This window comes from Agromyces sp. H17E-10 (genome assembly GCF_022919715.1).
Lineage (GTDB): Bacteria > Actinomycetota > Actinomycetes > Actinomycetales > Microbacteriaceae > Agromyces.
This window is the reverse complement of record NZ_CP095042.1, coordinates 3,067,907-3,521,153: the sequence shown is the minus strand read 5'-3', so window position 1 is coordinate 3,521,153 and position 453,247 is coordinate 3,067,907. Positions and strand designations below refer to the sequence as shown.

Sequence of the window (453,247 nt, the reverse complement as noted above, 5' to 3'; positions counted from 1 at the left end):
CGATCGCGAGCGCGAACGCGATGCCCTTGATCACGCCCGAGCCCTCGGGCACGAACGCGAAGAAGACGAAGAACATGATGAGCGCGGCGGCCGTGACGACACGAGCCGCGTGCTGGAATCCGTGCACGATCGACGTGCGCGGCTCCTTCGTCTTCACGAACTCCTCGCGCATGCCCGAGACGAGGAACACCTCGTAGTCCATCGCGAGGCCGAACAGCACCGCCATGAGCAGGATCGGGAGGAAGCTCAGGATCGGCCCCGGCTCGACGTGCAGGAGGTCGGCGAACCATCCCCACTGGAAGATCGCGACCGTCACGCCGATGGCGCCGAACGCCGACAGCAGGAAGCCGAGCGCGGCCTTGATCGGCACGAAGACCGAGCGGAACACCATGAGCAGCAGCACGATCGAGAGCCCGACCACGATGAGCGCGAACGGCACGAGCGCGTCGGCGAGGCGGTTCGAGATGTCGATCGCGACGGCGGTGAAGCCGGTCACCGCGATCGGTGTGCCGAAGTCCTGCTCGATCGACGGCGCGAGATCGCGGATCGAGGCGACCAGCTCCTTCGTCTGCGGCGAGTCGGGCGCCGACTCGGGGACGACCTGGATGATGGCCGTGTCGACCGTCTCGTTCGGCAGGCCGTCGCCGACGAAGGCGACGTCGTCGAGCTCGCCGATGCGGGCGCCGATCGCGTCGAGGTCGCCGAAGATGTCGGTCGTCTGGGTGATGTCGACCGTGACGATGAGGGGACCGTTGTACCCGGGTCCGAATCCGTCGTCGATCATCTCGTAGGCCTCGCGCTGCGTCGACCCCGCCTCGCCCGAGCCGTTCGGCAGGTTGAGGTCGAGGCTGAGTGCGGGCACGGCGGCCGCGCCGAGGATGCCGACGACGGCGATCACGAACACGACGGGCGCCTTCAGCACGAGGTCGACCCAGCGGCGGCCCATCGTGCGCTTGCCGCCTTCGTCGGCGGTGTTCGCCCGGCGGTGCGCCCGGCTGCCGGGCTTCGGCGTGAGCTTGCGCTTGAAGACGCCGAGCAGGGCCGGCAGGAGCGTGACCGCGCCTGCGACTGCGATGAACACGGCGAACGCGGCGCCGACGCCCATGACGCTGAGGAACGGGATGCCGACGACGAGCAGGCCGAGGAGGGCGATGATGACGGTGAGGCCGGCGAAGACGACCGCGCCGCCCGCCGTCGCGACCGCCTCGGCGGCGCTCTCCTCGGGGTCCTGGCCGCGAGCGAGCTGGTTGCGGTGCCGCGACAGGATGAACAGCGCGTAGTCGATGCCGACCGCGAGTCCGATCATGACGGCGAGCATGGGCGCGGTCGACGAGACCGTGGCGAACGCGGCGACGATCGTGATGCCGCCGACGGCGGTGCCCACGCCCACGAGGGCCGTGAGCAGCGGCATCCCGGCCGCCAGCAGCGACCCGAACGTGATGATGAGCACGACCGCGGCGAACAGGACGCCGAGCGCCTCGGTGATGGTGAGGCCGAAGCTCGTCTCCTGGAAGACGTCGCCGCCGAAGGCGACCTTCAGGCCCGCGTCGGTGCCGATCTCGCCCGTCGCGGTGACGGCGTCGAGCGTCTCGGGGGTCACGTCGGTGACCTGGCCGTCGAACGTGATCTGGATGTACGCGGTGCGCTCGTCGCCCGAGATCTGGTCGCCCGCGTACTCGTCGAACGGCCCGAGCACGCTCGAGATGCCGTCGATGTCCTCGAGGGCGGCCTCCATGTCCTCGATGGCGCCCTTCGAGGTCGCATCCTCGACGGATGCCCCTTCGGGGGCTTCGACGACGGCCTTCGCCTGCGCGCCCGCCGTCTGCGGGAAGACGGCGGCGAGCTGGTCGATGGCCTGCTGCGACTCGGTGCCGGGGATGGCGAACGAGTCCTGCAGCTGGCCGCCGAGCGCGACGCCCGTGCCGAGCATCGCGCCGAGTGCGACGACCCAGGCGACGATCACGAGCCAGGCGCGCCGGTAGGCGAATCGACCGATGCGGTGGAGGAGCAGAGCCATGCGCGGGCCTTATCGGGTCGGCCGGCCGTCGGCCGGGATCAGCAGTTCGGTGAGGACCTCGACGAGCGCTTCGCGCACCTCGTCGTCGGAGTGGGTGTTCATCAGGGCGCTCATCTCGTCGTCGTCGAAGAACGTCGCCCCGGCGACGAGCGCATAGGTCGCGCCCGCGAGCGCGACGCCGAAGCGCATCTGCTCGGCGAGCGAGGCGCCCGTGCAGATCGCGTCGGCGAGCACGCGGATCGCGGCGTTGCCGCGTTCGACGATCGGGATGTCCCCGAGCGAGTAGCCCTGGCTCACGAAGAGGTGCACGGCGAGGCGCTCACCGAGCAGCAGGTCGACGAAGCGTCCGATGAACGCGCCGCGCGCGGCGTCGGAGCGGCGCCCCTCGGCGAACTCGGCGACGAGCACCTCGAGCCGTTCGATCGCGGGCGTGATGCCGGCCTCGAGCAGCGCCTCCTTCGAGGCGTAGTGGTAGAGCACGCTCGACTTCGAGTAGCCGGCGTGGTCGGCGATCTGCTGCAGCGACGTGCCGGTGAACCCGACGGTCGCGAACTGCTCGAGCGCGGCGTGCAGCAGCTCGTCGGAGGCGCGGGCGCGCGTCGGTAGGGTCGCATCGGAGGGCATGTCTCGACGGTAATTGACCGATCGGTCAGATCCTGCACGATCGGTCAGATTCACGGATGACTCCCAGCGGACCGCGCGTGCGCGGTAGCGTGGCGGCATGCGCAAGTACCTCTTCAGCGGTGCCGTGATCTCCGCAGCCGTGAGCGGCATCAGCGTGATCAAGGCCACCACGTCGGGCCCGCGCGACTGGCGGCTGCTGCTGCTCTGGGTGTCGTGGGCCGCGAGCCTCGCGATCGCGATCGGCACCGTCGCCGAAGAGACGAAGCGCCCCGAGCTCGGCGAATAGGCGAATCCGCGGCCCTACCCTGGGCACTCCGGCGTGTCAGTTCGGAATCCGCTCGGTCGTGCCGTGAGACTGGAGCGAACGACCCGAATATCGCAGGCTCCGCCCTACGCGACCTGCTGCACCACGACGAGAGGGGCCACCGATGTTCCGCCGCTGGCGACGCGCTCGGCTTGCCGCCCAGGCCTCTGCACATGCTGCCGCTCCCGCACCGCGCCCCACCGCGGACGCCGCCGCCGACCTGCGCGGCGAGCACATCTTCGAACTGCTGAACGCACGTCTCTCGGAGTTCATCGGCCCCGGCGGCGGATGGTCGCTCGTTCGTCGCAGCGACGGTGACACCGACCGCATCTTCCACGCGATGCTCACCCACCAGATCGCCGCCGAGCTCACCCGCGCGATCCTCGACGAGCGCGACTCGGTCGCCGTCGTCGTGCCCGCCGGCGAGGAGTCGATGGTGCTCGGCTGGGAGCCCGCGCCGCTCATCGTCTGGGCCGACCCCGTCGAGACCGACGGTGCGGTCGAGGCCGGCGCCGAGGCATCCGCGGTCGAAGCGGAGGTGCGCCCCATCGGACCGCTCACCGAGCTCGAGGCGCGCGCCGCCTGACGCCGGCCTGGCGGGTCGAGGAGCGAGCGCAGCGAGCGTCTCGAAACCCGAGCCTGGCGCCGTTCCAAAATCGACCCCCGATTCTTGTACGGCTGGGGCGACGCGGCACTCCCCCGCGCTCATAGCGTGATTCACGGGCACTCCGCCCGCACGCCTTGAGTAAGGGGAACCCGATGAGCACCGCACCGAGCAGCACCCCGCCCGCCGCAGACGAGGCGGTCGCGGCCGCCGCACCGCAGCGTCGCCACACCGCCCGCGACCTCGCCCAGATCGCCGTCTTCACGGGCCTCATCGCGGCGCTCGGACTGCCCGGGGCGATCTATCTCGGCAGCACGGCCGTGCCGATCACGTTCCAGACGCTCGGCGTCATGCTCGCGGGCGCCATCCTCGGCGTGCGCAAGGGCTTCCTCTCGGTGCTGCTGCTCATCGCGCTCGTCGCGGCCGGGCTGCCGCTGCTCTCGGGTGGTCGAGGCGGACTCGGCGTCTTCGTGGGGCCGTCGGTCGGCTACCTGCTCGGTTGGCTCGTCGGCGTCGTCGTCATCGGCTGGGCGACCGCCCGCCTGCTCCCCCGCTACCGCCTCCTGCCGGCGCTGCTCTGGACCGCCCTCGGCGGCATCGTCGCGATCTACGCCGTCGGCGTTCCCGTGCTGGCCGTCATCACGGGCACCCCGATCGGCGTGGCCGCCGCGGGCGCCCTGCTGTTCCTGCCGGGCGATGCGATCAAGGTCGTCATCACCGTGCTCGTCGCGAAGGGCGTGCACCGCGCCTGGCCGGGCCTCATCGAGCCCAAGCCGTGGCCGTGGGCCCGCCGCGCGGCGGCCGTCGACGCGGCGCGCGGCCGGGAGGTCGACGCCGCGTGAGCGGGTGGCTGCGGGGACCGCACGAGGCCGTCGCCCTCGCGTTCGACGGCGACGTCGTGCGCATGGGCGAGTTGGCCGACGCGGTCGCCGCGGTCGATCTGCCGGGCGACGGCCCGATCGGATGCCCCGCCGGCATGCCGCCCGCAGCCCTCATCACGACCGTGCTCGCCGCGCTCGAACGGGGCCGGCCCGTGCTCGTCGGCGGTGACGACGACGACGCCAGCAACATCGCACGCGACCTGCCGGCCGGTGCCGAACTGGTGCTGCTCACCTCGGGCTCGTCGGGCCCGCGCTCGACCCCGCGCGCGGTCGCGCGCACCGAGCATTCATGGCTCGCGTCGGCGGCTCCGCTCGCCCAGATCGTCGGGCTCGAGGCAGCCGACCGGGTCGCGGTCACCGGCCCCCTGCACGTCTCCATGCATCTCTACGCGGCGCTGCACGCACTGTGGGCCGGTGCCTCGGTCGGCGACCGGGTCGCGGACGCGACGGTCGTGCACGCCACGCCGACCCGGCTCGCGCGCCTGCTCGACGGACCGCTGACCGCTCGCACCGTCGTCGTCGCCGGTGCCGTGCTCGACGATTCGCTGCGCGAGCGCGCCGGCCGCCGACTGCGGCTCGTGGAGTACTACGGGGCCGCTGAACTCTCGTTCGTCGCCGCCGGCGGACCCGACGGGCTCACCGCGTTCCCGGGCGTCGAGCTCGACCTGCGCCCCGTCGCCGCCGGGCTGGAGCTCTGGGCGCGGTCGCCCTACCTCGCACTCGGCACGACCGGCGGCGGGATGCTCCGGCGCGACGCCGCCGGGTTCGCCACGGTCGGCGACCTCGTCGAGCCGACGCACGACGGAGCGTTCACGGTGCTCGGCCGGGGGGATTCGGCGATCACGACCGCGGGTGCGACCGTGATCGCCGAGCGCGTCGAACGCGTGCTCGAGACGCTGCCGGGCGTCGCATCGGCCGCCGTCGTCGGCGAACCGCACGCGCTGCTCGGCGAGCGCGTCGTGGCGGTCGTCGAGCTCGAGCGGCCCGAGTCGGCGGGCGGTGCACCGGGCGATGCGACGAGTGACGCCACGGCACCGGTCGATGCCGCGGCGACCGCGACCGCCCTCGCCGCGGCCGCACGGCGGCATCTCGACGCAGCCGAGCTTCCGCGCCGGTGGATCTTCCGGCCGCTTCCGCGCACGGCCTCCGGCAAGGTGGCGCGCGGCCGGGTGCGCGCCGCCGTCGTCGCCGGGGACTTCGGCGAGGCGCAGGCGCGCACGGCAGCCGACGATGCGGCCGCCGAGCACGTGGCCGCCGAGCACGTGGCCGACGAAGATGCGGCCGCCGAGTTCGCGGCCGGACACCACACCGAGAGCGAGCAAGCATGACGTCGACTGCCCCCGTGATCGTCGCCGCCCGGCGCACCCCCATCGGCACGGCCGGGCGGGGCTTCGCCCGGCACTCGGTCGACGCGCTCGCCGCGCCCGTGCTCGCGGCCGTCGCGGGCTCGGTCGCGTCATCCGGACTGCCCGTCGACGACGTCGTGCTCGGCAACTGCATGGGCCCCGGGGGCGACCTCGCCCGTGTGGCGGCGCTGCGCGCCGGGCTCGGCACGTCGGTGCCGGGCGTGACGGTCGACCGGCAGTGCGGATCGGGTCTCGATGCCGTCATGCAGGCGGCTGCGCGTGTCAGCTCGGGCGATGCGCGCCTCGTGCTCGCGGGAGGCGCCGAGTCGGCGTCGACCGCACCGCACCGGGTGTGGCCCGACACGGGTGCGCGTTACGCCCGCGCACCCTTCGCGCCCGTCGGCTTCGCCGACCCCGACATGGGCCCCGCCGCCGAGCACCTCGCCCGGGTCCGCGACATCTCACGGGCGAGGCAGGACGCGTGGGCGCTGCGCTCGCACGCCGCAGCGCTGCGCGCCCGGTCGGCGGGCGCCTTCGACGCCGAACTCGTCGCCGTCGACGCCGTCGACAGCGACGACCGGCCGCGCGCGATGAGCGCCGAGGTGCTGGCTCGGTTCGCACCCGCCTTCGCGATCGACGACCTCGCCGGCGAGGGCGCCGCGACACCGCGCGGCACCGTCACCGCCGGCAACTCGTGCGGATTCTCCGACGGCGCCGCCGCCATGGCGGTCACGCTGCCCGAGGTCGCCCGCGAGCTCGGGCTGCCCGGCCTCCGCGTGCGCGCGTCCGCGGTCGCCGCCGGTGATCCGGCCCTTCCGGGCATCGGCGCGGCGCCGGCGGCCGCCCGCGCGCTCGAACGTGCAGGCCTCACCGCCCGCGATCTCGGGGCCGTGGAGATCACCGAGGCGTTCGCCGCGCAGGTGATCGCCGTCGTCGACGAGCTCGGGCTCGACGAGGCGATCGTGAACGCCGACGGCGGGGCGATCGCGCTCGGCCACCCCTGGGGCGCCTCGGGCGCCGTGCTGCTCGTGCGGCTCGCGGCGCGGCTCGCAGCTTCCGACGACGACCGGCCCGCCCTCGCCGCCTGCTCGATCGGCGGCGGCCAGGGCATCGCGATGATCGTGGAGCGGGTCGCATGAGCGAGATCGTCTTCGACCGCGTCGGCCACGACTTCGACGGCGAGACCGTCGTCGACGACGTCTCGCTCGTGCTCGGCGAGCGGCGCATCGGCATCGTCGGCGCGAACGGCTCGGGCAAGTCGACGCTCGCCCGCATGGTGAACGGGCTCATCGTGCCCAAGCGCGGCCGCGTGTCCGTCGACGGGCTCGACGTCGCCCGCCGGGGCCGTGACGTCCGCCGCAAGGTCGGCTTCGTCTTCACGAACGCCGACAACCAGATCGTGATGCCGACGGTGCGCGAGGACGTCGCGTTCACGCTGCGACGGCACAAGCTGCCCCGCGACGAAGCCGAGGCCCGCGTCGACGCGGTGCTCGACCGCTTCGGGCTCAGCCCGCTCGCCGACCGACCGGCGCACCGCCTCTCCGGCGGGCAGAAGCAGCTGCTCGCCCTCGCGTCGGTGCTCGTCGCCGAGCCGTCGATCGTCGTCGCCGATGAACCTACGACGCTCCTCGACGCGCGCAACGCCCGCATGGTGGCCGACCACTTCGCCGCGCTCGACCAGCAGCTCGTCGTCGTGACCCACCAACTCGACCTCGTCGAGGACTTCGACCGCGTCATCGTCGTCGAGGCCGGCCGAATCGTCGCCGACGACGAGCCAACAACCGCGCTCGACGCCTACCGGGCGCTCATCGGATGACGGGCGCGACTCTGATGAACGGCATGCTGCGATGATCGGCGTCTATCACCCGGGAACCTCCCTCGTGCACCGCGCGCCGGCGCTCCTGAAGCTGGGGCTGCTCGCGGTGTTCGTCACGGTCGTGGCGGTGCAGAGCTCGCTGGTCGTGCTCGGCATCGCCGCCGGGGTCACAGCGCTGCTCTTCCCCCTCGCGCGGCTGCCGTTCGGCGCCGTGTGGCGCCAGATCGCGCCGATCCTCTGGGTGCTCGCGTTCGTCGTCCCCGTGCAGTGGATCTTCTCCGGGTGGGAGGCCGCGGCGACGATGGCGATCAGGCTGCTCATCGCCGTCGCGCTCGCCGCCCTCTACACGCTCACGACCCCGGTCACGGCAACCCTCGACGCGATGCAACTGCTGCTGCGCCCGCTGCGCCGCTGGGTCGACGCCGACCGTGTCGGGCTCGCGCTCGCCCTCGCGATCCGCTGCGTGCCGTTGCTCGCCGAGATCGTGCGCGAGGTCGTCGAAGCCCGCAAGGCGCGCGGCGCCGAAGGCTCGGTCGTCGCGCTCGCCGTGCCCGTGATCGTGCGTGCCCTGCAGACCGCCGACCACCTCGGCGAGGCGCTCATCGCGCGGGGGTTCGACGACTGACGCGACGCCGTCGCGGATCGCCGGCAGACTCGCTGTCGCGAACCTCCGCGCACCGCGTACAGTGAGCGCAACTCGGAGGTGCGAGATGGACTGGACCGGTTGGCTGGCGATCGCTGTTCTGATCGCCGTATGGGCAGTGGGCCAATGGCTGTACACGCGGCGGCGGCGCGCCGGTCGCATGGGCTCGCCGCGACTCGGTTACGACGGCTCGAGTGTCGCGAACTCGGCCGACGTCGAGCGCGAGAAGTCGATGCGGCAGATGAAGGGCGGCATGATGCCGTGAGTCGCCCGGCGCGACCGCGGAGATTTCAGCCCGGAGACGACGAAAGCCCCGGCGCGAGCGCCGGGGCTTTCAGTGGTGCACCCCCAGGGACTTGAACCCTGAACCCACTGATTAAGAGTCAGTTGCTCTGCCGATTGAGCTAGAGGTGCGTACGATTTCGGTCTGTTTTTCAACAACCGAACCGAGCGTCAACGTTATCAGGTCGATCGCCGCGGCGCCAATCGAGCACGACACGGCGTGTTCACCCTCGCCCGATAGCCTGATCGACGTGACCGAACCCGTCGACTCCACCACTCCAGATCTCGCCGCCGACCTCGCGCTCGCCCTCGAACTGGCCGACCTCGCCGACGCGGTGGCGATCGCGAAGTTCCGCGCCGTCGACCTCGACGTGTCGACGAAGCCCGACCGCACGTTCGTGACCGAGGCCGACCTCGCCGTCGAGCGCGCGATCCGCGAGCGGCTCGCCGAGGCGCGCCCGGCCGACGGCATCCTCGGCGAGGAGTTCGGCACCTCGGGCGACACGGCCCGGCAGTGGATCATCGACCCGATCGACGGCACCTCCAACTTCATGCGCGGCGTGCCCGTGTGGGGCGCGCTCATCTCGCTCGCGATCGACGGCGTCCCGGTCGTCGGCGTCGCCTCCTCTCCCGCGATGGGGCGCCGCTGGTGGGGCTCGCGCGGTGCGGGCGCATTCACCACGGATGCCCCGGGGCAGGCACCGCGCCGCATCGCCGTGTCGGCCGTCGCCGACCTCGCCGACGCGTCGCTCAGCTTCCAGAGCATCGCGCAGTGGCGCGACGCCGGCTACCTCGACCGCCTGCTGGCCCTCGCCGAGCGCGTGTGGCGCGACCGCGCCTACGGCGACCTGTGGTCGTACATGCTGCTCGCGGAGGGACTCATCGACGTCACGGGCGAGTTCGACGTCAAGCCCTACGACCTCGCGGCGCTCGTGCCGATCGTCGAAGAGGCGGGCGGCCGGTTCACGTCGATCACGGGCGAACCGGGGCCGTGGCACGGCTCGGCACTCGCGACCAACGGTCGGCTGCACGACGTCGTGCTCGACGCGCTGCGCGAGCAGGCGTGACCGCCATGGAGTTCGTCGTCTTCACCGAGCCCCAGCAGGGCGCGAGCTATGACGAGCAGCTCGCCCAGGCGCGCGCCGCCGAGCGGCTCGGGTTCGACGGCTGGTTCCGGTCCGACCACTTCCTGCGCATGGGCGACGGCGATCCGCAGCCGGGCCCCACCGACTCCTGGGTGACGCTCGCGGGCCTCGCCCGCGAGACCGAGCGCATCCGACTCGGCACGGGCTGGTTCGCCGAGGAGCACACGGCCTACGGCATCCCGTTCCCGCCGAAGCGCTTCGGCCTGCTCGAGGAGCAGCTGGAGGTCGTCACGGGTCTCTGGTCGGCCCCGGCCGGCTCGACGTTCGACTACACGGGCGAGCACTACACGCTCGCGGGCGCCCCCGCACTGCCGAAGCCCGTGCAGTCGCGCGTGCCGGTCATCATCGGCGGCGCCGGCCCCAGCCGCACCCCGCAGATCGCGGCCCGCTTCGCGACCGAGTTCAACCTCGGCTTCCGCTCGGAGGACGAGATCGCCGCCGCCTTCGAGCGCGTACGTCGCGCCTGCGAGGACATCGATCGCGACCCGGCCACCATGCGCACCTCGGTCGCCCTGCCGACGGTCGTCGCCGAGAACGACGCCGACTACCTGCGACGCCTGGCGGCGATCGACGAGGACCCCGACGAGTTCGCCGAGGTCAACATCGCCGGTACGCCGGCCGCGGCGATCGAGAAGATCGGGCGCCTGCGCGAGCTCGGCGCCGATCGCGTGTACCTGCAGCTCGTCGACGTGCGCGACCTCGACCACCTCGAGCTCATCGGCACCGAGGTGCTGCCGGCGCTCCGTTGAGTCGATGACGGATGCCTCGTGGCCGACGACGCCGGCCACGAGGCATCCGTGACGTTCAACCGCGACGCGGCCGTGCCGGCCTGCGGCTCCAGGCGACGCCGATGAGGCACAGGGCGCCGCCGACCATGCCGAGGGTCGTCGGAAGCTCCCCGAGCAGCACCCAGCCGAGGATCACGACGATCGCCGGCACCGCGAGGGTCGCCGACGCGGTGACGCCGGCCGGGCTGCGCTTCAGCACATACGCCCAGAGCAGGAACGCCACCGCCGACGGGAAGATGCCGAGGTAGACCATCGCCCAGACCGCGGGCGCGGGCGCCGAACCGAGTTCGCCCACCGCTTGGGGCGCGAACGGCAGCAGCGCCGCGGCACCGACGGCGCAGCCGAGCCACGTGGCGCTCAGCGCATCGGCGTCGCGCAGCGCCACCTTCTGCACGAGCACGCCGAGCGCGTAGAGCAGCGCGGCGAGCAGCCCGAGCACGATGCCGAGCACGTCGGCGTGGTTGCCGACGCCCCCCGTCGCGATGAGCACGACGCCCGCGAACGCGACGAGCATGCCGACGACGAGCGACCGGGGGAACCCCTCCTTGAGGAAGGCGCCGGCAGCCACGGCAACGATCAGCGGGGCGACGTTCACGAGCATGGCCGCGGTGCCCGCGTCGAGGTGCCGTTCGGCGAGGTTGAGCACGAGCGTGTAGCCCGCGAACCAGAGCACCCCGTACAGAGCGACGAGCGCGAGCGTGCGCCCGCGCGGCAGTGGCGGGCGACGGATCAGCGCGACCACGACGAGCGCCGCGGTGCCGACGACCTGCCGGCCGAGCGCAAGCGGCCCGGGCGAGAGATCGTCGCCGACGAAGCGGATCGCGATGAACGCCGAGGCCCAGAGGACGAGCACGACGAGCATGGCCGCGAGCACCTTCCACCGGTTCGTCGGTGCTGCGGTCGTCGGCGTCGGCGGCGTGGGCGTCGACGGCGTGGGCGCGTTGGTCGGCTGGGTGAGGTCGGTGGTCGGCACCAGTCAAGCCTCGATGACGAAACCACTGAGCACAAGCGAATGATTCTTGGCTTCTCTTAAGCGTCGCTGTACGATTGCGCCATGGTCGATCCCCACCGACTGCAGGTCTTCCGCACGGTCGTCGCCACCGGCTCCATCAACCAGGCGGCGATGCGTCTCGGCTACACATCCTCGGCAGTGAGCCAGCACGTCAGCGCCCTGCAACGCGAGACCGGCCTCACGCTCGTCGAACGGCGCGGGCGCGGCATCGTGCCGACCTCAGCGGGCATCGCGGTGGCCGAGCGGGCGCGACGCGTGCTCGACCATCTGGCCGACTTCGACGGCGCGATCGACGATCTCCGCGCCGGTCGCAGCGGCACCCTGCACATCGGCAGCTTCATGTCGGCGAACCGGGCGTGGATGCCGCCCGTCATCGCCGATCTCGCACGACGGCACCCCGACCTGCGGCTCGAGCTCACGATGGTCGAGCGGCGCGGGCAGCATGCGGGCGATCCCGATCTCGAGCTCTACATCGCGGAGTCGGTGCGCGGCGACCGCGACCCGGCGGTCGCCGAGGGGTCCCCCGACGGCTACGACCTCGAAGAGCTGCGCACCGAGGGTTACGTCGTCGTGCTCCCGTCGACGCATCCGCTCGCCTCGCGCGCGGAGGTCGCCCTCGCCGACCTCGAGTCGGAGCCGTGGATCGACAACGACGACGAGCACGGACCCTGTCGTGAGATCGTGCTCGCCGCGTGCGCGGCGGTCGGGTTCGTTCCGCAGTTCCGGCTGCAGGCGCCCGACTACGCGAGTGCGTTCGACTACGTCGAGCACGGGGTCGGGGTCACGGTGCTGCCGCGCCTCGGGGCGATCGACCTGCCGTCGACGGTCGTGATGCGCCCGATCTCCGACGAGGCGGCCCGGCGCCGCATCATGCTGCGCGTGAAGCGCTCGATGCGCACCAACCCCGCCGTGCAGCGCGCCGTCGAGCTCCTGCGCACTGCCGCCGCGCGGGGGTGATGCGGCCCGACGGTCGACGCCACCCGCCCCGCGCGGCCGACGTCAGGGACGCAGCTCGGGCAGCGGCCCGCCACCCCGCGCGTCGGCCCACAGGTCGATGCCCGCGTCGCCCGCGAACCGGTCGATCTCGGCGAGCTCGTCTGTCGAGAAGTCGAGCCGGTCGACCGCTGCGACGTTCTCCTCGAGCTGTCGCACGCTCGACGCTCCGACCACGAGGCTCGTCACCCGCTCGTCGCGGAGCGCCCAGGCGAGTGCGAGCTGCGCGAGCGACTGGCCGCGACCACGCGCGACGGCGTCGAGCCCGCGGATGCGCTCGAGCGTCTCGTCGGAGAGCATCGAGCGGTCGAGGGAGCCGTCGCCCGCCGCGCGCGAGCCCTCGGGAATGCCGCCGAGGTACTTGCCGGTCAGGAGACCCTGCGCGAGCGCCGTGAACCCGATGACGCCGAAGCCCTCCTCGGCGGCGGCATCGAGGAGGCCCTCGGTCTCGATCCAGCGGTTGAGCATCGAGTACGACGGCTGGTGGATGGTGAGCGGCGTGCCACGCTCGGCGAGCAGGCGAGCCATCTCGCGGCTCTGTTCGGCCGAGTACGACGAGATGCCGACGTAGAGCGCCTTGCCCTGGCGGACTACCTGGTCGAGCGCCGCCGCCGTCTCCTCGAGCGGCGTGCCGGGGTCGGGCCGGTGGTGGTAGAAGACGTCGACGTAGTCGAGGCCGAGGGCCGCGAGCGAGCGGTCGAGGCTCGCGACGAGGTACTTGCGGCTGCCGCCGACCCCGTGCGGACCGGGCCACATGTCCCAGCCGGCCTTCGTCGAGACGACGATCTCGTCGCGATAGGGTGCGAAGTCGCTCGCGAGGATGCGCCCGAAGTTCTCCTCGGCGGCACCGTAGGGCGGGCCGTAGTTGTTCGCGAGGTCGAAGTGGGTGATGCCGAGATCGAAGGCGCGGCGCACGATCGCGCGCTGCGCCTCGAGCGGCCGGTCGTCGCCGAAGTTCTGCCAGAGCCCGAGCGAGAGCAGCGGCAGCTGCAATCCCGATCGGCCCGAGCGGCGGTGGGGCATGCGGTCGTAGCGGGCGAGGTCGGCGAGGTACGGCATGGTGATCATGCTAATCAGCACGACCGACTCGCATCGTCGCATCCCGGTCGACCGGCCGATATGCCCGCAGCGGCATGGGCGCCAGATGGACATCATGGACAATCGGCTCCGAGAACTTCACCGGGGCGGCCATGTTGCGCACCGTTCGCTGACTGGCAGGATCGTGTCCACGCGACGCATCCCCCACGCGCGCAGCCCCGACGAAGGATCCGATGATGGACGAGCACCAGCCCGAAGCCTGGTTCTGCCCCGAGCCCGACTGCGATTACTGCGGGGGCGCGTTCACCGACTGACCGCGGCCGCTCCGGACGAATCCATCCCCCGAACACCGAAACGCCCGGTGACTCCGACGAGTCACCGGGCGTTCGATGTTCCGCAGCGTACGACAACGGCCTGGTGGTGGAGATGGGGGGAATTGAACCCCCGTCCATCGCTGAGATTCCACGTCTTCTCCGGGCGCAGCCTGTGAAGGCGTTCTGCTCGGCCCCGACTCTTGCCACAGGCACCTGAGTCGACGGGCCCAGCCTGAAGAAGTCCCGCACGTCGCTCAGGCGACGACGCGCAGCAAGTTCCCTAGATGACGTCAGGCACCGGGGCGGGAACGAACCCGGACTGACGGACTATCGAGCTCGCTTAGGCAGCGAGGGCGAAGTCAGACTGCGTCTTATTGGCAGTTATTTGTTCGCAGGGAGCGTTCACGAGATAACCCTGCATCCTCGGCCCGCTTCTCGTGGGCACACAGGCGATGTCGAAACCGATCATCCCCATGTGACATCGAACGAATTCGATGTGCCGTTGTCGTACGCTGTGGAGTTTCCAAGAGTCGCGCCCCTGTGACGGTGCGCGGCCTTACAGTCTAGAACAGGCGCCGCCGCTCCGCCATTCCCGTCCGGGCTTCGATCATGAGCGGATGCCTCGTGGAGGACCCATGGCCACTGTCATCGCCGTTCGCGGCAACGCCGAGGAACGCACCGACCCCGAGCTCGCCGCCGTGACCCTGACGGTGGGCGTCTCCGAGCCCGAACGCGACACGGCGCTCGCGCGCACGGCGCAGCTGCGCGAGCGGGTCATCGCCGAGATCCGCGACCTCGACGCGGCCGGTGCACTCGACAGCTGGGCGGCGGGGCAGTTGCGGATCTGGTCGCATCGACCGTGGAACAACGAGGGCAGGCAGCTGCCGCTCGTGCACCAGACGAGTTCGGAGATCGAGATCGTGTTCACCGACCTCGACCGGCTCGGCGAGTGGGTCAGCCGCGTGGCCGACGCGGAGGGCGTCGACCTCAACGGCGTCGACTGGCGCCTCACCGAACCGACGCGCCGTCGGGTGCAGGAGCTGGCGCAGCGGGCCGCCGTCGCCGATGCGGTCGCGAAGGCCCGCGTCTACGCCTCGGCGCTCGGGCTCGGCACGCCGACGCCCGTCGAGCTCGCCGACACGGGGCTGCTCACGGCGCAGCCGGCACCGCCGGCACCGCGCGTCGGCATGAAGCTCGCCATGGCCTCGTTCGATGGCGGCGGCGCCGACGGCGCGGGCACGGAGTTCGCGCCCGCCGAGCTCGTGGTCGAGGCGTCCGTCGACGCGAGGTTCCACGCCGAATCGGCCTGAGCGAGCCGCTCAGTCGGCGACGATGAGCAGCCGTTCGAGCGCCGCGAGGTCGCCGAGGTGGAGTCCCGACGCGAGCAGGTACTCGCGCACCGATCCGTGCGCCCGCTCGATGGTGTCGAGCACGCCTTCGATCGCCTCACGCGGGCTGCCGCCCATGAGCGTGCGCAGTTCGGGGGTGTCGGGCACGCCGTACTTCGAGACGACGGCGACCATGCCTTCGAGCCACTCCCCGGCGAGGTTCGACTCGGTCTGCGCGTAGTCGTCGACGACGGCTTCGCGATCGACGCCGACCGCGAGGAGCGCGAGCGCCACCACGACGCCGGTGCGATCCTTGCCGGCCGTGCAGTGCACGATCACCGAGCGATCGCCGGCGCTCGCGATCTCGCGGAGCGCCGACACCACGACGCTCGCATGCTGGGTCACGATGCGGTCGTAGAGCGCCTCGAGCGAGATGCCGGCCATGCCCTGCGACGCGCCCGACCCCTCGAAAACGGGCAGGCGCAGCACCTCGACGTCGAGCCCGTCGAGGTCGTCGGGCATCGAGCGCGCCTCGTTGTCGTCGCGCAGGTCGATGACGATGCCGACGCCGAGGTCGCGCAGCTCGGCCCTGCCGTCGTCACCGAGCCGGAACAGCCCGTCGGAGCGGTAGAGCACGCCCCCGCGCACGACCCCCGTGCGTGCCGGCAGGCCGCCGACGTCGCGGAAGTTGTACGTGCCGGGAACGGGGATGCGCATCGACGTCTTCATCGCGACGAGCCTACTCCGCACGACCGAGCCGCCCGCTCAGCGGGCGCCCAGCCTCACTCCCCCAGGTGCCGCCGGCTCGACATCGCGCGGTCGGCCTCGCGCTTGTCCTGCCGCTCGCGCAGCGCCTGGCGCTTGTCGTACTCGCGCTTGCCTCGGGCGATCGCGAGCTCGACCTTCGCCCGGCCGTCGCTGAAGTAGATCGACAGCGGGATGAGGGTGTACCCGCCGTCCTTGATGCGGTGGCTGATCTTCACGATCTCCTGCTTGTGCAGCAGCAGCTTGCGCTTGCGCCGGGGTGCGTGGTTGTTCCACGTGCCCTCGGTGTACTCGGGGATGTGCACCGCGTCGAGCCACATCTCGCCGCCGTCGATGAACGCGTAGCCGTCGACGAGCGACGCACGCCCCTCGCGCAGCGACTTCACTTCGGTGCCCTGCAGCACGAGGCCGGCCTCGTACGTGTCCTCGATGAGGTATTCGTGCCGCGCCTTGCGGTTGGTCGCGACGACCTTCTGTCCGCGTTCCCTGGGCACGGCGATCTCCTTGCGAATCGAGCTGACGATGACGGATGCCGCCCGGCGACGCCGGGCGAGCCGTTCAGTCTATCCGATCACGACGGGCAGGCCACCCGACCGATGCGTTGCGCGCGCGACGCTCAGACCCGCAGGTAGCGCCTGATCGCGATGCCCGCCGAGACCGCCGCGAGCAGCACGCCGACCACCACGAGCAGGGGTACGACGAGCAGCGCGTCGCTCGTGTCGACGAACGTGAGCGACAGGTTCTTCGCGAGGTACCCCTGCACGAAGAAGATGACGATCGCGACGACCGCACCCCCGGCGAGCAACGACCCGACGAGTCCCGCGAACACGCCCTCGAGCACGAACGGTGTCTGGATGAACCGGTTCGAGGCGCCGACGAGCCGCATGATGCCGAGCTCGCGCCGTCGCGAGAACGCCGACAGCCGGATCGTCGTCGCGATGAGCAGCGCCGCCGCGACGAGCATGATCGCCGCGATCGCGATCGCCGTGTAGCTCGCCGCGTTGAGCGCGTCGAAGATCGGATCGAGGTACTTGCGTTGGTCGACCACCTGCTCGACCCCCGGCATTCCGGCGAGGCTCTCGACGATGACGTCGGACTGCGACGGGTCGATGAGGTTGACCCAGAACGCCTCGGGCAGCACGTCGGGTGTCACGTAGTCGGCCGACGGCGTGCCCTCGAACTGCTTCTGGAAGTTCTCGTACGCCTGCTCGTGGTCCTCGAAGTAGAACTCGTCGATGAACGGCTTGAGCGTGTCGGACTTCAGCTGCGCCTCGACGGCGGCCTTCTGCTCCTCGGTGGCCTCTCCGTCGGTGCATCCCGCAGCCGTCGACATCGACGTGCACAGGTACACCGCGACCTGCGCACGGTCGTACCAGAAGCCCTTCATCTGGGCGATCTGCAGCTGCATGAGCGCGGCCGTGCCGACGAACGTGAGGGAGATGAACGTGACGAGCACGACGGAGATGACCATCGTGATGTTGCGCCGCAGACCGTTGGCCGCCTCGCGCAGGACGAGACCGAACCTCATTTGGTGGGCCCCACTTCCTGGTCGGCGTCGCCTTCCCGGGGGCCTCCCGGTGCCCTGAGCCCGAGCCGTTCGGCGAGCGTCATGGGGGCGGAAGCCTCGGCGTCGGGCTTCTCCTTCGGCACGAGCTTCTCGGGGTCGACCTCGATGGCGCCGGTCGCGGCCTTCGTGATCTCGGCGGCGGCCTCGGTGACCTCGTCGGTCGCCTCGGGCTCGACGTAGAGGGGTTCGGCGTCGCGCATGACCTCGGCCGTGACCTTGGGGGCGGCCGCGGTGGTGGCCGACATCGTGGGCGCGGGAGCGACCGGGGGCGCCGCAGGTGCGTCTTCGACCGGGTCGGCCTTCGCGCCCTTCGACGGCTTCGCCGCCTTGGCGGGCTTCGCCGCCTTCGCGGGCTTGGTCGCAGCGGCAGCGGGAGCGGTTGCGGTGCCGGCGGCTGCGGCTGCCTCCGCGGGCGGAACCGCGGCGGCCACGCGCTCGGCGTCGGTCGCGACATCCTGAACCGGCTCGCCCTGCTCGGGCACGTAGTCGACGTCGCGCACCGTCTGGCCGTCGTAGCCGGCGCTGCGCTCGTCGCGCACGATGTCGCCCGCCGACAGCTCGATGACGCGGCGGCGCATCTGATCCACGATGCCCGCCTCGTGCGTGGCCATGACGACCGTCGTGCCACCCGCGTTGATGCGTTCGAGGAGCGTCATGATGCCCGCGCTCGTGACGGGGTCGAGGTTGCCCGTGGGCTCGTCGGCGAGCAGGATCTGCGGCTTGTTGACGATCGCGCGCGCGATCGCGACGCGCTGCTGCTCGCCGCCCGAGAGCTCGTGCGGCATGCGCTTCGCCTTGCCGTCGAGCCCGACGAGCTTGAGCGTCTCGGGCACGGCCGATTGCACGAAGCCGCGCGACTTTCCGATGACCCGCAGCGTGAACGCGACGTTCTCGAAGACCGTCTTGTTCGGCAGCAGGCGGAAGTCCTGGAACACGACGCCGAGATCGCGACGGAAGTACGGCACCTTGCGGGTCGAGATCTTGCCCAGGTCCTGCCCGAGCACGTGGATCTTGCCCTTCGTCGGCTTCTCCTCCTTGAGGATCAACCGGAGGAAGCTCGACTTGCCCGAGCCCGAGGCGCCGACGAGGAACACGAACTCGCCCCGCAGGATCTCGACCCCGATGTCGTTCAGGGCGGGCCTCGATTGACCGGGGTAGGACTTGGTGACGGAGTCGAAGCGGATCATCGTGTTCGAGCCTAGGCAGGGCGCACGCAAAAGTGGGCAGCGACACCGGAATTCGGTGCCGCCGCCCACTCGATCGGGACGACCGGCCCGGTCAGAGCCCGAGGAACCCGACGACGAGGTAGCCGACGAGGCTCAGTGCGGCCGCGATCGCCGCGTACGGCAGGATCGCCGTCATGAGGTTGAGCGGCTTGATGCCGGTCGAGCGCGACGCGAGGATGATGCCGTCGCCGTAGAGGCACGTGGTCGACCCGAGGGCGGCGCCCGAGAACACGGCGGCACCGGCGATGATCGGATTCACGTCCATCGCGAGCGCGAGCGGGATCACGATCGGCGTGATGACCGCGGCCAGGTCCCAGAACGACCCGGTCGCGTAGGCGTACACGCCGCACACGAGGAACACCATGGCGGGCAGCAGCGCGCCGATCATGACGGGCTCGGTCGAGGCGATCACGAAGTCGGCGAGCTTCAGGTCGATGTTCATGTGCTGCACCATGAACGCGAGCGCGGTGAGCACGATGACGAACAGCATGCTGCCGACGCCGTCGAACGCGGCATCGAAGACGGCCTTGATGTCGAGGCGACGCTGCACCGTGTACATGACGATCGCGACGACGAGGGCGGCGACCGTGCCCTTCAGCACGTCGACCTCGGTGAAGATCGTGACGGCGATCATCACGGCGATCGGCACGAGGAAGTTCCACGGGCGCGGCTTCGCGATCTCCGGTGCCCGGGTGGCGACCGCGACGGGCGCTGCCGACACGGCGCGCTCGGCCCCGTCGCCGGCGGCGGCGAACTCGCCCACCTCGGCGACCGCCGGCAGTGCGCCTTCGGCGAGGCGCTCCTCCTCGGTCGTTCCGGCCGGGAAGACGTCGCCCGTCTCGTCGGCGCGCTTGGCGTCCTTCTTGAGCGCACCGAGGCGCGGGAACACCCCGAATGCGACGAGCGCGGCGATGACGAGCGCGATCCAGCCGAAGAAGATGAACGGGATCGCCTGCAGGTAGGCGCCGAAGCCCGAGCCGTCGACCGTGACTCCCTGCGCCTCGAGGAGGCCCGCGAAGAACAGCGCCCACGTCGAGAACGGCACGACGACGGCGATCGGCGCGGCGGTCATCTTCATGATCGTGCCGAGCTCGGTGCGCGGCACCCGGTAGCGGTCGGTCACGCCCTTCATCGACGTGCCGACGGTGAGCACGTTGAGGTAGTCGTCGACGAACAGCACGATGCTGAGCAGGAAGCTCAGCACGGTCGACTTGCGCCGCGAGTTGACGAAGCGCTCGGCCCACGCGGCGAACTCGCGCACCGCACCCGACCGCTCGAAGAGCGTGATCAGGATGCCGAAGAGCACGACGACGAGCATGAGCCACTGCAGCGTCTCGTCGGCCATCGCGGTGCCGAAGTAGCCGATCCAGGAGTCGAAGAAGCCCCAGCCGCCGAGCAGCACGGCACCGACGACGGTGCCGCAGAGCATGGCGAAGAGGGTGCGTCGCGTGAGCACCGCGACGAGCAGGATGGTGACGACGGGGAGGAGCGCGAGCGCGCCGACGTCTTGCATGGTTGCCTCGGATTCGAAGGGGGTCAGGCGGCGGGGGCCGCGGTCAGGGGTCGCCCGTCGACGATCGTCGTCACGACGGGGAGGTCGAGCAGTTCGTCGGCCCCGACGTCGAGCGGGCTGTCGGCCCAGACGACGAGGTCGGCGCGGTACCCGGGCGCGATGACGCCGAGGTCGTGGTCGCCCTGGGCGAGCGCCGCCCAGACGGTGTAGCCCTGTAGGGCCTCGTACGGCGTGAGCACCTGGTCGGGCTCGAACACCGGGGCGTCGGGGTTGCCGGGCTCGCGGCGCAGGCGCGCCCAGGCGAGGCCGATGCGCGCGTCGGTCTGCGCGACCGGCCAGTCGGAGCCGAGCGCGACGGGCGCACCGGCGTCGACCAGGTCGCGCACGCGCCAGCCGAGCGCGGCGCGATCGGGCCCGAGCCGTTCAGCCCAGAAGTCGGAGCCGTCGGCCTTGCGCCACTGCATGTGCAGCGGCTGCACCGACGCGGTGATGCCGGTCTGGGCGAGGCGGGCGAGGTCGCGGTCGGCGAGCAGCTCGAGGTGCTCGATGCGATGCGGCGCGCCCTGCGCCGACTGCACGCCCGCCTTGAGGTAGGCGTCGATCGTGGTGCCGATGGCCCGGTCGCCGATGGCGTGGGTCGCGATCTGGAAGCCCGCCTCGCTGTAGCGGGCGACGACGCGCTCGAACTCGTCGGGGTCGGTCCAGAACGAGTGCAGTCCCTCGCCGTGCGTGTCGGGCTCGTAGAGCCAGGCCGTGCCCGTGTCGATGACGCCGTCGTTGAAGAGCTTCACGAGCCCGCCGCGCCAACGCCGGCCGCGCCGGTCGCGCTGGGCCAGCTGATGCTGCGTGCGCTCCTCGTCGTAGCCGGGGTTGTGCGCCATCGCCGAGACGATGCGCACGGGCAGGAGGCTGCGCGCGTCGGGGTCGCCGGGCGCCGCGGATGCCTCGCCGTCGAGTTCGTCGAGGAGGTCGAGGGTGCCGGGGTTACCGTCCATGATGCAGCCGCCCGTGATGCCCGACGAGGTGAGCCCGCCGAGGATCTCGCGAACCCGTTCGAGCGTCTCCTCGCGGGTGTACTCCGGAGCGGTACGCAGCACGATGTCGAAGGCCGAGTCCTCGCGGAGCGCGCCCGTCGGGCGGCCCGCCTCGTCGACGACGATCTCGGAGGTGTCGCCGAAGGTGCGGGCGCCCGTGATGCCCGACCGGCGCAGCGCCTCGGTATTGGCGAGGGCGGTGTGCCCGTCGAAGAACAGCAGGAACGCCGGGGCGCCGGCGGTCGCCTCGTCGATCGCAGCGGCCGTCATCGGCAGGGTCGCGAACACGTCGTAGTCGATGTTCCAGCCGCGCACCCAGCCGCCCGCCGCGCCGTCGGCCACGCGCGACGCCTCGGTGCGGAGCAGTTCGAGGAATCGCTCGGGCTCGCGCACTCCCCCGAAGTCGATGCCGACGGCGAGCTCGACGCCCTGGATCGGGTGCATGTGCGCGTCGATCAGCCCGGGTGTCACCGAGGCGCCGTGGAGGTCCTCGACGACCGTCGCCGAGCCGCGGAACTCGGCGAGGGTCGCGGCGTCGCCGACGGCGAGGATGCGGCCGCCCCGGATCGCGATCGCCTCGGCGACCGGCTGGCGCGGATTCATCGTGATGACCCGGGCACCGACGAGAATGGTGTCGGCGAAGATGCGCTGCATGCTGCTCGTTTCCGCGCCGTCGCCCTCGTTGGCCGGCTGCGCAATTTAACGTGATTAAATTCGGGCACACGTTACTCCGCCCGACGCGCGCGAACAAATCGACGACCCACGACGAACGAACGAACCCGAGGAGCCCGTGAGCCCGACCCCGACGAAACGCACCGCAGGCCGCCCCCGCACGCCCGTGCTGAGCGCCGAGCAGATCGTCGACGCCGCGTTCGCGCTCGCGAAGACGGCCGGGCCCGAGGGGTTCACGATGGCCGCGCTCGCCCGCTCGCTGTCGGTGCACCCGCCGGCGCTCTACCACTACTTCCGCGGCAAGGCCGACGTCGTGCGCGCGATGCGCGGGCGCATCGCCGAACTGCTCGACGTCGCGGGCTTCGACGACGCCTCCACGCCCCTCGACGAGGCCGTGCTGCGCTGGGCCAGGTCGTATCGCGACGCGTTCGCCGCCAACCCCGCGGGCATCGCCCTGCTCGCCACGACGGCGATCGACGGCCAGACGCGCTCAGTGGCGAACTACGAGACGATCGTCGCGCGACTGCTGCGCGAGGGCTGGCGTGCCGATCGTGCGGTCGACGCGCTCGTCGCGCTCGAGTCGTTCATCATCGGGTCGGCGCTCGACTCGCTCGCGCCGGCCGACATCATGTCACCGGGCGACGCCGCGCCGAGCGCACCGCACTTCAGCCGCGCCGAAGCCCGACGTGCGGCCGATGCGGCGGCCCGAGGCATCCCGGCCGCAGACCGCACCTTCGAACTGGGCGTCGCCGCCCTGGTCGCCGGACTCCGCGCGATGCTCGCCGACGGCGGGCACGACGAGCGCGAGGGCGACGCCGCGTCGCGTTAGTCGTCGTCCTTGCGCTTGCGCCACTTGATGCCGGCCGCGATGAGGCCGTCGAGGTCGCCGTCGAACACGATCGCCGGGTTGCCGACCTCGTAGCCCGTGCGCAGGTCCTTCACGAGCTGCTGGCCGTAGAGGAAGTAGGAGCGCATCTGGTCGCCCCAGCTCGCGGTGATGGTGCCTGCGAGCTCCTTCTTCTGGGCGGCCTCCTCCTCCTTCTTCAGCAGCAAGAGGCGGGTCTGCAGCACGCGCATGGCGGCGGCGCGGTTCTGGATCTGCGACTTCTCGTTCTGCATCGAGACGACGATGCCCGTCGGGATGTGCGTGATGCGCACCGCCGAGTCGGTCGTGTTGACCGACTGGCCGCCGGGGCCCGAGGAGCGGAAGACGTCGACCCGGATGTCGTTCTCGGGCACGTCGACCTCGGTCGCCTCCTCCATGACCGGGATGACCTCGACCGCGGCGAAGCTCGTCTGCCGCTTGTCGGCGCCGCCGAACGGGCTGATGCGTGCGAGACGGTGCGTGCCCGCCTCGACCGAGAGCGTGCCGTAGGCGTACGGGGCGTCGATCTCGAAGGTCGCCGACTTGATGCCGGCCCCCTCGGCGTACGAGGTGTCGAGCACCTTGACCGGGTAGTTGTGCCGCTCGGCCCACCGCAGGTACATGCGCATGAGCATCTCGGCGAAGTCGGTCGCGTCGTCGCCGCCGGCGCCCGACCGGATCGTCACGACCGCGCCGCGATCGTCGTACTCGCCGTCGAGGAGGGTCTGCACCTCGAGGTCGCCGACCGTCTTCTGCAGGGCGGCGAGCTCGGCGCGCGCCTCGGCCGCGCTCTCCTCGTCGTCCATCTCGAGCGCGAGCTCGACGAGCACGTCGAGGTCGTCGAGCCGCTGCTCGACCTCGGTGATGCGCTTGAGCTCGGCCTGGCGATGGCTGAGCGCGCTCGTCACCTTCTGCGCGTTCGCCGTGTCGTCCCACAGGTCGGGGGCGCCGGCCGCCTCCGAGAGGCGGGCGATGTCGGCTTCGAGGGCATCGACGTCGACGACGGCGCGGATGTCGTTGAAGGTGGCGCGGAGCGCCGAGATCTCGGGCGACAGGTCAAGTTCCAGCATGGCGCCCTCCAGCCTAGTCGGCTGCGACGCGGATGCCTCGCGCAGGCGCCCTCGGACGATCGGAGCGGCGCGGGGCATCGCGGACGTCGCCGGTCGCGGCATCCGACCGCATTCAGACCCACGACCGGCGCACGGCCTCGGCCCCGAGCTGCATCCGGGTGGTGACCCCCGCCGTCTCCATGAGCTCCGAGACGCGGCGCTGGAGCGTGCGCAGCGAGATGCCGAGCTGCGCCGCGGCGCCCGCGTCGGTCGCGCCGAGCAGCAGCAGGCGGATGAGGTCGCGGTCGACGGCCTCCTCGCTCGGCGGCGCGGCCACCGGCAGGAACGCGGTGGCGCTGCGCCAGTACTCCTCGAAGATCGCGCTCACGAGGTCGAGCAGGCCGCTCGGGTGGATGAGGAGTGCGCCGAATCCCTGGTCGTCGCCCTGGGAGCGCATCGGCACGAGCGCCATCTGGTCGTCGGCGATGAACATGCGCGTGGGCAGCGAGGGCAGCACCCGGATCTCCTCGCCGATCTGCGTCATCTCGCGCGCCGCGGCGAGCCAGCCCGGTCGCTCGAGCACGCCGCTCTCGACGATGACGCGGTACCGCACGCCGCGTTCGAGCGCGCGATCCTCCTCGACGTTCTCGTCGTTGCTCACGAGCGCGACCTCGTGCAGCACGAGCGCCCGCACCTGCTCGGTCGAGGCGGCCTGCAGCTGCGCGACGCGCTGGCGCACCGCGTCGTCGCCGACCACGACGTCGACGACATCCGCGACGGTGCGCTGGTCGGCGGAGCGCCGATAGAGCTCCCCCAGTTCGGCGAGCGCCTCGTGCGCCCGGGTGAGGCCGCGTTCGCGTTCGAGCAGCAGCGGTCGCAGCGAGATCGACGGCGGCGAGGCCACGAACCGGTCGGCGTTCGACGCCTGGCGGGCGAGCAGCCCCAGTCCCTCGAGCTCGCTCGAGATGGAGCGCACGCGCGGCAGCGACATGCCGAGCGCCGCCGCGATCTCGGCAGTCGACGCCACCCGCTGCTGCAGCACGCAGCGATACACGGCGGTGTGCGCCTCGTCGAGTCCGAGTGCCTCGAGCACGGTGGCCTCCTCGTCTCCCGCTTCGCCCCGGTCGGAAACCCACGGACCGTGGCGGATCGCAGCCATGGCGGGACTCCGCCACCACTTTAGGCGAGCGGGAGGCGAAGGTGGTCACACGGATTCCCCCTACACCGAGAGGCTCGCGCATGTCACGACCCCAACCCTCGGGCCGCCGCCTGCTGCCGATCGTCGCCGCCACAAGCGGCCTGGCGATCGGCATCGCGGGTATCGGCCTCGCGTCTCTGCCGGCGGCCGCCGCCCCCGCGGCCAGCGTTCCCCACGCGAGCGCGGCCGCCGGCAGTGCCCACACCGTCACGCTGATCACCGGCGATCGCGTCACGGTGACGGACCTCACCGACGGCACCCACACCGTCTCCGTCGACACCGCCGTCGACGGCGCCGGCGTGCAGACGTACGAGGCGGCGGGGCAGTTGCACGTCGTTCCCCAGGACGCGATGCCCTACCTCGCGTCGGGCTCCCTCGACGGCGACCTGTTCAACGTGACCAAGCTCATCGAGTTCGGCTACGACGATGCGTCGGTCGACGCGACGCCGATCATCGTCGAGCAGGCCGCACCCACCGCGCGCACCTTCGCCGCTCCGGTTCCCGGACTCGACGTCCAGGCGCAGCTCGAGAGCATCGGCGGCGCGGCCGCGACCCTCGGCCACGACGACTCGGCCTCGGCCTGGCAGGCGCTCACCGCGTCGACCGGTCCGTCTGCGCGCAGCCTCTCGGCGACGCCGACGCTCGCCGACGGCATCTCGGCGATCCACCTCGACGGCAAGGTGCAGGCGACCCTCGACTCGAGCGTGCCCTACATCGACGCCCCGAAGGCGTGGGCCGAGGGCTACACGGGTGAGGGCGTCACGGTCGCGGTGCTCGACACCGGCTACGACGACACCCACCCCGACCTCGCCGGCCACGTGCTGCCCGGGTCGAAGAGCTTCGTGCCCGGTGGGGATGTCGCGACCGACGTCAACGGCCACGGCACGCACGTCGCCTCGACCATCGCCGGCACGGGCGCCGCGAGCGGCGGCACCCACCGCGGCGTGGCCGACGGCGCCGACCTCCTCGTCGGCAAGGTGCTCGGCGACGACGGCTACGGCCAGGACTCGTGGATCATCGAGGCCATGGAATGGGCCGGCCAGAACGCGCCGATCGTGTCGATGAGCCTCGGCTCGTCGGAGGCATCCGACGGCAAGGACCTCATGGCCGAGTCGCTCAACCGCATCTCGGAGGAGACCGGTGCGCTGTTCGTCGTCGCAGCCGGCAACGCCGGTGCGGCCGAGACGATCGGCGCCCCGGGTTCGGCGGCCGACGCCCTCACCGTCGGCTCCGTGGACGACCCGTCGGGGTACCTCTCGTACTTCACGAGCCAGGGCCCGCTCGCACGATCGGGCGCGATGAAGCCCGACGTCACCGGCCCGGGCAACGACGTCACCGCGGCCCGCTCGGCCGACAGCAACGGCGAGGGCCCGTACATCTCGATGAGCGGCACCTCGATGGCCACGCCGCACGTCGCCGGCGCCGCCGCCATCCTGCTCGGCGCGCACCCCGACCTCACGGCCGACCAGCTGAAGGCGGCGCTCGCGAGCACGGCCGTCGACCTCGGCTACACGCCGTACCAGGGCGGAACGGGCGTCATCAACGTCGCAGCTGCCCTCGACGCACCTGTGGTCGCCTCGGGTTCGGGCGACTTCGGCATGCTCGCCTGGGGCGAGGAGCCGGCACCCGTCACCCGCACCGTCGAGTACACGAACCGCACCGACGCCGAGGTCACGGTGGCGCTCGAGCCGACCCTCGCCGACACCACGCCCGGTGACGGGGGCGGCGACCCCGGCCCCCTCTCGGCGACGGCCGGCGTCGCGTTCGACGCACTCACGGTCGACGCCGAGTCGCTCACGATCCCGGCGGGCGAGACCCGGTCGGTCACGATGACGGTCGACCCCTCGAAGGTGCCGGCGGGCACGCAGCTCTCGGGCGCGCTCGTGGGCTCGATCGACGGAACGCCGGTCACGCGCACGGCGCTCGGCACCATCGCCGAGGCCGAGCGCTACGACCTCACGATCACGGCGACCGACTTCGAGGGCAACCCGACCGCGACCTACGCGTACCTCTGGAACCCGGCGACCCAGTTCGCCGAGCCGGTGTGGGTCGACGGTGAGACGACGCTGCGCCTCATGAAGGGCGACTACACCGTCATGTCGTTCATGGAGCTGCAGCGCACCGCCGACACGCTCGCGAGCGTGATGGTCGGCGAGCCGATCGTCGAGCTGGACAAGGACCAGATGGTCGCGCTCGACGCGCGCACCACGGAGCAGGTCACGCTCGATGTCGGCGAAGACGGCCTCGACCAGGTGTTCCGCCGCATGGACATGAAGGTCGACGACTTCCTCGCGAGCGCGATGATGCCGATCTGGACCGACGAGATGTGGGCGCAGCCCATGACGGTCGACGACGCCGACTTCGACTTCACGACGCGCTGGCGCCTGCAGAAGCCGCTCCTCGCGGTCACCGCCGGCAAGCAGCAGCTCGACCTGATCGTGCCCGGCGGCTCCGCCCTGATCGACGGTTCGCTGAAGGCGACCGCCGTCGACGCCGGCACCGGCACCCCCGACGAGCTCGCCGCGGCCGGCGCCGCCGGCAAGATCGTCGTCGTGACCCGCACGCCCGAGCGATCGGCCTCGCAGCAGGCCGCCGACGCGGTCGCCGCCGGTGCGAAGCTGCTCATCCTCGCGAACGACGCCGACCCCGAGTTCAACGCGTGGGTCGGCTCGGAGACGGACTTCTCCGACGTCGCGATCCCCGTCGCGCTCATCAGCGGCGTCCAGGGGCGCGAGCTGCTCGCGCAGCTCGCGAAGAAGCCGAAGCTCTCGGTGTCGGCCATCGGCACCCACTACTCCGACGTCGTGTACGACATCGCGGAGTACGGCGACGGCGTGATCCCGACCGACCTCTCGTACACCCACTCGAAGAAGGACCTCGCCCGCATCGACACCCGGTTCCACGGCCAGAAGGAGCAGCTGGGCGAGTTCCGCTACGACTTCGTGCCGGGTGCCGAGTACGGCAGCGGCTTCCCGATGATCGCGCAGCGCGGCATGGACCGCACCGAATGGGTCAACACCGAAGGCCTCCGCTGGAACCAGTGGGTCGCCGTCATGTCGGTGATGTGGGAGATCCGCGACCTCCAGCGCACGTACGAGGCCGGCGAGCGCACGAACGAGGAGTACTTCGGCGGCATCGTGCGCCCGTACGTCGCCACCGGATTCTGGGTGCCCTACCGCACGTCCGACTGGACCCAGATCAACGTGCCGAGCTGGGCCGACGGCGGTGACGCCGACCACACCGGCACGTTCGACACCTGGATCGAGCCGTCGACCGTGAAGCAGACGACCGACGTCTACATCGACGGCGAGCTCGTCAAGCAGGCCGAGCACCAGGGTGCGAACATCTTCGACCTGCGCGACGGCGAGCAGCAGTGGCGCGTCGTGAGCACGGCGACGCACGACGGTTCGCACCTCGAGGGTTCGACGAAGACGGTGAGCGACTGGACGTTCACGAGCGACGGCAAGCTCGGCGACTGGACGAACCGGCTCCTGCCGATGATCCAGGCGTACTACGACCTCGACGTCGACGTCGCGAACCAGGCGGGCGCAGATCGACGCAAGGGCACGGGCATCGAGCTCGGGCTCGAGCTCGGCCACGTCGCCGGCAGTGCACCGGCGGGTGCGATCACCGACGCGAAGCTCGAGGCGCGCAGCGCCGGCGGCGAGTGGGTCGAGATCGCCTTGAAGCCCGCGAAGACCGACTACCCGACGGGTGCGGTCGAGGGCGACGGCGACATCTTCGTGAAGAGCCGCGCCTGGGTGAGCGGTTATGCCGCGAAGATCCCGGTCTCCGACAAGGGCGGCTGGGTCGACCTGCGGGTGACCGCGAAGGATGCCGCGGGCAACACCTTCTCGCAGGAGATCGAGAAGGCGTTCGAGGCGGCTCCCGCCAAGGGCGTCCGCTGAGACTCACTCCCCCAGTGAGAACGACGAGGGGCTCGGCCGTACGGCCGGGCCCCTCGGTCGCGTCCCGGCGCCGTTCGCGTGCGCGCACACGATCGCGAGCCGCCTCGGGTGTAGCGTCGAATCGATGATGCCCGTCTCCGCCACCCCGTTCTCGTGGCGCGGCATCATCCTCCCGGCCTACCTGCCGACGCTGCTGTTCTCGCTCGGCGAGGGCGCGATCATCCCCGTCATCCCGGTCGTCGCGACCGAGCGCGGGGCGTCGCTCGCGCTCGCGGGGCTCATCGCGGCGATGCTCATGGTCGGCGAACTCGTCGGTGATCTGCCGGCCGGATGGGTCGTCGCCCGCATCGGCGAGCGCAACGCCATGATCGGGGCGGCGCTCATCGCCGTCACGGGCGTGCTCGTCGCGCTCGCGTCGCCGACGACGGTTGCGCTCGGCGTCGGGGTGTTCCTGCTCGGGCTCGCGACGGCGGTGTTCGGGCTCGCCCGGCACGCGTTCCTCACGAGCTACGTGCCGGAGCGGGTGCGCGCCCGCGCGCTCTCGACGCTCGCGGGGGTGTTCCGCGCGGGCTGGGCGATCGGGCCGTTCATCGCCGCGGCGATCATCGCCGTCGCGGGCACGTCGGAGCCGGTGTTCTGGGTGCTCGTCGCGAGCTGCTTCGCGGTCGTCGTCGTGCTCGTGCTGCTGCCCGACCCCGAGCGGGCGTTCGGCGCTGCGCGGCTCGCGCGCGAGGCATCCGCGACCGACCCCGACGCGCCGACCGCGGGCGAGGCGGAGGCGGCGGCCGCCTCGCAGGGCGTCTTCCGCGCGATCGTCGTACACCGCGAGGTGCTCGCGCGCATCGGCACGGGCATCGGCATCCTCGCGGCGCTGCGCGCGAGCCGCACGATGATCCTGCCGCTGTGGGCGGTGTCGATCGGCATGCCGCCCGAGCAGGCCGCGCTCGTGATCGGCATCTCGGCGACGATCGACTTCGCCCTGTTCTACGTGAGCGGCCAGGTGATGGACCGGTTCGGCCGCATGTGGAGCGCCATCCCCGGCCTCCTCGGACTCGCGATCGGGCACCTCGTGCTCGCGTTCACCCACGACGTGCCCGCCGCCGCCGCATGGTTCACGGCGGTGGCGCTGCTGTTCGGCGTCGCGAACGGGCTGTCGAGCGGGGTGATCCTCACGCTCGGCGCCGACCTCGCCCCGAAGGCGAACCCGGCGCCGTTCCTCGCGGGCTACCGCACGATCGGCGACGCGGGGCAGGCGGTCGCGCCGCTCGTCGTCGCGGGCGTGACGTCACTCGTGTCGATCATGGCCGCGAGCGCCACGATGGGCGTCGTCGGGTTGATCGGCGCGGGCGTGCTCTGGCGCTACATCCCGAAGTACGTGCCGCGCCGGCTGCGCTGAGCCGCGCTGTGTTTGCAGCGCGCGCCGCGCACGCAACCGCCCCGCAAGTTCACGCGTTTCGGGGGTGTATTCGCGTAACTTGACTTGCCCGATCGGGCCGATTCTTGCGGAAATGCACCCCCGGAACGCTCTCGGCGGCGAAGCCGCCCGCACAGCTCAGCGGCCGTTGACCTTCTCGATCTGCATGACGAGGATGACGCGGTCGGGGTGGTCGGCGGGAACGGGGGTGTCGGCGTCGCCGTAGCGCTGCCCGAGGTGCACGTAGAAGGCGCCCTCGGGGTCGGGGACGACCTCGGCGAGGCGACCGCGCACCTCGACGTACTTGTGCGCGTTCTCGGGGTCGGTCATCGCGAGCGTCATGGCCGGGTTCTGCTGCAGGTTGCGGAACTTCGCGCGCTTCGTCGTGTGCGTGAACCGGATGGTCTGCGTCTCGGCGTCGAACTCGAACCACATCGGGTTGACCTGCACCTCGCCGTTCGGGCGGGTGGTGCCGAGGAAGGCGAACACGGGCGCTTCGAGGATGCGGGCGAAGTGGTCTGAGATCTCGATCGTCATGCTCCAAGTCAAGCAGTCGCGGGCGGCCCGCATTCCCACGCGGGCGAGAACGACGAGTCCGATGCCGCCGCGGTGGCCCTGCGTAGCCGTCGGCTCAGTGGAACACCGAGCGCGCCGTCGCCGTGACCTCGATGGGCACCGTGATCGGCACGAGTTCGGTGGAGATCGGTGCGTGCCAGACGGCGCGGAGCGTCACGGTCGCCGTTCGACCGTCGCCCGAGCCGGCCGAGACGAGTTCGAGTTCGTCGAGTTCGCGCACGGCGTCGCCGAGGTATTCGCTCGCCGCTCGCCGGACGCCGGTGTCGTCGAGTTCGACCGCGAGCTCTCCACCGTCGACGCGGACCTCGTCGAGGTTCCAGATCTCGGCACCGGCGAGCGCGGCACCGTCGGCGAGGGTGAAGAGGCGCTTGCGGTCGAGGTAGAGCGAGGTCGCCGACGCCACGACGAGCACGAGGGCGTAGCCCCGGCCCGTTGGCGACCCCTGCGGTCTCTCAACGACGCGGGCGAGGACACCCGCTGCCACGCAAGCGACACCCCGCCGCGCACCGTCTCATGGCCCGTTTGCTCGAAGGGTCCCCGTCAGGCAAAGTTCCATTCCACTCGAACATACGTTCGAGATTCCACTGGGCCGACAAGGAGAGCATCATGGCCACAAAGAACGCCCCCGTCGACACGTCGACCCCGACCGGGGAGCTGGTTGCCAACGTCGGTAGCGAAGTGGGAGCGCCGCGTGATCGGCGAACGCACGTCTGCCGCCATGCAGGCCGCCGAGCGTCAGGGTAAGCACATGGGCCGGGTGTCCGCGCTGCCGCAGTTCACGGGCGACCGGCTGCTCGCCCTTCGCACCACACACACGCTGACCGGTACCGCCGACGCGCTCAACGCAGAAGGCCTCACCACGGCTACCGGCTCACCGTGGACGGTCAACACCGTGGCAAGCGCAACAGCGCCTCAGTCCCAGCGATCACTTCGAGGGGGCGACGTGACTCTCCCTTGGATCAGTTGCCGCCAGTCTGAGCCCTCGTCGACCCCGGGTCATAAGAGGCCGACAGCCTTCGCGTAATTGCCAAGCTTGGAGAGCACGTAGTTGGAAATCTGCGCTCGCCCAGTCTTGAGACGCCACATCACCTCTATGCGAATGAGGTCATCCCCTTGGCGTACCGCGATGTCGCTGAAGTACTTGACGGGTCCCGACAGCTCCTTTTCCAGTTCGTAGGCGTCTGCCAATCCGGCCTCGACTAGTGCATCCGCGATCGCGCGGTTCAGCAGACCGTCATTTGTCTGCGCGATCTTGGCGAGACCCGCGAACGCGGTCGTCGTGCTTCCGCCTGCCTTCTTGCCGCGCCGCTTCACTCCGAGTTTGCCGCCCCCGAGGAGAACACCAAGTTCGCTGGAACGGACTCTTTCCACAGCCTTCTTATCGCGAGCGGTGGAGAGACCCTCCATCTTCATCAATGCACGCAGCTTCTCATTTCCAAACTGGCGAGCGATCGCCAGCGCGGCAATCTGCTCCACGTGCATCACCCGCGCATCGAGCACAGTGCCAAGGATTCCGAGCGTGTCAGGCTCCTCCTTTAGCTCCGCCACGATGTTGGCGCCGGTTGATGACATCAGCCGTGGGACGTCGGCATGCGATTGCTCCCCTCGCGTCACCGCCGCCACATCACCCTCCGGGTCATTGCCAGCTATCACCACGACCCACACGCGAGGCTGTTCGACTTGCAGCAGCTTTTTGACACGGGCGCCGTTCTTACGCAGTTCCCCTCGGAGGAGCGCGAGGAAGTCGCCTACAGAGTCCGCCTGGGCGGCGAGCTCTTCGGCCCGGTCGTTTGTGACACCTAACGCGAGCAGCGAGGCGCTGTCGTTCAAGGCAGCGACGGTGAGCTCGCCGATGCGGATGTACTGTGGCCTCGGCGGCCCGTCAAAATGGACGATCGAGTCGCCTACTCCGAGGAGTGCCGAACCCCCGATCTGCTTTCCGAGATTGGCGAGCGCCTCCGCTAGCGCGTCAGTGTTGGTCGGCCAGACGACGAGCGTTGAGCGCCCCGATGGGGATCTAACGAACCCGTTGATACTGTGCATGAAAGCCTCAAGCGCAGCCTGTGAAACGTCGAGAAGAGCTTCCCTTCCCTCAATGACGACGATTCGCGGCACGTCCGTGGAAGGCAGAGTCTGTAGGGCTTGCGCGACGTCCGTGTCGTTTGAGATATGGACTGTGGTCACACCGTCCCTGAAGAGACCAACGGTGTCGAGGAACGTGGACTTACCTGTGCCGGGGTCGCCTCGAAGAATCATGAGCCCGCCACGCCCTGCCGCTTGGAGGTCTTCAAACCGGTCATCGAGCAAGTGAAGGCTGCTGTCTACCGCAATCACTAGGGTCTTGAGCGTTCCCTCGCCCACGTCGCGCAACATCTCAAAGCGATCCGGGACGTACAGCGTCTCGCGGGTGCTCTCGTCATCAGCCACACGGCGAGTTTGGCATAGCGCGACCAGCGTTCCCGGCGGGCACGGCGTTTCGCGGGGATCCCGATTCGCGCCTGGGGGCGCTAGTCCGAGACCCCGTATAGGGCGTTGCAGGGGGTGACGGGAATCAAAACCGCCCACGATCAGATTCGAAGTCCTCAGGGACGGGCCGGAATCGGGTCGAGCGATGCTGTCGAACGGGACCTCCTCGCGCTACACAGCCGGGAGCGTATAGCGCAGATGGGTCGGACGAAGTGCCTTGTCGCTAGGCATCCAGCCCAGCCATATACGCACGACCCCTCCCTTCGTCGCAATGGCCCCGTCAACGTCCCGGGAGGCAGCTATCCCATCGACTACGAAAAGGTCGGTCGGTTGGTAGGTCCGGGCATGGTCGACTTCACCCTGCGTGAGCTGCACACTGCCCAGCTCGTCGCCGACCGAACCCTTGACCTCGACGTGACGCTCTATCCCATCCAACGTCACACGCAGATCGTACGGCTTGCCGAGCTCCTCAATCTCGGTCGCGCCAGCGGCACGGTAGTGCTCGATGGCCATGTGGACGGCGTGGCGCTCAAGTGCAGTGCGTTTCTCAGCGTCGGCAAGGTAGCCCTGACCGTGCCTCGCCCGAGCGGTCCTTCTTCGGTCGCTCGGCACTTTAGATGCACTGACCGATGGCAGGTCAAAGAGGAGGGCAACAAGCGCGGCAGGGAACTTGGTGAGATAGCCCTGCTGAGCACGCAGCTCGCGATCGCCGTAGTTCTGGAATGGTGCGTAGATCGGCTTGCCATATACCCGGATCAGGCTGTCTCGGACCTCTAAGACATCTGCACGGCGGGCGTTGAGGGCCGACCGCGTGACGGGGGTCTCGAGCTCGGTGTAGTTCGACAGCGGCAGGTTCCACGTCGGTCCAACCGTAGGCACCCCGCGCCCGCGCCCGCGAGTACCGCGCGCCTGCCAAGACCAGGTGATGGTTTGAAGCGGTCCTACAGCCTCGGACCACCCAAGGATGCCTGGTTCACCTGTCCTCGTCTCGTGCCAGTGGAACACTCGGTCGCCCGGCTGCACGTAGGAAGTCAGCTCGTAGGACCACGATGGGTTGCCGTCGAATGCTGCCTGCGGAGCGCGCAGATACTCCCCCAACCCGACGGGCTCCTTTCGGATCTCCATCCAATAGATCTCATCGGAGTCGGAGTCCCACCAGTTATTGATCCCCATGATCTCGACTATGGCAGAGCGGCGCGGCGCTGTTGCTTCGGGGCGGGTGAAGCAAGGCCTTGGTCCGCCTGTCGCCGCTGCCGACCCTCGCCGCCACTGGCACATGGGAGCCTATGCCTGAAGGGGACCCTTCTGGCAAGGTGTCCCGCTTCGCGGAGTCATCAGGCTGGATCACCAAGTCCAGTTAGCGGGACGCGGGGGAAGCATGGTGTCGAGGTTTGTGGGCTTCTTGATCCCGACCTGGTTCAGGGCCAAGGTCGCGACATCAATGGCCGCGCTAATGAACTGCGTGTCATTGACGGACGGGTCGACGGTGACCCGCACAGGGCGGAATCGGCCGCTCAGTGACCGGTGCACCCCAGACGGCGGGGCGGCATTGCGATCATGGAACTCGGGCGGCATAGCAGCTTCAACACCGAGGATGACGTCGTAGTCGCCGGCAGGACTCTCACCGGCCACCGCATGTATGAGCGCGACGAGCGCGGCAGCGAAAGCATCGACTGCGAGGGTGGGTATCTGGTGCGGCTCGTGATGTCGCCCAGACTTGTCGCGCTCATGCCCACCCGCGCGCCACGACAGGCCAACCGAACCGTCATCGAGGAGGACTGCGTGCGCTTCGCGGTAGTCGTTCGGGCTCTTGGGGGGTAGGTACTGCCCGCCGAGCGTAGGGCGGGCTTGATACATCTCCACGTCTTCGAGCGGACTGTATTTAAGTCCGCCAAGCCACCAGCGGGTGACCAGTTGGGCTCGATCGACAGTGCTAGCCACACTCTCGAGAGGCTCGGAGCGCGGTCGCCGGCTGCGAGGCCGTGCGGCGCCGACGAGCACCGCGCGATCGCTTGGATCGGCGGCGGCTGCGATGTCGTCGTAGATCTGGTGCAACGCCTCTTCGCCGCGGCGTGCCCCTTCAAAGCGTGACCGGTAGGCGGCTTCGAGTTCGCGTTCTTTCATCCAATGTGTATCCGCTCCGGTACGGAGCGGTGCGCCGAACTGGTCGTTGCGATACACAAGGTGCGGACCATCCGGGCTGGCGGGAATCAAGAGCGCCACAGCCCGCGCCCCCGTCGTCGAGGGAATGGCGACGACTTCGACGCCGAACACCGGGGGCGTGATTGCCGCCATGGTTACCCGTCGGATCGTTCGCTCGTATCCCTCGGTGAGTTCACCGGCATCGTGTCGACCGCCTGCAGCCTTGTTCGTCTCACTTACTCCGAAGACGATGATCCCGCCACCGGCGTTGGCGAAGGCAGCGATGTCTTTGACGATGTCGGATTCGCGAAACTCCTTCTCGGGCGGAAGAGCCGTCTTCCAGTCGAGTTCGTCGTTCTCCCCGATGCCCTGAGCGACCGCGTCGTCGATCATCTGATCTGTGAGGGGACCAGGACGCTCGCCGAGCGCTCTGTGTAGAGGCGTGTGCAGCATGGTCTCAGCATACGGAGCAGCCGGAAATGCGAGCGGGAACGAGCTGCACCAAAATACCCGCACCGAGTCCAAACCGAGCACTCTTCCGGATCCCGCAGGCAGGATGGTCGGATGGCTACGGTGTCCAGCATCATGCGCTCAACGTCCGTGGACAGGCTGTCCCGCACCTAGCGCGTGGACCCGACCAGCTCATCGGGTGTTGAAGGGATCGGCGCGGCGTCCACGGGCTCCGGCCTGAGCGGGCCTCGCCCTTCCGCTGGGTGCGGATCTGGTCAGGGTCAATCGCGTCCTTTTCCGGAGCTCCATCTGTCCATCTCGTCAGGGTCGGAGTCGCACAAGTTTGTTGATGCCCATGGCCTCGACTCTGACAGAAGCTTGCGGCTCAGTGGCCCCGGCCCATCCCGTATCTATCTGCGCCGTCGTGCTCCCGTTTGCGATTCGCCAGAGCCGCAAGAACAACGGCGGCTCGACGATGAAGGATGCCGTGGACCGCATCGAACGCAAGCTCGCTGCGCATGACGAACGATTCGCCGAACTGGAGTCAGCGAAGGGTCGCCACGCACGGCAGTAGGTCTCACTCGATGGGAGGAATCACCTTGTAGACGAAGTTGAGCCTGTCGTCGTACGTGACGCTGCGGTGGTACTTGCCTGCACTACTGAGCGAGATCGCCACCATGGTCGAGTCCGAGACGTCGTCCTCCGTCACCTCCCACGAAAGTGTGACCTCCGGCCCGACTACAGAAGTCGATCCACGCGTGGTCGAAGTTCCGAGAGTCCACGTCAGTTCACGACCTTGAGGGTCGTTTCCTCGGCAACTGAACGTCACGATATCGCCGACCCTGAGCGCAGTCTCCGTCAATACCACGCCGAGCTGCTGTAAGCCCTCACGTGAGTTGCCAAATGAGTCTGTGATGCGCTCAATCGCGGGGTAATACTCCATGTCAGGACCCTTCGTGCTCATGAAGACCGTCACCTGCGCTCGGAGAACGCCTGCGATTCCTTCGAGGTGTGTTCGCTCCCACGGGAGTAGCTCGCGACTGTGAGCGACTGTGTTTCGGTATCGCCCCGCGAAGGCGCAGAGGGCACTGAACTCGTCCTTGTTGAGGAAAGCGTCTTTGAACGACGGCCAATTGGTTCGCTTGACGATGAGGTCCTTCAACTCGCCAAGATGGGTGTAGTCGAGAAGCTCGCTGCTGACCTTCGCCGGTCGGCGCTTCTCTTCCTCGGAGTCGTATCGCTTCTGAAGCTCAGCGAGGAACGCGGTAGTGAATCCATAGTCACCCTTGAGTACCGCCCTCATAATCCACCGCAGGTCGCTCTCGATGATGTTGACAGCTTCGGCGGGCTCCATGTTCGAACCCTACCTACGACCAGTGCCGTTTTCCCGTCATCGGGTCCTCATGAAAGGCGATGATGGCTCGCAGTCGCTGCTCGCGGTCGGGGTGAAGTTCGAGGCTGATGGGCTTGCCGGTCACCGGGTGCGGTACCAGCGCCTCGTAGAACACCGATCGGGCACCAGGCATGCGCACCTCATGCAGCTCGCCGATGCGCACACCGTCGAGGTAGACGCCCCAGCGCGATGGCTCCGACTCGCGTCGGCGGCGCACCGGTCGCGGCTGGGGCACAATCACGAGAGCACGTTACGAGGCGCCTCCGACGTTTCGGCCGCTATTACACCGGATCGATCCCAAGGTCTCCCAGCACATCGGCCTTGAGATTGGTGATGCCAAGGGCATCGAGCCGTGCAAGGTTGTATAGCTCGGCAATCGGTTGAAGCAGTATCGGAGACTTGGAGGACGAGACCTGAACGAGCTGGACAGCTTGCGGCGCTGACTCACTCGCGGGACGATAAATCTCGAAGATGAAGGGCGCGGAACCGTCCTCGTCTCGAGGCTTCAGATAGTACGTAAACCGTTGACTCTGCGCCGTGTATTCGCCCGAGTCCGCATCATAAACGGACCACTTGAGCGAACCCCTTCTGGTGGCCACCACCAGACCCGTCGCAATGTCAGCCAGGTCTCTGTCATCAATGACCACTACTTAGCCTCCTTCTGAAGCCGTGCTACGAGTTCACTCGCTTCGGTCGAAACGGTTGACAACTTCGACACGGTCAGGCTCACAACTTCTTGAATCGGTCGACCGGTCGGCGATCCCGCTAGTTCTGACTTCGCCGCCTGAGCTGCCTTCATCGCCGCTCTCAACTGCTTGATGATCTTCTCATCCTTCGTGCCGTCGTTCGCAGCGAGATGCCCGAGAATCGACCCCGCACGACGGGAGAGATGAAGCAGAGCGTTTACGACGAGATCCGGATCGTTGCTCTTGACGGACTGGAGCAGCTCATCCTCCAGAGTATGGATCTCGGGAAGCATCACGAGAAGGTCGTTGCTCAGCAATCTCCGTGCAAGCAGATCCTTCGAAGCAACAGTCGCATCAGCGGTTCGCCAAAGTTGGGCGACTGCCAGCCCAAGGCCGATGACGGTTACAACAAGCTGCCAAAACGAGAGCCACTCGGCAGCGTGCCAGAGGTCCTCGTTCGCGGCGGCATTGATCACCTTGTGAGCATACTGAACCGGCCCTGTCAGCTTGACAAAACGCGCGCGGGCCCGTTGATCCAGATCTCCTCGACCGTCTCGTCGTCGAAGAAGGGTTGCAGCGCACCGTAGCCGGTGAGCTCGGCGACGACCTCGTGCGTCGTGCCGAGCTCGTCGGCGAGCGCCGCGTGCGTGCCGGTGAGCGCACGCTCGCTGTACCGGCGCACCTCTTCGTGCGCGTAGCGCGCGGCGAGGTCGCCGGCACCGGCGAGATCGACGCCGTCGCGCAGCACCCGGGTTCGCACGCGTTCGGCGATGGTGCGGACGGCGTCGGACATGGCATCCATCTTGCGGGCGATCGAGCAGCACGCCCCGAAGTTATCCACAACGCTCATTTGGTTCACATCTGGTACTTGATCTGTTACAGTACTTCACATGATCCAAAATTCAGCGGCAACCGGCGACGCCTTCGCGGCCGACCTGCTGCGCGGGCACACCGACACGATCGTGCTCGGCGTGCTGCGCGAGCACGACAGCTACGGCTTCGAGATCTACAAGCACATCCGCGATGCGACGGGTGGCGGCTACGAGATCAAAGAGGCCACCCTCTACGCCAGCTACCGCCGGCTCGTGCGCGACGGCCTCGCCGAGGCCTACTGGGGCGACGAGTCGCAGGGCGGCCGCCGCAAGTACTACCGCATCACCGACGCGGGCCGCGCCGCCTTCCGCCAGAACGTGGCGAGCTGGGTAGCGACCCGCACCATCATCGACTCCCTGCTCGGCAGCCAGGCGGCGCCGGCGAACACGAAAGGCTCCCTGCGATGAGCGAGACCAACCGCACCCCACGCACCTCGACCGAGGTGCACCGACTCCTCGACGAGGCCTTCGCGGGCATCGACCCCACCCCCGAGGCGCAAGACCTGAAGGAGGAGATCCGCGACAACCTGCTCTCGCGGGTCGCCGAGCTCGAGGTCGCAGGCGCCTCCCCCACCGACGCCGCGCGCCGGGCGATCGGCGAGCTCGGCGACGTGCGCGAGCTCGTGGCCGCGGCCACGGGCGACGGGGCGGATGCCTCGGCCGGAGCTCCCCGCACGGCCGGCGCCGCCGCGCCGTCGACCGGTCGCGGCGCGACGGCGAGCGAGCTCGCGTTGCGCAACCGGGTGCGCCCGAAGCCCGCGTTCGTCGTGCGCACGGTCGTGCTCTCGATCGTCGCGGCGGCCGCGCTCGTGCTGCTCGCCCTGGGCCTCACGCCGCTCATGCCGCTCGCGACCGGCGCGCTCATCGCCCTCGCCGCGGTGCTCGGACTCTCGATCGGCGTCGTCACCGCCGACGCGCTCCGCCAGGAGACCACGACGAACTACCCGCTGCCGACCGGCCGCGCCGTCGCGTTCGGCGCCGCGACCGGCACGCTCGTCGCATCCCTCGGGTTCACCGCCGTCGTCGTCTGGCGGCTCGAGCTCGTCTGGCTCGTGCTCGCCGCCGTGCTGGCGGTCGCCGCGATCGCCGTGCTGAGCGCGCTCGGCGCGACCCAGACGAACCGGCACAAGCCGTGGGTGCTCGCGATGCACCGCGACGCCGTCGAGGTCGGCAACCGCTTCGAGCAGGACCCGGCCGCCGCCGCCCGCTTCGGCATCTACTCCGCCGTCATCTGGCTGACCGCGTTCGCGCTCGTGCCCGTGCTCGGCTTCACGGTCGGCTGGTGGTGGGCTCCGCTGCCGGTCGTCGCGGCGTTCATCGCCATGATGCTCGTGCTCGCCCGCATGCTGTTCGGACACGACTCCGCCGCGAAGGGCGATGCCGCCCGCTGACCCTCGTCGGCGGCATCAGGGCGCCCCTCCACACCCTTCGTGGAGGGGCGCCGTCGCGTTGCTAGGCTCGGCTCACCGCCGACCGAGGCTCGGCCGCCGGACCCACCGACCCGCCGAACCCGGAGCGAACTTGACCGCATCGCCGCGATCCACGCCCGCCGACACCGCGCGCGCCGCCGCCCTCGCCTCGCGCGATCTCGTCGTCGACCTCGCCCGGGTGGCGTGCATCCTGCTCGTCGTCGTCATCCACCTGCTCATGATCGGCGTCGGGTACGCACCCGACGGCGCGCTCGTCGTCTCACGCCCGCTCGAGGCGCAGCCGTGGTTCGCCGCCGCCACCTGGGTCGGGCAGATCATGCCGCTCTTCTTCGCGGTCGGCGGCTTCACAGCGCTCGCGGCGTGGCGCAGCCTCAGCCGCCGGGGCGGCGACGCGACGGCGTTCGTCCGCGGGCGGGTGCTGCGGCTCAGCGGCCCCTCGCTGCCGCTGTTCGCCTTCTTCGCGGTCGTGCTCGGCGCGGCGACGCTCGCCGGCGTCGACCCGGCCCTGCTCGACACCGTCGCCACGGGGGCGGGCTCGCCGCTCTGGTTCCTCGCCGCGTTCCTCATCGCCCAGTGCGCGGTGCCGTGGATGACGCAGCTGCACGCCCGCGCACCACGAGCAACGCTCGCACTGCTCGCGGCGGGCGCGGTCGTGGTCGACGCCGTGCGCGTCGCGACGGGCATCACCGAGATCGGTCTCGTGAACCTGCTGTTCGTCTGGCTCTTCGTGCAGCAGCTCGGCTTCTGGTACGCCGACGGATGGTTCCGGCGCCGCCGCATCGCGACGCTCGTCGGCATCGCGGCGGCGGCCTACCTCGTCATCTGGCCGCTCGTCGCCGCGGGCTGGTACTCCCCCGACATGCTCGTGAACCTCAACCCGCCGACCGTGCCCCTCCTGCTGCTCGGCATCGCCCAGATCAGCCTGCTGAGCGCCCTGCACCGCCCGCTCGACGCACTCATGCACCGGCGGGCCGCCCAGGCGGTCGTCTACCTCGTCGGCAGCCGCGCGATGACGGTGTACCTCTGGCACCTGCCGGTCATCATCATGGTCGAGGGGCTCTCGCTCCTCATTCCCGGCGCGGCACCCGAGCCGGGCAGCCCGGCGTGGTGGCTCACGCGGCCGATCATGTTCGTGGTCGTGCTCGCCGTCGTGTTCGCGATCGCGCCGCTGCTCGTGCGCTTCGAACGCCTGCCGACGACGATCCCGGCCGGACGGCGCGCCCCCTCGCCGCTCGTGACCGCGATCGCGATGGTGCTCGCGATCGTGCCGCCGTTCCTCGTCATGCAGTGGTTCCTCGACCTGCAGCTCGCGATCGTCGGAACGGTGCTCGTCGCGCTCGCGCTGCTGCTGCTGCGTCCTCGTCGTGTGATCGGGCCGCTTGCGGCCGCGACGTGAGGCGCTAGCGGATCACATCGACACCGTCGATGTTGTCGAGTTCCTCTGAGACGGGCATCGTGTTCTGGTTGGCGAAGTCATCGACGCCGCCGATTCGCGCCGCCTCCACGCGCGTGAGATCGAGTGAGACGTTCGACGCCGCGGTGAGCTGGGCCACCATCTCCTCGAGAGCGGCGATGCGCCCGGCCTGCTGCGCGATCAACGTCTGATTGTGCGCGACGATCGGAAGGACGCCGTAGTTGAACCGCTTGACCACTCCGTCGATCTCGACGGAAGCACCCGTGAACAGGCCCGCCCAGACGTTGCCCAGCCGATCCCGGTCGGTGTTCTCGAACATGTCGTTCCCCAATCCTGCGGCAATGAACCCGGCGCCGATCGCCGGTCCGATGAGATGCATCGGGTCTTCGACTGCGCCTTCGAAGATCGAACTCGCGAACGGCCCCAGCGTCGTGTGCGAATGTTCGCCGTCCCACGATTCGCCGGGGTCGTCGAAGCGCCCAGCCACCTCGGCGATGGTGTCGCCCGGTGCCACCCGATCGCCCGCATCGACAGCGACCCGCATCGTGTGAGCCCACCCGGCGAACCTGCCCTCGTCGAGATGGACGATCACGCAGGTGCCGATGAACTGCGAGTGCTCGATCGATTCGACGCGGCCGGGAAGGTACGCCGGGATCGGCGTGCCTCGCGGCTGGATGAAGTCACGACCGCGATGCCCCTGCGGACCGTAGTACCTCGAATTCGGCAGGATGCCGAATTCGTTGCCGCCCGCTCGATAGAACTCCTGCCACGCCATGCCACACCCCGGGTGATCACGTCGAAGTACGGCCGACGAGCCGCGCTCATGCGTCGAACGCTACGCGCACGTCGATTCGATCGGATCCGTGCTGGCACCGACATACCGGGCCCGAGAGCGGTGGGGAGAACGCCGCTTAGACTGAACGGGCACTCGCGGGAGTGGTGAAATCGGCAGACACGCAGGATTTAGGTTCCTGTGCCTTCGGGCGTGAGGGTTCAAGTCCCTCCTTCCGCACGCGACGCGACGCGACGCGAGTCGACTCGGCTCGGCTCGACCCGCCGCCGGCGCCCCCTCGACGACATCGGCCACGAATCCGGTGCGCGACGCACGTCACCCCTCGTCGGTGAGCACCGTGCGCCAGGGGCTGATCCGGTCGACGTGGATCGCGCCGTCGAAGGCCGTCCGCGGTGTCGAGCGGATCTCGCCGTCACCGTTCATCGTCGATCGCGTTCGGTCGAGGAGTCGCGAGAGCGGCGCGTCGTCGTCGAGCCCGCGCCAGCCGACCAGACCGAGCGGGACCCCGGCCGCCGCGAGGAGCGCGTCGAGGCTGTCGGGCGTCGCCGCGTCGAGCCAGTCAGTGAACGGTACCGAATGCCCCGGTCGCCCGTCGGGGCGCGGCCGGTGCAGCCAGACCTCCCCGCTGCCGAACGTCGTCGCGATCGGCACGTAGCCGTCGCCGAGCGACGCGGCCAGGTGCGTACCCAGCGTCGGGTACGGTTCGGTGACGAACGGCGGCGCGAGCATCGGGGAACGCTGGATGTGGCCGTTCGCAGCGACGACGAGGATCCGCTCCTCGCGTTCGAGCAGCGCTTCGACGCTGCGGGCCATGAGCGCGTCGCGCGTGCTCGACGGAGTGATCCCGCCCGCGGAACGTTCGATCATCGCCGTGAGGAAGCCGTCGCCGAGCCGAGCGGTATCGGCGAGGCGTCGCAGCGTCCAGGCCGCCTCGGCGCCGGCGGTCTCGGCGTACTGCGGCCAGAGCGCGTCGATCCGGGAGGCGAGTCGAGCGATTCCCGCGGTGATCGCATCCCGGCGGTCGCCCGGCAACGCCAAGTAGGCGTGCAATGCCGGGGCAGCCCAGGCGATCCCGCCGTCGTCGTCGGGAAGGTAGTCGAACAGTGGTAGGACGCCGGTGCGCACGACCGCCGCGTACCCGGGATCGACTCGGTCGAGGAGGCGCACGATCTCGAGGATCGGACGGGCGCCGCCCGCGCCCGAGGCACCGACGTCGAGGCCGTAGTACCGCGCGGCACCATCGGTGCGCATGGCGTCGAGCAGCGCCTCGGACTCCTCGCAGTCGCCGAAGTGGTAGGTCATGCCCGCACGCGCGACCTCGGCCGCCGACCCCTCGTCGTCGCCGTCGATCCACCGCTGGACGAGCAGTCCCTCGGCGAACCCCGACTCGAGCGCGAGCGCGGTGAAGCCATGGTGCAGCGACAGGTACCGGAAGACCCGATGCCGCAGCGCGAGGAACTCGTGCACGCGATGCATGCTCTCGCCGAGCGCGACGACGCGCGCGCCGCCGATGAGCTCACCCAGCGGGGCGAGATCCGCGAAGTCGTCGCCGTCGGGCTCGACCGTGCGGACCGGATGCAGTGCTGCGCCGACGACGCGAGAGGGTGGTTCCATCGGTCCGAGCGTAGACGTCGAACAGCACCTCGTGCACGGGCGGCGCACGCCGGAACTGCGCACCACTGCACGCGGCTCGCCCCGCGTCAACCCCTCGCGCGGGGGCGTCGATCGTGATGTCCTGAAATGGTCGTAGGGACGACAACCCCCGGTGGTTCGGTCACCGGGATCAGGGGAAATACGGCCCGGGCTCTCGAGATCGACGCGAGCCCGGGCCGACTCCGTGCCGTCGATCGGAACGGCGACCGACGACCCGTCAGCCCTCGATGGCGGGCGGCCCGGCCGCCACGCGCTCGCGCGCATACGGCTCGATGCGCTCGGCCGGGACCGACCAGTCCGTGTCGAGCCACCAGGTGGCACCGGCCTCTGCCCACGGCCGCACGACGGCTGCATCGGCGGCAGCGTCGAGCCCGGCGGTCGTGCCCTCCTGCACCCAGTCGAACGGGCGGTCGGCGACGCCCAGCCGCTCGCGCTCGGCGCGCAGCCACGCCATCGCCTCGGCGCCGATCTCGGGGGTGAACAATTCTCGTTGCGCATCGGGACCGGCAGCGCCCTCGCCGGGCGGCGCGAAGTTCGGCAGCCAGCCGTCGAGTCGTGCGACGCGACGCATCGACTTCGGTCGGGGCCACAGTCCGACCGCCCAGATCGGGATGCCGGGCTGCTGCACGGGCGGCAGGGGCAGCATCTGCTCGGTGCGCCGCACCGTGTAGTGCGCACCCTCGTGCTCGAACGGCTCGCCGCGCCACAGCTTCGGAAGCAGCTCGAGCGACTCGTCGAGCAGTTCGGCGCGCTCGCGTCGACCGGGATCGTGCTCGAAGATCCAGAACCGCTCCTCGACGTCCTCGGGCACGCCGAGCCCCGCCGACAGGACGACCCGACCGCCCGAGAGGCGGTCGACCGTCATCGTCTGGCCGGCGAGCTCCCACGGACGTCGCCGCGGCACCGGCGTGAGCATCGTGCCGAGTCGGATCGACGTCGTGCGCATCGCCGCCGCCGCGAGCACCGACCACGGGTCGGTCGCCCAGATTCCCTCCCAGACGAAGAAGCCGTGCCACCCGTGTCGCTCGGCGAGCACCGCCAGTTCGACCGCGAGCTCGGGATCGGAACCCGGATAGATGAACCCGTATCGCATGCCCGCGACCCTACGCGCGACGACCGACATCCGCCGACCGGTGCCTTCCCGGGCGGCACCCCGACGACGTCGTGCGCTCCAGGCGCTCCTCACCCCACGGGGTGAGACGCGAGTCATCCCGCAGTCGGATGCTGCGCTCAGGGGCCGCTCGGTAGACTCGCGTCGTATCCCCGCCGCCCGCCGACCCGGTCACCACCGGGGTCCGACGACTGGAGCCTTCCGAATGGTCCACACCGCCCTCATCCCGTGGCTCGACCCCGAGACGATCATCGCCTCGGCCGGGCCATGGGCCCTGCTCGTCGTGTGCGCGATCATCTTCGCCGAGACCGGCCTGCTCGTCGGCTTCCTGCTGCCCGGCGACACGCTGCTCGTCATCTCGGGCCTGCTCTCGCACCCCCTCGACGGCTCGCCCGACGGCGTGTTCGGCATCAGCGTGTGGTGGGTGGCGCTCCTCATCGGGGTCGCCGCGTTCATCGGCGGCGAGGTGGGCTACTACATCGGCCACAAGGCGGGCCCAGCGATCTTCGAACGCAAGGAGTCCGGGCTCTTCAGCGTCAAGAACGTCGAACGCACGAACGCCTTCTTCGACCGGTTCGGCGGGATCACGATCATCCTCGCCCGCTTCGTGCCGATCGTGCGCACCTTCGCCCCCGTCGCCGCGGGCGTCGGCCACATGAACAAGTGGATGTACACCCTCTACAACTTCATCGGCGCCGTGCTCTGGGGCTTCGGGCTCACGATGTTCGGGTACGCGATCGGGTTCATCCCGCCCGTCGCGACCTTCGTGCAGAACTACATCGACCTCATCCTGCTCGCCGCGGTCGGCGGCACCGCGGTCGTGACCCTCTGGCACTACCTGCGCGAGCGCTCGAAGGCGAAGAAGGCGGCCGCAGCCGGCGCCGACGTCGTCACCGACGAGGCCGAGGCCGCCCAGCTCGTGCTCGACGCCGACGTGTTCGACCGCGGCCCCAAGCACGACGAGCGCTGAGTCCGGCACACCGCAGGGGTCTGATCGAGGCGGATGCTCCGCTGCTCGGTCTCAGCCTGCGTACCAGCCGCTCGGCGCGACCTCGGAACCCATCCGCGGCACGTACTGGTCGAAGTAGATGCGCGAGATGAGCTCGCGACGGCTGCGCACGCCCGCCTTCTCGAAGACCGACTTCAGGTGGTCCTGCACGGTGTAGGCCGAGACGTGCATCGTCGCCGCGATCTCCTTCGTCTCGACGCCCTGCAGCACGAGCCGCGTGACGTCGCGCTCGCGCGGCGTGAGCCCGAAGGCCGCGACGACGAGCGCGACGATCTCTGGCGGGCGTGCCTCCTCGATCGTGATGACGACGTCGCCCGCGGCACCGTCGGGTCCCGACAGCGGCGAGGCGTGCAGCACGAGCCAGGTGCCCGCCGCCGTGCGCACGCGCGCCCGCGGAATGGGCGAACCGGGCACGGCGAGCATGCGGCGCGCAGCACCGACGAGCGCGGTCACGAGGCTCAGGGGGTCGCCGCTGTGCGCGGTCGTCGCGAGCTGAGCGAGCCGTTCCTCGGCGCCGAGGCTGATCTGCGACACCGCGTCGTCGGCACCGACGATGACGACCGCCGGCCCGCACACGTCGGTCTCGGCGGCGGGTGACGACGCGAGCCGCGTCAGCATGCCCGCGCGCACCCCACGCGCGAACGACTCCGAGAGCGTGCCGAGGAAGTCGATCTCCTCGCGCGAGAACGTCGCGTCGTCGGAGCCGCGGAACATCGCGAGACAGCCCCAGACCCCGGCGCCGTCGCGGAACACGAGGCGGGCCTCGTCGCCGAACCCGTAGATCGGCCGCATCAGCCGGTTCGTGCGCTCGGACCGCTCGACGTCGAGGTCGTCGGATGCGTGCATGCCGATCGCCCGCGACTCCGACCGCGCGAGTGCGCGGAACGAGCTCGGCTCCTCCGCGCCGTACTCGAGCAGGCCGAAGAGCCTGTCGTGCTCGTTGTTCGCGACGAGCGAGCCGTACTTGCGGGCGCTCGTGAGCATCATGGTCGACGGATCGTGCGTGCCGACGCAGGCCCCGACCCACGGCGTGGCCCGCCCGACGGTCTCGGTCGCCTCGGCGATGAAGTCGTCGAGATCGAGCCCGGCGCGCGAGAGCACGTCGAGATCGCCGCGGGCGCGTTCGGCGCGCAACCGGTTGTGCATGCGATCAGTATGCGCCCGGCCGCGGCCGCCGCGACATCCCAGATCACTGGGATCCGGAAATCCCCCCACAACTGGGATGGTCGCCCGCGACCGCCGTCCCGATGCTGGGATCCGTGACCACCACCATCCGCTCCGAACCCGTCGACGACCGCGGCGACCTCGTGCACGCCGACGATCCGACCGCGCAGCTGTGCCTCGCGTTCGTGCGTCTCGAGCACGACATCGTCGGCCGCGGCCTGTCGCTCACGACGCTGCGGAGCCTCCGGGTGCGTAACGCGTCGGCGGAGCCCGACGCCGATCTCCTGGGCATCCTCGCCGAACGACTCGGCCCGGCCACGCGCGGCGTCGTCGTCGAGGTCGTCGCCGACGACCCCGGTCGATCCGCCGGCATGCTCGTGCGACTCGAGGCCACGGTGGCCGCACCTGAACCGCGCCATCACGAAGGAACCAGCATGAACCCGACCCTGACCACCCTCACCGCGCTGCGGGAACTCGAGCACGTCCTCCTGCCCGATGACGCGGGCTACGCGGATGCATGCCGTCCGTGGAACCTCGCGGTCGCCCAGCGCCCGGCGGCCGTCGCCGTGCCGCAGAGCACCGCCGAGGTCGTGAGCGCCGTCGTCGCGGCACGTGCCGACGGGCTGCGCATCGCGCCGCAGAGCACCGGCCACGCGGCATCCGCCATCGCCGATGCACCCTTCGACGACCTGCTCCTCCTGCGCCTGCACGAGCTCACGGGCGTCGAGATCGATCCGGCGGCGCGCATCGCGCGCATCGCGGGCGGCGCGCTCTGGCAGGACGTCGTCGCGGCCGCCGCGCCGCACGGGCTGACGGCGTTGCACGGCAGCGCCGGTGACGTCGCGGTCGCGGGGTACGTGCTCGGCGGCGGCCTCTCGTTCTACGGTCGCGCGCACGGCCTCGCCGCATCGTCGGTGCGGGCGATCGAGCTCGTCACCGCCGACGGCGAGCTGGTCCGCGCGAGCGCCGACGAGCACACCGCACTCTTCTGGGCGCTGCGGGGCGGTGGCGGCGGGCTCGGCGTCGTGGTCGCGATCGAGCTCGACCTGCTGCCGGTCGCCGACGTCGTCGCGGGGATGCTGCTCTGGGACCTCTCCGCGGCACCCGTCGTCGTCCGCGCGTGGGCGGAGTGGACGGGCACGCTGCCCGAGTCGGTCACGACGGCGCTGCGCCTCATGCGGTTCCCGCCGCTGCCCGAGCTGCCGCCGTTCCTCAGCGGCCGAGAACTCGTCGTCATCGACGGCGCGCTGCTCGAGGGCGATGAGCGGGCGGCCGAACTGCTCGCGCCGCTGCGCGCCCTCGCGCCCGAGCTCGACACGTTCGGCCGCATGCCGTCGGCCGGGCTGCTCGCCGTGCACATGGACCCGCCGGCCCCGACCCCCGGCGTCTCCGACCACGTGATGCTGGCCGGGCTCCCGCAGTCGGCGATCGACGCGCTGCTCGCCGCAGCCGGCCCCGGCGTCGCGACCCCGCTCATGGCCGCAGAGCTCCGACACCTCGGCGGGGCGCTCGCCCGCCCGCACGACGGTGCGCTCTCGCACCTCGACGGCGAGTACGCGCTGTTCGCCGTCTCAGCGGCACCGACCCCCGAGCTCGCGGCGCTCGGCGAGCGCGCGACCGCCCAGGTCGCCGACGCGTTGCGTCCCTGGTCGACCGGTGCGGCGTTCCCGAACTTCGCCGAGCGCGCGACGCCGAGCGCGTCGTTCTTCTCGACCGCCGCACTCGAACGTCTCCGGCACGTGCACGACCTCTACGACCCGCGCGGCGCCTGGGTCGCCTCGCACACCGTCGACGGCGACTGAGCCGAACGCAGCCCCGGACGAGTCCGAACCCGAAAACCCGAAACCTCGAAACCTCGAAAACCGAAACCCCGAAGGCAGGAACCACCCATGCGCACCATCCACCGAATGCTCGCCGCCACGCTCATCGCCGGCGCGGCCATCGCCGCGTCAGCGCTGCCCGCGCAGGCGCACGAGGGCGACCACCCGTCGGAACCGACCGCCACGACGCCCGAGATGCACCGCATCGTCGCGAAGGTGCGGGCGGCGACCGCCCGCTTCCACGACGTCGAGACGGCGATCGCCGCCGGCTACGTGCCCGCCGGCGAGTGCGCCGCGAGCCCCGCCGGGGCGATGGGCTTCCACTACGTCAACCCCGCGCTCGTACGCCCCGGCGCCCCGGTCGACCCCGCCCAGCCGCCGATGCTCACCTACGGCCCCTCCCCCTCGGGCGACCTCCGCCTCTGGAGCGCCGAGTTCTTCGAGCCCGACGTCGGCCAGCCCGTGCCGACGCTCGGCACGTACCCGTTCGACGGCCCGATGCCGGGCCACGATCCGGGCATGCCGACGCACTACGACCTGCACGTGTGGGTGGGGGCGCACAACCCGGCCGGCGTCTTCGCACCGTTCAACCCGGCACTGAGCTGCTGACGCGGCGGCGCCCAGCCCCGACCGAGCACGACCGATGCCCGCCCCGCACGCCGGGGCCGGCATCGCTGCGCCACCCGGGCGGCATGTCAGCAGTGCGAGCCCTGCTCCTGCTCCGCCCGGCCCGCGGGCTCGAGCTGGAAGGTCGAATGCGCGACGTCGAAGTGCTCGCTGAGGCATCCGCCGAGTTCGTCGAGGAGCGCGCCCGTGCGTCCCTCCTCGAAGACCTTCGGCTCGACCTCGACGTGAGCGGTGAACACGGGCTGCCCCGACGTGATCTGCCAGACGTGGATGTCGTGCACGGCGACGACGCCCGTGGTGCCGAGCAGGTGGTCGCGGATCTCGGCGACGTCGGTGTCGGCCGGCGCGCCCTCGCTGAGCACCCGCACCACGTCGCGCAGGAGCGACAGTGCGCGCGGCACGATGAGCACTGCGATGCCGAGGGATGCGATGGGGTCGGCGGCGTCCCAGCCGGTGACGAGGATCACGATCGCCGCGACGATCACGAGTGCCGAGCCGATCGTGTCGCCGAGCACCTCGAGGTAGGCGCCGCGCAGGTTGATCGAGTCCTTCGCACCGCCGCGCAGCACGAGCATCGCGGCGATGTTCGCGACGAGCCCGACGACCGCGATCACGAGCATCATGCCGCCCTGCACCTCGTGCGCCTCGCCCTCGGCACCCGAGACGAGCCGTCCGATTGCGCCGATCGTGACGGTGACCGCGACGACGATGAGGATGACGCCGTTGATGAGCGCCCCGAACACCTCGGCCCGGCGGAACCCGTAGGTCTGCCGATCGGTCGCCGGCCTGGCGGCCACGAATGCGGCAACGAGCGCGACGACGAGGCCGATGAGATCGCTCGTCATGTGTCCGGCGTCGGCGAGCAGGGCGAGCGACCCGCTCAGCAGGCCGCCGACGACCTGCACGATCACGAACGCGCCGATGATCGCGATCGCGATCCAGAGTCGGGTGCGGTTCGCGGTCGCGGCGTGGTCGTGGGCGTGATCGTGGGTCATGTCCATTCCAGCGTAGGTCGCCCAGGTGCCCGCGACGGGTCGTTCGCCCCAATCAGGAATGAGTCGCGTTCTCATGGGCATGGCAGCGATGCCCGCCGACGAGGTGCCAGGGGTCGCGGGCTGTCGCCGGTCGGCCCTAGGCTGCCGGACATGTCGTCGCGCCGCCCGCTCGCCATCGCCCTCGCCGTCGGATGCCTCGTCGCCGCGCTCTCCGGATGCGCGGCCGACCCCGACCCAGCTGACGGAGGCCCCTCGGCCGAGGCATCCGCCCCGGCCGCAGCGGACGCCGCGACGGCACCGCAGCCGCCGTCGGAGCAGTGCGGCGACACCGGCGTCGACTCGACCGCGATGCTGCTGCCGGTCGGCGACGCGCAGTTCGACGTCGGAGTCGCAGGCTCTGGCGCGACGACCGTCGTCTTCGCCCACCAGCGCAATCAAGACGAGTGCGGTTTCTGGCCGTACGCCTCGAGCCTCGCCGAGCAGGGCATGCAGGTGCTGCTCGTGAACAACTGCGGCTACGGCGCGACCGAGTGCCCGAGCGGCGCGAACCACGTCGTCGACGACGGCGCCGACGCCATCCTCGCGGCGGCCGACTGGGCGCGCGACCAGGGCGCAGAACGCGTGGTGGCGGTCGGCGCCTCGATGGGCGGCACGGCGGCGATCGTCGCGGGCGGCCGCGACGGCGCCGACGGGCGCCTCGACGGCGTCGCCGACCTGTCGGGGCCGATCTCGTTCCGCAGCTACGACGCCATGGACGACGCACCGGGCCTGACGGTTCCGCTCTTCCTCGCGGTCGCACCCGATGACACGACCGTGACCGTCGACGAGCTGCACCAGCTCGCCGACGCGACGGCGTCGAGCGACGTGACGATCGTCGACGACGGCGTCGGCCACGGCTGGGCCATGCTCACCACCGGCACCGCGTTCAACGCGTTCGCCGATCAACTGACGGCGTTCGTCACCGGCTGAGGTCTTGACACGCTCGCTGCGCTTGCTGCTCGACCACCGAGAAGGAGGCGACGCGCCCGCTACCCGACCACCGAGGCGGCGACCCGCTCGAGCTCAGGGATGAGCGCCTCGAACGCCCGAGCCCGGTGGCTGATCGCGTTCTTCTGCTCGGGCAGCAGCTCGGCCGCCGTCACCTCGTGGCCCTCGGGCTCGAACACCGGGTCGTACCCGAAGCCGTGCGAGCCGCGCGGCTCGTAGGCGAGCGAGCCCCGCCACAGCCCCTCGGCCACGAACTCCTCGTCGGCCGCGGCATTCGCAGCGGCATCCCGGATCAGGCCCGCGGGCACCACGAGCGCGATCGTGCAGTGGAACGCCGCACCGCGGTTCGGCCGGCGCACGTCGCCGAGCTGCGCGAGCAGCAGCCGCACGTTCTCCTCGTCGCCGGCGCGGTGGCCGGCCCAGCGCGCCGAGAAGATGCCGGGCGCCCCGCCCATCACGTCGACCGTGATGCCCGAGTCGTCGGCGAGCGCGATGCGCCCGGTGTGCGCGGCCGCGGCACGCGCCTTGATGAGTGCGTTCTCGGCGAAGCTCGTGCCGTCCTCCACGGGCGAGGGCCCGTCGTACGGGAGCACGGTGAGCCCGGGCATGCGCGCACCGAGGATGCGCTGGAACTCGCCGACCTTGTGCGCGTTGTGGGTCGCGAGCACGACCTCGAGCGCGGCCATGGTCACTCCCCCGCCGCCACGGCGAGGGCCGCACGCTGCAACTCGGCGAGCGACGCGTTGCCGGCGAGCGCGAGGTCGAGCAGCGAGTCGAGTTCGCGGCGGTCGAACGGCGCGCCCTCGGCGGTGCCCTGCACCTCGACGAAGAGCCCGCGACCGGTGGCGACGACGTTCATGTCGGTCTCGGCGCGCACGTCCTCGACGTACGCGAGGTCGAGCATGGGCGTGCCGTCGATGATGCCGACCGACACGGCCGAGACGGTGTCGATGAGCGGCGTCGACTTCTGGCCGATGAACTTCTTGCCGCGTGCCCACTCGATCGCGTCGGCGAGCGCGACGTACGCGCCCGTGATCGCGGCCGTGCGGGTGCCGCCGTCGGCCTGCAGCACGTCGCAGTCGATGACGATCGTGTTCTCGCCGAGCGCCTTGGTGTCGATCACGGCGCGCAAGCTGCGGCCGATGAGGCGGCTGATCTCGTGCGTGCGCCCCCCGATGCGGCCCTTCACGCTCTCGCGGTCGTTGCGCGTGTTCGTCGAGCGCGGCAGCATCGCATACTCGGCGGTGACCCAGCCCGTGCCCTTGCCGTTCAGCCAGCGCGGCACGCCGTTCGTGAAGCTCGCCGTGCAGAGCACCTTGGTGCCGCCGAACGAGATGAGCGCGCTGCCCTCGGCGTGCGCGCTCCAGCCCCGTTCGATGGTCACCTCGCGCAGTTGGTCGGGGGTGCGTCCGTCGGCGCGGACGATCGGGGTGGCGGATGCCTCGGTCATGCGTTGTTCTCCTGTCGCAGTGCGGCACGGTCGGGAAGGGTGATGACGCCCGTCTGCACGAGCTCGACGCTCGGGATCTCGGGGGCGATCAATCGGTGTGCGAGATCGAGGAAGGCGCTCGTCGACTGCCCGGTCGCCTCGTAGCGGTAGGTCGGCGGTGTCGGGCCGCGGCGCTCCATGCCCGTCGAGACGAGCACCCGGTAGACGTCGTTGGCCGTCTCGACGTCGCTCGAGACGAGCGTCACGTCCTCGCCCATGACGTACGAGATCGCGCCCTTGAGGAACGGATAGTGGGTGCATCCGAGCACGAGGGTGTCGACCTCGGCGCGACGCAGCGGTTCGAGGTAGCCCTCGGCGACCGCGAGCAGCTCGTCGCCCGTCGTGACGCCCGCCTCGACGAACTCGACGAACCGCGGGCACGCCTGGGAGAAGAGCTCGAGGTGCGGGGCGGCTGCGAAGGCGTCGTCGTACGCACGCGACGAGATCGTGCCCTGCGTGCCGATGACGCCGACCCGGCCGGTCTTCGTCGTCGCGACCGCACGGCGGACGGCGGGCTGGATGACCTCGACGACGGGCACGTCGTAGCGCTCGCGCGCATCGCGCAGCATCGCCGACGACGCCGTGTTGCACGCGATCACGAGCATCTTGACGCCCTGGGCGACGAGGTCGTCGAGCACGGCGAGCGCGTACCCGCGCACGTCGGCGATCTTCTTCGGCCCGTACGGCGAGTGCTCGAGGTCGCCGATGTAGAGGATCGACTCGTTCGGCAATTGGTCTTTCACCGCGCGGGCGACGGTGAGACCGCCGACCCCGGAGTCGAAGATCCCGATCGGTGCGTCCGTCACGAGGATCTAGCTTAGCGAGCGGGATCGGTCGCGTACGCCTCGCGGATGGCGCGGGCCAGCCTCGTCGTCGCCGGATGCCGCCACGCGCGGTGCCACGCGAGGTGCACCTCGATCGGCGGTGCGTCGGCGACCTCGGCGAAGACGAGCCCGGGCCGAGGGTACTGCTGCGTCGTCGCCGCAGCGGTGACGCCGATGACGTCGCCCGCCGCGATGAGGTCGAGCCAGTCCTCGAAGTCGGTCGTGTCGGTGATGCGGGGCGGCTCGAGCCCCGCATCGGACCACAGCGACGTCGTCGTGGTGCCCGTGTAGCGGTCGACGGCGACCACGAACGGGGTGAGGTCGGCCAGGGCCACGCGGCTCCGGTCGGCGAGCGGGTGGTCGACCGCCATGGCGACGTAGCGGCGCTCGTGGCCGACCACCTCGTCGACGACGTCGGGCACGCGCACGTCGCCCCGGATGACCGCGAGGTCGACGCGACCGTCGGCGAGGCCGGCATCGCGACGATTGACCCGGCTGAGCCGCAGCGGCTCGTCGGGATTCGCACGGTTCCAGGCACGGAGCACGCCCGTGGTGTGCGCCCCGAGGGCCGCCCACGAGTAGCCGAGCCGCACCTGGGCTCGTTCGCCGCGCAGCTCGGCGACGGCGCGATCGAGCTCCGACATCACCCGGCGCGCCGTACCGGCGAAGGCGGCGCCGGCTGCGGTCGGCTCGACACGACGCGTGGTGCGGTGCACGAGCGGGGTGCCGAGCTCGTGCTCGAGCGCGGCGATCGCCCGTGAGACCGCGGCCTGCGAGAGACCGAGGCGAGCGGCCGCCGCGGTGAACGATCGCTCCTCGTCGAGCGCGGCGAGCACCCGGAGATGGCGGACCTCGATATCCATGCATGCAGCGTATCAATCTCCCCTGATTGCATTTCACTTCGTGCTCAATGCGATCTACCGTCGAACCATGGAATCGACACGGGCGGCGACCCTCGCCATGGTGGGCAGCGCGACCTCGGTCGCCGTCGGCGCCGCGATCGGCGCGACCGTGTTCCCGATCGTCGGCCCCGCGGGCGTCGTCGCCCTGCGTCAGGCCGTCGCCGCGATCGCCACCCTGGCCGTCGCGCGTCCCCGTCTGCGGGCGATCGGCTGGCGGCGGCTCCGCCCCGCGTTCCTGCTCGGCGCCGTGCTCGTCGTCATGAACCTCTCGCTCTACGCGTCGATCAGCCGGGTCGGGCTCGGCCTCGCGGTCACCCTCGAGTTCCTCGGGCCGCTCGCGGTCGCGCTCGCCGGGTCGCGACGGCGGCTCGACCTGGCCCGCGCACTCGGAGCCGGCCTCGGCGTCGTGCTGCTCACGGGCACCGTCGCAGGACTCGACCCGCTCGGCATCGCGTTCGGCTTCGTCGCGGCGGCGGCATGGGCCGCCTACATCGTGGTCGGCCAGCGGGCAGCGCTCTCGCTGCCCGGACTCACCGCGAACGCGGTCGCGAACTCGACCGCCGCGGTCGTGACGTCGCCGCTCCTCGTGATCGCGCTCATCGGCGTCGCCCCGGCCGAGCTGCCGCACGTGCTCCTGGCCGGCCTCGCGGTCGGCCTGCTGTGCTCGGCGCTGCCGTACGCGATCGACCTGTGGGCGCTCCGCCGCATCTCGAAGGCCCGCTTCGGCGTGCTGCAGAGCCTCCACCCGGCCGCGGCGAGCCTCTTCGGCTTCCTCATCCTCGGCCAGACGCTCACCGCGTGGCAGCTCGCGGGCATCGCCCTGGTCATGCTGAGCAACGTGGTCGCCGCCGCACGGCCGGTCGCGGCATCCCGGATCAGGTCGGTCGCGACCAACTAGGCTCGGGTGCGTGACCGGCTCAGCTGCCCTCTTCACCGACCGCTACGAACTGACGATGGTCGATGCCGCCCTGCTCGACGGCACCGCCCACCGCGAGAGCCTCTTCGAGGCGTTCGCACGTCGCCTGCCCGACGGGCGCCGGTACGGCGTCGTCGCGGGCACGGGCCGACTGCTCGAACTCATCCAGCGGTTCCGCTTCGACGACGCGGAGCTCGAGTGGCTGCGCGAGCACGAGGTCGTGCGGCCGGCGACCCTCGACTGGCTCGCCGACTACCGGTTCACGGGCGACATCTGGGGCTACCGCGAGGGCGAGGCGTACTTCCCCGGCTCGCCGCTGCTCACGATCCAGGCGACGTTCGCCGAGGCCGTCATGCTCGAGACGGTCGTGCTCTCGACGCTCAACTACGACTCGTCGGTCGCGAGCGCGGCGGCCCGCATGGTCTCGGTCGCACTCGGCCGGCCGATCGCCGAGATGGGCTCGCGCCGCACGAGCGAGCGGGCGGCGATCGCCGCGGCCCGCGCCGCGTACATCGCCGGGTTCGACGCGACCTCGAACCTCGAGGCCGGGCGCACATGGGGCATCCCGACGATGGGCACCGCGGCGCACGCCTTCACGCTCCTGCACGACACCGAGGAGGCCGCGTTCCGCGCCCAGGTCGAGGCGTTCGGCCCGAAGACCACCCTTCTCGTCGACACCTACGACATCACGCGCGGCGTCGAGCTCGCGGTCAAGGTCGCCGGGCCCGAGCTCGGCGCGGTGCGCATCGACTCGGGCGACCTGCCCACCGTCGTCGCCGCCGTACGCGAGCAGCTCGACGCGCTCGGCGCCGTCGACACGAAGATCACGGTCACGAGCGACCTCGACGAGTTCACGATCGCGGGGCTCTCCGGCGCGCCGGTCGACTCCTACGGCGTCGGCACCGCCGTCGTGACGGGCTCGGGCTTCCCGGCCGCCGGCATGGTCTACAAGCTCGTCGCGCGCCGGGATGACGCGGGCGAATGGGTCGCCGTGGCGAAGGCCTCGAGCCAGAAGGCGAGCGTCGGCGGTCGCAAGAACGCCGCGCGTCGTCTCGACTCGACGCGCACGGCGCGCGAGGAGCTCGTGTTCGTCGGCGACGGACCCGACGGCGAGGCCGAGTTCGAGGCCGGCGACCAGCTGCGGCCCCTCATGGTGCAGCTCGTCTCGAAGGGCGAAGCCGACCCGGCGCACCTCGGCGCCGCCGGCACGGCCGCCGCGCGGGCGCACCGCGCCGACGTCATGCAGGAGCTGCCGATCGAGGCGTTCCGCCTCGGACGCGGCGAACCGGTGATCCCGACGAACTACCGCTGACGCGCGACTAGCCGGCGCGCATCTTCTCGTAGATCGCCTTGCACGTCGGGCAGACCGGGAACTTCTCGGGGTCGCGGCCCGGCGTCCACTTCTTGCCGCAGAGCGCCTTGACGGGCTTGCCGGTGATCGCCGACTCGAGGATCTTGTCCTTCTGCACGTAGTGCGAGAAGCGCTCGTGGTCGCCCGGCTCGATCGCCTCTTCGTTGAGGAGCTTCTCGAGTTCGCGGTCGAGGACGTCGGTGCCGCCTCCGGGCTGGCCGGGGTCGGCGATGCTCGCGCGCACGCTGTGGATCATGACGACGAGTCTACGCGCGGCTCGGCGCGCCCCGCCCGCGGCGGCCGCGCTCCGCTGCGGGCCGCGCCCGACGGCATGCGGGACGGGCTCAGGCGCGGATCGCGGCGGCGAGCGTCTCGGGGCCGCGGACGTCGAACACCCGGCCGCCCCACCAGACGCCGACGACGATCGCGATGAGCCCGAGGCCGACTCCCGAGACGAGCGCGGCCGCATGCCAGGCCGGATCGACGAGCACGCCCATGGCGGCGAAGATGAGCGCGGGCGCCGCGATGGCGAGCGAGGCGAGCATCGTGAGCGACTGCACGAGCGCGGTGAGCGCCCCGGTCGCCTGCGGCTGCTGGAACGGGCTGTCGCCCGGCTTCACGGCGGGGTACGGGAATCTCGCCGAGACGACCGACCCCACGCCGAGTCCGGCGAGCAGCAGCGCCGTGCTCACGCCGAGGAGCGACGGCAGCAGCCGCCAGTCGTCGAGCGCGAAGACCGTGACGGCGCTGCCGAGGCCGATGACGAGCACGCCCGCAAGGAGCACCGGCACCAGCCGCCCGAAGCGATCGGACACGCCACGGACGCCGGAAACGACGTGCAACCAGATGGCCGTCGAGTCGTACGCCGTGTCGTTGTGCAGGCTCCAGCCGAGGAAGAGGCACATGAGCGGCACCGGGATGAGTCCCAGGTACTGCGTCGGCACGCCCGCGACGCCGAGCGGCACCATGACGAGGATCGGGACGATCGGGATCATGACGACCGAGACCCAGTAGCGCGCGTCACGGAACCAGTACGTGAAGCTGCGCGCGGCGACCGCTCCGGTGGCGCCGTGCGGCATCCGGTCGAACCAGCCGAGCCCCCGATAGCTCTTGGCCGACGCCTCGCGGCCCGGGGTCACGAGCATCTTCGCGACGAGCGCCTGCCACGCGAGCCAGATCGCCCCGAGCGTCGCGAGCGCGATGATGAGCTCGAGCAGCGCCGGCCCCCACGCGCCGGCAGCAGCGTCGCCCGGCGCGGCGAACGCCGCACCGAACGGGGTCCACCCGAGCACCCCGCCCAGCACCGACAGGATGCTCTGGCCCTCGTTCGCCCAGTCGGCCGTGGCGATCACCACGATGATCGGCGAGAGCATGACGATGAGCAGCAGGCCGATGACACCGAGCAGCTCGCGCGCGCGCCGCGTCGAGAGCAGGAACGAGGCGAGCGCCGTCGTCACCCGCGCGAGCAGCAGGCAGCTCGCGAACGCGAGCGCCGCCGAGATGAGGGCGAGCAGCGTCTCGGCGACGCCGCGCGACCAGGTCACGACCGTGCCGAGCAGCACGATGCCGAGCACGAGCGCCGGAATGCCGACGAGGCCGGCGACCGCGAGGCTCAGGGCGAGCGTGCGGTCGGGCAGGCCGAACAGCGCGAACTTGCGCGGATCCATCGTGTCGTCGGTGCCGAACACGAGCGGGAAGACGATGAAGCCGACCATCGTCGCCGCCCCCGCGATGACGAGCGCGTTGCGGATGGTCTCGACATCGCCCACCACACGCAGCGCGACGAGCGAGAGGAAGAGCAGGATCGCGAGGCCCAGCCCGTAGACGAGGCCGAGCACGATGCCGACGACCTGCCAGGTGCTCCGTTTGAAGATGTTCGCCAGCAGGCGCAGTTTCAGTCCGAGAAACTGTGCAACCATTCCATGCCTTCCGCAGCCTTGCGCCCGCCCGCGAGCTCGACGAATCGGTCTTCGAGGGTCTGGCCGGCTCGCACCTCGTCGAGGGTGCCGGCAGCGAGCACGCGGCCCGAGACGATGATCGCGGCCGAGTCGCAGACGCGCTCGATCAGGTCCATGCCGTGGCTCGAGAGCACGACCGTGCCGCCGCCCGCCACGTAACGCTCGAGGATCTCGGTGAGGTTCGCGGCCGACACGGGGTCGACCGACTCGAACGGTTCGTCGAGCACGAGCAGCCGCGGCGAGTGGATGAGCGCGCATGCGAGCGCGATCTTCTTCGTCATGCCGGCGGAGTAGTCGGCGACGAGACGGTCGACCGCGTCGTCGAGCCCGAACGCCGTGATGAGGTCGGCGCTGCGTTCGCGCACGGTGCGGTTGTCGAGACCGCGCAGCACGCCCGAGTAATAGAGCAGCTGGCTGCCGGTCAGCCGGTCGAACAGTCGCAGCCGGTCGGGCAGCACGCCCGTGATGCGCTTCGCCGCGCGCGGGTCGGCCCACGCGTCGATGCCGTGGATGCTCACCGTGCCTGCGTCGGGACGCAGGAGACCCGTGACCATTGAGAGCGTCGTCGTCTTGCCGGCGCCGTTCGGGCCGACGATGCCGTAGAACGAACCGGCGCGCACCGACAGGCTGATGCCGTCGACCGCGGTGTTCTCGGCGAAGCGCTTCACGAGACCCGTGATCTCGAGCACGCGCGGTGCGTCGGCGGGCGGCGCGGGCCGGGCGACGCGCAACGTGCGCTTCTTGCGCGGCGCCGGCGCCTTCTTCGCGGGGATCACGGTGACCGCCTGTGCCGCGATGGTCGGGGCGGATGCCTCGGCCGGCGCCTCGGCGCCGACCTCGGCCTGGGCGTCCGCGCTCTCCACGGCGGACGACTCCGCGACCGCGGACGACTCGGCGACGGCGGCGGTGGCGTCGACAGGCGTGTCGGCTGAATCCGCGCCCGCCGCGTCAGCGGTCGCGGTGTCAGCAGTCGCCTCCTCAGCAGGCACCTCGGCCGCGGTCGCCTCGTCGCCGACCGCCGCGTCAGCGGTCGCCGTGGAGATCGCCGCGGCCGTCGGCAGGCTGCCGGCGCGACGCTCGGTCGTCGCCTCGAGGTCGACGTCGTCTCGGTTCGGCGCATCGGCTGCACCGAAGGTCGACGCCCCCGTCGGCTTGCGCGGACCGCGTTCGGCCGCGGTGGTCTCGGTCGTGAGCGATGCGGCGACGCGCTGCGACTGGCGGTGCGCCGACGCCGAGGCGGCGGCGCGGCTGCGTGCCTCGGCCGTGCTCGCCGCGCTCGACGCGCGCGCAGCCCCGGTCGATCGCTGGGCGGCGCTGCGCGCAGAGCTCGCCGACGACGACGCGGCCCGCGATGCGCCGCTGCGCTTCGATCCGCCCGACTCGGGAGCCTGCGCGGCCTCGGGGTCCGCCGCCTCGGTCGCTGCACCTGCGGCCGCTGCGGCCGCCTTGTTCGCCTTGCGGGTGGCCGCGGCCTTCTTCGCCGCGGCGGAGCGCGCGGCCGAACGCTCGGCCGCGGTCATGGTCGACTTCGACTTCGCCGACTTCGACGCGGCCTTCTTCTCGGCCACCGAAGCGCCCTGCTCGGAAGCGCTCGAGGCGCCGCCCGACTTCGCGTTCGACGTCGGGCTCGACGCACCGGCGCCCGTCGACGGGGCGCCGGCGTCGACGCCGCCGGCCGACCCGGTCGCGGCACCACCCTGATCGGGTGCCCCCGCACCGGTGCCTTCGGCAGCTTCGTCGTCGTGGTCGGAACGCGAAACGGAAGTCACCAAGCCAACTTACCAACGACCACCCGCCGAGCGCGCCCCCGTGGACGGCCGCGCTTTCTGTGCATCACCTGTGCGTCACATCACGATCCGACTACGACCCGACGGCCGGAATGGCCCGTTCGACCGCGCCGCCGATAGTCTTGAGCACGGCATAACGGCGTGTCCATATGTGAACTTCCGGATGAACTCCGGGCGAACACCTCGGTTCGAGGCGCCCGGCGGGGGCATCCGACCACCGAAGGAGATGCAGTGACCACCCAGATCGTGATTCTCGCAGCCGGCATGGGGAGCCGGCTCGGGCGATCCCTCCCCAAGCCGCTGACCGAGCTCAGCGATGGCCGCACCATCATGCGCCAGCAGTTCGACAACATCGAGCACGCGTTCGGCGGCACCGCCGACGTGACGATCGTCGTCGGCTACAAGCTCGAGCACATCATCGAGGCGTTCCCGCAGGCGTCCTTCGTCTACAACGAGGAGTACGACCAGACGAACACGTCGAAGTCGCTCATGCGCGCGCTCGCGGCGTCGCAGCAGGGCGGCGTGCTGTGGATGAACGGCGACGTCGTCTTCGACCCGGCGATCCTCGACCGGGCGCTGCCGCTCATCGCGCGCGACCAGTCGTTCGTGACGGTGAACACCGCGAAGGTCTCCGACGAAGAGGTCAAGTACACGACGAGCGCCGAGGGCTACATCAGGGAGCTCTCGAAGACCGTCAAGGGCGGCCTCGGCGAGGCCGTCGGCATCAACTACATCGCGAGCCGCGACAAGTCGACGTTCCTCGCCCACCTGCAGCGGGTCGGCGACCAGGACTACTTCGAGCGCGGCCTCGAGCTCGCGATCGAGCAGAACGGCCTCCTCGTCGAGCCGATGGACGTCTCCGACCTCTACGCGGTCGAGATCGACTTCGCCGAAGACCTGGAGCGCGCGAACCACTTCGTGTGACCTGCAGCACACAGCGCAACAGCGAAGAGCGGATGCCCCGAGGCATCCGCTCTTCGTCGTTGCAGAGCCACGCGGTCGTTGCCGGGGCGCCGCCTCGCTCAGGCGAGGCTGCGCGCGACGCCCGCCCGTGACAGCGCGCTCGCGATGAGCCGGCCGAGCCAGGTGAAGAAGACGGGGCTGAGCGCGAACATCGCGAGGTAGATCACCCAGAACCACGGCGCGTAGTGCTCGGGCCCGAGTGCGATGAACGTGCCGACGGCGAGCACGAGCCCCGAGCCGCCGGCTGCCGCGTAGAAGAGCCACGGCGACCACGAACGGTATCGCGTGATGAAGAACGGGAGCTCGAGGAGGGCGCCCACGAGCAGGCCCGTGAGGAGGAAGCGCCAGATCCACTGCGGAGCGAACGCGGCGCCGACGAGGCCGGCGATGAAGCCCGTGAGGATGCCGACGCCCGGACGCTTCAGGAGCGCGAGCGCGACCGCGCTCGGCAGGAAGTGCGAGCCGATCGTGATGCCGTAGAGCATGGGCGCGAGTCCTGCGACGAGGGCGGCGAAGTAGCCGGCCCCCGCGGCGATGAGCCCGCCGCCGACGCCGATCGCGGCGCAGCTCAGGATGACGCGGGTGCTGGTGCGGTGCACGGGTGCACGACTCCTTCCGACCGGGCTCGGCAGGTCGCCACCCGTCGACATCAAATCTACCCCGGCGGGCCATCTACGATGAGAGGCGTGACGAGCACCGCACCGGTCGCATACCGCGACGCCCACCCGCTGCAGCGGACGCCGTGGGCGCGGTACCGGCATGCGCTCTGGCTGCTGACGACGCGCGACCTGAAGGTGCGGTACTCGACGTCGGCGCTCGGGTACGTGTGGTCGGTGCTCGACCCGCTGCTCATGGCGGGCATCTACTACTTCGTGTTCACGGTCGTGTTCCACCGGCTCACCGGAACACAGCCGTACATCGTGTTCCTGCTCACGGCGCTGCTGCCGTGGATGTGGTTCAACGGCGCCGTCTCCGACTCGACCCGGGCGTTCCTGAAGGACGCGAAGCTCGTGCGGTCGACGATGATCCCGCGCACGATCTGGGTGAACCGCATCGTGCTCGCGAAGGGCATCGAGTTCGTGCTGGCCCTGCCCGTGCTCGCACTGTTCGCGATCGTGTTCGGTGCGACGGTGTCGTGGCAGCTCGTGCTCTTCCCGCTCGCGATCGCGCTGCAGGCGCTGCTCACGGTCGCGGTCTGCCTCATCGTCGCTCCGCTCGTCGTGTTCTTCCGCGATCTCGAGCGCGCCGTGAAGCTCGTGCTGCGGTTCCTGTTCTACGCCTCGCCGATCGTCTACGGCGTCTCGAACCTGCCGGGCGACCTGCAGGTGTGGGCCGCATTCAACCCGCTCACGGGCATCTTCAGCCTGTACCGCGCCGGCTTCTTCCCCGATGAGCTCGACTGGTTCGCGGTCGCCGTCTCGGCCGGCATGTCGTTCGTGCTGCTCGCGCTCGGGCTGTGGGTCTTCCGCTCGTGCGAGCGACAGGTGCTGAAGGAGATCTGATGACGGATGCCACCACCGCCGTCACGCCGGGCGCCACCGCCTCGGCGGAGCCGACGGCGATCCGCACCGAGGGCCTCGGCATCCGGTTCCGCCGCAACCGTCGCGGTCGACGGTCGTTCAAGGACCTGTTCGCCGGCAAGCGACGCCGCACCCGGCCCGGCGAGTTCTGGGCGCTGCGCGACGTCTCGATCGAGGTGCGACCCGGCGAGGCGATCGGCGTCGTCGGCCGAAACGGCCAGGGCAAGTCCACACTGCTGAAGCTCGTCGCGGGCGTCATGCTGCCCGACGAGGGCACGGTCGAGATCACGGGCGGCGTCGCGCCGCTCATCGAGATCACGGGCGGGTTCGTCGGCGAGCTGACCGTGCGTGACAACGTGTACCTCACGGCCGGCCTGCACGGCATGACGCGCGCGCAGATCGACGCGAAGTTCGACGAGGTGATCGAGTTCGCCGAGATCGGCGACTTCCTCGAGACGCCGTACAAGCACCTCTCGAGCGGCATGAAGGTGCGCATCGCGTTCGCCGTGATCTCGCAGCTCGAGGAGCCGATCCTGCTCGTCGACGAGGTGCTCGCCGTCGGCGACGCCGCGTTCCGCGAGAAGTGCTACCGGCGCATCGACGAGCTGCTCGCGGGCGGGCGCACCCTTTTCTTCGTCTCGCACAACGAGCGCGACCTGCGCCGCTTCTGCACCCGGGGGCTCTACCTCGACAAGGGCAAGCTCGCGCTCGACGCCCCCATCGACGAGGTGCTCGAGCGCTACAACCGCGACTACGGCGCCAAGAAGTAGCGACGAGCGCGCGAGGGCGGCCCGCTACGCGAGCGCGTCGCGCTCGATGATCGCCCGGATCTCAGCCTGGTCGTTCGACGCCTCGGTCACGAACTGCGGCGCCTCGAGCAGTTCGCGCAGGTGCTCGGGCACCGACGGCGCGCGCCCGATGGCCTCCTCGACGATCTCGGGGAACTTCGCGGGCTTCGCGGTCTCGAGCACGAGCATCGGGATGCCGCCCTCGAGGTGGCGGCGGGCGACGGCGAGGCCGTCGGCCGTGTGCGGGTCGACGACGACGCCGTAGCGTTCGTGCGTCTCGCGGATCGCGGCGACCCGGTCGGCGTGCGTGCTCGAACCGCTCGCGAACCCGAACTCGTCGGCGAAGCGCTCGCGCTCGGCCGACAGGTCGAGCACGCCGTCGCGTTCGAGCCCGGCCCACGCCGCACGCAGCCGCTCGGGGTCGCGGTCGAGCACCTCGAACACGAACCGCTCGAAGTTCGAGGCGCGCGAGATGTCCATCGACGGGCTCGACGTCGCGAGCGCCTCCTCGCCGGCGCGCGGCCGGTAGACGCCCGTGCGGAAGAACTCGTCGAGCACGTTGTTCTCGTTCGTCGCGAGCACGAGCCGGCGGATCGGCACGCCCATGCGGCGCGCGAGGTAGCCCGAGAAGATGTTGCCGAAGTTGCCCGAGGGCACGGTGACGTCGATCGGCCGACCCGACCGCTCGGCCGCCGGCACCGCATCGGTCGCGCGCAGCCAGGCCCAGAAGTAGTAGACGATCTGGGCGCAGACCCGCGCGAAGTTGATCGAGTTGACCGCGCCGATGCGGTACCGGCGCTTGAAGTCGGCGTCGCCCGCGATCTGCTTCACGAGGTGCTGGCAGTCGTCGAAGTCGCCCGCGACCGCGATGTTGTGGATGTTCGGGTCGGTGAGCGAGTACATCTGCGCCCGCTGGAACCGGCTCATGCGCCCCTGCGGCGACAGCATGAAGACCGAGATGCCGCGCTTGCCGCGCAGGGCGTACTCGGCGGCCGAGCCGGTGTCGCCCGATGTCGCGCCGAGGATGTTGAGGGTCGCCCCGTCGTGCGCGAGCGCGTACTCGAGCGCCTGGCCGAGGAACTGCATCGCCATGTCCTTGAACGCGAGCGTCGGCCCCTCGCTGAGCCCGACGAGCGCGAGCTCGTCGTCGAGGCGGCGCACCGGCACGATCGCGTCGTCGTCGAACACCGCGGGGTCGTAGGCGGCGCGGCAGAGTCGCTCGAGGTCGGCATGCGGCACGCCGTCGGCGTAGCGGCCGATCACCTCGATCGCGAGGCCGGCGTAGTCGAGCCCGCGCCACGACTCGAGGGTGGCCGCCGACACGTGCGGCACCGTCTCGGGCACGACCAGCCCGCCGTCGGGTGCGAGGCCCTCGACCAGGACCTCGGCGAACGGCGACGGCTGCATGCCGCCTCGGGTCGAGACGTACTTCACGGCGCTCCTCAGGAGATCAGGCGGGGTGAGCTTCGATCGTACCGAGGTTCACCCGTGCGCGACGGCGGGTGACGTGGATGCCTCGGGCCCGCCCCGGCCCGAGGCATCCACGTCGTTCCCCCCAGCCCGTCGGTCAGTCGCTGTCGCAGATGAAGTTCTCGAAGTGGCCGGGCGTCGACGAGAACGCCTTGCCCGAGTTGTCCTTGAGATCCTTCGTGTACACGATCGCCGCCTCGCGGAACGCCGACGAACCCGACGCCTGCACCTCGGCGAGCGCGGGTGCGCCGTCGAAGTCGGCACGGGCGCCCGTGACGTAGGCGAGCTTCTCGAGCCCGAGCAGGTTGTTCGGATCGAGCTTTCGCACGTCGTTCCAGCCGCCGTAGGCCGCGTTGCAGGCCGTGTAGAGGTTGTACGCGCCGTTCCAGTCGAGGAGCTTGTCACCGTCGTTGGGGCCGTTGGCCGAGACGTCGGCCTGCAGCACGTCGCGGTCCCAGCCCCCGTAGATCCAGTCGGTGCCGTGGTGGTGCTGACGGGTCTCGGTGCCCGTGTTCACGGGTGCGGTGTCGGCGTAGGCGGCGACCATCGTCTGCCAGACGGCCGGGTCGGTGCCGGGACGCGGCTGGTAGTCGAGGATGTCGGCCCCGGCCTCGGTCGCGTTCGCGCCGCGGCCGCCGAAGAGCACGTCGATCCACTCGCCGCTCACACCCGGCGCGTTGCGGCCGGGCTGGTCGGGCGAGCCCACGACCGGGTCGCCTCGCCCGCCCCACATGACGTCGGCCCCGTCGTCGCCGTAGGCGTAGTCGCCACCGGAGTCGCCGTTCATGAGGTCGGCGCCGGCGCCACCGTGCATGGAGTCGTGGCCCGGGCCGCCGCGCATGCGATCGGCGCCGCCCGCGTCGAGCCCGTTCTTCACGAGCTGCGAGCCGTCGCGGTCGTGCGTGAGCGAGGTCCCGCGGTAGAGCGGGTGGGCCTCGAAGGGATCCAGCACCGCGTCCTGCGCGCCGCCGTCGGGCCCGCCGAGGTTGATGCCGGGAGGGCCCTTGCTGTCGTGCGTGAGGATGTCGGGATCGTCGGAGTCGCTGCCGTCGGCCTCGACGAAGCGCGTCTGCACGCCTCCGCGGTCGCCGAGCATCGCGTCCTCGCCGTCGCCGCCCCACATGGTGTCGGCGCCGAGCTCGCCGAACTGGTCGTCGTCGCCGTCCTCGCCGAAGAGCCGGTCGTCGCCGTCCTGGCCCCACTGGCTGTCGTCGCCGTCGCCTGCGCCCTGCGAGATGAGCGGGTTGGTGCCGTTGCCGCCGAAGATCAGGTCGGCGCCCCACACGCCCGCGCCGGCCGAGGCGCCCACGTCGTAGCGCGTGACCTCGCGCTCGATGACCGCCGAGCCGTCCTGCGGCGGGTCGTCGCCCGCGTAGCGCTCCTCGTAGACCGCGTACCTCTCATCGGTGCCGTCGCCCTCGATCGTGCGATCGAGCCGGCCGTTGTCGCCGAGCTGGAAGTCGGCCTCGCCGTCGCCGAAGAGCCAGTCGCCCGTGTCGCGGTGGCCGGCGAAGTTCGACCCGCCGGTCTGATCGTCCTGGCCGTCCGCCTGGGCGGGGCCGACGAGGAACGCCCCCGTGCTCGGCGCGCCGGGCAGTCCGCCGGGCACGGCCGGCAGCGCGGGCAGCACTCCCCCGACCTCGGGCGGGATCAGCACGTTCGCGTAGTCGGTGACCGGCCGGTCGCCCACCACCACGTCGGCGCCGCCGTTGCCGAACTGGAAGTCGGCGCCGCCGTCGCCGAACAGCGCATCGGCGCCGTCCTGGCCGAACTCGACGTCGACGCCCGAGCCGCCGTTCAGCGTGTCGCGCCCGAACTCGCTCGGCACCGCGGCGTCGAGGTCGTGATAGACGACGCCGCGCCGGGTGTCGACACCGAGCTGGCTCGTGACGTAGTGGAACTCCGTCGGCACCGGAGTGTCGAGCGCGGGGCAGGAGCCGGGTGCGAACTCGACGCCGGGCACGTCGCGCACGATGCAGGCGTTGTCGCCCGCGAGCACGTCGGCGTCGCCGCCGCCCCACAGCACGTCACCGGTGTCGGGCTGGTCGGGGAACGACGAGCCGCCGATGAGGTCGTCCTCGTCGGCGTTGCCCTCGAGCCAGTCGCCGTCCTGGTTGCCCTCGACGTGGTCGTCGTCGGCGTTGCCCTTGGCCCGGTCGTTGCCGCCCTCGCCGAACATCCGGTCGTTCGCCTCGTTGCCGGCCATGAGGTCGCCGCCTGAGACGTCGTCGAGGTCGGCGCCCGTCTTCTCGGTGTCGAGGAGCGTGACCTCGCGGAACACGCCGCCCGTGACCGGGTCGGTCCGCCAGGCGTCCGCATCGTCGGGGTCGGGATGCCGTGTGAGCACCGCGTTGTCGCCGGCCATCACGTCGTCGGCGCCGTTGCCCTCCATCTCGAGCTCGCCCTCGTCGAGCGCCCGGTTGAAGCCCTCGGGGTCGGCGAGCGGGTTGACCGGCGACGATCCGCCGATCAGGTCGTCGGCGCCGTCGGCCGAGTCGTCGGCTGTGTGGTCACTCTCCTCGTCGAAGCCGAAGATCCGGTCCTGACCGCCGTTGCCCTCGAGATGGTCGTCGTACGATCCGCCGCGCAGGGTGTCGACACCCTGGCCGCCGAAGCCCCGATCGTCGCCGCCCGTCGACCATGGGGCATCCGCGACGTCGAAGTCGCCCCAGATCAGGTCGTCGCCGCCGACGGTGGGCGCGACGAGCGCGATGGCCGTCTCGGGCGAGCCGTTCGGCGTGCCGGGCTGCCAGCCGCCCGCGGGCGCCTCGATCTCACGCGCCGGCGGGGCGATCGTGCCCTGGTCGCCCACGATGTCGTCGGGTCCGCCGCCGCCGACCAGGTGGTCGCCGGCGAGCTCGCCGAAGATCTGGTCGTAGTCGTCGGCGCCGTAGAGGCGGTCGGCGGCATCCTGGCCGTGGAGCTCGTCGAGGCCGGTGCCGCCGTCGCCGATGTCGTCGCCGTACGTGCCGACGACGGGCGAGGGCGCGAACACAACCTCATCGAGCGAGTCGAGCCCGGGCTCGAACGCACCGTTGAACCCGGCGTCGACGATGATCGTGACGTCGTCGCCGAAGGCGCGGTCGTCGTCGGGACCGCCGTACATCGTGTCTCCGGCGTCGTCGCCCGCCGGATCGTCGTGTCCGCCGATGACGAGGTCGACGCCCTCCTGGCCGTGCAACTGGTCGCTGCCGGCATTGCCGATCACGACGTCCCCGCCGGGACCGCCGTAGCCGAAGTCGCCGTCGCCGTCACCCCTGACCTCGTCGTCGCCGGTCTCGCCGTACAGGTGGTCGGCGCCGCCGTTGCCGTGCACGAGGTCTCGGCCGGCTCCGCCGTAGGCGTTGTCAGCCCCGCCCTCGCCGTAGATGCGGTCGTTGCCGGCCCCGCCGCCGAGCGATGGATCGCCGACGCCGACGGTCTCGCTCGGGTGCGCGACCCGCGCACCCGGCGCGCCGTCGATCGTGCCGTTGTCGCCGAGCACGATGTCGAGACCGTCGCCGCCGTCAGCCGTGTCGCCGCCCATCGTCGCCTCGTCGGCGCCGTCACCGTCGCCGACCAGCTCGTCGTCGCCGGCCCCGCCCGACACGGTGTCGGCGCCCGGTCCGCCCCAGAGGCGGTCGTCGTCGGGTCCGCCGTCCAGCGCCGGATCGGCATCGGACTGGCCGTGCACCTCGTCGGCGCCGGCCTCGCCGTTCACAGTGTCGGCACCACGACCGCCGTAGAGCAGGTCGTCGCCGCCGGAACCGGAGATGCGGTCGCCGCCGTCACCGCCCTGGATCTCGTCGTCGGAGTCGTCGACACCGCTCGCTACCAGCCGGAACCCGCCGTACAGCTCGTCCTCGGCGCCGCCGCCGAAGATCGTGTCGGCACCCGCCTCGCCTTCGACGCGGTCGACGCCGTCGGTGCCGGGGGCGGCGCCGCCCTCGTCGGCGACGGAGTCGTCCTCGGGCGTCGCGTCGGGCGCGTCGTCACCGAAGAGGCGGTCGCCGCCGCTCCCGCCGAGCACCGTGTCGGCGCCCGGGCCGCCGATGATGAGGTCGCCCGCGTCGATCTTGTTGGGCTTGTTCTCGGGCGGGGTCTCCCCCGGCGGCACCGACAGCTTGTCCTTGCCGCCGCGGAGCGTGTCGTTGCCGGCGTCGCCTCGCAGGACGTCGGCGCCGAGTCCGCCGTCGATCGTGTCGTTGTCGCCGCCGCCGCGCAGGGTGTCGACGCCGTCGCCGCCGGTGATGGTGTCGATGCCGGTGCCGGAGCCGTCCGATGCATCGCCCGAGGCCGTGTTGGTGCCGTCGCCCGCGTTGATGGTGTCGGCGCCGTCTCCGCCGTTGATCACGTCGTCGCCCGAACCCGTGATGATCCGGTCGTCGCCGGTGCCCAGCGTCTGGGCGTCGACCGGGGCGCTGAAGGCCCACTCGCCGTCGTCGGGCGGGTCGGATGCCTCGGGGTTCAGGTCGCCGGGCTTCGCGCCCGCGCCCGACCCGTTGAACAGGAACGAGTCGTTGCCGCCGAGCGCGTCGATGATGCGCACGCCCGCGCCCTTCCTCGTCTCGGTGTAGCCGAACGCGCTGACACTGAACTCGTAGACGCCGCCGTCGGGCTCGGCACTCAGCTGATGCACCGTGTACGACTCGTTCTCGACGTCCTCGAACGCGCCGCGCACGCTCGCCCGCGAGCCGACGTTGAGCACGACCCAGCCGCCCTCCTCGCTCGCGAGCACGGGGGTCTGGTCCTCGCACGACGACGAGAACTCGAACAGGGTGACCTCCGCGAGCCGCCAGCTGTCGGAGTAGCAGAACGGGCAGGGCCCGAACTCGGCGTACACCTCGAGGAACGCGACGAGCTTGCCCTCGATGTCGAACAGGCAGATCGGCGTCTTGAACTTCGCGACGATCTCGTCGATGTGCATGCGCCCGTCGGCCTCGGGGGTGTCGTTGAGGTTCAGTCCGAACGTGGCCGTGATGCCGCCGCGCACGCCCGCCTCGGCGATGAAGATGTCGAGCTTCGCCCCTGCGGTGATCGTGCCCGAGATCTCGAACTCGGGGATGTCCTTGCCCTCGGCGTCGAGATCGGTCAGGTACAGGCTCTGCAGGAACGCGCTGCCCGCCTTCGTCGCGGCGTCGAGCGGGCTGTCGACCTCACCGCCGATGATCGACTCGGCGAGCATGCGCACGCCGCGGGTCGACACGCCGCCGCCGACCTGTGCCTTCGCGTCGAGGGCGCCGCCGATGGTGATGTACAGCACCCCGAAGAACGGGCCGAAGCTCTGCGTGTACTCCATGTGCACGGCGAGCGGGTCGGGCCGCCACTCGACGACCGCGCAGTCCTTGCCGAGCAGGAGGCCGACGAGGCAAGTCGGGTCGTCGAACATCGGGAAGGAGAAGTCCTGCTCGGCCTTCGAAGCTCCCTTCTGGCGCAGCTTGTCGAAGTCGTCGGATGCGCCGCCGAGCGCGGTGCCGACCTGGGCTTCGGGATCACCGGTCATGGCGGCGGAGCCCTGCACCGCCTTCAGCGCCTGGTCCTGCGTGAGCGGCGAGCCGCGCGCCGTCTCCGGCGACAGCTCGAGCTCGTCGACGAGGATGAACGGCGAGCCGTCGGCGAGCCCCTGCACCATCTCGAGGAAATCGAAGAGCTGGTCGATGTCCTCGAGCAGCGACACGTCGACGACGCCGAGCGCCTTCGCGAGGGTGACCATCGTCACCGGGTCGCCGCCGAAGTACTCCGACAGGTCGCTGATCACCGGGATCGGCGAGAAGAGGAACTCGCGGATGGGCTTGGTCGGCGCGAGGATCGGGTCGAGCGTGCGCAGCACCTCGCCGAACAGCTTGGTGAACATCTCGCCCGGTGCGACGCCGATGTTGCGCAGCTCGAGTTCGAGGTCGCCTGCGCCGCTGCCGTCGAACTCCCACGTGAGCCCGAACTCGGCGGTGAAGGTCGGCAGGGTCGTGTTGACGTTGCCGCCGTCGGCGATGCCGGTGTCGATGTCGAGGTCGAGGTGGATGCCGCCCTCGATGCGGGGCTCGGTGAGCAGGTCGCCGACGTCGCCCGAGAGGATCGAGCCGATCGGGATGACGCTCGTGCAGTGGGTACCGGCGACGCCGTCGCCGAACGTCGCCGGGTCGAGGTCGTCGCATCCGGGGGCGTCGAGGCCGAGCTGGGCGCTCAGCCGTGCACCGCTCGGAGCGTTCGGATCAGTGCTGCGGTCCTCCGCCTGCATGCCGATGAAGCCGATGCGCCCGGCGATGGGCACCCCGGCGGCGAGGTTCGCCCCGACGTTGACCCGGATCTCCTCGAGGCCGCCCGCCCCTTCGGGGTCGGCGACGCCGGTGCCCGGCACCGGGTTGTCGAGCAGGTAGAACCCGTCGTCCCGCGAGACGCCGAACCCGAGTTCGACGGTCCAGCCGGCACTCGCGGTCACGGTGCCCGTGAGCGAGAGGGGCAACCCGGGCAGCCCGAGGTCGAGCGGGATGTTCGTGACCCCGGGGCAGGCAGCCGTGTCGCCCACCGGGCAGCCGCCCGACAGGTCGCGGGCACCCTGGCCCAGTTCGAGCTCGAACCGGAGGTCGACGAGGCTGCTCAGCGACTCGGTGCCGTCGCAGAGCGCCTCGGTGCCCCCGTCGTCGCAGATCGCGACGACGCGGAGGTCGGTGGCGCTCGGCACGGTGTCGGCGTCGCCTGGGAAGGTTCCGACGGCCTGGTAGGCGCTGTCGCGGAGCACGCCGGCGGCGATGAGCTTCTGGGCGAGCACGTCGCGGATGCCGCCGGCGCCGTACACCGCGGCGTTCACGTCGGAGTCAGGCAGTCCGGGGATCTGCGGGTCGTCGAGGAACGCCTTCACGTCGGCCAGGCCGTCGGCGAGCTCGGTCAGGTCGTCGCCGACGACCGGGAGGTCGCCGCCGGCCTTGCTCGCCTCGATCGCGATGCCCAGCATCTTGCTGATCGACTTGAGGCCGTCGCCGAAGCTGTCGAAGCTGAAGCTGGCCGCGTCGAGCACGTTCGCGAGTGCCGCGGGTGCGGTGACGTCGGGGGCTGCGGCGAGGTCGTCGTACGAGACGGTGAGGTAGTCGTCCGCGGTCGGCGCATTCGCGGGCGCCCCGCTCGGCAGCTCCGGTCCCGAGCCGAGGTCGACGAGCACCGGCAGCGCGGCACAGGCGAAGGTGCCCTCGACGGGCGTCTGGCCCGGCGCCGCGCACGAGTACTTGCCGCCTTCGGCCGGCGAGCTCGCGTCGGCGGTGAAGTCGCCGTCGAAGAAGTCGGCGAGTTCGAGCGGGGTCTCGGCGGGATCGCCCGGCTGCGGTGCTCCCGTGCGCTCGAGTGCGAACCGCACGCCGACCGCGATGCGACCGGTCTGGTTCGCGGCGTCGCCGAGCTGTGCCGAGAACGGCCCGAGGTGCACGCCCAGTTGCACGGAGCCCGGCGGTTGCTCGGTGACCTCGGCGGTGACGCTGAGCCGGCTGGAGTCGAGCAGGCGTGGTGCCGCCGCGGCATCGTCGGGGTCGAGCCCGACGACGAGCCCGAGGTCGAGGTCGGCGCTGAGCGCGGCGTGCAGCTGCCCCTCGCCCTCCGTGCCCGCGATCGCGGGCAGTTCGGCGTTCACGAACGACATCGGCACGTCGGCCTGCGCCGAGCGCGTGCCGTCGAACACGGCGACCAGCGCGGGGTCGACGGCGCCGCCGTCGTCGAGATCGCGCAGGCGGAACGTCACGCCGAGCTCGAGCGCCGTCTCGAGGCCGTCCTCGAGCTTGCCGAGATCGGTCGGCAGCAGGCCGCCGCGGAACTCGTTGTACCGGTCGCGGAGGCCGGTCACCTCGCGCAGGATGCTGCCGACGCCGCGGTTCAGGAACGGCACCGCCTCGCCGCCCACCAGGTCGTCGATCGCGTCGAGCTGGTCGACGACCGCGCCGATGCCGTCGAGCGCACGACCGAGCAGTCGGTCGGGTTCGCCCGTGTCGATGTTGAGCGCACGCAGCAGGGTCATCTCGTCGTTGCCGAGCGCGACCGTGTAGTCCTCGTGGTCGAACCCGGTGCCGTCGACCGTGAACGTTCCGGGCGTCTCGGTGAGGTGCTGCGCGGGGTCGAGGCCGTGACCCTCGACGGTGTAGTCGCCGTCGATCACCGCGCGCCGTTCGGCCTCGTCGACCGGATATGCCGGCGGTTGCCCGTCGCGTTCGTAGAGTCCTGCGAGCAGGTCGACGAGCCGCGGGGTCGCCGTGTTCCCGGCGGCGGGCGTCACGTCGGCGGCGGTCGTCGGCTCGGTGCCGTCCTGCCCGAGCTTCCAGGTGCCGCCGACGGTCGCGGGCACGAAGCCGAGCTGACCCTCGCCGTGCACGTCGGCCGTCGCCACCTGCGTGATGCGGAGCTCGGCGCCGTCGGCGATCTCGGTGCCGAACCGCTCGTACACCATCGGCGACTCGAACTCGACGACGGCGGTGGCCGCGTCGTCGTCGGCCGGTTCGGCCGCCTCGAGGTCGATCAGGATCGGCAGGTCGATGTCCACGGCCACGTCGGTCTCGACCGTCACCGGCGCGCCGGCGGCGGCGACGCCGCGCAGCCCGGTCTCGTCGAGCAGCTGGTCGCCGAAGGCCGCCTGCCCCGGCGGCGGGGTGTCGTCGACGGGCTGGTCGTCGAGCACGGGAGGCACGTCGGCCTGCCCGTCGAGGCCCGTGTGGATCGTGAAGTCGAGCCGGACCTCGTTCGCGTCCCGGTCGTAGACGGGCGTGATGGTGTCGGGTGCCCCCGGGATGTCGCTCTCGATGCGGTCGGCCAGGTCGCCGACCGTCGAGATGCCGACGTCGATCACCGGTTGCGGGTCGGCGGGGTCGGGATCGGGGTCGGGCTGCACGTCGATGAGGTCCTCGGCGAGCTTCGAGAATTCACCGCCGAGGTCGTAGAGCTCGCTCAGCGTGCCGCTGGCGAGCGGCAGCGCGGCATCCACGTTCGGATGCCGCTGCAGCGCCCGCAGCAGGGTGCCGTACTGGATGACGCCCGAGACGAGGTCGACCGGTCCGAGCCGGGTGAACGCCTCGAACGCGTCGAGGTCGCCGTCGGTCGCGACGAGCTCGGCGAGCGGTTCGGGCACCTGCCCGAGGTCCGCGTCCATGCTGAGCGACGGCGCCGGGTCCGACGAGAGGCCGAGAAGCGCGGACCCGAAGCGGATGTCGGCCGTGGCCGTGCCCGCGAGCGCGAAGGTCGTGAGCTGATCGGCGGGAACGGTGAGCTCGCCGGGGGTCTGCTCGCCGCCCTCGAACGCCGGCGGCTCGAACATCGAGAGGCGGCCGTCGCCGTTGACGTCGTCGATCGTGCCCGACCATGCGGCCGAGACGTCGACGGTCGAGTCGTCGAGGATCTCGACGTCGCCGACGCCGATCGCCGCTGAACCGCCGGGGAACGCGAAGGCGTCGTCACCCGCGAGCTCTGCCGTGACCTCGATCGTCGGTTCACCCGCCGTGGTGTCGAGCCAGAACCTCGTCCCCTGCGGATCCGTGCGGACCTTGCCCGCGAACTCGAACGCGAGCGCGTAGGGCGCAGGGTCGGACTCGGCCGTGACGAGGCGCAGTGGCTCACCGCCGGGGCCGTCGGGATCGACGATCGCGAGCGGCGAGTCGACGGTGCGCGACGCGCGGATCGCCAGGTCGAACCCGCGCGTGTCGCCGGAGTCGACCAGGTTCGCCGTCGTCAGCTCGAGCTGCGTGCCGTCGACATCGGCGTCGAGGCCGTCGACCGCGGCCATGAAGTCCGCGGTCGTGGCCTGCTGCGCGAGTGCGAGCAGCGCCGTCTTCACGCCGGTCTCGAACGTGTTCGCGAGCTGCATCGCGGCTCCCGGGCGGACGATCGCGACGCCGGGTGCGGTGTCGGCGAGCGGCAGGGCGGCCGCGAGCGGGCCGACGTCCTCGTAGTCGCCGAGCGCGACCTCGGAGAGCGCGGCGATGCCCGCGCGCAACTGGGCGACGTCGGCCGAGTCGGTCACGGGATCGGCGTAGGCGACCTGCGCTCCGGTGAGTGCGAGCGCCCAGGCGCCGACGACGGCCGTCGCGCGGAACGGCCATCTCCGTCCGCCCCCGCGACGTCGTCGCCGGCCCTCCCCCGTTGCGTGCGTGTTCGAATAGTCCGGGTCGTTCTGGGCGCGCATGTCGTCCCCCCAAGGTGATGCAGCCCGGCGCGCCCCCGGTGAGGACCGCGCACGACGCCCGTTCTACTCCTGCCGGGATTCCGCCGACAAGGGAAACCCTCCCTTTGGGGGGCAAAATCCGTCGATTTCGGGGTACATCATCAGGAGTGCGACCTAAGATCGACCGCATGGCCGAGCAGGTGCACACGATCACGACGATGGGGTCGGATGCTCCGCGCGAGTGCACCTCACAACCGACCGTCGATCAGGGACGCGCGCACGGCGTCGAGCATGCGATCGACCGCGCGCTCGCGATCCAGCGACCGGTCGTGGTCGCCCACCTGCGCAGCATCCGCCGACGCGCGCCCGGCGCGACTCCCGACCAACTCGTGCGCATCCTCGAGCGCCGGTATCTCACGGCCGTGACGACCGGCGGCGCGGCCGTCGGGGCGACCGCCGTCATCCCCGGCATCTCGACGGGCATCACGCTCGCCCTGTCGGGCGTCGAGACGGCCGGGTTCCTCGAGGCGACGGCACTCTTCGCCCAGTCGGTCACCGAGGTGCACGGCATCCCGCTCGAGAGCCCCGAGCGTGCACGCGCACTCGTCATGACGCTCATGCTCGGCACGGAGGGCACCGACCTCGTCAAGCAGTTCGCCGGCCAGGCGACGGGGTCGGGAATCGCGAGGAGCGCGTACTGGGGCGAGCTCATCACGAACAGCCTGCCGAAGGCGGTCATGGGCACGGTCGTCGATCAGCTGCGCCGCACGTTCGTGAAGCAGTTCGCCGTGCGCGGCGGCGCCGGCATCATCGGCAAGGCGTTGCCCTTCGGCATCGGCGCCGCGATCGGCGGGGTCGGCAATCATGTGCTCGGGCGCCGGGTGCTCACGCAGTCGCGGCTCGCGTTCGGGCAGGCGCCCGCGATCGTTCCCGCCGAACTCGAGCCGGTCGGCGACGACACGCTGCTGGTCACGACCGGCAAGCGGGTCGCGCAGACGGGCGCGACGGTCGCCGGAACGCTCGGGCGCGCGGCGAAGCGGCCGTTCCAGCGGCTGGGGTCGCTGCGGTCGGGGGCCGGCGAGGGCGACGGCGGCGCATCGGCCGGCGACACCGGCGTCGGCGGCCCTGAGGCCGACGCCCCAGGCGGGGTTCCCTCCGCTACGTGAGCTCCACGCCGAGCAACGTCGCCAGCTCGCGCGTCTCGAGGTCGAGCACGTCTTCGGCCTTGCCGGCGTCGCGCCGCACCCGGTAGCGGCCGGCGAGCGCGGTGATGCGGTCGTCGACGTCGTGCTCGGGGTCGCGTTCGACGGCGCGCAGGGTGATCACGAACCAGCGCTCGGCGAGATCGAGTTCATCGGCGAGCTCGAACGCCTCGGCGACCGAGAGCAGGTGCCACCAGTTCTCGATCCGCTCGGCGCGCAGCCGATCGGCCTCGGCGAGCGCCTCGTCGCGACGCCCCAGATCGAGCAGCAGGGCGACGAGCGTGCCGCCGGCCTCCCCGGGCTCGACATCGGACGCGGCGATCGCACGTCGCGCCACCTCGAGCGCCCGTTCGAGCTCCCCCGCCGCCTCGAGGTGCTCGGCCGCGATGAAGAGCAGCTGCGCCCGGCGGACGCCGTCGCCGAGCACGAACCCGTCGCCCTCGACCGCCCATCGTTCGAGCTTCTCGGCCTGCGCCAGATGGTGTCCGGGCCCGTCGGAGACGCGGAGTTCGAGGTCGTCGAGGTCGGCTTCGGTGATGAGCTGCGCCATGTCGTCAGTGTACGTCGGCGACCGAGGCGCGCCCCGTCAGCCGACGTCCGACTCGTCGCCGTCGCCGGCCTCGGCCCGCTCGCCCTCGACGTCGTGGTCGTCGAGCTCGCCGTCTGCCTCGTGCAGCGCGGCGAAGCGCTCCCACTCGGCCATGAGGTGGTCGACGGCGGCGTGGAACCTCGCGGTCGTGACCCCGGGCGTCGTGTCGCCGAAATAGCGCTCGACCCAGTACTTCAGGCGTTCGAGCGCCGACTCGTCGTGCGCGACCTCGTCGACCCGGGCGACCATGGCCGGGGCATCCGCGGCATCGAGCCACTCGCACGCCTGCAGGTAGCCGCTCGTGTCGACCTGCGCCGCCGGGTTCACGGGCCGCGTGATGAGCAGCGGCTTGCCGGCGGCGAGCCGATCGTAGACCATCGCCGAGATGTCGACGATCGCGACGTCGGCGGCGGCGAGCTGCCAGCCGAGCTTCGGTCCGTCGTCGAAGACGTGCTGCGCGGCCGGGTCTGCGGCGTTCGCCTGCTCGAGCGCGGCGATGATGCGCTTGTTCGCGGTCGCGTACTGCTCGTCGAGCACGCCCGAGCGGGGGTGCGGCCGGTAGATGACGCGATGGCGGCCGGTGGCGAGCAGCCCCTCGACGAGCGCGACGCCGTGCGAGGCGATCGAGCCGTACGCGGCGGCCGCGCGGTCGCCCTCCCACGTCGGCGCGTAGAGCACGACCTCGCGCTCGTCGGGGGTGTACGGCAACGGCGAGCCATCGAGGTAATGGTCGGCCTGCGGTCGGCCGATCGGGATGGCGCGCTTGTCGAAGTCGTAGTCCCACAGCACCTTGTCGAGCCGGGCCCTCGCCGCGTCGCCCGCGATCAGGGCGTAGTCGTACGCCTTGAACTGGTTCGTGGTCATGTACATCTTGTCGGACTCGCCGTGGTTGATGAACACATGCCAGCGGCGGCCGTACCGCATCATCTGGAAGTTCTTCGCGTTCTGGTTCACGTAGAGGATGACGTGCAGGTCTTGTTCATGGATGACCCGCTCGAGGTCGGCGACCCGCCGCACGTACGCGACGGGGAGCGGCGACTCGTCGAGGAGCTTCAGCGCCGCGCCCGATGCCCGGCTGAGGATGAGCACGGGGTACGTCTCGGCGAGCTCCGCGAGCGGGGCGTACCACTGGCGCAGCTGGTAGAGGTTGACCTTGCCGTCGGCGAAGTACACGCCGATGCGGTAGCGGTGCGGCTCGAGCGGAGTCGTCTCCGCGAGCTTCGCCTTCAGCGACCGCTGCGCCCGCCGCGACCACATGATGTCCTTGGCGAGCTTCACCGCGCGACGCGCGTCTTTCCTCAATCCCACCGTCCAAGGGTAGCGAGCCGCGGCTGTGCGGATGCCTCGGGGCCGGCGCCGGGCGGACACCGAGAGCCGATCGTTACGGCGCGGTGCGTCAGACGACGGGCGGGCGCCCCGCCCGCGTCATGCGCCACACGGTTCGCCAGCGCATCGGGCGTCGCTCGCCCGGCGCCTCGCGCCAGCCCGCGCGCCAGCCGCCGAACCAGGCCTTGAGGGCGGCGGGATGCCGCGCCCAGCGCAGCACCTGGATCGCCGTCCACGAGCCCACGTAGAACGGCACGAGTACCGCGGGCAGGTTGCGGCGGGCGAGCCACACCCGGTTGCGGGCGTTGAGCCGGTAGTAGTACGAGTGCCGCGCGGGGTCGATGACGGGGTGCGCCGCTTCGAGATCGCCCGCGTACCAGGCGACGTGACCCGCATCCCAGACGCGCCACGCGAGCTCGATGCCCTCGTGCGCGTAGAAGAACGGGTCGGCCCAGCCGCCGGTCGCGTCGAACACGCCGCGCGGCATGAGCACGGCACCCTCCCAGCAGGAGAACACGGGGCTCGAGTGCGCGGGGTCGCCCTTGCGGATGCGCGGGATCCAGCGGCGCGGCGAGGTGAGTCCCGTCGGGTCGACGACGCGCGGCTGGATGAGCCCGAGCTCGGGCCGGGCCGTGAGCATCGCGCAGCCGTCGGCGAGGAACGTCTCGCTCGGCAGGAACGCGTCGTCGTCGAGGAAGAACAGCACGTCGCCGTCGACGTCGGGCACGCCCGCATTGCGGCCGGCCGGGATGCCGAGGTTCTCGGGGAGGTGCCGGGTCTTCACTCCCGAGGGCAGCGGCGGCTCGGCGGTCGCCGGGTCCCAGCCGTTGCCGACCACGACGAGGTCGACCTCGACGCCGCGCTGGTCGAGCACGCTGCGGATGCCGCGGGCGAGGTCGTCGGGGCGCTTGCCCATGGTGAGCACGACGACGCCGACGAGCGGACGGTCAGGACCGGACACGACGGCTCGCCATGATCGCGACGAAGTGGCCGATCACCGCCAGCACCGCGAGCGGCAGCAGCACCGCGACGACGACGCGGTCGGTGATCGGCTGTCCGACGAAGAGGCCGACGACGGCGGCCGCGAACGCGATGAGCGTGAGCTCGACCGAGTGGTACAGGCGGTGGAAGGGCACGAACCGGGCCGCCTTGCGCAGCTTCGCGACGAGGCCGCCGCGCGGTGCCGTCTCGCCGTGCGTGTCGGCGAGCTTCGGCAGCCCGGCGTTCGCGCGGGCGACGTGCACCATGTCGTTCAGCGCCTTGTTGAGCACGATCACGAGCGCGAGCATCGCGCCGATCGTCGTCCAGAGGAAGTCCGCGGGGAACTCGAGCGGGTACGCGGCAGCCCGGATGCCGAGTGCGATCGGGATGAGCGCCTCGGTCGTGTAGTGGCCGACCTTGTCGAGGAAGACGCCCGCGGGCGACGACGTGCGCCGCCATCGCGCGACCTCGCCGTCGCAGCAGTCGATCAGCATCTGCAGCTGCCCGAGCACGACCGCGAGGAGGGCACCCCACACGCCGGGGACGAGCAGTGCCGCCGCGGTCGACCAGCCGACGAGGATCATGAGCCCGGTCACGCCGTTCGCCGAGATCTTCGTCTTCAGCAGCACCCAGGTCAGGTAGATCGAGAAGCGCCGCAGGTACAGCGACGCCGTCCAGTGCTCGGCGTTGCGGCGACCGCGCACCTCGGGCGGCTGCGCGACGGCGCGCAGCTCGGCGATGTTCGCCGGCCTGGCCGTCACCGGTCGGGCGTCAGACATCGGTGCTTCACCTTCCCGTATGGCGTGCGATGTTGCTCGTCAGCGAGAGATAGCCGAGCACGAAGCCGATGCCCCACGTGACGTGTATGCACGGCAACACTACGAGAAACCGGCTGGCGGTGCCCGCTCCGCGGCCGCGCGCTTCGACGATCGTCGCCGCAACGACGAACACGAGGTAGACGAGCGGTGCGGCGAAGCCGACGAGGAGCCACGGGAACGCGCCGAACGCGAGCTGCACGAGCCCGCCGATGCCGAGCAGCAGTCCGAGGGTGACCCCGACGACCATCGCCGGAGGGATGAAGTAGCGGATGCCGTTCGACGCCGGGAACCGGCGGGCGAGCTCGCCCCGCCAGAGACCGGTCGAGAACATCTGCCGGGCGAGCCGGTCGAGGCTCGAGCGCGGGCGGTAGGTCACGGCGAGCTCTGGCGTGAACCAGACCGTGCCACCGGTCTCGCGCAGGCGCCGGTTGAGCTCCCAGTCCTGGCCGCGCTTGATCGACTCGTCGAACAGGCCGACGCGCTCGAGCGCCGAGCGTCGGAAGACGCCGAGGTAGACGGTCTCGGCCGGGCCCTCGGTGCCGCCGACGTGGAACGCGGACCCGCCGAGCCCGACCTTCGTCGTGTACGCGAGTGCGACCGCGCGTTCGAAGGGCGTCTCGCCCTTCGCGTCCATGATGCCGCCCACATTGTCGGCACCCGTGCGCTCGAGGGTCTCGACCGCGATGCGGGCGTAGTCGACCGGCAGCATCGAGTGCGAGTCGACCCGCACGACGACGGGGTACTGCGCGGCGCGGATGCCGATGTTGAGGCCGGCCGGCGTCGAGCCCACCGCGTTCTCGAGCACCCGCACGCGGGCGTCGCGCGAGGCGAGGTCGCCGACCAGTTCGGCCGTGCCGTCGATCGACGGGCCGAGCGCGATGAGCACTTCGACGGGGCCCGAATAGTCCTGCGCGAGGATCGATTCGACGGCCGCACGCACGTGCGTGGCGTCGTTCAGCACCGGCATGACGTACGACACGCCGACGAGCGACGACGCCGCCGTCTCGGGGTGGTGCTCGGGCATGTTCCTCATTCGTGCTCGGGTCGATCGAGCCTAACAGGCGGGGTGCTCCGCGATGCATCGAACGGGCACGCCGAACGGGGCCGGATCGTCTCCGATCCGGCCCCGCGCGTGACATGGATGCGAGGCATCCGTGCCGTTCTGGTTCAGCCCTCGAAGGTGTCGAGCGTGACCGTCACGGTCTGCGTCTTGCCGTCACGGGTGACGGTGAGCTCGGCCTTCTCGCCGCCGGCCAGCGCCCGCACCTGGGCGGTGAGGTCGGTCTGGTCGGTGATCGGCAGGCCGTTGAAGCCGGTGACGATGTCACCCTTCTCGAGACCCGCCTTCTCGGCGGCGCCGCCCGACGACACGTCGGTGATGAGCGCGCCGACGGTGTCGCTCTGCTGGTCGGCCGCGGCGGAGGTGACCGTCGCGCCCAGCAGGCCGTGGGTGGCCGAGCCGTTCTCGATGATCTCCTTCGCGATGCGCTCGGCGAGGTTCGACGGCACGGCGAAGCCGACGCCGATGTTGCCCGCCTGGCCGCCCGACGAGTCGCCGGTGCCGAGGATGGCGACGTTCACGCCGATGACCTTGCCCTCGCTGTCGAGCAGCGCGCCGCCCGAGTTGCCCGGGTTGATGGCCGCATCGGTCTGGATGACCGGCAGCGCGACCTGGCCGGCGCCGGCAGCCTGCTGCTGCTGCTGGGGTGCCTGCTGCTGCGACTGGCCGCCCTCGTCGGGGATGTCGAAGAAGAAGTCGAACGGGCTGCCGCCGTTCTGGCCGCTGTCGCCCTGGCCGTTCTGGCCGCTGTCGCCCTGCGTGCTGTCGTCGGGGGTCGACGGAGCGGCCGACGAGGCGACGTCGATCGAGCGGTTGAGGGCCGACACGATGCCGTTCGTCACGGTGCCCGAGAGGCCGAGCGGTGCGCCGATCGCGATCGCCGTGTCGCCCACGTTGAGCTTCGAGGAGTCGGCGAAGTCGAGCGGCGTGAGCCCCGAGGCGTCGACGAGCTTGATGACCGCGAGGTCGCTCAGCGGGTCGGTGCCGATGAGCTCGGCCTTGTAGAGGTGGCCGTCGTTCGTCTTGACCTGGATCGTCGGGTCGGCGGTGGCGCCGTCGAGCGTCACGACGTGCGTGTTGGTCAGCACGTAGCCGTCCTTCGAGAGGATGATGCCCGAGCCGGTGCCGGCGGCCTCGTTGCTCGACACCGAGATGGTGACGACGCTCGGGCTCGCCTTGGCGGCGACGGCCGAGATCTGGTTCACCGAGTCGGGGTTGTTGACGACGATGTTCTGCGCCGAGTTCTCGGCCGTGGTCTGGCTGGCGGGCTGGTTCGCCGTGACGAGCGCGTTGATGCCGTAGCCGGAGGCACCGCCGATGAGGGCGGCTGCGACGACCGCTGCGGCGATGCCGAGGCCGACCTTGCGCTGCTTGGGCTCCTTGGGCGCGCCGGCGACCGGTGCGCCGGGCTGCGGGCCGCCGAAGGCGGGCGGCACCTGGCCGGCGACGGGCACCGTCGGCGCGGTCGCGGTGGCGGGCGCAGCCGTCTGCTTGGCGTACTGCGGGGCGTGGTACGGCTGCGGCGCCTGGCCGGGCTCGTAGACGATGCCGGTCGCGGGGGCCTGGGCGGCGGGAGCGGCCGGGGCGGGCTGCGCTGCGGCAGCGGGCGCGGCAGCGGCGGGCGCCGCAGGAGCAGGAGCCGCAGCAGCGGGTGCCACCGGGGCCGGCTGCGCGACGGGCGCTTCGGCCTTCGCCACGGTCGGCACGGCGGTCGTCTCGACGGCGGCCTCGGGCGTGGTGGTCACTGCGGTGGTCTCGACGGCTGCGTCGGGGGTGGTCTCGTGGGCCTCGGTGGTGCCGGCCCCGGTCGCGGCCGAAACGGCGGCAGCGTCGGTGGTGCTGGTCACGGGCGTGGTCTGCCCAGCGGGGACGTCGGCCTCGCGGGGCTCCCCCGTGGCGCCGTTGGTCGTGTCGGTCATGTCTGCTCCTTCCAAAGCGATGCCAGCATCCCGCGGCAGTCTGTGCAGGGGATTGGCGGAATCTATGACTCGGCTATCAGCGAGCAGTGATTCATCCGAACGACCCCGATCGGGTCGAGGGGCCCGGCGCCAGCGTAGCGGCCCGACCCTCGCGTACGGTGTGAAGATGAGCGACTTCTCCCCCGCGGCGGGCCTCAGCCCGTGGCAGCGCACGGCAGCCGGCGCGGGCCTGCTCGGTGCCGACGGCGCGATCGCCGCGACGATCTTCGCCGAGATGAGCGCCCTCGCCGCCCGCACCGGTGCGATCAACCTGGGCCAGGGGTTCCCCGACGAGGACGGCCCGGCCGAGGTGCTCGAGGCGGCCCGCTCCGCGATCGCCGACGGGGTCAACCAGTACCCGCCCGGCATCGGCCTGCCGGTGCTGCGCGAAGCCGTCGCACGCCATCAGGCGCATTGGTACGGCATCGAGCTCGATGCGGCGTCCGAGGTGCTCGTGACCGCGGGCGCGACCGAGGCGCTCGCGGCGTCGATCCTCGCGTTCGTCGACGCCGGCGATGACGTCGTCACCTTCGAGCCGTACTACGACGCCTACGCCGCGCTCATCGCCCGGGCGGGCGGCGTGCACCGCACGGTGCCGCTCGCCTGGTCGGCTGAAGCGTCGGGCGCCGTCTGGCAGCCAGATCTCGAGGCGCTCGGGCGGGCGGTCACCGACCGCACCCGCATGATCATCGTGAACTCGCCCCACAACCCGACTGGCGCGGTGCTCGACGACGAGGTGCTCGTCGAGATCGTGCGGCTCGCCGAACGGCACGACGCGCTCATCGTGACCGACGAGGTGTACGAGCACCTCGTGTTCGACGGGGCGCACCGGCCGATCGCGACGCTGCCCGGCGCGCGCGAGCGCACCATCACGATCTCGTCGGGCGGCAAGACCTTCTCGACGACCGGCTGGAAGATCGGCTGGCTCACCGCACCCGCGCACCTCGTGGCCGCGGTGCTCGCGGTCAAGCAGTTCCTGACCTATGTGAACGGCGCGCCCTTCCAGCCGGCGATCGCCGCGGGGCTCGACCTGCCCGACGCGTTCTTCGCCGAGGCCGCAGCGACGCTCGCCGGCAAGCGCGAGGTGCTCGCCGCCGGCCTCGAGGCGGCGGGCTTCGCGGTCGCCCGCCCGCAGGCGGGCTATTTCATCGTCGCGGATGCCTCGCCGCTCGGCTTCTCCGACGGCGCCGAACTGTGCCGGCGCCTGCCCGAGCTGGCCGGCGTCGTGGGGGTTCCGGTCACGGCGTTCGTGCACCCCGAGCGCCACGACGCGTACCGCAGCCTCGTGCGCTTCGCCTTCTGCAAGCGCATGCCCGTGCTCGAGGAGGCCTCCACCCGGCTCGCCGCACTCTGATCGCGAGCCCGCGTCAGCGGGGCACGACCGCGTAGCGCCGCAGCGCGAGCGCCGGGTTGGTGCGCCGCACGTCGGCGAGCCGCTCGCGAGAGACCCACGCGACGGCGACGCCAGACTGCTCGCCGAGCGTCGCGAGCTCGACGCCCATCGGGTCGACGACGAGGCTGCGACCGACCGCGACGGGCGGAGCCTGGTCGGCGGCGGCGAGGTACACGGTGTTCTCGATCGCACGCGCGAGCGCGAGGGTGCGCCAGTGGTGCTCCTTGAGCGGCCCCCGCACCCACTCGGCCGGCACGAGCACGAGATCGGCGCCGGCGTCGACGATCGTGCGGGTCACCTCGGGGAATCGCAGGTCGTAGCACGTCTGCATGCCCACGGGCACGCCGTCGACCGTGAAGATCTCGGGGGCGTCCAGGCCGCCGGCGACGACCCGGTCGGACTCCTTCATGCCGAACGCGTCGTAGAGGTGCTGCTTGCGGTACCTGGCGACGAGCCGGCCGTCGTCGTCGACGGCCACGAGCGTGTTCGAGAACCGGACGGCGTCGTCGGTCTGCTCGAGCATGCCGGCGACGAGGTGCACACCGAGATCGCCGGCGAGCGCTCCGAGCGCGCGCACGAAGGCGCCATCGAGCGGCTCGGCGGCGTCGGCCATCTCCTGGCCGAGCTCGGGGGTGAAGAACATCGAGTACTCGGGGAGGACGACGAGTCGCGCACCGCGTTCCACCGCCGTACGCGCGAGGCGTTCGATCGTCTCGAGGTTCGCCGCGACATCCGAGACGGGTGCGAACTGCGCGACCGCGACGCCCAGATCGCCGCCGGATGCCCCGTTGCCGTCCCACTCCTGCACCGTGCCGACCTCGCCGTCCGTCATGCCTCCAGCGTAGGCCGACCCGATCGGCGCCGCCGACCCTTCAGTCGAATCGCCGGCTCAGTCGAATCGCGCGGCGATCGCCTGCACCGCCCACGCGTAGTGGCCGCCGAGGCACTCGTGGGCAGGCCCCGCGAGCGTCCCGCCGAGCCAGTCGAACCGGTCGGCGTCGAAGAGCACGTCGTCGCCGAGGGCCGACACCCGACCGAGCGCGGTCGCGTGACTCGCCTGCAGGCGCGCGAACGCCCGTGACGCCTGACGCACGCGGTACTTCTCGCGGAGCGCCAGGTTGAGCGCGTCGAGCCGGCCCCAGTCGTAGCCCTCCGCGGGGTACGCGGGCGTGCGGCCGGCCTCGATCGCGTCGAGCCAGCCGATCAGCAGTTCGTGCCAGGCGTGCAGGTGGTTGAGCACGTCCTGCAGGTCGCGGTCGCGGGGGGCTCCGGCGACTCCGGATGCGGCGGGCGCGGTCGCGGCGACCGGGAACGGCCGGTCGCGCACCTTCGCCGGGATGACGTCGATGACGTCCTCGAGTGTGCGGAATCCGCGCATGGCGGCCGCCTGGAGGGCGACGGCAGTCTCGGGTGTCGTCATGCGCCCATCGTAGGGCGAGCGGGCCGGCCCTCCGCCCCGCCGCCCGGCGGCGCCGCGCGGCTTCTCTCGCATCCCCTCCCCGAGCGCAAGCCCCTTCCGCGCGGATCTCCGGCGTGTTCCACTGTCCGGGTTCAGACGGAGCCCGCGACGATGCGGCCTCCGAACCGATCGGTCCCGCGCGACGAAGGGCAGACCGCCAGGACTCGGCGGGTCCATGAGAGATGGGACACCGCCGTGCTTCGAGCACCAACCAGAGCGGTCGGCGCCGCCACGAGCATCGCCGTCGCCGCCGCGGCCTTCGTCGCGGCATCCGCCATGCCGGCCCAGGCCGACGACCACCTGAACCTGCCGGGTGAACCGACGATCACGCTGCCGATCAACGACAGCGAGGCCGGCGGCACCTACGAGCAGGACTTCACGAGGGTGTATGCGGGCACGACGCCCGACGCGACCCCCGTGTACATCTACGTACCCGCCGGCACGCCGCTCGACGGCAGCGCCCCGACCGGCGTCGCCAGCCTCGACCCGGCGTTCGATCCCACCCCCGACGACGAGTTCGTGCCGTGCGCCGACGCGGACGTCGCCGACTACACGCTCACGCAGGCGCAGATCGACTACATGGGCTCCGAGCTCTCGAACCAGATCGTCGCCGTCGACGAGGAGCACTTCGGGCCGATGGACGCGGCCGACCCCGCCGAGCCCGCGAGCGACTCGCTCGTCATGATCGTCTACAACGTGCAGGACGCGCAGTACTACGACTGCGCGGAGACGACGTACACGGCCGGCTACTTCGCGCCCGAGTTCATCGAATCGTCGGGCATGAACGCGATCGTCGTCGACGCGTACGACTGGGCGAACCGCGTCGGTCCCGCCGACTCCGAGTGGAACGACGACGACCCCGACAACGACCAGCCGACCTTGTACGAGGGGGTGATCGCGCACGAGCTCGAGCACCTGCTGCACAACTACAGCGACCCCGGCGAGCTGTCGTGGGTCGACGAGGGGCTCGCCGACTTCGCGGTGTTCCTCAACGGATACGACGTCGGCGGCTCGCATCTCACCTATCACCAGGTGTTCTACGCCGAGACATCGCTCACGCGATGGGGCGGCGGTCTCGAGAACTACGGCGCCTCGTACACGTTCTTCCAGTACCTCTGGGAGCAGGCCGGCGGCAACGGCGACGGCACCTACGAACCCGATCTCGCGTACGACGGCGCCGGAGGCGACCTGCTGATCAAGCGGATCTTCGAGAACCCCGCGGACGGCATGGAGGGCGTGCAGGCTGCGATCGACGCGTTCAACGACGAGACCGGCGCCGACCTCCGCAGCGCGAAGGAGCTGTACCAGGACTGGGCCGTCGCGGTGTACCTCGACGACGAGGCATCCGATCGCTTCGACATCAAGGCGGTCGACTTCGGCGACCCGGCGTTCACCAGCTGGACGTTCGACGTCGCGGACGACCAGTTCTGGGGCGGCCGGGGCTCGAACCAGGGCGCCCAGCCCGAGGCCAAGTGGCTCCGCCGGGCGAACCCGTCGAGCGACGTCGCGCTGCCCTACGGCATCCAGGTCGAACGGTTCCGCAACCCCGGGCCGACCGTCACGGTCGCGCTCGACGGCGAGGACACCACGCGGATCGCGCCGCACACGGGCGAGACGCACTGGTACGGCGGGTACGAGAGCCAGTCCGAGAACGTGCTCGACGTCGACGTCACCGGTACGGCGACCTCGCTCGACTTCTGGACCTGGCACTTCATCGAGGAGGGCTGGGACTACGGTTTCGTCGAGGCGCTCGTCGGCGGCGAGTGGGTCACCGTTCCGCTCGTCGACGATTCGGGCGCGGTCGTGACGAGCGACGACGACCCGCACGGCAACAACCCGACGGGCAACGGCCTCACGGGGACGTCGGGCGGCGAGTACTTCGTCGACGACCCCGTGTACGTGCACTACACGGCGCAACTGCCGGCCGGCACGACCGATGTGCAGTTCCGGTACTCGACCGACGCGGCCTACCTCGACACGGGCTGGTTCGTCGACGACGTGCAGGTGAACGGCGCGGCCGCGACCCTCTCCTCGGATGAGGGCGAGTGGTTCGAGACGACGGGACTCCAGGACGACAACTGGACGTTGCAGATCGTCTCGACCTGCGACCTCACGCCGGGCGTCGACTCGTCGTTCGAGATCACGGACGGCGCGGGCAACTACGTCTACCGTCTCGAGGGCGATGCGATCTCGCAGGCCGGCTTCGTGACGAAGTGCGCGAGCGGCAACCACCGCGACTTCGCGACGCTCGTCTCGAACCTGCCGTCGGGCGATCTGACGTACCTCGACGCCGGGTACACGCTGACCGTGACCAACACGGGCAACCGCAAGAACGGCTGACCGTCGACGGCCGTCGGCACGACGAGAGGCCCGGGATCATCACGATCCCGGGCCTCCCGTCGCGCGAGGGGTCGATCACGGATCGAACGGCTCGGGCGGCATGGTGGCCGCGCCGGACGACGACGGCCGCTGCGCCGGTGCGACACCCGGGGTCGTGACCGGCGCCGCCGTCACGGGGTCGGACGACGTGTCCGCCGAGGTGTGCCGCTCCGCGGTGTGCTTCGCCTCGCTGCCCACCTCGGCCGCGGCCGTCTCACCCTCCTGACGGACGGTCTCGACCGCCTCGGCGGCGCGTTCCTTGACGGCGTCCACGGCATCCTTCGCGGGCTCGCGAAGATGATCGGCCGCCTCGGCCGCGATCTCCTTCACCTCGTCGACGAGCGGCGCCGCGGCATCCTTCGCCTGGTCGGCGACCTGGCGCTCGACCTTGGAGGCCGGTACCAGCGACGCGACGAGCCAGCCGATGCCGAAGGCGATCAGGCCGACCGCGATCGGGTTGCCGCGCGTGCCCGACGCGACCATCCGCGGTGCGTCGGCGACCGCATCGCCCACATGCTCGGCGGCGTCATGGGCGGCGTCGCCCGCATCCGAGGCGACACCCATCACGCGGTCCTTGACCGACGTCATCGCGCGACGCATACGCCGCGACTGGCGCTCCGCGATCTTCGACGGCGTCACCTTGTCGGCGAGCGCGTCGACGTCCTGTCCGAGCTCCGAGCGGGTCCGCTCGATGTCTGCACGGATCTCATCGGGGTTGCTCATCGGTTCTCCTCATTCCTCTTCAGGGTCTCCGGGATCTCCTTCACGGTCTCGACCGTGCGTGGGATCCCGTCGATCTCCTCGATCTGCTTCTTGCCCGTCAGGGCGAGCACCAGGGCGACGACGCCCCAGAGCACGGCCACGACCACGGCCGACCATGCGTTGCCGATGAGGTAGCCGAGGCCCCACCAGAGCGCGACGGACAGGAAGGTCAGCGCGAGCATTCCGGCCGCCCCTGCGCCGCCGAGGAGTCCTGCGCCACGCCCCGCCCGCTTGGCCGACTCGCGGAGCTCGGCCTTCGCCAGTTCGACCTCTTGACGCATGAGCGTCGAGATGTCGCGCGAGACCTCCGCGAGGAGGTCACCGAGCGAGCTCGCCTCGGCCTGGCGTTCGGACGGGGTCGGCGGCGTCTCATGGGCATGACGTGCGTCAGCCATCAGACACCTCCGCTCCCCGGGGCGCCGTGCGGAGCGCCGCCCTCGAGACCTGCTCGGGTGCCGGTCGCGGTGACCCCGATGGACCCGGTCGCCCGGGCGGACCCGGTCGCCCCGGTGCCGACGGTCGTCGCCGTGGGCGGCGGGACCTCGCGGAGCGGCGGGGCCTCCGGCGCCGTGGCGCCGCGGTTCGCGTCGGTTCCGGTCGGGAGGCGTCCGCCTCCCGATGCGGGGCGGTCCGGCGGCGATGCCATCGCACGGGTGAGCCGCCCGGCGAGGATGCCGGCGCCGACCGCGATCGCGATGAAGACGCCTGGGCGACGTCGCGCGTAGCCCTTCACCTCTTCGAGCACCGAACGCGGATCGCGCTGCTCGAGCCACCGGGCCGCGGCGTCGGCGCGCCGGCCTGCGCCGCGCACGAGGTCTGCGGCGTAGCCCGAACGGGTCGAGCCGTCCGCCATCTCCGAGAACTCGGCGCCCGCGGAGTGCAGGCCCTCGGCGAGTCGGGCCTGCTGAGCGGTCGCCTGGCCGTTCAGCTCGTCGCCGACCTGGCCGAGGAGCCGACGGGCCTGGTCCTTGGTCTCCGAGGCGACCGACCGGGACTCGTCCTTCGCGACGTCGACGACGTGCCGGCCGGCGTCTGCGGCGTCGGATGCGAGCGCGGATGCCTCCTCGCCGAGGCCGCCCTCCCGCGTCTGCGCGGGGGTCGAGCCGGCCGCGGCGCGGTCACCGGCACCACCGCCTCGGGTGTTCGACAGAGAACTGCTGTTCATCGTCTGCCTTCTTCCTGCATCGTGCCGACGGGCTCGATGCCGCCGTGGAGCCGCGGCAGCCCATCGGTCGGGTGAGATCACGGTACGTACGCGCGCAGGCCGGATGAAGCCCTTGCGATCGCAGAAGACGGCGCGTATAACCACGCGCCCGGCCGCGAGCAGGGTGAGTGGGCGAGTGCCCGCGTCAGGCCGCGGTGGCGCTGCCATGCCCTGCGGAACCCCGAACCGCAACCCCGTTCCCCCGTGCGGGCACGCGTGCTGAACTGGTGCGGACTCGACGACGTCGGTGCCCGAACCGGCGCCGGAGGAGGATCACGATGACCGACACCCGCCGCAACGAAGCGAGAACCGACCCCGGCTCGAACGGATCGCTGCCGTCCTCGCTGGGTGCATTCCTGGTGACGCCCGAGATCGAGCCGCTCGACGGCGTCGACGGCGATGGCCTCCGGCGTACCATCGCGACCGCGAGACGACGGCGCGCGTTCCTCTGGCTGTCGCTGCTCGATCCCGACGATGAGACGATCCGTGCGGTGCAAGCCGTGCTCGGCATCCATCCGGCGGCCGCCGCGGACGTCGTCTCGGGCCGCCAGCAGCCCAAGATCCAGAAGTTCGAGGAGCACCTGTTCGTACTGCTGTGGGCCGTCGTGCACCGTCAGGACGGGGAGCTCGCGCTGGGGCAGACCTTCTTGTACATCGGCGACAGCTGGCTGCTCACCGTGCAGCGCAGCGTCGACGGCGAGGCGACCGATCTTCGAGACCTCCTCGACCGCACCCCGCCGAACCGCCGCGACGAGACGATGAAGGCCGCGTACCTCATCATGGCCGACCTCGTCGACGGCTACGCGAAGGCCGCCGCCGACGTCGAGACCGATCTGGAAGAGCTCGAGGAACAGGTCTTCTCCGATCGAACCACGGAGGACCACCGCCGCATCTACGAGATCCGCAAGGACATCGGCCGCATCGACCGCGCCGTCTCGAGCATCGAGGCGGCGCTCCGCGAGAGCACACGTCACCTCGAGTCGACGAAGATCGGCCGCGAGGAGGTCTCCCCCTACCTCCACGACCTTCTCGACGACGCCGCCGGCACGACCGCGCTGATCAACAATCAGGGCCGGGGGCTCGATGCCCTGCTCTCGAGCCACGAGAACAACGTCGCGGCCCGGCAGAACAAGGACATGCGCACGATCTCCGCGTTCGCCGCGCTGCTCGCCCTCCCGACCCTGATCGCCGGGGTCTACGGGATGAACTTCAAGAACATCCCGCTCGTGCAGTGGCAGTACGGATGGGTCGCGATCGGAGCTGCGATCGTCGTCGTCGACGTCGTCATCTACCTGATGTTCAAACGTCGTCACTGGCTGTGAACCGCGGCGCCGCTTCGGCGCTCCGGAAAAGCAGAAGGCCCGGAATCTTGCGATTCCGGGCCTTCTCCTCGTTGCGGGGGCAGGATTTGAACCTACGACCTCTGGGTTATGAGCCCAGCGAGCTACCGAGCTGCTCCACCCCGCGGCACAAGAGATAACACTAGCACGGGAAATCGCACTCGTCCAATCGACGGCCGCCCGCGGCATCCGGATCGAACGAGGTGTGCAGCATCTGCACGCCTGCTCGATTCCGTTGGAGGTCTCCACAGCGACGGGCGGGCTTCGGGGGCGACATCCGCGAACCTTTGTGAAGAGTCTTAACTTACGGTCGTGGCCTTGGTAGCGTCTCGGCAACCGCCGCGCCCGCGGCGGCCGGCAGACCACGATCGATGAGGATTCCATGTCACCACGCCCCTTGCTGCGCGGCGCGACCATCGCCGCCGCGACCACCGCGCTCATCGCCGCCTCGGCGGCCGCCCCAGCCGTCGCGAAGGGCCACTCGCAGCCCGAAGGCCCGAGCGACATCAACGGCTATCGCAGCGTCGGCTACCTGATGGCCGACTCCCCCGTCACGCGCGACTTCCAGATCGAGGACCTGCTCGCCACGGGTGCCATCGAGGACGTGACGCACATCAACTACGCCTTCGGCAACGTCACGGCGAACCTCACCTGCGAGATCACGGATGCTCCGGGCGAGGGCGACGCCTACAACGACTACCTGCGACTCGTGTCGCCGCAGGACTCGGTCGACGGCAAGCGCGACCACAAGAACAAGCACCAGCGCCTCGCCGGCAACTTCAACCAGCTGAAGAAGCTCAAGGCCGTGAGCCCCGACACGAAGGTGCTCATCTCGCTCGGCGGGTGGACCTGGTCGGACAACTTCTCGGCCGCCGCCGCGACGGCCGAGAGTCGCGAGAAGCTCGTCTCGTCGTGCATCGACATCTACCTCAAGGGCGATCTGCCGAAGGTCGGCGACCTCGGCGGGCCGGGCGCCGCAGCCGGGGTGTTCGACGGCATCGACGTCGACTGGGAGTGGCCCGTGAACGGCGGCGAGACCGCGAACGCCTCCCCCGCCGACCGCGAGAACTTCCTCGCGCTCATGGAGGAGTTCCGCCGCCAGCTCGACGCGTACGGCGCCGAGACCGGCGAGGACTACCTGCTCACCGCGTTCGCCCCCGCCGGAGGCTGGAACACGAACGCGGGCGGCTGGACCGACCCGCGCCTGTTCGACGTCGTCGACTGGCTCAACGTGCAGGGCTACGACTACGCGGGCGGCTGGACGGGCAACACCGGCCACCAGGGCAACCTGCACCCCGACGGCTCGAACAACTGGGGCCTCGCGCTCGACAACGCGGTCGGCCTCTACACGGCGGCCGGGGCCCGTCCCGACCAGCTCAACATCGGCATCCCCGCCTACGGCCAGGGCTGGACGGGCGTGACCGTCGGCGACCGCGCGGTCTGGACGCCCGACCCCGCCGTCACCTCGCTCGGCACGAAGCCCTATTACGAGATCCGCTCGATCGGTGAGGGCCACTACGACCCGGCGATCGGCGCCTCCTGGCGCTACGACGCCGCGACCGGCCAGTGGTGGAGCCTCGACGACCCGAAGTCGGTGCAGCAGAAAGCCGAGTGGCTCGCCCAGCAGGGCTACGGCGGCGCGATGTGGTGGGACCTCTCGGGCGACTACCGCAACGAGCTCGGCGGCGCACTCGGCGACACGCTGCGCGCGGCCGACGAAGGACCTCTCGGCTGACCTCGCCGTGAACGACGGATGCCTCGGAGTCACGTGACTCCGAGGCATCCGCGTCGTACGTGCTATGCTGGTGGGTTGCGCGCGACGATCTCGTACGACAGCGGCAGCCAGCGCTCGGCCGGCCAGCCGTACATGCCTTCGCCCTGGTCGACGGTCGCCGGGTAGATCCGCCACGGCACCTGGTAGCGCTCGTCGAACGACTCGACCTCGAGCCCCGCGCCGCGCAGGGCCCCGAGCACCTCGCCGAGCGGGTGCACCCACTCCCAGTTGCGTGCGTTCTCGAGCGTCGCCTCGGGGTCGGCGTAGTCGCTCGCGTCGTCGAGCACGTCGGGCCGCCCGTCGTTGTCGTAGGCGTACCTGATCGACGGAAGCCCGCCGGGCCCGTCGTCGCCGTCGAGCACCATCGCGGCCGGATGCCCCTCGGCGAAGTACAGCCGGCCGCCGGGCTTCAGGAACCAGGCCACGATGCGCGCCCACTCGGCGACGTCGGGCAGCCAGTTGATGGTCCCCCAGGTGACGAACACGAGGTCGAACGACTCGGGCTCGGGCAGCATGTGCCGTGCGTCGTAGACGTTCGACTCGATGAACCGCGCGCGGTCGGCCACGCCGAGCTCGGCGGCCATGCGCCTCGCCTCGGCGACCGCGGCCGGCGAGAAGTCGATGCCGACGACGCTCGCGCCCCGGTTCACGAGCGAGAGCGAGTCGGAGCCGAAGTGGCACTGCAGGTGCAGCACGCGCACGCCGTCGAGCCCCTCGGGGAACAGCCGGTCGATGCCCGCCGAGGCGATCGGGTCGAGCACTCCACCGCCGGCGCGCAACGGCGCCTGGTCGTAGAAGTCGCTCGCGAGGTGCACGCCGACGCGCTCGTCCCAGTTGGCCCGGTTGTCGTCGAGCCACTCGCCGTCGCGCAGGTCGAACGACACGATCAGTTGCCCGAGTCGCTGCTCGAACCGTCGCCCGTCGAGCCGGTCTGCTCGGCGTCCGACAGCGCGATCATCTTCGAGATGATGTCGGCGAGCTGCGCATCGGCCTCGCCGTAGCCGGCCCAGTCGCCCTCGGCGAGCGCGGTCTGCTTGTTCTTCAGCGCCTGCTTGGCCTGGTTGAGCAGGGCCTGCATCTCGTCGCTCGGGGTCGTCGGCGTCGTCGGCGAGCCGCCGTTGTCGCCGTCACCTGCGCCCGTACCCGGTTCGACGTTCTCGTCGCCCGTCGTCGCGCCCGAGTCGCCGCCGAACAGCACGTTCAGCGCCTGGTCGAGCGTGTCCTGGAACGCGATCTGGTCGCCGAACGCGACGAGCACCTTCTGGAGCAGCGGGTAGCTCGTGTTGCCCGTCGACTTGACGTAGACCGGCTGCACGTAGAGCAGGCCGCCACCGACCGGCACCGTGAGCAGGTTGCCGTTGATGACGTCGGACTGGCCCTGCTTCAGCAGGTTGAGCGACTGCGAGACGCTCGGGTCGGAGTTGAACTTCGCCTGCACCTGGCCGGGGCCGGGCACGTTGTCGTCCTCGGGCAGGGTGAGCAGCCTGAGCTTGCCGTAGCTCGTCGACCGCTTGCCGGCCTCGTCGCCCGCGTCGGAGTCGACGGCGAGGTAGCCGCGCAGCAGGTTGCGGCTCTGGTCGCCGCGGGCCTCGGGGATGAAGGTCGAGTAGAGCGAGTACGCCGGAGCGTCCTGGCCGGGCACCTGCATCGTCAGGTAGTACGGCGGCTGCAGCAACGCCGTGTTGGAACCGGCGGTCGGCTCCTTCGGCGTGGTCCATGCGTCTTCCTGCGAGTAGAACGGGTTCGCCTGGGTGACGTGGTAGCGGCCGAGGATGGCGCGCTGCACCTTGAACAGGTCGGAGGGGTAGCGCACGTGGCTCATGAGCTCGCTCGACATCTTGCTCATCGGCTTGACCGTCGACGGGAAGACCTTCTGCCAGGTCTTCAGCACCGGGTCCTGGTCGTCCCACGCGTACAGCGTGACGGTGCCGTCGTACGCGTCGACCGTGGCCTTCACGGAGTTGCGGATGTAGTTGATCTCGTCGAACGCGAGCGACGGGGTGAGCCCCTCGCTGTCGGCGATCGCCTCCGACATGCTGACCTTGTTCGAATAGGGGTACTGGTCGCTCAGGGTGTACCCGTCGACGACCCACACGATGCGACCGTCGACGACGGTCGGATAGGTGTCGGAGTCGAGCGTGAGGTACGGCGCGACCTTCTGCACCCGCTGGATCGGGTCGCGGTCGTAGAGGATCTGCGAGTCGGTCGTGACCTCGTCGGAGAGGAAGATCTGCTCGGATTGGAACTTGAGCGCGTACACGAGCTTCGTGAACACGTTGTCGAGCTTCGGCCCGCCATCGCCCTTGAACGTCGTCTGCGTCTGCTCCTCGTTCTCGCCGCCGGCCGGGTAGTCGAGCTCGATCGGGTCACTGTCCTTCGGGCCGCCGACGATCGAGTACTGCGGCGAGCTCTCGCCGAAGTAGACGCGGGGCTCGAAGTCGCCGAGCGACCCCGTCTGCGGGATGCCCGACTGCAGGAACACCGGCTGGCCGTCGACCGAGCGCTGGTTGCCCGCCGCGGCCACCATGCCGTAGCCGTGCGTGTACACGAGGTGCGTGTTGTACCAGGATGCGGCCTCGCCGAGGCCCGCGAGCTCGAGGTCGCGAACGGCGACGACCGTGTCCTGCGTCTTGCCGTCGAGCTCGTAGCGGTCGACGTCGAGCTGCTTCGGGAACTGGTAGTACTGGCGGAACTGCTCGAGCTGCGCGAAGGCCGGCGAGATCACGAGCGGGTCCATCAGGCGGATGTTCGCGGTCGTCTCGGCGTCGGAGCGCAGTGCACCGGGCTCGGCGTCGGTCTTCGCCTGGTACGGGATCTCCTCGACGTCGGCGACGTCGTAGGCGTCGCGGGTGAGGTCGATGTTGCGCTGGATGTACGGCGCCTCGAGCGACTTCGCGCTCGGGTCGACCTGGAACCGCTGCACGACCCACGGGTAGAGCGTGCCGATGATGAGGCTCGTGACGATGAGCAGCGCGGTGCCGATGAGCGGCAGCCGCCACCGGCCGATGACGGCGGTGATGAAGAAGAGGATCGCGACGACGACGGAGATGCCGGCGAGGATGCCGCGACCCGGGATCACCGCGTTGACGTCGGTGTAGGCGGCGCCCGTGATGAGCGAGCCCGACTCGGTGACGGTGGCGTACTGGTCGAGCCAGATGCTGATGCCCTGCAGCAGCAGGTAGACACCGGCCGTGACGGCGATCTGGATGCGCGCCGACTTCGAGATGACGACCTCGCGGCCGGACACCCGGATGGCACCGTAGAGGTAGTTCGTCGCGATGACGAGCAGCACCGAGAGCAGCACGACCGCCGACGCGAAGCCGACGACGCTGCGGTAGAACGGCAGCTCGAAGACGTAGAAGCCGATGTCGAGCCCGAACTGCGGGTCGGTCTGGCCGAACGGCGTGCGGTTGAGCCACGCGAGCGTGACCTCCCAGCGGCTCGACGCCGAGACGCCGGCGAATACACCGAGCACGACGGGGATGCCGTACATCGCGAGCCGGCGGAGCGGCTCGAACACCTCTTGATAGCGGTCGAGCTGCGAGTTGAGCTTCGCGTAGACCGGACGGGTGCGGTACGCGATCTGGATCGATCCCCACACGGGCAGCGCCATCGCGAGGAAGCCGATCAGGAACAGCGAGACGCGCGCGACCCACTCGGTCGTGAGCACGGAGAGGAACCCGAGCTGCTGGTACCAGAGCACGTCGGCGTAGAGGCCGGTGAACACGAAGAACGCGATGACGAGCGCGACCACCACGCCGATCGTGATCACGATCGGCGCACGACGGCGCGGGATCCTCGGTTCTTGCGGCTGTGCTGACACTCTCGGCCTCATGTTCGGTCGGGACGGGATCGGGACTCCATCCTAGAGTCGCGATGCTTGGAATCTGCTGGTCAGGCGGCGTCGCACGACGGGTAGTCGCCCGTCACGTCACCGTCGGCGAGGTCCTCGACGATCGTGCGCGCCTGGTCGAGCGTCGACACGGCGAACACCTGCATGCCGTCGGGGACATGTCCCACGACCTCGTCGCAGTTCGCGGCGGGTGCGAGGAACCAGTCGGCGCCCGCGCCCTCGGCACCCCAGAGCTTCTGGCGGATGCCGCCGATCGGGCCGACGACGCCGGCCGAGTCGATCGTGCCGGTGCCGGCCACGTTCTCGCCGCCGGTCATCGCGCCCGGGGTGAGCTCGTCGACGATGCCGAGCGCGAACATCATTCCCGCGCTCGGGCCGCCGACGTTGTCGAGCTGCAGTTCGACGTCGATCGGGAACTCGTAGTGCATGCGCACGCCGACGCCCAGCACCGGGGTGCCGTCGTGGTCGACGGGCGTCACCTCGACGGTCTGCTGTGCGCCGTCGCGTTCGATCACGATCTCGGCCGGAGCATCCGTGCCGTGCTCGCCGACCGCCTGCTGCAGCTCGCCGATGGAGTTCACGGGCGTGCCGTCGAGCGAGACGATCACGTCGTCGGGTTCGATCACGCCCGCGGCCGGCGACCCGTCGAGGAGCGATGCGACGGTCACCTCGCGCGGGAACTCGTAACCGAGCTCCACGAGGGCGGCGGCGATCGCGTCCTGCTGGGAGTCGACCATGGCCGCGGCGTTCTGCGCGTCGCGATCGTCGTTCGAGACGCCGGGCGGGAAGATCGCCTCCACCGGCACGACCGAACGGGTGCGGTCGAACCAGGCGGCCATGACCTCGATCCAGGTCGGCGTGCTGCCGGGCTTTCCGAACACCGAGACCGTGAGCAGGTTCAGCTCGCCGTCGGTCGGGAACGTCTCCTCGTCGGGGATGTGGATGAGCGGCACCTCGTCGCCGTCGCCGTTCGCCGCGGTGCCGAGCGTGTCGTAGACGGGCCCGGGCGCCTCGATCACGTACGGCGACGGCATGACTGCGAACACGAGGCCGATCGCGATCGCCACCGCGACGGCGCCCCAGCCGATGCGCTCGCGCAGCGACCGTTCGTGCCGGTGGTGCTCCGAGGAGTCGTCGGAGAAGAGGGCCATCGGGCATCCTTTCGCGCCGATCGCGGGGAGACAGCGGGGGTTCTGGAGCGGCCGCGCCGATGCTGTTCGCGACGGGCGGACACCCGAAGAGCCAGCCTAGGCCATTTCCCGGTCACCACCCGGGATCGCCGCGTTACGGTGGACACGACGAGACGTGGAGGTGGCGCACGTGGCCGACCAGCAGGGTGACCCCGACGACCGGAGCCCGGAGGACGAGTTCCGGGAGATGCTGCGCGAGCTCCTCTCGGGCGCGGGCGGCATCGACCCGTCGAAGCTCGCCGGAGCGGCGGGCCTGCCCGACGACCCCGCGAGCGTCGCCGCCCTCTTCGGGCAGCTCCAGCAGGCGATGAACCAGGCGGGCGACGGCATCGACTGGTCGATCGCGACCCGGCAGGGCGAGGAGCGCGCGGCCGACGGCCAGCAGCAGGTCTCCGACGCCGAACGGGCGCGCTTCGACCAGGCGTTCCAGGTCGCCTCGCTCTGGCTCGACGAGGCGGTCGACTTCTCATCCCTGCCGCAGACCCCCGAGCTGCTGACGCGCCGGGCGTGGGCGGCCGCGACCATGCCCATCTGGACGCAGCTCGCCGAGCCCGTTGCCCTCTCGATCTCCGACGCGCTGACGCGCGTCATGCTCGAGCAGGCGCCCGAGGAGATGCGCGGCATGATCGAGAACGCGAGCCGGATGCTCCGGGGCATCGGCGGCACGCTGTTCGCCATGCAGCTCGGGCAGGTCGTCGGCCAGCTCTCGACCGAGGTCGTCTCGGGCGGCGACGTCGGCCTGCCCCTGCTCGACGACTCGCGCGCCGCGATCCTGCCCCAGAACGCCGCCGAGTTCGGCGAGGGCCTCGACATCCCCACCGACCAGGTCGAGCTCTACCTGGCCGTGCGCGAGCTCGCGCACGCCCGGCTGTTCCGCCACGCCCGCTGGCTGCGCCTGCACTTCATCACGGCGATCACGGCGTTCGCGAAGGGCATCGACATCGACACCGACCGGCTCGAGCAGCTGGCCGAGGGCTTCGACCCGTCGAACACCGACGAGCTCCGCCAGGCGGTCTCGTCGGGCGCGCTGATCCGACCGAAGAGCGAGGCGCAGCAGGCCGCGCTCGCCCGGCTCGAGACGATGCTCGCGCTCGTCGAGGGCTGGGTCGACGCGGCCACCGCCGATGCGACGGGGCGCCTCCCCCGCACCGACGCGATCGCCGAGACGATCCGTCGCCGACGGGCGTCCGGCGGCCCGGCCGAGTCGGCGTTCGCGACCCTCGTCGGTCTCGAGCTCCGACCCCGACGCCTGCGTGAGGCGACGGCCATGTGGCGCGCGGTGACCGACGCGGTCGGCGTCGAGGCGCGCGACGCGCTGTGGGCGCACCCCGACCTGCTGCCGACGGCCGACGACCTCGACGACCCGAGCGGGCTCATCGCCCGGCTGACCGGTGCCGACGCTGCCGAGAACGAGGCCGACGACGAGTTCGACCAGGCGCTCGAACAGCTGCTGCGCGGCGAGACCCCGGCCGGTCCCGGAGAAGACGGCGAGACGCCGCAGGCCTAGCGGCGGGCGTCGCCGCAGGCCGGGCGGTCTCCGAGCCGTCGACCGCGCGGTCGACCGGGCGCCCCGGCACGATCAGCCGCCCTGTGGAAGGATTCCGCGGCGACCGCGTGCGCTGGGGCATGCTCTCGGCATGGCTCCGCGAATCGATCCGGGACTTCCGCTCGTGTGGCGATCGCCCGACGCCCTGCAGCTCGGCGCCGACGCAGCACGCGTGATCATCGACGACCCCGGCTCGCTCGAGACCGGGCTCATCAGCCTGCTGCGGCACGGGGCGAGCGTCGCCACCGCGCACACGATCGGGGCGGGGCTCGGCGGCTCCGCCGACGACGTCGATCGGGTGCTCGGGCTGCTCGCGCCCGCGTTCGAGCCCGAGCCGGCGGCCGCGCCGAGCGCAGGCATCGGCGCGGGCGCGACGGTGGACCCGACCGAACCGGCGGAATCGACCGAGCCGGCGGCCCCCACGCTCGTCGACGTCGCCCGCGCCGACGCCCGAGCGCTCGTCGTCGTCGATGCGCCCGCCCCCTTCGCACGGCGGGTGTCGGCATTGCTGGCGCAGCTCGGCCACGCGACGACGACGCCCGCCGACCTGGCCGCAGCGCCCGCAGGCGACGACGCTCCCGCCCCCGCGCTCGCGCTCATCGCAGCCCACTGGGTCGTCTCACCCGCGCGGCACCTGCCGTGGCTGCGCGCCGACGTCCCGCACCTCGCCGTCGTCGACGACGAACGCGGCTGGCGCGTGGGGCCGCTCGTCGAGCCCGGCCACGGCCCCTGCCTGCGCTGCCTCGACCTCGAGCGTCGCGATCGCGATCCGGCCTGGCCGGTCATCGCCGCGCAGCTCTCCGGGTATCCGGCGCCACGCGCACCACGAGGCATCCGCCCCCTGTTCGACGCCGCCGTGGCGGCCGCCGGCATCGTCGACGACCGGGTGCGGTACGGCGACCGCTCGCTCCTCGCCTCGAGCTTCAGGCCGGGCGCCGGCCCGCAGTCGCCCGAGCGGTATCGGATGCATCCCGAGTGCGGGTGCCGAGCTCCTGCAGGAAGCGCGACGGCTCCCGCTCCCCTCGCTGGCCGTCGCCCTGCCGGGCCCAGCTCAGCTGCAGGCGTCGCCGTGCCCGCGTGAGCCCGACGTACAGCAGTCGGCGCTCCTCGTCGATGGCGTCGAACCCCTTGGCGTAGCCGATCGGCAGCATGCCCTCGTTGAGGCCGACGACGAAGACCTCGTCCCACTCGAGCCCCTTGGCCGAGTGCAGCGTCGCGAGCGTGACGACGGCGAGCGCGGGCTCGTGCTGGGCCTCGGCGCGCGCACGGAGGTCGTCGGCGAACTGGCGGAACGTGGTGCCCTCGGGGGCGTCGTCGACGAGGCGGGCGATCGCGTTGAGCGACTCCCACCGGGCGCGCACCGCGCCGGGCCCGTCGGGCGCCTGCACGCTCCAGCCGAGCGAGCGCAGCACGTCGCTCACCGACTTGAAGAGCGGCTCGCCCGCGATCGTGAGCGCTGCCGCCCGCAGCGCGTGCACCGCTTCGCGCACCTCGGGCTGGTCGAAGAACCGCGCGGCGCCGCGCACCCGCGACCCGACCCCGACCTCATCGAGCGCGTGCTCGAGGATGGCGGACTGCGAGTTGACGCGCATGAGCACCGCGATGCGGTCGGCGGTGACGCCCGCGTCGATGCGGTCGCGGATGCGGGTCGCCACACCGCGCGCCTCGGCGAGGTCGTTCGCATACTCGGAGACCTCGGGCTCCGCGGCATCCCCCGCCCCGGCAGCCGCCTCGAGCCGCAGGGCGCCCTCGCGACCCCGCATGAGCCGGTTCGCGAGGTCGACGATGGGGCCGGTCGAACGGTAGTTGCGCTCGAGGCGCACCATGGTCGCGTCGTCGTAGCGACGATCGAAGCCGAGCAGGAACTCGGAGCTCGCCCCCGCGAACGAGTAGATCGTCTGGCTCGCGTCGCCGACGACGCAGATCTCGGTGCGATCGCCGAGCCACAGCTCGAGCAGCCGCTGCTGGGCGGGCGAGACGTCCTGGTACTCGTCGACGATGAAATGGCGGTAGCTCTCGCGCACCTGCATCGCCACGGATGCCTCGGACTCGATCATGCCCGCGGTGGCGAGCAGCACGTCCTCGAAGTCGATCATGCGCCGCTCGTCCTTGACGTGCTCGTAGGCGTCGACGAGCTCGAGGAACTGCTCGACCGTGAGCCGGCCGGGGGCGCCGCGACGCTCGAGCCTCGCCCGGTACGCGTCGGGGCCGTGCAGGCCGACCTTGCGCCACTCGATCTCGGCCGCGACGTCGCGGAGGGTGGGCGTGTCGACCTTGAGGCCGGCCCGTTCGGCGGCCTGGCCGAGCGTACGGCCCTTGTAGTCGAGCACGCGTGGGGCGGGGCCGCCGACCACGATCGGCCAGAAGTGGTTGAGCTGGGCGAGCGCCGCGGCGTGGAAGGTGCGCGCGCGCACCGCGCCGGCGCCGAGCGACGCGAGCCGTCCGCGCAGCTCGGCGGCCGCCCGCGAGGTGAAGGTGAGCGCCATCACGCGCGCGGGATCGTACGAGCCCGACGCGACGCCGTAGGCGATCCGGTGGGTGATCGCGCGCGTCTTGCCCGTGCCCGCGCCCGCGAGCACGCAGACGGGACCGTGCAGGGCCTCGGCCACGATGCGCTGCTCCTCGTCGAGGCCGTCGAGCAGCGGGTCGCCGGTGACGACGGAATCGGTCACGTGCCCGACCGCTCGGCGATGCGGGGCGGGTGCACGGTCGCCGCCGCGCGCGGGGCGGCCGCGCGCTCGGTCGCCGCCGCGTGCTCGGTGGCCGCCGCACGCTCGGCCGCCGCGGCGACGGGCTCGCCGTACCACTGCTCGATGAGCCATCGCGCGATCGACGTCGACCCGGGCAGCAGCACGCCGCCCCACGCCTCGGCGAGCTCGTCGCGGGTGAACCAGCGCAGTTCGAGGATCTCCTCGCCGTCGGGCGTCGCGGCCGCCGGGTCGGCGCCGGGAGCCACACGGGCGGCGAAGCCGAGCATCAGGCTGGCGGGGAACGGCCACGGCTGCGACGCACGGTACTCGACCCGGTCGACGGCGAGGCCGGCCTCCTCGGCGATCTCGCGCACGACCGCCTCCTCCAGCGACTCGCCGGGCTCGACGAAGCCGGCCAGCAGCGAGAACCGGCGCTGCTCCCAGAGCGCGTTGGAGCCGAGCAGCAGGCGATCGTCGTCGTCGGTCACGAGCATGATCACGGCAGGGTCGGTGCGCGGGAAGAGCAACGAGTCGTCCCGGTCGCACCGCCTGACCCAGCCGGCCTGGCCGGGCGAGGTCGTCGACCCGCAGCGGGGGCAGAACCCGTGGGCGGCGTGCCAGTTGGCGAGTGCGAGCGCCTCGACGAAGAGCCCCGCGTCGAACGCATCGACGGCCGCGGCCACGTCTCGGAGCCCCTGCCAGCGGGCGACCTCGGGTTCGAGCGCCGCGGCGGCCGCCTCGTCGAGGAGGCGCGCCTCGTAGGCGAGGGACGGTCGCCCGCCGTCGCGGTTCGCGGCGCCGCCGCCTGCGGACGTGCGGCCGAGGTAGATGCGGAGCTCGCCCTCGGGGGCGTCGGCGGGATGCCGCAGCTCGAGCGTCGGCTCCGACCCCTCGACCCGCTCGGCGACGAGCACCCGATCACCGCGTACGAAGAGCACCCGCGACGCCGGATCGGCGTCGAACGAGGCCGGGAACTCAGGGTCGGTGCGACGACCGGCATCGCGATCGATCACGGCCCGCGCGAAGGGCGGCAGCGGCTCGAGCTCGGTCACTGCGCCCCTCTCACTGCGATTGCGGAGGTCTTCGCCGTGCGTGCGGAGTCGCCGGGAAGGTGTGGCGGTCGCCCCTCGCCCGATGATGCCTGCTTAAGCTGAATGCCATGGCCAGACCTCCTCTCACTCTAGCCGCGTTGGCCACGGCGGCGGTGCCCGGACTCGAGGTCAACGCCGCTCGCGCGCACACCCGGCGCAGCCACGGCGCGTTCGACGCCGTCGAGTTCCGCACCACCGACGGCCGCCACCTGATCATCCGCGTACCGCGCTCGCAGTCCGCCGAGTCCGAGCAGTCGGCCGACCTCGTCGCGCTGCGCGCACTGACGCCCGGCATCCGCAGCCGGTTGCCGTTCGCCGTGCCGACCTTCGTCGGCCAGGCCCCCGTCGACGGCACCCGCGCCGTCGTCACGGACTTCATCGAGGGCGGCGTCTCGACCGCCGACGAGCTGACCGCGCACGACCGGCTCGCCGAGTCGGTCGGACTCTCGATCGCGGCCGTGCACTCGCTCCCGGCCGGATTCGTCGGCGACGCCGGACTCCCCCGCCAATCGGCCGACGCCGCCCGCGAATCGGTCGTCGCCCTCGTCAGCCGTGCGTCCGACACGGGGCATCTGCCGGCGGCGCTGCTGCGCCGATGGGAGGAGGCGACCGACGACGACACGCTCTGGCGGTTCCGGCCGACCGTGGTGCACGGCGGACTCGCGGCCGACGTCATCCTCAACGACGGCGAGACCGTGACGGGCGTGCTCGGCTGGTCGGGCCTCGCCGAGGGCGACCCCGCCCGCGACCTGCACTGGTTGCTCACGTCTCGCGGCGCGGCGGCCGAGCGGGCGCTCGGCGCGTACATCGCCGCGCGCGAGGGCGGCGCCGATGCGCATCTCCCGCAGCGCGCGCTGCTCTACGGTGAGCTCGAACTCGCCCGCTGGCTGCTGCACGGCGTCGACGAACGAGACCAGGAGGTCATCGACGACGCCGTCGGACTGCTCGACGGGCTCGTCGAGAGCGTGCACGATCGGTCGAGCGAATCGCTGTCGCCCGAGACCGGACCGATCCTCGCGGTCGGCGACGTCGAGCGCATGCTCGACGAGACCCCGCACGACCACCTGCCCGCCGACCGCAGCGGCGCGATGCTGACCGACAGCTACGACTTCTCCGCGCTGCGCGACGGGGGCGCGCCGATGGACGCGACGGCGCCGATCCCGCTCGACCTCACCGACTGGGGGGATGCCGCACCCGGGGCCGCGTCGGGGGTCGACAACGGCGAAACGGCCGGCACCGCGTCGGTCGACGACCGCGGCGCGACGTCGTCAAGCGACGGCGACGATCAGGCCCGCGCCGACTCGGGAGACGACGCCGACGACCACGCCCGGCGCAACGCCGCCTCGTCGTAGATCGCGTCCGGCCGGATCACCCGGTCGTCCTCGACGAAGTAGAACACCGCGTCGACCGTCGCGGCGTCGATGCCGGCCCATTTCGCGTACGCGAGCCGGTACAGCGCGAGCTGGGTCTGCTTGAGCTCGAGGTCGCGAGCGTCGCGCGGTGCCTTGCCGGTCTTCCAGTCGACGACCTGCACGGTGATGCCCCGGGAACCGAGCTCGGAGGCCGGGTCGACGTCGTAGACGGCGTCGAGCTTGCAGACGAACACGTTCTCGCCCAGCGGTAGGTGCAGTTCGAGCTCGACGGCGGCCGGCTTGCGGTCACCCCACTCGGAGGCGGCGAAGCGCTCCTGCAGTGTGCGCAGGCGGTCTCCACCGGCCTCGGCCCGGGGGTCGTCGGCGACCAGGATCTCGGCGGGGTCGTCGTCGTGCTCGAGCCAGAGGGCGTCGAGCTCGTCGAGCCCCGCTGCGACGAAGCCGTCGGCCTCGTCGGTCGAGCGCCGCTCGACCCACTCGTGGAACAGGGTGCCGATGCGCGTCGCCCGGAACGGTCGTTGCGGCATCGGCCGCCGGAGCGTCGCGGCGACCGCGAGGGGGTCGTCGACGTAGTCCTTGAACCGCGATGCCGGCACGCGAACGGGGATCTCGGGCGCCGCCTCGGGCTCATGCCGGCGCCGACGTTCCTCGAGCAGCAGGCGGAGCTCGTCGGCGAGCCGTGGTCCGATGCCCTGACCGCTCGGTCGCGCGGCGGCGAGCCGGACCGACTCGGCGGCGGCCTCGACCGCCCGGCGCCGGCGGCCCAGGCCGTCGAGCGGCCACCGCAGGCGTTCGCCGGTGCCGGTTCGCGGGTTCTCGTCGTCGGCGGGGGCCGTGGGCAGCGCGTCGGCCGGGATCACCCCCGCGACCGCGAGTTCGCGCAGGAACGGGCTCGGCTGACGCGGCGCCTTCTGCGTCGACCACCACGAGCCCGTGAGCAGCAGCTCGGTCTTCGCCCGGGTGACCGCGACGTAGGCGAGGCGCCGCTCCTCTTCGGCGTGGCGTTCGCGGTTCTCGTCGGCGAACGCGGTGACCGCCTCGTCGAACTCGGCCTGGCTCTGCACCCCGCGCCACTGCAGCTCGGGCAACTCGTCGTGGTCGCCCCTGAACTCGTTCGGCAGCTCGCCGAACGACAGCCACCCCTTCGTCGAACGGGGCTTCGAGGGGATCTCGGCCTCCACCATGCGCGGGATGGCCACGAGGTCCCACTCGAGCCCCTTCGACCCGTGGATCGAGAGCACCTGGACGGCGCCGGGTTCGGGCTCGTCCTGCCTGGGGGCGAGCCGGTCGCGCTGCTCGGCCTCGGTCAGCCAGGCGAGGAACGCGCCGAGGGTCGGGTGCTCGGCCATCTCGACGAAGCCGATGAGCAGCTCGTCGAAGGCCTCGAGGCTCGGCACGCCGAGCGGCTGCGCGGCGTTGGCCGCGACCTCGACGTCGAGGAGGAGTTCCTGCTGCACGAGGCTGACGAAGTCGATGAGGCCGAGGCCGGCGCGGCGCCGCAGCGACTGGAGCTGGGCACCCGCTCGTCGCATCCGCGCGAGGCCGACCGCGCTGAACGCCCGGAGCGCCGAGTGGTCGTCGGGAGCGGTGAGCAGGAAGTCGAGTGCGTCGACGATCGACGGCGACTCGTCGACGGCGATCGATCCGCGAAGGCCACGGCGCACGTCGTCGCCGAGCCGCCGCATGGCGAGGTCGCGGTCGGCGAGCCACCGGGCGAGTCCGCGCAGCGCGTCGAGGTCGGCGGCGCCGACGTTCCACCGTGCCCCGCCGAGCACACGCACGAGCTCGGAGCCGGCTGAGGGATCGTGCAGCACCCGCAGCACGCACACGAGGTCGGCGATCACAGGCTGGTCGAGCAGGCCCGCCATGCCGAGCACGTGCACGGGCACGCCGCGGGCGCGCAGCGCCTCGGTGAACACCTCGGCGTTCGCGAACGTCCGGCACAGCAGCGCACCGCTCGGCCGGTCTCCGGCGCGCGAGAGACGGGTCGCGAACCAGTCGGCGACGCGAGCCGCCTCCGCCTCGATGGTCTCCGCCCATGCCACCTCGAGGCGCCCGGGACCGGCGAACGGCGACGCGGCGAGCGGCGCCTTCGGGATGCCGGCGTCGAGCGGGGCGATGAGCACGTTCGCGGCGTCGAGCACGATGCGCGGGTTGCGCCAGCTCGTGGACAGGTCGTACACGGCGGCCGAGCCGTCGCTCGCGAAGTCGCGCCCGAACCGTGCGAGATTGGCCGCGCTCGCGCCACGCCATCCGTAGATCGACTGGTCGGGGTCGCCGACGGCCATCACGGGGTGGTCGGCGAAGAGCGCCGAGAGGAGCCGCGTCTGCACGACGCTCGTGTCCTGGTACTCGTCGAGCAGCACGGTGCGATAGCGCTCGCGGTGTGCCGCGGCGACCTCGGGGTGCCGTTCGCAGATCGCGAGCGCGAGCGAGACCTGGTCGGAGAACTCGACGAAGCCTCGCTGCTGCTTCGCCGCGGCGTAGGCGTCGGCCAGTTCGAGCAGCGGCGGCAGTGCGCCGACGACGCCGAGCGCGTCGACGAAGGAGGCGAAGTCGGTGCGCTTGCGCGGCGCCTCGATCGGCAGCCCCTCCATCTGCAGGAAGTCGCGCACCATCGCGCGGACGTCGCGGCTGTCGGCGACGTTCTCGGCGAGCGCCCGGCTGAGGCCGAGCACCGCCCCGGTGACGCGGTCGAGCGAGGCGTCGAGCTCGACGAGCCGCGGATCGGCCGAGGCCTGGGCGACCGATCGCGCGAGCTGCCACGCGGACGCCTCGCCCAGCACGGAGGCGTCGGGCTCACGACCGATGAGCATGGCGTGCTCGCGGTAGATCGCACTCGCGAAGGCGTTGTAGGTGCCGACCGCAGCGGACTCGAGCGGGTCGAGCTCGACCTCGGCGATGCCCTCGCCGACGAGCTGTGCGACCCGATCGCGGACGCGTTCGGCCAGTTCACCCGCCGCCTTGCGGGTGAACGTGAGTCCGAGCACCTCGGGCACCTGGACATGGCCGTTCGCGAGCAGCCAGACGACGCGGTTCGCCATCGTCTCGGTCTTGCCGCTGCCGGCGCCCGCGACGACCAGGCTCTGCCCGGCGGGTTCGGCCTCGATGACCGCCCGTTGCTCGGGAGTCGGCGCGTGCAGGCCGAGCCGGGAGGCGATGTCGAGCGCGCTCAGCGCGCCGCCGGCGGGGGTGCCGCTCATGCCGACACCGCCGGGATGAGGTGCACGCGGTACTGCCAGGCCCCGAACGGCGACCCGAAGCCGAGCTCGGCCGGTCCGTCGAAGCCGGCGGCCGCCATCGTGCGTGCGACCTCGGCGAGCCGCTCGCGGAACGCCGCCTCGGCCTCGTCGTCGAACGGCTGCTGTGCGCGTTCGGTATACCCGCGACCGGAGGCGGGTCTGGCCACGTAGACGAGCTTCGCGCCGCCCAGCGTGCCGCCGCCCGGAACCGCGCCCGACCTCGCCGCGAGCTGGTACGCGGCGAGCTGCGGATGCGCCGCGGTCTGCGCGGCGGTCGGGGGTGTGCGCCCCGTCTTCAGGTCGACGATCACGGTCGTGCCGTCGGGCGAGACCTCGACGCGGTCGATCGTGCCGGTGATGCGCACCCGGTCGAGCTCGAGCGTGAAACGGCCCTCCGCCCCGAGCAGCACCTTGCCGTCATCGGCGAAGTTCGCGAGATAGTCGGCGGCTCCCTCGGTCATCGTGCGCGCCCCCCGGCGCTCGCGCTCGGCCACCCAGCCCGCCTCGAACCGCAGCTCGTCGAGCCGGGCCGACACTGCCGCCCAGAGGGTCTCGACGCTCGTGTCGCCCTCGGGGTCGTTGCCGGCCGCTTCGACGACCGCGTGCACGATCGTGCCGATCGACGCGGCGATGCCGGACGGCGGTGACGCGACGTGGTCGATGAACCAGCCGAGCGGCGACTCCTCGACCCGGTCGATCTGCGACGGCGAGACCGCGACGACCGCCTCGGGGTCGCCGTCGAGGTCGACGAGCGGCGCCGTGGTCGAGGGCTCGGCGAGCCCGTACCAGTCGTCGGGATGCGCGCCGGGCACCCCCTCCTCGGCGAGCAGCGCGAGCGCGGCGGGCGCCTCGCCCGTCGGCGACGCCACGGTCTCGCGGCGAAGCGCGCCGACGAGTCCGCGGAGGTGGAGCGGTCGCACCCGGGGCGCCCGCACCCGGTCGGGCGCGTAGCCCATGAGCATGGAGGGCTGTTCGTCGTCGTTCGCGGTGCAGCTGAGTACGAGCTGCCGCTCGGCGCGGGAGGCGGCGAGTGCGAACAGCCGCAGCTCGTCGCTGCGCACCGACGTGCGCGCCTCGGCGACCGTCTCGACCGTCGGCGTCGGCGCGCCCGCTCGCAGCGCCGTCGCGGTGCGCGCGAGCAGCCCCGCGTGCAGCAGCGTGCCGCGTGGTCGCAGGTTCGGCCAGACCCCCTCTTGGAGCCCCGCGACGACGACCACGTCGAATGAACGGCCGATGAGGGCGGGTGGCGTCGTGACGACGACCGACTCGGCGGTGCGCTGCGGGGCGAGCGAGTCTTCGGGCAGTTCGCTCGCGAGCACCTCGTCGACGAACCGCAGGGCGGGCGCGTCGGGTTCTCGCTCGACGAACCGCTGCGCCGCCGCGAACAGCGCGACGGCCGCGTCGAGCGACCGGTTCGCCTCGTCGGCGAGCACGCCGGTACCCGACGCCTGCGCGCCCCATTCAGCGGCGAGCGCACTCGACTCCCACAGCGACCAGAGGAGTTCTTCGACGGTGCAGCCGCGGTCGGCCTCTGAGCGGGCCGCGGCGAGCAGTTTCGCGAGTCGCGCCGCTCGGCGTGCCGGTGCCGCGTCGATCGAGTCGAACCCGCCCGGGGCGGCAAGCGCCTCGACGAGCAGCTCGTCGCCCGTTCGGTCGCCCCCGTTCGCGAGCTCCTCGTGGCGCAGGGCGAGACGCAGCCGCCGCAGCCCGACGGCGTCGAGGCGCCCGATCGGACCCGTGAGCAACGAGACGGCGAGGTCGGAGGTGAGCGGTTCGCGATCGAGCACGAGCGACGCCGCCGACAGGAGCGCGGCCGCAGCCGGAGCGTCGCGCAGGGCCGTGCGCGCGGCGCTGCCGGCGGTGGGGACGTCGGCCAGTGCGAGCCCGCGCTCGAACGCGGGCACGTCGCCGCCCGACCGCAGCACCACGGCCATCTTCGACCACGGCACCCCGTCGAGCAGGTGGCGCTCGCGCAGCAGCGCCGACACCGCTCGGCACTCGGCCGCGTGCGACGGCGCCTCGAGGCCGATCACCGGCAGCAGGGCGGGCCGATCGCGGTCGGCGCCCCGCGCCGCGTCGTGCTCGGCCGGCTCGACCCCGACCGCACGATGAGCCCCGCCCAGAGCGGTGCCGATGTGCGCCGTCGCCGACTGCACGACGGCGCGGAGCTCGGCGCCGCCACGGTGCACCACGGGCAGCACGTGGCGGTCGACCGTGGCACCGTCGAGCACCCCCGAGAGCGCGCCGAGCAGCTCGGGCCGCCCGCCGCGGAAGCCGTTGCTCGCCACGTCGGGGTCGCCGATCGCGACGACCTTCACCCCGCGCGCGGCGAACGCCCCGAGGAGCGCGGCCGTCGCCTCCGTCGCCTCCTGCGCGTCGTCGACCACGACGAGCCGCAGCGCCGCGAGCCGCCCGAGCGCCTCGACGGCCTCGGCCTCTACCGTGCTGCGGCGCACGATCGCCGCCGCGAACGCGGCGAGTTCGGCCGAGTCGTACTGGGTGGGGCGCAACTGGGCCTTGACCTCGTCGTACTCGGCGAGGAACGCGGCGGCGGCCACCCATTCGGGGCGATCGCACCGCTCGCCGAGGCGGGCGAGGGTCTCGGCGTCGACGCCGTGCTCGACGGCGCGCATCATGAGATCGCGGAGCTCGGTGCGGAATCCGCGCAGCGCCCGCACCTCTGCCGTGAGCGGATCGGGCCAGGCCGGGCCGAACCCGTCGCGCACGCCGCCCTCGAGCAGCTCGCCGATGATGTGGTCGTGCTCGGCGCCCGTGAGGAGGGTCACGGGCCGGCCCGTGTACGCGCGAACCAGCTCGAACGCGATCGAGTTCGCGGTGCGCGCGAGGGGGCCGCGCGTCGTGAGCCCCAGGCGCACGGCGAGCGCATCGCGCAGCGAGGTCGCCGCCGTGCGCGTCGCCGACACCACGAGCACCTCGTCGGTCGTGCCGCCCTCGTGCTCGACGTGGTCGGCGACGAGCTCGATCGCGAGCGTCGTCTTGCCGCTGCCGGGCGCGCCGAACACCGCCGCGTGCCCGCCGCCGGCGAGTCGTCGGACGAGCTCTGGAGCGGTTCGGGTGCCCTGCATGTCGGCAACGTTAACCGGTTCCGCCGACAGTGAACGCGAACGGCTCGCGTGCCCCCGATGTGTAGGGTTTCAGCAAGAGCAGAAAGGCGTACCGTGGACGTTCGCATCGGCATCCAGAACTCCCCCCGTGAACTCGGGTTCGAGACCTCGCAGTCGGCCGCAGAGGTCGAGCAGGCGGTCGCCGCGGCGCTCGCCGGGCAGTCCGCGCTGCTGAAGCTCGCCGACGACAAGGGCACCGTCTACGTCGTGCCGGCCGCGGCGCTCGCGTACGTCGAGATCGGCTCGGAGGAGTCGCGCCGCGTCGGGTTCGTCGCCTGAGCATGGAACTCCTCTTCGTCACCCTCGGCGGCGCCATCCTCGGCATCGCGGCGCACTTCCTCTTCCCGCTGCGCAAGCTGCGCGGCGTCGTGCTCGTGCCCGCGATCGGCGCCGGCGTCGCCGCGGTGGTCTGGGTCGCGCTCACGTGGCTCGGCTGGGCGTGGGACGGCGGCTGGATCTGGGTCGCCTCGCTCGGCGCTTCGGCGGTCGCCTCGGCCCTGTCGGCGTGGCTGGTCGGCCCCGGCCGCGAGAAGGCGGATGCGGCGCGGTTCGAGCACCTCTCGCGACACGGCCTCGGCAAGGCCTGACGCGCCGGCCCCGGGGCATCCCGGGCAGTTCGGCGACGTCGCTCAGGCCGTGAGGCCGAGCGCGTCCATGCGACGCGTGTGCTCGGCGATGAGCTCGGTGAACACCGGCTCGACACGATCGCCGGCGCGCTCGGCCGGCTCGGATCCGCGCAGTGCCGAGCGCGCGATGAGCAGCGTGTCGCCGACGATGCTGCGCCCCCACAGGGCGAGCCGGTCGGCGAGCCCGGGCTGCGACTCGATCGCGGCCCGCAGTTCGGCGTCGAGCACTTCGCCGATGCCGCCGGCGGCGAGGATCGATCGCACCCGCGTTCGCAGGTCGGCCGGCAGCCCCTCGGCGAGGCGCGCGAAGTAGTCGTCGAGCATGCCCGACGTCACGTGGATGCCGAGCATGAGCTCGTACTGGTCGGCACCCGCCGTGGCCTGGCCGAGGCGGTCGGTGGCCGGCGCGAACGGGGCCATGACCTCGTCGGGCTCGACGCCGAGCCGTCGGAGCTCGGCGATGAGCTCGTGGTGCTTGCGCAGTGCAATGCCGGCCGCGGCACTCAGCCGCTCCTTCGAGTGCATCGAGGTGGCACCGATCACGGCCTTCGAGAGGCTCTCGAAGAACTCGAGCTGGATGTACGCGGCCTGGCCGAGGAACGGCACCGGGTCGGGCACGAGTTCGGTGAAGTCGACCTTCGCGACCTCGGTCGGCGCGACCCGCGGACGCAGCCGCGGAAGCTCTTGACGCGCACCGCGCCGGTTGGACCAGAACACCACGAGCACAGCCTATCCGAGGCTCACAGGCAGTCTCGGATAGGGTGGAGGGGCATGCGGACGCTGGATCCGCGGCCGTGCGCCCGGGATTGAGTCGAGGCGCACCTCACGACCTTCACTCTCGAAGCACGACCGACAGGCAGATCTTTGACCACATTCACCGACCTCGGCATCGCGTCCGACATCGTCGACGCGCTCGCGGGCAAGGGCATCGTCGATGCCTTCCCCATCCAGGAGCAGACCATCCCCCTCGCCCTCACCGGGCAGGACATCATCGGCCAGGCCAAGACCGGCACGGGCAAGACCTTCGGGTTCGGCCTGCCGCTCATCCAGCGTCTCGGCGACGACCCCGAGCACGGCGTCAAGGCGCTCGTCGTCGTGCCGACGCGCGAACTCGCGGTGCAGGTGACCGAAGACCTCGAGCTCGCCACCTCGAACCGGCCCACCAAGATCGTCTCGATCTACGGCGGCAAGGCGTACGAGGGCCAGATCGAGCAGCTCAAGGCCGGCGCGCAGATCGTCGTGGGCACGCCGGGCCGGCTCATCGACCTCGCGAACCAGCGCATCCTCTCGCTCGCCGACGTGCGCGAGGTCGTGCTCGACGAGGCCGACAAGATGCTCGACCTCGGCTTCCTCGCCGACATCGAGAAGATCTTCTCGAAGGTTCCCGCGGTGCGGCACACCATGCTCTTCTCGGCGACGATGCCCGGCCCGATCGTGGCGCTCGCCCGTCGCTTCATGTCGAAGCCGATCCACATCCGCGCGAACGACCCCGACGAGGGACTCACGCAGGCGAACATCAAGCACCTCATCTACCGGGCGCACTCGCTCGACAAGGACGAGGTGATCGCGCGCATCCTGCAGGCCGACGGCCGTGGCAAGACGGTCATCTTCACGCGGACGAAGCGCGCCGCGGCGAAGCTCGTCGAGGAGCTCAACGACCGCGGCTTCAACGCCGCTGCGGTGCACGGCGACCTGAACCAGGACCAGCGCGAGCGCGCCATGGCCGCGTTCAAGGCCGGCAAGAAGGACGTGCTCATCGCGACCGACGTCGCCGCCCGCGGCATCGACGTCGACGACGTGACCCACGTCATCAACCACACGATCCCCGACGACGAGAAGACGTACCTGCACCGCGCGGGCCGCACTGGTCGCGCGGGCAAGACCGGCATCGCGGTGACGTTCGTCGACTGGGACGACCTGCACAAGTGGGCGCTCATCAACCGCGCCCTCGAGTTCGGCCAGCCCGAGCCGACCGAGACCTATTCGTCGAGCCCGCACCTCTACACCGACCTCGACATCCCCGAGGGCACGAAGGGCCGGCTGAAGCCGGCGGCCCCCGCTGCGAGCGCGACGCGTTCGTCGACGGCCGGCCGCAGCGAGGGCGACGCCGAGCGCGCACCGCGCAACCGCAGCCGTCGCCGCACCCGCAACGGCAAGCCCACCGGCACGGATGCCGCGACCGGCGACTCCGCCGAGACCGCGTCGTCCGCGGAGTCGACCGACGACGTCGCGTCGAAGGCCCCCGGAACCGGCACGCACGACGGCAAGGGTCACGAGCACCACGACGGCAAGCCGGCACCGCGTCGCCGTCGTCGCCGTCGCAGCGGCGGCTCGGGCGGCGGGCAGACCACCGCTCCCGCGGCGCCGCAGGCCTGACCCCGAATCCCACCGGTCGCTCGAGCGCGCCGGCACCTGGTCGTCGACCGGTGCGGCGCGCTCGTCGCATCCGAGCGGCTCGCGCTAAGCGGGCGGGAGCACCGGCCGCGCTAGGCGGGCGGCAGCACGGGTTGCGCCCCGCGCCCCTCGGCGACGAGCCGCGCGACGACGTCGGCGGGCGTGCGGCACTCTCCCAGCCGGTTCGGCTTTCCCGAACCGTGGTAGTCGCTCGACCCGGTGATCTCGAGCCCGAACTCGGCCGCGAGCTCGCGGAGCCGCGGTTTCGCCTCTGGGCGGTTCTCGGGATGCTCGATCTCGAGCCCGAACAGTCCGGCGTCGACGAGCTTCGCGAGACGCGCGGGCGGCACGACGTGCTCGATGCCCCGCGCGCCGGGGTGCGCGAGCACCGGAACCCCGCCGGCGGCGCGGATGAGCCGTACGCCGGTCAACGGGTCGGGCGCGTAGTGCGGCTGCGAGTACCCGGAACGCGGGTGCAGGATGCCGTCGAACGCGGCCGAGCGCGTCGGCGCATGCCCGCGCGCGACGAGCGCATCGGCGATGTGCGGCCGGCCGATGGTGGCGCCCTCTGCGGTCTGGGCGAGCACGTCGTCCCAGCTGAGCTCGTAGTCGCGGCCGATGCGGCGCACGATCGCCTCGGCGCGGGTGAGCCGCGACTCGCGGATACGGGCCGTCTCGGCCAGGAGGGCCTCGTCGAGCGGGTCGACGAGATAGCCGAGCACGTGCACGCTCGTGAATCCCTCGCGCGTCGAGAACTCCATGCCCGGGATGAGCGCGACGCCCGTCTCGGGCACGGCCGCGGCGGCCTCGGCCCACCCGCTCGTGGAGTCGTGGTCGGTGAGCGCGACGGCCGGGAGTCCGATCGCGGCGGCCTGCCGCATGAGCTCCGCGGGCGACTCGGTGCCGTCGGACACCACCGAATGGGTGTGCAGATCGGCCTCGCCGATCGCGACGGGGGCTCGCGACATCCCCCCATCGTATCGAGGGGGGCGCTCACGGTGGCCTCCCAGAAGCGGGTGGCGGCGGACCCGTAGGGTTGGTGGAATGCTCCCCCGCATCCTCGGATGGGTCGTGGTCATCGGCACGGCCGCCATCGCCGCCATGCTCGTCTGGCCGCAGGCGTTCGGCCTGCAGAACCAGTGGATCGCCGCCCACGTCGTCGCGCTCCGCGGCGTCGCGGCCATCGGCGGGACGGTCGCGGCGGTGCTGTTCTGCCTGCTCGCCATCCCGCGTCGGCCGCGCCGCTTCGCGCTCGCCATGGCGACCGTGCTCGCCCTCTTCGCCGCGGGCAACGTCGCGGTGCTCGCGGTGCGGGGCGCAGAGACGACGGCACCGGATGCCGCGGCCGAGGCGACGCCCGACACGGTCACGGTGGTCTCGTGGAACACGCTCGGCGAAGTGCCCGACGCGGCCACCATCGCCGGGCTCGCGCTCGACGAGGGGGCCGACGTCGTCGTGCTGCCCGAGACGACGGACTCCCTCGGCGAGGACGTGGCCGTCGCGATGCGCGAGGGCGGGTCGCCCATGTGGGTGCACACGCAGGCGTACGACGACATCGCGAAAGCGCGATCGACGACGCTGCTCATCAGCCCCGACCTCGGCGACTACGAGGTCGTCTCGGCCGACTACCCCGGCCCGCCGGGCAACACGAACACGCTGCCGAGCGTCGTCGCCGACCCGACGTCGGGCGACGGACCGCGCATCGTCGCGGTGCATGCGGTCGCCCCGATCCGGTGGGAGCTGCGCAACTGGCGCAGCGACCTCGACTGGCTCGCCGAGCAGTGCTCGCGCGAGAACACGATCATGGCCGGCGACTTCAACGCGACGGTCGACCACTTCGCCTGGCGCGGCGTCGACGGCGGCGATCTCGGGCTCTGCCGGGATGCCGCGGTGCAGGCGCGCTCGGCCGCCGTCGGCACGTGGCCCACCGACCTGCCGCCGCTGCTCGGCAGCCCGATCGACCACGTGCTCGCGACCCCGGGGTGGACGGTCGAGGGCTTCCGTGTCGTCGAGTCGCTCGACGACGCGGGCAGCGACCATCGCCCGATCGTCGCGACCCTGCGCCGCGCCTCGGCGGGTTGAGGAGCGCGCGACGCAGGAGCACGCGTCTCGAAACCCATCGGCGCGCCGGTGCGAGAATGGAGCCATGGCGAACTCGAGCGACACCTCCACCACCGAGACCGCGGCCGCGGCGAACCCCTCCGGCGACGAGGCCGGGCGCAACGCGAACCGGTCGACGACGCCGGGCTCTGAGGGTTTCAAGTCCTTCATCTCGAGCGGCTGGGCCGATCGCGACGAGACGCTGCCCGCCGCTCGCCCGCAGGCCGCCTACGCCGCGGCACGGCGAGCTCGGGTCTCGGCCGAGTTCCCCGGCCAGCGGCTCATCATCCCCGCGGGTGACATGAAGCAGCGCGCCAACGACACCGAGTATCCCTTCCGCGCCCACTCCGCGTTCGCGCACCTCACCGGCTGGGGCTCCGACTCCGAGCCCGGCGCCGTGCTCGTGCTCGAGCCGACCGGCGACACGGGTCACGACGCGACCGTCTACTTCCGCGAGCGCGCGGGCCGCGACTCCGAGGAGTTCTACGCGAACGCCGCGATCGGCGAGTTCTGGATCGGCCCGCGTCCCTCGCTCGCGCACGTCGCCGCCGACCTGGCGGTCGCGACCCGCGACATCCGCGAGTTCGACGCCGTCATCGACGCGGTCGACACGGCGACGCTCGTCGTGCGCGAGGCCGACGCGTCCCTCACCGAGCGCGTCGACCACGCCCGCATCCGCTACGCGGCCGAGCGCGTGCTCAGCGAGAACGCGCAGGACGCCGCGTTCTCGCTCGAGATCGGCGACGAGCACGAGCCCGACGGCGAACTCGCTCGTGCCGTCAGCGAGCTCCGCCTCGTGAAGGATGACTTCGAGATCGCCGAGATGCGCGCAGCGATCGACGCGACCGAACGCGGGTTCGGCGAAGTGCTCGCCGAACTTCCCCGCATCACCTCCGAGGTGCGGGGCGAGCGCGTGATCGAGGGAGTCTTCGCGACCCGCGCCCGCCTCGAGGGCAACGACGTCGGCTACGGTTCGATCGCCGCCGCCGGCCCGCACGCGACGATCCTGCACTGGACCCGCAACGACGGCGCCGTCGTGCCGGGCGACCTGGTGCTGCTCGACGCGGGCGTCGAGCTCGACACGTACTACACGGCCGACATCACGCGCACCTTCCCCGTGAACGGCACCTTCTCCCCCGTGCAGCGCCAGGTCTACGAGGCCGTGCTCGAAGCGGCCGACGCGGCGTTCGCCATCGTGCGACCCGGCATCGTCTTCCGCGAGGTGCACGCGGCCGCGATGCAGGTGATCGCCCGCAAGACCGCCGAGTGGGGCTTCCTGCCGGTGTCGGCCGAGGAGTCGCTCGAGCCCGACAACCAGTTCCACCGCCGCTACATGGTGCACGGCACGAGCCACCACCTGGGTCTCGACGTGCACGACTGCGCGCAGGCCCGACGCGGGCTCTACATGGACGGCGTCGTCGAGGCGGGCATGATCTTCACGATCGAGCCGGGCCTCTACTTCCAGCCCGACGACCTCACCGTGCCCGAGGAGTTCCGCGGCATCGGCGTGCGAATCGAGGACGACATCCTCGTCACCGCCGACGGCGCCGAGAACCTGTCGGTGCGCATCCCGCGCACGGCCGACGACGTCGAGGCGTGGGTGCGCGGCGCCGGGCGCTGACCCGTCGCGGGCGCGGACTCAGGCGGTGGTACGAGCCGCACGCCGCGCGCGCCACCAGTCCCAGAACCGGGCGAGCTGCCGCTTGGTGAACGCCGCGAGGCGCTTCGCCCAGGCGAACTCGGTGCCGAGGATCGCGAGCCCGAGGAACACGACGAGCCAGCCCGGACCGGGCAGCGGCACGAGCAGCAGACCGCCGACGGCGATGGTTCCGCCGAGCACCCCGACGAGCACCCGGTAGGCGCGCAGCAGGCCGGGGCGGCGACCGATCGCCTGCCGCAGCCGCCGGAGCACCCGCCTGACCGGGCGGTCGGGATGCTCCGCCTCGGCGATCTCGTGAGCGAGTTCGGCTTCGAGCGCGGTCCGCTGGGCGTCTCGTCCGGTGGCCATGTGCGACACGATATATCGCGAGTCTGGGAGCCCGCCGGGTCTGGCGGGTCGCTTCGGGGCCGCGCTAGGGTCGGCACGAAGCCGATCGCACCCACGTGCTGGAGGACCCCATGTCGCACCGTCGCACCATGCTCGCCGCCCTCAGTGCCGCCGGCCTCGCGCTCGCGGTCGTCGCCGCTCCCGCGGTCGCCACGGCGGCGCCCGGCAAGCCCGGCCAGCCACGGTACAGCGCCGGCGCCGATGGGGCCGGCGACCCGTACTTCCCGCTCGCCGGCAACGGCGGCATCGACCTGCAGCACATCGACCTCGACCTCGACTACACGCCGCCCGCACCCGAACCCGCTCCACTCGAAGGGCAGCTCGACGGCGTCGCGACGATCGACCTGCGCGCCACGCAGGACCTCGATCGCTTCAACCTCGACCTGCGGGGGCTCACCGTGCATCGCGTCACGGTCGGCGGCAAGCCGATGGCGTTCACGCAGACCGAGAACGAGCTCGTCATCACCCCACGACCGAAGCTGAAGGCCGGGCAGGGCTCACAGGTCGTCGTCGAGTACGGCGGCACCACGACGCAACCCCGAGACATCGACGACGAACTCTACGGCTGGGTGACGACGCGCGACGGCGCGATGGTCGTCTCCGAGCCCGACGGAGCGGCCACCTGGTTCCCCGTGAGCGATCACCCGAGCGACAAGGCGAGCTACGACTTCGAGATCACCGTCCCCGACGGGCTCGTCGCGGTCGCCAACGGCACGCTGGCCGACCAGTCGACGAACGATGGACGCACGACGTGGACCTGGCATGCGCCCGACCAGATGGCGGCGTACCTCGCGACCGCGAGTGTCGGCGACTACACCCTCAACCGTTACACGACGCCCGACGGGCTCGAGATCATCGACGCCGTCGACCCGGCACTGCCCGCATCCGCATCGGCGTCGCTCGCCCTCGCTCCGGAGATGATCGCGTTCTTCGAGGACCGCTTCGGGCCCTACCCGTTCGTCGCCTACGGCGCGATCGTCGACGACGACTCGGTCGGCTACGCGCTCGAGACGCAGACGCGTTCGTTCTTCTCGCGACGGGCGAGCGAGGGGACGGCGGCGCACGAGCTCGCCCACCAATGGATGGGCGATCAGGTCAGCCCCGGGCGCTGGGCCGACATCTGGCTCAACGAAGGCTGGGCGAGCTACGCCTCGTGGATGTGGAGCGAGGAGCAGGGCCGGGCCACCGCGCAAACGAACTTCGATGAGGTGATGTCGACGCCCGCCGATGACGAGTTCTGGAGCCTCGTGGTCGCCGACCCGCAGCCGCACGGGCTCTTCGCGGGCGCCGTCTACGACCGCGGCGCCGCCACCCTGCACGCCCTGCGCGTGAAGATCGGCGACGACGCCTTCTTCGAGCTCGCGAAGGAGTGGGTGGAGCGCTTCGGCGGCGGCACGGCGACCACCGCCGACTTCACCGCCCTCGCCGAGGAGGTGTCGGGCACGCAGCTCGACGCCTTCTTCCAGACCTGGCTGTACGCGCCCGAGAAGCCGACCACCTGGTAGGCCCGAATCGGCTCAGACCCGAATCGGCTCAGGCGCCGTCGCCCTCCGAGCCACGACGGCGGGCGGCCTCGGCCTCCCGTGCGGCCCGGCGCGCGGCATCCTGCGCCTCGCCGTAGGTGAGCGCGCGCGGTTCGTCGCCCTGCGCAGCCGCTGAATCGGATGCCTCGTCGCCGGCGTCGGTCGCAGATCGGTCGTCGACCGCAGCGGCGACCGGCGGCACCGGCACCGAAGGCGGCGACGGCGGCGCGGGCGGTGCCGGCGTCGAATGTGCGGCCGGCGGCGCAGGCGCCGCAGGCGCCGCCTCCCCCGCGGTGCCGAGCAGGTTGCGCGCCCGCGCGACGTGCGAGGGGTCGGTGATGATGATCGCGTAGTGGGTCGCGAGCACCTGGATGTTCGAGGTGAAGTCGCGGCGGCGACGGTTCACCGAGTACGAGACGACGCTGAAGATCATGCCGAAGCCGGCGCCGATGAGCACGGCCGCGCCGAGGATGCCGAACGACGCCCCGCTCGGCGCGAAGATGAAGAACAGCAGCCCGAGGAAGAGTCCGAACCACGCGCCCGAGATCGCCCCGGCGCCCGCGGCACGACTCCAGGTGAGCTTGCCGGTGATGCGCTCGACGGTGGCCAGGTCGGTGCCGATGATCGCGAGCTCCTTCACGGGGAACTCGGCCTTCGACAGCCGGTCGACGGCGGCCTGCGCCTCGGCGTAGGTCTCGAAGCTCGCGACCGTCTCGCCCTTCGGCATGGTCGGGAGTTCGCGGCCGGCACGGCCGCCGAACGGGCTCTGGTTCGTCACCCGGCCATCATCCCACGATGCGGCGTCACGCGTCCGGATGGCGCCCGCCCCGAGGCATCCGGGGGCTAAGTTTGTAGCGTGAGCGCCACGAGAGTCTTCGTCGCCCGACTCGCCGGGTGCGCCGTCTTCGACCCCAATGGCGATCGAGTGGGCAAGGTGCGCGACGTCCTCGTCGTGTACCGCAAGAGCGACCCCCCGCGCGTGGTCGGGCTCATCGTCGAGATCCCCGGCAAGCGTCGCGTGTTCGTCTCGATCGGACGCGTCACCTCGATCGGCGGGGGCCAGATCATCACGACGGGGCTCATCAACCTGCGCCGCTTCGAGCAGCGCGGCGGCGAGGTGCGCGTGATCGCCGAGATGCTCGGTCGCAAGGTGCGCTTCAACGACGGCTCGGGCACCGCGACGATCGAAGACGTCGCGATCGAGGAGCAGGAGCCCGGCGAGTGGGAGGTCGACCAGCTCTTCGTGCGCCGACCCAAGGGCGCGTCGCCGTTCTCGAAGGGCCAGTCGGCGTACGTCACGTGGCGCGAGGTGCGCGAGCACGCCGCCGTCGGAGAGGCGCAGTCGGCCGAGCAGCTCATCGCCACCTACTCCGAGCTGAAGCCCGCCGACCTCGCCAACACGCTGCTCGACCTGCCCGCGCAGCGCCGCCAGGAGGTGGCCGAGGAACTCCCCGACGACCGCCTCGCCGACGTGCTGGAAGAGATGCCCGAGGCCGACCAGGTCGACATCCTCGCGGGCCTCGGCGACGATCGCGCCGCCGACGTGCTCGACCACATGCAGCCCGACGATGCGGCCGACCTCATCGCGCAGCTGCCCGAGGAGCGCGGCGAGCACCTGCTCGAGCTCATGGAGCCCGAAGAGGCCGAGGACGTGCGGTTCCTGCTGTCGTACGGCCCCGACACCGCGGGCGGACTCATGACGACCGAGCCGATCATCGTGTCGGCCGACGCGACCGTCGCCGAGGGGCTCGCGCTCATCCGCCGGCACGACCTGCCGCCCGCGCTCGGCGCGGCCGTGTGCGTGACGCTGCCGCCGTACGAGCCGCCGACCGGCCGGTTCCTCGGCATCGTGCACTTCCAGCGCATGCTGCGCTACCCGCCGCACGAGCGGCTCGGCACCCTCATCGACCAGGGCCTCGAGCCCGTGACCGCCGACACCTCCGCCGCCGAGGTCAGCCGCATCCTCGCGAGCTACGACCTCGTCTCGGTGCCGGTGGTCGACGAGAAGCATCGACTCGTCGGGGTGGTGACGATTGACGACGTGCTCGACTACCTGCTGCCCGATGACTGGCGAAGTCACCCCGATGAACAGGAGCTGGCCAAACGCAGCACGGCGCGGGCCCAGCTGACCACGGGGAGCATCCCCATCCCGTACGGAAGGAGGGGCGCAGATGGCACGCGCTGAGTCGGAAGACCGTCGATTCGACACACCGAAGGGCATCCGCCGCAACGCCCCGTTCCGCGGCTCGGGCGACAGCGACCGGTTCGGCCGCTTCACCGAGTGGGTCGCGCGTGCCATGGGCACGCCCGGCTTCCTCGTCGGGCTGTCGGTGTTCGCCCTCGGCTGGATGGCCTGGAACACGTTCGGCCCCGAGGCGTGGCGCTTCGACTCGTTCGCGTTCGGCTTCACCGCCCTCACGCTCGTGCTCTCGCTGCAGGCGTCGTACGCGGCCCCGCTCATCCTGCTCGCGCAGAACCGGCAGGACGACCGCGACCGCGTGCAGATCGAGCAGGACCGGCAGCGCGCCGAGCGCAACCTCGCCGACACCGAGTACCTCGCCCGTGAGGTCGTGGCGCTGCGTCTCGCCGTGAAGGACCTGGCCTCGAAGGAGTTCATCCGCGCCGAGCTGCGCGCGATGCTCGAGGAGCTCGACCGGCGCGACGACGAGGAGGCCGAGCGTGCCGGCTGACGCTCCCGACGCGCCCGGCGGCGCTTCCGGCGAGGATGCCGCCCCCGCCGTCACGACGATCGAGCGCGCCGTCCGGCGCGCGCTCGAGTCGGTCATCGACCCCGAGATCCGCAAGCCCGTCACCGATCTCGACATGGTCGATCGCGTCGTCGAGGTCGCCAGCGGCCGGGTCGAGGTCGGCATCCGGCTGACGATCGTGGGATGCCCCGCCTCCGACCGCATCGAGCGCGACGTGCGGCAGGCCGCCGAGTCCGTCGTCGGCCCCGGCAACGCATCCGTCGAGCTCTCGGTCATGACCCCCGCGCAGCGGGCCGCCCTCACTGAGCGCCTCCGCGGTGGCCGGGCCGCACGCGGCAACCCCTTCGGCCCGGGCACGCTCACGAAGGTGATCGCGGTCACGAGCGGCAAGGGCGGTGTCGGCAAGTCGACGGTCACGGCCAACCTCGCGGTCGCGCTCGCGGCACGCGGCCTCTCGGTCGGGCTCGTCGACGCCGACGTGCACGGGTTCTCCATCCCGGGGCTGCTCGGGCTCGTCGACGACGAGGGCCTCGCCGCCCGGCCGACCCGGGTCGACGAGATGATCCTGCCGCCCGTCGCGCACGGCGTGAAGGTCATCTCGATCGGCATGTTCATCGAGCCTTCGGGGCCGGGCGGTCGCGCGTCGTCGACGGCGGTCGCCTGGCGCGGGCCGATGCTGCACCGCACGCTCTCGCAGTTCCTCACCGACGTCTACTTCGGCGATCTCGACGTGCTGCTCGTCGACCTGCCGCCCGGCACGGGCGACATCGCCATCTCGCTCGGGCAGTTGCTGCCCAACGCCGAGGTCGTCGTCGTCACGACCCCGCAGGCCGCGGCGGCCGACGTGGCCGAACGCTCGGGCGTGGTCGCACGGCAGACCGGTCAGCGCATCGTCGGCGTCATCGAGAACATGGCCGGGCTGGTGCAGCCCGACGGGCAGGTGCTCGACCTGTTCGGGTCGGGCGGCGGCGAACTCGTCGCCGAGCGGCTCTCGACGGGCCAGCCCGAGCCCGTTCCGCTCCTCGCGAGCGTGCCGCTCAGCATGGCGCTGCGGCAGGGCGGCGACGACGGCGTGCCCGTCGTGGTCGCGGCACCCGACGACCCCGCCGCCCGAGCGATCGAGCAGGTCGCGGCCCGCCTGGCCGGGATGCCGCGCGACCTCTCCGGTCGCCGCCTCGACGTCTCGGTGCGCTGAGGGCCGATGGCGGTCGAGTAGCTCTTTCGTCGCTACTCGACCACCGAGCGTTCAACCGGCGGCCGGCGGCTCCACGACACGGGCGAGCAGTTCGACGAGGAGTCGCTCGGTGAGCGGCCCCGGCAGGGCCTCGACGAGCGCCAGCACGGGCGCGAGTTGGTCGGGCAGTGCGCCCTCCCCGCCGAGGAGCCCCGCGGCGGCGAGCACGCCCGCTGCCGAGTCGGCGTCGATCGACGCGGCGAACGCGGCGAGCTCCTCGGGGTCGCCGGCCGCGAGTGCACCGCCGAACTCGCCCGGCAGTGCCGCGACGAGGCCGGCGAGCGCGGCTCGCCCGTCGATCTGCGGGATGCCGCGGACCTCGTCGGCCGCAGCCACGAGTGCACCGATGAGCCCCGGCAGCACCTGCTCGGTGACCGGAGTGACGGTGAGGTGGGTCGTGTGCGGCAGGCGCGAGCCGTCGGACTGCACGAGCCCCGGCTGCAGCTGCAGCTGCCAGCCCGCCGAGCGCGCGGCGTCGGCCCAGTGGTGCGGGTCGACGCGCGAGGCGACCGGAGCCTCCTCGTCGGCGGCCACCGCGAGCAGCGGTCCCGTCGGCTCCCCCACCACGCGCAGGCCCTCGATGCCGTCGATCGCCGAGCGCAGCTCCGCGGTGGCGCGGGCCGCCTGTGCGGTGAGATCCCGGAACCCCTCCGTGCCGAGCGCCTCGATGATCGCCCACGCCGCGGCGAGGGGGCCTGCGGGCTTCGAGCCGGTCATCGTGGGGTTGACGACCGGGTAGCCCGGCCAGCCCGTCGTCGCGAAGTACTGGCGACGCTGCCGGTCGCGCCCACGGGTGAGCAGCACCGAGGCGCCCTTGGGCGCGTAGCCGTACTTGTGCAGGTCGGCCGAGATGCTCGTCACGCCGGGCACCGAGAAGTCCCAGGCGGGGAGGGCGTCGGGCCAGAACGCGAGGGCGAATCCGCCGATGCACGCGTCGACGTGCAGCCAGATGCCGCGGGCCGCGGTGATCGCGGCGACGTCGGCCACGGGGTCGAGGCTCGCGAACGGGTACGACGGCGCGCTCACGACGACGAGGGCGACGTCGTCGCCGAGGCGTTCTTCGATCGCCGACGGCGCGAGCGTGCCGGTCGCGGGGTCGACGGGCACGAGGTCGAGTTCGAGCCCGAAGTAGTGGGCCGCCTTGTGGAATGCCGCGTGCACGGTCACGGGGGCGACGATGCGGGGCATCCTCGGCGAACCGATCCTGGCGGCGCGCCAGGCGTCGCGCGCGGTCTTCACCGCGAGCAGGCAGCTCTCGGTGCCGCCCGAGGTCACCGAGCCGACGACGACCTCGCGCTGGGCGCTGGGCGCTCCCCCGAACCCGCCGAGGCCATCGGCGCCGTCGCCGTCATCCGCGCCCCCGAGCACGCGCCGGGCGAAGCCGACGACGTCGCGCTCCATCGCGGCGACCGAACCGAAGGTCGTCGGGTCGAGCCCGTTCACGGGCTGCACCCGCCGGGCGGCCCGGCCGGCGAGCTCGTCGAGTTCGTCGAGGCCCGAGTCGTACACGTACGAGAGCACGTGCCCGCCGTGCGTCGGGGCGTCGGCGGCGCGCAGCGCGTCGAGCTCGCGCAGGATGTCGGAGGTCTCGCGGCGGAAACCGGTCATCGGGTGATCCCTTCGGTGGTGCCGGCGGAGCCGGTCGGGTCGGTCGTGCCGGCCATGCCCGCGAGGGCGTCCGCATCGGCGTTCACGTCGCCACGCCGCAACGGGTAGCGGCGCAGGACGAGAACGCTGGTCGCGACGAGCACGGCGGGCACGAGGCTGAACGACAATGCGATGCCGGCGATGGCCGCGGGCGACTGGTCGACGGTCTCGGACCCGGTCGACTCGAGGTAGCCGGTCGCGGCGAGCATGAGCGTGAGCAGGGTCGCGCCGAGCGCCATGCCGGCCGTCTCCCCCGCCGTCCAGATGCCGCCGAAGCTGCCGGCGCGGTCGCGGCCGGTCGCGCGGGCGTCGTGCGAGATCACGTCGGGCAGCATCGCCATCGGCAGCGACTGCATGCCCGCGTAGGCCGCGCCCGCCACGGCGACGGGCAGGTAGACCCAGGGCCCGGGTGCCCAGACGAGCAGGACCATGCTGAGGGTCGCGACCGCGAAGACGATGCTCGCGATGCGGAAGCCCCGCTCCTTGCCGATGCGACGCGCGAGCCGACCCCACAGGGGTGCGAACACGAGCGCGGGCGCGATGAGCGCCACGAACAGCAGGGTGACCGCCGCCTCCGAGCGGAGCACCCAGGTCGCGGTGAACTGGGCTCCGGCGAGCATGAGGCCCGTCGCGAGCCCCTGCAGCACGAACACCGTGAGCAGCACCCGGAACGCGCGGCTGCGCCGGAGCGCGTCGAAGCCCTCGCGGTAGCCGCCCTCGGTCGAGCCCGACGGCGTCGAGGCGGACGGTGTCGACGTGCCGGCGCGCGCCGCGCCCGCGGCATCCCCCCGCTTCGCGGTGCCCGCCGCGATGAGCATGCCCACCCCGATGACCACGCCCGCGACGAGCGCCATCACGAGGTAGCCGGTCGCCTCGTCGTCGAATGCGTTGCGGATCTCGGGCCCGCCCGCACCGAACAGCAGGATCGCGAGCGTCAGCACGACCACGCGCCACGTCAGCAGGCGCGTGCGCTCGTCGTAGTCGGCGGTGAGCTCCGCGGGCAGCGCGATGTACGGCACCTGGAACAGGCTGAACGCGGTCGCGGTCGCGAGGAACGCGATGAACACCCAGAACCCGGATGCCACGGGGCCGACGCCGGCCGGAACGGCGAAGGTGAGCGCGAAGCCGACCGGCAGCGCGATCGCGCCCACGAGCATCCAGGTGCGGCGCGTGCCCGTGCGCACGAGCGCACGGTCGCTGCGACCGCCGATCCAGGGGTCGATCACGACGTCCCAGACCTTGGCCGCCGTGACGACGAGGCCCGCGACGAGGGCGCTCACCCCGAGGGTGTCGGTGAGGTAGTACACGAGGACGAGCCCCGGCAGCGTCGCGAACCCACCGGTGCCGAGCGAACCGATCGCATAGCGGGCGACGACGCCGCGGGACAGGGAGCGCTCCGCTGCGGTCATGGAGGAAGTGTACTCACTCGGCGACGAAGTGGGTCATCTGACCTAGACTGTGCGCATGCCCGCCCAGACCACCTCCTCCGATCTGTTCCGGAGCCTCGTCGACGACGTCGTCGCGAGCGGCTCCGACACCGCCGCCGTGCCGACGCCCATGACGGGCGAGACCCTGCACGAACTGCCCCGCTCGAGCGCCGACGACGTGCGCGACGCGGTCGACCGCGCGCGCCTCGCACAACTCGCGTGGGCCCGCGCCGGCTTCGCCGAGCGGCGCCGCGTGCTGCTGCGCGCCCACGACCTGCTGCTCGAGCGCCGCGAGGAGCTGCTCGACCTCATCCAGCTCGAGAGCGGCAAGACCCGCGGGCAGGGCTTCGAGGAGATCTTCGAGGCGGCCTCGGTCACGCGCTACAACGCGATCGCCGCCCGCAGGGTGCTGCGCGGGCGCCCCGTGCGCTCCGGCATCCCGACCGTCGCGACCTCGCGCGTGCGCTTCGCGCCGAAGGGCGTCGTCGGCGTCATCACCCCGTGGAACTACGCGCTCAGCCTCGCCGCGATGGACGTCGTGCCGGCGCTCGCCGCCGGCTGCGGCGTCGTGCAGAAGGCCGACGACCAGGGCGCGCTGTCGATCCTCGCGCTGCGCCGTGCGTTCGTCGACGCGGGCGTGCCCGAGGCCCTGTGGGCCGTCGTGACGGGCGAGGCAGCCGAGGTCGGCGAGGCGCTCACCGACACCGTCGACTACATCTGCTTCACGGGCTCGACCGCGACCGGCCGACGCATCGCCGAGAAGGCCGGCCGGCGCCTGGTCGGGGCCTCGCTCGAGCTCGGCGGCAAGAACGCCCTGCTCGTGCTCGACGACGCCGACCCGGCTCGCGCAGCCGCGAACGCCGCGCACGCCTGCTTCTCGGCGATGGGCCAGCTGTGCGTCTCGATCGAGCGCATCTTCGTCGACCGCAAGATCGCCGGCGACTTCGAGCGTGAGCTCGTCGAACGCCTGCGCACGGCGAAGCTCGGCACGGCGCTCGGCTTCGGGTCCGACTTCGGCTCGCTCGCGAGCGCCGCCCAGCTCGCCCGCGTGCAGGCGCACCTCGACGACGCCGTCGAGAAGGGCGCGACCGTGCTCGTGGGCGGCAACGCCCGCCCCGACCTCGGGCCGTGGGTGTTCGAGCCGACCATCCTCACCGGCGTCACCCCCGACATGCGCGTCTACGCCGAGGAGACGTTCGGTGCGATCGCGTCGCTCTATCTCGTCGGGAGCGACGACGAGGCGGTGCTCGCCGCGAACGCGAGCGAGTACGGGCTCAACGCGGCGGTGTTCACCGGCTCGACCCGGCGCGGACAGCGCGTCGCCGACGCCCTCGAGGCCGGCAGCGTCAACATCAACGAGGGCTACCGGGGCTCGTTCGCCTCGGTCGCCGCCCCCATGGGCGGCGTGAAGCAGTCGGGCGTCGGACGCCGCAACGGCGAGGCGGGCCTGCTGCGCTTCGTCGAACCCGTCACGGTCTCGCAGACGACGGGCCTCCTGCAGCTGCCGCGCACCTCTGCCGAGTACGAGGCGCAGGCGCCGCTGCTGCTCCTGCTCGCCCGCGCGCTCAAGGCCGTGGGCCGCGCCTGACGCGGGCGCGAGGCATCCTCGTCGGTCGAACTCCTGACGGCGGGGATGCCTCGGCCGAGGCATCCCGATCGATCAGGTGGCCTCGGTGTCGAACGGCGCGGGCTCACCCGCGCCGAGTGCCTCGCGCTTGCGCTTGCGCTGCAGGTAGGCGGAGTTCTCGTTCACGCCCGCACGGGCGACGACGGGAGCCGCAGCGGGCTCCTCGGCGAACGGGTCGGCGTCGGTGAGCGCCTCGCGGATGATGCGGCGCGGGTCGTACTGGCGCGGGTCGAGCTTCTTCCAGTCGACGTCGTCGAAGTCGGGGCCCATCTCCTCGCGCATGCGGTCTTTCGCCCCGTTGGCCATGTCGCGCAGCGATCGCACGAGCCGGCCGAGCTGCGCCGCGTAGTGCGGCAGACGTTCGGGTCCGAGCAGGAAGACGGCGATCACCCCGATGATGAGGAGCTTCTCGAACGTCAGACCGAACATGCCTACAGGATAGTCGGCGGCGAGGCATGCGAACGCCACAGCGTACGGCCCCTAGGCTGGGGTGTCGAGAGAGCCGCCACCAGGGAGCTGAACCGTGTCCGAACACGACCTGAACTGGAAGTACGTCGACGAGTCGGTCGTCGAGTCCGAGCCGATCGCGAAGGCCCGCCAGCAGTCGCTCGAGCTCGGCGTCGATCCGGTCTCTCCGGCCGTGGGCGCCCAGCTCGCCGTCATCGCCGCCGCCTCGCGCGCGAGCTCGATCATCGAGGTCGGCACCGGCCTCGGCGTCTCGGGCCTCTGGATGCTGCAGACCGCGCGCCACGCGATGCTCACGTCGATCGACACCGAGAACGAGTACCAGCAGCACGCCCGGCAGCACTTCGCCGACGCGGGCATCGCCGCTGCGCGCGTCCGGCTCATCGCCGGCCGTGCCGGCGACGTGCTGCCGCGCATGAACGAGAGCTCGTACGACATCGTCTTCGTCGACGCCGACGCTCCCTCGGTGATCGAGTACGCCGAGCACGGGCTGCGGCTCGCGAAGCCCGGCGGCAGCGTGCTCGTGGCCCGCGCCCTCTGGAAGGGCCGGGTCGCCGACCCCGCCAAGCGCGACGAGGCGGCGAGCGCGTTCCGCACGCTCATCACCGAGCTCGCCTCGTCGTCGGCGGTGGCGACGGCGATCTCGCCGGCGGGCGAGGGTCTGCTGCAGATCGTCAAGCTCGGCGCCTGACCCGTTAACGCCAGCGAGCCCCGAGAACATCCTCGGGGCTCGATCAGTGCGTCTGACTCAGGCAGGGTTCACGACGCCGCCGAGGACGTCGTAGAGCTCCTTGGCCTCAGCGTCGTTCACCGAGACGACGAGGCGCCCGCCACCCTCGAGCGGCACGCGCACGATGATGAGTCGCCCCTCCTTCACAGCCTCCATAGGCCCGTCTCCGGTGCGTGGCTTCATGGCCGCCATTGAGCTCCCCTTTCGCTGCTGAGATTCCATTATCGGACATCCCGAGCGTTGCTGTGAAATCGCCGCGAAGATGTGGATAACCGGTCGACCCTGATTCGCCGGCCGTTCACCGGTCGTCGGCGCCGGATCCGGCGATCGTTTCTGTCAGGATTCCTGCCCCGATCAGGGCGGCGTCCAGTCGTAGTCGTCGACGCGCCAGACGCCGGCGATCCACAGGTACTGCAAGACCACGAAGAGCAACACCATCGACCATCGGTACCACCGCGACCGCGGCACGGCGAGCGCGCCCACGATCGGGAACATCGGCGAGAGGATGCGGAACGTCGACGACTGCGGGAAGAACACGGCGAACAGGTACAGCCCGTAGCTCGCGAGCCAGAACCGGATGTCCACGCCGAGCCGCTTCACGGCCGGGAGGAACAGCATGACGCCGAACGCGACCGCGAGCAGCGCGACGGCCGCCATGCCGAACCACGCGGGCAGATCGTTCCACGTCGCCCACCACGCGCCGCCCTGGAACCAGGGTGTGAACGGCAGCAGCTCCTGCTGCCCGATGTAGGCCGAGCGCCATGCGAGCTCGGTCTCGGTGTAGCCGTCGAACTGCCCGGTCACGCCCCAGACGATGAGCGGCCACGCGAACCCGGCGAACGCCGTGAACAGCCCGACCCCGATGACCACGAGCCGCTCGCGCACGGGGAACGGGTCGCGCTCGCGGTGCCACCACCGCCACACGAAGTGCATGGCGAGGGTGAGGGCGAACGCGAGCGCCCCGGGTCGTGTGAACGCCCACGCGATGACGACGGGCACGAGCCATCCGTAACGCCGATCCACGAGCAGCAGCAGCGCCAGGGCGAGCCACAGGAACCCCAGTGATTCGGCGTAGCCGAACTGCATGATCGGCGAGACCGGCGCGATGCAGAAGAGCACGACCGCGAAGAGCGCCCGGTCGGGCTCGAGGAACCGCGACATGAGCCGGTGCAGCACGAGCGCGGCGCCGTACCCGGCGGCGACCGCGACGACGACGGCCGCGAGTTTCCAGGGGAGGCCGACGAGCGTCAGCGCCTCGGTCGTGCCCGGGTAGAGCGGCAGGAACGCCCACGCGTTCTCGCCGATGTGACCGTCGTCGGTCAGCGGCAGTTCGCGCGGATAGCCGCCGATGCCGATGATCTCGTACCAGCGGGCATCCCACAGGTTCGCGAAGTCGAGGTAGCCGGGTTTCGCGCCAGTCCAGGCGTTCGGGCCCTGGGTGCGGGCGACCTCGATCGCCATGATCGTCGTGAGCACGCGCGCCCCCGCGTAGACGAGGGTGACCTTGACCCACCACGGCAGGAGGCGCCAGCGCACCCGGGGCGACCGGCGCGTCGCCCGCAAGGGGTCGGGCTCGCGCACGGTCGGGCCGGGGCTCCCGGCCCCGGGGCTCGCGGGGTCTGCGCTCATGCCCCGGTGAGCCAGGCGCGCAGCGCCCGCTCGCTGTCGAGGATCTGCGCGACCTCGACCCGCTCGTCGTCGGCGTGCGCCTTGAGCGGGTCGCCCGGGCCGAAGTTCACCGCGGGGATGCCGAGCGCGCTGAACCGCGCGACGTCGGTCCAGCCGTACTTGGGGCGCGCCTCGGCACCGACCGCGGCGACGAACTGCTGCGCGAGGGGTGCGTCGAGGCCGGGGCGGGCGCCCTCGGCGCTGTCGACGATGTCGACCTCGAAGCCGTCGAAGACCTCACGCACGAGGGCGGACGCCTCGGCGACGCTGCGGCTCGGCGCGAACCGGTAGTTGACGGTGAGCACCGCCTGGTCGGGGATGACGTTGCCGGCGACGCCGCCCTCGACGAGCACGGCGTTGAGGCCCTCGCGATACGCGAGCCCGTCGACCTCGACGGTCTCGGCCTCGAACTCGGCCAAGCGGGTGAGCGCGGGCGCGAGCTTGTGGATCGCGTTGTCGCCGACCCAGCTGCGCGCGGAGTGCGCGCGCAGGCCGCTCGTGCGCACCTCGGCGCGCAGCGTGCCGTTGCAGCCGCCCTCGACCTGTCCGTTCGACGGCTCCCCGAGGATCGCGAAGTCGCCCGCGAACAGGTCGGGCCGGTTGCGCGAGAGCCGGCCGAGCCCGTTGAGCGAGGCGGCGACCTCCTCGTGGTCGTACCACATCCAGGTCAGGTCGACGATGGGATCGGTGAGCTCGAGCGCGAGCTTCAGCTGCACCGCGACGCCCGCCTTCATGTCGACCGTGCCGCGGCCCCAGAGGTACTCGACGCCGTCGATCGTCTCGAAACGCGTCGGCAGGTTCGCGTTGATCGGCACGGTGTCGATGTGCCCCGCGATCACGACGCGACGATCGCGGCCGAGGTTCGTTCGGGCGACGATCGTGTCGCCGTCGCGGATCACCTCGAGGTGGGATGCCGCAGCGAGCGCCCGCTCGATGAGGTCGGCGAGCGGCGTCTCGTCGCCGGAGACGCTCTCGATGTCGCAGATCGCCTGCGTGATCGCGACGACGTCGGCGGTCAGATCGAGCGGAGCAGGGGGCGTGGCGGGCATTCCCCGAGTCTATTCGGGGCGGTGCGGAGCGTGACGCGGCGTCACACGCGGGATCGCGGCGGGGCTGCTCGGTACCCTTGGTGCATGCCCGCGAACGACGACGCCATCTCCCCTGCCCGCGCGGCCTCCGCCGCCGGGCTCACGACGATCGCCGGCGACGGCACGGTGCTCGACGCCTGGTTCCCGAAGCCGATGCTCGGAGGTACGGCCGAGCCGCTCGCCGCCGAGCACGCGGCGCTCGCGGGCGACGACGCACGCCGCAACGTTCGCATCGAGGTCGTCGAGCTCACGATCGACCTCGACGCCGCGCCCGCGGGCACCGCCGACGCGTACCTGCGCCTGCACGTGCTCTCGCACCTGCTCGCCGCGCCGAACTCGGTCAACCTCGACGGCATCTTCGCCCACCTGCCGGCCGTCGTGTGGACGAACGCCGGCCCGGTGCACCCCGCCGACTTCGACCGGCTGCGTCCCGCGCTGCAGCGGGCCGGCATCCACGCGACGGGACTCGACAAGTTCCCGCGCCTGCTCGACTACGTCACGCCCGAGCGGGTGCGCATCGCGGACGCCTCGCGCGTGCGCCTCGGCGCCCACCTCGCCCCCGGCACCACGGTCATGCACGAGGGCTTCGTCAACTTCAACGCCGGCACCCTCGGCACCTCGATGGTCGAGGGCCGCATCTCGCAGGGCGTCGTCGTCGGCGACGGCAGCGACATCGGCGGCGGAGCATCCATCATGGGCACGCTCTCGGGCGGCGGCACCCAGCGCGTCGAGATCGGCGAGCGGGCGCTGCTCGGCGCGAACTCGGGCATCGGCATCTCGATCGGCGACGACTCGGTCGTCGAGGCCGGCCTCTACGTCACGGCGGGCACCAAGGTCGTCATCGTGGGCGAGGGCGGCGAGGAGCGCACCGTGAAGGCCGTCGAGCTGTCGGGGCAGCCGAGCCTGCTGTTCCGGCGCAACTCGCTCAGCGGGCGCGTCGAGGTGCTCGCGCGCGACGGTCACGGCATCGTGCTCAACTCGGCGCTACACGCGTAGGCGCCTCCCGCCGAGGGTGGGTCATCCGACCCACTTTCTCGGGGTACAGTGGTGCTCCGAGGCCGCCGCATGGCGGCCTCGTCATGCGCATCACGAAGGAGTGACGTGGGTACCGACGCCCCGAGAACCCGCCGCCGTACCGGCCTGCGACTGCTCATCGGCCTGCTCGTCACGGTGCTCGTGCTCGGCGTCGTCGGCGCGGGCGTCGGCTGGTGGACGGTGCAGCGCTCCTTCCCCGCGACGAGCGGGCGCATCGACGTGCCGGGTCTCGACGCGAACGTCACCGTCTACCGCGACGACGCGGGCATCCCGCAGCTCGTCGCCGAGACGAACCACGACCTCTTCTTCGCCCAGGGCTTCGTGCACGCGCAGGACCGCTTCTGGGAGATGGACTTCCGCCGCCACGTCACGGCCGGCCGCCTCTCCGAGCTGTTCGGCGAGTCGCAGGTCGGCACCGACGCCTTCATCCGCACGCTCGACTGGCGCGGCATCGCCGAGCAGGAGTACGACCTGCTCGACGACGAGTCGCGCGCCTACTACGACGCCTACGCCGCCGGGGTGAACGCGTACCTCGGTGAGCACGAGGGCGCCGACCTCTCCCTCGAGTACGTCGTGCTGGGCTTGCAGAACCCCGGCTACTCCCCCGAACCGTGGACGCCCGTCGACTCGATCGCCTGGCTGAAGGCAATGGCGTGGGACCTCCGGTCGAACCTCGGCGACGAGATCGACCGGGCGCTCCTCGCGACGGAGCTCACCCCCGAGCAGGTCGCCGAGCTGCACCCCGACTACGCCTGGGGCTCGATGCCGACGATCGTCGGCGGACCGATCGCCGCAGCCCCCGCGGCCAGCGAGATGGCCCTGCTCGGTGCCGACGGCGCGCCGGTGGCCGCCTCCGGCTCCGCCACGGTCACCGAACCGGATGCCGCGATGCCCGCGTACGGCGCATCGCTGACGGCGCTCGCGGCGACGCTCGACGAGCTGCCCCACCTGCTCGGCCCCGACGGCGGCGACATCGGGTCGAACTCGTGGGTCGTCTCCGGGAGCCTCACCGAGAGCGGCAAGCCGCTGCTCGCGAACGACCCGCACCTCGGCCCGGCGATGCCGTCGATCTGGGCGCAGATGGGCCTGCACTGCGTCGAGCTCTCGAAGGAGTGCGCGTTCGACGTCGCCGGCTACACCTTCTCGGGCCTTCCCGGCGTCATCATCGGCCACAACGAGCGCATCGCGTGGGGCTTCACGAACCTCGGCCCCGACGTGGCCGACCTCTACCTCGAACGGGTCGAGGGCGACTCGTACGAGCTCGACGGCGCGATGGTGCCGCTCACGGTGCGCGAGGAGGTCATCGACGTCGCCGGCGGCGACCCCGTGACGATCACGGTGCGCTCCACCGGCCGCGGACCGATCGTCACCGACATCGGCGACGACTTCGCAGCCGTCGCGGATGCCGCGGCCGCAGCATCCCCCGACGAGAACGCCGACCTGCAGGTGTCGCTGCAGTGGACCGCCCTCACGCCCGGCACGACCGCCCAGGCGATCTTCGCGCTCGACCGGGCCCGCGACTGGAAGGGCTTCCGCCAGGCGGCGTCGCTGTTCGACGTCCCGGCCCAGAACCTCATCTACGCCGACGACGAGGGCAACATCGGCTACCAGGCACCCGGCAAGATCCCGGTGCGCAAGTCGGGCGACGGCACGATGCCGCTGCCCGGCTGGACGAGCGCGAACGGCTGGAGCGGCATGCTGCCGTTCGACGCCCTGCCGAGCGTCGAGAACCCGGCGGCGGGCTACATCGTGACGGCGAACAACGCGGCGGCCGGCCCCGACGGGCCGCTGCTCACGAAGGACTGGGACTACGGGTACCGCGCGACCGGCATCGACACCCGTCTGCGCGAGGCGCTCGAGGGCGGGGCGAAGCTCACGGCCGACGACATGACGTCGATCCAGCTCGACACCGCCGACGCGAACGCCGCCCGGTTCCTGCCCGTGATCGCCGAGCTCTCGCTCTCGGGCGACGCCGCCCGCGGGGCGAAGCTGCTCGAGGGCTGGGATGCGCGAGCGGATGCCGACAGCGGCGAGGCCGCCTACTTCAACATCTTCTGGCGGAGCCTGCTCGACGAACTGTTCGGGGACCTTCCCGAGCCGACCCGCCCGGTCGGCGGCGACCGCTGGTTCACGGTGGTGGGCACCCTGCTCGGCGAGCCCGACTCCGCATGGTGGGGCGAGGCGCCCGCCGAGGGGTCCGCGCGCGACGCGGCGATCACGGCCGCCCTCGCGAAGGCCTGGGGCGAGGCATCCGAGCTCATGGGCGACGACCCCGACGGGTGGCGTTGGGGCGACCTGCACACGTTGACGCTGACCAACCAGAGCTTCGGCGAGTCGGGCATCGGCCCCGTCGAGTGGCTGTTCAACCGCGGGCCGTACGAGCTCGGCGGCGGATCGGCGATCGTCAACGCGATCGGCTGGGACGCGTCGCAGGGGTACGGCGTCGACTGGGTGCCGTCGATGCGCATGGTGGTCGACCTCGACGACGTCGACCGGTCGACGTGGATCAACCTCACGGGCGCCTCGGGTCACGCCTTCAACCCGCACTACGACGACCAGGCCCCGCTCTGGCAGCACGGTGAGACGCGCACGTGGCCCTTCACGCACGAGGCCGTCATGGACGCGGCACGCGACACGCTGCTGCTGCGGGCGGTGGCGGCGGCCGAGTAGACGCGAGGCGTCGGCTCCGGACGCCTCGTCGTCGCGCGACCGCCGCGCTCAGGTGCGGATCGCGTTGATCGCGAGCCCGAGCACGCGGTTGCGCTGGACGTCGTCGTCGAAGGAGGCGACCGCGGCCACCCCGGAGACGAGCTTCACGACGTCGCCGATCGTGATGTCGGGTCGCACGTCACCGGCGGCCTGCGCGCGTTCGAGCAACGGCTCGCCCGCGCCGAGCATGATCGAGCGGCACTCGAGGAGCACGGTGGACTCGCGGTTGAGTCCGTCGAGCAGGGCGTGCTTCGTGCCGACGTACGCGACGAAGCGTCCGAGCCAGGCCTCGAGTGCCGGCCAGGGCTCGAGGTCTGCGACCTCGTCGGCCGCCTGCGCGAGCGCCTCGACCTCGCCGAGGTAGAGCGTCTCGATCAGGTCGTCGCGGGTCGGGAAGTTGCGGTAGAGCGTGCCGATGCCGACGCCCGCACGGCGCGCGATGTCCTCGAGGGACGCCGACGACCCGTCTTCGGCGAACGCCTGGCGGCCGGCAGCGACGAGGGCGTCGAAGTTCCGGGCGGCGTCGGCTCGGCGAGGCCTCCTCGCCTCGAGCGTGTGCACGTGCACCACGTCGGTCAAACCGCGCTCCATTCCTCAGGTCTCTGGGCCGCTCGCTTCGTGGAACCGGGTCCGGCGACGACGAATTCCGGTCGACCCCTTGCAAAGCGGAGGCGCCCTCCAGTAATGTCGACATCGTCAAACCGGAGGCGTCCTCCACTCGGAGCCATACTCCACTTTACCTCGCCCATCGTGTTCGCGCACCTGACCGAAGGGTCCACCGTTGCCAACCACCTCCCGCGCCGCATTCGCGGCCATCGCCGTGAGCGTCGCATCGCTCGCGCTGCTCCAGAACCTCGTCATCCCCGTCATCCCCACCATCGCCGCCGACTTCGGCGTGGCCGCCGACACCGCCTCGTGGACCAACACGGCCTGGCTCATCGCCGCGGCCGTCGCCACTCCCCTGCTCGGCCGTATCGGCGATCTCCGCGGCCGGCGCGCGACATTCCTCGCCGTGCTCGCGGTCGTCGCCGTGGGCGACATCGTCGCCGCGGTCGCACCCGACCTCACGACGCTCATCGCCGGGCGCATCCTGCAGGGCGTCGGCGGCGCACTGTTCCCCCTCGCGTTCGGCCTGCTGCGCGACGTGATGCCGCGTGAACGCCTCACCGGCGCGATCGGCGCCACGAGCGCGATCATCGGCATCGGCGGCGCCGCGGGCAGCGTGCTCGCCGGACCGATCGCCGCGGCGCTCAGCTGGCGGGCCGTGTTCGCCGTTCCGCTCGTCACCGCCATCGCCGGCATCGTGCTGGTCGCGCTCCTCGTTCCGGCCGCCGGCACCCGCGCGACCGGCCGTGTCAACGTGCTCGCGGGCGTGCTGCTCTCGGGCTGGCTCGTCGCCCTGCTCGTGCCGCTCAGCTCTGGCGCCCGCTGGGGTTGGGGCTCGCCCCTCACGGTCGGCCTGTTCGTGCTCGCCGCCCTGCTGATGGCCGCTTGGGCCGTCACCGAGCTGCGCGCGGCCGAGCCGCTCGTCGACCTGCGCCTGCTGTTCGCCCGAGAGCTCTGGCCGGTCAACGCGGCATCGCTCCTGCTCGGCGCCGCAGCGTTCGGGTTCTGGGGGTACCTGCCGCAGTTCCTCGAGACGACCGCCGGCTGGGGGCTCGGCCTCGACGTGCAGGCCGCCGGTCTCGCGCTGCTGCCGCTGCTCATCGGCATGTCGGGCGTCGGCTTCGCAGCGGGAGCGCTCAGCCGCGTCATCCCGCTTCGCCTCATGCTCGCCGGGGGTGCGCTGCTCATGGCCGCCGGCGTCGGGTTCGCCGTGTTCGACCACGACGCGGTCTGGAAGCTCGCGGTCGCGGGCGGCGTCTTCGGCCTCGGCATCGGGCTCGCCTACGCGTCGGCGGCGAGCATCGTGGTCGAGAGCGTACCGGCCGACCGCACGGGCGTCGCCACAGGCGTCAACGCGAACCTGCGCACCATCGGGTCGGCGATCGGGTCGGCGCTCGTGAGCGCGATCGTCTTCGGCGGCGCGGGCGGCACCGCGGCTCCGACGCAGACGGGCTACGACATCGCGTGGCTGACGGTCGCGCTCATGGCGGTGCTCGCCGCCGTGATCGTGCTCGCCGTGGGTCGGCCGGCTCGCTCGGCGACCGTCGACGAGCTGGATGCCGCGCCGGCGGTCGAACTCGTCGACGCCGCCTGAGCCGCCGACGCGCTCGAGCGTGCACTCGTCGCCCCGTTCACGGCGAGAAGTGCACGCTCGACGCGATGCCCGACGTCCCCGACACCGACGAAAGCGCACTCGCCGCCCCGATCAGGGCGACGAGTGCGCTTTCGGCATCGTGCGCGCGGATGCCGCGACGCGAGTGGCGCCTCGGCTCAGGCGCCCGGGTAGTGCCGCTCGGGCTCGCCCGTGTAGAGCTGCTGCGGACGACCGATCTTCGTCTGCGGATCGAGGTTCATCTCGCGCCAGTGCGCGATCCAGCCGGGCAGGCGGCCGATCGCGAAGAGCACGGTGAACATGCGCGTCGGGAAGCCCATCGCCTTGTAGATGACGCCCGTGTAGAAGTCGACGTTCGGGTAGAGACGGCGCTCCTTGAAGTAGTCGTCCTGCAGCGCGAACTGCTCGAGCTCCTTCGCGATGTCGAGCAGCGGGTCGTCGATGCCGAGGCTCTCGAGCACGGCGTCGGCCGACTCCTTGACGATCTTCGCGCGCGGGTCGTAGTTCTTGTAGACGCGGTGCCCGAAGCCCATGAGCTTCACGCCGTCTTCCTTGTTCTTGACGCGCTCGACGAAGCGGGCGACGCCCTCGCCCGACTCCTGGATGCGGCCGAGCATCTGCAGCACGGCCTCGTTGGCGCCGCCGTGCAGCGGGCCCGAGAGCGCCTGGATGCCCGCCGAGATCGACGAGTAGAGGTTGGCACCGGTCGACCCGACGAGCCGCACGGTCGAGGTCGACGCGTTCTGCTCGTGGTCTTCGTGCAGGATGAGCAGGCGGTCGAGCGCCTGCGCGAGGGTGGGGTCGATGCGGTACTGCTCGGCCATGTTGCCGAAGTTCAGGCGCAGGAAGTTCTCGACGAAGTTCAGCGAGTTGTCGGGATAGAGGAACGCCTGGCCGACGCTCTTCTTGTGCGCGTAGGCGGCGATCACCGGCAGCTTCGCGAGCAGGCGCAGCGTCGTCAGCTCGACGTGGTCGGGGTCGTGCGGGTCTGACGAGTCCTCGTAGTAGGTCGACAGGGCCGCGACCGCGCTCGAGAGCACCGACATCGGGTGCGCCGTGTGCGGCAGCGCCGAGAAGAAGCGCTTGAGGTCTTCGTGCAGCAGCGTGTGCCGGCGGACCTTCTCGTCGAAGTCGGCGAGCTGCTCGCCCGTCGGCAGTTCGCCGTAGATGAGCAGCCACGCGACCTCGAGGTAGGTCGAGTGCTCGGCGAGCTGCTCGATCGGGTACCCGCGGTAGCGCAGGATGCCCTGCTCGCCGTCGATGTACGTGATCGCCGACCGCGTCGATGCGGTGTTGACGAACCCGTAGTCGAGCCCCGTGAGCCCGGTCTGACGGGTCAGCGTCGACAGGTCGATGCTCGAGTTGCCCTCGACCGCGGGTCGAACGGGGAACTCGGCGGTGCCGCCGGGGAAGCTCAGGGTCGCGGTCTCGGGGTTCTGCCCCGCCGCGGGGTTCACGACGTCGCTCACGGCGCCTCCTGTGATCGTCACTTGTGCGGTCACCTGCCTTTCGGGCTCGTGGTGTAGGGGTGACCACGGCCCGACCTACAGCCTAGACGTGCTCGAGGCACACTGTCGCATCCGCCAAGAGATCACGACATGCATTGGCGGCTTGTCACATCCGCCGGCTGCGGGGTGCGACGCGGCGAGATTCGGAACGGGTGCGGATGCTACGCGCCGGCGCCCTCCAGCAGGCGCGAGGCCGCTGCGGCGATTCGCTCGTCGCTCGCGGTCAGCGAGAGGCGCACGTGCTCGGGGTGGTGCACGCCGTAGAAGTGGCCGGGACCGCCGATGATGCCGAGGTCGGCGAGCCGGCCGATCGACTCCCACGCGTCCCGGCCCTCGGTGGCCCAGAGGTAGAGTCCCGCCTCGCTGCGGTCGATGCGGAAGCCGGCGGCCTCGAGGGCGGGCTTGAGCGCGGCACGACGAGCGCGGTAGCGCTCCTTCTGCTCGGCGACGTGCGCATCGTCGCGCAGGGCGGCGATCATCGCCTGCTGCAGCGGTTGGGCGAGCATGAGCCCCGCGTGCTTGCGCACGTTCGTGAGGCGGCCGACGACCGTACGGCAGCCCGCGATGAACGCCGTTCGGTACCCGGCCATGTTCGACTGCTTCGAGAGCGAGTAGGCGACGAGCGTGTTGCGCCGGCTGTCGCCGACGACTCGCGGATCGAGCAGGCTCGGCACCGGCGTCTCGGCCCACTCGCCCGCCCACCCGAGCTCGGCGTAGCACTCGTCGCCGACGATCACGGCGTCGAGCTCGAGGGCACGCTCGCGCGCCGCGCGGAGCTCGTCGATCGTGAGCACCCGCCCGTCGGGGTTGCCGGGGCTGTTGATCCAGACGAGCTTCGTCGCCTCGGGCCACTCGGCGGGGTCGTCCGACGCCATGGGCGTCGCCCCCGCGAGCACGGCGCCCATCTCGTAGCTCGGATAGGCGGCCTTCGGGTGCACGACCACATCACCCTCGCCGAGCCCGAGCAGGAACGGCAGCAGCGCGACCAGCTCTTTCGAGCCGACCGTCGGGAGCACGTTCTCGCGCGTGAGCCCGGTCACCCCGCGGCGCCGGGCGAACCAGGCGACGATCTCGTCGCGCAGCACGTCGGTGCCGACCGTCTGGGGGTAGGCGTGCGCGTCGGTCGACGCGGCGAGCGCCTCGCGAACGATCGCCGGGGTCTCGTCGACGGGCGAACCGATCGACAGGTCGACCGCGCCGTCGGGGTGCGCCGCCGCGCGCTCGCGGTACGGGACCATGAGGTCCCACGGGTAGTCGGGCAGCTCGCCCCGCGCCACGTCGTCGACCGCCGTCAGTGCGCCTGCGGCGGCAGCGCGGCGATGATCGGGTGGTCCTTGGGGATGACGCCGACCTTCGCGGCGCCGCCCGGCGAGCCGATGTCGTCGAAGAACTCGACGTTGGCCTTGTAGTAGTCGGCCCACTCGTCGGGCAGGTCGTCCTCGTAGTAGATCGCCTCGACGGGGCACACCGGTTCGCACGCACCGCAGTCGACGCACTCGTCAGGGTGGATGTAGAGCGAACGCTCACCCTCGTAGATGCAGTCGACGGGGCACTCGTCGATGCACGCACGGTCTTTCACATCGACGCACGGGAGGGCGATGACATAGGTCACGGTGGTTCGTGCTCCTTCGGAGAGGCTGGGTCTTCAGTCTATGCGCGGGCGGGGGCTCGCGACGGCAGCTCGGGCCACGCCACGACGAGCACGCCGATGAGCGCCGGGGCGAACGACCAGATCGTGCCGAGCAGGTCGCCGACCACGAGCACCGATCCGCCGGGCCCGGGCAGGTAGGTCAGCACGGCGACCATCACCACGAGTCCCGCCGCGGCCGCCGCCGTGATCGCTCGCCCTCGCGTGAGCAGCCGGAAGCCCACGAGGAGCGCTGCGATGCCGATGAGTGCGACGACGAGTCCCCACGGGATCACGGCGTCGCCGATGCGCAGCACCTGACGATGGCCGACGGTCGCGATGGTGCCGTAGACGGCGCCGACGAGCGCCGCGACGAGGAGCGCGCCGATGCGGCCGGCGAGGCTGGTGGGCATGTGCCGAGTCTACCGGCGCCGTCCGCCGCCGAGGCGTGCCCGACACCGGCTCCGGTCGGTGCGATGCCGTAGCGTGGACGGCACCCGCCCATGCACGAGAGGATCGACGATGACCGACGCCGCGACCGGGACCCCGAACGACGCCCCCGAGGTGCGGGTCGACCGCGACGGCGACGTGGCCGTCGTCACGATCGACCGGCCCAGGGCGCTCAACGCCCTCTCCCCCGCGGTGCTGGCGGCGCTCGAGGCGGCGTTCGCCGGGCTCGCCGCCGACATCGCCCACGATGGCACCTCCGTGCGCGGCGTGCTGCTCGCGGGCGAAGGCGGCCGTGCCTTCATCGCCGGAGCCGACATCCGGGCGATGTCGGGGCTCACGCCCGAGGCCGGCGCGGACGCCGCCCGGGCCGGTCATCGGGTGGCCGCAGCCATCGAGGCGCTCCCGGTGCCCGTCATCGCGTGCGTCGACGGCTTCGCGCTCGGCGGCGGACTCGAGATGGCCCTCGCCTGCGACCTCATCTATGCGACGGATGCCTCGACCTTCGGTCAGCCCGAGGTCCACCTGGGGCTCATCCCGGGCTTCGGCGGCACCGTGCGGCTGCCCCGCGCGGTCGGCCTCGCCGCAGCGAAGGAGCTCATCTACACCGGCCGTCGCATCGGCATCGACGAGGCGGTCGCGGCCGGGCTCGTCGCACGCCGCTACGCGGATCGGGAGGCGCTGTTCGCGGGCGCCCGCGAGACGATCGCACTCGTCGCGCAGAACGCCGCACCGGCGGTCGGCCTCGCCAAGCGCGTGCTCGTCGCCGCGACCGGCACGCCGACCGCGACCGCGACGGAGCTCGAGATCGAGGGCTTCGGCGACGCCTTCCGAACCGACGACATGCGCGAGGGCGTCGCCGCGTTCATCGAGAAGCGCGAGCCTCGGTTCACGGGCGCATAGGCTCGATCAGCCGATCCGGGCGCCGAGCCACGCGAAGCCGTCGAAACGCACGCCATCGGCACCGAACATCTCGAGGTGCATGTGCGGCCCGGTCGACTGGCCCGTGTTGCCGACGTTGCCGACCTGCTGGCCCGCGGTGACGCGCTGACCGACGGAGACCGCGATCGAGCCGAACTGCATGTGGGCGTAGGAGCTCGTGATGAGCTCGCCGCCGATGTTGTGCTCGACCTCGACGTTGACGCCGAGGCCCCCGCCGTTCTCGGTCGCCTTCACGACGACGCCGTCGGCGATCGACATGACCGGCGTCCCTTCGCCGGGCGTGAAGTCGACGCCGTCGTGGGCGGTCGAGCAGCCGGCGCACGGCGCGTCGCGCGGTCCGAACCCGTCGCTTCGGCGGTCGGGGCTCTGCACGGGCCAGACGATGCGGTCGGACTCGATGATCGACACCGAGCCGAGTCCGGCGACCTGGGAGACGATGGGCGGCGGCGCCTGGACGACGTCGTACGACTCCGCGGCGAGCTCGGCCTCGACGGCGTCGGCGCCGACCTCGACGTGCTGGGGGGTGAAGGTCACGGTGTCCTCGACGGGCGCGTACACGGAGGCGCGCGCCGTCGAATCGGTCGCGGTCACGGCGAGGGCCGGGACGCTCGTGGCGACGAGCATCGCACCGACGAAGCCCATGGCGAGCATGGGGAGCGCCTGGCGGGTGATCGCCGAGCGACGGGTCTGACGGGGGCGGGCAGGGGCGGCGGGGGCCGCACGGCGGCCATGTTGGGGGAAAGTCATCACGCGTTACGTATCAGGGGGGTCGGGTTTCGTGGCAGAAACGGTACTGTCTCGAAGTCGAGACGAACTCGGCTACCGTACGCACCGATTCTGGGAAGTACCTCCGATACGCATGCATACAACCCGTGCGTCGTACGCGCGCTCTCCTCAGCCCTCGCCGAAGACGACGATGCGGATGCTCCGGGGCGACCCCGGAGCATCCGCATCGTGTGACGGGCGAGAGCGGCGCTCAGCCCTGCTTCTTGAGCCGCGACGTCGCTCGCGCGCGCGCCGTGGCGTCGAGCTCGACCTTGCGGATACGCACCTTCTCGGGCGTGACCTCGACGCACTCGTCCTCGCGCGCGAACTCCAGGCACTCCTCGAGCGTCAGCTGTCGCGAGGGCGTCATCGACTCGAAGGTGTCGGCCGTCGACGAACGCATGTTCGTGAGCTTCTTCTCCTTCGTGATGTTGACGTCCATGTCGTCGGCGCGCGAGTTCTCGCCGATGACCATGCCCTCGTAGACCTCTTCGGTCGGGTTCACGAAGAACGTCATGCGCTCCTGCAGGGCGATGATCGCGAACGGCGTCACGACGCCGGCGCGGTCGGCGACGATCGAGCCGTTGTTCCGCGTCGTGATCGCGCCGGCCCACTCGTCGTAACCGTGCGAGATGGCGTTCGCGATGCCCGTGCCGCGGGTCTGCGTGAGGAACTCGGTGCGGAAGCCGATGAGGCCGCGGCTCGGCACGATGAACTCCATGCGCACCCAGCCCGTGCCGTGGTTCGACATGTTGTCCATGCGGCCCTTGCGGGCGGCGAGCAGCTGCGTGATCGCGCCGAGGTACTCCTCGGGCGCGTCGATCGTGAGGTGCTCGTAGGGCTCGTGCGTCTTGCCGTCGACCTGCTTCGTGACCACCTGGGGCTTGCCCACGGTGAGCTCGTAGCCCTCACGCCGCATCTGCTCGACGAGGATCGCGAGCGCGAGCTCGCCGCGGCCCTGCACCTCCCACGCATCGGGTCGGCCGATGTCGAGCACGCGCAGCGAGACGTTGCCCACGAGTTCGCGGTCGAGCCGGTCCTTCACCATGCGCGCGGTGAGCTTGTGCCCCTTGACCTTGCCGACGATCGGCGACGTGTTCGTGCCGATCGTCATCGAGATCGCGGGGTCGTCGACGTGGATCGCCGGCAGGGGGCGCACGTCCTCGGGGTCGGCGAGGGTCTCGCCGATCGTGATCTCCTCGATGCCGGCGACGGCGATGATGTCACCGGGGCCCGCCTCCTCGGCGGGGAAGCGCTCGAGCGCCTTCGTCTTCAGGAGCTCGGTGATGCGCACGTTCGAGTGCGAGCCGTCGTGGCGCACCCAGGCCACCGTCTGGCCCTTCTTGATCGTGCCGTTGAAGACGCGCAGCAGCGCGAGGCGGCCGAGGAACGGCGACGCGTCGAGGTTCGTGACCCACGCCTGGAGCGGGGCCTCGTCGTCGTACGACGGCGCGGGCACGTGCTCGAGGATCGCGCCGAACAGCGGCTCGAGGTCGTCGTTGTCGGGCAGCTCGCCGTTGCCGGGACGGTTGCGCGACGCCCGGCCGGCCTTGCCGGATGCGTAGACGACGGGCACGTCGAGGAGCGCGTCGACGTCGAGGTCGGGCACGTCGTCGACGAGGTCGGACGCGAGGCCGAGCAGCAGGTCGTGGCTCTCCTCCTCGACCTCCTCGATGCGCGCGTCGGGACGATCGGTCTTGTTGACGAGCAGGATCACCGGCAGGCGGGCCTCGAGCGCCTTGCGCAGCACGAAGCGCGTCTGCGGCAGTGGGCCCTCGCTCGCGTCGACGAGGAGCACGACGCCGTCGACCATCGACAGGCCGCGCTCGACCTCGCCGCCGAAGTCGGCGTGGCCGGGCGTGTCGATCACGTTGATCGTGACGGGGCCGTCGGTCGCGTGCGCACCGTTGTACTCCACCGCGGTGTTCTTCGCGAGGATCGTGATGCCCTTCTCGCGCTCGAGCTCGTTCGAGTCCATCGCGCGGTCGTCGACGTGGGCGTGCTCGGCGAACGAGTGGGTCTGCTTGAGCATCGCGTCGACGAGCGTCGTCTTGCCGTGGTCGACGTGCGCGACGATCGCAACGTTGCGCAGGGAATTGCGGGTGGCCTTCGCCATGGATTTTCGTCCTCGCGGTGAGGCATCCGCCGGTTTCGGCCGGCCGACCCGGAAACGGGCTCGCCCGGGCCGCGCGGATGCGCTGGATGGGAGTCTGTGGGAGCGCGGACGACCGTGGATCGACGGTTCGCGCCATGACAGCCTACCGTGCCCAGCCGAGTGAATGCCGAACGCCCGGCATCCGAGGTCGGATGCCGGGCGTTCGGGCGCTGCTGGGCTACGCCCCCAGCTCGATGTTCGCGCCGGGAATGGCGGCGAGCAGGTCGCGCGTGTACTGCTCCTTCGGGCTGCCGAAGACCTCGTCGGTCGTGGCGGCCTCGACGATACGGCCCTTCTGCATCACGCTGACGTGGTCGGCGATGACGCGCACGACCGCGAGGTCGTGGGTGATGAAGAGGTACGTGAGGTTGAGCTCCGACTGGAGTTCGGCGAGCAGGCGCAGGATCTGCGCCTGCACGAGCACGTCGAGCGCCGAGACCGCCTCGTCGAGGATGACGATCTCGGGCTTCAGCGCGAGCGCGCGCGCGATCGCGATGCGCTGGCGCTGACCGCCCGACAGCTCGTTCGGGTAGCGACTGACGAGCGTGCGCGGCAGCGACACCTGGTCGAGCAGCTCGAAGACGCGCTCGCGGCGCGACTTCGACGTGCCCACCTTGTGGGTCTGCAGCGGCTCGGCGATCGTGTTGCCGATGTTGCGGAGCGGGTTGAGCGAACCGTACGGGTCCTGGAAGACCGGCTGCATGCGGCTGCGGAGCTCGAACAGCTCCTTGCCCTTGGTCGCAGCCAGGTCCCTGCCGCCGACCACGATCTTGCCGCTGGTCGCCTCTTCGAGCTTCAGCAGCATCTTCGCGACCGTCGACTTGCCCGAACCCGACTCGCCGACGAGCGCCATCGTGGTGCCCTTGGGGATCTGGAACGAGACCTGGTCGACCGCGGTGAAGTCGCCCGAACCGCGGATCTTGAACACCTTGGTGAGGTTCTCGACCACGATCGCGGGCGGCTGCGACTCAGCCGCCTCGAGGGCCTCGGCACGTGCCTCGGCCGTCGCGATGAGGTCGATAGCCTCGCCCGCAGCCGCCGACGCGTCGCTCGCGATGGCCGACTCGGCCGCCGAGATGCTGCCGGTCGCCTGGATGCGACGCGACGCGAGGCTCGGTGCCGCGGCGACGAGACGCTGCGTGTACGGGTGCTGCGGGTTCTGCAGGATCTCGCGCGACGGACCGGCCTCGACGACCTGGCCCTTGTACATGACGAGCAGCTGCTCGGCACGCTCGGCGGCGAGGCCGAGGTCGTGCGTGATGAACAGCAGCGTCGTGCCGAGCTCGCGGGTGAGCGATTCGAGGTGGTCGAGGATGACGCGCTGCACCGTGACGTCGAGCGCCGAGGTGGGCTCGTCGGCGATGAGCAGCTGCGGGTTCGCCGCGAGGCCCATGCCGATCAGCACGCGCTGGCGCATGCCGCCCGAGAACTGGTGCGGGTACTGCTTGAGGCGCCGGTCGGCGTCTTGCAGGCCCGCCTCCTTCAGCACCTGGATGGCGCGCGCCTTGACCTCCTTGCGGCCGCTGGCGATGCCGTTCGCACGGATCGCCTCCTCGACCTGGAAGCCGATCGACCACACGGGGTTGAGGTTCGACATCGGGTCCTGGGGGACGAAGCCGATCTTGCGACCGCGGATCTGCTCCATCTCCTTCTGCGACGCCTGGGCGAGGTCTTCGCCGTCGAGCAGGATCTGCCCGCCGGAGATGTGACCCGTGCCGGGCAGCAGGTTGATGATCGCGTGCGCGGTCGTCGACTTGCCGGAGCCCGACTCCCCCACGATCGCGAGGCTCGAGCCCCGGTCGAGGTTGAAGCTCACGCCGCGCACGGCCTCCACGACGCCGTTCTGGGTGCGGAATGCGACCTTGAGGTCTTTGACTTGCAGCAGGGGGGTGCTCATCGCTGTGCCCTCGCCTTCGGGTCGAGTGCGTCTCGCACGACTTCACCGAGCATGATGAACGAGAACACGGTCAGGGAGAGCGCGATCGACGGGTAGATCAGCACCTGCGGAGCGGTGCGCAGCGTCGTCTGCGCCTGGGCGATGTCGTTGCCCCAGGACATGATGTTCGACGGCAGGCCGACGCCGAGGAACGACAGCGTCGCCTCGGCGACGATCGCACCGGCGAGCGAGATCGTCGCGATGACGATGACCGGAGCGATCGAGTTCGGCACGACGTGCGCCCAGAGGATCTTGAACCGCGAGACGCCGATCGCCGTCGCGGCGGTGACGAAGTCGGAGTTCTTGACCCGCAGAATCTCGGACCTCAGCACACGGGCCGTCGCCGGCCAGGCGAAGATGCCGATCGCGAGTGAGATGACCCACACGTTGCGGTAGTTCGCGAGCACCGACATGATCACGACGGCCGCGAGGATGTAGGGGATCGAGAAGAAGATGTCGCCGACGCGCGAGAGCACACCGTCGGTCCAGCCGCCGTAGTAGCCCGCGAACGCGCCGAAGAGCACGCCGAGGGTGAACACGAGGATGGTGACGATGATGCCGACCGCGAGCGAGGTGCCGGCACCGTGAACGATGCGCGACCACACGTCGCAGCCCTGGCGCGTGAAGCCGAGCGGGTGCCCGGCCTCGGGCGCTCCGTTGCTGTTCGCCAGCAGGCAGCCGTGGCTCGGGTCGACCGAGGTGAACAGGCCGGGGAACAGCGCGATGAACACGATGATGAGGATCAGCGCGGAGGAGATCCAGAACATCGGTCGGCGACGCAGGTCGGCCCAGGCGTCGATCCAGAGGTTCGACGGCTTGCCCTCGGTCTTGACCGAGTCGATGGCACTGAGCGGCGTCTCCTCCAGGGGAGCGACGTAGTGCTCGATGGGGGGCTTCGATGAAGACTGGTCAGGCATAGCGGATCCTCGGGTCGAGCACGGCGTAGAGAAGGTCGATCAGGAGGTTCACGATGAGGTACAGGAGCACCATGATCGTGACGAAGGACACGACGGTGGGTCCTTCACTCCGAATGACCGCCTGGTAGAGCGTGCGGCCGACGCCGGGCACGTTGAAGATGCCCTCGGTGACGGTCGCGCCCACGAGCAGCGTGCCGAAGTCGGTGCCGAGGTACGTGACGACCGGGATCAGCGAGTTGCGCAGGATGTGCACGGGCACGATGCGTCGACGCCCGAGTCCCTTGCTGTACGCGGTGCGCACGAAGTCGAGCCCCTGGGTCTCGATGACCGAGGAGCGCGTCAATCGCGAGATCTGCGCGAAGCTGATGGTCGCCAGCACGATCGCCGGCAGGATGAGGTCGACCGTCGGTGCACCGGCCCCGACCGTCGGGCTGAACCAGCCCCATTGGATGCCCATGAAGTACTGGGCGACGAAGCCGAGCACGAAGATCGGCAGCGAGATGAGCACGAGGCTCACGCCGAGACCGGTCGCGTCGAAGATGCCGCCCTTGCGGAGGCCGCTGATGAGACCGACGCCGATGCCGGCCACCATTTCGAAGAAGATCGCGAGAAGCGCGAGTCGGATCGTCACCGGGAAGGTGCGCGCCAGGACCTCGCTGACCGGCTGGCCCGAGTAGGTGACGCCGAAGTCACCCTGGAAGATACCGGCGAGGTAGTAGAAGTACTGCACGATGAACGGTTCGTTCAGGTGGTACTGCTCGCGGAGCTGTTCGATGACGCCGGGCGCCGGTGGCCGGTCGCCGAAGAGCGCCGCGATCGGGTCTCCGGGCATGGAGAACACCATGAAATAGATGAGGAAGGTGGCTCCGAGGAGCACGGGGATGATTTGGAGGAGTCGCTTTCCGGTGTACCAGAGCATCAGCGCTCCTCAGTGTCTAGTGCTGAGAGCATTTTGGGCCGCAATCACAGAGTTGTTCGGATATCAGCATGATGTCCGGGGCGGCTACGCCCCGGACATCATGCTAGACGGGATTATAGACGAGGGTGTCGTCTTAGTTCTGCGCCGCCTTGGTGATCTCGGTGTACAGCGGCACCGAGTCCCAGCCGAACTGCACGTTGTCGACCGTGTCGGCCGAGACGCCGGTCACGTTCGAGTACCACAGCGGGATGGCGGGCAGGTCCTTGAGCAGGACCTCCTCTGCCTTCTGGTAGGTCGCGGTCGCGTCCTCGGGGGTCGAGGCGGTGGCGCCCTCCTTCAGGAGACCGTCGAACTCAGCGCTCGAGTAGCCCTCGTAGTTCGATCCGGCACCGGTCTGGTAGAGCGGCGCGAGGAAGTTGTACATCGAGGGGTAGTCGCCCTGCCAGCCGGCGCGCGTGCCACCGGTCAGCTTCTTGTTCTCGCGGTCATCGAGGGCCGCGGCGAACGTCGGGTAGGGCTTGCCCACGGCCTGGATGCCGAGGGTGTTCGAGATCGAGTTCACGACCGCGTCGACCCAGGCCTGGTGGCCGCCGTCGGCGTTGTAGGCGATGTCGAAGACGGTGTCGCCGTAGGGCGAGATCTTGTCGGCCTCGGCCCACAGCTCCTTCGCCTTCTCGGGGTCGTACTTCAGCACGTCTGCGCCGTCGAGGCTGTCCGACCAGCCGGCGATGACCGGCGAGGTGAAGTCGGAGGCCGGAGTGCGGGTGCCCTGGAAGATCACGTCGGTGATCTCGTCGCGGTTGATCGCCATCGAGATGGCGGCGCGACGGAGCTTGCCCTCGTCGCCGCTCCAGTGCTCGAGGTAGTACGGCATGTTGAAGCCCTGGAAGATGGCTGCCGGCTGGTTGACCGCACGGTCGCCGAACTCGTCCTCGTAGGTCGCGAACGCCGAGTCGGGCACGGCGTCGAGCACGTCGAGGTTACCGGCCTGCACGTCGGCGTAGGCCGCGTCCTGCGAGGCGTAGAAGACGATGGTCAGGCCACCGTTCTTGGCCTTGCGAACACCGTCGTAGTCGGGGTTCGTGACGAGCTTGATGTTCTCCTCGTGGGTCCAAGCGTCGTCGCCGTCGAGCATGTACGGACCGTTGCCGATCGGGTGCTCGCCGAAGGCCTCCATGTCGTCGTAAGCCGACGCGGGGAGCGGGTAGTAGGCCGAGTAGCCGAGGCGCAGCGGCCAGTCCGCCTCGGGCGCGACCAGGTCGACCGTGAAGGTCTTGTCGTCGACGACGTTGAGACCGGTCAGCTCCGAGTCCTCGGTGTAGCTGAAGCCCTGGATGTCGTCGAAGAAGTACGAAGCGCTCTGGGCGTTGCTGAACTTCGCGCCGTAGTTCCACGCGTCGACGAACGACTGCGCCGTGACGTCGGTGCCGTCGGTGAACTTCAGGCCGTCCTTCAGGGTGACGGTCCAGCTCTGCTTGTCGTCGGACTCGATCGACTCGGCAGCGTCGTTCACGATCTCACCCTCGGCCGTGTACGACACGAGACCCGAGAAGATCGAGGTGACGATCTTGCCGCCACCGGTCTCGGTGGTGTTGGTCGGGATCAGCGGGTTCTGCGGCTCGGAGCCGTTGGTCGTGATGATCGCGTTCGGGTCGCCGGCGGCCTCGGTGGACTCGCCCCCGCCGCCGCTCGTGCAGCCGGTGAGCACCAGTGCGCCGGCGGCAGCAAGAGCAATGGCTGCAGCGCCGATTCTCTTGTTCTTCAATGTTCCTCCTGTGAGATGTGCGCGGAACGGCACGGCTCTTGGCCGGGCTGTGCGCTTCGTGGTGCCAGACTACGAATCGTTCCCTGAGATGCAAAGTCGAGACGGAAACCGTTACCGATGCGCAACCTAGCGACCGGGGTCGCGGCGTATTTCGCCGAGATCACGCACGATCGTTGCGCCGCGACCGTCCGTGCGATGATTACTGCATGTCGGATGCACGACCACTGCACAGCCCACGTGCAGGCGTTCCCAAGGTTCGTGGTCTCCGGGCGCGCTGGGCGTTCCGCCTGCGCGCCGAGATCGTCATCGTGCTCGGGCTCTCGCTCGGTGCGTCGGCCGTGTACTCGATCGTGTCGATCGTCGCTCGCCTGACCGACACGACCCCGCTCGCGAAGCAGTCCGCCGCCCTGAACCAGTCGCGCTCGAGCCGCGAGTGGCTCGACTTCACCTACCAGTTCCTCGACGTCTTCTTCGGGCTGTTCGTCGTCGCGCTCGCGCTGTACCTGCTCTGGCAGCCGACCCGCAGCGGCTTCCGCCGGATCGGCTTCGACCTCACGAGGCCGGGCCGGGATGCGGCATCCGGTATCGCGCTCGTGCTGGTGATCGGAGTGCCCGGCCTCGCCCTCTACGCGATCGGCAGGGCGGCCGGCATCACCGTGAACGTCGTGCCGTCACCCCTCGACACGCACTGGTGGACCGTGCCGATCCTCGTGCTGGCCGCGCTCAAGGCTGCGCTGACCGAGGAGATCATCGTCGTCGGCTACCTCTTCACGCGCCTGCGTCAGCTCGGCGTGGGGCCCTGGGCGACGATCGTCTCGAGCGCGCTCCTCCGCGGCTCGTACCACCTCTACCAGGGCTTCGGGCCGTTCGCGGGCAACGTGGCGATGGGCGTCGTGTTCGGCTGGTGCTACACGCGCTGGGGTCGCACGATGCCGCTCGTCATCGCGCACTGGGCGCTCGACATGGCGTCGTTCATCGGGTATCCCCTGGCGGTCGCGTGGTGGCCCGGACTCTTCGCCCCGCCGGCCTGATCGCGCGATGCGCTCGGCCGGCGCGACGCCGGGTTCCCACGATGGCGCGGATGCCCCCGGCTCGCCGCGACCGCGTCGCCCTGCGCACCGGGACGAGGTGCCGGGGCCCGGGCACGGGAGTCGCCACCGCGACCACGGCGGCCGACGGCTCGGGTGGCGTCGTGATGCCCGTCGCCGACTCGGACTCGAGATCGCCCGACAGCTGCAGGCGACGGCTCGGCGTGCAGACGACCCCGAGGTAGCCGCCGCGCGCGAAGTCCATCACGTCCTGCGCGTGCCGCATCGCCTCGGCCGACTCCCCGACGCTGCCCCGACGACGCATGCGCTGCTCGAGCGCACCCGTGTCGGCGGTCGCGACGCTCACGATGACGAAGGTCGCGATGATCGCGATGCCTGCGATGACGTCGATACCCGGCATGCCGCACCTCCCCGTGCGAGTGCTCAGCGGGCGACCCGAGACGGGAAGTCCGAGCGATTCTCAGTGTACTCCCGGGGGTGGCGTTCGGGGGTCCCCTGATCCGGGGCTCCGCCACGCTGACGAGCATGGGATTGCCCCTCGTTTCCGGGGTGCATCCGCCGGCCGAGCCGGCCCGAGAGAGGACAGCACCATGAGCATCGCCGCCGCCTTCGCCGCCGGCCACCTCGCCGCGCGCGCGGCCGACCGCCGCTTCGGCACGACGGAGTCCGAGGTCCGCGCGGCCGAGCAGCGCGTCGCGGCCCGGCGGGCCGCCCTCGTCGCCGCAGACGCGACGGCTCGCGTCGCGCCCGCGAAGCGGGACCTCACGGAGCGCGGCCGCCACGTGGCGCCGCGCCCCGCGTAGTCGCCCGGGTCAGCCGCTGATCTTGTCCCCGGTGGGGCTCAGCACCCACCAGACGCCGCCGACGCCCTGGCCGTTCACGTCGCCGGCGGCGCTGTCGCCCGCGTAGGTGTAGAGCGGCCATCCGTTCAGCGTCACCTGGGTGGAGCCGTCGACGCCCGTGATCGTGCCGACCTCGCCCGTGACGCCCTCGACCTGCGGGGCGTCGGAGTCGGTCGTCACGGCCGGCCAGTTCGTGGCGCACTGGCCCTCGCAGCTGCTCTTGCCGCTGCCCTGGGTGTCGGTGTCGAACATGTAGACCGTCATGCCCGTGCCGTCGACGACGATCTGGCCGAGCGAGGAGTCGGCCGTCGCGAGTGCGGCGCCCGAGGCGGCACCGCCGGTGTCCGGCGCCTGGGTCTCGGACTGGGTGGGCGTGGACTCGCCGTACATCGACCCGCCCGAGTCCGATCCGGTGCCGGTGCATCCGGCCAGCGCGACGACGAGGCCGATGGCGGCCATTCCGGTTGCGATGCGCAGTTTCATGCGAGGTCCCTCTCTCGTGCCGTCGGCCGCGGACGCGGCTCTTCCCGGAACACGAGGCCCGGCGCGGAACGGTTCAACCGGTTCGAACGGATGTCGTGCCGCAGATCGGGTCAGTCGACCGCGACCCGCATGAGCACGTCGTCGCTGCCGACCGCGCGGATCTCGAGCGATGCGATCTCGTCGAGATCGAGCGCAGCGCCGGCCGACAGCCGCGCGTCGGCCCCCGGGCTCGCCTGCCAGCTCGAGACGTCGGTCCGCTCGCCGTCGCGGCCCACGACGACGAGGGCGTACGGCCAGCGGGCCGTCGACCCGCCGTCGGCGCCCGCGGTCTCGGCGCCCGCGATCTCGGCGTAGCGGCAGTCGAGCTCGATCCTCGTGCCCCACCCGACCTGCGTGAGCTTCGCCGTCGCGACGAGCGGCACCTCGGCGACGGGCTCGAACGCGACCGACTCCGTCACGATCGCGGTGCGGGCGAGCGCGAGCGGTATCGCGACCGCCGCAGCGACGACGACGGCCGCGACGGCCGCGGCGATCCACGCGGTGCGGCGTCGGCGGACGCGGCGACGGCGGTCCTCGAGCCGCACCACGTCCAGGAGGTCCTCGCGCGGCCCGGGCGCGGCTGCGCCGGTGTCGTCGAGGAGCGTCGCGGCACGTTCGGGGGTGAGGCGGGCGAGCAGCCCGGGCATCGGCGCGAGCTCGGCGACCGCCCTGCGGCACCGCTCGCACGTCTCGAGGTGCTGCTCGTACTCGGCGCGCTCGAGCGGCGACAGCGCGCCCAGCACGTAGGCGGAGTCCCACTCCGCGAAGTGCGCGTGATCGGGGCTCATCGCGTCACTCCCTTCTCCTGCAGGGCGAGTCGGAGCGCGCGGAGCCCGTAGTGCAATCTGGACTTCACCGTGCCCTCGGGGATGCCGAGCCGCCGGGCGACCTCGGCCACGCTGCATCCGCCGTAGTAGGCGTGCACGATGACGGCACGATGCTCGATCGTCAACGACACGAGGGCCTCCTCGATCAGGAGGCTCTCGAAGAGGGCGTCGGTCGCGTCGCGCATCGCCGGGGCGGGCGGCTCGGGAGCTTCGGCGACGTCGACCTCGTGCCGGCGCCGGGCGCTGCGGGCCTCGTCGATGACGAGGTTGCGGGCGACGGTGATCATCCACGACCGCGTGGAGGCGGGCTCCTGCGCGAGGATGCGAGGCGTGCGCCAGGCGCGCAGCAACGTCTCCTGCACGATGTCGTCGGCGCCTGCGGCATCGCCCGTCAGGTGCACGACGTACCGCCAGACCGACGGCCCGTGCGCCTCGTACAGCGCGACCAGCCGACGGTCGTCGTCACGGGGATCGTCGTCGCGCGGCATCCCTCACCTCCTGCCCTCTGCAGGGAGAACGAGAGCGCGAGCCGAACGGTTCACCGTGGGCGGGAATGAACCGGCCGGCGCCGCAGCACGTGTACTCGGCATGGATCCCACGCGCGTCGCACCGCTCGCCACACCGTTCGCCGCCGATGACCTCATCCAGGTCGCGGGGCTGCCGCTGCATCCGCTCGTCGTGCACGCGGTGGTCGTGCTCACCCCGCTCACGGTACTCGCCCTGCTGCTCGGCACGTTCTGGCCGCAGGCGCGGCGCCGGCTCGGCATCGTCACCGCGCTCGGGGCGGCCCTCGTGCTCGTGCTCGTGCCGGTCACCGTGCTCGCCGGTCGCTCGCTCGCGGCGCTGCTCGGACCCATCCCCGCGGTCGCCCGGCATCAGGGGTTCGGCGAGATGCTGCTGCCGTGGGCCATCGCGCTCTTCGTCGTGGCGGCGGGTCAGTGGGCGTGGTTCCGGTTCGCCGACGAGCGCCTGCGACGGGACTCGCCCGGCACCGCGCGCGTCGTGCGCGTCGTGATCGCCGTGGCCGCCGTCGTCGTCGGCGTGGGCACGCTCGTGCTCATCGTGCTCATCGGCGACTCGGGAGCCCGCGCCGTGTGGGGCGGGCTCACGGGCTGAGTCGATACCTGCTCCCGCGCGCGCGTGCGCGCGAGCAGGTCGAGGGCGCGCGTTCGCGCGCCCGTGCCTACGCGAAGGCCTCCACTGGCGGGCACGCGCACACGAGATTGCGGTCGCCGTACGCCTGGTCGATGCGCCGCACCGGGGCCCAGTACTTGTTGCGCACGAGCGAGCGCACCGGGTAGACGGCCTGCTCACGCGTGTAGGGGTGCTCCCACTCCCCCGCGATGACCGACTCGGCCGTGTGGGGGGCGTTGCGCAGCGGGTTGTCGTCGGCGGGCCACTCGCCGCGGCCGACGGCGTCCGCCTCGGCCTTGATCGCGACCATCGCCTCGACGAAGCGCTCGAGCTCGGCGAGGTCCTCCGACTCGGTCGGCTCGACCATGAGCGTGCCCGCGACCGGGAACGACATGGTGGGCGCGTGGAAGCCGTAATCGATGAGGCGCTTCGCGACGTCGTCGACCGTGACGCCGGTCTCGGCCGTGAGCGGGCGCAGGTCGAGGATGCACTCGTGCGCGACGAGCCCGTTCTCGCCCGTGTAGAGCACCGGGAAGTGCTCGCGCAGGCGCGACGCGACGAAGTTCGCCGCGAGCACGGCCGTCGCGGTCGCCTGCTTGAGCCCCTCGGAGCCCATCATGCGCACGTACGCCCACGAGATCGGCAGGATCGACGGGCTGCCGTACGGCGCCGCCGAGACCGGTCCGCCGCCGTGCACGAAGCCGCCCGCGTGGTCGGGGCGCTGCGCCATCGGGTGGCCGGGCAGGTACGGGGCGAGGTGCGCCTTCGCCGCGACCGGGCCGACGCCGGGGCCGCCTCCGCCGTGCGGGATGCAGAACGTCTTGTGCAGGTTGAGGTGCGAGACGTCGCCGCCGAAGTCGCCGAAGCGCGAGTAACCGAGCAGGGCGTTGAGGTTCGCGCCGTCGACGTAGACCTGGCCGCCGGCGTCGTGCACGGCCTGCGTGATCGACTTCACCTCGTGCTCGTACACGCCGTGCGTCGACGGGTACGTGATCATGAGGGCCGCGATGGATGCCGCGTGCTCGGCGATCTTCGCGCGCAGGTCGTCGAGGTCGACGTTGCCGAGCTCGTCGGTCGCGACGACGACCACGCGCATGCCCGCGAGCACGGCCGAGGCCGCGTTCGTGCCGTGCGCGCTCGACGGGATGAGGCACACGTCGCGCTCGCCCTCGCCGTTGGCACGGTGGTAGCCGCGGATCGCGAGGAGGCCCGCGAGCTCGCCCTGGCTGCCGGCGTTCGGCTGCAGCGAGACGGTGTCGTACCCGGTGACCTCGGCGAGCCACGACTCGAGCTGCTCGACGAGCCCGAGCGAGCCGACGACGTCGGCCTCGGGCGCGAACGGGTGCAGGTTCGCGAACTCGGGCCAGGTGACGGCCTGCATCTCGGTGGCGGCGTTGAGCTTCATCGTGCACGAGCCGAGCGGGATCATGCCGCGGTCGAGCGCGTAGTCGCGGTCGGCGAGCTGCTTGAGGTACCGCATCATCTGCGTCTCGGAGTGGTGCGTGTTGAACACCGGGTGCTCGAGGTAGCCCGACGTGCGGCGCAGCGCCTCGGGGATCGCGGTCTCGGTCGGCACGCGCTCGGCGGCCGTGTCGGTCGTCGGGCGCTCGTCGGGGCCGCCGAAGGCGCGCGCGACGAGGTGCAGGTCGGCGAGCGTCGTCGTCTCGTCGACGGAGACGTACACGGTCGCCTCGTCGGCGGCCCAGAGCAGCACGCCGAGGTCGCGACCTCGGGCCACGACGTTCTCGGCGAGCCCGGGCACGTGCACCGCGAGCGTGTCGAAGTACGCGTCGTGGGCGACGTGCTGGCCGAGGTCTGCGAGCCAGCCGGCGAGCAGCTTCGCCTTCGCGGCGGTCTGCGTCGCGATCGCGCGGATGCCGCGCGGGCCGTGGTACACGGCGTACATCGACGCCATGACCGCGAGCAGCACCTGCGCGGTGCAGATGTTCGAGGTCGCCTTCTCGCGGCGGATGTGCTGCTCGCGCGCCTGCAGGCTGAGGCGGTAGGCGGGGTGGCCGGCGGCGTCCTGCGAGACGCCGACGAGGCGGCCGGGCATCTGTCGCTCGAGACCCTTGCGCACGGCCATGTAGCCGGCGTGCGGTCCACCGAAGCCCATCGGCACGCCGAAGCGCTGCGAGGTGCCGACGGCGACGTCGGCGCCGAGCTCGCCGGGGCTCGTGACGAGCGCGAGCGCGAGCAGGTCGGCCGCGACGACGGCGAGTGCGCCCTGCGACTTCGACGCGGCGATCACCCGCGACGGGTCCCACACGCGGCCCGAGGCGCCGGGGTACTGCACGAAGACGCCGAAGTGGTCGCCGAAGGCGGCGGCATCCGTGCCCTCGGAGAGTTCGGCCTCGACGAGCTCGATGCCGACGGCCTCGGCGCGCGAGACGAGCAGCGCCTTCGTCTGCGGCAGCGCGTCGGCATCGACGACGAAGCGGTTCGAGGCCGACTTCGAGCCGCGGCGGGCGAGCAGCATCGCCTCGACGACGGCGGTGCCCTCGTCGAGCATCGACGCGTTGGCGATGTCGAGGCCCGTGAGGTTCTCGACCATCGTCTGGAAGTTGATGAGCGCCTCGAGCCGGCCCTGGCTGATCTCGGGCTGGTACGGCGTGTATGCCGTGTACCAGCTCGGGTTCTCGAGCACGTTGCGCTGGATCACCGCGGGCGTGACCGTGCCGTAGTAGCCGAGGCCGATCATGGGCGTGCGCACGGTGTTCTGCGCGGCGAGCCCGGCGAGCTCGGCGAGCGCCTCGCGCTCCGTCGCCGCGGCGGGGATGGCCGAGTTCAGCACCTCGCCCATGCGGATCGACGACGGCACGGCCGCGGCCATGAGCGCGTCGAGCGAGTCGTAGCCGAGCTCGGCGAGCATGAGCGAGTGGTCGCTCGGGGACGTGCCGATGTGGCGGCGGCCGAAGGCATCGACATCGAAGGCCGACGAGGGCGAAGTCATCCGGGTGGTTCCTTACTCTCCGGTGAGGGCGACGTACTCGTCGCGGGTGAGCAGCTTCGGCAGGTCGCCGACCTTGACCTTGACGAGCCAGCCCTCGCCGAACGGGTCGCTGTTGACGAGTTCGGGCGCGTCGACGACGGCCTGGTTCGCCTCGACGACCTCGCCGTTCACGGGGGCGAAGAGCTCGCCGACCGACTTCGTCGACTCGATCTCGCCGACGACGGTGCCCTCGGTGATCGCGGTGCCGGCCGAGGGGAGGTCGACGTAGACGACGTCGCCGAGCTTCTCGGCGGCGTAGTCGGTGATGCCGATCGTCGCGACGTCGCCGTCGACGACGACCCACTCGTGCTCTTCGGTGTACTGGAGGGCGTTGAGGTCGGTCATGGGGTGCTCCTTGTGGTGTGGGATGACTCGGGGTTCGCGCCGTCCGACCCCTGGGGGTCGCGCGGCGCCGGGATCAGGAGGCGCGCTTGTAGAAGGGCAGCGCGACGACGGTGGCCGGGATGCGCGTGCCGCGCACGTCGACGAAGAGGCCGGTGCCCTGCTCGCTCACCGCCGGGTCGACGAAGGCCATCGCGACGGGGTGGCCGAGCGTCGGCGACAGCGCGCCGCTCGTGATGACGCCGACCAGGGTCGCGTCCGCGCCGTCGCCGTCGTACACCTCGTAGTCGGCGCGGGCGGCGCGACGGCCTTCGGCGGCGAGGCCGACGAGCACGCGCGCGCCCTCGGCCGGACCCTGCTCGATCGCGGCGCGGCCGACGAAGTCGCCCTCCTTCGAGAGTGCGACCACGCGGCCGAGGCCGGCCTGCACGGGCAGGATGTCGCGGCCGAGCTCGTGGCCGTAGAGTGGCATGCCCGCCTCGAGGCGGAGGGTGTCGCGGCTCGCGAGCCCGCACGGCACCACACGGGGGCCGCCGGTCTCGGTCAGCGCGTCCCACAGGCCTGCGGCGCGCTCGGGTGCGAGGTAGAGCTCGAAACCGTCTTCGCCGGTGTAGCCCGTGCGGGCGACGAGCACGGGCTGCCCCTCGAAGGTCGCCGGGAACGCGCGGTAGTACTTGAGTGCGGCGATCTGCGCGTCGAAGTCCTCTGCATCGTTGCCGGGGCCGTCGACGCCGAAGCCCGGGGTCTCCAGCAGCACGGCGCGCGCGTCGGGGCCCTGCAGCGCGACGAGCGCGATGTCGTCGCTCTCGTCGGAGACGAGCGTGTCGAAGCCCTCGGCGCGGGCGCGCAGCTCGTCGGCGACGACGGCCGCGTTCGAGGCGTTCGCGACGACCATGTAGCGGTCGTCGCCCGTGCGGTAGACGACGAGGTCGTCGATGATGCCGCCGTCGTCGGCGAGCAGGAGCGAGTACTTCGCCTGGCCGACCTCGATCGCCGACAGCTTGCCCGCGAGCGCGTGGTCGAGGGCGGCCGCGGCCTCGGGGCCGACGAGCACGATCTCGCCCATGTGCGACAGGTCGAAGATGCCCGACGCGGTGCGCACGGCGTGGTGCTCGGCGAGGTCGGAGGAGTAGCGCACCGGCATCTGCCAGCCGGCGAAGTCGGTGAAGCTCGCGCCGGCCGCGCGGTGCACGGCGTCGAGCGGGCTGCGTCGCTCCTCGACGGGCTCGGCCGTGGCGGGGCTGGTGGTACCGGGGTCGTTCGTCACGAGTTCTCCAGACTGGCCTGCGGTCGTCGCCGGCGCGGTCGCGATTCGTGCGGCGGATGCCGCATGAGAACTCCCCCTCTGTCATGGGCCTGAGAGTTTCACGCGGAGACGCGCTTTCACCGTGGGCGGGTCGCCGGCGGGCGACCTCTTTTCAGAGCGGCCTCGTCATCGCGGTGTGTGACCTGAGAGATTGGCAGGGAGGCTTGCTCCTTCGGTGCCGGGCGGCCCGTCCGATCGAACTGAACGTGGCTCCGGCTCTCCCGCGACGCGTCGATGGCCCGGTATGAGGTTGTACCGAGATCCTAGCAGCGCCCGGCCCGACCGCCGATGCTGTCCCCCGCCGTCCCCCGTACGCGGTACGGACGACGGGTGTCGCCGAGCGATAGCCTCAACCGAAGGGCACGGTCGAGCTTGGGCGGGTGATGCTGGTGACGCAGGTGGAGCGCGCGCGCGCGACGGGCGAGCACGACCGGGCGGAGGTGGGACCCGGGGCGCCGCGACCCGACTGGCCGGGCATCGGCGACGGCACCTGGAAGCGCGCCGCCCGCACGCTCTCGCTGCTGGCCGCCGTGCTGCTCATCGCGGTCGCGCTCGCCGAGCTCGACCGGCTGATCGCGAGCGTTCCCGATCACCAGGGGCGCAGCCACTCCCTGAACCTCGTCCTCGGCCCGCTCGGCCCGTTCCAGGTCGACAGCTGGGCCGCATGGGCCCGAATGCCCTGGCACGCCGACCTCGGCGGATGGATCATCCTCTCAGCCGTGCTCGACCTCTTCATGGTCGCCGCGTACGCGACGCTCCTGCGCGGCCTCATCCGCAAGGCGCCGGTCGACGTCCAGGTCGTGCCGAAGGTCGCGCTCATCACGATCGTCGGCGCCGAACTCCTCGAGGACGTGCTGCAGGTCGTCGCCGGCATCACCGTCGCGAACGGCCTGCAACCCGCGTCGGCGGCCGTCGGCGCCGTCATGGTCTGGGCGACGGCCCTCAAAGTGCTCGGGTTCGTCGTCTTCGCGGTCGCGGTGCTGCGGATCCCCGCGTACCGGCGCTGGCTCGGCAGCCGGACGGCCAGGCTCGGCCGGGCGATCTGGGTGCACCGGCTCGCGGCACTCGCGATCGTCGTGCTCCTCGTGCTCGCCTGCATCCCGGCGGCCGACCTCCTCGACCAGCTCCCCGACGTGCAGCGCCAATGGGCCGACGGCCCGCTCGGTGCGGCGCACGCGTTCGCGGCGATCGTCGCGATGCTCATCACCGGAGCACTCACCCTCGCCCTCGGCCGGCGACGCACCCGCTACATGATCGAGACCCGTGTGCACGGATGGGTCGGCCGGCCGACCCCGCGACCGATCGACGCCGCGCTCCCCTGGCTCATCGCGCCCATCGCCCAGGTCGGCCTCGCGGTCGCGACGATCGCGATCGTCGGTCCCGTCGACCCCGACGGCGGCTTCTCGGTGCACCCGCCGACCTTCTTCGCGGTGCTCGGCATCGAGCTCGCGATCGCGGCACTCGCCGCGTTCGGCGCGGGCTGGGTCGCCCGTAGACCGGAGAAGCCCCGCAAGGCCTCGGTCCAGCGCGCCGCCGACAGCTGGATCATCGGCGACTCGCTCGCCGCGGTGGTGCTCGTCGTCGGTGCGGTCGGCGTCGTCCGGTCTTTCCTGGTGCCGCTCGTGCTCGGCGGGTCCGCGGCCGGCCTGCTCGGCTGGCTGCTCGTTCCGGTGTCGGCCGGCGTCGCCGTGCTCGCCCCGTTCGCCGTGATCGCGTTCGCCGACCGCTCGGCGTTCGGCCGGAAGGCGATGCACGTCGGACGGCTCGACCCGACGGTGCACCGGCCCGCGGGCGACGGCATGGTGTCGCGGGCGGGGCTCGTCGAGTGGATCGCCCTCGTCGTCGGCTCGGCGGCGCTCATCGCCGCGATGCTCTGGCCCGCGCAGCTCGGGGCGTCGCTCGGCGCCGTCGCGGTCGTCCTCCTCGGGCTCGGCGCGTGGGTGGCGGTGCTCGGAGCGTTCACCCTGATCCTGCAGTCGCGCGCGCTCGTGTTCCCGTTCCGGGTGCTCAACATGAAGGCGAGCCCGGTCATCGCGCTCGCACTCGTGATGCCGCTCGTCGTGAACGTGGCGCTCTCGGCGGTGCCGTGGGGATGGTCGGACACCGCGCTGCATCGCGTGCACGTGTCGGACGACGAGCCCGACGCCAACCCGGTGAAGCCCGACGCGCTCGCCGCGCAGCTGCGTGCCATGCGCGCCGAGACCGAGTGCGTCTACGTGGCCGAGGACGGCACGCGCATCAGGCCGGTGTTCCTCATCGCCTCGGAGGGCGGCGGCATCCGCGCCGCCTATTGGACGGCATCGGTGCTCGACGCACTCCCCGGGTGCGCTGCGAAGTCCGGGCTCGTCGCGAGCGGCATCAGCGGCGGCTCCGTCGGGCTCGCCCTCGCGAGCTCGGCGGGCACCGACCCGGCCGGCGTCGACTCGCTCGTCGACTCGGCTGCGCGGCTGTCGGCGCCGGGCGCGGTCTCGACCGCTGCGCTCGCCCTCGTCGTCGGCGACGCGGTCGCGGGCGGCTGGGGCGTGCACATGCCGTCGTACCTCGCGCCGTCGGACACCGAGGACGACCCCGGTTGGCGCTGGCGCGACCGCGCCGCGCTCATCGAGTCGTTCTGGGAGCAGGGCACGGCGCTCGGCCGACCCTTCTCGAACACGATCGACCCGCGCACCGGCGCCCTGCTCATGAACTCGGCGGATGTCGTCACGAAGTGCCGGCTGCTCGTGCAGCAGGCGCCGGTCACGGCCGAGCGGGCAGCCTCGGACCTCGCGCCGGCGGGCGGTGCCGCGATCGGGCCATGCGACGGCACGGGCGGCCTGCCGTCGATGCTGCAGTTCGGCGAGCTCCCCGGCGTCGACGGCGCGAAGGACGCCGCGAAGTGCCTCGCCGGCCTCGACTGGTCCACCGCCGCGATGCTCTCGGCGCGGTTCGCGGTCATCACCCCGACCGGCAGCATGCCCGGGACCGGACCGTGCGCCAAGGTCGGCGGGCGTGCCGGCGCCCAGTTCGTCGACGGCGGGTACGTCGAACCCACCTCGCTCGCGACGATCGCCGACATCGCTCCCGCGCTCATGAAGGTGTTCGAGGACGTGAACGCCCAGTCGTCGTCGGCGACGAAGCTCGTGCCCGTGCTGCTCTACCTCCGCAACTCGCAGGGCTACGACCTCGTCACCGACGTGACGCGCGCCGAGGCGGAGCCGCTGGCCCCGATCACGGGCAACGCGGCGCGCGTCCGGCTCACCGCGCAGGACGCCTGGATCCAGCGCATCGCCCTCACGCTCCCCGAGGCGTGCCCCGAGGACGACGACCGCTGCGCCGACGCGGTCGACGCGCTGATCGGCAGCAATGGGCGCATCGACGGCGGCGTCATCGTGGTCGCACCGGCCTCGGAGCCCGCCGTGGTGCCACCGCTCGGCTGGGCGCTCTCGAAGGCCAGCCGCGACCGGTTCACCGAGGCGCTCAGCACGGCCGCGCACTGCGGGCAGGACTCGGCCGGCGAGCGGGCCGCCGCGAGCAGCCACTACCCGGGGCTCGACCGGTTGCCGCGGCTCTTCGAGCGCGACGACGAGACGACGAAGGAGTCGGGCCTCGGCGCCGAGATGTGCGAGCGCATCGACGCCCAGCGGGTGACCGGCTCCACCCCCGGCGAGTGAGCGGCGCGGGCCGCGATCCCCGAACGATGCCCACCCGCGGTGCTCACTCGGGCCGGTTGCCGTGCGCGTCGTGCTCGAACGGGCTCGTGACCCCCGCGTAGGCGAGCGACATCATCATGCCCTCGGCCGCGTGCTCGAGGTTGTGGCAGTGGTCCATCCAGATGCCCGGGTTGTCGGCGACGAGGAGCACCTGCCAGACCTCGCCCGGCCGCACGTCGACCGAGTCGAGCCAGAGCGGTGCGCCGGTCGCGGCGACGCCGTCGCGTGAGAGCACGAGCACGTGGTGCCCGTGCACGTGCATCGGGTGCGGTTCGAACCCGCGGTTCACGATCGTGAGCCGCACGACATCGCCCTCCCGCACGCTCACCGGGTCGATGTGCGGGAAGACCCGTCCGTCGACGGTGTACGCGTATTTCGGTGCGCCGCCGACGAACCTGGGCAGGCGGTCGAGCACGAGCTTCGCATCGACGTCGGGCGTCGTCGCGGCCAGCCGCGAGGCGACCGCGTCGGGTTCGCCGTAGGTCAGCAGGTCGAGCTCGGGCACGGCCGAGGGCACGGGCATCGGCGAGTCGGTCGAGGTCGGCGACGCGCCCGCGGCATCCGCCTCACCGGGCACGAAGACGAGCCCCGCCTCGGCCGAGCGGTCGACGCCGAGCGCGACCCGCTCGTCGGGCATCGTGAACTCGAGGTCGACGCGACCGCCGGCGGGGAGCCGCAACGACCGGTCGTCGACCTCCGCGCCGCCCGCGAGGTCGCGACCGTCGACGGCGACCACCCGGAACGGTACCCCGGCGAGCCGCACTGCGAGCGGTTCGAGGTCGGTGTCGGCGATCCGCACGCGGACGCGTGTACCGGGTGCGACCGTGCGGTTCTCGGCGAGCGCGTGCTCGCCGACGACGACGTGCGACCCGAACGTGTGCACGGGCGCGACGACGTCGAGCGTGTCGGACGCGGCGTCCGGTGCGACGGCACCGGCGTCGGTGCCGGCCGGGCGGGCCGGTTCGACGACGAGCATGCCGTAGAGGCCCTTGCGCACGCCCTCGGCCGACCCCTGGTGCGTGTGGTACCAGTAGGTGCCCGGCACATCGGCGACGAACCGGTAGTCGAACGAGTCGCCCGGCATGACCGCGTCCTGGGTGACGCCGGCGACGCCGTCCTCGCCGTTGGGTACGTCGACCCCGTGCCAGTGCAGGGTGACGCCCGCGGCGATGTCGTCGTTGTGCAGGGTCACCTCGACGAGGTCGCCCTCGCGCACCCGCAGCTCGGGGCCGGGCACGCGCCCGTCGAAGGTCCAGGCGTCGATCGTGGAGCCGTCGTCGAGGGCGACGAGCGAGCGCTTCGCGGTGAGCGTGAATCGGTCGGTGCGTCGGTCGGGGTCGGCCGGCGTGCGCAGGTCGGCGACCGAGACGGATGCGCCGGTGCCGGCGCCGCCCGCCGGTCCCGTGTCGCCCGGGGTCGCTGCCGCGGCGGCGACCGCGTGGTGCGACGGCGCGGCCTCGAGGTTCGGTGCGGCGGTGTCGGCGAGCCACACCCAGCCGACGGACGCGACGATCGCGATCCCGGCGAGACCAGCGAAACCGGTGACCGCTCGGCGCCCGCGGCGTGCGACGATCGCCCACGTCGTGCCGACCGCGAGCACGACGACGCCGAGCAGCACGACCGTCGGCATGAGCCGCACCGGCCCGCCGATGAGCCAGGTCTCCGCGGCGGCGGCCGCCGTGGCAGCGACCCCCGCGACGAGTGCGACCCGGCCGGCGGTGTCGTCGGGGTCGTGACGGCGCCGTCGCAGCCCCACGAGGCCCGCGACGCAACCGGCGGCGGCGAGCGGGACGCCGACGAACAGCTTCTCGTCGGCGAACGCGAGGTCGCGCGTCGCGAGCACGACCGCGATGGCCGCGGCCGACGCGACCGCGAGGCATCCGCCCAGCGCGAGCCATCGGGGCGCGCGGTTCCCGGTCGTCGCGGCGGCCGCCCACAGGCCGGCCGCCGCGATGACGACGACGCCGTACAGGGCGAGGAGGGCTGCCGTGTTCATCGGGCATCCCTCCTCGCCGTGGTGGTTCGGCCGGTCAAGCGACGCTCGACGGCTGGGTCGACTGCGCGACCTCGGGGGTTGCGGTCGCCGTGGTCGACGCGGCCGCCTGCTGCGGCGAGCCCTCGCGAACGAGCTTGCGCGCCCGGAAGAAGAGGGCGACGCCGAGCACGATGATCAGCGCGCCGTTGAGTCCGTGCAGGCTGACCGTCAGCATCGCGGGCAGCGGCACGGTCGAGGACTCGGGCCCGACGCCGAAGATGACGCCGGTCAGGATGAAGATGAGCAGCTGCAGCACCGTCAGCAGGAAGACCGTGACGGTCATCCAGATGGTGCGCTTGCCGGCCCGGGCGAGGGCGGCGAACACGATCATGGCGAGCGCGAGCACGCGCAGCACGATCTGGCCGTTGATGCCGTGCGCGCTGAACGCGGTGTCGTCGCCCGCCTCCATGCCGAAGGTGCCGAACGCTGCGAGATAGACCTGCAGCATCGCGTCGACGACGAACAGGACGGTGGTCACGAGGAACGCCTTCTTCATGGCGCGCCTCCTTTCGGGTTGGGGTGGGGGTGTTGATGGGATGCCTCGATCGTGCTCGCGGCGCGACGGCCGGGCATCAGGGTCCGCACCGATCCGAGGTCAGCGGCGTCACCGAGTTCGTGTTCTGGTCAATGTGACTGTAAGCTGCTGTCCATCAGAGTTCGAGTCACCGTGACCTGAACGGTTCGCCCGAAGGAGGCGCAGCATGCCGCACGAGCTCGACGCCCCCATGCGCCTCGCCGTGTCGACCGTCATCTTCGCGCTGCGGCCGGATGCCTCGGGGCGGGCCGTGCTCTGGACCCCGCTCGTGCGCCGCACCCGCGAGCCGCAGCTCGGCCTGTGGGCGCTCCCGGGCGGCTGGCTTCCCGTGAACGAGGAGCTCGAGGTCGCAGCGGCCCGCACGCTGCGGGCGACGACGGGCCTCGCACCCAAGTACCTCGAGCAGCTGTACACGTTCGGCGAGGTCGACCGCTCCCCCGATGCCCGCGTGATCTCGGTCGTCTACTGGGCGCTCGTGCAGAGCGACGAGGCAGCCCGCGCGACCGCCGGACCGAACGTGCGCTGGGTGCCCGCCGACACGCTGCCAGGCCTCGCGTTCGACCACAACCGCATCGTCGAGTACGCCCTCTGGCGACTGCGCACGAAGGTCGAGTACACCGAGATCGCGCACGCCTTCCTCGGCGAGACGTTCACGCTCGCCGAGCTCCGCGAGGTGTACGAGGCGGTGCTCCAGCGGCCGCTCGACCCCGCGAACTTCCGCCGCACCATGATCGCGTCGGGGCGCCTGCGCGAGACCGGCGAGCTCCTCGCCGGCGCGGCGCACCGCCCACCGAAGCTGTACCGCTACGTCGCCGCCGCCCGCACGGGCGAGGTGCGAGAACCGTTCCAGAGCGAGAGGCCCGCCTCATGACCATCACGACGCCCGACACCACGGCCGCCACCCGCCGCGCGGCATCCGTCGACCGCAGCCTGCAGCTCATCGCGACGGGCGCCGCGTCCGGCGCCAGTTGCGCGCCCGAGCTCGCGAAGGGGCCGTGGGAGTTCGACGCCGGGCCCTCCGGCTACGGCCCCGGGGCGTCGATGGGCGACGTCATCCCGACGGGGTCGCCCCGGCAGGGTGCGCTGCCCGAGGCGTACCGCCGGGCCTCCGACGACGAGCTGCACGATCGCATCCGCGCCGCGAAGGCCACGCTCGGCGACCGCGTCGTCGTGCTCGGACACTTCTACCAGCGCGACGAGGTCGTGCAGCACGCCGACTTCGTGGGCGACTCGTTCCAGCTCGCGAACGCGGCGCTCACCCGGCCCGACGCCGAGGCGATCGTGTTCTGCGGGGTGCACTTCATGGCCGAGACCGCCGACCTGCTCTCGCGCCCCGACCAGGCCGTGATCCTGCCGAACCTCGCCGCCGGCTGCTCGATGGCCGACATGGCCGACCTCTCGAGCGTCGAGGAGTGCTGGGAGCAGCTCGAGTCGGTCTACGGCGACCTCGACGCCGTGGATGCCGCGGGGCGGGTGCCGGTCGTGCCGGTGACCTACATGAACTCCTCGGCCGCGCTGAAGGGCTTCGTCGGGCGCCACGGCGGCATCGTGTGCACCTCGTCGAACGCGCGCACCGTGCTCGAGCAGGTCTTCGAACGCGGGCAGCGGGTGCTCTTCTTCCCCGACCAGCACCTCGGCCGCAACACCGCGAAGGCGATGGGCGTGCCCCTCGAGCAGATGCCGATGTGGAACCCGCGCAGGCCGCTCGGCGGCTCCACCGCCGACGAGCTCGCCGACGCGAAGGTGATCCTCTGGCACGGCTTCTGCTCGGTGCACAAGCGGTTCACCGTCGACCAGATCGCCCAGGCGCGCGCGACGCACCCCGGCGTGCAGGTCATCGTGCACCCCGAGTGCCCGATGCCCGTCGTCGACGCCGCCGACGCGGCGGGCTCGACCGACTTCATCGTGAAGGCGATCGCCGCGGCGCCCGCCGGCTCGACGTTCGCGATCGGCACCGAGATCAACCTCGTGCAGCGGCTCGCCGCCGAGCACCCCGAGCACACGATCTTCTGCCTCGACCCGGTGGTGTGCCCGTGCTCGACGATGTACCGCATCCACCCCGGCTACCTCGCCTGGGTACTCGAGGAGCTCGTCGAAGGCCGCGTCGTCAACCGCATCACCGTGCCGTCCGACGTGGCGGACCCGGCTCGGCTGGCGCTCGAGCGCATGCTCGCGGCGAAGCCTCCGGCTGCGGCATCCGCGCCCGCGCCGGTGCTCGCGCCGACGCTCGCCGAGACCGGAGCCTGAGATGACCCGCGTGCTCGTGGTCGGCGGTGGCATCGGCGGGCTCTGGGCCGCCGTACGCGCCGCCGACGCCGGAGCGAGCGTCGAGCTCGTCACGAAGACCGAGCTCGCCGAGACGAACACCCGCTACGCGCAGGGCGGCATCGCCGCTGCACTGTTCCCCGACGACTCGGCCGAGCGCCACCTCGCCGACACGATCGCCGCGGGGGCCGGACTCGCCGATCCCGACGCGGTGCGCGTGCTGTGCGACGAGGGGCCGGCGCGCGTGCGCGACCTGATCAGGTTCGGGGTCGCGTTCGACCGGGGCGAGTCGGGACTCTCGCGCGGCCTCGAGGCAGCGCACTCGCGCGCCCGCATCGTGCACGCCGGCGGCGACGCGACCGGAGCGGCGATCGAGGCCGCGCTCGTCGCGACCGTGCGTCGGCGCGCCGTGCGCATCGACGAGCGCACGATGCTCGTCGACCTCCTCGTCGAGCCCCGAGCCGACGGCCGCCCCGTCGTCGTCGGCGCCCGGCTGCTCGGCGCCGACGGCACGATCGTCGAGCGTCGCGCCGACGCCGTCGTGCTCGCGACCGGTGGCAGCGGACGCCTCTACCGGCACACGACGAACCCCGACGTCGCGACGGGCGACGGCGTCGCGGCCGCCTGGCGCGCCGGTGCGGCGGTCGCCGACCTCGAGTTCACCCAGTTCCACCCGACCGCGCTCGCCGCGCCGGGCACTCCCCTCATCTCCGAGGCCGTTCGCGGCGAGGGCGCCGTGCTGCGCGACGCATCGGGAGCCCGGTTCATGCTCGACGTGCACTCCGATGCCGAACTCGCGCCGCGCGACGTCGTCGCGCGGGCCGTGTGGCGGCGCATGGCCGAGCAGGACGGCGAGCCCGTGCGGCTCGACGCGACCGCGCTCGGCGCCGCGTTCCTCGCCTCGCGGTTCCCAGGGCTCGACCGGGTCGTGCGCGAGGCCGGATTCGACTGGGGCCGCGAGGCCGTGCCGGTGACGCCCGCCGCGCACTACGCGATGGGCGGCATCGTCACCGACCTCGACGGGCGGGCGAGCCTTCCGGGGCTGTACGCCGTCGGCGAGTGCGCCTGCACCGGGGTGCACGGCGCGAACCGACTCGCGTCGAACTCGCTGCTCGAGGCGGCCGTCTTCGGCGAGCGCGCCGCCCGCGCGATCACGGGCGGTGCGCCCCGCGCTACGGCTCCTGCCCCTGCCGCTCCCACGACGCCTGCTGCTCTCCGCCCCTCCGCTCCCGCCGAGCAGCATCGCGGATATACGATCCGCCACCCCGAGGTTTCGGGCCCGACGCCCGGCGCGGCGGATCGTATATCCGCAGGAATGGCCGGGGCCCGGGTCGACCGGGTAGCCCTGCAGGAGCTCATGTGGAACCGGGTGGGCCTCGAGCGCGACGCGCGCGGACTCGCCGAGGCCGCCGAACGGCTCGACGCGTGGAGCGCCCCCGCGCCCGTCGACCGACGATCCGCCGAGGACCGCAACCTGCTCGGCCTCGCACGGCTGACGGTCGCGGCGGCGCAGGCCCGCCGCGAGAGCGTCGGCGCGCACTTCCGCACCGACGACCCGACCGCGTCGGTCCCCCCGACGGCGGCATCCTCGGCATCGACCGGCCGTCCGACCACCACCACCCGCCCAGACCTCGAGGAGGCCGCCTGATGACCGACACCCGCGAGATCGAGCGCATCGTCTCCGCCGCCCTCGACGAGGACGCCCCGTGGGGAGACCTCACCGGCGAGACGCTCATCCCCGCCGACGCCACCGCGACCGCCGAACTCGTCGCGCGCGAGCCGGGGGTGCTCAGCGGCGTCGACGTGTTCGCAGCGGCGTTCCGCCTGGTCGACCCGAGCATCGCGGTCGAGCCGCTCGCCCGCGACGGTGAGCCGTTCGCCGCGGGCGCCGTGCTCGCGACGGTGCAGGGTCCCGCCCGCGGCATCCTCCGCGCCGAGCGCGTCGCCCTCAACCTGCTCCAGCGCATGTCGGGCATCGCGACGCTCACCGCGCGCTACGTCGCTGCGGTCGACGGTACCCGCGCCCGCATCGTCGACACGCGCAAGACGACCCCCGGCCTGCGCAGCCTCGAACGCCAGGCCGTGCGCGACGGCGGCGGCCGCAACCACCGCCGCTCGCTGTCGGACGCGATCATGGCGAAGGACAACCACCTCGCCGTGCTCACCGCGGGCGGCGTCGATCTCGCGACCGCGCTGCGGGCAGCCCGTGACCGGATGCCGCACACCGCGCACCTCGAGGTCGAGGTCGATCGCATCGACCAGATCGCGGCCGTGCTCGACGGCGGCGCCGACACGATCATGCTCGACAACTTCACCGTCGACGAGCTGCGCGAGGGCGTCGCGCTCATCGACGGGCGCGCGGTCGTCGAGGCCTCGGGCGGCGTGAACCTCGACACCGTCGCGGCGATCGCCGCGACGGGAGTCGACGTCGTCTCGGTCGGCGCGCTCACCCACTCGGTGCGCTCGCTCGACCTCGGGCTGGACGTCGTCGTCGAAGCACCCGGAGACCAGCGCGCGGCCGACGCCGACGCCGACGCCGGCGTGCCAGCGGGGCATCCGTGATCTTCCTCGACCACGCGGCGACCACGCCCGTGCGCCGCGAGGTGCTCGAGGCGATGTGGCCCTACCTGACCGGCGCCTTCGGCAACCCGTCGAGCCGGCACGGCCTCGGCGACGAGGCCGCGCGGGCGCTCGGCGACGCGCGCGCGAGCGTCGCCGAGGTCGTCGGCTGCCGCCCGGGCGACGTGATCTTCACGAGCGGCGGCACCGAGGCCGACAACCTCGCGGTCACGGGGCTCGCGCTCGCGAACCCGCGCGGCCGGCACGTCGTCGTCTCGGCCGTCGAGCACGAGGCGGTGCTCGAGTCGGCGCGCGCCCTCGCCAGGCTCCACGGGTTCGCGCTCGACGAGGTCGCGGTCGACGGCGCCGGGCGGGTGTCGCCCGACCTCCTCGCGGCGGTGCTCCGCCCCGACACGACGCTCGTCTCGGCGCAGCTCGCCAACAACGAGGTCGGCACCGTGCAGCCCGTCGCCGAGCTCGCCGCCCTCGCTCGCAGGGTCGGCGCGCTCGTGCACACCGACGCGGTGCAGGCCGCGGGCCGGCTCCCCCTCTCGCTCGACGCGCTCGGCGTCGACGCGCTGTCGCTCGCGGGGCACAAGATCGGCGCGCCGAAGGGCACGGGCGTGCTCGTCGTGCGCGGGCGACTCCCCCTCGAACCGGTGCTGCACGGCGGCGGGCAGGAGCGCGGGCGCCGGTCGGGCACCGAGAACGTCGCGGGCGCGGTCGCGTTCGCGACGGCCCTCCGGCTCGCGGAGGCCGAACGCGTCGAGACCGCGGAGCGGGTCGGCGCGCTGAGCGCGCGGCTCGTCGAGCGCGTGCTCGCCGAGGTGCCCGAGGCCCGCCTCACGGGCGCCGTCGACGCACGCCTCCCCGGCACCGTCTCGTTCGTCTTCCCCGGTACGAGCGGCGAAGCGGTGCTGCTGGAGCTCGAGCGCGACGGCGTCGTCTGCTCGAGCGGCTCGGCGTGCGCGGCAGGCCGCGACGACCCGTCACACGTGCTCACGGCGATGGGCGTGCCCGCCGAGATCGCCCAGACGGCAGTGCGGTTCACCCTCGGCTCCGCGACGACGTCCGACGAGATCGAGGATGCCGCCACCGCCGTCTCACGGGCCGTGTCGGCGGTGCGCGCTATCGTGACATCATGAGCGATTCGACTCCGACCCCTGCCGACGCTGCCGACGACGACACCGCCGCTCGCGACGGCCGGCTCGACGACGAGCTCGCCCCCGAAGAGTCCATTCTCGAGGGCTGGCTGCCGCGCGCCACGCCGACCGACGGTCCGGCCCCGGCTCCCTGAGCCGGGTCCCGAGCCTTCGTGAACACGGTCGCCGGTTCGACCGTGTTCCATGCGTTCCGATCGATCTCGGCAATCGGGAATAGCGCGTCGCCCGCTGCGGGTTGACCCACCTGTTCCGTTTCTTCCGCACCTTCATCTCGACGCACGTTCCGGTGCTGCTCCAGCGCCGATCTCGATTGGAACTCCTCTGTGACCGAACGCGCCGTATCCGACCTCGACCCCTCGACCGCCTCGACGCCCGCGGTCGGTCCAGACGCCGCCGCCCAGGACGCGGCCGTCGTCGCCCACCAGCCCGCCCACGGCGCGAACAACACGCGCGTCATCTGGCTGCTGCTCGCCGCGACCTTCGTCGTCTTCCTCAACGAGACGATCATGGGCGTCGCGATCCCGCATCTCGTCGACGACCTGCACATCACCCTCACCGCAGCGCAGTGGCTGACGACCGCGTTCATGCTGACGATGGCCGTCGTCATCCCGATCACGGGCTTCCTGCTGCAGCGGTTCCCGACCAGGCCGATCTTCATCACGGCAATGAGCCTGTTCTCGGCGGGCACGCTGATGGCCGCGCTCGCGCCCGGCTTCGAGGTGCTGCTCGGCGCCCGCGTCGTGCAGGCGACCGGTACCGCGATCATGATGCCGCTGCTCATGACGACGCTCATGACGCTCGTCGCCCCCTCCGACCGCGGTCGGTTCATGGGGCGGGTCTCGATCGTCATGTCGGTGGCGCCCGCGATCGGGCCGACGATCTCGGGCCTGATCCTGAACTTCCTGACGTGGCGGTTCATGTTCTGGCTCGTGCTGCCGATCGCCGTCGCCATGCTCGTGATCGGTATCCGCAAGGTCGAGAACGTGAGCGAGACCCGCAAGCTGCCGATCGACGTGTTCTCGGTGATCCTCTCGGCGTTCGGCTTCGGCGGGCTCGTCTACGGCCTCAGCCTCGTCGGCGGGGTCGTCAGCGGTCGCAGTGCGGCCGACGCGCCCGCGATGTGGATCTCGCTGGCCGTGGGCGTCGTCGGCATCGCCGCGTTCATCGTGCGCCAGCTCCTGCTGCAGCGCCGCGACCGCGCGCTGCTCGACCTCCGCACCTTCACGTCGCGCAACTTCGCCCTCTCGGTCGCACTCATGGTCGTCATGATGGCGGCGCTGTTCGGCACGATCATCCTGCTGCCCATCTACCTGCAGGACGTGCTCGGGCTCGAGCCGCTCTACACGGGTCTCCTGCTGCTGCCGGGCGGGCTCATCATGGGTCTGCTCGGCCCGACGGTCGGTCGCCTCTACGACCGGTTCGGCCCGACGCCGCTGCTCGTGCCGGGCTCCATCGTCGTGTCGGGCGTGCTGTGGAGCCTCACGATGGTGACCGACCAGACCTCTCCCTGGCTCGTCCTCGTGGCGCACATGGTGATGTCGGCCGCCCTCGCGTTCATGTTCACGCCGCTGTTCACCTCGGCGCTCGGCTCGGTCGAGCCGCGGTTCTACTCGCACGGATCGGCGATCGTCGGCACCGTGCAGCAGGTCGCGGGTGCAGCGGGCACGGCGCTGTTCATCACCGTGATGACCTCGCGCACCGCCGTGGCCGAGGCGAACGGGGCCTCCGCCATCGCCGCCAACGCGACCGGCATCAGTTCGGCGTTCATGGTCGGGGCGATCCTGTCGCTCTTCGCGATCGTTGGCGCGTTCCTCATTCGGCGACCCGCTGACATGGAGCACGGCGCACCGGTCGGCCACTGACCACGCACACGACGGAGGGCGAGGGAGCGTTCGCTCCCTCGCCCTCCGTCGTGTTCGAGCTACCGCTCAGCCGCAGTTCGGCCGGCAGCTGCGCTGCGAGAGCGCGTCGACGAGCACCGTCGAGAGGTCTTCGGGCTTCGTCGCCGAGTACGCGGCGCCCTTGGTGACCTGCGCGATCTGCTGCATCGCGGCGAGGTCGGTGTCGGGCCCGAAGCCGATCATGATGACCGGCACGGGCTTCGACGGGTCGTCGAGCTTCTTCAGCTCGGCGAGCAGCGTGTCGAGGTCGATGCCGTTCTCGTCCTCGTTGCGCCCGTCGGTGATGAGCAGCACCGAGTTGACCTTGTCGGGGTCGTAGGTGTCGCGCACCCGCTTCACGGCGGCGAGCGTCGTGTCGTAGAGGCCCGTGGCGCCGCCGAGCCGGTCGGGCAGCGACTGGATGATGCCCGCGATCTGCTGGGTGTGCGCCGCGTCGGCGAGCGGGGCGATCGGCGAGACGTCCTCGTAGTCCAGCTCGCCGTTGCGCGCCGTCGAGAAGAGCCAGACCCCGAGCTCGACCTCGCCCGAGAACTTCTCCATCGCCCCCATGGCCGCCTGCTGGAAGACGTCGATACGACGCAGGCCGTTGTCGGCCGGCTCCTCCATCGAACCCGACACGTCGATGACGGTCAGCATGCGCGACCGCAGCGTGAGCACGCTCCACGCGCGAAGGATCTCGAGCTGGGCGGCGCCGTCGCGAGCGGGTTCGGCCCCCGGTCCGGAGGCGCCGACGCCGGCGAGGTCGAGCTTGCCGCCGCCGTCGGGGTCGCGGAAGCCGTGCTTCGCGAACGTCTCCCGGGCGCCCGCGAGCGCCGTGCCGAAGTCGCCGAGGAGCTTCCGCTTGTCCTTGTCGAGCGTGAGGTGCACGAAGGGATAGTCGAGCGCCACGGTACCGTCTGCCGGGTAAGCGGCGACGAGCGGCTCCGCCGGGTCCTCCTGGTTGTACGCGGCGACCTGCGCCTCGCTCGTGATGACGACGGCGGGGGCGTCTCCGACGCCGAGCGCGCCGAATGCGGCGCTCGTCGACGCCGGGATCGACTTGCCGAGGGCGAGCATCGCACCGGCGAACTGCCGCGGGTCATCGGCCGGGGAATGCCCCCGGAGGGCGAGCAGGCCCGCGAGGCTCGCCGCGGACGCCTCGGGGTCGGGCAGGATCGTCGGCAGCGCGCCGCGCAGCACGCGCGCCCAGCTGACCGGCTCGCTCGCGAGCGCCGTCGCGTCGGTCGCGGCTGCGGCGAACACGATCGGCGTGGAGGCGACCGAGTCACCGGCGTCGACGACGGGCGCCGGCTGACCGAGCGACGCGGCCGTCGCGTTCATGCGATCGAGCCACACGCTGGACTCGGGTACCCACGCGTCGGCGTCGACGGTGCCCGCCGCGAGCACGGCCGAGGTGTCGGCCGAGTCCTGGGGCGTCACCTCCGTGGTGACGCAGTGCTCCGACGAACGGTCGAACTCGTCGGCGACCTCGGCGACGGCGGGGGCGATGGCGCGGTCGGCGACGACGACGAGCTTCTGCGGGTCGCTGCAGCCGGCGTCGGCCGAGGCGAGCAGTGGATCGAGGTGGCCGCCGATCCAGAGGAAGACGCCCGTGCCGACGACGGCGACGACGGCGACCGCGCCGATGATGGACATGACGAATTTGCGGGCGGGCTTCTTCACCTGCACCGCGACGGTATGACGTCCCACGGGTTCTCCAAGCAGACGGGGTCGGGGGCCCGCCGAATCCTTGAACGGGTTCCCACGGGCCGGGGAGCCCGGGGAAGGATTTGCACCAGTGTAGGCGACGACGCCGCGAACGCGAAGTCCCCTCGGCTTTCGGCGGTTCGCACCGGGGTTGACGCCCGGCGCACGCGGGACTAGTCAGGGTGTGGAGGCACCGCCACGAGGCATCCCGAGATCGTCATGGAGCACTTCGCGAACCGCGTCGAGGCGGGCGAGCGACTCGCCGCCCGCCTCCTCGACGACTCGCGTGCCGCCACGGGCCTGGTCCTGCACGCGCCCGTCGTGCTCGGCCTGCCGCGCGGCGGCGTGCCCGTGGCGGCGCCGGTGGCCGAGTCGCTCGATGCGCCGCTCGACGTCCTCGTCGTGCGGAAGCTCGGCACTCCCGGGCGGCCCGAGCTCGCGATGGGCGCGATCGGCGAGGAGGGCGCGCTCGTGCGCAACGACGACGTCATCGCGATGTCGCGCGTCGACCGGCGCACCTTCGACGAGGTACGGGACCGCGAGCGGGTCGAGCTCGACGCGAGAGTCGCACGATTCCGCGGCGGGGTGCCGCCCGTCCCGCTCGCCGGCCGTCACGTCGTGATCGTCGACGACGGCATCGCGACGGGTGCCACCATGCGCGTCGCGTGTCGCGTCGCGCGCGCCCGCGGCGCCGCCCGGATCGTCGTGGCGACCCCCGTCGCCGCACCTGACAGCCTCGCCGAGCTGCAGGGCTCCCCCGACGTCGACGCGATCGTGTGCCTGTCGACCCCGCCCGAATTCATGGCGGTGGGGATGCACTACCTCGACTTCGCGCAGACGAGCGACGACGAGGTCGTTCGCCTGCTCGCGGAACGCCGGCGCCGGTGATCACCGGCAGCGCGTCCGGGTTTCCGGCGTCTCGGTCCGGCGCCATCCCCCCCGCACTCCCACCACGACGACGGTGTCGTCGTCGACGTCGTCGCTCGGCACGAGCCGCGGCTCCAGTCCGCCGCGCCGCATGAGGGCGACGGCCGTCTCGGCCTGGTCCTCGCTCGTCTCGATGACGAGGGCGCCCCCGGGCGCGAGCCGACGTCGGGCGGATGCGACGACCCGGCGGTGCACGTCGAGCCCGTCGTCGCCGCCGTCGAGTGCGAGCAGCGCCTCGTGCTCGCGGGCCTCGGGCGGCATGAGCGCGATCGCGTCGGAGGGCACGTACGGCGCGTTCACGGCGAGCACGTCGATGCGGCCGACGAGGCCGGCGGGCAGCGCATCGTAGAGGTCGCCCTCGAACACCCGTCCGCCGCGCGGCTCGAGGTTGCGACGCGCCGCGCGCACGGCCGCCGGATCGAGGTCGGCGGCGAAGAGCTCGACCTCGCCGGCCGACTCGAGGATGACCGCGCCGATGGCTCCGACGCCGCAGCAGAGGTCGACGACGACCGCCGGCCGGCCGTGTGCGCCCGACGCCGCACGGGCGAGGCGGGTCGCCTCGGCGGCGAGCAGTTCGGTGCGGTGCCGGGGCACGAACGCACCGGGTTCGACGTCGAGGCGGAGGCCGGCGAACTCCGCCCAGCCGACGACGTACTCGATCGGTTCGCCGGCGACCCGGCGGGCGACGAGCGATTCCAGTCGAGTGTCGTCGTCGCCTGCTGCGGCGACCAGCAGTTCGGCCTCGGCCTCGGCGAAGACGCAACCCGCGGCGCGCAGGCGCGCGACGAGCGCGGGATCGACTGCGGCGGGCATCCCCGCATCGTACTGCGCCGGGTCAGCTCGGTTCGATGTCACCCGGCTTCCACGATCCGTCGAACCAGGTCTCGAGCGGGCCGTACAGGCGGAGCAGCACGAACCAGCCCTTGCCGGGCACGGTCTGCACCCAGTTCGACGCGAGTTCGGCCGGCTCCTCGGGCCCGAAGACGATGTCGACCGAGCCGTCGTCGTTGTACGTCAGTGCGTCGCGCTTGCTGTTGCGGCTCGGCAGGTGCTGACCGGTCTGCAACTCGGAGCGGGTCTGCGGGTCGTACACGACGATCGACCAGAAATCGGCGGCCGGAACGTCGGCCGGCAGCCGCAACCGGTAGCGCTTCGCGCCGTCGAACGGCACGCCGGTCGAGTCGAGCGCGACGAACCCGTACTGCGAGCCCTTGCCCACCATCTTGAGCGCCATCGCGGGCGTGTTCACGGTCGCGATGTAGAAGAACGCGGTCCGGGCGTCGAGGAACCGGCCGCCGTCGCCGCCGGCGCGCTGGAAGCGGTAGTCTCCGCCCGGCATGGGATTGAGCCACTTGCGGTCGTCGTAGAGCAGGAACTCCTGCTCGCGCGCACGGAACGAGATCGCGCGCGCGGTGCCGTTGCCGACCGCGACGGCATCGGTGAGAATGTCGCGCATCCGCTCGTCTGGCGCGAACGGCGAGCCCTTGATGATGCCGATCGAGGCGAGCAGGCCCCGGGTCTCGTCGTCTATGACGCCGAGCGGCTCCTTCTGGATGACGTGGTCGACCTCTTCGTAGAAGCTGAAGTCGTTCGCGTGCACCGTGTTCATGACCTTGCCCGAGAGCGACGACCACTCCATGGCCGGCGGGTCGTCGCGGGTCGAGAACGGATACACCTTGACGCCGGACTCGAACAGCTGCGTCGAGTGGTCGGGCTTGCCGTCGACGAGGAAGCCGCGGATGATCACGAGGTTGACGGCGCTGGGGCTCTCGGCGACGAACCAGCCCTCGGGCCGCTCGCCGTCGTAGCCCGGAGGGACGATGAGGTAGGTACCGCCCGCTCCGCGGTCGGGGCCGGGCGCACCGAGGTCGACGACGAACCGGAACCAGGCGTCGTCGACGGTGCCGGGCCCGCACCCGGGCGGCACCTCGATCACGGTGGGCCCGTCGCGCTCGATGTCGAGCATCGCGACGGCGTACACGGTGTCGGTGTTGCCTGTGAGGAACAGCGGGTTCGCGTCCATCAGCCGATCGGTGATGCCCGCCTTGTGTGCGGCGTCGACGCCCTGCCCGGCGAGACCCCTGCGCAGGCCCTCCATCGAGGCTGCCGGCACGGCGTTCAGGAAGGCCTCGACGCCGCGTAGGAAGTCGAGGTGGTCGTACAGCTTCGCCGCGGTGTCGACCGTGGGCACGCCGTCGGCGAACTGCAGTTCGCCGATGCGGGTCGATACTCGGGCGGGCGTCGTGATCTTCGCGGGAATCGGCGTGTTGTATCCGGGCTGGACCTGGTCGTTCATGCTCTCCTCGTTTCGGCTCGACCCGTCGAGTGCGCTCTGCGACTCGTCGAGTACGCGGGGACGCGAGCCCCCCACCTTCGATCGAATCGGTTCGGCTCCGGGGAGGCATCATGTCGATCGCGTGAATCCGGCGCCGCGTCGCCGGTGCGGCATCGACGTCATCGGATGGCGCAGCCGGCGGCGGATGCCGTATGGTGCTCGACATGACCGCGTCGAACCGCAACTGGTGGCCCGCCTCCTAGGCGGCCCGCGTTTTCGACGACTCACGACCGCCCGAGGGCGGTCGTTCCGTGTTTGCGGAGGGTCCCGTCCGGGGGCCCGACCGGAGACACCATGACGAAACTCCTCACCGCCCTGCTCGCCGCGAGCGAGCCGCCCGCGTTCGCCGTCGTCCGGCGCGAGCACGAACCGACGCTCGACGTGCTCACAGGCGACGTCGTCGACGTCGAGCGCCTCGCCGACATCCCGCTCGACGGGGCCGAGGTGCTCGCGCTCGTGCCGTTCCGGCAGGTGCGCGAGCGCGGCTTCGCCGCCCACGACGACGGCGCACCGTTGCGGTGCCTCGTCGTCCGCGAGCGCGAGCGGGTGCCCGTCGACGCCGCGATCGGCCTACTGCCGCGGCATCCCGTCGCCGTCGACGACCTGCGGGTCGACCTCGCCGACGACGAGTACGCCGCCGTCGTCCGGCGCGTGATCGAGCACGAGATCGGGCGTGGCGAGGGCGCCGACTTCGTGATCCGGCGCGAGTTCAGGGGGTCGACCGAGGCGCCTGCGTCGACGGCGGTGCTCGGCTGGCTGCGGGCGCTGCTCGAGCACGAACGCGGCGCGTACTGGACGTTCGCGGTGCACACGCCCGGCCTCTCGGCAGCCGGGGCGACACCCGAACGCCATGTCTCGAGCGAGGGCGGCCTCGTCACGATGAACCCCATCAGCGGCACCTTCCGCCACCTCGACGGGCCGCCGTCGCGCGATGCCCTCGCCGCGTTCCTCGCCGACGTCAAGGAGCGCGAGGAGCTCGTGATGGTCGTCGACGAGGAGCTCAAGATGATGAGCGCCGTCTGCCCCGACGGCGGCCGCATCCGCGGGCCGTTCCTCAAGCGCATGTCGCGGCTCACGCACACGGAGTACGTACTCGAGGGCACGAGCGACCTCGACCCGCGCGAGGTGCTGCGCCGCACCATGTTCGCCCCGACCGTCACGGGCTCGCCGATGGGCAACGCCTGCACGGTCATCACCCGGCACGAGGCGTCGCCGCGCGGCTACTACGCGGGCGTCTTCGCGCGGTTCACGCCGACCGGGGCGGGTTACGACCTCGACGCGCCGATCCTCATCCGCACCGCCTACCTCGACGACGCCGGTACCGTTCGCATACCGGTCGGCGCGACCCTCGTGCGGCATTCCGACCCAGCGGGCGAGGTCGCCGAGACCCACGCGAAGGCAGCGGGCGTGCTCACGGCGCTCGGTGCGCTCCCCCGGGCGGGCGCGGGGCGGGTCGGATGCTCCGGCGCCGACGCCGGACCCGACGCCGATGCCGCCCGCGGCGACGCCGGCCCCGAGGCATCCGTGTCGACGGTGCTCGCCGAACGCAATGCGCACCTCGCGCCGTTCTGGATCTCACCGCAGCCGGGCGCCGCGCCCCGCGGCGTCTCGGCGCTCGTCGTCGACGCCGGCGACGACTTCACGACGATGCTCGCGCATCAACTGCGCCACCTCGGGGTCGCGGCGCGCATCGTGCCGTGGCAGGACGCGCCGGTCGAGGCCGAGGAGGATCTCGTGGTGTTCGGCCCGGGCCCCGGCGACCCGCGCGAGACCGGTGAGCCGCGCATCTTCCGATTGCACGAGCTCATCGCCGCGCGACTCGGGCAGCAGCGGCCGATGCTCGCGGTGTGTCTCAGCCACCAGGTGCTCGCGCGGCTCTCGGGCCTCGCCGTCGCACCGCTCGCAGCTCCCCAGCAGGGGGTGCAGCGCGAGGTCGCGATCTTCGGCGAGACGGCGACGATCGGGTACTACAACACGTTCACGGCGTACGACGCGGGCCTCGAGCGCACGCCCCGGCACGGCCTCGCGATCGCGTCCGACCCGCGCACCGGTGCCGTGCACGCCTTGCGCGGCTCAGGCGTCGCTTCGGTACAGGGGCACCTCGAGTCGGTGCTCTCGATCGACGGGCTCGCGACGCTCGGGCGGCTCGTCGACGGCGCGCTGGGCACGGCCGGTGTCAGCGGGGCGGCCGCGCCGACTCGAGGTGCAGCCTGACCATCGGGATCTCGGGGTCGGTCTCGCCCGTGGCGTCCACGATCGATCGGTGCAGCGCGGCCCAGGCCTTCGGGTACCGGGCGGCGTAGCGCTCGAGCAGTGCCCGGCTCTCGTCGGCGTCGAGCAGTTCGGCGCGCGCAGGCACCCGTCGACGCCAACCGACGCTCACCCCGCAACGCGGCTCGGCCTCGAGGTTGCGATACCACTGCGCGCTCCTGCCGAATCCCGAGGCGACGACGATGCGATCATGCGACTCGTGCTCGGCGGCTTCGATCACGACGTACCGGCGCTCACCGCTCACCCGGCCGCGGTGCTCGAGCATGAGCAGCCTGCCGAGGAACACGAAGCCGAACCCCGTCTTGAACATCGGGATGGGCAGCCGCACCGCCCATCGCGTGGTCAGGATCTTCGCCCCGAGGTCCATCTCGCTCCGCCCGTTCGTCGTGCCGACTCGTCGTGCCGGTCCGTCGTACTGCTCAGTCCGCTGCTTCCCGCTCGGCGGCCCGGCGCTCGCGCCACTCGTCGGCGAGGATCGCGTAGGTGTACCCGTCGATCCAGCCGAGCTCGGCGTGCCACGAGTCGCGCACGCCGTGCTGCTCGCGCCGCATGCCGATCCGCTCCATGACCTTCCACGAGGCGATGTTGTCGGCGAAGCAGCCCGCGGTCACCCGGTGCACGCCCAGCTCGTCGACCGCGAGGTCGATCAGCGACGTGGCGATCTCGGTGGCGAAGCCGCGGCCCGCGTGGGCGGGGGCGACGCCGTAGCCGATGCCGGCCTCGGCGCGTACGTACCGGTCTGGATCGCCATGCGTCTGGCCCATCGCGTCGGTGATCCACAGCGAGCCGGTGCCGACGACCTCGCCGTCGAGCACCGCGATCGCCGAGTGGTCGAGCGGGTCGTCGACGCCGTCGAGCCAAGCCTTGCGGAAGGCGTCGGGCTCGACCTCGGTGCGCAGCAGCCATCGCGTCACCTCGGGCCGGTTGCGCCACACCAGCACCTCGTCGAGCAGCTCACGGGTCGGGAGCCGCAGTTCGATCGGGCCGGCCTGCCGCGGCCAGGCCACATCGGAAGTCGTCATCAGTCCTGCCTATCAGCACCCGGCACCCGCATGCCACCCGACCGGTGGCCTGCCGCTACTTCACGAGCCGCGACAGCACCCGGTCGGCGAGCGGCTTGCCGCCCGTCTGGCAGGTCGGGCAGTACTGGAACGTGGAGTCGGCGAAGATGACCTGCCTGATCGTGTCGCCGCATACCTCGCACGTCTCGCCGGTGCGACCGTGGACCCGCATCGCGCGGCGCTTGGCGTCTTTCAGCTCAGCAGGCGGGCGACCGGATGCCACGGCCACCGCCTCGGCGAGCGTGTCGCGCATCGCACGGTAGAGCACCCCGGTCTGCTCGGGCGTGAGCTTCGCTGCGAGCAGGTAGGGCGAGAGCTTGGCCGCGTGCAGGATCTCGTCGGAGTAGGCGTTGCCGATGCCGGCGAACACGGACTGGTCGCGCAGCAGCCCCTTGATCTGCGTGCGACGCCCCGCGAGGATGCCCGCGAAGTCGTCGAGCGTGAAGTCGTCGGCCGTCGGGTCGGGACCGAGCCGCGCAATGCCCGGCACCTCGGCCACGTCGCGGACGACGTACACCGCGAGGGATTTCTTCGTGCCCGCCTCGGTGAGGTCGAACCCCGCACCGTCGTCGAGTCTCGTCCGCAGCGCGAGCGGCGACCGGCCCGGTTTGACCGGGGTCTTCGGCACCTCGTCGTACCAGCGCAGCCAACCGGCGCGCGCGAGGTGGAACACGAGGTGCGCTCCGCCAGTCTCGACGTCGACGAACTTGCCATGCCGGCGCACACCCGTGATGGACTCGCCCTCGAGCGACGACAGGGGTGGGTCGAACGTCTTCAGCGCCGAGATCGCCGCGACCCGCAACGAGGCGAAGGCATGGCCGCTCAGCCGCTCGTCGAGGAACGCGACGAGCGCCTGCACTTCGGGAAGCTCGGGCACAGAGGCATCCTGTCACCGACGGGCGACATCCGCACCCGTCCGCCTCGTGCCCGAGGGCGCGCGACGGGCCGCCGCGCTCACCGCCGCCAGATGTATGGCGTCGTCATCGAGACCTTCACGAGCCCCGACCGCTCGAGGATCGGCCGCGAGAACTCCGTCGAGTCGCTGTTGATGTAGCGCTTGCCGAGGGCGAGCGCCGACCGCGCCCTCGCCGCGGTCAACGCGCGGTAGATGCCGCGGCCCCGCCATTCCTCGCGCGTCGCGCCGCCCCAGATCCCGGCGAACTCCGACCCCTCGACGGGTTGCAGCCGTCCCGCGCTCACGATGACCCCGTCGACCTCGGCGATCCAGAGCTCGGTGCCGTCGTCGCCGTCGAGGCGCTGCACGAGGTCGTCGGCGCGCTCGATCGAGACCGGATCCCCGAAGACCTCGTCCTGCATGGCGCTCATCGCCCGCACATCGCGCTCGTCGAGGGCGCGACGCACGACGACCCCGTCGGGAAGCCGGACGTCGGCGACGAGCAGCGCGGCCTCGCCGATCATGATCGACTCGGGCTCCTCGGCCGCGAAGCCGTGCGCGAGCAGCGACTCGATGAGCCCGGGCGCGCGGTCGTGCGCCCGGGTCTTCCACTCGACCGCGGTGACGGCGGGGTCGGCCTCGAACTGCGCGAGCGCGTCGCCGACGAGCCCGTCGATCGCCGCGGCGTCGAACCCCTCCAGGTCGCGATAGCTCACGAAGCCGTAGCCGCCCGCGAACACAGCCAGGCGCAGCGGACCTCGCCGCGAGGCGAAGACGGCGTTCGCGGTCTCGGCGTCGGTGCGGAGCTGGTCGTCGTAGGCGCGCAACAGGGCGGCGGCGTCGGTCATCGTCCCATGATGGCCCATTCGGGCGGGCTCGCGGCCCGGCATCCGATCGACGCCGTCGGCCGTTCGGCGGTCGGGCCCGCCGGTGCCGTTCAACGACCGGCCGGCTCGGGGACCGCCCGGTCGGCCTCGACGAGGTCGACCGGTGCGCGCCGGATGACGAGGGCGACCGCGACCGCGAACGCGACGGCGACGACGGCCATGAGCGCGAAGCTCGCCTCCCACCCGCCGGATGCCTCGTGCACGACGCCGATCAGCAACGATCCCGCTCCGGCGATCGCGTAGCCGCCGCCCTGCGCGATCGCCGAGACGACCCCGGCCGACGGCGTGTTCGCCGACAGGTTGACGATGAGGGTGATGCCGAGCCCGAAGGCGGCGCTCTGCACGGCTCCGAGCACGCCGACGACGAGCACGAATCGATCGCCCGAGGCGAGGTAGAGGAGGCCGAGACCGATCGCGATCGCGATGCCGAGGCCGGGCCCGAACCACCGCAGCACCCGTGGCATGCGGGCGAGCACCGGCGTCACGAGCGTCGGCACGAATCCGGCGATGCTGAACCACGCGAGGAGGGCTCCCCGCACGGCGGGCGGTTCGCCTCGATCGGCGAGGAACTGCGGAAGCCACGCGGTGACCGCGAAGTAGAGCAGCGCCTGGAGACCGAACACCGCGGTCACGAGACCGATGGTCACTCCCCCGCCCCTGGGCAGCCGCAGCCGCGGCTGCGCGCCGGTGCTGCGAGGTTCGCCGCCGCGCAGAGCGGCGAACGCCGTGGCGCTCGCAGCCGCGACGGCGAGCAGCGCCCAGGCTCCGAGCGCGAGGGGTGCCGAGCCGCCGGTCGCGGTGTAGGCCGGCACGACGAGGCCTGCACCGAGGGCGGCGCCGACGCCGAACGACATGCTGCTGAGGCCGATCCAGAGGCCGGAGGCGCGAAGCTCCTTCAGGTACTGCGGCAACAGCGTGCCGGCGGCCATGATCGCGACGCCCGCGAGGAAGGTGCCGGGCAGCAGCAGCACCGAGGCGACGACCCGCACGACGAGCGCCGCCGCGAGGGCAGCCATCGACCACGCCAGCGCCCGCGCCACGCCCAACCGACGGGCCAGCCAGGGGCCGATGGGCGCGGTGAGCCCGAACGCGATGACGGGCAGGGTCGCGAGCACGGTCGCGTCGGCCGTGCTCAGGCCGTAGGCGACCCGCGTCTCGTCGAGCAGGGCCGCGACGCCCGTGATGGCGGGGCGGAGGTTCACGCCGATCAGCAGCGCGGCGACGAGCCCGGCACCCCGCCCCGCGACGCCGGCGACGGGCGGGCGGGCGCGGGCCGCGCGGCGACCGGGCCGCGCGGGGTGCCGCTCAGCGGCCGACGACACGGAGACCATCGGCGACGACGCGGCCGTCGTGGATGACGGTGCGGTCGACGCCCCGGTCCATGACGGCGCTCGTCGGCGTCTCGCCGTCGACGAGCACGAGATCGGCACGGTCGCCGACCGCGACGCCCGGCCGGCCGCCGACCCCCGCGACGCGCGGCGACGCGTGCGACATGATGCTCGCACCGCCCATGGTGGCCACGGCGAGCGCGAGCTCGACGTGGTCGTCGCGCCGGAAGCCGTTGACGAACGCCAACTGCCACGTGCGGTCGAGCATGTCGCAGTTGCCGTACGGGCTCCAGTAGTCGCGCTGGCCGTCCTCGCCGAGGCCGACGCGCACGCCCGCCTCGACGAGGTCGACGAGTCGCAGGTGGCCCGTCGTCGAGGGGGCCACGGTCGCCATCGCGACATCGAGCTCGGCGAACTCGTCGATCAGGCGACGACTGACCGTCTCGGAGACCGAGCCGAGGTCGTAGGCGTGCGACATCGTGACCTTGCCCTGCATGCCGAGCGCACGCGTGCGCTCGAGCACGAGCTCGGTGCTGAACACGCCGAGCTCGCCCGGCTCGTGCAGGTGGATGTCGATCTCGACCTGATACTTCTCGGCGAGGCCGAACACGATGTCGAGGTGCCTGGCCGGGTCGCGGTCGAGCTGGCTGGGGTCGATGCCGCCCATGACGTCGGCGCCCTGCTTGAGCGACTCCTCGAGGAGCGCGACGGTGCCGGGCTCGCGCAGGATGCCGGCCTGCGGGAAGGTCATGACCTGCACGTCGGCATGCTCCGCGAACCGCTCCTTCGCAGCCAGGACCGAGTCGAACTTCTCGAGCCGGCAGTCGATGTCGACCTGCGCGTAGGAGCGCACCCGGGTGGTGCCGTTGGCGATCATGCGTTCGAGGGTGCCGGCGACGATCTCCGCGTGCGGCACGTCGGTGTCGCGCCAGTGCTCCCGGTCGTTCAGCATCATGCCCCAGACGCCCGGTCGGCCGGTGTGCGGGCGAAAGGGCAGCCCGATGCGACTCGAGTCGAGGTGCACGTGGACGTCGCTGAACGCGGGCAGTGCGAGTCGGCCGCGGCCGTCGACGTCGGTGCGCGCGGCCGCGCTCGCGTCGTGCGGTCGGACCTCGCTGATGCGCGAGCCCTCGATCACGAGGTCGACGGCGTCGCCACCCCACGGGCGGACATCACTGATGAGCATGAGCGGTGCTCCTTCCGAGGAGTATTCGACAATCTCGTATACCAAAACGCAATCAGCGGCGATCGAATCGCCGCGGTTCCGGGCGATGCGGTCGAGGGCTACCAGCTTGCTGCTATCTTTTGTATACCAACATGCCATCGAAAGGAAACCCGTGCGCACGCTGATCACCGCCGATCACCTGCTCGCCTTCGACGGGACGGGCCATGTCGAGATCCGCGACGGAGCCGTCGTCACCGACGACGACCGCATCGTCTACGCGGGCCCCGTCGCCGGTGCCCGCGGGCTCGACCACGACGAGCGCATCGACCTCGGTGAGAGCCTCGTCATGCCCGGTCTCATCGACCTCGACGCGCTCACCGACATCGACCACCTCATCCTCGACTCCTGGTCGGGCGGTGAGGACGGCCCTCGACTGCAGTGGTCGACCGAGTACTTCGACCGGCGCGCGCACGTCTTCACCGAGGCGGAACGCCATCGCATCCGCGAGATCGCGCTCGTGCAGCTCGCGCTGCACGGCATCACGTCCTACATGCCCATCGCCTCGGAGATCCACTCGGCCTGGGCGGAATCGGCCGACGACCTGATGGCGATGGCCGAGTTCTCGAGCCGGATCGGCCTGCGCGGGTTCCTGGGCCCGTCGTATCGATCGGGCGTCCCCGTCGTCACCGGGGCCGGTGCCCGCGACATCCGGTTCATCGAGGCCGAGGGCCGCGCCGGCCTGGCCGACGCGATCGCCTTCGTCGACCGGATCGAGGCCCTCGACGACCCGCTGCTCACCGGCGTCTTCCTGCCCTGCCGCATCGAGACGCTCACCCCCGAACTGATGGAGGCCACCGCGGCCGCCGCCCAGGAGCGCGGGGCGCTCGTGCGCATCCATGCGCTGCAGGGCGATGCCGAACGCGAGTACGTGATGGGCCGGTACGGGCACACCCCCCTCGACCACCTCGAGGCGCACGGGTTGCTGCACGATCGCGTCATCGTGCCGCACGGCGTCGTCATCGACATCAATCCACACGTGCACGGCGAGGACCGGGGTGATCTCGGTCGGCTGGTCGCCGCCGGCGTCTCGATCGTGCACTGCGCGCTCACCAACGCCCGCTACGGCGACGAGCTGTGGGACTTCGCGCGCTACCGCGACGCCGGTGTGAACTTCGCGCTCGGCACCGACTCGTTCCCGCCCGACCTGATCCGCGGCATCGACACCGGGGTCTCGGCGGCGAAGGTGCAGCACGGCGACCTCGCCAAGGGCGACCTCGCCGCCTACGTCGACGCGGCGACCCTCGGCGGTGCGCGCGCCCTGCACCGCCCCGACCTCGGACGGATCGAGACCGGGGCGACCGCCGACCTCACCGCCTTCCGGCTCGACGACGTGCGCATGGGACCGATCGAGGACCCGATCCGCACGCTCGTGCTCAACGGCTCCGCCCGCGACGCGTGCCTCACGATGGTCGGCGGCCGGGTGGTCATGCGCGACGGCCGGCTCCCCGGCATCGACCTCGACGCCGTGCGCGCCGACACCCGCGACCTCTTCGCGAAGCTGCGCGCCGGCTACACCGACCGCGACGCACGCCACGGGTCGCCCGACGAGCTCTTCCCGCCCGTCTACCCCATCGCCTGAGGCGAGCACTCGACGCGGCCCGTGGGGCATGATCGGAGATCGGAAGGAGCCATCCATGGGCGAACCGAACGAACGCACCGACGAGGCGCTCGCCGACGTCGTGTACCGAGCGCTCCTGCAGGCGATCATCGCCGGCGACCCGCGGCCCGGCTCACGGCTCATCGAACGCGAGCTCGCCGAGCGCTACGAGGTGTCGCGGGTGCCCGTCCGGCACGCGCTGCAGCGGCTCGAGTCCGAGGGCTTCGTCGTCACCGAGCCGCGTCGCGGGGCGGTCGTGCGGCTCTTCACCCGCGGCGACCTCGAGCAGCTCTTCGACGCCCGCCTCTGCATCGAGCCGTTCGCGACCGGGCGGGCCGCGCGCCGCATCGCCCAGGGACTCGAATCGCCCGACCGTCTCGCCGCGCTCGTCGAGCAGTCGGAGGACCTGTTCTCGGCCGGCGACGAGTCGGCGGGGATCTCGGCGAACCTGCGCATCCACGCCGAGATCGTCCGGCTCTCGGGAAACGACCTGCTCATCCGCAGTCTCGAGCCGATGCTCGGCCGCATGGAATGGGTGTTCCGCCTCACGCACGAGGCCCGCGACGAGGAGCAGGCGCACGAGCACGAGCGGATCCTCGACGCGCTCGTCGCGGGCAACGCCGAACTCGCCGCATCCTTGGCCTACGCGCACATCGAGCTCGGGCGCGCTCCCATCCTCGCGGCGCTCGCCGACGTGCTCACCGACTGACGGCGATGTCGGTGGGTGCTGAGACGATCTCACTATGGAGGTCACAGAACTGCGGCAGACCCGCGAGCTGCACGTCGGCGACACGCTCGTGAGCTCCGCCGACCGCGCCTACGAGGTCACGAAGATCACGCGAGTCGGTCGCGGCATCCGCGTGCAGTACGTCACGCCCGACGGCCGGCCGGGCAGGTTCACCGCAGCGCCCGACGCGATCAGCCGGGTGCGGGTCGACCACGCTCCGCTCGCCGCCTGAGACCGCGCCGGTTCCGGCGTTCCGACCGGGCGCGCCCGCGTCCTATGATCGCGTCGTGGATCCCATCACCGCCCGCGCCGCCCTGGGCCTCGCACCTTCGGCCGTCGTGACGCCCGAGCTCGTCGACGCCGCGTACCGCGACGCCGTCGACGCGCGCCATCCTGCGAGGTACCACGACGCGGCCGATCGTGCCGCTGCCGAGGTCTGGGCCGCAACGCTCGCGACGGCACGAGCCGCGCTGATCGCGGAATCGACGGGCTTCCACGCCGCGCCACCTGCGACCCCTCGGCGCATGGGGGCGGGGGCCATCGTGGCCGTCTCGGTGGCCGCGACCCTCGTCGTCGGCGGCGCCGGCGCGGCAGCGGGCTTCGCCGCCGCATCCATCTCCCGGCAGGCGACGGCGAACATCTCGTCCGCGTCGGGCGAGGAGCCCGAGGCCGAACAGCCGCCGGTCGAGCACCTCAGCGCCGACGAGACCGGCTTCAGCTTCCCGGCGGCGATCGAGGCCTATTTCGACGGACGGTACGACGACGAGTGTCCTGCCGAGTTCGAACTCGGCTGCTGGCAGACGGCGATCATCACCGACGCCGACTGCGCGAGCCTCGAGGTGGAACTGGCCTTCTCGTCGTCGGAATCCGGAGGGCCGGAACGCACCGAACGACGAACCCTGGGCAGCATCGCGCGCGGGCTGCCCGAGCCGGTGATCTTCGGCGACGACGACCACGAGTACGGCTGGATCGACGACGTCGTCTGCGTCACCACCGAAAGCTAGTCGGTCGAGCGCAGGGGCAGCGCCTCACCGCGGGTCTGACAGGTCGGGCAGTACTGCGCCGTCGTGCTCGCGAAGGTGAAGTCCCGTACGGTGTCCCCGCACACGGGACACGCCTCCCCCGCGCGGCCGTGCACCCGCATCGACGCGACCTTCTCGGCCTTGAGGCGGTCGATCGGCACGCCCCGGCGATCGCCGATCGCGGCGCTCAGGACCCCGACCGTGCTCGCGTAGAGTCCGTCGAGTTCGGTCTCGTCGAGGGCGGCGGCATGGCCGATCGGCGACAGCTTCGCCGTGTGCAGGATCTCGTCGGAGTACGCGTTGCCGATGCCGGCGAGCGACTCCTGCTCCTGCAGCACGGCCTTCACCTGCTTGCGTCGGCCGGCGACCGCGGCATCGAAGTCGGCCCGCGTGAACAGCGGGTCCGCCGGGTCGGGGCCGAGCTTCGCGACCGCGGGCACGGCGATCGGATCGTCGACGACCCACATCCCGAGCGAGACCCACTCCCCGGCGTCGGTGAACTCGAGGACGGTCCCGTCGTCGAACTCGACGATCGCGAGCGCCGGCGGACGGCCGTCGTCCGAGGCATCCATCGGCCCGTCGGCCGCGTACCGGGCCCAGCCGTGACGGCCGAGCGAGACGACGAGGTGGGCCGTCGCGAACGAGAAGTCGAGCAGCTTGCCGTGCCGGGCGACGCTCTCGACACGTTCGCCGACGAGGGCCGACGGCGGTTCGGTGCGCGTCTTGACGGTGCGGAACTCGACGACGTCGACCGCGGTGATCTCATGTCCGCGGAGTCGCTCGTCGAGCTCGTCGGCGAGCGCTTGGACCTCTGGCGACTCGGGCATGCGCCCAGCCTCGCACGACGACGGGCGGCCCGCCAGCGTCAACCGCCGGGGGCCGCCCGTACGCGACGCCGTCTACTCGACCGAGAAGTCGAGCTCCTCGTCGGCGACCGCGATCACCGACCAGGTGCCGCCGTTCGCGTCGGTGAACTCGTACGCCGGGACCACCAGGACGCTGCCGTCCGGCTGCCACTGGCTCGCGAGCCCGAGTCGTGCGTCGACGATCTCGACCTCGTTCACGGGCCGCGAGACGGCCGTGCCCTTCGCCGGCGTCGCAGGCGGCTCGGTCGGCGGTACGTACGGTTCGGGCGAGGCGATCGCATCGCCTTCTGCCACGCCGCCCGCCCGCGCCAGGTAGGGCATGGCCGTCATCTGGGCGCCGAAGCGCGGGTCGGAGAGTCGCTCGAACGCGGCCTGCTCGCTCACGATCCCGTAGTCGCCGAGGGAGACGACGGGCGCGAGCGTCCCGCTCACGCTGTAGATTCCTTCGCCGAGCACCTCCATCGACCACGCCACGTCGAGTCGCTGACCGTCGACGACCGGCCACGCCTGCACCGATCTGGTGTAGACGCCCTCCGTGCCGTCGGAACTGTACTCGAACGCGTTCGGATCCTGTCCGACGTCGGCGATGAGCGCCTTCATCGATGCGATGGCGGCGTCGGGGCTCGGCAGTTCATCGGGCGACGGTTCGCACGGCTGATCGGTGTTGCCGGTCTCGAGGAGCTTGTTGCACTCGGCCCACGGGTCGAGTGCCGGGTCGTTGTACCAGAAGCTCAGCATGCCGTCGAGCGTCACCCCGACCGACGGGGCCGTTCCGTCGTTCGGCCCGACCTGCCACATCCCGTCGACGAGCTCGGGAGTCCCGTCGACACCGAGCGCCGTCGCGAGCGCCCCGACCGTCTCGGGGTTCGATGCGGAGCGCGCGTCGAACCCGTATCCCTTCGCCGTCCCGGCGTCGCTCGCGAGTCCCGTCGCAGTGAAGACGTTCCGTCCGTAGCCGAAGCCGTACGGGTACGAGGCGTCGGCGGCCATCTTGCCCGACGCGCTGCCCGAGGCATCCATCGCGACCGGCCCCTGCATCGCTTGACCGGCGGTCGACTCGGCGCCTCCGCCGCCCGAGGCCCCCGCCTGCCCGCCCTGCAGTGAGATCGGCGGGGCCGCGGCCGGCCCGGCCACGGTCGAATCCGCGTTTGTCACCGCGCCCGCCGCGAATCCGGCGCCGCCGACGACGACGAGCGAAGCGGCGACGGCAGCGACCGCGATCCATCGCGGGCGACGTCGCGTCCGCTCAGCGTCCAAGTCGGCGACCGGAGCGCGCACCGAATCGCCCACCGCGCCCGGCGCGACGACCGCGTCGCCCCCCATCGACCGGGCGACCACCTCGTCGGCGAAGCCCTCGCGAGCCTCGAGGCCGGCAGCCGGGTCGGCCGCGCGCAGCCGCGCGACCGCGTCGCGCTCGTTTCCGGCGTCGACGGCGTCACGCTCGTCGCCCGGCTCGCTCGTGTCCCGCTCGTCGTTCATGTCGATCTGCCTCCGTCTGGGTACGCCGTCGATCCGCGTACACCCTGCTTATGTGCCTCGCCCACCGAACCTTGCACCTGCGCGCGTTCTCGGGTCAGAAGGTCAGACGCTCGCCCCACGCCTCGCGCAGGCGCTTGCGTGCACGTGAGAGCGCGGCATCCGCACCCGATCTCGAGATGCCGAGCACCTGTGCGAGCTCCTCGCCGTCGAGGCCCTCCCATGCGTGCAGCAGGAGGATGCGCCTATCGCGCTCGCCGACGCTCGCGAGGGCGCCGCGCAGTTCGGCGTCGAAGAGCGCGCTCAGCTCGGGGTCGTCCGCGACGCGGACGGCGCCCGCCTCGGGCACGTCTTCGACCGGAAGGTCGACGTGCTTGCGCCGATGGTTCGCGAGCGTGAACCCCGCCGTGCGATACAGCCACGGCAGCGCCGCGTCGCGCGGCACGTCGTCTCTGCGGCGCCAGGCGGTCGCGAAGACCTCTGACGCGAGGTCCTCGGCGTCCTGGCGGGGACCGCGCCGCGCGAAGTAGCGCACGAGGGCCGTCGCATGGGCGTGCACGAGTGCCGTGAACCAGGCGGCGTCGTCGCTCGTCGCGACGCCGTGCAGCGGGTCGGCTGCGGGCTCGTCGCCCGCATCGACGCCCCGATCAGGCCGATTCGACGGACCCGACGGGCCCGACGGCTCGGACGGGTCGGCGCTCACGGGCATCGCCACTCCCTCGGTCGGCTCGTCGGCGACGGTGGCATCGGCATTCCTCACACCCTGCTTGTGTCGCCCGTGCCGCGAGTCTTGCACGCCTGCGCGACGAATGTCTCGCCTCAAACCTCGGTGACGCGGCCCGCCTCGACGTGCCAGCGCCGGTCGAGCCGCACGTGCTCCAGCATCCGGCGGTCGTGGGTCACGAGCAGCAACGTGCCCCCGTAGCCCTCGATCGCCTCCTCGAGCTGCTCGATCGCGGGCAGGTCGAGATGGTTCGTGGGCTCGTCGAGCACGAGCACGTTGACCCCGCGCGCCTGCAGCAGCGCCATGCCCGCGCGCGTGCGCTCGCCGGGCGACAGGTCGTCGACGGGCCGCAGCACGTGGTCGGCCTTGAGCCCGAACTTCGCGAGCAGGGTGCGCACCTCGCCCGCGTTGAGCTCGGGCACGAGCGACTCGAAGGCGTCGGCGAGCGGCGTGGGTCCGGCGAGCTGCGACCGAGCCTGGTCGATCTCGCCGATCGCGACCGACGAGCCGAGGCTCGCGCGCCCGCCGTCGGGCGCGATGCGCCCGAGCAGCAGGGCGAGCAGCGTCGACTTGCCCGCGCCGTTCGGCCCGGTGATGCCGATGCGGTCGCCCGCCGACACCTGCAGCGACACCGGTCCCAGCGTGAAGTCGCCACGGGTGACGGATGCCGCGTCCAGCGTGGCGACGACCGACGACGAACGCGGCGCCTGCCCGATGGTGAACTCGAGCTTCCACTCCTTGCGCGGCTCCTCGACCTCCTCGAGGCGGGCGATGCGGCTCTCCATCTGGCGCACCTTCTGCGCCTGCTTCTCGCTCGACTCGGTGGCGGCCTTGCGGCGGATCTTGTCGTTGTCGGGCGACTTCTTCATGGCGTTGCGCACGCCCTGGCTCGACCACTCCCGCTGCACGCGGGCGCGGGCGACGAGATCGGCCTTCTTCGCGGCGAACTCCTCGTAGTCCTCGCGGGCGTGACGTCGCACCGTCTCGCGTTCCTCGAGGTAGGCGTCGTAGCCGCCGCCGTAGACCCGGTTGGAGTGCTGGGCGAGGTCGAGCTCGAGCACCTTCGTGACCGTGCGGGCGAGGAACTCCCGGTCGTGGCTCACGAGCACGACCCCGCCGCGCAGGCCCGCGACGAACGACTCGAGCCGGGCGAGCCCGTCGAGGTCGAGGTCGTTCGTCGGTTCGTCGAGCAAGACGATGTCGAAGCGCGAGCAGATGAGCGCAGCGAGGCCGACGCGCGCGGCCTGCCCGCCCGAGAGCCCGGTCATGAGCGAATCGGGTGAGAGCGTCGTGCCGTCGGCGGTCTCGCCGTCGCCGACCGCGAGCCCGAGCTCGGCGAGCACGGCCGGCAGCCGGTCGTCGAGATCGGCCGCGCCCGAGGCGAGCCAGCGCTCGAGTGCGATCGAGTACTCGTCGGCCGGGTCCGTGCCGGCGGGCGGCTCGGCCAGGGCGAGCAGTTCGGCTGCCGCATCCAAGCGGGCGGATGCCTCGGCGCAACCCGTGCGCCGGGCGACGTACTGCGCGATCGTCTCGCCGTCGACCCGCTCGTGCTCCTGCGGCAGCCAGCCGACGAATGCGTCCGACGGCGCGAGCGAGACGGTGCCGGAGAGTGGTGCGACCGCCCCGCCGAGGATGCCGAGCAGCGTCGACTTGCCGGCGCCGTTGGCGCCGACGACGCCGACCACGTCGCCCGGCGCGACCGTGAGGTCGAGGTCCTCGAACAGCGTGCGATGGGCGTATCCGCCCGCGAGTCCCTGGGCCACGAGTGTTGCAGTCACCGGACAACCCTAGTCAGCGCAGGCTCCGAGTGCCGCCTACTCGAAGACGGGCGCGAGGAAGCGGCGCTCGTACCTGCGGATGCACTTCGTCTCGGCGGCGTAGCGGAACGCCTCGATGCACTCGGCATCGTCCGCCGACGCGAGGCGGTACTGCTCGTAGGCGGCGAGCGACGGGAACGTGAACAGTGCGAACGCCTCGTCGCTGTCGCCTTCGCTGGGCAGGAAGTATCCGTGGTGCATGCCCCCGAGCCGGTTCACGAGTCTGATCCAGCGCTCGCCGTACTCGCGGAACTCGGCGATCTTGTCGGGGTCGATCTCATAGCGCAGATGTACGGTGACGGGGTTGCTCATCCGAGACATCCTGCTGCATGCGACGATGTCACGGCGACCGGCGCGACTCATACCGAAACGGACATATGCGATCGCATACGGTTGCGGGATGCTGCGTCGCCTCGTCTCCCGCGTCTACTGGGCTCTCAGCCGGTGGACCTTCCGGAGCGAGCCCGCTCCCGACCGTCCCTCGGTGCTCATCGGCGCACCGCACACGTCGAACTGGGACTTCGTGCTCATGCTCGGCATCGCTTGGCGGCTCGGCATCGACGTGCGCTGGCTCGGCAAGAAGAGCCTGTTCGCAGGATGGCGCGGACCCATCATGCGTGCACTCGGCGGCATCCCAGTCGACCGCACTGACCCGAGTCGTGTCGTCGACGAAGTCGTCGCGCGCGTCCGCGCCGGCGAGGTGTTCGGGCTCGTCGTGACGCCCGACGGCACCCGCGGCGCCCACGAGTACTGGAAGTCGGGCTTCTATCGCATCGCGCGCGAGACGGGCATGCCGGTCACGCTCGGCTACGTCGACCGCACGACGATGACGACGGGTCTCGGGCCGACGATGGACCTCACCGGCGACGTCGCCGCCGACATGGACCGGATCCGCGAGTTCTACGCCGACAAGGCGGGCGTGCGCCCCGACCAGCGCGTCGAGCCGCGCCTCCGCGAGGAGTCGGCACTGCGGGTCTGAGGCCTACGCCTGTCGCGCGCGCCACTCGTCGGCGAGCAGACCGAGGATCACCTCGTCGAGGTGCTCGCCGACGACCCACGCCGACGAGCGGAGCACGCCCTCGCGCACGAAGCCGTTGTGCTCGGCGGCGCGCAGCATCGCATGGTTGTCGGCGAGCGTCTCGATCTGCAGCCGGTGCATGCCACGGAATGCGAATCCGTACTCGCAGAGCGTCGCAACCACATCGGTGCCATAACCCTTGCCGCGCGTGGACGGCAGCAGGCCGAGGCCGATGTGGGCACTCCGGTTGTGGGTGTCGATGCCCCAGAACGTCGCCGAACCGACGAGGGTGCCGCCCTCGAGCTCGACGACCGAGAACTGCACGAGGCCCTCGGCCGACTCGTCCACCACCAGCCGACGGTCTTTCGTACCCGGAGTCAGCGGGCGCCATGGCCGCCCTTCGGCGCGCGCCGAATTGACCGGGTCGTCGTAGAGCTCGGCCAGGAGGATCGGGATGTCGTCGTCGTGCCGGGCTCGGAGCCCGATCGTCTTGCCGCGCAGCATCCCTCTTTCCTACCGGTCGGCACCCGTCGGCGGCAATCGCTCCGCGGGACGCGTCCCCGACTGCAGGAAGAACCACCGACACGCCGTGCCGGCCGCCGCGACACGCCGTCTCGACCGCAGAAGTTCCTACACAGCGATGCGCCGCGCGAGGATCGCACCGTACGGGCGATGCCCCGGATCGGTACGTGTGTGGGTCTCGACGACGTCGAACCCCGTCTCGACGAGCAGCCCGGCCATCTCGACCACCGGCCAGTAGTAGGCGGTGACGACCGCGTGGTCGAACGGCTCGACCCGCTCACCGTCGAAGAACCCGATGAGCAGTGAGCCTCCGGGGCGGATGCAGCGGGCGAACTCGCCGAGTATGCCGGGCACGTCGGCCGGCGGCGTGTGGATGACGGAATACCAGGCGAGGATGCCGCCGAGCGAGTCATCCGCGGCCGGAAGCGCCTCGAGGTCGCCGAGCTCGAATGGGACATCGGGAAACCGACGACGTGCACCCTCGACGAACTCGGGCACCAGGTCGACACCGGTGATGTCGACGCCGAGCCCGCGCACGTGCTGGGTCCAGTGCCCGGGTCCGCAGCCCACGTCGAGCGCCCGGCCGTCGAGCGAACGCGCCCAGCCTTCGATGGTCTCCCGGTCGGGAGCGGCCATCGCCTCGACCGAGCCGAGGAGCGCGGTGTACTCGTCGGCCCGCGCGCCGTACGCGGCGCGCACTTCGCTGTTCGGCGCCACGCTCACGCCTTCTTGACGACGCTCGACTTCAACTGCAGCTGCCCGAACCCCTCGACCTTGCCGTCGATGTCGTGGTCGCCGACGCCGTCGATGAGGCGGATGCCGCGCACCTTCGTGCCGACCTTGACGGTGCCCGATGCGCCCTTGACCTTGAGGTCCTTGACGATCGTCACGGTGTCGCCGTCGGCGAGCACGTTGCCGACCGCGTCGCGGATCTCGCGCAGCCCTGCGTCGGTCGCGGCATCCGCATCGCCGTCGGCAGGCGCCCACTCGTGCCCGCACATCGGGCAGACGAGCAGTGCGCCCATCTCGTAGGCGTGCTCGCTGCCGCACTCGGGGCAGACGGGAAGGGTGACGCTCATGCCCCTACGGTACCGAAGCTCCCGTCGGAGAGGCGTTGCACGGCGCTCAGGGTTCTCACTGCGGCCACACAGCGTCGCCGCGAACGGGCGAGTTACGGTCGACCCGCAGACAGATCGGAGAACCCTACGTGATCATGCGCGACGACCCCGCCCTCGGCCTCACACTGAGCGGCGGCGCCGCGTTCGGGGCGGCGCACATCGGCGTGCTGCACGAGCTCGAGGCCCGCGGCATCCGCCCCGGCATCGCCGTCGGGACCAGCTCGGGCGCCTTGATCGCCGCCGCCTACGCGGCCGGCTTCGACGCGGCGGAGATCGAGCGCGCCGCCCTCGCGTTCCGTTGGCGAGAGATCGCCCGCTGGTCGTTCGCTCCGCGACTGGGCCTGCTCGACTCCCGTGCCATCGACGACGGCGTACGACGCGTGTTCGGCTGCGATCCGCTGATCGAAGAGCTCCCGCGACGCTTCGGCGCGGTCGCCACCGATCTCCGCACCCGTCGCGCCGTGACCATCGACCGCGGCCCGCTGAGCGTCGCTCTGCGGGCGACCATCGCGGTGCCGGGCCTGCTCGCACCCGTCCGCCGCCGCGGTGCGCTCCTCGCCGACGGCGGCATGGTCGACAACGTGCCGTTCGCCGCCGCGCGCGAGCTCGGCGCCTCTGACGTCGTCGTCGTGCGCCTGCACGCCAAGTTCGAGAACGTCCGCATGATGCGCACCGTGAGCCGCACTGCCGATCTCGTGCACGACCCCTCGGTCGTGCTCGTCCAGCCCGAGATGGAGGGCATGGCGCAGTGGACGATGTCGGATGCCCCGCGCCTCATCGCCGAAGGACGCCGTGCCGCGGCCCTCGCGCTCGACGCGGCGCCCGTGCTCGCGGCCGCCTGAGGCCCCTCACCATTCGGGGGCTCAGGCCACCCAGTCACGCCGCAGGAGGCCGTACACCCAGCTGTCGGACACGTCGCCGTTGACGATGCAGTCTTCGCGGAGCGTGCCCTCGCGCACGAAACCGAGCTTCTCGAGCACCCGGGCGGATGCCGCGTTGCGGGTGTCGCACTCGGCCTGGACGCGGTTCAGGTCGAGCGCGTCGAAGGCCCACTGCAGCACGGCGCGGGCCGCCTCGGTCGCATAGCCCTGGCCCCAGGCAGCCTGCGTGAGGCAGAAGCCCAGCGACGCGCTTCGGAAGTCGGGGTCCCAGCTGTTGAAGGTGCACCAGCCGAGGAATGCGCCGTCCGATGCACGATCGATCGCAACTCGCGCGCCCGTTCCGTCCTCGGCCATCCGCTCGCAGCCGGCCATGAATCGCGAGATCGAGGCGCGGTCGGTCCACGGCGGGGAGTCCCAGTAACGCAGCACGTGCGCATCGCTGTTCAGGGCGAAGAGATCGTCGGCGTCGGCGTCGGCGAACGGGCGGACCAGGAGCCGTTCGGTCTCCAGGGTCGGGGTCGGTAGGGTCATCCGAGCATCCTCCCACGTCGCTCCGATCCGGCCCCGCTGCTACACGTTGAAGCGGACCTCCACCGAGTTACGTTGCGAAGAGGCCTCACCGACGGTGCGTGATGATGCCGCATGAGTCGGCTATTCGTCCGGGCTCAGCAGCGGCCAAGGCTCGTACGACACATCGGCGAAGTCAGCGACCTCTGCAGCGAGTCGCCCCGCGATGGCGACGCCCTCCTCGCGCCATCGCTCGCGCGCCGCATCGTCCTTCCAGCCATCGAACGGATCGAAGTTCGCGTTCCAGAGCGCGTTCCACTCGGCGATGTGACGCGTGAGGTCATCCGACAACCCGTACATCTCCGGTGTGGTCGTGTACCCGACATCCCACGTCGGCGTCGAGTTCTCCCACAGCGGCCAGTCGCGCCCATATTCGGGGAAGAGGCGAATCACGCGCCGAGCCGGAGCACCCTTCATGCGAGGGAGCTTACAAGTCGACGTTTCGTCTCGTCGCGCTCGCTCAACGACCGGAGCAGGTCACGCGTTGAAGCGGAACTCCCACCGGATTCCGTTGCGAATAGGCGTATGGCGGCGCCTAATGTGGCGTCGTGCCCGACTCGAACATCTCAGCTGCGTACCCGTGTCCGTGCTGCGGCCATCTGACACTGAGCGAACGACCGGGATCATACGAGATATGCGCCGTGTGCTTCTGGGAAGACGACGCTGTCCAACTCCGGTGGCCGGAGTACAGAGGCGGCGCCAATCGTCCTTGCCTCATCGACTCGCAGCGCGCGTATGCGGAGCACGGAGCGATCGAGGATCGATTCGTGGGGCTGGTCCGCTCGGCGACTGACCAAGAGCCCCTGGATTCCGGATGGCGACCCATCGATCACGAACAGGACTCGTTCGAAGCAGAAGACGATCGTGACGCCGAGTGGCCGGACGACCTCACGACGCTCTACTGGTGGCGACCAACCTTCTGGCGCTCGACTCGGTAGGAGCCGTGATGTTGGACCGAAACTCGATCTGTCAATCGAGCTCCGCCGCTGGCCCGTACATGTGAGCCGACACGACCGCGTCGTTCGTGAGGAGATGATCGACCAGCGCCCAAAAATCACCGAGCCTCGGGTGCGCCAACGCTTCGTCCCGGGTCAACTTGTGCCCGAACGTGGCGGAGTCACTGAAAGGAGCAGCCGCCGCCACGAGTGACGCCCCCGGCTCAGCCTGTCCCTCGACCGGGCCGACGCGACAACCGAATGTGAAGTGGTCATCAGCGTCGTCAGCCCAGGTCGGTGAGAACACGCCGTCGATCCAGACTTCGTGACCGTCGTGGTGATAGCACGAGGCGATGTAGATCGCGTGCGCATCGCCATCCTGGTAGACGAAGCCGGTCACCCGGGTCATCGGCTGCCCGCAATGGTCGCAGGTCGCTTCGACGACGTCCCCTCCCGGCTCGATCTCGAGCATGCGATTCGACCTCCTCGTGCGCGACTACACGTTGAAGCGGAACTCCACCACGTCGCCGTCCTGCATGACGTAGTCCTTGCCCTCCATGCGGGCCTTGCCCTTCGCGCGGGCCTCGGCGACCGAGCCGGTCTCGACGAGGTCGGCGAACGAGATCACCTCGGCCTTGATGAAGCCGCGCTCGAAGTCGGTGTGGATGACGCCGGCGGCCTGCGGGGCCTTGTCGCCCTTGTGGATCGTCCACGCGCGCGACTCCTTGGGGCCCGCGGTGAGGTAGGTCTGCAGGCCGAGCGTATCGAAGCCGACCCGGGCGAGCTGGTCGAGGCCCGACTCCTCCTGACCGGTCGAGGCGAGGAGCTCGGCCGCATCCTCGGGGTCGAGGTCGATGAGCTCCGACTCGATCTTCGCGTCGAGGAACACCGCCTCGGCCGGCGCCACGAGCTCAGCGAGCGACGCTTTCTTCGCGGCATCCGTGAGCACCGACTCGTCGACGTTGAACACGTAGATGAAGGGCTTGGCCGTGAGCAGCCCGAGTTCCTTGATCGGCGCGAGGTCGACCTTCGACGCCGAGAGCGGGGTGCCGGCCTGGAGCACGTCGCGGGCTTCGACGGCCGCCGCGAGCACCGAGGGGTCGAGCTTCTTGCCCTTGACCTCCTTCTCGTAGCGCGTGATCGCGCGCTCGAGGGTCTCGAGGTCGGCGAGGATGAGCTCGGTGTTGATCGTCTCCATGTCGGACTTCGGGTCGACCTTGCCGTCGACGTGCACGACGTCGCCGTCCTCGAAGCCGCGCACGACCTGCGCGATCGCGTCGGCCTCGCGGATGTTCGCGAGGAACTTGTTGCCGAGCCCCTCGCCCTCCGAGGCGCCGCGCACGATGCCCGCGATGTCGACGAACGACACGGCGGCCGGCAGGATGCGCTCGGACCCGAAGATCGCCGCGAGCTGCTCGAGTCGCGGATCGGGCAGGTTCACCACGCCGATGTTGGGCTCGATCGTCGCGAACGGGTAGTTCGCCGCGAGCACCTGGTTCTTGGTGAGGGCGTTGAAGAGGGTCGACTTGCCGACGTTCGGGAGACCGACGATTCCGATGGTGAGTGCCACGGGGGCACAGTCTACCGGTGAGCGGCCGATCGTCGGATCGGCGCAGGCCCCCGCTGATTCGTTATCGGAGCGTCACCCATCGTTGCCGCACGGTCGGGCATGCTCAAATGCATGAGGATGCTCCGCTTCGCGCTCATCGCCCTCGCCGCAGTCGCACTCGCCGGCTGCACGGCGAGCGCGCCCCCTTCGGCGACGCAGGCGCCGTCCCAGACCGAGACGCCTGCCGCCACCAGCGAGGCGCCCGAGCCTGCCGAACCCGAGATAGCCGAGATCGTCGTGGACGGCACCGGCTTCAGCCTCGTCGACACCGAGGGCACAACGACCTTCACCCACCTGTGGGCCGACGAAGTCGACGCGGCGGTCGCGGCACTCACCGATGCGTTCGGCGCCGACCCGGTGACCTCGGTTCGTGACGGATCCGGTGGGCACTACGTCGACTTCGACCTCTACACGTGGGGCGAGTTCACCCTCGGCGATGCCGTCGGCCTCGAGAAGCCCCGCACCGACTACTTCCTGCCGTCGCTCGTGGAAGTCACCGCACCCGAGGTCGAGGGCATCGCGGTGCGCAGCGCGAGCGGCCCGACCGTCGGATCGCCGACGAGCGAGGTCGCCGCTGTGTCGCCCCTCGTTCACGACGAGGCCGACTATCGAATCGACCCCGAGGATCCGTCGCTCATCCCGCCCACCCCTCCGCGGGGCGACATCACCGACATGGTGGGGCTCCGTCCTGACGAGAGCGACACCACAATCGTCATGCTCACGGCGCCAGTGCTCTCGTACTACCCGTTCTGAGTTGCCCGGTCTCGGGCCGTCGATCGGGTTCGAGCCGCGGCGGCTGGATGCCCCTTGTCGCGCGTTGCGGCCAGGATAGGTAAGGAGTAACTTACCGTTCGTGGAGGCTTACCAAGTGTTGGACGCCCTCGGCGACCCGACCCGGCGGCGCATCGTCGAGCTGCTCGCCACGTCGGGCCCGCTCTCGGTGGGCGAACTCGCGAGCCGCCTGCCCGTGAGCCGGCCCGCCGTCTCGCAGCACCTGCGTGTGCTCGGCGGCAGCGGACTCGTCGTGCACGAGGCCGTCGGCACGCGCAACATCTACCGCCTCGACGACCGCGGCGCCAAGGCGCTGCGCGGCTGGCTCGACGAGTTCTGGTCGGCCGCATTGACCCGCTTCGCCGAGGCGGCGGAGCGCGAATCGAAGGAGTCATCGTGAACGACGAAGTCCTGGGCGACGAGGCTCGCAGCGAGACCGCCCTGCCGAGCGATGCGATCGTGAAGACCGTGCACGTGCCGCTCGCCCCCGACCGGGCGTTCGAGCTCTTCACCGCCCGCATGGCCGAGTGGTGGCCGCTCGCCACCCACTCCGCCGGTGGCCTCGACGCGGTCTCGGTCGCGATCGATGGTCACGTCGGCGGCCTCGTCGTCGAGACGCTGGGCGACGGATCGACGAGCGTCTGGGGCACCGTGACGCGCTGGGCTCCCCCGCACGAACTCGCGTTCACGTGGCATCCGGGCAACGGCCCCGAGGAGGCGACCGATGTGTCGGTCACGTTCAGCCCCGACGCGGATGGCAGCACCGTCACCCTCGTGCACACGGGCTGGGCGAAGCGCCGCGACGCCGACGACGACCTGCACGCGCGCTACGTCACCGGTTGGGAATACGTGCTCGGCAGGTTCGCCGCCGCAGCCTGACCGCCACGGGTCCGTCGGGCAGCGGCATCCCCGCACCGGATGCGGCGGCCCGCCCGCGCGTCAGGCCAGCCGGGCGCGGAAGCAGCGGGTCAGGTACGGCACCTCGAGTTCGTCGCGGCCGACGAGATCGGGATGCTCCGCCAGCAGCTGCTCGAGCTTCGCGATCGTCTCGCGCTGCTCGTCGGCCGACGCGGTGATGAAGTACGAGCGCGAACGCACGAGGTCGAGGAACCGCTCGCGGTTCATCGTCGCCGACCAGGCGACCGTGTGCTCCTCGATGGGCCCGAACGGCGCCCCGATGCGCACGTACCCCTCGAAGCTCGCGCTCGCGTCGTGTCGCTCGTGCATGATGTCACCCGCCTCGCGCAGCCAGCCGACGCTCGTGTCGCGGCTGTTCCACACCAGCCCGAGCACGCCGCCCGGGCGCAGCACGCGGGCGATCTCGGGCACCGCCCGCTCGGGGATGAACCAGTGCCACGCCTGCCCGACCACGACCGCGTCGACGGCGTCGTCCTCGATCGGGATGTCCTCGGCCGTGCCGAGGATGCGCGGCACCCCGGGCACCGCGATCTCGAGCTCGTCGAGCATCTCCTCCACGGGGTCGACCGCGATGACCTCGCGGTCGAGCCCGACGAGCACCTCGGTGAGTTTGCCGGTGCCGGCGCCGAGGTCGAGCACGCGCGTCGCGTCGCCGATGAGCCAGGCGACGGCCTCGGCCGGGTAGCCCGGCCTCGCCGCGTGATAGACGGATGCCGCGGAGCCGAACGACCGCGCCGCGTGCTCGTTCTCCGGGCCGAGGTGATCCATGCCCCCATTCCACGGCAGCGGCGAGGCATCCGTCAACCGTCGGCGGGCCGTGCGACGATGCCCGCATGCCCGTGGAATTCACCGCCATCGACTTCGAGACCGCGAACTCCTCGGGCGCTTCGGCGTGTTCGGTCGGGCTCGTGAAGGTGCGCGACGGGCGCGTCGTCGACCGGGCGTACTGGCTGCTGCGGCCGCCGTTCCCGCACGACGAGTTCAACGAGTGGAACGTCCGCATCCACGGCATCACCCCCGACATGGTCGCGGATGCGACGAGCTGGGCCGCCCGCCTCGACGAGTTCCGCGAGTTCACTGGCGACGACTGGCTCGTCGCGCACAACGCGACGTTCGACATGGGCGTCATCGCGAAGTCGTCGGAGGCGTTCGGGCTCGAGGTGCCCGTGCACCGCTACCTCTGCAGCCTGCAGGTCGCCCGCAAGACCTATCACCTCGACTCGTACCGGCTGCCCGTCGCCGCGATGGCCGCCGGGTTCGAGGACTTCTCGCACCACAACGCGCTCGACGACGCCGAGGCGTGCGCCGCGATCATGGCGCACGCCGCGCGCCGGCACGACGCCGACGACCTCGACGCGCTCGCGCGCATCACTGGCGTGCGCGTCGGGGCGCTCGGCACCCCGCGTGCGGTACCCGCTCCCGCCCCGGTGGCCGAGTAGCGCCGGCGCGTATCGAGACCCCCGCAACCGCCGCCGGAACCCCGCTCCCCCGAGCGCCTCACCTGCGATGTCGGAGGCCCCTGCGACACTCGAGGCATGGAGATCCTGCTGCTGGTCATCGGCCTCGTCGTCGGCATCGCGCTCGGCGCCCTCGGCGCCTGGTTCATCGCGCAGCGACGTGCCGACGTGCGCCCGGTCGAGGCGGCCGTCGTCGAAGACCCCGCACTCGTCGCCGCACGGCACGAGCGCGAGCTCCTCGAGGTGCGCGCCGCGGCCGATGCCGCGCTCGCCCGGGCCGTCGCCGTCGAGCAGCAGACCCAGGCCGAACTGCGTGCCGACCTCGCCGCCGCGTCGACCGCGGCCGACGCCCTCCGTGAGCAGCTCGAGCAGCAGCGGGCCCAGCAGCGCGACGCCGCCGAGCAGCAACGCCTCGACCAGGCCGAGCGCGCCGAGCGCGAACGGCGAGAGAGTGCGGTGCTGCAGGCGCTCAGCCCGGTGCGCGAGACGCTCGCCAACATGCAGCAGAAGGTCTCAGAACTCGAGCAGCAGCGCAGCGCCCAGTACGGCTCACTCGCCGAGCAGCTGAAGCAGGCGCAGGCCGCCGACGAGCGGCTGCGCGCCACGACCGAGTCGCTCGCGAGCGCGCTCCGATCGAACAGCACGCGCGGCGTGTGGGGCGAGACGCAGCTGCGTCGCGTCGTCGAGGCCGCCGGCCTCATCGAGCACGTCGACTTCGGCGTGCAGCACTCGATCTCGACCGATGCCGGTCGCGGCCGTCCCGACATGGTCGTCTACCTCCCGGGCGGCAAGTACATCCCGCTCGACTCGAAGGTGCCGCTCGAGCACTACATCGAGGCCTCGTCGATCCCCGAGACGGCGGTGGGTGAAGAAGCGGCGCGTCGCAAGTCGCTCATCGAACGGCACGTGAAAGCGGTGCGACTGCACATCGACGCGCTCTCGAAGAAGACCTACTGGCAGGGCTTCGACGCCTCACCCGAGTTCGTGATCGCGTTCATCCCGAACGAGTCGCTGCTCTCGGCTGCGCTCGAGGCCGACGCGACGCTCCTCAACTACGCGTTCGAGCGCCGCGTTGCGCTCGCATCGCCGGTCAACCTCTTCGCGGTGCTGAAGACGATCGACTACGCGTGGCAGCAGCAGGCCGTCTCCGACGAGGCCAAGAAGCTCTTCGACCTCGGCAACACCCTCTACCAGCGCATCGGCGTGCTCGCCGGCCACGCCGACGGACTGCGAAAGGCGATCGAGCGCACGGTCGACAGCTACAACAAGTTCGCGAGCTCGCTCGAGTCGCGCGTGCTCGTGACCGCACGACAGTTCCCGGGCATCAACGAGGCGAAGCTCGAATCGGTCGCCGAGCCGCAGTCGATCCACGAGTCGCCCCGTCGGCTCACCTCGCCCGAACTGACCGAGTCCGACCCGGCTGCCGCGGCCGGCGATGACTCGTTCTCCACCGAACCGGCCGAGGTCTCGTCATCATCGCGTGCAGACGACGACGCGCTGCTGCCGCTCGACGACGCCTTCGACGGCGCCGACATCGACCCCGAGGTGCGCTCGGCCTCGAACTGACGCGTCGTCCCGGTCGCGCTCGAGCGGCCCAGCGTTCCCTCCTGTCGGAGGCCGCCGATCGTCTGTGATCCCGGACTCCAGCCGGTCGACGAGTGTTGCCCCGGACTCACGCCTCGCACGAGACTGAGGTTCTCTCGGGCGTCGGGGCCCGGGCGACACGTGGGAGCGACATGGTTCAGCTCAAGGAGCAACTGCTCCGGCGCAAGCCGATCATCATCCAGCAACGGCACCACAAGGGCCACGAGCTCGCTCGCAAGCTGGGCACCTTCCAGCTCATGATGTTCGGTGTCGGCGCCACCGTCGGCACCGGCATCTTCTTCGTCCTCAGCGAGTCGATCCCCAAGGCGGGGCCGGCCGTCATCATCTCGTTCATCGTCGCAGCGATCTGCGCCGGGCTCTCAGCTCTCTGCTACGCCGAGCTCTCGTCGGCGATCCCCGTCAGCGGCTCGACGTACTCGTACACCTATCACGCGCTCGGTGAGATCTGGGCGGTGATCATCGCGGGTTGCGTGCTGCTCGAGTACGGCGTCGCCGTGTCGGCCGTCGCCGTGGGCTGGAGCGGATACTTCAACGAGCTGCTCCAGAACACGCTCGGCTTCAGGTTGCCCGAGGCGCTCTCGGTGTCGTTCGTCCCCGGCAGCGACGGCGCCGCGACCGGCGGGGTGATCAACCTCCCAGCCGTCGTCCTCGTCCTGCTGTGCATGCTGCTGCTCATCCGGGGCGTGGCCGAGTCGGCGACGGTCAACACGATCATGGTGCTCATCAAGCTCGGCGTCCTGCTGCTGTTCATCGTGATCGGATTCAGCGCGTTCAACGCCGACCACTTCGAGAACTTCTTCGAGTTCGGCGCCGCGGGCATCAGTGCGGCAGCCGGCACCATCTTCTTCTCGTTCATCGGGCTCGACGCCGTCGCGACCGCCGGTGAAGAGGTGCGGAATCCGCAGAAGGCCCTCCCGCGCGCGATCATCGGCGCACTCATCATCGTCTCGAGCGTCTACATCCTCGTCGCGATCGCGGGTCTGGCGGCCGAGCCCGTCGGCTTCTTCAGCTCGGCGGAGGCCGGCGAAGCAGGCTTGGCCAAGATCCTGGAGAACATCACCGGCACGACCGTCTGGGGCACCATCCTCGCCGCCGGCGCCGTGATCTCGATCTTCTCCGTGACGCTCGTCACACTGTACGGCCAGACGCGAATCCTGTTCTCGATCTCGCGCGACGGCCTCGTCCCCGAGAAGTTCCAACGAGTGAACCCCCGCACGCTGAGCCCGGTGTACAACACGATCGTCGTCTCGGTCATCGTGGCGATCATCGCCGGCTTCGTTCCATCGGACTATCTGTGGGATACCGTCTCGATCGGCACCCTGATGGCGTTCAGCGTCGTCGCCCTCGCCGTCATCGTGCTGCGCCGCACGAAGCCCGAGCTGGAGCGACCGTTCCGCGTCCCGCTCTACCCCGTCGTGCCGATCCTCACGATCGCCGCGTGCGTGTACATCCTGTCGGGTCTCGCCGCCATCACGTGGGTGATCTTCGGTTCGTGGATCGCGATCGTCCTGTTGTACTACGCGCTGTACGGCCGCAAGCACGCGACCTTGAACTCCTACACCTCCGACGAGGAGATCTCGGAGCCGATCCACCCCGAGGAGGAGCAGTGACCTACGTGGTCGGGTACGGCCCTCACAACAACGATCGCAGTGCGATCGAGCTGGCGTGCCAGCTCGCCGTGAGCCATCCCGAACCGGTCGTCGCGGTGTCGGTGGTGCCCAAGGGGTGGGGCACTCCCGTCGCCGGCGGCTCGGATCGCGAGTTCGAGGGCTGGGCCGCAGCGGAGGGCCGGGCGAGCACCGAGGCGGCGATGTCCGACTTCCGCTCCCATCCCGGGGTCGACGGATCGGCGGTGTGGGTTCCCGGGCGGTCGGTACCGCAGGTGCTCCTCGAGCAGGCGCACGAACGCAACGCGTGGATGCTCGTCGTCGGGTCGGCGAGCGACGCCGACGACGGCCGCGTGCGCCTGAGCTCGAAGACCGATCGCCTCCTGCACTCGTCGACGCTGCCGGTCGCGATCGCGCCGCGCGGCTACCGTACGTCCAGCGCAGTCACTCGCGTCACGGTCGGCTTCCGCGACGACGACGCGAGCTGGTCGCTGCTCAATCGCGTCGCCGAGATGTGCCGGCGGATCGGCGCGGAACTGCGCATCGTGACGTTCCTCGTCGAGCCACCGAGACGACCGGTCACGAGCAGTGTCAGCCACGCGCAGACGCAGGTGCTCGACCTCTGGACCGCGCAGGTCACGGCGGCCCAGCAGGAGGCCGCCGTGCATCTCGAATCGCTGGGGTTCTCGGACGACGAACTGACCTTCAGCGTGACGGCGGAGAGCGACTGGAAGACGGCGGTGTCGGCCGTCGGCTGGTCGGATGGCGACCTCCTCGTCGTCGGCTCATCGTCGACGCACCGCCTCGCACAGGTGTTCCTGGGATCGAGCGCGTCGAAGATCCTGCGCAACTCACCCGTGCCGGTCGTGGTCGTTCCCGGCTCGGTCACCGGATAGCTCCGAACGTCGCGCGCGCGAACCCGCGTCCGTCCGCTGGACGAGACCGCCCGCCTAGGGGCGCAGCACGCTGAGCACGTTGCCCGCCGGGTCGCGGAACCAGCAGATGTCGGGGCCCATGCCTGCGGCCCGTCCGTGCGCGATGCCGCGTTCGTCGGTGCCGAAGTCGGCGTCGCCCGTGTAGATCTTCGTCACCACGCCGGCGGCGTTGAGCTCGTCGACCGCGGCGTCGATGTCGGCGACGACGAAGTTGAGCACCGTGAACCCGGCGGGTTCGTGATCGGGCTTGCCGTACACGAACACCGTCTGGCCCGACGGCAGGCTCAGCCGGAGGGCGCCCATCTCATCGGCGACGTCGAGCCCGATCACGTCACGGTAGAACGCTCGCGCCGCCTCGATGTCATCGACCGCGAGCCCCGGAAAGGCGTCCAGCATCTGCACCATCGTTCACCCTCGCTTCCGGGTGCGCTCCCGATGACCGCACCCTGCGCCGAGCCTCGCACCTCGCGCGCACGGCGGCAATGTCTCGGCGATGCCGACGCCGACGTCGACGTCGACGTCGACGTCGACGTCGACGCTTTCCGGGGGGCGGTGGCGGACCGGACGGATCAGTCCTCGTCGAGCCACTTCGACGCGAGGTGCTCCGCCTGGATGCGGCGCAGCGTGCCCGACTTCGAGCGCAGCACGACCGACTCGGTGACGATGTAGTCGCCCTCGCGCTTCACGCCGGCGACGAGCGCACCGTCGGTGACGCCGGTCGCGACGAAGAACGTGTTGTCGCCGCGCACCATGTCGTCGATCTCGAGGACCGCGTCGACGTCGAGGCCGACGGCGATGCCGCGCTCGCGCTCCGCGTCGTCCTTCGGGGCCAGCCGGCCCTGCATGAATCCGCCGAGCGCCTTGACCGCGCATGCGGTCGTGATGCCCTCGGGGCTGCCGCCGATGCCGACGCACATGTCGATGCGGCTGCCGCTGCGCGCGGCGTTGATGCCGCCGGCGACGTCACCGTCGAGGATGAGGCGGGTGCCGGCGCCCGCCGCTCGGATGTCGGAGATGAGCTGCTCGTGTCGCGGACGGTCGAGCACGGCGACGAGGACGTCACCGACGTCCTTGCCCGCGGCGGCGGCGAACGCCCGGATGTTGTCGCCGATCGGCTTGCGGATGTCGACGACCCCGTGGCCGAGCGGACCGGTGACGATCTTGTCCATGTAGAAGACGCTCGAGGCGTCGAGCATGGTGCCGCGGTCGGACACGGCGAGCACCGACAGCGCGTGCGAACGGCCCGCGGCCGTGAGCGAGGTGCCGTCGATCGGGTCGACCGCGATGTCGCACGCGGGGCCGTTGCCCGAGCCGACGCGTTCGCCGTTGAACAGCATGGGCGCTTCGTCCTTCTCGCCCTCGCCGATGACGATGACGCCGTCGAAGTCGACGGTCGCGAGGAAGGCGCGCATCGCGTCGACCGCGGCGCCGTCGGCCGCGTTCTTGTCGCCCTTGCCGATCCACGGCACCGCACGGATCGCCGCCGCTTCGGTCGCCCGCACGAGCTCGAGCGCGAGGTTGCGATCGGGGTGGTGGAACAGGCTGCCTTCGTTGCTCATGAGCGGGGTCCTCCAGGACGCGTCTGCGCCGCAGTCGTGCCCCGGCGCGCCGATCGGCGGTGATCCCGCCGTTTCGAGCCTAACGAGCAGATTCCGCGATCGACCGAAGTTCGACCCGATCCGACGCGCAAGTTCGTCGATTCTTAACGCGCAGGCAAGTCGACTCCTCCGCCCGCACGGGCGGAGGCACTCCAGTGGTGCACGCTGACGCCGTCCTCCCGCGTCGCGACGCCGGGAAGCGAGACGCCGATCTCGCACTCGGTGACGGCGGCGACGAGCAGGTCGACCTCGCCCGCCGGCGCCGGGCAGAGCGAGTCGAGGTCGACGACGACCTCGAGCGCGGCACCGGCACCGGCACCGCCGGCACCGTCATCGCGCAGGTCACCGGCATTCCGGCCGAGGTGCGCGAGCACGCGGTCGCGCTCGCTCGCCGACTGCGGCATGAAGCGGGCCAGCATCGAGCCGCCGAGCGCCCGCGCACCCGCCGCGACGATCACACCCTCGGGCGCGCCGCCGATGCCCACGACCGCGTCGAGGCCATTCGGCTCGAGCCCGACCGAGTCGAGCCCACCCGCATCGGGCGCCGGGCCGCCGTGCAGCGCCCGCAGGCTCCGTTCGACGTCGCCGTGCTCGAAGAGCTCGACGCGTGCCCCGGCCGCCTCGACCGCATCCACGTAGGCGCGATTGCGGGGCCGGTCCTGCACGGCGATGCGCACCGCGTCGGGCGCCACCCCGCGCAGCGCGGCGACGCGCTCGACGAGCTGCGGCAACGATCCGAGGATGCCTCCGGCCGAGGCATCCGCAGCCGTGAACCCGGGCACCCAGGTGACGAGCTTCTCGAGGTAGTGCGCCGGGCCGAGGTCGAACAGGCCGTCGCGCGGGGCGACGGCCATGACGGCCATCGCGCCGGGCCGCCCCGAGGCGGCGAGCCGGGTGCCGTCGACCGGGTCGACGGCGATGTCGATCGCGGGGTCGCCGGCACGCGCCCGGCCGAACCGCTCCCCCAGGTGCAGCATCGGAGCTTCGTCCTTCTCTCCTTCGCCGACGACGACCCGGCCGTCGACGGGGGCGTCGGCGAGCGCGGCGCGCATCGCGGCGACCGCAGCGGCGTCGACGGCATGTCCGTCGCCCGAACCGACGTGCGGAAGGCACGCCGCGGCGGCAGCGACCACGGCGTGCCGGAGCGCGTCGGCAAGGGCATCGACATCCTGCGAAACGATCACGCCCTTCATCCTGCCGTGGCCCGACACCACAGGTGAGCCTTGCTCGCGAGTCGTTAGACTCGTGCCGAACCCACCGTCGTCATCGAAGGAGCACCATGCCCATCGCAACCCCCGAGCAGTACGCCGAGATGCTGGACACCGCGAAGGCCAAGGGCTTCGCGTTCCCCGCCTTCAACGTCTCGAGCTCGCAGACCCTCAACGCGGTGCTGCAGGGCCTCACCGAGGCGGGTTCCGACGGCATCATCCAGGTCACGACCGGCGGCGCCGACTACTTCGCCGGCCACACCGTCAAGGCCCGCGCGACGGGCGCCCTCGCGTTCGCCCGCTTCGCGCACGAGGTCGCGAAGTCGTACCCGATCACGGTCGCCCTGCACACCGACCACTGCCCGAAGCCGGCCCTCGCCGACTTCGTGTTCCCTCTCATCGAAGCCTCCGAGGCCGAGGTCAAGGCGGGCCGCAACCCGATCTTCCAGTCGCACATGTGGGACGGCTCGGCCGTGCCGCTCACCGAGAACCTCGACATCGCGAAGGAGATCCTGCCCCGTATGAAGGCGATCAACGCGATCCTCGAGGTCGAGATCGGCGTCGTCGGCGGCGAAGAGGACGGCGTGAAGCACGAGGGCTCGAACGAGGCGCTCTACACGACCCTCGAAGACGCGATCGCGACCGTCGAGGCGCTCGGCCTCGGCGAGCAGGGCCGCTACATGGCCGCCCTCACCTTCGGCAACGTGCACGGCGTGTACGCGCCCGGCAACGTCAAGCTGCGGCCCGCGCTCCTCAAGGAGATCCAGGACGGCCTGCAGGCCAAGTACGGCACCGGCGAGAAGCCGCTCGACCTCGTCTTCCACGGCGGCTCGGGCTCGACCGACGCCGAGATCGCCGAGGCGGTCGCGAACGGCGTCGTCAAGATGAACATCGACACCGACACGCAGTACGCGTTCACGCGTTCGATCGCGGGCTACATGTTCCAGAACTACGACGGCGTGCTGAAGGTCGACGGCTCGGTCGGCAACAAGAAGCAGTACGACCCGCGCGCGTGGGGCAAGGTCGCCGAGTCGGCGATGGCCGTGCGCGTCGGCGAGTCGACCCGCCAGCTCGGTTCGGCCGGCCAGTCGATCACCTCGGCGTAAGGCACCGGATGACGAACGACGAGGCCGCTCGTACGCCCGACGACGCCCGGCGCGACCTGGCGGCTCCGCAGCCGCCGGTGCAGCCCCAGGCGCCGACGCCCGACGAGCGGCCCCGTCCGCGGTACGGCGAGTACGCCCCCGAGGGGTGGACCTGGACGCCGCCGGCGAACGACCCGTACTCGGGCGCGTCGAGCGTCGAGCCGGATGCCGCGACCGAGGCCGCGGCATCCCAGCACGCCGCCGCGAACCCGTGGGGCGGCACGCCGGCCGGTGCGCAGGGTCGCGCCGACGGCGCCGCGCCGACGCGGTCGGCCGACCGCGCCTGGACGGTCGCCCTGCTCGTCTTCGGGGCGATGGGCGCCGTCTACAACGCGATCCAACTGATCGGCCTGCCGGCGAACATGCTCAGGTCGTTGGAGCTCACGGCGACCATGCTCGGCAGCACCCCGCCGACGGAGTTCACGCCCGGGCCCGCAGTGCCGGGCGCGATCGCCGTCGGCGTGATCGCACAGTTCGCGCTCTGGGCGGGTGCACTGCTCTGGTCACGAGCACGCATGCGGGCGGGCGCGAGCTCGTGGTGGATCCCGCTCCTCGCAGGTGTCGCCGCGGCCATCGTCGTCATGATCGTGACGTACCTGGTGATCTTCAGCGATCCGGCGATCGTGGAGTTCTTCCTGACGCCGCCGACGACCACCTCCTCCTCCTGACGATCGCGCCATCGAACGCCTCGACGCGTGAACGGGGCCGGGCTTTCGCCCGGCCCCGTTCCGCCTCTCCGCGACGTGGTCGCGCCTGCGGCTCAGGCGGCTGCGCCGCCCTCCGCGCCTTCGGTGTCGTCGCCCTCGACAGGCGCCGCGAACTGCGCCTCGTAGAGCCGTGCATAGGCACCGCCCGCCGCGAGCAGGCCCGCGTGCGTGCCCTGCTCGACGATCCGTCCGGCCTCCATCACGAGGATGAGGTCGGCGTCGCGGATGGTCGAGAGCCGGTGGGCGATGACGAACGACGTGCGGTCGGCCCGTAGCGCGTTCATCGCGTGCTGCAGGAGCAGCTCGGTGCGGGTGTCGACCGAGCTCGTCGCCTCGTCGAGGATGAGCACGGCCGGTTGCGCGAGGAACGCGCGAGCGATCGTGACGAGCTGCCGCTCGCCGGCCGAGAGGTTCGAGGCCTCGTCGTCGAGCACGGTGTCGTACCCGTCGGGCAGGGTGCGCACGAAGCGGTCGACGTAGGTCGCACGGGCCGCCTCGAGGATCTCCTCCTCCGTCGCATCCGGCCGGCCGTAGGCGATGTTCTCGCGGATCGTGCCCGAGAACAGCCACGTGTCCTGCAGCACCATGCCCATGCGCCCGCGCAGCTCGTCGCGTGTCATCCTCGTGATGTCGACGCCGTCGAGGGTGATGCGCCCCGCGTCGAGCTCGTAGAACCGCATGATGAGGTTCACGAGCGTCGTCTTGCCGGCCCCCGTCGGGCCGACGATCGCGATCGACTGGCCCGGCTCGGCGGCGAGCGAGAGGTGCTCGATGAGCGGCTTCTCGGGGTCGTAGCTGAACGACACGTCGTCGAACACCAGGCGACCGGATGCCTCGCCGGCGACGGTCTCGGGCACCTCGGGCTCGTCGGGGTCGGCGACCTCTTCATCGGCGTCGAGCAGCTCGAACACGCGCTCGGCGCTCGCGACGCCCGACTGCAGGAGGTTCGCCATCGAGCCGAGCTGGCTGAGCGGCTGCGTGAACTGGCGCGAGTACTGGATGAACGCCTGCACGTCGCCGAGCGAGATCGCTCCACCCGCGACCATGAGCCCGCCGACGACCGCGATCGCGACGTACACGAGGTTGCCGACGAACATCATGGCGGGCATGATGATGCCGCTCACGAACTGGGCGCCGAAGCTCGCCTGGTAGAGCTCTTCGTTCTTCTCGTCGAACGACTGCTCGACCTCGCGGCGGCGGCCGAACACGCGCACGAGGGCGTGGCCCGAGTAGGCCTCCTCGATGCGGGCGTTGAGCGTGCCGGTGTGGGTCCACTGGGCGATGAACTGCTTCTGCGAGCGCTTCGCGATGATCGTCGTGATGAGCAGGGTCAACGGGATCGTGACGAGCGCGATGACCGCGAGCAGCGGCGAGATGACGAACATCATGACGAGCACGCCGACGACCGTGAGCAGCGACGTGAGCAGCTGGCTCATGGTCTGCTGCAGGGTCTGCGAGATGTTGTCGATGTCGTTGGTGACGCGCGACAGCAGTTCGCCGCGCTGCATCTTGTCGAAGTACGACAGCGGCAGGCGGTGGATCTTCTCCTCGACCTCGCGGCGCAGTCGGTAGACCGTGCGCTGGGTGACGCCGTTCAGCACGTACGCCTGCGCCCACCCGAACAGCGACGCGAGCACGTAGAGCAGCAGCACGAGTCCGAGTACCGCGGCGAGCGCGCCGAAGTCGATGCCCTGACCGGGCACGATGTTCTGCATCGACGCGATCATGTCGGCCTGCTGGGTGTCGCCCGAGGCACGCAACTGGTCGACGGCCTGCTGCTGGGTGACGCCCGCCGGCATCTGCAGCGAGACGAAGCCCTCGAAGATGATGTTCGTCGCCTGACCGAGGATCTTCGGGCCGAGCACGCTGAACACGACGCTCACGACGCCGAGCAGGATGACGAACACGACGAGCGCACGCTCGGGCTTCAGCCGCCCGATGAGGCGCTTGGCGCTCGGACCGAAGTTCATCGACTTCTCGGCGGGCATGCCCATGCCGCCCATCGGGCCACCGCCCATCGGACCGCGCCGCATGGGCGGGCGCGGGGCGACGGCGGTCGTCGAACCGGTCTCGGTGGTCTTCTGCTCGCTCACGCTGCCGCCTCCGCTGCACTCAGCTGGCTCTCGACGATCTCGGCGTACGCCTGGGAGGTCTCGAGCAGTTCGTCATGGGTGCCGCGCGCCGTGATGCGGCCGTCCTCGACGACGAGGATCTGGTCGGCGCCCGTGATCGTCGCGACGCGCTGGGCGACGACGATCATCGTGGCGTCGGCGACCTCCCGGTCGAGCGCGGCGCGCAAGCGTTGGTCGGTGGCGGTGTCGAGCGCCGAGAACGAGTCGTCGAACAGGTAGATCGGCGGCCGTTTCACGAGCGCCCGCGCGATCGAGAGCCGCTGGCGCTGGCCGCCCGAGACGTTGGTGCCGCCCTGCGCGATGGGCGCGTCGAGCTTGCCCGGCATGGCCTCGACGAAGTCACGCCCCTGGGCGGTCTCGAGCGCCGCCCACAGCTCGTCGTCCGAGGCATCCGGATCGCCGTACCGCAGGGTCGACGCCACCGTTCCCGCGAACAGGTACGGCTTCTGGGGCACGAGGCCGAACTGCGCGTTGAGCACCTCGGGGTCGAGCTCGCGCACATCGACGCCGCCGACGAGCACGCTGCCGCTCGTCGCGTCGAAGAGGCGTGCGGCGAGGTTCACGATCGTCGTCTTGCCGACGCCGGTCGAGCCGATGATGGCCGTCACCTCGCCCGGCCGTGCCGTGAAGCTGAGATCGTGCAGCACGGGTTCCTCGGCGCCGGGGTACGCGAAGCTCACGCCCCGGAACTCGAGGGTGCCCGGTGCCGTCAGGCTCGCGACCGGCCGGGCGGGGTCGTGCACGGTCGACTCGGTCTCGAGCACCTCGCCGATACGGCCGGCCGAGACGACCGCTCGCGGCAGCAGGAACGCGATCATCGTCGCCATCATGACGGCCATGAGGATCTGGATGAGGTAGCTGAGGAAGGCGGTGAGCGAGCCCACCTGCATCGAGCCGTCCTCGACGCGGAACGCGCCGAACCACAGCACCGCGATGCTCGAGAGGTTGAGCACGAGCATCACGATCGGGAAGACCAGCGCGAACAGCCGCCCCGCCTTCAGCGCCGTGTCGGTGAGCGCGTCGTTCGCGTCGTCGAAGCGCTCCGACTCGACGCCCTCGCGCACGAACGCACGGATCACGCGGATGCCGGTGAGCTGCTCGCGAAGCACCCGGTTGACGCCGTCGATCTTGCGCTGCATCGACTGGAACAGCGGCACCATGCGGCTGATGATGAGCCCGACCGAGATGAGCAGCACGGGCACGGCGACGACCATGATCCACGAGAGGGCCAGGTCCTCCTTGAGCGCCATGATCACGCCGCCGATCGCGAGGATGGGCGCCGAGACGAGGATCGTGCAGCTCATGAGCACGAGCATCTGCACCTGCTGCACGTCGTTCGTCGACCGGGTGATGAGGCTCGGCGCACCGAACCGCGACACCTCCTGCTCGCTGAAGTCGGCGACCCGGCGGAACACCGAGCGGCGCACGTCGCGACCGAGCCCCATCGCCGTCTTCGCGCCGAAGTAGACGGCCGTGATCGACGCGGCGACCTGCACGAGCGTGATGCCGAGCATGACTGCGCCGGTCGAGAGGATGAAGCCCGTGTCGCCCGTCGCGACCCCGTCGTCGATGATGTCGGCGTTGAGGCTCGGCAGGTAGAGCGACGCGATCGACTGCACGAGCTGGAAGAAGATCACGGCGACGACGAGCCACCGATAGGGGCGCAGGTAGGTTCGCAGCAGTTTCAGCAGCATGGTTCGGTTCCCCTCGGGGCGGTCGGTTCTGCGATGGGTCGGGTCTCGGTGGCGGCGGATGCCTCGGCCGCGCCGTTCGGGCGACCGACGATGCCGTGCACGATCAGGTTGGCGAGCCGGTCGGAGTCGAGTCCCGTCGTCGGCCCGAACTGCGGCATCGCCGACGAGAAGGCGATGATGCGCACGAACGCGAACACGTCGGCGGGAGGGACGCGCAGTCGGTCGAGTTCGGGGGCGAGCAGTCGCTCGAAGATGCCCACGATGATCTCGATGTTCGGTGCGGCCGGAGGGCGGGGCCGGTTGCCGAGTGCCGCGAAGACGCCGAAGATGCCGCTGAACCGGTCTTGGAACCGGTCGATGACGAGCTGCATCTTGAGCTCGAGCGGCAGGCTCGGATCGATGCGGCGCAGCGCCTCGCGGAACGGCTCGGGGTCGAGGAACGCCTCGACGGCGGCGTCGATGATCGCGTCCTTGTTCTCGAAGACGCGGAAGAGCGTGCCCTCGGCGACGCCCGCCGCCTCGGCGATCTGCCGCGTCGTGACGTCGCGGCCGAACTGGGAGAGCAGCGGCACGGTCGCGGCGGCGATCGCGGCCCTGCGGTCGTCGACCGACATGGGCTTCGCCCGGCCGGGTCTGGCGCGGGTCGACTCCCCCTCGGGGACGGCGCTGCGGGCGGACGTCGTGGTGGTCATGAGCGCGAGCGTAGCACTGAGTGAGCGCTCACTCATTCGTGTTCGCCGAGGGCGAGCGATCCTGCGTGCCGCCCTGCGCTACGGTGGCGATCGTGCCGAGCCGCGACCTCCCCGCCGACCGCATCGCCCGCATCGCCTCGCGGGTCTCGACGGTCGAACTGCTCTTCGACCTCGTCTTCGTCTTCACGATCAGCCGTGTCGCCGAGATCGTCGTGCACCATCCCGACGCGACGGGCATCGCACAGGCCGCACTCGTGCTCGGCCTCGTCTGGTGGATGTACGACGCCTTCGCGTGGCTCACGAACCAGGCGGCACCCGACACCGCGTTCGTGCGCATCGCACTCATCGGGGCGATGGCCGCGTTCCTCGTGATGTCGCTCGCGATCCCCGACGCGTTCGGTGCGACCGGGGTGCTCTTCGGCGCGAGCTACATCGTCGTCGCGGTGATCCACGCCGCCCTGTTCATCCATCGCGGCGGCCGAGCCGCCGCGCGGCGCATGCTGTTCGTCGGGCCGTCGAACGTGCTCGTCGGCGTGCTGCTCGTCTGCTCGGGCTTCGTCGAGGGCCCGATCGACTGGGTCTTCTTCGCCTTGCCGTTCGCACTGTTCTTCATCTCGGCCGCGCTCAGTGCTCGCGGCGGCTTCGACCCGGGCGCGACGCACTTCGTCGAGCGCCACGGGCTCGTGATGATCATCGCGTTCGGCGAGTCGATCGTCTCGGTCGGCGTCGGCGCCACGGGCCACGAGATCGAGCCCGCCCTCGTCGTCGGCGCGGTGCTCGCCGTCGGCCTCGTCGCCTCGCTCTGGTGGTGCTACTTCACGGGCGACGACGAGCGCGCCGAGCGGGCGATCGCCGAGGCGCCGCGCGAGCAGCGCACCCGCCTCGCGCTCGTCGCGTACTACCTCGAGCACCTCGCGATGATCTTCGGCCTCGTGCTGGTCGCGGCCGGCCTGCACGAGGTGCTCGGTCACGCGTTCGCGCCGGTCGAGGCATCCGGCGCCTGGCTCGTCGCCGGCGGCACCGCCGTCTACCTCGTCGCCGACGCCGCTTACCGGCGCACGCTCGCGCTCGGGCCGGTCGCCTGGCGGCTCGGCGCGGCGGCGCTCGCGCTCGCGACCGTGCCCCTCGGCACCGCGGTCTCGGGCGCGGTGCAACTCGCCGCGGTCATCGCGATCGTGGCCGCGGCTCTCGTCGCCGAGACCGCCGCGAGCCGGCGGCCGGCTGCGTCGCTCGCCTAGGGCGACTACGCGCGGTTGCGTCCGCCGAGCGCGCGGGCGTCGCGGTTGCCCTGCAGGTCCTTGCGCAGTTCCTTCGGGAGCGAGAACATCAGGTCCTCCTCGGCCGTCTTCACCTCGGCGACCTCGGCGTAGCCGGCGTCGGCGAGCTCCTGCAGCACCTCTTTCACGAGCCCTTCGGGCACCGACGCGCCGCTCGTGACGCCGACCGAGGCGACCCCGTCGAGCCACTCCTGGCGGATCTCGCTCGAGTAGTCGACCCGATACGCGGCCTTCGCCCCGTTCTCGAGCGCGACCTCGACGAGGCGCACGCTGTTCGACGAGTTCGCAGAGCCCACCACGATCACGAGCTCCGCCTCCTGGGCGACCTTCTTGATCGCGACCTGGCGGTTCTGGGTGGCGTAGCAGATGTCGTCGCTCGGCGGATCCTGCAGGTTCGGGAACCGCTCACGCAGTCGGCGCACCGTCTCCATCGTCTCGTCGACCGAGAGCGTCGTCTGCGAGAGCCACACCACCTTGTCGGGGTCGCGCACTTCGATGTTCGGCACGTCGTCGGGGCTGTTCACGAGGGTGACGTGGTCGGGCGCCTCGCCCGCCGTGCCCTCGACCTCTTCGTGGCCCTCGTGGCCGATCAGCAGGATCTCGAAGTCGTCGCGCGCGAAGCGCACGGCCTCGCGGTGCACCTTGGTGACCAGCGGGCACGTGGCGTCGATCGCGTGCAGCCCACGGTCGGATGCCGCGTTCACGACTGCCGGCGAGACGCCGTGCGCGCTGAACACGATGTGGGCGCCCTCGGGCACCTCGTCGACTTCGTCGACGAAGATCGCGCCCTGCTTCTCGAGCTCGGTCACGACGTGGATGTTGTGCACGATCTGCTTGCGCACGTACACCGGCGCCCCGTAGTGCTCGAGCGCCTTCTCGACGGCGATGACGGCGCGGTCGACGCCGGCGCAGTAGCCGCGGGGCGCCGCGAGCAGCACCTTCTTGGGTCGGTCGACCGGGTTATCCTTGAGCCGGCCGCGAACGCTCGGGATTCTGGGCATGCCGAGGTCGATCCGCGGGGCATCAGTCAAGCTCGTCACGATGCCAATCCTACGCGGCGCACGCAGGCGGGCGGCTGGGAGGCCACGGTGACGGATGCTCCGGCGACACGTGACGCGCCATGGCCGGTGGCCCTCCTCTCGACGAAGATCAAGCAGTACATCGATCGTCTCGGCACGGTCTGGGTCGAGGGCGAGCTCACGCAGTGGGGCGTCTCGGGCGGCAACGTCTACGGCAAGCTGAAGGACCTCGACGGCGACGCCACCGTGTCGTTCCAGATCTGGTCGTCGGTGAAGGCCCGGCTCGGCGAGGAGTTCAAACAGGGCGACCGCGTCGTCGCGCTCGTGAAGCCCAATTGGTGGGTCAAGGGCGGCTCGCTGTCGATGCAGGTCTTCGAGATGAAGCACGTCGGCCTCGGCGACCTGCTCGAACGGCTCGAGCGCCTGCGCGCGCAGCTGCGCGCCGAGGGGCTCTTCGATCTCGACCGCAAGCGCCGGCTGCCGTTCCTGCCGGGTGTCGTCGGGCTCGTGACCGGAAAAGACAGCGACGCCGAGCAGGACGTGCTGCGCAACGCGCGCCTGCGCTGGCCGGCGGTCGAGTTCCGCGTCGTGCACGCCGCGGTGCAGGGCGACCGCACCGCCGGCGAGGTCGTCGCGGCGATCAGGCGGCTCGACGCCGACCCCGAGGTCGAGGTCATCATCATCGCGCGCGGCGGCGGCGACTTCCAGAACCTGCTCGGGTTCAGCGACGAGCGCGTCGTGCGCGCTGCGGCCGAGGCATCCACCCCGATCGTCTCGGCCATCGGGCACGAGGCCGACCGACCGCTCCTCGACGAGGTCGCCGACCTGCGGGCGTCGACCCCGACCGACGCCGCCAAGCGCGTCGTGCCCGACGTCGGCGAGGAGCTGCTGCGCGTCGAGCAGGCCCGCGCCCGCATCGCGCTGCGCCTGCGCACGCTCGTGGCGCACGAGATCGACCGCATCGGCCACCTGCGCACGCGCCCCGCACTCGCCGACACGTCGTGGATCATCGACCGCCGCGCCGAGGAGCTCACCCGGTGGGTCGCCCGCGGCGCCGAGCTCGTCGAGCGCTCGATCGAGCGGCAGACGCACCGCGTCGGCGAGCTCCGCGGCCACCTGCGTGCGCTCTCGCCGCAGGCGACGCTCGACCGCGGCTACGCGATCGTGCAGGGCGCAGAGGGCCACGTCGTGACCGGGCCGGCCGCCGCTCCCGCGGGCGACTCGCTCACGATCACCCTCGCCGAGGGCGTGCTCTCCGCCCGTTCCGAGGGCGAGCCGCCCGCCTGACCGGGTCGGATCGAACCGTCGGCGGCGCCGAATACAATGGCAACCATGCCCTCCTCCCCTGATGTCGCCGAGCTGAGCTACGAGCAGGCACGCGACGAGCTCGTGCGCGTCGTCGGCGAGCTCGAGCAGGGATCGGCCACGCTCGAGCAGTCGCTCGCGCTGTGGGAGCGCGGCGAGGCGCTCGCGGCCCGCTGCGAGGAGTGGCTGATCGGCGCGAAGGCACGACTCGATGCCGCTCGCGCCGGGGCCGCGGCATCCACGCCGGGCAGCCGCTCGACCGAGGGCGACGAGCGCTGATGGCCGATCGCGCACCCCGGGTGGTCGCCGAGCTCGGCCGCCCCGAGACGCCCGAGGAGACGGCGGCACGCAAGGCCGACGCCTCGCTCAAGCACCGGCAGCGGCAGACCCTCAAGAACCTCGCGCTGGCGCTCGCCGCGAGCCTCGCGATCGTCGTCGTCATCGTGCTCATGGTGCCGCGCAGCGACACCCCGCTCGACCGGTCCGTCGACGTCACCGGCATCGCCGAGCAGGTGCAGGCCGTGCGCGACGAGCCGATCGCGGTGCCCGAGCTCCCCGACGGCTGGCGGGCCAACGCGGCCGAGCTCCGCACCGACAAGACCGACGGTGTGACCGCGTGGTACGCGGGCTACCTCACGCCGACCGACGAGTACCTCGGGCTCTACCAGGGCTTCGAGGCGAACCCGACCTGGGTCTCGAACCTGCTCGCACGCACCCTCGCGACCGGCACCGTGAACATCGACGGCGTCGACTGGACGATCTACGACAACCGCAAGTCCGACGCCGACGTCGGCAACGCGCGGTACGCACTGACCACCGAGTCGGGCGGCAGCACCTTCGTGCTGCTCGGCACGGCCACCCCCGAAGAGTTCGCCACCTTCGCGACGGCCATCACGCCGACGATCGAGGCGCAGGACTGACCACGAGGAGCCACGTGACCGAGCCGAACGCAGTGCCCAGCCCCCGTCCCGACACTCCGGCCGCCACCTGGCGCGAACTCCGCCGCGGCAACGAACGATTCATCGCCGGCAAGCCCGAGCACCCCCGGCAGGACATCGACCGCCGCACGTCGCTCGCGCACGCGCAACGCCCGATCGTCGCGATCTTCGGTTGCAGCGACTCCCGTCTCGCGGCCGAGATCATCTTCGACGTCGGCCTCGGCGACGCGTTCGTCGTCCGCAACGCGGGCCAGGTCGTGACCCCGTCGGCGCTCGGCTCGATCGAGTACGCGGTCGGGATCCTGAACGTCCCCGTGGTGATCGTGCTCGCCCACGACGAGTGCGGTGCGGTGCGCGCCGCGATCGACTCGCAGGCCGCCGACGCGACGCCGCTGCCCCCGCACATCGCCGGGCTCGTCGAGAAGATCATTCCCGCAGTGACGAAGGTCGCGGGCGAACCTCCGGTCGAGCCGACCCATGTCGACGCCGGCTTCGTCGGCCGCGAGCACCTGCGCAACACCGTCACCGAGCTCGTCGAGAGCTCCGAGATGATCAGCGACGCGGTGGCAGCGGGTACGCTGGCTATCGTCGGCGCGAACTACCGCCTGTTCGAAGGTCGCGTCGAGACCGACATCGTCATCGGTCGCATCTGACGCCGCCGCGAGCGGCATCCGCCGGCCGGCCCGGTCGGCCCGATACCGCGGACGACGCGGTCGAACCGCCGGCCTGAGACCGGCATCGCAGAACCGAAAGGGAAACACACCGTGGTGGACAACGCCGCCGAGTACCGCATCGAACACGACACGATGGGCGAGGTGCGGGTTCCCGCCCAGGCCCTGTACCGGGCGCAGACGCAGCGCGCGGTCGAGAACTTCCCGATCTCCGGCTCGGGCCTCGAGCCCCAGCAGATCCAGGCGCTCGCCCGCATCAAGAAGGCCGCGGCGCAGGCCAACGCCGGCCTCGGCGTGCTCGACCAGGCCATCGCCGACGCGATCGTCGCGGCCGCCGACGAGGTCATCTCGGGGCGGCACGGCTTCACCGAGCACTTCCCGGTCGACGTCTACCAGACCGGCTCGGGCACGAGCTCGAACATGAACATGAACGAGGTGCTCGCGACGCTCGCGACCTCGAAGCTCGGCAGCGCCGTGCACCCGAACGACCACGTCAACGCGTCGCAGTCGTCGAACGACGTCTTCCCGACCTCGGTGCACATCGCCGTCACGGCTGCGCTCATCGACGACCTCATCCCCGCGCTCGACCACCTGGCCGTCGCGCTCGAGGCGAAGGCCGAGCTGTGGGCGGGCGTCGTGAAGGCCGGCCGTACGCACCTGATGGACGCGACGCCCGTGACCCTCGGCCAGGAATTCGGCGGCTACGCCCGCCAGGTGCGCCTCGGCATCGAGCGCGTCCGCTCGGCCCTCCCCCGCGTCGCCGAGGTGCCGCTCGGCGGCACCGCCGTCGGCACGGGCATCAACACCCCGGCCGGCTTCCCGCAGCTCGTCATCGAACTGCTGCAGACCGAGACCGAGCTGCCGATCACCGAGGCGGCCGACCACTTCGAGGCACAGGCGAACCGCGACGGCCTCGTCGACGCGTCGAGCGCGCTGCGCACGATCGCCGTGAGCCTCACGAAGATCGCCAACGACCTGCGCTGGATGGGCTCCGGCCCCAACACGGGCCTCGGCGAACTGCACATCCCCGACCTGCAGCCCGGCTCCTCGATCATGCCCGGCAAGGTCAACCCCGTCGTGCCCGAGGCCGTGCTCATGGTGTGCGCCCGGGTCATCGGCAACGACGCGACGATCGCATGGGGCGGCGCCTCGGGTGCGTTCGAGCTCAACGTGCAGATCCCCGTCATGGGCACCGCGCTCCTCGAGTCGATCCGCCTGCTCGCGAACTCGGTGCGCGTGCTCGCCGACAAGACGATCGACGGGCTCGAGGCCAACGTCGAGCGCGCGACCGCACTCGCCGGCATGTCGCCCTCGATCGTGACCCCGCTCAACAAGCTCATCGGCTACGAAGCGGCGGCGAAGATCGCGAAGCACTCGGTCGCCAAGGGCATCACGGTGCGCGAGGCCGTCATCGACCTCGGCTACGTCGAGCGCGGCGAGCTCACGCTCGAGCAGCTCGACTCCGCCCTCGACCTGCTCTCGATGACGCGGCCGCCGCAGGCGAAGTAGGACCACGAACGCGGATGCCCCGTGCCGAGTCTCGGCACGGGGCATCCGTCGTCTCGGGCGATGGTGGCGCGCCGTCGCGCCGCACGCCCCTTGCGGGGCGCCGGCGCCTCACTCGACGCTCATGACCTCGACGAGGTGCCGTCGCCACCCGGGCGCCGGGTCGCCGCCTCGCGTCGTCCAGTACTCGCGGCCCTCGACGATCCGTCCGTCGCGCACCGTCCAGAACGAAGCGGCCCGGAAAACGCCGACGCCCTCCTGCGGCACCTCGACCTCGGACACCACGTGCTCCCCGTCGGCGACGACCGAAAGGATGCGGATCGACCACCCCTCGGGGTACTCGGCGTTCACCGCCACGAAGTCGTCGGCGCCGACGATGCGCTCGAGCGACGCGAACCACTCGACGACGAGGTCGTCGGCCAGCAGCGCGCGCACGCCGCCCCAGTCGCGGGCCTGCATGCGTGTCCAGAGCGCTTCGATCACATCGGCGGGGCTCGTCATGTCGTCCATGCGGGCATCCTTCCGCACCCCGCCGACATGACCGCGCAGCCGAGCACACCCGCGCAGCCCGCTGCGCGGCCGCGGTGCGGAGGAGTTCGCCCGGTCGGGAGGGCCCGACCAGGCGAGTCCCCCTCCCGATCGCGCGATCGCCTCCCGACAGGACGGCGCCGGTGCTCCCCCGAGCCGGCGCTCGTCCGCCGGGTCCGGTCAGGCCAGCTCCGCCCCGTCGAGCAGCTCCGAGACGAGCGCCGCGATCGCCGAGCGCTCGCTGCGGGTGAGCGTGATGTGGGCGAACAGCGGGTGGTCCTTGAGCGTCTCGATGACACTGGCGATGCCGTCGTGCCGGCCGACGCGCAGGTTGTCGCGCTGGGCGACGTCATGGGTGAGCACGACCCGCGAGTTCTGTCCGATTCGGCTGAGCACCGTGAGCAGCACGTTGCGCTCGAGGGACTGCGCCTCGTCGACGATCACGAAGGCGTCGTGCAGCGACCGACCGCGGATGTGCGTCAGCGGAAGCACCTCGAGGATGCCCCGGTCGACGACCTCCTCGAGCACGTTGTCGGAGACGACCGAGCCGAGGGTGTCGAAGACCGCCTGCCCCCAGGGGTTCATCTTCTCGCCCTGGTCGCCGGGCAGGTAGCCGAGCTCCTGCCCGCCGACCGCGTAGAGCGGCCGGAACACCATGATCTTCTTGTGCTGCTGGCGCTCGAGCACCATCTCGAGTCCGGCGCACAGCGCGAGCGCCGACTTGCCGGTGCCGGCGCGACCCCCGAGCGAGACGATGCCGATCTCGGGGTCGAGCAGCAGGTCGATCGCGAGCCGTTGCTCGGCCGAGCGCCCGTGCAGCCCGAAGACGTCGCGGTCGCCGCGCACGAGCTTGACCTCGTCGTCGCCGACCACGCGGCCGAGCGCCGAGCCCCGGTCGGAGTGGATGACGAGACCCGTGTTGACCGACAGCCCCTCGACCGCCGTGGTGACCATCGACTCGTGCTCGTAGAGCTTCGCCATGTCGTTCGACCCGAGCGAGAGCTCGGCCATGCCGGTCCAGCCCGAGTCGAGCGCGAGCTCGTGCCGGTACTCCTGGGCGTCGAGGCCGATCGAGGCGGCCTTCACGCGCAGTGGCAGGTCCTTGGACACGACCGTCACGGGCACGCCGTCCTGCTGCAGGTTCGCCGCGCACGCGAGGATGCGCGAGTCGTTGTCGCCGAGCTGCAGCCCCGAGGGCAGCACCTTCGGGTTAGAGTGGTTGAGCTCGACCCGCAGCGACCCGCCGTCGCCGACCGGGATGGGGAAGTCGAGCCGCTCGTGCGCGACGCGCAGCTCGTCGAGGATGCGCAGCGACTGCCGCGCGAAGTACCCGATCTCGGGGTCGTTGCGCTTCGCCTCGAGCTCGGTGATGACCACCACGGGCAGCACCACCGCGTGTTCGGCGAAGTTGAAGAGTGCGCGCGGATCGCTGAGCAGCACCGAGGTGTCGAGCACGTACGTGCGCTCCGCCTGTGCGAGGCCCTCGCGCGTGCCCGCAGCTGCGTGCTCAGCCGCACGCGCTTCGGAACGACCGACCGATCCAGGAGTAACCGATGACGCCACAACCGCTCCCGCCCCGAGCATTCCTGCCCGGTTCACGTGCCGGCCGCCGTCCCTCCCGAAGTCGGTTCCGAAGGCCGACCCGAACGGGCGATCTGCCCGTTGAGCCGAACCTACGTCCGCCTCGCGCGATCTTCGCGACCGACACGCGTTTCGTCACGCGGTGTTCATCTTCGATGCGAACCGGATGCCGCGGGGTCGGCGCCGACCCCGCAGCATCCGCTTCGCTCAGTACGATGCGGCCGTCGAGTACGACACGAACGCCGCGCGCAGCATCTCGAGCGTCTCGTCGCTCGTCGCGGCGTGGATCGACAGCCGCACGGTGCCGAGTCGCGTGGTCGCGGTGACGCCGTGGTTATGCAGCGACGCGGTGAGCACGGTCACCTGGTCGGCCGGCGGCTCGAGCACGACGATGCCGGCGCGCTCCTGCTCGTCGCGCGACGACGAGACCGGGATGGCGTACTCGTCGGCGAGCTCGATCGCGCGGCTCACGCGGTCGGCGACGGCCGCGTTGATCGCCGGCACGGTCGCGGCGGCGATCTCCTCGAACGCCGCGGCGAGGCGCGCCTGCGCGAGCGGGTCGGGGTTCGAGACGCGGTAGGCGCGCGCATCGGGGGCGGGCGGTGGCACGTGCCCCCACGGCTCGGCCTCCTCGGTCGCGCTGAAGCCCGAGAAGACGGGCGTGAGGCGTTCGAGCGCGCGATCGGACAGCGCCATGATGCCCGTGCCCCAGCCGGCGCGGCACCACTTCTGGCCGCCCGTGACGACGACGTCGGCCACCTGCCACGGGGCGTCGACGACGCCGAAGCCCTGGATCGCGTCGACGATGAGCAGCCGGTCGCCGATGACCTGCCGGATGCCCTCGATGTCGCAGAGGTACCCGGTTCGCGAGTCGACGAGGCTCACGGCCACGGCGACGACGCCCTGCTCGAGCTGCTCGCGGATCTGCCCGGGCGTCACCTTGCCGTGGTCGGTCTCGAGCCAGACGGGCTGCACCGTGTGCAGCGCCTCCTGTGCACGCACGGCGGCGATCGGCAGGCTCGGGAACTCCTCCTGCGAGAGCAGCACCCCACCCGTGAGGCCGAACATCGCGTGCATGAGGCCCGTCGTCGCGTTCGGCTCGAACACGATCTGGTCGGCGGCGAAGCCCGTGAGCGCCGCCGCGGCGTCGCGCACGCGCTGGTTCTGCTCGCCGAACGCGTCGAGACTGCCGTGCCGCGCGCGCTGCAGCACCTGCGTGAACGCCAGCGTCTCCTCCGCGGCGGCCGTCGAGAGCGGCCCCACACGGCCGTAGTCGAGGTAGCCGGGCTCCTCGGTGAAGCCGGCGGTGAAATCGTCGATGGTCACGTTGCGTGCCCCCTTCTCCGTCGATCATCTTGACAGAACGGGTGGATGCCTCGCAGCGAGCTGCCGCGAGAACGGGTGGTCAGCCGCCGAATCGGCGGTGGCGCTTGGCGTAGTCGCGCAGCGCGCGGAGGAAGTCGACCTTGCGCAGGTCGGGGCCGAGCGCCTCGACGAAGTAGAACTCCGAGTGCGCCGACTGCCACAGCATGAAGTCGCTGAGGCGCTGTTCGCCCGAGGTGCGGATCACCAGGTCGGGATCGGGCTGCCCGACGGTGTAGAGATGCTCGCCGATGAGATCGGGGGTGAGCCGCTCGGCCAGGTCGTCGAGGCTGCGGCCCTCGGCGTGGTGCGCGGCGACGATCGAACGCATCGCGTCGGTGATCTCCTTGCGGCCGCCGTACCCGACCGCGAGGTTGACGTGCAGCCCGCGCTTGTCGGCCGTGCGGTGCTCGGCCGCGTCGAGCGCGGCGACGAGCGGCTCGGGCAGCCCGGTGTCGCTGCCGACGTGCTGCACCCGCCAGTCGCGGTAGTGGCTGAGCTCCTCGGCGAGGTCGGCGATGATCTCGAAGAGGTCCGAGAGCTCGTCGCTCGGGCGATTGCCGAGGTTGTCGCTCGACAGCAGGTAGAGCGTCACGACCTTCACGCCGAGGTCGTCGCACCACTCGAGGAACTCGCGCATCTTGGCGGCGCCGGCGCGGTGCCCGTCGGCGGCCGTGCGGTAGCCGAGCTGCCTCGCCCAACGACGGTTGCCGTCGATGATCATCGCGACGTGTCGGGGAAGGCCGGCGGGGTCGAGTCCGCGACGGAGCCGGTTCTGGTAGAGCCGGTAGAGGATCCCGCGACCGAGGGGCTGATCGCTCGTCTGCACGGCACTACGCTACCCCCTCGGCCCCCGGTTCGAACTCACAGGCTGCCGTGATCGGGCAGGCCCTACGCTGTGAGCATGACCCCAGAACGCCCCCGCGATCCCGCGAATCTCGTCGACGAGCTCTCGCAGCCGATCGCCCCCGCCGACCCCGGCGATCTCGCGGTCTCACGCGCCGAACACGGTCCCGACCTGCCGAACATCCCGCTGCTCGACGACGCCCTCAGTCACGAGGCGGCGGCCGAGGTGAAGCCGACGTGGCGCGGTTGGATCCACGCCGGCACGTTCCCCGTGACCATCGCAGCCGGCATCGTGCTCATCTGCCTCGCGCAGGGCGCGCCGGCCAAGTGGGCGTCGGCGGTCTTCATGCTCACGTCGATGCTGCTGTTCGGCAACTCGGCCCTCTACCACCGGTTCAACTGGAAGCCGAAGACGAAGGTCGTGCTCAAGCGCATCGACCACGCGAACATCTTCCTGCTCATCGCGGGCACGTACACGCCGCTCGCGATCCTCGCGCTGCCGCCGTCCAAGGGCTGGACGCTGCTCGCGATCGTGTGGGCCGGCGCGCTCATCGGCATCGGCTTCCGCGTGTTCTGGATCACCGCGCCGCGCTGGCTCTACGTGCCCATCTACCTGCTGCTCGGCTGGGCCGCGATGATGTACATCGTCGACCTCGTGGAGGCGAACGTCGCGATGATGGTGCTCGTCTGCGTCGGCGGCGTGCTCTACACGATCGGCGCGGTCGTCTACGGCATCAAGAAGCCGAACCCGTGGCCCGGCGTCTTCGGCTTCCACGAGATCTTCCACGTGTGCACGGTGCTCGCGTTCATGTGCCACTGGACGGCGACGCTGCTCATCGCGATGAACCCCGTCTACCACCTGGGCTGACGGGCTGCCGCCCTACTCGGTCGGCCGGTCGGGCGTCGTGCCCGCGGCATCCGGCCCCTCGCCCTCGTCGTACGAGCCGAGCTCGGCGTCGCGCGCGGCCGCCTCGTTCTCGGCCTCGATCTGTGCGCGCACCTGCGCCCGGTACTTGGTGCGGCGGATGCGACGCACCATGTCGAGCACGAGCAGGACGACCGCCACCATGACGAGGAACGTCACCACGAAGCCCCACACGCCGGGGGTGACCGTGTTCGGGTCGAACTCCTTGTCGTCCGCGGCGAGCACCGAACTCGTCGAGAACAGCACGGAACGGACGGAGTCGACGAGCATCAGCCAGCCTTTCAGAGCATGGATTTCGCCTTCAGGGGGCGGGTTTAGGCTTGAAGCAGCCTAGTCGATCCACCTCCGAAGGAGCCCCGTGACCACCTCTCTCGACGAGCGCTACGGCCGCACCCGCCGCAATCGCTCGCGTGATCGGCTGCTGCTCATCGCCGGCGCGGTCGCCGTGGCCGTCGTGCTCGTGGCGTGGGTCGTGTGGGCGGGCCTCGACGGCCAGAAGCCGATGGTCGAGGTCACCGACACCGGGCACCGGCTCATGAACGAGGAACGCGCCGTCGAGGTGAGCTGGAACCTCTCGGTGCCGCCCGGCAACGAGACCGCGTGCATCGTGCAGGCGCTCAACGCCGACTTCGCCGTCGTCGGCTGGAAGACGATCATCGTGCCCGCGTCGAACGAGCACATCCGCGCGCTCACCGAGACCGTCCGCACCGCGCAGGAGGCGAACACGGGTTTGATTTACCGCTGCTGGCTCACCTAACATGGGTCATTCGCCCCGACCCATGTCGGGGCGACACGTCTATCCGGCGCAGCATCACGGGCTCCCTGCCCGCGAACGGGCCGCGTCGGGTATCCCGACACAGGAGTGTGCATCATGGCGCAGGACGCCACTGTCACCTGGCTCACCCAGGACGCCTACGACCGCCTGGCCGGCGAGCTCAACGAGCTCTCGACGACCGGTCGCGAGGAGATCGCGAAGCGCATCGAGGCCGCGCGTGAAGAGGGCGACCTCAAGGAGAACGGCGGCTACCACGCCGCGAAGGACGAGCAGGGCAAGATGGAGGCCCGCATCCGCCAGCTCACCGAGCTGCTGAAGACCGCCGAGGTGGGCGAGGCGCCCGCGTCGAAGGGCATCGTCGAGTCGGGCACCGTCATCACCGCGGTGATCGCCGGCGACGAGGAGACCTTCCTCATCGGCAGCCGCGAGATCGCCGGCGACTCCGAGCTCGACGTGTGGAGCGAGCAGAGCCCGCTCGGCGCGGCGATCCTCGGCCTCAAGGTGGGCGAGAAGACGAGCTACACCGCACCCAACGGTCGCGAGATCGCCGTCGAGATCACGTCGGTCGAGACCTGGGGCGGCCAGTAGGCGCGACCGTCGTCGATCAGACCTGAAGAGCGGATGCCCCGGGGCATCCGCTCTTCGCGTCTCCGGATCCGGCGCGTCCCCGCCGCGTCAGTCGTCGAGGACGACTGGCTCGTAGCCGGCGCGGCGCAGCACCTCGACGACCTCGGCCCGGTGCTCGGGTCCGCGGGTCTCGACGGAGATGTCGATCTCGACCTCGGAGATCTGCATGCCGCGGCCGTGCCGGGTGTGCAGCACCTCGACGACGTTCGCGTGCGAACCGGCGAGCAGCTCGGCGACGCGGACGAGCTGACCGGGCCGGTCGGGCAACCCGACCCGAACGGTCAGGTACCGGCCGGAGGCCGCGAGACCGTGCGCGATGACGCGCTGCATGAGCAGCGGATCGATGTTGCCGCCCGACAGCACCGCGACGACGGGGCCGTCGTTCGGCACGGCGCCCTTCATGATCGCCGCCACGGCGACGGCGCCGGCAGGCTCGACGACGAGCTTCGCGCGTTCGAGGAGCACGAGCAGTGCGCGGGCGATGTCGTCCTCGGTCACCGTCACGACCTCGTCGACCGCGTCGCTGATGATCGCGAAGTTGAGCTCGCCGGGCCGGTAGACGGCGATGCCGTCGGCGATGGTCGGCACGACCGGCACGCTCTGCGGCGACCCGGCGGCGAGCGAGGCGACGTACGGGGCGGCGTTCTCGGACTGCACCCCGATGACGCGGATCGTGCGCCCCTCGGCGGCGGCGCGCTGCTTCGCGGCGCTCGCGATGCCGGCAGCGAGCCCGCCGCCGCCGATCGGCACCACGATGGTCGCGGCATCCGGAGCCTGGTCGAGGATCTCGAGGCCGAGCGTGCCCTGGCCGGCGACGACGTCGACGTGGTCGAACGGCGGGATGACGACGGCACCGGTCTCGGCCGCGAACGCGGCGGCCGCCTCGAGCGTCTCGCCGACCGATGCGCCCGCGAGCACGACGTCGGCGCCGTACGCCTTCGTCGCCTCGAGCTTGGGCAGCGCGACGCCGACGGGCATGAAGATCGTCGCCCGGATGCCGAGCTCGCGCGCGGCGAACGCGACGCCCTGGGCGTGGTTGCCCGCCGACGCGGCGACGACGCCGCGCGCGCGCTCGTCGTCGGTGAGCGACGACATGCGATGGTAGGCGCCGCGCAGCTTGTACGAGCCCGTGCGCTGCAGGTTCTCGCACTTGAGGCGTACCGGCGCTCCGAGCACGCGCTCGAGGTACCGGGAGGACTCCATGGGGGTCGTGCGGGCGACGCGGGCGACCACGGCGCGGGCGGCCTCGAAGTCCGCGAGCGCTGGGCCGGCGATCGTGTGGTTCAACTCGTTCATTCTCCTCGTTGGAAGCCGGGTCGCTGGGGCACCGTGCGCCACAGTGGGGAACGCACGGCGACCGTGGAGGGTGGCGCGTCGTCCTTCCAGACGCCGCTCGAGACGTACAGGATCATCACGTTGACCACGGCGGCGACCGGCACGGCGAAGAGTGCGCCCGGGATGCCGGCGAGCAGCGATCCCGTCGCGACGGCGATGACGACGCCGAGCGGGTGCACCTTGACCGCGGTGCCCATGATGAGCGGCTGCAGCACGTGCCCCTCGACCTGCTGCACGAGCAGCACGATGCCGAGCATGATGACGGCCGGCCAGAACCCGTTGTAGACGAGCGCGACGAACACCGCGAGCGCGCCGGTGACGACGGCGCCGACGATCGGGATGAACGACCCGAGGAAGACGAGGATCGCGATCGGCACCGCGAGCGGCAGCCCGAGCAGCCAGGCGCCGAGTCCGATGCCGATGGCATCGATCGTGGCGACGAGGATCTGCACCTTCACGAAGTTCTGCAGCGTCTCCCAGCCGGCCTGGCCGGCGCCGTCGACGGCCGCGCGGGCGCGCCGGGGGAAGATGCCGACGAGCCAGTTCCAGATGCCCCGGCCGTCGATGAGCATGAAGAGCGTCGCGAAGAGGGCGAGCAGCATCCCCGCGAGGAAGTGGCCGACCGTCGTGCCGACCGAGAGCGCGCCGCTCCAGATGATCCCCATGTCCTCCTGGACGGTCTCGACGGCCTTGGCCATCCACTCGTTCAGCTGCCCCTCGGTGAGGTGCAGCGGGCCGTCGAGGAGCCAGTCGCGGAACTCGTCCCACGCGACGAGCGACTGGGCGCCGAGCTCGTCGGCGCCGCGGACGATCTGCCAGATGCCCAGCGTGAGCAGCCCGCCGACCACCGCGAGGGCCGACAGCATCGCCACGGCCACCGCGAGCCACTTCGGCCAGCGGTGTCGCTGCAGGAAGCCCGAGAACGGCACGAGCAGGGCGCTCAGCAGCACCGCGACGAGCAGCGGGATGACGATCAGACGCAGTTGGATGACGAGGAACACGACGACCGCGAGCACGCCGCCGATGAGCAGCAGACGCCACGACCACGACCCGGCGACCCGCATGCCGTAGGGCACGCTCGCCTCGGCGTCGCGCGGCGCCGCGTCGGCGGCCGGTGTCGGCTTCGACGGGGGTGCCGGCTTCGCCGCCGCACCGAATCCGAACCATCGTCGGGCGCGCCGCCCGGCTCGTCCCGCCCCGTCCGAGTCCGCCATTCGTCCAGTCTAGGCACGGCGTATGCGCGAACCAGCATGTCGTGGCGATCCCACGGCGATCGCCCAGTCGCGCGCTCGAGATGGATGCCGCAGACGACGTCGCGCGTGGATGTCGGCGGTTCGCGCTAGCGTCGGACGCATCATGGTCGACGTCGTCAGCCCAGCTCTCGCCCGCCGCATCGCCCTCGCCGCCCAGGGGTTCGCCCGGCCGGTGCCCGAATCGGCGGGCACGCGTGCGCTCGGCGGGGTGATCGAGCGGCTCGGCCTGCTGCAGATCGACTCGGTCAACGTGTTCGAGCGCAGCCATTACCTTCCCGCGTTCAGCCGGGTCGGCGGGTACGAACGCGACCTGCTCGACCGCATCACCTCGGGTCGGCGCGGTCGCATGGTCGAGTACTGGGCGCATCAGGCCGCCTACATCCCGCGTGAGCTGTGGCCGCTCTTCGAGTTCCGCCGCGACGAGTACCGGCGCGCGGGCGGCGACTGGGGCGGGTGGGTCTCCGACGAGCACGGGCTCGCCGGCTGGCTGCGCGCCGAGCTCGCCGAGAAGGGGCCGTTGCGCGCGAGCGAGATCGAGCACGACGCGAACGTGCGGCGGGGGCCCTGGTGGGGCTGGTCCGACGTCAAGCGCACCCTCGAGATGATGTTTCGCACGGGCGACGTCGTCTGCGTCGACCGGCAGCGGTTCGAGCGCGTGTACGCCCTCCCCGAGCAGGCGTTGCCCGCCGAGCTGCTCGACGCCGCGCCGCCGGTCGACGAGGCCGTGCGCGCACTCGTCGAGCGCGCGGCGACGGCCTACGGCATCGCCACCGAGGCCGACCTCGCCGACTACTGGCGCATGAAGCGCGCACCCGTGCGGCAGGCGATCGCCGAGCTCGAGGCCGAGGGCGTGCTGCTGCCGGTCGAGGTGCCGGGCTGGCGCACCGGCGCCCGTGCGACACCCGCCTGGCTGCACCGCGACGCCCGCCGGCCGCGCCGCATCGAGACGGCTGCCCTGCTCTCGCCGTTCGACCCCGTGGTCTGGTTCCGGCCGCGCACCGAGCGGTTGTTCGATTTCCACTACCGCATCGAGATCTACACGCCCGAGGCCGACCGGCAGTTCGGCTACTACTCGCTGCCCGTGCTGCTCGACGATCGACTGGTCGGCCGGGTCGACCTCAAGAGCGATCGCAAGGCGCGCGTGCTCCGCGTCCAATCGGCGTGGACCGAATCCGACGCCCCGGCTGAGACCGCGGCACGGCTCGTGCCGGCGCTCCGCCGGGCGGCCGCGTGGCAGGGGCTCGACGAGGTCGTCGTCGCCGGGCGGGGCGACCTCTCCCCCGCGCTCGCGGCCGAACTCGCGGCCGCGGCGTGACGCGAGTCGACGGCGACGGCGCCGGCGCCGGCTAGAAGCTGCCGCCCATCTCCTCGAGGCGCTTGACCCGGTCGGGAATCGGCGGGTGCGTCGCGAAGAGCCGGCTCATGAGGCCGGGCTTCAGCGGGTCGGCGATCCAGAGGTGCGCCATGGACGAGTTCTGGCGCTGCATCGGCCGTCCGTAGGCCTCGAGCTTCAGCAGTGCGCTCGCAAGCGCGTCGGGGTGCCGCGTCGTCATCGCGCCCGTGGCATCCGCGAGGTACTCGCGCTGCCGCGAGACCGCGAGCTGCACGAGGCTCGCGACGAGCGGGGCGATGAGCATCGCGACGAGCCCGAAGATCATGACGATCGGGTTGCCGTTGTTGTTGTTACGCCCGAAGAACGCCATGCGCACGAACATGTCGGAGATGAAGCCCACGGCGACGACGAGCCCGAACACGATCATCGACAGCCGGATGTCGTAGTTGCGCACATGGCCGAGCTCATGCGCCATGACGCCCTCGAGCTCGGCGTCGTCCATGATCTCGAGCAGGCCCGTCGTCGCGGCGACGACGGCGTGCTGCGGGTCGCGCCCCGTCGCGAACGCGTTCGGCGCGGGGTCGGAGATGATGTAGACGCGCGGCATCGGCGTGCCCGTCGTGATCGAGAGGTTCTCGACGGTGCGCCAGAGCCGGGGATGGTCGGCCTTCGAGGTGATCTCGACGGCGCCCGACATCGACAGCGCCTGCCGGTCGGCGGTGAAGTACTGGATGAGCGCGTACCCCGTCGCCACGACCACGGTCACGACGACGATCGTCGGGTCTCGGTAGATGAACGCGGCCAGCCAGCCCAGCCCGCCGATGATGGCGAGGAAGAACAGGATGATGAAGACGGTGTTGCGCTTGTTCTTGGCGATCGCGCGATACATTCAACGACCTCGGGTCTCGATACGCGTCGCGCTTCGCGCGGCGCTACTCGACCTTGCTGGCGGCTTCGCCGTCATCAAAACTGCACGCGCGGAGGCTCGGCGATCGACGCCGCCTCGGTGACCTCGAAGAAGTCGCGCTCGTGGAAGCCCAGTCCGCGCACGAAGAGCGTGTTCGGGAACACCTTGATCTTCGTGTTCAGCTCGCGCACGCCGCCGTTGTAGAACCGGCGCGAGGCCTGGATCTTGTCTTCGGTGTCGACGAGCTCGGCCTGCAGCTGCAGGAAGTTCTGGCTCGCCTGCAGCTGCGGGTACGCCTCGGCGACCGCGAAGATCGACTTCAGCGCCTGCTGCATGTGGTTCTCGGCGACGCCCGCCTCGGCCGGCCCCTGCGCCTGCAGGGTCTCGGCGCGTGCCTGCGTCACCGACTCGAAGACGCTCTTCTCGTGCGCGGCGTAGCCCTTGACCGCCTCGATGAGGTTCGGGATCAGGTCGGCGCGGCGCTTCAGCTGCACCGTGATGTCGCTCCACGCCTCGTCGACGCGCACGTTGAGCGTGACGAGCGAGTTGTACGTGGCCCACAGGTAGATGCCGATGATCACCACGAGCGCGACGACGATGATGACGGGGATCAGCCATTCCATGGCACGGACTCCTAGCGCGTTCGGCAGAGATCAGGGGCTCAAAGCAATCCTACCGATCGCACTCCGCGCCGAACGGCCTTCCCATGAGACTCGGAGGAACCCCCGGGGGGCCTCCGGGGATAGGCTCAGGAACGTGAGCGAGCGCACCCCCCGACGCCGCCCCGGCCGCCCGAAGGGCGCGAGACCGGGCGACACGCGAGCCCGCATCCTGGCGGCCGCGACCGAGGAGTTCGGCGAGCGCGGGTACGAGGCGGCGTCGATGCGGGCGATCGCGCGCCGCGCCGGGGTCGACCCGGCGCTCGTGCACCACTACTTCGACGACAAGCAGCAGCTCGTCACCGAGGTCGTCGAGGTGCCGTTGCAGCCCGACCGCCTGGTGCAGACCGCGCTCGAGGGCCCGCTCGACGATCTCGGCGAACGCCTCGTGCGCGCGGTGATCACCGCGTGGGACTCCGCGACGGTGCGCCCGGCCGCGGTCGCCGCACTGCGCTCGGCCATCGGGCAGGGTCCGGTGTCGCGGATGCTGCGGGAGTTCCTCAGGCGCGAGATCATGCACCGCATCGCCGAGCATCTCGGCGATGCCGCCGATGCCGAACTGCGCGCCGAGCTCGCCGCCTCGCAGCTCGTCGGTGTCATCATGGTGCGCTACGTGCTCGAGTTCGAGCCGCTCGCCTCCCTGCCGACCGACGAGCTCGTCGCGCGCGTCGGGCCGGCGGTGCAGTGGCACCTGACCGGACGTCCGCCCGGGTCTTGACATCGCGCCCGCGGAGGCGAACTATTCAGCACATGATGAATAGCTCGGATGCCCCGGGGCCGACGCACCACGGCGGAGCGCACGCCGTCGGCGGAGCCGGCGCGGCGATCATCGCCGAAGACCTCCGCGTGGTGCGCGGCGGCGCCCCGGTGCTCGACGGCCTCTCGCTCGCCGTGCCGAGCGGCATGATCGTCGGGCTCCTCGGTCCGAGCGGCAGCGGCAAGACGACGCTCATGCGCTCGATCGTCGGCGTGCAGGTCGTGAAGTCGGGCCGCATCGAGGTGCTCGGTCTGCCCGCGGGCAGCCGCGACCTGCGACGACGTGTCGGCTACGTGACCCAGCAGGCGAGTGTCTACGACGACCTCACCGTGCGGCAGAACATCTCGTACTTCCGGCGGGTGCTCGGCGCTCCCGCATCCGACGTCGACCGCGTCATCGAGCGCACCGACCTCGGTTCGGTCGCGGGTCGGCTCGTCGGCACCCTCTCGGGCGGCCAACGGGGTCGCGTCTCGCTCGCCGCCGCGCTGCTCGGCGACCCGGAGCTGCTCGTGCTCGACGAACCGACCGTCGGGCTCGATCCCGTGCTGCGCGTCGAGCTCTGGGGCATGTTCCGGCGGCTCGCCGACGAGGGCCGCACCCTGCTCGTGTCGAGCCACGTGATGGACGAGGCGAAGCGGTGCGACCGGCTGCTGCTCATGCGCGACGGCGCGCTGCTCGCCGACGACACCGTGCAGGGCGTGCTCGAGGTGACCGGCACCGACGACGTCGAGACCGCGTTCCTCCGGCTCATCGACCGCGGCGAGCCCGACCTGCGATCGCCAGACGACGCGGCGCCCGGCGGTCCGGGGCGGCATTCGGCCGAGGCATCCGCGGCGGCACCCCTTCGACGGGGTCAGGGAGCGACCGACGAGGAGGAGACGCGATGACCCCCGCACGCACCCTCGCGACGACCGGCCGGGTGCTCGGCCAGATCCGGCACGACCCGCGCACGATCGGGCTGCTGCTCGTCGTGCCGAGCCTGCTCGTCGGCCTCGTCGCCTGGATCTTCACCGACACCGACGTGTTCGCCGACATCGGGCCCGCGATGATCGCGCTGTTCCCGTTCATCGTCATGTTCCTCGTGACGAGCATCGCGACTCTTCGGGAGCGCCGCAGCGGCACGCTCGAGCGCCTGCTCTCGATGCCGCTCGGCAAGGGCGACTTCATCCTCGGCTATGCGCTCGCGTTCGGCCTGCTCGCCGTCTTCCAGACCGCGATCGTCGTGTCGTTCGCGGTCTGGGTGTGCGGGCTCGAGATCGAGGGCTCGATCTGGCTGCTGTTCGCCGTCGCGGTCGCCGACGCCCTGCTCGGCACGGCGCTCGGGCTGCTCGCGAGCGCGTTCGCGCGCACCGAGTTCCAGGTCGTGCAGTTCATGCCGCTCATCGTGTTCCCGCAGATCCTGCTCGGCGGCATCTTCATTCCCCGCGACCAGCTGCCCGCCGGCCTCGAGGAGATCAGCGACTGGCTGCCGCTCAGCTACGCGATCGATGCGCTGCAGGCCGTCGCCGCCGACAGCGAGTCGGCCGAGTGGATCATGGTGCGGATCCTCGCGATCGGCGCGTGGATCGTCGGCTCGATCGTCGTCGGATCGATCACGTTGCGTCGCCGCACGCCCTGACGCAGTATTCGTGCGCGGCTCTCGACAACCGCGGTCGTCGACGGGCAAGATCATGGCACTGCCCCTCGAACGGAAGAGAGCGATGCGCACCAAACTCCTCGCGGCCTTCGCGGCCCTCGCAACCGTCTGCGGTCTCGCCATCGGCGCGGCTCCCGCCCAGGCGTCGACCGGCGGCACCGCCGACGACGGGCTCCACCCCGACGTCGGGCTGATCGCGTTCTACGACAGCACCGGTCGCTACCGCTGCAGTGCCACGCTCGTCTCGCCGACGGTCGTCATCACTGCGGCCCACTGCACGCTCGGCACCCTCGGCAAGACCCTCGTCACGTTCGACGAGTTCCTCGACGACGCGCCGCCGAGCTTCCTCCCGACCGCCGAGGACCCCGAGTCGGGCTACACCGGCGCAGAGCTCACGGCCGCCGGCTACATCTGGGGCACGGCCTACACGCACCCGCAGTACTCGGACTTCACCGACCAGAAGAACTGGAACGACGTCGGCGTGATCGTGCTCGACCAGCCGGTCGCCTCGCACGGCGACGGCTATCCGCAGATCGCCGAGACGGGCACCCTCGACACGATCCCGCAGAAGGCGTTGTCGAAGACGCTGTTCACCGCGGTCGGGTACGGCACCGAGGTCCGGCAGGAGGGCGACAACATGAAGCCCGAGCCCGAGAGCTATCCGATCCTGCGCCGCTACGTCGACATGCCCGGGCAGAAGCTCACGCCGCAGATCCTGCAGACGAACGGCAACGAGAAGGACCCGTGGGGCACCGGCGGCACCTGCTTCGGCGACTCGGGCGGACCGGTCTTCTACGACGGCGAGCTCGTCGCGGTGACGAGCTACGGGTACACGTCCAACTGCCGCTACCTCGGCGGCTACCAGCGCGTCGAGATCCCCGTGGTCGACGAGTGGCTGGCCGGCTTCGGTCTCTGACCGGCTGAACCGACGAGGGCGGATGCCTCGTCCGTGCGCCGTGGCGCCGGTCGAGGCATCCGCCCTCCGTCGTGTTCAGCGCGCGTCGGCGACGCCGCGCACCGCGACGTCGGCGCCGAGCACGCGGTCGAGGTACGGGTTGGCGAACCGGCGCTCGGGGTCGAGCTCGTCTCGCACCGCGAGGAAGTCGCCGAATCGCGGGTACACCTCGCGGAGGGTGTCGGCGGTCTGCGTGTGCATCTTGCCCCAGTGCGGGCGCCCGCCGTGGCCGCGCATGATGTCCTCGACCGCGGCGAAATACTCACGCTGGTCCTCGCGGAAGTACCGGTGCACGGCGATGTAGCCCGACTCTCGACCGTGCGCCGTCGAGAGCCAGTTCTCGTCGGCCGCTGCGGCGCGCACCTCGACCGGGAAGCTGATGCGCCAGCCCTTGCGTTCGATGAGCGCCCGCACCTCGCGCAGTGCCTCCGGCACCTCGGCAAGCGGGATCGCGTACTCCATCTCGCGGAACCGCACGGTGCGGTTGGTGACGAACACCTTGGGCGAGAAGTCGGCGAAGTCCCGCCCGCTCTGCACCTTGTCGACGAGGCGGGCGAACGGCGGGATGACCCCGGGCGCGACGGTGCCGAGGGCGCACACCCCGCGGAACACGCCGTTCGCGAGCAGTTCGTCGTCGAGCCACCGCGAGACTCGGCCGAGGGGCTTGCGCGGTGCGTCGCCGGGCAGTCGCGTGTTGGTCTTGGTCATCGCGAGCTCGGTGTGCGGATGCCAGTAGAACTCGAAGTGGTCGGCGCCGCGCACCCGCTCCTCCCAGGCGTCGAGCACCTCGGCCAGCGGTTCGGGCCGCTCGACGGCGTGCAGCACGTACCGTGGCACGAGCTGCAGGGTGAGTTCGACGAGCACCCCGAGGGCGCCGAGGCCGAGCCTCACGGCCGGCAGCAGTTCGGGGCGCTCGGTCTCGCTCACCGTGATGAGCTCTCCCGTGCCGGTGACGAGCTTCGCCGCGACGATCTGCGTCGCGAGCCCGCCGAAGCCGAGGCCGGTGCCGTGCGTACCCGTCGAGGTCGCGCCCGAGATCGACTGCCGGTCGATGTCGCCCATGTTCGCGAGGGCGAGGCCGTACGGGGTGAGGAGCGCCGGCAGGTGGTGCAGCTTGGTGCCCGCCCGCAGCGTGACCCGTCCGGTGGCCACGTCGGCGTCGACGACGCCCGACAGGTCGGCGAGGTCGAGCTGCACGCCCGGCGCGACGGCGATGCCCGTGAAGCTGTGGCCCGAACCGACGGGCTTGATGCGCAGCCCCGACGCGGTGGCCGACTGCACCGCCCGCTGCACGGCCTCGGCCGTGTCGGGGCGCTCGACGCGCAGCGGCCGCACCGCCTCGGTCCTGCCCCAGTTGCGCCATGTTGCTCCGGTCGCGGTCACAGGAACGCCATCCCTTCTCCCCGATAAGTCGGGATCCTCGCCACGGTCTCGTCGCCGTCGACGACGGCGAACTCGTTCAGGTGCTCGGCGAGCTCGCCCGACTTGGTGTGCCGGAACCACACGCGGTCGCCCACCGCGAGCCGTCGCGCCGCACGACCGGAGACCGGGGTCTGCACCTCGCCGGCCATCTCCCGGGGCTCCATCACGAGTCCCTCGGGCCACACGATGCGCGGCAGCCGGTCGGGTGCCGGCGGACCGGACGCGACCCAGCCGCCGCCGAGGATCGTCGCGTGCTTCGGGCTCGGGCGGCGCACGACGTCGAGCGCGAAGGCGGCCGCCGGCGCCGGCGTGAAGTGCTCGTAGCCGTCGAAGAGGTGCCCGCCGAAGAGGCCCGACCCCGCGGCGATCTCGGTCACCGACGGATCGGCCGAGGTGCGCTCGAGCGAGCCCGTGCCGCCGCCGTTGACGAACTCGAGGTCGGCGATCTCGCGCACCGCCGCGACGGCACGCGACCGGCGCTCGAGGAGCTCGGGCATCGAGCGCGACTGCATCCACCGGTTCACGGCACCGTCGACGGGCCGGCCCTCCGGCCGGTTCACGACGCCCGCGATCTGCGCCTCGTACGACATCATGCCGACGAGCTCGAAGCCCGGGCGCTTCGCGATGTATGCGGCGAGCGCCCGCGCGTCGGCGGGCTCGTGCACGGGCGAGCGTCGGACGCCGAGGTGGCCCAGCACGGGGGCGTCCCAGGAGGCGTCGAGCTCGAGGCAGACTCGGATCGTCTCGCGCTTGCCGGGCGGCAGCACCGCGTCGACGAGGTCGAGCTGCGCGGGCGAGTCGACCATGAGCGTCACCCGTGCCGCGAAGTCGGGGTCGGTCGCGAGGCGCCGGATGCTGCCGCGCTCGGCCGTCGGATAGCCGACGACGACGTCGTCGACGGTGTCGGCCAACCAGAGCGCCTCGGCGAGCGTGTAGGCGAGCACACCGCGGTAGCCGGGCAGCTCGAGCAGCGCCTCGATGACGCCGCGCACGCGGATGGACTTCGACGCGACCCGGATCGGGGTGCCGTTCGCACGGCGCAGCATGTCGAGGGCGTTGTGGCGCAGGGCGCCGAGGTGCAGCGCACCGATCGGCGCGTCGAGGTGGGCCGTCGCCTCCGTGAGTCGCGGCCAGTAGCCGGCGGGGTCGCGCCAGTTCGCGGCATCCGCGACCGCCGAACCGGCCTTGCGCAGGTCGAGCGTCGTCATCAGCGCACGCTCCTCACCCGTGCGACGGCGAACGCCCCCGCGGTCGACAGCGCCGCCCCGAGCAGGAAGACGAGCATGAACGAGCCCGACACGACCACCGCGGCAGCGCCGATCATCGGCGCGACGGCCTGCGGCACGGCTGACGCGATGTTCATGATGCCGAGGTCCTTGCCTCGGCTCGCCGCGTCCGGCAGCACCTGCGTCGCGAGCGCCTGGTCGACCGAGAGGAAGCAGCCGTAGCCGAGGCCGAGCATGCCCGCGGCGATCATCGCGACCGTGAGGTCGGGGAAGAGCGCGAGCAGGAGGGCCGCAGCGCCCTGCAGCGCCGAGGCGACGAAGACGAACTGCTTGCGGCGGCCGAGCTTGTCGGAGAGCTTGCCGCCCACGAGCGAGGCGAGGATCACGAAGACCATGTAGACGAGCGTCAGCACGATGAGGTCGTCCTCGGCGTGCTCGTCCTTCAGCTGGAACATGAGGAAGTAGAGCAAGAGGCTCGTGCCGAGCGCGTTGCCGGTCGAGACGAGCACGCGGCTGAGCAGCGTCCAGCCGAAGTCGGGATACCTGCGCGGGCTGATCCAGAAGCCCGAGATGATCATGCGCAGGGTCATGGGGGTGCGCAGCTCGGTCGCGAGCGGTTCGTCGTGGCGGGTGAGGAACGGCACCGCGAGCACGACGAGCAGCACCGCGAGCAGCACGTAACCGAGTGCGGCGTCGGTCACGAGTTCGGTGACGAGGATGAGGCCGACGATGATGCCGACCGCCTGCGGCGCCGACATCCAGCCCGAGACGAACCCGCGCTGGTTCACGGGCACCTGGTCGGAGATCGTCGCGGTGAGCGCCGCGGTCATGATGCAGAAGCCGACGGATGCCGCGACCCACGCCGTGCCGATGGCCCACATCTCGGTCTGCACGCCGAGGAGGACGAGCGAGACCGCGAACACGAGCGCGCCGATGAGGATCCACGGGCGGCGGCGGCCGAACCGACTCGTCGTGCGGTCGGAGATCGCTCCCGTGAGCGGGTAGGCGATGATCGTCGCGATCGCGGCGATGCCCGAGATGGTGCCGAACGCGACGACCGAGTCGACCCAGTGCTCGGGCTGCAGCTCGCGGTCGATCTGCGCGGGCAGCAGCAGCTGCACGGGCGTGAGCTGCGCCATCCAGATGCCGAGCCAGACCGTCGCGAACGACGCGATCCATCCGGCGCCGATGCGGCGGGTGGGTTCGGCGAAGACGGCGGGAGCCGTCACGGGCTCGCCGTTGGACGGGAGGGCCGGGTCGATGCGGGTCATCGGGGGTCTGCCATTCTCGAGACGGCGTCGGCGGCGGCAGCCGCGACGCGGGCTGCGGCCGCATCATCGCGGTCGACGAGCCAGGTGATGGTGAGCCCGTCGCTGAATGCGACGAGCACGCGGGCGACCTCGGCGACCGGGAGCCGCCAGGTCGTGTCAGTGAGCTCGGCGGCCGCATCGAGCGCCTCGACGAGGAGCTCGACGTAGCGCGCGTACTGCGCGACGGCGAGCGGATGCCGCTCGGGCGAGCGCAGCGCGTACTGGGTGAGTTCGAGCATCGCCTGCTCGTGCTCGGGGTCGGCGCGCAGGTGCTCGAAGTAGCGCACCATGCCCGCTTCGAGCAGTTCGCCGAGGCTCGCGCCCTGCTCGGCCGCGGCCGCGAGCTCGTCGACCGCGATCGCCTTGCGCTCACGCGCGACGACGACGCCGATCAGCTCGTCGATGAGCTCGTCGCGCGACTCGAACGCGTAGTGGAAGCTCGCGAGGCTCATGCCTGCCTCGGCGACGATGGCCCGCGTTGTGGCCTGCGCGAGCCCCTCGCGGGAGACGACGCGCAGGGCCGCCTCGGTGAGGGCCGCCCGACGTTCGGTCGCCGACATCCGCGTCATCGCGGCCTCCTGCTCCTTCGCGGGTTCATGGCCTCGCAGCGATGCGGAGACCATGACTGGGACATTTGACCCAGTTGCATAAGTATGCAGCATCACGGCGGTGATCGCCACGTGGGGGCGCTACGCTCGCAACATGCGCCTCGGGGTTCTCGACGTCGGTTCCAACACCGTGCACCTGCTCGTGGTCGACGCGCACCCCGGTGCGCGCCCGATACCGACAGCCTCGCACAAGTCGGTGCTGCGCCTCATGCGCTACCTCGAGCCCGACGGGGCGATCAGTCGAGAGGGCGTCGCCGCGATCCTCTCGTCGGTCGGCGAGGCCGCGAAGGTCGCACGCGAAGCCGGTATCGACGAGCTGCTCGCGTTCGCGACCTCCGCCATCCGGGAGGCGGCGAACGGCGAGCACGTGCTCGACCTCGTCGAGCGCGAGACGGGCGTGCGCCTGTCGGTGCTGAGCGGCGACGACGAGGCGCGCCTGACCTTCCTGGCCGTGCGCCGGTGGTTCGGTTGGTCAGCGGGGCGCATCCTGCTCTTCGACATCGGCGGCGGATCGCTGGAGATCGCCCAGGGCGGCGATGAGGTTCCCGAGGTCGCCCGCTCGCTGCCGCTCGGGGCGGGCCGCTCGACGATCGCCTTCCTGCCCGACGACCCGCCCTCGAGCGAGCAGGTCGACCGGTTGCGCGAGCACGCGCGCGCCGTGCTCGCCACGGCCGTGGCCGACTTCGGGGGCCTCGACTCCCCCGACCACGTCGTCGGTTCGTCGAAGACGATCCGGTCGCTCGCGCGTCTCGCCGGCTGGACCGAGGACGGCGTCGGCTCCGACGAACGCAGCATCCTGCGCCGCAAGGGCCTCGACGACTGGATACCCCGGCTCGCGCGCATCCCCGCCGACGCCCGCCCGGCGCTGCCGGGCATCACGGCCGATCGCACCTTCCAGATCGTGGCGGGCGCGGTCGTGCTCTCGGAGGCGATGCGCGCCTTCGACGTCTCCGAGCTGGATGTCTCGCCGTGGGCGCTCCGTGAGGGACTGATCCTGCGCCGCCTCGACCTCATGGAGTGACGCCGGCAGCCCGTCACCACGGGCACGCCGACGCCCGACACGCGGAACGGCGGCGGTCGCGCACCCCCATGCGCGACCGCCGCCGGTCCGATCGTCCTGCTCGGTTCTAGCTCGCGAGCGCCTTCGCCTTCAGCTGGTCGTACTCGGCCTGCGAGATCGCACCCGAGTCGAGCAGGCCCTTGGCCTTCTCGATGTCGGCAGCCGCCGAGCTGCCACCGGTGCCGGCGACGCTCTTGATGTAGGCGTTGGCCTGCGCCTGCGCGTCGACCTGGTCCTGCATACGGCGCTCGGCCATCGACTTGCCGCGGGCGATCAGGTAGATGAACGCCGCCAGGAATGGCAGGAACACCAGGAAGATCAGCCACAGCGCCTTCGCCCACCCGTTGAGGGTGCGGTCACGGAAGATGTCGATGATGACCGTGATGAAGATCCAGATGCACGCGAACATGACGTAGATCCAGAAGAGCCAGACGAAGAATTCCCAGATGTTGTCCACAGGCGTGTCCCTTTCGTCACTCGGCGTGACCTTCGCGCACGAGGATGCCTCGACGGTACTGCCGCGCCGGATGGTCGCGCATCATTCAATTCGCGTGACGCTGCGCGGCCGTGAGACACCGCCTGCCCGCCCGGTGCCCCCACTGGGATTCGAACCCAGACTTGCGCTTGGGCCTGAGACACAGCGCCGCCTGCCCGCCCCGGTGCCCCCACTGGGATTCGAACCCAGACTTGCGCTTGGGCCTGAGACACAGCGCCGCCTGCCCGCCCCGGTGCCCCCACTGGGATTCGAACCCAGACTTGAGCGGGTTTAAGCCGCCTGCCTCTGCCGGTTGGGCTATGGGGGCCTGCGCGGATACGCCGACGCGGCGCCGCCCACGAGGGGCGACGCCGCGTCACAGCATAGTCAGACCGGCCGGCTACTTGGCGGCGACGGGCTCCTTGGTCGACTTCGCGGCCTTCGGCTTCGACTCGGCAGCGGGAGCCGGCGCTTCGGCGGCCGGCGGCTTCGGCCGAGCGGCGAAGAGCTCGAACTGGGCGCGCGGCTGCTGCAGGGCCGAGAGCGACACGATGTCGCGGCCGAGCCAGAAGTTGTTCCACCAGCCCCAGAACACGCGGAACTTGCGCTCCCAGCTGGGCATGGCCAGACCGTGGTAGCCACGGTGGGCGAACCAGGCGAGCAGGCCCTTGATGGCGAGCTTGCCCGACTGGAACACACCCGAGCCGATGCCGAGACCGGCAACCGCACCGAGGTTCTTGTGCACGTAGTTCTTGGGCTCCTCGCCGCGGAGGACTGCGACGATGTTCTTCGCCAGCAGCTTGCCCTGGCGCACGGCGTGCTGCGCGTTCGGCACGCAGTAGCCGCCGACGCCGCCGCCCGTGAGGTCGGGCACGGCCGAGATGTCGCCGGCCGCCCAGGCGTCGGCCACGATCTCGTCGTCGTCCTCGCCGCCGACGCGGAGGTCGGCGCGGGTCTTGATGCGGCCGCGCTCCTCGACGGGCAGGTCGCTCGAGCGCACGATGGCGGGGTTCGCCATGACGCCGGCCGTCCACACGATGAGGTCGGACTCGAAGCTCTCACCGGTCGACAGCTCGATCCGGCCGTCGACGGCGCTCGTGAGCTGGGTGTCGAGGTGGATCTCGGCGCCGCGCTGGGCGAGGTGCTTGATGACCCAGTGGCTCGTGGGCAGCGAGACCTCGGGCATGATGCGGCCCATCGCCTCGATGAGGTGGAAGTGGGTCTCGTCGAACGTGAGCTGCGGGTAGTACTCGAGCAGCGCGCTCGCGAACGAGCGGAGCTCGGCGAACACCTCGATGCCGGCGAAGCCGCCGCCGACGACCACGAAGGTGAGCAGGCGCTCGCGCTCGGGGCCGGGAGGCAGGTTCGAGGCCTTGTCGAAGTTCGTGAGCACGCGGTCGCGGATCGCGACGGCCTCTTCGACGGTCTTCAGGCCGATCGCGTTGTCGGCGATGCCGGGGATCGGGAAGGTGCGCGAGACGGCGCCGCCCGTGACCACGACGACGTCGTACTCGAACTCCCACGGCTCACCGAGCTCGGGGGTGATGGTCGCGGTCTTCGACGCGTGGTCGATCTTCGTGACCTTCGCGGTGACGACGTTCGTCTTCTTGAGGTGACGACGGTGCGAGGTGACCGAGTGGCGCGGCTCGATCGAGCCCGCGGCGACCTCGGGCAGGAAGGGCTGATACGTCATGTAGGGCAGCGGGTCGACGACCGTCACCTCGGCCTCGCCGGCGCGAAGCCACTTCTCGAGCTTCCACGCCGTGTAGAACCCCGCATAGCCACCGCCGACGATGAGAATCTTGGGCACGGTGAATGGACTCCTCAGTATCTGGTAGATGCGATGCGGTGCGCGCGATCAGTGGTCGCGCGTGCGAACCGTTCGCCTGGTATGCCGAATGGCGCCGATGCCCAACAGCGCTGCTAGCGTACCAAATCCTGCGACCAGCGAGAGCGGCACGGTGATGTAGGCCATCGTCCACGGGGTCGGCAGCATCGTCGCGGTGCCCTCGTCGGCCGGCGGCGGCGGGTCGGCGATCGGCACGATCTCCTGCTCGGTCGCCTCGGGCGTCGGCGTCGACGACGTCGCGCGGCGGTGGATCGTGATCCACTCACCGAGGCTGCCGAGCGGATTCGCGTCGACCGCCTCGACGTCGGCCTCGAGCGCCGTGACCGGGTCGATGAGCCCGTAGCCGTAGAGCGGGCTCGGCACCTCGTGACCGTTCGGGTCGGCGGTCTGGATGACGCGGTTGATGACGTTCGCCGCGTCGAGATCGGGGTATTCGGCCCGCACGAGGGCGACGAGTCCGGAGACGAGGGGCGCTGCGCCGCTCGTACCGCTCCAGATCGCGACGCGGCCGTCGGGGCGCACGCCGACGAGGTCCTCGCTCGGGGCCGCGACCCCGAGCGTGATGCCCTGCGAGCTCGCGTCGAGGCTCGCGTTCTTCTCCTTGTCGACGCCCGCGACCGCGAGCACGCCGGGGATCGTCGCCGGGGCGCCGACCTCGGTCGTGCCGCTCCCGCGGTTGCCGGCTGCCGCGACGACCACGACGTCGTGGTCGAACGCGTAGGTGAACGCGTCGTCCCAGCTCTCGGGCCAGTCGCGGGTGTTGCGGGTGAGCGACATGTTGATGACGTCGGCGCCGTTGTCGACCGCCCACTTGACGCCCTCGGCGATCTGCTCGTCGTTCGACTTCGCGGCGCCCGTGTCCTGGCCGAACGCCACCGACACCGTGAGCAGGTCGGCCTCGGGCGCGACGCCGATCACGCCGTTGCCCTCGCCGGTGCCGCGCCCGGCCAGGAGCGAGGCGACCATCGTGCCGTGCGCGCTCTCGTCGGGGTCGCCGACGGGGGTCTGCCCGTCGGGGCTGCCCAGCCCCGAGACATCCGTGCCGCCCTTGACGACGCCGCGGAGCTCGGTGACGTTGCCGTTCACGCCGGTGTCGATGATCGCGACGGTGACGCCCTTGCCCTGCGTCGTCGACCAGGCGGTCGTGAACCCGTAGTCGCCGAGCCAGTACTCGTAGTCGCGCACCGTGTCGGCGCGGGCGGGCGCCGCACCGCCGAGCACCACGACGGCGGCCGCGACGACGGCGACCGCCGTCTTCACGGCGGCCGCACGCGCGGCTCGGCTCCGACGGGTCATTCCTCGTCGACTCCGTAGTCGGGGCACTTGCAGACGTCGGGTGACCAGCTCGAACGGGCGAGCGCGAGGTCGCCGATCGGGTTGGCCCCGGGCCCGGCGGCGAGCGCGTGGGCCGAGAGCGCGTGCAGGCACTTCACGCGAGTGGGCATGCCGCCCGCGGAGATGCCGGCGATCTCGGCGACCTCGCCGAACTGCTCGCGGTCGGCGAGGTAGTCGCGGTGCGCCTGCTCGTAACCGGCGCGGATCTCGGCGTCGCTCGCGAGCAGTTCGCTGAACTCGACCATGAGCTGACCCGCCTCGAGGAACGACATCGCAGCCGTCGCGGCCGGGTGCGAGAGGTAGTAGAAGGTCGGGAACGGCGTGCCGTCGGCGAGGCGCGGGGCGGTCGCGACGACCGTGGGGTTGCCGCAGATGCAGCGCGCGGCGATGCCGACGACGTTGCGTGCGGGGCGGCCGAGCTGCGCGGAGACGACGCGGAGGTCGCGTTCGGTGACGGGTTCGAATGGCGGGCGGGTCACTGTGCGGCTCCCGTCGCAGGGGTTTCGGTGGGTGCGGGCGTCGTGGGTGCATCGGTCGCCGGCGCGTCGGCGGCTCCGGCCTCGGGCGCGAGCCCCGCGGTCATCACGGAGTCGAGCAGCGTGCGCATCCAGTCGCCCTTCGATTCGGTCACTTCGGCCGAGACGGCCGTCGTCTCGTCGGTCTTCGCGGCCGCGTCGCGGTCGTCGATGACGAGGTAGCTCACCTCGCCCGGCATCACGTAGTAGAGCCGCTCCCGTGCTTGGGTCACGATGAACGTCTCGTCGTTCCAGCGCTCGCGCTCATCGCGGAGCCGCTGCACCTCCTCCTCCTGCGCGGAGACGGCGGCCTTGAGCTCTGCGAGCTGCGCTCGCTGCTGGGCGAACGCGGCGATCGTCGGTGCGAGCACCACGACCGCCAGCACGAGTATGCCCAACATGATCAGCGAGAATCCTGAGAATCGGATGCCGCTGAGCCAGCCCGCACGGGTGGCGGGCGTCGTGCCCGTGCGGGACGCCGATTGCGAGGCTCGGGTGCGCTTCGGGCGCGACGAGGTTGCCGGCCGCTGGGAGGCGGCAGCCCGGCCGGTCGGCTTGGCCGTCGACGCCGTGTCGGTCGACTTGGCCTTCGAGGCCTTCGCGCCGGAGGCCTTCGCTCCGGAGGCCTTCGCTCCGGAGGCCTCCGGCGCAGCCGACGTCGAGCCGGAGGACTTCGCGGGCTTCGCCGGCGACGCCGGCCCCGTGGCATCCCGCTTCGCACTCGACCGCGGCACGCGGGAGCCGGCCGGATTCGCCGGCCTGCGCGGGGTGCGGGAGGACTCGCCGTTCATCGTCCTCCTCATGACGGCCCGGAAGACGGCGACGGGGCGGCCACCCGGCCGCCCCCGTCGCGATGTCGCTACGCGATCACGCCGTGAAGCGCGGGAACGCCGTGCGGCCGGCGTACACCGCGGCCTCACCGAGCTCTTCTTCGATCCTCAGAAGCTGATTGTACTTCGCGACGCGCTCGCTCCTCGCGGGCGCGCCCGTCTTGATCTGACCCGCGTTCGTCGCGACGGCGAGGTCGGCGATCGTCGTGTCCTCGGTCTCGCCGGAGCGGTGCGAGAGCACGGCGGTGTAGCCCGAGCGCTGCGCGAGCGACACGGCGTCGAGGGTCTCGGTCAGCGTGCCGATCTGGTTGACCTTCACGAGGATCGAGTTGCCCGCGTGCTTGCCGATGCCGTCGGCGAGGCGCTTCGGGTTGGTGACGAACAGGTCGTCGCCGACGAGCTGCAGCTTGCCGCCGAGCTCGGCCGTGAGGGCGGTCCAGCCCTCCCAGTCGTCCTCGGCCAGCGGGTCCTCGATCGATACGAGGGGGTAGGCGGCGGCGAGCTCGGCGTAGTACGCGCTCATCTCGGCCGACGTGCGGTCCTTGCCCTCGAAACGGTAGGCGCCGTTCTCGAAGAACTCGGTCGACGCGACGTCGAGGCCGAGCGCGATGTCGGTGCCGAGCGTGAAGCCCGCCTTGCCGATCGCCTCCGAGATGAAGTCGAGCGCGTCGCGGTTCGACGCGAAGTCGGGGGCGAAACCGCCCTCGTCGCCGAGGCCGGTCGAGAGGCCCTTCGCCTTCAGCAGGCCCTTGAGCGCGTGGTAGGTCTCGACGCCCCAGCGGAGGCCCTCGGAGAAGGTCGGCGCGCCGACCGGGAGGATCATGAACTCCTGGATGTCGACGCCGGTGTCGGCGTGCGCACCGCCGTTGATGATGTTCATCATCGGCACGGGCAGCACGTGCGCGTTCGGGCCGCCGAGGTAGCGGAAGAGCGGCAGGTCGGCCGAGTCGGCGGCCGCCTTCGCGACCGCGAGGCTCACGCCGAGGATGGCGTTCGCGCCGAGGCGGCTCTTGTTGTCGGTGCCGTCGGCCTCGATGAGGGCGGCGTCGACGAGGCGCTGGTCGCTCGCGTCGAGGTCTTCGATGGCCGGGCCGAGCTCGTCGAGCACGGCGTCGACGGCCTTCTGCACGCCCTTGCCGAGGTAGCGGTCGTTGTCGCCGTCGCGCAGCTCGTACGCCTCGAACGCACCGGTCGACGCACCCGAAGGCACCGCCGCACGGGCGAGCGTGCCGTCGTCGAGCAGCACCTCGACCTCGACGGTCGGGTTGCCGCGCGAATCGAGAATCTCGCGCGCACCTACAGCTTCGATGAATGCCACAGTTGGCTCCTCTGTGATGGGGGTGTGACTGGTGGACGACGCCGTCGTGATCCGCTCCCGAGTCTAGAGGCCGAGGATCTCTCGCGCTCGCCCTGTGACGCCGGGCGCCCGGTGCCCGGCGATGTTGGCGCGATCCATGCGCAGCTTGGCGCCGGGCGGCGCTGCTATGCGCCGAGCGTGCGGAACTCGAGCGAGGCGGCGTCGGTGGTCGCGGCCGTGACCGTCGCGAACTCCTCGAAGCCGTCGGCGGTCACGCGGTCGAGCAGGGCGCGCAGGTTCTTCACGCGACGCTCGAGCCGCACGCGTGCCCCCGACGCGACGAGCTCACCCTTGACGGCGAGGAGGCGGTCGGCCGGGACATCCGCGTCGTGGACGAGCACGACCGCACGCGGCCGGTCGTCGCGGCGGATCTCGAGCAGGTCGACGATGCGCTCGAAGCCGATCGAGAATCCGCAGGCCGGCACCTCCTGCCCGAGGAAGCGCCCGATCATGTGGTCGTACCGCCCGCCGCCGCCGAGCGAGTAGCCGAACTCGGGGTGCGCGATCTCGAAGATCGTGCCCGTGTAGTAGCCCATGCCGCGCACGAGCGTCGGGTCGAACTCGATCGCCGCGTCGGGCATCGCGTCGCGCAGCGCGAGCAGCTCGGCGTAGGCCGCCCCGTCGAGCCACGCGGGCGGCGGTACGACGCCGTCGGCGAGGTGCCAGTCGGCGGTCGCGAGCCCCTCGAGCGCGGTCGCGACGTCGACGTCGGCCGCGACGGCGCCGGTCTCGACGAGCTCGGCCGCCACTCCCCCGGTGCCGATCTTGTCGAGCTTGTCGATCGTGATGAGCGCGCGCTCGCGCAGGTCGTCGGGCACGCCCCACGAAGCGAGGATGCCCGCCAGGATGCGCCGGTCGTTGATGCGGATCGTGCAGCCCGCGAGCCCGAGCGCGTCGAGCGTCGCGACGGTCGCGGTCAGCAGCTCGAGCTCCGCGAGCGGGGTCGCGTCGCCGATGACGTCGATGTCGCACTGCACGAACTGGCGGTAGCGACCCTTCTGCGGGCGCTCGGCACGCCAGACCGGCGCGATCTGGATCGAGCGGAACACGGGCGGCAGCGCCGCACGGTTCGTCGCGTAGAACCGGGCGAGCGGCACCGTCAGGTCGTAGCGCAGGCCGAGGTCGGCCAGGGCCAGGGCGTCGCCGGATGCCGCGGCCGCGGCCAGGTCGTCGCCCGTGAGTCCGCGCTTCATGACGGCGAACGCGAGCTTCTCGTTGTCGCCGCCGAGGCCGGCGTGCAGTCGCGACGAGTCCTCCATGACCGGGGTCTCGATCTCGTCGAAACCGTGCGCCGCATAGACGCCGCGGATCACGCCGAGGGCGTGCTCGCGTCGGGCCTTCTCGGCGGGGAGGAAGTCGCGCATGCCGCGCGGGGGCGTGACGTTCTGGGCCATGCGTGCCATTCTTCCAGTTGCGCGGGCCGCCTCCGTGCCGGACTCGTTCGACGGGAGACGCGATGCCAGACCTGACGCCCGACGCCGCCCAGCGGCCGCCCGCGCCGTTCGCCGGCCGACGCATCCTCGTCGTCGGCGCCACGGGCGTGCTCGGCGCCCCCGTGGTGCGCGCGCTCGTCGCCGCCGGCCGCACCGTCTTCGGCACGAGCCGTCGGGTCGAGCGATTCGACGACATCGAACGTGCGGGCGCGACCGGGGTCCGGCTCGACGTGCTCGACCCCGCGTCGATCGAGCGGGCACTCGCCGTGGCACGACCCGACGCGATCGTCTTCGTCGCGACCGACCTCGCCGGCCTCGACTACGCCGCGAACGCGCGGCTCCGGCTCGAGGGGGCACCGGCGCTCGTCGCGGCCGCCCGCGCGGCGGGCGTCGAGCGGTTCGTCGCCGAGAGCATCGCGTGGGCGCCCGACGACGAGCCGGTCGCCGCACTCGAGCGCGCCGTCACCGCGCACCCGCACGGCGTCGTGCTGCGATTCGGCCTGCTCTACGGGCCCGGCACCTGGTACGCGGCCGACGGCGCCTTCACGGCCCTCGCGGGCGAGGGGCGCGTCGACGCGATCGCCGAGACGACGAACTGGCTGCACGTCGAGGACGCGGTCTCGGCGACGGTCGCCGCGCTCGACTGGCCGGCCGGCATCGTCGACGTCGTCGACGACGAACCGGCCGAACTCGACGACTGGGCCGGGGTGCTCGCCCGGCGCGCGGGGTTCGACGACCGTCCCGCGGTGAGCGCTCGCGGCCCCGGCCGGGTGGCGGATGCGGCGACCGCGAAGTCGCTCGGCTGGCGGCCGTCGCACTCGTCGTGGCGCGACGGGCTCGGGCTGGGCTGAGGACCGCTCACGCCGAAGGACTCAGGAGGCCGCGGCCGCCTCGGCGCGCCGGACCTCGGCCTCGAAGTCGCGCACGGCACCGCGCAGGGCGCGCTCCGCGTCGAGCCCCTGCTCGCGCGCCGAGGCGGCGAGCCCGAACAGCAGGCGCCCCAGTTCGTCCTCCGTCGCGGGCGCGACGGGCGCCGGCCCCGGGGCATCCGCGATCACGGCGGCGGTGACGCCCGCCTTCTCGGCCTTGCCGAGCACCTTGCGCGCGAGGGCGAGCGCCGGCATGCCGCGCGGCACCCCGTCGAGCACGCTCGTGCGATGCGGCTTCTCATCGGCCTTCAGGTCCTCCCAGAAGGCGACGACGTCGTCGGCCGTCTCGGCCTCGCGGTCGCCGAAGACGTGGGGATGCCGCGACACCATCTTCGCCGTCATGTGACGTGCGACGTCGTCGATGTCGAACCGCTCGCCCTCGGTGTGCGCGGCGATGTCGGCGTGGAAGAGCACCTGGTAGAGCACGTCGCCGAGCTCCTCGATCATCTCGGCGCGGTCGCCCGCCTCGATCGCGTCGATGAGCTCCCAGCTCTCCTCGACGAGGTACTGCACGAGCGACTCGTGCGTCTGGTCGGCGTCCCACGGGCAGCCGCCGGGCGCGCGCAGCAGGGCGACGGTGGCGATGAGTTCGTCGAGACCGGGGTGCGCTTGGCTCATACCGGCAGCCTAGGCGGCGCCTCGGCGCTCGTGGGCGTCGCCCGCGTCAGTGCACGAGCGCGAGCAGCAGGCCCACGCCGATGAAGAGCACGCCGAACACGCTGTTCACGATGCGCTGCCCGCGCACCGAGCGGGTGAACCGCCGCATGCCGTGCGCGGCGACGGCGAAGAACCCCCACATGACGATCACGTCGACCACGACGACGGTCGCCCCGACGATCAGGTACTGCGGCAGCAGCGGCTCGTTCGGGCGGATGAACTGCGGCAGGAACGCGAGGAAGAACACGATCGCCTTGGGGTTCAGCAGGTTCACCCAGAGCCCCCTCCGGAACATCGACCACCGCGACTCGGAGGCCGCGGCGGAGGCCTCGCCCGCAGCATCCGTCGCATCGGGCTCGTCGCCGCCGTCGTCGTCGCTGCCTGCCGGCACCGGCGGCGGCGTGGGCTTCGCGATCAGCTGACGGATGCCGAGGTAGACGAGGTAGGCCGCGCCCGCGTAGCGGATCACCTCGAACAGCACGGGCGAGCTTGCGACGAGCACCCCCACCCCGAGCGCGACGATCACGATGTGCACGACGAGCGCGGCCTGCTGGCCGAGGATGCCCCAGATCGACCGACGGAAGCCGACGTTGAGGGAGTTGCCCATCGTGTTGATCGCTCCGGCGCCCGGCGTGAAACTGATCACGAAACAGGCGGCGAGGAGGGTCGCCCAGAGCGAGACGGACATCGCACCAGCCTAAGCGGCGGGCGCGCGGCGTGACGCCGGTGCGGCGACCGTCCGGCCCGGGCAGCGCCTCGATAGGATCGACGCGGAGAGCCGGGAAGTCTGGTCGGCAGCACACGTACGTCGTACCCCGAAGGATCCGCATGAACCTCCTCCGCTCCGAACGCTGGGCCGCCGGCCTGCTGCTCGCCGCCGCCGCACTCGGCCTCGTCATCGCGAACACGGCCATCGGCCCGTCGCTGCTCGCGGCGCAGTCGGCGCACCTCGAGCTGCCGTGGCTCGGCCTCGACCTGTCGGTCGGCCACTGGATCAGCGACGGCCTGCTCGCGATCTTCTTCTTCATCGTCGCCGTCGAGCTCAAGCGCGAACTCGTGATCGGCGAGCTCAACTCGCTGTCGAAGGCCCTGCTGCCCGCGATCGCCGCGGTCGGCGGCGTCATCGTGCCGGCGCTCGTCTACGTCGCGTTCACCGCCGGCACGGCGACGGTGGACGGCTGGCCGATCCCGACCGCGACCGACATCGCGTTCGCGCTCGGCGTGCTCGCGGTCTTCGGCCGGTGGATCCCGACGCGCGTGCGGGTGTTCCTGCTCGCGCTCGCGGTGCTCGACGACCTCATCGCGATCCTCATCATCGCGTTCTTCTTCACGAGCGACGCCGACCTCGCCGCGCTCGGGTTCGCGGGCATCGCGATCGCCCTGTTCGGGGCGGTCAGCCGGCTCATGAAGCCACGTTCGCCGTACATCCTCGCGCGTCGGCCGCAGTGGCCGATCATGCTCCTGCTCACGGTGCTCGGCGTCGTGGCCTGGTACTTCGTCTACCGGTCGGGCGTGCATGCCACGATCGCGGGCGTCGCGCTCGGCCTCGTGATGAGCCGGCGTCCAGGCGGCCGTGCCGCGCACGCGCTCGAGCCGTGGTCGAACGGCATCGTCCTGCCGCTCTTCGCGCTGTCGGCGGCGATGGTGCCGGTGCCGCAGGTGCAACCGAGCCAGCTCGACCCGGCGTTCTGGGGCATCCTCGTCGCCCTGCCCGTCGGCAAGCTCGTCGGCATCGCGCTCGCGGGCGGGCTCGGCGGACTCGTCGCGCGACGACGCGACACGGGCACACCGCTCACGCTCGCCGACCTGCTCGTCGTCGGCGCGCTCGGCGGCGTCGGGTTCACGGTGTCGCTGCTCATGAACGAACTCGCGTTCGAGGGTCTGCCCGAGGTCGCCGACGAGGGCACCCTCGCGGTGCTGCTCGGGTCGGGCATCGCGATCGTCGTCTCCGCGATCGCGGTCTCGCTGCGGTCGGCGAGGTACCGGCGTCAGGGCGCGCGGTCGGGCGTCGGTGGTGGCGGCACCTTCGCCCACTGAATCGAGCGGGATGCCGCGCCCCGCGCCGACCGATCAGGCGAGCGCGAGCGGCACGACGAGCGCCGCGACGACGAGCGCCAGCAGCACGACGACGGCGATGACGCCGGCCGGGTGACCGAGGTTGACCGTCCAGCCGACCCCGAACCGCTTCTGCACCATGAACGACGGGTCGTCGGCGTTCACGTAGACCATGCCGGCCTTCCAGTGGCGGTCGTCGTCGGGGGCGTCCGCAGCTGCGGCATTCGCGTCGCCCGTCGACCCGCCGGCGCCCGCACCGCGGACCGCGCGTGCGTACCGCCACAGGAAGATCACGATGACGAGCAGCAGCACGACGACGAGCGCGATCGTGCCGCCCGCGGCGACGGCGGGCGAGACGTCGTCGCTCCACGAGAGCAGTGACGTCCACGCGAAGATCGCCGTGATGCCGAGCATGAGCCGGCCGAGCATGCTGCACGTGAGGCTGCGCACCGCGAAGGCGCGGGCGGCGTTCGTCGCCCGGTCGTCGGCGGCGAGCCCGCGCACGGGCGAGATGCGCACGAGGAACGAGAGTGCGTAGAGCCCGACGACGGTGGCGCCGCCGATGAGCAGGGGCCCGAAGACCGACCAGATGCTCTTCTCGGCATATGCGTCGGCGACGCCGGCGGCGTTCCAGTGCACGGGCAGCGGATCGGGCACCCGGTCGTAGCCCGCGATGCCGATCGCGCTCACGACGCCGAGCAGGGCGAGCGATACGGCGAACCACCCCGTCGGCGGGCGCGGGACTTCGGCGGGCGCCGAGTCGGCGACGATGCGCACCGCGACGTCGTCGTACCAACCCTGGTCTCGCTTGGCGCGCTGGATCGCGGTTCGCGGCACGAGGTACGCGACGACCGAGACGACGAGGAAGAGCAGCACCGACGCGAGGAGCGCGATCGACGGCTCCACCGGTGCGACGGCCACGAGCACGACGATCGCGGCGACCCAACCGACGACGACGATCACCCGGTAGCGGCGCACGGCGGCACGCACGACCGGTTCGTCGACGCGCGAGCGCGGCACGCTCACGCCGAGCGGCAGCGTCGGCCGCACGAGCGCGGGCATGACGAGCATGCTCACCGCGATGAGCGAGACGAGGACGGCCCCGAGCAGGATCGAGAACAGGGTCATGTGCGGTCTTCCTCCGTCGATTCGGTCGTTTCGGGCACGGGCCCGCGTGCGCGATCACTCGCCGCGCGGTTCGGCGCACGGCCGCCCGATGGGTCGTGGGCTTCTCGGTCGGGATGCTCCGGCCGGGGCATCCCGTTCGTCGACCGCGCTGCGGCGAAGCGCGCGAGCTGCACGTCGACGGTCGCCGCGATCGCGTCGGCCGGCACGCCCTGGGCGACGGCCTCCGCGAGGAGGGTGCGCAGCCGCCCCTGCCACTCGGGCAGGAAGGCCTCGGTCGGCGGGCCCGTCTCGGGTCCGCGCGCGACGACCGATCCGGACCGCCGGTTCGTGCGCACGAGGCCCTCGCCGCGCAGCAGCTCGTAGCCGCGACTCACCGTCGCGACGTTGATGCCGAAGTCGACGGCCAGCTGGCGCACCGACGCGAGCGGGTCGCCCGGTTGCAGGTCGCCAGCGGCGATGCCCTCGACCACGCGGTCGCGCAGCTGCTGCGACAGCGGCACCTCGGATTCGGGATCGATCTCGAGTTGCATGCCGACCTCCTTCTGTCTCATCTGTACTAGATGATACCGTACAGATGCGACAGGCTTCGCCCGCGAGCGATCCGCCACGAACTCGGCGATCGCCACCGGTTCGGATGGATGGGCCAAAGGCCGACCGAAACAGTGGCGATCGCCGAAGTGGTGGCGCGCGCCCGGCGCGCGGAGCTCAGGCCGCGGCGGGCGCGGGCTCGAAGATGTTCGCGATGAGCCGCGACACCCACTCGATGAGGTCGGCGTCGCCGGGCGGCTCGCCGCCGGGCGTCGGCCAGGGCACGAGGATCACGTCGTTCTGCGCGAAGTGCTTCGCGCCCGGATACATGCGCTCGAGCCGCACCCGGCGCGAGTCGGGGATCTGCGCGGGCCCGATGCGCAGCTTCGAGCCCGTCGCGATGACCTCGCCGAGTCCCGCGAGCTGCGCCTGGCGGCGCAACCGCGAGACGGCGACGAGGTGTTCGACCGACTCGGGCGGGGCGCCGTAGCGGTCGACGAGCTCCTCGAGCACCTGGTCGATCTGACCGTCCTTCGAAGCCGGTCCGCTCGCGGCCGAGAGCTTCTGGTAGGCCTCGAGGCGCAGCCGCTCGCTGTCGACGTACTCGTCGGGGATGTGCGCGTCGACCGGGAGTTCGAGCCTGAGCTCGGTCTGCCCCTCGGCGACGTCGCCGCGGAACGTCGACACCGCCTCGCCGATCATGCGCAGGTAGAGGTCGAATCCGACGCCCGCGATGTGCCCGGCCTGCTCGGCGCCGAGCAGGTTGCCCGCGCCGCGGATCTCGAGGTCTTTCAGGGCGACCTGCATGCCGCTGCCGAGCTCGTTGTTGGCCGCGATCGTCGAGAGCCGGTCGTGCGCCGTCTCGGAGAGCGGCTTCGCCGGGTCGTAGAGGAAGTACGCGTACGCGCGCTCGCGGCCACGGCCGACGCGGCCGCGCAGCTGGTGCAGCTGCGACAGCCCGTACTTGTCGGCGCGGTCGATGATGATCGTGTTGGCGTTCGAGATGTCGAGGCCGGTCTCGATGATCGTCGTCGAGACGAGCACGTCGAACTTGCGCTCCCAGAAGTCGCTCACGATCTGGTCGAGCGAGTGCTCGTTGAGCTGGCCGTGGGCGACGGCGATGCGCGCCTCGGGCACCAGTTCGGCGAGCTGTGCCGCGACGCGGTTGATCGACGAGACCCGGTTGTGCACGAAGAACACCTGGCCCTCGCGCAGCATCTCGCGGCGGATCGCGGCGGCGACCTGCTGCTCGGAGTACGGCCCCACGAACGTGAGGATCGGGTGCCGGTCTTCGGGCGGGGTCGCGAGCGTCGACATCTCGCGGATGCCCGTGACCGCCATCTCGAGCGACCGCGGGATGGGCGTCGCGCTCATCGCGAGGATGTCGACGTTCGTCTTGAGCTTCTTCAGCGCGTCCTTGTGCTCGACGCCGAACCGCTGCTCCTCGTCGATGATCATGAGGCCGAGGTCTTTGAAGCGCACCTTCTCGGTGAGGATGCGGTGCGTGCCGATGACCATGTCGACCGTGCCGTCGGCGAGGCCCGCGATCGTGTCGCGCGCCTCCTTGTCGGTCTGGAACCGGCTGAGCGCCCGCACGTGCACGGGGAATCCCGCATACCGTTCGTTGAACGTCTCGAGATGCTGCTTGACGAGCAGGGTCGTCGGCACGAGCATCGCGACCTGCTTGCCCTCTTGGATCGCCTTGAACGCGGCCCGCACCGCGACCTCGGTCTTGCCGAAGCCGACGTCGCCCGCGAGCAGCCGGTCCATGGGGATCGGCCGCTCCATGTCGGCCTTCACCTCGTCGATCGTCTGCAGCTGGTCGTGCGTCTCGGCGAACGGGAACGCCTCCTCGAGTTCGTGCTGCCACGGGGTGTCGGGGCCGAACGCGTGCCCCTTCGCCGCCATACGCGCCGAGTAGAGCTTCACGAGCTCGACGGCGATGTCGCGCACGGCCTTTCGCGCCTTCGACTTGGCCTGCGACCAGTCGCTGCCGCCCATCTTCGAGAGCGACGGCGCCTCGCCGCCGACGTAGCGCGAGAGCAGGTCGAGCTGGTCCATCGGCACGAACAGCCGGTCGCCCGCCTGCCCGCGCTTCGACGACGCGTACTCGAGCACGAGGTACTCGCGCACGGTCGTCGGCTGCCCCGCGATGCCCGCGGTACGGCTCGGACCCTTCGGCCGGGTGCCCGTCGCGACCTCGCGCTGCACGAGCTCGATGAATTTGCCGATGCCGTGCGTCGAGTGCACGACGTAGTCGCCGGGCTTCAGCTGCAGCGGGTCGACGACGTTGCGGCGGCGGGTCGCGAGCTTCTTGCCGGCGCGCGCGTCGTAGCCGGCCGACCGGCCGTAGAACTCGGCTTCGGCGATGAGGCCCAGCTTCGCCTCGGGCACCTCGAAGCCGCGGGATGCCTCGGCCTGCACGAGGTACGCGACGCCGGCGTCGAGCGCGGCGGGCACCTCGTCGACGATGCGCCCGGCGAGCCCCGCGTCGGCGAGCACGTCGAGCGCGCGCTCGACGAGCCCCTGGCCGGCGGAGGCGACGACGAGCGACCAGCCCTCGCGCAGCCGTTCGGCGACGTGGTCGACCGCGCCGGCGACGTTGCCCTGGAAGCTCGGCATCGCGTTCGCGGCGAGCCGCACGTACGAGGCGTCCAGTTCGAGGTCTTCGGCCGCGTCGCCCGCGTCGAACGGCGAGAGGGTCCACCAGACCCGGCCCGGGTCGGCCTCGCCGGGCGCGCTGAACAGGGTCGCCTCGCGCAGCTGCGCGACGGTCAGGAAGTCGCCCGCGTCGAGGTCGATCGGTGCGCCCGCGCCGACGGTCGCGGCGCTCCACGCGGCGGCGAGGAACTCGCGGTTCGTCTCGGCGAGGCTCACGGCACGCCCCGCGACGCGTTCGGGCGCGATGACGGCGACGGCCGCCTCGCGCGGCAGGTAGTGCGCGATCGGCACGAGTCGTTCGGTGAGCGCGGGGGCGAGCGACTCCATGCCCTCGACGGGGATGCCCTCGGCGATCTTCTCGAGCATCGCCGACAGGCTCGGGAACTCGTGCACCATCTCGCGGGCCCGCTGGCGCACCGCCGGCGTGAGCAGCAGCTCTCGGCTCGGCGCGAGGCGCACGCGCTCGACCGGCTCGGGCAGCGACCGCTGGTCGGCGACCGAGAACGCGCGGAGCTCCTCGACCTCGTCGCCGAAGAACTCGACCCGCACGGGGTGATCGGCCGTCGGCGGGAAGACGTCGAGGATGCCGCCGCGCACCGCGAACTCGCCGCGACGCGACACCATGTCGACGCGGGCGTACGCGAGGTCGACGAGGCGCAGTGCGATCTGCGAGAGGTCGTGGCCGCGCCCGCCCTCGACGAGCTCGATGGGCTCGAGCGCGGCGAGGTTGTCGGCGATCGGCTGCAGCGCCGCGCGCACCGAGGCGACGACGACGAGGGGATGCCGCGCCCCGGGCTGCTCGGCCCATTCGTGCAGGCGACGGAGGGCGTGCAGGCGTCGCCCGACCGTCTCGGCGCTCGGCGACAGGCGCTCGTGCGGCAGCGTCTCCCACGCGGGGAACTCGAGGAGTTCGGCGTCGGGGAGGTACGGGGCGAGCGAGGCGCGCAGCGCCTCGCCCTCGCGGCTCGTGGCCGTGACGACGAGCATCGCGGGCGCGAGCCCGGCGGCGGCGCGGCGTTCGAGGAGCGCCGCGAGCAGCGGCGCATCGAGACCCGAGGGCGCCGAGAAGTCGGCGTTGCGCTGTGCCTCGGCGAGGGCGCGATCGATCGTGGAGGCGCGCGAAAGCGCCGTGTTCAGACCCTTGAGGCTCACCGGAGAAGTCTATTCCGCGCCGCCGACACGTCGGCGCGGGCCGATACGATTGCCCCGGCTCGACGGAAGGACCACCGCATGATCATCGCCGCCGCAGACGGCTCGGCCCTCGGCAACCCCGGCCCGGCGGGCTGGGCCTGGTACGTCGCCGACGACTGCTGGGCGGCCGGCGGGTGGAAGCACAGCACCAACAACGTCGGCGAGCTGACCGCGGTGCTCGAGCTGTTCCGCGCGACGGCGCACCTCGACGACGAGCTGCTCGTGCAGTGCGACAGCCAGTACGTCATCAACTCGGTGACGAAGTGGATGCCGGGCTGGAAGCGCAAGGGCTGGCGCAAGGCCGACGGCAAGCCCGTCATGAACCTCGAGATCCTGCAGGAGCTCGACGCCGCCCTCGTCGGGCGCCGCTACCGATTCGAGTGGGTCAAGGGCCACGTCGGGCACCCCATGAACGAGGCCGCCGACGAGCGCGCCCGGGCCGCAGCCGAATCCTTCCGCAGCGGGCTTCCGGTGCCGAGCGGCCCCGGCTGGTCGGGTGCCTGCATCGGCGAACCGGATGCCGCGGCCCCCGCGACCGCTGGGCCCGAACCCGCGGCATCCGCAGCGGCACCCGAGCCGAGCGCGCACGACGACCGCTCCCCCGCCGACGCGACGTTCTTCGACTTCGACGACCCGACGGCCGACTGGCTCACGATGTCGCTCGATCTCACGGTCGACGAGCACACGCGTCTCCTCGAGCGTGCGCGCGCGGCGGGCCAGAGCCCCGAGGAGTTCCTGCGCGGCCTGATCTAGCCCGACGCGCTCAGCTCGGCGAGTGGAACCGCTGCTGCGCGGCGAGCAGCCCGTCGTCGGCGACCGCCTCGACCGCGTCCGCGGCATCCGAGATCAGGTTCGGCAGCGACTGGCGCTCGGTGCCCGAGAAGTCCTTGAGCACGAAGTCGGCCGGGTCCTGCCGACCGGGCGGGCGGCCGATGCCGACCCGCACGCGGATGAAGTCGGGCCCCTGCGACTTCGCGATGTCGCGCAGTCCGTTGTGCCCGCCGTGGCCGCCGCCCTGCTTGAGCTTCACGGTGTCGAACGGCAGGTCGAGCTCGTCGTGCACGACGATGATGCGCTCGGGCGGCACGCCGTAGAACTTCACGAGCGCCGACACGGGCCCGCCCGACGTGTTCATGTACGAGTTCGGCTTCGCGACGACGAGCTTCGGGCCGCCGGGGCGCACGAAGCCCTCGGCGACGCGCGAGGGCGTCTTGTGGCTCTTGAAGGTCGCGCTGAGGCGCGAGGCGAGCTCGTCGGCGACCATCTGGCCGACGTTGTGCCGGTTGCCGGCGTACTGCGCGCCGGGGTTGCCGAGTCCGACGACGAGCCAGGTGTTCTCGGCCATGCCGTCGTCCTTCCGCGCGCGTGCCCGCCTGAACCACGCCATTCGTGCTCCGCTCGGGTCAACCGGGCCGCTCCGGCCCGCAACGAGCGTACCCGTTCAGAACGTGGCCTGATGCGAGTCGTCGTACACGATCGAGTCGGCGACCATGCCGCGCAGCGGCAGCGTGAGACGGGTCAGCCCGGCGAGCTCGTCGGCCGTCGGCGTCGTCAGTGTGTCGATGAGCCGCTTGGTGCCGTCCTCGAGGATGCCGGTGATCGAGGGGGTGTACACGACGACGTTCCCGTCGACCGTGAGCGTCGTCGCGGTGTTGCGGAGGCCGCCGTCGCCCGCGGGCACGTCGAGCCGGAAGCCGTCGATCACGATGCGGTCGGCCTTCAGCCGGATGGCGCGCTCGGTCGATCCGTCGGCGAGCCGCACCGACACGATCGCGAGGCCCGAGAGCCCTTCGATCGCGAGGGTGTCGCCCGACAGGGTCGCGGGGTCGCCCGTGAACACCGGCGCGCCCTCGTCGAGCGGCGCGAGCACGGGCGTCTTCGGGGCGGCCGGCTTCGGCGCCGGGGATGCCTCGGGCTCCGCGTCGGGCTCACCCGAGTCGGGCGTGGCCGGCGCATCGGTCGGCGCCGGAGTCGGCGTCGCCTCGGGATCGGGGGACGCCGTGGGCTCGCCGGTCGGCTCGGGTGTGGCCGGGTCGTCGCAGCCGTCGATGCCGAAGAACTGCTCGAGCGCCGTCGGCTCGCAGCCGTCGGTCGCCTCGGCGCGGACGCCGGGCATCGCCGAGGCGCCCTGCGCGGTGCCCGCGACGAGCAGCAGCGCGAGCGCACCGATCGCGCCCGTGCGCAGGTGACGTGCGCGGCTCATGCGGCGGCCTCCCGGGCGCCCGGGTTGACTTCGATCGCGGCATCCGCGTCGGGTTCGGGCTCGACCTCTGCCGCGCCCGCCGCCACGCCGGCCCCGTCGTCACGGCGTTCGCGACGCGGCGCCCACGAGACGACCATGATGCCGCCGACGCAGCCCAGCAGGAACCCGACGAAGAAGCCGCCGAGGTTCACGGCGACGAGCGAGTAGACCGAGGCGGCGAGCGCGATCACGCCGTAGAAGATGCGGTGCGCGGGCATCGCGACGGCGAGCACGCCGGCGAGCGCGACGACGATCGGCAGGATCGTCGCCTGCATGCCCTCGACCCCGACGTGGATCGTGAGGTTGCCGAGGTCGAGCTGGCTCGAGAGGAACATCGCGGCGCCCGCGAGCACCGTGATGATGCCGCCGATGAGCGGACGCGCGCGATACCAGGCGGCGAATCCGCCCGTCTCGGGCACGTCGGCGGCCTCGGGGAGGCCGATCGCCTCGGTGGGCTCGGGCGCTCCGGACGAATCGGGCGTCTCGGCGTCGGGGGCGACGGCGAGGGCGGTCGGCTGTTCTTCGGTCGCGGGCATCGTGACTCCTTCGTCGTGTGCTGGCGCGCAGGGGCGGTGGCTGGGGTGGGGTCGCGGGGCGGGCGTCGTCGGGCCGCGCCCGCCCCGCGGGTCATCCGGCGTGCGGGCCGGAGGGCCTGGGGCTCAGAAGCATTCCTTGCCGTTGGTGAGCTGGAGGTGCAGGCCGTTGAGGGTGAAGACGCCGGCCTGGGTGCTCCACGCGGTCTGCTTGAGGCCCGCGATCTTGATCGTGTCGGCGTCCTGCGCGAACCCGCCGGCCTCGCCCTTGGCGGGGGTCTTCACCGTCGAGGCGTCCACGCCGATGCGGATGTTGCCGAACGTCGCGTCGCCCTGCAGGTCGGTGAGGCCGATCTGCAGGTCGCTCGCGGTGGCCGGGTTGCCGCCGCCGCCCGCGGAGATGAGCATGCCGAGCTTGCCGAGCGGCGTGTCGGTGACGACCGACTGGCAGAGGTCGGAGAGCGATGCCGTGCCGATGTTCGAGATGGCGACGGGGTGCGGCGTGCCGTTCTTCTCGGCGGCGACGCCCGCGTACTGCGAGAACCCGCTGCCGTCGAGCGACGACGCGGCGATCTTGAACTGGCTGCCCGAGACGGCGAACGAGACCGGCACGGCGCCGTTCGCGACGCCCGCCATGACGAGGCTGGCGGCGACGCCGACGGGAACGGCGGCGATCGCGACCCGGCCGAGGCGTGAGCCCGTGAGTGAGCGGAACTTCATGGATCCTCCTTGATGCGCTGAAGCGGGCGGCGGTGCGCCGCCACGGCGACCCTACGGACACTATTGACTGTTCGTCAATAGTTGTTCACTCGAAGTCAATAACGATCGGGTCACCGCGGCCCCGGCTCGCGGGCGTTGCGGCGCCGGTCGGCGCGGGCCCGCGCCGATAGGCTCGGAGCATGGCCGCCCGCGTCGACGAGAACACCGGATCGCGGCGGGCGCGCCTCTCGCCCGACGAGCGCCGCGCGCAGCTCATCGCGCTCGGCGTCGCCGCCCTCGCCGAGCATCCGCTCGGCGAGCTCAACATCGAGCGCCTCGCGGCTGACGCCGGCGTCTCACGTGCGCTGCTGTTCCACTACTTCGGGTCGCGGCAGGGGTTCCAGCGCGAGCTCGTGAAGACCGCGCGCGACAGCATGCTGCTCGCGACCGAACCCGACGCAGGGCTCGCCCCCCTCCCCCGGCTCACCGACACGCTGCGGCGCACGGTCGGGTTCGTGCGGGCGCACGGCGGCACGTTCTTCTCGCTCGTGCGCGGCCCCGCGAGCGGCGACCCGCAGATCCGGGCCGTGGTCGAACAGGCCCGGGTGCTGCAGACCGAGCGGGTCGTCGTGCTCTTCCGCGAGCTCGGCGTCGAACCGTCGCCGAAGCTGCGCATCGGACTGCGCGGCTGGCTCGCGTTCACCGAGCAGGCGCTCGTCGACGCGGCACTCGCCGACGACCTTCCCGACGACGAGATCGTCGAGCTCCTCGAGCACGCGCTGCGCGGCATCGCGTCGGAGATCGACCCCGAGGCATCCCGGGTGCTGTTCGACGCCTGACGCGGCCGGCACCGGACCCGCGCACGCCCCCGGAGACGACGAGGGCCCGCCCTCGACCAAGCGGTCGGGGACGGGCCCTCCGGGAGCGCGATTACTCGGCGGCAGCCTCTTCGGCGGGTGCCTCGGCAGCAGCCTCGGCCTCGGCCTCGGCGGCCTCCGCCGGCTCCTCGCCCAGGTCGACCTTCTGCGGCGTGTGCACGTTGACGACGAGCGCGTCGCCGTCGGTGAGGAGCGTCGCGCCCTTGGGCAGCTCGACGCTGCTCGCGTGGATCTGCGTGCCCTCTTCGAGGCCCTCGACCGAGACGACGACGCGCTCGGGGATGTGGGTGGCCTCGACCTCGAGCGACAGCGTGTGGTGGTCGAGGTCGGCGACGGTGCCCGCAGCCGACTCGCCCTCGAGGTGCACGGGCACCTCGACCTGGACCTTCTCGCCCTTCTTCACGACGATGAGGTCGAGGTGCTCGATGATCTGGTGCACCGGGTCCTTCTGCACGTCCTTGACGAGCACGAGCTGGCTCTTCGAGCCGATCTGCAGGTCGAGCACGGCGTTCGCCTTGCGGATGAGCAGGCCGACCTGGTGCGCCGGCACGGTGACGTGCTGCGGGTCGGTGCCGTGGCCGTAGATGACCGCGGGGATCTTGCCGGCGGCGCGGATCTTGCGCGCAGCGCCCTTGCCGAAGCTCTCGCGAGCCTCGGCGATGACCTTGTTGTCGTCGTCCATGTTTCTCTCCTTGCGGGGCCGGGCATGTCTCACCCTGGCGGCCCAGATCGTGTGTCTGTTGTTTTCGACTCGAACGCGCGCAACGTGTGCGCAGAGCGTGAGGAAAAGCCGTGGAGCCTGCCCCTACCGCGTCGATCACGGATGCCTCGCCGCCGGCTCTCACCGACCGCCTGGCCTCCCTCGCCGAAGTCCAATCGCCTAGCTTACCAGCAGCATCGCCGGTGACGAGGCATCCCCGTCTCACCGCAACACCGTGCAACCGTGAGGCCCGCTCACAGTACGCTGGAAGCCGACCCCACACCCTTCTCGAGGAGAACTCCGTGCCTGTCACCCCTTCAGCAAACATCGGCGTCGTCGGACTCGCGGTCATGGGGTCGAACCTCGCCCGCAACCTCGCGAGCCGCGAGGGCAACACCGTCGCCGTGTTCAACCGCTCGCCCGAGCGCACCCGCACCCTCGTCTCCGAGCACCCCGAGGCCGAGTTCGTCGCGGCCGAGTCGTACGACGACTTCGTCGCGTCGCTCGCGAAGCCGCGCACCGCGATCATCATGGTGCAGGCGGGCAAGGGCACCGACGCCGTCATCTCCGAGCTCGTCGCGCGCTTCGAGCCGGGCGACATCATCGTCGACGGCGGCAACGCGAACTTCCACGACACGATCCGCCGTGAGGCCGAGATCTCGCCGACCGGCATCCACTTCGTCGGCACCGGCATCTCGGGCGGCGAGGAGGGCGCGCTCAACGGCCCCTCGATCATGCCCGGCGGCACCGCCGAGTCGTACGCGACCCTCGGGCCGATCCTCGCGTCGATCGCCGCCCGCGCGCCCGAGGACGGCGCGCCCTGCGTCACCCATGTCGGCACCGACGGCGCCGGCCACTTCGTGAAGATGGTGCACAACGGCATCGAGTACGCCGACATGCAGCTCATCGCCGAGGCCTACGACCTCATCCGCCAGGGCACCGGCAAGACGCCGGCCGAGATCGCCGACATCTTCGCCGAGTGGAACACGGGTGAGCTCGAGAGCTACCTCATCGAGATCACCGCCGAGGTGCTGCGCCAGGTCGACGCGTCGACCGGCGAGCCGCTCGTCGACGTCATCCTCGACTCGGCGGGCGCCAAGGGCACGGGGGCGTGGACCGTGCAGAACGCCCTCGACCTCGGGGTGCCCACCTCGGGCATCGCCGAGGCGGTCTTCGCACGCAGCCTCTCGTCGCAGCGCGGCCAGCGCGCCGCCGCGACCGACCTGCCCGGCCCGTCGGGCGACTTCACGGTCGCCGACCCCGACGCCTTCATCGAGGACGTGCGCCAGGCGCTCTACGCGTCGAAGATCATCGCCTACTCGCAGGGCTTCGACGAGATCATCGCGGGCGCCGCGCAGTTCGGCTGGGACGTCCAGAAGGGCGACATCGCCCGCATCTGGCGCGCGGGCTGCATCATCCGCGCCCGGTTCCTCAACCGCATCGCCGAGGCGTACGCCGAGAACCCCGAGCTCGTCGCGCTCGTCGTCGCGCCGTACTTCCGCGACGCCGTGACCGGCGCGCAGGAGGCTTGGCGACGCGTCGTCGTCGCCGCCGCGCAGTCGGGCATCCCCGCGCCCGCGTTCAGCTCGTCGCTCGCGTACTACGACGGGCTGCGCGCCGAGCGCCTGCCGGCCGCCCTCGTGCAGGGCCAGCGCGACTTCTTCGGCGCGCACACCTACCAGCGCGTCGACAAGCCGGGCGTCTTCCACACGCTGTGGTCGGGCGACCGTTCCGAGATCGAGACGACGCCCTCGTCCCACTGATCCACGTGGCATCATCGACCGGATGCCGCTTCGCGAATCGCCCGCTTCCCCACGGAGGCGGGCGATTCGCGTTTCCGCCGCCGCTAGGCTCGACGCATGGCCGAACCGAAGTGGCGCAGCGAGGGCGACGACCCCGACTACCGGTTCACGCTCGCGAACGAGCGCACGTTCCTCGCGTGGATCCGTACGGCGCTCGCGCTCATCGCGGGCGGCGTGCTGCTGCACGAGTTCGCCGCGAACGTCGGCCCCGACGTCGTCGTCACGGCGCTCGCGGTCACCCTCGGGCTGGCCGCGGCGGCGCTCGCGCTGCTGTCGTACTTCCGCTGGCGCAGCAACGAGATCGCGATGCGCCGCGGCGGCCGGCTCGGCTACAGCTGGGCGCTGCCGGTGCTCGCGGGCGTCTGCCTCGTCACGGCGATCGTGCTCACCGTCTTCCTGGCGCTGCCGTGACCGACGTGCCCGTTCGCGACCCCGGGCTCCAGCCCGAGCGCACGACGCTGTCGTGGAGCCGCACGGCGCTCGTCGTCGCCGTGAACGCCCTGCTGGCCCTGCGCACCGGCTTCGTCGAGGGCGAGGACTGGCTCGTCGTGACGGGCGTCGTGCTCATCGGGGCGGCTGCCGCGGTCGCCGGAGCCGGCGCGGTGCGACGCCGCCAGCTCGACGAGGGCCGGTACGTGCCGCCCGTCGCGCTCGTCATCGCGGTCTCCGCCGTCACCGTCGTCGCCGCCGCCGCCGGTATCGCCTCCATCCTCGGACGGGGCGCCCCGTGAGCGACGAGTACCGCACCGGACCCGACGGCCCCGACGACGTCCCGCACGATGATCGCCCGGTCTTCGGCGCCCGTCGACGGCGCGTCCTCCGGATCACCGTGCTCGTCGCCCTCGGCGCGCTCGTGCTGCCGCTCGTGCTGTCGCTCGTCGGGCAGGCGCAGTCGGCCGCGGCCCGCGCGTGCGCGGTCTACGTCCAGCGGTTCGACGCCGAGGCGCTCGACTCGCAGGTATCGCTCGAACTGTTCGGCCCAGGCGGACCGGGCTGGCAGTGCTCGGCGGTCGCGCCGGGCGGCATCGTGACCCCGGTCGCGAACCTCGGCCTGCTGCCGACGGCGCCGGCACCGATCGGGCCCGGCGAGCGCGGCACCTGAGCTCGGGCGGCTCAACGCATCGCGTCGGCGCCCGTGACGTCGGCCGCCCCGTCATCGGCGCCCGAATCCGGCCCGGTCGGCGTCGCCTCACCGGGGTTGCGGAGGAAGACGATGACCCAGCCGAACACGAGCACGGCGACGACGAGCTCGACCGCGGTGAGGTTGTAGTAGCCGTTGATGAAGAACACGGCCATCACGACGATGATCGCGACGTCGACGTAGCCGAGGATGACGAACGGGCGCGGCGCCGCCGGCAGCCAGCGGGGCAGCGCGAACACGAGCACCGTGAAGACGATCGCCATGCCCGTCGCGGCGAGGTTGTGCGCCTGCAGGTACTCGTCGACCGGGAAGACGCCCACGCAGGCGAGCAGGATGCCGAGGAGGGCGAGCATCGCCGTGACCTTGCGCCGGCCCTTGACCGCCTTCGGCGTCGAGGCCGGGATGGACGAGACGGCGTAGTGCGCGATCGTCGTCACGAGCACGCCCGCGATGATGAGCGTCAGGTTGAAGGCGAGCGCCGAGAGGTCGTCGGTCATGCCGAGCGAACTGAGGTTCATCTGCCACCAGTGCGGGTCGGATGCGCTGAGCATGCTCGCGATCGCGCCCAGCGCGAGGAAGACGGCGAGCACGAGCGACAGCATCATCGGGCTCATGTGCACCGACGAGAGGAACACGGCGTAGGCCGTGAGCGCGACGGCGACGCCCGTCAGCGCCGCAGCCGGCACCGAGAAGACCACCGCGTCGATGAAGCTGAGGCTCAGCACGGAGGCGAGACCGGTCCAGCCGAGCAGCGCGATGACCGCGTGCGCGATCGCGAGCGCCGCCACGTCGAACCAGCGCAGCCGCCCCCGACGCGCGGCGCGGTCGGTGACGCCGGCCCGGCCCGCCCGCGTCGAGACCACCGCCCGACCGAACACGAACACCGCACCGGCGACGACGGCCGACGTGATCGCGATCGCCTGGCCGAGCGAACCCGGCCCCGAGATGGGCCACTCGCCGTCTCGGTAGAACAGCCAGGAGACGGGTGCCACGACGACGAGCACGGCACCGGCGAGCAGCAGCGCGACCGATTCGAGCGACTGCGTGCTCGCGGCCGGACGACGTAGCAACCTGGCGATCGACGTGGACATCGCACTCCCTCGGCTCGGTGTTCAGCCGCAACCTAGCACCCGCGAGAAGACGAGCCCAAGACCCTCGATCGGGGAGTCGCCCGGTGGTGTCGATCCGGCGCTGCGCGCCGACTCGACCGGCCGACGGCGCTGCGCGCCTACTCGGTGGCCGACTCGGCCGGGAAGACCCGCTTGTACCGGCGGCCGTCGGGCAGTTCGACCGTGCGCGCCTCGAGTTGCCCGCGGGTCACCCGTTGGTAGATCGCCTGCGCGGTGACCCCGTACTTCGCCGCCGCCTCGGCGACGGAGAGGCCCGGCAGGTCGGTCGGCACGCTCGACGGGCGTTCGCGCTTGCGGCGGCGGCTCGCCTCCTGCCGGTCGGCGATGGCCGCGTCATCCCCGGCCCAGCGGTATTTCGCGGCCGAGGGGCTGAGGCCCGCCGCATCCGCGATCTCCTCCCACCCGGTGCCGGCGGCGACCGCCTCGCGCACCGCCGCGAGCACGGCCGGGTCGGCCTCGAGGGCGGCGACGAGCGACCGGATGCCGCGCAGGCGCTCGAGCGGAGCCGCATCCCCCTCGCCGTCGCCGGCCGAGGCGAGCGCGTCGAGTGCCACGAGCTCGGCGAGCGCACGCGCGGTCTCGGCGGAGAGGAACGACACGGCGGCGGCCCGATCAGCCGTTCAGCAGGCCGTTGCGCACCTCGCGGCGCAGCACCTTGCCGATGAGCGAGCGCGGCAGGTCGTCGGCCTGCACGACGCGCTTGGGCACCTTGTACGGGGTGAGCCCGTCGCGGGCGAACTGGCGGATGGCGGCCTCGTCGAAGGTCGCGCCGTCGCGCAGCACGACGACCGCGACGACCTGCTCGCCCTGTCGTTCGTCGGGCAGGCCCACGACCGCCGCGTCCTCGATGTCGGGGTGCGCGCGCAGCGCCTCCTCGACCTCGCTCGGCGAGACGTTGAACCCGCCCGTGATGATGAGCTCCTTGATGCGGTCGACGATGCGCACGAAGCCCTCGTCGTCGATCGCGACGATGTCGCCCGTGCGGAACCACGGCGCCCCGCCGTCGGGGTCGTCGACGAAGACCGCCTCGGTCTCCTCGGGCTTCTGCCAGTACCCCGAGAACACCTGCGGGCCGCGCACGACGAGCTCGCCCTCGGCGCCGGGGGCGACGTCGGTCATGGGGTCGTCGGGGTCGACGACGCGGCACTCGGTCGACGGCAGCGGCAGGCCGACGGTGCCGGCTTTGCGGTTCTCGGCGACGGGGTTGGCCATGAGCACGGGCGAGCACTCGCTGAGCCCGTAGCCCTCGACGAGGTAGCCGCCCGTCGCGGCCTCCCAGGGGTCGACGACCTCCGCCGACAGCGGCATGGCCCCCGAGATCGCGATCTGGATGCCGCGGAGCGAGACCCCCTCGGCGGCTGCGGCCTTCGTCAGCCGGTCGTAGATCGGCGGCACGGCGGGCAGGAAGGTCGCGGGCCGCTTCTTCGCGACCTTGAGCACGAGGTCGGGGTCGAACTTCGGGAACAGCACGAGCCGGGCGCCCATGCTCATCGCGAAGGTGAGGCAGAGCGTGAGCCCGTAGGCGTGGAACATCGGCAGCACGGCGTAGACGACGGCGCTGCCGCGCGGCACGTCGGGCACCCACGCGCGGGCCTGCGCGGCGTTCACCTCGAGGTTCGCGTGCGTGAGGGTCGCCCCCTTGGGACTGCCCGTCGTGCCGCTCGTGTACTGGATGAGCGCGACGTCGTCGACGGTCGGCGCGATGATGTGGGGATCGATCGGCTTGGAGCCCGTCAGCTCCTCCCAGCGGATCGCGCCGCGGACCTTCGTCGTCAGCGCGGCACGCGACTCGCGGGCCTTCGCGATCGGCAGGCGCAGCATGGCGCGCATCGTGAACGGCATCGCGCGGGTCACGTCGACCGAGACGAGGTGCGCCACCTCGATGTCGGCGGGGAACGCCTGGACCGTCTCGACGACGTTGCTCCACACGATGGCGACGCGGGCGCCGTGGTCCTCGAACTGGTGGCGCAGCTCACGCGGCGTGTAGAGCGGGTTGTGCTCGATCACGATGGCGCCGAGCCGCAGCACGGCGTAGAACGCCACGATGTGCTGCGGGCAGTTCGGCAGCACGAGCGCGACCGTGTCGCCCTTCTGCACGCCGAGCAGTCGCAGCCCTTCGGCGACCCGCTCGATCTCGTCGCCGAGCTCGCGGTACGTCGTCGTGCGCTCGAAGAACTCGAGCGCGACGTGGTCGGGGTACTGCTCGACCGAGGCCCGGATGAGGTCGTAGAGCGACCCCTCGGGCGTCTCGACCTCGTCGGGCACGCCGTCGGCGTAGCTCGCGACCCACGGGCGGCCGGGCAGGGCCGAACGCACGATCAGGCCTCGCCGTTGAACATGCTCGTGACCGAGCCGTCTTCGAAGACCTCGCGGATCGCGCGGCCGAGGAGCGGCGCGATCGGCAGGATCGTGAGGCCGTCCCAGCGCTTCTCGGCGGGCAGCGGGACGGTGTCGGTCACGACGACCTGGTCGATCGCCTCGTCCTGCAGGCGCTCGGTCGCGGGGTCGCTGAAGATCGGGTGGGTCGCCGCGACGATGACCTTCTCGGCGCCGTTCGCCTTGAGCGCCTGCGCCGCCTTGACGATCGTGCCGCCGGTGTCGATCATGTCGTCGACGAGCAGGCACACGCGGCCGCCGACGTTGCCGACGATCTCGTGCACGGTGACCTGGTTGGCGACCTTCGGGTCGCGGCGCTTGTGGATGATCGCGAGCGGCGCGCCGAGGTCGTCGGCCCACGTGTCGGCGACGCGCACGCGACCCATGTCGGGCGAGACGACCGTGAGCTTGGCACGATCGTCGGCCGAGAGGCTCTCCTGGAAGTGGCGCAGCAGCACGGGCTTCGCGAACAGGTGGTCGACGGGGCCGTCGAAGAACCCCTGGATCTGGGCGGCGTGCAGGTCGACGCTCATGATGCGGTCGGCGCCGGCGGTCTTGATCAGGTCGGCGACGAGGCGGGCCGAGATCGGCTCGCGGCCGCGGCCCTTCTTGTCTTGCCGGGAGTACGGGAAGTACGGGGCGACGACCGTGATGCGCTTCGCCGAGGCGCGCTTGAGTGCGTCGAGCATGATGAGCAGCTCCATGAGCCACTCGTTGACGGGCGGGCCGAACGACTGCACGACGAAGACGTCGCAACCACGCACCGACACCTCGAAGCGCGTGTAGATCTCGCCGCTCGCGAACGTGCGGTGCTCGGTCGGGGCGAGCTCGGTTCCGAGGGTCGCGGCGACCTGCGCGGCGAGCTCGGGATCGCTGCGACCGGAAACGACGACGAGGCGCTTCTTGGTCTTGGCCTGGAGGCCGGGTGCGATGTTGTTCTCTCGGTCGAGATCGACGATCTTCTTCTTGCGCCCCATGGCTCGCCTTCTGCTCACTCGCCTCGTTCGGCCGACCGGGCCTCGGCGGCCACCCGAGCCGCCTCGGTACCCGGTCGATGCTCTTCGACCCACCCCTCGATGTTGCGCTGAGGCGCCACGCTGAGGGCCAGTGCCCCGGCGGGAACGTCTTTGCGGACGATCGCGCCGGCTCCGGTCTTCGCTCCGGGACCAAGCCTAACGGGCGCGACGAGCACGGTGTGCGAACTCGTGTGCACCTCGTCGGCGATCTCGGTGCGGTGCTTGTTGACGTCGTCGTAGTTCGCGGTGATGGTACCCGCGCCGAGGTTGACCCCGCGGCCGATCGTCGTATCACCGACGTACGAGAGGTGCGGCACCTTGCTGCCCTCGCCGATCGTCGTGTTCTTCGACTCGACGAAGGCGCCGATCTTGCCGTCGGCGCCGAGCACCGTGCCCGGACGCAGGTACGACCACGGTCCGACGGTCGCGCCCGCGCCGATCACGGCGAGCGTGGCGTCGGTGCGCTTCACGTGGGCGCCGGCGCCCACCTCGCAGTCGACGAGGGTCGAGTCGGGGCCGACGATCGCGCCGGTCTCGACGAGCGTGGCGCCCTTGAGCTGCGTGCCGGGGCGGATGGTCACGTCGGGCTCGAGCTTCACGGCGAGGTCGATCCACGTGGTCGCCGGGTCGTCGATCGTGACGCCCGCGAGCTGCCAGCCGCGCACGATGAGGGCGTTGAGGCGGGCCGCCGTCTCGGAGAGCTGGGCGCGGTCGTTGACGCCCGCGACGAGCCACGGCTCGGAGACCGGCACGGCCTCGACCTCGGAACCCGCGGCGCGGAGCAGCCCGATGACGTCGGTCAGGTACTTCTCGCCCTGCGCGTTGTCGGTCGTGAGGTTCGCGAGCTGGTCGCGCAGCGCCGAGGCGCCGAAGGCGTAGATGCCGGCGTTGATCTCGGCGATCGCGCGCTCGTCGTCGGTGGCGTCCTTCTGCTCGACGATGCGGTCGAACCCGCCCGCGTCGCCGCGGACGATGCGCCCGTAGCCCGTCGGGTCGTCGTAGATCGCCGACAGCACCGAGGCCGCCGACGCCGTGCCGCGGTGCCGCTCGAGGAATCCGGCGAGGGTGTCGGCGTCGAGCAGGGGCACGTCGCCGTTCAGCACGAGCACGTCGCCGTCGAAGTCGGCCGGCAGCGCGGCGACGGCGAGCTCGACCGCACGGCCGGTGCCGTCGACCTCGTCCTGGTCGACGATCACGATGCCCGGGAACTCGGCCTCGACGGCGGCGGCGACGCGGTCGCGCTCATGGCGCACGACGGCGAGCACGTGCGCGGCGTCGAGCGCACGCGCCGTCGCGAGCACGTGGCCGACGAGCGGCGTGCCCGCGAGGGGGTGCAGCATCTTCGGCAGCGACGACTTCATGCGGGTGCCCTGGCCGGCGGCGAGGACGATGATCGCGAGGTTCTGGTCGGTCATGCGGGCTTCCTGTCGGTTGCTGGCGGATGCTGCGACGCCGGCGCCGGGCTCTGGCTCGAGCCGTGATCGCCGCGGTCGGGCTCCGCCACCAGGATTCGAACCTGGTCCTCACAGCTCCAAAGGCTGTCGTGCTGCCGTTACACCATGGCGGATCGCGCGAACGGGTCGCGTCGCGCGCTCATCAAGTCTGCCATGGCGGCCGGGGCCCGAACGGCGACCCCGGTGCCCGCCCGCGGTCGGGCGGACGCCGCCCCGGGGCATCCGCGCCGGCTCACCGCGACACCGGCGGGATAATGGCGGGGTGAGTGATGCAGACGAGGTCGACCGGATCGTCGACGACTGGGAGCGCGAACGCCCCGACCTCGATTTCGCCCCGTTGCAGGTGCTCTCGCGCGTGGCGCGCCTGTCGAAGCACCTCGACCGCGCCCGCCGGCAGGCGTTCGCCCGGTCGGAGCTCGAGGCGAGCGAGTTCGACGTGCTCTCGGCGCTGCGCCGCGCCGGGTCGCCGTACCGACTCTCCCCCAAGCAGTTGCTGCAGCAGACGCTCGTCTCGAGCGGCACCATGACCAACCGCATCGACCGGCTCGTCGAACGCGGGCTGGTGAGCCGTCAGACCGACCCGAACGACGGCCGCGGCATCCTCGTCGAGATGAGCCCCGCGGGGCTCACCCGGGTGGATGCCGCGATCACCCGCCTCGTCGACGCCGAGGCCGAGCTGCTCGCACGCCTGCCCGCGGCGGAGCAGAAGCGGCTCGCGGGCCTGCTGCGCAAGCTCAGCCTCGGCTTCGACACGCTCTGACGGGCGGGCGGCCGGATCCGTGTCGCGCTACCGGCGCATCACCTTGCGCGCGAGCCAGTTGCCGAGGAACTGCAGCACCTGCACGAAGACCACGATGAGCAGCAGCGCCGCCCACGTGATCGCCGGCTGGTACTGCCGGAACCCGTAGACGAGCGCGAAGTTGCCGAGGCCGCCGCCGCCGATGAACCCGGCCATCGCGGTCATGTCGACGATCGCGACGACGATGAACGTGTAGCCGAGGATGAGCGGTCCGAGCGCCTCGGGGATGACGACCGTGCACAGTGTGCGCACGGGCCCGGCACCCATCGACCTCGCCGCCTCGATGACGCCCGGCGACACCGTCACGAGGTTCTGCTCGACGATGCGCGAGATCGCGAACGACGCCGCGATCGACAGCGAGAAGATGAGCGCGTCGTTGCCGATGCCGATGCCGATCACGTAGCGCGCGAGGGGCTGGATCGCCGCGAGGAAGATGATGAACGGGATGGGCCGGAAGAAGTTGATGACGACGTTGAGCACGTTGTACACGACCCGGTTCGGCATGAGGCCGCCCGCCCGCGTCGCGTAGAGCACGACGCCGAGCACGAGGCCGGCGAACCCGCCGATGAGCAGCGTCAGCGCGACCATGTAGAGGGTCTCGGCGGCGGCGACCCAGAAGTCGGGTCCGAGTTCTGCCAGGCGATCCATCAGCGGGCCTCCGTCACTTCCACGCGGGCGCCGATCGACGCGAGCGCGGCATCGATCGCGGCATCCGCGCCCCTGATCGCGAGCGTCAGGTGACCGAACGCACGCCCCTGGATGTCGTTGATGCCGCCGTAGACGAGCTCGAAGTCGAGCCCGGCGGCGGCGAGTTCGAGGAACACCTGCGCCTGCGACGCGTCGGCGTCACGGAACGAGATCGTGACGATGCGCCCCTCGTGCCGCTCGCGCAGCACCGCGAGCTCCGCGGGCGAGGGCACCCCCTTCACGACCGTGGCGACGAACCGGCCCGACGCCGGGTTCTGCGGGGCGGAGAACACGTCGAACACGTCGCCGTTCTCGATCACCCGGCCGCCGTCCATGACCGCGACCTTCGTCGCGATCGACTGGATGACGTCCATCTCGTGGGTGATCACGATGATCGTCACGCCGAACTCGCGGTTGACGCGCTTGAGGAGCTCGAGCACCTCCTGCGTGGTGTCGGGGTCGAGCGCGCTCGTCGCCTCGTCGGCGAGCAGCAGGCGGGGCGAGGTCGCGAGCGCGCGGGCGATGCCGACGCGCTGCTTCTGCCCGCCCGACAGCTGATCGGGGTAGGCCCCCGCCTTGTCGGCGAGCCCGACGAAGTCGAGCAGCTCGGTCACCCGGGCATCGATCTCGGCGCGCTTCCAGCCGGCGACCTTCAGGGGGTAGGCGACGTTGCCGCGCACGGTCTTCGCCTCGAACAGGTTGAACTGCTGGAAGATCATGCCGATGCCGAGCCGGATGCCGCGGAGTTCGCGTTCGCCCAGGCCGACGATCTCGCGGCCGTCGAACTCGATGGATCCGGCGCTGGCCGGCTCGAGCGCGTTGACGAGCCGGAGCAGCGTCGACTTGCCGGCGCCCGAGTAGCCGATGATGCCGTACACGTCGCCCGGTTCGACGTCGAGGGTGACGTCGTCGACCGCGACGATCTCGGCCCCGTTGCGGTCGGGCGCGGGATACGACTTCGTGACGTTCTTCAGCGCGACGAGCGCCATGGTGGTTCTCCTCCTGGGCTCGTGGCCCGTCTGGAACCGCCGCGGGGCGGCGCGCACCGGTTCGATGCGCACCGCCCTCGGCGAGTGGTCGCCCCCGCGGGGGCGAGCCGTCGATCAGCCCTTGTGGGCCTCGGTGTCGGCCTGGACCTTCGCGAGCGAGTCCTCGAGCTCGCCGACGGGCGTGGTGACCGGCACGGCGGTGCCGCCCGACGCCTCGATGAGGCCGGCCTGCACGTCGGGGTCGGTCTGGAAGATCTCGACGAGCTTCCGGTAGGTCGCGTTGTCCTGGTCCTCCGCGCGGGTGGCGAAGATGTTGACGTACGGCAGCGCGTTCGGGTCGGTCGGGTCGTCCTGCGCGATGGCGTCGTCGAACGACAGCCCCGCGTCGGCGACGTAGTCGTTGTTGATGACCGCGGCGGCGACGTCGGGCAGCGAGGTCGGGGTGAGCGACGCCTCGAGCGCCGTGACCTTGACCTTCGAGGCGCCCTCGTCGATGTCGGCGAGGTCGGAGAAGATGGTTCCGCCGCTCTTCAGCTCGATGAGGCCGGCCGACTGGAGCACGAGCAGGGCGCGGGCCTGGTTCGACGGGTCGTTCGGCACGGCGACGGTCTCGCCCTGCTTGATGTCATCGACCGACTCGTACTTCGTCGAGTAGAGGCCGAGCGGGTAGATCGCGGTCGCGCCGATCGGCGCGAGGTCCTGGCCCGCTGACACGTTGTAGTCGGCGAGGAACACGATGTGCTGGAACTGGTTCAGGTCGAGCTCGCCCTCCGTCGTCGCGGGGTTCGGCTGCGTGTAGTCGCTGAAGTCGACGACGTCGATCGTGATGCCCTCGTCGGCCGCGGCCTTCTCGAACGCGTCCCACTGGGGGTCGCCCGCGCCGACCACGCCGATCTTCACGACGTCGTCGGAGCCCCCTTCGGCACCGGCGGCGGCGCCGTTCGAGGCGCAGGCCGCGAGCGAGGCGACGAGGGGCACCGCGGCGAGCGCGGCGAGAACTGAGGTGAAGCGGGTACGGCGTGACATGGGGTTCCTCTCTCGGTGGGCGCACGCGAACGAGGGCCGGATCGGCTGCATGCCGGCATGGCTCCGCCACGGAGGATGTCGGTGGGGGCTTCGATGCCGCGAACGCGGGCGCATCTCCACGTTAGGCGAAGGATCTTCGCCCTGTTGACCACGTGGTCACAATGCGTCACAGCTTCTGCGACGTCACCCTTCGAGAATCTCAGATACTTCGAGCCAGCGGGTTTCGAGGTCGGCCACGGATGCCTCGAGCGCACGCAGTTCGTCGCCGAGGGCGCCGAGCCCGACGTAGTCGGACTGGTCGTGGCGGGCGAGCTGCTCGTGGTGCCGGGCGATCTCGCCCTGCAGCTTCTCGAGCCGGCGATCGATCGAGGCGAGCTCCTTCTCGGCTGCACGTCGGTCGGCGCCCGACAGGGCCGGCGCCTCCCCCGTCGCGGGTTGAGGAGGGAGCGCAGCGACCGTCTCGAAACCCGGTCGCGCGCGCGACGACGACCCCGAGGCATCCGCCGCCGCCCCGGCCCGCAGCTCGAGGTACTGCTCGACGCCGCGCGGCAGGTCGCGCAGGTGCCCGTCGATGACCGCGAGCTGCCGGTCGGTCACGCGTTCGATCAGGTACCGGTCGTGCGAGACGACGAGCAGGGTGCCGGGCCAGGAGTCGAGCAGGTCCTCGATCGCGGCGAGCATGTCGGTGTCGAGGTCGTTCGTGGGCTCGTCGAGGATGAGCACGTTCGGCTCCTGCAGCAGGATGAGCAGGAGCTGCAACCGGCGCTTCTGCCCGCCCGAGAGGTTCTTCACCGGGGTCGAGAGCTGCTGGCTCGAGAACCCGAGGCGCTCGAGCAGCTGCCCGGGCGTGAGCTCGACGGCCTTCGAGCCCTGCCCGATCGTGTAGCTCGCGCGCTGCTCGGCGACGACCGCCGACACCCGCTCGTCGCCCCACTCGGCGAGCTCGGCGAGCTCCTGGCTGAGCGTCGCGATCTTCACGGTCTTGCCGCGCTTCACGCGACCCGCGGTCGGCTCGACCGCGCCCGTCACGAGCCCGAGCAGGGTCGACTTGCCGGCGCCGTTCACGCCGAGGATGCCGGTGCGCTCCCCCGGCGCGATGCGCCACTCGATGTCGCGCAGGATCGTGCGCGGCTCGCCGTCGAGGCCGGGGAACTCGACCGTCGCGTCGAGCAGGTCGACGACGTCCTTGCCGAGCCGCGAGACCGCGAGCCGACTCAGCTCGACGGCGTCGCGCACCGGGGGCTCGTTCTCGATGAGCTGGTTCGCCGCCTCGATGCGGAACTTCGGCTTCGACGTGCGGGCGGGCGCGCCGCGGCGCAGCCACGCGAGCTCCTTGCGCATGAGGTTCTGCCGCTTCGCCTCGGCGACGGCGGCCATGCGGTCGCGCTCGACGCGCTGCAGCACGTACGCGGCGTAGCCGCCCTCGAACGGTTCGACGATGCCGTCGTGCACCTCCCAGGTGGCGGTGCACACCTCGTCGAGGAACCACCGGTCGTGGGTGACGACGACGACCGCGCCCGCACCCGCGGCCCAGCGGCCCTTCAGGTGCCGCGCGAGCCAGGCGATGCCCTCGACGTCGAGGTGGTTCGTCGGCTCGTCGAGGAACAGCACGTCCCAGTCGCCCACGAGGAGGGCCGCGAGCCCGACCCGGCGCCGCTGCCCGCCCGACAGGCTCGCGATCGGCGCCTGCCACGGGACATCCGACAGCAGGCCCGCGATGACGTCGCGCACCTTCGCGTCACCGGCCCAGACGTGCTCCTCGATGCCGCCGACGACGAACTCGGCGACCGTCTTGCCGGGGTCGACCACGTCGGCCTGGTCGAGCATGCCGATCGTGAGCCCGCGCCGCTGCGTCACGCGGCCACCGTCGGGTTCGAGCCGCCCGGCGAGCAGCTTCAGGAGCGTCGACTTGCCGTCGCCGTTGCGGCCGACGATGCCGATGCGGTCGCCCTCGTCGATGCCGAGGGTGACCTCGTCGAAGACGGTGCGCGTCGGGAACTCGAGATGCAGGCGCTCGGCGCCGAGGAGGTGTGCCATGACCGAACGAGCCTAGCCTGCGCCGGTCGGGTGCGGTCGCCCGTCAGCCGGCCGACCCCCGCACGTCAGTCGTGCATGAGGCGCGCGCCGTGCACCGCCCCGTGCGCGTGCAGCACGTTCAGGCCCGCCGCCGACAGCGTGACGCGCAGGTCGACGGCCGCGGTCGAGTCTTCGACGAGGAACGCGATCGTGGGGCCCGAACCCGACACGATGCCCTCGAGCGCCCCGGCGTCGCGGCCGAGCTCGATCGTGTCGAGGAGTTCGGGGCGCAACCTGCCCGCGCCCGCCTCGAGGTCGTTGTGCAGCGCTGCGGCGAGCCGGTGCGGGTCGCCCGCGCGAAGCGCCTGCAGCACCGCGTCGTCGACCGTCGGCGTGCCGAGCGGCGCGGAATGGGCGTAGCGCTTCGCCTCGGGGCGCGGCAGGCCGGCGCGGGCGGCCTCGGCGACGGCCAGCTCGAATCCCTCGGCCTCCTCGTCGCGGATCACGTCGAGCTCGCGGTACACGGCCGGGGTCGAGAGACCGAAGTCGGCGATCACGAGCACCCAGTGGAACGACCCGGTCGCGAGCGCGGGGCTCAACCGGTCGCCGCGGCCGGTGCCGATGGCGGTACCGCCCGAGAGCGCGAAGGGAACGTCGGCGCCGAGCTTCGCAGCGAGGGCGTGCAGCTCCTCCTTCGTGAGGCCCGTGCCCCAGAGCGCGTCGCACGCGACGAGCGTCGCCGCGGCGTCGGCGCTGCCGCCGCCCATGCCGCCCGCGATGGGCACGTGCTTCTCGATCTCGAGGCGCACGCCGCCGGGAACGCCCACCGTGCGCGCGAGCAGCTTCGCCGCCTTGATCGCGAGGTTCGAGCCGTCGGTCGGCAGACCCGCCACGTCGACCGACCCCGAGAAGCCGACGCTGAACTCGTCGTCGGGCCAGGCGCGCACGTCTTCGTAGAGCGACACCGCCTGGTATGCGGTCGCGACGTCGTGGTAGCCGTCGGGCTGCACGGCGCCGACGCGCATGAAGAGGTTGATCTTGCCCGGCGCCCGAACGTGCACTGCCTCGTCGGCCCAGGCGATCGTCATGCCACCACGCTACCCGACGGCCTCCGCGTCCCCGCGTGCACGCGCACGTCGCGCGCGTCGCGGTCAGCCGACCTCGGCGAGCCAGCCTCGCATGCGCGCCTTCACGTCGGCGAGGCGGTCGCCGTCGGGCATGCGGCCCCACGTCAGCCCGATCGAGCTGCGTCCGCCGGATCGTTCGGTCGACGAGGCGAGCACGAACTCGCCGCCGTCGAGGGGGAACCGGGCGGTGGGATGCTTCGCGCCGAGGTTCAGCGCGAGCGGGGCGACGCCGAGCTCGCGTTCGACGAGCGCCGCGAGCGCGCGCAGCCCCTCGGTCTTGTCGAGGTCGACCGTGCGGGTGACGCTCGCCTCGTAGGTGCCGTCCTGCCGCTGCCCCGGGCGTCGGATGCCGCGCGCCTGCTCGTACGCGACCGTGACGCTCTGCGCCCACCACGCGTCGACCCGGTGCTCGGCGACGAGCCAGGTCGCGACGTCCTTGTGGGTCCACGTCGCCGCGTCCGCGGCATCCAGCAGCTCGAACCACTCGTCGCGCGGCCTGCCGGTCGCTGCCTGCACGGCGTCGTCGCCGACCCCGTCGGCGTTCGCCCCCACCGTCGTCTTCGCCATGCGACGAGGCTAACCAGCCGTCCGCGCGACGCGCAGGAAGTCGTCGACCGTGAGCTGCTCGCCGCGCGCCTGCGGATCCACGCCTGCCGCCGTGAGCACCTCGGCCGCAGCGGCGGAACTGCCGCCGAGCACGCCCGAGAGCGACTGCCGCAGCATCTTGCGTCGCTGCTGGAACGCCGCGTCGACGAGCGCGAATGTCGCGACGCGCTCGGCCTCGGTACCGGGCGCCTCACCGCGGTCGAACCCGACGAGCACCGAGTCGACATTCGGCACGGGCCAGAAGACCATGCGCGAGACCTGCCCGGCCGTGCGCCACCGCCCGTACCAGGCGGCCTTCACGCTCGGGGCGCCGTACACCTTCGAGCCGGGCTCGGCGGCGAGCCGGTGGCCGACCTCGGCCTGCACCATGACGACGCCCGAGACGAGCGACGGGAAGTGCTCGAGCAGGTGCAGCAGCACTGGCACCGAGACGTTGTACGGCAGGTTCGCGACGAGCCGCACGGGCTCCGCGGGCAGCTCGGTCACGCGAAGCGCGTCCTGGTGCACGACCGTGAGCGAGGTGCCGGGCTGCATGATCGCGACGGTGTGCGGCAGCTGCTCGGCGAGTCGGCCGTCGATCTCGACGGCCACGACGTCGGCCCCCGCTTCGAGCAGCCCCAGGGTCAGCGATCCGAGCCCGGGCCCGATCTCGAGCACGGTCTCGCCGCGCTGCACCCCCGCGGTCTGCACGATGCGGCGCACCGTGTTCGCGTCGTGCACGAAGTTCTGCCCGAGCTTCTTCGTGGGCGTGACGTCGAGGAGTTCGGCGAGGTCGCGGATCTCGGCGGGGCCGAGCAGGCGCGGCGTCGCGGTCTCGGCGCCGTCGACGGGCTCGGCCTCGTGGCGGTGCATGCCGCTCATCCTGCCATGTCGACGGCCCACGACCCGTACACGTCGACCGTGTTCTGCGCGAGCTGCGCGCAGAACTCGTCGAGCGGGGCGCCGAGGGTCTCGGCCATGAACCGCACCGTGAGCGGCACGAGGTACGGCGCGTTCGGCCGGCCGCGGAGCGGCGCGGGCGTGAGGTACGGCGCATCGGTCTCGACGAGGATGCGGTCGCGCGGCACGACGCGCAGCGCGTCGCGCAGGTTCTCGGCGTTCTTGAACGTCACGTTGCCCGCGAACGAGCAGTACCAGCCGGCGTCGGCGGCGATGCGGGCGAGCTCCTCGCCGCCCGAGAAGCAGTGGAACACCGTGCGCTCGGGCGCTCCGACGCGACGCAGGGTCGCGACGACGTCGTCGTGCGCGTCGCGATCGTGGATCTGCAGCGCGATGCCGTGCCGCTTCGCGATGTCGATGTGCGACTCGAACGCGTGGAACTGCGCGGGTCGACCGTCATCTCCCGTACGGAAGAAGTCGAGCCCGGTCTCGCCGACCGCCCGCACGCGCGGCTGCGCCGCGAGCTCGTCGATCACGGCGAGTGCGTCGTCGAGCGAACCGGATGCCTCGAGCTCGGGCGCCTCGTTGGGGTGCAGTGCGACCGCCGCGAGGAGCCGCGCCTCGCGCGCGGCGGCCTCGGCCGACCAGCGGCTCGTCGCGACGTCGGTGCCCACCTGAACGGCCCCCGCGACGCCGACGGCCGCGGCTCGCTCGAGGTGCTCGTGCAGCGTGAGCATGGTCTCGGGCCGACCAGGCGGGGCGTCGTCCGAGGGTTCGAGGTGCGTGTGGTTGTCGTAGACCGCGACCGGCAGCGGTTCGGGCAGCGGCGGGTACTCGGGCACCACCGCTACTCCGTCACCTCGACCCGCGGGAAGAGCGCCTCGAGCGGCGCGACCCGCTCGCCGAGCTCGGCCTCGTACGCCCGGTCGATGCGCGCCTCCTGCACGGTGCCCGGCGCGCCGAGCGCCGTCCACAGCTTCGCGGTCGCCTTCGGCAGCACGGGCGACAGCAGCACGGCGAGCGTACCGAGCCCGCGGTACGCCGTCGCGAGCACCGTCTCGAGGCGGTCGCGCTGCTCGGGATCCTTCGCGAGCGCCCACGGCTCCTCCGCCGTCAGGTAGCCGTTGAGGGCGTCGACGAGCTCCCACGCCGCGCCGATCGCATCGTGGATCGCGATGCGGCCCGCCGCCTCCCACGAGGCATCCGTCGCCCGCTTCTCGACCGAACCGATCTCGATGTCGGCCGCGGTGAGTGCGCCCTGCTGCGGCACGACGCCGTCGCAGTAGCGGTTGATCATCGCGACCACGCGCGAGGCGAGGTTGCCGAAGCCGTTCGCGAGCTCCGCCTGGTAGCGCGCCGCGAGGTCCTCCCACGAGAACGAGCCGTCCTGGCCGAACGCGATCGCGCGCATGAAGTAGTAGCGGAACGCGTCGGAGCCGAACGTCGAGGTGATCTGCTCGGGCGCGATGCCCGTGAGCTTCGACTTCGACATCTTCTCGCCGCCGACGAGGAGCCAGCCGTGGCCGAAGACGCCCCGCGGCACCTCGAGGCCGGCGGCCATCAGCATGGCCGGCCAGATCACGGCGTGGAACCGCAGGATGTCCTTGCCGACGATGTGCTGCGCCGGCCAGCGGCGTGCGAACTCCTCGTCGTCCTGCCCGTAGCCGACGGCGGTGATGTAGTTGAGCAGCGCGTCGAACCACACGTAGACGACGTGCGTCTCGTCCCACGGCACCTTGACGCCCCAGTCGAACGTCGACCGCGAGATCGACAGGTCGGCGAGGCCCGAGCGCACCCAGCCGAGCACCTCGTTGCGTGCCGACTCGGGCTGCACGAAGTCGGGGCGCTCCTCGTAGAGGGCGAGCAGGCGCTCGGCGAACGCCGAGGTGCGGAAGAAGTAGTTCTTCTCGTGCAGCAGCTCGACCGGCTTCGAGTGGATGGCGCAGACCTGCTGGCCCTCGTACTCGCCCGTGCCGGCGACGAGATCGGACTCCTGCTTGTACTCCTCGCAGCCGACGCAGTAGAAGCCCTCGTACTCGCCCGTGTAGATGTGGCCGTCGTCGTAGAGCTTCTGCAGGAACTTCTGGACGTTCGCCTCGTGGCGCGCGTCGGTCGTGCGGATGAAGTCGTCGTTCGCGATGTCGACCGTCTCGAGCAGCGGGATCCACGCGTCGGCGACGAGCTTGTCGGCCCACTCCTGCGGGGTGACGCCGTTCGCGGTCGCGGTGCGCAGGATCTTCTGGCCGTGCTCGTCGGTGCCCGTGAGCATCCACGTGTCGTCGCCCGCCTGCCGGTGCCAGCGCGCGAGCACGTCGGCAGCGACCTCCGTGTACGCGTGCCCGATGTGGGGCACGTCGTTGACGTAGAAAATGGGCGTGGTGATGTAGAACGAGGAGCCGTCGGCCATGCGCTCAATCCTATGGGCGCGTGGGGTGACGCTGCGCCTGCGTTACTCCGTCGCCGCAGCCGCCTCCCGCTCGTGCTCCTCGCGGTGGCGCCGGCGCACGCTGCCGTCGCCGATGGCGGGCGGGATGGCCTCGGTCACGTCGAGGTGATCGTGCGGGGTCGGCACACCGAGTGTGACGTCCTGCTCCTTGATCGCGGGCTCCCGCACCTTCTGGCCGGGATAGTCGACGACGCGCAGCCCGAGCACGACCTTGCCCGGTGCGTCGCGGCGATCGAGCGCGCGATAGGCATCGACGATGCCGTCGAGCCCGAACACGTCGGCGATCGGCAGCCGCACCCGGCGTGCAGCGACGAGCGCGGCGACGCGTCCCATCGCGACGACGTCGCCCGTGCCGGCCGCGACGGCCTCGCTGGACTCGACGGCGTCGTGGTCGAGCACCGTCAGCGTGCGCGAACTCGCGACCCCGAGTTCGGCGGCCGCGTCGGTCTCGCCGCCGAGGAAGTCGAGGAAGGCGCTCACCGGCCGCGCGTGCTCGGTCTCGTCGACGATTCGGCGCACCCGGTCGGCGAGCCCGATGCCGTACCGCGTCGGGATGACGCCGAACTGACGGAGGAAGTCGAAGCGCTCCTCGGTCGTCGTCCCGATCACGGTCGCACCGTGCATGCGGGCGAACTGGGCGGCGAGGCATCCGACCCCGCCCGCGGCCGCGGTGACGACCACGGTGTCGTCGGGGCCGAGGGCGAGGCCTTCGGTGGCGTTCCATGCGGTCGTGCCCGCCACGTAGAGCGAGCCGGCCACCTCCCACGAGATTCCGGCGGGCTTCGGGAGCAGCTGGCGCTCGGGCACGGCGACATGCGTCGCCTGGGCGCCGCGTTCGACGAAGCCCATGACCTCGTCGCCGCGGCCGAATCGTCCGACGTCGGGCCCGGTGGCGATCACGACGCCGGCGAGGTCGCGCCCCTGCATCGCGGGGAACTCGACGGAACCGACGCCCGCCTCACCCCGCCGCACGACGCTGTCGGCCGGGTTGAGACCCGACGCGAAGACCTCGACGAGCACCTCGCCCTCGCCGGGCACCGGCATCGGCACCTCGTCGACGTGCAGCACCTCGGGCCCGCCGAATTCGGCATATCGCACCGCCCGGGCCGTGAAGGCCCGCGACTCGTCTCTGGTAGCCATCTCGCACCTCCTGGGGTCGTGTGCGGATGATCCCATTGTCCCCCTTATGGGGGCCGATCAACAGGGGTTGCGCCGCGTGCGCGGCATCTGCACCGGATGCCTCGGGGGCGGCGCCTCAGCGCCCGTCGCGGCTCGCCAGCGCGGCCTCGTAGAGCTCGCGCTTGCCGAGGCCCGTCTCCGCGGCGACGAGCGCCGCGGCATCCTTCAGCCTCGTGCCGGATGCCGCGAGCCCGAGCACCCGGTCGAGGGCGGCATCCGCATCGACGGCGGCTTCACCCGCACCGCCGACGACGACGACGATCTCGCCCCGCACACCGTCGGCCGCCCATGCGGCCAGTTCGCCGAGCGGCCCCCGGCGCACCTCTTCGTGGAGCTTCGTGAGCTCCCGACACACCGCCGCCGGGCGGTCGGCGCCGAACGCCTCGGCGAGCGACTCGAGGCTCGCGGCGAGCCGCGACGGGCCCTCGAAGAAGACGAGCGTGCGCCGGTCGCCCGCGAGCTCGGCGAGACGGCGGCTCCGCTCGCCGGCCTTGCGCGGCAGGAATCCCTCGAAGGCGAAGCGGTCGGTCGGCAGGCCCGACACCGCGAGCGCGGTCACCACGGCCGACGGTCCGGGGATGGCGGTGACGACGACGCCGGCCTCGGCCGCGGCCGCCACGAGCGGAAAGCCGGGGTCGGAGACGGTCGGCATTCCGGCGTCGCTCAGCACGAGCAGGTCGGTGTCGCGGGCGAGCTCGACGAGCTCGGCGGCCTTCTGGCGTTCGTTGTGCTCGTGCAGGGCGATGAGCCGGGGCCGGTTGCCGATGCCGAGCGCGGCGAGCAGCCGCTGGGTGACCCGGGTGTCCTCCGACGCGATGACGGTCGTCGTCTCGAGCGCCTCGCGCAGCCGTGCCGACGCATCGCCGAGATTGCCGATGGGGGTCGCCGCGAGGATGATCATGGCTCCCAGTCTGTCCTAGGGTTGGGCGCATGAGTGTCGACGAGCCGGAGCATCGCGCAGCGACCCGGCTCGACGACGCATCCGACGCGACCGACGTGCCCGGCGCGACCGACCTGCCCGACGCGACCGACGCGCCGGACGCCCCCGTCGCACCCGACGAGCCGCGCGGCTCGCGCCTCGACGACTGGTGGTCGCGACAGCTCGCGACACCGCGCCGACGCGCGATCTGGACGTGGGGCGGTCCGATCCTCGTCACCCTCGTCGCGGCGGTGCTGCGCTTCTGGGGCCTCGGCCACCCGCACCAGATCGTCTTCGACGAGACGTACTACGTGAAGGACGGCTGGACGCTCTGGCACAACGGCTACGAGTCGTCCTGGCCCGACGGCGCCGATGCCGACTTCGCCGCGGGCGACCCGAACACGTACCTCGACGACCCGGCGTACGTCGTGCACCCGCCGCTCGGCAAGTGGCTCATCGGTCTCGGCATGGCGGCGTTCGGAGCGGGCGACGCGTTCTGGTGGCGGGCGACCACCGCCCTCGCGGGCACGATCGCGGTCCTGCTCATCACGCTCGTCGCACGCCGGCTGTTCCGGTCGACCTCGCTCGCGGTGGTGGCGGGACTGCTGTTCGCGATCGACGGCAACGCGATCGTGATGTCGCGCGTCGCCCTGCTCGACAACTGGGTCATGCTGTTCTGCCTGCTCGGGTTCTGGTTCGTCCTGCTCGACCGGAGCCGCGCCGAGCGCGAGCTCGACGCGGGGCTCGCGAGGGCCTGGGGCGCCGGCCGCGACCCGCACTTCGGCCCCGCGCTCTGGGCCAGGCCGTGGGTCGTCGCCGCGGGCGCGGCGTTCGGCGCGGCATCCGCGGTCAAGTGGTCGGGGCTGTGGTTCCTCGCCGCGTTCGGCGTCTACCTCGTCGTGGTCGACGCCCTCGCCCGCCGCCGCGCCGGCGTGCCGCTGTGGATGAGCGGGGCCCTGCTCAAGCAGGCGCCGGTCACCTTCGTGCTGCTCGTGCCCGTCGCCGTCGTCGTCTACCTCGCCTCGTGGACGGGGTGGCTCACGACCGACGGCGGCTACTACCGGCACTGGGCCGAAGAGGGCGTCAACGCGTGGACCGGCCCGCTCGCCTGGGTGCCGAGCTCGCTGCAGAGCCTCTGGCACTACCACGCCTCGGCGTACCAGTACCACGTCGGCGTGCACAGCGAGCACCCGTGGCAGTCGAACCCGCTGACCTGGCTCTTCATGATCCGCCCGACGAACATGTACTACGCCGAGGGCGCCGACGGCGCCGTCTCGTCGATCATCGAGGTCGGCAACCCGCTCATCTGGTGGGCGGCGGCGCTCGCGGCGTTCTACCTCGTGTACCGGTTCGCGCGGTACCGCGAGTGGCAGGCCGCGGCGATCCTCGTCGGCCTGGCCGCGGGGTACCTGCCGTGGCTCATGTACCTGAACCGCACGGTGTTCCAGTTCTACTCGATCGCGTTCGAGCCGTTCATGCTGCTCGCACTCGTCTACGTCATCGGCATCGTCGTGGGCAGGCCGACCGATCCGCGCTGGCGACGGCAGGGCGGGCTCTGGACGGTCGGCATCTACCTCGCCGTGGTGATCGCCGTCTCGATCTTCTTCCTGCCGATCTGGACGGGCATGCCGATCAGCCCGTTGTTCCGACAGCTGCACTTCTGGCTGCCGAGCTGGGGATGAGGCCGGGCCGCGACCGCGGTCCGGCAGCGCCTCACGCGCGCTCGGCAGCGAGTCGCAGCTCGAGCTGGTCGAGCAGCAGCTCGAGACCGTAGCCGAACTCGTCGCCGAAGTCGTACCCGTGCCCGAGGACCATCTGCTCGAGCATCTCCGCGAGGTGGGGATACTCGTCGACGGGCAGCTCGAGCCCCTCGGCGAACGCGTCGGCCCCGACGTCGGGCGTGAACGGCAGGCTGATCTCGGTGAGCACGAAGCCGTAGATGTAGGCGTCGAGCACCGAATAGGCGTGCGCCGCGAGGCTGAGCGGGAAGCCGTCGGTGCGCAGCACCCCGAGCACGCGGTCGTGGTGGCGCATGACGGCCCGGCCCGGGTTCGACCGTGACTCGAGAAGGCCCAGCGCCCACGGGTGGGCGCCCAGCACGGCGCGCATGGCGTGCGCTCGTTCGGTCATCGCCCGACGCCACGGGGTGCCGATGTCGAGCAGCGGGATCTGCTCGAACGCGGCGTCGGCGAGCAGGTCGAGCAGTTCCTCCTTGCCGGAGACGTGGTGGTAGAGCGACATGGCCTCGGCGCCCAGCGCCCTGCCGACGTTGCGCATGCTCACGGCGGCGAGGCCGCCGTCGTCGGCGACGCTCATCGCCGCCTCGATGATGCGTTCGCGGGTGAGCGGCGGTCGCCGCGAGCGCGCCGCCTGCCGGGCACGGTCGTCGGGTCGTGTCATCCGGCACCTCCTTCGCCGCATCGCTTGCGCTCCTTACGACTGTAAGGCTATCGTGATCGCACACCAGACTTACACCTGTAAGGGAGCAGCATGCGCGCAGCAGTCGTCGACCGGTACGGCGGCCCCGAGGTCGTTCGCGTGACCGAGCGACCCGACCCGGTCCCCCGTGCCCGTGAGGCCGTCGTCCGCGTCGTCGCGACGACCGTGAACTCGGGCGACGCGCGCATCCGCGGCGCCCGGTTCCCGCGCGGCTTCGGCGTTCCGGGCCGGCTCGCCCTCGGCCTCCGCGGCCCCCGGCGCGACGTGCTCGGCGTCGCCTTCGCGGGGGTCGTCGAGGCGCTCGGGGCGGATGCCGCAGGCACGCGTCCGCCCGTGGCCGGCGCCGGCCGCGAGGCATCCCCGATCTCGATCGGCGATCGCGTCTGCGGCATGACCGGCGCCGCGATGGGCGCCCACGCCGAACTCGTCGCGGTCGACGCGAAGCGGCTCGCCCGCATCCCCGACGGGGTCTCGTACGACGACGCGGCCGGGGTGCTGTTCGGCGGCAGCACGGCGCTCTACTTCCTGCGAGACAAGGCCGCGCTGCAACCCGGCGAGCGCGTGCTCGTCGTCGGCGCGTCGGGCGCCGTGGGCACGAACGCGGTGCAGCTCGCGAAGCACCTCGGCGCCGAGGTCACCGCGGTGACGAGCGCGCCCAACGCCGAGCTCGTCGCGGAGCTCGGCGCCGACCACGTCGTCGACCACCGGGCGACGCCGATCGCAAGACTCGGCGAGCAGTCGGCCGGTTTGTACGACGTCGTGTTCGACGCGGTCGGGTCGCTGAGCCCTGCGACCGGGCGACCGCTGCTCGCCGCGGGCGGTCGGCTGCTGCTCGCCGTCGCGACGCTCGGTGAGATGATCACCGCGCACGGGGCGGTCAAGACGGGCACCTCGCCTGAGCGGCCCGAGGACTTCGCTACGCTGCTGGAGCTCCTCGCCGACGGCCGGCTGCGGGTCGTGATCGAGCGCACGTTTCCGCTCGACCGCATCGCCGAGGCGCACGCCCGCGTCGACTCCGGACGCAAGGTCGGCAACCTCGTCGTCAGGCCGGCACCCGCCGCGGGCGGGCGCTCCGGCGAGGGCAGCTGAGCGTGGACCCGACTCGCATCATCCTCGCCGGCGGCTGGATCTCGCTCATGCTCGTCTACCTGCTGGGCGACGTGCTGCGGCTGTTCTCGGGCGACGCCCAGCCCGGCCGTATCGGCGACAGGGCGGCGTCGAGCTGGATGTGGCTCGTCGCCGCCCTCGTGATGCTCGTGCCGATCGCCATGATCACGGTGTCGCTCATGGTGCCGGCCGAGCCGCTGCGCTGGATCACCGTCATCGTGTCGGCGGCGCTCGTGCTGTTCAACCTGTCGGGGCTCCCCTACCAGGGCCTCTACGACAACGTGCTCATCGTCGTCGGCTTCGCCTTCAACGGGCTCGTCATCTGGCAGGCGCTCGCGTGGCACCCGGTCGCCGAGCCGTGAACCGGCTGGCGTCCGGTCACCCGCGGCGAACGACGACCGCCGACTAGTGCCCGGCACCACCGTCGACGAACTTCAGGCCGACGACGCAGCCGACGAGCCCCACGATGAGCACGAGCTTCAGCCACGAGACATCCGAGTCTCCCGTGATCATGGCCCAGACCACGGTGAGCGCCGCGCCGATGCCGACCCAGACCGCGTACGCGGTGCCGGTCGAGATGTCGCGCATCGCCCACGCGAGGCCGCCCATCGAGAGAACGAGCGCGCCGAAGAAGATCACCGACGGCCAGAGCTTCGTGAAGCCCTCGGACTTGCCGAGCGCGGTGGCCCACACGGCCTCGAGCACGCCCGATGCGATGAGGATGACCCATGCCATGACTGTTCACTCCTTGAGTGCCAGTCGTCGTGTCCGGGTACTGGGTTCCCTCGTCCGGATGGCCGCGGTACGCGACCTGCCAACAGGATAGCGGGGCCACCTGATCAGGCCCTGTGCAGCGCTGCGCGACCGGGGCGACGAGCGCGAACACCGCTCAGGGACAACCCGGTCGACGCCGGCCCGCGACGCGACTAGCGTCGGCCGTGTCCACCGGCACCGTGCCCGGTGACCGGGGACGTCGGGAAAGGCGTCGATCATGAACATGCACACCGACCAGCGAGCCGAGGCGGAGTCGCTCGTCGAGGCCGCCGCCGAACGGAGGACCGGACTCCGCGCGCCGCACGAGCCGGGCGCGGCGAGCCGACGCCGTGCCCTCGCCGGATCCGCCCAGGCGGACGCCGCGCTCGCGCGACGCGAACTGCTCGAGGGCGGGCTCTCCCCCGAACGCCTCGAGGCGCTCGAGACCGCCGCCGCCGAGCGAGCCGACGCACGCCGCGCGGTCGCCGAGCAGTCGCACCGCGCCGCCGTGGATGCATCGGCGGAGGTCGCGCGCCGGCTCGCCGGCCTCACCCCCGTACTGCCGGCCGACCCGATGAACGTGATCATCGACCGCGTCACGTTCATCCGCAGCTTCGCGGACGCCGGGGTCGTCGTCGACTCGAACGTCGGCTCGCTCGACAGCTGGGCGCGCTATCGTTTCAGCGGCTCGGCCGACGCGCTGACCGAGTCGGGCCTCGGGCGACTCAGCTTCTTCACGCTCTGGCGCAACCCGCGCACCCAGCCGGTCATCGTGACGGCGGGCGCCCGCCTCGTGGTGAACGCCCACCTCTCGGTCGACGCCGAGTGGAACGGCGTCGCGGCCTGGTTCATCAGCGGGTCGGAGGCGCGGGCGACGGTGCGCGCCCGCACGACGGTGTGGGCGATGTGGGACTCGAACGTGCACGCGATCGTCAACGACCGGATCATCGCCGACGCGGGCGCGACCGGCGGGTTCTTCGGCGGCGACGACAGCGACTCGATCGCGATGAACGAGTTCCTGCCCGCGGCCGGATTCGCCGTGCCCGCCCAGGCGTCCATCCTCATCGAGGTCGAGGTGCTCACCGAGTGGGTCGCGACGAGCGGCTCCGTCGAGCTCGACGCCGCAGGGGGCTCGTTCAGGGTCGAGGTGCCGCACCTCATCCTCACGCTGACGTGAGTTCCACCGGACCTGACCCGACCCGACCCGACCTGACGTGACGGGCCGTTACGTCGCGCGCGAAACCGGCCGGGCAGTCCGCGTAGCGTTCATCCCATGGCAGACCGCGAATACGGCTTCAAGACCCGCGCCATCCACGCGGGCAACATCCCCGACCAGGTGACGGGCGCCCGCGCGCTGCCGATCTACCAGACGAGCGCCTTCGTCTTCGACGACACGGCCGACGCCGCGGCCCGCTTCGCGCTGCAGAAGTACGGCAACATCTACTCCCGCCTCGCGAACCCGACCGTCGCGAGCTTCGAGGAGCGCATCGCGAGCCTCGAGGGCGGCCTCGGCGCGGTCGCGACCGCGTCGGGCCTGTCGGCGCAGTACATCACGTTCGCCTCGCTCGCGGGCGCTGGCGACCACATCGTCGCGTCGGCCCAGCTGTACGGCGGCTCGATCACGCAGCTCGACGTGACCCTGCGCCGCTTCGGCATCGAGACGACGTTCGTCGCGGGATCGAACGCCGACGACTATGCGGCGGCGATCCAGGAGAACACGAAGGCCCTCTTCGTCGAGACGATCGCGAACCCGTCGGGCGAGATCGCCGACCTCGAGGCGCTCGCCGACGTCGCGCACGCGCACGGCATCCCGTTCATCGTCGACTCGACGATCGCGACCCCGTACCTCAACCGCCCGATCGAGTGGGGCGCCGACATCGTCACCCACTCGGCGACGAAGTTCCTCGGCGGCCACGGCACGACCCTCGGCGGCGTCGTCGTCGAGTCGGGCCGGTTCCACTGGCACTCCGAGAAGTTCCCGCTGTTCGGCCAGCCGGTGCCGAGCTACGGCGGTCTCGAGTGGAGCGGCAACTTCGGCGAGTACGCGTTCCTCACGCGCCTGCGCGCCGAGCAGCTGCGCGACATCGGCCCGACGCTCGCACCGCACTCGGCGTTCCTGCTCGCGCAGGGCGTCGAGACGCTGCCGTACCGAATCCAGGCGCACGTCGACAATGCGCGCGCCGTGGCCGAGTGGCTCGCCGAGGACCCGCGCGTCGAGCGCGTGTTCTGGGCAGGGCTCGAGGATCACCCGCACCACGACCGCGCGAAGAAGTACCTGCCGCAGGGTCCCGGTTCGGTGTTCAGCTTCGAGGTCACGGGCGGCCGGCAGGTAGGCCAGGCGCTCATCGAGAGCGTGAACCTCGCCTCGCACCTCGCCAACATCGGCGACGCGAAGACCCTCATCATCCACCCCGCGTCGACGACGCACGCGCAGCTCACCGAGCAGCAGCTCGTCGACGCGGGCGTGCTGCCGGGCGTCGTTCGGCTCTCGATCGGCATCGAGGACGTCGACGACATCATCTACGATCTCGACCAGGCGCTCGCGCAGGCGACAGGAGGCACGCGATGACCGAAACGATCACCGAGCGGGATGCCTCGGCCGAGGCATCCCTTCGACAGGCTCAGGACGGCGCCGACCTCGAGACCGTCCGCCTCGTCAACGGGCTGAGCTGCGACCTGCCCGCCGACTCGCCGCTCGCGAAGCTGCTGCGCTCGCAGCGCACGTGGACGGGCCCCGACGCGAAGGCCCGCAAGCGCATCCTCGACGGCGCGAAGTCCGTCGCGATCGTCGGCGCTTCGCCGAAGCCGCAGCGCTCGAGCTACTTCGTCGGCACCTACCTGCAGCAGTCGAGCGACTACCGCCTGTACTTCGTGAACCCGATGGAGACCGAGATCCTCGGCCAGCCCGCGTACGCGAGCCTCACCGACCTGCCCGAGGTGCCCGACGTCGTCGTCGTGTTCCGCCGCGGCAGCGACATCCCGAAGGTCGTCGACGAGGTCGTCGCCGCGGGCGCGAAGACGATCTGGGTGCAACTCGGCATCTGGAACGAGGAGGCCGCGTATTACGGCGAGGAGCAGGGGCTCACCGTCGTCATGGACCGCTGCATCAAGGTCGAGCACGCCCGTTTCCACGGCGGCCTGCACCTGCTCGGCTTCGATACCGGCCAGATCACGGCGCGCAAGACGGCTCGCTGACGGTTCGCGGGTCGAGGAGGGGGCGCAGCGAGGGTCGCGAGACCCCGATACGCTGGCCCGATGCCCCGCGACCTCGACTTCTCGACCGACCCCGCCCGGCTCGACCGCGAACGCGTGCACCGCTGGCTCTCCGAGCACGCGTACTGGGCGCTCGGCCGACCCCGCGAGACCCAGGATGCCGCGATCGACGGGTCGATGAACTTCGGTGTGTACGACCGCGGCTCGGGCGAGCAGCTCGCCTATGCGCGCGTCGTGACCGACGGGGTGACCTTCGCGTGGCTCTGCGACGTGATCGTCGACCCCGACACCCGGGGCGAGCGTCTCGGGGTCTCGCTCATGGAGTACGTGCTTGCGACGCTCGACCCGATGCGGCTGAAGCGGGTCGTGCTCATCACAGGCGACGCGCACGGCCTCTACGAGAAGTTCGGGTTCGCGCCGATCGACCGTGCGGCCGACTGGATGTCGCGGGTCGGGCCGAACCCCGTCGTCTGAGCTCGACCAACCGCCGTCAGGCGGCGTCGCGCCCGTAGGCGAGCATCTGGAACCCCGATCCGTCGGGGCGCTCGAAGCGGAACTCCCGATCGTGCAGGCGCGAGAACCCCAGGCGGTCGTAGAGCCGCTGCGCGGCGAGCATGTCAGGGCCGGTGTTGAGCACGACCCTGTCGAGCCCGCGGATGCGCGCGAGGAGCAGCACATTCCGTACGAGCGCTTCGCCGACGCCGCGGCCGCGGGCGGCGGGCGCGACGCCGAGGAACCGGAAGTCGAGCTCACCGGCGCGCGCGACGGCCGACATCGTCGCGCCCGCGCGCGGCGTCGAGGCGGTGCCGAGCAATTCGCCCGTCGCGGTGTCGACGGCGACCCACACCTGGTGGTCGCGCGCCCGTTCGGCGACGGCGACGATATCGGCCCGATACCCCGCGTTGAGCTCGAAGTCGGCGGCATAGGCGTGCTCGACGAGCGCGGCGACCTCGTCGGCCTCGTCGGCGCGCATGGACCGGATGACGAGGTCGTCTCGTTGCTGCAACGTGAAGCTGTACACCAGGGAGTCGACGTCGGCGCCGACCGTCGCGTCACGCTCGCCGTCGCGTTCGAATCCCGACCGCTCGTAGAGCGCCTGCGCGCGCGTGTTGCGAGCACCGGTGTCGAGCACGAGCGCCGACGCGCCCCACTCGAGCGCGACCTCGAGACTCGCACGCGTGAGCGCAGCGCCGAGGCCGGCGCCCTGCGCCGCCGGGTCGACCGAGATGAGGCGCACCTCGGCCTCGCCGGGCCGGGCGACGCGCGAATAGCGCGTGCCCGCGCGCAGCACGCTCGTCGTGCCCCGGACGACGCCGTCGGCGCCGACCGCGACGAGCACCCCGCCGTCGGCGGCCCGCCCGGCGGAGTCGGCCTCGAACGCCGCACGTTCGGCGCTCTTCGGCAGGTGGCCGTACGGGCCGGCGGCGAACGCGCGCGCGATCACGGCGGCTTCCTGCCCGAACTCGGCGGAGCGGATCGGGCGGATGTTCGGGCGGTCGGGAGCGGATGCGGCGTTGTCGTTCGTCATCGCGATTCAGCCTAAGCCGCCGGGCGGCGACGCTCGCCGCCGGTCACGAGCGGCGACGGCGGTGAAAGGTAGGCTCGACGGGTGCTGACCGACCGCCGCGACCTGCGCGTCGCGCTGCTCGGCCCGGTTCTCGTCGAGGGTCGGTCGGGCGAACCGATCGAGCCCGCGGGTGCACTCGCGAAGGCGCTCTTCGTCGCACTCGCCGGCGTCGATGGCCGAGGCTCCGGTCGTGCACATGGGCTCGAGGCGATCGCCGACGACCTCTGGGGCGACGACCGGCCTGACAACGAGCGTGCCGCGCTGCAGTCGCTCGTCTCCCGCGTGCGCTCCGCGAGCGCGCCCGGGCTCGTGGTCTCCCGTCCGGGCGGGTATGCGCTCGACGTCGTACCGGCGCAGACCGACCTCGGTCTCGCCGGCGAGCTCGGCCTCCGCGCGGCAGAACTCGCACGCAGCGGTGACCCGAGCACCGCGATCGACCTGCTCGACCAGGCCCTCGCCCTCTGGCGCGGCGAACCCGGTCTCGACCTGGGCCAGGCGCCGATCGGCGCCGAGCTCGCCGACCGCGCCGGGGCACGCCGCATCGGGCTGCTCGAGTTCCGCGCGCGATGCCTGCTCGACGCCGGCGACGCTGAGGCGGCGATCGCCGCGCTGACGCCGCTCGCCGCCGCGAGCCCGCTCGACGAGCAGCTGCACACCTCCCTCATCTCGGCACTCGCGAGCGCCGGGAGGCGTACCGACGCCCTCGCGACGTTCGCCCGCGTGCGCGCGTCGCTGCGCGATGAGCTCGGTGTCTCGCCGGGGCCCGAGCTCGTCGAGCTCAACGCCCGACTCCTCGCCGACGACGACCGCTCCCCCGCCGTCGCCACCCGATCCGAGGCATCCGTCGCCGCTGCCCGCCCCGACGTGCGCCCCGGGAGGTCGGAGATCATCGTGCTGACGGCGCCGGCGGCCGGCGACACCGCGCCGGATCCGATTCCGAACCCGAGTCCGCGGATCCCCGACGAACCCACCCGCATCGGTCTGCGCGCCGCGCCCAACCGGCTCATCGGTCGCGAAGCCGACCTGCCTGCGGTCGCGGCACTCCTCGACGAGCACCGGCTCGTCACCGTCCTCGGTGCCGGTGGCCTCGGCAAGACGCGCCTCGCCCAAGCGGTCGCCGAGCGCTCGACGGCGCCTGCCGTCGTCGTCGTGGAGCTCGCGGGCGTTCGCGACGACGACGACGTCGAACTCGCGCTCGGCTCGGCCCTCGGGCTCCGCGAGGCGCGCGCCTCGCGACTGTCCGATGCCGCCAACCGACCCGATCTCCGACAGCGGATCGAGGCGCGCCTCACCGAGACGCCGACGCTCCTGGTGCTCGACAACTGCGAGCAGGTGATCGAGGGCGTCGCCGCCTGCACGGCCGAGCTGCTCGCGGCAGCACCCACCCTGCGCGTGCTCGCCACGAGCCGCAGTCCCATCGCGATCGGCGCCGAGCAGGTCTACCCGCTCGAGCCGCTCCCGGCCCGCATCGGCGACGAGCCCGGACCGGGCGTCCTCCTCTTCATGGAACGCGCGCTCGCCGTGCGCCCCGATGCTGCGCTGCCCAGAGACGCCGTCGAACGGCTGTGCGCGCGCCTCGACGGCCTGCCGCTCGCGATCGAACTCGCCGCCGCCCGCGTGCGCAGCATGACGGTGACCGAGATCGAGTCGCGGCTCGACAACCGGTTCGCGCTGCTCGCCGGGCGCGACCGCAGTGCGCCGCCGCGGCAGCGCACCCTCGAGGCCGTCATCGAGTGGAGCTGGGCGCTGCTCACCCCGGACGAGCAGCGAGGGCTCACCCGGCTCGCCTCGTTCGCAGACGGGTTCGGGCCCGATGCCGCCGAAACCGTCGTCGGCCCGGAGGCGATCGACGTGCTCGACGGCCTCGTCGACCAGTCGCTGCTCACCGTGCGCGACGACCGCCTGACGGGCGCGACCCGGTACCGCATGCTCGAGACGGTGCGGGAGTTCGGTCAGCTCCGCCTCGAGAGCGCCGGCGAGGTCGGCGACGTGCGCGACGCGATGGCGCGCTGGGCCGAGCGCGTCGCCGACGTGACGGTCATCGGGGGCGGCTCGGCACAGCTCGAGGCACTGCGGGTGCTGGGCGTCGAGGAGGAGAACCTCGTCGAGATCCTGCGCCACGCCAACGCCGAGCGACGGGTGCCGACCGCGTTGCGCCTCTACGCCGCGCTCGGCTACCTCTGGAACGTGCGCAGCGCCCACGAGCAGGTGCTCGTCTTCGGCGAGGCGATGCTCGAGGCCACGCGTCACGGGGCGCATGCCCGCGAGCTCGCCGTCCCTGCGACACTGTCGGCGGTGTTCGCCGCGGGGACCTCGCTCGCGTACGGCGCTCCGGCCGCGACTCGCGCGGTCGTCCGCCTCCGCTCGCATCTCGCCGACGGATGGCCGCTGCCCGGATGGCTGGCCGCCGTCGCCGGCGTGATCGCCGCCGCCGACTTCGACGGGGCGCTCGCCGACCTCGTCGCGATGTCCGAGTCCGACGACGAACCGACCGCCCTCATCGGGGCGATGCTGCGCTGCCAGTTCGACGAGAACGCCGGCGAACCCGTCCTCGCGATCGAGCACGCGCAGCACGCCCACCGGCTCGCCCGACGGCTGGGCGACGGCTGGGCCGAATCGATGAGCGCCATGATGCTGGCGCAGCTCGCGAGCCAGTCGGGCGAGGCCGAGCGCGCACTGCACTGGGCGTCGGTCGCCGAGGCTGGGCTCGTCGCCCTCGACGCCGAGCCCGACCTGCTCCAGCTCGAGTGGATGCGGGCCGGCAACCTGCTCTCCGCCGGGCGGCTCGACGAGGTGCGTCCGCTGCTCGACGAACTCGCGGCGAGCGAACGCCGCACGGCCGACGGGCTCGCCCTCGCGACCGTCGGCGAACTCGGCCGCGTCGAGCTCGCGCGGGCCGAGGGCCGCATGGCGGACGCCCGCCGTCACGGCCGGACCGCCTCCGACTCGTTCGGCATCCAGGAGCGCTCGACGCCGTGGTACCTCATGCTGCTCGCCGACCTGCTCTCGGCGGCGGTGTTCGACGATCGCGACGCCGACGATGCCGACTGGTGGGCAGCGCGCATCCGGTATCGCGCACTCGGGCTCCATCGCGCCTGGCCCGCATTCACCGACAAGCCCGTGCTCGGTACGGCGGTGCTCGGCTGGTCGGCGTGGGCGATGCGACGGCCGCACCTGCGCGACCGGGCGGTCGAGCTGCTCGCGCTCGCCGAGCGCCTGCACCCCCGTCAAGACCTGCCGGCGCTTCGGCTCGAGCCCCATCTCGCGGCCGCCGTGAGTCTCGCCGGCGAGGCCGCACTCGAGCGGGCCCGTGCCGAGGCCGCCGACCTCACCCAGCCCGAACGCGCCGAACGGGCGCTGCGACTGATCGCAGCGCCCGTCCGGACCGAATCGGATGCCTCGGCCTGACCCGTTCGACGAGCGGCGCCGCCCGTTCGAGCGACGCCGGCGCCGCGGCATCCCGTTTGGATGTCGGCCACCGGGCCGAGGCCCGCTAGGCCTTCCGCATGTACGCCCGCACCGTGAGCGGCGCGAAGATCGCGACCACCACGACCGCCCCGACGAGCGTCGCGAGCAGGTCGCCGGTCACGTCGGTGCCCATCGTGATGCCGCGGGCGGCGGTCACGAGGTGGGAGACCGGGTTGATGTTCACGAACCACTGCAGCCAGTCGGGCATGGTGTCGGCCTGCACGAACGCGTTCGAGAGGAACGTGAGCGGGAACAGGATGAGGAACGAGATGCCCTGCACCGACCCCGCCGAGCGGGCGATCACGCCGAAGAACGCGAAGATCCAGCTGAGCGACCAGGCCGCGACGACGACCACGAGACTCGCGACGACCACACTGCCGAGCCCGGCCTCGGGCCGGTACCCCATGACGTAACCGGCTGCGAAGGTGAGCACGGTCGCGATGCCGTAGCGCACCGTGTCGGCGAGCAGCGCGCCCGCGAGCGGCGCGACCCGCGCGATCGGCAGCGAGCGGAACCGGTCGAACACGCCCTTGTCCATGTCCTCGCGCAGCTGCACGCCCGTGACGACCGACGTCGTGATGACGGTCTGCACGAGGATGCCGGGCAGGAGGAACGGCAGGTACGTCATCGCGTCGCCGGCGATCGCGCCACCGAAGATGTACGTGAACATGACGGTGAACAGGATCGGCTGCACGGTCACGTCGATGAGCTGCTCGGGCGTGCGCTTGATCTTCAGCAGGCCCCGCCACGCCATGCTGAACGAGTTGCGCAGCGTCTGCCCGAACGAGACGTGGTTCTTGAGGGTGCGGGCGGCGCCCGGCACGATGGTCGCGGTGGTCATGCGCGGCTCCCTTCGAGTTCGAGTTCGGTGCCGGATGCCTCGTCGCCGGCTTCTTCGGATTCGGCCGTGTGGCCGGTGAGGGTGAGGAAGACCTCGTCGAGTGTGGGCTTCTGCACGCTGAGCTCGGCCAGGTGGATGCCCGCGTCGCGGAACGTGACGAGGAGCTCGGCGACGAGGTCGGCGTCCTGCATGGGCGCGGTGAGCCTGGCGGCCTCTGGGCTCGCGGTGGCGTGCACGCCGAGCACCCGCTCGATCGCGGCCTGGGCGTCGCCGAGGTCGCGCGGGTCGACGAGCCGCAGCTGCAGGCTCGACTCGCCGACCGAGGCCTTGAGCTCGTCGCCCGTGCCCTCGGCGACGACGCGGCCGCGGTCGATCACGGCGATGCGGTCGGCGAGCTGGTCTGCCTCGTCGAGGTACTGGGTCGTGAGCAGCACCGTCGAGCCGGTCGAGACGAGCCGGCGGATGGTCTCCCACATCTGCGCGCGGGTGCGGGGGTCGAGGCCCGTCGTCGGCTCGTCGAGGAAGATGAGCGGCGGCTGCGCGATGAGGCTCGCCGCGAGGTCGAGCCGGCGGCGCATGCCGCCCGAGAACTGCTTGAGCGGGCGCTTCGCCGCCTCGGTGAGCCCGAACTCCTCGAGGAGGTCGGAGGCCTTGCGCCTCGCGTCGCGCCGGCCGAGGCCGAGCAGCCGCGAGAACAGCACGAGGTTCTCGGTCGCCGAGAGCGTCTCGTCGACCGAGGCGTACTGCCCCGTGACGCCGATGAGCTGGCGCACCACGTTCGGCTCCGCCTGCACGTCGTGCCCGAAGATCCGGGCCGACCCGGCATCGGGGCGCAACAGCGTCGCGAGCATCGAGATGGTGGTGGTCTTGCCGGCGCCGTTCGGGCCGAGCACGCCGTAGACGGTCCCGGCCGCGACGCGCAGGTCGACGCCGTCGACCGCGCGGTTCTCGCCGAAGACCTTGACGAGGCCGTCGGCCTCGATCGCCCAGTCGCCCTGGGCTCGTGTCGTGGTGATGTCCATGCCGATCATGGTTCCGCGCCGCACTTCCGGGCCGCTGTCACGGCGCTGTCACGGCGCTGTCACGGCACTATCGTGGATGCCGCGACCGCAGCCGCCGCAGATGCCGCTGCCGCGCGGGTCGCGGATGCTGCCGTCCCGTTGCGCGCGAGCGCCCGGCGACGCACGATTCTTCGAATCGCAGCGGCATCCGTGCGCGCCTGCCGACGTACCCTTGAAAGGTGACAGCGTTCGTCTCCGCCCTCGATCTGTTCTCGATCGGGATCGGCCCCTCGAGTTCGCACACCGTCGGCCCCATGCGGGCGGCTCGCATGTTCGTCGAGTCGCTGGAGTCGCGCGGTGTGCTCGGCGACGTCTCGCGGGTCTCGTGCTCGCTGTACGGCTCGCTCGGTGCCACCGGCCTCGGCCATGGCACCCCCGACGCGGTCGTCGCGGGTCTCGCCGGCCTCGAGCCGCACGACTGCGACCCCGCCGACGTGCGCGACGCCTGGACCCGGCTCGCCGACGCGGGCGAGGAGGGCGCCGAGCTCCGGTTGCTCGGCACGCACCCGATCCGGCTGCGCCAGAGCGACATCTCGCTCGAGCCGCGCACGCGCCTGCCCGGTCACCCCAACGCGATGACGCTGCAGGCGTACGGCGAAGGCCCGCTGCCGATCGCCGAGGAGACGTACTACTCGGTCGGCGGCGGCTTCATCCGCCGCGACGGCGACCCGGCCGCCGAGGCGGAGGCGCTGCGCCACCCCCTGCCCTACTCGAACGCCGCCGAACTGCTCGCCCTGTGCGAGGAGCACGGTGTGTCGTTCTGCGACGTCGCGCGGCACAACGAGGTCGCCGTGCACGGCGAGGCCGGCATCGACGAGGGCCTCGACGCGATCTGGGACGCGATGGCCGAGTGCGTCGACCACGGGCTCGCGACCGAGGGCACGCTGCCCGGCGGGCTCCGCGTCAAGCGCCGCGCCCCCGAGGTGCGCCGCCGGCTCGAGGCCTACGACCGCGACGAGCTCGAGTCGTCGCAGCACCGCGACACCTCGACCGAGTGGCTGCACGCCTTCGCCCTCGCCGTCAACGAGGAGAACGCGTCGGGCGGCCGGGTCGTGACCGCGCCCACGAATGGCGCCGCGGGCATCCTTCCCGCCGTGGGCCACTACTACCTGCGCTTCGTGCCGGGCGCCGATCGGGCGGGCATCCGCAGGTTCCTGCTCACCGCGTCGGCGATCGCGAGCCTCGTCAAGAAGAACGCGTCGATCTCGGGCGCCGAGGGCGGCTGCCAGGCCGAGGTCGGCTCGGCCTGCGCGATGGCCGCCGGCGCGCTCTGCGCCGTGCTCGGCGGTACCCCGCAGCAGATCGAGAACGCCGCCGAGATCGCGATGGAGCACCACCTGGGACTCACCTGCGACCCGGTCGCCGGGCTCGTGCAGGTGCCCTGCATCGAACGCAACGCGATCGCGGCGTCGACCGCGGTCTCTGCCGCACGGCTCGCCCTCCATGGCGACGGCACGCACCTCGTCTCGCTCGACACGGTCATCGAGACGATGCGCCAGACGGGCCTCGACATGATGACGAAGTACAAGGAGACGAGCGAGGGCGGCCTCGCCGTCAACGTCATCGAGTGCTGAGCGGCGTGTCCCCCACTCGGGGACTCTCCCGGACCCGCCGTGTTTCTGCCATGGTGGCCCCATGGACAGCGACCCGACGATCGATCCGAACTTCTTCTTGGGCGCAGGGCTCATCGGCCTCATCATCGGCCTGGTGATCTACCTCGCAGTGCTCGCCCTGATGCTGTGGATCGGCTACCTCATCATCAAGGCGGCCGTGCGCAACGGGCTCAGGGAGCACACCCTGTGGCTGGAGAGCAGGCGCGGCCCGCTGCGGTGAGGCAGCTGTGATGCCCGCCCTCGGCAGGCACGGCCCTCAGCAGGCGCAGGTGATGCCGGATGCCGCGGCCGGGGTCACCCGTTCGCCGTCGAGTCCGCCCACGGCGACGTTCGTGAGCCCGTCGGGTGCCCGCTGCACGAGCCCCTCGTCGGTCGCGAAGGCGAAGCCCTCACGCACCCAGTACTCGAACCCGCCGATCATCTCCTTCACGGGGTACCCCAGCCGCGCGAACGCGAGCGCCGCGCGCGTCGCGCCGTTGCACGCCGGACCCCAGCAGTAGACGACGACCGGAGTGCCCGCCGGCACGACGGTCTGCGCCTCCTCCGCGATGCGGCGGCCCGGCAGGTGCACGGCGCCCGGCACCCGGCCCTGCGCCCAGGCGGCGTCGTTCCGCGTGTCGACGAGCACGAACCCGGCCGCGCCCGCGGCGAGTTCGGCCGCGACATCCGAGATGTCGGTCTCGAACGCGAGACGCCCCTCGAAATGACGGATCGCCGCATCGGAGGCGGCGACGTTCGCGAAGAGGGACGAGGGCGTGATCGTGTCGGCGTTGTCCTGAGCCAGTCGAAGGGTCATGGCCCCAGACTGGCAGCGCGCACGACACGAGGGCGGCCGAAATCACGCCAACCGCGCGCGACTTCCGGCCACCTTCGAGGAGTGCTGTCAGGCCTCCGCGAAGAACGCGGTCACCGCCGCGCCGAGCGCCGCGAGGTCGCCGACGTGCGCGAGCTCGCGCGCCGAGTGCATCGAGAGCAGCGGCACGCCGACGTCGACCGTGCGGATGCCCAGGCGCGTCGCCGCGAGCGGCCCGATCGTCGACCCGCACGGGATCGCGTTGTTCGAGACGAACGGCTGCGTCGCGATGCCCGCCTGCCGGCAGACGCCCGCCCAGAGCGCGCCTCCGAGGGCGTCGGTCGCGTACCGCTGGTTGGCGTTCAGCTTCAGCAGCGGCCCGCCGCCGAGCACGGGCCGGTTCACGGGGTCGTGACGCTCGCCGTAGTTCGGGTGCACGGCGTGACCGGCGTCGCTCGAGACGATCCAGCTCGCCGAGAAGGCGCGGCGTCGTTCCTCGTCGGAGGCGCCGAGCCCCGACGCGATGCGGCCGAGCACGTCCTCGAGGAACGGGCCGCTCGCGCCCGAGCGCGACTCCGAGCCGAGCTCCTCGTGGTCGAACGCGGCCAGCACGCTCACGTGCCCGGCATCGTCGGGGGCACGCAGCAGCGCGACGAGTCCCGCGTACACCGAACTCAGGTTGTCCATGCGGCCCGAGGCGAACAGCTCGCCCGACCGGCCGAAGCGCGCGGGCGCCGCCGTGTCGGCGACGAGCACGTCGTGGCCGACGATCTCCTGTCCGGCCACGCCGGCCGCCGCGGCGAGCTCGGCGAGCAGGTCGGCCTCGTCGTCGCCCGCGACGACGCCCCAGATCGGCTGGGTATGCCGCTGCTTGTCGAGCAGGAGTCCCTTCGCGTTGACCTCGCGATCGAGGTGGATCGCGAGCTGCGGGATGCGCAGCATCGGCCCCGTGCGTACGAGGTGCACGCCGCCATCGGCGGTCGCGATGCGTCCCGCGAGCTCGAGCTCGCGGTCGAGCCAGCTGTTGAGCAGCGGTCCGCCGTAGACCTCGACCGAGGCCTGCAGCACCCCCTCGCTCACGGTCTGCCCGTTCGGCTTGAGCTTGAACGAGGGCGAGTCGGTGTGCGCCCCGAGGATGCGGTACGGCACGGTCGCTCCGGCGCCGTCGGGCTGCACCCACGCGATGACGGCGCCGTCACGCACGACCACCCGGCGCCCCGGAGCCGTGGGCCAGGCGGCCGTCTCGTCGAGCCGCTCGAACCCGGCCGCCTCGAGACGGCGCGCGACCTCGGCCGCGGCGTGGTACGACGAGGGCGAGGCCTGCACGAAGCTCGCGAAGTCGGCGATGTAGTCGTCGAGGTCGGGCAGGGGCGCGGTGGCGGCGTCAACTGGCATGCTTCCATCCAACACCGCTCGCAGCACGGGAGCGAACCGACGCGGCATCCCGCTCGAGCGACCGGCCGCGGCGGCCGCGGGCCCGCTCAGGCGAAGCGCACGACGGCCTGCAGGCGCGAGCGCACCTCCATGACCTCGGTTCCGCCGAGGTGTGCGGAGCCCGGCAGTCCCTCGCGTACGGCGCTCGCCAGCCGCGACCGGCGCACGAGCGCCACGACGGCGCCGCGCACCGTGCCGCCGAGTTCGAGCGGTTCGGCCGCGTGCTCGTCGGGCACGACGATCACGAGCGCGGTCGGCTTCACCTTCGCCGCCCGCCCGATCGCCTTCGCCCGCGCCGCGAGCGCCTTGAACGGGCGCTCCCCCTCGAGTGCCTCGCCGACGAGCTCGCCCCGCTTGAGCGCGACCGGTCCGCCCCAGTCCTCCGACTGGATCGCGAAGAGCCCCGTCGGACCGAGCACGAGGTGGTCGAGCTTCGGCGGGAGTCCGCGGCCCGCGGCATCCGTCGCGAGGTCGTGCCAGATCGTGTAGGCGATGCCGAGCGTCGAGAGCGCCCGCGCGCTCGCCTCCTCGGCGAGCGCATCGGCGAGCAGGTGCCGGATGCCGCGTGGCGCGCCCCGCACGAGTGCGGGGTCGTACGGGTCGGGCAGGGCGGCTCCACGTCCGACCCACTCGCGGATGGCCTCGAGATACCGCTCGCGTGAGAGCCCGCCCGGGTGGCCGTGCGAACGGGCGAGCGGCCGCGAGTCGCGGCGCGGTCGTGGTGCGGCGGGCGCCCAGGCCTCTCGACCGGATGCGGTGCCCACGCCGTTGCCGTTGCCGCGGTCGAACCGGGCCCGGGCCTCGGGGGTGCCCACGAGCGCCCACGCCTGCTGCACCGCGTGGAAGCGGGCCGCGTCGCCGCCCGTGTCGGGGTGCGCCTCCCGGAGGGCTCGCCGATAGGCCGCGCGCAGGGTCGCCTCGTCGGCATCGACGGAGACGCCCAAGAGTTCGTAGGGCGACGCTGACAGTGGACTCTCGGGCATTGGCTCGCTTTCGTTGCGAGCACGAGAATACCGCCGCGGGCGCCGGCATCCCTATTCATGGGATGCCGGCGCCCGACCGATGCTCAGGAGACCGCGGCCGTGGCGGCGGACGTCTTGGCGATGGTCGGGTAGCCGCTCAGCGAGCCCGTGACCTTCACCGTGATCGTCTTCCCCTTCTGCAGCGATGTCAGCTTGAAGGTCGACGAGGTCGCACCACTGATCGCCGTGCCCGACGCGTACCACTGGTACGAGAACGTGGTGCCGGTCGTCCAGGTGCCGGGCTTCGCCGTGAGCGTCGACCCGACCGCAGCGGTACCCGAGATCGTCGGCGTCGCCACCGTCGCGACCTTCGCCGTCGCCGCCGACGACTTCGACACCGTCGTGTATCCCGAGAGCGCACCCTTCACCGTCACCGTCACCGTCTTGCCGGCCTGCGCACTCGTGAGCTTGAACGTCGACGCCGTCGCCCCCGTGATCGCCGTGCCCGACGCGTACCACTGGTACGAGAACACCGTGCCCGACGTCCAGGTGCCCGGCTTCGCCGTGAGCGTCGACCCGACCGCAGCGGTACCCGAGATCGTCGGCGTCGCCACCGTCGCGACCTTCGCCGTCGCCGCCGACTGCTTGATGGCTCGGATGTTGCCGCCGACGGTGCCGGTGACGACGACGGAGATGGTCTTGCCCGCCTGTGCGCTCGTGAGCTTGTAGGTCGACGCCGTCGCGCCGCTGATCGCGACGCCCGACGCGAACCACTTGTACGAGAACTTCGTCGGGAAGGTCGCGTTCGTCGTCCAGGTTCCGGTCTTCGCCGTGAGCGTCGAGCCGACCGCGGCCGTGCCCGAGATCGTCGGCGTCGCCGCGGTGAAGGTGCCGGCGTCGACGAAGATGTGCTCGGCGGCGAACACCGTCCGGGAGTCGTACGCGGGGAGCGTTCCGGTGAGCTTCAGGTAGATTCCGCGGCCCCGTTGGGCCGTCGTGATCGTGAAGGTCTTGCCGGTCGCGCCTGCGATGTTGCCGTCGGCATACGCCCACTGGTACGAGAACTGGGTTCCCGACGGCCACCCGCCGGCCGACGCCGTCAACGTCGAGCCGACGACGCCGGTACCGGTGAACATCGCGACTCCCGGAGTCAGCGAACCTTTGACGACGGTGCCTCGGACGGCGGTGTCCCACGTCGGCACGTATCCGGCCTTCCGCCCGTCGACGCGCACGCTGAGCTGCTTTCCGACCAGGTCGGCGGTCGGGACGTACGTCGCCGACGTCGCGCCGGTGATCGCCACCGCGTTCGCGAACCACTGGTACGTCACGGCATCGGGCTGGATCTGCCAGGTCGCGGTGACCTGCATCGTCGAACCGACCTGGAGCGAACCGCTGACGTTCAGTTGCGGCATCCACAACGCTGCCGACACGTTCGCGTCGAAGCCCGTCAGCGCCTGGCCGATCCCGACCTCGATGGGCGTCGCCGTGGCGATCTCGCGCTGCAGCTTCCAGTACTGGTCGGGGTAGGTGCCCGTGTTGAAGAGCAGCGTGTACGTACCGGCACGGAGGCCCGTGATGAGGTACTCGCCGTCGGTGCCGATCCGCACGTAGTCGCCTTCGCGCACCCATTCGCCCGAGGCATCCCGTCGCCACGGGAAGACTCCCGCACCGTTCTCAGGCACGCCGGTCAGCTTGCCCGAGATCGTCGAGGCACGAACGAGGGTCATGTCGACGCCGGCGAGCTCCTGACCGTCGGCGACCGTCACCGTCTGCGCCGACGCGAAGTCGAAGCCGTCCTTCCACCAGGCCGTCAGCACGGAGTCGTCGTCCCAGGTCATGAAGCGCAACTTGTAGGTGCCCGCTGCCAGGTACGGGATGGTGAAGTCGCCCTCCGGCGAGATCCACCCACCCACGCTCGCGTTGTCGACCGAAGCCTCGAACGCGCTGACGGTGAGGCCGGCCGCCTCGGGGTCGACGCCCTCGGGCAGGGTCACGTGACCGGAGATGCTCGCCGTGCCGGTACCGACCTCGGCGTGAGCGGGCGGCGCCGAGATTCCGATGGCCGCGAGCACGAGCGCCACCACGGCGCCGACGACGATCCATGCGCGCGGACGCGCGGACAGCAGTGAACTCAAGCGATGCCTCCCAAGCATGCGAGCGCGACCCGGCCCGGCCCGGCACGGTCACGGAAGTAGGGTGGTCGGTCCTGGCCGGGTGCGCCCATTCTCACACAAGCGGAGATCGTCCTCCGCTCCCTCGAGACACGTCGTCATTCGCGGGGCAGCAGCAGCATCCCGTCGACGATGAGCTCGCGGATCTCGGGGAGCAGTTCGCCGGCGAGCGCGGGCCCGTCGACCTCGAGCAGCTGTGCGAGCGCCGCGACGATCGCACCGGCCGCGAGCTCGCCGTCGCAGGCGCCGACGAATGCGGCGAGCGCCGTGCCGGGCGAGATCGTGCGTGCGAACCCGCCGCCCTGGCGCAGCAGCATCGCGGTCGGGTCCTCGTCGCCGGGCCAGTAGTGGCGTTCCTCCGTGACATCGCCCGCGACGGTCAAGTGGACGGCGGCGAGCGACGCGTCGTCGAGCGTTGCCAGCCGGTCGAGCGCGTCGAGGCACTGCGCGAGGTGTCCGCCGAGGCCCGCGGGGTTCGAGCCGATGGCACCGTGCCGTCGCTCGACACGGGCCAGTCTGCCGGTGGCGGATGCCGCTGCTGGGGCATCCGCGTCGCCCGAGCGCCGCACGAGCACGTACCCGAAGCCGACCTCGGTGACGCCGCGCGCCGCGAAATCGTCGAGCCATGCGTCGTACAGGCGGTCGAACGCAGCCGTGCCCGACCGGGTGCCGCCGTCGCGGATCCAGGTCTCGGCGTACTCGGTGACGGGCTGCACCTCGCGCTCGACGAGCCAGTGGTCGAGGTCTCCGGCCCACGAGGCCGCGCGGGCGAGGCCGTCGACGCCGTCGCGGTACTCCCAGTTGGCGAGCAGCTGGGCGACTCCGCCCGGTTCGAGGTGCTCGGCGCAGCCCCGGACGACGGCCTCGACGAGCGCGTCGCCCACCATGCCGCCGTCGCGGTATTCGTACTCGGGCACGCCCTCGGTGCGCGGCGTGATGACGAACGGCGGATTCGACACGATGCGGTCGAACCGCTCGCCGGCGACCGGCTCGAACAGGCTGCCGAGGCGCAGCTCGACGCCGTCGATGCCGTTGAGCTCGAGGTTCATCCGGGCGATCTCGAGCGCCCGCTCGGAGATGTCGGTCGCGACGACCGAGTCGGCGAAGCGCGAGGCGTGCATGGCCTGGACGCCGCAGCCCGTGCCGAGGTCGAGCACGCGCCGCGCGGGCGTCGGCTGCATGAGCCCCGACAGCGTGGTCGACGCGCCGCCGACGCCGAGTACGTGGTCCTCGCGGAGTGCGTGCCCGAGGGCGAGTTCGCCGAGGTCGGAGAGGATCCACCAGTGCGCACTGCCGTGCGCGTCGGTGAACGCGTAGGGGCGCAGGTCGAGTGCGGCGAGGATGGTGGCGCCTTCGCTGCGGATGAGGCCGATCGCGGCCGCATCGTCGAGGCCGAGCTCGGGCAACGCCGCGGCCGCCTCGTCGGCCGGCACCGGCAGGCCGAGCACGAAGAGTTCGGCGAGCACCGCGAGCGGAGCGGACGCGCCGTGCTCGCGTCGGAGGGCGTCGAGCACACGCCGGGCCGGTACTCGTTCGCTGCGGTGGAGCGCGGCAGACGCCGTCTCACCCCAGAGCGCGTCGAGCGCGTCGACGGTGAAGTCGGCGGCTTCGAGGTCGGCGGCGAGGCGAGCGAGCGGGGTCGACGTACGTGCGGAGTCCACCCGCCCATTCAAGCAGTGGCGCCTCGGCCCGTGGGTTGAGGAACGAGCGCAGCGAGCGTCTCGAGACCGCCCGCGCGACCACACGAGTTCTCCACAATCCTCGAACATCTCTTCGAAAATCAGGAGGTTCACGGTAGGCTGATGGCATGCCCGAACCCGCTGGAATACCCGCCCTGACCGGGGTTTCAGCCGCACTCGATCAGGTGTGTTCCGTGTGGGCGGGCGCCGTGCTCGCGGGCGTCGTCGGATCGACGCTCGCAGCTGCTGATGTGCGGGTCATGAGCGATGAGGGGCTCGTCCGGGTCACCGAGGCGTTGGGTGAGTTGTCCCGCCGGGTGCAAGCGTTGCAGGCTCCCATCGCGGCCGAGCTCGCGGCACGGTCACGTCCCGGTACCGACGAGGTCGCCCGCAAGCACGGCTACGCCACGGCCGAACGCCTCATCGCGACCGCCACCGGCAGCCGGCACACCGACGCGGCCAAACTCGTCGCGGTCGGTCAGGCGACCGCACCCCGGGCGTCGTTCACCGGCGAACTGCTGCCGCCCAGGCACCCGCACCTCGCCGACGCACTGGCATCCGGCACGATCTGCGTCGACGCGGCCGAAGTGATCCGCCGCTTCCTCGACCGGGTCGCGCCCCGCGCCGACCGGGCCGAACTCGCCGACGCCGAACGGTTCCTCGTCGAGCAGGCCCCCACCGTCGGAGTCGATGGCCTCCACCGGCTCGTGAAACTCCTCGAAGCCCGACTCGACCCCGACGGCGTCAAGCCCCGCGAAGACGAGTTGCGTGCCGCCCGCGGACTCCGATTCTGGGAAGACCGGGCCGGCATGCTCCAACTCCGCGGCGCATTCGACCCCGTCAACGGCGCCCCCATCAAACTCGCGCTCGAAACCCTGGTCGCCGCCCAACTGCACCAGGCCCGGGGCAGCAACCAGCCGGGCGACTCCGGCGCGACCGGCAGCTGCCACGACGCCACGCCAACGGACGCCGTCGCAGCCGGAGACGCCATCGAGGGCACGCGCAGCGGTGCAGGTACGAACCGCAGCATGAGCCCGGTCGCAGGCGACCGGCCCGACCAGGTATTCATCGAGGACCGCACGATCGTGCAGATGAACGCCGACGCCCTCGCCGACATCGCCCGCACCGCACTCAGCGCTGAGCACGCACCCGCACCCCTCCGACAGACGATGGTCATCGCCCGCGTCGACGCCGACATGCTCACCACCGGGCATGGTCATGGCACGATCGACGGAATCGACCAGCCCATCTCGATCCAGTCCGTGCGCGAACTTGCGATGCACGCCGGCATCGCACCCATCTACCTCGATGAGCACGGCGAGAACCTGCAACTCGGCCGCCACCGCCGCCTGTTCACCCACGCCCAGAAACTCGCCCTCATCGAACGCGACGGCGGCTGCGCCTGGCCCGGCTGCACCCGGCCGCCCTCGCACACCCAAGCCCACCACCTCCGCTGGTGGCGCCGGCACCACGGCCGAACCGACGTCTCCAACGGCGTCATGCTCTGCGCACACCACCACCACCGCATCCACGACGACGGCTGGCTCATCTTCAACATCAACGGCTACGTCTGGTTCATCCCACCCGCACACCTCGACCCCGACCGCAGACCCCGCCCGGGCAACCGCAGAATCCCCACCACCCTGCCCCCACCACCCGACGTACGAACCCTGCTCACCGAGTACGCCGCCGCCTGAGACGCCCCGCACGAGACACCGCCGTGCGCCAGATCGATTCGGGCACGCCCGCGTCGGCCGGGGTCTCCGTCACCGTTGCTCGTCGAGCGTCACCGGGCGCGCGTCTCCCAGGCCGCGGTCGTCGCTTCGACCTCCAGCACGAGGTCGAGCACGAGCGGGAGCGGGCCGAACCCGTCCTCGATCGTGAGGTGTCCGCCACCGGGCACGATGACCCGGTCGAGTTCGAACGCGTCGGCGAACGAGGTCGTGCCGGCCGGGCTGCAGGGGTCGGCGTCGCTCTGCACGACGATCGGCGCCTCGAGGCTCGCCGCGGCGAGCGCCGCCGCGACGCCGGCGCGCGCGTCGTCGTCGGCATCGGTACCGCCCGCGATGAACCCGGCGATCTCCGGCGTCTGCTCGAGGAATCCGTCGGACGGCGGCGCGACGAGCACGACACGTGCGGCCGCCGGCCCGGTGGCATCCGGCCCGGGCTGCACCGCCGGGCACGCTCGATCGCGTACGCGAGCCAGAGCGAGCAGCCGAGGCTGTGCGCGACGACCGTCAACTCCGAGCGGCTCGTCTCGGCGAGCTCGGCCTCGAGCGCCGCGAGCCACCCCTCGCGGGTCGGTTCATCGGCGTCGGGCAGCTGCGGGTAGCGCACGACATGGCCGCGCGCGGTGAGCTCCTCGGCCAGCCAGCGCTGCCAGTGCCCCTCGGGTCGGTGATTCTGCCAGCCGTGCAGGATGAGCACCTCGACCATGTTCGCCTCCTTCATCCGCGGGCACCATTCAAGCGCCTCCTGCGGCGTTGCGCGCGGCGATCGTCACACACCCGTCATCTCCGCGCCATCTCACGTTGCGCCCCGTAACCCGCCTGTCACACGGTGCGCGTAGCGTGAGCGTACGATCGTGACAGCGAGGGAGGGCCGCACATGACGGAGTCACCGGCGCTCGAGCGCCTGCGTCAAGACGCTCGCGACGAGCTCGCCGCCCTCATCGAGTTGCGCTGCCGACTCGGGGAGGATCCGTGGATGTTCCTGCCCGACCTGCCGTCGGTCGACGAGCAGGTCGTCGCAACACTGCGCGAAGAGCGACTCCAGTCCGACGCCTGGGGGCCCGCCCGGTCGCGCGCCTACCACCCGGCGGCGCGCCCCGGTGAAGCCGCGAAGTTCGAGTTCGAGCTGCTGCGCGGCATCGCGATGGAGCATCCCGAGTTGAGCGGCGCCGTGTGGGCGCTGCTCGACCGCGTACCCGCACCCTGGTAGCGGGTCAACCGGTCGATGCGGCCGCCGCGGCGGCATCCCGCCGTCGTTGCACCCGCAGCCAGGTGAAGAACCCGAGCAGCGTGAACGTGCCGTAGAACAGGTAGAGCAGCGCCGACGCGTAGTACCCGGCCGACACGAGCAGCGGTACGCCGACGACGTCGACGGCGACCCAGATGAGCCAGAACTCCGTCCATCCCTTCGCCATGCCCCAGGTCGCGAGCAGCGATCCCATGAAGATCCACGCGTCGGCCCAGACCGGTTCGAACGACCCGAGGGCGCGGAAGATCGGCGTGAGCACGAGCGTCCCGCCGACGAAGACCACGACGAGCAACACGCGCTCCCGGGCGGTCGCCCAGCGCGGGTCGACGGCGTTCGCCGACTCGTGGCGGTGTCGCGACCACTGGATCCAGCCGTAGATCGAGACGGCGATGAACATGAGCTGCCGACCCGCCTGACCCAGCAGGTTGACCGGGTTCGGCGTGTGGAAGACGGCGCCCATGAAGACGGTGAACAGCAGCGCGTTGCCGATGATGCCGACCGGCCACGCCCACACCTTGCGACGCATGCCGCCGAGCGCCGACGCGAGCCCGAAGAGGTTGCCGACGATCTCGCGCCACAGGATGACCTGCCCGCCGATCACGAGCTGCGCGTCGAAGAGCCACTCGATCGGGTTCGGCTCGGCCGCGAGCGTCATCATGCGGAGGCCTGGGCGCGCCCGCGCAGCCGGCGCACGAGTGCGACGATCGCGCGCCAGCCGATGAGGAACACCGCGAGCGTCACGGTCGCGACGATCATGAACGGAACCTGCGCCGTGTCGCCCGCGAGCACCCGCAACGCGAGCCCGCCGACCACCGTCACCGCCCAGACGATCACGCCCGTCGGCCACACGGCCGCGGGCGACCGCCACGCTCGGGCGACGGCCCAACCGACGAGCAGGGCGACGGCGAACGGCCAGGCCGTCGCCGCGATGCCCGCGAGGTCGAGCGCCTCGGCGTGGCTGCGACGACCGATGAGCACGAACACCACCACGAGCACGAGGTCGACGACGAGGCTCAGGACGACGGCCGACGTGGTCGACCTGCCGGTGCTCGCCGGTTCGGCGACGGTTCCGCTCATGCCTCCATCGTACGGAGCGCGGCGGCATCCACGACCGGCAGCGCGCACACGAACTCGCGGCACCGGTACGCGGCCGCGGCGCCGCCCTGCAGGTCGCGTCCGGTGAACAGGTCGAACCCGGCTGCTGCGAACCGTCTGGCCTCTGCGGCGGTGACGACGACCGTGACGGATGCCGCGTGCCGGCGACTCTCGGCGACGAGTGCCGCGGCCGCCTCGTCGGCGGGCACCGGCCGTGCGGTTCCGTCGGGCACGACCGTCACGAGCTGGACCACGGGGGCCGCGAGCTCGGCCATGAGCCCGAGCGATCCGCCGAACGCGATCGGCCGCTCGAGCGCGATGCCCGCGACGCCCTCCATCGCCTGCACGGCCGCGTCGCGGTACCGTTCGCCCGCTCCGAGCAGCCAGAGCTGCCAGGCAGCCCGGGCGCACGCGGTGACCCCCGATGGCACTGCGCCCTCGGCCGGGTCGCTCGGCAGCGCGAGGCCGTGCGCTGCGAGCACCGGGTCGGCACCGCCGGGCACGGCGAAGGGCTGGCCGGCATGCGCCGCATCGCCGTCACCCGCGCCGCCCGCGGCGCCCGCGGCGCCCGCGGCGAGCGTCGCGTCGACGAGGTCGCGCGCGATCACCGCGTAGCCGACGTCGCCGCTCGCGAGCGCGAGCTCGACGAGTCCCGACGCGAACATGCCGGAGTCCTCGAGCGCCGCCCGCGCACCGGAGATGCGGCCGTCGCGTGAGGCGCGTACGAGCATGCCGTCCGCGGTGCGATGACGCTCGACGAGGAGGTCGGCGGCCCGGCGCGCCGCGGCGAGCGCGTCGGCGCCGCCCGGATCGGCGAGCACGGCCGATGCCCGGGCGAGCGCCCCGATCGCGAGCCCGTTCCAGCCCGTGAGCACCTTCTCGTCGAGGGGTGGCGGCTCGAGCGATCGACGTTCGGCGGCATCGGCCCTCGCGTAACCGCCCTCGGTGCGCACACCGTCGACCATGCTCTCCGAGTCCTGTGCGGCGGCGAACCCGCCGCCCCGCAGCTGCATCGTGCCGACGAGGAACGACGCGGTGTCGCGCGCGACGACGAGCGCGGCGGAGTCGTCGCGGGCGAGGTCGACCGCGACGTCGAGCAGCAGTGCGTTGTCGGTGAGCATGCGCTCGTAGTGCGGTTCGCTCCAGTCGGCGCGCGTCGCGTACCGGTAGAAGCCCCCGTCGACCTGGTCGCGAAGGGGCGAGGCGGCCATGGTCGCGAGCGTGCGCGCCGCGAGCGTGCGCCCGTTCGCGCCGCCTCGGGCGAGGAACCCGAGCACGGGCGCGACCGGGAACTTCGGAGCGCCGCCGAACCCGCCGTGCACCGGGTCCTCCTGCGCCGCGAGCGACCGCACCGCGGCATCCAGTTCGACCGCCGTCGGCAGGCCGCCGGCCGTGGGGGCCTGCGCTGCGGCGGCGAGCGCACCTGCGACGGCCTCAGCGGTGTCGGTGAGCTGCTCGCGGCGCTCGCGCCACGCCTCGTCGACCGCCGCGAGCACCTGCCGGAACGACGGCATGCCGCGCTGCGGCACGGGCGGGAAGTAGGTGCCCGCGTAGAACGCCCGACCCTCGGGGGTCGCGAACACCGTGAGCGGCCAGCCGAGCTCACGGGTGAACGCCGAGGCGGCCGCGAGATAGCTCGAGTCGACGTCGGGATGCTCCTCACGGTCGACCTTGATCGACACGAACCGCTCGTTGAGCACGCGCGCCGTCTCGACGTCGCCGAAGCTCTCGCGCGCCATGACGTGGCACCAGTGGCAGGTCGCGTATCCGATCGAGATCATGACCGGGATGTCGCGGGCACGCGCCTCGGCGAACGCGTCGTCGCCCCACGGGAACCAGTCGACGGGGTTCCCCGCGTGGGCCCGCAGGTAGGGGCTGACGGCGTCGGCGAGACGGCGGCCCATGGTGCCAGCCTAGCCCGCGCTCAGTTCACCTCGTCGGGATGCGCGCTCACCCGGCCCTCACGTTCGAGCGCCGTGATCGCCTGCATCTCGGCTTCGTCGAGCGCGAAGTCGAACACATCGAAGTTCTCGGCCATTCGCGCCCGATGCGTCGACTTCGGGAACACGATGTGGCCCCGCTGCAGGTGCCAGCGGATCACGACCTGCGCGGGCGACTTGCCGTGCACGGCCGCAGGACCCGCGATCTCGGGCAGCTCGAAGAGCGGGTACTTGCCCTGGCCGAGCGGACCCCACGCCTCGATCGCGATGCCGTGCTCCTCGGCGAAGGCAGCCGTCGCGGGCTGCTGGTGGGCGGGATGCAGCTCGATCTGGTCGACCGCCGGTACGACGTCGGTCTCGTCGAGCAGCCGCTCGAGGTGCGGCACGAGGAAGTTCGAGACGCCGATCGAACGGACCCGTCCGGTCGCGCGGATCTTCTCGAACTCGCGCCACGTGTCGACGTAGCGATCGCGGGCGGGGCTCGGCCAGTGGATGAGATAGAGGTCGACGTAGTCGAGACCGAGGCGCTCGAGGCTCGCGTCGAAGGCGTCGTGCACCGACTGGGTGCCCTGGTCGTCGTTCCAGAGCTTCGTCGTCACGAACAGCTCTTCGCGGGCGATGCCCGACGCCGCGATCGCGCGGCCGACGCCCGCCTCGTTGCCGTAGATGCGAGCGGTGTCGAGGTGCCGGTAGCCGACCTCGAGCGCATCGGTCACGATGCGCTCGGTCTCCTTCGGATCGACCTTGAAGACGCCGAAGCCGAGCTGGGGAATGGAGTGGCCGTCGTTGAGCTGGATGCGGGGAACCGTCATGTCCGCCATCCCATCACGGTCGCTCACGCGACGGCAGGGCGGTTCGCTGTCCGCGAAGCCTCGACGGGCACCGGCAGCCGCTCCCCCGCACGCACCGCGACCGGCCAGCGGTTGCCCGCCGAGGGCAACGGGCACACGTACTGGTCGCTGAACGCGCACGGCGGCAGGTACGCGCGGTTGAAGTCGAGCGTGAGGGTGCCGTCGGCGTCGGGTTCGCCGACCGCCAGGAACCGGAACCGATACGACTCGCTCCCGCTCGTCGCATCGGCGAACACCGCGCCGAGTCCGCCCGCATCGCGGGTGAGGGTCAGCTCGACCGGCGTGCCGTCGACGTCGAACCGTGCGACGCCGCCCGCCGCCTCCGTCGATGCGTGGCCGTCGACGCTCGTCACGTCGATCGAACCGCCGTCGGCAGCCTCGAACCGGGCTCGCACGACCCACTCGGGCGCGAACGGGTACGCGTCGATGCCCGCGAGCGACGTGCGCGTCGGGGCTTCGGGGTCGAGCACGCGCAACGCGAGCGCACCGTCGCGCTCGAACGCGCGAAGCAGGGTCGCGCCGACCACGAGCTGGTCGCCCGGTGCGAGCCGCACGGGCCCCGCGGCATCCTCGAGCCCGACGCCGACCACCACGCCGCCGTCGGCCGACCAGCGGCCGGGAGCGCCCTCGACCGTCTCGGGCTCTGCGGCGAACAGCCAATGGGTGTACCGCAGGGCCGCGAGCCCGTGCGGAGCCGTCGCCCGCTGTTCGCGGGCGGTTCGCCAGGCCTGCCAGTCGGACTCGGAACGATCGGTCGTCATGCGTCAACGCTACCGATCCGGCGATGCCCGCCCGACACGTCATACGATGGAGGGCTATGTCCTCGCCAGCGTCGATCCCCGTGATCACCTATCCCGCCGAGCTGCCGGTCTCCGCCCAGCGCGACGAGATCGCGCGCGCGCTCGAGTCGCACCAGGTCGTGATCGTGGCCGGCGCGACCGGCTCGGGCAAGACCACGCAGCTGCCGAAGATCTGCCTCGAGCTCGGCCGCACGTCGATCGCGCACACGCAGCCGCGACGCATCGCCGCCCGGACGATCGCCGAGCGCATCTCGGAGGAGCTCGGCGTCGAGCTCGGCGGGCTCGTCGGCTACCAGGTGCGCTTCACCGACCGGGTGAGCGACTCCACGCGCATCAAGGTGATGACGGACGGCATCCTGCTGAACGAGATCCACCGCGACCGCGAACTGCGCCGCTACGACACGATCATCATCGACGAGGCCCACGAACGCAGCCTCAACATCGACTTCCTGCTCGGGTACCTGAAGCGCCTGCTGCCGCGCCGCCCCGACCTCAAGGTCATCGTCACGAGCGCGACGATCGACCCCGAGAGCTTCGCGCGCCACTTCTCGGATGCTGCGGGCGAACCCGCCCCCGTCGTCGAGGTCTCCGGGCGCACCTACCCCGTCGAGGTGCGCTACCGGCCGCTCGTCGCCGAGGCCGGTGCCGGCGACGAGGAGGACGACGAGGGCGCCGCCGCCGACGACAAGGACGTGCAGCGCGGCATCATCGACGCGCTCGACGAGCTCGATCGCGAGTCGCGCGGCGACGTGCTCGTGTTCCTGTCGGGCGAGGGCGAGATCCGCGACGCCGAGCAGGCGGTGCGTGCGCGCTACGCGGGCGGCCGCGGCGGCGAGACCGAGGTGCTGCCGCTCTACGGGCGGCTCTCGTCGGCCGACCAGCACCGCGTCTTCGAGCCCTCGAAGGTCGCAGGGCTCCGCCGGCGCGTCGTACTCGCGACGAACGTCGCCGAGACGAGCCTCACCGTGCCCGGCATCCGGTACGTCATCGACGCCGGCACCGCGCGCATCAGCCGGTACTCGGTGCGCTCGAAGGTGCAGCGACTGCCGATCGAGCCCATCTCGCAGGCCTCGGCGAACCAGCGTTCGGGCCGATCCGGCCGCACGAGCGACGGCATCGCGATCCGGCTGTACTCGGAGGACGACTTCGAGCGCCGGCCCGAGTACACCGACCCCGAGATCCTGCGCACCAACCTCGCGGCGGTCATCCTGCAGATGGCGTCGCTCGGGCTCGGGCAGATCGAGGAGTTCCCGTTCCTCACGCCGCCCGACGCCCGCGGCATCCGTGACGGCCTCGAGCTGCTGCGCGAACTCGGTGCCCTCGACGACGGCGCCCCGGGCGACGGGCCGCAGCTGACCCGCATCGGCCGGCAGCTCTCGCGCCTGCCGATCGAGCCCCGGTTCGCGCGCATGGTGCTCGAGTCGAAGGCGCAGGGCGTCTCGCGAGAGGTCCTCGCGATCGTCGCGGGCCTCACGATCCAGGATCCGCGCGAGCGCCCGCTCGAACGTCGCGAAGAGGCGAACGGGTTCCACGCCCGATTCGTCGATCCCACGAGCGACTTCCTCACGATCCTGAACCTCTGGAACCACCTCGAGGCGAAGCAGCGCGAGCTCTCCGGCAGCGCGTTCCGCCGCATGTGCAAGTCGGAGTTCCTCAACTACCTGCGCGTGCGCGAGTGGCAGGACCTCTACCGCCAGCTGGTGCGGCTCGCGAAGCCGCTGGGCCTCCACGTGAACGAGCGCGCCGGCGAACCCAACGGCGACGGCATCCACCGGGCGCTGCTCGCGGGCCTGCTCTCGCAGATCGGCCTCCGCGACGACGCGCAGACGGGCTCGGGTCGCGGCGGAGCAGGCTCCGCGCGCGACGCCGAGCGGCGGGGTCGCCGGCGCGACGCCGAGTTCGTCGGCGCCCGCAGCACGCGCTTCGTGATCTTCCCGGGCTCCGCACTCGCGAAGAAGCCACCGCAGGCGCTCATGAGCGCCGAGCTCGTGGAGACGAGCCGGCTCTTCGCCCGCACGAACGCCGCGATCGACCCGGCGTGGGCCGAGCAGCTCGCGGGCCCGCTCGCGAAGCGCAGCTACTCCGAACCGCGCTGGGAGCGGCGTCAGGGCTCGGCGGTCGCCGACGAGAAGGTGCTGCTGTTCGGCGTGCCGATCGTCGCGAAGCGTCGCATCCAGCTCGCCCGGGTCGACGCCGAGCTCGCGCGCGAGCTGTTCATCCGCCACGCGCTCGTCGAGGAGGACTGGGACACCTCACGCCTCGACCGGCGCCTCTTCGCCTTCGTGAAGCAGAACCGGATGCTGCGCCGCGAGCTCGGCGAGGTCGAGGAGCGGACCCGTCGGCGCGACCTGCTCGCGGGCGACGAGGCGGTCGTCGCCTTCTACGAGGCACGTGTGCCGCACGACGTCTCCGACGTGCGCTCGTTCGAGCGCTGGTGGCGCGGTGCGCAGCGCACGAGCCCCGACCTGCTCAGGATGCGGCGGGAGGACCTCGTCGGCGAGGAGGCCGACGACGGCCGGGGCGACGGCTTCCCCGATCGGTGGAAGCAGGGCGACCAGACGCTCTCGCTGTCGTACCGCTTCGAGCCCGGCGCCGACGACGACGGAGTGACGGTGGTCGTGCCGCTCGTGCTCCTGCCGCGTCTCGAGCCGGCCGGATTCGACTGGCAGGTGCCCGGCCTCCGCGACGAGCTCATCACGGCGCTCCTGCGCGCCCTGCCGAAGGTGCTCCGGCGCCAGGTCGTTCCCGCCGCAGAGTGGGCGGCGAAGATCGCCGACGAGCTCCCCGCCGGCCCCGAGAAGGGCGAGCCGCGCGAGCCGCTCACCGCCGAGGTCGGGCGGGCGATCCGCAAGCTCACCTTCACCCCCGTCGACCCGTCCGACTTCGACCTCGAGCGCGTACCGCCGCACCTTCGTGTCACCTTCCGGGCCGTCGACGAGCGCGGGCGCGCGCTGGGCACCTCGAAGGACCTCGCCGAGCTGCAGGCCCGACTCGCCGATCGCACCCGCGACGCGGTCGCCCGTGCGGTCGGCGGCAGCACCGTCGGCGGCAAGGCGGTCGGCGGCAAGGCGGTCGGCGGCACCGACCGGAAGCCGGCCCGCGCGAGCTCGGGCGCAGCACCCCGAGCGAGCGTCGCTCCCCCGCCCCCCGAACTCGCCGAGCGCGGCGGCATCACGACATGGGAGTGGGACGAGCTGCCCGAGCACCTCGACACGAGCCAGGCGGGCAACGTCATCCGGGCCTACCCGACGCTCGTCGACGAGCGCGATGCCGTCGCGCTGCGACTGGTGGCGACGGCCGACGAGCGCGACCGGGCGCTCCGCCGCGGCATCCGCCGACTCGTCGTGCTCGCGACGCCGACGCCCGTCGCCTACGTGCAGGAGCACCTCTCGAACGACGAGAAGCTCGCCCTCGCCTCGAGCGCCTACCCGTCGACTCGGGCGCTCCTCGACGACTGCCTCGCCGCGTGCGTCGACGCCGAGTTGCGTGCGCGCCACCCCGACGGCATCCTGCGCACACGGGCCGAGTTCGAGGCCGTGCGCGACGCCGCCGCCGCGTCGGTCGTCGACCGGATGTTCGAGACCGTGTCGCTCACGGCCCGCATCCTGAAGGCGGCCCGAGACGCCGACCGCGCGATCTCGAAGGCCTCGAGCATCCAGCTCATGGCCGCCCTCGCCGACCTGCGCGAGCAGCTCGCGGCGCTCGTGCCGAACGGCTTCGTCTCGGCGACGGGACTCGAGCGGTTGCGGCACCTGCCGCGCTACCTCGAGGCGATCGCCGTCCGCGTGCGCAAACTCGTCGACAACCCCGGCCGCGACCGGCAGCTCATGAACGAGTTCGACGTGGCGCGGCAGGCCTACGAGAAGGCCGGCGGCACGCTGCCGATCGCCCCCGACGCCGACCCGTCGCTCGTGCGCGTGCGCTGGATGCTCGAGGAGCTGCGCGTGGGGCTCTTCGCCCAGGAGCTGCGCACGGCCGAGACCGTGTCGGTGCAGCGCGTGCAGAAGGCGCTCGCCGGCTGAGCCGACGAGCGCCTTCTGAGCGGCCTGCGCGGCCTAGAGCACCTTCGACAGGAAGGCTCGGGTGCGCTGGTGCTGCGGGTTCGAGAGCACCTCGCGCGGGTCGCCCGACTCGACGACGACGCCGCCGTCCATGAAGACGAGCGTGTCGGCGACCTCGCGGGCGAAGCCCATCTCGTGCGTCACGACGATCATGGTCATGCCGCTCTTCGCGAGCTCCTTCATGACCTCGAGCACCTCGCCGACGAGCTCGGGGTCGAGCGCCGAGGTCGGCTCGTCGAACAGCATGAGCTTCGGCTCCATCGCGAGCGCCCGGGCGATCGCGACGCGCTGCTGCTGGCCGCCCGAGAGCTGCGCCGGGTAGTAGTCGCTGCGCTCGGCGAGGCCGACGCGGGCGAGGAGTTCGAGCGCGCGCGCCTTCAGCTTCGCCTTCGACATGCCCTTCTTCAGCAGCGTCGGCGCGAGCATCACGTTCTCGACGGCGGTCATGTGCGGGAAGAGGTTGAAGCGCTGGAACACCATGCCGATGTCACGGCGCTGCTTCGCGGCGTCCTTCGGGTGCAGCTCGTAGATCTTGTCGCCGTGCTGGCGGTAGCCCACGAGCTCGCCGTCGACCGACAGCCGGCCGGCGCTCACCGTCTCGAGGTGGTTGATGCAGCGCAGGAACGTCGACTTGCCCGAACCCGACGGACCGACGAGGCAGAGCACCTCGCCCCGTTTGACCTCGAGCGAGATCGAACGCAGCACGAGGTTCGAACCGTACGACTTCGACACCGCCTCGGCCTTCACCATGGGGGTCTGCGTCGTCACCACGGGGGTCTGCGCCGCCACCGTGGGGGTCTGCGCGGCGTTCATGCTCCTCCTCCGGAGTGGTGGTCGCTCGGCGGCATCTCGGCCTCGACGGCGGCGACGGCCTTCGTCTCGACGGTGGGCTTCTGCGGTGCGGGCCGCTGGTCGATGCCCTTCGCGTAGTGCTTCTCGAGGTAGTACTGGCCCACCATGAGGATCGACGTGATCGCGAGGTACCAGATCGACGCGACGATGAGCATCGGCACCGGCTGGTACGTCTTGGCCGCGATGTCGGTCGTCCTCGTGAACAGCTCGAGCGTGAACGGCACCGCGATGACGAGCGAGGTCGTCTTCAGCATCGAGATGACCTCGTTGCCGGTCGGCGGGATGATCACGCGCATGGCCTGCGGCAGGATGACGCGGCTCATGGTGTGCCACCAGCCGAGGCCGAGCGCCGTGGCCGCCTCCTCCTGGCCGCGGTCGACCGCGAGCAGGCCGGCGCGCACGATCTCCGCCATGTAGGCGGCCTCGTTGAGCGCGAGGCCGATGATCGCGAGCGCGAAGTAGCTCAGGAGATCGCTCGTGACGATCGAGATCCACGGCTCGTTGCCGGGGATGCCGATGTCGATCGACTTGTAGATGACGCCGATGAGGCCCCAGAACACGAGCTGCACGTACACCGGGGTGCCGCGGAACAGCCAGAGGTACACCCACGCCACCGACTTCACGACGGGGTTCGGCGAGAGGCGCATGACGGCGAGCACGATGCCCAGGATGATCGCGATGACCATCGAGTACACGGTGAGCTGGAGGGTGTACCCGGCGGCCTCGACGACGCGCGTGTCGAGCAGGTACTTGCCGACCTCGTTCCAGTTGTAGACCGGGCGGTTGACGGCCGCGTCGACCACGAAGAGGACGGCGAGCACGATGAGGACGACCGCGAGGACCATCCGCCACGGGTGGCGGAGCTTGATGGCCTTGATCGCCTCGGGGGGCGTGTCGGTTCCGGTGCCGGCCGGCGGGGTCTCTGTCCCCGCCGGCCGGGACTGCATGTCGGACATGACTGCGGTGTCTTACCGGATCAGTTGGTGGCGCCGTTGATGGTCGCCTCGTCGACCGCACCCGACTCGATGCCGGCGGCCTTCAGGATCTCGAGGTACGTGCCGTCGTCGATAAGCGACTGCACCGCGGCCTGCACGGCCTTGGTCATGTCGCTGCCCTTCTGCGTGGCGAAGCCGTAGGGCGCGGCGTCGAACATCTCGCCGACGGTCTCGAGCTGGCCGTCGAGGTTCGCGACCGCGTCACCCGTGACGGGCAGGTCGGCCGAGAACGCGTCGGCCTTGCCGTTGACGACGGCGTTCGTGACCTCGGGCTGGCCGTCGAAGGGCAGGATCTCGATGGCGGGCTTGCCCTCGTCGGTGCACTTCTTGCTGCGCGCCGGCAGCTCGTCGGTGTGCTGGATGGTGCCCGACTGCACGGCGACGGTCTTGCCGCACGCGTTGTCCGGGGTGATGTCGCTGCCCGCCGGGGCGGCCCACAGGCTGCCCGCGTTCAGGAAGTCGACGAAGTCGACCGACGCCTGGCGCTCGACCGTGTCGGTGAACGACGACGAGCCCATGTCGAGCGCGCCCTCCTGGATGCGGGGGATGATGCTGTCGAAGCTCAGGATCTGCCACTCGGGCTCGAGGCCCAGCTTGGCCGAGACCGCCTCGGCGAGGGTGACGCCCCAGCCGGTCGGCTCGCCCGCATCGTTCTTGTACTCGTTGGGCGGGTACTCCGCGTCGGTGCCGATGCGCAGCACACCCGAGTCCTTGACCTCGGAGGGCAGCAGGGCGACCGCGGCGTCGTCGGCCTCGACGGAGGTCTTGGGCGCGGTGCTCTCGGCACCGCCGCCCTCGCTCTCGGAGTTGTTGACGCAGCCAGTGAAGAGCAGGGCCGCGGCGGAGGCGATGGCGGCCGGCAGGAGCAGTCGGCGGATGTTCATGTTGGTACCTCTGTCGTCACGCGATGATGGGGACAAACGACTGAGCGCAAAGTGAGGCTCCGTCGCCGTAGATCGAGCCTAGTCCCACCCGACCTCGACGCAACCATCTCTGCAGATCACGATTCGGCAGCGATTCGAAGTGACCGCCGCGGCCCCCTGAGACGCAAGATTCCGTCTTTTCAGCACCGGATGCCGCAGCTCTCGCCCGTCCGACGCGTCCGGCGCACCGCTCGATAGGCTTGGCGCACTGTGGGGAGCTACTCGGAACTGCTGAAGACGCGCGGCGTCGCGCGCATCATCGCCGCCCAGCTGACCGCGCGCTTCCCGTCGGGGATGCTGTCGCTCGCGTTCCTGCTGCACGTCGAGCAGCAGACGGGGTCGTACGGCGCCGCGGGCCTCGTGCTGGCCGCGACCTCGATCGGCCAGGCCGTCGCCGGCCCGTTCACGAGCCGGCTCATGGGCCGCTTCGGCATGCGGCCGGTGCTCATCACGACGCTCGTGATCTGCGTGACCGCGATCGTCGCGATCGGCGTGCTGCCGCTCACCGTGCCCCTGTACATGGTCATCGGCCTCGTGGCGGGCCTGTCGACCCCGCCGATCCAGCCGGCCGTGCGCACCATCTACCCCAAGATGGTGAACTCCCGCCAGATCACGCCCCTCTACTCGCTCGACGCGTCGGCGCAGGAGATCATCTGGGTCGTCGGTCCCGTCGTGACGACGTTCGTCTCGACGCAGGTCGGCACCGTGTGGGGCATCCTGCTCGCCGCCCTGCTCATGGTCGTCGGCGGTGCGTGGTTCATCTCCTCCCCCGAGCTCGGCCGCGTGCGCATCCCGCGTTCGAAGCAGCGGTTCGGCACCGTGCTCGGGCGCCCGGCGGTGCTGCTCGCGACGATCGTCGGCTTCCTGCTCATCGGCGCCTGCGCGGCGATCGAGGCCGGCGTCGTCGCCGTGTTCGGCCACGACGGCAGCGAGGCGGGCATCGTGCTCGCGATCTTCTCGGTCGGCTCGCTCGCGGGCGGCCTCTTCCTCGGCCACGTGCCGATCGGACCGTGGTCGACGGCGCGGCGCATGCTCATCGTCTTCGCCGGCACGGCGCTCGCCGCCTTCGTGATGGACTTCTGGTGGCTCTCGATCACCCTGTTCATCGCCGGAATCGGCATCGCCCCCGCCCTCGCGGTGCTCTTCTCGATCGTGTCGGCGAGCGTGAAGTTCTCCGACACCGCCGAGGCGTACGGCTGGGTCGGCACGGGCCAGCTCATCGGCGCGGCCCTCGGCTCGGCGCTCGCCGGCTTCCTCATCGACGGGTACGGCGCGCAGGGCGCCTTCTGGGCGGCGACGGCACTCGCGGCGGTCGGCGTGCTCGCGGCGGTGCTCGGCCGGCCGTGGCATCCCGACCTGCGCGGCCGCGATGCGAGCCCGATCCCCGACACCGAGCCGGTGCCGCTCCAACCCAGCTGAGAGAAGGGCCCCGGATGCTGCATCCCATCCCCCGCGCACCGCTCGTGCCGCTCGCCGACGGCCACGCGGTCCCGCAGCTCGGCTACGGCCTCTACAAGGTGCCGGCCGACGACGCGGCGCGCCTGGCCGGCGAGGCGATCGCCGCGGGCTACCGGCACCTCGACACCGCGGCGTTCTACGCCAACGAGCGCGGCACCGGCGAGGCGGTGCGTGCGGCGGAGGTACCGCGCGACGAGCTGTTCGTGACGAGCAAGGTCTGGAAGGACGACAACGGCTACGACGAGACGCTGCACGCGTTCGACGCGACGATGCGCCGGCTCGCGCTCGAGCGGCTCGACCTGTACCTCATCCACTGGCCCGTGCCGTCGACCGACCGGTACGTCGAGACGTGGCGTGCGCTCGTCCGGCTGCGCGACGAGGGCCGGGTCCGCTCGATCGGCGTCTCGAACTTCCACGCGCACCACCTCGAGCGCATCATCGGCGAGACCGGTGTCATGCCGGTCGTCAACCAGGTCGAGCTGCATCCCCGGCTGCCGCAGACCGAGCTCCGCGCGTTCCACGAAGCCCGAGGCATCCGCACCGAGGCCTGGTCGCCGCTCGCCCGGGGCCGCCTGCTCGACGATCCCGTGCTCGCAGGGCTCGCGGCGGCGCACGGCCGCAGCCCGGCGCAGATCGTGCTGCGCTGGCACGTGCAGCTCGGCAACATCGTCATCCCGAAGGCCTCGTCACCCGAGCGCATCCGCGAGAACCTCGACGTCTTCGACTTCGACCTCGGCCCCGCCGACCTCGCCGCGATCGCCGCCCTCGCCACCGGTGAACGCACCGGGCGCGACCCCGACGACGACTGAACACGACCGACCGGGGAGCGCTCCATCACAGCCCGGTCACGGGTCGGTCACGTTCTGGTCACAGCGCGATCCGATCGTGACCGGTCTCCCAGCCGACGCCCAGACATCGCCCCATCGGACGGCCCTAGCCTGACCGCATGAGACGACTCGCACCCGCAGCGGCGTCCGCCGCCATGATCGCCCTCCTGCTCGCCGGCTGCTCCGCAGGCGGAGTCGGCGGGAGTTCCACCGGTGTCTCCGAACCCGGAATCCAGGCTCCGCAGCAGGGCGGCGACGAGAGCGGCTCCGACGGCGGGCAGGCGGCCGACGAGTCCGCCGGCGACCCGGATGCCGCAGACCGGAGCGTCATCACGACCGGGTGGATCTCGATCACCGTCGACGACCCGATCGACGCGGCCGAGGAGGCGGCGGGCATCGCCGACCGGGCAGGCGGTCGCATCGACAGCCGCACCGAGCGGCCCGGCACCGACTCCTCGACGGCGAGCGCGCAGCTGGTGCTCCGGGTACCGGCCGATGAGCTCGACGGCGTCGTCGACGAGCTGCGCGACCTCGGCCACGTCGACTCGGTGCAGATGGATGCCTCCGACGTCACGTTGCAGCGCAAGGACCTCGACGCCCGGGTGGAGGCGCTCGCGACCTCGGTGAAGCGGCTCGAGCAGCTGCTCGCGAAGGCGGAGACCGTCGCCGACCTCGTCGCCATCGAGTCGGAGCTGACCACGCGCCAGGCCGAGCTCGACAGCCTCACGCAGCAGCGCGACGCGCTCGTCGACCAGGTCGACTACTCGACGCTCACGCTCGACCTCACGACGGTCGCCGACGCGCCCGACCCGCGGCCGAACGACTTCTGGAGCGGCGTCGTCGCCGGCTGGACGGCGCTCACCGGGTTCCTCTCGTCCCTGGCCGTCGTGTTCGGGGTGCTGCTGCCGTGGTTCGCCCTGCTCGTGGTCGTGGCCGCGATCGTGGCACTCGTCGTCGTGCTTGCGACCAGAGGGCGGCGTCGGTCGACGACGACCGTCACGGCACCGGCCCCGACAACGGCCGCCGCGGCGGAGCCGGATGACGCGGCATCCGCCCCGGCGACGGCGCCGACGGAGACGGGCCCCACCGGGCCCGGCCCGCGGGCGTAGTCTGGCGACGTGAGCGCGACGACCGAGACCACGACGCCCGAATCCCTCCTCGACGACGACCTCCTCGAGCGCTTCCGCGCCCGCGCCGCCGAGTACGACCGCGACAACGCGTTCTTCGACGCGGACCTCGACGAACTGCGCGCGGCCGGCTACCTGAGGGCGCTCGTGCCCGCGGAGCACGGGGGCCTCGGCTGGGCTCTCGTCGACGCAGTGCACGCCCAGATGCGGCTCGCGGGCGCGGCGCCCGCGACCGCCCTCGCCGTCAACATGCACCTCGTGTGGACGGGCGTCGCGAAGGTGCTGCGCGACCGCGGCGACGACTCGCTCGACTTCGTGCTGCGCGAGGCGGGGGCGGGCGAGGTGTTCGGCTTCGGAATCTCCGAGGCCGGCAACGACCTCATGCTCTTCGGCTCGCGCACGTCCGCGGAGCCGCAGGCCGACGGCGGCTACCGCTACGCGGGACGCAAGATCTTCACATCGCTCTCGCCGGCGTGGACGCGGCTCGGCACCATGGGACTCGACTCGACTTCGGCCGACGCGCCGAAGCTCGTGTACGGCTTCATCGACCGCGAGGACCCCGACGTGCGCATCCTCGACGACTGGAACACGATGGGCATGCGCGCGAGCCAGAGCCGCACGACCGTGCTCGACGGCGCGTACGCGGCGCCCGACCGCATCGTGCGCCGGCTCGACCCGGGCCCCAACGCCGACGCGCTCGTCTTCGGCATCTTCGCGAACTTCGAACTGCTGCTCGCGGCCGTCTACACGGGCATCGGCCGGCGAGCGCTCGACCTCGCCGTCGCGGCCGCGAACCGCCGCACGTCCATGAAGAACGACGGGCGGCCGCTCGCGCACGACCCCGACATCCGCTGGCGCGTCGCCGACGCGGCCATCGCGTACGACGCGATCCCGCCGCAGCTCGAGTCGGTCGCCCGCGACCTCGACGACCTCGTCGATCACGGCTCCGCCTGGTTCGCGAAGCTCGTCGGCGTGAAGGTGCGCGCGACCGAGACCGCGAAGCACGTCGTCGACCAGGCCGTACGCGTCTCGGGCGGCTCGACCTACTTCGCGGGCTCCGAGCTCGGCCGGCTCTACCGCGACGTGCTCGCGGGCATCTTCCACCCCTCCGACGACGAGTCGGCCCACTCGACGGTCGCGAACGCGTGGCTCGGGCCCGTCCCCGACTGATCCGGCACGGCCGCGCATCGGCACGGTCCGGCGGCGCCCCGATGGATAGACTGGCCGAGGCGGCGAACGTCGCCCCCGCACTCTGGAGGACCTTGTGAACGTCGTCGCCACCGTCATCTCGCTGGGACTCTTCGTCTTCGGCATGTGGATCATGGGCGTCGCGCCCGAGCTCGCCGAGTTCCAGGCCCTCGTCTTCTTCTCGGGCATCCTCGCCGTCGCCGCGGCGCTCGCGATCCCGTTCCACATCCTCGGCCGCGCCGACGACTGACGTCGCCGCGATGACGCTGCCCGCCCACGACACCACCGTCACCTATCCCGCCGGCGAGCTCGTCGCCCGCGCGACCGTGCTGCACACGGCTCCCGCCGGTGACGGTCTCATCGCGGTGATCACCGACACGACGCCGTTCCACCCGGTCGACGCCGCCTGGCCCGACCAGCCGGCCGACGCCGGCACGCTGCGCACGAGCACCGGCGAGGTGCCGATCCGCGACGCGGTCGTCGCCGCGACCGACGGCACCGACCTGCACCTCGGCGGCGACATCCCGGTGCGCAAGGGCACCGAGGGGTGGGTCTTCGTCGTCGCGCACCTCGTCGATGCGGGCACGGCGGTCGCCGAGGGCGACCAGGTCGAGATCGAGGCGGATGCCGCGACCCGACGAGCCCTCTCACTGGGTCACACGGCCTGCCACGCGGCATCCCTCGCCCTGAACCGCGCCGTCGAAGGGCGCTGGTCGAAGCCCGCCCGCACCGACGCGCTCGGGCGCCCCGACTTCGACGGCATCGCGATCGCGTCGAGCCGCATCGAGCCGTTCGGCTCGGTCGACCGCTACCGGCTCAACAAGTCGCTGCGCCGTGCCGGCTTCGACGCCGCCGACCTCGCCGACGGGCTCGACGCCCTCGCCGACACCGTGAGCGGCACCGTCGGCGAGTGGATCGCCGCAGGCTCGGCCGTGCGCGTCGAGCGCGAGGGCGACGGGCTCACCGACCGCCGCAGCTGGGTCGCCGAGCTCCCCGGGGGCACGGCGCGCATCGCGTGCGGCGGCACCCACGCCGACTCGCTCGCCGAGCTGGGCGCCGTGCGGGTGGAGTTCGAGCTCGTCGACGACGCGGGCACGCCCGTGCTCGAGATGCGCACCCGGGTCGACGCCGCGAGCTGACGCGACCCGGCTCACCGGCGCGGCGACGTCCCGCGCGGCCCCGGCCGTGGCATCCCGAAACGGGGTTACGATTGCGGGCGTGGGTATTCGCATCGAGAAGGTCGATCTGCCCGGGATCGGCGTGCGTCACGATCTCGTGACCGAAGCCGGGCGCCGCATCAGCGTGGTCTCGCACCGTGACGGCGAGCGCGACCTCGGCGTGTTCGACCTCGACGACCCCGACGAGTGCCGCGCGCCCGTCTCACTGAGCGACGACGAGGCGGCCGCCCTCGCCGACGTGCTGAGCGCCTCGGTCATGCTGAGCCGGCTCACGAGCCTCTCCGACGAGACCGCCGGCCTCTACACCGAGCAGATCGCGCTGCCGACCGACTCCCCCTACCTGAACCGCACCCTGGGCGACACCAAGGCCCGCACGCGCACGCACGCCTCGATCGTGGCGATCGTGCGCGACCGCCAGGTCATCGCCTCCCCGACGCCGTCCGAGCCCCTGCGCGCCGGCGACGTCATCGTCGCCGTCGGCACCCGCGAAGGGCTCGACGGGGTCTCTCGACTGCTCGCCAACGGACCCGACTGACGCCGGGCCCCGCATGCACGAGACGACGCTCCTCCTCATCGAAGTCGGTGCGCTGCTCCTCGGAATGAGCTTGCTCGGGCGGCTCGCCCTGCTCATCGGCCTGTCGCCGATCCCGTTCTACCTCGTGCTCGGCCTCGCGTTCGGGTCGGGCGGCATCGTGCCCTTCGACGCGAGCATCGAGTTCCTGCAGACCGGCTCCGAGATCGGCGTCATCCTGCTGCTCGCGCTGCTCGGCCTCGAGTACACCGCGACCGAGCTGTTCGACAGCCTCAAGTCCGCCCGCATGCCGGGCGTGGTCGACGGGCTGCTGAACGCCCTGCCCGGTGCCGCGCTCGCGCTGTTGCTCGGCTGGGGACCGGTCGCGGCGGTCGCCCTCGCGGGTGTGACCTGGGTGTCGTCGTCGGGTGTCGTCGCGAAGCTGCTGCGCGACCTCGGGCGCCTCTCCAACCGCGAGACGCCGGCGATCCTCGGCGTGCTCGTGATCGAAGACCTGGCGATGGCGTTCTACCTGCCGGTGCTCTCGGCGATCGTCATCGGCGTGAGCCTCGTGCAGGGCGCGATCGCGGTCGCGATCGCCGTCGCGGTGGTCGTCGTGATCCTCTACATCGCACTGCGGCACGGCCACCTCGTCTCACGGCTGTTCCCCGCCGACCACGCCGAGCCGCTGCTGCTCGGCGTGCTCGGACTCACGATGCTCGTCGCCGGGCTCGCCCAGGAGGTGTCGGTATCGGCCGCCGTCGGCGCCTTCCTCGTCGGCATCGCGTTGTCGGGCCGGGTCGCCGTCAACGCGAGCCAGGTGCTCACCCCGCTCCGCGACCTGTTCGCGGCGACGTTCTTCGTGTTCTTCGGGCTCACGACCGACTCGTCGCAGCTCCTGTCCATGATCCTGCCGGCGCTGCTGCTCGCGGCGATCACGATCGCGACGAAGCTCGTGACCGGTGCATACGCCGCGAAGCGGGCGGGGGTCGGCACGCTCGGACGCTGGCGCGCCGGCTTCGCGCTCGCCCCTCGCGGCGAGTTCTCGATCGTCATCGCGGGCCTCGCGGTGACGTCGGGCGTCGAGCCCGCGCTCGCCTCGCTCGCGACCGACTACGTGCTCATCACGATCATCGCGGGCACGTTCCTCGCACGCGTGCCCGACGCCACGTGGTTCCGCCAGGCGGTGCGTCGGCGACAGCAGCGGGCGCGGCAGGCCGTCTGAGCGGGATGCCGCAGCCGGGCGATCCGCCCCGGCGGCTACTCGGCCGCCGCGGCGTCGGCACGGTCGGCCCGCCCGAGCGCCGCCGCCGCGTCGAGCTCGGCGTCGGCGGCGTCCGTCGCCGCGAGCAGCTCGCGCACGCGCGGCACGACCTCGGTCGCGTAGCGCTCGATGCTGCCCATCATGACCTCGTGCGGCAGCGTGCCGTTCGAGTACTTGAGGTCGAAGCGCACCGCGCCGATCGAGCGCATCGCGGCGGCGATCTTCTGCGCGACCGTCTCGGGCGAGCCCGCGTAGAGCGCACCGTGCGACGACGCCTCCGCCTCGAAGTGCTCGCGCGTCGCCGGTCCCCAGCCGCGCTCGCGGCCGATGCGGTCGATGATCACCTGGTAGTGCGGCCAGAGCGTGTCGAGCGCCTCCCGATCGGTGTCGGCGATGAAGCCCGGCGAGTGGATCGCGACGGGCTGCGCGGGCTTGCCGAACTGGGCGAGCGCCTTGCGGTAGAGGTCCGCGAGCGGCGCGAAGCGCGCGGGGCTGCCGCCGATGATCGCGAGCACGAGGGGCAGGCCGTAGTGCGCCGCCCGCACGACCGACTCGGGGCTGCCGCCGACGCCGACCCAGGTCTTCAGGTGGCCGTGCTCGACGGGCGGGTACACGAGCTGGTCGGTGAGCGGCGGGCGCAGGCGCCCCTCCCACGTGACGGGCTCCTGCTCGAGGAGCGCCGCGAAGAGCTCGAGCTTCTCCTCGAAGAGCTCCTGGTACTGGCCGAGGTCGAAGCCGAACAGCGGGAACGACTCGATGAACGACCCGCGCCCGAGGATGACCTCGGCGCGCCCGCCCGACACCCCGTCGAGCGTCGCGAAGCGCTGGAACACTCGCACGGGGTCGTCCGAGCTCAGCACGGTGACCGCCGAGCCGAGGTGGATGCGCTCCGTGCGGCCCGCGATCGCGCCGAGCACGACCTCGGGTGCCGAGACGGCGAACTCGTGCCGGTGGTGCTCGCCGATGCCGAAGAAGTCGAGCCCCAGCCGATCGGCGGTGACCGCCTCCTCGACGACGTTGCGCAACACCTGCGCGTGCGACAGCGTCGAACCGTCGGGCGCGGCGGTGACATCGCCGAAGGTGTCGAGTCCGAATTCGTAGCGCTCGGTCATGCCGGCCTCTCTCGTCGTCGCCGGATGCCCTGGCACACCGCGGCGGAAGTCTTCGCATGCGTACGCATGCATTCATGCGAACCAGCTCCATGCCGAGACTATTCCTCGCGACCCCGACCCCTCCAGCAGGGAATGGCCGGACGTCGACGCGCGTTGGATTCCATGTCGACGCATGGATCGAGCCGCGCGTCGCGCGGAATGGGAGCATGGAGACTGTGACGGAACGTCCGGTGATCGGAATCTACGGCGCGGGCAAGGTGGGCACCGCCCTCGCCCGACTGCTCGTCGACGCCGGTTACGAGGTGCTCATCGCCGGTTCCCCCCGGCAGACCGCGCTCGAACTGCTCGTCGGGGTCGTCGCGCCCGGCGCGCACGTCGTGGCCTCCGACGAGCTTCCCGCCCGCGCCGACGTCATCATCGTCGCGGTGCCGTTCGGCAAGGCCGGCACCGTGCCGTGGGCCGCGTTCGACGGCCGCATCGTCGTCGACGCCATGAACTACTGGCCGCCCATCGACGGCAACCTCGCCGACGTCGACGCCGACCCCCGCACGACGAGCGAGCAGAACGCCGCCCGCAACCCCCGCGCACGCGTCGTGAAGTCGCTCAACCACCTCGGCTACCACGAGATGGAGGACGACAGCCTGCCCGCCGGCGACCCGCTGCGCCGCGCGCTCGCCGTCGTCGGCGACGACGAAGGCGCCCGGGCCGAGGTGGCCGCGCTCATCGACGCGATCGGGTTCGACCCCGTCGACGGCGGTGCGCTCGTGCACGGCGCCGTGCTCGAGCCGGGGCATCCCGCCTTCGGTCGCGAGCTGAGCGCCGCCGAGTTGGCCGCGATGCTGACGCCCGCGGCGCACCTCGCCGCCTGACCGCGGCTCAGCCCGCGTCGGCCGCAGGAGGCGGCTCGCCGAGCGGGCGCCGCTCGCGTCGTCTCGCGCCCAGGTCGGCGACGCCGATGGCGAACGCGATCGCGACGAACACCGCGACGGCGAGCATGCCGAGCCCGTACGCGTCGTGGTAGACCTCGAGGTCGGGCTCGCCCGACGACTCGCGGAAGATCGTGGAGTAGAACAGCGACAGCGTCACCGCCGTGCCGATCGCCGTGCCGATGCGCTGCCCGAGTTGGCCGACCGATCCGGCGAGGCCGCCCTGCTTCACCGGGATGTCCATGAGCGTGAGCGTCTGGTTGGGCGAGACGACCAGTCCACCGCCCGCGCCGCCGATCACCATCGCTCCCGCCATCGCCCACGGCGTCACCTCGGGCGGCGTGGCGAGGGCGGCGAGCACGAGCAGGCCGATGCCGACGAGCAGCAGCACGAGCCCCCACACGACGAGCGGGCGGCCGAGGCGGTTCACGAGGTTGCCGCCGATCCACGAGCTGAGCGCGCTCAACAGCGCGAAGCCGATGCCCACCATGCCGGCGAACACGGCCTCGAGGCCGAGCCCGTGCTGCAGGTACAGCGTCGTGAGCAGGAACATCGAGGGCATCGCCGCGAAGTACACGCTCGCGAGCGAGATGCCGTTGCGGAACGAACTCACCCCGAACAGGTTCAACGGCACGAGCGGGTGGCGACCGGATGCCGCGTAGCGGCGCTCCCACGCGATGAACGCCGTCAGCGCGAGCACGAAGAGCACGAGCACCCACCAGCGCGCCGGGTCGTCGTCGGGCGAACCCGTCGTCAGCAGGAACGGCCACATGAGCGCGACGACCGTCACGGCGAACAGCACGAGTCCGACGGGGTCGAGCGACAGCGGCTTGTCAGACGGATGCCGCGTGACGGGCAGCAGCCAGATCGCGAGCGCGATCGCGATGAGGGCGAGCGGCACGTTGATCCAGAAGATGCCGCGCCACCCGTCGGTCGGCCCGCCGATCGCGATCATGAGCCCGCCGAGCGTCGGACCGAACGCCGTCGCGAGGCCGATCGTCGCACCGAACAGGCCGAAGGCCTTGCCGCGCTCGGCGCCGTGGAACAGCTCCTGGATGATGCCGAGCACCTGCGGCATCTGGATTCCCGCAGCCACGCCCTGCACGAGCCGGGCGACGAGCAGCACCGTCGCGTTCGGTGCGAGGGCGGCGACGAGGCTCGTGAGGGTGAACAGGCTGAGGCCGACGACGAACAGGGTCTTGCGCGAACGCTGGTCGCCGATGCGCCCCGCCGGCACGAGCGTGAGGCCGAACGTCAGCACGTAGCCCGCGACGATGAGCTGCAGCTCGGTCGACGTCGCCCCGAACGCGTCCTCGATCGACGGCAGGCCGACGTTGACCTTCGAGAGGTCGAGGATCGTGAGCGCCGCGACGGCGACGCAGACCCAGTACGCGCGCCAGCGGTGCTCGTCCGAGAGCGGGATGGAACGGGTCACCGGCGGCTGAGACATCCGTTCCAGCCTATGCCCGGCGCCCCGGCCGCGTCGGAAACGCCGAAGGCCCCCGCCGAAGCGGGGGCCTTCTCTCGGTGGACCCAGGGGGATTCGAACCCCCGACCTTCTCATTGCGAACGAGACGCGCTACCAACTGCGCCATGGGCCCGAGCCGTGAACGAGCCTATCACCCCTCGAGGGGTGGTCTTGACCACCCGCCCCGATCAGCCGGCGGCGCGGCGGCGGCGCAGCACCGCGTCGAGGTCGTCGAATCCGGGGCGCGCGTCCTCGACGATGCCCATGCTGGCGTACGGGTTCGCGGCCCTGGCCGGTTCGGGCGCGGATGCCGCGGGCGCGAGCTTCGGCACCGCCGGAGCGATCTGCTCGGCGCGCCTGGCGAGCCGCGCCTCGCTCTCGGCCCGCTTGAGCTCGGCCGCAGCCTCGATCGAGGCCATGGCGGTCGCGGCGATCGTGCCGCGCGACAGGTGCAACGGCTTCGGGAGCGGCTGCGGCGTCCACCCCTCGACCTCGATCTCGGGCTCGGCGAACTCGATGGGCTCGAACGCCGGCGCAGCCGGAGCGACGGGCGCGGCGACGGCGACCGGCGTCGGTCGCACCTTCGCGAGGCCGATGAGCCCGATCACGGCGCCGACGAACGCGACTGCGCCCGCACCGGCGATGAGCAGTGAAGCCCCGAACACCGAGGCGATGAGGCCCCCGACGATCGTGAGGAGCGCAGCGAACGCGATGAGCGTGCACGCGGCGCGGCGACGCCGCACGGCACGGCGGGCTCGGCGCGCGGCATCCGTGGCAGCGGGCGAAGCCGCCGCCGGGCCGACGACCGAGATGGGCTCGGTGACCGGAGCGCTCGCGGCGACGACCGCGGCAGCACGTGCGCGCGCAGCATCCGCGGCCTCGGCGGCGGCATGCCGCTCGGCGATCGCGGTCTGCTCGGCCGCCTCGGCGGCGAGGCGGGCGGTCGCCTCCTGCTCGTGCAGGATGCGCTGCTGCGTCGCGACCTCGCGGGCGGTGGCTTCGACGACCACCGGTTCGGGGGTCTCGGCCGTCTCGGCGAGGATCCGGAGGGTCTGCTGGAGGCGCACGGCGTTGCGCTCGGTGGCGAGGTACTGCCGCCGCCGCAGCCAGTTCGGCAGCAGGTACGCGACCCACAGCGCGGCCGCCACCGCGATCAGGATCCCCCCGCCGATCACATCCATGCGACAACGCTAGGTCACGCGTGGCGTTGTGCCCTGATCGTCGCGGGCGTGTTCAGCGATCTGTCAGCTTCAGCGGCTCCGCGGCGGCCGCGCGATCGTCGGCGGTGATGCGCGCCGCGTCGGCGGGTACGCGGCCGTCGCGCCAGCGGCGGAGCACGCCGCGCGGCACCTCCTCGCTCACGAGCGCGAACGAGAAGTGGTCGCACCAGGCGCCGTCGATGTGGATGAACCGGCGCCGGAGTCCCTCGTAGCGGAACCCGAGCTTCTCGACGACGCGCAGCGACGGTCCGTTCTCGGGACGGATGCAGATCTCCATGCGATGCAGTCGCAGCGCACCGAAGCAGTAGTCGGTCGCGAGGGCGACCGCCGTCGGCGTGATGCCGCGGCCGGCCACGTGCTCGGAGACCCAGTAGCCGATCGTCGCCGACGAGAGCGAGCCGTAGCTGATCGACGACACGTTGAGCTGGCCGACGAGCTCGCCGCCCACCTCGATGACGAACGGCAGCCCGTGCCCTGCTCGCGCATGCGCGAGCAGGTTGCGGATCGACGCCCGCGCGTCGATGAACGAGCCGCCGCCCGGGTACGTGGCCTCCCACTGCTTCAGCCATCCGCGGTTCGCGAGCAGCACGCGTTCGAGCACCTTCGCGTCGCGGACCCGGATGGGCCGGAGCACGACCTCGCCGTCGCGCAACGTGGGCAGGGCCATGGCGGGCATCGTCAGGTGGTGGGTTCGGACTGGAGTCCGGTGGTGTAGTCGATGAGCCAGTGCTTGAGGTCTTCGCCGAGGTCGTCACGGTCGACGGCGAGCTGGATCACGGCCTTGATGTAGTCGAGCTTGTCGCCCGTGTCGTACCGGCGACCTCGGAACACGACCCCGTACACCCCGCCCGTACCCTGCACGTCTTCGGCCATCGTCATCAACGCGTCGGTCAACTGGATCTCACCACCCTTGCCCGGCGCCGTCTCGGCCAGGACGCCGAACACCTCGGGCTTGAGCACGTACCGGCCGATCACCGCATAGTTCGACGGCGCCACCTCACGAGCGGGCTTCTCCACCAACCCCGTGATCCGCACCACATCCGGGTCATCGGTCGACTCGACCTGCGCCGCCCCGTACAGGTGGATCTGATCCGGATCCACCTCCAACAACGCCACGATCGACGCATCCCGCTTCTGCTGCTCATCCAGCATCCGGGTCAGCAGCTCGTCGCGGGCGTCGATGATGTCATCACCCAGCAGCACCGCGAACGGCTCATCACCCACATGCATGTGCGCCCGATGCACCGCATGCCCCAACCCCAACGGGTCACCCTGCCGCACGTAGTGCATGTCGGCCAGCTCGGTCGACTCGTTCACCTTCTCCAGCTTCGCCGTGTCACCCTTCCGCTCCAGGGTCGCCTCCAGCTCCGCGACCCGGTCGAAATGGTTCTCCAACGCGTTCTTGTTCCGACCCGTGATCATCAACACATCCGTCAACCCGGCATTCACGGCCTCTTCGACCACGTACTGGATCGCCGGCTTGTCCACCACCGGCAACATCTCCTTCGGCATCGCCTTCGTCGCCGGCAAGAACCGCGTACCGAGTCCAGCAGCAGGAATGACCGCCTTCGTGATCCGTTGAGTCATCCCATCAGCCTACCGGCGCCGCCGCCCCGCCTAGGATGTGTGCCATGCCCGACGATCCCGGTGTGAAGAAGCGCATCCTGCGCGCGGAGCTGCGCGAGCGCCGTCAGAACATGTCGCAGCGCGAGCGCACCCACGCGACCGAGGGCTTCACGGCGCGACTGCAGGAGCTGATCGGCTCGACGGGCGCGGAGACGGTGTCGTGCTACCTCTCGATGCCGTCCGAGCCCGACACTCGGCCCTTCGTGAACTGGGCCGAGGCCCGCGGCATCCGCGTGCTCTTCCCGATCACCCGTGAGGACGGCCTGCTCGACTGGACCGTCGGCGAGGACGAGACCGAGCGCCTGGGCCCGACCGGCGTGCCCGAGGCCGACGGCGAACTGCTCGGCCCCATGGCGATCAACGACGTCGATCTCATCATCGTGCCGGCGGCGGCGATCGACGCGACGGGCATGCGCCTCGGCTGGGGCCGCGGCTATTTCGACAAGACCCTCGGTTCGATGGGAAAATGTCCTCCGGTGTATGCCGTGGTGTTCGACAGCGAGTTCGTCGAGCAGGTGCCGCGCGAGGTGCACGATCAGCCCGTGAACGGCGTCGTGACCCCCACCCGCATCATCGCCTTCTGAGCCGGCGCACCGCCGCGAACCATCGAGAGACCGTCATGCCCACGTATTCATACCGCTGCACCGAGTGCGGCAACGCCTTCGACATCCACCAGGCCTTCACCGACGACGCGCTCACCGTGTGCGAGGTCTGCGGCGGCAAGCTGCGCAAGCTGTTCAACACGATCGGCGTGACCTTCAACGGCTCGGGCTTCTACCGCACCGATTCGCGGGCGGGCTCCGGTGCGGGCGGCTCGAAGGGCGGGTCGGATGCCTCGTCGGGGTCATCCTCCTCGGGGTCGTCGTCATCGGGGTCGTCGTCATCGAGCTCGGGTTCGTCGAGCTCGTCGAAGCCGGCGTCGACCGGCGGGGGCGCTTCGTCGGCGTCCTGACCCTCGGCTAGCGTGGTGCCCGTCCGAATCGACACCGGAGGGGGAAGGCCGTGATCAAGGGCTTCAAGGAATTCATCATGCGGGGCAACGTCATCGACCTCGCGGTCGCGGTCGTCATCGGCGCCGCGTTCACGGCGGTCGTGAACTCGATCGTCGAGAACGTCATCAACCCGCTGATCGGACTGCTGTTCAACGCCGAGAGCCTCGACACCGCTCTCGTCTGGACCGTCGGCGACACCAAGTTCAGCTTCGGCGCGGTGATCGGCGCGATCATCTCGTTCCTCGCCGTCGCCGCCGTCGTCTACTTCGTGTTCGTCATGCCGATGAACCACTTCAAGGAGCGCGCCGAGGCGAAGCGCAAGGCCGGGCAGCCCGACCCCGAGGAGCCCGAGACCGAGCTCACGGTGCTCGCCCAGATCCGCGACCTGCTCGCCGAGCAGGGCCCGGCCGCCGCGCAGCCGGGCCGACACACCGACCAGTAGGCCGGGTCAGTCCCGCCGCCAGTGCGGCGGCAGGTCCTTCAGCAGGCGCTCGTCGTCGGACGACGTCGGCCGCGGCATCCCGCTCGCGTCATCGTCGTCGCGTGCGACGGGCGCCTCGGGCGACGGGTCGGAGCCCGGCGCCGGCGTGAGCTTCGCCCGCCGGGCACGACCCGACGCGCGCTCGACGCGCTGCCGAGGCTCGCCCTCGTCGGTCACGGCCGCTGGCCGGCGGCACGCGCGACGGCGTCGTCGGCGGGCACCGGGTCGGGCTTGCCGAGCACCGAGGCGACCCGCGCGGCCACCGCGTCGGGGTTGCCGAAGAGCTCGAAGCTGTGCACGCGCAGGTAGTGCCAGCCGAGCCGGCGCAGCACGTCGGGACGCAGCCGCAGCGACTCGCGCAGGCTCTGGCCGGCGAACGCGTCGTCGGTCTCGACGACGACGGCCTTGCCCGCGTGCGCCGCCGCGAGCGCGAGCCGCCCGCGATAGCCGACGCTCGTGCGGATGCCGCGTCGCTCGAGGCGCGCCGCGAGATCGCGCAGCATCGACCCGACCTCGAGCCGCTCGCCCGAGTCGGCCGCCCGCTCCTCGGTCTGGGTGAGCACGTTCGCGAGGGCGAGCACGCCGTGGCTCTGCCGCGACTCGTCGATGTCGTCGGGCCGGAACGCCGAGACGATGTCCATCGAGCGGCGCGCACGCGTCATGCCGACCGCGAGCAGCCGGTCGCCGCCCGGCTCGCCGAGCGAGCCGAAGTTCGACAACAGGCGCCCGTGCGGCGTGCGCCCGTAACCGATCGAGAAGATCACGCGATCGCGGCTCTGGGCGACGGCCTGCTCGAGCGTCAGCACCGTGAACGGCTCCGCCCGGTCCTTCAGGATGAAGTCGGACAGGTCTGAGCGCTTCGCGAACGCGGCGAGCACCGCCTGGTGCACGCGGGCCGCGTGACGGTTGCTCGCCGTGATGACCATGAGCGACTCGCGCGGGCGCTTCACCGCGTGCTCCATGACGAGCTCGACGACCTTCGCGACCTCCGAGTCGATCGACTCGACCGTGCCGGTCACCGAGTCGGGCAGCCCGTTGCCCGAGACGTAGTGCAGGCCGAGACTGCCGTGCCCGAGGAAGCTGCCCGCCCAGGGCAGCGAGACGATGCGCCCGCCGTAGAAGCGGCGGTTCACGAGCTCGGCGAGGTCCTCGCCGCCCGCGCGGTAACTGCGGGTGAGCGTGAGCGTCGGCAGGAGTTCGCCGAGCCGCGCGAGCGCCGAGTCCGCGTGCAGCGCGTCGACGCCGCCGTGCTCGTGATCGCGCGCCGGCGGCGTCTCGCCGTCGTCGATGCCGGTCTCGAAGAGGGTCGGCGTCTGCGTGACCGGATCGCCGAAGGCGACGACCTGCTTGGCGCGCCGGATGGCCCCGAGATTCTCGGCGATCGTCGTGGCTCCCGCATCGACGAGCACGACGGTGTCGAACCCGATGCGGTCGTCGACGCCCGCGACTTCGTAGGGCGACGCGAGCCAGACGGGCGCGAGCACCCGGAACAGGTTCGGCGTCTGGGTGACGAGCGCGTCGGCGCGCAACCGGTCGCCGCGCAGGAGACGCCTGAGGACGGCCGCCTCCTCGGGGTGGTCGACGAGCGCGACCTTCCAGTTCTCGGCCAGCCGCCAGGCGAGCAACGGGCCGGCGGCCGAGGCGTGCGCCTCGTCGACGAGGCGGAAGTCGCCCTCGAGCCGGTCGAGCACGCTCGTGTTCGCCCCGAGCAGTGCCTTCTCGCCCGCGAGCACCTGCTCGAGCACGGACTGCCACCACGCGAGCTCGAGCTCGTCGGCGACCCGCGGTTCGGGCACGTGGCGCTTGGCCAGGTCGACGAGCAGCGGGTCGAGGCCGCGGTCGCGCAGCCGGCCGAGGATCGCGGTGCGCTCCTGCAGGTTCGCGAGCACCTCGGAGTCGGCGGCGAGGCCCGCGAGCGTCGCGACGAGGTCGCGGATCGGACGCGCGGCCAGCTGACGCGGCGTGCCGACGAGGTCGAGCGGCGCGTCGAGGGTCGCGAGATCGCTCGAGACGTGCTGGTACGCGACGTGCACGTCGTCGAGACCGAGGGGAACACCGGGGATCGCCCCCGCGTCGGAGTAGCGCTGCCAGAGCGTGCGCTGCTGCTGGATGCCGCGGAGCGCGGCGTTCAGGTCGGTGACGTGCACCCCGGGGCGTACGAACTCGAGCGCGTGGCGTCGGAGGCGGCGGCGGTTCGCACCCGACATGCCCGTCTCGCGTCGCGGTGCGGTCGCGGCGATGAGCTCGCCGAGCGGCCGATCGAACACCGAGGGCTGGAACCGGTCGAGCGTCTCGCGCACGTCGAGCAGGAGCCGCAGGAACACCCCGAGCTCCGCGACCGACTCGAACTCGCGAAGCCGGGTCTGGGCGATGAGGGCTCGCCCCCGCTCGAGGAGCCGGGGCACCTCGACGGCGCTGAGCCGCTTCGCGAGCTCGTGCGCGCTCGTCGCCTCGGCCGAGGAGGTGAACGAGGCGCCGTACCACGGCGAGTCGCCGGGCCCGTAGCGGAACTCGCCGAGCTCGGCGGCACGGGCCAGTTCGCGGGCGACGCCGTCACGGCCCGTCGAGAGTCCCGCGAGCGCGACTCGGTCGAGCCGCGCGGTGGTCGACGGGGGCGTCGGCAGGAGCGCCAGGCGGGCGAGCTCCGACAGGGCGTCGAGCACCGAGACGTGCAGTTCGGGATCGGTGCGGGTGAGGGCGGTGCGGTAGTCGAGGAGCACCTTGCGCAGCCGTACGAGCGCGTCGTCGACGTCGGCGACGCGAGGGCGATCGGCCTTCTCGTTGCGCGAGATGGACTGGATGAGCTCGCGCCGGAGACCTGCGGTCGTGACGGCCGCGCCACCGAGGCCGACCTGACCCAGCCGGTGGGCGATGCCGTCGAGGCTCGCGCGGCGCGCACCGACGACGAGCACGCGCTTGTCGGCGGCGACGAGGGCGCCGATCGCGTTGACGATGGTCTGCGTGCCGCCCGTGCCGGGCAGCGTCTTCACCACGACCGAGGCGCCCTGCTCGATCGCGGCGATGACCTGCTCCTGCTCGGGGTCGGCATCGAGCAGCAGGGTGTCGGTCGACGGCGGACGGTCGTCCTGTCCGACGGGCTTGGCGCGTTCGCCGCGCGCGGCGGTGACGGCGGCGCGCGCGGCGGGATTGCCGGCGAGCGCGTCGATCACGGGGTGTTCGAGCTTCGCGGCATCGATCGCCATCTCGGGTCCGACCTCGGCGAACGACGAGACGACGAGACGCGGGGCGACCTGGAACCACGGCAGGTGGCTCGTGAGCCCGCGCAGGCGGTCGATGACCGGCTGCGGCTTGAACACGCCGTTCGTGATCGCGAGGGCGACGAAGGCGTCGGCGTCGAGCGTGATCTGGAACTGGTCGCGCAGCTCGCGAGCGAGCGCCGGGTTGAGGAACGGCTGGCCCTTGAGCTTCAGCTCGAAGTCGCGTCCGTAGCGGCGGATGGCGAGCGGACGCAGCAGCACGGGGGCGAGGTACTCCTCGCCGCCGTTGCGCCACGAGGCGAGGCCGATCGCGAGGTGCACCGACTCGACGCCGCGGACGCTGCGCAGCTCGATGCCCTTCTGCGTGATCTCGGCGGCGGCGAGCCGCGCGTTGCGGAGCGCGAGCTCGTCGCGGATGAGGCTCGACAAGAGGGTCGACTTGCCCGTGATGAACTGCGGCAGCCCACCGGGGTGGGTCGTCGAGAGCTCGATGCGGGTGCGCGGCGTGTCGACGAACCGGGTGAGCGGCGATCGCCCGCCGACCGCGGCGAGCTCCGCGTTCCACCGTCGCCAGGCGGGTTCGGCGACGTTGCCGGCGACGAGCGAGGGGTCGCCGAGGCTGAGGCCGTCGGGGCGCGTGATGTCGTGTTGCATGGGTCCGGGGGTGAGTCCTTCGGCGGCGGCGTCGGGCTCGTCGCCGAGGATCTCGTCCTCGTCGTCCTGGTTCCGATCGAGCCGCTGCACACGGACACCCTAAGACGAAACGCGCGAAATCCTCGGAGCATCGCCGCATCCGCGCCGTTCAGCCTCCTCACGGATACCCCACGGGTATACATGGTACGGTCGTCACGTGCACCAGACCTCGCCCACTGAAGCCCGCCCGACCACCGCCCGACCCCGCGTGACCGTCATCGTCGGCGGCGTCGCCGGCGGCATGTCCGCCGCGACACGGCTGCGGCGGCTCGACGAGCACCGCGTGATCGTCGTCGTCGAACGCAGCGGCGCGGTCTCGTTCGCGAACTGCGGGCTGCCGTACCACGTCTCGGGCGTCATCGCCGATCGCGACGACCTCGCCCTGCAGACCCCCGAGAAGCTGGCGGCGCGGTTCCGCATCGACGCCCGCGTGCGGCACGAGGCGATCGCCGTCGACCGGGCGGCGAAGACCGTCGACGTGCGCGACCTCGAGAGCGGCCGCGTCGAGTCGATCGCCTACGACGAGCTCGTGCTCGCGACCGGTGCGGCTCCGCGCCGCCCCGCCGACGTCGAGCACGGCGCTCCCCTCCACGTGCTGCGCACGCTCGACGACCTCGACGAGATCATGGCCGGCCTCGCCTCGCTCGGCGACGCTCCCGCCGTCGTCGTCGGCGGTGGCTACATCGGCATCGAGCTCGCCGACAACCTCGTGCGCCGGGGCGTCGCGACGACGCTCGTGCAGCGCGGTGGCCAGGTGCTCGGCGGCCTCGACCCCGAGATGGCGGCCCCGGTCGCCGACCACCTGGCCGGCCGCGGAATCGAGCTCGAACTCGGCCGCGATGTCCGCCGCGTCGCCCGCGACCACGTCGAGCTCGACGACGGCACACGACTGCCGGCCGGGGTGGTGTTCGCGGCGATGGGCGTGACCCCCGAGTCGGGGCTCGCGGCCGACGCGGGCCTCGCGATCGGCCCGACCGGCGGCATCGTCGTCGACGACGCGCACCGCACGAGCGACCCCTCGATCTTCGCGGTCGGCGACGTCACCGAGCTCCGCGACGCGATCGACGGGTCGTCCCGGCTCGCCCCCCTCGCCGGGCTCGCCAACCGCCACGGCCGCGCCGTCGCCGACGTCATCGCCGGGGTCGGCCGACCGACCGCGCCGGCGCTCGGCACCGCGATCGTCGACGCTGCCGGGCTCACGGTGGCCTCGACCGGCTGGAGCGAGCGGCGCGCAGCGGAGCGCGGTCGCGCGGTCCGGGTGGTCCACTCGCACCCCGCATCGCACGCCGGGTACTACCCGGGTGCCGCACCCATGTCGCTGAAGCTCGTCGTCGACGCCGAGTCCGACCGCATCCTGGGCGCCCAGGCGGTCGGCACCGACGGCGTCGACAAGCGCATCGACGTCCTCGCGACCGCCATCGCGACCGGCATGCGGGCCGCCGACCTCGCCGACCTGGAGCTCGCCTACGCGCCCCAGTTCGGTCATGCGAAGGACCCGATCAATCAGCTGGGCTACATCGCCGGCAACCTCGCGTCGGGCGAGGACCGCGTGATCCAGTGGCACGAGCTCGAGGCCGAGCTCGCCGACGGCGCGGTGCTCCTCGACGTCCGCGCCGAGTCGCAGCTCTCCGAGGGCCGCATCCCCGGCGCGACCTGGATCCCCGTCGAGTCGCTGCGCGACCGGCACCCCGAGTTCGCGGGCCGCCGCGTCGTCGTGCACTGCCGCGTCGGCCAGGGCGCGCACACCGCCGCACGCCTGCTCGACCGGCTCGGGCACGACGTCGTCAACCTCGACGGCGGCTTCCTGACCTGGCGCGACGGCATGCGCGCCCGCGAGCTCGCCGCAGCCGCGGCATCCCGCCTCGACGACGGCGACCTCGCCGCCTGACCCGACCGACGAAGGAGCACGAATGCGATCCCTCTCCCCCACCGAGGTGCACGCCACCGACGACGCCTACCTCATCGACGTCCGCGAGGCCGCCGAGCTCGAGCAGGCGCGCATCGACGGCGCCCACCACATCCCGCTCGGCGAACTCGTCGCCCGCCTCGACGAGGTGCCTCGCGACCGCACCGTCTACGTGCTCTGCCACGTCGGCGGCCGCAGCGCGCAAGCGGTCGTCTACCTCGAGCAGCAGGGCGTCGACGCCGTGAACGTCGACGGCGGCATCGTCGGCTGGTACCGCGAGGGCCTGCCGGTCGAGCTCGGCGGTGCATCGTGAACGGCACCCTCGAGGAGCAGCGCCGCATCGCCAACCGGCTGAAGCGCGCCCGCGGCCAGCTCACCGCGGTCATCGAGGCCGTCGAGTCGGGCGCCGACTGCCGCACGATCGTGACCCGGCTCGCGACGGTCTCGAGCGCGCTCGACAAGGCCGGGTTCGCGATCATCTCGACCGCGATGCGCGAGTGCCTCGCCGAGGAGCCGACGGCGGGCGACGCCGAGGCGGGCGAGGTCGGCTCCGGCGAGCGCGACCGGCTCGACGTCGACGAGCTCGAGCGCCTCTTCCTCAGCCTCGCCTGACCGGAATGACGAAGGCCCCTCCCGCGTGCGGGAGGGGCCTTCGGTCACCGCCGGACCGGGAGCGAGCCGACGGTGACGGTTGCGCACCCCTCGCGGCCGCCTGTGCAGTGGCGGCCGATCGGCTGCGAGGGGTGACGATCTTCTTCGCGGATGCCTCGGTCGAGGCATCCGCGATACTTCACCTCAGCGAGCCGAGTACTCGAGGCCGTGCGCCGCGGCGCCCGAGTACCCCGCCTCGCAGGTGAGCGCGCTCAGCGGGCCGAGTACTCGAGACCGTGGGCCGCGGCGACGGGCTCGTACGTGAGCTTGCCCGCGGTGGCGTTGAGGCCCTTCGCGAGCGCCGGGTCGGCGTCGAGGGCGGCCTCCCAGCCGAGGTCGGCGATCTTCAGCGCGTACGGGAGCGTCGCGTTGATGAGCGCGGGCGCCGAGGTCGCGGGCACCGCACCGGGCATGTTCGCGACGCAGTAGTAGATCGCGTCGTGCACCTTGAAGGTGGGCTCGGCGTGCGTGGTCGGGCGCGAGCCCTCGAAGCAGCCGCCCTGGTCGATCGCGATGTCGACGAGCACGGCGCCCGGCTTCATCGAGGCGACCATCTCGTCGGTGACGACCTTGGGTGCTGCGGCGCCCGGGATGAGGACGGCGCCGACGACGAGGTCGGCCGTCTTCAGGGCACGGGCGATCTCGTACGACGACGAGGCCATGGTCTTGATGCGGCCGTGGTAGCGGCCGTCGATCTCGCGCAGCTTCGGCAGCGAGATGTCGAAGACGGTGACGTCGGCGCCGAGGCCGAGAGCGGTCGCCGCGGCCTGCTCGCCGGCGACGCCGCCGCCGATGACGACGACGTTCGCGGGGGCCGTGCCGGGCACGCCCGCGAGCAGCACGCCGCGGCCGCCCTTCGAGGCGTGCAGCTCGGCGGCGCCGACCTGGGGCGCGAGCCGGCCGGCGACCTCGCTCATCGGGGTGAGCAGCGGCAGCGAACGGTCGGCGAGCTGCACGGTCTCGTACGCGATGGCGGTGACGCCCGAGTCGAGGATCGCCTTCGTGAGCGGCAGGTCGGCCGCGAGGTGCAGGTAGGTGAAGAGCGTGAGGTCGTCGCGGAGGTAGCCGTACTCGCTCGCGATCGGCTCCTTGACCTTGAGCACGAGCTCGTTCGACCACGCCTCGGCGGCGGTCGCGACGATCGTCGCACCGGCCTCGGTGTACTCGGCGTCGGTGTAGCCGGCGCCGAGCCCGGCGCCCGACTCGATGGCGACCGAGTGGCCGCGCTGGGTGAGCGCGTGCACCCCGGCGGGGTTCATCGCGACACGGAATTCGTTGTTCTTGATCTCAGCAGGCACGCCGATGCGCATGATGGCTCCGAATGGTATGTGGGGTGTTGGCACCATTGTCACCGCAAATTCGTCTCGATCAAAGATCCACCGTGGAATATTCGATAGACTCGGTTCTGCTCGTTCATTCATTCGATTCGAGGTGGTTCCGATGACCGACGCACCGCAGATCAGCGCTCCCGGTGCCGACCCCGCCGCCGTCGCGCTCGACGCGATCGACCGGCAGATCATCGCGCTCCTGCACGAGAACGCCCGCATCCCGAACGTCGACCTCGCCCGGGCCGTCGGCGTCTCGCCGTCGACGTGCCTCGCCCGCGTGCGCTCGCTCCGTGAACGCGGGGTCATCGTGCGCTACACCGCCGAGATCTCCCCCGCCGCGCTCGGCTACCACCTGCAGGCGCTCGTGAGCGTCCGCATCCGGCCGGGTGCGCGGCACCTCATGGAGCAGATCTCCGACGAGCTGCGCCGCGAGCCCGAGGTCGCCCAGCTCTTCTTCCTCGGCGGCACCGAGGACTTCCTCATCCACGTGCGCGTGCGCGACAGCGATCACGTGCGCCAGTTCGTGCTCAAGAACCTCTCGGCCAACCCGGCCGTCGCCCTCACCGAGACCAACCTCGTGTTCGAGCACCACACGGCGATGTCGGCCGGACTGCGCGCCGTGCTCTGAGCGTTCGAGACCTCCCTGCGCTCCTCCTCAACCGGCGGAGGAGTCCAGCTGCAGGATCTCACCGAGGTCGAGCCCGTCGGGCGCCTCCAGCTGCGCGTACGTGCAGCTCGCGGCATCCCGATCGGGCCGCCACCGGCGGAACTGCGCCGTGTGCCTGAAACGGTCGCCCTCCATGTGGTCGTAGGCCACCTCGACGACGCGCTCGGGCCGGAGCGGCACGAACGAGAGGTCCTTGCCGGCGCTCCACCGGCTCACCGCTCCGGGCATCCGGGTCGCGCCATTGCCCGCTGATCGTGCAGCCGCCTGCGCCTCGGCCCACTCGCCCCACGGATGGCCGGCGAGGTCGGTCGCGACGAGCGGCGCGAGCTCGGCGACGAGCTCGGCCCGGCGTGCCATCGAGAAGGCGGCCACGACGCCGACGTGGTGCAGCCGCCCCCCGTCGCCGTACAGCCCGAGCAGCAGCGATCCGACGACGTCGCCCGACTTGTGCCACCGGTAGCCGGCGACCACGCAGTCGGCGGTGCGTTCGTGCTTGATCTTGAACATCGCGCGCTTGTCGGGCTGGTAGGTGCCGTCGAGCGGCTTCGCGACGACCCCGTCGAGGCCGGCGCCCTCGAACCGGGTGAACCAGTCGCGCGCGAGCTCGAGGTCGGCCGTCGCCGGGGTGACGAACACCGGGTCGGATGCCTCGGCGAGCGCCTGCTCGAGCCGGCTTCGCCGCTCGCCGAAGGGCGTGCCGGTCAGGTCGTCGTCGCCGAGCGCGAGCAGGTCGAACGCGACGAACGACGCCGGGGTCTGCTCCGCGAGCAGCTTCACCCGGCTGGCCGCCGGGTGGATGCGCTGCTGCAGGGCGTCGAAGTCGAGCCGGCCGCCGCGCACGAGCACGATCTCGCCGTCGACGACGCAGCGGTCGGGCAGCTCGCGACGCAGCGCCTCGATGAGCTCGGGGAAGTAGCGGGTCATCGGCTTCTCGTTGCGGCTGCCGAGCTCGATCTCGTCGCCGTCCTTGAAGACGATCGTGCGGAAGCCGTCCCACTTGGGCTCGACGTGCCCGACGTCGGGAATCTCCTTGACCGACTTGGCGAGCATGGGCGAGACGGGCGGCATCACCGGGAGGTCCATCCGACCATCCTGCACCCGACCTCCGACGAGCGGTAGCACCGCCGGTGCAGGGGGTCAATCCCTCGCCGCGTCGCGGGGCGACGCGTACCGTCGGAAGGGTCGGCGCGGATGCCGGCCCGAGGAGCTGACCATGAGTTCGATCGTCGACCGGCCCGTTCAACGTCGGGACCGGGATCCCGCCTTCGTCCTCCCGCCGATCGGCCTCTGGTGGCCGATGCTCGAGGGCACCCTCCGTCGCGAGGTCCTCGAGAACCTCGAGGCGCCCCTGCGCGTCGTCGTCGTGCGCCGCATCTTCGAGCTCTGCGAGCTCGACCCCGGCACGGCGCCCCGCACCGGCGTGCGCCTCGACGAGAACCAGCGCGCCTACATCTCCGGCTGGATGCACGCCGTCGACTGGACCTGAGCACCCGCCCGGCGTGCGCCACCCGTCTTCGTGATGCGACGATAGACGGATGCCCTCGGATTCATTCCCGCTCGTCGAGGAACTCGCGATCGCCCGGCTCGTCGGCCCGCTGAGCCTCAGTCGAGGCCGCACGGTCGAGCGCGCCGGCGCGGTGCACGACCTCGTCTGGGATGCCTCGGGCTTCCGTCTCTCCGCGTCGGTCGACGGCACCGCCGCCGCCCCCTATCGCGTCGACGTGCGACTCGACCTCGGGGTGCCGGGGCGCACGACGATCCTGTCGGGAACGTGCACGTGTCCCGTCTCGCGCAACTGCAAGCACGTCGCCGCCGTGCTGCTCGCCTCCGGCGAGCGCCACCGGCTCGACGAGGCACCGCCGGCAGCACCGGTGCCGTCCGACCCGGCCGAACCCGAGTGGCGCACCGCGCTGACCGCGCTCACCGCCGCGCCGCCCGAGGTCGATGGTGCCCCGCGCCAGCCACTCGCACTCCAGTTCGAGCTCCGCGAGCGGGTGACGCGACGCGGCTCGCGCCAGGTCGCACGGGACGAACCGGCGACGAACGAGGCGGCGGTCGAGCGGCTCGCCGTGCGCCCGGTGACGCGCGGGGCGCGAGGCGGCTGGATCAAGGCGAACCTCACGTGGCAGAACGTGGGCTTCCAGGGGCGTGCGGGTGGTTTCGATCCGCGGCAGGCCCGGTGGTTCGCGGAGTTCTCGATGCTCAAGGGCACCCGCCACGCGGGCTTCGCGGAGTACGGCTCGGCCTGGATCTCGCTCGACGACTACGAGAGCGCGACGCTCTGGGCGCTGCTCGCGGCCGCACCGTCGCACGGCATCGAGTTCGTCGGCACGGGCGCCCGCACCGAGGTCGTGGTCGCGGGCGCCGCCGACATCGGCCTCGACGTGCGCCGGTCGGACGACGGCGCAGACGACGCGGCGACCGACAGCGCGGAGGCCGTCGCCGGGGCGGGCGTCCCCGCCGATGACGGCTCCCCCGCCGCCGACGGATCCGCGATCGAGCTCGTCTCGAGCGTGACGATCGACGGCGAGCGCCACGCCGCCCGGCGCGCTCGCCTCATCGGCGACCACGGCGTCTACGCGTTCGACTTCGCGGCCGGACGCATCGTGCTCGCCCCGCTCGCTGCGCCGCTCCGCCCGGCCGCCCGCGCCGCCGTCCGCCGTCGTGAGCCCATCGTGGTGCCGGCCGACGCGGTCGCCGCGTTCACCCGCGAGCAGTACCCCGTGCTCGCCCGGTCGCTGCGCATCACGAGCGACGACCCGCTCGTCTCGTTGCCCGATCTGCCGCCCGCGACACTCGTCGCGACGGTCTCGCACGAGCCCGGCCAGGTGCTCCGCCTGGGCTGGGAGTGGGAGGCCGACGGCGGTCGGCGCCTGCCGTTCGACGTGCCCGACGCCGAGTTCCACGACCCCGAGCTCGAGCGCCGGCCCGCGGTCGAGGCGGCCGCGGTCGCCGCCGGCGACCCCGCGGGTGCGCCGCTCCTGCGCGGCGGTGCGCACGACGAACGGTCGGGCCCCACGCTGCGACCCGCATCCGTGCTGCGCGGCATCGAAGCGGCCGAGTTCTCGACGCGCGTGCTCCCGCAGCTGCGCGAACTCGAGCGCGTGCGCATCGACGAGCAGGGCGAGCCGCCGGAGTATCGCGAGCTGACCGAGGCGCCCCGCCTCGCCGTCACCGCCGTCGAGAGCGAGCGCACCGACTGGTTCGACCTCGGCGTGATCGTCACGGTGGAGGGCAAGAAGGTGCCGTTCGGCCCGCTCTTCCGCGCGCTGTCACGCGGTCAGAAGAAGCTGCTGCTCGTCGACCACAGCTATCTGTCGCTCGACCACGAGGTGTTCGCGCCGCTGCGCGAGCTCCTCGAGGAGGCCGGCACGCTCGACGAGTGGGAGACCGGAGAGCTCGCGATCCACCGCACCCAGACCGCCCTCTGGAGCGAGTTCGAGGACCTCGCCGACGAGTCGGAGGCTGCGGTGTCGTGGCGGGAGACGGTCGCCGGCCTGCGCTCCCTCGACCGCATCGACCCCGTGCCGCCGCCCGCGGGCCTCGCCCTCGAGCTCCGCCCGTACCAGCTGGAGGGCTTCCGCTGGCTCGCCTTCCTGCACCGGCATCGGCTCGGCGGCATCCTCGCCGACGACATGGGCCTGGGCAAGACCGCCCAGACCCTCGCGCTCGTCGCCCATGCGCGCGAGCAGGATGCCTCGGAGCCGCCGTTCCTCGTCGTCGCACCGACCTCCGTGGTGTCGAACTGGGCCCGCGAGGCATCCCGGTTCGTGCCGGGCCTGAAGGTCGCCACCGTCACCGCGACGCAGTCGGCGAGCCGGCGGCGGCTCGCCGACCAGATCGCGGGCGCCGACCTCGTCGTGACGAGCTACGCGATCCTGCGGCTCGACGCGGAGGCGTTCGCCGAGCCCGAATGGGCGGGGCTCGTGCTCGACGAGGCCCAGTTCGTGAAGAACGGCAGCTCCAAGGCCAACCAGGCCGCACGCGAGATCCGCGCCCCGTTCCGGCTCGCCGTCACCGGCACGCCCGTCGAGAACAACCTCATGGAGCTGTGGGCGCTCATGAAGATCGTCGCGCCCGGTCTCTTCCCGTCGGCTCGCGCGTTCGCCGAGCGCTACCGGAGACCGATCGAGAACGACCACAACGCCGACCGGCTCGCGACCCTGCGCCGCCGCATCCGCCCGCTCGTGCTGCGTCGCACGAAGGAGTCGGTCGCCCCCGAACTGCCCGAGAAGCAGGAGCAGGTGCTCACCGTCTCGCTCGACCCGGCGCATCGGCGGGTCTACGACACCTTCCTGCAGCGCGAGCGGCAGAAGCTGCTCGGGCTCATCGACGACCTCGACCGCAACCGGTTCACGATCTTCCGCTCGCTGACCCTGCTGCGCATGCTGAGCCTCTCGCCCGCGCTCATCGACTCGGAGCAGTACGGCGACGTGCCGTCGGCGAAGCTCGACGCACTGTTCGAGCAGCTCGACGAGGTCGTCGCCGAGGGCCACCGCGCGCTCGTGTTCAGCCAGTTCACGTCGTTCCTGAAGCTCGCGGCATCCCGTCTCGAGGCGGCCGGCGTGCCGTACGCCTACCTCGACGGGGCGACGAGGCGCCGCAGCGACGTCATCGACCGGTTCCGCACGGGCGACGCGCCCGTGTTCCTCATCAGCCTGAAGGCGGGCGGCTTCGGACTCAACCTCACCGAGGCCGACTACGTGTTCCTGCTCGACCCGTGGTGGAACCCGGCCAGCGAGGCGCAGGCGGTCGACCGGGCGCACCGCATCGGGCAGGCGAACCGGGTGATGGTCTACCGGCTCGTCGCCGAGGACACCATCGAGGAGAAGGTGATGGCCCTCAAGGAGAAGAAGGCTGCGCTCGTCTCCTCCGTCATGGACGACGAGGAGCTCTTCGCGACCGCCCTGACGGCGGACGACCTGCGCGGGCTCATCCAGCCGTGAGCCGGCACGCCCGAACGGGGCGTGTGCCGCCGGGCCGGTGAGGGGGATCACCGGCCCGGCCACCGACAGCCCACGCGGGTAGGGTCGCGAGCCCGTCGATGGCGCACGCCTCATGGCACACGCGTCGCAAAGGCGAGGAAGAAGTCATTTCCCCCGAACTCCTCCCCCGTCGCGCTCCGCATTCGCGGTAACGAGGAGGCGATGAACCCGAATCATCGCCGCCGCCACGTCGCGGAGTACTTCGACTCTATCGAAGTCCCGCCGGCGTTCGGGGCACGTGACACGCGCCGTTCGTCCTGAATCGGACGTGCGCACCGTTCTCGGTGCCCCTGGAGGGACTCGAACCCCCAACCTGCTCCTTAGGACGGAGTTGCTCTTCCATTGAGCTACAGAGGCTGACCGGACGAGTCTAGCCGTTCCGCTAGCGTGGATCGCGGCGTACACGGGTGCGCCTCGGCGCGGCTGGTCCGCAGGGCAGGTGGAGGCGACGTGACGACGACGAGCACGACGAGGTTCTGGGTCGGGGCGTCGACCGTCGGAGCGCTGGGATCGCCGGCCGCCGGAGTGCGGCTGCTCGAGGTCGCCGACGGCGGGCGAGCCGTGCTCGGCGATCCGGTCGACGTCGGCGAGAATCCGATGTTCCTCGCCATCTCCCCCGCAAACGGCGTGCTCGGCATCGTGCACGAGCTCACCGACGGACGGGTCTCGACCTGGACGCTCGAGGGCGACGGGCTCGCGGCATTCGGCCGGGCCGGGTCCGCCTCGGGCGACCCCTGCCACCTCGCGTTCGACGAGTCGGGCGAGCTCGCGTTCGCCGCGAACTACTCGGGCGGGCGCGTCACCGTGCACCACGTGTCCCCGGATGCCTCGGGCGATGCCGTGCTCGAGGTCGAGTTCACGGGCACGGGCCCGAACCGCGAGCGGCAGGAGTCGTCGCATCCCCATCAGGCCGTGCTCGACAGCACCCGCGACCGCGTGCTCGTCCCCGACCTCGGCGCCGACCGGGTGCGGGTCGTCGGGCTCGCGGGTCTGCCCGAGCGCCTCGGCTACGAGCCGTCGGGCGATATCGCCGTGCACGCCGGTGCGGGGCCGCGCCACCTCGTCGTCACCGGCGACCTCGCGATCACCGCGAACGAGCTCGACCGCACCGCGAGCGTGATCGACCTCGTCGAGGGTCGCGAGCTCGGATGGTTCCCGATCGGTCCCGAGACGACACCACGCGGACTCGGGTGCTCCGCGATCCGCCTGACCCGTGGCGGCATCGTGCTCGTCGGCGACCGTGACGCCGACGCGCTGCGCGGCATGAGACTGGATCGCGAGGCGAAGACCCTCGAGCTCGTCGCCACGGTGCCGACCGGTGGACGGCATCCGCGCGACCTCGAGCTCACCCACGACGAGCGGTTCGCCGTCGTCGCCGATCAGGGCTCCGACTCGATCGCCATCATCGCGCTCGACGAGGCGGGCGTCCCGATCGAGGTCGCCGGCACGGTGGAGACCCCGGCGCCGGCCTGCCTGGCACGCGTGCCGTAGGCACCACACCACGCGGCGTGCCCTGCGGTGCAGCTCAGACCGGCGGGTACAGGTAGAGCGCGTCGCCGGCGGGGATCGTGCGACGGTGGTACGAGTGGTCGGAGTTCTGGTTGTACTCCTCGAGGTTCACCGACCCGTCGGCGTTGATCGACTGCACGTACGCGACGTGGTTGTACGGGAACCAGGCGACGGCGCCGACGACCGGGGTCGACGAGGTCGGCCAGCCGTGCGCGACCCATTCGTCGGCCCACGCGTAGGCGCTGCCCGACGCGAGGTTCGACCAGTCCCACTTCCACGGGGCGCTCGTGACACCCGCGTCGCGGTTGAGGCGCCACGCGACGAAGTCGACGCACTCGCGGTAGTAGTAGCGCAGCGGGCTCAGGCCGCCGCCGTAGTCGTCGGGCAGCTGGTCCCACCAGGGGTAGTCGTCGCCCTGCGCCTGCACCTTCGGCTTGGCGTAGGCGCCGCTGCCGCGCGACGCGAGCTCGGCCGCCCAGGCGCGGGCCTCGGCCTCGGCGGCGATGCGTGCGGCCTCGTCGATCTCGACCTTCGTCGTCACGGCGTACCCGTCGACGCTGATCGGCGCGTCGCTCGCCTCGGCCCCGACCGAGAGCGCCTGCGCCTCGGCCACCGACCGGCTGAAGTCGCCGGATGCCCCGAACTCGGTGCCGGCCGGCACCATGGCGTAGGCGGGGAGGGCGACGGTGCCGACGATCGCCGGCACGATCACGATGGTCGAGAGCACCCGCAGACGCCGGTCGCGAGGACGTGCCGCGCCCGCCGACACGACGGGACGCTTCGACGTCTCGGCCCGACGCGATGCCCGCGGAGCGGTCGGTGCCGCGGCAGCACGACGACCGTGCTCGGGTTCTCGGGGGCGGCTCCGCACCCGACCTACCTTAGGGCACGGTTCGACGCTTTGTCATCGTCGACGCGGCGCTCGACGCCATCCGTCGTCGGACGTTCCGCAACCTCACGCAGCCGTCGCCAGGAACTCGTCCCACTGCGGCAGCGGGCGCTCGACACCGCGGACCACCCAGTTCCGCCCGTTCGGCATCTTCGGAGTGAATCGCAGCTCCCAGCCCATCTCGGCCGGCGTCCGGTCGCTCTTCACGTTGTTGCACCGCAGGCAGCACGCGACGAGGTTCTCCCAGGTGTCGCGGCCCCCTCGGGAACGCGGGAGGACGTGGTCGATCGTGGCGGCGCTGCGTCCGCAGTAGGCGCAGCGGTGTTCGTCGCGCCGCAGCACGCCGCGCCGGGTGACGGGGATCCGATGTGCGCGCGGGGCGCGGACGTATCGCGTGAGCAGGATGACGCTGGGACGCTGCCAGCTTCCGCTCGCCGCGCACACCGGATTGCCCTCCTCGTGCACGAGCACGGTGGCCTTCTGGTTCATGACGAGCAGGAGCGCCCGCTTGAACGAGACGACCGCGAGCGGTTCATATCCGGCGTTGAGCACGAGAGTGCGCATGGGGGGCCTTTCGTTCGGTACTGGATGGCTTCCAGCCGCGTGGACGGTTCGGCGACCCCGCGCCGACTGCGGGAGCCGGCCGGGCAGGGCATGCGCAGCGGAGACCCCGGGAACGCGAAACGGGCACCGTCGTGAAGACAGTGCCCGTCGAAGCGTTCGCCCGAATGGTGCTCGGCTGACTGCTCGAGCGATGGTCGAAATGCGCGCGCGCATCCGTGGAATGGATGCTGCGCGAGCCCGCCATCGCCCTCCCCTTGCTCGGAATCCGAGGGTCGTCAGGGCTTCAGCGTAGAACACGAACGGCGCGCCGGGAACTCCCGGCGCGCCGTTCGTCGCGTGTCGGTCACGCGTCGTTCATCGCTCAGATACCGATTCGGACGATGTAGTAGTCGCTCGTCCAGATGGGCTGCACCCGCACCGACGCCCCTTCGTAGGGGGCGTGCAGGATCATGCCGTTGCCGGCGTAGAAGCCGTCGTGGCCGTCCATGATGACGAGGTCGCCGGGCTGCGCGTCGGCCTCGGAGATGACCGTGCCCATCGCCCCCTGGCCCGACGAGGAATGCGGCATGCTCACCCCGAACTGCGCGTACACGTACATGACGAAGCCCGAGCAGTCGAAGCCGGCCGGAGTCGCGCCGCCGTAGACGTACGGCACGCCCGTGTAGCTCTCGGCGACGCTGTAGACGCTCGCGAGGTCGAAGTTCGGGTACGGCGGGTTCGCGAGCAGCTCCGACGCGCTCGGCCCGTCGTACGACGCGGCGTACGACGTCATCGCGTTCTCGGCGGCGATGCGGGCCGCCTCGGCCTCGGCCGCAGCGCGCTCGGCGGCGCGGATCGACTCGCCGGTGACGGTCTTGTAGCCGTCCTCACTGACGGGTGCGGCGATCACGTCGCCGGTGGTCTCGACCGTCTGTGCCTGCGCCTTCGAGAGCTTCGTCGCGTCGGTCTCGCCGAACTGCGGGCCGATGCTGCCCGGGGCGATCGCGTAGGCGGGGATCGCGAGGGTGCCGACGATGCCGGCGGCGACCGTCATCACGAGGATGTTGGCCATGCCGCCGCGCCGGAAGCGACGCGTCGACGGCAGCGGCTTCGCGGCGACGGCCGCTGAGAGATCGGGAGTGGGGGCTGGGGAATTGCGGGCCTTCGAGGCGATGATCGCCTTCGTCGCGGCCCCGCGGGTGCGGCTCTTCGCGAGCCGACGCCGTGAGAGTCGAGCCAAAACGTGTACCTCCGTCGCCCCGCGGCGCGGGGGCGCCGCTCCACCTGTTGCGCACGCGGCGCTTCACGGGTACCGGATCGAGCGGTGGAACGCGGGAGGCGTCTCGACCCTTGGCCTGCCGGCGGGCTTCTCGCCAGCGGACTCGTACGAGGGTACGCGAGTGCCGTCCGAATGTCACATTCTGATCACGGCGCGTCGCAGATCGGCTGATCAGCGCCCAGAACGCGGGATCACTCGGCGATGAAGACGTGGCTCGCGACCTCGGTCGGGAGCTCGAGCGCGGTGCCCGCGCCGTCGACGCGGACGAGCACGTAGCCCGCGGTGCGGCTGAACGTCGCGACCGCCCCGGGCACGATGCCCGCCTGCTTGAGCTGGCCGAGCAGCTCGGGGTCGAACTGCACGGGCTCGCCGAGCCGGCGCACGGTGCCCCGCACGGGCTCGTCGCGGTCGGAGACGAGTTCGACCACGTTGACCACGCCCGCCAGGAACGGATCGGCGGGCGCGAGACCGAGCTCTTCGAGACCGGGGATGGGATTGCCGTACGGCGATTCCTTCGGGTTGCCGAGGATCTCGATGATGCGGCGCTCGACCTGTTCGCTCATCACATGCTCCCAGCGGCATGCCTCGTCGTGCACGTACTCCCACTCGAGCCCGATGACATCGGCGAGCAGCCGCTCGGCGAGGCGGTGCTTGCGCATGACGTGCACGGCCTTCGACCGGCCCGACTCGGTGAGCTCGAGGTGGCGGTCGCCCGTGACGACGACGAGGCCGTCGCGCTCCATGCGGGCGACGGTCTGCGAGACGGTGGGACCGGAGTGACCGAGACGCTCGGAGATGCGCGCACGCAGCGGGACGATGTTCTCTTCTTCGAGGTCGAGGATCGTGCGCAGGTACATCTCGGTGGTGTCGATCAGATCGGTCACGCGTGTCCTCCCATTGCGTCGCGGCCCGTCATCAAGCCTACCGGCCGTCACCGCCTCGCTAGACTCGTCGCATGCCGAGCCTCGTGATCCCTGCTGACCTGCTGCCCGCCGACGGACGCTTCGGCTGCGGCCCGTCGAAGGTGCGGCCCGAGCAGCTCGCGCACCTCGCCGAGTTCGGTCCCGCCATCCTCGGCACCTCGCACCGCCAGGCTCCCGTGAAGAACCTCGTGGGCCGGGTTCGCACGGGGCTCGCCGAGCTGTTCTCCCTGCCCGACGGGTACGAGGTCGTACTCGGCAACGGCGGTTCGACGGCCTTCTGGGACTCGGCGTCGGCCTCGCTCGTCGAGCGTCGTGCCCAGCTCGCCTCGTTCGGCGAGTTCGGCGCCAAGTTCGCGAAGGCCGCGGGCGCACCGTGGCTCGAGGCGCCCGACGTGCGCACCGCCGCCCCCGGTTCGAGCGCGCGCCCCGAGCCGACCGAGGGCATCGACGTGTACGCCTGGCCGCAGAACGAGACCTCGACGGGCGTGCAGGCTCCCGTCGTGCGGGTCGCCGGAGACGACGGCGCCCTGACCGTCATCGACGCGACGAGCGCCGCGGGCGGTGCCGCCGTCGACGCCCGCGAGTTCGACGCCTACTACTTCGCACCGCAGAAGAACTTCGCCGCCGACGGCGGCCTGTGGTTCGCGATCCTCTCGCCCGCGGCGATCGAGCGCATCGAGCGGGTCGCGGCGACCGATCGGTACATCCCGAGTTCCTGTCGCTCAAGAACGCGCTCGACAACTCGCGGCTCAACCAGACCCTCAACACGCCGGCGCTCGCGACGCTCCTCCTGATGGAGAACCAGATCGACTGGATCAACGCCTCGGGCGGCCTCGCCTGGGCCGACGCGCGCACCCGCGAGTCGTCGTCGCTCCTGTACCGCTGGGCCGAGGCGAGCGAGGTCGCGACCCCCTTCGTGGCCGACCCCGCCGACCGCTCGCAGGTGGTCGTGACGATCGACTTCGACGAGCGCGTCGACGCCTCGGCGATCTCGAAGGTGCTGCGTGAGAACGGCGTGGTCGACACGGAGCCCTATCGCAAGCTCGGCCGCAACCAGCTGCGCATCGCGACGTTCACCGCGATCGAGCCCGACGACGTACGGGCCCTCATCGCCTCCATCGACCACGTGCTCGAGCAGATCGGCTGACCGCGTGCGGCTCTGGCTGAGCGAGAGCGAGCGCCGACCCGACCCGGCGCCGGCCAGGGCCGACGCGCGCAAGGCGCTGCTGGCCGGGACGCTCGGCTGGCTCGTGGTGCTCGTCGTCTGCCTCTCGGCGGGCGAACGGCTCGAAGCGGCGGGCCTCGGCTGGCTGACGATCGCTGCCGCCGTCGGCATCGCGCTCGGGGTCATCGGCCTCGTCGTGGTGCAGGCGATGCGGCGGCGAGTGCGTCAGTCGTCGTCGGGCTCGTCCGCCCCGGACGCCTGACCGGCCGCATCGAGCTCGTCGTCACCGTCGTCGGTCGCCGACTGCTCGTCGGTCGCCGACTGCTCGTCGAGCGCGTCGATGTCGATGCCGTCGAAGTCGTCGTCGGCTGCCAGTCCGTCGTCGCCGTCCTCGTCGAGACCGTCCTCGTCGAAGTCGTCGTCACCGTCGTCGTCGAAGCCCTCGTCGTCGTCGAACTCGTCGTCGACCGATGCCTCGTCGTGGTCGGCGTCGTCGTCGAGCTCGTCGTCGCCGGCCGCTGCGGCTTCGGCCGCGGCCGCGACCTGGGCCGCGCGGTACTCGGCGAGCCGCTCCGACCAGGGCACCCACTCGGGCGCGAGGAGCGCACGCTCACCCGGCATGAGCTCGGTCTCGAGCACGGTCGGCTCCGCGTCGTCGAGGCGGGCGATCGTGACGCTCCAGTGCCAGCCGGGGTATCCCGCGAGATCCGCGGCGAACAGCAGCGTGAGCACCTGCTCGCCCTCGGCGATGTGCCCGACCACCGAACCGACGGTCTCGGGTGCCGTCACCTCGAGCAACGCGCGCTGCGCGAGGCCCGCCGAGGCGAGCAGCACCTCGTCGGCGACGAAGGCGACGAGCTCGGCCGTCTCAACCGTCTCGGCCGGCTCGACCGGCTCGGCCTCGCCGGACTCTTCGGCCTCGACCACCACGTCCGCAGCGTCGAGCTCGATCTCGGTCTCGTCCCGCTCAGGCATCCAGCTCGTCAGCCACCTTGCGCAGCAGCGCCGCGATCTGTCGGCCGCGGGCCTTGTCGGGGTATCGGCCGCGACGCAGGTCGCTGCCGGCGGCGTCGAGCCACTTCACGAGGTCTTCGACGACGACGGCCATGTCGTCGGCAGAGCGGCGGTTCATCTTCGCGAGGCTCGGCGGTGCGTCGATGACGCGCACCGACAGCGCCTGCGGGCCGCGCCGGCCGTCGGCGATGCCGAACTCGACCTTCGAGCCCGCACGCACGGTCGCGCCGGCGGGAAGCGCAGAGGCGTGGAGGAAGACCTCCTGGCCGTCATCGGAGCTGATGAAGCCGAACCCCTTCTCCTCGTCGTAGAACTTGACCTTGCCGGTGGGCATCGCAGAACCTCGCTTATACGTCGCACGGCGCGCCGAGAGCAACGCGCCGTTCAACCTCCAGTCTAGAGTCCCGCCGACCCATGCGCGGCCCGGCTGCCCTATCCTTGACGAGTGAGTGAATCCGGCCCTGTCACCGATCATCGCGCCGAACGCATTCTCGCCGTCATGTTCGCGGCGCTCGTCGGCTGCTCGATCGTCGCGTTCTTCGCCGTCATCATCGGCAGCGCCGCAGGAGCCGGTGCCGACGACGGCTTCAGCCACGGTGCGTGGCCGATCGTCATCATGTTCCCGTGGTTCGGCCTGCCGATCGCGTTCGTCCTCCTGATCATCCTGCTGATCGTGAACGCGACCCGACGATCGCGCGAGACGCGCGCCGGATCGAGCTGAGCGGAGACGATGCTCGAACTCGCCGGACGACTTCGCGAGCTGCCACGGGACGATCTCGCCGCAGCACTCCGATCGCGCGAGTTCGACACCGCAGGCGTGAGCGATCTCTTCGACCTCGCCGAGGCGCTCCTCGCTCCCGACTCGGTCGATCGGGCGATCTCGCGTCTCGACCGGCCCCGGCTCGCGGTGCTCGCCGCGTCGGCCGAGCCGGGTGCGACGGTCGACGGCGTGCGTCGCCTGCTCGCCGAGCTCGGCGCCCCCGCGACGATCGCGGATGCCTCGGGCCCGAGCATCGACCGCCTGGCCGGGTGGCTCCTCCTGGTGCGCACGGGCGATCTCGTGCACGTGCCCGCCGCCGTCGCGGGCCGGCTGGTGCCCCGGCTCGGCGACGACCTGCCGACGCTCGCCGAGCTCGCGGCACCCGCTCCCCCGGTGCTCGTCGGCGACGACCCGGTCGACCGCAGCCTGCTCGAACGCCGCTCCTCCGACGTCGCCTATGCCACGGTCGCGGCGACCGCCGAGCTGCTCGCCGCGCTCGGCGCCCAGCCCGCACGCGAACTCGCGAAGGGCGGCCTCGCGCTGCCCGACTCCAAGCGGCTCGCCGAGGCGAGCGGCACGGGGCTCGACGAACTGCCCCGGCTCTTCCATCGCGCCGACGAAGCCGGGCTCGTCGTTCGCGACGGCGCGTACTGGCTCGAGTCCGACCGTGGAGCAGAGTGGTCGCTCGAGTCCGCCCGCGGCCGCTGGCTCGTGCTCGCGTCGTGCTGGCGCGACCGAATTCCCGAGACGTTGCGCGAGCTCGTCGCCCGTCGCAGCGACCCGCTCACCTCGGGCGCGCTGCTCGACGACGTGCGCTGGCTCTATCCGGCCGGTGGCACCTGGCTCGACGACGGCCTCGAGCGGCTCTTCGGCGAGGCCGAGGCCCTCGGGCTCGCCGTCTCCGGCGAACCCGTCGAGGCCGCCCGGCTGGTGCTCGCGGGCGAGATCGAGCGCGCCGCCGACCTCGTCGCGGCCCACTTCCCGGCCCAGGTCGACCGGGTGTACCTGCAGCACGACCTCTCCATCGTCGCGCCCGGCCCGCTCGAGCCCGAGCTCGACGCACGCCTGCGCGGCATCGCCGACGTCGAGGCGCGCGACCTCGCCTCGACGTATCGCGTGAGCGCGGCATCCGTGAACCGGGCACTGGCCGCGGGCGAGCGCGCCGACTCGATCCTCGAGTTCCTGTCGTCGATCTCGCTGACCGGCATCCCGCAGCCGCTCGCCTACCTCGTCTCGGAGGCCGCCGACCGTTTCGGCACGGTGCGGGTGAGCGCCGCTGCCGAGTCCGAGGCGCCGGCGCAGGCGTCGATCCGGTCCGACGACGCCGAGCTGATCGGCACGCTCGCCGTCGACCAGGCGCTCGCCTCGCTCGCCCTGCGCCGCACCGGCCAGCACCGGCTGCTCACCCGATTCGCACCCGAGGTCGTCTTCTGGGCGCTCTCCGACGCGAAGTACCCGGTCGCCGCCGAAGACGCGCGCGGCGAGATCGTGCGGCTGCAGCGGCACCGGCTGGCACCGACTCCCGTGGTCGCGCAGCGGGCCGACCCGATCGCGACCCTGCTCGACCGGCTCGAGGCGACGCAGGCCGGCGACGGCACCGAGGAGGCGTGGCTCGCCCGCCAGCTCGAGGCGGCCGCCCGTTCGAAGGAGACGCTCACCGTGACGGTGCGGATGCCGGGCGGAGACACCGCCGACTACCTGCTCGCCCCCGCGAGCGTCGCGAACGGTCGCCTGCGCGCCCGTGACCACAAGGCCGACATCGAGCGGACGCTGCCCCTGTCGGCCATCGCGGCGGTCGCGCCGGCGCCGGCCACGGAGGTCTGATGCCGGCTGCGCGGTCGCCCCGGGGCATCCGCGCCGGCCGGTCGTTCACGAAGCGGGCGTAGACTGGTCGGTCATGTCGGACGGCCCCCTCATCGTTCAGAGCGACCGCACGGTCCTGCTCGAGGTCGCGCACCCCCTCGCGGAGGACGCGCGGCACGATCTCGCCGTGTTCGCCGAGCTCGAACGCGCACCCGAGCACGTGCACACCTACCGCATCACGCGGCTCGGACTCTGGAACGCGAGAGCGGCCGGCCACGACGCCGACGACATGCTCGGCACCCTCGAGCGGTACGCGAAGTTCCCGGTGCCGCAGACGGTCGCCGTCGACCTGCGCGAGACCGTGGGCCGCTACGGCCGGCTCGTGATCGATCGAACCGACGACGGCGCCCTGCGCCTGCGCAGCACCGATCTCGCCGTGCTCACCGAGGTGGTCGGGGCGAAGAAGATCGCACCGCTCGTCGGCGAACGGCAGGGCGACGACAGCTTCCTCGTGGCGGCGTGGGCGCGCGGGCAGCTCAAGCAGGAGCTCGTGAAGCTCGGCTGGCCCGCCGAGGACCTCGCCGGCTACACGCCCGGCACTCCCCACGAGATCGACCTCGTCGAGAACGGCTGGCACCTGCGCGACTACCAGCAGCACGCCGTCGACAACTTCTTCGACGGCGGCTCGGGCGTCGTCGTGCTGCCGTGCGGGGCGGGCAAGACCCTCGTCGGCGCGGGGGCGATGGCGACGGCGAAGACGACGACGCTCATCCTCGTCACGAACACGGTGAGCGCGAGGCAGTGGCGCGACGAACTGCTGAAGCGCACGAGCCTCACCGCCGACGAGATCGGCGAGTACTCCGGTCAGGTGAAGGAGGTCAAGCCCGTCACGATCGCGACCTACCAGATCCTCACGTCGAAGCGGAAGGGCGAGTACGCGCACCTGTCCCTCCTCGACGCCCTCGACTGGGGCCTCGTCGTCTACGACGAGGTGCACCTGCTGCCGGCGCCCGTGTTCAAGCTCACCGCCGAGCTGCAGGCGCGGCGGCGGCTCGGCCTCACCGCGACGCTCGTGCGCGAGGACGGCCGCGAGGGCGACGTGTTCAGCCTCATCGGGCCGAAGCGCTTCGACGCCCCCTGGAAGGAGATCGAGGCGCAGGGCTTCATCTCGCCCGCCGCCTGCTACGAGGTGCGCATCGACCTCCCCCAGTCGGAGCGGCTCGCGTACGCGGCATCCGCCGACGACGAGCGCTACCGGCTCGCGGCGACCGCACCCGCCAAGCTCGGTGTCGTGAAGGAGCTCGTCGCCCGCCACGCGGGCGAGCGCATCCTCGTGATCGGACAGTACCTCGACCAGATCGACGAGCTCGCCGAGACCCTCGGTGCCCCGCAGCTCACCGGCTCGACGCCCGTCGACGAACGCGAGCGCCTGTTCCAGGAGTTCCGCGACGGGGTGACACCGGTCCTGGTGGTGTCGAAGGTCGCGAACTTCTCGGTCGACCTGCCCGAGGCGACGGTCGCGATCCAGGTCTCGGGCTCGTACGGCTCCCGCCAGGAGGAGGCGCAACGCCTCGGCCGGCTCCTCCGACCGAAGGAGTCGGGACTCAGCGCGAACTTCTACACCCTCGTCGCCCGCGACACCGTCGACCAGGACTTCGCGCAGAACCGGCAGCGGTTCCTCGCCGAGCAGGGCTACAGCTACACGATCCTCGACGCGCACGCGCTCGCGGCGGCCTGACGGCCCGTCGCGGGCACCGGCTGCCGGCGACGGGCCTCAGCGGGCGCGCTCGTACCGCAGCAGCAGCAGGTCGCCCGCCGGGATGGCGTGCACGAGCCGCATCGGGCGATCGTGCTCGGGCACGCCGCGCACGATGCGCCCGGTGTCGCCGCCGACGATCGTCGGGCTGAGGCTGAGACACAGCTCGTCGACCCGGTCGGCATCGAGCAGCGACCCGAACAGGTGCGGGCCGCCCTCGCAGAGCACCTGCGGCAGCCCAGCAGCCGCGAGCTCGTCGACCGCGAGGCGCAGGTCGGCGGCCCGCTCGCCGCACACGAGCACGTCGGCGACCTCGGCGAGCGCTGAGCGCCGCCCCGCGTCGGATGCCGCGTGGGTCACCACGACGGGGCGGGTGACCGCCTCGGCGAAGAAGGGATGCTGCGGCTCGAGCTCGAGCGCCGATGACACCACCGCGAGCCGCGGCTGGTCGGCGAGTCCGTGCTCGCGACGCCAGGCGACGTCGTCGCGCGACAATTGCACGCCGCCGTAGCCCTCGACCCGGACCGTGCCGGCCCCGACGAGCACCACGTCGGCGAGGGTGCGCATGACGTCCATGGCGAGCCGGTCGGCTGCGTCGCCGAGCCCGCCCGAGCGGCCGTCGATCGTGACCGCGCCGTCGAGGCTCGCGACGAAGTTCATGCGCACGCGCGGCGCCTGTCGATCGGCGATGTCGTACGCCGCGAGCAGGGCTTCGCGCCCCGGGCCCGGCGTCCGGCCGGATCGCTCGTCGCCGATCATCATGGCGCTCACGGCTCCTCGTTCGGTCCGTCGACCACGTTGTGCTTGAGGTACGCCGGTTCACGCCACCCCATGATCGCCTCGACCATGCGGGCCGCGTCCACGGACTCGGCGATGTTGTGCATGCGCAGGATGCGCGCGCCCTGCATCGTGCAGAACACGGCGGCGGCGATCGACCCGGCGAGGCGTTCGCCGCGCGGCCGGTCGAGGCTCTCGCCGATGAAGTCCTTGTTCGACACGGCCGCGACGAGCGGGAAGCCGAGCCGGGTGAACTCGCCGAACCGGCGAGTGAGTTCGAGCGTCTGCAACGTGTTCTTGTTGAGGTCGTGGCCCGGGTCGAGCACGATGCGCTCCTCGGGCACGCCCCGCGAGACGGCGAGGGCGACGCGCTGTTCGAGGAAGGCGCTGATGTCGCCGACGACGTCGTCGTACTGCGGCTTCGGGAACCACTGGCGCGGCTCGGCGCGACTGTGCGTGATGACGAGCGTCGCCTCGGAGTCGGCCACGACCTCGGCGAGCGCGGGGTCGTGCACGCCGGTGGTGTCGTTGATCACGTCGGCGCCCGCGGCGAGCGCGGCGGCCGCGACCTCGGCGTGGAAGGTGTCGACCGAGAGCGCGGCACCGGCGTCGGCGAGCGCGGCGACGACCGGCACCACGCGGTCGATCTCCTCGGCGATCGGGATGGCCGGACCGGGACCGAACTTCGCCCCGCCGATGTCGATCCACGCCGCGCCGGCCTCGATCGCGCGGCGGCCGGCCTCGACGGCCGCGTCGAGGCCGAACGTCGCCCCGCGATCGTAGAAGGAGTCGGGCGTGCGGTTGACCACCGCCATGACGGCGACCTCCCGCCGGAAGTCGACCTCGCGCCCTCCGATCACGCGCACCGGTCGGGCGAGCTGCGGGTCGACCCAGCCGGCGGGCGCGGCCGTCACGCGGTCGCCTCGGCGACGAGCCGCTCGAGGGGCACCGCCGGGTCGGTGAGCCGGCCGGAGTCGATGCGGGCGCCCGAGCGGATGAGCTGCTGCACCTGGTCGTTGACGTCCCAGACGTTCACGTTCATGCCCGCGACGACGCGCCCCTCGCGCTGCCAGAACGCGATGAACTCGCGCGCGGCCCGGTCACCGCGGAAGACGGGTTCGACGCCGTCGGCGAGGGTGCCGTAGCCCGAGTACTCCATGCCGAGATCGTACTGGTCGGTGTAGAAGTACGGGATCTCGTCGTACGCCACCTCGTCACCGGCCATCGCGCGGCCCGCTGCCCGGCCGGCGTTCTCGGCGTTGGCCCAGTGCTCGATGCGCAGGTGGGCCTGGAGCACGGGATGGTAGACGCTCGCGACGTCGCCCACGGCGAACACGTCGTCGGCGCTCGTGCGGAAGGAGGCATCCGTCACGATGCCGTTCCGCACCTCGAGCCCGGCCGTTTCCGCGAGGCCGGTCTCGGGTACCGCACCGATGCCGACGAGCACGAGATCGGCCGGCACCGTCTCGCCCGTGTCGAGCTCGACGCCGGTCACCCGGCCCTCGGCGCCGCGGATGCCGGCCACGCCCGTCGACATGCGCAGGTCGACCCCGTGCGCCCGGTGGAGCTCGGCGAAGACCTCGCCGACGGCGGTGCCGACGGCCGCGGCGAGCGGCACGGCCTCGGGGGCGATCACCGTCACGTCGTCGCCGTAGCCGCGAGCCGCGGCGGTCGCCTCGAGGCCGATCCAGCCGGCCCCGATCGCGACCATGCGGCGCCCGCCGCCGCCCAGCGCCGCGCGCAGCCGTTCGGAGTCGGGGAAGGTGCGCAGCACCCGCACACCGTCGAGGTCGCCCTCGGGTGAGCGCCAACGCCTCGCGCTCGCCCCGGTCGCGAGCAGGAGCCGCCCGTAGTCGAGCGTGCGATCGTCGGCGAGACGCACGCGGCGCCCTGCCGTGTCGAGTGCGGTCGCCCGCACGCCGCGCAGCACCTCGACCCGCTCGTCGGCGTACCACTCGGCGGGGTGCACGTCGACGACGTCGCGCTCCGCCGAGCCGTCGAGGTACTCCTTCGAGAGCGGCGGCCGGATGTACGGCATCGCGTCCTCTCCGGCCACGATCGTGATGGGCCCGGTGTGCCCCGCCTCCCGCGCCCCTTCCGCCGCACGGGCGCCGGCGAGGCCCCCGCCGACGATGACCAGTCGTTCGTCGTCCATGTCAGTGCTCCGTCCTGCCCGGGCCGCAGCGGTCGAGGAACTCGCGCCGGGTGCGGTCGTCGTCTCGCACGCTCCCGGTGAGCGCCGTCGTGACCGTTCGGGTGCCGGGGGCCTGCACGCCCCGCAGCGACATGCAGAGGTGCTCGGCCTCGAGCACCACGCCGACGCCCGCGGGGTCGAGCACCTCGACGAGCCGGTCGGCGATCTGCCGCGTCAGCCGCTCCTGCACCTGCAGGTCGCGCGCGTACTGCTCGACGACGCGCGCGAGCTTCGAGAGCCCGATGATGCGCTCGCCGGGCACGTAGCCGAGGTGGGCGACGCCGCGGAACGGCAGCAGGTGGTGCTCGCAGAGCGAGTCGAACGGGATGTCGCGGACGACGACGAGCTCGCCGTAGCCCTCGCCGGGGAACGTCGTCGGGGTGAACGGGCGCGGCGAGAGCAGCTCGATGTACGCATCGGCCACACGCCGCGGGGTGTCGGCGAGGTGCTCGCTCTCGACGTCGCGCCCGAGGGCGGTGAGCAGCGCCCGCACCGCCTCGACGGCGCCCTCGCGGTCGATCGCCCTGGCGGCCTCATCGGCGGTGACGGCGTGGAGCCTCGGCGGCACGGCCGCGGGTTCGTTCGCGTCGGGCGCCTCGACGGCCCCTGCTGGTTCGATCGGCGTCATGCGTTGTTCCTCCCGGCCCCTCGATGCCGAGGCTAGGCCGGTGCAATTCTTTTGTCAACAGATTCTGGTTTTAGAGATATGATCGGCGCATGGCAGGCGGCGGGAAGCGCGCAGACCCGGTCGAGGACGACTCGATCCGCGCGATCGGGGCGCTCGCCGACGCCGTGCGCCGCCGCGTCTTCCACGTCGTCTCGGGCCGTCCCGACGCGGTCGGGCGCGACCACGTCGCCGAGGCGCTCGGCATTCCGCGCTCGACGGCCGCGTTCCATCTCGACCGGCTCGTGGAGGCCGGCCTGCTCACGACCGAGTCGCGACGACTCACGGGGCGCTCCGGCCCGGGGGCGGGGCGGCCGGCGAAGCTCTATCGCCGCGCCGAGGGCGAGGTCGCGGTGAGCATCCCCGCCCGGCTGTACGAGCTCGGCGGCGGCGTCATGGCCGAGGCGATCGGGCGGGCCCTCGACGACGGCGTGCCCGTGCGCGAAGCACTCCGCGAGGCGGCCGAGCGGGCCGGTCGACGTCTCGCCGCGGCATCCCCCGACCTCGGTCACGCCCTCGACGACGCCGGTTTCGAGCCGACGGGCGACGATGACGACCTCGTGCTCGGCACCTGCCCGTTCCATCGGCTGGCGCGCGAGCATCCCGGTGTCGTGTGCGAGCTGAACCACGCGCTCGTGTGCGGCATGGCCGACTCGACCGGTGCCGACCCGGGTCGGGTGCGCCTCGATCCGGGCGCCGGCGCCTGCTGCATCCGCATCGCCGCCACGCCGCTCTGAAGCGTCGTCCACACGACTCACAGCCAGGTTTCAGCAAACGTCAAGAGAATCGAGCCATGAGCGACGGACCTCGCATTCTCATCGTCGACGACGAGCCCAACATCCGCGACCTCCTGACCACGAGCCTCCGGTTCGCGGGATTCGCGGTACGCGCCGTGGGCAACGGCGCGCAGACCATCTCGGCCGTGCTCGAGGAGGAGCCCGACCTCATCATCCTCGACGTCATGCTGCCCGACATGAACGGCTTCGGCGTGACCAAGCGCCTGCGCTCGGCCGGGTACACCGCGCCGATCCTCTTCCTCACCGCGAAGGACGACACCGAGGACAAGATCACGGGCCTCACCGTCGGTGGCGACGACTACGTCACGAAGCCCTTCTCCCTCGACGAGATCGTCGCGCGCATCAAGGCGATCCTGCGCCGCACCATGCACGCCGAGGAGGACGCGGTGATCCGCACCGGCGAGCTCACGATGGACCAGGACACCCACGAGGTGCTCGTCGGCGACGTGCCGGTCGAGCTCTCCCCCACCGAGTTCAAGCTGCTGCGCTACCTCATGCTCAACCCGAACCGCGTGCTGTCGAAGGCCCAGATCCTCGACCACGTGTGGGAGTACGACTTCAACGGCGACGCCGGCATCGTCGAGAGCTACATCTCGTACCTGCGCCGCAAGCTCGACCAGCACTCCTCCGAGCCGCTCATCCAGACCAAGCGGGGGTTCGGGTACATGCTCAAGTCCTCCTCCAAGCCCTGACTCAGGTTCCGCCGCCTAGACTCGGCCAGCCATGAACCAGACGATGTTCGAGCGGTGGAACCGCATCTCGCTGCGCACCAAGATCACCGGTGTGACGGTGCTGATGCTGACCCTCGGACTCCTCGTCTCGGGCATCGGCACGGCCGCGATGCTGCGCTCGTACGTCGAGGACCAGATGGAGTCGAAGCTCCAGTCGATCGCGTCGGGCGAGAGCCTCGAGAAGTACTTCCAGATCGACAACGACAAGCCGCGCGCGCAGACGAACCTGAACCAGCTCGACTTCAGCGCGAGCGACGACGTGTTCGTGGCCATCTACACGTCGAGCGGGCAGTATCTGCGCAGCAACTGGGAGGATCGCCCAAAGGCCGACTGGCCCGTGATCCCGAAGACGCTCACCCAGGCGTACGTGAACGCGCGCAACAACGGCCACTACGAGACCTTCGCGCTCGACGACGCGAACGCCGACCCGACGTTCCGCGGGGTTGCGACGCTCATGACGGCCGACTCGCACGGCACCCTCGTGCCGATCGTGATCGCGATCTCGTCGAAGGACACCGAGCGCCTGCTCGCCGTCTACCTCACGATCTTCTTCGGCTTCGGGCTCGGCGTCGTGCTCGTCGGGGCCCTGCTCACGCGCATGCTCGTCACGAGCACGTTCGCGCCGCTGCGCGAGGCCGAGCGCACCGCGGCCGCGATCGCCGACGGCGACTTCAGCCAGCGACTCGGCGGCGCGACGCCGAACACCGAGGTCGGCCGGCTCAACCGCTCGCTCAACACGATGCTCAACCGCATCGACCGCGCCTTCCGCGACCGGGCCCGCACGATCGACCAGATGCGTCGATTCGTCGGCGACGCCTCGCACGAGCTGCGCACCCCCCTCGTCTCCGTGCGCGGCTACGCCGAGCTCTACCGCATGGGCGCGCTGCAGACGCCCGAGGAGGTCGGCCAGGCGATGGAGCGCATCGAGAAGGAGGCCATCCGCATGGGCGGCCTCGTCGAGGACCTCCTCGCCCTCGCCCGCCTCGACGAGGCGAAGCCCCTCGAGCTCGCCGAGGTCGACCTCGTGCCGCTCGCCCGCGACGCGGCGCTCGACACGATGGCGGCACACCCCGACCGCACCGTGACCGTCATCGCCCCCGAGGCCGGCACCGATGCGGATGCCACGGAGCCGGTGGAGCTCGCGGTCGACCTCGAGTCCGCACCGATGCGGTCGACCGGTGCGATCGCCTTCGCGGGAGCGACCCTCGCGAGGCTCCGCGGTCGCCGGCTGGCGCCGGCCCCGCGTCGCACGTCGGCGCGTTCGGCGAGCCGCGAGGCGCAACGGCGCCGGCAGCTCGATGCCGCCGGTGCTCCCGATGCCGCCTCCGAGGCGACGGGTCCCGCACCCACCATGCCGGTGCCGATCGGCTCGGGCGACCCGGCACCGGTGCAGCGCGCGGTCGTGCTGGCCGAGGAGAACAAGATCCGCCAGGTCATCACGAACCTCATGGGCAACGCGATGCGGTTCACCTCCGACGGCTCCCCCATCGAGATCCGGGTGAGCATCGACGCCGCCACCGAGCGCGCGATGGTCGAGGTCATCGACCACGGCGAGGGCATCCCGCCGCAGATCCGGGAGAAGATCTTCCAGCGCTTCTGGCGCGCCGACACCTCGCGCACCCGCGAGACGGGCGGGTCGGGCCTCGGCCTCGCGATCGTCTCGTCGATCGTCGCCGCCCACAACGGCTCGGTCGACGTCGTCGAGACCCCCGGCGGCGGCGCGACCTTCCGCGTGATGCTGCCCCTCGCAGGGTCGGCCGCTGCGCCGCAGGCGATCACCGAGGCCTGACGGGCGCCGCGCCTCCGGCTCGCCTCGACTCCTCCTCGACAGCCGGCGCGCCATGTAGTCGGTCCACACCGGGTCCGAGCGCCGCCCCGACGCCGTCGGCCGCCTCTAGCGTGTGGGACACACCGAATCGAAGGGATGTCCCATGACGAGCTATCAGGTCGACGCCGACCAGGTCTCCGCCGCGACCCAGACCGTGCAGGGCACGATCGGCCGCATCCAGTCCGACGTCGCAGCGCTCATGTCGCAGTTGACGGGTCTGCAGTCGTCGTGGTCGGGCCAGGCCTCGTCGGCCTTCCAGGGAGCCGTCGCCGACTGGCGCGCGACGCAGCTGCAGGTCGAGCAGAGCCTCATGGGCCTCAACCAGGCGCTCGGCCTCGCGGCGACCCAGTACGCCGACGCCGAGCAGGCCAACGCCCGGTTGTTCCTGCGCTGAGCCGGCGACGCGCACGCGACGAAGGGCGCCTCCCGTTCGGGAGACGCCCTTCGCTTCGTACTGGTGCGGACCTGCTTAGAAGTCCATGCCGCCCGTCGGGTCGCCGACCGGAGCCGGGTTCTTCTCGGGCTTGTCGGCGACGACGGCCTCGGTGGTGAGGAAGAGGCCGGCGATCGAAGCCGCGTTGAGCAGCGCCGAACGGGTCACCTTCACCGGGTCGTTGATGCCCGCCTCGAGCATGTCGACGTACTCGCCGGTCGCGGCGTTGAGGCCCTGGCCGGTCGGGAGGTTGCGCACCTTGTCGACGACGACGCCCGGCTCGAGACCCGCGTTGAGCGCGATCTGCTTGAGCGGCGCGTCGATCGCGACGCGGACGATGTTCGCACCGGTCGCCTCGTCGCCCGAGAGCTCGAGCTTCTCGAAGGCGGTCTTGCCGGCCTGGATGAGGGCGACGCCACCACCGGCGACGATGCCCTCCTCGACGGCGGCCTTCGCGTTGCGCACGGCGTCCTCGATGCGGTGCTTGCGCTCCTTGAGCTCGACCTCGGTGGCTGCGCCCGCCTTGATGACGGCGACGCCGCCGGCGAGCTTGGCGAGGCGCTCCTGGAGCTTCTCGCGGTCGTAGTCGCTGTCGGTGTTGTCGATCTCCTTGCGGATCTGCGCGACGCGACCGGCGATGGCCTCCTCGTCACCGGCACCCTCGACGATGGTCGTCTCGTCCTTGGTGATGATGACCTTGCGGGCCTGGCCGAGCAGGTCGAGGGTGACGTTCTCGAGCTTGAGGCCGACCTCCTCGGAGATGACCTGGCCGCCCGTGAGGATGGCGATGTCCTGGAGCTGCGCCTTGCGGCGGTCGCCGAAGCCGGGGGCCTTGACGGCGACCGACTTGAAGATGCCGCGGATCTTGTTGACGATGAGCGTCGCGAGCGCCTCGCCGTCGACGTCCTCGGCGATGATGAGCAGCTGCTTGCCGGTCTGGATCACCTTGTCGACGATGGGCAACAGGTCCTTGATGTTCGAGACCTTGCTGTTGACGATCAGGATGTACGGGTCCTCGAAGACCGCCTCCTGGCGCTCGGGGTCGGTGACGAAGTACGCCGACAGGTAGCCCTTGTCGAAGCGCATGCCCTCGGTCAGCTCGAGCTCGGTGCCGAAGGTGTTCGACTCCTCGACGGTGACGACGCCCTCCTTGCCGACCTTGTCGATCGCCTCGGCGATGAGCGCACCGATCTGCTCGTCGGCGGCCGAGATCGAAGCCGTGGCGGCGATCTCCTCCTTGGTCTCGACCTCCTTCGCACTCGAGAGCAGCTCGGCCTCGACGGCCTGGACGGCCTTCTCGATGCCGCGCTTGAGCGAGATGGGGTCGGCGCCGGCGGCGACGTTGCGGAGGCCCTCGCGGACGAGCGCCTGGGCGAGGACGACCGAGGTCGTGGTGCCGTCACCCGCGACGTCGTCGGTCTTCTTCGCGACCTCCTTGACGAGCTCGGCGCCGATCTTCTCGTACGGGTCGTCGAGCTCGATCTCCTTGGCGATCGAGACGCCGTCGTTCGTGATCGTGGGGGCGCCCCACTTCTTCTCGAGCACGACGTTGCGACCGCGCGGGCCGAGGGTCACCTTGACCGCGTCGGCGAGCGTGTTGAGGCCACGCTCGAGGCCGCGGCGGGCCTCTTCGTCGAAAGCAATGATCTTTGCCATGTGTGTCTCTCGTCCCTTCTCGGACGTCTTCAAAGATTCGTGGTTTAGCACTCAAAACGAGTGAGTGCTAAGACGATTCTGGCACTCTCGTGCAGTGAGTGCAAGCGAGCGCGGCCCGGCCGCCGCACGCTCGCGGCGAACACGCACCGCGCCGCGGGCGACCGTTCGCGGCATCCCGGATGCCGCGGGCCGGCGCCGCTCAGGACGTGAACTTCACCGACCCCGACTTCGGCACGAGCTCGATCCAGGTGTTGCCCGGCGCGAGCCGCAGCGGCGACCCGTCGTCGGCCGTGAGCACGATCGGCGAGGCCTGCGAGCCCTTCTTCCAGGTACCGTGGGCGGTGCGGCCTGCGCTCGAGACCCAGACCTCGCCCGAACCGACGAGGACGGTCTTCGGCACCTCGCCGTAGCGCCAGTCGATGTCGACGCGCATCGTCACGACGTTGGTCGCGTGCACGCGCTCGCCGCCCTCCTGGGTGTCTGCTCGGCCCTCCTGCGACCGGAGCCAGGTCGACGAACCGGCGTCCCAGTCCCACGACGGGTTGCGGGCGTCGGAGAAGACGATCGCGATGCGCTTCGTCGGCGCGGCTTTGAGTGCGGGATCGGCGAGCGGATCGGCGGTGCCGTACGCGAACTGCACGGGCGGCGGCGCGAGCTTCGCGTTGCGCGCGACGGCCTCCTTCGAGCGCAGGATGACGTCGTGCGGCCCGGGGCGCGCATCGGCCCGGAAGAAGAGCCCGGTGTCGTCGTAGTCGAAGACGATGTTCTTGAGCGGGGTCGCCATCATCATCGCGACGAACTTCTCCTGGCCGCCCGAGTACGCGATGATCCCGCCGAGCGGGGTGACGATGTCGGGATCCATCGGCCGGATCGACCGGACCGGGCCGACGGTGTCGGGCACGTCCGAGTGCCAGACCGCGACGTAGCGCGTGATGCCGCCCTCGACGAGCTCCTCGAAGACGAGGTCCGTGCGGTTGAGCGCGATCTGCGGTCGCGCCTCCTCGTGGTCGTCGATCTTGACCGCGAGCGACGGATGCGCCGGCGCGGCCGGATCGGTCGTCGTGCCGCGCAGCGGTGAGAACGCGACCGCCACGGGTTCGGAACTGCCGACCGGGCGAGGTTCGGCCGTCGGGGTCGGCGACGGCGTCGGTTCGGGCGACGGGCCCTGGCAGGCTGCGAGCGCGAGCGCTGCGACGGCGAGCGCGACGACGACGGCTGCGCGTCGTGCGCCCGGGCGGACCCCCGTTACCATGCCGTCATCGTAACCACGGCGACGGCCCGCGGACCGTGGTACTGCGCAGACACGCCGGGTGCGATCGCGGCATCGGTTCGCCGGGCCCCGAGACACCGAACGCGCCGCCCGTCGGGCGGCGCGTTCGAGACGCTCGGATGATGCTCAGGCCGGACGCACCGCCTCGGCCTGCGGCCCCTTCGACCCGGTGCCCACCTCGAAGACGACCTGCTGGCCCTCCTCGAGCACCTTGTACCCGGCCATGTCGATGGCCGAGTAGTGGACGAAGACGTCCTGGCCGCCGTCATCGACGGTGATGAAGCCGTATCCCTTTTCAGCGTTGAACCACTTGACGGTTCCGTTCGCCATGTGTTGCTCCCATAACTGCAGTGTGTCGTTCAGCACGTGCCTGTCGCCTGTACCGGGCCGGCTCAGTCACAGCGCTGGACGTCGACCTGGAGGGCGACGGTGCAGCACGGGCGCGAGCGACCAATTCCCGATACTCACAGAGGCGGCATCCCGGGCACAAGGGGGCTGTCGCAACGAATGGTCGCAGAATGGCAACAATTCGCCGTGATCAGCCGCCGACGGCCCCCGCGTAGTCGGACCCGAGCACGACCACGAGCGGAGTGCCCGTCTCGGCGAAGCTCTCCGACAGGCGCACGTCGGCCTCCGGCAGGAGGCCCGCGACGCCACGAGCGGCCCCCTCGAGGTCGGGTGTGGCGTAGTAGACGACCGTCTCGGTGAGGTCGTCCTCGCTCGCGTTCGCCGTCGCGCCGACGGTGACGCCCCCGGCCGTCAGCGTCGCGGCCGCCGTGGCCGCGAGCCCCTCGGTCGCCGTGCCGTTGAGCACGGTGACGTCGATGGGGGCGATGGTCGGCTCGGCCGTCGCGACCGGCGATGCGGAGGGCGTCGCGCCCGGGTCGCCGCCGGACACGTTCAGCCGGTCGTTGAAGATCATGACACCCGCGATGCCGATTCCGGCGAGCACGACCGTCGCGAGTGCGGCCCAGCCGAACCGGATCCACTTCGCACCGCGCCGGGCCGGGGCACGATGCGCGCCCACTCGGTCGATGCCGTGCGGGATCGAGTCGAAGCGGTCGCGGGGGAACTTCTGCGCCATGGGGTCCAGATCGGGGTCGGGGCCGGGCTCAGTCGAGCGGACGGCCGAGGGAGAGCGAGCGTTGCGATCGCGCCGCCCGGCGCGCCGACCGCAGCCGTTGCAATCGCTTGACGAGCATCGGGTCGTGACGGAGCGCGGCGGGGGAATCGATGAGCTCGCCGAGGATCCGATAGTAGCGGGCGGCCGAGATGCCGAACTCGTCGCGGATGGCCTCGGCCTTGCTGGCCGGTTGCTGCCACGCACGCGCCTCGAAGGCGAGCACACGCAGCTGGCGATCGTCGAGCGGGGCGTCGTCGGGGCGGTGCGGCACGCGCTCGGCGCTCATCCGGTCCTCCCGTCGCGCGAGCCGGGCGGCCCGCCTGCAGCACATCCTAGGCAACGCATGCCGAGAGGCCGCCGCACGTGCGCGTGTGTCCGTGGAACACCGCGCCGCCCCGCGGCGTTGCATCCGATGTCGTCGCGCCCGCACCGGAACTGCGACGATGGAATCCACCGCGAACGAGAGGAGCGCCCATGTCACACCAGGTGCAGAAGAGCGATGAGGAATGGCGTGCCGAGCTCGACCCCGCGCGGTACCAGGTGCTCCGCGAGGCGGCGACCGAGCGCCCCTGGTCGGGTGAGCTCCTCGACGAGGAGCGCGCCGGCGTGTACACGTGCGGCGCCTGCGGCGCCGAGCTGTTCAAGAGCGGCACGAAGTTCGACTCGGGCTGCGGCTGGCCGAGCTTCTACGAGTCGGTCCGCCCCGAGGCGGTCGAGCTCATCGAGGATCGCAGCCTCGGCATGGTGCGCACCGAGGTGCGCTGTGCGGCCTGCGGCTCGCATCTCGGACACGTCTTCCCCGACGGGTTCGGCACCCCCACCGGCGACCGCTACTGCATGAACTCGCTCGCGCTCGACTTCACGGCCGACGAGTGACCATCGGCCCGGCACGCCGGGCGGCGCTCGCGCGCCGCTCGGCCCCCAAGGTCACCGACGCCTCGCCCGACGACGCCGAGCTCGTCGAGCTGCTCGAGGCCGCCGAACGCGTCGCCGACCACGCCGGGCTGCGCCCGTGGCGCACCATCGCCCTTCGCGGCGACGCACGGGCGCGCCTCGGTGCGGCCCTCGTCGCGGCATCCGGATTCGACGGCGACGCCGCCGCCAAGCTCGCCGCCAAGCCGCTTCGGGCGCCGCTCCTCGTCGCGATCGTCGTGCGGCGCACCTGGCACCCGAAGGCGGCCGACTGGGAGCAGGATGCGGCGGCGGCCGGCGTCGCGCACGTGCTGAGCCTCCTGCTCGACGAGGCCGGCTGGGGCGTCATGTGGCGCACCGGACCGCACACGCGGCACCCCGCCGTGGCCGAGATGCACGAGCTCGCCCCGAACGAGCAGCTGCTCGGCTGGCTGTACGTCGGCGGCCGCGACGGCGAGCGCGCTCCGCGGGGCCCGGCGAAGCCGCCCCTGTTCAGCTCGATCGGCTGACGTCGCCTCGCCCGACGAGTGCGTCGGCGCGGTGCCGGTGCCGCGACCACCGGATCGACGCGACCGCGACCGCGGCGAGCGCCAGCAGCGTGCCGCCGATCGTCGCGACGTCGACCGCGCGCCCCGTCGGCAGGAGGAGGTCGAGGGCGAGCGCCCCGGCCAGCTGCCCGGCGACGCCGCAGAGCGCGAGCAGCAGGACCCCGACGACGCGCACCACGAGCGCCTGCCCGGCGATGAAGACGCACCCGATCGCTCCGCCCGCGTAGAGCCAGGGCTCGGTCGGCAGCTGCTCGGGCCAGCCGACGGCGACACCGTGGACGAGCGCCACCACGACGAGGGCTGCCGTGCCGACCGCGAAGTTGACGAAGGCCGCGGTCAGCGCGCTCGAGGCCTCGGCCTTGACCCGGCCGTTGACGGCCTGCTGCCAGGCGACCGCGAGCCCGGCGGCGAACGGCAGCAGCATGAGCATGAGCGGCACGTCGTGGGCGAGCTGGGCCGAGACGGCCCACCCGATCGCGGCGAGGGCCAGCACCGCGCCGAGCACCCGCGTGGGTGACAGCGGCCGGCGGCCGCCCGGCCCGAGCCCCGCGAGATCGAACACGATGCCGCCGATCGTCTGCCCGGCGACGATCGCCACGGTGAACATCGCGACGCCGAGGACGCCGGCCGACAGGCCCTGCGTCGTGACGAACCACGCCCCGCTCAATCCGCCGAGCACCATCCACCACGCGAGTCGGCGCGTGCGGAGCGCGGCGGTCACCCGTCCGAGCCCGATCCGCCCCGGGCGCCACACGCAGAGCGCGACCACGAGGATCACCAGTCCCGTCCCGAACGAGATCGCGGCCGCCGCGAACGGGTCGTCGAGTCCTGCGGCGAGCGCGCCGTTGACCCGCGACTGCAGGGCGGTGCAGGCGCCGAACACGATCGCGAGCACGACGGCGATCCAGCGCGGCATGCGGGTTCGCTCGGCGTGCTCGTGGTGCTCGGGCACGTCGGCGGGGTGATCGGTCAAGAGCCGACTGCGGGACTTGAACCCGCAACCCCCGTATTACAAGTACGGTGCGCTACCAATTGCGCCAAGCCGGCGTGGCCCGCCCGTGGCGGGCCTCGACAATCCTACTCGGCGCGCGGCGGACGGCGCGCGGAGACGACGAGGGCCCGGCGACGTGCGCCGGGCCCTCGTCGGTGATCGCGAGCGATCAGTTCGCGGGCGTGGGGGTCGGCGACGGCGACGAGTTCGACTCGCTGAACGCCTCACCGGCGGCCTGCAGCACGAACGACTGGAACTCGGCCGGGTCGGTCAGCGAGCCGACGTACTGCTTGCCGTTGACGAGCACCGTCGGGGTTCCCTTGATCGACTCGAGCTCGGAGTTCGGCACGGGCTGGGTGAGCGCGCGGGTCGTCGACTCCTGCACCCACGACTTGAACTGCGTCTCGTCGATGCACTTCTCGATCGCCGAGACCGACGAGGCGCCCGACTGCTTCACGAAGCCCTTGATCTCGTCGTTCGTGAGGCCGTCGCTGTTCTCCTCGGGCTGGTTCGCGAAAAGGAGGGCGTTGAACTCGAGGAACGACTCGGGCGAGTTGTCGGCGACGCACGCGGCGGCGTTGGCGGCCCGGAGCGAGTACTGGGTGCCGTTCGAGCGGTTCGTGAGGATGGCGAGCGGGTGCGTCTCGAGCGTCGCGGCCCCCTGCTCGACCATGGTCTTGATGGCGTCGCCGTTGGTCGTCTCGAACTGGCCGCAGAACGGGCACAGGTAGTCGACGTAGACGACGATGTTCGCGACGGTTCCGCTGTCGTCCTGCTCGGTCGGCTTCGGCGTCGCGCCGGCGGCGAGCGCCGGGGTCTCGACGGGCGTGATCACGCCGTCGGCACCGGTCAGCAGGATGCCGTCGCTCGCCATGTTGGCGGGGCCGGGGCCGGCCGGCTTCACGCTGTTGAAGATGAGCGTGCCGACGAGGGCCGCGATCGCGATGACCGCCACGATGATCCCGCCCTGGATGAGCACCTTGTTGCGGCGGTCGCGCTTCTTCTGCGCCTCACGGAGCTCGCGCGCCTTCTCGCGCGCGGCCTCCCGCTGCTGGTTACGGGTGGGGCGTGGCTGGTTGGATCCGCCGTTGCTCATCGATGGTCACTCCGGTCGCTGTGTGGGCGCGCCGAAACAGGGGGCGCACGTGAACACGATAGTAGGAACGACGTCTGGGAATCACCCGAGCACGGGCTGGACGTCGGCGCATGCGATACTGAGGAGGCGTCACCGTCGACGCGCTTCCATTCACAACGGATCGTCCGGCACGTACCTGCCGGTGAAGGAGAGAAAGAACCATGGCGTCAGTCACGTTCGACAAGGCCACCCGCCTCTACCCGGGCGGCACCCGCCCCGCGGTCGACCAGCTCGACCTCGAGATCGCCGACGGCGAGTTCCTCGTGCTCGTCGGCCCGTCCGGTTGCGGCAAGTCCACGTCGCTCCGCATGCTCGCGGGCCTCGAAGAGGTCAACGACGGCAACATCTTCATCGGCGAGCGCAACGTCACCGACGTCCCGCCGAAGGACCGCGACATCGCGATGGTCTTCCAGAACTACGCGCTCTACCCGCACATGACCGTCGCCGAGAACATGGGCTTCGCGCTCAAGATCGCCGGCGTCGGCAAGGAGGAGCGCGCCGCCCGCGTGCTCGAGGCCGCGAAGCTGCTCGACCTCGAGCCGTACCTCAGCCGCAAGCCGAAGGCCCTCTCGGGCGGTCAGCGCCAGCGCGTCGCCATGGGCCGCGCCATCGTGCGTCAGCCCCAGGTCTTCCTCATGGACGAGCCGCTGTCGAACCTCGACGCCAAGCTCCGCGTGCAGACCCGCACCCAGATCGCGTCGCTCCAGCGCCGTCTCGGCGTCACGACCGTGTACGTCACCCACGACCAGACCGAGGCGCTCACGATGGGCGACCGCATCGCGGTCCTGAAGGACGGCGTGCTGCAGCAGGTGGGCAGCCCGCGCGACCTCTACGAGAAGCCGAACAACGTCTTCGTCGCCGGCTTCATCGGCTCGCCCGCCATGAACCTCTTCCACGCCGACCTCGCCGACGGCGGCGTCAAGTTCGGCTCGGCCGTCGTGCCGGTCGAGCGCGACATCCTCGCCGAGACGACGAACACGATCGCCACGATCGGCGTCCGCCCCGAGGACATCGTCGTCTCGTCGACCCCGGGCGAGGGCCTCGAGGTCGACGTCGACCTCGTCGAGGAGCTCGGCGCCGACGGCTACCTCTACGGTCACTCGACGGTCGAGGGCAAGCGCACCGACATCGTCGCCCGCGTCGACGGCCGCGCCCACCCGAACGCCGGCGACAAGGTGTACCTCACCGCCACGCCGAACCACGTGCACCTCTTCGACGCGGAGTCGGGCGACCGCCTCGGCAACAAGGCCGTCGTCAGCTGACACGCCTCATGACGATCGATGCCGGTCGGGCCTCGGCCCGGCCGGCATCGTCGTCTCCGGATGCGCCGGCCCCGGGGCATCCCGTTTCGACAACCCGGCCCCGGCTGCAAGGATCGACCTATGAGCGGTTCCCTCTCGATCACGTCGGCGATGACCGACCCCGCGCTCCTCGACCTGCCGTGGGACCTGCCGCTCGAGTCGTGGCCGTCCGACGCCATCGCCGCCCTGCCGAAGGGCATCTCGCGCCACCTCGTGCGCTTCGCCCACCTCGGCGGGCACGTCGTCGCGATCAAGGAGACGACGGCTGAGATGGCCCGCGGCGAGTACGAGATGCTGCGCACCCTGCAGCGGCTCGAGATCCCGTGCGTCGAGCCCGTCGCGGTGATCACGAACCGCACCGACGACGAGGGCGAGGCGCTGAAGCCCGTGCTCGTCACCCGGCACCTGCGCTTCTCGCTGCCCTACCGGGCGCTCTTCTCGCAGACGCTCAGGCCCGACACGGCGACCCGGCTCGTCGACGCGCTCGCCCTGCTGCTCGTGCGCCTGCACATCGTGGGCTTCTTCTGGGGCGACGTGTCGCTCTCGAACACGCTGTTCCGGCGCGACGCGGGGGCGTTCGCCGCGTACCTCGTCGACGCCGAGACGGGCAAGCTCTACGAGGGCGGCCTCTCGAACGGCCAGCGCGAGAACGACCTCGAGATCGCGCGCGTCAACATCGCGGGCGAACTGCTCGACCTCGAGGCGGGCGGCAAGGTCGCCGACGAGCTCGACCCGGTGCGCATCTCGAACGGCATCGTCGACGCCTACCGCAAGCTGTGGACCGAGCTCACCGGGTCGGAGTCGTTCCCCGGCGCCGAGCGCTGGCGCATCACCGAGCGCGTCAACCGGCTCAACGAGCTGGGTTTCGACGTCGAGGAGCTCGCGATCAAGACGGATGCCTCGGGCACGACGGTCCGCATCCAGCCCAAGGTCGTCGACGCCGGGCACCACCAGCGGCGCCTGCTGCGGCTCACGGGCCTCGACGCCGGCGAGAATCAGGCCAGGCGCCTGCTCAACGACCTCGACTCGTACCGCGCCGCGTACGGCAAGGCCGACCTCGACGAGGAGATGGTCGCGCACGAGTGGCTCATGCGGGTGTTCGAACCCGTCGTCCGCGCCATCCCGATCGAGCTGCGGCGCAAGCTCGAACCCGCCGAGGTCTTCCACCAGCTGCTCGAGCACCGGTGGTTCATGGCGCAGCGCGCCGGCCACGACATCCCGCTCGCCGAGGCCGTGACGTCGTACGTCAACGAGGTGCTGCGGCACCGACGCGACGAGGCGACCGTCATCGGCCCGCCGACCGGTGCCGTCACGGCGGCGATGGAGGTCGTGCCGACCGAGACCGCCGCCATCAGCGCGATCGATCCCGACGACGAGGACGACTGGCGGCTCAAGGTCTGAGTCGCAGCCGCGCGCAGCGGCACCGCCGCCACGCGCGCGTGTGCGTGCGCGCGTGCGGCCCTATTCGGCCCCGCCCGCCGCGCGCAGCTTGGCGATCTCGTACAGCGTGACGGATGCCGCGATGCCGGCGTTCAGCGACTCGGTCGAGGCGCTGATCGGGATCGAGACGATCGCGTCGCACGTCTCGGCGACGAGCCGCGAGAGCCCCTTGCCCTCGCTGCCGACGACGACCACGATCGGCCGGTCGGCCCAGCTGAGGCCGGGCAGCGACACGTCGCCGTCGCCGTCGAGGCCGAGCACGAAGACACCGCGCTCCTTCAGGGACTTGAGGGTCTGCGTGAGGTTCGCCGCCATCGCGACGGGCACGCGGGCGGCGGCGCCGGCCGACGTCTTCCAGGCCGCGGAGTTCACGCCGACCGAACGGCGCTGCGGCACGATGACGCCCTGACCGCCGAACGCGCCCGTCGAGCGCAGGATCGCGCCGAGGTTGCGGGGGTCGGTGATGCCGTCGAGCGCGATGAGCAACGGCGTCTCGTCGCGCGCGATCACCTCGTCGAGCAGCTCGATCGGGTGCGCGTACTCGTAGGGCGGCACCTTGAGCGCGAGGCCCTGGTGCACGCCGCCCTCGCCGGCGAGCCGGTCGAGCTCGGGCTTCATGACCTCGAGGATCGGGATGCCGCGGTTCGTGGCGGTCTTCACCGCCTCCTTCACGCGGTCGTCCATCTCGATGCGGGCGGCGATGTAGAGGGTCGTCGCGGGGATGCGGGTGCGCAGCGCCTCGACGACGGAGTTGCGGCCCGTCACGATCTCGGACTCGTCGCCCGACTTCGCGCGACGCGAAGCACCCGAGGCCCCGCGCGGCGCGCCGCCACGGCCCTGCCCCGCGACCTTGCCGGCCGGCTTGCCCTTGCCGCCGGCCGCGGCGTAGCGCTCCTGCGCCGCCTTGCGCTTGCCGGCGGGGTGCCAGGCGCGATCCTCCGCCTTCGGCGTCGGTCCCTTGCCCTCGAGCGCCTTGCGCCCGTGCCCGCCGGTTCCGGCCTGCTTGCCGTGACCGCCCTTGCGCACGGCTCCGGCGCGCGACTTGCCGCTGCTGCCCTTCATGATCCCAAACTCCAATGCGTGCCGGTCGGACTGTCTTCGATGGTGATGCCCGCCTCGGCGAGCTCGGTACGGATGCGGTCGGCGCTCGCCCAGTCCTTCTGGTCGCGCGCCGCCCGACGGTCGTCGAGCAGCCGCTCGACGAGCGAGCCGAGGGCGGATGCGGCGGGGCCGGCGTCGGCCGTGGCCCAGTGCGGGTCGCGGGGGTCGATGCCGAGCACTCCGACCATCGCCCCGACCTGGCCGTGGGCGGTCGCGGCGTCGTGCAGCTCCTCGTCGTCGAGGGCCTGGTTGCCCGCGCGCACGGTGTCGTGCAGCACCGCGAGCGCCTGGGGCACGCCGAGGTCGTCGTCCATCGCCTCGGCGAAGGCCGGCGGCACCTCAGGGGCGCCGACGCCGGCGAACCGGGTACCCGCGAGGCGTCGCTCGACGCGCTGCAGGAACGTGCGGATGCGGTCGACGGCGGCCTCGGCCTCGGTGAGGGAGCCGGGCGAGTAGTCGAGGGTCGACCGGTAGTGCGCCTGGCCCAGGAGGTAGCGCACGGCGAGCGGCGAGGCGAGGCTCAACAGCTCGGCGGCGTACACCGAGTTGCCGAGCGACTTCGACATCTTCTGCCCGCCGATGTTCACGAGCCCGTTGTGCACCCAGTAGCGGGCGAAGCCCTGCCCGGCAGCGGTCGACTGGGCGAGCTCGTTCTCATGGTGCGGGAAGCGCAGGTCGAGCCCGCCGCCGTGCACGTCGAACTCGTCCCCGAGGTAGCGCGCCGCCATCGCGGAGCACTCGATGTGCCATCCGGGCCGGCCGTCGCCCCAGGGCGAGCGCCAGCTCGCCGACGCGGGCTCGTCGTCCTTGCGCCCCTTCCACAGGGCGAAGTCGCGCGGGTCGCGCTTGCCGCGCGGGTCGGCGTCGGCCGCCGCCTCCATCTTGTCTCGCGACTGACGGGTGAGTTCGCCGTAGGCGGGCCAGCTCGAGGTGTCGAAGTACACGTCGCCCGAGCCGTCGGCTGCCGGGTACGCGTGGCCGAGCTCGATGAGGCGTGCGATGAGCTGCTGCATCTGCTGCACGCTCGCCGTCGCCCGCGGCTCGTACGTCGGAGGCAGGATGCCGAGCTGCGCGTACCCCGCCGTGAACTCGAGTTCGATGCGATAGGCGAGCGCCCACCACTCCTCGCCGGCGCCCTGCGTCTCGCGGTGGGCGGCGTCGAGGATCTTGTCGTCGATGTCGGTGACGTTGCGCACGAACGTCACCTCGTTGCCGCGGTACGAGAACCAGCGGCGCATGACGTCGTACACGAGTGCGCTGCGCAGGTGGCCGATGTGCGGGCTCGACTGCACCGTCGGACCGCAGACGTACATGCCGACGTGGCCCTCGCGGAGGGGCACGAAGTCGCGCAGCGCCTGGGCCTTCGAGTCGTAGAGTCGCACGGTCACCCGCCAAGCCTACCGGCGACCGGCGCGCCGGGACGTGCTCAGGCGGGCATCACGAGCGCCGTCGCGATCGCCGCGACGCCCTCGCCCCGGCCGGTGAAGCCGAGTGCGTCGCTCGTCGTCGCGGCGACGCTCACCGGCGCATCGAGCACGGCCGACAACAGGGCCTCCGCCTCCGCCCGGCGCGGCGCGAGCTTCGGCCGGTTGCCGACGATCTGCACGGTGACGTTGCCGATCACGAATCCGGATGCCTCGACCAGTCGTCGCGTCTCGGCGAGGAACACCTCGCCGTGCGCGCCCGCGAAGCGGGCGTCGGCGGTGCCGAAGATCGCACCGACGTCGCCGAGCCCCGCGGCCGCGAGCAGCGCGTCGCAGATCGCGTGCGCTGCGGCGTCACCGTCGGAGTGGCCGGAGAGCCCGCGCTCCCCCGGCCACTCGAGGCCCGCGAGCCAGAGCGGGGCGTCGTCGGCGGCGAAGGCGTGCACGTCGGTGCCGGTGCCGACGCGCGGGACCCTGGGGCGGTCGGGTGCTGCGGCGGGCGTGCGCGAGGGCGACGTGTCCGACTCGGCGTCGAGCCGCTCGGCGAGCAGCTGCTCTGCGCGGTGCAGGTCGGCGGGCACGGTGATCTTGAAGGCGCGCACGTCGCCCGGCACCGTGTCGACGACCACTCCGGCGGCGGCCGCGAGCGCGGCGTCGTCGGTGTACTCCGCGTCGGCTGTGCGGTAGGCGTGGTCGAGGGCCCCGCGCGGGAAGCCCTGCGGGGTCTGCACCGCGCGCAGCTCCGAGCGGTCGACGGTCTCGACGACCTCGCCGCCGGCGACGCGCTTGATCGTGTCGACGACCTCGAGGGCGGGCACGATGCCGTGGCCCCGCGTGCGCACGGCCGCCTCGACCTCGTCGAACACGAGCGCGGGGGTGAGCGGACGCGCGGCGTCGTGCACGAGGACGACCTCGATGCCGGAGCCGACGACCGCGAGGCCCCGGGCGACCGACTCCTGGCGGGTCGTGCCGCCCGCGACGACGTCGAGCGACGCCCCCGCCTCGGCGACGCGCGGTGCGAGCTCGTCGCGCACCCGGTCGGCCCGGTCGCCCGGCACCACGACGACGATCGCCGGGGTCTCGCGCATGGCGAGCACCCCGGCGATCGCGGTGGAGAGCACGGTGCCGTCGGCGAGCGGGACGAACGCCTTCGGCTCGGCGTGCCCGAGCCGAGTGCCGCTGCCCGCGGCGACGACGATGACGGCGGTGCGCGGAGTGCTCATGTCACGAGCGTAGCCGCGGCGAGCCGGCGGTGGTCTCGATACGGCGCTGCGCGCCTACTCGACCGGCCTCAGGAGGCGAGCACCTCGTCGAGGACGGTCGAAGCAGCCTCTTCGTCGGTCTTCTCGGCGAGTGCGAGCTCGGAGATCAGGATCTGGCGCGCCTTCGCGAGCATGCGCTTCTCGCCGGCGGAGAGCCCGCGGTCCTGGTCGCGGCGCCACAGGTCGCGCACGACCTCGGAGACCTTGATGACGTCGCCCGACGCAAGCTTCTCGAGGTTCGCCTTGTAGCGACGCGACCAGTTGGTCGGCTCCTCGGTGAAGGGTGCGCGCAGCACCTCGAAGACCTTGTCGAGCCCCTCTTTGCCGATGACGTCGCGCACGCCGACGAGGTCGACGTTCTCGGCGGGAACCTCGATGACGAGATCGCCCTGCGTGACGTTCAGCTTGAGGTAGAGCTTCTCTTCACCCTTGATGATCCGTTTCTTCACCTCGGTGATCGTTGCGGCTCCGTGGTGGGGGTAAACGACGGTTTCGCCAACCTCAAAAAGCATGAATAGTAGTCCTTTCGGCAACTTTCAGGATATCACATTCGCGATCGTGCTAAGGTTCGCCTCCCCTTCACAGCCGCGGCTCACCCGTGCGATATGCTCGGAGTCGACCACGCGCGCCACCGGGCGAGCGTGCGCAAACGCTCGCACTTTGGAGGTTCTGTGAAGGCGCGTCTCGCGGCATCAGCTGCTCTGGCCCTCGGCATCGCGCTCGGCGCGAGCGGCTGCTCGATGCTGACCTATCAGGCGACGACCGAGCCGTACGACGCGAGCGACGGCGTCGGCGTGAACGTCGGCAACCTCCACCTGCGCAACGTGCTCGTCGTGAGCGACGACGGCGTCGACGGCACCCTCGTGCTGACGATCGTCAACGACGGCGACGAGGACGTCGAGCTCGGCGTCCAGGTCGCCGACGGCGAGACCGAGACGATCCCGGTCGACGCGGGCGCGACCGTCGCGTTCGGCGTGGCCGACGAGGACGAGCTCGACGTCGTGCAGCCCCTCGTGCTCCGCGGCATCGACACGAAGCCCGGCGCGCTCCTGCCGATCTACTTCCAGTACGGCTCCGCCGAGGGCATCGAGAAGAACATCCCCGTGCTCGACGGCCGCCTGCCCGAGTACGCGGGCCTCCTGCCGGCCGAGGTCGAGGTCGAAGAGGGCAGCGTCGACGACGCGACCGCGGCCCCGGTCGCCGGCTGAACCGCGACCACCTGAAACACCACGACGAGGGGCGGATGCTGCGGCATCCGCCCCTCGTCGTCCCAGGTCTCGACGTCGTCCGGGGTCTCAGCCGCCGACCGCGCCGCTGTACCCGTTGACGAAGCCCACCACGAACAGCGCCGTCGCCGAGACCGCGGCCGCGGCGCACAGGCCGATGCCCACGAACGCCGGCCACTTCGGCGCCGGGCGGAACAGCGCGACGATCGAGAGCGCGAGCGCGGCGATGAGCAGCACGCCGCCGACGAACTCGAACAGCATGCTCGGGCTGGCCACCCCGATGAACGCGGCGACGGCGAGGGCGATGCCGACGTAGCCCACGATGTTGTGCCGGGCGCGGGCGCCCGCCCGGTCGTGCGTCGCCGATGCGGCACCGGTCTCGTCGGCCGGCCTGCCGGGAGGAATCGAGTTCATGGCACGATCGTGCCACACGTGACCCCCGTTCGGGGGCCGGTGCTGCACGGGTGCGCCTACGCCTCGAAGCGGTAGCCGAGCCCGCGCACCGTCACGAGCTGCACCGGCTCGGAGGGCTGCTGCTCGATCTTCGAGCGGATGCGCTTGATGTGCACGTCGAGCGTCTTCGTGTCGCCGAAGTAGTCGGATCCCCACACCCGGTCGATGAGCTGGCCGCGCGTGAGCACGCGACCCGGGTTGCGCATGAGCAGCTCGAGCAGCTCGAACTCCTTGAGCGGCATCGGCACCGCGACGCCGTCGACCTCGACGGTGTGCCGGTCGACGTCCATGCGCACCCGCCCGCCCTCGAGCACCGACTCGTCGAAGTCCTCGATCTCCGTGCGCCGACGCAGCACCGCGCGGATGCGCGCGAGGAGCTCGCGGGTCTTGTAGGGCTTCGTCACGTAGTCGTCGGCCCCCAGCTCGAGGCCCACGACGATGTCGATCTCGGAGTCCTTCGCCGTCAGCATGATGATCGGCACGGTCGACCGGTTGCGCAGCTCCCGGCAGACCTCAGTGCCGGGCAGGCCCGGAAGCATGAGGTCGAGGAGCACGAGATCTGCCCCGGCCCGGTCGAAGGCGGCGATCGCCGAGGGGCCGTCGGCCGCCACCTCGACCTCGTAGCCCTCGCGCTCGAGCAGGAAGCTCAGCGGGTCGGAGAGGGCGATCTCGTCCTCGACGAGCAGGATGCGGGTCACAGGTGTTCTCCTCGGTCGGATGCTGCGACCTTCGCAGCGGGTCGGCTGGTGCCTGCGGCATCCGCCTTCGGGGTCTTCGCGGCCTTCGGGGTCTTCGCGGCCTTCGGGGTCTTCGCGGCCTTCGCGGCCTTCGCGACCTTCGGAGTCTTCGGAGCCGGCCCCTCGGTCGGTTCCTCGCGCGCGGGGGCGGCCGTCGCAGCCGCCTCGTCGGCGAGCGGCAGGGTGATCATGAAGGTCGACCCGCGGCCCGGCTGCGACCACACGCGCACGTCGCCGCCGTGGTTCTGCACCGTGTGCTTGACGATGCTGAGCCCGAGCCCCGAGCCGCCCGTGTTGCGCGAGCGCGCCTGGTCGACCCGGTAGAAGCGTTCGAAGACGCGGTCGAGCTCGTCGGCGTCGATGCCGATGCCCTGGTCGGTGACCGCGATCTCGACGGCGCCGTCGACGATCTTCGTGCCCACCCCGACGCGCCCGCCCTCGTTCGAGTAGGCGATCGCGTTGGCCACCAGGTTGTGCACGGCCACGACCATGAGCGCACGGTCGCCGTAGGCCTTCGCACCGGTCGCGGCCTTCACCGCGACCTCGACGCGCTTGCCGCCCGCGACGACGCGGTTCTGGTCGACGGCCGCGGCGACGACCTCGTCGATGTCGACGAGCACGTCGGGCCGGAGGGCGTCTCGAGCCTGCAGGCGGGAGAGCTCGATGACCTCGCTCGTGATGTGGGCGAGCCGGGTCGCCTCGATGGACAGGCGTCCGGCGAACCGCCGCACCTGATCGGGTTCGTCGGCCGCCTGGTCGAGCGCCTCGGCGAGGAGGCTCACCGACGCGATCGGCGTCTTGAGCTCGTGACTGATGTTCGCGACGAAGTCGCGACGCACCTCGTCGAGCCGGTACGACTCGGTGCGATCCTCCGCGAGGAGCAGCACGAAGCGGGTGCCGAGCCGCGCGACCCGCACCCGGAGCCGAATCGTCGCGTCGCCCTGCGACGAGCGGGCGACCGCCAGCTCCTCGGCGACGGGCTCGCCCGAGCGTCGCACCGCGGCGACGAGCTCGAGGAGCTCGGGGTGCACGAGCGCCTGATGTCGCACGAGCCCCATCGCGAGTGCGCCGGGCGACGCGCGCAGCACGTTGTTCGAGGGGTCGAGCACGACGCCCGCGGACTCCAGCACGTCGAGCACCTGGTCGACGCCGTCGGGGATCGTCGGCGCGACGACCTTCGCAGCGCTCGAGCCGCGCCGCTCGGCCATGTGCAGCACGATCATGAAGGCTGCCCCGAGGAAGAGGCCGAAGGCGAGCGCGGTGAGCACTGCCCAGGTGGAGTCCATGGCACCAGACTAACGACGCCGCGACGGCGCGATTCGCCGCGTGCGCCGCAGGCTGGCGGTACGTTGGGGAGTGTTCACGGACCCGGCACCTGTTGTTCACCTGCGCCGGGGATGATGGCGCGGAGCCGGAATCGACCCGGCCCGTTCGTGCTGTGCGCGCGGCCGATGAGAGACAGAGGTATCCCGAACATGCGTGAGGTCTTCCAGCAGGAGCTGGCCGAGGTGCAGGAGCGACTCGTCGAGATCGCCGACCTCGTCGCCGTTTCGATCGACAAGGCGACCCGGGCGTTCAACGAGTCCGACGTCAGCCTGGCGGAAGAGGTGATCGCGGACGACGACAAGATCGACCAGGCCGCCGTCGAGCTCGACGAGCTCGCGATCACGATCCTCGCCCGCCAGCAGCCCGTCGCGCGCGACCTGCGCATCGTCGTGAGCGCGCTGCGCGTCAGCGCCTCGCTCGAGCGCATGGGCGACATGTCGACCCACATCTCGCAGCTGGCCCGCTACCGCTTCCCCGACAAGGTCGTGCCGAAGTCGCTGCGCCCGACGTTCGCCGAGATGGGCCGGCTCGACGTCGAGATCGCGCGCAAGCTCGTCGAGCTGCTGCGCACGGAGGACGTGCACCTCGCCGAGGAGATCCGCAACGAGGACGACAAGGTCGACGCACTGCACCTCTCGGTGTTCGACAAGGTGCTCGGCGAGAAGTGGAAGGGCGAGACGGTCGACACGGTCGACGCGACCCTCGCGAGCCGGTACCACGAGCGATTCGCCGACCACGCCGTCTCGATCGCGAAGAAGGTGCAGTACCTCGCGACGGGCGACTGGGACCCCGAGAAGTCCGCGCTCTGAGCGCCCTGCAGACATGACGAGGGGGATGCCGCCAGGCATCCCCCTCGTCGTCTGTCAGTTGCTCGCGGCTACTTCTTGCCCTGCGCGGCGACGGCTGCGGCACCCGCTGCGGCGGCCTCGGGGTCGAGGTACTCGGCCGGCTTCGCCGGGCGGAACTCGTCGTCGAGCTCGTAGACGAGCGGGATGCCCGTCGGGATGTTGAGCTCGGCGATGTCGTCGTCGCTGATGCCGTCGAGGTGCTTCACGAGGGCGCGCAGCGAATTGCCGTGCGCCGTCACGAGGACCGTCTTCCCGGCGGCGAGGTCGGGGACGATGCCCTCCTCCCAGTACGGCAGCATGCGGGCGATGACGTCCTTCAGGCACTCGGTGCGGGGCAGCTCGTCGTCGCTGAGCGACGCGTAGCGCGGGTCGCCGACCTGCGAGAACTCGGAGTCGTCGGCGAGCACGGGCGGCGGCACGTCGAACGAGCGGCGCCAGAGCTGGAACTGCTCGGGACCGTACTTCTCGAGCGTCTCGGCCTTGTCGAGGCCCTGCAGCGCCCCGTAGTGGCGCTCGTTCAGGCGCCACGTGCGGCGCACGTCGATCCACGCGCGGTCGGCGACGTCGAGCGCGATGTTCGCCGTCTGGATCGCGCGGGTCAGCACCGAGGTGTGCAGCACGTCGGGCAGCAGCCCCGACTCTCGCAGCAGCTCGCCGGCGCGCGCGGCCTCGGTGCGGCCGAGCTCGGAGAGTCGCACGTCGACCCAACCGGTGAACAGGTTCTTCTGGTTCCATTCGCTGTTGCCGTGGCGGAGCAGCACGAGGGTGTGAGGCATGCGAACAGCCTACCGGCGAGGCATCCGCGACCCCGATCGTGTGACGCGCGAGACTGGAGGCATGCCCGACGCCTCGCCCCACCCCAGGCGGCTGCGTCCCGGGCAGCGCGTCGGCACCGTGACCCGCGGCACGACGAACACGAACCGGCTGCGCCGTGTCGACCGCTGGATCGCCGCGCACCCCGCGCTCCTGCACGCGCCCGACCCCTTCGTCGTCGACCTCGGCTACGGCGCGAGCGGCGTCACAGCGCTCGAGCTCGCCTCGCGGCTCTCGCACGTGCGGCCCGACGTGCACGTGCTCGGCCTCGAGATCGAGCCCGAACGCGTCCGGGTCGCGCGCGAACAGCTCGAGCGGGTGCGGGCCGGCGACGCGCACTTCGCCCCCGACCTCGATGTGGACTTCGCGATCGGCGGGTTCGAGGTGCCGACGCCGGGCGGCCGGCGACCAGCGGTGATCCGCGCGTTCAACGTGCTGCGGCAGTACGACGAGGCCGAGGTGCCCGGGGCGTGGGGCCTCATGGCCTCACGGCTCGCACCCGGCGGACTCGTCGTCGAGGGCACGTGCGACGAACTCGGCCGGGTGGCCAGCTGGGTGGGACTCGGCAGCGAGGGACCACGCACGTTCACGATCAGCCTGCGCCGCTCGGGGCTCGAGGCGCCGTCGGTCGTCGCCGAGCGGCTGCCGAAGGCGCTCATCCATCGCAACGTACCGGGCGAACGGATCCACGAGCTGCTCGGTGCGCTCGACGCGGGCTGGCGCATGCACGCACCGCTCGCCGTCTACGGGCCCTCGCAGCGCTGGATCGCGATGGTCGCCACCCTCCGGCACGAGGGCTGGCCCGTGATCGGCGGTCCGCGGCGCAGTCGGCTCGGGGAGCTCACCCTGCCGTGGGCGGCGGTCGCGCCGCGGCATCCCGACCCGTGAATTCCGCGCATGATCGCGCATTACAAAACGATCGGATTCCGTAAGAAGTCGATGTTCAAACATCTTTTGCTTGACGAACGGCAAAAGTCTCCCTAGGTTCAGGACCGGGCTCGCACTCGATTCGTGATGGTTCGCGTGTCCAGCATCTGAAACCAACGGAGGTCTCATGCTGTCGAAGTTGCACCACGTCCTTCCCCGGCTGCTCGCCGGAGCGGTCGCCGCGATCCTCGCGCTCGGCGCGATCACGGCGACCGCCGCACCCGCACAGGCGCACGACGGCGCCCATGTGCTGATCTTCACCAAGACGACGCAGTTCCGGCACACGGACGCGATCGACAAGGGCACCCCGCTCATCACGGCCGCCCTCGAGGCCGAGGGCATGGAGGTGACGCACACCGAGGACTCCACGATCTTCAACGACACCGATCTCGCCGGCTTCGATGCGCTGATCATGTTCCAGGCCTCCGGCGACCCGTGGAACGCCGACCAGCGGGCCGCGCTCGAGCGGTACCAGGAGGCCGGCGGCGGCATCGTCGCGATCCACAACGCGACCGACATGCGCGGCAACTACGCCTGGTGGGACGAGCTCGTCGGCTCACTCATGCCGGGGCACGCCGCGACCGGCATCGACCCCGGCCAGCCCGGCACGGTGCGGATCGAAGACCACGCGCACCCGTCGACGAAGCACTTCGACGGCACCCGCTGGGAGCGCGCCGACGAGTGGTACAACTTCTCGAACAACGTGCGCGGCACGGCCCACGTGCTCGCCTCGATGGACGAGTCGACCTACGACGCCGGCGGTAACAAGATGGGCTACGACCACCCGATCTCGTGGTGCAAGCCGTACGACGGCGGCCGGGCCTGGGCGACGGCGATGGGCCACTTCGGCTCGCACTACCTCGAGCCCGACTTCATGGCGCACATCGTCGGCGGCGTGAAGTACGCGGCCGGCATCGAGCCCGGCGACTGCGGCGGCACCGTGTGGGGCAACTTCGAGAAGGTCGCCCTCGACCAGAACACGTCGGCGCCGTTCGCCATGGACATCGCCGACGACGGACGCGTCTTCTACACCGAGCTCGTGCGCGGGCAGGTGCGCGTGTGGGACCCGACGACGAACAACGTCACGACCGCGCTGCAGCTCGACGTCTACTCGGGCGGCGAGGACGGCCTGCTCGGCATCGCACTCGACCCCGACTTCACCGACAACGGGCGGCTCTACGTCTACCGCTCGCCGAACGCGGCCGACAACGCCGACCCGGCCAACTTCTTCAGCCGCGTGTCGCGCTTCACGATGGAGAACGGCGTGATCGACCCCGCGACCGAGGAGCTCGTCATCGAGGTGCCCGCGCGGCGCCTGCCCGACGAGCCCGGCCACACCGGCGGCGGCCTCGACTTCGACGCCGACGGCAACCTCTACCTGAGCGTCGGCGACGACGTGAACCCGCACTCGGAGCCGAGCGGCGGGTACGCCCCGCTCTCGACCCGCGACGGCACGTTCCACGACGCGCGCGCGACCTCGGCGAACACCAACGACCTGCGCGGCAAGCTGCTGCGCATCACGCCGAACGCCGACGGGCCCGGGTACACGATCCCCGAGGGCAACCTCTTCCCCGAGGCCGACGACCCGGGCGACAAGACCCGCCCCGAGATCTACGCGATGGGCTTCCGCAACCCGTTCCGCTTCTCGGTCGACCAGGAGACCGGCTGGATCAGCCTCGCCGACTACTCCCCCGACAACGGCACGGACGCCCCCACGACGCGCGGCCCCGCCGGCATCGCCGAGTGGAACCTCATCAAGACGCCCGGCAACTACGGCTGGCCGCTCTGCATGGGCGACAACGAGCCGTTCCGCGACGTCGACTACACGACCAGCCCGGTCACGGTCGGCGACTTCTTCGACTGCGACGCGCCGGTCAACGACTCGCCGCGCAACACGGGCCTCACCGAGCTGCCCGCAGCCCGCGCGGCCGACATGTGGTACGGCTACAAGCGCTCGTCGGTGCCCGAGATGATCCCCCAGGGCGGTGGCCTCGCACCCATGGGCGGGCCCGTGTACGACTACGACCCCGACCTCGTCTCCGACACGAAGTTCCCGGCCTCGTACGACGGCAAGCCGTTCTTCTACGAGTGGGCGCGCAACAAGATGTACTCGATCCAGCTGAAGGATCCGGCATCCGGATCGGGCTCGCAGGTCGAGAAGGTGAACGCGTTCCTGCCCCAGGAGCAGTTCCTCGCGCCGATCGACTCCAAGTTCGGCCCCGACGGATCGCTCTACGTGCTCGACTGGGGCGGCGGCTTCGGCCGTGACAACCCGAACTCGGGCCTGCACCGCATCGACTACATCCAGGGCTCGCGCTCGCCGATCGCGAAGATCTCGGTCGACCGCGACTCGGGGCAGGCACCGCTCGCGGTCGCGTTCGACGGCTCTGCCTCGACCGACCCCGAGAACGCCGCGCTCGCCTACGCGTGGGACTTCGACGGCGACGGCACCACCGACGCGACGACGGCTGCGGCGACGCACTCGTACGCCGAGACCGGCGTCTTCGACGCCCGCCTCACGGTGACCGACCCCGACGGCAAGACGGGCACCACCACCGTGCCCATCACGGTCGGCAACACCCGTCCCGACGTCGGCATCTCGCTGCCGCCGAACGGCGCCTTCTTCGACTTCGGCGACGACCTGTCGTGGGCGGCCCAGGTGACCGACCCCGAGGACGGCGCGGTCGACGGCTCCGAGCTCATCATCCAGCCCGCGCTCGGTCACGACGACCATGCGCACCCGCTGACGCCGCTCTCCGGGCTCACCGGGACGACGGAGACCAGCCTCGGCGGACACGCGCCCGACGAGGACATCTTCTTCGCGATCGACGCTCGCTACACCGACCACGGCGGCGAGGGCGGCGAGAACCCGCTCACGGGCTCGGCGACGACGCTCGTGTTCCCGAAGCTCAAGCAGGCCGAGTTCTTCGACAGCGCGGCACCCGGGGTCACCGTGGCCCCCAGCCGCGACACCGAGGGCGGCGAGGCCGACAAGGTCGTCGTCGCGGGCGACGGCGACTGGGCGCACTACGACCCCGTGAGCCTCCACCGCATCGACAAGCTCGCGCTCCGCGTGTCGGCGAACGCCGAGGGCGGTTCGATCGAACTGCGCAGCGGGGCCGCCGACGGCGCACTGCTCGCGACCGCCGAGGTGCCCGCGACCGGCTCGACGCGGTTCGCCGATGTCGTCGTCGACGTGAGCACGGTGCCGAACGACTCGTTCGACCTCTACCTCGTGTTCCGCGGCGGCGAGACGAAGCTCAACTTCATCGAGGCGTTCGGCCGCGGCTCGTCCCCGACCGCCGCGCCCGACGTCGCGATCACCTCGCCCGCCGCGGGCGGCGAGCTCGAGCCCGGGCAGGACGTGACGATCTCTGCGGACGCATCCGACCCGTACAACCCCGACGGGACGGTGACCGCGGTCGAGTTCTTCGTCGACGGCGAGTCGATCGGCACCGACGACTCGGCGCCGTACTCGGCGACGCTCGCGACGCCCGAGGAGGGGCTGTACGACCTCACCGCGGTTGCGACGAACGAGGCGGGCAAGTCGCGCACCTCGCGCGTCGTGGTCGCCCAGGTCGGCGAGCTGTTCGGCGACCTCGTGCCGTTCACCAACGCCGACGGCGTCTTCGAGCGACTCGGCGACGGGCGCTTCCGGATCACGGGCGCCGGCGACGACACGTGGCAGGGCATCGACGAGTACTCGACCCTCTACGCACCCGCCGGCGGCGACGACGGCTGGGAGGCCGTCGTCAAGGTCGACGCCCAGCAGAACACGAACGGGTCGGCCAAGGCCGGCGTGATCGTGCGCAACGACGTGACGCAGCCGGGAACCTCACCCGGGTACGCGATGGTCGGCATCCGTCCGTCGGGCGGCGTCGAGTTCCTCGCGGACCCCGACGGCAACGGCCAGCTGAACACGTCGGTCGCCGGCGGCACCACGAGCTATCCGGTGTGGGTGAAGCTCAAGCGCGACGGTGCGTCGTACACGGCGTACTTCTCGAAGAACGGCACGACCTGGACCCAGGTCGGCGGCGCGGTGACCCTCACGGGCGCGGCGGCGACGCAGGACGTCGGCATGTTCATGGTGTCGCACGCGAGCAGCGCCGGCACCGTCGACTTCGCCGACTTCGCGATCGACACCGATCCGCAGGGCCCCGAGCCCGAGCGGCCGCTCGTGCCGCTCATGTGCCCGGGTGCCCCGCTGTCGGACGAGTTCGAAGCTCCCGTGGTCGGTGCGGCATGGGCGCTGCGTTCCGGCACCGTGCCCGTCACGCAGTCGGCCGGCGCACTCAACCTGCCGGTCACGGCGGGCGACATCAACGAGGCGTCGACCGGTCCCGTGAGCTTCGCGGGCAAGGACCTGCCGACCGGCGCGTGGGAGGCGACGACGAAGCTCACCCTCGCGCACACCTCGCACTGGCAGTGGGCGGGTCTCGTGGTGCACCAGAGCGACGACGAGTACAACAAGCTCGCCTTCGTGAGGAACCAGAACGGCAACCGCTTCATCGAGTTCCAGTCCGAGACGGGCGGCTCGCGGACGACGGCTGCGGCGCCCACGCTGCCGGCCGACTTCCCGAGCACGATCCACCTCAAGCTGACGAGCGACGGCACGACCCTGACGGGCGCGTACTCCGCCGACGGCACCAGCTGGACCCCGCTCGCGGGCAGCCTGCAGCTCAAGCAGGACGCCCGGATCGGCCTGATGGCGGCCGGCGACCTCGGCAGCACGCCGGTCGTCGCGAAGGCCGACTGGTTCCGCTTCGCACCGGAGCCCGTGCCGGGCGCCGCGGTCACGCCGAACGACGAGTTCGACGGCACGTCGCTCGACGGCTGCCGCTGGTCGGAGACCGTTCGCTACGACTCGAACCACCTGCGGGTCGCCGACGGCCACCTGAAGATCGAGACGCAGCCGGGCGACATCAACGGCACGAACCCGATCACCCCTCGCAACTTCGTCCTCACGAAGGCGCCCGAGGGCGACTGGGTGGCGACGACGAAGTTCACGGCGCCGCTGAAGCACCGCTGGCAGCTGGCCGGGCTCATGATGTGGGCCGACGACGACAACTACGTGAAGGCCGACGTCGTCGCCTACAACAACCCGGGCACCGCGCTCGACCTGCGGGCCGAGCTCGCCGGCGAGGTCGACGCGCAGGGAATCGGCAACCGCAACCTGAACATCGCCGACTCCAGCGAGAGCGGGTACTGGTACATCCGGGTGACGAAGACGGGTGACGTGTACACGGCGGAGGTGAGCGACGGCGGCGTCAACTGGACGTCGATCGGCGCCGGCATCACGTTCGCGAAGCCGCTGCGCGGACTCGGCCTCATGGCCATCGGTCCGCAGCAGGAGGAGCCGGTCGTCGTGGGCTTCGACTCGTTCACGCTCGAGACCGAGCAGGCGGACGAGACGGCACCGACCACGACGCTCACCTGGAGCCCGGCCGAGCCCGACGGCGAGGACGGCTGGTACACGGCCGCTCCGAGCTTCGCGCTCGAGGCGACCGATGCCGACGGCACGGGCGTCGCATCGACCGAGTACGCGATCGGCGACGGCGCGTGGACGGCCTACACCGAGCCGGTCGCAGTGACCGGCGAGGGCGAGGCGACGGTGGCCTTCCGGTCGACCGACGCCGCGGGCAACGTCGAGGAGGCCGGAACGTCGACCGTCAAGGTCGACACCGTGGCACCCGTCACGACGGCGACGGTCGAAGCGGGCGACGGCGACGCGGTCGTCACCCTGGCCGCGACCGACGACACCTCCGGTGCGGCCGGCACCGAGTTCAGGGTCGACGGCGGTGCGTGGGCCGCGTACGCGGATCCGATCGTCGTGAGCGGGGCGGGCGACCACACGGTCGACTACCGCTCGGTCGACGTCGCGGGCAACCTCGAGGACGACCAGACGGCGCGGCTCACGATCGACGAGCCGATCCCGGTCGAGCTCAAGGTCACGGCGACCGCCGTCACCCAGTGCCTCGCCGGCACGGCCCAGGTCGCCGTGTACGCGGCGAACACGGGCAACTCCCCGGCCGACCTCGTGATCTCGACGCCGTGGGGCGACCACGAGATCGCCGATGTCGCCGCCGGCTCGGCCGTCTACCACCTGTTCGACACGGGCACCGCGAAGCTCAAGAAGGGCACGCTCACGGTGAGCCTGCGCCACCAGGACGGTGAGCACGAGGCCGAGGCGCGCGCCGCCTACGCCAAGGCGAACTGCAAGTAGGCGGACCACGACGGCCCCGGCGCTGCGGCGCCGGGGCCGTCGTCATGCGATCGGGCGGGATGCCTCAGCGGATGCCGAGCCGCGGCAGGCGGGGCACCTCGACGGCGGCGCCGGCGTCGGCCGGCACGATCTCGACCTGCGCGGCGGCGACCTCGGTGCCGTGGCTCTCGACGATGAGCGGCAGCCCGGCCGGCACGGCGCGCTTCACGACGGCGAGCGCGATCGGGCCGAGCTCGTGGTGCATCGCGCTCGACGTGATGCGGCCGACGACCTTGCGCTCGGGCGACTCGCCGGCGGCCGGCTCGGGGCGAACCTTCTCGCCGACGACCTCGTCGCCCGGCGCGGGGAGCACGGTGTCGCTGCCGTCGAGGTGCAGCAGCACGAGCCGGCGCGGCGGTCGCCCGAGGTTCAGCACCTTGGCGACCGTCTCCTGGCCCTTGTAGCAGCCCTTGCCCAGGTCGACGGCGCTGCGCAGCCAGTCGAGCTCGTGCGGGATGGTCTTCTCGTCGACCTCGGTCGCGAGCCGCGGGCGCCACGCGGCGATGCGCAGGGCCTCGGCGGCGAGCGCACCGGCCACCGCGACGCGGCCGGCCCGCACCGCGGCGGCGGCCCCGGCGAGCTCGGCCCTCGGCACGATGCGTTCGATCCAGCGCCAGTCGGCACCGGGGTGCCCGGCGGATGCCGCGTACTGGTGACCGCCCGGGCGGGGTGCGGCCCACGGGTCGACCCAGTCGAGCGCGACACCGTCGGGTGCGAAGGCGGATGCCGCGGCATCCAGCGCCTCGACCGACATGGCGGCGATCACGGCGAGTTCGGAGCTGCGATCGGCCACCTCGACGCGGAGCATGAAGCGCATGCGGTCGAGCCACGCGGCCAGTGTCGCCGCCTCACCGCCCTCGACGATGAGGAACACCGTCTCGCCGTCGTCGATCGCGTGCACCGCATGCTCGACGTGGCCGGCGGCGTCGAGGAGGAGCGCCTCGATGCCCTCGCCCGGGCGCAAGCCGGTGAACGACTGGCTCGCCATCGAGTGCAGCCAGCTGAGCCGGTCGGGCCCCGTGACCGACACGACGCCGCGGTCGGAGAGGTCGACGACCGCCTCGCCCCGCTCGAGCCGGCGCTGCTCGATCATCGGCTCGCCGTAGTGCTCGGCGACGCCGGGCCCATCGGCACCGTGTCCGGCGACGCCGGGCCCATCGGCACCGGCGACCCCGGGCGCGGCCTCGAGGGCGACCGCTCCGGGCAGCGCGAGGAAGGGCGAGCCCGTCATCAGTCGACCTTGGCGAGACGCGCCGACGCGTGGGTGCGCAGGTCTTGACCGAGGGCGGCGATGTCCCACGCCCAGAGCAGGTGGCCCTCGACGAGTCCGTAGAGCCGAGTCGCGGCCGCGTAGTCCTTCGCACCGGCCGACCGCATGACGGCATCGGTCGCGAGGTCGATACGCGGCCCCTTCACCTGGCCGAGGTAGAGCTCGGACACGCCGCCGGGGTGCACGATCGAGACCTCGAGGTCGAATCCGCCGTCGGCGTTGCGCAGTCGTTCGACCGCCTCCGCGTCGCCGTAGCGCGGCTCGCCGATGGCGGGCAGCATGGCCGGGCCCGGGTCGCCGTCGCCCTGCTCGCGGGCAAGGCGCCAGTACCCGGTCTCCGTCGCGAGGGGCGTCGGGTCGCCGCCCTCCTCATCGGGGAACAGCCACGTGTACGACGTGTAGTTGAGGTGCGGCAGGCCGTCGTGGCTGAAGCTCACGCGCTGGCCGAACTCGCGGGTGACCGACTCGTCGCCGACCTTGTAGTCGATGACGCCGGACCCCTCCCACACGCCGAGGAGCCACGAGAGCGGCACGAGCTCGGCCGGGAGGTCGACGGGCAGCTCGATCATCGCGACGCTCCTCGTCAGCGCTTAGCGCTGGCCCTTGAAGAGCTTGTAGACGACGACCCCGCTGATCCACGCGATCGCGAGGCTCGCGAGACCGAGCAGGCCGATGAAGAGGAGTTCGAGGGCGAGCAGCTCAGACATGCCTCGAGTCTAGCCCGCGGCGACGGGCGCGACGATCGCGGCGGCGATGCCGACCACGACGACCGCTCCCGCGATCGACGCCGCCACCCGCCGCACGAATCCGGCCGGCCGACGGGTCGCGAGCTGCACGACGAGCGTGCCGAGCACGGCGACGGCGAGCACCACGCCGAGGGCGCCGTAGACGCCGAGCCACGAGTCGTCGTCGAACCAGACCTCGAGCCCGCCGAACGCGAGCCCCGCGACGATCGCGCACCCGGCGACCGCGAGCGCCCAGATCAGCACGATGCCCGGCCAGCCGGTACGCGTCTCGGTCTCGTCGGTCATGCGGCTCCGTTCGCTTCGCGGGACGGCGCCCGCCGTCCCGTAGTATTGACCGCACCTTACTACTGGAGGGTGTGGCGTGGCGCAGCTGCTCATCCTGACGCCGGCAGCCGACGACGACGTTCTCCCGGCGCTTTCGCTCCTGAGCCATCGGGTGCGGGTCATCCCGGCCTCGCCCGAGCGGCTCGTCAACGCGCCCGACGCCGAGCTCGTGCTGCTCGATGCCCGCACCAACCTCGCCGGTGCGAAGGCGCTCGCCCAGATCCTCAAGACCACCGGGCTCTCGGCCCCGCTCGTGCTCGTCGTCACCGAGGGCGGTCTCGCCGCCGTCACGACCGACTGGGGCGTCGACGACGTCGTGCTCGAGGGGGCCGGCCCCGCCGAGATCGACGCGCGCATCCGCCTGGCGATCGGCCGGGCGCAGCAGAGCCAACCGGCCGAGCGGATCCAGACCTCCGGCGTCGTCATCGACGAGGCGAGCTACTCGGCGAAGGTGCACGGCCGCCCGCTCGACCTCACCTACAAGGAGTTCGAGCTGCTGCGCTTCCTCGCCGCGCACCCGTCGCGGGTGTTCACGCGCGAGCAGCTGCTGAGCGAGGTGTGGGGGTACGACTACTTCGGCGGCACGCGCACGGTCGACGTGCACGTACGCCGACTCCGCGCGAAGCTCGGCGACCTCGAGAGCCTCATCGGCACGGTGCGCAACGTCGGCTACCGCTTCAACGTGCATGAAGAGGACGACGAGGGCGCACCCGTCACCACCCGTTGACCCGGCGCTCACCGGCCGGAAACGCCTGCGTGCCATGATGAGTGGATGAGCCCCGACAGCATCCTCGAGGACGACCGCATGTCGGATCGCACGGCGAGCGACTTCGACGACGACTTCGAACCGCTCGACATCGAGGGCGCGCCCGAGCTGCCTGCCGAGCGCTACCTCGACCGCGAGCTCAGCTGGCTCGCGTTCAACCAGCGCGTGCTCGAGCTCGCCGAGGACGAGTCGGTGCCCGTGCTCGAGCGGGCGAACTTCCTCGCGATCTTCGCCTCGAACCTCGACGAGTTCTTCATGGTGCGGGTCGCGGGTCTCAAGCGCCGCATCATGACGGGCCTCGCCGTGCCGACGAACGTCGGGCGGGCGCCGGTCGACGTGCTGAGCGACATCTCGCGCATGGCGCACGAATTGCAGGAGCGCCACGCCGCCGCCTACCAGGACCTCGTCAAGCCGGCCCTCGCCGGTGCCGGCATCCACATCGCCCTGTGGGCCGAGCTCGGCGACGACGAACGCGCCCACCTGCGCGAGTACTTCTCGTCGCAGATCTTCCCCGTGCTGATGCCCCTCGCCGTCGACCCGGCGCACCCGTTCCCCTACATCTCGGGGCTCTCGCTCAACCTCTCGGTCCGCGTGCGCAACAGCCGTACCGGCCGCCAGGAGTTCGCCCGCGTCAAGGTGCCGCAGATGCTGCCGCGCTTCGTGCGGGTCGACCCCGACGAGTCGGTCGAGGACGCGCGCTACATCACCCTCGAGGACCTCATCGCCAACCATCTCGGCGACCTGTTCCCGGGCATGGAGATCGTCGAGCACCACGTGTTCCGGGTCACCCGCAACGAGGACGTCGAGATCGAGGAGGACGAGACCGAGAACCTCATCAAGGCGCTCGAGAAGGAGCTGCTTCGCCGCCGCTTCGGCCCGCCCATCCGGCTCGAGGTGACCGACGACATGGACGACGTGACGCTCGGCCTCCTCGTGCGCGAGCTCGACGTCACCGAGCAGGAGGTGTACCGGCTGCCCGCCCCGCTCGACCTCGGCGGCCTGTTCGACCTCGCCCGGCTCGACCGCCCCGAGCTGCACTACCCGACGCACGTGCCGACGACGGCCGTGCAGCTGCAGCCGACCGAGTCGAACCTGCGCGCCGACGTCTTCAAGGCGGTCTCCCGCCAGGACGTGCTGCTGCACCACCCGTACGAGTCGTTCGCGACGAGCGTGCAGGCGTTCCTCGAGCAGGCCGCCGCCGACCCCGACGTGCTCGCGATCAAGCAGACGCTGTACCGCACGTCGGGCGACAGCCCCATCGTCGAGGCGCTCATCGACGCCGCGGAGTCGGGCAAGCAGGTGCTCGCCCTCGTCGAGATCAAGGCGCGGTTCGACGAGCAGGCCAACATCACGTGGGCCCGCAAGCTCGAGAAGGCGGGCGTGCACGTCGTGTACGGGCTCGTCGGCCTCAAGACCCACTGCAAGCTCGCGCTCGTCATCCGCCAGGAGAAGGGCGTGCTGCGGCACTACAGCCACATCGGCACCGGCAACTACAACCCGAAGACGAGCCGCATCTACGAGGACCTGGGCCTCCTCACCGCCGACGACCAGGTCGGCAAGGACCTGACGCGGCTCTTCAACGAGCTGTCGGGCTATGCGATCGAGAAGAAGTTCAAGCGCCTCCTCGTCGCGCCGCTGCACCTGCGCAAGGGCCTCCTGAAGCTCATCGCGACCGAGATCCGCAATGCGGAGCAGGGCCGGCCCAGCGGCATCCGCATCAAGGTGAACTCGATGGTCGACGAAGCGATCATCGACGCGCTCTACCGCGCCTCGAACGCGGGCGTGCCCGTCGAGGTGTGGGTGCGCGGCATCTGCAGCCTCCGACCCGGCATCCCGGGGCTCAGCGAGAACATCCGGGTTCGCTCCATCCTGGGGCGCTACCTCGAGCACTCCCGCATCTTCTCGTTCGCGAACGACGGCGACCCGCAGGTGTACATCGGCTCGGCCGACATGATGCACCGCAACCTCGACCGCCGGGTCGAGGCGCTCGTGCGACTCACCGACCCGGCCCACCTCGCCGAGATCGAGCACATCTTCGACCAGGCCATGGACGAGTCGACGAGCTCGTGGCACCTCGATGGCGACGGCACCTGGACACGCCGATCGGTCGATGAGGAGGGCCGGCCGCTCACCGACCTGCAGAATGGGCTCATGCTCGAGATCGCCCAGCGCACCCGCTCGGGCCAGCGCAGCCGATCGGGGTCGCGCCGGTGACGACGGCCGTCTACGCCGCCGGCGCCGTGTGCTGGCGATACATCGACGGCAAGCTGCACGTGCTCGTCATCCACCGCACGGTGTACGGCGACGTCACGATCCCGAAGGGCAAGGTCGACCCCGGTGAGTCGCTGCCGCAGACGGCCGTGCGCGAGATCGCGGAGGAGACCGGCCTCGCCGTCGACCTCGGCGTGCCCCTCGGCGTCTCGCGCTACCCCCTGCCGTCGGGTCGCGAGAAGATCGTGCACTACTGGGCCGCCGAGGTGAGCGAGAAGGCCGTGCAGCGCTCGACCTTCAAGCCCAACGCCGAGGTCGCCGCACTCGAGTGGGTGACGCCGAAGCGCGCCCGCGGCTACCTGACCTACGAGCCCGACGTCGAGATCCTCGACAACTTCACGGCCCTCGTCGAGCAGGGCGTGACCGAGACCTTCAGCCTCGCGGTCGTGCGGCACGGCAAGGCGGTCAGCCGCAGCGGATACGACGGCCCCGATGCCTCGAGGCCGCTGACCGCCCGCGGCGTCGACCAGGCCGCGGGCCTCGTCGACACCCTCACCGCGTGGGGACCGAAGCGCATCGTCTCGAGCCCTGCCGTGCGGTGCGTCACGACGGTCACGCCGCTCGCGGCCGCGACGGGCATCGAGATCAAGCGCGACGCCGGCATCAGCCAGGACGCCTGGGAGGCCGGCGACGGCGAGGTGCGCCGGGTCGTCGGCAAGCGCGTGCGCGCGGGCAGGTCGGCGGTCATCTGCAGCCACGGTCCCGTGCTGCCCGAGATCATGCGCGAGCTCGCGCTCGCGACGGGCACCCCGCTCGGCACCTACGCGACCGACGCGGCCGAGCTCGAACCGGGCGCGTTCAGCGTCGTGCACCTGTCGGCGACGAACCAGGGCTCCGGCATCATCTCGATCGAGACGCACGCGCCCCGCGCCTGAAGTCCCGCGGAATCACGCGCCAGCATCCGTTCACCTCCCGTTCACCGACGTGGCGGAAGCTCGTAAGGCGCGCTGATTAGCGTCGCAGGCGGGTCGGCACCGACCCACACCCTGCAATCGAACCCCGGAAGGGACTTCACGTGAACCTCAAGCGTTTCGGCGTGCCCGCCGTCGTCGCCGTCACCGCGGCGCTCGCGCTCAGCTCCTGCGCAGCCAACGAAGGCGGTGGCAGCGCCACCCCCGAAGAGACCGGCTCGAGCCTCTCCGGCACGATCGACGCGGCCGGCGCCTCGTCGCAGGGCTCGGCCCAGGAGGCGTGGGTCGCCGCGTTCCAGACGGCCAACCCCGACGTCACCATCAACTACGACCCCTCGGGCTCGGGTGCGGGCCGCGAGGCCTTCATCGCCGGCGGGGTCGACTTCGCGGGCAGCGACTCCTTCCTGAAGGACGAGGAGCTCGCGGGCGAGTTCGCCGCGTGCGCCCCCGACACGAAGGCCATCGACCTTCCCGTCTACATCTCGCCCATCGCGGTCGTCTTCAACGTCGACGGCGTCGACGAGCTCAACCTCGACTCGGCGACGCTCGCGAAGATCTTCAAGGGCGACATCACCAAGTGGAACGACCCGGCGATCGCCGCGCTCAACGAGGGTGCGAAGCTCCCCGACGCGAACATCACCGCCGTGCACCGCTCCGACGACTCGGGCACCACGAAGAACTTCGCCGACTACCTCAACCAGACCGCCGGCGACGTGTGGGCCGAGGAGCCGAGCGACACCTTCCCGTACCAGACCGGTGAGGGCGCCCAGGGCACCTCGGGCGTCGTCGACGCCGTCACCAACGGCGTGAACACGATCGGCTACGCCGACGCGTCGAAGGCCGGCGACCTCGGCGTCGCGAAGATCAAGGTCGGCGACGAGTTCGTGGGCTACACCCCCGAGGCGGCCGCCGCGGTCGTCGCGGAGTCGCCGCTCGTCGAGGGCCGCGAGGCCAACGACCTCGCCATCGCCCTCGACCGCACGACGACCGACCCGAGCCACTACCCGCTCGTGCTCGTGAGCTACGCGATCGTCTGCCAGGAGTACGCCGACGCCGCCCAGGGCGAGCTCGTGAAGTCCTACGTGGGCTACATGGCGAGCGAGGAGGGCCAGTCGGTGGCCGCCGAGCAGGCCGGCTCGGCCCCGCTGTCGACCGAGCTCAGCGACCAGGTCTCGGCCGCGCTCGAGTCCGTCAAGTAATCCGTCGCCTGCCCGGCCCGATCGTCCCGAACGCGGGATCCGATCGGGTCGGGCAGGCCCGGTGCCGGGTCCGCCCCGCGCACACCCCATTCGCACGAACCAGGAAGACCCGCCCCCATGACGGCCCCCGAGGCATCCACCATCACCGCCAAGCAGCGCCCCGGCGACCGCGTCTTCTCGACCGCCACGCTCGTGGCCGGCGTGCTCATCCTGGTCACCCTCGCAGCGGTCGCGATCTTCCTCGTCGCCCAGTCGCTGCCCGCGTTCACCGCGGTCTCCGACGAGTTCAAGGGCACCGCCGAGAACTTCTGGCAGTACGTCGGCCCCCTCGTGTTCGGCACGATCTGGGCCGCCGCGCTCGCCCTCATCATGGCCGTGCCGCTCTCGATCGGCATCGCGCTGTTCATCTCGCACTACGCCCCCCGCAAGCTCGCGCAGGGCCTCGGCTACATCATCGACCTGCTGGCCGCCGTGCCGTCGGTCGTCTTCGGCCTCTGGGGCATCACGGTGCTCGCCCCGGCGGTGCAGCCCTTCTACACGACGCTCACCGAGTGGTTCGGCTGGTTCCCGCTGTTCGCCCCGCCCGTCTCGGGCACGGGCCGCACGATCCTCACCGTCGCGATCGTGCTGGCGGTCATGATCCTGCCGATCGTCACCGCCCTCTGCCGCGAGATCTTCCTGCAGACGCCCGTGCTCCACGAGGAGGCCGCGCTCGCGCTCGGCGCGACCCGCTGGGAGATGATCAAGCTCGCGGTGCTGCCCTTCGGCCGCCCGGGCATCATCTCCGCGTCGATGCTCGGCCTCGGCCGCGCGCTCGGCGAGACGATGGTCGTGGCCATGGTGCTCTCGCCGTCGGCGATCATCAGCTTCGCGGTGCTGCAGTCGCAGAACCCGACGACGATCGCCGCGAACATCGCCCTCAACTTCCCCGAGGCGCACGACATCGGGGTCAACATCCTCATCGCGACGGGCCTCATGCTCTTCACGATCACGCTCGCCGTCAACATGATCGCCCGGTACATCGTCGATCGCCGCAAGGAATTCTCGGGAGCCAACTGATGAGCATCACCGCCACTCCCCCGCAGGCGCCGGTCGCGCAGAGCGGCATCTCCAACTCGCTCACCGCGGGCAAGCTGCCGCGGTACGCCTCGCTGTACGTGCTCGCCGGAGCACTCGCCGTCACGAGCGCGATCTTCGGGCTCGTCGCCGTCACGAGCGGCGCGATGTTCGACATCGTGGGCGCGGTGTTCTGGGGCGTCCTGCTCTACACGGCGTCGATCTGGCTGATCTCCCGTCTCGTCGAGGGCGCGCGCAAGGCGACCGACCGGTTCGTCACCGCGCTCGTCGCCATGGCGTTCACGATCGCACTGCTGCCGCTCATCTCGGTCGCCTTCACGACCATCGTCAACGGCCTGCCGCGCTTCGACCTCGACTTCTTCTCGCAGTCGATGCGCAACGTCGTCGGCGAGGGCGGCGGCGCCCTGCACGCGATCATGGGCACCCTGCTCATCACGGGCATGGCCGCGCTCATCTCGGTGCCCGTCGGCCTGCTCACGGCCATCTACCTCGTCGAGTACGGCCGGGGCAAGCTCAAGCACGCGATCACGTTCTTCGTCGACGTCATGACGGGCATCCCCTCGATCGTCGCGGGCCTGTTCGCCTTCGCCCTGTTCGCGCTCATCACCGACGACCCCGGTGTTCGCATGGGCTTCGGCGGTGCAGTCGCCCTGTCGGTGCTCATGATCCCCGTGGTCGTGCGCTCGAGCGAGGAGATGCTGAAGCTCGTGCCGAACGACCTGCGCGAGGCCTCCTACGCCCTCGGCGTGCCGAAGTGGCTCACGATCCTGAAGGTCGTGCTGCCCACCTCGATCGCCGGCATCATCACGGGCATCATGATCGCGGTCGCCCGCGTCATCGGCGAGACGGCCCCGCTGCTCATCATCGCGGGCTTCACGACGAGCATGAACTACAACCTGTTCGCCGACCGCATGATGACGCTGCCCGTGTTCGTCTACACGCAGTACATGAACCAGGGCAACCCGCCCGAGGCGTACGTCGAGCGGGCCTGGGCCGGTGCGCTCACGCTCATCCTCATCGTCGCCCTGCTGAACGTCATCGCCCGCATCATCGCGAAGGCGTTCTCGCCCAAGACCGGCCGGCGCTGAGCGCCCGGACCCGCAACGACCCCGCACAGAGAGAAGCAGCACCCGTGTCCAAGCGCATCGAGGTCGAGGACCTCAACGTCTACTACGGCAACTTCCGCGCCGTCGAGGGCATCACGCTCGAGATCGAGCCCCGCACGGTGACGGCGTTCATCGGCCCGTCGGGCTGCGGCAAGTCGACGTTCCTCCGCACCCTGAACCGCATGCACGAGGTGATCCCCGGCGCGCGCGTCGAGGGCAAGGTGCTCGTCGACGGCAACGACCTCTACGGCCCCGGCGTCGACCCGGTGCTCGTGCGGCGACAGGTCGGCATGGTCTTCCAGCGCCCGAACCCGTTCCCGACGATGTCGATCAAGGAGAACGTGCTCGCCGGCGTGCGGCTCAACAACACCCGCATCGCGAGGTCCGACGCCGACGATCTCGTCGAGCGGTCGCTGCGCGGCGCGAACCTCTGGAACGAGGTGAAGGACCGCCTCGACAAGCCCGGCTCGGGGCTCTCGGGCGGCCAGCAGCAGCGTCTCTGCATCGCCCGCGCGATCGCGGTCTCGCCCGAGGTGATCCTCATGGACGAGCCGTGCTCGGCGCTCGACCCGATCTCGACGCTCGCGATCGAGGACCTCATCGAGGAGCTCAAGCAGCAGTACACGATCGTGATCGTGACCCACAACATGCAGCAGGCGTCGCGGGTGAGCGACAAGACCGCGTTCTTCAACATCGCGGGCACGGGCCAGCCGGGCAAGCTCATCGAGTACTCCGACACCACGACGATCTTCTCGAACCCCCAGGTGCAGGCCACCGAGGACTACGTGTCGGGCCGGTTCGGCTGAGCTCCTCTCCGGCGGTCACACGGCCGTCAGCGCCGGCCGCTGCGCGAGCAGCTGCGTGACGACGTGCTCGGCGTCCCTGCCCATGCCCATGAGCGTGGGCGACGCGACCGAGTAGAGGAACGGCAGCCCGACGAACGCGAGTCCCGGCACCGCGTCGACGAGCCCGCGCCGGTGCTGCACGACGCCGTCGGGCGCGAACGCCGCGGGGATGTCGATCCACGCGTGGTCCGGCACCGAGCCCGTGCACCAGACGACGGTGGCCGCATCCAACACCTCACCGTCATCGAGCACGGGCTTGCCGCCGCGTTCGCCGACGACCCGACCGACCTGTCGTGCGCCGGCCCGCACGAGGTCGGCCACGTGGTTGCGCACGAGGTTCACGCCGTGGCCGCGGTGCTCCTCGAGCCAGCGGCGACCGCGTTCGGTGTCGATGGTGGTGTTGCGCAACCGGCGGATGAAGATCTCCGACATGAGATTGCCGATCGGGTTGTCGATGTGCGCTGGGACCTGCCCCGGGTGACGGCCGGCCAGCACCGTGTCGTGCCCGGATGCCGCGGCCTCGAGCGCGACGTCGGTGCCCGAGTTGGCCGCGCCGACGACGAGCACGGGGCCCGGGGCGAGGTCCTCCGGGCCGCGGTAGTCGAGCGAGTGCAGCTGCCGGATGCGGGGGTCGAGCCGTCCGGCCATCTCGGGGGTGACCGGGCGGCGGTGCGCGCCCGCGGTCACGACGACCCGTTCGGCGAACGTCTCGTCGCCGGTCGACAGGTCGAGCCGGAAGCGCCCGTCGGGCTCTCGCGAGAGGCGCTCGACGCGGGTGCCGGTGCGGACGGGCATCGCGAAGGCGGCGGCGTACCGCTCGAGGTAGTCGGCGAGCTGGGTCGCCGTCGGATACGCGAATCGCCCGATGTCGATGCGGAGCCCCGGCAGGCTCGTCCAGCGCCGTGGGGTGAACAGCCGCAGCGAGCGGTACCGCTCCCGCCACGAGTCGCCTACGCGGTCGTGCTCGTCGAAGACCTCGTAGGCGCTCGTGCGCCCCGAGGCGAAGTGCGCGCAGTACAGACCGGCGGCGCCCGCTCCGATGATCGCCAGGTCCAGGGTCGAGATCGACATGATGGCCTCCCTTTTCGCACACGGTAGGCCGGCGGGGTGCGCGGCGAATCGGCAGAAATGACCAATTCGGCAGGGGCCGCGGGTCACCGATGGGGGCCGCGGGACACTACGGGGGGGCCGCGGGTCACGGCGGGGCACCACGGGTCACGCCGACGGTGCGAGCCCGTTCGCGTAGGCGTAGGCGGTCGCCGCCGAGCGGCTGGGCACGCCGAGCTTGGCGAGGATGCTGCCGACGTGTCGCGCCACCGTCCGCTCGCTGAGGAACAGCTGCTCGGCGATCTGGCGGTTCGACCAGCCCCGGGCGACGAGTCCGAGCACCTCCCGCTCGCGGCGGCTGAGCCCGGCGGCGGGACCGTCGGGTCCCGATGGCGCCGCCACCCGCTCGAGGCGCGCGAGGTCGGGTACGGCGCCCAGCGCCTCGAGGACGCTGCGGGCCGCGTCGAACTCGAGCTGCGCGCCCTCTTCGTCGCCGGCCCGTCGGGCGGCGCAACCGATCAGCACCCGGGTGAGGGCCGCGTCGTACGGGGCGTCGAGCCGTCGCCACAGCATCCACGCGGTGCGGAGGCGCGAGGCGGCCTCCGCAGCACGCCCCTGCGCGACGGCGACCTCGCCGGCCGCGCGCGCGGAGAGTGCCCGCAGGTACACCACGTCGCCGAACGCGTCCGCCCAGGTCGCGAGCTCCGCGGCGGCGGCCTCGGCGTCGTCGATCCGCTGTCGGTCGATCGCGACATCCACCGATGCGGCGAGCAGCTCGGCCCGCGTCGCGGGGTCGTTCACGGCCGAGCGGGCGCGTTCGAGTCCGCGCCAGGCCGTGTCGAGCTCGCCGGCGTCGCGGTGCAGGAGCGCCAGGCCCGGGTGCACCTCTCGCCCGAGCCGCGCCGCCTCGCGGTACGCGTCGCCCGCCTCGGCAACCCTCCCGGTCACCCGGCGCAGCTCGGCGAGGCGGTACCAGGCGTTGGCGAGCGTGTCGGTGCGCGTCTCGGTGGCGCGCACGTGGTCGGCGGCGCGTGCGGCCGCGTCCCACTCTCCCCCGATCTGCATCACGGTCGCCCGGTGCAGGGTGCACTCGCCGCGGAACGGCTCGAGCCCCCGCTGGGCGTCGCACCAGTCGCCGAGCTCGCGCGTCCACGTGCGGGCGCGCTCGAGGTCGCCCCGCGCGAGCAGGCTCGCGATGACGGCGCAGTACGCGGGGCCGGCGGCCCGGTCGCTGACGCGCCCGGTGCCGATGAGGAGCATCACCCGGTCGAGGGCGGCGACGCCCTCCTCGAAGCGCCCGAGCACCATGAGGGCGCGGCCTCGCCCCATCGTCGCGAGCGTGTCGAGGTCGCCGTCACCCGCGGCGTCGGCCAGCTCGGCCGCATGACGGTACAGGGGCTCGGAGGCGGCCACCCGGCCCTCCGCGAAGGTCGCGTGCGCGCGCAGCACGGCCTCGAACGCCTCGATGCGCGGGTCGCCCGCGCCGCGCGCGCAGAGCTCGAAGAGCCGCGCCATCCACGTGTTCGCCTTGACGAACTGGCCGTGCTCGCCCAGGGTGAAGCCGAGCCAGAACGCGCAGCGCACCGCGGCGGCCAGATCGCCGTCGTCGAGGTAGCGCAGGTGCGCCCGCTCCCAGGCCCGCTCCGACACCTCGTCGCGGCCGACGAACCACGCCGCCTGGCCGAACTCGTCGAGTTCGCCCGCGTCGAGGCTCGCCTCGGCGGCGGCGAATCCGTCGAATCTGCCGGTCCAGTCGACGACCGGGGCATCCCTGATCGTCATGGTGCCAGTATCGGCGCGTGGGCGGCGCCCGGCAAGGGCGATCGGCGAGGCTCTCACCACGAGGCGGATGCCTCGGAGCGAGTTCCGCTCGCTCCGAGGCATCCGCCGTCACGGGGTGTGCCGGTGGCCGCGATACGCGCTTCGCGCTACTCGACCGGCCGACGGATCACTGCTTCTCCCACGGGCCCCACTGCGCGGCGCCGGGCGTGTCGCCCTGGGTCCACCACTTCGCCTTGTAGGTCGCACCGCCGTAGCTGACGACGCTGCCGGCGACGTACGCGGTCGTCGCGCTCCAGGCCGCGACCCCACCCGTGCCCGGGTCGGTGCCGCCGCCCGTGCCGGGATCGGTGCCGCCGCCCGTCGTGCAGGTGCCGGCGAGCGCCCAGACGTCGTTCGTGCCGGGCTGGTTGCCCTGCGTCCACCACTTGGCCGAGTACTCCTTGCCGTCGTACGAGACCTTCTGGCCGCCGGTGTAGACGGCGGTCGCGCTCCACGCGGGCGCGGTGCAGTCGCCGGTGCCGCCGCCGGTGCCCGGGTCGGTGCCGCCACCCGTGCCGGGATCAGTGCCCCCGCCCGTGCCGGGCGTGTAGACCGGGTCGGATGCGGGGCCGGCCGTGGCCGCGCGCAGCTTGTCGGCGAGGGTGCCGATGAGCTGTCCCTGGCGGTCGCCGTCGAGCTCCCACCACATGCCGCCGCCGAGGCCGAGGTCGGCGATGTACTGCGACTTGCGCGTCGTCGACTGGGCGTTGTCGTAGCTCCACCACTGGTTGCCGTCGTAGCGCCAGGCCGCGCCGATCGCGGCGTCGTAGTGGTCGGTGCCGAGGGTCTTCAGCTTGTCGTAGTCCTCGTTGCCCTTCTCCCACGTACCGGGGGCCGCGCCCGTCGCCGGACCCCACGCGTTCACCGAGGTGGCGCCCTGCCAGCCGCGCCCGTAGGCGGCGAGGCCGATGCCGAGCTGCTTCGGCGAGATGCCGGTCTTCAGGTACTCCTTGACGGCCTTGTCGACGCTGAACTTCTTCGCCGCCGGCCGGGTGTCGGCCGGGTCGTCGAAGAGGTTCGCCTGGTGACCGGTGAGGGTCGGGTCCCACGCGCCGTGCAGGTCGTAGCCCTGCACGTTGCCGTAGTCGAGGTAGCGGAAGTTCTCGGGGTTGTTCCAGCCGCCCGCCGCGATGTCGGACGGGTTCGCCGGCAGGAACGCCGAGAGCTGGTACGGGTGCCCGTTCTCAGCCGTCAGCGCGTCGAGCTGGGTACGGAACTCCTTGAGGAGCAGCGTGAAGTTCGCCTTGTCGTTGACCTCGTCGACGTAATTGCCGACCTCGCCGTTCTGCGAGCCCGGCCACTCCCAGTCGATGTCGATGCCGTCGAAGACGCCCGCAGCCGCGCCCGTGCCGCCGCGCCCGTCGATGACGGGCAGGTTGCCGCGCAGGTAGAGGTCGACGCAGCTCTTCACGAACTTCTTGCGCGACGCGTCGGTCGCGGCCGCCTTCGAGAAGTTCTTCGACCAGGTCCAGCCGCCGATCGACAGCATGACCTTGAGCTTCGGATGCTTCTGCTTGAGCTGCTTGAGCTGGTTGAACGAGCCCGCGAGCTTCTGGTCCCAGGTGTCGGCGACGCCCGCGACCGAGTTCGCGGCCGTGTAGCCCATGCCGAAGTCGGCCCACGCGTCGCCCGCGCCGTCGGAGCCCGTGGGACCGGTGCCCTGCGCCTTGTTCGCGATGAAGCAGGTGAGGTCCTGGTAGTGGATGTTGCCGAACGCGTAGTTGATGTGGGTGAGGTCGTCGGCCGCGCCCGAGGTCTCGAGCTGCTTGACCTGGAACGCCCGGCCGTACACGCCCCACTGGGCGAAGTAGCCGACGTTGCGGTAGCCGTTGACGGCGCTCGGCGCGGTCGCGGGCGACTCGGCGGCGATCGCCGGCGCGGATCCGACCGCGGCGAGTCCGGCGATCATGGCGCCGGTCGCGAGGGTGGCGAGCGCAGAACGCAGGCCACGTCGCGAGGTTCTCTGATTCTCCATGGTGTCCTTCGGTGTCCTTCGTGTGATGGGGAACGGGCGCTGGCGCGCCACTGGACATGGCCAAAGCTACGAAGGGATGCCGCACCCCGGCGTCCGCACGATCCACATGATCCGCGACGGGGCCGGCACCGGGTACGCAGGACTACGTAGTCCGGCACGCCCACGGGCGGGAGTTCCGTTCGCCGGAACCCCCGCCCGTGGCATCCGATTCGATCAGCAGGCCTGCGCTTCGCCCCAGACCGCGGCGCTGCCGGGCGTCTCACCCTGCGTCCACCACTTCGCCGTGTACTCGGCACCGCCGTAGCTGACCTGCTGGCCGCCCGTATACACGGAGCTCGCGCTCCAGGCGGCAGCATCGCACGTGCCCGTGCCACCGCCGCCCGTGCCGCCGCCGGTGCCGCCGCCCGAGCCGCCGCCGGGCTCGACGACGCTCGCCCCACGGGGCAGGTCGTAGAGCGCCGCGTACGTCTCGGTGCCGATCTTCACGCGCAGGTTCGAGAGCTCGGCCATGGGCAGGCGCCAGCTGAGCTTCGTGAAGACGCTGCCGCCGGCGGGGATGCCGCCCGAGGGCACCTTGATCGTGTACGTGTGGAAGTCGCCCTTCAGGCCACCCACGTTCGACCCGGTGTGGTCGCTCGAGACCTTCGTGATGCCCCACCCGTTCTGCTCGCCCATCGCCCCGGTGTCGCTCGTCGCGGTGTCGAACGTGATCGTCGATCCGGCGGGGATCGCGGTCTTCGAGTTGTTCGTGAACGTCACCTTGGGGTTGATCGGGTAGTTGTTGTCGCCGAGGGCGAACTCCGAGTACTTGACCTGCAGGTCGATCGCCTTCGCGGGCATCGCGACGTTGGCCTTGGCCGCGTCGTACGGCTGCGACGCGGCGAGGCGGTCGTGCAGCAGCGAGACGAGGGTCGAGCCCATCTGGTACTGGCCCTTCTGGGTGTTGTACGAGTAGTCGCCCGCGAGCTCCCAGATCATGGCGCCGCCGATGCCGTTCTGGGCGATGTAGTCGGCCTTCGCGCCGATCGCCTGGTCGGCGTCACCCGAGAGGAACGTCTTGGTCTGGTCGTTCCACCACCACTCGGTCTTCGTCACCGAGTCGAAGTGGTGCGTGTACGAGCCGGCGATCGTCGTCGGAGCGCCGTACGACGCCGTGTAGTCGCCGACGACGCCCTTCTGCAGGTTGAGGACGTGCCAGATCGGGTTGGCGCCCGCGCCCACCTCGGCCCCGGTCTTGTCGAGGTCGTGCCACAGGTTGTTGATGCCGACCGCGCCGTTGCCGCACTTCGAGGTGCCGCCGAGGGTCGGGCCCGTGCCGGGCGGGCACTTCGTCTGGTCGGGCAGCGGCGCCTTGCCGTAGAGCCCGTTCGTCCCGCCCTGCACACCGTCCCAGCCGCGGGTGTAGAACGGCACGCCGACGTTGATGCGGCCGGGCTGCATCGCCCCGCGGAAGTAGTGGTACGCCCAGTCGGTGTTGAGGTACCCGATGCCGTTGTAGGCGCCGTAGACGCCGCCCGCCGCGAGCTCGGGGTCCTTGCCGTCGTCGAAGAGCGGGCCGTTGCCGCCGACGTAGTCGTTCCACGAGCCGTGCAGGTCGTAGCTCATGATGTTGACGTAGTCGAGGTACGGGGTCACCTGGTACATCTCGGCACCGCGGAGGAGCCACCCCGAGGCGGGTGCTGCGACCGTGAGCAGGTAGTGCTCGCCGTCGGCGGCGCCGGCCCGGTCGAGCTTCTCGCGCAGTGTCTTCATGAGCGACTCGTAGCCGGCCCAGAGCTTCGCGCGACGCGGCTCCGAGAACGAGAAGTCGTCGGGACTGCCGGCCTTGCCGTTCGAGTTGGCGTACTCGTAGTCGATGTCGACGCCGTCGAAGCCGTAGGTGCGGATGAACTGCACCGCCGAGTCCGCGAACGCGTCGATCTTCGCCTGCGAGTCGGTGAGCGCGTAGAAGCCGCCGTCGGCGACGCGGTTGCCGTCGGCGTCGAAGTGGCCGCCGGTCTCGGCCCAGCCGCCGACCGAGACGAGCGCCTTCACGCCGGGGTTCTGCTTCTTGTACTTCGTGAGCAGGTTGAAGTGCCCCTGGTACGGCAGCGTCGGGTCCATCTCGGCGCCGGCGACGCCGGGCCAGGTCATCTTCGTGGAGGCGTTGCCCGCGACGTCCTGGTTGACCGAGACCTTGCCCTGCCCGTCGATGTGGGCGAAGGCGTAGTTGATGTGGCTGAGCTTCGTCCACGGGATGTCGCTCGCGAGGTACCGCGGCTGGCCGTTCTGGCCCGTGCGCCAGTTCGTGAAGTAGCCGATGACGCGGTGCTCGAGCCCGTTGGGCAGCTTCTCGCGGCCCTGCTCGTCGTAGACCGTGCAGTAGGGCACGTTGACGCCCGGGGTCTGGTAGAGCCCGTCGGGACGGCACTTCTCGTCGGGGTTCGTCGTCCACGGGCTACCGCCGGGGTCCGGGGTCGGCGTGGGCGTCGGCGTGGGCGTCGGGGTCGGCGTGGGCGTCGGCGTCGGGGTCGGCGTCGGCGTCGGCGTCGGCGTCGGCGTCGGCGTCGGGTTGACCGTGCCGCAGGCGCCCTGCGACTCCCACGGGCCCCACTGCTCGGTGCCGGGCACGTTGTTCTGCGTCCACCACTTGGCCTTGTAGTTCACGTTCTGGTACGAGGCGAGCTGGCCGCCCGTGTACGTCGCCGTCGACGACCAGGCGGGCTCGCACGCGGTGGTCGCGGCGGTCGCGGCTGCGGCGCCGGCGAACCCGAGGGTGCCGATGAGCGCCAGGCCCGAGACGATCGCGCCCGCACGGAAGCGGGCGCGTTGAGAGAGTGTGCGCATTCGAGTCCTCACTGACTGGGGATGCCGCGGCGGAGGCCGCCCGGTGGCTCGACGCTATCCAGGCCGGCGCGGCCCGCGCGTCCGTACGACCCCGCATACGCAGGACTACGTACACGCTCGGCCGAGCGTCGAGTCCTCAGCGCAGGGCCTGCGCGGCGTGCGCCATGCGGTGCGCGAGGACCGCGAGCTCGACCCGCGAGTGCACGTCGAGCTTCTGGAAGACGCGCCCGACGTGCACCTCGACCGTGCGCACCGACACGTAGAGGCGGCCCGCCGCGTCGCGGTTCGACGCGCCCTCGACGACGAGCATGGCGACCTCGAGCTCTCGCTCCGTGAGCACGTCGGCCCACGCGGCGCGGCACGCGGCGAGCGGGTCGTCGACTCCGGACGGATGCGCGGCGGCGGGGGCCGGCGCGGCGCGGTCGACCGGGGAGACGGCGAGCGCCGTGAACTCCCCGTGCGACGGACGCCCGCCGACGCCGACCGATGCGGTCGCGGACGCGTGCGCCGTCGCGGTCGCGGTCGCGGTCGCCTCGAGCAGGCGACGCTCGTCGGCGACCGCGGCGAGCCAGGCGTCGGCGCCGGCGTCGCCGAAGAGGTGTTCGGCCGCGAGCAGGTGCCGCGCGGCGCGATCGGGGGCCCCCGCTTCGCGGCAGGCACGGGCGAGCATGAGCTCGGTGCGGGCGCGTTCGTACGCCGAGGCGATCGCCCGGCCGCCCTCGACCGCGGCGAGGTAGTCGGCGTCGAATCGCTGCCGGTCGGTGCTGCGCATGCGCCGCCGGAGTTCGCTCGCGAGCACCGCGTCGGGCGGTCGCCGCACGGGGGCGAACTCGGCACCGGAGCGGTCGCAGGCGTCGAAGGTGTCGCGGGCGTCGCGGGCGTCGCTCGGACTCCAGTCGACCGCCGCATCGAGGCCGGGCACGTGCAGGCCGCCGCAGCCCCGGTCGAACTCCGCGGCGAGCGCCACGAGCGCGGACGCCTCGCTCCGGGCTCCGGCGAGGTGGGCCGTGATCGCACGATCGATGAGCTCCTCGGAGCGCACGGCGCCCGCCGTGGGCGGCCGGGCCGCCTCGATCGCCCGGGCGAATGCCGACACCTCCCCCGTCGCGATGATGTCGATGCGTCGGGCGAGCGCTGCGCCGAGCCCGCTGAGCGGCAGCGCGACCGGCAGGTCGGCGGCACCGCGCGCGAGCGCCTGCGCCGCACGGCGTACGTCGCCCGACCACAGCTCCAGCAGGCTCGTCGTGACGGCGCGCGCCGCGCGCATGAGCGGGGAGCGGTCCTCGCGCGTGAGGGTCGGGTCTCCCGGCACCTCGCGAACGGCGCCGAGCCAGCGCACGGCGCCAGCGGGGTCGCCGGCGAGACCCCGTTCGAGCGCCGCGGCGACGGCGCGCGCCCCGCCGATGACCTTGATCGCCCCGGTCGATGCCGCCAGGGGCCCGCCGTCGGGACCGGCCGCGGCATCCGTCTCGAGGCCGAAGAGGGCGCACCACGCGGTGCCCGACTCGAGCGACGCGCGGTCGAGGCCCCAGGCGTCGGTGATGGCACGGGCCTGGTCGAGACGATGCCGCGCGGCCGCCATGGCGCCCCGCTCGGCGAGGAGCCCGGCCGCCGTCGCGAGCGCGCGGGCGAGGTGCAGCCGGAGGCGATGCAGTGCAGCGTCACCGGACGGGCTCGACGGCGTGGTCGCGCCCGCGAGCGCCGCGAGCCGGTCGTCGAGCTCGACCTCGGGGACGTCGCCCTCGAGTCCCGCGCGCGCCGTGAGGTAGTCGGCCAGCACCGCCGTGCGCGCCGTCTCGTCACCGTGCTCGAGCACGCGGTCGAGCCAGGTGCGCGCATCGTCGACGTGTCCGCCGTGCAGGGCGGCGCGGCCGGCGAGGCTCCAGGCCGTGACGGCTTCGGCGCCGTACGCGTGGCTCGCCGCCTCGCGGGCGACGGCGTGCGCCCATTCCGACTCGCCCGCGGCATCGGCCGACTCCGCGATCTCGAGCAGCGGAGCGACGAGCTCGCGCGACCCCTCGAGGGTCGCGAGCGAACGATGCCAGACGGCCTGGCGCTCATCGCCGAGCACGGTGCACGCCTCGGCGAGTGCGGCATGCGCCGCCGTGCGTTCGGCGAGGGTCGCTGCGCCATGTACCCACACCCGCATGCGCGGATCGGCGAACGCGAAGTGGCCGGCCACGAGCAGCAGGTGGCGGCTGACCTCGCCGTCGATGAGTTCGGCCATCGGCCGGCCCGATGCGGCGAGCAGCACGTCGATGCGGTCGTCGACGCAGACCGCGGCGACGATGAGCAGGTTGCGCTCCCAAGCGGCCAGCCGTGCGCCGCCGGAGGCCATCGCGACCTCGATCGCGGGCACCGAGGGCAGCGGATCGGGCAGCACGGCATGGCCGAGGCGCTGGGACTCGCGCAGGAGCCCCGCGACCTCGATGATGGCGTCGGCGTCGCCGCCGAGCGCGAGCCCGAGCCGGGCCGCGACGTGCGGGGCCGCGACGAGGCGGTGCCGCGCGAGCAGTTCGACGACCGCGCGGGTGTCTTCGAAGGCCTCGACGGGCGAGCGGTGCCGTGCGGGCGGTCGGGGGTGCTCGGGTGTGCTCGGCATTGCCCCTCCGCTCGCTCCGTCGGTCGCGTGGGGTTATGTTAGCAACATTTACAAAGTCGTCGCGAGCGTCGGCGCACTCCGCGCAACTCCCCGTTCGAGGGGGACGCCGCGGTCAGTCGCGCGGGCTCAGGAGGTAGGCGTTGAAGCGGGCGGTCTCGGCCGCATCGAACGGTACCGGCGCGCCGTCGAGCGCGGTCACCCCGGCGGCCAGCCGCACGCTCGAGACGAGCCACATCGCGTCGGCGGTCGCGAGCTCGGCGACGGGGATGTCGCGGTACGCGGTCGTGCGCCCCTCGCGCTCGAGGAACTCGAAGAGACTCAGCTGGGTCGTGCCGCGCAGGATCGCCCCGCTCGGCTCGGGCGTCGAGTACACGTCGCCGTGCCGCAGGATGACGCTCGAGGTCGGCCCCTCCATGACGAACCCGTCGCTCGAGACGAACAGCGCGTCGTCGGCCCCCCGGCGCTTCGCCTCGCGGATCGCCGCCATGTTCGTCGCGTAGCTCAGCGTCTTCGCGCCGAGGAGGAGCCACGGCGCCGTCGCGGCGGCGTCGTGGGCGAGGCCGCGGTCGAGCGAGACGACGCGGATGCCGCGTTCGCGCGGCGCAGTGAAGTCGGCCGCGGGCGACGCCGCGAGCCAGGCGGTCGGCGCGGGCCCGTGCTCGACGCCACGGCTGAGGACGAGCTTGAGCGCGAACTCGCCCCTCGCGGGCAGCTGCGCGACGGCCGCCCCGATCGCCGCGCGCCACTGTGCGAGATTGGGCTCCGGCAGTTCGCAGATCGCAGCCGAGTTGCGCAGGCGCTCGAGGTGGGGCTCCGCCTCCTGTGCGTGGCCGTCGACGACCGCGAGGGTCTCGAAGATGCCGTCGCCGCGCTGGGTCGAGAGCTCGCCGACGCGCAACGCCGGCTCCGAGGCATCCACGGCATGGAAGGTCGCCTCGAGGTCGACGGCGGGTGCGTCGGCGGCGAGCGGCGCGATGAGGAACGTCACGTTCTCGGGCATGCCCCCAATCGTACGGGCGGATGCCGCGATGCGATGCGCTACCGTACGGTGCATGCACGCGCTCGGCACCGGTGAGATGAGCCGGGCGTCAGGGCTCTCGCGCAAGGCGCTGCGGCTCTACGAGGCGAGCGGCCTGCTCGTGCCCGCCGAGGTCGACGCCCGCACGGGCTACCGCAGCTACGCGCCCGACCAGGTCGCGCGCGCCCGGACGATCGCCCTGCTGCGCCGCATCGACCTGCCCCTCGCCCGCATCGGCGAGCTGCTCGAGGCGCCCCCGGCAGCGTCGCGCGAACTGCTGCTCGACTGGTGGGCGTCGCAGCGCGACGACTTCGCAGCCCGCAGCCAGGCGGTCGACCGGCTGGCGGCGGAGCCCCGCGGCGCGACCGGGCTCGAGCCTGGAATCGCCGTCGAGGCCGACCGGCTCGAGCGCGTCCGCTTCGAGCTCCGGCCCGACACCGCGGTCGCGAGCATCGCGCGCACCGTCGAGCAGGCCGAGCTCGTGCCGAGCTTCGTCGCCGACGTGCTCGAGCTCCGGGCGCACCTCGAGCACGAGGGAGCGACCCCGGCCGCGGGCCACTGGGTGATCTTCCACTCCCCCGTCGGCGATCGGCTCGCCGGACGCATCGAGACCGCCGTGCCGTTCACCGGGCGCGCCGCACCGACCCGCAGCATCGGCCTGCGCGTCGAGCCGGCGACACGGTTCGCCGTCGTCGACGTGACCGCTCGGGAGGTCGCCTACCCGTCGCTGCTCGGGTTTTACGACCTCGTGCACGCGGCGGCGAGCGCCGAGGGCGGTGCCGATGCCGACGGCGCGCCCCGCGAGTGGTACCCGGGCGCCTGGCCCGACGACCCCGAGGCGGTGGCGATGCAGGTCGCGACCCCCGTCGCGCGGATTGACCCGGCCCCCGGGGCCGACCCGATGATGGCCTCATGACCGCACCCTCCGTCACGATCGACGACGCCCGCCACTCGCCGTACTCCGACCCGGGCGCGCACCGTGCGCTCGTCGCCGCCGTCGACCCCTCGTTCGACGCGATCCACCGGGCCGTGACCCATACGATCGCGCACTACCGCGCCGACGAAGCGGTGACCGCCGACCAGCTCGCCGACGTCGACCGGCGCTGGGTCTCGTCGATCCTCGACGCCGCCGTCGACCGCGCCGACGGTGCCCTCGACGCTGAGCGCCCGCCGGCCGCACGCGTCGGCGGCTGCTGCCGCGACCATTCGATCGTCGCGGTCTCGATCCTGCGCGAGCACGGGTTGCCTGCCCGCACCCGGCTGGGTTTCGCGGGCTACTTCACGGCCGGTTTCCGGCACGACCACGTCGTCGTCGAGACCCGGCGCGACGGCCGCTGGGTGCGGTTCGACCCCGAACTGGATGCAGCGGACTCTGAGTTCGACGTGCACGACCTGCCGACCGGCCTCGGGTCGCCCTTCGAGACCGCCGCCGAGGCGTGGCTCGCACACCGGGCCGGCCAGCTGGATCTCGCCGCGTACGGCGTGGCCCCGGGGCATCCGGTGTCGGGCCCGTGGATCGTGCACGGGTACGTGTTCGGCGACCTGGCCCACCGGATGCGCACGGAGCTGCTGCTCTGGGACGGCTGGGGTGTGCTGGACGCGCCCGGCGCACCGATCGGCGCCGAGTCGCTCGGGCTGGCCGACCGCATCGCGGCCCTCACGGTGGGCGCGGACGCCGGGGATGCCGCGGCCGAGGCCGAACTCGCCGACGTCTGGCGCACCGACGAGCGAGTGCACGCGGGTCGCGTGATCACGACGTTCTCGCCGGTTCGCGGCTTCGGCACCGTCGACCTCGAGTCGCGCGCCACCGAGTGGGCGGGCGCCGGGACGTGAAAAGGCCGGCCGCAGAACGCCTCTCGGCGCGAGGCCGCTCGGAGCGGCGAATTTTGGAGCCCGGGGTTACTGCGGCCGGCCTCAGACAGTCTAAACGACGTCGGGGGGCGGTTCATTCCCGCGGGCTCCGTTCGGGCCCGGCGACCTTCAGTCGAGCGCGTCGCGCCGCCAGAGCTTCGCGCACGAGGTGAGCTCGTCGGCCAGCTCGGTGAGGCGCAACGCGCGCCTCGTGAGGGTCGTCGATCGATCGTGGTGCACCGAGTCCGCGGCATCCGCGTCGTCGGCGAGGCTCGTGAAGCCGGTCGAGGTGACCCGGGCGAACGCGGCGGCCCGCTCGAGGGCGACCGCGAAGTCGCCCGTGAAGACGCCGTGCAGCACCCGGTCGGCGAGCTCGCGGATCTCGGCGGGCCCGGCGGGTGCCGCGGCGCCCGCGACGACCTGGTCGATCGTGTGCGAGATCTCGGTGCCGCGCCGGTAGGCGAGGCTCAGCATCTCGGCGTCCTGCCCGATCAGCGTGCGCAGCAGGTAGATGCGCCAGAGCGCACCGGGCAGGCTCTTCGCCGACGCACCCGACCAGAGTTCGGCGATCGCGTCGATGCCGTGCCGGTCGGTGTAGGCGATGAGGCGCGCGACGATCTCGGGATCGGGGTCGGCGCGGACACGTGCGAGCAGCGCTTGCGCGGTGTCGTGCGCCGCGCGGTTCAACTGGGCCGGGTCGGCGCCGCCGATGAAGTCGTCGAACATGCCCGGCGGGAGTTTCGTCGGTCGGTGGAAGTCGGCGGCCATTCGGTCGAGGATACTCCGTTCGCCTCCCTGTCGCGGCCGCGGGCCTGGCCCGGCCCCGTGCGGCGGACTCCCCCATGCTGGGGCCGCCCGCACTGGGGGCACCGTTGCAGGCCGTTCCGGGCATAGCCTGCGATGCGTGCACACCCGAAGCACCCTCGCTCGACGGTCTCCGCTCCGTCGTCCGAGGGCTGCTCGACCAGGGGCGGCGAGCTGACCGTCGTGCTGCCCCGGGCCGCAGCGCACCGCCGTCGAGGCAGGGCGTGCGGCCGGGTCGAGCGGGCGAGCGGCCGGACACCGGGCGACCGGTGGCCGGCCGCATCGCCGCACGGGTATGTGCCGGACTCCAGCTGCCGCTGCCGCCCCGAACGGGCCTGTTAGGCTGTCTGACGCCCCCATAGCTCAGTTGGTTAGAGCAACGGACTTCAACAGAAAATAGGAGCGTCGGCGCAGAAATGCGTCGAATGAACGCCGCTGTATGCTGGAACACCCTGAGAGCCCGAGGTACTCGCCGCAAGGCAGTGACAATCCGAGGGATTGGGCAATCAGCAGGTAACCGCAAGGGAACCTCAGAGACTATACGCGGCGCACCTGACCGGCTTGGCCGAAGGTGGTGAGATAGTCCAGACTGCAAGCCGCGCGAGCGGTGGCTGGGGAGACTCAGTGCAGCAGGTTAATCCGTGGGTCGAGAGTTCGAGCCTCTCTGGGGGCACCATCGCAGGTGCAGGTCTTCGTGGCCGCACGCCCTCACGCGAGCCCGTGCTCGTACGCCCAGATCACGACGTGCACGCGATCGGGCAGGTCGAGCTTCGCGAGGATCGCCTTGACGTGCGTCTTGACGGTGTTTCCTGTGAGGTACAGCCGCTCGGCGATCTCGTCGTTCGACGCGCCCGTCACGACCTCGGCGAGCACGTCGCGTTCGCGCGCCGTGAGCGGGGCGAGCAACGCGTCGGCGTCGGCCTGGACGGGCGCCTTCGCGACGAATTCGACGAGGCTCGCGGTCGCGCGGGGCGCGAGCGTCGCGTCGCCCGCGTGCACGGCGCGGATCGCGGCGGCCAGCTCGTCGGCCGAGGCATCCTTCGTCAGGAAGCCGCCTGCGCCGGCCCGGATCGCCGCGAAGACGTAGTCGTCGAGGTCGAACGTGGTCAGCACGAGCACCCTCGTTTCGGGATGCTCCGCCCGCACGCGTCGCGTGGCCTCGATGCCGTCCATGCGGGGCATCCGCACGTCCATCACGACGACGTCGGTGCGACGGGCGCGCAGGCGTTCGACGAGCTCGGCCCCGTCGGCCGCCTGCACGACGAGCTCGAGGTCGTCATGGCTGGAGATCATGACCTCGAGCGCCGAGCGCATGAGCTCCTGGTCGTCGGCGAGCGCCACGCGGATGCGCGGCGCGATCGCGTCGGTCATCGTGCGTCCTCCCCCGCCGCATCCGCATCGGCGTCGAGCGGGAGCCGGGCGACCACACGCCAACCCTGGCGGTCGTCCCGGTGCCCGGCCTCGAAGCTGCCGCCCGCCTGCTCGACGCGATCGCGCATGCCGCGAAGACCGCGCCCGGACGTCTGCGCCGGCGCCGCAGGCACGGGCACGGCCAGCCCGTCGTCCTCGACCGTGAGGACGAGTTCGTCGCCCCACTCCATCCGCACCTCGGTGCGCGTCGGCGCTGCCGTGTGCCGCAGCGTGTTCGTGAGCGACTCCTGCACGACCCGGTAGGCGGCCAGGCCGACTCCGGGGCGCACGGCGACCGGCCGGCCGGTGACCACGAGCGATGCGTCGCGGCCCGGCGACTGCGACCGCTCGACGAGCAGCGGCACGCCGTCGAGGCCGGGGCTCGGCTCGCGCGGCGCCGCGCCCGCGGCATCCACGGATGCACCGGCAGCGGCGGCCGCAGCCGTACCCGACGGCCCGGCCGCGAGCGCCCCGAGCAGCCCCCGCATGTCGCCCATCGCGGCCCGCCCCGTCGCGACCACGTGCTCGATCGCGCCGCGCGCCCGATCGTCGTCGCGGCCGACGAGCAGCCGCGACGCCTCGGCCTGGGCGACCATCACGGCGAGCGAGTGCGCGATGACGTCGTGCAGCTCGCGGGCGATCCTGCGGCGCTCGTCGGCGACCGCGCGCAGCTCTCCCTCGAGCCGCAACTCGGCGGCCTGCGCGACCGCGAGCGCCTGCGCGGCACGCTTGCGCAAGGTCTCGCGACGGTACCGGCCGAGCGCCCACGCCGCGCCGATCCCGCCCGCGAGCGACCCGAACAGCGCGAGCACCCCGCCGGGGGTCGTGACCATCGAGGCGTCACTCGTCCGCCCCGATGCGAGCACGACACCCGTGATGATGCCGGCACCGACGAGACCGCACACGAGCGAGACGACGCCCGCGACCCGGTCGTCGCTCGCGGCCGCGCCGTAGACGAACGCGAGGTACGCGAGCGAGCTGGCTTGCAGCACGGCGAGACCCGGCATGCCCGGCAGGCTCGCGACGGCGAGCAAAAGCATGACCGCGGATGCCGCGACGATCGCCGTGCGCGGCCACAGCCGCCGACCAGCGACGCCGAGGTGCAGGAGCCCGAACAGTGCGAGCACGACGACCGCCCAGGCCGTGCCGTCGGGGCCGGCCTCGTGCAGCACCTCGGCGACGGTGAACGGCAGCAGCGCGGCCGCGGCAGCGGCCGCCCACGCCCAGTCGGCGAGGCCGGGCGTACGGCGCGTCGTCGAGGCATCCAGCACCCGCCCCACGCTACCGGCGCGCCGCCCGCCGCATCTCACCCGATGGGGTGAGGCGCCGGCCCGGCCCGGCACGCGACGCTGGCTGCGGCTCCACCGATCGTGGCGGAGTCGCCGGAGCGGTCGCCCTGCCGGTCCGCCCGGCCGATGCAGAGGAGCACACGATGACCTCGACCCGACCCGCGACCCCGGGCACGGCACCCGCCGACCGGCGCGAAGGACGATCCCCACTCGAAGCCGCGGGCCCGCGCGGGCTCCGCCCCGCCGCCGTGCTCGCACTCGTCGCCTCGGTCGCGATCGCCGCGCTCGGTCTCGCCTGGTGGATCGCGCCCGACCTGAGTCCGTTCGCGGGCCCGAGCTCGCGGAGCCTCGCGAGCGTCCTGCTCGATCCGGCGCAGTTCGCCGCGGCGGTCTTCGCGACGGGCGCCGTCGGCACCGTCGCCGCCGTGTTCGCCATCGCCGTGGCCGCCGGCGGTGCGCTCGGGAGGAGGGCCGCGCTCGTCGCCTGCGCCGCGACCGTGCTCGCGGTCGCGGTGACCGTCGTCCTCGGCGATGCGGGAACCATCACCTTCGCGGGCTACGTCTTCGGCTTCTGCGCCGTCGTCGCGGGGATCGTCACGACCGCCGTGCTCGTCGTGCGCGCGCCCCGCCTCGGCGTTCCGCTCGTGGCACTGCTGCTCGCCGTCGTCGCCCTCGCCGTGTGGTGGGCCGGCCTGACCTGGGCCGGCGTCACCGAGTTCCTCGGCGAGTTCGGAGCGGGGCTCGTGACGAACAGCCCGTACATCCTCATCTCGGCGGTCTCCGTCGCGGCCGTCGTCGGCTGGACCGCGGTCGCGATCATCGCGGGCCGCACGACCCGCGAGGTGCGGACGTTCGAGGCGGCGATCGTGCGCCATCGCCGCGCCCTGACCGTGCTCGCGGCGCTCGGGCCCGTGCCCTACCTGGTGATGCGGGCGAGCTGGCTCACCCCCTGGCCGCTCTTCGCGCCCGGTGCCGGCGAGCTGTCGCCGACCGTGCTCGCGACGGGGCTCATGCTGGGGTCGGGCGCCGCCGCCGCGGTCGTCCTCACACTCGGGCTCATCCTGCCGTGGGGTCGGGTGTTCCCGCGCTGGATGCCGCGCATCGGCGGTCGGCCCGTGCCCGTGCGGCTCGCCGTCGTGCCGGGTCTCTTCGCCGCCGCGATCATCACGATCTCGGCCGTGCCGCTCGTCATCATGTCGCTCGGCCAGGACTCGCTCGTCGACGTGCTCGTCTTCGACCTCGTGCTGCCGCTCTGGTTCTGGGGTCCGATGCTCGCGCTCGCGGTCTGGGCGTACGCGGCGTGGCGCCGCGAGGAGGCCGCACCCGACGGCACCCAGCCCGCGCAAACACCCGCGGACGCGGGGACGGGGACCGAGCAGCCGGTCAGCCGACCAGCCGCCTGAACCCGGCCATGAGCGCGAGCCGCTCGGCCGAGTCGCGGGCGAGCGGGGTGACGGCGAGGGTCGTCACCCCGCTCTCCGCGAACGCGGCGACGCGCTCGGCGACGTACGACGCCGGCCCGATGAGCGAGATGGCGCGCACGAGCTCGTCGGGCACCGCGGCGACCGCCTCCTGCTTGCGCCCGTCGAGGTAGAGGTCTTGAATGAGCGCGGCCTCGGTCTCGAAGCCGTAGCTCGCGATGAGGTCGTTGTAGAAGTTCTTGCCGCGCGCGCCCATGCCCCCGACGTAGAGCGCGAGCTGCGGCTTGGCCGCGGCGAGGGCCATCGCCTCGAGCTGCGGGTCCTCGGTGATCGCGAGCGCGGGGCTCGCGAACACGTCGAGCGGTGCGAGCGCGGCGTCGCGCTTGGCGGCGCCTGCGGCGAGCGCGGCACCCCACACGTCGCCCGCCCGCTCGGGGTGGTAGAACATGGGCAGCCAGCCGTCGGCGATCTCGGCGGTCTGCTCGACCGACTTCTGGCCGAGCGAGGCCACCGTGATCGGGATGCGCTCGCGCACCGGATGGTTGATGAGCTTCAGCGGCTTGCCGAGGCCCGTGCCCTCGCCCGCGGGCAGCGGGATCGTGTAGTTGCGCCCCTCGTGCACGACGGGCTCACGGCGCCAGGTCATGCGGCACACGTCGATGATCTCGCGCGTGCGGCCGAGCGGCGCGTCGTACTTCACGCCGTGGAAGCCCTCGATGACCTGCGGCCCCGAGGCGCCGATGCCGAGTTCGAACCGCCCATCCGACACGAAGTCGAGCCCGGCCGCGGTCATCGCCGTGAGCGTGGGCGTGCGCGTGTAGAGCTGCAGGATGCCGCTCATGAGCGTCATCCGCTCGGTGCGGGCGGCGAGGAACCCGAGCTGGCTGACGGCGTCGAACGAGTACGCCTCGGGTACGGCGACGAGATCGATGCCGGATGCCTCGAGCCGGGCGACCTCCTCGGCCGCTTCGCGGAATCCGCCCGCGTAGTTCAGGAACATGCCGACGCGCATCCGTCACTCCTCGTCGTGTGGGGTCGGTGGTCGTGCCCGGCCTCCGGCGCGGGCACTCAGAGGCTACCGAACGCGGGCGGCGAGCCCGCGCCGGTTGTGGGGTTCCGACGACCTTCAGGTTGCTCCGAGACGGATGCCGCAGGCTGGACGCCAAACGACCGGAGGGAGAAGCGATGGCCTGGAGTCTCGTACTCGACCTCCTGCTCGTGCTCGTCTTCATCGGTGCGGCCGTGAACGGCTGGCGGGCCGGGCTGCTGCGCACCGCGGCGGGCCTCGTGGGCCTCGTCGCGGGCGGCATCGCCGCGTGGTTCGTCATGCCGTGGCTCGCGGGGCTCATGCCGACGCCGGCCCTGCGGGCGCCGGTCGCGATCGCCGCGGCGCTCGTGCTGCTCTCGCTCGGAGCCTGGCTCGGCGCGATCGTCGGGCGCGCGCTGCGGCGCGGCGTCCGCAAGGTGAAGCTCGGCGTGCTCGACCGGGTGCTCGGCGTGCTCGGCAACCTCATCGTCACGGCCTTCGTCGTCGCGCTCGTCGCCTCGGGCGTCTCGGCGCTCGCGGTACCCGTGCTCTCACCGGCGGTCGGCGGGTCGGCGATCGTGCGCGCGCTCGACCAGATCACACCACCGCCCGCGAAGTCGGCGCTCGCCGAGCTCCGCGCCGCCGCACTCGGCGAGGGTCTGCCCTGGCTCGTCGACGTGCTCGACACCCCGCTGCCGACCGAGGCCCCGCCGAGCGACGTCGCCTCGCCCGCGATCGCCGCCGCCTCGAACTCGGTCGTGCGCATCACGGGCACCGCGTTCGAGTGCGGCAGCAACCTCTCGGGTTCGGGCTTCGTCGTGGCCGACGACCGCATCGTCACCAATGCGCACGTCGTCGCCGGCGTCGACCAGCCGATCGTCGAGGCGCCCGGGCTGCCCGCCGTGGCGGGACGCGTCGTGGCGTTCGATCCCGAGCACGACCTCGCCGTGATCGCGGTCGACGGACTCGACGCCCCCGCGCTGCCGCTCGACGAGCCCGACCTCGGCGACGAGGTGGCGATCGCCGGCTACCCGTTCGGCGGCCCGCTCGAGCTGCGCCCGGGGCGCGTCGCGGCGAGCGGCCCGGTCACGATCACGACCGACGGCGACACCTCGACGCGCGACATCGTGACGCTCTCGGCCGAGGTCGACCACGGCAACTCCGGTGGCCCGGTGCTCGATGTCGACGGAGAGGTCGCCGGCGTCGTCTTCGCCCGCTCGGAGGCGGCGGCGACCGTCGGCTTCGCGATCCCCGTGTCGACCCTTGAGCCGCTCGCGGCGGAGGCATCCGGCCTCGATGAGGCCGTGGACTCGGGGTCGTGCGCGGCGTAGCCACAGCAGGTTGAGGAGGGAGCGAAGCGACCGTCTCGAAACCCGCCCCGCCGAAGGGTTTCGAGACGCGACCTCCTTCGTCGGGCGCTCCTCAACCCGCCGATGGGATCAGTCGGCGGCGAAGCCCTCGAAGCGGATGCCCCAGCTGAGCTGCCACTCCTCGCCCGGGTCGAGCCAGCGCAGGCCGCGGCCCGAGTTGAACGCCTCGGCGGGCGCGGTCATCGGCTCGATGGCGATCGCGACGTCGCCGTCCTCGCCGGGGAACGACCGCGACGTGTACACCTGCACGTAGCCGAACTCGTCGTCGGCCCACACCGAGACGCTCCGCCCGTCGGGCGCGGTGAGCGTGTGCAGCACCTGCCCGTCGTCGCCCGCGAGCTCGCCGAACGCGTCGTCGAGTTGCACGTCGCCGACCCGCCGGCCCTCGCGGAAGTCCCACTCCGTGCCGTCGACCGGCACCTCGCCCGTCGGCAGCAGCCGGTCGTCGACCTCGATGTGACTCGCAGCGTCGAGGCGCAGCTCGAGGTCGGCCGTCGGCACGCCCCCGATCTTCAGGTACGGATGGGTGCCGATGGCGACGGGCGCGGCTTCGCCGCCGAGGTTCTCGACGAAGTGCGTGACGCGCAGCCCATCGGCGACGAGCTCGTAGTGCACGGCCGTACCGAGCAGGAACGGGTACCCGAGCTGCGGGTAGATGCGGGCGGCGAGCGTGACCGAGTCGCGCTCGCGGGCGACGGGCGTGTACTCGGTGTAGCGCAGCAGGCCGTGGATGGCGTTGCCGCGCGCGGGCTCGGTGATCGCGAGCTGGTGCTCGACGCCGTCGTGGCTCCAGCGTCCGTCGCGGATGCGGTTCGGCCAGGGTGCGAGCACGATGCCGGCGCCCATGGGCGGCGACTGGTCTTCGCCGTACGCCGGAACGAGGTCGATGCCGTTGATGCTGAGGGTGCGGAGTCCGGCTGCGACGGCGGTGATCGTGGCCCTGATCTCGCCGCTCGACGTCGTCGTCTCGAGCTCGAACTGCTCGCCCGTGGGAAGGGTCATGCACCCAACTCTAGGGTCTGCTCCGCGGCTGCGCGTCGGCCTCGTGCGCCGTGACGACGGCGAGTCCCGCCTCCTCGAGCTCGGCGACGACGGGGCGCGGGGCGGAGGCATCAGTGACGAGCCGGTCGAACGCGTCGACCGGCCCGACCCGGCCGAGGTGCACCTCGCCGATCTTCGATCCGTCGGCGACGACGACGGCGCGGGCCGCGCGCTGGAGCATGAGCGCCTTCACCTGCGCCTCGGGCAGGTTCGCATTGGTGACGCCCTGCACGGGGTCGACGCCGTTGCAACCGATGACCGCGAGGTCGACGTGCACGTCGCGAAGCATCGACCCGGCGAGCGGGTCGACGAGCGAGTGCTGGCGCGGGCGCAGGGTGCCACCCGTGACGACCACCTGGAACCGCGGGATCTCGCTCTCGAGCTCGAGGGCGATCGAGAGCCCGTTCGTGAAGATCACGAGGTCGTCGAGGTCGGTGCGCCCCTTCAGCGCGCGGGCGACCTGCAGCGTCGTCGTGCCGACGTCGAGGATGAGGCTCTGACCGCTGCGCACGAGTCCGGCGACGTGCTCGCCGATGCGCCGCTTGGGTTCGACGGACGCCTCGAGGGCCTCCTCGAAGCTCGGCTCGCGTTCGGGACGGTCGACGCCGGGCGCGCCCGCGGGCACGGCACCGCCGTGCACCCGGCGGATCACCCCCTGCCGCTCGAGGGCATCGAGATCGGTGCGAGCGGTCACGGTCGTCACGCCGAACGCCCGGCTGAGCTCGGCGACCCGCACGAACCCCCGCTCGGCGACGAGGGCGCGCGCGAGCTCACGTCGGCGCGGCGCGTCGACCTGCGGTTCGCTCCGCTCGTCCATACCTGCATCCTGAGGCCTTCGGCGTGACTTTGCAATACGAAAGTCACCTTGTTTGCAAAACGAAAGTCCCGTAGGGTGGCGGCGTGACCGAGACCCCCATCGCCGATCCGCGCATCGCGGTGCACCGCACCCGCCTCGCCGACGGGCGCGAGCTCATCTACTTCGACGACGCCGACACGGTGCTGCCCGCGAGCCGCGCGGTCGACGAGCGCGACCTCGGCCCCCGCCCCACGACGGCCGAGATGCGGCAGGACGTGCTCACCGGCGAATGGATCTCGATCGCCGCCGCCCGCCAGAACCGGGTCGTGCTGCCGCCCGCAGAGCTCGACCCGCTCGCGCCGCAGTCACCCGGCAACCCGTCGGAGATCCCGAGCCGCTACGACGTCGCGGTCTTCGAGAACCGCTCGCCCTCGTTCGGGCCGGAGCTCGCAGCGGCGGACGCCGCCGCGCCGGCCGGTGCGCGGGCATCGCTCGCCGAGCTCCGTCGGGTCGGCCTCGAGCGCCGCCTGCCCTCCATCGGCCGCTGCGAGGTCGTGTGCTTCAGCCCCGACCACGAGGGCTCCTTCGGCACCCAGACCGTCTCCCGGGCCCGCACCGTGATCGAGGCGTGGGCGCACCGCACCGCCGAGCTCTCGGAGCTGCCGGGCGTGCAGCAGGTGTTCCCGTTCGAGAACCGAGGGCGTGAGATCGGCGTGACGCTCGGCCACCCGCACGGGCAGATCTACGCCTACCCGTACGTGACCCCGCGCACCGAGCGGCTGCTCGCCTCGATCGACGCCTACGGGCCGGGCTTCTTCGCCGACCTCCTGCACCGCGAGCGCACCGGCCCGCGCGTGGTGCTCACGGGCGAGCACTGGACGGCGTTCGTGCCGTTCGCCGCGCGCTGGCCGATCGAGGTGCACCTGCTCCCCCACCGGCACGTTCCCGACCTCGCGGCGACGACGCTCGACGAGCGCGACGAACTCGCGACGCTCTACCGACGCCTGCTGCGTGGGGTCGACGCGCTCTACGACACCCCGACGCCGTACATCGCCGCCTGGCACCAGGCCCCCGTGCACGAGCGTCGCGACGAGGTTCGGCTCATGCTGCAGCTCACGAGCCCGCGTCGCGGCGCCGACAAGCTGAAGTACCTCGCGGGCTCGGAGGCCGCGATGGGAGCATGGGTCGGGGACGTCCCGCCCGAAGCACAGGCCGAGGCGCTGCGCGCCGCGATCGAAGGAGCCGCAGAATGACCGTCGCCGACGCCGCCCACGGGTTCGCCGAGTGGTTCGGCCGCAGGCCGGCCGGCGTCTGGTCGGCGCCGGGCCGCGTGAACCTCATCGGCGAGCACACCGACTACAACGACGGGTTCGTCCTCCCGTTCGCGATCGAGCGGCGCACGGCCGTCGCGCTCGGCGACCGCGACGACCGGGTCGTGCGCGTCGCGACGAGCCACGAGCCCGAGGCCGTCGAGATCCACCTCGAGGAGCTCACCCCCGACGCGGTGTCGGGATGGGCCGCGTATCCGCTCGGCGTCGCGTGGGCGCTCCGCGAGTCCGGTGCCGACCTCGACCACGCGCGCGGCGTCGACCTCTACGTCACCTCGGACGTGCCGATCGGTGCGGGCCTCTCGAGCTCGGCCGCGATCGAGTGCGCGGTGGCGCTCGCCCTCGACGAGCACTGGGGCCTCGGCTTCGACCGCCCGACGCTCGCGAAGGTCGGCCGGCTCGCCGAGAACCGGGTCGTCGGCGCGCCGACGGGCATCATGGACCAGACCGCCTCACTGCTCGGCGAGGCCGACTCCGCGGTCTTCCTCGACTGCCGCAGTCTCGACGCCGACGTGATCCCGCTCGGCCTCGAGGCGGCCGGCCTGTCGATCCTCGTCGTCGATACCCGCGTGACGCACGCGCACGCCACGGGCGGCTATGCGGCCAGGCGCGCATCGTGCGAGGCCGGCGCGCGCGGTCTCGGTGTCGAGTCATTGCGCGAGGTGCGCGTCGACGACCTCGCACGGGCGGCCGAGCTGCTCGACGACGAGACGTTCCGCCGGGTGCGGCACGTCGTGACCGAGAACCAGCGCGTGCTCGACACCGTGCGCACGCTGCGCGAACAGGGGGCAGGCGCGATCGGCCCCCTGCTGGATGCCTCGCACCGGTCGATGCGCGACGACTTCGAGATCTCCGTGCCCGAGCTCGACCTCGCCGTCGAGACGGCGCAGGCGAACGGCGCGATCGGCGCCCGCATGACGGGCGGCGGCTTCGGCGGGTCGGCGATCGCGCTCGTTCCCGACGCACTCGTGCCCGACCTGTCGCGCGCGGTCGTGGCGGCGTTCGCCGAGCACGGCTATCGGGAGCCGGCGGTCTTCACCGTGCGCCCGTCGGCGGGCGCCCGCCGCGACGCCTGAGCGCCGCCGCGAGAGATCATGCGGATTCGGTCGCGGCCGCGCGGGCGGGCTCGACGGCGCGCGGGGTTCCGCCCGTGATGCGCACGAGGTCGTCGAAGGTCGTCGCGAACACCGTCTTGGCGTGGCCGGCGGCCGCCCAGACCAGGGGATAGGCCGCGAGGTCGGTGTCGACGATCGTGCGCACGGGCACGGGGTGCCCGACCGGCGCGACGCCCCCGATGACCTGTCCGGTGGCCTCCTTCACCGTCTCCTTCGACGCCCGGCGGATCGTGCCGCCGAGTTCGGCGCCGAGCCACTCGGTGTCGACCCGGTGCGCACCCGAGGTGAGCACGAGGATCGGTTCGTCGTCGAGGGTGAACACGAGCGAGTTCGCGATCTGGCCGACTTCGATGCCGAGGGCGTCGGCGGCGAGCTGGGCGGTCGTCACGGCATCGTCGAACCACACGATCTCGGTCTCGACGCCCTCGGCGGCGAGCGCGGCGGCGACGCGGTCGACGGCGGGGTGCGAGGGCGATGCGGCGGCAGCGGGCGACGGCGAGCTCATTCCCCGATCCTACGGTCGACTGCGCGACGCCGTCTGGAAACCTCCATGGCGTAGAGTTCGCGCGTGCCGCAGCCCTCCCTCGCTCGCCGACTCGGACTCCGCGACGCCGTCGTCGTCGGCCTCGCCGCCATGATCGGAGCCGGCGTCTTCGCGGCGTTCGCGCCGGCCGCGGCGGCCGCGGGCACGGGGTTGCTCATCGGCCTCGCGATCGCCGCGATCGTCGCGTTCGCGAACGCGAGCTCGACCGCCCAGCTCGCCGCGCGCTACCCCGAATCGGGCGGGGCGTACCGGTACGGGCGGGAGCGGCTCGGGGAGTGGCCCGGCTTCCTCGCCGGATGGGGGTTCGTCGTCGGCAAGACGGCGAGTTGCGCGGCGATGGCCATGACGTTCGCCGCCTACGTCGTGCCCGCGCCGTGGCAGCGGCCCGTCGCAGCCGTGGCCGTCATCGTGCTCGCCGCCGTGAACCTCCGCGGGATCACCCGCACCGCGCGTGCCGCGAGCCTCATCGTCGCCGTCGTGCTCGGCGTCCTCCTCCTCGTCGTCGCCGCGGGCACCGGGCCCCTCCTCGCCCACGGCATCCCGACCGACGGCCTGTTCGAGGCCGGGTGGGCGGGCATCCTGCAGTCGGCGGGACTGCTCTTCTTCGCCTTCGCCGGCTACGCCCGCATCGCGACGCTCGGCGAGGAGGTGCGCGATCCCGCCCGGACCATCCCGCGCGCCATCCCGCTCGCCCTCGGCATCGCCGTCGTGCTGTACGCCCTCATCGGGGTCGTGCTCCTCGCGACGCTCGGCGCCGGGGCCCTCGCGGCGTCGACCGCCCCGCTCGTCGACCTCGTCGACGACGTCGGGTGGACGTGGGCGGCCCCGATCGTGCGGCTCGGCGCGGCGGCCGCCGCCCTCGGGGCCCTGCTCGCGCTCATCGCCGGCATCGGCCGCACCGCCCTCGCCATGGCGCGCGACGGCGAGCTGCCGCGACCGCTCGCGGCGGTGCATCCGCGTCATCGGGTACCGCACGTGGCCGAGATCGTGGTCGCCGTCGCAGTCGTCGCGCTCGTGCTCACCGTCGACCTGCGCGACGCGATCGGGTTCTCGTCGTTCGGCGTGCTCGGCTACTACCTCGTCGCCAACCTCGCGGCGCTCACCCAGCCCGCGAGCGAACGGCGCGTACCGCGAGCGCTCTCGGTGCTCGGCGCGATCGGATGCCTCGTGCTCGTCGTGACCCTGCCGTCGACGGCGATCGTCGCCGGCGTCGCCGTGTTCGTCGTCGGGGCGGCCTGGCGGCTGGTCGTGCTGGGCCTCCGCCGGCGCAGGGAGCGGCCGGACGCGCGCCGGTAGGCTGTCGCCATGTCCGTCGACTCCACCGCACGCATCATCCCGCTCGCCGGCATCGCCGCCCCCGTCGTCGCCGACGACGCGTTCGTGGCCGCCGGCGCCGTCATCGTCGGCGACGTCCGCCTCGAGGCGGGCTCGAGCGTCTGGTACAACGCGGTGCTGCGCGCCGAGGCGGAGCCGATCGTGCTCGGCGAGGGCTCGAACCTGCAGGACACGGTGGTCTGCCACGTCGACGCCGGCTACCCGCTCACGGTCGGCCGCAACGTGTCGGTCGGCCACGGCGCCGTGCTGCACGGCTGCACGGTCGACGACGAGAGCCTCGTCGGCATGAACGCGACCGTGCTGAACGGCGCCGTCATCGGGGCGGGCTCCCTCGTCGCCGCGGGTGCGGTCGTGCTCGAGGGCACCATCGTGCCGCCCGGCTCGCTCGTCGCCGGCGTGCCGGGCAAGGTGCGCCGCGAGCTCACCGAGGCCGAGCGCGACGGCATCCGCCGCAACGCGGCCTCCTACCTGGCGCACGTCGGCGAGCACACCGCCGACGCCTGACCGGCGGCTACGCCGCCTCGGCGAACTCCACGGGCGTCCGCATCGCCTCGGGTCGCCGGACGGCGCGCCGCATCGCACGCACCCGCCGCACCGCCCACCGCGACGGGATCGCGACGACGAGCGAGAGTGCGCCGGCGACGGTCCGGTCGTATCGGCCGAGCATCCGCTTGCGCTCGAACGCGCGCCGCACCGGCCCCCCGATGAGGTTGTGACGCCTCGCCGGCACCGGCAGCTCACCGGCCGCCCTGCGGTCGAGCAGCTCGTCGAGCCTGGCCGCCCAGTCGTCGGACTCCGGCCCGTGGAAGTAGTTGTCGGCGAGCCAACCTGCATCGGGCCGGTTGCCCGACCAGTGCGCGACCGAGTCGCCGTCGCCGAACAGACCGCTGCCCTCGAAGACGGTGTTGATGAGCTTCGGGCCCACGCCGAAGTCGTCGACGAGGATCGCCGGCACGCCCGTCGCGACCGCCTCGAGCACCGCGGTCGAGCTCACCGTGACGAGCACCGACGCGCGCGCGAGCTGCGCGGCCATCGGGCCGTCCTCGACGACGAGGTTCGGCGGCACCGGCCCGCCGAGCCGCGCGCGCACCTCGGGATCGGCGAGGAGGTCGGCGTAGTCGTGCACCTCGGCATGGGTCTGCGCCTCGCCCCGCCGGGCGCGCACCTTCACGACGACCCGTCGGCCGGGCCGCAGGTTCGCGGCGTCCACGAGCATGCCGAGTATGCGTACGCGTTCGTCGCGGTCGGCCGGCACCTTGGCCTGCGCCGCGAACACGAGATCGCCGCCGTGCGGCGTCGTGCCCGGGGCATCCCGATCGTCGATCTCGGCGCGCCCGCCGCCGCCGCCGAGGAACGGAAGCGTCGCGAGCCCGAACCCGGTGTCCACGCCGAGCGCGCGTCCGATCGCCTCGAACTCGCGCACCTCGCGGCGGCTGTGCAGCACGACGAGGTCGACCTGCTCGCGGTAGACGACGGCCTTCGGCACGGCCGGGATCGTGAGGCCCGGGAACCCGCTCATCACGATGGGACGCCCGGGGAGTGCCGCCACGATCGGGGCGACCACCCGCACGAAGGGCCCGCGCACGGCGAGCAGCACCGCGTCGGGGCGTCGCTCGACGAGCCGGCGTTCGAGCGACGGCAGGTCGAGCCGGCGCACGCCCTTCGCCGTGAAGAGCGACCCGGCGAGTGCCGTGGCGAGCTGACGGTCGCTCGGCATGACGGGGCTCGTGACGACCACGAGTTCCGGGTCCCAGCCGTCCGGCAACCGCGACGCGAACGCGGCGCCCCACTTCACGTACGAGTCCGAGTCGGCGACGACGACGAGTCGGCGGCGCTCGCTGCGCCGTGCCGGCTCGGCGCGCTCGGGTCCGCTCACAGTGCAGGCACCCGGCGGAGCTTCGCGCGCGGCGCCTCCTCGCCGGGGAAGACCCGCTTCACACCGTCGCCCATCGCGTCCCCGATGACCCGGATGTCGCGCACGAGGTGCTCGAAGCCCGCGGGCTCGAGCGATGCGGCCTGGTCGGAGCCCCACATCGCCCGGTCGAGCGTGATGTGCCGCTCCACCGCGACGGCACCGAGCGCGACCGCGGCGAGCGAGATCTGCAGCCCGCGCTCATGGCCCGAGTAGCCGACGGGAACGCCCGGGTATCGCCGGCGCAGCTCCTCGATCGTGCGCAGGTTCGCCTCCTCGGGCGGCATGGGGTAACTGCTCGTCGCGTGCATGAGCACGAGGCGTTCGGTGCCGAGCACCTCGACGGCGCGGTCGATCTCGTCGAGCGTCGACATGCCGGTCGAGCAGATCACGGGCTTGCCGGTCGCCGCGATCGCCGCGAGGAGTTCGAGGTCGGTCAGCGAGGCCGACGCGACCTTGTGCGCGACGACGTCGAGCCGCTCGAGGAACGCGACCGACGGCACGTCCCACGGCGAGGCGAACCAGTCGAGCCCCGACCGCATCGCGTACGACGCGATCTCGAGGTACTCCGACTCGCCGAACTCGACCCGGTGACGGTACTCGAGGTAGGTCATGGTGCCCCACGGCGTCTCGCGCGGGACGTCGCGCATGTGCTCGGGCGTCGCGATCTCGGGGGTGCGCTTCTGGAACTTCACGGCCTGCGCGCCCGCCTCGACCGCGACGTCGATGAGGCGCTTCGCGATCTCGACGTCGCCGTTGTGGTTCAGGCCGATCTCGCCGATGACGTAGACGGGCAGGCCAGGGCCGACCGCGGTCCGGCCGATCGTGACGGTGTTCATGCGAGGGCTCCCTGGGGTGCGGGCCGGGCGGCCGGGCGTTCGGTCGGTGCGGAGGCGTGCGGCCCCTCGGCGTCGCGCTCGCGGGCCGCGAGCACGAGGTCGGCGAGCTCGCGCACGGCGCCGTCGCCGCCGCGCGACTCGAGCACGACGCGGGCCGCGTCGCGAACGACGGGTGCGGCGTCGGCGACGGCGGCCGGCCAGCCGACGAGTGCCATCGCGGGCAGGTCGCCGAGGTCGTTGCCGAGGTAGGCGATGCGTTCGAGCGGGATGCCGCGGGCATCGGCCCATTCGGCGAGCGCGGGCGCCTTGTCGTGCATGCCCTGGAGCACGTCGACGCCGAGCTTCGCCGCACGGGCTGCGACGACCCGGTTCGTCTCGGCGGAGAGCACGAGCACGGGGATCCCGGCCGCGCGGAGGCGTGCGACGCCCTGCCCGTCGCTGCGGCTGACCCGCACGAGCTCGCGACCGTCGGTGTCGATCCAGGCGGTGTCGTCGGTGTGCACCCCGTCGAAGTCGGTGACGACTGCGTCGACGTCGACGGTGCGCACCGGCCGGTCGATGAGGTCGACGAGCGCTCGGGCGACGACGAGGTCGGCGGCGGTGTCGATGTCGACCCCGTGCAGCTGCGGCACGACCTGCGGCGCGATCCGGCCGAAGAAGCGGTGCCGCGCCGCCCGGAAGCCGGCGGTGCGCATCGCGGTGAACGCCCCCGTCTCGCGGTACTCGGGTTCGCGCTCCTGGCGACGGTGTCGCACGGCCGCGTCGTGGTTCGCGCCGAACACCGATCCGTCGCCCGCGGCACGCCAGACGAAGGCGTGGCTCTCGACCGCGGCGAAGACGCTGTCGGCCTCGTGACTCACGACCCGGGCGACGGCCGCGTCGAGGTCGGCGGGGTCGATGAACGGCGACGTCGCCTGCACGAAGAGCGTGACGGCGGGCAGCGGCCCGTCGATCTCGAGTTCGTCGAGCGCGTGCAGCAGCGCCGACTCGCTCGAGGCCGTGTCGCCCGCGAACTCGGCGGGGCGGTCGACGACGGCCGCGCCGGCCGCGCGGGCCACGCGTGCGATCTCCTCGTCGTCGGTCGTGACGACGACGGCACCGATGCTGCGGGCGGCACGCGCCGCGGCGACGGCACGGCCGACGAGCGACACCCCGCCGAGCCGCATGAGGTTCTTGCCCGGGAGGCCCTTCGACCCGCCGCGCGCCGGAATGATCGCGACGGCTGCGCCGCGCTGATCGGTCTTCGACTCGGCCATGCGGGCAGGCTACGGAGCGGAGGTGGCGACGGGATGGCGCGAGGGTGAACGGTTCGCCACGACCGCTCGCGGATCCGGGCTCTCCCTGATGTGCGAAACGCGTCCACTCGCTACGGTGCAGCCATGATTCCGAACATCCGGCAGCGCCGGCTCCTGCCGGCGACCATCGCCCTCGCCGTCGCATCCGCGATCGCCCTGACCGCCTGCTCGGGCGGCGGGTCCCAGCCGAGCGCCGCATCGCCGACCGACCCGGCCCCGCCGACCGACCCGGCTCCGCCGACACAGCCCGCGGGCTCGCTCGAGCCCGCGTCGCGGTACGGACTCGATTGCGCATCGCTCGCCGACGAGGCGCTCGCACCCGCCGTGCTCACGGTGCCCGTGGATCCGGTCGATCCGCTCGTCACCGCGTCGGCCGTGGGCATCGCGATCCCGCGCTCCACGTCGGTCATCGCCGAGGGCGGCACCGTGTGCGAGTGGTCCAACGGCGCCCCGTACAACTCGCAGTACGGTGGTAATCCCGCCTACGCGGGCGTGACGGTCTCGGTGCTGCCCCAGCCGGCTGCCGGCTGGTCGTCGAAGGCCGCACAGTACGGGATGCCTGCCGATGCCACCGCATGCGACCCCGCCCTCTGCACGCTGAGCCGGGCGGCGGGCGATGCGTGGCTGACCCTCGAGGCGGCAGGCGGCACCGTCGCGACGATCGATCCGGCTGCTGCCGAGGCGCTCATGTCGGCCGCGGTCGCCGCGGTCACCGCGGCTGGGGTTCCGACCCCGCTTCCCACGCCGGCGCGGACCGCACCGCCCCTGCCGTCGGACTGCGATTCCGTCCTGCCGACGGCGAGCGTGCAATCGATCACCGGCGAGGCGGCGGCCGTCCTCTCGCACGGAGGCGGCGGCTGGAGCGACTGGGCCGAGGCCCGACTCGCGGCGGGCAATGAGGGCTGCCGATGGGCGGTGGATGAGGAGAACGTCGCCACCGTGAACTGGATCCGCGACGGACGCTGGGCCTTCGACCGGGCGCAGGCCGCCGGCACGTTCGCCCCGGCGACGGTGGCCGGGCTCCCGGCCGGCGACGAGGCGAGGGTCCGGTGCGACGCCGCGTACGGCACGACCTGTGCCGTCGATCTCGCCTTCGGCCCCGACTGGATCAACGTGTCGGGCGCTGACCAGGCCACGGCGATCGCACTCGCTGAGGCGGTCGTCGCGCAGCTCGCCCCGTAGGCCGGGGCCGGGCGGCTACGCGGCTGCGGGCCGACGCTCGCGGCCGAGCCGCTGCCGCGCCGTGTTCATGCCCGGACCGACGGGGACGTGGGCCGTGGCCTTCGCGAGCCCGAACGCCGGCATGTCGGCGTACACCGACTCGGCGTCGGCGACCCGCACCTCGTAGGTCTCGTGCCAGACGCCGACGTGCCCCGTGCCGAGTGCCGTGCGCATGAACTCGCGCCACGGCTCGAGGTGCGGCGCGTCGCGGTCGGCGGCGAAGCGCTGCAGGTGCTCGGGGCTCTCCCAGTACGACAGCAGGATCGTCGTTCGCCCCACCCAGCTCTCGAAGCCGAGCATGCCCGACTCGGGGTGGGTCGCGAGGTGGCGCAGCATCTTCGGCATCTGCTTGGCGACGCGCTGCACGCGTGCGAACTTCCACCAGCGGTTGGCCCGCATGCCGATGAGGAACACCGTGACCGTCTCCTGCTCGGGCTTCGCCGTATAGCGCCCTGGGAACACTTCTCGAGTCATCGCTCTCTCCGTAACGTCGTTATAGAACGATGTTACGACTAGACTGCAGGCATGGCAAGACCCCCTGTCCACGATGAGGCGCTCCGCGGTCGACTGCTCGACGTGACCGCCGAGGTGGTGGCGCGCGACGGCGCCGCGAAGGCGGCACTGCGCGACATCGCTCGCTCGGCCGGCACGTCGACCTCGGCGATCTACACGCTCTTCGGCGGCAAGGGCGAACTGCTCGCGGCCGTGATCGAGCACGGTTTCGAGTCGTTCGCGGCCGCGCAGCACGACGCAGCACCCGGCGGTCTCCGCGCGCTCGGCGTCGCCTACCGCGAGTGGGCCATCGCCCATCCGGCGCTCTACCGGCTCATGTTCGACGGCTCGCTCGACGACTTCGCCGACTGCGAGCCCGATCCGGCCGCGGCATCCGACTCGCTCGTGCCCCTGCAGGCCGCGATCGCCGCCACCGGTTCACCCGACGTCGCACGCGACGCGGTGGCGGTGTGGGCGCAGGTGCACGGCGCAGTGAGCCTCGAGTTCGCGGGCGTCGCGCCGCCCGACGCCGACTGGGACGCGGTGTACGCGACGGTGCTCGACACGATCGAGCGCCGGTGGGGCGTCGCGACCCGCTAGGCGACGCCGGTCGGATCAGCCGACGCGCAGCTCGGCCGCCTTCACGACGTTCGCGAGCAGCATCGCGCGGGTCATGGGGCCCACACCGCCGGGGTTCGGCGACAGGTGGCCGGCGACCGCCGCGACGCCCGGGTCGACGTCACCCGTGAGCCGGCCCTTGCCCGTCTCCTCGTCTTGCACGCGCGTGATGCCGACATCGAGCACGGCCGCGCCCGGCTTCACCCACTCGGGCTTGACGAGGTGCGGCACGCCGACGGCGGCCACGACGATGTCGGCCCGGCGCACCTCGGCCGCCAGGTCCTGCGTGCGGGAGTGCGTGAGGGTGACCGTGGCGTCGAGGCCCTTGCGCGTGAAGAGCAGCCCGAGCGGGCGGCCGACCGTGAGACCGCGACCGATCACGGTGACGTGGCGTCCGCGGATCGGCACCTCGTAGCGCTGCAGCATCTCGACGATGCCCGCGGGCGTGCACGGCAGCGGCGAGTGCAGCTCGCCCTCGATGCCGAGCACGAGGCGGCCGAGGTTCGTGGGGTGCAGCCCGTCGGCGTCCTTGTCGGGGTCGATGAGCTCGAGCATCGCGTTCTCGTCGTGCCCGGCGGGCAGCGGCAGCTGCACGATGTAGCCCGTCACCTCGGGGGCGGCGTTGAGGTCGCGGATCGCCGCTCGCACATCGGCCTCGGTCGCCGTCACCGGCAGGTCGACGCGGATCGACTCGATGCCCACCTCGGCGCAGTCGCGGTGCTTGCCGGCGACGTACGAGCGCGACGCCGGGTCGTCACCGACGAGCAGCGTGCCGAGGCCCGGCGTCACGCCCTGCGCCTTCAGTGCGGCGATGCGCGCGGCCAGCTCGGACTTCACGGCGGACGCGGTGGCGACCCCGTCCAGGGTGATGGCGGTCATGGTGCTCCTCGGTGGTGGTGCGGCGAGCGGGCGGGCGGGTCGGCGAACGGATGCCGCGGGGCGGACCTCGCGCCGGGGCGACGATCGCCGCCCCGGCGCGACGGGCCTACTGCGCGAGCCCCGGGTACAGCGGGAACGCCGCCGTGAGCGCCTCGACGCGGGCGCGGAGCGCGGCGACGTCGGCCTCGCCCTGGAGCGCGAGCGCGATGATGTCGGCGACCTCGGTGAACTCGACGTCGCCGAAGCCGCGGGTCGCGAGCGCGGGCGTGCCGATGCGCAGGCCCGAGGTGACCATCGGCGGACGCGGGTCGAACGGCACCGCGTTGCGGTTGACCGTGATGAGCGCCTCGTGCAGCAGGTCTTCGGCCTGCTGGCCGTCGATCTTCGAGTTGCGGAGGTCGGCGAGCACGAGGTGCACGTCGGTGCCGCCCGTGAGCACGTCGATGCCGGCAGCGCGCGAGTCGTCGGCCGTGAGGCGGTCGGCGAGGATCGCGGCACCGCGGAGCGTGCGCTCCTGGCGGTCCTTGAACTCCGCCGAGGCGGCGATCTTGAACGCGGTGGCCTTCGCGGCGATCACGTGCATGAGGGGCCCGCCCTGCTGGCCGGGGAACACGTTCGAGTTCAGCTTCTTCGCGAGCTCCATGTCGCGCGAGAGGATGAAGCCCGAACGCGGGCCGCCGATCGTCTTGTGCACGGTCGACGAGACGACGTCGGCGTGGGGCACCGGGTTCGGGTGGAGGCCCGCGGCCACGAGGCCCGCGAAGTGCGCCATGTCGACCCAGAGCTTCGCGCCGACCTCGTCGGCGATCTCGCGGAAGGCGGCGAAGTCGAGCTGGCGGGGGTAGGCCGACCAGCCGGCGATGATGACCTGCGGGCGGTGCTCGAGGGCCTTCTCGCGCACGACGTTCATGTCGACGAGGAAGGTCTCGGGGTCGACGCCGTAGGCGACGGCGTTGTAGAGCTTGCCCGAGAAGTTGAGCTTCATGCCGTGCGTGAGGTGGCCGCCGTGGGCGAGCTCGAGGCCGAGGATGGTGTCGCCCGGGGTCGCGATCGCGGAGAGCACGGCCGCGTTCGCGGTCGCACCCGAGTGCGGCTGCACATTGGCGTACTCGGCGCCGAAGAGCGACTTCGCGCGCTCGATGGCGAGCGACTCGGCGACGTCGACGTACTCGCAGCCGCCGTAGTACCGACGGCCGGGGTAGCCCTCGGCGTACTTGTTGGTGAGCACGGAGCCCTGCGACTGCAGCACCGAGACGGGAACGAAGTTCTCGCTCGCGATCATCTCGAGGTAGTCGCGCTGGCGACCGAGTTCGAGCTCGAGAACTTCGGCGATCTCGGGGTCGACCTCGGAGAGGGGCGCGTTGAAGACGGATTCGGCCAAGACTGGCTCCTTCATGACGTACGGACCAACATGGGGTTTGCTGCCTCGGCGACTCGCGCAGAGGCAGGCGTACCGGCCCAGGCGTGCGGTCGGTCCGTACCAGTCGCTCCCCGATGGGAATCCATCTCAACGCCAGTCGCGACGCGAGCAAGCATAGCAACGGATGCCGCCGGCCGCCGCCGTTCGCGGCGCGAAGCGGTTCCGGACCACTTCCCGCGGTGCCGCATCCGTGGCATCATGTCCACCGAGCCGATTTCGTCAAGATTCCTGTCTTTCGCCTCGAAGGGGCCACATGCCGCGCGCCACCGTCCGCACCGCCGCCGTCCGAACCGTCGCCGCGGTCGCGACCGCGACCTCGCTCATCGCGCTCGCAGGCTGCTCCCCCACCTCGGCCGACCGGTCCGAGTTCGCCGGCATCGTCCCGGCACCGGCCCGGTTCGAGCTCACCGACCGCGGCGACTTCACGCTCGGTGAGGGCACCCGGTTCGTGGTCTCCGGCGACGACGCGGCCGCCGTGGCGGAGACGTTCGCTGCGCCGCTCCGAGCCGCGACGGGGTACGACCTGCCGGTCGAGGAGGGCGAGCCCGCGGCATCCGACATCTCGCTCGTCATCGACCCCGAGATCGACGGCGCCGAGGCGTACACGCTCGAGAGCGGCGCCGACGGCGTGCGCATCGCCGCCTCCGCGCCGGCCGGGCTCTTCTGGGGCACGCAGTCGCTCCGGCAGATGCTGCCGGGTGAGATCGAGGCCGAGGACGCGGACGAGCCCGCGGGCGGCTGGCGCGTGCCCGCCGCGTCGATCGCCGACGAGCCGCGCTTCGCCTACCGCGCCTCGCTCGTCGACGTCGCGCGCCACTTCTTCCCGGTCGAGTACCTCGAGCAGCACCTCGACCGGATGGCGCTCCTGAAGCTCAACGTGCTGCACCTGCACCTCACCGACGACCAGGGCTGGCGCATCCAGATCGACTCGTGGCCCGAACTCACGGGCATCGGCGCCTCGACCTCGGTCGGCGGCGACGGCGGCGGGTTCTACACGAAGGACGACTACCGGCGCATCGTCGAGTACGCCGCCGAGCGGTTCATCACGGTCGTGCCCGAGATCGACCTGCCGGGGCACACGAACGCGGCGCTCAGCGCCTACCCCGAGCTCAACTGCGACGGCGTCGCGCCGGCGCCCTACGAGGGCGTCGAGGTCGGCTTCTCGTCGCTCTGCGCCGATCCGGCCAGGGCAGAGGCGACCGATCGCTTCCTCGCCGACGTGCTCGGCGAGGTGGCCGAGATGACGCCCGGGCCCTGGATCCACGTGGGCGGCGACGAACCGCTCGCAACCCAGCACGACGACTTCCTCGACCTCGTGGCGCGCATCACCGCCGCTGGGGCGGCGACCGGCAAGACGGTCATCGCGTACCACGAGATGGGTGCGTCGAACGAGCTCCCGCCCGGCACGATCGGCCATTACTGGGACCTCACCGCCGGGCACGAGATGCCCGCGAACCGCCGCGACGAGCCGGCCCGGCCCTATCCGACGTCGGCCGGCGAAGCGCGCTCGTTCCTCGAGCAGGGCGGCAAGCTCGTGCTCGCAGCGGCCGACAAGACCTACCTCGACATGATGTATCCCGACCGTCCGGCGGGCCCGCTCGGCACGGAGCTCGGCACCCGGTGGGCCGCGACGATCACGCTCGAGGAGGCCTACGACTGGCGACCCGAGGAGACGGTCGACGGGCTCAGCGAGTCCGACATCCTCGGCGTCGCGGCCTCGGTCTGGACCGAGACGCTCTCGAACCCCGCCGACTTCGAGTTCATGGTCTTCCCGCGCATCGCGGCGATCGCCGAGGTCGGGTGGTCACCGGCCGACGCGCGCGACGAGGCCGGATTCCGCTCGCGGCTGCCCGTGCTCGGCGCGCACCTCGACAGGCTCGGCGTCTCGTACCGCAAGGTCGGCGGGGTCGACTGGACCGGGTGAGCCGCCCGCCGCTGCCCTGAACGACGAGGGCGGATGCCGCGGGGTCGACCCCGCGGCATCCGCCCTGTTCGTTCGTGCCGAGCGCTACTTGACGCTGCCCGCCGTGAGGCCTCCCACGAGGCGCTTCTCGATGAGCATGAAGAGCACGACCACCGGGATGATCGCGACGATCGAGACGCCGAACACGTACTGCCAGCTCGTCGAGTACTGGCCGACGAACTTCGTGAGCGCGACCGACATGGGCTGATTGCCCGCCGTCGAGAGGATCACGAGCGACGCGGCGAACTCGTTCCAGCAGGCGACGAACGTGAACACGATCGCCGTGACGATGCCGGGCCACACGAGCGGCAGGTTGATCTTGAAGAGCACCGTGAGCCGGCCGGCGCCGTCGATCTGCGCCGCCTCGTCGACCTCCTTCGGGATGCCCGCGAAGAAGGAGTGCATGATCCACACCGCGAACGACAGGTTGAACGCCGCGTTGATGAAGATCATCGCCGCCCAGGTGTCGCCCATGCCGAGGGCGGTGAACTGCCGGAACAGACCGGACGTGAGCACCGCGGGCTGCAGCATCTGCGTGACGATCACGAGGAACAGGAACACGAACCGGAACGGGAACTTGAACCTGGCCGTGTAGTACGCCGCGGGCAGTGCGACCGCGAGCACGAGGATCGTCGCGAACACCGAGATCACGATCGTCGAGACCATGTTCTGCGGCAGCGGCGTCTCGGGCGTCGACCACATGTTCAGGTAGTTCTCCCAGTGCCACTCCGTGGGGAAGTAGGTGGGATCGACCGACAGGATCTGCGACTTCGTCTTCACGGAGCCGAAGAACATGATGAGATACGGCACGATGAACACCGCGGCCACGATGAGGCCGGCGATCATGCGCAGCACGACGTTGCCGAGAGGCACCTGGTCGGCGGTGTAGCGGCGTTTGCGAGGCGGGGTCTGGCGGCCGGATGCTCCGTGGCCGGCGTCCGACGCGAGCATGGCGCGGGTCTCGGTGACGGTCACGATCAGACCTCCTTCATGGGCTTGACGACCTTGACGTACACCGCGACGATCACGATGACGATCACGAAGGCGACGACCGAGAGCGCACTCGCGACGTCGACCTTGTGCTGGTTCTGGATGTACTTGAAGATCATCGTCATGATCGTGTCGGCGTCGTAGCCGGGGATCGACCCGGTCATCACCCTCAGGATCGGCAGCGAGTTGAACACGTTGATGATGTTGATCAGAACGGCCACGCTGAGTGCGCCGCGCAGCTGCGGCAGCACGATCGTGAAGTAGGTGCGCACCGAGCCCGCGCCGTCCATCTTCGCGGCCTCGAGGGTGTCGCCCGGCACCGTCGCGAGGCCGGCGAGGATCGTGTAGGTCGTGAACGGCAGCGACACGAAGATCGCGACGATGATCGACCACATGAACGCGGTGGTCGGGTTCTTGGTCCAGCCGTAGCCCTCGGGGGTGTCGACGAGGCCGACGTCGACGAGGAACTTGTTGATGATGCCGAAGTACGGTTCGAGGCCGTAGTAGACGACCATCGTGGTCATGACGACCGAGGCCGCCCACGGGATGATCACGACGAGTCGCACGAGCTGGCGGCCCGGGAAGGCCTTGTTGAGGATCTGGGCGAGACCGAGCGAGATCACGACCGTGAACGCGACGACCACGACGACCCACACGATCGTGCGGAAGAAGATCGGCCAGAAGTACGGGAACTGGAAGACCTCGACGTAGTTGTCGAAGCCGACCGAGCCCTTGTCGAGCCCCGACAGGGAGATGTCGCGGGTCGAGTTGTAGAACATGACGACGGCCGGGAACAGCACGACGCCGAAGATCAGGATCAGCGCGGGCGTGATCCACGGGAGCGCGGCCGCGAGGTCGCGGCCGCCGGGCTTGCCGCGGCGGGCGGGCTTCGCGCCCGCACCGCCTGCGGCTGATCCCCCGGAACGGGGGCGGCCTGCGGCCGCCCCCGTCGGGTTCGGTGATGCGTCGGTCGTGGAGCTCATGGTGCGAGGATCACCGAACCCTTTCCGTGCGATCGAGCGAGCGTCAGCTCGCGTCGACCTGCGCCTGGATCTCGGTCAGCACGTCCTGGGCCGGCTTCGACTGGATCTGGCCGAACAGCGACTTGAACGCGCCGTC

The 453,247-nt window shown here is 71.6% G+C and carries 406 protein-coding genes, 8 tRNA genes, 1 other RNA gene, 2 pseudogenes and 2 riboswitches (2 of these 419 cut by a window edge); of the genes and pseudogenes, 170 read left to right on the top strand and 247 right to left on the bottom strand.

Going from position 1 to position 453,247, the window contains the following annotated elements; genetic code table 11:
* Window positions 1-2,017 carry the 5' portion of an MMPL family transporter gene (locus tag MUN74_RS15980; protein WP_244853530.1) on the bottom strand. Its footprint begins 863 nt before the window's first position, so 2,017 of the gene's 2,880 nt are visible here — the first part of the coding sequence; it begins with the start codon at window positions 2,015-2,017; the stop codon falls past the left edge of the window.
* 9 nt (window positions 2,018-2,026) lie between these two features.
* Entirely contained in the window at window positions 2,027-2,641 is a 615-nt protein-coding gene (locus MUN74_RS15975) for a TetR/AcrR family transcriptional regulator (RefSeq protein ID WP_244853529.1), read from the bottom strand.
* 97 nt (window positions 2,642-2,738) lie between these two features.
* Between MUN74_RS15975 and MUN74_RS15970 the strand changes: the two genes are divergently transcribed.
* The 8 genes from MUN74_RS15970 (at window position 2,739) to MUN74_RS15935 (ending at window position 8,500) form a co-directional block, all read left to right on the top strand.
* Entirely contained in the window at window positions 2,739-2,927 is a 189-nt protein-coding gene (locus tag MUN74_RS15970; protein ID WP_244853527.1) for a hypothetical protein, read from the top strand.
* 142 nt (window positions 2,928-3,069) lie between these two features.
* Window positions 3,070-3,531, top strand: coding sequence for a hypothetical protein (locus tag MUN74_RS15965; protein ID WP_244853525.1), 462 nt, complete (start codon window positions 3,070-3,072; stop codon window positions 3,529-3,531).
* 173 nt (window positions 3,532-3,704) lie between these two features.
* Complete coding sequence (locus MUN74_RS15960; protein ID WP_244853523.1) at window positions 3,705-4,391, top strand: biotin transporter BioY; 687 nt, start codon at window positions 3,705-3,707, stop codon at window positions 4,389-4,391.
* Window positions 4,388-5,758 (top strand): AMP-binding enzyme, encoded by a 1,371-nt coding sequence (locus MUN74_RS15955; protein WP_244853521.1) that lies wholly within the window; start codon window positions 4,388-4,390, stop codon window positions 5,756-5,758. Before MUN74_RS15960 ends, MUN74_RS15955 begins: the two co-directional genes overlap by 4 nt.
* The gene (locus MUN74_RS15950; RefSeq protein ID WP_244853520.1) at window positions 5,755-6,915 is read left to right on the top strand and encodes a thiolase family protein; all 1,161 of its coding nucleotides are present in this window, start codon (window positions 5,755-5,757) and stop codon (window positions 6,913-6,915) included. Before MUN74_RS15955 ends, MUN74_RS15950 begins: the two co-directional genes overlap by 4 nt.
* Window positions 6,912-7,592, top strand: coding sequence for an energy-coupling factor ABC transporter ATP-binding protein (locus MUN74_RS15945; RefSeq protein ID WP_244853518.1), 681 nt, complete (start codon window positions 6,912-6,914; stop codon window positions 7,590-7,592). The genes MUN74_RS15950 and MUN74_RS15945 overlap by 4 nt, the downstream gene beginning before the upstream one ends.
* 31 nt (window positions 7,593-7,623) lie before the next feature.
* Entirely contained in the window at window positions 7,624-8,217 is a 594-nt protein-coding gene (locus MUN74_RS15940) for an energy-coupling factor transporter transmembrane component T family protein (protein WP_244853516.1), read from the top strand.
* Window positions 8,218-8,302: 85 nt separating this feature from the next.
* Window positions 8,303-8,500, top strand: coding sequence for a hypothetical protein (locus MUN74_RS15935; protein WP_244853514.1), 198 nt, complete (start codon window positions 8,303-8,305; stop codon window positions 8,498-8,500).
* Between the two features lie 73 nt (window positions 8,501-8,573).
* Here the strand turns inward: MUN74_RS15935 and MUN74_RS15930 are convergent.
* Window positions 8,574-8,649: transfer RNA gene (locus MUN74_RS15930), tRNA-Lys, on the bottom strand.
* Between the two features lie 119 nt (window positions 8,650-8,768).
* On the opposite strand from MUN74_RS15930, the gene MUN74_RS15925 reads away from it, so the two are divergent.
* On the top strand, window positions 8,769-9,584 hold the full coding sequence (locus MUN74_RS15925; RefSeq protein WP_244853513.1) for an inositol monophosphatase family protein: 816 nt from the start codon (window positions 8,769-8,771) through the stop codon (window positions 9,582-9,584).
* 5 nt (window positions 9,585-9,589) lie between these two features.
* Complete coding sequence (locus tag MUN74_RS15920) at window positions 9,590-10,411, top strand: LLM class flavin-dependent oxidoreductase (RefSeq protein ID WP_244853511.1); 822 nt, start codon at window positions 9,590-9,592, stop codon at window positions 10,409-10,411.
* Between the two features lie 55 nt (window positions 10,412-10,466).
* On the opposite strand, the gene MUN74_RS15915 is transcribed toward MUN74_RS15920, so the two are convergent.
* Window positions 10,467-11,423, bottom strand: a complete 957-nt coding sequence (locus MUN74_RS15915) for a DMT family transporter (protein WP_244853509.1) — start codon at window positions 11,421-11,423, stop codon at window positions 10,467-10,469.
* An 81-nt stretch (window positions 11,424-11,504) separates the two neighbouring features.
* Between MUN74_RS15915 and MUN74_RS15910 the strand changes: the two genes are divergently transcribed.
* Entirely contained in the window at window positions 11,505-12,419 is a 915-nt protein-coding gene (locus MUN74_RS15910) for a LysR family transcriptional regulator (RefSeq protein ID WP_244853507.1), read from the top strand.
* Between the two features lie 42 nt (window positions 12,420-12,461).
* Here MUN74_RS15910 and mgrA read toward each other — a convergent pair whose 3' ends face one another.
* Entirely contained in the window at window positions 12,462-13,514 is a 1,053-nt protein-coding gene (gene mgrA / locus MUN74_RS15905) for an L-glyceraldehyde 3-phosphate reductase (protein WP_244853506.1), read from the bottom strand.
* A gap of 397 nt (window positions 13,515-13,911) precedes the next feature.
* Window positions 13,912-14,280, bottom strand: a transfer-messenger RNA (tmRNA) gene (ssrA, locus tag MUN74_RS15900).
* Window positions 14,281-14,442: 162 nt separating this feature from the next.
* Here ssrA and MUN74_RS15895 point away from each other — a divergent pair.
* On the top strand, window positions 14,443-15,117 hold the full coding sequence (locus tag MUN74_RS15895; protein ID WP_244853504.1) for an SIMPL domain-containing protein: 675 nt from the start codon (window positions 14,443-14,445) through the stop codon (window positions 15,115-15,117).
* A 9-nt stretch (window positions 15,118-15,126) separates the two neighbouring features.
* Here MUN74_RS15895 and MUN74_RS15890 read toward each other — a convergent pair whose 3' ends face one another.
* From MUN74_RS15890 to MUN74_RS15865, 6 genes are all read right to left on the bottom strand, one after another.
* Window positions 15,127-15,864: a tyrosine-protein phosphatase gene (locus MUN74_RS15890; RefSeq protein WP_244853502.1), complete on the bottom strand. Its 738-nt coding sequence runs from the start codon at window positions 15,862-15,864 to the stop codon at window positions 15,127-15,129.
* 53 nt (window positions 15,865-15,917) lie between these two features.
* Window positions 15,918-16,394: an SsrA-binding protein SmpB gene (gene smpB, locus MUN74_RS15885; protein WP_244853501.1), complete on the bottom strand. Its 477-nt coding sequence runs from the start codon at window positions 16,392-16,394 to the stop codon at window positions 15,918-15,920.
* Between the two features lie 122 nt (window positions 16,395-16,516).
* The gene (gene ftsX / locus MUN74_RS15880; protein WP_244853500.1) at window positions 16,517-17,428 is read right to left on the bottom strand and encodes a permease-like cell division protein FtsX; all 912 of its coding nucleotides are present in this window, start codon (window positions 17,426-17,428) and stop codon (window positions 16,517-16,519) included.
* Window positions 17,425-18,654, bottom strand: a complete 1,230-nt coding sequence (gene ftsE, locus MUN74_RS15875) for a cell division ATP-binding protein FtsE (protein WP_244853499.1) — start codon at window positions 18,652-18,654, stop codon at window positions 17,425-17,427. The genes ftsX and ftsE overlap by 4 nt, the downstream gene beginning before the upstream one ends.
* Window positions 18,655-18,745: 91 nt before the next feature.
* Window positions 18,746-20,206: a Na+/H+ antiporter NhaC family protein gene (locus MUN74_RS15870; RefSeq protein ID WP_244853498.1), complete on the bottom strand. Its 1,461-nt coding sequence runs from the start codon at window positions 20,204-20,206 to the stop codon at window positions 18,746-18,748.
* 23 nt (window positions 20,207-20,229) lie between these two features.
* Window positions 20,230-21,894: an amidohydrolase gene (locus tag MUN74_RS15865; RefSeq protein WP_244853497.1), complete on the bottom strand. Its 1,665-nt coding sequence runs from the start codon at window positions 21,892-21,894 to the stop codon at window positions 20,230-20,232.
* Between the two features lie 136 nt (window positions 21,895-22,030).
* Here MUN74_RS15865 and MUN74_RS15860 point away from each other — a divergent pair, with 136 nt between their 5' ends.
* Entirely contained in the window at window positions 22,031-22,741 is a 711-nt protein-coding gene (locus MUN74_RS15860; protein WP_244853496.1) for a TetR/AcrR family transcriptional regulator, read from the top strand.
* Here MUN74_RS15860 and prfB read toward each other — a convergent pair.
* Both prfB and MUN74_RS15850 read right to left on the bottom strand, forming a co-directional pair.
* Window positions 22,738-23,847, bottom strand: coding sequence for a peptide chain release factor 2 (gene prfB / locus MUN74_RS15855; RefSeq protein WP_244853495.1), 1,110 nt, complete (start codon window positions 23,845-23,847; stop codon window positions 22,738-22,740). The genes MUN74_RS15860 and prfB overlap by 4 nt on opposite strands.
* A 112-nt stretch (window positions 23,848-23,959) precedes the next feature.
* Complete coding sequence (locus MUN74_RS15850; protein ID WP_244853494.1) at window positions 23,960-24,985, bottom strand: helix-turn-helix domain-containing protein; 1,026 nt, start codon at window positions 24,983-24,985, stop codon at window positions 23,960-23,962.
* An 80-nt stretch (window positions 24,986-25,065) separates the two neighbouring features.
* On the opposite strand from MUN74_RS15850, the gene MUN74_RS15845 reads away from it, so the two are divergent.
* On the top strand, window positions 25,066-28,932 hold the full coding sequence (locus MUN74_RS15845) for a S8 family serine peptidase (protein WP_244853492.1): 3,867 nt from the start codon (window positions 25,066-25,068) through the stop codon (window positions 28,930-28,932).
* Between the two features lie 124 nt (window positions 28,933-29,056).
* A complete protein-coding gene (locus MUN74_RS15840) occupies window positions 29,057-30,328 on the top strand; it encodes an MFS transporter (protein ID WP_244853490.1) in 1,272 nt (423 codons plus the stop codon).
* 156 nt (window positions 30,329-30,484) lie between these two features.
* Here MUN74_RS15840 and MUN74_RS15835 read toward each other — a convergent pair whose 3' ends face one another.
* The 10 genes from MUN74_RS15835 to MUN74_RS15790 form a co-directional block, all read right to left on the bottom strand.
* Window positions 30,485-30,883, bottom strand: coding sequence for a PPOX class F420-dependent oxidoreductase (locus tag MUN74_RS15835; protein WP_244853489.1), 399 nt, complete (start codon window positions 30,881-30,883; stop codon window positions 30,485-30,487).
* A 94-nt stretch (window positions 30,884-30,977) separates the two neighbouring features.
* Window positions 30,978-31,406, bottom strand: coding sequence for a pilus assembly protein TadG-related protein (locus tag MUN74_RS15830; protein WP_244853487.1), 429 nt, complete (start codon window positions 31,404-31,406; stop codon window positions 30,978-30,980).
* 512 nt (window positions 31,407-31,918) lie between these two features.
* Window positions 31,919-33,349: a hypothetical protein gene (locus MUN74_RS15825; protein WP_244853485.1), complete on the bottom strand. Its 1,431-nt coding sequence runs from the start codon at window positions 33,347-33,349 to the stop codon at window positions 31,919-31,921.
* Window positions 33,350-33,559: 210 nt separating this feature from the next.
* Window positions 33,560-34,561: a protein NO VEIN domain-containing protein gene (locus MUN74_RS15820; RefSeq protein ID WP_244853484.1), complete on the bottom strand. Its 1,002-nt coding sequence runs from the start codon at window positions 34,559-34,561 to the stop codon at window positions 33,560-33,562.
* 171 nt (window positions 34,562-34,732) lie between these two features.
* On the bottom strand, window positions 34,733-35,983 hold the full coding sequence (locus tag MUN74_RS15815) for an AlbA family DNA-binding domain-containing protein (RefSeq protein WP_244853482.1): 1,251 nt from the start codon (window positions 35,981-35,983) through the stop codon (window positions 34,733-34,735).
* A 574-nt stretch (window positions 35,984-36,557) separates the two neighbouring features.
* Entirely contained in the window at window positions 36,558-37,334 is a 777-nt protein-coding gene (locus MUN74_RS15810) for a hypothetical protein (RefSeq protein ID WP_244853480.1), read from the bottom strand.
* 13 nt (window positions 37,335-37,347) lie between these two features.
* A complete protein-coding gene (locus MUN74_RS15805; RefSeq protein WP_244853479.1) occupies window positions 37,348-37,614 on the bottom strand; it encodes a hypothetical protein in 267 nt (88 codons plus the stop codon).
* Window positions 37,615-37,654: 40 nt separating this feature from the next.
* A complete protein-coding gene (locus tag MUN74_RS15800) occupies window positions 37,655-38,020 on the bottom strand; it encodes a hypothetical protein (RefSeq protein WP_244853477.1) in 366 nt (121 codons plus the stop codon).
* Window positions 38,020-38,535: a hypothetical protein gene (locus MUN74_RS15795; protein ID WP_244853475.1), complete on the bottom strand. Its 516-nt coding sequence runs from the start codon at window positions 38,533-38,535 to the stop codon at window positions 38,020-38,022. The genes MUN74_RS15800 and MUN74_RS15795 overlap by 1 nt, the downstream gene beginning before the upstream one ends.
* A 26-nt stretch (window positions 38,536-38,561) precedes the next feature.
* Complete coding sequence (locus MUN74_RS15790) at window positions 38,562-38,852, bottom strand: hypothetical protein (RefSeq protein WP_244853473.1); 291 nt, start codon at window positions 38,850-38,852, stop codon at window positions 38,562-38,564.
* 97 nt (window positions 38,853-38,949) lie between these two features.
* Here MUN74_RS15790 and MUN74_RS15785 point away from each other — a divergent pair, with 97 nt between their 5' ends.
* The 3 genes from MUN74_RS15785 (at window position 38,950) to MUN74_RS15775 (ending at window position 41,757) form a co-directional block, all read left to right on the top strand.
* Window positions 38,950-39,339 (top strand): PadR family transcriptional regulator, encoded by a 390-nt coding sequence (locus MUN74_RS15785; RefSeq protein ID WP_244853472.1) that lies wholly within the window; start codon window positions 38,950-38,952, stop codon window positions 39,337-39,339.
* Complete coding sequence (locus MUN74_RS15780; RefSeq protein WP_244853470.1) at window positions 39,336-40,322, top strand: permease prefix domain 1-containing protein; 987 nt, start codon at window positions 39,336-39,338, stop codon at window positions 40,320-40,322. The genes MUN74_RS15785 and MUN74_RS15780 overlap by 4 nt, the downstream gene beginning before the upstream one ends.
* 130 nt (window positions 40,323-40,452) lie before the next feature.
* On the top strand, window positions 40,453-41,757 hold the full coding sequence (locus MUN74_RS15775) for an acyltransferase family protein (RefSeq protein WP_244853468.1): 1,305 nt from the start codon (window positions 40,453-40,455) through the stop codon (window positions 41,755-41,757).
* Between the two features lie 4 nt (window positions 41,758-41,761).
* Here MUN74_RS15775 and MUN74_RS15770 read toward each other — a convergent pair whose 3' ends face one another.
* On the bottom strand, window positions 41,762-42,550 hold the full coding sequence (locus MUN74_RS15770; protein WP_244853466.1) for a M23 family metallopeptidase: 789 nt from the start codon (window positions 42,548-42,550) through the stop codon (window positions 41,762-41,764).
* A 155-nt stretch (window positions 42,551-42,705) separates the two neighbouring features.
* Here MUN74_RS15770 and MUN74_RS15765 point away from each other — a divergent pair.
* Window positions 42,706-42,787: transfer RNA gene (locus MUN74_RS15765), tRNA-Leu, on the top strand.
* 96 nt (window positions 42,788-42,883) lie between these two features.
* Here MUN74_RS15765 and MUN74_RS15760 read toward each other — a convergent pair.
* Together MUN74_RS15760 and MUN74_RS15755 are read right to left on the bottom strand one after the other, a co-directional pair.
* Entirely contained in the window at window positions 42,884-44,182 is a 1,299-nt protein-coding gene (locus MUN74_RS15760) for an erythromycin esterase family protein (RefSeq protein WP_244853464.1), read from the bottom strand.
* A gap of 256 nt (window positions 44,183-44,438) precedes the next feature.
* On the bottom strand, window positions 44,439-45,314 hold the full coding sequence (locus tag MUN74_RS15755) for an LLM class flavin-dependent oxidoreductase (protein WP_244853463.1): 876 nt from the start codon (window positions 45,312-45,314) through the stop codon (window positions 44,439-44,441).
* A gap of 223 nt (window positions 45,315-45,537) precedes the next feature.
* Here MUN74_RS15755 and MUN74_RS15750 point away from each other — a divergent pair, with 223 nt between their 5' ends.
* The gene (locus MUN74_RS15750; protein ID WP_244853461.1) at window positions 45,538-46,302 is read left to right on the top strand and encodes a DedA family protein; all 765 of its coding nucleotides are present in this window, start codon (window positions 45,538-45,540) and stop codon (window positions 46,300-46,302) included.
* 51 nt (window positions 46,303-46,353) lie between these two features.
* On the opposite strand, the gene MUN74_RS15745 is transcribed toward MUN74_RS15750, so the two are convergent.
* Window positions 46,354-47,487, bottom strand: a complete 1,134-nt coding sequence (locus tag MUN74_RS15745; protein ID WP_244853459.1) for a response regulator transcription factor — start codon at window positions 47,485-47,487, stop codon at window positions 46,354-46,356.
* Between the two features lie 113 nt (window positions 47,488-47,600).
* Between MUN74_RS15745 and MUN74_RS15740 the strand changes: the two genes are divergently transcribed.
* The gene (locus MUN74_RS15740) at window positions 47,601-49,307 is read left to right on the top strand and encodes an FAD-binding oxidoreductase (protein ID WP_244853458.1); all 1,707 of its coding nucleotides are present in this window, start codon (window positions 47,601-47,603) and stop codon (window positions 49,305-49,307) included.
* 87 nt (window positions 49,308-49,394) lie between these two features.
* Entirely contained in the window at window positions 49,395-49,934 is a 540-nt protein-coding gene (locus tag MUN74_RS15735) for a hypothetical protein (RefSeq protein WP_244853456.1), read from the top strand.
* 86 nt (window positions 49,935-50,020) lie between these two features.
* Here MUN74_RS15735 and MUN74_RS15730 read toward each other — a convergent pair whose 3' ends face one another.
* Window positions 50,021-50,947: a cation diffusion facilitator family transporter gene (locus tag MUN74_RS15730; RefSeq protein WP_244853454.1), complete on the bottom strand. Its 927-nt coding sequence runs from the start codon at window positions 50,945-50,947 to the stop codon at window positions 50,021-50,023.
* A 150-nt stretch (window positions 50,948-51,097) separates the two neighbouring features.
* Between MUN74_RS15730 and MUN74_RS15725 the strand changes: the two genes are divergently transcribed.
* A complete protein-coding gene (locus MUN74_RS15725; RefSeq protein WP_244853453.1) occupies window positions 51,098-51,916 on the top strand; it encodes an alpha/beta hydrolase family protein in 819 nt (272 codons plus the stop codon).
* A gap of 59 nt (window positions 51,917-51,975) precedes the next feature.
* Here the strand turns inward: MUN74_RS15725 and rdgB are convergent, their stop codons facing one another.
* The 4 genes from rdgB to MUN74_RS15705 are packed head-to-tail and all read right to left on the bottom strand — an operon-like array spanning window position 51,976 to window position 55,110.
* Window positions 51,976-52,620 carry an RdgB/HAM1 family non-canonical purine NTP pyrophosphatase gene (gene rdgB / locus MUN74_RS15720; protein ID WP_244853451.1) on the bottom strand — a complete coding sequence of 215 codons (645 nt, stop codon included), beginning with the start codon at window positions 52,618-52,620 and terminating at the stop codon, window positions 51,976-51,978.
* Window positions 52,621-52,622: 2 nt separating this feature from the next.
* Window positions 52,623-53,384 (bottom strand): ribonuclease PH, encoded by a 762-nt coding sequence (rph, locus tag MUN74_RS15715; RefSeq protein ID WP_244853449.1) that lies wholly within the window; start codon window positions 53,382-53,384, stop codon window positions 52,623-52,625.
* Window positions 53,381-54,229: a glutamate racemase gene (murI, locus tag MUN74_RS15710; RefSeq protein WP_244853448.1), complete on the bottom strand. Its 849-nt coding sequence runs from the start codon at window positions 54,227-54,229 to the stop codon at window positions 53,381-53,383. Before murI ends, rph begins: the two co-directional genes overlap by 4 nt.
* 11 nt (window positions 54,230-54,240) lie before the next feature.
* On the bottom strand, window positions 54,241-55,110 hold the full coding sequence (locus tag MUN74_RS15705) for a LysR family transcriptional regulator (protein WP_244853446.1): 870 nt from the start codon (window positions 55,108-55,110) through the stop codon (window positions 54,241-54,243).
* Window positions 55,111-55,177: 67 nt separating this feature from the next.
* Between MUN74_RS15705 and MUN74_RS15700 the strand changes: the two genes are divergently transcribed.
* Both MUN74_RS15700 and MUN74_RS15695 read left to right on the top strand, forming a co-directional pair.
* Window positions 55,178-56,047: an EamA family transporter gene (locus MUN74_RS15700; RefSeq protein ID WP_244853445.1), complete on the top strand. Its 870-nt coding sequence runs from the start codon at window positions 55,178-55,180 to the stop codon at window positions 56,045-56,047.
* Window positions 56,048-56,057: 10 nt separating this feature from the next.
* Window positions 56,058-57,377: a nicotinate phosphoribosyltransferase gene (locus tag MUN74_RS15695; RefSeq protein WP_244853443.1), complete on the top strand. Its 1,320-nt coding sequence runs from the start codon at window positions 56,058-56,060 to the stop codon at window positions 57,375-57,377.
* Between the two features lie 7 nt (window positions 57,378-57,384).
* Here the strand turns inward: MUN74_RS15695 and MUN74_RS15690 are convergent, their stop codons facing one another.
* The 3 genes from MUN74_RS15690 to MUN74_RS19330 all read right to left on the bottom strand — a co-directional run bounded on the left by MUN74_RS15690 (window position 57,385) and on the right by MUN74_RS19330 (window position 60,894).
* Window positions 57,385-57,672 (bottom strand): DUF3039 domain-containing protein, encoded by a 288-nt coding sequence (locus tag MUN74_RS15690; RefSeq protein WP_244853442.1) that lies wholly within the window; start codon window positions 57,670-57,672, stop codon window positions 57,385-57,387.
* Window positions 57,673-57,760: 88 nt separating this feature from the next.
* Window positions 57,761-59,335, bottom strand: coding sequence for a hypothetical protein (locus MUN74_RS15685; protein WP_244853440.1), 1,575 nt, complete (start codon window positions 59,333-59,335; stop codon window positions 57,761-57,763).
* The gene (locus MUN74_RS19330) at window positions 59,311-60,894 is read right to left on the bottom strand and encodes an ABC transporter ATP-binding protein (RefSeq protein ID WP_370647390.1); all 1,584 of its coding nucleotides are present in this window, start codon (window positions 60,892-60,894) and stop codon (window positions 59,311-59,313) included. Before MUN74_RS19330 ends, MUN74_RS15685 begins: the two co-directional genes overlap by 25 nt.
* 498 nt (window positions 60,895-61,392) lie before the next feature.
* On the opposite strand from MUN74_RS19330, the gene MUN74_RS15675 reads away from it, so the two are divergent.
* The gene (locus tag MUN74_RS15675) at window positions 61,393-62,085 is read left to right on the top strand and encodes a phosphocholine cytidylyltransferase family protein (protein WP_244853438.1); all 693 of its coding nucleotides are present in this window, start codon (window positions 61,393-61,395) and stop codon (window positions 62,083-62,085) included.
* Between the two features lie 98 nt (window positions 62,086-62,183).
* Here MUN74_RS15675 and MUN74_RS15670 read toward each other — a convergent pair whose 3' ends face one another.
* A complete protein-coding gene (locus MUN74_RS15670) occupies window positions 62,184-62,723 on the bottom strand; it encodes an ECF transporter S component (RefSeq protein ID WP_244853437.1) in 540 nt (179 codons plus the stop codon).
* Window positions 62,724-62,810: 87 nt separating this feature from the next.
* Here MUN74_RS15670 and MUN74_RS15665 point away from each other — a divergent pair, with 87 nt between their 5' ends.
* Complete coding sequence (locus tag MUN74_RS15665; RefSeq protein ID WP_244853435.1) at window positions 62,811-63,626, top strand: ABC transporter permease; 816 nt, start codon at window positions 62,811-62,813, stop codon at window positions 63,624-63,626.
* Window positions 63,626-64,414, top strand: coding sequence for an ABC transporter ATP-binding protein (locus tag MUN74_RS15660; RefSeq protein WP_244853433.1), 789 nt, complete (start codon window positions 63,626-63,628; stop codon window positions 64,412-64,414). The genes MUN74_RS15665 and MUN74_RS15660 overlap by 1 nt, the downstream gene beginning before the upstream one ends.
* 24 nt (window positions 64,415-64,438) lie before the next feature.
* Here MUN74_RS15660 and thrC read toward each other — a convergent pair whose 3' ends face one another.
* Together thrC and MUN74_RS15650 are read right to left on the bottom strand one after the other, a co-directional pair.
* The gene (gene thrC, locus MUN74_RS15655) at window positions 64,439-65,866 is read right to left on the bottom strand and encodes a threonine synthase (protein ID WP_244853431.1); all 1,428 of its coding nucleotides are present in this window, start codon (window positions 65,864-65,866) and stop codon (window positions 64,439-64,441) included.
* 133 nt (window positions 65,867-65,999) lie between these two features.
* Window positions 66,000-76,028, bottom strand: coding sequence for a calcium-binding protein (locus tag MUN74_RS15650; protein WP_244853429.1), 10,029 nt, complete (start codon window positions 76,026-76,028; stop codon window positions 66,000-66,002).
* A 167-nt stretch (window positions 76,029-76,195) separates the two neighbouring features.
* On the opposite strand from MUN74_RS15650, the gene MUN74_RS15645 reads away from it, so the two are divergent.
* Entirely contained in the window at window positions 76,196-77,173 is a 978-nt protein-coding gene (locus MUN74_RS15645; RefSeq protein ID WP_244853428.1) for a hypothetical protein, read from the top strand.
* Here the strand turns inward: MUN74_RS15645 and MUN74_RS15640 are convergent.
* The 6 genes from MUN74_RS15640 to MUN74_RS15615 form a co-directional block, all read right to left on the bottom strand.
* Window positions 77,166-77,759 carry a tetratricopeptide repeat protein gene (locus MUN74_RS15640; RefSeq protein ID WP_244853427.1) on the bottom strand — a complete coding sequence of 198 codons (594 nt, stop codon included), beginning with the start codon at window positions 77,757-77,759 and terminating at the stop codon, window positions 77,166-77,168. The two genes, MUN74_RS15645 and MUN74_RS15640, sit on opposite strands and share 8 nt — an antisense overlap.
* 36 nt (window positions 77,760-77,795) lie before the next feature.
* Window positions 77,796-79,106 carry a CDP-glycerol glycerophosphotransferase family protein gene (locus tag MUN74_RS15635; RefSeq protein WP_244853426.1) on the bottom strand — a complete coding sequence of 437 codons (1,311 nt, stop codon included), beginning with the start codon at window positions 79,104-79,106 and terminating at the stop codon, window positions 77,796-77,798.
* 88 nt (window positions 79,107-79,194) lie between these two features.
* Window positions 79,195-80,040 carry a glycosyltransferase family 2 protein gene (locus tag MUN74_RS15630; protein WP_370647389.1) on the bottom strand — a complete coding sequence of 282 codons (846 nt, stop codon included), beginning with the start codon at window positions 80,038-80,040 and terminating at the stop codon, window positions 79,195-79,197.
* A 31-nt stretch (window positions 80,041-80,071) separates the two neighbouring features.
* Window positions 80,072-80,884: a CDP-alcohol phosphatidyltransferase family protein gene (locus MUN74_RS15625; RefSeq protein WP_244853424.1), complete on the bottom strand. Its 813-nt coding sequence runs from the start codon at window positions 80,882-80,884 to the stop codon at window positions 80,072-80,074.
* 7 nt (window positions 80,885-80,891) lie between these two features.
* Window positions 80,892-81,947, bottom strand: coding sequence for a glycosyltransferase family 2 protein (locus MUN74_RS15620; RefSeq protein WP_244853423.1), 1,056 nt, complete (start codon window positions 81,945-81,947; stop codon window positions 80,892-80,894).
* A 143-nt stretch (window positions 81,948-82,090) separates the two neighbouring features.
* Window positions 82,091-83,902, bottom strand: coding sequence for a S1C family serine protease (locus tag MUN74_RS15615; RefSeq protein WP_244853422.1), 1,812 nt, complete (start codon window positions 83,900-83,902; stop codon window positions 82,091-82,093).
* A gap of 166 nt (window positions 83,903-84,068) precedes the next feature.
* On the opposite strand from MUN74_RS15615, the gene MUN74_RS15610 reads away from it, so the two are divergent.
* Window positions 84,069-85,295 carry an aminotransferase class I/II-fold pyridoxal phosphate-dependent enzyme gene (locus MUN74_RS15610; RefSeq protein WP_244853421.1) on the top strand — a complete coding sequence of 409 codons (1,227 nt, stop codon included), beginning with the start codon at window positions 84,069-84,071 and terminating at the stop codon, window positions 85,293-85,295.
* 13 nt (window positions 85,296-85,308) lie between these two features.
* Here the strand turns inward: MUN74_RS15610 and MUN74_RS15605 are convergent, their stop codons facing one another.
* Window positions 85,309-86,166: a carbon-nitrogen hydrolase family protein gene (locus tag MUN74_RS15605; protein WP_244853420.1), complete on the bottom strand. Its 858-nt coding sequence runs from the start codon at window positions 86,164-86,166 to the stop codon at window positions 85,309-85,311.
* A gap of 57 nt (window positions 86,167-86,223) precedes the next feature.
* Complete coding sequence (locus MUN74_RS15600; RefSeq protein WP_244853419.1) at window positions 86,224-86,754, bottom strand: ClbS/DfsB family four-helix bundle protein; 531 nt, start codon at window positions 86,752-86,754, stop codon at window positions 86,224-86,226.
* Window positions 86,755-86,988: 234 nt separating this feature from the next.
* On the opposite strand from MUN74_RS15600, the gene MUN74_RS15595 reads away from it, so the two are divergent.
* Window positions 86,989-89,133, top strand: coding sequence for a M6 family metallopeptidase (locus MUN74_RS15595; RefSeq protein WP_244853418.1), 2,145 nt, complete (start codon window positions 86,989-86,991; stop codon window positions 89,131-89,133).
* A 75-nt stretch (window positions 89,134-89,208) separates the two neighbouring features.
* On the opposite strand, the gene MUN74_RS15590 is transcribed toward MUN74_RS15595, so the two are convergent.
* From MUN74_RS15590 to MUN74_RS15580, 3 genes are read right to left on the bottom strand one after another with little or no spacing between them, the layout of a single operon-like run.
* Window positions 89,209-89,895 carry a DUF3618 domain-containing protein gene (locus MUN74_RS15590; RefSeq protein WP_370647310.1) on the bottom strand — a complete coding sequence of 229 codons (687 nt, stop codon included), beginning with the start codon at window positions 89,893-89,895 and terminating at the stop codon, window positions 89,209-89,211.
* The gene (locus MUN74_RS15585) at window positions 89,892-90,329 is read right to left on the bottom strand and encodes a phage holin family protein (RefSeq protein ID WP_244853417.1); all 438 of its coding nucleotides are present in this window, start codon (window positions 90,327-90,329) and stop codon (window positions 89,892-89,894) included. The genes MUN74_RS15590 and MUN74_RS15585 overlap by 4 nt, the downstream gene beginning before the upstream one ends.
* Window positions 90,329-91,099, bottom strand: a complete 771-nt coding sequence (locus tag MUN74_RS15580; RefSeq protein ID WP_244853416.1) for a hypothetical protein — start codon at window positions 91,097-91,099, stop codon at window positions 90,329-90,331. Before MUN74_RS15580 ends, MUN74_RS15585 begins: the two co-directional genes overlap by 1 nt.
* A 317-nt stretch (window positions 91,100-91,416) precedes the next feature.
* Between MUN74_RS15580 and MUN74_RS15575 the strand changes: the two genes are divergently transcribed.
* Window positions 91,417-92,460 (top strand): CorA family divalent cation transporter, encoded by a 1,044-nt coding sequence (locus MUN74_RS15575; RefSeq protein WP_244853415.1) that lies wholly within the window; start codon window positions 91,417-91,419, stop codon window positions 92,458-92,460.
* A gap of 71 nt (window positions 92,461-92,531) precedes the next feature.
* Here the strand turns inward: MUN74_RS15575 and MUN74_RS15570 are convergent.
* Window positions 92,532-92,605, bottom strand: a tRNA-Met gene (locus MUN74_RS15570).
* A gap of 255 nt (window positions 92,606-92,860) precedes the next feature.
* Between MUN74_RS15570 and MUN74_RS15565 the strand changes: the two genes are divergently transcribed.
* On the top strand, window positions 92,861-94,213 hold the full coding sequence (locus tag MUN74_RS15565) for a glycoside hydrolase family 18 protein (RefSeq protein ID WP_244853414.1): 1,353 nt from the start codon (window positions 92,861-92,863) through the stop codon (window positions 94,211-94,213).
* Between the two features lie 62 nt (window positions 94,214-94,275).
* Here the strand turns inward: MUN74_RS15565 and MUN74_RS15560 are convergent, their stop codons facing one another.
* From MUN74_RS15560 to MUN74_RS15550, 3 genes are read right to left on the bottom strand one after another with little or no spacing between them, the layout of a single operon-like run.
* A complete protein-coding gene (locus tag MUN74_RS15560) occupies window positions 94,276-95,136 on the bottom strand; it encodes a class I SAM-dependent methyltransferase (protein ID WP_244853413.1) in 861 nt (286 codons plus the stop codon).
* A gap of 2 nt (window positions 95,137-95,138) precedes the next feature.
* Entirely contained in the window at window positions 95,139-98,087 is a 2,949-nt protein-coding gene (locus tag MUN74_RS15555) for a UPF0182 family membrane protein (RefSeq protein ID WP_370647309.1), read from the bottom strand.
* 59 nt (window positions 98,088-98,146) lie between these two features.
* Entirely contained in the window at window positions 98,147-99,256 is a 1,110-nt protein-coding gene (locus MUN74_RS15550) for a YlbL family protein (RefSeq protein WP_244853411.1), read from the bottom strand.
* 169 nt (window positions 99,257-99,425) lie between these two features.
* Here MUN74_RS15550 and MUN74_RS15545 point away from each other — a divergent pair, with 169 nt between their 5' ends.
* A complete protein-coding gene (locus MUN74_RS15545; protein ID WP_370647308.1) occupies window positions 99,426-100,802 on the top strand; it encodes a zinc-dependent metalloprotease in 1,377 nt (458 codons plus the stop codon).
* A 962-nt stretch (window positions 100,803-101,764) separates the two neighbouring features.
* On the opposite strand, the gene MUN74_RS15540 is transcribed toward MUN74_RS15545, so the two are convergent.
* Together MUN74_RS15540 and nudC are read right to left on the bottom strand one after the other, a co-directional pair.
* Window positions 101,765-103,513, bottom strand: a complete 1,749-nt coding sequence (locus MUN74_RS15540) for an ATP-dependent helicase (RefSeq protein ID WP_244853409.1) — start codon at window positions 103,511-103,513, stop codon at window positions 101,765-101,767.
* Entirely contained in the window at window positions 103,510-104,583 is a 1,074-nt protein-coding gene (gene nudC, locus MUN74_RS15535) for an NAD(+) diphosphatase (protein ID WP_244853407.1), read from the bottom strand. The genes MUN74_RS15540 and nudC overlap by 4 nt, the downstream gene beginning before the upstream one ends.
* 137 nt (window positions 104,584-104,720) lie before the next feature.
* Here nudC and MUN74_RS15530 point away from each other — a divergent pair, with 137 nt between their 5' ends.
* Entirely contained in the window at window positions 104,721-105,974 is a 1,254-nt protein-coding gene (locus MUN74_RS15530) for a phosphotransferase (RefSeq protein ID WP_244853406.1), read from the top strand.
* Here the strand turns inward: MUN74_RS15530 and MUN74_RS15525 are convergent.
* Both MUN74_RS15525 and MUN74_RS15520 read right to left on the bottom strand, forming a co-directional pair.
* A complete protein-coding gene (locus MUN74_RS15525; RefSeq protein ID WP_244853404.1) occupies window positions 105,908-109,198 on the bottom strand; it encodes an ATP-dependent DNA helicase in 3,291 nt (1,096 codons plus the stop codon). The genes MUN74_RS15530 and MUN74_RS15525 overlap by 67 nt on opposite strands.
* Complete coding sequence (locus tag MUN74_RS15520) at window positions 109,195-112,323, bottom strand: UrvD/REP family ATP-dependent DNA helicase (RefSeq protein WP_244853402.1); 3,129 nt, start codon at window positions 112,321-112,323, stop codon at window positions 109,195-109,197. Before MUN74_RS15520 ends, MUN74_RS15525 begins: the two co-directional genes overlap by 4 nt.
* Before the next feature lie 93 nt (window positions 112,324-112,416).
* Here MUN74_RS15520 and MUN74_RS15515 point away from each other — a divergent pair, with 93 nt between their 5' ends.
* Complete coding sequence (locus MUN74_RS15515; RefSeq protein ID WP_244853400.1) at window positions 112,417-112,641, top strand: DUF3107 domain-containing protein; 225 nt, start codon at window positions 112,417-112,419, stop codon at window positions 112,639-112,641.
* A 2-nt stretch (window positions 112,642-112,643) separates the two neighbouring features.
* Entirely contained in the window at window positions 112,644-112,949 is a 306-nt protein-coding gene (locus MUN74_RS15510; protein WP_244853398.1) for a hypothetical protein, read from the top strand.
* 42 nt (window positions 112,950-112,991) lie between these two features.
* Here the strand turns inward: MUN74_RS15510 and MUN74_RS15505 are convergent, their stop codons facing one another.
* The gene (locus tag MUN74_RS15505) at window positions 112,992-113,708 is read right to left on the bottom strand and encodes a ferritin-like fold-containing protein (RefSeq protein WP_244853396.1); all 717 of its coding nucleotides are present in this window, start codon (window positions 113,706-113,708) and stop codon (window positions 112,992-112,994) included.
* 144 nt (window positions 113,709-113,852) lie between these two features.
* Between MUN74_RS15505 and MUN74_RS15500 the strand changes: the two genes are divergently transcribed.
* Entirely contained in the window at window positions 113,853-115,364 is a 1,512-nt protein-coding gene (locus tag MUN74_RS15500) for a DEAD/DEAH box helicase (RefSeq protein WP_244853394.1), read from the top strand.
* A gap of 110 nt (window positions 115,365-115,474) precedes the next feature.
* Here the strand turns inward: MUN74_RS15500 and MUN74_RS15495 are convergent, their stop codons facing one another.
* Window positions 115,475-116,350 (bottom strand): PHP domain-containing protein, encoded by an 876-nt coding sequence (locus tag MUN74_RS15495; RefSeq protein WP_244853392.1) that lies wholly within the window; start codon window positions 116,348-116,350, stop codon window positions 115,475-115,477.
* Between the two features lie 76 nt (window positions 116,351-116,426).
* On the opposite strand from MUN74_RS15495, the gene MUN74_RS15490 reads away from it, so the two are divergent.
* Together MUN74_RS15490 and MUN74_RS15485 are read left to right on the top strand one after the other, a co-directional pair.
* Window positions 116,427-117,464, top strand: coding sequence for an endonuclease/exonuclease/phosphatase family protein (locus tag MUN74_RS15490; protein WP_244853390.1), 1,038 nt, complete (start codon window positions 116,427-116,429; stop codon window positions 117,462-117,464).
* A 64-nt stretch (window positions 117,465-117,528) separates the two neighbouring features.
* Window positions 117,529-119,103: an aminopeptidase P family protein gene (locus MUN74_RS15485; protein ID WP_244853389.1), complete on the top strand. Its 1,575-nt coding sequence runs from the start codon at window positions 117,529-117,531 to the stop codon at window positions 119,101-119,103.
* Window positions 119,104-119,121: 18 nt separating this feature from the next.
* Here MUN74_RS15485 and MUN74_RS15480 read toward each other — a convergent pair whose 3' ends face one another.
* Window positions 119,122-119,490 (bottom strand): TIGR02611 family protein, encoded by a 369-nt coding sequence (locus MUN74_RS15480; protein ID WP_244853387.1) that lies wholly within the window; start codon window positions 119,488-119,490, stop codon window positions 119,122-119,124.
* 110 nt (window positions 119,491-119,600) lie between these two features.
* Between MUN74_RS15480 and MUN74_RS15475 the strand changes: the two genes are divergently transcribed.
* Window positions 119,601-121,034: a M1 family metallopeptidase gene (locus MUN74_RS15475; RefSeq protein ID WP_244853385.1), complete on the top strand. Its 1,434-nt coding sequence runs from the start codon at window positions 119,601-119,603 to the stop codon at window positions 121,032-121,034.
* 28 nt (window positions 121,035-121,062) lie between these two features.
* On the opposite strand, the gene MUN74_RS15470 is transcribed toward MUN74_RS15475, so the two are convergent.
* On the bottom strand, window positions 121,063-121,830 hold the full coding sequence (locus tag MUN74_RS15470) for a YflT domain-containing protein (protein ID WP_244853383.1): 768 nt from the start codon (window positions 121,828-121,830) through the stop codon (window positions 121,063-121,065).
* 78 nt (window positions 121,831-121,908) lie between these two features.
* Here MUN74_RS15470 and MUN74_RS15465 point away from each other — a divergent pair, with 78 nt between their 5' ends.
* From MUN74_RS15465 to MUN74_RS15455, 3 genes are read left to right on the top strand one after another with little or no spacing between them, the layout of a single operon-like run.
* Window positions 121,909-123,237 carry a magnesium transporter MgtE N-terminal domain-containing protein gene (locus tag MUN74_RS15465; RefSeq protein WP_244853381.1) on the top strand — a complete coding sequence of 443 codons (1,329 nt, stop codon included), beginning with the start codon at window positions 121,909-121,911 and terminating at the stop codon, window positions 123,235-123,237.
* Window positions 123,224-123,742 (top strand): DUF1003 domain-containing protein, encoded by a 519-nt coding sequence (locus tag MUN74_RS15460; protein WP_244853380.1) that lies wholly within the window; start codon window positions 123,224-123,226, stop codon window positions 123,740-123,742. The genes MUN74_RS15465 and MUN74_RS15460 overlap by 14 nt, the downstream gene beginning before the upstream one ends.
* Window positions 123,743-123,800: 58 nt before the next feature.
* A complete protein-coding gene (locus tag MUN74_RS15455; RefSeq protein ID WP_244856480.1) occupies window positions 123,801-124,955 on the top strand; it encodes an Mrp/NBP35 family ATP-binding protein in 1,155 nt (384 codons plus the stop codon).
* A 51-nt stretch (window positions 124,956-125,006) separates the two neighbouring features.
* Here the strand turns inward: MUN74_RS15455 and MUN74_RS15450 are convergent, their stop codons facing one another.
* Together MUN74_RS15450 and MUN74_RS15445 are read right to left on the bottom strand one after the other, a co-directional pair.
* Complete coding sequence (locus tag MUN74_RS15450; protein ID WP_244853378.1) at window positions 125,007-126,602, bottom strand: pyridoxal phosphate-dependent decarboxylase family protein; 1,596 nt, start codon at window positions 126,600-126,602, stop codon at window positions 125,007-125,009.
* A complete protein-coding gene (locus MUN74_RS15445) occupies window positions 126,599-128,050 on the bottom strand; it encodes an MFS transporter (protein WP_244853377.1) in 1,452 nt (483 codons plus the stop codon). The genes MUN74_RS15450 and MUN74_RS15445 overlap by 4 nt, the downstream gene beginning before the upstream one ends.
* A 55-nt stretch (window positions 128,051-128,105) precedes the next feature.
* On the opposite strand from MUN74_RS15445, the gene MUN74_RS15440 reads away from it, so the two are divergent.
* Window positions 128,106-129,656, top strand: a complete 1,551-nt coding sequence (locus MUN74_RS15440; RefSeq protein WP_244853375.1) for a succinic semialdehyde dehydrogenase — start codon at window positions 128,106-128,108, stop codon at window positions 129,654-129,656.
* A gap of 72 nt (window positions 129,657-129,728) precedes the next feature.
* On the opposite strand, the gene MUN74_RS15435 is transcribed toward MUN74_RS15440, so the two are convergent.
* Window positions 129,729-130,124, bottom strand: a complete 396-nt coding sequence (locus MUN74_RS15435; RefSeq protein ID WP_244853374.1) for a sec-independent translocase — start codon at window positions 130,122-130,124, stop codon at window positions 129,729-129,731.
* A 94-nt stretch (window positions 130,125-130,218) separates the two neighbouring features.
* On the opposite strand from MUN74_RS15435, the gene MUN74_RS15430 reads away from it, so the two are divergent.
* Window positions 130,219-130,851 carry an O-methyltransferase gene (locus MUN74_RS15430; protein WP_244853372.1) on the top strand — a complete coding sequence of 211 codons (633 nt, stop codon included), beginning with the start codon at window positions 130,219-130,221 and terminating at the stop codon, window positions 130,849-130,851.
* Between the two features lie 57 nt (window positions 130,852-130,908).
* Here the strand turns inward: MUN74_RS15430 and MUN74_RS15425 are convergent, their stop codons facing one another.
* The 3 genes from MUN74_RS15425 to dapE form a co-directional block, all read right to left on the bottom strand.
* Window positions 130,909-131,082: a DUF3117 domain-containing protein gene (locus MUN74_RS15425; RefSeq protein WP_067875042.1), complete on the bottom strand. Its 174-nt coding sequence runs from the start codon at window positions 131,080-131,082 to the stop codon at window positions 130,909-130,911.
* A 162-nt stretch (window positions 131,083-131,244) separates the two neighbouring features.
* Window positions 131,245-132,519 (bottom strand): hypothetical protein, encoded by a 1,275-nt coding sequence (locus MUN74_RS15420; RefSeq protein ID WP_244853370.1) that lies wholly within the window; start codon window positions 132,517-132,519, stop codon window positions 131,245-131,247.
* The gene (gene dapE / locus MUN74_RS15415; RefSeq protein WP_244853368.1) at window positions 132,516-133,607 is read right to left on the bottom strand and encodes a succinyl-diaminopimelate desuccinylase; all 1,092 of its coding nucleotides are present in this window, start codon (window positions 133,605-133,607) and stop codon (window positions 132,516-132,518) included. The genes MUN74_RS15420 and dapE overlap by 4 nt, the downstream gene beginning before the upstream one ends.
* Before the next feature lie 84 nt (window positions 133,608-133,691).
* Here dapE and dapD point away from each other — a divergent pair, with 84 nt between their 5' ends.
* On the top strand, window positions 133,692-134,642 hold the full coding sequence (gene dapD / locus MUN74_RS15410; protein ID WP_244853366.1) for a 2,3,4,5-tetrahydropyridine-2,6-dicarboxylate N-succinyltransferase: 951 nt from the start codon (window positions 133,692-133,694) through the stop codon (window positions 134,640-134,642).
* 105 nt (window positions 134,643-134,747) lie between these two features.
* On the top strand, window positions 134,748-137,351 hold the full coding sequence (locus tag MUN74_RS15405; RefSeq protein WP_244853364.1) for a penicillin acylase family protein: 2,604 nt from the start codon (window positions 134,748-134,750) through the stop codon (window positions 137,349-137,351).
* Window positions 137,352-137,399: 48 nt separating this feature from the next.
* Here the strand turns inward: MUN74_RS15405 and MUN74_RS15400 are convergent, their stop codons facing one another.
* Complete coding sequence (locus tag MUN74_RS15400) at window positions 137,400-137,960, bottom strand: TetR/AcrR family transcriptional regulator (protein WP_244856479.1); 561 nt, start codon at window positions 137,958-137,960, stop codon at window positions 137,400-137,402.
* A gap of 211 nt (window positions 137,961-138,171) precedes the next feature.
* On the opposite strand from MUN74_RS15400, the gene MUN74_RS15395 reads away from it, so the two are divergent.
* Complete coding sequence (locus MUN74_RS15395) at window positions 138,172-139,590, top strand: MFS transporter (protein ID WP_244853362.1); 1,419 nt, start codon at window positions 138,172-138,174, stop codon at window positions 139,588-139,590.
* Between the two features lie 176 nt (window positions 139,591-139,766).
* On the opposite strand, the gene MUN74_RS15390 is transcribed toward MUN74_RS15395, so the two are convergent.
* The 4 genes from MUN74_RS15390 to MUN74_RS15375 form a co-directional block, all read right to left on the bottom strand.
* Window positions 139,767-141,077 carry a citrate synthase gene (locus MUN74_RS15390; protein ID WP_244853361.1) on the bottom strand — a complete coding sequence of 437 codons (1,311 nt, stop codon included), beginning with the start codon at window positions 141,075-141,077 and terminating at the stop codon, window positions 139,767-139,769.
* Window positions 141,078-141,277: 200 nt separating this feature from the next.
* Entirely contained in the window at window positions 141,278-142,393 is a 1,116-nt protein-coding gene (gene dapC / locus MUN74_RS15385) for a succinyldiaminopimelate transaminase (RefSeq protein ID WP_305038256.1), read from the bottom strand.
* A 14-nt stretch (window positions 142,394-142,407) separates the two neighbouring features.
* On the bottom strand, window positions 142,408-142,728 hold the full coding sequence (gene fdxA / locus MUN74_RS15380) for a ferredoxin (RefSeq protein ID WP_244853358.1): 321 nt from the start codon (window positions 142,726-142,728) through the stop codon (window positions 142,408-142,410).
* 38 nt (window positions 142,729-142,766) lie between these two features.
* Complete coding sequence (locus MUN74_RS15375) at window positions 142,767-143,156, bottom strand: hypothetical protein (protein WP_244853357.1); 390 nt, start codon at window positions 143,154-143,156, stop codon at window positions 142,767-142,769.
* A 109-nt stretch (window positions 143,157-143,265) separates the two neighbouring features.
* Here MUN74_RS15375 and MUN74_RS15370 point away from each other — a divergent pair, with 109 nt between their 5' ends.
* Window positions 143,266-144,093 carry an enoyl-CoA hydratase/isomerase family protein gene (locus tag MUN74_RS15370; protein ID WP_244853355.1) on the top strand — a complete coding sequence of 276 codons (828 nt, stop codon included), beginning with the start codon at window positions 143,266-143,268 and terminating at the stop codon, window positions 144,091-144,093.
* Between the two features lie 6 nt (window positions 144,094-144,099).
* Here the strand turns inward: MUN74_RS15370 and MUN74_RS15365 are convergent, their stop codons facing one another.
* From MUN74_RS15365 to MUN74_RS15340, 6 genes are all read right to left on the bottom strand, one after another.
* Window positions 144,100-144,879, bottom strand: coding sequence for a M23 family metallopeptidase (locus MUN74_RS15365; protein WP_244853353.1), 780 nt, complete (start codon window positions 144,877-144,879; stop codon window positions 144,100-144,102).
* Window positions 144,880-145,108: 229 nt separating this feature from the next.
* Entirely contained in the window at window positions 145,109-147,013 is a 1,905-nt protein-coding gene (typA, locus tag MUN74_RS15360; protein WP_244853351.1) for a translational GTPase TypA, read from the bottom strand.
* Between the two features lie 217 nt (window positions 147,014-147,230).
* Entirely contained in the window at window positions 147,231-148,949 is a 1,719-nt protein-coding gene (locus MUN74_RS15355; RefSeq protein ID WP_244853349.1) for a dipeptide ABC transporter ATP-binding protein, read from the bottom strand.
* The gene (locus MUN74_RS15350) at window positions 148,946-149,905 is read right to left on the bottom strand and encodes an ABC transporter permease (protein ID WP_244853348.1); all 960 of its coding nucleotides are present in this window, start codon (window positions 149,903-149,905) and stop codon (window positions 148,946-148,948) included. The genes MUN74_RS15355 and MUN74_RS15350 overlap by 4 nt, the downstream gene beginning before the upstream one ends.
* A complete protein-coding gene (locus MUN74_RS15345; protein ID WP_244853346.1) occupies window positions 149,898-150,824 on the bottom strand; it encodes an ABC transporter permease in 927 nt (308 codons plus the stop codon). Before MUN74_RS15345 ends, MUN74_RS15350 begins: the two co-directional genes overlap by 8 nt.
* 133 nt (window positions 150,825-150,957) lie before the next feature.
* On the bottom strand, window positions 150,958-152,589 hold the full coding sequence (locus MUN74_RS15340) for a peptide ABC transporter substrate-binding protein (RefSeq protein WP_244853344.1): 1,632 nt from the start codon (window positions 152,587-152,589) through the stop codon (window positions 150,958-150,960).
* Between the two features lie 206 nt (window positions 152,590-152,795).
* Here MUN74_RS15340 and MUN74_RS15335 point away from each other — a divergent pair, with 206 nt between their 5' ends.
* Window positions 152,796-153,620, top strand: a complete 825-nt coding sequence (locus MUN74_RS15335; RefSeq protein WP_244853342.1) for a CPBP family intramembrane glutamic endopeptidase — start codon at window positions 152,796-152,798, stop codon at window positions 153,618-153,620.
* On the opposite strand, the gene MUN74_RS15330 is transcribed toward MUN74_RS15335, so the two are convergent.
* The gene (locus tag MUN74_RS15330; protein ID WP_244853341.1) at window positions 153,562-154,038 is read right to left on the bottom strand and encodes a hypothetical protein; all 477 of its coding nucleotides are present in this window, start codon (window positions 154,036-154,038) and stop codon (window positions 153,562-153,564) included. The two genes, MUN74_RS15335 and MUN74_RS15330, sit on opposite strands and share 59 nt — an antisense overlap.
* 190 nt (window positions 154,039-154,228) lie before the next feature.
* Here MUN74_RS15330 and MUN74_RS15325 point away from each other — a divergent pair, with 190 nt between their 5' ends.
* The gene (locus MUN74_RS15325) at window positions 154,229-154,441 is read left to right on the top strand and encodes a hypothetical protein (RefSeq protein WP_244853339.1); all 213 of its coding nucleotides are present in this window, start codon (window positions 154,229-154,231) and stop codon (window positions 154,439-154,441) included.
* Window positions 154,442-154,450: 9 nt separating this feature from the next.
* Here the strand turns inward: MUN74_RS15325 and MUN74_RS15320 are convergent, their stop codons facing one another.
* The 3 genes from MUN74_RS15320 to MUN74_RS15310 all read right to left on the bottom strand — a co-directional run bounded on the left by MUN74_RS15320 (window position 154,451) and on the right by MUN74_RS15310 (window position 156,317).
* Entirely contained in the window at window positions 154,451-154,963 is a 513-nt protein-coding gene (locus MUN74_RS15320) for a COG4315 family predicted lipoprotein (protein ID WP_244853337.1), read from the bottom strand.
* Between the two features lie 110 nt (window positions 154,964-155,073).
* Window positions 155,074-155,790, bottom strand: a complete 717-nt coding sequence (locus MUN74_RS15315; protein ID WP_244853335.1) for an anti-sigma factor family protein — start codon at window positions 155,788-155,790, stop codon at window positions 155,074-155,076.
* Window positions 155,787-156,317 carry a sigma-70 family RNA polymerase sigma factor gene (locus tag MUN74_RS15310; RefSeq protein WP_244853333.1) on the bottom strand — a complete coding sequence of 177 codons (531 nt, stop codon included), beginning with the start codon at window positions 156,315-156,317 and terminating at the stop codon, window positions 155,787-155,789. Before MUN74_RS15310 ends, MUN74_RS15315 begins: the two co-directional genes overlap by 4 nt.
* A 100-nt stretch (window positions 156,318-156,417) precedes the next feature.
* Between MUN74_RS15310 and MUN74_RS15305 the strand changes: the two genes are divergently transcribed.
* The gene (locus tag MUN74_RS15305) at window positions 156,418-156,945 is read left to right on the top strand and encodes a DUF2231 domain-containing protein (protein ID WP_244853332.1); all 528 of its coding nucleotides are present in this window, start codon (window positions 156,418-156,420) and stop codon (window positions 156,943-156,945) included.
* A 67-nt stretch (window positions 156,946-157,012) separates the two neighbouring features.
* Here MUN74_RS15305 and gcvP read toward each other — a convergent pair whose 3' ends face one another.
* The 3 genes from gcvP to gcvT all read right to left on the bottom strand — a co-directional run bounded on the left by gcvP (window position 157,013) and on the right by gcvT (window position 161,564).
* Entirely contained in the window at window positions 157,013-159,916 is a 2,904-nt protein-coding gene (gene gcvP, locus MUN74_RS15300) for an aminomethyl-transferring glycine dehydrogenase (protein WP_244853330.1), read from the bottom strand.
* 12 nt (window positions 159,917-159,928) lie between these two features.
* Window positions 159,929-160,300 (bottom strand): glycine cleavage system protein GcvH, encoded by a 372-nt coding sequence (gene gcvH, locus MUN74_RS15295; RefSeq protein ID WP_244853329.1) that lies wholly within the window; start codon window positions 160,298-160,300, stop codon window positions 159,929-159,931.
* Window positions 160,301-160,373: 73 nt separating this feature from the next.
* Complete coding sequence (gene gcvT / locus MUN74_RS15290) at window positions 160,374-161,564, bottom strand: glycine cleavage system aminomethyltransferase GcvT (RefSeq protein WP_244853327.1); 1,191 nt, start codon at window positions 161,562-161,564, stop codon at window positions 160,374-160,376.
* 161 nt (window positions 161,565-161,725) lie between these two features.
* Window positions 161,726-161,837, bottom strand: a riboswitch (glycine riboswitch).
* A 146-nt stretch (window positions 161,838-161,983) separates the two neighbouring features.
* Between gcvT and MUN74_RS15285 the strand changes: the two genes are divergently transcribed.
* The gene (locus MUN74_RS15285) at window positions 161,984-165,253 is read left to right on the top strand and encodes a hypothetical protein (protein ID WP_244853326.1); all 3,270 of its coding nucleotides are present in this window, start codon (window positions 161,984-161,986) and stop codon (window positions 165,251-165,253) included.
* A gap of 43 nt (window positions 165,254-165,296) precedes the next feature.
* Here MUN74_RS15285 and MUN74_RS15280 read toward each other — a convergent pair whose 3' ends face one another.
* Window positions 165,297-167,288, bottom strand: a complete 1,992-nt coding sequence (locus MUN74_RS15280) for a multicopper oxidase family protein (RefSeq protein ID WP_244853324.1) — start codon at window positions 167,286-167,288, stop codon at window positions 165,297-165,299.
* Window positions 167,289-167,322: 34 nt separating this feature from the next.
* A complete protein-coding gene (locus MUN74_RS15275) occupies window positions 167,323-167,823 on the bottom strand; it encodes a DUF6220 domain-containing protein (protein ID WP_244853323.1) in 501 nt (166 codons plus the stop codon).
* Between the two features lie 205 nt (window positions 167,824-168,028).
* Between MUN74_RS15275 and MUN74_RS15270 the strand changes: the two genes are divergently transcribed.
* From MUN74_RS15270 to MUN74_RS15240, 7 genes are all read left to right on the top strand, one after another.
* Window positions 168,029-168,733, top strand: coding sequence for an NUDIX hydrolase (locus MUN74_RS15270; RefSeq protein WP_244853321.1), 705 nt, complete (start codon window positions 168,029-168,031; stop codon window positions 168,731-168,733).
* Window positions 168,730-170,109, top strand: coding sequence for a quinolinate synthase NadA (nadA, locus tag MUN74_RS15265; protein ID WP_244853319.1), 1,380 nt, complete (start codon window positions 168,730-168,732; stop codon window positions 170,107-170,109). The genes MUN74_RS15270 and nadA overlap by 4 nt, the downstream gene beginning before the upstream one ends.
* A 1-nt stretch (window position 170,110) precedes the next feature.
* Entirely contained in the window at window positions 170,111-171,775 is a 1,665-nt protein-coding gene (gene nadB / locus MUN74_RS15260) for an L-aspartate oxidase (RefSeq protein ID WP_244853318.1), read from the top strand.
* Entirely contained in the window at window positions 171,775-172,689 is a 915-nt protein-coding gene (gene nadC / locus MUN74_RS15255) for a carboxylating nicotinate-nucleotide diphosphorylase (protein WP_244853316.1), read from the top strand. Before nadB ends, nadC begins: the two co-directional genes overlap by 1 nt.
* Entirely contained in the window at window positions 172,686-173,831 is a 1,146-nt protein-coding gene (locus MUN74_RS15250; protein ID WP_244853314.1) for a cysteine desulfurase family protein, read from the top strand. The genes nadC and MUN74_RS15250 overlap by 4 nt, the downstream gene beginning before the upstream one ends.
* On the top strand, window positions 173,828-173,983 hold the full coding sequence (locus MUN74_RS15245) for a hypothetical protein (protein ID WP_244853313.1): 156 nt from the start codon (window positions 173,828-173,830) through the stop codon (window positions 173,981-173,983). Before MUN74_RS15250 ends, MUN74_RS15245 begins: the two co-directional genes overlap by 4 nt.
* 189 nt (window positions 173,984-174,172) lie before the next feature.
* Window positions 174,173-175,711, top strand: a complete 1,539-nt coding sequence (locus MUN74_RS15240) for a DHA2 family efflux MFS transporter permease subunit (protein ID WP_244853311.1) — start codon at window positions 174,173-174,175, stop codon at window positions 175,709-175,711.
* A gap of 66 nt (window positions 175,712-175,777) precedes the next feature.
* On the opposite strand, the gene MUN74_RS15235 is transcribed toward MUN74_RS15240, so the two are convergent.
* Window positions 175,778-177,439 carry a VWA domain-containing protein gene (locus MUN74_RS15235; RefSeq protein WP_244853310.1) on the bottom strand — a complete coding sequence of 554 codons (1,662 nt, stop codon included), beginning with the start codon at window positions 177,437-177,439 and terminating at the stop codon, window positions 175,778-175,780.
* A 216-nt stretch (window positions 177,440-177,655) separates the two neighbouring features.
* On the opposite strand from MUN74_RS15235, the gene MUN74_RS15230 reads away from it, so the two are divergent.
* A complete protein-coding gene (locus MUN74_RS15230) occupies window positions 177,656-178,324 on the top strand; it encodes a phosphoribosyltransferase (RefSeq protein WP_244853308.1) in 669 nt (222 codons plus the stop codon).
* Here MUN74_RS15230 and MUN74_RS15225 read toward each other — a convergent pair whose 3' ends face one another.
* A complete protein-coding gene (locus tag MUN74_RS15225) occupies window positions 178,325-179,176 on the bottom strand; it encodes a putative protein N(5)-glutamine methyltransferase (RefSeq protein WP_244853307.1) in 852 nt (283 codons plus the stop codon).
* A gap of 22 nt (window positions 179,177-179,198) precedes the next feature.
* On the bottom strand, window positions 179,199-180,659 hold the full coding sequence (locus MUN74_RS15220; protein WP_244853305.1) for a DUF1254 domain-containing protein: 1,461 nt from the start codon (window positions 180,657-180,659) through the stop codon (window positions 179,199-179,201).
* A gap of 333 nt (window positions 180,660-180,992) precedes the next feature.
* Here MUN74_RS15220 and MUN74_RS15215 point away from each other — a divergent pair, with 333 nt between their 5' ends.
* A complete protein-coding gene (locus MUN74_RS15215) occupies window positions 180,993-182,912 on the top strand; it encodes an anthranilate synthase family protein (protein WP_244853303.1) in 1,920 nt (639 codons plus the stop codon).
* On the opposite strand, the gene MUN74_RS15210 is transcribed toward MUN74_RS15215, so the two are convergent.
* The 6 genes from MUN74_RS15210 to MUN74_RS15185 form a co-directional block, all read right to left on the bottom strand.
* A complete protein-coding gene (locus tag MUN74_RS15210) occupies window positions 182,875-183,336 on the bottom strand; it encodes a nitroreductase family deazaflavin-dependent oxidoreductase (protein WP_244853302.1) in 462 nt (153 codons plus the stop codon). The two genes, MUN74_RS15215 and MUN74_RS15210, sit on opposite strands and share 38 nt — an antisense overlap.
* Window positions 183,337-183,388: 52 nt before the next feature.
* Window positions 183,389-183,991, bottom strand: coding sequence for a GNAT family N-acetyltransferase (locus MUN74_RS15205; protein WP_244853300.1), 603 nt, complete (start codon window positions 183,989-183,991; stop codon window positions 183,389-183,391).
* A 55-nt stretch (window positions 183,992-184,046) separates the two neighbouring features.
* On the bottom strand, window positions 184,047-184,907 hold the full coding sequence (locus MUN74_RS15200) for an Fpg/Nei family DNA glycosylase (protein WP_244853298.1): 861 nt from the start codon (window positions 184,905-184,907) through the stop codon (window positions 184,047-184,049).
* A gap of 77 nt (window positions 184,908-184,984) precedes the next feature.
* On the bottom strand, window positions 184,985-185,773 hold the full coding sequence (locus MUN74_RS15195; protein WP_244853296.1) for a GNAT family N-acetyltransferase: 789 nt from the start codon (window positions 185,771-185,773) through the stop codon (window positions 184,985-184,987).
* An 89-nt stretch (window positions 185,774-185,862) separates the two neighbouring features.
* Entirely contained in the window at window positions 185,863-187,134 is a 1,272-nt protein-coding gene (locus tag MUN74_RS15190; RefSeq protein WP_244853295.1) for an MFS transporter, read from the bottom strand.
* Complete coding sequence (locus tag MUN74_RS15185; RefSeq protein WP_244853293.1) at window positions 187,118-188,326, bottom strand: amidohydrolase family protein; 1,209 nt, start codon at window positions 188,324-188,326, stop codon at window positions 187,118-187,120. Before MUN74_RS15185 ends, MUN74_RS15190 begins: the two co-directional genes overlap by 17 nt.
* A 151-nt stretch (window positions 188,327-188,477) precedes the next feature.
* Between MUN74_RS15185 and MUN74_RS15180 the strand changes: the two genes are divergently transcribed.
* Genes MUN74_RS15180 through MUN74_RS15165 form a run of 4 tightly spaced genes read left to right on the top strand, consistent with a single transcriptional unit; the run spans window position 188,478 to window position 191,693 of the window.
* A complete protein-coding gene (locus tag MUN74_RS15180) occupies window positions 188,478-189,944 on the top strand; it encodes a chlorohydrolase family protein (protein WP_244853291.1) in 1,467 nt (488 codons plus the stop codon).
* Window positions 189,945-189,999: 55 nt separating this feature from the next.
* Window positions 190,000-190,671 carry a GntR family transcriptional regulator gene (locus MUN74_RS15175; RefSeq protein ID WP_244853290.1) on the top strand — a complete coding sequence of 224 codons (672 nt, stop codon included), beginning with the start codon at window positions 190,000-190,002 and terminating at the stop codon, window positions 190,669-190,671.
* Window positions 190,672-190,705: 34 nt separating this feature from the next.
* A complete protein-coding gene (locus tag MUN74_RS15170) occupies window positions 190,706-190,921 on the top strand; it encodes a hypothetical protein (protein WP_244853288.1) in 216 nt (71 codons plus the stop codon).
* 55 nt (window positions 190,922-190,976) lie between these two features.
* Complete coding sequence (locus tag MUN74_RS15165) at window positions 190,977-191,693, top strand: hypothetical protein (RefSeq protein ID WP_244853286.1); 717 nt, start codon at window positions 190,977-190,979, stop codon at window positions 191,691-191,693.
* On the opposite strand, the gene MUN74_RS15160 is transcribed toward MUN74_RS15165, so the two are convergent.
* The 5 genes from MUN74_RS15160 to MUN74_RS15140 form a co-directional block, all read right to left on the bottom strand.
* Window positions 191,690-192,538: a DNA-formamidopyrimidine glycosylase family protein gene (locus tag MUN74_RS15160; protein WP_244853284.1), complete on the bottom strand. Its 849-nt coding sequence runs from the start codon at window positions 192,536-192,538 to the stop codon at window positions 191,690-191,692. The two genes, MUN74_RS15165 and MUN74_RS15160, sit on opposite strands and share 4 nt — an antisense overlap.
* Before the next feature lie 72 nt (window positions 192,539-192,610).
* Window positions 192,611-194,056, bottom strand: a complete 1,446-nt coding sequence (locus tag MUN74_RS15155; RefSeq protein WP_244853283.1) for a hypothetical protein — start codon at window positions 194,054-194,056, stop codon at window positions 192,611-192,613.
* A 94-nt stretch (window positions 194,057-194,150) separates the two neighbouring features.
* Entirely contained in the window at window positions 194,151-194,813 is a 663-nt protein-coding gene (locus tag MUN74_RS15150) for an RNA polymerase sigma factor (RefSeq protein ID WP_370647307.1), read from the bottom strand.
* Between the two features lie 59 nt (window positions 194,814-194,872).
* On the bottom strand, window positions 194,873-196,555 hold the full coding sequence (locus MUN74_RS15145; protein ID WP_244853281.1) for an ABC-F family ATP-binding cassette domain-containing protein: 1,683 nt from the start codon (window positions 196,553-196,555) through the stop codon (window positions 194,873-194,875).
* A gap of 36 nt (window positions 196,556-196,591) precedes the next feature.
* Complete coding sequence (locus MUN74_RS15140; protein ID WP_244853280.1) at window positions 196,592-196,906, bottom strand: NIPSNAP family protein; 315 nt, start codon at window positions 196,904-196,906, stop codon at window positions 196,592-196,594.
* Window positions 196,907-196,994: 88 nt separating this feature from the next.
* Here MUN74_RS15140 and MUN74_RS15135 point away from each other — a divergent pair, with 88 nt between their 5' ends.
* On the top strand, window positions 196,995-197,573 hold the full coding sequence (locus tag MUN74_RS15135; protein WP_244853278.1) for a 1-acyl-sn-glycerol-3-phosphate acyltransferase: 579 nt from the start codon (window positions 196,995-196,997) through the stop codon (window positions 197,571-197,573).
* Window positions 197,574-197,576: 3 nt separating this feature from the next.
* Here the strand turns inward: MUN74_RS15135 and MUN74_RS15130 are convergent, their stop codons facing one another.
* The 3 genes from MUN74_RS15130 to MUN74_RS15120 form a co-directional block, all read right to left on the bottom strand.
* A complete protein-coding gene (locus MUN74_RS15130) occupies window positions 197,577-198,116 on the bottom strand; it encodes a GNAT family N-acetyltransferase (RefSeq protein WP_244853276.1) in 540 nt (179 codons plus the stop codon).
* A 126-nt stretch (window positions 198,117-198,242) separates the two neighbouring features.
* The gene (locus tag MUN74_RS15125; RefSeq protein ID WP_244853275.1) at window positions 198,243-198,851 is read right to left on the bottom strand and encodes a class I SAM-dependent DNA methyltransferase; all 609 of its coding nucleotides are present in this window, start codon (window positions 198,849-198,851) and stop codon (window positions 198,243-198,245) included.
* Window positions 198,852-198,853: 2 nt separating this feature from the next.
* Window positions 198,854-199,213 carry a zinc ribbon domain-containing protein YjdM gene (locus MUN74_RS15120; RefSeq protein WP_244853273.1) on the bottom strand — a complete coding sequence of 120 codons (360 nt, stop codon included), beginning with the start codon at window positions 199,211-199,213 and terminating at the stop codon, window positions 198,854-198,856.
* Window positions 199,214-199,347: 134 nt separating this feature from the next.
* Between MUN74_RS15120 and MUN74_RS15115 the strand changes: the two genes are divergently transcribed.
* Window positions 199,348-200,094 carry a patatin-like phospholipase family protein gene (locus tag MUN74_RS15115; protein WP_244853271.1) on the top strand — a complete coding sequence of 249 codons (747 nt, stop codon included), beginning with the start codon at window positions 199,348-199,350 and terminating at the stop codon, window positions 200,092-200,094.
* Between the two features lie 21 nt (window positions 200,095-200,115).
* Here MUN74_RS15115 and MUN74_RS15110 read toward each other — a convergent pair whose 3' ends face one another.
* Together MUN74_RS15110 and MUN74_RS15105 are read right to left on the bottom strand one after the other, a co-directional pair.
* Window positions 200,116-200,664, bottom strand: coding sequence for a GNAT family N-acetyltransferase (locus MUN74_RS15110; RefSeq protein WP_244853270.1), 549 nt, complete (start codon window positions 200,662-200,664; stop codon window positions 200,116-200,118).
* A 120-nt stretch (window positions 200,665-200,784) separates the two neighbouring features.
* Window positions 200,785-201,117, bottom strand: a complete 333-nt coding sequence (locus MUN74_RS15105; protein WP_244853268.1) for a hypothetical protein — start codon at window positions 201,115-201,117, stop codon at window positions 200,785-200,787.
* 131 nt (window positions 201,118-201,248) lie between these two features.
* Between MUN74_RS15105 and MUN74_RS15100 the strand changes: the two genes are divergently transcribed.
* Window positions 201,249-201,638, top strand: coding sequence for a CPCC family cysteine-rich protein (locus MUN74_RS15100; protein ID WP_244853266.1), 390 nt, complete (start codon window positions 201,249-201,251; stop codon window positions 201,636-201,638).
* A 31-nt stretch (window positions 201,639-201,669) separates the two neighbouring features.
* On the opposite strand, the gene MUN74_RS15095 is transcribed toward MUN74_RS15100, so the two are convergent.
* Together MUN74_RS15095 and ychF are read right to left on the bottom strand one after the other, a co-directional pair.
* Complete coding sequence (locus MUN74_RS15095; RefSeq protein WP_244853265.1) at window positions 201,670-202,107, bottom strand: hypothetical protein; 438 nt, start codon at window positions 202,105-202,107, stop codon at window positions 201,670-201,672.
* A gap of 24 nt (window positions 202,108-202,131) precedes the next feature.
* Window positions 202,132-203,205, bottom strand: coding sequence for a redox-regulated ATPase YchF (gene ychF / locus MUN74_RS15090; RefSeq protein ID WP_244853263.1), 1,074 nt, complete (start codon window positions 203,203-203,205; stop codon window positions 202,132-202,134).
* Window positions 203,206-203,316: 111 nt separating this feature from the next.
* On the opposite strand from ychF, the gene MUN74_RS15085 reads away from it, so the two are divergent.
* The 3 genes from MUN74_RS15085 (at window position 203,317) to MUN74_RS15075 (ending at window position 204,894) form a co-directional block, all read left to right on the top strand.
* The gene (locus MUN74_RS15085; RefSeq protein ID WP_244853261.1) at window positions 203,317-203,997 is read left to right on the top strand and encodes a hypothetical protein; all 681 of its coding nucleotides are present in this window, start codon (window positions 203,317-203,319) and stop codon (window positions 203,995-203,997) included.
* A 115-nt stretch (window positions 203,998-204,112) separates the two neighbouring features.
* On the top strand, window positions 204,113-204,415 hold the full coding sequence (locus MUN74_RS15080) for an ArsR/SmtB family transcription factor (protein ID WP_244853259.1): 303 nt from the start codon (window positions 204,113-204,115) through the stop codon (window positions 204,413-204,415).
* Window positions 204,412-204,894: an SRPBCC domain-containing protein gene (locus MUN74_RS15075; protein ID WP_244853257.1), complete on the top strand. Its 483-nt coding sequence runs from the start codon at window positions 204,412-204,414 to the stop codon at window positions 204,892-204,894. The genes MUN74_RS15080 and MUN74_RS15075 overlap by 4 nt, the downstream gene beginning before the upstream one ends.
* A 60-nt stretch (window positions 204,895-204,954) precedes the next feature.
* Here MUN74_RS15075 and MUN74_RS15070 read toward each other — a convergent pair whose 3' ends face one another.
* Entirely contained in the window at window positions 204,955-205,701 is a 747-nt protein-coding gene (locus tag MUN74_RS15070) for a class I SAM-dependent methyltransferase (protein ID WP_244853255.1), read from the bottom strand.
* A 65-nt stretch (window positions 205,702-205,766) separates the two neighbouring features.
* On the opposite strand from MUN74_RS15070, the gene MUN74_RS15065 reads away from it, so the two are divergent.
* From MUN74_RS15065 to MUN74_RS15050, 4 genes are all read left to right on the top strand, one after another.
* Entirely contained in the window at window positions 205,767-206,372 is a 606-nt protein-coding gene (locus MUN74_RS15065; protein WP_244853254.1) for a 3'-5' exonuclease, read from the top strand.
* A gap of 96 nt (window positions 206,373-206,468) precedes the next feature.
* Complete coding sequence (locus MUN74_RS15060) at window positions 206,469-207,956, top strand: DNA recombination protein RmuC (RefSeq protein WP_244853252.1); 1,488 nt, start codon at window positions 206,469-206,471, stop codon at window positions 207,954-207,956.
* 170 nt (window positions 207,957-208,126) lie between these two features.
* Entirely contained in the window at window positions 208,127-209,605 is a 1,479-nt protein-coding gene (locus tag MUN74_RS15055; RefSeq protein ID WP_244853250.1) for an APC family permease, read from the top strand.
* Window positions 209,602-210,498: a universal stress protein gene (locus MUN74_RS15050; protein ID WP_244853248.1), complete on the top strand. Its 897-nt coding sequence runs from the start codon at window positions 209,602-209,604 to the stop codon at window positions 210,496-210,498. Before MUN74_RS15055 ends, MUN74_RS15050 begins: the two co-directional genes overlap by 4 nt.
* A 54-nt stretch (window positions 210,499-210,552) precedes the next feature.
* Here the strand turns inward: MUN74_RS15050 and MUN74_RS15045 are convergent, their stop codons facing one another.
* The 3 genes from MUN74_RS15045 to MUN74_RS15035 all read right to left on the bottom strand — a co-directional run bounded on the left by MUN74_RS15045 (window position 210,553) and on the right by MUN74_RS15035 (window position 213,319).
* Window positions 210,553-210,942: a VOC family protein gene (locus tag MUN74_RS15045; RefSeq protein WP_244853246.1), complete on the bottom strand. Its 390-nt coding sequence runs from the start codon at window positions 210,940-210,942 to the stop codon at window positions 210,553-210,555.
* A gap of 164 nt (window positions 210,943-211,106) precedes the next feature.
* Window positions 211,107-212,096 carry a class II fructose-bisphosphatase gene (gene glpX / locus MUN74_RS15040; protein WP_244853245.1) on the bottom strand — a complete coding sequence of 330 codons (990 nt, stop codon included), beginning with the start codon at window positions 212,094-212,096 and terminating at the stop codon, window positions 211,107-211,109.
* Window positions 212,097-212,239: 143 nt separating this feature from the next.
* Window positions 212,240-213,319, bottom strand: a complete 1,080-nt coding sequence (locus tag MUN74_RS15035) for a fructose-bisphosphatase class II (RefSeq protein ID WP_244853243.1) — start codon at window positions 213,317-213,319, stop codon at window positions 212,240-212,242.
* Window positions 213,320-213,414: 95 nt separating this feature from the next.
* Here MUN74_RS15035 and fbaA point away from each other — a divergent pair, with 95 nt between their 5' ends.
* Together fbaA and MUN74_RS15025 are read left to right on the top strand one after the other, a co-directional pair.
* Entirely contained in the window at window positions 213,415-214,449 is a 1,035-nt protein-coding gene (fbaA, locus tag MUN74_RS15030) for a class II fructose-bisphosphate aldolase (protein ID WP_244853242.1), read from the top strand.
* Between the two features lie 8 nt (window positions 214,450-214,457).
* A complete protein-coding gene (locus MUN74_RS15025; RefSeq protein ID WP_244853240.1) occupies window positions 214,458-215,156 on the top strand; it encodes a DUF6264 family protein in 699 nt (232 codons plus the stop codon).
* Between the two features lie 92 nt (window positions 215,157-215,248).
* Here the strand turns inward: MUN74_RS15025 and MUN74_RS15020 are convergent, their stop codons facing one another.
* The 3 genes from MUN74_RS15020 to MUN74_RS15010 are packed head-to-tail and all read right to left on the bottom strand — an operon-like array spanning window position 215,249 to window position 219,713.
* A complete protein-coding gene (locus MUN74_RS15020; protein ID WP_305038274.1) occupies window positions 215,249-217,228 on the bottom strand; it encodes an ABC transporter ATP-binding protein in 1,980 nt (659 codons plus the stop codon).
* Window positions 217,229-217,284: 56 nt separating this feature from the next.
* Window positions 217,285-219,021 carry an ABC transporter ATP-binding protein gene (locus MUN74_RS15015; RefSeq protein ID WP_244853238.1) on the bottom strand — a complete coding sequence of 579 codons (1,737 nt, stop codon included), beginning with the start codon at window positions 219,019-219,021 and terminating at the stop codon, window positions 217,285-217,287.
* The gene (locus tag MUN74_RS15010) at window positions 219,012-219,713 is read right to left on the bottom strand and encodes a TetR/AcrR family transcriptional regulator (protein WP_244853236.1); all 702 of its coding nucleotides are present in this window, start codon (window positions 219,711-219,713) and stop codon (window positions 219,012-219,014) included. The genes MUN74_RS15015 and MUN74_RS15010 overlap by 10 nt, the downstream gene beginning before the upstream one ends.
* Before the next feature lie 92 nt (window positions 219,714-219,805).
* Here MUN74_RS15010 and MUN74_RS15005 point away from each other — a divergent pair, with 92 nt between their 5' ends.
* On the top strand, window positions 219,806-220,951 hold the full coding sequence (locus MUN74_RS15005) for a low temperature requirement protein A (RefSeq protein ID WP_244853235.1): 1,146 nt from the start codon (window positions 219,806-219,808) through the stop codon (window positions 220,949-220,951).
* Window positions 220,952-220,956: 5 nt separating this feature from the next.
* On the opposite strand, the gene MUN74_RS15000 is transcribed toward MUN74_RS15005, so the two are convergent.
* The gene (locus tag MUN74_RS15000) at window positions 220,957-221,991 is read right to left on the bottom strand and encodes a 4-hydroxy-3-methylbut-2-enyl diphosphate reductase (protein ID WP_244856475.1); all 1,035 of its coding nucleotides are present in this window, start codon (window positions 221,989-221,991) and stop codon (window positions 220,957-220,959) included.
* An 87-nt stretch (window positions 221,992-222,078) separates the two neighbouring features.
* Here MUN74_RS15000 and xseA point away from each other — a divergent pair, with 87 nt between their 5' ends.
* From xseA to MUN74_RS14975, 5 genes are all read left to right on the top strand, one after another.
* Window positions 222,079-223,296, top strand: coding sequence for an exodeoxyribonuclease VII large subunit (gene xseA / locus MUN74_RS14995; RefSeq protein WP_244853233.1), 1,218 nt, complete (start codon window positions 222,079-222,081; stop codon window positions 223,294-223,296).
* A 45-nt stretch (window positions 223,297-223,341) separates the two neighbouring features.
* Entirely contained in the window at window positions 223,342-223,593 is a 252-nt protein-coding gene (locus MUN74_RS14990) for an exodeoxyribonuclease VII small subunit (protein ID WP_370647306.1), read from the top strand.
* The gene (locus MUN74_RS14985; RefSeq protein ID WP_244853231.1) at window positions 223,593-224,234 is read left to right on the top strand and encodes a DUF4245 domain-containing protein; all 642 of its coding nucleotides are present in this window, start codon (window positions 223,593-223,595) and stop codon (window positions 224,232-224,234) included. Before MUN74_RS14990 ends, MUN74_RS14985 begins: the two co-directional genes overlap by 1 nt.
* Before the next feature lie 14 nt (window positions 224,235-224,248).
* Complete coding sequence (locus MUN74_RS14980; protein WP_244853230.1) at window positions 224,249-224,905, top strand: carbonic anhydrase; 657 nt, start codon at window positions 224,249-224,251, stop codon at window positions 224,903-224,905.
* Window positions 224,906-225,058: 153 nt separating this feature from the next.
* Window positions 225,059-226,432, top strand: a complete 1,374-nt coding sequence (locus MUN74_RS14975; RefSeq protein WP_244856474.1) for a class II fumarate hydratase — start codon at window positions 225,059-225,061, stop codon at window positions 226,430-226,432.
* Between the two features lie 108 nt (window positions 226,433-226,540).
* Here the strand turns inward: MUN74_RS14975 and MUN74_RS14970 are convergent, their stop codons facing one another.
* The 4 genes from MUN74_RS14970 to MUN74_RS14955 all read right to left on the bottom strand — a co-directional run bounded on the left by MUN74_RS14970 (window position 226,541) and on the right by MUN74_RS14955 (window position 230,729).
* The gene (locus tag MUN74_RS14970; protein ID WP_244853229.1) at window positions 226,541-226,939 is read right to left on the bottom strand and encodes a nuclear transport factor 2 family protein; all 399 of its coding nucleotides are present in this window, start codon (window positions 226,937-226,939) and stop codon (window positions 226,541-226,543) included.
* Window positions 226,940-227,137: 198 nt separating this feature from the next.
* The gene (locus MUN74_RS14965; protein WP_370647305.1) at window positions 227,138-228,412 is read right to left on the bottom strand and encodes a PhoH family protein; all 1,275 of its coding nucleotides are present in this window, start codon (window positions 228,410-228,412) and stop codon (window positions 227,138-227,140) included.
* A gap of 333 nt (window positions 228,413-228,745) precedes the next feature.
* Entirely contained in the window at window positions 228,746-229,864 is a 1,119-nt protein-coding gene (locus tag MUN74_RS14960; RefSeq protein WP_244853228.1) for an aminotransferase class V-fold PLP-dependent enzyme, read from the bottom strand.
* A gap of 79 nt (window positions 229,865-229,943) precedes the next feature.
* On the bottom strand, window positions 229,944-230,729 hold the full coding sequence (locus MUN74_RS14955; RefSeq protein ID WP_244853227.1) for an isoprenyl transferase: 786 nt from the start codon (window positions 230,727-230,729) through the stop codon (window positions 229,944-229,946).
* A gap of 75 nt (window positions 230,730-230,804) precedes the next feature.
* On the opposite strand from MUN74_RS14955, the gene trhA reads away from it, so the two are divergent.
* Window positions 230,805-231,614, top strand: a complete 810-nt coding sequence (gene trhA, locus MUN74_RS14950; protein WP_370647304.1) for a PAQR family membrane homeostasis protein TrhA — start codon at window positions 230,805-230,807, stop codon at window positions 231,612-231,614.
* Between the two features lie 12 nt (window positions 231,615-231,626).
* On the opposite strand, the gene MUN74_RS14945 is transcribed toward trhA, so the two are convergent.
* Window positions 231,627-231,941 (bottom strand): hypothetical protein, encoded by a 315-nt coding sequence (locus MUN74_RS14945; protein WP_244853226.1) that lies wholly within the window; start codon window positions 231,939-231,941, stop codon window positions 231,627-231,629.
* 88 nt (window positions 231,942-232,029) lie between these two features.
* On the opposite strand from MUN74_RS14945, the gene MUN74_RS14940 reads away from it, so the two are divergent.
* Both MUN74_RS14940 and greA read left to right on the top strand, forming a co-directional pair.
* Window positions 232,030-232,428, top strand: coding sequence for a DUF4307 domain-containing protein (locus tag MUN74_RS14940; protein ID WP_244853225.1), 399 nt, complete (start codon window positions 232,030-232,032; stop codon window positions 232,426-232,428).
* Window positions 232,429-232,542: 114 nt separating this feature from the next.
* Window positions 232,543-233,034 (top strand): transcription elongation factor GreA, encoded by a 492-nt coding sequence (greA, locus tag MUN74_RS14935; RefSeq protein WP_244853224.1) that lies wholly within the window; start codon window positions 232,543-232,545, stop codon window positions 233,032-233,034.
* Window positions 233,035-233,121: 87 nt separating this feature from the next.
* Here the strand turns inward: greA and ilvA are convergent, their stop codons facing one another.
* Both ilvA and MUN74_RS14925 read right to left on the bottom strand, forming a co-directional pair.
* Window positions 233,122-234,369 carry a threonine ammonia-lyase gene (gene ilvA, locus MUN74_RS14930; RefSeq protein ID WP_244853223.1) on the bottom strand — a complete coding sequence of 416 codons (1,248 nt, stop codon included), beginning with the start codon at window positions 234,367-234,369 and terminating at the stop codon, window positions 233,122-233,124.
* Window positions 234,366-235,622 carry an AI-2E family transporter gene (locus MUN74_RS14925; protein WP_244853222.1) on the bottom strand — a complete coding sequence of 419 codons (1,257 nt, stop codon included), beginning with the start codon at window positions 235,620-235,622 and terminating at the stop codon, window positions 234,366-234,368. The genes ilvA and MUN74_RS14925 overlap by 4 nt, the downstream gene beginning before the upstream one ends.
* A 142-nt stretch (window positions 235,623-235,764) precedes the next feature.
* On the opposite strand from MUN74_RS14925, the gene MUN74_RS14920 reads away from it, so the two are divergent.
* Window positions 235,765-236,976, top strand: a complete 1,212-nt coding sequence (locus tag MUN74_RS14920) for a winged helix-turn-helix domain-containing protein (RefSeq protein ID WP_244853221.1) — start codon at window positions 235,765-235,767, stop codon at window positions 236,974-236,976.
* 31 nt (window positions 236,977-237,007) lie between these two features.
* Here the strand turns inward: MUN74_RS14920 and MUN74_RS14915 are convergent, their stop codons facing one another.
* Together MUN74_RS14915 and MUN74_RS14910 are read right to left on the bottom strand one after the other, a co-directional pair.
* Window positions 237,008-237,883 carry a M48 family metalloprotease gene (locus MUN74_RS14915; protein WP_244853220.1) on the bottom strand — a complete coding sequence of 292 codons (876 nt, stop codon included), beginning with the start codon at window positions 237,881-237,883 and terminating at the stop codon, window positions 237,008-237,010.
* A 74-nt stretch (window positions 237,884-237,957) separates the two neighbouring features.
* On the bottom strand, window positions 237,958-238,524 hold the full coding sequence (locus tag MUN74_RS14910; RefSeq protein ID WP_244853219.1) for a LemA family protein: 567 nt from the start codon (window positions 238,522-238,524) through the stop codon (window positions 237,958-237,960).
* A 133-nt stretch (window positions 238,525-238,657) separates the two neighbouring features.
* Between MUN74_RS14910 and MUN74_RS14905 the strand changes: the two genes are divergently transcribed.
* The 4 genes from MUN74_RS14905 to MUN74_RS14890 all read left to right on the top strand — a co-directional run bounded on the left by MUN74_RS14905 (window position 238,658) and on the right by MUN74_RS14890 (window position 241,869).
* Entirely contained in the window at window positions 238,658-239,278 is a 621-nt protein-coding gene (locus MUN74_RS14905; protein ID WP_244853218.1) for a TetR/AcrR family transcriptional regulator, read from the top strand.
* Window positions 239,279-239,310: 32 nt separating this feature from the next.
* Entirely contained in the window at window positions 239,311-240,204 is an 894-nt protein-coding gene (locus tag MUN74_RS14900; RefSeq protein WP_370647303.1) for an ABC transporter ATP-binding protein, read from the top strand.
* A complete protein-coding gene (locus MUN74_RS14895; protein ID WP_244853217.1) occupies window positions 240,201-240,935 on the top strand; it encodes an ABC transporter permease in 735 nt (244 codons plus the stop codon). The genes MUN74_RS14900 and MUN74_RS14895 overlap by 4 nt, the downstream gene beginning before the upstream one ends.
* Window positions 240,936-241,017: 82 nt before the next feature.
* The gene (locus tag MUN74_RS14890; RefSeq protein ID WP_244853216.1) at window positions 241,018-241,869 is read left to right on the top strand and encodes a trypsin-like serine protease; all 852 of its coding nucleotides are present in this window, start codon (window positions 241,018-241,020) and stop codon (window positions 241,867-241,869) included.
* Window positions 241,870-241,944: 75 nt separating this feature from the next.
* Here the strand turns inward: MUN74_RS14890 and MUN74_RS14885 are convergent, their stop codons facing one another.
* From MUN74_RS14885 to MUN74_RS14870, 4 genes are read right to left on the bottom strand one after another with little or no spacing between them, the layout of a single operon-like run.
* Window positions 241,945-243,291, bottom strand: coding sequence for a D-arabinono-1,4-lactone oxidase (locus MUN74_RS14885; protein WP_244853215.1), 1,347 nt, complete (start codon window positions 243,289-243,291; stop codon window positions 241,945-241,947).
* Window positions 243,288-244,538 (bottom strand): amino acid deaminase/aldolase, encoded by a 1,251-nt coding sequence (locus MUN74_RS14880; RefSeq protein ID WP_244853214.1) that lies wholly within the window; start codon window positions 244,536-244,538, stop codon window positions 243,288-243,290. Before MUN74_RS14880 ends, MUN74_RS14885 begins: the two co-directional genes overlap by 4 nt.
* On the bottom strand, window positions 244,538-245,827 hold the full coding sequence (locus MUN74_RS14875; RefSeq protein ID WP_244853213.1) for an MFS transporter: 1,290 nt from the start codon (window positions 245,825-245,827) through the stop codon (window positions 244,538-244,540). Before MUN74_RS14875 ends, MUN74_RS14880 begins: the two co-directional genes overlap by 1 nt.
* Window positions 245,824-246,489: a TetR/AcrR family transcriptional regulator gene (locus MUN74_RS14870; RefSeq protein ID WP_244853212.1), complete on the bottom strand. Its 666-nt coding sequence runs from the start codon at window positions 246,487-246,489 to the stop codon at window positions 245,824-245,826. Before MUN74_RS14870 ends, MUN74_RS14875 begins: the two co-directional genes overlap by 4 nt.
* 79 nt (window positions 246,490-246,568) lie before the next feature.
* Here MUN74_RS14870 and MUN74_RS14865 point away from each other — a divergent pair, with 79 nt between their 5' ends.
* Window positions 246,569-247,495, top strand: a complete 927-nt coding sequence (locus MUN74_RS14865; protein ID WP_244853211.1) for a Ppx/GppA phosphatase family protein — start codon at window positions 246,569-246,571, stop codon at window positions 247,493-247,495.
* A gap of 106 nt (window positions 247,496-247,601) precedes the next feature.
* On the opposite strand, the gene MUN74_RS14860 is transcribed toward MUN74_RS14865, so the two are convergent.
* The 8 genes from MUN74_RS14860 to hisS all read right to left on the bottom strand — a co-directional run bounded on the left by MUN74_RS14860 (window position 247,602) and on the right by hisS (window position 255,289).
* Window positions 247,602-247,991 carry an SHOCT domain-containing protein gene (locus MUN74_RS14860; protein ID WP_244853210.1) on the bottom strand — a complete coding sequence of 130 codons (390 nt, stop codon included), beginning with the start codon at window positions 247,989-247,991 and terminating at the stop codon, window positions 247,602-247,604.
* Between the two features lie 272 nt (window positions 247,992-248,263).
* Window positions 248,264-248,337: transfer RNA gene (locus MUN74_RS14855), tRNA-Leu, on the bottom strand.
* Window positions 248,338-248,409: 72 nt separating this feature from the next.
* Window positions 248,410-249,819: an NAD(P)/FAD-dependent oxidoreductase gene (locus tag MUN74_RS14850; protein ID WP_244853209.1), complete on the bottom strand. Its 1,410-nt coding sequence runs from the start codon at window positions 249,817-249,819 to the stop codon at window positions 248,410-248,412.
* Between the two features lie 48 nt (window positions 249,820-249,867).
* A complete protein-coding gene (locus tag MUN74_RS14845; RefSeq protein ID WP_244853208.1) occupies window positions 249,868-251,154 on the bottom strand; it encodes a S8 family serine peptidase in 1,287 nt (428 codons plus the stop codon).
* A complete protein-coding gene (locus MUN74_RS14840; RefSeq protein WP_244853207.1) occupies window positions 251,151-251,672 on the bottom strand; it encodes a DUF501 domain-containing protein in 522 nt (173 codons plus the stop codon). Before MUN74_RS14840 ends, MUN74_RS14845 begins: the two co-directional genes overlap by 4 nt.
* On the bottom strand, window positions 251,669-252,499 hold the full coding sequence (locus tag MUN74_RS14835; protein WP_244853206.1) for a septum formation initiator family protein: 831 nt from the start codon (window positions 252,497-252,499) through the stop codon (window positions 251,669-251,671). The genes MUN74_RS14840 and MUN74_RS14835 overlap by 4 nt, the downstream gene beginning before the upstream one ends.
* Before the next feature lie 76 nt (window positions 252,500-252,575).
* Window positions 252,576-253,856, bottom strand: a complete 1,281-nt coding sequence (gene eno, locus MUN74_RS14830; protein ID WP_244853205.1) for a phosphopyruvate hydratase — start codon at window positions 253,854-253,856, stop codon at window positions 252,576-252,578.
* 164 nt (window positions 253,857-254,020) lie between these two features.
* Window positions 254,021-255,289 carry a histidine--tRNA ligase gene (gene hisS / locus MUN74_RS14825; RefSeq protein WP_244853204.1) on the bottom strand — a complete coding sequence of 423 codons (1,269 nt, stop codon included), beginning with the start codon at window positions 255,287-255,289 and terminating at the stop codon, window positions 254,021-254,023.
* A gap of 62 nt (window positions 255,290-255,351) precedes the next feature.
* Here hisS and MUN74_RS14820 point away from each other — a divergent pair, with 62 nt between their 5' ends.
* Entirely contained in the window at window positions 255,352-256,179 is an 828-nt protein-coding gene (locus tag MUN74_RS14820; RefSeq protein WP_244853203.1) for an NAD-dependent epimerase/dehydratase family protein, read from the top strand.
* A 21-nt stretch (window positions 256,180-256,200) separates the two neighbouring features.
* Here MUN74_RS14820 and MUN74_RS14815 read toward each other — a convergent pair whose 3' ends face one another.
* On the bottom strand, window positions 256,201-256,875 hold the full coding sequence (locus MUN74_RS14815) for a nucleoside triphosphate pyrophosphohydrolase (RefSeq protein WP_244853202.1): 675 nt from the start codon (window positions 256,873-256,875) through the stop codon (window positions 256,201-256,203).
* 46 nt (window positions 256,876-256,921) lie between these two features.
* On the bottom strand, window positions 256,922-257,602 hold the full coding sequence (locus MUN74_RS14810) for a LysE family translocator (RefSeq protein ID WP_244853201.1): 681 nt from the start codon (window positions 257,600-257,602) through the stop codon (window positions 256,922-256,924).
* Between the two features lie 140 nt (window positions 257,603-257,742).
* Here MUN74_RS14810 and MUN74_RS14805 point away from each other — a divergent pair, with 140 nt between their 5' ends.
* Window positions 257,743-258,951 (top strand): Na+/H+ antiporter NhaA, encoded by a 1,209-nt coding sequence (locus MUN74_RS14805; RefSeq protein WP_244853200.1) that lies wholly within the window; start codon window positions 257,743-257,745, stop codon window positions 258,949-258,951.
* A 33-nt stretch (window positions 258,952-258,984) separates the two neighbouring features.
* Here the strand turns inward: MUN74_RS14805 and MUN74_RS14800 are convergent, their stop codons facing one another.
* From MUN74_RS14800 to mfd, 3 genes are all read right to left on the bottom strand, one after another.
* A complete protein-coding gene (locus tag MUN74_RS14800; RefSeq protein WP_244853199.1) occupies window positions 258,985-260,097 on the bottom strand; it encodes a DUF5808 domain-containing protein in 1,113 nt (370 codons plus the stop codon).
* Window positions 260,094-260,627: a GntR family transcriptional regulator gene (locus MUN74_RS14795; RefSeq protein WP_244853198.1), complete on the bottom strand. Its 534-nt coding sequence runs from the start codon at window positions 260,625-260,627 to the stop codon at window positions 260,094-260,096. The genes MUN74_RS14800 and MUN74_RS14795 overlap by 4 nt, the downstream gene beginning before the upstream one ends.
* Before the next feature lie 175 nt (window positions 260,628-260,802).
* Entirely contained in the window at window positions 260,803-264,438 is a 3,636-nt protein-coding gene (gene mfd / locus MUN74_RS14790; protein ID WP_244853197.1) for a transcription-repair coupling factor, read from the bottom strand.
* Between the two features lie 78 nt (window positions 264,439-264,516).
* Between mfd and MUN74_RS14785 the strand changes: the two genes are divergently transcribed.
* A complete protein-coding gene (locus tag MUN74_RS14785; RefSeq protein ID WP_244853196.1) occupies window positions 264,517-265,230 on the top strand; it encodes an RNase H family protein in 714 nt (237 codons plus the stop codon).
* A gap of 10 nt (window positions 265,231-265,240) precedes the next feature.
* Here MUN74_RS14785 and pth read toward each other — a convergent pair whose 3' ends face one another.
* From pth to MUN74_RS14765, 4 genes are all read right to left on the bottom strand, one after another.
* Entirely contained in the window at window positions 265,241-265,822 is a 582-nt protein-coding gene (gene pth / locus MUN74_RS14780) for an aminoacyl-tRNA hydrolase (protein WP_244853195.1), read from the bottom strand.
* 96 nt (window positions 265,823-265,918) lie between these two features.
* The gene (locus tag MUN74_RS14775; protein WP_244853194.1) at window positions 265,919-266,680 is read right to left on the bottom strand and encodes a hypothetical protein; all 762 of its coding nucleotides are present in this window, start codon (window positions 266,678-266,680) and stop codon (window positions 265,919-265,921) included.
* Entirely contained in the window at window positions 266,677-267,255 is a 579-nt protein-coding gene (locus MUN74_RS14770; protein WP_244853193.1) for a DUF6114 domain-containing protein, read from the bottom strand. The genes MUN74_RS14775 and MUN74_RS14770 overlap by 4 nt, the downstream gene beginning before the upstream one ends.
* Before the next feature lie 123 nt (window positions 267,256-267,378).
* Window positions 267,379-267,972 carry a DUF6230 family protein gene (locus MUN74_RS14765; protein WP_244853192.1) on the bottom strand — a complete coding sequence of 198 codons (594 nt, stop codon included), beginning with the start codon at window positions 267,970-267,972 and terminating at the stop codon, window positions 267,379-267,381.
* Window positions 267,973-268,151: 179 nt separating this feature from the next.
* On the opposite strand from MUN74_RS14765, the gene MUN74_RS14760 reads away from it, so the two are divergent.
* Window positions 268,152-268,790 (top strand): TetR/AcrR family transcriptional regulator, encoded by a 639-nt coding sequence (locus MUN74_RS14760; RefSeq protein WP_244853191.1) that lies wholly within the window; start codon window positions 268,152-268,154, stop codon window positions 268,788-268,790.
* 91 nt (window positions 268,791-268,881) lie between these two features.
* On the opposite strand, the gene MUN74_RS14755 is transcribed toward MUN74_RS14760, so the two are convergent.
* Window positions 268,882-269,511, bottom strand: a complete 630-nt coding sequence (locus MUN74_RS14755) for a 50S ribosomal protein L25/general stress protein Ctc (protein ID WP_244853190.1) — start codon at window positions 269,509-269,511, stop codon at window positions 268,882-268,884.
* 368 nt (window positions 269,512-269,879) lie between these two features.
* Between MUN74_RS14755 and gndA the strand changes: the two genes are divergently transcribed.
* The 4 genes from gndA to MUN74_RS14735 all read left to right on the top strand — a co-directional run bounded on the left by gndA (window position 269,880) and on the right by MUN74_RS14735 (window position 272,433).
* Window positions 269,880-271,292: an NADP-dependent phosphogluconate dehydrogenase gene (gene gndA / locus MUN74_RS14750; RefSeq protein ID WP_244856470.1), complete on the top strand. Its 1,413-nt coding sequence runs from the start codon at window positions 269,880-269,882 to the stop codon at window positions 271,290-271,292.
* Between the two features lie 96 nt (window positions 271,293-271,388).
* Window positions 271,389-271,742, top strand: a complete 354-nt coding sequence (locus MUN74_RS14745; RefSeq protein ID WP_244853189.1) for a YidH family protein — start codon at window positions 271,389-271,391, stop codon at window positions 271,740-271,742.
* Complete coding sequence (locus tag MUN74_RS14740) at window positions 271,739-272,062, top strand: DUF202 domain-containing protein (RefSeq protein ID WP_244853188.1); 324 nt, start codon at window positions 271,739-271,741, stop codon at window positions 272,060-272,062. The genes MUN74_RS14745 and MUN74_RS14740 overlap by 4 nt, the downstream gene beginning before the upstream one ends.
* Complete coding sequence (locus MUN74_RS14735; protein WP_244853187.1) at window positions 272,059-272,433, top strand: hypothetical protein; 375 nt, start codon at window positions 272,059-272,061, stop codon at window positions 272,431-272,433. Before MUN74_RS14740 ends, MUN74_RS14735 begins: the two co-directional genes overlap by 4 nt.
* A gap of 11 nt (window positions 272,434-272,444) precedes the next feature.
* Here MUN74_RS14735 and MUN74_RS14730 read toward each other — a convergent pair whose 3' ends face one another.
* The 6 genes from MUN74_RS14730 to MUN74_RS14705 form a co-directional block, all read right to left on the bottom strand.
* Window positions 272,445-273,563: a DUF998 domain-containing protein gene (locus MUN74_RS14730; protein ID WP_244853186.1), complete on the bottom strand. Its 1,119-nt coding sequence runs from the start codon at window positions 273,561-273,563 to the stop codon at window positions 272,445-272,447.
* A gap of 137 nt (window positions 273,564-273,700) precedes the next feature.
* Window positions 273,701-274,201, bottom strand: coding sequence for a hypothetical protein (locus tag MUN74_RS14725; protein ID WP_244853185.1), 501 nt, complete (start codon window positions 274,199-274,201; stop codon window positions 273,701-273,703).
* Window positions 274,202-274,214: 13 nt separating this feature from the next.
* The gene (locus tag MUN74_RS14720; protein ID WP_244853184.1) at window positions 274,215-275,918 is read right to left on the bottom strand and encodes a long-chain-fatty-acid--CoA ligase; all 1,704 of its coding nucleotides are present in this window, start codon (window positions 275,916-275,918) and stop codon (window positions 274,215-274,217) included.
* 2 nt (window positions 275,919-275,920) lie between these two features.
* Complete coding sequence (locus MUN74_RS14715; RefSeq protein ID WP_244853183.1) at window positions 275,921-276,955, bottom strand: ribose-phosphate diphosphokinase; 1,035 nt, start codon at window positions 276,953-276,955, stop codon at window positions 275,921-275,923.
* Between the two features lie 14 nt (window positions 276,956-276,969).
* A complete protein-coding gene (gene glmU, locus MUN74_RS14710; protein WP_244853182.1) occupies window positions 276,970-278,409 on the bottom strand; it encodes a bifunctional UDP-N-acetylglucosamine diphosphorylase/glucosamine-1-phosphate N-acetyltransferase GlmU in 1,440 nt (479 codons plus the stop codon).
* A gap of 80 nt (window positions 278,410-278,489) precedes the next feature.
* Window positions 278,490-278,561: transfer RNA gene (locus MUN74_RS14705), tRNA-Gln, on the bottom strand.
* Window positions 278,562-278,710: 149 nt separating this feature from the next.
* On the opposite strand from MUN74_RS14705, the gene MUN74_RS14700 reads away from it, so the two are divergent.
* Window positions 278,711-279,208, top strand: coding sequence for a MarR family winged helix-turn-helix transcriptional regulator (locus tag MUN74_RS14700; RefSeq protein ID WP_244853181.1), 498 nt, complete (start codon window positions 278,711-278,713; stop codon window positions 279,206-279,208).
* A 27-nt stretch (window positions 279,209-279,235) separates the two neighbouring features.
* Here the strand turns inward: MUN74_RS14700 and MUN74_RS14695 are convergent, their stop codons facing one another.
* The 11 genes from MUN74_RS14695 to rsmI form a co-directional block, all read right to left on the bottom strand.
* Complete coding sequence (locus MUN74_RS14695) at window positions 279,236-279,895, bottom strand: methionine ABC transporter permease (RefSeq protein WP_244853180.1); 660 nt, start codon at window positions 279,893-279,895, stop codon at window positions 279,236-279,238.
* Window positions 279,895-280,923, bottom strand: a complete 1,029-nt coding sequence (locus tag MUN74_RS14690) for a methionine ABC transporter ATP-binding protein (protein WP_244853179.1) — start codon at window positions 280,921-280,923, stop codon at window positions 279,895-279,897. The genes MUN74_RS14695 and MUN74_RS14690 overlap by 1 nt, the downstream gene beginning before the upstream one ends.
* 114 nt (window positions 280,924-281,037) lie before the next feature.
* Window positions 281,038-281,949 (bottom strand): MetQ/NlpA family ABC transporter substrate-binding protein, encoded by a 912-nt coding sequence (locus tag MUN74_RS14685; protein WP_244853178.1) that lies wholly within the window; start codon window positions 281,947-281,949, stop codon window positions 281,038-281,040.
* Between the two features lie 183 nt (window positions 281,950-282,132).
* Window positions 282,133-283,986 (bottom strand): ABC-F family ATP-binding cassette domain-containing protein, encoded by a 1,854-nt coding sequence (locus tag MUN74_RS14680; protein ID WP_244853177.1) that lies wholly within the window; start codon window positions 283,984-283,986, stop codon window positions 282,133-282,135.
* A 65-nt stretch (window positions 283,987-284,051) separates the two neighbouring features.
* On the bottom strand, window positions 284,052-285,053 hold the full coding sequence (locus MUN74_RS14675; protein ID WP_244853176.1) for a 4-(cytidine 5'-diphospho)-2-C-methyl-D-erythritol kinase: 1,002 nt from the start codon (window positions 285,051-285,053) through the stop codon (window positions 284,052-284,054).
* A 63-nt stretch (window positions 285,054-285,116) separates the two neighbouring features.
* Entirely contained in the window at window positions 285,117-285,659 is a 543-nt protein-coding gene (locus MUN74_RS14670) for a DUF4287 domain-containing protein (protein WP_244853175.1), read from the bottom strand.
* A gap of 9 nt (window positions 285,660-285,668) precedes the next feature.
* Entirely contained in the window at window positions 285,669-286,550 is an 882-nt protein-coding gene (rsmA, locus tag MUN74_RS14665; RefSeq protein WP_244853174.1) for a 16S rRNA (adenine(1518)-N(6)/adenine(1519)-N(6))-dimethyltransferase RsmA, read from the bottom strand.
* Window positions 286,551-286,555: 5 nt separating this feature from the next.
* Window positions 286,556-287,419, bottom strand: coding sequence for a TatD family hydrolase (locus MUN74_RS14660; RefSeq protein ID WP_244853173.1), 864 nt, complete (start codon window positions 287,417-287,419; stop codon window positions 286,556-286,558).
* A gap of 5 nt (window positions 287,420-287,424) precedes the next feature.
* Window positions 287,425-288,984 (bottom strand): methionine--tRNA ligase, encoded by a 1,560-nt coding sequence (gene metG, locus MUN74_RS14655; RefSeq protein ID WP_244853172.1) that lies wholly within the window; start codon window positions 288,982-288,984, stop codon window positions 287,425-287,427.
* 42 nt (window positions 288,985-289,026) lie between these two features.
* On the bottom strand, window positions 289,027-290,163 hold the full coding sequence (locus MUN74_RS14650; RefSeq protein WP_244853171.1) for an NADP-dependent oxidoreductase: 1,137 nt from the start codon (window positions 290,161-290,163) through the stop codon (window positions 289,027-289,029).
* A 115-nt stretch (window positions 290,164-290,278) separates the two neighbouring features.
* Window positions 290,279-291,103 carry a 16S rRNA (cytidine(1402)-2'-O)-methyltransferase gene (gene rsmI / locus MUN74_RS14645; protein WP_244853170.1) on the bottom strand — a complete coding sequence of 275 codons (825 nt, stop codon included), beginning with the start codon at window positions 291,101-291,103 and terminating at the stop codon, window positions 290,279-290,281.
* Window positions 291,104-291,132: 29 nt separating this feature from the next.
* Between rsmI and MUN74_RS14640 the strand changes: the two genes are divergently transcribed.
* Complete coding sequence (locus tag MUN74_RS14640) at window positions 291,133-292,803, top strand: dolichyl-phosphate-mannose--protein mannosyltransferase (protein WP_244853169.1); 1,671 nt, start codon at window positions 291,133-291,135, stop codon at window positions 292,801-292,803.
* Window positions 292,804-292,834: 31 nt separating this feature from the next.
* Here the strand turns inward: MUN74_RS14640 and MUN74_RS14635 are convergent, their stop codons facing one another.
* Complete coding sequence (locus MUN74_RS14635) at window positions 292,835-293,521, bottom strand: TetR/AcrR family transcriptional regulator (RefSeq protein WP_244853168.1); 687 nt, start codon at window positions 293,519-293,521, stop codon at window positions 292,835-292,837.
* 90 nt (window positions 293,522-293,611) lie between these two features.
* Here MUN74_RS14635 and MUN74_RS14630 point away from each other — a divergent pair, with 90 nt between their 5' ends.
* Complete coding sequence (locus tag MUN74_RS14630) at window positions 293,612-294,649, top strand: NAD(P)-dependent alcohol dehydrogenase (RefSeq protein ID WP_244853167.1); 1,038 nt, start codon at window positions 293,612-293,614, stop codon at window positions 294,647-294,649.
* Between the two features lie 2 nt (window positions 294,650-294,651).
* Window positions 294,652-295,029, top strand: a complete 378-nt coding sequence (locus tag MUN74_RS14625; RefSeq protein WP_244853166.1) for a hypothetical protein — start codon at window positions 294,652-294,654, stop codon at window positions 295,027-295,029.
* A gap of 43 nt (window positions 295,030-295,072) precedes the next feature.
* Here MUN74_RS14625 and MUN74_RS14620 read toward each other — a convergent pair whose 3' ends face one another.
* On the bottom strand, window positions 295,073-295,402 hold the full coding sequence (locus MUN74_RS14620; protein WP_244853165.1) for a DMT family transporter: 330 nt from the start codon (window positions 295,400-295,402) through the stop codon (window positions 295,073-295,075).
* A gap of 256 nt (window positions 295,403-295,658) precedes the next feature.
* Between MUN74_RS14620 and MUN74_RS14615 the strand changes: the two genes are divergently transcribed.
* The 4 genes from MUN74_RS14615 to MUN74_RS14600 all read left to right on the top strand — a co-directional run bounded on the left by MUN74_RS14615 (window position 295,659) and on the right by MUN74_RS14600 (window position 299,107).
* Window positions 295,659-296,597, top strand: a complete 939-nt coding sequence (locus MUN74_RS14615; RefSeq protein WP_244853164.1) for a hypothetical protein — start codon at window positions 295,659-295,661, stop codon at window positions 296,595-296,597.
* 96 nt (window positions 296,598-296,693) lie between these two features.
* Window positions 296,694-297,989: an O-acetylhomoserine aminocarboxypropyltransferase/cysteine synthase family protein gene (locus tag MUN74_RS14610; protein ID WP_244853163.1), complete on the top strand. Its 1,296-nt coding sequence runs from the start codon at window positions 296,694-296,696 to the stop codon at window positions 297,987-297,989.
* 95 nt (window positions 297,990-298,084) lie between these two features.
* Window positions 298,085-298,615, top strand: a complete 531-nt coding sequence (locus MUN74_RS14605; protein WP_370647388.1) for a CoA-binding protein — start codon at window positions 298,085-298,087, stop codon at window positions 298,613-298,615.
* Window positions 298,616-298,675: 60 nt separating this feature from the next.
* Window positions 298,676-299,107, top strand: coding sequence for a GNAT family N-acetyltransferase (locus MUN74_RS14600; RefSeq protein ID WP_244853162.1), 432 nt, complete (start codon window positions 298,676-298,678; stop codon window positions 299,105-299,107).
* Between the two features lie 16 nt (window positions 299,108-299,123).
* Here the strand turns inward: MUN74_RS14600 and MUN74_RS14595 are convergent, their stop codons facing one another.
* Entirely contained in the window at window positions 299,124-300,161 is a 1,038-nt protein-coding gene (locus MUN74_RS14595; RefSeq protein WP_244853161.1) for a GNAT family N-acetyltransferase, read from the bottom strand.
* A gap of 81 nt (window positions 300,162-300,242) precedes the next feature.
* Between MUN74_RS14595 and MUN74_RS14590 the strand changes: the two genes are divergently transcribed.
* The gene (locus tag MUN74_RS14590; RefSeq protein WP_244853160.1) at window positions 300,243-303,608 is read left to right on the top strand and encodes an AfsR/SARP family transcriptional regulator; all 3,366 of its coding nucleotides are present in this window, start codon (window positions 300,243-300,245) and stop codon (window positions 303,606-303,608) included.
* A gap of 85 nt (window positions 303,609-303,693) precedes the next feature.
* On the opposite strand, the gene MUN74_RS14585 is transcribed toward MUN74_RS14590, so the two are convergent.
* Both MUN74_RS14585 and MUN74_RS14580 read right to left on the bottom strand, forming a co-directional pair.
* Complete coding sequence (locus tag MUN74_RS14585; RefSeq protein WP_244853159.1) at window positions 303,694-304,509, bottom strand: ABC transporter permease; 816 nt, start codon at window positions 304,507-304,509, stop codon at window positions 303,694-303,696.
* A complete protein-coding gene (locus tag MUN74_RS14580; RefSeq protein ID WP_244853158.1) occupies window positions 304,506-305,531 on the bottom strand; it encodes an ATP-binding cassette domain-containing protein in 1,026 nt (341 codons plus the stop codon). Before MUN74_RS14580 ends, MUN74_RS14585 begins: the two co-directional genes overlap by 4 nt.
* 218 nt (window positions 305,532-305,749) lie before the next feature.
* Here MUN74_RS14580 and MUN74_RS14575 point away from each other — a divergent pair, with 218 nt between their 5' ends.
* Together MUN74_RS14575 and MUN74_RS14570 are read left to right on the top strand one after the other, a co-directional pair.
* Window positions 305,750-307,144 (top strand): L-serine ammonia-lyase, encoded by a 1,395-nt coding sequence (locus MUN74_RS14575; protein ID WP_244853157.1) that lies wholly within the window; start codon window positions 305,750-305,752, stop codon window positions 307,142-307,144.
* Between the two features lie 61 nt (window positions 307,145-307,205).
* The gene (locus tag MUN74_RS14570; RefSeq protein WP_244853156.1) at window positions 307,206-307,403 is read left to right on the top strand and encodes a hypothetical protein; all 198 of its coding nucleotides are present in this window, start codon (window positions 307,206-307,208) and stop codon (window positions 307,401-307,403) included.
* Window positions 307,404-307,439: 36 nt separating this feature from the next.
* Here the strand turns inward: MUN74_RS14570 and MUN74_RS14565 are convergent, their stop codons facing one another.
* The 5 genes from MUN74_RS14565 to MUN74_RS14545 all read right to left on the bottom strand — a co-directional run bounded on the left by MUN74_RS14565 (window position 307,440) and on the right by MUN74_RS14545 (window position 314,204).
* On the bottom strand, window positions 307,440-307,979 hold the full coding sequence (locus MUN74_RS14565; protein WP_244853155.1) for a rhodanese-like domain-containing protein: 540 nt from the start codon (window positions 307,977-307,979) through the stop codon (window positions 307,440-307,442).
* Window positions 307,980-308,066: 87 nt separating this feature from the next.
* Window positions 308,067-309,371, bottom strand: coding sequence for a M18 family aminopeptidase (locus MUN74_RS14560; RefSeq protein WP_244853154.1), 1,305 nt, complete (start codon window positions 309,369-309,371; stop codon window positions 308,067-308,069).
* A gap of 86 nt (window positions 309,372-309,457) precedes the next feature.
* The gene (locus MUN74_RS14555) at window positions 309,458-310,393 is read right to left on the bottom strand and encodes a J domain-containing protein (RefSeq protein WP_244853153.1); all 936 of its coding nucleotides are present in this window, start codon (window positions 310,391-310,393) and stop codon (window positions 309,458-309,460) included.
* An 83-nt stretch (window positions 310,394-310,476) separates the two neighbouring features.
* The gene (locus MUN74_RS14550) at window positions 310,477-312,507 is read right to left on the bottom strand and encodes a hypothetical protein (protein WP_244853152.1); all 2,031 of its coding nucleotides are present in this window, start codon (window positions 312,505-312,507) and stop codon (window positions 310,477-310,479) included.
* Between the two features lie 134 nt (window positions 312,508-312,641).
* Window positions 312,642-314,204, bottom strand: a complete 1,563-nt coding sequence (locus MUN74_RS14545) for a DUF7059 domain-containing protein (protein ID WP_244853151.1) — start codon at window positions 314,202-314,204, stop codon at window positions 312,642-312,644.
* Between the two features lie 146 nt (window positions 314,205-314,350).
* On the opposite strand from MUN74_RS14545, the gene MUN74_RS14540 reads away from it, so the two are divergent.
* Complete coding sequence (locus MUN74_RS14540; RefSeq protein ID WP_244853150.1) at window positions 314,351-315,919, top strand: HNH endonuclease signature motif containing protein; 1,569 nt, start codon at window positions 314,351-314,353, stop codon at window positions 315,917-315,919.
* An 89-nt stretch (window positions 315,920-316,008) separates the two neighbouring features.
* Here the strand turns inward: MUN74_RS14540 and MUN74_RS19245 are convergent, their stop codons facing one another.
* Entirely contained in the window at window positions 316,009-316,395 is a 387-nt protein-coding gene (locus MUN74_RS19245; protein ID WP_255820923.1) for an alpha/beta hydrolase, read from the bottom strand.
* A 68-nt stretch (window positions 316,396-316,463) separates the two neighbouring features.
* Window positions 316,464-316,658 (bottom strand): annotated as a pseudogene (locus MUN74_RS19325) (alpha/beta hydrolase); the annotation flags it as partial.
* A 171-nt stretch (window positions 316,659-316,829) separates the two neighbouring features.
* Here MUN74_RS19325 and MUN74_RS14530 point away from each other — a divergent pair.
* On the top strand, window positions 316,830-317,162 hold the full coding sequence (locus MUN74_RS14530; protein WP_244853149.1) for a hypothetical protein: 333 nt from the start codon (window positions 316,830-316,832) through the stop codon (window positions 317,160-317,162).
* Between the two features lie 4 nt (window positions 317,163-317,166).
* Here the strand turns inward: MUN74_RS14530 and pnuC are convergent, their stop codons facing one another.
* Genes pnuC through MUN74_RS14505 form a run of 5 tightly spaced genes read right to left on the bottom strand, consistent with a single transcriptional unit; the run spans window position 317,167 to window position 321,848 of the window.
* Complete coding sequence (pnuC, locus tag MUN74_RS14525; RefSeq protein ID WP_244853148.1) at window positions 317,167-317,859, bottom strand: nicotinamide riboside transporter PnuC; 693 nt, start codon at window positions 317,857-317,859, stop codon at window positions 317,167-317,169.
* Complete coding sequence (locus MUN74_RS14520; protein ID WP_244853147.1) at window positions 317,856-318,278, bottom strand: DUF3054 domain-containing protein; 423 nt, start codon at window positions 318,276-318,278, stop codon at window positions 317,856-317,858. The genes pnuC and MUN74_RS14520 overlap by 4 nt, the downstream gene beginning before the upstream one ends.
* Complete coding sequence (locus MUN74_RS14515; RefSeq protein ID WP_244853146.1) at window positions 318,275-320,200, bottom strand: thioredoxin domain-containing protein; 1,926 nt, start codon at window positions 320,198-320,200, stop codon at window positions 318,275-318,277. The genes MUN74_RS14520 and MUN74_RS14515 overlap by 4 nt, the downstream gene beginning before the upstream one ends.
* A gap of 20 nt (window positions 320,201-320,220) precedes the next feature.
* Window positions 320,221-321,048: an aldo/keto reductase gene (locus MUN74_RS14510; protein WP_244853145.1), complete on the bottom strand. Its 828-nt coding sequence runs from the start codon at window positions 321,046-321,048 to the stop codon at window positions 320,221-320,223.
* 23 nt (window positions 321,049-321,071) lie between these two features.
* Window positions 321,072-321,848, bottom strand: a complete 777-nt coding sequence (locus tag MUN74_RS14505; RefSeq protein ID WP_244853144.1) for a DUF1684 domain-containing protein — start codon at window positions 321,846-321,848, stop codon at window positions 321,072-321,074.
* Window positions 321,849-321,904: 56 nt separating this feature from the next.
* Here MUN74_RS14505 and hrpA point away from each other — a divergent pair, with 56 nt between their 5' ends.
* Entirely contained in the window at window positions 321,905-325,909 is a 4,005-nt protein-coding gene (hrpA, locus tag MUN74_RS14500) for an ATP-dependent RNA helicase HrpA (protein WP_244853143.1), read from the top strand.
* 33 nt (window positions 325,910-325,942) lie between these two features.
* Here hrpA and MUN74_RS14495 read toward each other — a convergent pair whose 3' ends face one another.
* Genes MUN74_RS14495 through MUN74_RS14485 form a run of 3 tightly spaced genes read right to left on the bottom strand, consistent with a single transcriptional unit; the run spans window position 325,943 to window position 328,679 of the window.
* On the bottom strand, window positions 325,943-326,698 hold the full coding sequence (locus MUN74_RS14495; protein ID WP_244856468.1) for an amino acid ABC transporter ATP-binding protein: 756 nt from the start codon (window positions 326,696-326,698) through the stop codon (window positions 325,943-325,945).
* Between the two features lie 59 nt (window positions 326,699-326,757).
* Window positions 326,758-327,756, bottom strand: a complete 999-nt coding sequence (locus MUN74_RS14490; RefSeq protein ID WP_370647302.1) for an amino acid ABC transporter permease — start codon at window positions 327,754-327,756, stop codon at window positions 326,758-326,760.
* A gap of 20 nt (window positions 327,757-327,776) precedes the next feature.
* A complete protein-coding gene (locus tag MUN74_RS14485) occupies window positions 327,777-328,679 on the bottom strand; it encodes an ABC transporter substrate-binding protein (protein ID WP_244853142.1) in 903 nt (300 codons plus the stop codon).
* 249 nt (window positions 328,680-328,928) lie between these two features.
* Here MUN74_RS14485 and MUN74_RS14480 point away from each other — a divergent pair, with 249 nt between their 5' ends.
* The 8 genes from MUN74_RS14480 to MUN74_RS14445 all read left to right on the top strand — a co-directional run bounded on the left by MUN74_RS14480 (window position 328,929) and on the right by MUN74_RS14445 (window position 336,232).
* Window positions 328,929-330,137 carry an MFS transporter gene (locus MUN74_RS14480; RefSeq protein ID WP_244853141.1) on the top strand — a complete coding sequence of 403 codons (1,209 nt, stop codon included), beginning with the start codon at window positions 328,929-328,931 and terminating at the stop codon, window positions 330,135-330,137.
* 14 nt (window positions 330,138-330,151) lie between these two features.
* A complete protein-coding gene (locus tag MUN74_RS14475; protein ID WP_244853140.1) occupies window positions 330,152-330,985 on the top strand; it encodes an aldo/keto reductase in 834 nt (277 codons plus the stop codon).
* Window positions 330,986-331,122: 137 nt separating this feature from the next.
* On the top strand, window positions 331,123-332,112 hold the full coding sequence (locus tag MUN74_RS14470; RefSeq protein WP_244853139.1) for a DUF4349 domain-containing protein: 990 nt from the start codon (window positions 331,123-331,125) through the stop codon (window positions 332,110-332,112).
* Between the two features lie 9 nt (window positions 332,113-332,121).
* A complete protein-coding gene (locus tag MUN74_RS14465) occupies window positions 332,122-333,300 on the top strand; it encodes an acyl-CoA dehydrogenase family protein (protein ID WP_244853138.1) in 1,179 nt (392 codons plus the stop codon).
* 94 nt (window positions 333,301-333,394) lie between these two features.
* Window positions 333,395-333,568, top strand: a complete 174-nt coding sequence (locus tag MUN74_RS14460) for a hypothetical protein (protein WP_244853137.1) — start codon at window positions 333,395-333,397, stop codon at window positions 333,566-333,568.
* 10 nt (window positions 333,569-333,578) lie between these two features.
* Entirely contained in the window at window positions 333,579-334,457 is an 879-nt protein-coding gene (locus tag MUN74_RS14455; RefSeq protein WP_244853136.1) for a metal-dependent hydrolase, read from the top strand.
* Window positions 334,458-334,536: 79 nt separating this feature from the next.
* The gene (locus MUN74_RS14450) at window positions 334,537-335,031 is read left to right on the top strand and encodes a cation:proton antiporter regulatory subunit (protein ID WP_244853135.1); all 495 of its coding nucleotides are present in this window, start codon (window positions 334,537-334,539) and stop codon (window positions 335,029-335,031) included.
* A 13-nt stretch (window positions 335,032-335,044) separates the two neighbouring features.
* Window positions 335,045-336,232, top strand: coding sequence for a cation:proton antiporter (locus tag MUN74_RS14445; RefSeq protein ID WP_244853134.1), 1,188 nt, complete (start codon window positions 335,045-335,047; stop codon window positions 336,230-336,232).
* A gap of 35 nt (window positions 336,233-336,267) precedes the next feature.
* Here MUN74_RS14445 and MUN74_RS14440 read toward each other — a convergent pair whose 3' ends face one another.
* Window positions 336,268-337,383 (bottom strand): LLM class flavin-dependent oxidoreductase, encoded by a 1,116-nt coding sequence (locus MUN74_RS14440; protein ID WP_244853133.1) that lies wholly within the window; start codon window positions 337,381-337,383, stop codon window positions 336,268-336,270.
* Window positions 337,384-337,598: 215 nt separating this feature from the next.
* Here MUN74_RS14440 and MUN74_RS14435 point away from each other — a divergent pair, with 215 nt between their 5' ends.
* Window positions 337,599-338,252 (top strand): NADPH-dependent F420 reductase, encoded by a 654-nt coding sequence (locus MUN74_RS14435; protein WP_244853132.1) that lies wholly within the window; start codon window positions 337,599-337,601, stop codon window positions 338,250-338,252.
* A gap of 7 nt (window positions 338,253-338,259) precedes the next feature.
* Here the strand turns inward: MUN74_RS14435 and MUN74_RS14430 are convergent, their stop codons facing one another.
* The 5 genes from MUN74_RS14430 to galU all read right to left on the bottom strand — a co-directional run bounded on the left by MUN74_RS14430 (window position 338,260) and on the right by galU (window position 342,584).
* Entirely contained in the window at window positions 338,260-339,759 is a 1,500-nt protein-coding gene (locus MUN74_RS14430; protein WP_244853131.1) for an MFS transporter, read from the bottom strand.
* 78 nt (window positions 339,760-339,837) lie between these two features.
* A tRNA-Ala gene (locus MUN74_RS14425) sits at window positions 339,838-339,910 on the bottom strand.
* Between the two features lie 55 nt (window positions 339,911-339,965).
* Window positions 339,966-340,958 (bottom strand): hypothetical protein, encoded by a 993-nt coding sequence (locus MUN74_RS14420; RefSeq protein WP_244853130.1) that lies wholly within the window; start codon window positions 340,956-340,958, stop codon window positions 339,966-339,968.
* Window positions 340,959-341,010: 52 nt separating this feature from the next.
* Window positions 341,011-341,664 (bottom strand): GNAT family N-acetyltransferase, encoded by a 654-nt coding sequence (locus MUN74_RS14415; protein ID WP_244853129.1) that lies wholly within the window; start codon window positions 341,662-341,664, stop codon window positions 341,011-341,013.
* Between the two features lie 11 nt (window positions 341,665-341,675).
* Window positions 341,676-342,584, bottom strand: coding sequence for a UTP--glucose-1-phosphate uridylyltransferase GalU (galU, locus tag MUN74_RS14410; protein ID WP_244853127.1), 909 nt, complete (start codon window positions 342,582-342,584; stop codon window positions 341,676-341,678).
* A gap of 44 nt (window positions 342,585-342,628) precedes the next feature.
* Between galU and MUN74_RS14405 the strand changes: the two genes are divergently transcribed.
* From MUN74_RS14405 to mscL, 3 genes are read left to right on the top strand one after another with little or no spacing between them, the layout of a single operon-like run.
* Complete coding sequence (locus MUN74_RS14405) at window positions 342,629-343,207, top strand: 5-formyltetrahydrofolate cyclo-ligase (protein WP_244853125.1); 579 nt, start codon at window positions 342,629-342,631, stop codon at window positions 343,205-343,207.
* A 35-nt stretch (window positions 343,208-343,242) separates the two neighbouring features.
* Entirely contained in the window at window positions 343,243-343,575 is a 333-nt protein-coding gene (locus MUN74_RS14400; protein ID WP_244853123.1) for an FmdB family zinc ribbon protein, read from the top strand.
* A 50-nt stretch (window positions 343,576-343,625) separates the two neighbouring features.
* The gene (gene mscL, locus MUN74_RS14395) at window positions 343,626-344,057 is read left to right on the top strand and encodes a large-conductance mechanosensitive channel protein MscL (RefSeq protein WP_244853122.1); all 432 of its coding nucleotides are present in this window, start codon (window positions 343,626-343,628) and stop codon (window positions 344,055-344,057) included.
* 6 nt (window positions 344,058-344,063) lie between these two features.
* On the opposite strand, the gene MUN74_RS14390 is transcribed toward mscL, so the two are convergent.
* Window positions 344,064-344,273 (bottom strand): hypothetical protein, encoded by a 210-nt coding sequence (locus tag MUN74_RS14390; protein ID WP_244853120.1) that lies wholly within the window; start codon window positions 344,271-344,273, stop codon window positions 344,064-344,066.
* On the bottom strand, window positions 344,270-347,968 hold the full coding sequence (locus MUN74_RS14385; protein ID WP_370647387.1) for an AAA family ATPase: 3,699 nt from the start codon (window positions 347,966-347,968) through the stop codon (window positions 344,270-344,272). The genes MUN74_RS14390 and MUN74_RS14385 overlap by 4 nt, the downstream gene beginning before the upstream one ends.
* 196 nt (window positions 347,969-348,164) lie before the next feature.
* Between MUN74_RS14385 and MUN74_RS14380 the strand changes: the two genes are divergently transcribed.
* Genes MUN74_RS14380 through MUN74_RS14370 form a run of 3 tightly spaced genes read left to right on the top strand, consistent with a single transcriptional unit; the run spans window position 348,165 to window position 350,525 of the window.
* Window positions 348,165-349,895 carry an FAD-dependent oxidoreductase gene (locus tag MUN74_RS14380; protein ID WP_255820921.1) on the top strand — a complete coding sequence of 577 codons (1,731 nt, stop codon included), beginning with the start codon at window positions 348,165-348,167 and terminating at the stop codon, window positions 349,893-349,895.
* Between the two features lie 22 nt (window positions 349,896-349,917).
* Entirely contained in the window at window positions 349,918-350,226 is a 309-nt protein-coding gene (locus MUN74_RS14375) for a rhodanese-like domain-containing protein (RefSeq protein ID WP_244853117.1), read from the top strand.
* Window positions 350,223-350,525 carry a metal-sensitive transcriptional regulator gene (locus MUN74_RS14370; RefSeq protein WP_244853115.1) on the top strand — a complete coding sequence of 101 codons (303 nt, stop codon included), beginning with the start codon at window positions 350,223-350,225 and terminating at the stop codon, window positions 350,523-350,525. Before MUN74_RS14375 ends, MUN74_RS14370 begins: the two co-directional genes overlap by 4 nt.
* A gap of 251 nt (window positions 350,526-350,776) precedes the next feature.
* Here the strand turns inward: MUN74_RS14370 and ald are convergent, their stop codons facing one another.
* On the bottom strand, window positions 350,777-351,874 hold the full coding sequence (ald, locus tag MUN74_RS14365) for an alanine dehydrogenase (RefSeq protein ID WP_244853113.1): 1,098 nt from the start codon (window positions 351,872-351,874) through the stop codon (window positions 350,777-350,779).
* Window positions 351,875-352,004: 130 nt separating this feature from the next.
* Between ald and MUN74_RS14360 the strand changes: the two genes are divergently transcribed.
* Window positions 352,005-352,520: an Lrp/AsnC family transcriptional regulator gene (locus MUN74_RS14360; RefSeq protein WP_244853112.1), complete on the top strand. Its 516-nt coding sequence runs from the start codon at window positions 352,005-352,007 to the stop codon at window positions 352,518-352,520.
* Between the two features lie 27 nt (window positions 352,521-352,547).
* Here MUN74_RS14360 and MUN74_RS14355 read toward each other — a convergent pair whose 3' ends face one another.
* Complete coding sequence (locus MUN74_RS14355; RefSeq protein WP_244853110.1) at window positions 352,548-353,642, bottom strand: ATP-dependent DNA ligase; 1,095 nt, start codon at window positions 353,640-353,642, stop codon at window positions 352,548-352,550.
* Window positions 353,643-353,772: 130 nt separating this feature from the next.
* On the opposite strand from MUN74_RS14355, the gene MUN74_RS14350 reads away from it, so the two are divergent.
* Both MUN74_RS14350 and MUN74_RS14345 read left to right on the top strand, forming a co-directional pair.
* Window positions 353,773-354,045, top strand: a complete 273-nt coding sequence (locus MUN74_RS14350; protein ID WP_244853108.1) for a hypothetical protein — start codon at window positions 353,773-353,775, stop codon at window positions 354,043-354,045.
* A gap of 49 nt (window positions 354,046-354,094) precedes the next feature.
* Window positions 354,095-357,505, top strand: a complete 3,411-nt coding sequence (locus tag MUN74_RS14345) for a DEAD/DEAH box helicase (RefSeq protein ID WP_244853107.1) — start codon at window positions 354,095-354,097, stop codon at window positions 357,503-357,505.
* Between the two features lie 324 nt (window positions 357,506-357,829).
* Here the strand turns inward: MUN74_RS14345 and MUN74_RS14340 are convergent.
* Window positions 357,830-357,901 (bottom strand) — tRNA-Arg (locus MUN74_RS14340).
* Window positions 357,902-357,994: 93 nt separating this feature from the next.
* Here MUN74_RS14340 and MUN74_RS14335 point away from each other — a divergent pair.
* Window positions 357,995-359,035: a lactonase family protein gene (locus MUN74_RS14335; protein WP_244853105.1), complete on the top strand. Its 1,041-nt coding sequence runs from the start codon at window positions 357,995-357,997 to the stop codon at window positions 359,033-359,035.
* A gap of 34 nt (window positions 359,036-359,069) precedes the next feature.
* On the opposite strand, the gene MUN74_RS14330 is transcribed toward MUN74_RS14335, so the two are convergent.
* The 4 genes from MUN74_RS14330 to MUN74_RS14315 form a co-directional block, all read right to left on the bottom strand.
* Entirely contained in the window at window positions 359,070-359,822 is a 753-nt protein-coding gene (locus MUN74_RS14330) for a CHAP domain-containing protein (protein WP_244853104.1), read from the bottom strand.
* A gap of 186 nt (window positions 359,823-360,008) precedes the next feature.
* Complete coding sequence (locus MUN74_RS14325) at window positions 360,009-360,506, bottom strand: HNH endonuclease (protein WP_244853102.1); 498 nt, start codon at window positions 360,504-360,506, stop codon at window positions 360,009-360,011.
* A gap of 361 nt (window positions 360,507-360,867) precedes the next feature.
* Window positions 360,868-361,725 carry a C40 family peptidase gene (locus tag MUN74_RS14320; protein ID WP_244853100.1) on the bottom strand — a complete coding sequence of 286 codons (858 nt, stop codon included), beginning with the start codon at window positions 361,723-361,725 and terminating at the stop codon, window positions 360,868-360,870.
* Window positions 361,726-361,955: 230 nt separating this feature from the next.
* Entirely contained in the window at window positions 361,956-362,648 is a 693-nt protein-coding gene (locus MUN74_RS14315; protein WP_244853099.1) for an iron-dependent transcriptional repressor DtxR, read from the bottom strand.
* A 71-nt stretch (window positions 362,649-362,719) separates the two neighbouring features.
* Between MUN74_RS14315 and serC the strand changes: the two are divergent.
* Both serC and MUN74_RS14305 read left to right on the top strand, forming a co-directional pair.
* Window positions 362,720-363,834: pseudogene (gene serC / locus MUN74_RS14310) on the top strand (phosphoserine transaminase).
* 4 nt (window positions 363,835-363,838) lie between these two features.
* Complete coding sequence (locus tag MUN74_RS14305; RefSeq protein WP_244853097.1) at window positions 363,839-364,114, top strand: DUF2530 domain-containing protein; 276 nt, start codon at window positions 363,839-363,841, stop codon at window positions 364,112-364,114.
* On the opposite strand, the gene MUN74_RS14300 is transcribed toward MUN74_RS14305, so the two are convergent.
* Both MUN74_RS14300 and MUN74_RS14295 read right to left on the bottom strand, forming a co-directional pair.
* Window positions 364,078-364,827 (bottom strand): DUF3027 domain-containing protein, encoded by a 750-nt coding sequence (locus MUN74_RS14300; RefSeq protein WP_244853095.1) that lies wholly within the window; start codon window positions 364,825-364,827, stop codon window positions 364,078-364,080. The genes MUN74_RS14305 and MUN74_RS14300 overlap by 37 nt on opposite strands.
* On the bottom strand, window positions 364,820-365,200 hold the full coding sequence (locus MUN74_RS14295; RefSeq protein WP_244853094.1) for a cold-shock protein: 381 nt from the start codon (window positions 365,198-365,200) through the stop codon (window positions 364,820-364,822). The genes MUN74_RS14300 and MUN74_RS14295 overlap by 8 nt, the downstream gene beginning before the upstream one ends.
* Before the next feature lie 111 nt (window positions 365,201-365,311).
* Here MUN74_RS14295 and MUN74_RS14290 point away from each other — a divergent pair, with 111 nt between their 5' ends.
* From MUN74_RS14290 to MUN74_RS14280, 3 genes are all read left to right on the top strand, one after another.
* The gene (locus MUN74_RS14290; RefSeq protein ID WP_244853093.1) at window positions 365,312-365,587 is read left to right on the top strand and encodes a hypothetical protein; all 276 of its coding nucleotides are present in this window, start codon (window positions 365,312-365,314) and stop codon (window positions 365,585-365,587) included.
* 9 nt (window positions 365,588-365,596) lie between these two features.
* Window positions 365,597-367,450: a helicase-associated domain-containing protein gene (locus MUN74_RS14285; protein WP_244853091.1), complete on the top strand. Its 1,854-nt coding sequence runs from the start codon at window positions 365,597-365,599 to the stop codon at window positions 367,448-367,450.
* A gap of 73 nt (window positions 367,451-367,523) precedes the next feature.
* Entirely contained in the window at window positions 367,524-369,167 is a 1,644-nt protein-coding gene (locus tag MUN74_RS14280; RefSeq protein WP_244853089.1) for a DNA repair helicase XPB, read from the top strand.
* Between the two features lie 36 nt (window positions 369,168-369,203).
* Here the strand turns inward: MUN74_RS14280 and MUN74_RS14275 are convergent, their stop codons facing one another.
* Genes MUN74_RS14275 through folE form a run of 4 tightly spaced genes read right to left on the bottom strand, consistent with a single transcriptional unit; the run spans window position 369,204 to window position 372,784 of the window.
* Window positions 369,204-369,947: a pyrimidine reductase family protein gene (locus MUN74_RS14275; RefSeq protein WP_244856465.1), complete on the bottom strand. Its 744-nt coding sequence runs from the start codon at window positions 369,945-369,947 to the stop codon at window positions 369,204-369,206.
* Window positions 369,948-369,952: 5 nt separating this feature from the next.
* On the bottom strand, window positions 369,953-370,876 hold the full coding sequence (gene folP, locus MUN74_RS14270; protein ID WP_370647300.1) for a dihydropteroate synthase: 924 nt from the start codon (window positions 370,874-370,876) through the stop codon (window positions 369,953-369,955).
* Window positions 370,873-372,117, bottom strand: coding sequence for an NAD(P)/FAD-dependent oxidoreductase (locus MUN74_RS14265; RefSeq protein WP_244853088.1), 1,245 nt, complete (start codon window positions 372,115-372,117; stop codon window positions 370,873-370,875). The genes folP and MUN74_RS14265 overlap by 4 nt, the downstream gene beginning before the upstream one ends.
* A 1-nt stretch (window position 372,118) precedes the next feature.
* Window positions 372,119-372,784 (bottom strand): GTP cyclohydrolase I FolE, encoded by a 666-nt coding sequence (gene folE, locus MUN74_RS14260; RefSeq protein WP_244853086.1) that lies wholly within the window; start codon window positions 372,782-372,784, stop codon window positions 372,119-372,121.
* 89 nt (window positions 372,785-372,873) lie between these two features.
* Between folE and MUN74_RS14255 the strand changes: the two genes are divergently transcribed.
* From MUN74_RS14255 to MUN74_RS14240, 4 genes are all read left to right on the top strand, one after another.
* Window positions 372,874-373,557 (top strand): helix-turn-helix transcriptional regulator, encoded by a 684-nt coding sequence (locus MUN74_RS14255; RefSeq protein WP_244853084.1) that lies wholly within the window; start codon window positions 372,874-372,876, stop codon window positions 373,555-373,557.
* Between the two features lie 56 nt (window positions 373,558-373,613).
* Window positions 373,614-374,309: a response regulator transcription factor gene (locus MUN74_RS14250; protein WP_244853083.1), complete on the top strand. Its 696-nt coding sequence runs from the start codon at window positions 373,614-373,616 to the stop codon at window positions 374,307-374,309.
* Window positions 374,310-374,340: 31 nt separating this feature from the next.
* Entirely contained in the window at window positions 374,341-376,137 is a 1,797-nt protein-coding gene (locus MUN74_RS14245; RefSeq protein WP_244853082.1) for a sensor histidine kinase, read from the top strand.
* Between the two features lie 142 nt (window positions 376,138-376,279).
* Window positions 376,280-376,570, top strand: a complete 291-nt coding sequence (locus MUN74_RS14240) for a WXG100 family type VII secretion target (RefSeq protein ID WP_244853080.1) — start codon at window positions 376,280-376,282, stop codon at window positions 376,568-376,570.
* Window positions 376,571-376,645: 75 nt separating this feature from the next.
* Here the strand turns inward: MUN74_RS14240 and groL are convergent, their stop codons facing one another.
* The 5 genes from groL to MUN74_RS14215 all read right to left on the bottom strand — a co-directional run bounded on the left by groL (window position 376,646) and on the right by MUN74_RS14215 (window position 380,944).
* Entirely contained in the window at window positions 376,646-378,265 is a 1,620-nt protein-coding gene (gene groL / locus MUN74_RS14235) for a chaperonin GroEL (protein ID WP_244853078.1), read from the bottom strand.
* 199 nt (window positions 378,266-378,464) lie between these two features.
* The gene (locus MUN74_RS14230; RefSeq protein ID WP_244853076.1) at window positions 378,465-379,517 is read right to left on the bottom strand and encodes a DUF3048 domain-containing protein; all 1,053 of its coding nucleotides are present in this window, start codon (window positions 379,515-379,517) and stop codon (window positions 378,465-378,467) included.
* Between the two features lie 144 nt (window positions 379,518-379,661).
* Window positions 379,662-379,865, bottom strand: coding sequence for a cold-shock protein (locus tag MUN74_RS14225; protein WP_244853075.1), 204 nt, complete (start codon window positions 379,863-379,865; stop codon window positions 379,662-379,664).
* Between the two features lie 208 nt (window positions 379,866-380,073).
* Entirely contained in the window at window positions 380,074-380,619 is a 546-nt protein-coding gene (locus MUN74_RS14220; RefSeq protein ID WP_244853073.1) for a LytR C-terminal domain-containing protein, read from the bottom strand.
* 28 nt (window positions 380,620-380,647) lie between these two features.
* Window positions 380,648-380,944: a DUF3263 domain-containing protein gene (locus MUN74_RS14215; RefSeq protein ID WP_244853071.1), complete on the bottom strand. Its 297-nt coding sequence runs from the start codon at window positions 380,942-380,944 to the stop codon at window positions 380,648-380,650.
* 188 nt (window positions 380,945-381,132) lie between these two features.
* Between MUN74_RS14215 and msrB the strand changes: the two genes are divergently transcribed.
* Entirely contained in the window at window positions 381,133-381,534 is a 402-nt protein-coding gene (gene msrB, locus MUN74_RS14210; protein WP_244853070.1) for a peptide-methionine (R)-S-oxide reductase MsrB, read from the top strand.
* The gene (locus tag MUN74_RS14205; RefSeq protein WP_244853068.1) at window positions 381,531-382,079 is read left to right on the top strand and encodes a nitroreductase family protein; all 549 of its coding nucleotides are present in this window, start codon (window positions 381,531-381,533) and stop codon (window positions 382,077-382,079) included. Before msrB ends, MUN74_RS14205 begins: the two co-directional genes overlap by 4 nt.
* Here MUN74_RS14205 and MUN74_RS14200 read toward each other — a convergent pair.
* The 3 genes from MUN74_RS14200 to MUN74_RS14190 all read right to left on the bottom strand — a co-directional run bounded on the left by MUN74_RS14200 (window position 382,063) and on the right by MUN74_RS14190 (window position 384,205).
* Complete coding sequence (locus MUN74_RS14200) at window positions 382,063-383,091, bottom strand: DMT family transporter (RefSeq protein ID WP_244853066.1); 1,029 nt, start codon at window positions 383,089-383,091, stop codon at window positions 382,063-382,065. The genes MUN74_RS14205 and MUN74_RS14200 overlap by 17 nt on opposite strands.
* A 1-nt stretch (window position 383,092) precedes the next feature.
* Window positions 383,093-383,165 (bottom strand) — tRNA-Thr (locus MUN74_RS14195).
* Window positions 383,166-383,278: 113 nt separating this feature from the next.
* Entirely contained in the window at window positions 383,279-384,205 is a 927-nt protein-coding gene (locus MUN74_RS14190; protein ID WP_244853065.1) for a DsbA family protein, read from the bottom strand.
* A gap of 200 nt (window positions 384,206-384,405) precedes the next feature.
* On the opposite strand from MUN74_RS14190, the gene MUN74_RS14185 reads away from it, so the two are divergent.
* Window positions 384,406-385,506 (top strand): ABC transporter ATP-binding protein, encoded by a 1,101-nt coding sequence (locus MUN74_RS14185; protein WP_244853063.1) that lies wholly within the window; start codon window positions 384,406-384,408, stop codon window positions 385,504-385,506.
* Between the two features lie 120 nt (window positions 385,507-385,626).
* On the top strand, window positions 385,627-386,946 hold the full coding sequence (locus MUN74_RS14180; protein ID WP_244853062.1) for a DUF4032 domain-containing protein: 1,320 nt from the start codon (window positions 385,627-385,629) through the stop codon (window positions 386,944-386,946).
* Between the two features lie 60 nt (window positions 386,947-387,006).
* Here the strand turns inward: MUN74_RS14180 and rlmB are convergent, their stop codons facing one another.
* The 4 genes from rlmB to MUN74_RS14160 all read right to left on the bottom strand — a co-directional run bounded on the left by rlmB (window position 387,007) and on the right by MUN74_RS14160 (window position 391,284).
* Window positions 387,007-388,047, bottom strand: coding sequence for a 23S rRNA (guanosine(2251)-2'-O)-methyltransferase RlmB (gene rlmB, locus MUN74_RS14175; protein WP_244853060.1), 1,041 nt, complete (start codon window positions 388,045-388,047; stop codon window positions 387,007-387,009).
* Window positions 388,044-389,474, bottom strand: coding sequence for a cysteine--tRNA ligase (gene cysS / locus MUN74_RS14170; RefSeq protein WP_244853058.1), 1,431 nt, complete (start codon window positions 389,472-389,474; stop codon window positions 388,044-388,046). The genes rlmB and cysS overlap by 4 nt, the downstream gene beginning before the upstream one ends.
* Before the next feature lie 38 nt (window positions 389,475-389,512).
* Window positions 389,513-390,733 carry a 2-C-methyl-D-erythritol 4-phosphate cytidylyltransferase gene (ispD, locus tag MUN74_RS14165; RefSeq protein ID WP_244853056.1) on the bottom strand — a complete coding sequence of 407 codons (1,221 nt, stop codon included), beginning with the start codon at window positions 390,731-390,733 and terminating at the stop codon, window positions 389,513-389,515.
* A 68-nt stretch (window positions 390,734-390,801) separates the two neighbouring features.
* Window positions 390,802-391,284 carry a CarD family transcriptional regulator gene (locus tag MUN74_RS14160; RefSeq protein ID WP_022889889.1) on the bottom strand — a complete coding sequence of 161 codons (483 nt, stop codon included), beginning with the start codon at window positions 391,282-391,284 and terminating at the stop codon, window positions 390,802-390,804.
* A gap of 159 nt (window positions 391,285-391,443) precedes the next feature.
* On the opposite strand from MUN74_RS14160, the gene MUN74_RS14155 reads away from it, so the two are divergent.
* Window positions 391,444-391,980 carry a hypothetical protein gene (locus MUN74_RS14155; RefSeq protein WP_244853054.1) on the top strand — a complete coding sequence of 179 codons (537 nt, stop codon included), beginning with the start codon at window positions 391,444-391,446 and terminating at the stop codon, window positions 391,978-391,980.
* Window positions 391,981-392,067: 87 nt separating this feature from the next.
* On the opposite strand, the gene MUN74_RS14150 is transcribed toward MUN74_RS14155, so the two are convergent.
* The 3 genes from MUN74_RS14150 to MUN74_RS14140 are packed head-to-tail and all read right to left on the bottom strand — an operon-like array spanning window position 392,068 to window position 394,474.
* Window positions 392,068-392,412 carry a hypothetical protein gene (locus tag MUN74_RS14150; RefSeq protein ID WP_244853052.1) on the bottom strand — a complete coding sequence of 115 codons (345 nt, stop codon included), beginning with the start codon at window positions 392,410-392,412 and terminating at the stop codon, window positions 392,068-392,070.
* A 56-nt stretch (window positions 392,413-392,468) separates the two neighbouring features.
* Window positions 392,469-393,149, bottom strand: a complete 681-nt coding sequence (locus tag MUN74_RS14145) for a response regulator transcription factor (protein WP_244853050.1) — start codon at window positions 393,147-393,149, stop codon at window positions 392,469-392,471.
* Complete coding sequence (locus tag MUN74_RS14140; protein ID WP_244853048.1) at window positions 393,146-394,474, bottom strand: sensor histidine kinase; 1,329 nt, start codon at window positions 394,472-394,474, stop codon at window positions 393,146-393,148. Before MUN74_RS14140 ends, MUN74_RS14145 begins: the two co-directional genes overlap by 4 nt.
* Window positions 394,475-394,663: 189 nt before the next feature.
* On the opposite strand from MUN74_RS14140, the gene phoU reads away from it, so the two are divergent.
* On the top strand, window positions 394,664-395,323 hold the full coding sequence (phoU, locus tag MUN74_RS14135) for a phosphate signaling complex protein PhoU (protein WP_244853047.1): 660 nt from the start codon (window positions 394,664-394,666) through the stop codon (window positions 395,321-395,323).
* A gap of 68 nt (window positions 395,324-395,391) precedes the next feature.
* Here the strand turns inward: phoU and MUN74_RS14130 are convergent, their stop codons facing one another.
* Window positions 395,392-396,138, bottom strand: a complete 747-nt coding sequence (locus MUN74_RS14130) for a phosphoglyceromutase (RefSeq protein ID WP_244853045.1) — start codon at window positions 396,136-396,138, stop codon at window positions 395,392-395,394.
* A 61-nt stretch (window positions 396,139-396,199) separates the two neighbouring features.
* Here MUN74_RS14130 and MUN74_RS14125 point away from each other — a divergent pair, with 61 nt between their 5' ends.
* Window positions 396,200-397,063, top strand: a complete 864-nt coding sequence (locus MUN74_RS14125; RefSeq protein ID WP_244853043.1) for a class I SAM-dependent methyltransferase — start codon at window positions 396,200-396,202, stop codon at window positions 397,061-397,063.
* A 166-nt stretch (window positions 397,064-397,229) separates the two neighbouring features.
* The gene (locus MUN74_RS14120) at window positions 397,230-403,325 is read left to right on the top strand and encodes a ThuA domain-containing protein (protein ID WP_244853041.1); all 6,096 of its coding nucleotides are present in this window, start codon (window positions 397,230-397,232) and stop codon (window positions 403,323-403,325) included.
* 64 nt (window positions 403,326-403,389) lie between these two features.
* Here the strand turns inward: MUN74_RS14120 and ygfZ are convergent, their stop codons facing one another.
* The 3 genes from ygfZ to MUN74_RS14105 all read right to left on the bottom strand — a co-directional run bounded on the left by ygfZ (window position 403,390) and on the right by MUN74_RS14105 (window position 405,665).
* Window positions 403,390-404,595 carry a CAF17-like 4Fe-4S cluster assembly/insertion protein YgfZ gene (ygfZ, locus tag MUN74_RS14115; RefSeq protein WP_244853040.1) on the bottom strand — a complete coding sequence of 402 codons (1,206 nt, stop codon included), beginning with the start codon at window positions 404,593-404,595 and terminating at the stop codon, window positions 403,390-403,392.
* The gene (locus MUN74_RS14110; protein ID WP_244853038.1) at window positions 404,595-405,203 is read right to left on the bottom strand and encodes a nitrobindin family protein; all 609 of its coding nucleotides are present in this window, start codon (window positions 405,201-405,203) and stop codon (window positions 404,595-404,597) included. The genes ygfZ and MUN74_RS14110 overlap by 1 nt, the downstream gene beginning before the upstream one ends.
* A gap of 147 nt (window positions 405,204-405,350) precedes the next feature.
* Window positions 405,351-405,665 carry a hypothetical protein gene (locus MUN74_RS14105; RefSeq protein WP_244853036.1) on the bottom strand — a complete coding sequence of 105 codons (315 nt, stop codon included), beginning with the start codon at window positions 405,663-405,665 and terminating at the stop codon, window positions 405,351-405,353.
* Between the two features lie 76 nt (window positions 405,666-405,741).
* Here MUN74_RS14105 and MUN74_RS14100 point away from each other — a divergent pair, with 76 nt between their 5' ends.
* The 7 genes from MUN74_RS14100 (at window position 405,742) to pstB (ending at window position 413,840) form a co-directional block, all read left to right on the top strand.
* Entirely contained in the window at window positions 405,742-406,431 is a 690-nt protein-coding gene (locus MUN74_RS14100) for a response regulator transcription factor (RefSeq protein WP_244853035.1), read from the top strand.
* 45 nt (window positions 406,432-406,476) lie between these two features.
* Window positions 406,477-408,684: an RNA degradosome polyphosphate kinase gene (locus MUN74_RS14095; protein ID WP_244853034.1), complete on the top strand. Its 2,208-nt coding sequence runs from the start codon at window positions 406,477-406,479 to the stop codon at window positions 408,682-408,684.
* Window positions 408,681-409,616 (top strand): NUDIX hydrolase, encoded by a 936-nt coding sequence (locus MUN74_RS14090; protein WP_244853032.1) that lies wholly within the window; start codon window positions 408,681-408,683, stop codon window positions 409,614-409,616. The genes MUN74_RS14095 and MUN74_RS14090 overlap by 4 nt, the downstream gene beginning before the upstream one ends.
* 140 nt (window positions 409,617-409,756) lie before the next feature.
* On the top strand, window positions 409,757-410,851 hold the full coding sequence (gene pstS, locus MUN74_RS14085) for a phosphate ABC transporter substrate-binding protein PstS (protein WP_244853030.1): 1,095 nt from the start codon (window positions 409,757-409,759) through the stop codon (window positions 410,849-410,851).
* 117 nt (window positions 410,852-410,968) lie between these two features.
* On the top strand, window positions 410,969-411,910 hold the full coding sequence (gene pstC, locus MUN74_RS14080; RefSeq protein ID WP_244853028.1) for a phosphate ABC transporter permease subunit PstC: 942 nt from the start codon (window positions 410,969-410,971) through the stop codon (window positions 411,908-411,910).
* Window positions 411,910-413,016 (top strand): phosphate ABC transporter permease PstA, encoded by a 1,107-nt coding sequence (gene pstA / locus MUN74_RS14075; RefSeq protein ID WP_244853027.1) that lies wholly within the window; start codon window positions 411,910-411,912, stop codon window positions 413,014-413,016. Before pstC ends, pstA begins: the two co-directional genes overlap by 1 nt.
* Window positions 413,017-413,060: 44 nt before the next feature.
* Window positions 413,061-413,840 carry a phosphate ABC transporter ATP-binding protein PstB gene (pstB, locus tag MUN74_RS14070; RefSeq protein ID WP_244853026.1) on the top strand — a complete coding sequence of 260 codons (780 nt, stop codon included), beginning with the start codon at window positions 413,061-413,063 and terminating at the stop codon, window positions 413,838-413,840.
* A 15-nt stretch (window positions 413,841-413,855) separates the two neighbouring features.
* Here the strand turns inward: pstB and MUN74_RS14065 are convergent, their stop codons facing one another.
* From MUN74_RS14065 to MUN74_RS14035, 6 genes are all read right to left on the bottom strand, one after another.
* Entirely contained in the window at window positions 413,856-414,950 is a 1,095-nt protein-coding gene (locus MUN74_RS14065; protein ID WP_244853024.1) for a flavin-containing monooxygenase, read from the bottom strand.
* A gap of 144 nt (window positions 414,951-415,094) precedes the next feature.
* Window positions 415,095-416,708, bottom strand: coding sequence for a helix-turn-helix domain-containing protein (locus MUN74_RS14060; protein WP_244853023.1), 1,614 nt, complete (start codon window positions 416,706-416,708; stop codon window positions 415,095-415,097).
* A 166-nt stretch (window positions 416,709-416,874) separates the two neighbouring features.
* Window positions 416,875-418,722 (bottom strand): glycosyl hydrolase family 18 protein, encoded by a 1,848-nt coding sequence (locus MUN74_RS14050; RefSeq protein ID WP_305038255.1) that lies wholly within the window; start codon window positions 418,720-418,722, stop codon window positions 416,875-416,877.
* Between the two features lie 213 nt (window positions 418,723-418,935).
* Window positions 418,936-421,548, bottom strand: a complete 2,613-nt coding sequence (locus tag MUN74_RS14045; protein ID WP_244853021.1) for a glycosyl hydrolase family 18 protein — start codon at window positions 421,546-421,548, stop codon at window positions 418,936-418,938.
* Between the two features lie 136 nt (window positions 421,549-421,684).
* On the bottom strand, window positions 421,685-424,150 hold the full coding sequence (locus MUN74_RS14040; RefSeq protein WP_244853020.1) for a helix-turn-helix domain-containing protein: 2,466 nt from the start codon (window positions 424,148-424,150) through the stop codon (window positions 421,685-421,687).
* A gap of 112 nt (window positions 424,151-424,262) precedes the next feature.
* On the bottom strand, window positions 424,263-425,150 hold the full coding sequence (locus MUN74_RS14035) for an aminodeoxychorismate lyase (RefSeq protein ID WP_244853019.1): 888 nt from the start codon (window positions 425,148-425,150) through the stop codon (window positions 424,263-424,265).
* 52 nt (window positions 425,151-425,202) lie between these two features.
* Between MUN74_RS14035 and MUN74_RS14030 the strand changes: the two genes are divergently transcribed.
* Window positions 425,203-426,084, top strand: coding sequence for a MerR family transcriptional regulator (locus MUN74_RS14030; protein ID WP_244853017.1), 882 nt, complete (start codon window positions 425,203-425,205; stop codon window positions 426,082-426,084).
* Window positions 426,081-427,001: a transglutaminase-like domain-containing protein gene (locus tag MUN74_RS14025; protein WP_244853015.1), complete on the top strand. Its 921-nt coding sequence runs from the start codon at window positions 426,081-426,083 to the stop codon at window positions 426,999-427,001. Before MUN74_RS14030 ends, MUN74_RS14025 begins: the two co-directional genes overlap by 4 nt.
* Window positions 427,002-427,148: 147 nt before the next feature.
* Here the strand turns inward: MUN74_RS14025 and MUN74_RS14020 are convergent, their stop codons facing one another.
* The 3 genes from MUN74_RS14020 to MUN74_RS14010 form a co-directional block, all read right to left on the bottom strand.
* Window positions 427,149-427,787: a DNA-directed RNA polymerase subunit beta gene (locus MUN74_RS14020; RefSeq protein WP_244853014.1), complete on the bottom strand. Its 639-nt coding sequence runs from the start codon at window positions 427,785-427,787 to the stop codon at window positions 427,149-427,151.
* A 744-nt stretch (window positions 427,788-428,531) separates the two neighbouring features.
* The gene (locus MUN74_RS14015; RefSeq protein WP_244853012.1) at window positions 428,532-429,194 is read right to left on the bottom strand and encodes a response regulator transcription factor; all 663 of its coding nucleotides are present in this window, start codon (window positions 429,192-429,194) and stop codon (window positions 428,532-428,534) included.
* Window positions 429,191-430,504, bottom strand: coding sequence for a sensor histidine kinase (locus tag MUN74_RS14010; protein ID WP_244853010.1), 1,314 nt, complete (start codon window positions 430,502-430,504; stop codon window positions 429,191-429,193). The genes MUN74_RS14015 and MUN74_RS14010 overlap by 4 nt, the downstream gene beginning before the upstream one ends.
* A gap of 161 nt (window positions 430,505-430,665) precedes the next feature.
* Here MUN74_RS14010 and MUN74_RS14005 point away from each other — a divergent pair, with 161 nt between their 5' ends.
* Entirely contained in the window at window positions 430,666-431,925 is a 1,260-nt protein-coding gene (locus tag MUN74_RS14005) for a hypothetical protein (RefSeq protein ID WP_244853008.1), read from the top strand.
* Here the strand turns inward: MUN74_RS14005 and MUN74_RS14000 are convergent.
* Complete coding sequence (locus tag MUN74_RS14000) at window positions 431,906-432,955, bottom strand: LLM class F420-dependent oxidoreductase (RefSeq protein WP_244853007.1); 1,050 nt, start codon at window positions 432,953-432,955, stop codon at window positions 431,906-431,908. The genes MUN74_RS14005 and MUN74_RS14000 overlap by 20 nt on opposite strands.
* Before the next feature lie 173 nt (window positions 432,956-433,128).
* On the opposite strand from MUN74_RS14000, the gene MUN74_RS13995 reads away from it, so the two are divergent.
* Window positions 433,129-434,301, top strand: coding sequence for a MarP family serine protease (locus MUN74_RS13995; protein ID WP_244853005.1), 1,173 nt, complete (start codon window positions 433,129-433,131; stop codon window positions 434,299-434,301).
* Between the two features lie 108 nt (window positions 434,302-434,409).
* Here MUN74_RS13995 and MUN74_RS13990 read toward each other — a convergent pair whose 3' ends face one another.
* The gene (locus MUN74_RS13990) at window positions 434,410-435,342 is read right to left on the bottom strand and encodes an aldose 1-epimerase family protein (protein WP_244853003.1); all 933 of its coding nucleotides are present in this window, start codon (window positions 435,340-435,342) and stop codon (window positions 434,410-434,412) included.
* A 10-nt stretch (window positions 435,343-435,352) separates the two neighbouring features.
* The gene (locus MUN74_RS13985) at window positions 435,353-436,198 is read right to left on the bottom strand and encodes a DeoR/GlpR family DNA-binding transcription regulator (RefSeq protein WP_244853002.1); all 846 of its coding nucleotides are present in this window, start codon (window positions 436,196-436,198) and stop codon (window positions 435,353-435,355) included.
* 83 nt (window positions 436,199-436,281) lie between these two features.
* Here MUN74_RS13985 and galT point away from each other — a divergent pair, with 83 nt between their 5' ends.
* Both galT and galK read left to right on the top strand, forming a co-directional pair.
* The gene (galT, locus tag MUN74_RS13980) at window positions 436,282-437,430 is read left to right on the top strand and encodes a galactose-1-phosphate uridylyltransferase (protein ID WP_244853000.1); all 1,149 of its coding nucleotides are present in this window, start codon (window positions 436,282-436,284) and stop codon (window positions 437,428-437,430) included.
* Window positions 437,427-438,581, top strand: coding sequence for a galactokinase (gene galK / locus MUN74_RS13975; RefSeq protein ID WP_244852998.1), 1,155 nt, complete (start codon window positions 437,427-437,429; stop codon window positions 438,579-438,581). The genes galT and galK overlap by 4 nt, the downstream gene beginning before the upstream one ends.
* A 16-nt stretch (window positions 438,582-438,597) precedes the next feature.
* Here the strand turns inward: galK and MUN74_RS13970 are convergent, their stop codons facing one another.
* Entirely contained in the window at window positions 438,598-439,125 is a 528-nt protein-coding gene (locus MUN74_RS13970; RefSeq protein WP_244852997.1) for a YbaK/EbsC family protein, read from the bottom strand.
* Between the two features lie 63 nt (window positions 439,126-439,188).
* Here MUN74_RS13970 and MUN74_RS13965 point away from each other — a divergent pair, with 63 nt between their 5' ends.
* Together MUN74_RS13965 and MUN74_RS13960 are read left to right on the top strand one after the other, a co-directional pair.
* Window positions 439,189-440,460, top strand: a complete 1,272-nt coding sequence (locus tag MUN74_RS13965; RefSeq protein WP_244852996.1) for an APC family permease — start codon at window positions 439,189-439,191, stop codon at window positions 440,458-440,460.
* 9 nt (window positions 440,461-440,469) lie between these two features.
* Window positions 440,470-441,003 (top strand): gamma carbonic anhydrase family protein, encoded by a 534-nt coding sequence (locus MUN74_RS13960; RefSeq protein ID WP_244852994.1) that lies wholly within the window; start codon window positions 440,470-440,472, stop codon window positions 441,001-441,003.
* A gap of 7 nt (window positions 441,004-441,010) precedes the next feature.
* On the opposite strand, the gene MUN74_RS13955 is transcribed toward MUN74_RS13960, so the two are convergent.
* The 3 genes from MUN74_RS13955 to MUN74_RS13945 are packed head-to-tail and all read right to left on the bottom strand — an operon-like array spanning window position 441,011 to window position 444,506.
* Window positions 441,011-442,375 carry a DUF6716 putative glycosyltransferase gene (locus MUN74_RS13955; protein ID WP_244852992.1) on the bottom strand — a complete coding sequence of 455 codons (1,365 nt, stop codon included), beginning with the start codon at window positions 442,373-442,375 and terminating at the stop codon, window positions 441,011-441,013.
* Entirely contained in the window at window positions 442,372-443,250 is an 879-nt protein-coding gene (locus tag MUN74_RS13950; RefSeq protein WP_244852990.1) for an N-acetylneuraminate synthase family protein, read from the bottom strand. The genes MUN74_RS13955 and MUN74_RS13950 overlap by 4 nt, the downstream gene beginning before the upstream one ends.
* A complete protein-coding gene (locus tag MUN74_RS13945) occupies window positions 443,247-444,506 on the bottom strand; it encodes an acylneuraminate cytidylyltransferase (RefSeq protein WP_244852988.1) in 1,260 nt (419 codons plus the stop codon). Before MUN74_RS13945 ends, MUN74_RS13950 begins: the two co-directional genes overlap by 4 nt.
* A gap of 123 nt (window positions 444,507-444,629) precedes the next feature.
* Between MUN74_RS13945 and MUN74_RS13940 the strand changes: the two genes are divergently transcribed.
* A complete protein-coding gene (locus MUN74_RS13940) occupies window positions 444,630-445,727 on the top strand; it encodes a hypothetical protein (RefSeq protein ID WP_244852987.1) in 1,098 nt (365 codons plus the stop codon).
* Window positions 445,728-445,742: 15 nt separating this feature from the next.
* On the opposite strand, the gene MUN74_RS13935 is transcribed toward MUN74_RS13940, so the two are convergent.
* A complete protein-coding gene (locus MUN74_RS13935) occupies window positions 445,743-446,240 on the bottom strand; it encodes a DUF4188 domain-containing protein (protein WP_244852985.1) in 498 nt (165 codons plus the stop codon).
* Window positions 446,241-446,291: 51 nt separating this feature from the next.
* Here MUN74_RS13935 and MUN74_RS13930 point away from each other — a divergent pair, with 51 nt between their 5' ends.
* Window positions 446,292-446,858, top strand: coding sequence for a TetR/AcrR family transcriptional regulator (locus MUN74_RS13930; protein ID WP_244852983.1), 567 nt, complete (start codon window positions 446,292-446,294; stop codon window positions 446,856-446,858).
* A gap of 15 nt (window positions 446,859-446,873) precedes the next feature.
* Here MUN74_RS13930 and MUN74_RS13925 read toward each other — a convergent pair whose 3' ends face one another.
* Together MUN74_RS13925 and glyA are read right to left on the bottom strand one after the other, a co-directional pair.
* Entirely contained in the window at window positions 446,874-447,755 is an 882-nt protein-coding gene (locus tag MUN74_RS13925) for a bifunctional methylenetetrahydrofolate dehydrogenase/methenyltetrahydrofolate cyclohydrolase (RefSeq protein WP_244852982.1), read from the bottom strand.
* Between the two features lie 106 nt (window positions 447,756-447,861).
* A complete protein-coding gene (gene glyA, locus MUN74_RS13920; RefSeq protein WP_305038254.1) occupies window positions 447,862-449,136 on the bottom strand; it encodes a serine hydroxymethyltransferase in 1,275 nt (424 codons plus the stop codon).
* Between the two features lie 68 nt (window positions 449,137-449,204).
* Window positions 449,205-449,286, bottom strand: a riboswitch (ZMP/ZTP riboswitch).
* A 142-nt stretch (window positions 449,287-449,428) separates the two neighbouring features.
* On the opposite strand from glyA, the gene MUN74_RS13915 reads away from it, so the two are divergent.
* Entirely contained in the window at window positions 449,429-451,099 is a 1,671-nt protein-coding gene (locus MUN74_RS13915) for a beta-N-acetylhexosaminidase (protein WP_244852980.1), read from the top strand.
* Between the two features lie 84 nt (window positions 451,100-451,183).
* On the opposite strand, the gene MUN74_RS13910 is transcribed toward MUN74_RS13915, so the two are convergent.
* The 3 genes in view from MUN74_RS13910 to MUN74_RS13900 are tightly spaced (at most 43 nt apart) and all read right to left on the bottom strand, a layout consistent with a single transcriptional unit that may run on beyond the window.
* Window positions 451,184-452,113 (bottom strand): carbohydrate ABC transporter permease, encoded by a 930-nt coding sequence (locus MUN74_RS13910; RefSeq protein ID WP_244852978.1) that lies wholly within the window; start codon window positions 452,111-452,113, stop codon window positions 451,184-451,186.
* Between the two features lie 2 nt (window positions 452,114-452,115).
* The gene (locus MUN74_RS13905; RefSeq protein ID WP_244852976.1) at window positions 452,116-453,111 is read right to left on the bottom strand and encodes a carbohydrate ABC transporter permease; all 996 of its coding nucleotides are present in this window, start codon (window positions 453,109-453,111) and stop codon (window positions 452,116-452,118) included.
* Between the two features lie 43 nt (window positions 453,112-453,154).
* A protein-coding gene (locus MUN74_RS13900; RefSeq protein ID WP_244852974.1) for an extracellular solute-binding protein crosses the window boundary here: on the bottom strand, window positions 453,155-453,247 show its end. Its footprint extends 1,158 nt past the window's final position; only the last 93 of its 1,251 coding nucleotides appear in the window; its start codon lies beyond the right edge, outside the window; it ends in the stop codon at window positions 453,155-453,157.

Bases quoted from the DNA above. Each gene is read 5' to 3' on its own strand.
- MUN74_RS14595 (WP_244853161.1), bottom strand. From the start codon at position 300,161: ATGACGAACGACAACGCCGCATCCGCTCCCGACCGCCCGAACATCCGC.
- MUN74_RS14765 (WP_244853192.1), bottom strand. From the start codon at position 267,972: ATGAAGTTCCGCTCACTCACGGGCTCACGCCTCGGCCGGGTCGCGATC.
- MUN74_RS15320 (WP_244853337.1), bottom strand. From the start codon at position 154,963: ATGAAACTGCGCATCGCAACCGGAATGGCCGCCATCGGCCTCGTCGTC.
- mgrA (WP_244853506.1), bottom strand. From the start codon at position 13,514: ATGCCGTACCTCGCCGACCTCGCCCGCTACGACCGCATGCCCCACCGC.
- MUN74_RS14005 (WP_244853008.1), top strand. From the start codon at position 430,666: ATGACCTCGACCCGACCCGCGACCCCGGGCACGGCACCCGCCGACCGG.
- MUN74_RS15155 (WP_244853283.1), bottom strand. From the start codon at position 194,056: ATGAACGACGAGCGGGACACGAGCGAGCCGGGCGACGAGCGTGACGCC.
- MUN74_RS15935 (WP_244853514.1), top strand. From the start codon at position 8,303: ATGGACTGGACCGGTTGGCTGGCGATCGCTGTTCTGATCGCCGTATGG.
- msrB (WP_244853070.1), top strand. From the start codon at position 381,133: ATGTCACACCAGGTGCAGAAGAGCGATGAGGAATGGCGTGCCGAGCTC.
- MUN74_RS14015 (WP_244853012.1), bottom strand. From the start codon at position 429,194: ATGACCGACGCGATCGCGCCGCGCATCCGCGTGGCGCTCGCCGACGAC.
- MUN74_RS14225 (WP_244853075.1), bottom strand. From the start codon at position 379,865: ATGGCGAACGGAACCGTCAAGTGGTTCAACGCTGAAAAGGGATACGGC.
- MUN74_RS14690 (WP_244853179.1), bottom strand. From the start codon at position 280,923: ATGGCGCTCGTCGCGCTGAAGAACGTCACGAAGTCGTATCCCGCGCCC.
- MUN74_RS14120 (WP_244853041.1), top strand. From the start codon at position 397,230: ATGCTGTCGAAGTTGCACCACGTCCTTCCCCGGCTGCTCGCCGGAGCG.
- MUN74_RS14180 (WP_244853062.1), top strand. From the start codon at position 385,627: ATGAGCGGTTCCCTCTCGATCACGTCGGCGATGACCGACCCCGCGCTC.
- MUN74_RS14675 (WP_244853176.1), bottom strand. From the start codon at position 285,053: ATGACGATCGCCTGGGCCGACGAGGCAGTGCACGTTCGGGCGCCGGGC.
- rlmB (WP_244853060.1), bottom strand. From the start codon at position 388,047: ATGAAGGGCAGCAGCGGCAAGTCGCGCGCCGGAGCCGTGCGCAAGGGC.
- MUN74_RS13945 (WP_244852988.1), bottom strand. From the start codon at position 444,506: ATGGCCGAGTCGAAGACCGATCAGCGCGGCGCAGCCGTCGCGATCATT.
- dapE (WP_244853368.1), bottom strand. From the start codon at position 133,607: ATGCCCGCCACGCCCCCTGCTCCGCTCGATCTGACCGCCGACGTCGTC.
- MUN74_RS14990 (WP_370647306.1), top strand. From the start codon at position 223,342: ATGCCCTCCTCCCCTGATGTCGCCGAGCTGAGCTACGAGCAGGCACGC.
- MUN74_RS15690 (WP_244853442.1), bottom strand. From the start codon at position 57,672: ATGATCCACAGCGTGCGCGCGAGCATCGCCGACCCCGGCCAGCCCGGA.
- MUN74_RS14565 (WP_244853155.1), bottom strand. From the start codon at position 307,979: ATGACCCTTCGACTGGCTCAGGACAACGCCGACACGATCACGCCCTCG.
- MUN74_RS14890 (WP_244853216.1), top strand. From the start codon at position 241,018: ATGCGCACCAAACTCCTCGCGGCCTTCGCGGCCCTCGCAACCGTCTGC.
- MUN74_RS14785 (WP_244853196.1), top strand. From the start codon at position 264,517: ATGATCATCGCCGCCGCAGACGGCTCGGCCCTCGGCAACCCCGGCCCG.
- MUN74_RS15735 (WP_244853456.1), top strand. From the start codon at position 49,395: ATGCGCACCATCCACCGAATGCTCGCCGCCACGCTCATCGCCGGCGCG.
- MUN74_RS14520 (WP_244853147.1), bottom strand. From the start codon at position 318,278: ATGAGCGGAACCGTCGCCGAACCGGCGAGCACCGGCAGGTCGACCACG.
- MUN74_RS14880 (WP_244853214.1), bottom strand. From the start codon at position 244,538: ATGACGACGCTCGACCTGCGCAAGGCCGGTTCGGCGGTCGCGGATGCC.
- MUN74_RS15245 (WP_244853313.1), top strand. From the start codon at position 173,828: ATGAGCGATTCGACTCCGACCCCTGCCGACGCTGCCGACGACGACACC.
- rdgB (WP_244853451.1), bottom strand. From the start codon at position 52,620: ATGGCCGCGCTCGAGGTCGTGCTCGCGACCCACAACGCGCACAAGGTC.
- MUN74_RS15815 (WP_244853482.1), bottom strand. From the start codon at position 35,983: ATGCTGCACACGCCTCTACACAGAGCGCTCGGCGAGCGTCCTGGTCCC.
- MUN74_RS15490 (WP_244853390.1), top strand. From the start codon at position 116,427: ATGCTCCCCCGCATCCTCGGATGGGTCGTGGTCATCGGCACGGCCGCC.
- ygfZ (WP_244853040.1), bottom strand. From the start codon at position 404,595: ATGACGGGCTCGCCCTTCCTCGCGCTGCCCGGAGCGGTCGCCCTCGAG.
- MUN74_RS15630 (WP_370647389.1), bottom strand. From the start codon at position 80,040: ATGGGCAAGCGCCCCGACGACCTCGCCCGCGGCATCCGCAGCGTGCTC.
- MUN74_RS14610 (WP_244853163.1), top strand. From the start codon at position 296,694: ATGGCAGACCGCGAATACGGCTTCAAGACCCGCGCCATCCACGCGGGC.
- MUN74_RS14325 (WP_244853102.1), bottom strand. From the start codon at position 360,506: ATGCGCACTCTCGTGCTCAACGCCGGATATGAACCGCTCGCGGTCGTC.
- MUN74_RS15550 (WP_244853411.1), bottom strand. From the start codon at position 99,256: ATGGCCCTCTTCTCCGACGACTCCTCGGAGCACCACCGGCACGAACGG.
- MUN74_RS15210 (WP_244853302.1), bottom strand. From the start codon at position 183,336: ATGGACCTCGGGGCGAAGATCCTGACCACGCGATGGGCGGTGCGGCTG.
- MUN74_RS15755 (WP_244853463.1), bottom strand. From the start codon at position 45,314: ATGCGATACGGGTTCATCTATCCGGGTTCCGATCCCGAGCTCGCGGTC.
- MUN74_RS15435 (WP_244853374.1), bottom strand. From the start codon at position 130,124: ATGTTCGGTCTGACGTTCGAGAAGCTCCTCATCATCGGGGTGATCGCC.
- MUN74_RS14420 (WP_244853130.1), bottom strand. From the start codon at position 340,958: ATGGATGTGATCGGCGGGGGGATCCTGATCGCGGTGGCGGCCGCGCTG.
- MUN74_RS15920 (WP_244853511.1), top strand. From the start codon at position 9,590: ATGGAGTTCGTCGTCTTCACCGAGCCCCAGCAGGGCGCGAGCTATGAC.
- MUN74_RS13915 (WP_244852980.1), top strand. From the start codon at position 449,429: ATGCCGCGCGCCACCGTCCGCACCGCCGCCGTCCGAACCGTCGCCGCG.
- dapD (WP_244853366.1), top strand. From the start codon at position 133,692: ATGCCCGCGAACGACGACGCCATCTCCCCTGCCCGCGCGGCCTCCGCC.
- MUN74_RS14265 (WP_244853088.1), bottom strand. From the start codon at position 372,117: ATGGACGACGAACGACTGGTCATCGTCGGCGGGGGCCTCGCCGGCGCC.
- MUN74_RS14730 (WP_244853186.1), bottom strand. From the start codon at position 273,563: ATGTCCACGTCGATCGCCAGGTTGCTACGTCGTCCGGCCGCGAGCACG.
- MUN74_RS13960 (WP_244852994.1), top strand. From the start codon at position 440,470: ATGTCCGTCGACTCCACCGCACGCATCATCCCGCTCGCCGGCATCGCC.
- prfB (WP_244853495.1), bottom strand. From the start codon at position 23,847: ATGCTGGAACTTGACCTGTCGCCCGAGATCTCGGCGCTCCGCGCCACC.
- MUN74_RS14640 (WP_244853169.1), top strand. From the start codon at position 291,133: ATGAGTGTCGACGAGCCGGAGCATCGCGCAGCGACCCGGCTCGACGAC.
- MUN74_RS15790 (WP_244853473.1), bottom strand. From the start codon at position 38,852: ATGTCCGACGCCGTCCGCACCATCGCCGAACGCGTGCGAACCCGGGTG.
- MUN74_RS15185 (WP_244853293.1), bottom strand. From the start codon at position 188,326: ATGCTCATCAGTGATGTCCGCCCGTGGGGTGGCGACGCCGTCGACCTC.
- MUN74_RS15175 (WP_244853290.1), top strand. From the start codon at position 190,000: ATGGGCGAACCGAACGAACGCACCGACGAGGCGCTCGCCGACGTCGTG.
- MUN74_RS14670 (WP_244853175.1), bottom strand. From the start codon at position 285,659: ATGGCGAAGACGACGGTGGGGGCGAACGCCGACGGGGTCGGCGACGAC.
- MUN74_RS15610 (WP_244853421.1), top strand. From the start codon at position 84,069: ATGAGCGACTTCTCCCCCGCGGCGGGCCTCAGCCCGTGGCAGCGCACG.
- MUN74_RS15020 (WP_305038274.1), bottom strand. From the start codon at position 217,228: ATGCGGCGCGGTCCGATGGGCGGTGGCCCGATGGGCGGCATGGGCATG.
- MUN74_RS14910 (WP_244853219.1), bottom strand. From the start codon at position 238,524: ATGGAATGGCTGATCCCCGTCATCATCGTCGTCGCGCTCGTGGTGATC.
- MUN74_RS13930 (WP_244852983.1), top strand. From the start codon at position 446,292: ATGGCAAGACCCCCTGTCCACGATGAGGCGCTCCGCGGTCGACTGCTC.
- MUN74_RS14820 (WP_244853203.1), top strand. From the start codon at position 255,352: ATGCCAGACCTGACGCCCGACGCCGCCCAGCGGCCGCCCGCGCCGTTC.
- MUN74_RS15555 (WP_370647309.1), bottom strand. From the start codon at position 98,087: ATGAGGCCGAGAGTGTCAGCACAGCCGCAAGAACCGAGGATCCCGCGC.
- groL (WP_244853078.1), bottom strand. From the start codon at position 378,265: ATGGCAAAGATCATTGCTTTCGACGAAGAGGCCCGCCGCGGCCTCGAG.
- MUN74_RS14695 (WP_244853180.1), bottom strand. From the start codon at position 279,895: ATGGATCGCCTGGCAGAACTCGGACCCGACTTCTGGGTCGCCGCCGCC.
- MUN74_RS15065 (WP_244853254.1), top strand. From the start codon at position 205,767: ATGCCCGTGGAATTCACCGCCATCGACTTCGAGACCGCGAACTCCTCG.
- MUN74_RS15810 (WP_244853480.1), bottom strand. From the start codon at position 37,334: ATGGAGCCCGCCGAAGCTGTCAACATCATCGAGAGCGACCTGCGGTGG.
- MUN74_RS14650 (WP_244853171.1), bottom strand. From the start codon at position 290,163: ATGGCTACCAGAGACGAGTCGCGGGCCTTCACGGCCCGGGCGGTGCGA.
- MUN74_RS14375 (WP_244853117.1), top strand. From the start codon at position 349,918: ATGCGATCCCTCTCCCCCACCGAGGTGCACGCCACCGACGACGCCTAC.
- MUN74_RS14515 (WP_244853146.1), bottom strand. From the start codon at position 320,200: ATGGGCCGCCGTCTCGCCGACGCCGTCAGCCCCTACCTGCGGGCCCAC.
- MUN74_RS14240 (WP_244853080.1), top strand. From the start codon at position 376,280: ATGACGAGCTATCAGGTCGACGCCGACCAGGTCTCCGCCGCGACCCAG.
- nadA (WP_244853319.1), top strand. From the start codon at position 168,730: ATGACCATCACGACGCCCGACACCACGGCCGCCACCCGCCGCGCGGCA.
- MUN74_RS15205 (WP_244853300.1), bottom strand. From the start codon at position 183,991: ATGACGACTTCCGATGTGGCCTGGCCGCGGCAGGCCGGCCCGATCGAA.
- MUN74_RS15425 (WP_067875042.1), bottom strand. From the start codon at position 131,082: ATGGCGGCCATGAAGCCACGCACCGGAGACGGGCCTATGGAGGCTGTG.
- MUN74_RS14755 (WP_244853190.1), bottom strand. From the start codon at position 269,511: ATGGACGACGACAACAAGGTCATCGCCGAGGCTCGCGAGAGCTTCGGC.
- MUN74_RS15770 (WP_244853466.1), bottom strand. From the start codon at position 42,550: ATGGCGTGGCAGGAGTTCTATCGAGCGGGCGGCAACGAATTCGGCATC.
- MUN74_RS15975 (WP_244853529.1), bottom strand. From the start codon at position 2,641: ATGCCCTCCGATGCGACCCTACCGACGCGCGCCCGCGCCTCCGACGAG.
- MUN74_RS14185 (WP_244853063.1), top strand. From the start codon at position 384,406: ATGGCGTCAGTCACGTTCGACAAGGCCACCCGCCTCTACCCGGGCGGC.
- MUN74_RS15780 (WP_244853470.1), top strand. From the start codon at position 39,336: ATGAGCGAGACCAACCGCACCCCACGCACCTCGACCGAGGTGCACCGA.
- MUN74_RS15420 (WP_244853370.1), bottom strand. From the start codon at position 132,519: ATGAGCGCAGACCCCGCGAGCCCCGGGGCCGGGAGCCCCGGCCCGACC.
- hrpA (WP_244853143.1), top strand. From the start codon at position 321,905: ATGTCCTCGCCAGCGTCGATCCCCGTGATCACCTATCCCGCCGAGCTG.
- MUN74_RS14430 (WP_244853131.1), bottom strand. From the start codon at position 339,759: ATGTCTCAGCCGCCGGTGACCCGTTCCATCCCGCTCTCGGACGAGCAC.
- MUN74_RS14030 (WP_244853017.1), top strand. From the start codon at position 425,203: ATGCACGCGCTCGGCACCGGTGAGATGAGCCGGGCGTCAGGGCTCTCG.
- MUN74_RS14795 (WP_244853198.1), bottom strand. From the start codon at position 260,627: ATGCAACTCGAGATCGATCCCGAATCCGAGGTGCCGCTGTCGCAGCAG.
- ilvA (WP_244853223.1), bottom strand. From the start codon at position 234,369: ATGAACGAGTTGAACCACACGATCGCCGGCCCAGCGCTCGCGGACTTC.
- MUN74_RS15070 (WP_244853255.1), bottom strand. From the start codon at position 205,701: ATGGATCACCTCGGCCCGGAGAACGAGCACGCGGCGCGGTCGTTCGGC.
- MUN74_RS15365 (WP_244853353.1), bottom strand. From the start codon at position 144,879: ATGACTTTCCCCCAACATGGCCGCCGTGCGGCCCCCGCCGCCCCTGCC.
- MUN74_RS14105 (WP_244853036.1), bottom strand. From the start codon at position 405,665: ATGACCGACGAGACCGAGACGCGTACCGGCTGGCCGGGCATCGTGCTG.
- MUN74_RS15450 (WP_244853378.1), bottom strand. From the start codon at position 126,602: ATGACCGGTTTCCGCCGCGAGACCTCCGACATCCTGCGCGAGCTCGAC.
- MUN74_RS15820 (WP_244853484.1), bottom strand. From the start codon at position 34,561: ATGGGGATCAATAACTGGTGGGACTCCGACTCCGATGAGATCTATTGG.
- MUN74_RS14125 (WP_244853043.1), top strand. From the start codon at position 396,200: ATGCCCGACGCCTCGCCCCACCCCAGGCGGCTGCGTCCCGGGCAGCGC.
- MUN74_RS15115 (WP_244853271.1), top strand. From the start codon at position 199,348: ATGCGCGACGACCCCGCCCTCGGCCTCACACTGAGCGGCGGCGCCGCG.
- MUN74_RS14975 (WP_244856474.1), top strand. From the start codon at position 225,059: ATGGGCGAGGTGCGGGTTCCCGCCCAGGCCCTGTACCGGGCGCAGACG.
- MUN74_RS15600 (WP_244853419.1), bottom strand. From the start codon at position 86,754: ATGACGACACCCGAGACTGCCGTCGCCCTCCAGGCGGCCGCCATGCGC.
- MUN74_RS15660 (WP_244853433.1), top strand. From the start codon at position 63,626: ATGACGGATGCCACCACCGCCGTCACGCCGGGCGCCACCGCCTCGGCG.
- MUN74_RS14970 (WP_244853229.1), bottom strand. From the start codon at position 226,939: ATGGACGACATGACGAGCCCCGCCGATGTGATCGAAGCGCTCTGGACA.
- MUN74_RS14355 (WP_244853110.1), bottom strand. From the start codon at position 353,642: ATGGACCTCCCGGTGATGCCGCCCGTCTCGCCCATGCTCGCCAAGTCG.
- MUN74_RS14835 (WP_244853206.1), bottom strand. From the start codon at position 252,499: ATGAACGGCGAGTCCTCCCGCACCCCGCGCAGGCCGGCGAATCCGGCC.
- MUN74_RS15325 (WP_244853339.1), top strand. From the start codon at position 154,229: ATGAGCATCGCCGCCGCCTTCGCCGCCGGCCACCTCGCCGCGCGCGCG.
- MUN74_RS15640 (WP_244853427.1), bottom strand. From the start codon at position 77,759: ATGGCGCAGCTCATCACCGAAGCCGACCTCGACGACCTCGAACTCCGC.
- MUN74_RS15725 (WP_244853453.1), top strand. From the start codon at position 51,098: ATGTCGTCGCGCCGCCCGCTCGCCATCGCCCTCGCCGTCGGATGCCTC.
- MUN74_RS14065 (WP_244853024.1), bottom strand. From the start codon at position 414,950: ATGTCGATCTCGACCCTGGACCTGGCGATCATCGGAGCGGGCGCCGCC.
- MUN74_RS15140 (WP_244853280.1), bottom strand. From the start codon at position 196,906: ATGAGCAACCCCGTCACCGTACATCTGCGCTATGAGATCGACCCCGAC.
- hisS (WP_244853204.1), bottom strand. From the start codon at position 255,289: ATGGCCCAGAACGTCACGCCCCCGCGCGGCATGCGCGACTTCCTCCCC.
- MUN74_RS14345 (WP_244853107.1), top strand. From the start codon at position 354,095: ATGCCCTCGGATTCATTCCCGCTCGTCGAGGAACTCGCGATCGCCCGG.
- MUN74_RS14490 (WP_370647302.1), bottom strand. From the start codon at position 327,756: ATGTCCGACATGCAGTCCCGGCCGGCGGGGACAGAGACCCCGCCGGCC.
- MUN74_RS15615 (WP_244853422.1), bottom strand. From the start codon at position 83,902: ATGACCGACACGACCAACGGCGCCACGGGGGAGCCCCGCGAGGCCGAC.
- MUN74_RS15105 (WP_244853268.1), bottom strand. From the start codon at position 201,117: ATGAAGGGTGCTCCGGCTCGGCGCGTGATTCGCCTCTTCCCCGAATAT.
- MUN74_RS15355 (WP_244853349.1), bottom strand. From the start codon at position 148,949: ATGAGCACCCCCCTGCTGCAAGTCAAAGACCTCAAGGTCGCATTCCGC.
- MUN74_RS14875 (WP_244853213.1), bottom strand. From the start codon at position 245,827: ATGACCCGCATCGACCCGGCCCTCCCGTCCAACGGCGAGCCCGTGACG.
- pnuC (WP_244853148.1), bottom strand. From the start codon at position 317,859: ATGATGACGCTCGCGGCCGAGCCGAACCCGATCGAGTGGCTCTTCGAC.
- MUN74_RS14110 (WP_244853038.1), bottom strand. From the start codon at position 405,203: ATGATCGAGCTGCCCGTCGACCTCCCGGCCGAGCTCGTGCCGCTCTCG.
- MUN74_RS15895 (WP_244853504.1), top strand. From the start codon at position 14,443: ATGGCCACTGTCATCGCCGTTCGCGGCAACGCCGAGGAACGCACCGAC.
- pth (WP_244853195.1), bottom strand. From the start codon at position 265,822: ATGGCCGAGAACACCTGGCTCGTCGTCGGACTCGGCAACCCCGGCGCG.
- MUN74_RS15045 (WP_244853246.1), bottom strand. From the start codon at position 210,942: ATGGTGCAGATGCTGGACGCCTTTCCGGGGCTCGCGGTCGATGACATC.
- MUN74_RS14810 (WP_244853201.1), bottom strand. From the start codon at position 257,602: ATGTCCGTCTCGCTCTGGGCGACCCTCCTCGCCGCCTGTTTCGTGATC.
- MUN74_RS14190 (WP_244853065.1), bottom strand. From the start codon at position 384,205: ATGAGCAACGGCGGATCCAACCAGCCACGCCCCACCCGTAACCAGCAG.
- MUN74_RS14455 (WP_244853136.1), top strand. From the start codon at position 333,579: ATGACGCTGCCCGCCCACGACACCACCGTCACCTATCCCGCCGGCGAG.
- ispD (WP_244853056.1), bottom strand. From the start codon at position 390,733: ATGAGCACTCCGCGCACCGCCGTCATCGTCGTCGCCGCGGGCAGCGGC.
- MUN74_RS15510 (WP_244853398.1), top strand. From the start codon at position 112,644: ATGGAACTCCTCTTCGTCACCCTCGGCGGCGCCATCCTCGGCATCGCG.
- rsmI (WP_244853170.1), bottom strand. From the start codon at position 291,103: ATGATCATCCTCGCGGCGACCCCCATCGGCAATCTCGGCGATGCGTCG.
- MUN74_RS14300 (WP_244853095.1), bottom strand. From the start codon at position 364,827: ATGCCTGAGCGGGACGAGACCGAGATCGAGCTCGACGCTGCGGACGTG.
- glpX (WP_244853245.1), bottom strand. From the start codon at position 212,096: ATGAGCAACGAAGGCAGCCTGTTCCACCACCCCGATCGCAACCTCGCG.
- MUN74_RS15055 (WP_244853250.1), top strand. From the start codon at position 208,127: ATGGTTCAGCTCAAGGAGCAACTGCTCCGGCGCAAGCCGATCATCATC.
- folE (WP_244853086.1), bottom strand. From the start codon at position 372,784: ATGACGCCGATCGAACCAGCAGGGGCCGTCGAGGCGCCCGACGCGAAC.
- MUN74_RS15025 (WP_244853240.1), top strand. From the start codon at position 214,458: ATGACGAACGACGAGGCCGCTCGTACGCCCGACGACGCCCGGCGCGAC.
- MUN74_RS13935 (WP_244852985.1), bottom strand. From the start codon at position 446,240: ATGACTCGAGAAGTGTTCCCAGGGCGCTATACGGCGAAGCCCGAGCAG.
- MUN74_RS15195 (WP_244853296.1), bottom strand. From the start codon at position 185,773: ATGACCGACGCCGCCGCCCTGTTGCGCGCCTACGACGACCAGCTCCGC.
- MUN74_RS15275 (WP_244853323.1), bottom strand. From the start codon at position 167,823: ATGAAGAAGGCGTTCCTCGTGACCACCGTCCTGTTCGTCGTCGACGCG.
- MUN74_RS15160 (WP_244853284.1), bottom strand. From the start codon at position 192,538: ATGCCCGAGTCGCCAGAGGTCCAAGCGCTCGCCGACGAGCTCGACGAG.
- MUN74_RS15495 (WP_244853392.1), bottom strand. From the start codon at position 116,350: ATGTCGCGAGCCCCCGTCGCGATCGGCGAGGCCGATCTGCACACCCAT.
- MUN74_RS14040 (WP_244853020.1), bottom strand. From the start codon at position 424,150: ATGCCGAGCACACCCGAGCACCCCCGACCGCCCGCACGGCACCGCTCG.
- MUN74_RS15620 (WP_244853423.1), bottom strand. From the start codon at position 81,947: ATGCCCGAGCACCACCCCGAGACGGCGGCGTCGTCGCTCGTCGGCGTG.
- MUN74_RS15305 (WP_244853332.1), top strand. From the start codon at position 156,418: ATGGATCCCACGCGCGTCGCACCGCTCGCCACACCGTTCGCCGCCGAT.
- MUN74_RS14815 (WP_244853202.1), bottom strand. From the start codon at position 256,875: ATGAGCCAAGCGCACCCCGGTCTCGACGAACTCATCGCCACCGTCGCC.
- pstA (WP_244853027.1), top strand. From the start codon at position 411,910: ATGAGCATCACCGCCACTCCCCCGCAGGCGCCGGTCGCGCAGAGCGGC.
- ftsX (WP_244853500.1), bottom strand. From the start codon at position 17,428: ATGAGGTTCGGTCTCGTCCTGCGCGAGGCGGCCAACGGTCTGCGGCGC.
- MUN74_RS14215 (WP_244853071.1), bottom strand. From the start codon at position 380,944: ATGAGCGCCGAGCGCGTGCCGCACCGCCCCGACGACGCCCCGCTCGAC.
- MUN74_RS13950 (WP_244852990.1), bottom strand. From the start codon at position 443,250: ATGAACACCGTCACGATCGGCCGGACCGCGGTCGGCCCTGGCCTGCCC.
- MUN74_RS14250 (WP_244853083.1), top strand. From the start codon at position 373,614: ATGAGCGACGGACCTCGCATTCTCATCGTCGACGACGAGCCCAACATC.
- MUN74_RS15445 (WP_244853377.1), bottom strand. From the start codon at position 128,050: ATGACCGCAGCGGAGCGCTCCCTGTCCCGCGGCGTCGTCGCCCGCTAT.
- MUN74_RS14580 (WP_244853158.1), bottom strand. From the start codon at position 305,531: ATGGACATCACCACGACACGAGCCCAGGGCGACTGGGCGATCGAGGCC.
- MUN74_RS14915 (WP_244853220.1), bottom strand. From the start codon at position 237,883: ATGTATCGCGCGATCGCCAAGAACAAGCGCAACACCGTCTTCATCATC.
- MUN74_RS15865 (WP_244853497.1), bottom strand. From the start codon at position 21,894: ATGCAGCGCATCTTCGCCGACACCATTCTCGTCGGTGCCCGGGTCATC.
- MUN74_RS14255 (WP_244853084.1), top strand. From the start codon at position 372,874: ATGGCAGGCGGCGGGAAGCGCGCAGACCCGGTCGAGGACGACTCGATC.
- MUN74_RS14745 (WP_244853189.1), top strand. From the start codon at position 271,389: ATGGCCGAACCGAAGTGGCGCAGCGAGGGCGACGACCCCGACTACCGG.
- MUN74_RS13940 (WP_244852987.1), top strand. From the start codon at position 444,630: ATGATTCCGAACATCCGGCAGCGCCGGCTCCTGCCGGCGACCATCGCC.
- MUN74_RS15015 (WP_244853238.1), bottom strand. From the start codon at position 219,021: ATGCTGCTGAAACTGCTGCGAACCTACCTGCGCCCCTATCGGTGGCTC.
- galK (WP_244852998.1), top strand. From the start codon at position 437,427: ATGACCGTCGCCGACGCCGCCCACGGGTTCGCCGAGTGGTTCGGCCGC.
- metG (WP_244853172.1), bottom strand. From the start codon at position 288,984: ATGGCCGACGGCTCCTCGTTCTACATCACCACGCCCATTTTCTACGTC.
- MUN74_RS14495 (WP_244856468.1), bottom strand. From the start codon at position 326,698: ATGGTGAAGGCCGAGGCGGTGTCGAAGTCGTACGGTTCGAACCTCGTG.
- MUN74_RS14685 (WP_244853178.1), bottom strand. From the start codon at position 281,949: ATGTCACGCCGTACCCGCTTCACCTCAGTTCTCGCCGCGCTCGCCGCG.
- MUN74_RS13995 (WP_244853005.1), top strand. From the start codon at position 433,129: ATGGCCTGGAGTCTCGTACTCGACCTCCTGCTCGTGCTCGTCTTCATC.
- MUN74_RS14360 (WP_244853112.1), top strand. From the start codon at position 352,005: ATGACCGACGCACCGCAGATCAGCGCTCCCGGTGCCGACCCCGCCGCC.
- MUN74_RS14445 (WP_244853134.1), top strand. From the start codon at position 335,045: ATGCACGAGACGACGCTCCTCCTCATCGAAGTCGGTGCGCTGCTCCTC.
- MUN74_RS15565 (WP_244853414.1), top strand. From the start codon at position 92,861: ATGTCACCACGCCCCTTGCTGCGCGGCGCGACCATCGCCGCCGCGACC.
- greA (WP_244853224.1), top strand. From the start codon at position 232,543: ATGGCGCAGGACGCCACTGTCACCTGGCTCACCCAGGACGCCTACGAC.
- MUN74_RS15650 (WP_244853429.1), bottom strand. From the start codon at position 76,028: ATGCGCGCCCAGAACGACCCGGACTATTCGAACACGCACGCAACGGGG.
- rsmA (WP_244853174.1), bottom strand. From the start codon at position 286,550: ATGCACCGCCACGAGGCCGAGCCCGTCGACGGCGCCGAGACCGCGACG.
- MUN74_RS15315 (WP_244853335.1), bottom strand. From the start codon at position 155,790: ATGAGCCCCGATCACGCGCACTTCGCGGAGTGGGACTCCGCCTACGTG.
- MUN74_RS14130 (WP_244853045.1), bottom strand. From the start codon at position 396,138: ATGCCTCACACCCTCGTGCTGCTCCGCCACGGCAACAGCGAATGGAAC.
- MUN74_RS15785 (WP_244853472.1), top strand. From the start codon at position 38,950: ATGATCCAAAATTCAGCGGCAACCGGCGACGCCTTCGCGGCCGACCTG.
- MUN74_RS15745 (WP_244853459.1), bottom strand. From the start codon at position 47,487: ATGCACAACCGGTTGCGCGCCGAACGCGCCCGCGGCGATCTCGACGTG.
- ald (WP_244853113.1), bottom strand. From the start codon at position 351,874: ATGCGCATCGGCGTGCCTGCTGAGATCAAGAACAACGAATTCCGTGTC.
- MUN74_RS15375 (WP_244853357.1), bottom strand. From the start codon at position 143,156: ATGCCCACCAGCCTCGCCGGCCGCATCGGCGCGCTCCTCGTCGCGGCG.
- MUN74_RS15350 (WP_244853348.1), bottom strand. From the start codon at position 149,905: ATGCCTGACCAGTCTTCATCGAAGCCCCCCATCGAGCACTACGTCGCT.
- MUN74_RS14440 (WP_244853133.1), bottom strand. From the start codon at position 337,383: ATGACCGAGCGCTACGAATTCGGACTCGACACCTTCGGCGATGTCACC.
- MUN74_RS14220 (WP_244853073.1), bottom strand. From the start codon at position 380,619: ATGGCGCAGAAGTTCCCCCGCGACCGCTTCGACTCGATCCCGCACGGC.
- MUN74_RS15485 (WP_244853389.1), top strand. From the start codon at position 117,529: ATGGCGAACTCGAGCGACACCTCCACCACCGAGACCGCGGCCGCGGCG.
- MUN74_RS13985 (WP_244853002.1), bottom strand. From the start codon at position 436,198: ATGGACGAGCGGAGCGAACCGCAGGTCGACGCGCCGCGCCGACGTGAG.
- MUN74_RS14230 (WP_244853076.1), bottom strand. From the start codon at position 379,517: ATGGTAACGGGGGTCCGCCCGGGCGCACGACGCGCAGCCGTCGTCGTC.
- MUN74_RS14560 (WP_244853154.1), bottom strand. From the start codon at position 309,371: ATGCCAGTTGACGCCGCCACCGCGCCCCTGCCCGACCTCGACGACTAC.
- gcvP (WP_244853330.1), bottom strand. From the start codon at position 159,916: ATGACTTCGCCCTCGTCGGCCTTCGATGTCGATGCCTTCGGCCGCCGC.
- MUN74_RS15950 (WP_244853520.1), top strand. From the start codon at position 5,755: ATGACGTCGACTGCCCCCGTGATCGTCGCCGCCCGGCGCACCCCCATC.
- MUN74_RS14585 (WP_244853159.1), bottom strand. From the start codon at position 304,509: ATGACCACCGCGACCATCGTGCCGGGCGCCGCCCGCACCCTCAAGAAC.
- MUN74_RS15230 (WP_244853308.1), top strand. From the start codon at position 177,656: ATGGAGCACTTCGCGAACCGCGTCGAGGCGGGCGAGCGACTCGCCGCC.
- nadC (WP_244853316.1), top strand. From the start codon at position 171,775: ATGACCGACACCCGCGAGATCGAGCGCATCGTCTCCGCCGCCCTCGAC.
- MUN74_RS14770 (WP_244853193.1), bottom strand. From the start codon at position 267,255: ATGCCCGCGACCGAAGAACAGCCGACCGCCCTCGCCGTCGCCCCCGAC.
- MUN74_RS13905 (WP_244852976.1), bottom strand. From the start codon at position 453,111: ATGAGCTCCACGACCGACGCATCACCGAACCCGACGGGGGCGGCCGCA.
- MUN74_RS15845 (WP_244853492.1), top strand. From the start codon at position 25,066: ATGTCACGACCCCAACCCTCGGGCCGCCGCCTGCTGCCGATCGTCGCC.
- MUN74_RS15480 (WP_244853387.1), bottom strand. From the start codon at position 119,490: ATGGCCACCGGACGAGACGCCCAGCGGACCGCGCTCGAAGCCGAACTC.
- typA (WP_244853351.1), bottom strand. From the start codon at position 147,013: ATGGCGAAGGCCACCCGCAATTCCCTGCGCAACGTTGCGATCGTCGCG.
- MUN74_RS15130 (WP_244853276.1), bottom strand. From the start codon at position 198,116: ATGCTGCGCGGCAAGACGATCGGGCTCCGAGCCCGGCACGACGACGAC.
- rph (WP_244853449.1), bottom strand. From the start codon at position 53,384: ATGACCGAGGCATCCGCCACCCCGATCGTCCGCGCCGACGGACGCACC.
- MUN74_RS15010 (WP_244853236.1), bottom strand. From the start codon at position 219,713: ATGACCACCACGACGTCCGCCCGCAGCGCCGTCCCCGAGGGGGAGTCG.
- ftsE (WP_244853499.1), bottom strand. From the start codon at position 18,654: ATGATCCGCTTCGACTCCGTCACCAAGTCCTACCCCGGTCAATCGAGG.
- MUN74_RS15520 (WP_244853402.1), bottom strand. From the start codon at position 112,323: ATGCAGGGCACCCGAACCGCTCCAGAGCTCGTCCGACGACTCGCCGGC.
- MUN74_RS14405 (WP_244853125.1), top strand. From the start codon at position 342,629: ATGCCCGACGATCCCGGTGTGAAGAAGCGCATCCTGCGCGCGGAGCTG.
- MUN74_RS15525 (WP_244853404.1), bottom strand. From the start codon at position 109,198: ATGAGCGGCACCCCCGCCGGCGGCGCGCTGAGCGCGCTCGACATCGCC.
- MUN74_RS15835 (WP_244853489.1), bottom strand. From the start codon at position 30,883: ATGACGATCGAGATCTCAGACCACTTCGCCCGCATCCTCGAAGCGCCC.
- MUN74_RS15840 (WP_244853490.1), top strand. From the start codon at position 29,057: ATGATGCCCGTCTCCGCCACCCCGTTCTCGTGGCGCGGCATCATCCTC.
- MUN74_RS14245 (WP_244853082.1), top strand. From the start codon at position 374,341: ATGAACCAGACGATGTTCGAGCGGTGGAACCGCATCTCGCTGCGCACC.
- MUN74_RS14985 (WP_244853231.1), top strand. From the start codon at position 223,593: ATGGCCGATCGCGCACCCCGGGTGGTCGCCGAGCTCGGCCGCCCCGAG.
- MUN74_RS14635 (WP_244853168.1), bottom strand. From the start codon at position 293,521: ATGACACGACCCGACGACCGTGCCCGGCAGGCGGCGCGCTCGCGGCGA.
- MUN74_RS14150 (WP_244853052.1), bottom strand. From the start codon at position 392,412: ATGAACTCGATTCCTCCCGGCAGGCCGGCCGACGAGACCGGTGCCGCA.
- MUN74_RS14140 (WP_244853048.1), bottom strand. From the start codon at position 394,474: ATGGACTCCACCTGGGCAGTGCTCACCGCGCTCGCCTTCGGCCTCTTC.
- MUN74_RS14530 (WP_244853149.1), top strand. From the start codon at position 316,830: ATGACGGAGTCACCGGCGCTCGAGCGCCTGCGTCAAGACGCTCGCGAC.
- MUN74_RS15760 (WP_244853464.1), bottom strand. From the start codon at position 44,182: ATGGAACCACCCTCTCGCGTCGTCGGCGCAGCACTGCATCCGGTCCGC.
- MUN74_RS15460 (WP_244853380.1), top strand. From the start codon at position 123,224: ATGGCACGCGCTGAGTCGGAAGACCGTCGATTCGACACACCGAAGGGC.
- MUN74_RS15590 (WP_370647310.1), bottom strand. From the start codon at position 89,895: ATGAGCAACCCCGATGAGATCCGTGCAGACATCGAGCGGACCCGCTCG.
- MUN74_RS14945 (WP_244853226.1), bottom strand. From the start codon at position 231,941: ATGCTCGTCGACTCCGTCCGTTCCGTGCTGTTCTCGACGAGTTCGGTG.
- fbaA (WP_244853242.1), top strand. From the start codon at position 213,415: ATGCCCATCGCAACCCCCGAGCAGTACGCCGAGATGCTGGACACCGCG.
- MUN74_RS15910 (WP_244853507.1), top strand. From the start codon at position 11,505: ATGGTCGATCCCCACCGACTGCAGGTCTTCCGCACGGTCGTCGCCACC.
- MUN74_RS14570 (WP_244853156.1), top strand. From the start codon at position 307,206: ATGGACAGCGACCCGACGATCGATCCGAACTTCTTCTTGGGCGCAGGG.
- MUN74_RS15120 (WP_244853273.1), bottom strand. From the start codon at position 199,213: ATGAGCGTCACCCTTCCCGTCTGCCCCGAGTGCGGCAGCGAGCACGCC.
- MUN74_RS14505 (WP_244853144.1), bottom strand. From the start codon at position 321,848: ATGACGACCGATCGTTCCGAGTCCGACTGGCAGGCCTGGCGAACCGCC.
- MUN74_RS15135 (WP_244853278.1), top strand. From the start codon at position 196,995: ATGCTGCGTCGCCTCGTCTCCCGCGTCTACTGGGCTCTCAGCCGGTGG.
- MUN74_RS15705 (WP_244853446.1), bottom strand. From the start codon at position 55,110: ATGGATATCGAGGTCCGCCATCTCCGGGTGCTCGCCGCGCTCGACGAG.
- MUN74_RS14050 (WP_305038255.1), bottom strand. From the start codon at position 418,722: ATGGAGAATCAGAGAACCTCGCGACGTGGCCTGCGTTCTGCGCTCGCC.
- MUN74_RS15085 (WP_244853261.1), top strand. From the start codon at position 203,317: ATGAGGATGCTCCGCTTCGCGCTCATCGCCCTCGCCGCAGTCGCACTC.
- MUN74_RS15575 (WP_244853415.1), top strand. From the start codon at position 91,417: ATGACCGACACCCGCCGCAACGAAGCGAGAACCGACCCCGGCTCGAAC.
- MUN74_RS14630 (WP_244853167.1), top strand. From the start codon at position 293,612: ATGCGCGCAGCAGTCGTCGACCGGTACGGCGGCCCCGAGGTCGTTCGC.
- MUN74_RS15750 (WP_244853461.1), top strand. From the start codon at position 45,538: ATGGTCCACACCGCCCTCATCCCGTGGCTCGACCCCGAGACGATCATC.
- MUN74_RS13970 (WP_244852997.1), bottom strand. From the start codon at position 439,125: ATGAGCTCGCCGTCGCCCGCTGCCGCCGCATCGCCCTCGCACCCCGCC.
- MUN74_RS15870 (WP_244853498.1), bottom strand. From the start codon at position 20,206: ATGCAAGACGTCGGCGCGCTCGCGCTCCTCCCCGTCGTCACCATCCTG.
- MUN74_RS14095 (WP_244853034.1), top strand. From the start codon at position 406,477: ATGAGCCCCGACAGCATCCTCGAGGACGACCGCATGTCGGATCGCACG.
- MUN74_RS14600 (WP_244853162.1), top strand. From the start codon at position 298,676: ATGCCCCGCGACCTCGACTTCTCGACCGACCCCGCCCGGCTCGACCGC.
- MUN74_RS14275 (WP_244856465.1), bottom strand. From the start codon at position 369,947: ATGATGATCGGCGACGAGCGATCCGGCCGGACGCCGGGCCCGGGGCGC.
- MUN74_RS14470 (WP_244853139.1), top strand. From the start codon at position 331,123: ATGAGACGACTCGCACCCGCAGCGGCGTCCGCCGCCATGATCGCCCTC.
- MUN74_RS14045 (WP_244853021.1), bottom strand. From the start codon at position 421,548: ATGCGCACACTCTCTCAACGCGCCCGCTTCCGTGCGGGCGCGATCGTC.
- MUN74_RS15475 (WP_244853385.1), top strand. From the start codon at position 119,601: ATGTCGCACCGTCGCACCATGCTCGCCGCCCTCAGTGCCGCCGGCCTC.
- MUN74_RS14900 (WP_370647303.1), top strand. From the start codon at position 239,311: ATGATGAATAGCTCGGATGCCCCGGGGCCGACGCACCACGGCGGAGCG.
- phoU (WP_244853047.1), top strand. From the start codon at position 394,664: ATGCGTGAGGTCTTCCAGCAGGAGCTGGCCGAGGTGCAGGAGCGACTC.
- MUN74_RS14715 (WP_244853183.1), bottom strand. From the start codon at position 276,955: ATGGGGCGCAAGAAGAAGATCGTCGATCTCGACCGAGAGAACAACATC.
- MUN74_RS14060 (WP_244853023.1), bottom strand. From the start codon at position 416,708: ATGACGATCAGGGATGCCCCGGTCGTCGACTGGACCGGCAGATTCGAC.
- MUN74_RS15110 (WP_244853270.1), bottom strand. From the start codon at position 200,664: ATGACCCTACCGACCCCGACCCTGGAGACCGAACGGCTCCTGGTCCGC.
- MUN74_RS15345 (WP_244853346.1), bottom strand. From the start codon at position 150,824: ATGCTCTGGTACACCGGAAAGCGACTCCTCCAAATCATCCCCGTGCTC.
- MUN74_RS15960 (WP_244853523.1), top strand. From the start codon at position 3,705: ATGAGCACCGCACCGAGCAGCACCCCGCCCGCCGCAGACGAGGCGGTC.
- MUN74_RS15330 (WP_244853341.1), bottom strand. From the start codon at position 154,038: ATGCCGGGTATCGACGTCATCGCAGGCATCGCGATCATCGCGACCTTC.
- MUN74_RS14540 (WP_244853150.1), top strand. From the start codon at position 314,351: ATGCCCGAACCCGCTGGAATACCCGCCCTGACCGGGGTTTCAGCCGCA.
- nadB (WP_244853318.1), top strand. From the start codon at position 170,111: ATGACCCGCGTGCTCGTGGTCGGCGGTGGCATCGGCGGGCTCTGGGCC.
- MUN74_RS15335 (WP_244853342.1), top strand. From the start codon at position 152,796: ATGTCGGATGCACGACCACTGCACAGCCCACGTGCAGGCGTTCCCAAG.
- MUN74_RS15220 (WP_244853305.1), bottom strand. From the start codon at position 180,659: ATGAACGACCAGGTCCAGCCCGGATACAACACGCCGATTCCCGCGAAG.
- MUN74_RS14160 (WP_022889889.1), bottom strand. From the start codon at position 391,284: ATGCTTTTTGAGGTTGGCGAAACCGTCGTTTACCCCCACCACGGAGCC.
- MUN74_RS14285 (WP_244853091.1), top strand. From the start codon at position 365,597: ATGCTCGAACTCGCCGGACGACTTCGCGAGCTGCCACGGGACGATCTC.
- MUN74_RS14760 (WP_244853191.1), top strand. From the start codon at position 268,152: ATGGCCGCCCGCGTCGACGAGAACACCGGATCGCGGCGGGCGCGCCTC.
- MUN74_RS14510 (WP_244853145.1), bottom strand. From the start codon at position 321,048: ATGACGGTTCCCCGCATCCAGCTCAACGACGGCCACTCCATTCCCCAG.
- MUN74_RS15965 (WP_244853525.1), top strand. From the start codon at position 3,070: ATGTTCCGCCGCTGGCGACGCGCTCGGCTTGCCGCCCAGGCCTCTGCA.
- MUN74_RS14400 (WP_244853123.1), top strand. From the start codon at position 343,243: ATGCCCACGTATTCATACCGCTGCACCGAGTGCGGCAACGCCTTCGAC.
- MUN74_RS15270 (WP_244853321.1), top strand. From the start codon at position 168,029: ATGCCGCACGAGCTCGACGCCCCCATGCGCCTCGCCGTGTCGACCGTC.
- MUN74_RS14280 (WP_244853089.1), top strand. From the start codon at position 367,524: ATGTCGGACGGCCCCCTCATCGTTCAGAGCGACCGCACGGTCCTGCTC.
- MUN74_RS14385 (WP_370647387.1), bottom strand. From the start codon at position 347,968: ATGCAACACGACATCACGCGCCCCGACGGCCTCAGCCTCGGCGACCCC.
- MUN74_RS14000 (WP_244853007.1), bottom strand. From the start codon at position 432,955: ATGCGCGTCGGCATGTTCCTGAACTACGCGGGCGGATTCCGCGAAGCG.
- gcvH (WP_244853329.1), bottom strand. From the start codon at position 160,300: ATGACCGACCTCAACGCCCTCCAGTACACCGAAGAGCACGAGTGGGTC.
- MUN74_RS14035 (WP_244853019.1), bottom strand. From the start codon at position 425,150: ATGCCCGAGAACGTGACGTTCCTCATCGCGCCGCTCGCCGCCGACGCA.
- MUN74_RS14925 (WP_244853222.1), bottom strand. From the start codon at position 235,622: ATGGCGGACTCGGACGGGGCGGGACGAGCCGGGCGGCGCGCCCGACGA.
- MUN74_RS15940 (WP_244853516.1), top strand. From the start codon at position 7,624: ATGATCGGCGTCTATCACCCGGGAACCTCCCTCGTGCACCGCGCGCCG.
- MUN74_RS14845 (WP_244853208.1), bottom strand. From the start codon at position 251,154: ATGACCCGTCGGAGCCGAGCCGCGCGTGCGGCCGCCGTGAAGACGGCG.
- pstC (WP_244853028.1), top strand. From the start codon at position 410,969: ATGACGGCCCCCGAGGCATCCACCATCACCGCCAAGCAGCGCCCCGGC.
- MUN74_RS15215 (WP_244853303.1), top strand. From the start codon at position 180,993: ATGACGAAACTCCTCACCGCCCTGCTCGCCGCGAGCGAGCCGCCCGCG.
- MUN74_RS14350 (WP_244853108.1), top strand. From the start codon at position 353,773: ATGAGTTCGATCGTCGACCGGCCCGTTCAACGTCGGGACCGGGATCCC.
- MUN74_RS14895 (WP_244853217.1), top strand. From the start codon at position 240,201: ATGACCCCCGCACGCACCCTCGCGACGACCGGCCGGGTGCTCGGCCAG.
- MUN74_RS13990 (WP_244853003.1), bottom strand. From the start codon at position 435,342: ATGACCCTTCCCACGGGCGAGCAGTTCGAGCTCGAGACGACGACGTCG.
- MUN74_RS19330 (WP_370647390.1), bottom strand. From the start codon at position 60,894: ATGACCGCGGCCGAGCGTTCGGCCGCGCGCTCCGCCGCGGCGAAGAAG.
- MUN74_RS14615 (WP_244853164.1), top strand. From the start codon at position 295,659: ATGAACATGCACACCGACCAGCGAGCCGAGGCGGAGTCGCTCGTCGAG.
- MUN74_RS15060 (WP_244853252.1), top strand. From the start codon at position 206,469: ATGGAGATCCTGCTGCTGGTCATCGGCCTCGTCGTCGGCATCGCGCTC.
- MUN74_RS15225 (WP_244853307.1), bottom strand. From the start codon at position 179,176: ATGCCCGCCGCAGTCGATCCCGCGCTCGTCGCGCGCCTGCGCGCCGCG.
- MUN74_RS15310 (WP_244853333.1), bottom strand. From the start codon at position 156,317: ATGCCGCGCGACGACGATCCCCGTGACGACGACCGTCGGCTGGTCGCG.
- MUN74_RS14555 (WP_244853153.1), bottom strand. From the start codon at position 310,393: ATGCCCGAGAGTCCACTGTCAGCGTCGCCCTACGAACTCTTGGGCGTC.
- MUN74_RS13925 (WP_244852982.1), bottom strand. From the start codon at position 447,755: ATGACCGCCATCACCCTGGACGGGGTCGCCACCGCGTCCGCCGTGAAG.
- MUN74_RS14800 (WP_244853199.1), bottom strand. From the start codon at position 260,097: ATGACCCTGTTCTCGATCCTGCTCGGGGCCGTCCTCGTCTCGCTCATC.
- MUN74_RS15580 (WP_244853416.1), bottom strand. From the start codon at position 91,099: ATGAACAGCAGTTCTCTGTCGAACACCCGAGGCGGTGGTGCCGGTGAC.
- MUN74_RS15700 (WP_244853445.1), top strand. From the start codon at position 55,178: ATGGAATCGACACGGGCGGCGACCCTCGCCATGGTGGGCAGCGCGACC.
- MUN74_RS14920 (WP_244853221.1), top strand. From the start codon at position 235,765: ATGGTCGACGTCGTCAGCCCAGCTCTCGCCCGCCGCATCGCCCTCGCC.
- MUN74_RS15970 (WP_244853527.1), top strand. From the start codon at position 2,739: ATGCGCAAGTACCTCTTCAGCGGTGCCGTGATCTCCGCAGCCGTGAGC.
- MUN74_RS15605 (WP_244853420.1), bottom strand. From the start codon at position 86,166: ATGACGGACGGCGAGGTCGGCACGGTGCAGGAGTGGGACGGCAACGGG.
- MUN74_RS15685 (WP_244853440.1), bottom strand. From the start codon at position 59,335: ATGGTTGCACAGTTTCTCGGACTGAAACTGCGCCTGCTGGCGAACATC.
- MUN74_RS15890 (WP_244853502.1), bottom strand. From the start codon at position 15,864: ATGAAGACGTCGATGCGCATCCCCGTTCCCGGCACGTACAACTTCCGC.
- MUN74_RS15095 (WP_244853265.1), bottom strand. From the start codon at position 202,107: ATGCTCGAGATCGAGCCGGGAGGGGACGTCGTCGAAGCGACCTGCGAC.
- MUN74_RS14680 (WP_244853177.1), bottom strand. From the start codon at position 283,986: ATGGCACACCTCCTCGGCGCCGAGCGCCTGCATCTCGAGTTCCCGACG.
- MUN74_RS14620 (WP_244853165.1), bottom strand. From the start codon at position 295,402: ATGGCATGGGTCATCCTCATCGCATCGGGCGTGCTCGAGGCCGTGTGG.
- MUN74_RS15850 (WP_244853494.1), bottom strand. From the start codon at position 24,985: ATGGCTGCGATCCGCCACGGTCCGTGGGTTTCCGACCGGGGCGAAGCG.
- MUN74_RS14485 (WP_244853142.1), bottom strand. From the start codon at position 328,679: ATGAACATCCGCCGACTGCTCCTGCCGGCCGCCATCGCCTCCGCCGCG.
- MUN74_RS15730 (WP_244853454.1), bottom strand. From the start codon at position 50,947: ATGACCCACGATCACGCCCACGACCACGCCGCGACCGCGAACCGCACC.
- MUN74_RS15000 (WP_244856475.1), bottom strand. From the start codon at position 221,991: ATGCCCAGAATCCCGAGCGTTCGCGGCCGGCTCAAGGATAACCCGGTC.
- glmU (WP_244853182.1), bottom strand. From the start codon at position 278,409: ATGACCGACCAGAACCTCGCGATCATCGTCCTCGCCGCCGGCCAGGGC.
- MUN74_RS15645 (WP_244853428.1), top strand. From the start codon at position 76,196: ATGGCCGAGCAGGTGCACACGATCACGACGATGGGGTCGGATGCTCCG.
- MUN74_RS15625 (WP_244853424.1), bottom strand. From the start codon at position 80,884: ATGTCTGACGCCCGACCGGTGACGGCCAGGCCGGCGAACATCGCCGAG.
- gndA (WP_244856470.1), top strand. From the start codon at position 269,880: ATGGGGTCGAACCTCGCCCGCAACCTCGCGAGCCGCGAGGGCAACACC.
- MUN74_RS14020 (WP_244853014.1), bottom strand. From the start codon at position 427,787: ATGGCCGCCGACTTCCACCGACCGACGAAACTCCCGCCGGGCATGTTC.
- MUN74_RS14475 (WP_244853140.1), top strand. From the start codon at position 330,152: ATGCTGCATCCCATCCCCCGCGCACCGCTCGTGCCGCTCGCCGACGGC.
- MUN74_RS14295 (WP_244853094.1), bottom strand. From the start codon at position 365,200: ATGCCCACCGGCAAGGTCAAGTTCTACGACGAGGAGAAGGGGTTCGGC.
- galU (WP_244853127.1), bottom strand. From the start codon at position 342,584: ATGACTCAACGGATCACGAAGGCGGTCATTCCTGCTGCTGGACTCGGT.
- MUN74_RS15585 (WP_244853417.1), bottom strand. From the start codon at position 90,329: ATGGCTGACGCACGTCATGCCCATGAGACGCCGCCGACCCCGTCCGAA.
- MUN74_RS14415 (WP_244853129.1), bottom strand. From the start codon at position 341,664: ATGGCCCTGCCCACGTTGCGCGACGGCGAGGTCGTGCTCCGGCCCATC.
- MUN74_RS14865 (WP_244853211.1), top strand. From the start codon at position 246,569: ATGCGCCTCGGGGTTCTCGACGTCGGTTCCAACACCGTGCACCTGCTC.
- MUN74_RS14870 (WP_244853212.1), bottom strand. From the start codon at position 246,489: ATGGTCTCCGCATCGCTGCGAGGCCATGAACCCGCGAAGGAGCAGGAG.
- MUN74_RS14775 (WP_244853194.1), bottom strand. From the start codon at position 266,680: ATGAGCCGCGCACGTCACCTGCGCACGGGCGCGATCGGTGCGCTCGCG.
- MUN74_RS15440 (WP_244853375.1), top strand. From the start codon at position 128,106: ATGCCCGCCCAGACCACCTCCTCCGATCTGTTCCGGAGCCTCGTCGAC.
- MUN74_RS15280 (WP_244853324.1), bottom strand. From the start codon at position 167,288: ATGAACACGGCAGCCCTCCTCGCCCTGTACGGCGTCGTCGTCATCGCG.
- MUN74_RS14025 (WP_244853015.1), top strand. From the start codon at position 426,081: ATGACCGCACCCTCCGTCACGATCGACGACGCCCGCCACTCGCCGTAC.
- MUN74_RS14805 (WP_244853200.1), top strand. From the start codon at position 257,743: ATGAACCTCCTCCGCTCCGAACGCTGGGCCGCCGGCCTGCTGCTCGCC.
- MUN74_RS15945 (WP_244853518.1), top strand. From the start codon at position 6,912: ATGAGCGAGATCGTCTTCGACCGCGTCGGCCACGACTTCGACGGCGAG.
- MUN74_RS15170 (WP_244853288.1), top strand. From the start codon at position 190,706: ATGGAGGTCACAGAACTGCGGCAGACCCGCGAGCTGCACGTCGGCGAC.
- trhA (WP_370647304.1), top strand. From the start codon at position 230,805: ATGACCCCAGAACGCCCCCGCGATCCCGCGAATCTCGTCGACGAGCTC.
- MUN74_RS15370 (WP_244853355.1), top strand. From the start codon at position 143,266: ATGACCGACGCCGCGACCGGGACCCCGAACGACGCCCCCGAGGTGCGG.